This is a genomic window from Streptomyces sp. P13-3-3, assembly GCF_050571355.1.
GTDB classification, from domain to species: Bacteria; Actinomycetota; Actinomycetes; order Streptomycetales; family Streptomycetaceae; genus Streptomyces; species Streptomyces althioticus.
On record NZ_CP192228.1, the window covers coordinates 4,771,304 to 5,232,676 of the forward strand.

Annotated in this window: 331 protein-coding genes, 1 tRNA gene, 3 rRNA genes, 2 pseudogenes and 3 riboswitches; of the genes and pseudogenes, 209 read left to right on the forward strand and 128 right to left on the reverse strand. The window is 72.4% G+C overall.

The genetic code is table 11. From position 1 onward, the window contains the following. Positions 1 to 189: 189 nt before the first annotated feature. Positions 190 to 1,563, reverse strand: coding sequence for an aspartate aminotransferase family protein (locus ACQZOG_RS21945; protein WP_033275937.1), 1,374 nt, complete (start codon positions 1,561 to 1,563; stop codon positions 190 to 192). A 2-nt stretch (positions 1,564 to 1,565) separates the two neighbouring features. After that, a complete protein-coding gene (locus ACQZOG_RS21950; RefSeq protein WP_033275938.1) occupies positions 1,566 to 2,084 on the reverse strand; it encodes an Lrp/AsnC family transcriptional regulator in 519 nt (172 codons plus the stop codon). Between the two features lie 204 nt (positions 2,085 to 2,288). On the opposite strand from ACQZOG_RS21950, the gene ACQZOG_RS21955 reads away from it, so the two are divergent. The 3 genes from ACQZOG_RS21955 to ACQZOG_RS21965 all read left to right on the forward strand — a co-directional run bounded on the left by ACQZOG_RS21955 (position 2,289) and on the right by ACQZOG_RS21965 (position 4,950). Continuing rightward, positions 2,289 to 3,728, forward strand: coding sequence for a gamma-aminobutyraldehyde dehydrogenase (locus tag ACQZOG_RS21955; RefSeq protein WP_033275939.1), 1,440 nt, complete (start codon positions 2,289 to 2,291; stop codon positions 3,726 to 3,728). A 113-nt stretch (positions 3,729 to 3,841) separates the two neighbouring features. Further along, the gene (locus ACQZOG_RS21960) at positions 3,842 to 4,375 is read left to right on the forward strand and encodes a hypothetical protein (protein ID WP_037641863.1); all 534 of its coding nucleotides are present in this window, start codon (positions 3,842 to 3,844) and stop codon (positions 4,373 to 4,375) included. Positions 4,376 to 4,722: 347 nt separating this feature from the next. After that, positions 4,723 to 4,950, forward strand: coding sequence for an HXXEE domain-containing protein (locus tag ACQZOG_RS21965; RefSeq protein ID WP_430741737.1), 228 nt, complete (start codon positions 4,723 to 4,725; stop codon positions 4,948 to 4,950). Here ACQZOG_RS21965 and ACQZOG_RS21970 read toward each other — a convergent pair. Continuing rightward, positions 4,945 to 5,637 carry a glycerophosphodiester phosphodiesterase gene (locus ACQZOG_RS21970; protein WP_058917037.1) on the reverse strand — a complete coding sequence of 231 codons (693 nt, stop codon included), beginning with the start codon at positions 5,635 to 5,637 and terminating at the stop codon, positions 4,945 to 4,947. The two genes, ACQZOG_RS21965 and ACQZOG_RS21970, sit on opposite strands and share 6 nt — an antisense overlap. Before the next feature lie 19 nt (positions 5,638 to 5,656). Continuing rightward, positions 5,657 to 6,727, reverse strand: a complete 1,071-nt coding sequence (locus ACQZOG_RS21975) for an adenosine deaminase (protein ID WP_033275942.1) — start codon at positions 6,725 to 6,727, stop codon at positions 5,657 to 5,659. 268 nt (positions 6,728 to 6,995) lie between these two features. On the opposite strand from ACQZOG_RS21975, the gene ACQZOG_RS21980 reads away from it, so the two are divergent. Beyond that, positions 6,996 to 7,769 (forward strand): DUF4190 domain-containing protein, encoded by a 774-nt coding sequence (locus tag ACQZOG_RS21980; RefSeq protein ID WP_430741738.1) that lies wholly within the window; start codon positions 6,996 to 6,998, stop codon positions 7,767 to 7,769. Between the two features lie 432 nt (positions 7,770 to 8,201). On the opposite strand, the gene ACQZOG_RS21985 is transcribed toward ACQZOG_RS21980, so the two are convergent. After that, positions 8,202 to 8,777: an NADAR family protein gene (locus tag ACQZOG_RS21985; protein WP_058917038.1), complete on the reverse strand. Its 576-nt coding sequence runs from the start codon at positions 8,775 to 8,777 to the stop codon at positions 8,202 to 8,204. A 219-nt stretch (positions 8,778 to 8,996) separates the two neighbouring features. Here ACQZOG_RS21985 and ACQZOG_RS21990 point away from each other — a divergent pair, with 219 nt between their 5' ends. The 7 genes from ACQZOG_RS21990 to ACQZOG_RS22020 all read left to right on the forward strand — a co-directional run bounded on the left by ACQZOG_RS21990 (position 8,997) and on the right by ACQZOG_RS22020 (position 18,159). After that, a complete protein-coding gene (locus ACQZOG_RS21990; protein WP_203550034.1) occupies positions 8,997 to 10,532 on the forward strand; it encodes a gamma-aminobutyraldehyde dehydrogenase in 1,536 nt (511 codons plus the stop codon). A gap of 49 nt (positions 10,533 to 10,581) precedes the next feature. After that, positions 10,582 to 11,829 carry a polyamine ABC transporter substrate-binding protein gene (locus tag ACQZOG_RS21995; RefSeq protein ID WP_033275945.1) on the forward strand — a complete coding sequence of 416 codons (1,248 nt, stop codon included), beginning with the start codon at positions 10,582 to 10,584 and terminating at the stop codon, positions 11,827 to 11,829. 4 nt (positions 11,830 to 11,833) lie between these two features. Beyond that, a complete protein-coding gene (locus tag ACQZOG_RS22000; protein ID WP_033275946.1) occupies positions 11,834 to 13,003 on the forward strand; it encodes an ABC transporter ATP-binding protein in 1,170 nt (389 codons plus the stop codon). Beyond that, a complete protein-coding gene (locus tag ACQZOG_RS22005) occupies positions 13,003 to 13,932 on the forward strand; it encodes an ABC transporter permease (RefSeq protein ID WP_033275947.1) in 930 nt (309 codons plus the stop codon). Before ACQZOG_RS22000 ends, ACQZOG_RS22005 begins: the two co-directional genes overlap by 1 nt. Next, positions 13,933 to 14,733: an ABC transporter permease gene (locus ACQZOG_RS22010; protein WP_033275948.1), complete on the forward strand. Its 801-nt coding sequence runs from the start codon at positions 13,933 to 13,935 to the stop codon at positions 14,731 to 14,733. 37 nt (positions 14,734 to 14,770) lie between these two features. After that, on the forward strand, positions 14,771 to 16,189 hold the full coding sequence (locus ACQZOG_RS22015; protein WP_037641868.1) for an NAD(P)/FAD-dependent oxidoreductase: 1,419 nt from the start codon (positions 14,771 to 14,773) through the stop codon (positions 16,187 to 16,189). Positions 16,190 to 16,344: 155 nt separating this feature from the next. Further along, the gene (locus tag ACQZOG_RS22020; protein WP_430741739.1) at positions 16,345 to 18,159 is read left to right on the forward strand and encodes a chitinase; all 1,815 of its coding nucleotides are present in this window, start codon (positions 16,345 to 16,347) and stop codon (positions 18,157 to 18,159) included. On the opposite strand, the gene ACQZOG_RS22025 is transcribed toward ACQZOG_RS22020, so the two are convergent. Then, a complete protein-coding gene (locus ACQZOG_RS22025; RefSeq protein WP_193456929.1) occupies positions 18,098 to 18,733 on the reverse strand; it encodes a phosphatase PAP2 family protein in 636 nt (211 codons plus the stop codon). The genes ACQZOG_RS22020 and ACQZOG_RS22025 overlap by 62 nt on opposite strands. A 473-nt stretch (positions 18,734 to 19,206) precedes the next feature. Beyond that, on the reverse strand, positions 19,207 to 20,541 hold the full coding sequence (gene gabT / locus ACQZOG_RS22030; RefSeq protein WP_033275952.1) for a 4-aminobutyrate--2-oxoglutarate transaminase: 1,335 nt from the start codon (positions 20,539 to 20,541) through the stop codon (positions 19,207 to 19,209). Positions 20,542 to 20,820: 279 nt separating this feature from the next. Here gabT and ACQZOG_RS22035 point away from each other — a divergent pair, with 279 nt between their 5' ends. The 3 genes from ACQZOG_RS22035 (at position 20,821) to ACQZOG_RS22045 (ending at position 26,598) form a co-directional block, all read left to right on the forward strand. Continuing rightward, positions 20,821 to 22,941, forward strand: a complete 2,121-nt coding sequence (locus ACQZOG_RS22035) for a hypothetical protein (protein ID WP_033275953.1) — start codon at positions 20,821 to 20,823, stop codon at positions 22,939 to 22,941. Positions 22,942 to 23,106: 165 nt separating this feature from the next. Beyond that, entirely contained in the window at positions 23,107 to 24,666 is a 1,560-nt protein-coding gene (locus tag ACQZOG_RS22040) for a PucR family transcriptional regulator (protein ID WP_033275954.1), read from the forward strand. Between the two features lie 486 nt (positions 24,667 to 25,152). Continuing rightward, positions 25,153 to 26,598 (forward strand): aldehyde dehydrogenase family protein, encoded by a 1,446-nt coding sequence (locus ACQZOG_RS22045; RefSeq protein ID WP_203550031.1) that lies wholly within the window; start codon positions 25,153 to 25,155, stop codon positions 26,596 to 26,598. A 63-nt stretch (positions 26,599 to 26,661) separates the two neighbouring features. On the opposite strand, the gene ACQZOG_RS22050 is transcribed toward ACQZOG_RS22045, so the two are convergent. Then, complete coding sequence (locus ACQZOG_RS22050; RefSeq protein ID WP_430741740.1) at positions 26,662 to 29,505, reverse strand: glycoside hydrolase family 3 C-terminal domain-containing protein; 2,844 nt, start codon at positions 29,503 to 29,505, stop codon at positions 26,662 to 26,664. Between the two features lie 367 nt (positions 29,506 to 29,872). On the opposite strand from ACQZOG_RS22050, the gene ACQZOG_RS22055 reads away from it, so the two are divergent. The 5 genes from ACQZOG_RS22055 (at position 29,873) to ACQZOG_RS22075 (ending at position 37,916) form a co-directional block, all read left to right on the forward strand. Further along, the gene (locus ACQZOG_RS22055; RefSeq protein ID WP_037641883.1) at positions 29,873 to 31,561 is read left to right on the forward strand and encodes an extracellular solute-binding protein; all 1,689 of its coding nucleotides are present in this window, start codon (positions 29,873 to 29,875) and stop codon (positions 31,559 to 31,561) included. Between the two features lie 25 nt (positions 31,562 to 31,586). Beyond that, a complete protein-coding gene (locus ACQZOG_RS22060; RefSeq protein ID WP_033275958.1) occupies positions 31,587 to 32,651 on the forward strand; it encodes an ABC transporter permease in 1,065 nt (354 codons plus the stop codon). After that, positions 32,648 to 33,604, forward strand: coding sequence for a carbohydrate ABC transporter permease (locus tag ACQZOG_RS22065; RefSeq protein WP_033275959.1), 957 nt, complete (start codon positions 32,648 to 32,650; stop codon positions 33,602 to 33,604). Before ACQZOG_RS22060 ends, ACQZOG_RS22065 begins: the two co-directional genes overlap by 4 nt. A 125-nt stretch (positions 33,605 to 33,729) precedes the next feature. Next, positions 33,730 to 35,700, forward strand: coding sequence for a beta-galactosidase (locus ACQZOG_RS22070; RefSeq protein WP_387759667.1), 1,971 nt, complete (start codon positions 33,730 to 33,732; stop codon positions 35,698 to 35,700). After that, entirely contained in the window at positions 35,697 to 37,916 is a 2,220-nt protein-coding gene (locus ACQZOG_RS22075) for a glycosyl hydrolase family 95 catalytic domain-containing protein (protein ID WP_430741741.1), read from the forward strand. The genes ACQZOG_RS22070 and ACQZOG_RS22075 overlap by 4 nt, the downstream gene beginning before the upstream one ends. Positions 37,917 to 38,199: 283 nt before the next feature. Here the strand turns inward: ACQZOG_RS22075 and ACQZOG_RS22080 are convergent, their stop codons facing one another. Further along, positions 38,200 to 39,210: a LacI family DNA-binding transcriptional regulator gene (locus ACQZOG_RS22080; protein WP_058917050.1), complete on the reverse strand. Its 1,011-nt coding sequence runs from the start codon at positions 39,208 to 39,210 to the stop codon at positions 38,200 to 38,202. A gap of 272 nt (positions 39,211 to 39,482) precedes the next feature. Here ACQZOG_RS22080 and ACQZOG_RS22085 point away from each other — a divergent pair, with 272 nt between their 5' ends. The 7 genes from ACQZOG_RS22085 to ACQZOG_RS22115 all read left to right on the forward strand — a co-directional run bounded on the left by ACQZOG_RS22085 (position 39,483) and on the right by ACQZOG_RS22115 (position 48,787). After that, on the forward strand, positions 39,483 to 41,432 hold the full coding sequence (locus ACQZOG_RS22085; protein WP_033275963.1) for an acyl-CoA dehydrogenase family protein: 1,950 nt from the start codon (positions 39,483 to 39,485) through the stop codon (positions 41,430 to 41,432). 125 nt (positions 41,433 to 41,557) lie between these two features. After that, a complete protein-coding gene (gene dxr, locus ACQZOG_RS22090) occupies positions 41,558 to 42,820 on the forward strand; it encodes a 1-deoxy-D-xylulose-5-phosphate reductoisomerase (RefSeq protein WP_037641894.1) in 1,263 nt (420 codons plus the stop codon). 8 nt (positions 42,821 to 42,828) lie between these two features. After that, positions 42,829 to 44,121: a M50 family metallopeptidase gene (locus tag ACQZOG_RS22095; protein WP_107115482.1), complete on the forward strand. Its 1,293-nt coding sequence runs from the start codon at positions 42,829 to 42,831 to the stop codon at positions 44,119 to 44,121. A gap of 186 nt (positions 44,122 to 44,307) precedes the next feature. Next, a complete protein-coding gene (ispG, locus tag ACQZOG_RS22100) occupies positions 44,308 to 45,465 on the forward strand; it encodes a flavodoxin-dependent (E)-4-hydroxy-3-methylbut-2-enyl-diphosphate synthase (protein WP_037641897.1) in 1,158 nt (385 codons plus the stop codon). A gap of 102 nt (positions 45,466 to 45,567) precedes the next feature. Next, complete coding sequence (locus tag ACQZOG_RS22105; protein ID WP_033277403.1) at positions 45,568 to 46,416, forward strand: GNAT family N-acetyltransferase; 849 nt, start codon at positions 45,568 to 45,570, stop codon at positions 46,414 to 46,416. A 27-nt stretch (positions 46,417 to 46,443) separates the two neighbouring features. Then, a complete protein-coding gene (locus tag ACQZOG_RS22110) occupies positions 46,444 to 47,010 on the forward strand; it encodes a GNAT family N-acetyltransferase (protein ID WP_051724648.1) in 567 nt (188 codons plus the stop codon). A 73-nt stretch (positions 47,011 to 47,083) separates the two neighbouring features. After that, positions 47,084 to 48,787 carry a proline--tRNA ligase gene (locus ACQZOG_RS22115; protein ID WP_037641902.1) on the forward strand — a complete coding sequence of 568 codons (1,704 nt, stop codon included), beginning with the start codon at positions 47,084 to 47,086 and terminating at the stop codon, positions 48,785 to 48,787. A 146-nt stretch (positions 48,788 to 48,933) separates the two neighbouring features. On the opposite strand, the gene ACQZOG_RS22120 is transcribed toward ACQZOG_RS22115, so the two are convergent. After that, the gene (locus tag ACQZOG_RS22120; protein ID WP_033277405.1) at positions 48,934 to 49,179 is read right to left on the reverse strand and encodes a hypothetical protein; all 246 of its coding nucleotides are present in this window, start codon (positions 49,177 to 49,179) and stop codon (positions 48,934 to 48,936) included. Positions 49,180 to 49,322: 143 nt separating this feature from the next. Then, entirely contained in the window at positions 49,323 to 49,748 is a 426-nt protein-coding gene (locus tag ACQZOG_RS22125; protein ID WP_203550024.1) for a helix-turn-helix domain-containing protein, read from the reverse strand. Positions 49,749 to 50,158: 410 nt separating this feature from the next. Between ACQZOG_RS22125 and ACQZOG_RS22130 the strand changes: the two genes are divergently transcribed. From ACQZOG_RS22130 to ACQZOG_RS22140, 3 genes are read left to right on the forward strand one after another with little or no spacing between them, the layout of a single operon-like run. Continuing rightward, entirely contained in the window at positions 50,159 to 50,761 is a 603-nt protein-coding gene (locus tag ACQZOG_RS22130; RefSeq protein WP_033277407.1) for an RNA polymerase sigma factor, read from the forward strand. Further along, a complete protein-coding gene (locus ACQZOG_RS22135; RefSeq protein WP_208862070.1) occupies positions 50,758 to 51,636 on the forward strand; it encodes a BN159_2729 family protein in 879 nt (292 codons plus the stop codon). Before ACQZOG_RS22130 ends, ACQZOG_RS22135 begins: the two co-directional genes overlap by 4 nt. Next, positions 51,633 to 52,121: a hypothetical protein gene (locus tag ACQZOG_RS22140; protein ID WP_193456713.1), complete on the forward strand. Its 489-nt coding sequence runs from the start codon at positions 51,633 to 51,635 to the stop codon at positions 52,119 to 52,121. The genes ACQZOG_RS22135 and ACQZOG_RS22140 overlap by 4 nt, the downstream gene beginning before the upstream one ends. A gap of 321 nt (positions 52,122 to 52,442) precedes the next feature. Here the strand turns inward: ACQZOG_RS22140 and ACQZOG_RS22145 are convergent, their stop codons facing one another. From ACQZOG_RS22145 to ACQZOG_RS22155, 3 genes are read right to left on the reverse strand one after another with little or no spacing between them, the layout of a single operon-like run. Next, a complete protein-coding gene (locus ACQZOG_RS22145; RefSeq protein WP_193469429.1) occupies positions 52,443 to 53,348 on the reverse strand; it encodes an aminoglycoside phosphotransferase family protein in 906 nt (301 codons plus the stop codon). A gap of 51 nt (positions 53,349 to 53,399) precedes the next feature. After that, positions 53,400 to 53,864, reverse strand: coding sequence for a ferritin-like domain-containing protein (locus ACQZOG_RS22150; RefSeq protein ID WP_033277410.1), 465 nt, complete (start codon positions 53,862 to 53,864; stop codon positions 53,400 to 53,402). Then, positions 53,861 to 54,451, reverse strand: a complete 591-nt coding sequence (locus ACQZOG_RS22155) for a hypothetical protein (protein WP_430741742.1) — start codon at positions 54,449 to 54,451, stop codon at positions 53,861 to 53,863. The genes ACQZOG_RS22150 and ACQZOG_RS22155 overlap by 4 nt, the downstream gene beginning before the upstream one ends. A gap of 220 nt (positions 54,452 to 54,671) precedes the next feature. Between ACQZOG_RS22155 and rimP the strand changes: the two genes are divergently transcribed. The 9 genes from rimP to ACQZOG_RS22200 all read left to right on the forward strand — a co-directional run bounded on the left by rimP (position 54,672) and on the right by ACQZOG_RS22200 (position 66,513). Continuing rightward, positions 54,672 to 55,190 (forward strand): ribosome maturation factor RimP, encoded by a 519-nt coding sequence (gene rimP, locus ACQZOG_RS22160; RefSeq protein ID WP_370404885.1) that lies wholly within the window; start codon positions 54,672 to 54,674, stop codon positions 55,188 to 55,190. Between the two features lie 2 nt (positions 55,191 to 55,192). After that, entirely contained in the window at positions 55,193 to 56,179 is a 987-nt protein-coding gene (nusA, locus tag ACQZOG_RS22165) for a transcription termination factor NusA (RefSeq protein WP_033277413.1), read from the forward strand. Positions 56,180 to 56,280: 101 nt separating this feature from the next. Then, complete coding sequence (locus ACQZOG_RS22170; protein ID WP_078493021.1) at positions 56,281 to 56,598, forward strand: YlxR family protein; 318 nt, start codon at positions 56,281 to 56,283, stop codon at positions 56,596 to 56,598. Between the two features lie 148 nt (positions 56,599 to 56,746). After that, positions 56,747 to 59,767, forward strand: a complete 3,021-nt coding sequence (gene infB / locus ACQZOG_RS22175) for a translation initiation factor IF-2 (protein ID WP_079031540.1) — start codon at positions 56,747 to 56,749, stop codon at positions 59,765 to 59,767. Between the two features lie 150 nt (positions 59,768 to 59,917). Further along, complete coding sequence (locus ACQZOG_RS22180) at positions 59,918 to 60,211, forward strand: DUF503 domain-containing protein (protein WP_033277415.1); 294 nt, start codon at positions 59,918 to 59,920, stop codon at positions 60,209 to 60,211. A 33-nt stretch (positions 60,212 to 60,244) separates the two neighbouring features. Further along, positions 60,245 to 60,694 carry a 30S ribosome-binding factor RbfA gene (gene rbfA / locus ACQZOG_RS22185; RefSeq protein WP_033277416.1) on the forward strand — a complete coding sequence of 150 codons (450 nt, stop codon included), beginning with the start codon at positions 60,245 to 60,247 and terminating at the stop codon, positions 60,692 to 60,694. After that, on the forward strand, positions 60,691 to 61,599 hold the full coding sequence (gene truB, locus ACQZOG_RS22190) for a tRNA pseudouridine(55) synthase TruB (RefSeq protein ID WP_037641927.1): 909 nt from the start codon (positions 60,691 to 60,693) through the stop codon (positions 61,597 to 61,599). Before rbfA ends, truB begins: the two co-directional genes overlap by 4 nt. A 408-nt stretch (positions 61,600 to 62,007) precedes the next feature. Beyond that, on the forward strand, positions 62,008 to 65,409 hold the full coding sequence (locus ACQZOG_RS22195) for a trypsin-like peptidase domain-containing protein (protein WP_430741743.1): 3,402 nt from the start codon (positions 62,008 to 62,010) through the stop codon (positions 65,407 to 65,409). A 141-nt stretch (positions 65,410 to 65,550) separates the two neighbouring features. Further along, positions 65,551 to 66,513, forward strand: coding sequence for a bifunctional riboflavin kinase/FAD synthetase (locus ACQZOG_RS22200; protein ID WP_033277419.1), 963 nt, complete (start codon positions 65,551 to 65,553; stop codon positions 66,511 to 66,513). 15 nt (positions 66,514 to 66,528) lie between these two features. Here ACQZOG_RS22200 and ACQZOG_RS22205 read toward each other — a convergent pair whose 3' ends face one another. From ACQZOG_RS22205 to eccE, 8 genes are all read right to left on the reverse strand, one after another. Further along, positions 66,529 to 67,533, reverse strand: coding sequence for an ABC transporter ATP-binding protein (locus tag ACQZOG_RS22205; protein ID WP_193469438.1), 1,005 nt, complete (start codon positions 67,531 to 67,533; stop codon positions 66,529 to 66,531). Beyond that, positions 67,530 to 68,561: an ABC transporter ATP-binding protein gene (locus ACQZOG_RS22210; protein WP_430741744.1), complete on the reverse strand. Its 1,032-nt coding sequence runs from the start codon at positions 68,559 to 68,561 to the stop codon at positions 67,530 to 67,532. The genes ACQZOG_RS22205 and ACQZOG_RS22210 overlap by 4 nt, the downstream gene beginning before the upstream one ends. Then, positions 68,558 to 69,493 carry an ABC transporter permease gene (locus tag ACQZOG_RS22215; RefSeq protein WP_033277422.1) on the reverse strand — a complete coding sequence of 312 codons (936 nt, stop codon included), beginning with the start codon at positions 69,491 to 69,493 and terminating at the stop codon, positions 68,558 to 68,560. Before ACQZOG_RS22215 ends, ACQZOG_RS22210 begins: the two co-directional genes overlap by 4 nt. Next, on the reverse strand, positions 69,490 to 70,566 hold the full coding sequence (locus tag ACQZOG_RS22220; RefSeq protein ID WP_351036453.1) for an ABC transporter permease: 1,077 nt from the start codon (positions 70,564 to 70,566) through the stop codon (positions 69,490 to 69,492). Before ACQZOG_RS22220 ends, ACQZOG_RS22215 begins: the two co-directional genes overlap by 4 nt. A gap of 15 nt (positions 70,567 to 70,581) precedes the next feature. Then, positions 70,582 to 72,459, reverse strand: coding sequence for an ABC transporter substrate-binding protein (locus ACQZOG_RS22225; protein WP_359499628.1), 1,878 nt, complete (start codon positions 72,457 to 72,459; stop codon positions 70,582 to 70,584). Between the two features lie 328 nt (positions 72,460 to 72,787). Further along, positions 72,788 to 76,474 (reverse strand): SCO5717 family growth-regulating ATPase, encoded by a 3,687-nt coding sequence (locus ACQZOG_RS22230; protein ID WP_430741745.1) that lies wholly within the window; start codon positions 76,472 to 76,474, stop codon positions 72,788 to 72,790. Between the two features lie 266 nt (positions 76,475 to 76,740). Then, positions 76,741 to 77,565 carry a hypothetical protein gene (locus ACQZOG_RS22235; protein WP_033277424.1) on the reverse strand — a complete coding sequence of 275 codons (825 nt, stop codon included), beginning with the start codon at positions 77,563 to 77,565 and terminating at the stop codon, positions 76,741 to 76,743. Beyond that, complete coding sequence (eccE, locus tag ACQZOG_RS22240) at positions 77,562 to 78,890, reverse strand: type VII secretion protein EccE (RefSeq protein ID WP_430741746.1); 1,329 nt, start codon at positions 78,888 to 78,890, stop codon at positions 77,562 to 77,564. The genes ACQZOG_RS22235 and eccE overlap by 4 nt, the downstream gene beginning before the upstream one ends. Before the next feature lie 182 nt (positions 78,891 to 79,072). On the opposite strand from eccE, the gene eccB reads away from it, so the two are divergent. Both eccB and mycP (ACQZOG_RS22250) read left to right on the forward strand, forming a co-directional pair. Further along, positions 79,073 to 80,596: a type VII secretion protein EccB gene (gene eccB / locus ACQZOG_RS22245; protein WP_163088224.1), complete on the forward strand. Its 1,524-nt coding sequence runs from the start codon at positions 79,073 to 79,075 to the stop codon at positions 80,594 to 80,596. 80 nt (positions 80,597 to 80,676) lie between these two features. After that, positions 80,677 to 81,927 (forward strand): type VII secretion-associated serine protease mycosin, encoded by a 1,251-nt coding sequence (mycP, locus tag ACQZOG_RS22250; protein ID WP_163088226.1) that lies wholly within the window; start codon positions 80,677 to 80,679, stop codon positions 81,925 to 81,927. A 28-nt stretch (positions 81,928 to 81,955) separates the two neighbouring features. Here mycP (ACQZOG_RS22250) and ACQZOG_RS22255 read toward each other — a convergent pair whose 3' ends face one another. Next, positions 81,956 to 82,267: a DUF397 domain-containing protein gene (locus ACQZOG_RS22255; protein WP_019527759.1), complete on the reverse strand. Its 312-nt coding sequence runs from the start codon at positions 82,265 to 82,267 to the stop codon at positions 81,956 to 81,958. A gap of 338 nt (positions 82,268 to 82,605) precedes the next feature. On the opposite strand from ACQZOG_RS22255, the gene ACQZOG_RS22260 reads away from it, so the two are divergent. From ACQZOG_RS22260 to ACQZOG_RS22280, 5 genes are all read left to right on the forward strand, one after another. Further along, positions 82,606 to 82,938 (forward strand): WXG100 family type VII secretion target, encoded by a 333-nt coding sequence (locus tag ACQZOG_RS22260; RefSeq protein WP_019527760.1) that lies wholly within the window; start codon positions 82,606 to 82,608, stop codon positions 82,936 to 82,938. A gap of 38 nt (positions 82,939 to 82,976) precedes the next feature. Further along, the gene (locus tag ACQZOG_RS22265) at positions 82,977 to 83,288 is read left to right on the forward strand and encodes a WXG100 family type VII secretion target (RefSeq protein ID WP_019527761.1); all 312 of its coding nucleotides are present in this window, start codon (positions 82,977 to 82,979) and stop codon (positions 83,286 to 83,288) included. A gap of 131 nt (positions 83,289 to 83,419) precedes the next feature. Further along, positions 83,420 to 83,941, forward strand: coding sequence for an SseB family protein (locus ACQZOG_RS22270; RefSeq protein ID WP_430741747.1), 522 nt, complete (start codon positions 83,420 to 83,422; stop codon positions 83,939 to 83,941). Then, entirely contained in the window at positions 83,938 to 84,435 is a 498-nt protein-coding gene (locus ACQZOG_RS22275; protein ID WP_028961804.1) for a hypothetical protein, read from the forward strand. The genes ACQZOG_RS22270 and ACQZOG_RS22275 overlap by 4 nt, the downstream gene beginning before the upstream one ends. A 23-nt stretch (positions 84,436 to 84,458) precedes the next feature. Next, complete coding sequence (locus ACQZOG_RS22280; RefSeq protein WP_430741748.1) at positions 84,459 to 88,985, forward strand: putative T7SS-secreted protein; 4,527 nt, start codon at positions 84,459 to 84,461, stop codon at positions 88,983 to 88,985. 436 nt (positions 88,986 to 89,421) lie between these two features. Here ACQZOG_RS22280 and ACQZOG_RS22285 read toward each other — a convergent pair whose 3' ends face one another. From ACQZOG_RS22285 to eccCa, 7 genes are read right to left on the reverse strand one after another with little or no spacing between them, the layout of a single operon-like run. Further along, complete coding sequence (locus tag ACQZOG_RS22285; protein WP_163088230.1) at positions 89,422 to 90,069, reverse strand: hypothetical protein; 648 nt, start codon at positions 90,067 to 90,069, stop codon at positions 89,422 to 89,424. A gap of 3 nt (positions 90,070 to 90,072) precedes the next feature. Next, a complete protein-coding gene (locus tag ACQZOG_RS22290; protein WP_193456718.1) occupies positions 90,073 to 92,400 on the reverse strand; it encodes a hypothetical protein in 2,328 nt (775 codons plus the stop codon). Between the two features lie 9 nt (positions 92,401 to 92,409). Continuing rightward, entirely contained in the window at positions 92,410 to 92,841 is a 432-nt protein-coding gene (locus tag ACQZOG_RS22295; protein ID WP_163088234.1) for a hypothetical protein, read from the reverse strand. A 53-nt stretch (positions 92,842 to 92,894) separates the two neighbouring features. Beyond that, positions 92,895 to 94,298, reverse strand: coding sequence for a type VII secretion-associated serine protease mycosin (gene mycP / locus ACQZOG_RS22300; protein WP_365167289.1), 1,404 nt, complete (start codon positions 94,296 to 94,298; stop codon positions 92,895 to 92,897). Positions 94,299 to 94,329: 31 nt separating this feature from the next. Beyond that, positions 94,330 to 95,901 carry a hypothetical protein gene (locus tag ACQZOG_RS22305; protein ID WP_193456720.1) on the reverse strand — a complete coding sequence of 524 codons (1,572 nt, stop codon included), beginning with the start codon at positions 95,899 to 95,901 and terminating at the stop codon, positions 94,330 to 94,332. Beyond that, positions 95,901 to 96,416 (reverse strand): hypothetical protein, encoded by a 516-nt coding sequence (locus tag ACQZOG_RS22310; protein ID WP_193456721.1) that lies wholly within the window; start codon positions 96,414 to 96,416, stop codon positions 95,901 to 95,903. Before ACQZOG_RS22310 ends, ACQZOG_RS22305 begins: the two co-directional genes overlap by 1 nt. A 55-nt stretch (positions 96,417 to 96,471) precedes the next feature. Next, positions 96,472 to 100,434 carry a type VII secretion protein EccCa gene (gene eccCa / locus ACQZOG_RS22315; protein ID WP_430741749.1) on the reverse strand — a complete coding sequence of 1,321 codons (3,963 nt, stop codon included), beginning with the start codon at positions 100,432 to 100,434 and terminating at the stop codon, positions 96,472 to 96,474. Between the two features lie 162 nt (positions 100,435 to 100,596). Between eccCa and eccD the strand changes: the two genes are divergently transcribed. The 6 genes from eccD to ACQZOG_RS22345 all read left to right on the forward strand — a co-directional run bounded on the left by eccD (position 100,597) and on the right by ACQZOG_RS22345 (position 107,828). After that, positions 100,597 to 102,066, forward strand: a complete 1,470-nt coding sequence (gene eccD, locus ACQZOG_RS22320; protein WP_430741750.1) for a type VII secretion integral membrane protein EccD — start codon at positions 100,597 to 100,599, stop codon at positions 102,064 to 102,066. A 230-nt stretch (positions 102,067 to 102,296) separates the two neighbouring features. Continuing rightward, positions 102,297 to 102,584 carry a 30S ribosomal protein S15 gene (rpsO, locus tag ACQZOG_RS22325; protein WP_033277436.1) on the forward strand — a complete coding sequence of 96 codons (288 nt, stop codon included), beginning with the start codon at positions 102,297 to 102,299 and terminating at the stop codon, positions 102,582 to 102,584. Between the two features lie 404 nt (positions 102,585 to 102,988). Further along, positions 102,989 to 105,202: a polyribonucleotide nucleotidyltransferase gene (locus tag ACQZOG_RS22330; protein WP_033277437.1), complete on the forward strand. Its 2,214-nt coding sequence runs from the start codon at positions 102,989 to 102,991 to the stop codon at positions 105,200 to 105,202. Next, positions 105,199 to 106,578 carry a M16 family metallopeptidase gene (locus ACQZOG_RS22335; protein WP_387759683.1) on the forward strand — a complete coding sequence of 460 codons (1,380 nt, stop codon included), beginning with the start codon at positions 105,199 to 105,201 and terminating at the stop codon, positions 106,576 to 106,578. The genes ACQZOG_RS22330 and ACQZOG_RS22335 overlap by 4 nt, the downstream gene beginning before the upstream one ends. Before the next feature lie 38 nt (positions 106,579 to 106,616). Beyond that, complete coding sequence (gene dapB, locus ACQZOG_RS22340; RefSeq protein ID WP_033277439.1) at positions 106,617 to 107,369, forward strand: 4-hydroxy-tetrahydrodipicolinate reductase; 753 nt, start codon at positions 106,617 to 106,619, stop codon at positions 107,367 to 107,369. Positions 107,370 to 107,384: 15 nt separating this feature from the next. Next, positions 107,385 to 107,828, forward strand: coding sequence for a membrane protein (locus ACQZOG_RS22345; protein WP_033277440.1), 444 nt, complete (start codon positions 107,385 to 107,387; stop codon positions 107,826 to 107,828). Between the two features lie 39 nt (positions 107,829 to 107,867). Here ACQZOG_RS22345 and ACQZOG_RS22350 read toward each other — a convergent pair whose 3' ends face one another. Next, positions 107,868 to 108,425: a hypothetical protein gene (locus tag ACQZOG_RS22350; RefSeq protein ID WP_033277441.1), complete on the reverse strand. Its 558-nt coding sequence runs from the start codon at positions 108,423 to 108,425 to the stop codon at positions 107,868 to 107,870. Between the two features lie 149 nt (positions 108,426 to 108,574). Between ACQZOG_RS22350 and thyX the strand changes: the two genes are divergently transcribed. The 8 genes from thyX (at position 108,575) to ACQZOG_RS22390 (ending at position 118,868) form a co-directional block, all read left to right on the forward strand. Further along, positions 108,575 to 109,315: an FAD-dependent thymidylate synthase gene (gene thyX, locus ACQZOG_RS22355; RefSeq protein WP_033277442.1), complete on the forward strand. Its 741-nt coding sequence runs from the start codon at positions 108,575 to 108,577 to the stop codon at positions 109,313 to 109,315. A gap of 222 nt (positions 109,316 to 109,537) precedes the next feature. Beyond that, positions 109,538 to 110,440 carry a 4-hydroxy-tetrahydrodipicolinate synthase gene (gene dapA, locus ACQZOG_RS22360; RefSeq protein ID WP_033277443.1) on the forward strand — a complete coding sequence of 301 codons (903 nt, stop codon included), beginning with the start codon at positions 109,538 to 109,540 and terminating at the stop codon, positions 110,438 to 110,440. Positions 110,441 to 110,593: 153 nt separating this feature from the next. Then, positions 110,594 to 112,279, forward strand: coding sequence for a ribonuclease J (locus tag ACQZOG_RS22365; protein WP_033277444.1), 1,686 nt, complete (start codon positions 110,594 to 110,596; stop codon positions 112,277 to 112,279). A gap of 503 nt (positions 112,280 to 112,782) precedes the next feature. Next, positions 112,783 to 114,308, forward strand: a 16S ribosomal RNA gene (locus tag ACQZOG_RS22370). A gap of 303 nt (positions 114,309 to 114,611) precedes the next feature. Further along, a 23S ribosomal RNA gene (locus ACQZOG_RS22375) occupies positions 114,612 to 117,738 on the forward strand. A gap of 89 nt (positions 117,739 to 117,827) precedes the next feature. Continuing rightward, positions 117,828 to 117,944 (forward strand): 5S ribosomal RNA (gene rrf, locus ACQZOG_RS22380). The 16S, 23S and 5S rRNA genes sit together here, the layout of an rRNA operon. A gap of 114 nt (positions 117,945 to 118,058) precedes the next feature. Further along, on the forward strand, positions 118,059 to 118,721 hold the full coding sequence (locus ACQZOG_RS22385; protein ID WP_037644162.1) for a DegT/DnrJ/EryC1/StrS family aminotransferase: 663 nt from the start codon (positions 118,059 to 118,061) through the stop codon (positions 118,719 to 118,721). Positions 118,722 to 118,795: 74 nt separating this feature from the next. Continuing rightward, a tRNA-Thr gene (locus ACQZOG_RS22390) sits at positions 118,796 to 118,868 on the forward strand. A gap of 61 nt (positions 118,869 to 118,929) precedes the next feature. Here the strand turns inward: ACQZOG_RS22390 and ACQZOG_RS22395 are convergent. Beyond that, a complete protein-coding gene (locus ACQZOG_RS22395) occupies positions 118,930 to 121,686 on the reverse strand; it encodes a SpoIIE family protein phosphatase (protein WP_033277040.1) in 2,757 nt (918 codons plus the stop codon). Between the two features lie 416 nt (positions 121,687 to 122,102). On the opposite strand from ACQZOG_RS22395, the gene ACQZOG_RS22400 reads away from it, so the two are divergent. The 10 genes from ACQZOG_RS22400 (at position 122,103) to ACQZOG_RS22445 (ending at position 137,029) form a co-directional block, all read left to right on the forward strand. Next, positions 122,103 to 127,583: a HAMP domain-containing protein gene (locus ACQZOG_RS22400; protein WP_106963336.1), complete on the forward strand. Its 5,481-nt coding sequence runs from the start codon at positions 122,103 to 122,105 to the stop codon at positions 127,581 to 127,583. Between the two features lie 307 nt (positions 127,584 to 127,890). After that, positions 127,891 to 128,568, forward strand: a complete 678-nt coding sequence (locus tag ACQZOG_RS22405) for a response regulator (RefSeq protein ID WP_033277039.1) — start codon at positions 127,891 to 127,893, stop codon at positions 128,566 to 128,568. 173 nt (positions 128,569 to 128,741) lie between these two features. Next, positions 128,742 to 131,504: a DNA translocase FtsK gene (locus tag ACQZOG_RS22410; protein ID WP_193456284.1), complete on the forward strand. Its 2,763-nt coding sequence runs from the start codon at positions 128,742 to 128,744 to the stop codon at positions 131,502 to 131,504. A gap of 252 nt (positions 131,505 to 131,756) precedes the next feature. Beyond that, positions 131,757 to 132,599 (forward strand): helix-turn-helix domain-containing protein, encoded by an 843-nt coding sequence (locus ACQZOG_RS22415; RefSeq protein WP_033277038.1) that lies wholly within the window; start codon positions 131,757 to 131,759, stop codon positions 132,597 to 132,599. 93 nt (positions 132,600 to 132,692) lie between these two features. Beyond that, on the forward strand, positions 132,693 to 134,168 hold the full coding sequence (rimO, locus tag ACQZOG_RS22420) for a 30S ribosomal protein S12 methylthiotransferase RimO (protein ID WP_078493024.1): 1,476 nt from the start codon (positions 132,693 to 132,695) through the stop codon (positions 134,166 to 134,168). Beyond that, positions 134,165 to 135,049: a CDP-diacylglycerol--glycerol-3-phosphate 3-phosphatidyltransferase gene (gene pgsA / locus ACQZOG_RS22425; protein ID WP_193468866.1), complete on the forward strand. Its 885-nt coding sequence runs from the start codon at positions 134,165 to 134,167 to the stop codon at positions 135,047 to 135,049. The genes rimO and pgsA overlap by 4 nt, the downstream gene beginning before the upstream one ends. Continuing rightward, positions 135,046 to 135,591 (forward strand): CinA family protein, encoded by a 546-nt coding sequence (locus tag ACQZOG_RS22430; protein ID WP_365167970.1) that lies wholly within the window; start codon positions 135,046 to 135,048, stop codon positions 135,589 to 135,591. The genes pgsA and ACQZOG_RS22430 overlap by 4 nt, the downstream gene beginning before the upstream one ends. A gap of 109 nt (positions 135,592 to 135,700) precedes the next feature. Next, entirely contained in the window at positions 135,701 to 136,081 is a 381-nt protein-coding gene (locus ACQZOG_RS22435) for a helix-turn-helix domain-containing protein (RefSeq protein WP_003993396.1), read from the forward strand. Between the two features lie 202 nt (positions 136,082 to 136,283). Next, positions 136,284 to 136,754, forward strand: coding sequence for a Dps family protein (locus ACQZOG_RS22440; protein ID WP_033277034.1), 471 nt, complete (start codon positions 136,284 to 136,286; stop codon positions 136,752 to 136,754). Positions 136,755 to 136,798: 44 nt separating this feature from the next. Continuing rightward, positions 136,799 to 137,029, forward strand: coding sequence for a hypothetical protein (locus ACQZOG_RS22445; protein WP_033277033.1), 231 nt, complete (start codon positions 136,799 to 136,801; stop codon positions 137,027 to 137,029). A 23-nt stretch (positions 137,030 to 137,052) separates the two neighbouring features. Here ACQZOG_RS22445 and ACQZOG_RS22450 read toward each other — a convergent pair whose 3' ends face one another. After that, positions 137,053 to 137,886 (reverse strand): Fpg/Nei family DNA glycosylase, encoded by an 834-nt coding sequence (locus tag ACQZOG_RS22450; protein ID WP_037641968.1) that lies wholly within the window; start codon positions 137,884 to 137,886, stop codon positions 137,053 to 137,055. A 33-nt stretch (positions 137,887 to 137,919) separates the two neighbouring features. Beyond that, a complete protein-coding gene (locus ACQZOG_RS22455) occupies positions 137,920 to 142,773 on the reverse strand; it encodes an ATP-dependent helicase (protein ID WP_193468863.1) in 4,854 nt (1,617 codons plus the stop codon). Positions 142,774 to 142,913: 140 nt separating this feature from the next. On the opposite strand from ACQZOG_RS22455, the gene ACQZOG_RS22460 reads away from it, so the two are divergent. From ACQZOG_RS22460 to ACQZOG_RS22470, 3 genes are read left to right on the forward strand one after another with little or no spacing between them, the layout of a single operon-like run. Next, positions 142,914 to 143,942, forward strand: coding sequence for an AraC family transcriptional regulator (locus ACQZOG_RS22460; RefSeq protein WP_351083876.1), 1,029 nt, complete (start codon positions 142,914 to 142,916; stop codon positions 143,940 to 143,942). Beyond that, the gene (locus ACQZOG_RS22465; RefSeq protein WP_399605515.1) at positions 143,879 to 144,553 is read left to right on the forward strand and encodes an AzlC family ABC transporter permease; all 675 of its coding nucleotides are present in this window, start codon (positions 143,879 to 143,881) and stop codon (positions 144,551 to 144,553) included. The genes ACQZOG_RS22460 and ACQZOG_RS22465 overlap by 64 nt, the downstream gene beginning before the upstream one ends. Further along, complete coding sequence (locus ACQZOG_RS22470) at positions 144,553 to 144,861, forward strand: AzlD domain-containing protein (protein ID WP_006130040.1); 309 nt, start codon at positions 144,553 to 144,555, stop codon at positions 144,859 to 144,861. Before ACQZOG_RS22465 ends, ACQZOG_RS22470 begins: the two co-directional genes overlap by 1 nt. A gap of 70 nt (positions 144,862 to 144,931) precedes the next feature. Here ACQZOG_RS22470 and ACQZOG_RS22475 read toward each other — a convergent pair whose 3' ends face one another. After that, entirely contained in the window at positions 144,932 to 145,837 is a 906-nt protein-coding gene (locus ACQZOG_RS22475) for a hypothetical protein (protein ID WP_359671682.1), read from the reverse strand. Between the two features lie 79 nt (positions 145,838 to 145,916). Here ACQZOG_RS22475 and ACQZOG_RS22480 point away from each other — a divergent pair, with 79 nt between their 5' ends. From ACQZOG_RS22480 to recX, 4 genes are all read left to right on the forward strand, one after another. Further along, positions 145,917 to 146,111: a DUF3046 domain-containing protein gene (locus ACQZOG_RS22480; RefSeq protein WP_033277027.1), complete on the forward strand. Its 195-nt coding sequence runs from the start codon at positions 145,917 to 145,919 to the stop codon at positions 146,109 to 146,111. Between the two features lie 59 nt (positions 146,112 to 146,170). Continuing rightward, positions 146,171 to 147,505, forward strand: a complete 1,335-nt coding sequence (locus ACQZOG_RS22485; RefSeq protein ID WP_193468853.1) for an AI-2E family transporter — start codon at positions 146,171 to 146,173, stop codon at positions 147,503 to 147,505. A 238-nt stretch (positions 147,506 to 147,743) separates the two neighbouring features. Further along, positions 147,744 to 148,856, forward strand: a complete 1,113-nt coding sequence (recA, locus tag ACQZOG_RS22490; RefSeq protein ID WP_033277026.1) for a recombinase RecA — start codon at positions 147,744 to 147,746, stop codon at positions 148,854 to 148,856. Positions 148,857 to 148,859: 3 nt separating this feature from the next. Then, a complete protein-coding gene (gene recX / locus ACQZOG_RS22495) occupies positions 148,860 to 149,669 on the forward strand; it encodes a recombination regulator RecX (protein WP_033277025.1) in 810 nt (269 codons plus the stop codon). 33 nt (positions 149,670 to 149,702) lie between these two features. Here the strand turns inward: recX and ACQZOG_RS22500 are convergent, their stop codons facing one another. The 8 genes from ACQZOG_RS22500 to ACQZOG_RS22535 form a co-directional block, all read right to left on the reverse strand. Beyond that, positions 149,703 to 150,140: a rhodanese-like domain-containing protein gene (locus ACQZOG_RS22500; RefSeq protein ID WP_051724623.1), complete on the reverse strand. Its 438-nt coding sequence runs from the start codon at positions 150,138 to 150,140 to the stop codon at positions 149,703 to 149,705. Further along, the gene (locus tag ACQZOG_RS22505) at positions 150,137 to 150,682 is read right to left on the reverse strand and encodes a cysteine dioxygenase (protein ID WP_033277024.1); all 546 of its coding nucleotides are present in this window, start codon (positions 150,680 to 150,682) and stop codon (positions 150,137 to 150,139) included. The genes ACQZOG_RS22500 and ACQZOG_RS22505 overlap by 4 nt, the downstream gene beginning before the upstream one ends. Before the next feature lie 103 nt (positions 150,683 to 150,785). Next, positions 150,786 to 150,872, reverse strand: a complete 87-nt coding sequence (locus tag ACQZOG_RS22510; RefSeq protein WP_323807142.1) for a putative leader peptide — start codon at positions 150,870 to 150,872, stop codon at positions 150,786 to 150,788. Positions 150,873 to 151,107: 235 nt separating this feature from the next. Next, complete coding sequence (locus ACQZOG_RS22515) at positions 151,108 to 152,748, reverse strand: FAD-dependent monooxygenase (RefSeq protein ID WP_387787553.1); 1,641 nt, start codon at positions 152,746 to 152,748, stop codon at positions 151,108 to 151,110. 291 nt (positions 152,749 to 153,039) lie between these two features. Beyond that, positions 153,040 to 153,945, reverse strand: a complete 906-nt coding sequence (locus ACQZOG_RS22520) for an amino acid ABC transporter permease (RefSeq protein ID WP_033277022.1) — start codon at positions 153,943 to 153,945, stop codon at positions 153,040 to 153,042. Next, entirely contained in the window at positions 153,942 to 154,607 is a 666-nt protein-coding gene (locus ACQZOG_RS22525; protein ID WP_033277021.1) for an amino acid ABC transporter permease, read from the reverse strand. The genes ACQZOG_RS22520 and ACQZOG_RS22525 overlap by 4 nt, the downstream gene beginning before the upstream one ends. 84 nt (positions 154,608 to 154,691) lie before the next feature. Then, entirely contained in the window at positions 154,692 to 155,528 is an 837-nt protein-coding gene (locus ACQZOG_RS22530) for a glutamate ABC transporter substrate-binding protein (protein ID WP_033277020.1), read from the reverse strand. A gap of 81 nt (positions 155,529 to 155,609) precedes the next feature. Further along, positions 155,610 to 156,386 carry an amino acid ABC transporter ATP-binding protein gene (locus ACQZOG_RS22535; protein WP_033277019.1) on the reverse strand — a complete coding sequence of 259 codons (777 nt, stop codon included), beginning with the start codon at positions 156,384 to 156,386 and terminating at the stop codon, positions 155,610 to 155,612. 281 nt (positions 156,387 to 156,667) lie between these two features. Between ACQZOG_RS22535 and ACQZOG_RS22540 the strand changes: the two genes are divergently transcribed. Together ACQZOG_RS22540 and ACQZOG_RS22545 are read left to right on the forward strand one after the other, a co-directional pair. Then, on the forward strand, positions 156,668 to 157,354 hold the full coding sequence (locus ACQZOG_RS22540; RefSeq protein ID WP_037641985.1) for a response regulator transcription factor: 687 nt from the start codon (positions 156,668 to 156,670) through the stop codon (positions 157,352 to 157,354). Positions 157,355 to 157,363: 9 nt separating this feature from the next. After that, on the forward strand, positions 157,364 to 158,797 hold the full coding sequence (locus ACQZOG_RS22545; RefSeq protein WP_203550006.1) for a sensor histidine kinase: 1,434 nt from the start codon (positions 157,364 to 157,366) through the stop codon (positions 158,795 to 158,797). Here the strand turns inward: ACQZOG_RS22545 and ACQZOG_RS22550 are convergent. Continuing rightward, positions 158,776 to 159,771: a TAXI family TRAP transporter solute-binding subunit gene (locus tag ACQZOG_RS22550; RefSeq protein ID WP_058917074.1), complete on the reverse strand. Its 996-nt coding sequence runs from the start codon at positions 159,769 to 159,771 to the stop codon at positions 158,776 to 158,778. The genes ACQZOG_RS22545 and ACQZOG_RS22550 overlap by 22 nt on opposite strands. A gap of 189 nt (positions 159,772 to 159,960) precedes the next feature. On the opposite strand from ACQZOG_RS22550, the gene ACQZOG_RS22555 reads away from it, so the two are divergent. The 3 genes from ACQZOG_RS22555 (at position 159,961) to ACQZOG_RS22565 (ending at position 162,928) form a co-directional block, all read left to right on the forward strand. Further along, positions 159,961 to 160,554 (forward strand): DUF7010 family protein, encoded by a 594-nt coding sequence (locus tag ACQZOG_RS22555; RefSeq protein WP_033277015.1) that lies wholly within the window; start codon positions 159,961 to 159,963, stop codon positions 160,552 to 160,554. A 72-nt stretch (positions 160,555 to 160,626) separates the two neighbouring features. Beyond that, a complete protein-coding gene (gene miaB, locus ACQZOG_RS22560; RefSeq protein WP_033277014.1) occupies positions 160,627 to 162,153 on the forward strand; it encodes a tRNA (N6-isopentenyl adenosine(37)-C2)-methylthiotransferase MiaB in 1,527 nt (508 codons plus the stop codon). 61 nt (positions 162,154 to 162,214) lie between these two features. After that, entirely contained in the window at positions 162,215 to 162,928 is a 714-nt protein-coding gene (locus tag ACQZOG_RS22565) for a class III extradiol dioxygenase subunit B-like domain-containing protein (protein ID WP_193456275.1), read from the forward strand. A 68-nt stretch (positions 162,929 to 162,996) separates the two neighbouring features. Here ACQZOG_RS22565 and ACQZOG_RS22570 read toward each other — a convergent pair whose 3' ends face one another. Next, positions 162,997 to 163,266, reverse strand: a complete 270-nt coding sequence (locus tag ACQZOG_RS22570) for an antitoxin (protein ID WP_033277012.1) — start codon at positions 163,264 to 163,266, stop codon at positions 162,997 to 162,999. A gap of 23 nt (positions 163,267 to 163,289) precedes the next feature. Beyond that, on the reverse strand, positions 163,290 to 163,562 hold the full coding sequence (locus ACQZOG_RS22575; RefSeq protein ID WP_033277011.1) for a hypothetical protein: 273 nt from the start codon (positions 163,560 to 163,562) through the stop codon (positions 163,290 to 163,292). 181 nt (positions 163,563 to 163,743) lie between these two features. On the opposite strand from ACQZOG_RS22575, the gene miaA reads away from it, so the two are divergent. The 6 genes from miaA (at position 163,744) to hflX (ending at position 172,400) form a co-directional block, all read left to right on the forward strand. Then, positions 163,744 to 164,682 (forward strand): tRNA (adenosine(37)-N6)-dimethylallyltransferase MiaA, encoded by a 939-nt coding sequence (gene miaA, locus ACQZOG_RS22580; protein WP_430741751.1) that lies wholly within the window; start codon positions 163,744 to 163,746, stop codon positions 164,680 to 164,682. Positions 164,683 to 164,790: 108 nt separating this feature from the next. Then, positions 164,791 to 165,294: a hypothetical protein gene (locus ACQZOG_RS22585; RefSeq protein ID WP_033277009.1), complete on the forward strand. Its 504-nt coding sequence runs from the start codon at positions 164,791 to 164,793 to the stop codon at positions 165,292 to 165,294. Positions 165,295 to 165,653: 359 nt separating this feature from the next. Further along, positions 165,654 to 166,523 carry a diaminopimelate epimerase gene (gene dapF / locus ACQZOG_RS22590; protein ID WP_033277008.1) on the forward strand — a complete coding sequence of 290 codons (870 nt, stop codon included), beginning with the start codon at positions 165,654 to 165,656 and terminating at the stop codon, positions 166,521 to 166,523. 296 nt (positions 166,524 to 166,819) lie between these two features. Next, complete coding sequence (locus ACQZOG_RS22595; RefSeq protein WP_033277007.1) at positions 166,820 to 168,994, forward strand: RelA/SpoT family protein; 2,175 nt, start codon at positions 166,820 to 166,822, stop codon at positions 168,992 to 168,994. A 170-nt stretch (positions 168,995 to 169,164) separates the two neighbouring features. Then, positions 169,165 to 170,748, forward strand: a complete 1,584-nt coding sequence (locus tag ACQZOG_RS22600; RefSeq protein ID WP_359596947.1) for a M1 family metallopeptidase — start codon at positions 169,165 to 169,167, stop codon at positions 170,746 to 170,748. A gap of 158 nt (positions 170,749 to 170,906) precedes the next feature. Beyond that, positions 170,907 to 172,400 carry a GTPase HflX gene (hflX, locus tag ACQZOG_RS22605; protein ID WP_033277005.1) on the forward strand — a complete coding sequence of 498 codons (1,494 nt, stop codon included), beginning with the start codon at positions 170,907 to 170,909 and terminating at the stop codon, positions 172,398 to 172,400. Between the two features lie 70 nt (positions 172,401 to 172,470). Here the strand turns inward: hflX and ACQZOG_RS22610 are convergent, their stop codons facing one another. Together ACQZOG_RS22610 and ACQZOG_RS22615 are read right to left on the reverse strand one after the other, a co-directional pair. Continuing rightward, positions 172,471 to 173,676: a trypsin-like serine peptidase gene (locus tag ACQZOG_RS22610; protein ID WP_058917080.1), complete on the reverse strand. Its 1,206-nt coding sequence runs from the start codon at positions 173,674 to 173,676 to the stop codon at positions 172,471 to 172,473. Positions 173,677 to 173,777: 101 nt separating this feature from the next. Continuing rightward, positions 173,778 to 175,001 carry a trypsin-like serine peptidase gene (locus tag ACQZOG_RS22615; protein ID WP_351035481.1) on the reverse strand — a complete coding sequence of 408 codons (1,224 nt, stop codon included), beginning with the start codon at positions 174,999 to 175,001 and terminating at the stop codon, positions 173,778 to 173,780. A 353-nt stretch (positions 175,002 to 175,354) separates the two neighbouring features. On the opposite strand from ACQZOG_RS22615, the gene ACQZOG_RS22620 reads away from it, so the two are divergent. After that, positions 175,355 to 177,325: an ATP-dependent DNA helicase gene (locus ACQZOG_RS22620; protein WP_037642004.1), complete on the forward strand. Its 1,971-nt coding sequence runs from the start codon at positions 175,355 to 175,357 to the stop codon at positions 177,323 to 177,325. Positions 177,326 to 178,039: 714 nt separating this feature from the next. Here the strand turns inward: ACQZOG_RS22620 and lexA are convergent. Further along, positions 178,040 to 178,819 carry a transcriptional repressor LexA gene (gene lexA, locus ACQZOG_RS22625; protein ID WP_033277001.1) on the reverse strand — a complete coding sequence of 260 codons (780 nt, stop codon included), beginning with the start codon at positions 178,817 to 178,819 and terminating at the stop codon, positions 178,040 to 178,042. A 588-nt stretch (positions 178,820 to 179,407) separates the two neighbouring features. On the opposite strand from lexA, the gene nrdR reads away from it, so the two are divergent. Further along, the gene (nrdR, locus tag ACQZOG_RS22630; protein ID WP_033277000.1) at positions 179,408 to 179,965 is read left to right on the forward strand and encodes a transcriptional regulator NrdR; all 558 of its coding nucleotides are present in this window, start codon (positions 179,408 to 179,410) and stop codon (positions 179,963 to 179,965) included. A gap of 165 nt (positions 179,966 to 180,130) precedes the next feature. Next, positions 180,131 to 183,025: a vitamin B12-dependent ribonucleotide reductase gene (locus ACQZOG_RS22635; protein ID WP_037642006.1), complete on the forward strand. Its 2,895-nt coding sequence runs from the start codon at positions 180,131 to 180,133 to the stop codon at positions 183,023 to 183,025. Between the two features lie 125 nt (positions 183,026 to 183,150). Here ACQZOG_RS22635 and ACQZOG_RS22640 read toward each other — a convergent pair whose 3' ends face one another. Beyond that, positions 183,151 to 183,684, reverse strand: coding sequence for a TerD family protein (locus ACQZOG_RS22640; RefSeq protein ID WP_033276998.1), 534 nt, complete (start codon positions 183,682 to 183,684; stop codon positions 183,151 to 183,153). Between the two features lie 157 nt (positions 183,685 to 183,841). Here ACQZOG_RS22640 and ACQZOG_RS22645 point away from each other — a divergent pair, with 157 nt between their 5' ends. From ACQZOG_RS22645 to ACQZOG_RS22655, 3 genes are all read left to right on the forward strand, one after another. Beyond that, complete coding sequence (locus tag ACQZOG_RS22645; protein WP_359597673.1) at positions 183,842 to 184,447, forward strand: YdbC family protein; 606 nt, start codon at positions 183,842 to 183,844, stop codon at positions 184,445 to 184,447. Between the two features lie 99 nt (positions 184,448 to 184,546). Continuing rightward, the gene (locus ACQZOG_RS22650; protein ID WP_359597674.1) at positions 184,547 to 185,266 is read left to right on the forward strand and encodes a histidine phosphatase family protein; all 720 of its coding nucleotides are present in this window, start codon (positions 184,547 to 184,549) and stop codon (positions 185,264 to 185,266) included. Then, on the forward strand, positions 185,256 to 186,170 hold the full coding sequence (locus ACQZOG_RS22655) for an ADP-ribosylglycohydrolase family protein (protein ID WP_058917084.1): 915 nt from the start codon (positions 185,256 to 185,258) through the stop codon (positions 186,168 to 186,170). The genes ACQZOG_RS22650 and ACQZOG_RS22655 overlap by 11 nt, the downstream gene beginning before the upstream one ends. Positions 186,171 to 186,530: 360 nt before the next feature. Here the strand turns inward: ACQZOG_RS22655 and ACQZOG_RS22660 are convergent, their stop codons facing one another. After that, positions 186,531 to 188,078, reverse strand: a complete 1,548-nt coding sequence (locus tag ACQZOG_RS22660; RefSeq protein WP_354794005.1) for an MFS transporter — start codon at positions 188,076 to 188,078, stop codon at positions 186,531 to 186,533. 184 nt (positions 188,079 to 188,262) lie between these two features. On the opposite strand from ACQZOG_RS22660, the gene ACQZOG_RS22665 reads away from it, so the two are divergent. The 3 genes from ACQZOG_RS22665 to ACQZOG_RS22675 all read left to right on the forward strand — a co-directional run bounded on the left by ACQZOG_RS22665 (position 188,263) and on the right by ACQZOG_RS22675 (position 190,364). Beyond that, positions 188,263 to 188,886 (forward strand): TetR/AcrR family transcriptional regulator, encoded by a 624-nt coding sequence (locus ACQZOG_RS22665; protein WP_193468772.1) that lies wholly within the window; start codon positions 188,263 to 188,265, stop codon positions 188,884 to 188,886. Between the two features lie 82 nt (positions 188,887 to 188,968). Continuing rightward, positions 188,969 to 189,670, forward strand: a complete 702-nt coding sequence (locus ACQZOG_RS22670) for a ribonuclease HII (protein ID WP_033276993.1) — start codon at positions 188,969 to 188,971, stop codon at positions 189,668 to 189,670. A 67-nt stretch (positions 189,671 to 189,737) separates the two neighbouring features. Continuing rightward, positions 189,738 to 190,364 (forward strand): hypothetical protein, encoded by a 627-nt coding sequence (locus tag ACQZOG_RS22675; protein WP_033276992.1) that lies wholly within the window; start codon positions 189,738 to 189,740, stop codon positions 190,362 to 190,364. 448 nt (positions 190,365 to 190,812) lie between these two features. On the opposite strand, the gene ACQZOG_RS22680 is transcribed toward ACQZOG_RS22675, so the two are convergent. Beyond that, positions 190,813 to 191,427 (reverse strand): hypothetical protein, encoded by a 615-nt coding sequence (locus tag ACQZOG_RS22680; RefSeq protein WP_037642016.1) that lies wholly within the window; start codon positions 191,425 to 191,427, stop codon positions 190,813 to 190,815. Positions 191,428 to 191,640: 213 nt separating this feature from the next. Next, positions 191,641 to 193,806, reverse strand: coding sequence for a RecQ family ATP-dependent DNA helicase (locus ACQZOG_RS22685; RefSeq protein WP_397665990.1), 2,166 nt, complete (start codon positions 193,804 to 193,806; stop codon positions 191,641 to 191,643). Between the two features lie 140 nt (positions 193,807 to 193,946). Between ACQZOG_RS22685 and ACQZOG_RS22690 the strand changes: the two genes are divergently transcribed. The 6 genes from ACQZOG_RS22690 to ACQZOG_RS22715 all read left to right on the forward strand — a co-directional run bounded on the left by ACQZOG_RS22690 (position 193,947) and on the right by ACQZOG_RS22715 (position 202,644). Further along, a complete protein-coding gene (locus ACQZOG_RS22690) occupies positions 193,947 to 195,548 on the forward strand; it encodes a DUF4192 domain-containing protein (protein ID WP_430741752.1) in 1,602 nt (533 codons plus the stop codon). Positions 195,549 to 195,660: 112 nt separating this feature from the next. Beyond that, the gene (locus ACQZOG_RS22695) at positions 195,661 to 196,419 is read left to right on the forward strand and encodes an NUDIX hydrolase (RefSeq protein WP_037642020.1); all 759 of its coding nucleotides are present in this window, start codon (positions 195,661 to 195,663) and stop codon (positions 196,417 to 196,419) included. A gap of 106 nt (positions 196,420 to 196,525) precedes the next feature. Further along, complete coding sequence (locus ACQZOG_RS22700) at positions 196,526 to 198,634, forward strand: ATP-binding cassette domain-containing protein (RefSeq protein WP_430741753.1); 2,109 nt, start codon at positions 196,526 to 196,528, stop codon at positions 198,632 to 198,634. 173 nt (positions 198,635 to 198,807) lie between these two features. Next, the gene (locus ACQZOG_RS22705; protein ID WP_063833290.1) at positions 198,808 to 199,689 is read left to right on the forward strand and encodes a FadR/GntR family transcriptional regulator; all 882 of its coding nucleotides are present in this window, start codon (positions 198,808 to 198,810) and stop codon (positions 199,687 to 199,689) included. Positions 199,690 to 200,117: 428 nt separating this feature from the next. Beyond that, entirely contained in the window at positions 200,118 to 201,647 is a 1,530-nt protein-coding gene (locus tag ACQZOG_RS22710; protein ID WP_037644166.1) for an RNA polymerase sigma factor, read from the forward strand. A 154-nt stretch (positions 201,648 to 201,801) separates the two neighbouring features. Next, on the forward strand, positions 201,802 to 202,644 hold the full coding sequence (locus ACQZOG_RS22715) for a S1 family peptidase (protein WP_033277879.1): 843 nt from the start codon (positions 201,802 to 201,804) through the stop codon (positions 202,642 to 202,644). 436 nt (positions 202,645 to 203,080) lie between these two features. Here ACQZOG_RS22715 and ACQZOG_RS22720 read toward each other — a convergent pair whose 3' ends face one another. Next, the gene (locus ACQZOG_RS22720) at positions 203,081 to 203,308 is read right to left on the reverse strand and encodes a DUF7455 domain-containing protein (protein ID WP_033277878.1); all 228 of its coding nucleotides are present in this window, start codon (positions 203,306 to 203,308) and stop codon (positions 203,081 to 203,083) included. Between the two features lie 439 nt (positions 203,309 to 203,747). Here ACQZOG_RS22720 and ACQZOG_RS22725 point away from each other — a divergent pair, with 439 nt between their 5' ends. From ACQZOG_RS22725 to ACQZOG_RS22735, 3 genes are all read left to right on the forward strand, one after another. Beyond that, the gene (locus ACQZOG_RS22725) at positions 203,748 to 205,874 is read left to right on the forward strand and encodes a DNA gyrase/topoisomerase IV subunit B (RefSeq protein WP_033277877.1); all 2,127 of its coding nucleotides are present in this window, start codon (positions 203,748 to 203,750) and stop codon (positions 205,872 to 205,874) included. Between the two features lie 148 nt (positions 205,875 to 206,022). Continuing rightward, the gene (locus ACQZOG_RS22730) at positions 206,023 to 206,487 is read left to right on the forward strand and encodes a DUF485 domain-containing protein (protein WP_033277876.1); all 465 of its coding nucleotides are present in this window, start codon (positions 206,023 to 206,025) and stop codon (positions 206,485 to 206,487) included. Beyond that, positions 206,484 to 208,076, forward strand: coding sequence for a solute symporter family protein (locus ACQZOG_RS22735; protein WP_033277875.1), 1,593 nt, complete (start codon positions 206,484 to 206,486; stop codon positions 208,074 to 208,076). Before ACQZOG_RS22730 ends, ACQZOG_RS22735 begins: the two co-directional genes overlap by 4 nt. A gap of 100 nt (positions 208,077 to 208,176) precedes the next feature. On the opposite strand, the gene ACQZOG_RS22740 is transcribed toward ACQZOG_RS22735, so the two are convergent. From ACQZOG_RS22740 to ACQZOG_RS22750, 3 genes are all read right to left on the reverse strand, one after another. Beyond that, on the reverse strand, positions 208,177 to 208,857 hold the full coding sequence (locus tag ACQZOG_RS22740; RefSeq protein ID WP_430741754.1) for a response regulator: 681 nt from the start codon (positions 208,855 to 208,857) through the stop codon (positions 208,177 to 208,179). Next, complete coding sequence (locus ACQZOG_RS22745) at positions 208,854 to 210,527, reverse strand: ATP-binding protein (protein WP_037642030.1); 1,674 nt, start codon at positions 210,525 to 210,527, stop codon at positions 208,854 to 208,856. The genes ACQZOG_RS22740 and ACQZOG_RS22745 overlap by 4 nt, the downstream gene beginning before the upstream one ends. Positions 210,528 to 210,590: 63 nt before the next feature. Continuing rightward, positions 210,591 to 211,532 (reverse strand): sucrase ferredoxin, encoded by a 942-nt coding sequence (locus tag ACQZOG_RS22750; RefSeq protein WP_230229299.1) that lies wholly within the window; start codon positions 211,530 to 211,532, stop codon positions 210,591 to 210,593. 241 nt (positions 211,533 to 211,773) lie between these two features. Between ACQZOG_RS22750 and ACQZOG_RS22755 the strand changes: the two genes are divergently transcribed. After that, positions 211,774 to 212,043, forward strand: coding sequence for a hypothetical protein (locus ACQZOG_RS22755; RefSeq protein WP_051724681.1), 270 nt, complete (start codon positions 211,774 to 211,776; stop codon positions 212,041 to 212,043). Between the two features lies 1 nt (position 212,044). Here ACQZOG_RS22755 and ACQZOG_RS22760 read toward each other — a convergent pair whose 3' ends face one another. Further along, the gene (locus ACQZOG_RS22760; protein ID WP_033277870.1) at positions 212,045 to 212,602 is read right to left on the reverse strand and encodes a DUF6082 family protein; all 558 of its coding nucleotides are present in this window, start codon (positions 212,600 to 212,602) and stop codon (positions 212,045 to 212,047) included. Positions 212,603 to 212,921: 319 nt separating this feature from the next. Between ACQZOG_RS22760 and ACQZOG_RS22765 the strand changes: the two genes are divergently transcribed. Next, complete coding sequence (locus ACQZOG_RS22765) at positions 212,922 to 213,989, forward strand: CobW family GTP-binding protein (RefSeq protein WP_230229300.1); 1,068 nt, start codon at positions 212,922 to 212,924, stop codon at positions 213,987 to 213,989. Here the strand turns inward: ACQZOG_RS22765 and ACQZOG_RS22770 are convergent. Continuing rightward, positions 213,986 to 216,439, reverse strand: coding sequence for a DNA gyrase/topoisomerase IV subunit A (locus ACQZOG_RS22770; protein ID WP_037642036.1), 2,454 nt, complete (start codon positions 216,437 to 216,439; stop codon positions 213,986 to 213,988). The genes ACQZOG_RS22765 and ACQZOG_RS22770 overlap by 4 nt on opposite strands. Positions 216,440 to 217,174: 735 nt before the next feature. On the opposite strand from ACQZOG_RS22770, the gene ACQZOG_RS22775 reads away from it, so the two are divergent. The 4 genes from ACQZOG_RS22775 to ACQZOG_RS22790 all read left to right on the forward strand — a co-directional run bounded on the left by ACQZOG_RS22775 (position 217,175) and on the right by ACQZOG_RS22790 (position 222,002). After that, positions 217,175 to 218,557 carry a M16 family metallopeptidase gene (locus tag ACQZOG_RS22775; protein ID WP_033277885.1) on the forward strand — a complete coding sequence of 461 codons (1,383 nt, stop codon included), beginning with the start codon at positions 217,175 to 217,177 and terminating at the stop codon, positions 218,555 to 218,557. After that, positions 218,554 to 219,942 carry a M16 family metallopeptidase gene (locus tag ACQZOG_RS22780; RefSeq protein ID WP_033277867.1) on the forward strand — a complete coding sequence of 463 codons (1,389 nt, stop codon included), beginning with the start codon at positions 218,554 to 218,556 and terminating at the stop codon, positions 219,940 to 219,942. The genes ACQZOG_RS22775 and ACQZOG_RS22780 overlap by 4 nt, the downstream gene beginning before the upstream one ends. Positions 219,943 to 220,145: 203 nt before the next feature. Then, positions 220,146 to 220,311, forward strand: a riboswitch (cyclic di-AMP (ydaO/yuaA leader). Between the two features lie 12 nt (positions 220,312 to 220,323). Further along, positions 220,324 to 221,097 (forward strand): M23 family metallopeptidase, encoded by a 774-nt coding sequence (locus ACQZOG_RS22785; RefSeq protein ID WP_033277866.1) that lies wholly within the window; start codon positions 220,324 to 220,326, stop codon positions 221,095 to 221,097. Between the two features lie 200 nt (positions 221,098 to 221,297). Next, positions 221,298 to 222,002, forward strand: a complete 705-nt coding sequence (locus ACQZOG_RS22790) for a GntR family transcriptional regulator (RefSeq protein WP_033277865.1) — start codon at positions 221,298 to 221,300, stop codon at positions 222,000 to 222,002. Between the two features lie 135 nt (positions 222,003 to 222,137). On the opposite strand, the gene ACQZOG_RS22795 is transcribed toward ACQZOG_RS22790, so the two are convergent. Then, the gene (locus tag ACQZOG_RS22795) at positions 222,138 to 222,419 is read right to left on the reverse strand and encodes an HPr family phosphocarrier protein (RefSeq protein WP_030235221.1); all 282 of its coding nucleotides are present in this window, start codon (positions 222,417 to 222,419) and stop codon (positions 222,138 to 222,140) included. Positions 222,420 to 222,595: 176 nt separating this feature from the next. On the opposite strand from ACQZOG_RS22795, the gene ACQZOG_RS22800 reads away from it, so the two are divergent. The 9 genes and pseudogenes from ACQZOG_RS22800 to ACQZOG_RS22840 all read left to right on the forward strand — a co-directional run bounded on the left by ACQZOG_RS22800 (position 222,596) and on the right by ACQZOG_RS22840 (position 233,711). Continuing rightward, positions 222,596 to 225,505: a GNAT family N-acetyltransferase gene (locus tag ACQZOG_RS22800; RefSeq protein WP_203549995.1), complete on the forward strand. Its 2,910-nt coding sequence runs from the start codon at positions 222,596 to 222,598 to the stop codon at positions 225,503 to 225,505. A gap of 51 nt (positions 225,506 to 225,556) precedes the next feature. Next, positions 225,557 to 226,141 carry a DUF5998 family protein gene (locus ACQZOG_RS22805; protein WP_033277863.1) on the forward strand — a complete coding sequence of 195 codons (585 nt, stop codon included), beginning with the start codon at positions 225,557 to 225,559 and terminating at the stop codon, positions 226,139 to 226,141. Continuing rightward, a complete protein-coding gene (locus ACQZOG_RS22810; RefSeq protein WP_203549994.1) occupies positions 226,141 to 227,370 on the forward strand; it encodes an alkaline phosphatase family protein in 1,230 nt (409 codons plus the stop codon). The genes ACQZOG_RS22805 and ACQZOG_RS22810 overlap by 1 nt, the downstream gene beginning before the upstream one ends. Before the next feature lie 46 nt (positions 227,371 to 227,416). After that, a complete protein-coding gene (locus ACQZOG_RS22815) occupies positions 227,417 to 228,067 on the forward strand; it encodes a thymidine kinase (protein WP_191882256.1) in 651 nt (216 codons plus the stop codon). An 86-nt stretch (positions 228,068 to 228,153) separates the two neighbouring features. After that, positions 228,154 to 228,226 (forward strand): annotated as a pseudogene (locus ACQZOG_RS22820). 108 nt (positions 228,227 to 228,334) lie between these two features. After that, complete coding sequence (locus ACQZOG_RS22825; RefSeq protein WP_037644169.1) at positions 228,335 to 229,471, forward strand: gala protein; 1,137 nt, start codon at positions 228,335 to 228,337, stop codon at positions 229,469 to 229,471. Further along, the gene (locus ACQZOG_RS22830; RefSeq protein WP_037642040.1) at positions 229,468 to 231,225 is read left to right on the forward strand and encodes an ankyrin repeat domain-containing protein; all 1,758 of its coding nucleotides are present in this window, start codon (positions 229,468 to 229,470) and stop codon (positions 231,223 to 231,225) included. Before ACQZOG_RS22825 ends, ACQZOG_RS22830 begins: the two co-directional genes overlap by 4 nt. A gap of 87 nt (positions 231,226 to 231,312) precedes the next feature. Further along, complete coding sequence (locus ACQZOG_RS22835; protein ID WP_307794189.1) at positions 231,313 to 232,506, forward strand: AAA family ATPase; 1,194 nt, start codon at positions 231,313 to 231,315, stop codon at positions 232,504 to 232,506. A gap of 11 nt (positions 232,507 to 232,517) precedes the next feature. After that, positions 232,518 to 233,711, forward strand: a complete 1,194-nt coding sequence (locus ACQZOG_RS22840; RefSeq protein ID WP_058917099.1) for a vWA domain-containing protein — start codon at positions 232,518 to 232,520, stop codon at positions 233,709 to 233,711. Here ACQZOG_RS22840 and ACQZOG_RS22845 read toward each other — a convergent pair. Continuing rightward, a complete protein-coding gene (locus ACQZOG_RS22845) occupies positions 233,708 to 234,436 on the reverse strand; it encodes an alpha/beta fold hydrolase (protein ID WP_399605559.1) in 729 nt (242 codons plus the stop codon). The two genes, ACQZOG_RS22840 and ACQZOG_RS22845, sit on opposite strands and share 4 nt — an antisense overlap. Before the next feature lie 150 nt (positions 234,437 to 234,586). Between ACQZOG_RS22845 and ACQZOG_RS22850 the strand changes: the two genes are divergently transcribed. Next, positions 234,587 to 234,988, forward strand: a complete 402-nt coding sequence (locus tag ACQZOG_RS22850) for a winged helix-turn-helix transcriptional regulator (RefSeq protein ID WP_051724679.1) — start codon at positions 234,587 to 234,589, stop codon at positions 234,986 to 234,988. Here ACQZOG_RS22850 and ACQZOG_RS22855 read toward each other — a convergent pair. Beyond that, entirely contained in the window at positions 234,985 to 237,114 is a 2,130-nt protein-coding gene (locus ACQZOG_RS22855; RefSeq protein WP_203549992.1) for an SDR family NAD(P)-dependent oxidoreductase, read from the reverse strand. The genes ACQZOG_RS22850 and ACQZOG_RS22855 overlap by 4 nt on opposite strands. Before the next feature lie 56 nt (positions 237,115 to 237,170). Next, positions 237,171 to 237,923: a TetR/AcrR family transcriptional regulator gene (locus ACQZOG_RS22860; protein ID WP_033277859.1), complete on the reverse strand. Its 753-nt coding sequence runs from the start codon at positions 237,921 to 237,923 to the stop codon at positions 237,171 to 237,173. Positions 237,924 to 237,978: 55 nt separating this feature from the next. Here ACQZOG_RS22860 and ACQZOG_RS22865 point away from each other — a divergent pair, with 55 nt between their 5' ends. Continuing rightward, the gene (locus tag ACQZOG_RS22865) at positions 237,979 to 239,406 is read left to right on the forward strand and encodes an MFS transporter (RefSeq protein WP_399566945.1); all 1,428 of its coding nucleotides are present in this window, start codon (positions 237,979 to 237,981) and stop codon (positions 239,404 to 239,406) included. Positions 239,407 to 239,622: 216 nt separating this feature from the next. Here ACQZOG_RS22865 and ACQZOG_RS22870 read toward each other — a convergent pair whose 3' ends face one another. Continuing rightward, on the reverse strand, positions 239,623 to 240,426 hold the full coding sequence (locus tag ACQZOG_RS22870; protein WP_033277881.1) for a VOC family protein: 804 nt from the start codon (positions 240,424 to 240,426) through the stop codon (positions 239,623 to 239,625). Between the two features lie 208 nt (positions 240,427 to 240,634). Between ACQZOG_RS22870 and ACQZOG_RS22875 the strand changes: the two genes are divergently transcribed. Then, on the forward strand, positions 240,635 to 241,483 hold the full coding sequence (locus tag ACQZOG_RS22875; protein ID WP_033277880.1) for a sulfurtransferase: 849 nt from the start codon (positions 240,635 to 240,637) through the stop codon (positions 241,481 to 241,483). A 167-nt stretch (positions 241,484 to 241,650) separates the two neighbouring features. Here the strand turns inward: ACQZOG_RS22875 and sepH are convergent, their stop codons facing one another. The 3 genes from sepH to ACQZOG_RS22890 form a co-directional block, all read right to left on the reverse strand. Next, the gene (gene sepH / locus ACQZOG_RS22880; protein ID WP_033277858.1) at positions 241,651 to 242,697 is read right to left on the reverse strand and encodes a septation protein SepH; all 1,047 of its coding nucleotides are present in this window, start codon (positions 242,695 to 242,697) and stop codon (positions 241,651 to 241,653) included. Positions 242,698 to 243,154: 457 nt separating this feature from the next. Beyond that, on the reverse strand, positions 243,155 to 244,483 hold the full coding sequence (locus ACQZOG_RS22885; protein WP_430741755.1) for a D-arabinono-1,4-lactone oxidase: 1,329 nt from the start codon (positions 244,481 to 244,483) through the stop codon (positions 243,155 to 243,157). Beyond that, on the reverse strand, positions 244,434 to 245,681 hold the full coding sequence (locus ACQZOG_RS22890) for an MFS transporter (protein ID WP_359499064.1): 1,248 nt from the start codon (positions 245,679 to 245,681) through the stop codon (positions 244,434 to 244,436). Before ACQZOG_RS22890 ends, ACQZOG_RS22885 begins: the two co-directional genes overlap by 50 nt. Before the next feature lie 151 nt (positions 245,682 to 245,832). Between ACQZOG_RS22890 and ACQZOG_RS22895 the strand changes: the two genes are divergently transcribed. Continuing rightward, entirely contained in the window at positions 245,833 to 246,960 is a 1,128-nt protein-coding gene (locus tag ACQZOG_RS22895; protein WP_261675749.1) for a ferrochelatase, read from the forward strand. Positions 246,961 to 246,968: 8 nt separating this feature from the next. Continuing rightward, positions 246,969 to 247,778 (forward strand): inositol monophosphatase family protein, encoded by an 810-nt coding sequence (locus tag ACQZOG_RS22900; RefSeq protein WP_037642058.1) that lies wholly within the window; start codon positions 246,969 to 246,971, stop codon positions 247,776 to 247,778. A 785-nt stretch (positions 247,779 to 248,563) separates the two neighbouring features. On the opposite strand, the gene ACQZOG_RS22905 is transcribed toward ACQZOG_RS22900, so the two are convergent. Further along, positions 248,564 to 248,737: a hypothetical protein gene (locus ACQZOG_RS22905; RefSeq protein ID WP_167338244.1), complete on the reverse strand. Its 174-nt coding sequence runs from the start codon at positions 248,735 to 248,737 to the stop codon at positions 248,564 to 248,566. Between the two features lie 440 nt (positions 248,738 to 249,177). Here ACQZOG_RS22905 and ACQZOG_RS22910 point away from each other — a divergent pair, with 440 nt between their 5' ends. The 4 genes from ACQZOG_RS22910 to ACQZOG_RS22925 all read left to right on the forward strand — a co-directional run bounded on the left by ACQZOG_RS22910 (position 249,178) and on the right by ACQZOG_RS22925 (position 252,732). Next, positions 249,178 to 249,831, forward strand: coding sequence for a response regulator transcription factor (locus tag ACQZOG_RS22910; protein WP_003993508.1), 654 nt, complete (start codon positions 249,178 to 249,180; stop codon positions 249,829 to 249,831). 9 nt (positions 249,832 to 249,840) lie between these two features. Beyond that, the gene (locus ACQZOG_RS22915) at positions 249,841 to 251,085 is read left to right on the forward strand and encodes a sensor histidine kinase (RefSeq protein WP_033278020.1); all 1,245 of its coding nucleotides are present in this window, start codon (positions 249,841 to 249,843) and stop codon (positions 251,083 to 251,085) included. Between the two features lie 392 nt (positions 251,086 to 251,477). After that, on the forward strand, positions 251,478 to 251,774 hold the full coding sequence (locus ACQZOG_RS22920; RefSeq protein WP_003993510.1) for a DUF4193 domain-containing protein: 297 nt from the start codon (positions 251,478 to 251,480) through the stop codon (positions 251,772 to 251,774). 13 nt (positions 251,775 to 251,787) lie between these two features. Further along, the gene (locus ACQZOG_RS22925) at positions 251,788 to 252,732 is read left to right on the forward strand and encodes a hypothetical protein (RefSeq protein WP_193456250.1); all 945 of its coding nucleotides are present in this window, start codon (positions 251,788 to 251,790) and stop codon (positions 252,730 to 252,732) included. Between the two features lie 27 nt (positions 252,733 to 252,759). Here ACQZOG_RS22925 and ACQZOG_RS22930 read toward each other — a convergent pair whose 3' ends face one another. After that, positions 252,760 to 253,230, reverse strand: coding sequence for a DUF3093 domain-containing protein (locus ACQZOG_RS22930; RefSeq protein WP_037642062.1), 471 nt, complete (start codon positions 253,228 to 253,230; stop codon positions 252,760 to 252,762). 92 nt (positions 253,231 to 253,322) lie between these two features. On the opposite strand from ACQZOG_RS22930, the gene ACQZOG_RS22935 reads away from it, so the two are divergent. From ACQZOG_RS22935 to ACQZOG_RS22975, 9 genes are all read left to right on the forward strand, one after another. Next, positions 253,323 to 253,907: a PaaI family thioesterase gene (locus ACQZOG_RS22935; protein ID WP_037642065.1), complete on the forward strand. Its 585-nt coding sequence runs from the start codon at positions 253,323 to 253,325 to the stop codon at positions 253,905 to 253,907. Further along, positions 253,904 to 254,461 carry a dUTP diphosphatase gene (dut, locus tag ACQZOG_RS22940; protein WP_033278023.1) on the forward strand — a complete coding sequence of 186 codons (558 nt, stop codon included), beginning with the start codon at positions 253,904 to 253,906 and terminating at the stop codon, positions 254,459 to 254,461. The genes ACQZOG_RS22935 and dut overlap by 4 nt, the downstream gene beginning before the upstream one ends. Before the next feature lies 1 nt (position 254,462). Further along, complete coding sequence (locus ACQZOG_RS22945; protein WP_033278024.1) at positions 254,463 to 255,215, forward strand: DUF3710 domain-containing protein; 753 nt, start codon at positions 254,463 to 254,465, stop codon at positions 255,213 to 255,215. A gap of 322 nt (positions 255,216 to 255,537) precedes the next feature. Beyond that, complete coding sequence (locus ACQZOG_RS22950; RefSeq protein ID WP_430741756.1) at positions 255,538 to 256,746, forward strand: alginate lyase family protein; 1,209 nt, start codon at positions 255,538 to 255,540, stop codon at positions 256,744 to 256,746. Positions 256,747 to 256,811: 65 nt separating this feature from the next. Next, positions 256,812 to 257,504, forward strand: coding sequence for an ABC transporter ATP-binding protein (locus ACQZOG_RS22955; RefSeq protein ID WP_430741757.1), 693 nt, complete (start codon positions 256,812 to 256,814; stop codon positions 257,502 to 257,504). A gap of 132 nt (positions 257,505 to 257,636) precedes the next feature. After that, positions 257,637 to 260,204 (forward strand): ATP-binding protein, encoded by a 2,568-nt coding sequence (locus tag ACQZOG_RS22960; RefSeq protein WP_359499087.1) that lies wholly within the window; start codon positions 257,637 to 257,639, stop codon positions 260,202 to 260,204. Next, positions 260,201 to 260,878 (forward strand): response regulator, encoded by a 678-nt coding sequence (locus tag ACQZOG_RS22965; protein ID WP_193456246.1) that lies wholly within the window; start codon positions 260,201 to 260,203, stop codon positions 260,876 to 260,878. The genes ACQZOG_RS22960 and ACQZOG_RS22965 overlap by 4 nt, the downstream gene beginning before the upstream one ends. A gap of 68 nt (positions 260,879 to 260,946) precedes the next feature. Then, positions 260,947 to 261,345 (forward strand): OB-fold nucleic acid binding domain-containing protein, encoded by a 399-nt coding sequence (locus ACQZOG_RS22970; RefSeq protein ID WP_033278029.1) that lies wholly within the window; start codon positions 260,947 to 260,949, stop codon positions 261,343 to 261,345. A gap of 3 nt (positions 261,346 to 261,348) precedes the next feature. After that, positions 261,349 to 262,122, forward strand: a complete 774-nt coding sequence (locus ACQZOG_RS22975) for a DUF3159 domain-containing protein (protein ID WP_033278030.1) — start codon at positions 261,349 to 261,351, stop codon at positions 262,120 to 262,122. Positions 262,123 to 262,183: 61 nt separating this feature from the next. Here ACQZOG_RS22975 and ACQZOG_RS22980 read toward each other — a convergent pair whose 3' ends face one another. Together ACQZOG_RS22980 and ACQZOG_RS22985 are read right to left on the reverse strand one after the other, a co-directional pair. Further along, on the reverse strand, positions 262,184 to 262,852 hold the full coding sequence (locus ACQZOG_RS22980) for a potassium channel family protein (RefSeq protein ID WP_093545012.1): 669 nt from the start codon (positions 262,850 to 262,852) through the stop codon (positions 262,184 to 262,186). Then, positions 262,852 to 263,523 (reverse strand): potassium channel family protein, encoded by a 672-nt coding sequence (locus tag ACQZOG_RS22985; RefSeq protein ID WP_033278032.1) that lies wholly within the window; start codon positions 263,521 to 263,523, stop codon positions 262,852 to 262,854. The genes ACQZOG_RS22980 and ACQZOG_RS22985 overlap by 1 nt, the downstream gene beginning before the upstream one ends. A 628-nt stretch (positions 263,524 to 264,151) precedes the next feature. Here ACQZOG_RS22985 and ACQZOG_RS22990 point away from each other — a divergent pair. Both ACQZOG_RS22990 and ACQZOG_RS22995 read left to right on the forward strand, forming a co-directional pair. Next, positions 264,152 to 266,197, forward strand: coding sequence for an APC family permease (locus ACQZOG_RS22990; RefSeq protein WP_033278033.1), 2,046 nt, complete (start codon positions 264,152 to 264,154; stop codon positions 266,195 to 266,197). Positions 266,198 to 266,266: 69 nt separating this feature from the next. Next, on the forward strand, positions 266,267 to 267,595 hold the full coding sequence (locus tag ACQZOG_RS22995) for a class I SAM-dependent RNA methyltransferase (RefSeq protein WP_430741758.1): 1,329 nt from the start codon (positions 266,267 to 266,269) through the stop codon (positions 267,593 to 267,595). A 650-nt stretch (positions 267,596 to 268,245) separates the two neighbouring features. Further along, a riboswitch (ZMP/ZTP riboswitch) is annotated at positions 268,246 to 268,331 on the reverse strand. 211 nt (positions 268,332 to 268,542) lie between these two features. Here ACQZOG_RS22995 and ACQZOG_RS23000 read toward each other — a convergent pair. Next, on the reverse strand, positions 268,543 to 269,016 hold the full coding sequence (locus ACQZOG_RS23000) for a phospholipase (RefSeq protein ID WP_033278035.1): 474 nt from the start codon (positions 269,014 to 269,016) through the stop codon (positions 268,543 to 268,545). 259 nt (positions 269,017 to 269,275) lie between these two features. On the opposite strand from ACQZOG_RS23000, the gene ACQZOG_RS23005 reads away from it, so the two are divergent. The 6 genes from ACQZOG_RS23005 (at position 269,276) to ACQZOG_RS23030 (ending at position 317,633) form a co-directional block, all read left to right on the forward strand. Continuing rightward, positions 269,276 to 290,146, forward strand: coding sequence for a non-ribosomal peptide synthase/polyketide synthase (locus ACQZOG_RS23005; RefSeq protein ID WP_430741759.1), 20,871 nt, complete (start codon positions 269,276 to 269,278; stop codon positions 290,144 to 290,146). A gap of 1 nt (position 290,147) precedes the next feature. Beyond that, a complete protein-coding gene (locus ACQZOG_RS23010; RefSeq protein ID WP_261675755.1) occupies positions 290,148 to 302,759 on the forward strand; it encodes a non-ribosomal peptide synthetase in 12,612 nt (4,203 codons plus the stop codon). Next, positions 302,756 to 314,299, forward strand: a complete 11,544-nt coding sequence (locus ACQZOG_RS23015) for an amino acid adenylation domain-containing protein (RefSeq protein ID WP_387692900.1) — start codon at positions 302,756 to 302,758, stop codon at positions 314,297 to 314,299. The genes ACQZOG_RS23010 and ACQZOG_RS23015 overlap by 4 nt, the downstream gene beginning before the upstream one ends. After that, complete coding sequence (locus ACQZOG_RS23020; protein WP_430741760.1) at positions 314,296 to 315,570, forward strand: MFS transporter; 1,275 nt, start codon at positions 314,296 to 314,298, stop codon at positions 315,568 to 315,570. The genes ACQZOG_RS23015 and ACQZOG_RS23020 overlap by 4 nt, the downstream gene beginning before the upstream one ends. A gap of 63 nt (positions 315,571 to 315,633) precedes the next feature. Beyond that, positions 315,634 to 316,674: a MupA/Atu3671 family FMN-dependent luciferase-like monooxygenase gene (locus tag ACQZOG_RS23025; protein WP_033278120.1), complete on the forward strand. Its 1,041-nt coding sequence runs from the start codon at positions 315,634 to 315,636 to the stop codon at positions 316,672 to 316,674. A gap of 14 nt (positions 316,675 to 316,688) precedes the next feature. Further along, positions 316,689 to 317,633, forward strand: coding sequence for a TauD/TfdA family dioxygenase (locus ACQZOG_RS23030; protein WP_093547247.1), 945 nt, complete (start codon positions 316,689 to 316,691; stop codon positions 317,631 to 317,633). Between the two features lie 136 nt (positions 317,634 to 317,769). Here ACQZOG_RS23030 and ACQZOG_RS23035 read toward each other — a convergent pair whose 3' ends face one another. Together ACQZOG_RS23035 and ACQZOG_RS23040 are read right to left on the reverse strand one after the other, a co-directional pair. Then, the gene (locus ACQZOG_RS23035; RefSeq protein WP_033278121.1) at positions 317,770 to 318,417 is read right to left on the reverse strand and encodes a response regulator; all 648 of its coding nucleotides are present in this window, start codon (positions 318,415 to 318,417) and stop codon (positions 317,770 to 317,772) included. Next, a complete protein-coding gene (locus ACQZOG_RS23040; protein WP_033278122.1) occupies positions 318,402 to 319,619 on the reverse strand; it encodes a sensor histidine kinase in 1,218 nt (405 codons plus the stop codon). Before ACQZOG_RS23040 ends, ACQZOG_RS23035 begins: the two co-directional genes overlap by 16 nt. Positions 319,620 to 319,745: 126 nt before the next feature. On the opposite strand from ACQZOG_RS23040, the gene ACQZOG_RS23045 reads away from it, so the two are divergent. The 7 genes from ACQZOG_RS23045 to ACQZOG_RS23075 all read left to right on the forward strand — a co-directional run bounded on the left by ACQZOG_RS23045 (position 319,746) and on the right by ACQZOG_RS23075 (position 329,782). Beyond that, positions 319,746 to 320,516 carry an ABC transporter ATP-binding protein gene (locus tag ACQZOG_RS23045; RefSeq protein WP_033278123.1) on the forward strand — a complete coding sequence of 257 codons (771 nt, stop codon included), beginning with the start codon at positions 319,746 to 319,748 and terminating at the stop codon, positions 320,514 to 320,516. Positions 320,517 to 320,521: 5 nt separating this feature from the next. Then, positions 320,522 to 322,924, forward strand: a complete 2,403-nt coding sequence (locus ACQZOG_RS23050; protein WP_051724704.1) for an ABC transporter permease — start codon at positions 320,522 to 320,524, stop codon at positions 322,922 to 322,924. 289 nt (positions 322,925 to 323,213) lie between these two features. Beyond that, positions 323,214 to 323,921 (forward strand): thioesterase II family protein, encoded by a 708-nt coding sequence (locus tag ACQZOG_RS23055; protein WP_203549981.1) that lies wholly within the window; start codon positions 323,214 to 323,216, stop codon positions 323,919 to 323,921. 60 nt (positions 323,922 to 323,981) lie between these two features. Continuing rightward, the gene (locus ACQZOG_RS23060; protein WP_051724630.1) at positions 323,982 to 325,760 is read left to right on the forward strand and encodes a fatty acyl-AMP ligase; all 1,779 of its coding nucleotides are present in this window, start codon (positions 323,982 to 323,984) and stop codon (positions 325,758 to 325,760) included. Further along, positions 325,757 to 327,652, forward strand: a complete 1,896-nt coding sequence (locus ACQZOG_RS23065) for an acyl-CoA dehydrogenase family protein (RefSeq protein ID WP_051724631.1) — start codon at positions 325,757 to 325,759, stop codon at positions 327,650 to 327,652. Before ACQZOG_RS23060 ends, ACQZOG_RS23065 begins: the two co-directional genes overlap by 4 nt. Continuing rightward, positions 327,649 to 329,331: an acyl-CoA dehydrogenase gene (locus ACQZOG_RS23070; RefSeq protein ID WP_430741761.1), complete on the forward strand. Its 1,683-nt coding sequence runs from the start codon at positions 327,649 to 327,651 to the stop codon at positions 329,329 to 329,331. The genes ACQZOG_RS23065 and ACQZOG_RS23070 overlap by 4 nt, the downstream gene beginning before the upstream one ends. Positions 329,332 to 329,482: 151 nt before the next feature. After that, the gene (locus ACQZOG_RS23075; RefSeq protein ID WP_051724632.1) at positions 329,483 to 329,782 is read left to right on the forward strand and encodes an acyl carrier protein; all 300 of its coding nucleotides are present in this window, start codon (positions 329,483 to 329,485) and stop codon (positions 329,780 to 329,782) included. Between the two features lie 104 nt (positions 329,783 to 329,886). Here ACQZOG_RS23075 and ACQZOG_RS23080 read toward each other — a convergent pair whose 3' ends face one another. Then, positions 329,887 to 330,105, reverse strand: a complete 219-nt coding sequence (locus ACQZOG_RS23080; RefSeq protein ID WP_033277125.1) for an MbtH family protein — start codon at positions 330,103 to 330,105, stop codon at positions 329,887 to 329,889. A gap of 442 nt (positions 330,106 to 330,547) precedes the next feature. On the opposite strand from ACQZOG_RS23080, the gene ACQZOG_RS23085 reads away from it, so the two are divergent. Continuing rightward, positions 330,548 to 330,808, forward strand: coding sequence for a hypothetical protein (locus ACQZOG_RS23085; protein ID WP_033277126.1), 261 nt, complete (start codon positions 330,548 to 330,550; stop codon positions 330,806 to 330,808). A 169-nt stretch (positions 330,809 to 330,977) separates the two neighbouring features. Next, a complete protein-coding gene (locus tag ACQZOG_RS23090) occupies positions 330,978 to 332,087 on the forward strand; it encodes a LuxR C-terminal-related transcriptional regulator (protein ID WP_078493032.1) in 1,110 nt (369 codons plus the stop codon). 46 nt (positions 332,088 to 332,133) lie between these two features. Here ACQZOG_RS23090 and ACQZOG_RS23095 read toward each other — a convergent pair whose 3' ends face one another. After that, positions 332,134 to 332,679, reverse strand: coding sequence for a flavin reductase family protein (locus ACQZOG_RS23095; RefSeq protein WP_033277127.1), 546 nt, complete (start codon positions 332,677 to 332,679; stop codon positions 332,134 to 332,136). A gap of 277 nt (positions 332,680 to 332,956) precedes the next feature. Between ACQZOG_RS23095 and ACQZOG_RS23100 the strand changes: the two genes are divergently transcribed. Both ACQZOG_RS23100 and ACQZOG_RS23105 read left to right on the forward strand, forming a co-directional pair. Next, on the forward strand, positions 332,957 to 333,919 hold the full coding sequence (locus ACQZOG_RS23100; protein WP_051724633.1) for a TauD/TfdA family dioxygenase: 963 nt from the start codon (positions 332,957 to 332,959) through the stop codon (positions 333,917 to 333,919). 46 nt (positions 333,920 to 333,965) lie between these two features. Then, entirely contained in the window at positions 333,966 to 334,787 is an 822-nt protein-coding gene (locus ACQZOG_RS23105; protein ID WP_430741762.1) for a 4'-phosphopantetheinyl transferase family protein, read from the forward strand. A gap of 182 nt (positions 334,788 to 334,969) precedes the next feature. Here the strand turns inward: ACQZOG_RS23105 and ACQZOG_RS23110 are convergent, their stop codons facing one another. From ACQZOG_RS23110 to ACQZOG_RS23145, 8 genes and pseudogenes are all read right to left on the reverse strand, one after another. Beyond that, positions 334,970 to 336,739, reverse strand: a complete 1,770-nt coding sequence (locus ACQZOG_RS23110; protein WP_203549980.1) for an AfsR/SARP family transcriptional regulator — start codon at positions 336,737 to 336,739, stop codon at positions 334,970 to 334,972. Positions 336,740 to 336,975: 236 nt separating this feature from the next. Next, positions 336,976 to 337,194: an MbtH family protein gene (locus tag ACQZOG_RS23115; protein WP_033277130.1), complete on the reverse strand. Its 219-nt coding sequence runs from the start codon at positions 337,192 to 337,194 to the stop codon at positions 336,976 to 336,978. 223 nt (positions 337,195 to 337,417) lie between these two features. Further along, entirely contained in the window at positions 337,418 to 338,392 is a 975-nt protein-coding gene (gene rfbB, locus ACQZOG_RS23120; protein ID WP_033277131.1) for a dTDP-glucose 4,6-dehydratase, read from the reverse strand. Then, the gene (locus ACQZOG_RS23125) at positions 338,389 to 339,456 is read right to left on the reverse strand and encodes a glucose-1-phosphate thymidylyltransferase (RefSeq protein WP_033277132.1); all 1,068 of its coding nucleotides are present in this window, start codon (positions 339,454 to 339,456) and stop codon (positions 338,389 to 338,391) included. The genes rfbB and ACQZOG_RS23125 overlap by 4 nt, the downstream gene beginning before the upstream one ends. 93 nt (positions 339,457 to 339,549) lie before the next feature. Beyond that, the gene (locus ACQZOG_RS23130; RefSeq protein ID WP_033277133.1) at positions 339,550 to 340,587 is read right to left on the reverse strand and encodes a glycosyltransferase family 2 protein; all 1,038 of its coding nucleotides are present in this window, start codon (positions 340,585 to 340,587) and stop codon (positions 339,550 to 339,552) included. 119 nt (positions 340,588 to 340,706) lie between these two features. Then, positions 340,707 to 341,561, reverse strand: a complete 855-nt coding sequence (gene purU, locus ACQZOG_RS23135) for a formyltetrahydrofolate deformylase (RefSeq protein ID WP_033277134.1) — start codon at positions 341,559 to 341,561, stop codon at positions 340,707 to 340,709. 191 nt (positions 341,562 to 341,752) lie between these two features. Next, positions 341,753 to 341,959, reverse strand: a pseudogene (locus ACQZOG_RS23140) (glycosyltransferase); the annotation flags it as partial. Next, positions 341,956 to 342,756, reverse strand: a complete 801-nt coding sequence (locus tag ACQZOG_RS23145) for a MerR family transcriptional regulator (RefSeq protein ID WP_261675758.1) — start codon at positions 342,754 to 342,756, stop codon at positions 341,956 to 341,958. The gene ACQZOG_RS23145 and the pseudogene ACQZOG_RS23140, both read right to left, overlap by 4 nt. 312 nt (positions 342,757 to 343,068) lie before the next feature. Between ACQZOG_RS23145 and ACQZOG_RS23150 the strand changes: the two genes are divergently transcribed. From ACQZOG_RS23150 to ACQZOG_RS23175, 6 genes are all read left to right on the forward strand, one after another. Beyond that, on the forward strand, positions 343,069 to 347,241 hold the full coding sequence (locus tag ACQZOG_RS23150) for a SpoIIE family protein phosphatase (protein ID WP_037642115.1): 4,173 nt from the start codon (positions 343,069 to 343,071) through the stop codon (positions 347,239 to 347,241). After that, the gene (locus ACQZOG_RS23155; RefSeq protein ID WP_051724635.1) at positions 347,241 to 347,570 is read left to right on the forward strand and encodes an STAS domain-containing protein; all 330 of its coding nucleotides are present in this window, start codon (positions 347,241 to 347,243) and stop codon (positions 347,568 to 347,570) included. Before ACQZOG_RS23150 ends, ACQZOG_RS23155 begins: the two co-directional genes overlap by 1 nt. A 106-nt stretch (positions 347,571 to 347,676) precedes the next feature. Then, positions 347,677 to 348,495, forward strand: coding sequence for an anti-sigma factor antagonist (locus tag ACQZOG_RS23160; RefSeq protein ID WP_430741763.1), 819 nt, complete (start codon positions 347,677 to 347,679; stop codon positions 348,493 to 348,495). Between the two features lie 247 nt (positions 348,496 to 348,742). Beyond that, positions 348,743 to 350,962: a SpoIIE family protein phosphatase gene (locus tag ACQZOG_RS23165; RefSeq protein WP_359517814.1), complete on the forward strand. Its 2,220-nt coding sequence runs from the start codon at positions 348,743 to 348,745 to the stop codon at positions 350,960 to 350,962. 434 nt (positions 350,963 to 351,396) lie between these two features. Further along, positions 351,397 to 352,125, forward strand: a complete 729-nt coding sequence (locus ACQZOG_RS23170; RefSeq protein ID WP_033277137.1) for a glycoside hydrolase family 11 protein — start codon at positions 351,397 to 351,399, stop codon at positions 352,123 to 352,125. 88 nt (positions 352,126 to 352,213) lie between these two features. Then, positions 352,214 to 353,332: a substrate-binding domain-containing protein gene (locus tag ACQZOG_RS23175; protein ID WP_037642118.1), complete on the forward strand. Its 1,119-nt coding sequence runs from the start codon at positions 352,214 to 352,216 to the stop codon at positions 353,330 to 353,332. Here ACQZOG_RS23175 and ACQZOG_RS23180 read toward each other — a convergent pair. After that, positions 353,289 to 353,777 (reverse strand): MarR family winged helix-turn-helix transcriptional regulator, encoded by a 489-nt coding sequence (locus tag ACQZOG_RS23180; RefSeq protein ID WP_033277139.1) that lies wholly within the window; start codon positions 353,775 to 353,777, stop codon positions 353,289 to 353,291. The two genes, ACQZOG_RS23175 and ACQZOG_RS23180, sit on opposite strands and share 44 nt — an antisense overlap. A gap of 284 nt (positions 353,778 to 354,061) precedes the next feature. Here ACQZOG_RS23180 and urtA point away from each other — a divergent pair, with 284 nt between their 5' ends. The 5 genes from urtA to urtE all read left to right on the forward strand — a co-directional run bounded on the left by urtA (position 354,062) and on the right by urtE (position 358,909). Further along, a complete protein-coding gene (gene urtA, locus ACQZOG_RS23185) occupies positions 354,062 to 355,315 on the forward strand; it encodes an urea ABC transporter substrate-binding protein (protein WP_037642120.1) in 1,254 nt (417 codons plus the stop codon). A 102-nt stretch (positions 355,316 to 355,417) separates the two neighbouring features. Next, a complete protein-coding gene (urtB, locus tag ACQZOG_RS23190; RefSeq protein ID WP_037642122.1) occupies positions 355,418 to 356,302 on the forward strand; it encodes an urea ABC transporter permease subunit UrtB in 885 nt (294 codons plus the stop codon). Next, positions 356,299 to 357,435: an urea ABC transporter permease subunit UrtC gene (gene urtC / locus ACQZOG_RS23195; protein ID WP_037642123.1), complete on the forward strand. Its 1,137-nt coding sequence runs from the start codon at positions 356,299 to 356,301 to the stop codon at positions 357,433 to 357,435. The genes urtB and urtC overlap by 4 nt, the downstream gene beginning before the upstream one ends. Continuing rightward, entirely contained in the window at positions 357,432 to 358,211 is a 780-nt protein-coding gene (urtD, locus tag ACQZOG_RS23200) for an urea ABC transporter ATP-binding protein UrtD (RefSeq protein ID WP_033277143.1), read from the forward strand. Before urtC ends, urtD begins: the two co-directional genes overlap by 4 nt. Positions 358,212 to 358,216: 5 nt before the next feature. After that, a complete protein-coding gene (gene urtE, locus ACQZOG_RS23205; protein ID WP_033277144.1) occupies positions 358,217 to 358,909 on the forward strand; it encodes an urea ABC transporter ATP-binding subunit UrtE in 693 nt (230 codons plus the stop codon). Between the two features lie 4 nt (positions 358,910 to 358,913). On the opposite strand, the gene ACQZOG_RS23210 is transcribed toward urtE, so the two are convergent. Further along, complete coding sequence (locus ACQZOG_RS23210) at positions 358,914 to 359,432, reverse strand: TspO/MBR family protein (RefSeq protein ID WP_033277145.1); 519 nt, start codon at positions 359,430 to 359,432, stop codon at positions 358,914 to 358,916. A 229-nt stretch (positions 359,433 to 359,661) separates the two neighbouring features. Here ACQZOG_RS23210 and ACQZOG_RS23215 point away from each other — a divergent pair, with 229 nt between their 5' ends. Further along, positions 359,662 to 360,906 carry an NAD(P)/FAD-dependent oxidoreductase gene (locus ACQZOG_RS23215; RefSeq protein ID WP_037642136.1) on the forward strand — a complete coding sequence of 415 codons (1,245 nt, stop codon included), beginning with the start codon at positions 359,662 to 359,664 and terminating at the stop codon, positions 360,904 to 360,906. Between the two features lie 33 nt (positions 360,907 to 360,939). Here the strand turns inward: ACQZOG_RS23215 and ACQZOG_RS23220 are convergent, their stop codons facing one another. After that, positions 360,940 to 362,316, reverse strand: a complete 1,377-nt coding sequence (locus ACQZOG_RS23220; RefSeq protein ID WP_430741764.1) for a cryptochrome/photolyase family protein — start codon at positions 362,314 to 362,316, stop codon at positions 360,940 to 360,942. A 137-nt stretch (positions 362,317 to 362,453) separates the two neighbouring features. Between ACQZOG_RS23220 and ACQZOG_RS23225 the strand changes: the two genes are divergently transcribed. The 3 genes from ACQZOG_RS23225 to ACQZOG_RS23235 all read left to right on the forward strand — a co-directional run bounded on the left by ACQZOG_RS23225 (position 362,454) and on the right by ACQZOG_RS23235 (position 364,342). Continuing rightward, a complete protein-coding gene (locus tag ACQZOG_RS23225) occupies positions 362,454 to 363,254 on the forward strand; it encodes an SDR family NAD(P)-dependent oxidoreductase (protein ID WP_033277178.1) in 801 nt (266 codons plus the stop codon). A gap of 90 nt (positions 363,255 to 363,344) precedes the next feature. Next, positions 363,345 to 363,539 carry a hypothetical protein gene (locus ACQZOG_RS23230; RefSeq protein ID WP_033277148.1) on the forward strand — a complete coding sequence of 65 codons (195 nt, stop codon included), beginning with the start codon at positions 363,345 to 363,347 and terminating at the stop codon, positions 363,537 to 363,539. Between the two features lie 119 nt (positions 363,540 to 363,658). Then, positions 363,659 to 364,342, forward strand: coding sequence for a phosphatase PAP2 family protein (locus ACQZOG_RS23235; protein ID WP_430741765.1), 684 nt, complete (start codon positions 363,659 to 363,661; stop codon positions 364,340 to 364,342). A 62-nt stretch (positions 364,343 to 364,404) separates the two neighbouring features. Here the strand turns inward: ACQZOG_RS23235 and ACQZOG_RS23240 are convergent, their stop codons facing one another. From ACQZOG_RS23240 to ACQZOG_RS23345, 22 genes are all read right to left on the reverse strand, one after another. After that, positions 364,405 to 365,730: a glutamate-1-semialdehyde 2,1-aminomutase gene (locus ACQZOG_RS23240; protein ID WP_058917119.1), complete on the reverse strand. Its 1,326-nt coding sequence runs from the start codon at positions 365,728 to 365,730 to the stop codon at positions 364,405 to 364,407. Next, a complete protein-coding gene (rfbC, locus tag ACQZOG_RS23245; protein ID WP_033277151.1) occupies positions 365,727 to 366,287 on the reverse strand; it encodes a dTDP-4-dehydrorhamnose 3,5-epimerase in 561 nt (186 codons plus the stop codon). The genes ACQZOG_RS23240 and rfbC overlap by 4 nt, the downstream gene beginning before the upstream one ends. Then, the gene (locus ACQZOG_RS23250; RefSeq protein ID WP_033277152.1) at positions 366,284 to 367,489 is read right to left on the reverse strand and encodes a polysaccharide pyruvyl transferase family protein; all 1,206 of its coding nucleotides are present in this window, start codon (positions 367,487 to 367,489) and stop codon (positions 366,284 to 366,286) included. The genes rfbC and ACQZOG_RS23250 overlap by 4 nt, the downstream gene beginning before the upstream one ends. A gap of 11 nt (positions 367,490 to 367,500) precedes the next feature. After that, positions 367,501 to 368,448, reverse strand: a complete 948-nt coding sequence (locus tag ACQZOG_RS23255) for a glycosyltransferase family 2 protein (protein ID WP_058917121.1) — start codon at positions 368,446 to 368,448, stop codon at positions 367,501 to 367,503. Between the two features lie 7 nt (positions 368,449 to 368,455). Next, positions 368,456 to 369,748 (reverse strand): hypothetical protein, encoded by a 1,293-nt coding sequence (locus ACQZOG_RS23260; RefSeq protein WP_136238000.1) that lies wholly within the window; start codon positions 369,746 to 369,748, stop codon positions 368,456 to 368,458. Between the two features lie 5 nt (positions 369,749 to 369,753). Continuing rightward, positions 369,754 to 371,037 carry a DUF4910 domain-containing protein gene (locus ACQZOG_RS23265; protein WP_058917123.1) on the reverse strand — a complete coding sequence of 428 codons (1,284 nt, stop codon included), beginning with the start codon at positions 371,035 to 371,037 and terminating at the stop codon, positions 369,754 to 369,756. Beyond that, entirely contained in the window at positions 371,025 to 372,050 is a 1,026-nt protein-coding gene (locus ACQZOG_RS23270) for an NAD-dependent epimerase/dehydratase family protein (RefSeq protein WP_033277156.1), read from the reverse strand. The genes ACQZOG_RS23265 and ACQZOG_RS23270 overlap by 13 nt, the downstream gene beginning before the upstream one ends. A gap of 4 nt (positions 372,051 to 372,054) precedes the next feature. Then, entirely contained in the window at positions 372,055 to 372,702 is a 648-nt protein-coding gene (locus tag ACQZOG_RS23275) for a PIG-L deacetylase family protein (RefSeq protein ID WP_033277179.1), read from the reverse strand. Beyond that, positions 372,699 to 373,499, reverse strand: a complete 801-nt coding sequence (locus ACQZOG_RS23280; RefSeq protein WP_033277157.1) for a glucose-1-phosphate cytidylyltransferase — start codon at positions 373,497 to 373,499, stop codon at positions 372,699 to 372,701. Before ACQZOG_RS23280 ends, ACQZOG_RS23275 begins: the two co-directional genes overlap by 4 nt. Further along, entirely contained in the window at positions 373,496 to 374,731 is a 1,236-nt protein-coding gene (locus ACQZOG_RS23285) for a class I SAM-dependent methyltransferase (protein ID WP_136238001.1), read from the reverse strand. Before ACQZOG_RS23285 ends, ACQZOG_RS23280 begins: the two co-directional genes overlap by 4 nt. Beyond that, entirely contained in the window at positions 374,728 to 375,993 is a 1,266-nt protein-coding gene (locus ACQZOG_RS23290; RefSeq protein ID WP_380827396.1) for a glycosyltransferase, read from the reverse strand. The genes ACQZOG_RS23285 and ACQZOG_RS23290 overlap by 4 nt, the downstream gene beginning before the upstream one ends. Further along, entirely contained in the window at positions 375,994 to 377,238 is a 1,245-nt protein-coding gene (locus ACQZOG_RS23295; protein WP_203549963.1) for an O-antigen ligase family protein, read from the reverse strand. 1 nt (position 377,239) lies between these two features. Beyond that, entirely contained in the window at positions 377,240 to 378,817 is a 1,578-nt protein-coding gene (locus tag ACQZOG_RS23300; RefSeq protein ID WP_203549962.1) for a right-handed parallel beta-helix repeat-containing protein, read from the reverse strand. A 9-nt stretch (positions 378,818 to 378,826) separates the two neighbouring features. Beyond that, entirely contained in the window at positions 378,827 to 380,770 is a 1,944-nt protein-coding gene (locus ACQZOG_RS23305; protein WP_430741766.1) for an alginate lyase family protein, read from the reverse strand. Further along, the gene (locus tag ACQZOG_RS23310; RefSeq protein WP_430741767.1) at positions 380,767 to 382,962 is read right to left on the reverse strand and encodes a bi-domain-containing oxidoreductase; all 2,196 of its coding nucleotides are present in this window, start codon (positions 382,960 to 382,962) and stop codon (positions 380,767 to 380,769) included. The genes ACQZOG_RS23305 and ACQZOG_RS23310 overlap by 4 nt, the downstream gene beginning before the upstream one ends. Before the next feature lie 16 nt (positions 382,963 to 382,978). Continuing rightward, complete coding sequence (gene asnB, locus ACQZOG_RS23315; RefSeq protein ID WP_033277164.1) at positions 382,979 to 384,916, reverse strand: asparagine synthase (glutamine-hydrolyzing); 1,938 nt, start codon at positions 384,914 to 384,916, stop codon at positions 382,979 to 382,981. Between the two features lie 3 nt (positions 384,917 to 384,919). Further along, complete coding sequence (locus tag ACQZOG_RS23320) at positions 384,920 to 386,479, reverse strand: Wzz/FepE/Etk N-terminal domain-containing protein (RefSeq protein WP_193467774.1); 1,560 nt, start codon at positions 386,477 to 386,479, stop codon at positions 384,920 to 384,922. Continuing rightward, a complete protein-coding gene (locus tag ACQZOG_RS23325) occupies positions 386,476 to 387,843 on the reverse strand; it encodes a polysaccharide biosynthesis protein (protein ID WP_193467773.1) in 1,368 nt (455 codons plus the stop codon). Before ACQZOG_RS23325 ends, ACQZOG_RS23320 begins: the two co-directional genes overlap by 4 nt. After that, positions 387,833 to 389,086, reverse strand: a complete 1,254-nt coding sequence (locus tag ACQZOG_RS23330; RefSeq protein WP_102639895.1) for a glycosyltransferase family 4 protein — start codon at positions 389,084 to 389,086, stop codon at positions 387,833 to 387,835. Before ACQZOG_RS23330 ends, ACQZOG_RS23325 begins: the two co-directional genes overlap by 11 nt. Next, positions 389,076 to 390,392 carry a nucleotide sugar dehydrogenase gene (locus ACQZOG_RS23335; protein ID WP_033277168.1) on the reverse strand — a complete coding sequence of 439 codons (1,317 nt, stop codon included), beginning with the start codon at positions 390,390 to 390,392 and terminating at the stop codon, positions 389,076 to 389,078. Before ACQZOG_RS23335 ends, ACQZOG_RS23330 begins: the two co-directional genes overlap by 11 nt. Before the next feature lie 73 nt (positions 390,393 to 390,465). Next, positions 390,466 to 391,944, reverse strand: coding sequence for a sugar transferase (locus ACQZOG_RS23340; protein WP_430741768.1), 1,479 nt, complete (start codon positions 391,942 to 391,944; stop codon positions 390,466 to 390,468). An 844-nt stretch (positions 391,945 to 392,788) separates the two neighbouring features. Further along, positions 392,789 to 397,231: a DUF6531 domain-containing protein gene (locus ACQZOG_RS23345; protein ID WP_430741769.1), complete on the reverse strand. Its 4,443-nt coding sequence runs from the start codon at positions 397,229 to 397,231 to the stop codon at positions 392,789 to 392,791. Between the two features lie 153 nt (positions 397,232 to 397,384). Between ACQZOG_RS23345 and ACQZOG_RS23350 the strand changes: the two genes are divergently transcribed. Then, the gene (locus ACQZOG_RS23350; RefSeq protein WP_203549955.1) at positions 397,385 to 398,569 is read left to right on the forward strand and encodes a DUF6183 family protein; all 1,185 of its coding nucleotides are present in this window, start codon (positions 397,385 to 397,387) and stop codon (positions 398,567 to 398,569) included. Here the strand turns inward: ACQZOG_RS23350 and ACQZOG_RS23355 are convergent. Beyond that, entirely contained in the window at positions 398,538 to 399,305 is a 768-nt protein-coding gene (locus ACQZOG_RS23355) for a GntR family transcriptional regulator (RefSeq protein ID WP_033274115.1), read from the reverse strand. The genes ACQZOG_RS23350 and ACQZOG_RS23355 overlap by 32 nt on opposite strands. A 373-nt stretch (positions 399,306 to 399,678) precedes the next feature. Here ACQZOG_RS23355 and ACQZOG_RS23360 point away from each other — a divergent pair, with 373 nt between their 5' ends. From ACQZOG_RS23360 to ACQZOG_RS23375, 4 genes are all read left to right on the forward strand, one after another. Continuing rightward, entirely contained in the window at positions 399,679 to 400,956 is a 1,278-nt protein-coding gene (locus ACQZOG_RS23360) for an extracellular solute-binding protein (RefSeq protein ID WP_351031719.1), read from the forward strand. Between the two features lie 88 nt (positions 400,957 to 401,044). Further along, on the forward strand, positions 401,045 to 402,031 hold the full coding sequence (locus ACQZOG_RS23365; RefSeq protein ID WP_399567008.1) for a carbohydrate ABC transporter permease: 987 nt from the start codon (positions 401,045 to 401,047) through the stop codon (positions 402,029 to 402,031). Beyond that, positions 402,028 to 402,861, forward strand: a complete 834-nt coding sequence (locus tag ACQZOG_RS23370) for a carbohydrate ABC transporter permease (protein WP_033274112.1) — start codon at positions 402,028 to 402,030, stop codon at positions 402,859 to 402,861. The genes ACQZOG_RS23365 and ACQZOG_RS23370 overlap by 4 nt, the downstream gene beginning before the upstream one ends. A gap of 9 nt (positions 402,862 to 402,870) precedes the next feature. Next, a complete protein-coding gene (locus ACQZOG_RS23375; RefSeq protein ID WP_203549954.1) occupies positions 402,871 to 404,361 on the forward strand; it encodes a glycoside hydrolase family 3 protein in 1,491 nt (496 codons plus the stop codon). A 113-nt stretch (positions 404,362 to 404,474) separates the two neighbouring features. On the opposite strand, the gene ACQZOG_RS23380 is transcribed toward ACQZOG_RS23375, so the two are convergent. Further along, positions 404,475 to 405,068, reverse strand: coding sequence for a YdeI/OmpD-associated family protein (locus ACQZOG_RS23380; protein ID WP_430741770.1), 594 nt, complete (start codon positions 405,066 to 405,068; stop codon positions 404,475 to 404,477). A gap of 158 nt (positions 405,069 to 405,226) precedes the next feature. On the opposite strand from ACQZOG_RS23380, the gene ACQZOG_RS23385 reads away from it, so the two are divergent. From ACQZOG_RS23385 to ACQZOG_RS23400, 4 genes are all read left to right on the forward strand, one after another. Next, positions 405,227 to 405,622 (forward strand): cell division protein SepF, encoded by a 396-nt coding sequence (locus tag ACQZOG_RS23385; RefSeq protein WP_033274109.1) that lies wholly within the window; start codon positions 405,227 to 405,229, stop codon positions 405,620 to 405,622. A 104-nt stretch (positions 405,623 to 405,726) separates the two neighbouring features. Then, entirely contained in the window at positions 405,727 to 406,944 is a 1,218-nt protein-coding gene (locus ACQZOG_RS23390; RefSeq protein WP_359517855.1) for an ATP-binding protein, read from the forward strand. Next, a complete protein-coding gene (locus ACQZOG_RS23395; RefSeq protein ID WP_037642169.1) occupies positions 406,937 to 407,317 on the forward strand; it encodes a nucleotide pyrophosphohydrolase in 381 nt (126 codons plus the stop codon). The genes ACQZOG_RS23390 and ACQZOG_RS23395 overlap by 8 nt, the downstream gene beginning before the upstream one ends. A gap of 180 nt (positions 407,318 to 407,497) precedes the next feature. Continuing rightward, positions 407,498 to 407,968: a DUF6099 family protein gene (locus tag ACQZOG_RS23400; RefSeq protein ID WP_033274186.1), complete on the forward strand. Its 471-nt coding sequence runs from the start codon at positions 407,498 to 407,500 to the stop codon at positions 407,966 to 407,968. Between the two features lie 713 nt (positions 407,969 to 408,681). Here the strand turns inward: ACQZOG_RS23400 and ACQZOG_RS23405 are convergent. Next, positions 408,682 to 408,942, reverse strand: a complete 261-nt coding sequence (locus ACQZOG_RS23405) for a hypothetical protein (protein WP_430741771.1) — start codon at positions 408,940 to 408,942, stop codon at positions 408,682 to 408,684. Between the two features lie 211 nt (positions 408,943 to 409,153). Between ACQZOG_RS23405 and ACQZOG_RS23410 the strand changes: the two genes are divergently transcribed. The 5 genes from ACQZOG_RS23410 to argF all read left to right on the forward strand — a co-directional run bounded on the left by ACQZOG_RS23410 (position 409,154) and on the right by argF (position 416,708). Then, entirely contained in the window at positions 409,154 to 410,074 is a 921-nt protein-coding gene (locus tag ACQZOG_RS23410; RefSeq protein WP_037642174.1) for an LLM class F420-dependent oxidoreductase, read from the forward strand. Positions 410,075 to 410,236: 162 nt separating this feature from the next. Continuing rightward, positions 410,237 to 411,715: a 3' terminal RNA ribose 2'-O-methyltransferase Hen1 gene (locus tag ACQZOG_RS23415; protein ID WP_406715892.1), complete on the forward strand. Its 1,479-nt coding sequence runs from the start codon at positions 410,237 to 410,239 to the stop codon at positions 411,713 to 411,715. Continuing rightward, complete coding sequence (locus tag ACQZOG_RS23420) at positions 411,712 to 414,270, forward strand: polynucleotide kinase-phosphatase (RefSeq protein ID WP_193455895.1); 2,559 nt, start codon at positions 411,712 to 411,714, stop codon at positions 414,268 to 414,270. Before ACQZOG_RS23415 ends, ACQZOG_RS23420 begins: the two co-directional genes overlap by 4 nt. 112 nt (positions 414,271 to 414,382) lie before the next feature. Further along, on the forward strand, positions 414,383 to 415,606 hold the full coding sequence (locus ACQZOG_RS23425) for an arginine deiminase (protein ID WP_037642178.1): 1,224 nt from the start codon (positions 414,383 to 414,385) through the stop codon (positions 415,604 to 415,606). Between the two features lie 94 nt (positions 415,607 to 415,700). Then, positions 415,701 to 416,708: an ornithine carbamoyltransferase gene (gene argF, locus ACQZOG_RS23430; RefSeq protein ID WP_033274102.1), complete on the forward strand. Its 1,008-nt coding sequence runs from the start codon at positions 415,701 to 415,703 to the stop codon at positions 416,706 to 416,708. 9 nt (positions 416,709 to 416,717) lie between these two features. Here argF and ACQZOG_RS23435 read toward each other — a convergent pair whose 3' ends face one another. Continuing rightward, complete coding sequence (locus tag ACQZOG_RS23435) at positions 416,718 to 417,161, reverse strand: ATP-binding protein (RefSeq protein ID WP_033274101.1); 444 nt, start codon at positions 417,159 to 417,161, stop codon at positions 416,718 to 416,720. A gap of 316 nt (positions 417,162 to 417,477) precedes the next feature. Between ACQZOG_RS23435 and ACQZOG_RS23440 the strand changes: the two genes are divergently transcribed. Next, positions 417,478 to 418,305 carry an enoyl-CoA hydratase family protein gene (locus ACQZOG_RS23440; RefSeq protein WP_033274100.1) on the forward strand — a complete coding sequence of 276 codons (828 nt, stop codon included), beginning with the start codon at positions 417,478 to 417,480 and terminating at the stop codon, positions 418,303 to 418,305. Positions 418,306 to 418,310: 5 nt separating this feature from the next. Next, positions 418,311 to 420,689, forward strand: a complete 2,379-nt coding sequence (locus ACQZOG_RS23445; protein ID WP_359498601.1) for a bifunctional salicylyl-CoA 5-hydroxylase/oxidoreductase — start codon at positions 418,311 to 418,313, stop codon at positions 420,687 to 420,689. A gap of 22 nt (positions 420,690 to 420,711) precedes the next feature. On the opposite strand, the gene ACQZOG_RS23450 is transcribed toward ACQZOG_RS23445, so the two are convergent. Then, positions 420,712 to 421,545, reverse strand: coding sequence for a PaaX family transcriptional regulator (locus ACQZOG_RS23450; RefSeq protein WP_037642186.1), 834 nt, complete (start codon positions 421,543 to 421,545; stop codon positions 420,712 to 420,714). Between the two features lie 34 nt (positions 421,546 to 421,579). Then, on the reverse strand, positions 421,580 to 423,184 hold the full coding sequence (locus tag ACQZOG_RS23455) for an AMP-binding protein (RefSeq protein WP_033274097.1): 1,605 nt from the start codon (positions 423,182 to 423,184) through the stop codon (positions 421,580 to 421,582). A 118-nt stretch (positions 423,185 to 423,302) separates the two neighbouring features. Here ACQZOG_RS23455 and ACQZOG_RS23460 point away from each other — a divergent pair, with 118 nt between their 5' ends. The 5 genes from ACQZOG_RS23460 to ACQZOG_RS23480 all read left to right on the forward strand — a co-directional run bounded on the left by ACQZOG_RS23460 (position 423,303) and on the right by ACQZOG_RS23480 (position 427,150). Next, a complete protein-coding gene (locus ACQZOG_RS23460; RefSeq protein ID WP_261675774.1) occupies positions 423,303 to 424,430 on the forward strand; it encodes an acyl-CoA dehydrogenase family protein in 1,128 nt (375 codons plus the stop codon). Next, positions 424,427 to 424,825, forward strand: a complete 399-nt coding sequence (locus ACQZOG_RS23465) for a RidA family protein (protein WP_430741772.1) — start codon at positions 424,427 to 424,429, stop codon at positions 424,823 to 424,825. The genes ACQZOG_RS23460 and ACQZOG_RS23465 overlap by 4 nt, the downstream gene beginning before the upstream one ends. A 41-nt stretch (positions 424,826 to 424,866) precedes the next feature. Continuing rightward, positions 424,867 to 425,691 carry an alpha/beta fold hydrolase gene (locus ACQZOG_RS23470; protein WP_037642193.1) on the forward strand — a complete coding sequence of 275 codons (825 nt, stop codon included), beginning with the start codon at positions 424,867 to 424,869 and terminating at the stop codon, positions 425,689 to 425,691. 159 nt (positions 425,692 to 425,850) lie between these two features. Continuing rightward, positions 425,851 to 426,282 carry a DUF6299 family protein gene (locus ACQZOG_RS23475; protein WP_261675775.1) on the forward strand — a complete coding sequence of 144 codons (432 nt, stop codon included), beginning with the start codon at positions 425,851 to 425,853 and terminating at the stop codon, positions 426,280 to 426,282. A 100-nt stretch (positions 426,283 to 426,382) separates the two neighbouring features. After that, entirely contained in the window at positions 426,383 to 427,150 is a 768-nt protein-coding gene (locus ACQZOG_RS23480) for a hypothetical protein (RefSeq protein ID WP_051724434.1), read from the forward strand. A 577-nt stretch (positions 427,151 to 427,727) separates the two neighbouring features. On the opposite strand, the gene ACQZOG_RS23485 is transcribed toward ACQZOG_RS23480, so the two are convergent. Next, positions 427,728 to 428,792 (reverse strand): PucR family transcriptional regulator, encoded by a 1,065-nt coding sequence (locus ACQZOG_RS23485; RefSeq protein WP_033274092.1) that lies wholly within the window; start codon positions 428,790 to 428,792, stop codon positions 427,728 to 427,730. 257 nt (positions 428,793 to 429,049) lie between these two features. Here ACQZOG_RS23485 and ACQZOG_RS23490 point away from each other — a divergent pair, with 257 nt between their 5' ends. From ACQZOG_RS23490 to ACQZOG_RS23510, 5 genes are all read left to right on the forward strand, one after another. Further along, positions 429,050 to 429,241 carry a hypothetical protein gene (locus ACQZOG_RS23490; RefSeq protein WP_037642195.1) on the forward strand — a complete coding sequence of 64 codons (192 nt, stop codon included), beginning with the start codon at positions 429,050 to 429,052 and terminating at the stop codon, positions 429,239 to 429,241. Positions 429,242 to 429,371: 130 nt separating this feature from the next. Continuing rightward, the gene (locus ACQZOG_RS23495; protein WP_037642196.1) at positions 429,372 to 431,417 is read left to right on the forward strand and encodes an SPFH domain-containing protein; all 2,046 of its coding nucleotides are present in this window, start codon (positions 429,372 to 429,374) and stop codon (positions 431,415 to 431,417) included. A 70-nt stretch (positions 431,418 to 431,487) separates the two neighbouring features. Further along, the gene (locus ACQZOG_RS23500; protein ID WP_430741773.1) at positions 431,488 to 436,449 is read left to right on the forward strand and encodes a DNA repair ATPase; all 4,962 of its coding nucleotides are present in this window, start codon (positions 431,488 to 431,490) and stop codon (positions 436,447 to 436,449) included. Positions 436,450 to 436,712: 263 nt separating this feature from the next. Then, positions 436,713 to 437,507, forward strand: coding sequence for an SGNH/GDSL hydrolase family protein (locus tag ACQZOG_RS23505; RefSeq protein WP_037642198.1), 795 nt, complete (start codon positions 436,713 to 436,715; stop codon positions 437,505 to 437,507). 144 nt (positions 437,508 to 437,651) lie between these two features. Next, positions 437,652 to 438,167 (forward strand): hypothetical protein, encoded by a 516-nt coding sequence (locus ACQZOG_RS23510; protein ID WP_033274087.1) that lies wholly within the window; start codon positions 437,652 to 437,654, stop codon positions 438,165 to 438,167. Positions 438,168 to 438,268: 101 nt separating this feature from the next. Here ACQZOG_RS23510 and ACQZOG_RS23515 read toward each other — a convergent pair whose 3' ends face one another. The 5 genes from ACQZOG_RS23515 to ACQZOG_RS23535 form a co-directional block, all read right to left on the reverse strand. After that, entirely contained in the window at positions 438,269 to 439,525 is a 1,257-nt protein-coding gene (locus ACQZOG_RS23515; protein WP_387787277.1) for an MFS transporter, read from the reverse strand. A 107-nt stretch (positions 439,526 to 439,632) separates the two neighbouring features. Further along, a complete protein-coding gene (locus tag ACQZOG_RS23520; protein ID WP_033274085.1) occupies positions 439,633 to 440,493 on the reverse strand; it encodes an energy-coupling factor ABC transporter ATP-binding protein in 861 nt (286 codons plus the stop codon). Beyond that, positions 440,490 to 441,239: a cobalt ECF transporter T component CbiQ gene (gene cbiQ / locus ACQZOG_RS23525; protein ID WP_033274084.1), complete on the reverse strand. Its 750-nt coding sequence runs from the start codon at positions 441,237 to 441,239 to the stop codon at positions 440,490 to 440,492. The genes ACQZOG_RS23520 and cbiQ overlap by 4 nt, the downstream gene beginning before the upstream one ends. A gap of 7 nt (positions 441,240 to 441,246) precedes the next feature. Further along, positions 441,247 to 441,633 (reverse strand): energy-coupling factor ABC transporter substrate-binding protein, encoded by a 387-nt coding sequence (locus tag ACQZOG_RS23530; protein WP_051724433.1) that lies wholly within the window; start codon positions 441,631 to 441,633, stop codon positions 441,247 to 441,249. After that, entirely contained in the window at positions 441,630 to 442,340 is a 711-nt protein-coding gene (locus ACQZOG_RS23535; RefSeq protein WP_033274083.1) for an energy-coupling factor ABC transporter permease, read from the reverse strand. The genes ACQZOG_RS23530 and ACQZOG_RS23535 overlap by 4 nt, the downstream gene beginning before the upstream one ends. Positions 442,341 to 442,370: 30 nt before the next feature. Next, a riboswitch (cobalamin riboswitch) is annotated at positions 442,371 to 442,553 on the reverse strand. Between the two features lie 191 nt (positions 442,554 to 442,744). Here ACQZOG_RS23535 and ACQZOG_RS23540 point away from each other — a divergent pair. The 5 genes from ACQZOG_RS23540 to ACQZOG_RS23560 all read left to right on the forward strand — a co-directional run bounded on the left by ACQZOG_RS23540 (position 442,745) and on the right by ACQZOG_RS23560 (position 448,310). Next, positions 442,745 to 444,337: an ABC transporter substrate-binding protein gene (locus ACQZOG_RS23540; RefSeq protein ID WP_058917150.1), complete on the forward strand. Its 1,593-nt coding sequence runs from the start codon at positions 442,745 to 442,747 to the stop codon at positions 444,335 to 444,337. A gap of 44 nt (positions 444,338 to 444,381) precedes the next feature. After that, positions 444,382 to 445,350: an ABC transporter permease gene (locus ACQZOG_RS23545; RefSeq protein ID WP_058917994.1), complete on the forward strand. Its 969-nt coding sequence runs from the start codon at positions 444,382 to 444,384 to the stop codon at positions 445,348 to 445,350. Beyond that, positions 445,347 to 446,237, forward strand: coding sequence for an ABC transporter permease (locus ACQZOG_RS23550; RefSeq protein ID WP_058917151.1), 891 nt, complete (start codon positions 445,347 to 445,349; stop codon positions 446,235 to 446,237). The genes ACQZOG_RS23545 and ACQZOG_RS23550 overlap by 4 nt, the downstream gene beginning before the upstream one ends. Positions 446,238 to 446,698: 461 nt before the next feature. Then, complete coding sequence (locus ACQZOG_RS23555) at positions 446,699 to 447,658, forward strand: oligopeptide/dipeptide ABC transporter ATP-binding protein (RefSeq protein WP_193455905.1); 960 nt, start codon at positions 446,699 to 446,701, stop codon at positions 447,656 to 447,658. Beyond that, complete coding sequence (locus ACQZOG_RS23560; RefSeq protein WP_033274080.1) at positions 447,651 to 448,310, forward strand: ABC transporter ATP-binding protein; 660 nt, start codon at positions 447,651 to 447,653, stop codon at positions 448,308 to 448,310. Before ACQZOG_RS23555 ends, ACQZOG_RS23560 begins: the two co-directional genes overlap by 8 nt. A gap of 37 nt (positions 448,311 to 448,347) precedes the next feature. Here ACQZOG_RS23560 and ACQZOG_RS23565 read toward each other — a convergent pair whose 3' ends face one another. Further along, on the reverse strand, positions 448,348 to 449,415 hold the full coding sequence (locus ACQZOG_RS23565; protein ID WP_107115484.1) for a hypothetical protein: 1,068 nt from the start codon (positions 449,413 to 449,415) through the stop codon (positions 448,348 to 448,350). Positions 449,416 to 449,614: 199 nt separating this feature from the next. Here ACQZOG_RS23565 and ACQZOG_RS23570 point away from each other — a divergent pair, with 199 nt between their 5' ends. After that, positions 449,615 to 450,127 carry a hypothetical protein gene (locus ACQZOG_RS23570; RefSeq protein ID WP_033274079.1) on the forward strand — a complete coding sequence of 171 codons (513 nt, stop codon included), beginning with the start codon at positions 449,615 to 449,617 and terminating at the stop codon, positions 450,125 to 450,127. A 30-nt stretch (positions 450,128 to 450,157) separates the two neighbouring features. Here ACQZOG_RS23570 and ACQZOG_RS23575 read toward each other — a convergent pair whose 3' ends face one another. Both ACQZOG_RS23575 and ACQZOG_RS23580 read right to left on the reverse strand, forming a co-directional pair. Then, on the reverse strand, positions 450,158 to 451,258 hold the full coding sequence (locus ACQZOG_RS23575; RefSeq protein ID WP_430741774.1) for a hypothetical protein: 1,101 nt from the start codon (positions 451,256 to 451,258) through the stop codon (positions 450,158 to 450,160). Next, positions 451,258 to 452,073: an SMI1/KNR4 family protein gene (locus ACQZOG_RS23580; protein ID WP_430741775.1), complete on the reverse strand. Its 816-nt coding sequence runs from the start codon at positions 452,071 to 452,073 to the stop codon at positions 451,258 to 451,260. Before ACQZOG_RS23580 ends, ACQZOG_RS23575 begins: the two co-directional genes overlap by 1 nt. Before the next feature lie 139 nt (positions 452,074 to 452,212). Here ACQZOG_RS23580 and ACQZOG_RS23585 point away from each other — a divergent pair, with 139 nt between their 5' ends. After that, positions 452,213 to 453,361 (forward strand): DUF418 domain-containing protein, encoded by a 1,149-nt coding sequence (locus tag ACQZOG_RS23585; protein ID WP_203549938.1) that lies wholly within the window; start codon positions 452,213 to 452,215, stop codon positions 453,359 to 453,361. A 160-nt stretch (positions 453,362 to 453,521) separates the two neighbouring features. Further along, positions 453,522 to 453,728: a hypothetical protein gene (locus ACQZOG_RS23590; protein ID WP_203549937.1), complete on the forward strand. Its 207-nt coding sequence runs from the start codon at positions 453,522 to 453,524 to the stop codon at positions 453,726 to 453,728. A 22-nt stretch (positions 453,729 to 453,750) separates the two neighbouring features. Here the strand turns inward: ACQZOG_RS23590 and ACQZOG_RS23595 are convergent, their stop codons facing one another. Genes ACQZOG_RS23595 through ACQZOG_RS23605 form a run of 3 tightly spaced genes read right to left on the reverse strand, consistent with a single transcriptional unit; the run spans position 453,751 to position 456,339 of the window. Next, on the reverse strand, positions 453,751 to 454,359 hold the full coding sequence (locus ACQZOG_RS23595; RefSeq protein ID WP_058917154.1) for a dihydrofolate reductase family protein: 609 nt from the start codon (positions 454,357 to 454,359) through the stop codon (positions 453,751 to 453,753). A 58-nt stretch (positions 454,360 to 454,417) separates the two neighbouring features. Beyond that, positions 454,418 to 455,992 carry a sodium:solute symporter family transporter gene (locus ACQZOG_RS23600; RefSeq protein ID WP_193455888.1) on the reverse strand — a complete coding sequence of 525 codons (1,575 nt, stop codon included), beginning with the start codon at positions 455,990 to 455,992 and terminating at the stop codon, positions 454,418 to 454,420. Continuing rightward, complete coding sequence (locus tag ACQZOG_RS23605; protein ID WP_033274073.1) at positions 455,989 to 456,339, reverse strand: hypothetical protein; 351 nt, start codon at positions 456,337 to 456,339, stop codon at positions 455,989 to 455,991. The genes ACQZOG_RS23600 and ACQZOG_RS23605 overlap by 4 nt, the downstream gene beginning before the upstream one ends. A 186-nt stretch (positions 456,340 to 456,525) precedes the next feature. Between ACQZOG_RS23605 and ACQZOG_RS23610 the strand changes: the two genes are divergently transcribed. From ACQZOG_RS23610 to ACQZOG_RS23620, 3 genes are all read left to right on the forward strand, one after another. Continuing rightward, a complete protein-coding gene (locus ACQZOG_RS23610) occupies positions 456,526 to 456,774 on the forward strand; it encodes a DUF5707 domain-containing protein (RefSeq protein ID WP_203549935.1) in 249 nt (82 codons plus the stop codon). A gap of 173 nt (positions 456,775 to 456,947) precedes the next feature. Next, the gene (locus ACQZOG_RS23615) at positions 456,948 to 457,892 is read left to right on the forward strand and encodes an SDR family oxidoreductase (protein ID WP_033274072.1); all 945 of its coding nucleotides are present in this window, start codon (positions 456,948 to 456,950) and stop codon (positions 457,890 to 457,892) included. Positions 457,893 to 458,020: 128 nt separating this feature from the next. After that, positions 458,021 to 458,866, forward strand: a complete 846-nt coding sequence (locus ACQZOG_RS23620; protein WP_033274071.1) for a helix-turn-helix transcriptional regulator — start codon at positions 458,021 to 458,023, stop codon at positions 458,864 to 458,866. Positions 458,867 to 459,214: 348 nt separating this feature from the next. On the opposite strand, the gene ACQZOG_RS23625 is transcribed toward ACQZOG_RS23620, so the two are convergent. Then, positions 459,215 to 460,546 carry an alpha/beta hydrolase gene (locus tag ACQZOG_RS23625; protein ID WP_063833256.1) on the reverse strand — a complete coding sequence of 444 codons (1,332 nt, stop codon included), beginning with the start codon at positions 460,544 to 460,546 and terminating at the stop codon, positions 459,215 to 459,217. Between the last annotated feature and the right edge of the window lie 827 nt (positions 460,547 to 461,373).

Consider the following 461,373-nt stretch of genomic DNA (forward strand, 5'->3'; position numbering starts at 1 on the left):
CGTCCGGGGGAACGAAGGGCGGGCCGATCGGTCACTGGGCACGCTAGGCAGGCGGTGGCGGGCGGTCGGACAGCACGCGGCCCCGGGCCGCCGTTTCTCACTCGAACGGGCGGCACCGGGGCCGGTGTTGATCATTCAAAGGGAAGATCGGTACCTCGGACGGCCTACGTCCGCGATCAGCTCGTCGGCCTACAGCTTCGTCCACGCCTCCGTGAGCGTCGCGCGCAGGATCTGCTCGATCTCGTCGAACGTCTCCTGGTTCGAGATCAGCGGCGGCGCGAGCTGGATGACCGGGTCGCCGCGGTCGTCGGCCCGGCAGTACAGGCCGTTCTCGAACAGCTTCTTGGAGAGGAAGCCGTACAGGACGCGCTCGGTCTCGTCGGCGTCGAAGGACTCCTTGGTCGCCTTGTCCTTGACCAGCTCGATGCCGTAGAAGAAGCCGTTGCCGCGGACGTCGCCGACGATCGGCAGGTCGTGCAGCTTCTCCAGGGTGGCGCGGAACGCGCCCTCGTTGTCGAGGACGTGCTGGTTGAGGCCCTCGCGCTCGAACAGGTCGAGGTTGGCGACGCCGACCGCAGCCGACACCGGGTGACCGCCGAAGGTGTAGCCGTGCAGGAAGGTGTTGTCGCCCTGGTAGAACGGCTCGGCGAGCCGGTCCGAGACGATGCACGCGCCGATGGGGGAGTAGCCGGAGGTCATGCCCTTGGCGCAGGTGATCATGTCCGGGACGTAGCCGAACTTGTCGCAGGCGAAGGTGGTGCCGAGCCGGCCGAAGGCGCAGATGACCTCGTCGGAGACGAGCAGCACGTCGTACTGGTCGCAGATCTCGCGGACCCGCTGGAAGTAGCCGGGCGGGGGCGGGAAGCAGCCGCCCGCGTTCTGCACGGGCTCCAGGAAGACCGCGGCGACCGTGTCCGGGCCCTCGAAGAGGATCTGCTGCTCGATCTGGTCGGCGGCCCAGCGGCCGAACGCCTCCGGGTCGTCACCGTGGATCGGCGCCCGGTAGATGTTGGTGTTCGGCACCTTGTGCGCGCCCGGCACCAGAGGCTCGAAGGGCGCCTTCAGCGCCGGCAGGCCCGTGATGGACAGGGCGCCCTGCGGGGTGCCGTGGTAGGCGACCGCGCGGGAGATGACCTTGTACTTGGTCGGCTTGCCGGTCAGCTTGAAGTACTGCTTGGCGAGCTTCCAGGCGGTCTCCACCGCCTCGCCGCCGCCGGTGGTGAAGAAGACCTTGTTGAGGTCGCCGGGCGCCTCGTGCGCGAGCCGCTCCGCGAGCTCGACGGCCTTGGGGTGGGCGTAGGACCAGACCGGGAAGAACGCCAGCTCCTGCGCCTGCTTGGCGGCCGTCTCGGCGAGCTCCTGGCGGCCGTGACCGGCCTGCACCACGAACAGGCCCGCCAGGCCGTCGAGGTAGCGCCTGCCCTTATCGTCCCAGATGTGGGTGCCCTCACCGCGGACGATGGTGGGGACGGGCGCGTTCTCGTACGACGACATGCGGGTGAAGTGCATCCACAGGTGGTCGTACGCGGACTTGCTGAGGTCCTTGGGGGTGTCGGTGCTCACGGTTATCGGGTTCCCCACATGTAGGTCTGCTTCTTGAGCTTGAGGTAGACGAAACTCTCGGTCGAGCGCACCCCGGGCACGGCACGGATGCGCTTGTTGATGACCTCCAGCAGGTGGTCGTCGTCCTCGCAGACGATCTCGACCATCAGGTCGAAGGAGCCGGCGGTCATCACCACGTACTCGCATTCGGCCATCGCGGCCAGCGCGTCGGCGACGGCCTCCACGTCGCCCTCGACGTTGACGCCGACCATCGCCTGCCGGCGGAAGCCCACGGTGAGCGGGTCCGTGACGGCGACGATCTGCATCACGCCCTGGTCGAGCAGCTTCTGCACCCGCTGGCGCACGGCCGCCTCGGACAGGCCCACGGCCTTGCCGATCGCGGCGTACGGCCGGCGGCCGTCCTCCTGGAGCTGCTCGATGATGGCGAGGGAGACGGCGTCCAACTGCGGTCCGCCGCCGTTCTTGGACTCGCGGGAGTCCTTGGGGTCTGCGCTTCGACTGGCCACGAGGTCACTGTGCACGACGTATCGACAGTTTCGCAAGGCTCGATCGATGAAATCCGTTGTTAACGAAGCTCATGCTTGCGGATTTCGCAGATGCGGGGGGAGTGGGGGTGTTGAAAACGTCAGCCGTCCGTCTAGGGTGGGTGTCTCAGAGGTTGGACACCTCTCCCCGTACACACCCGACACCCCGGGCACCCACGAGAAACACCAGGAGGGCCTGCAGTGAGCACCGAGCTGCGTCGTCTGCGCAACTACATCGGCGGTGAGTTCCGGGACGCCGCCGACGGACGGACCACCGAGGTGGTCAACCCCGCGACCGGCGAGGCGTACGCGACGGCTCCGCTGTCCGGTGCCGCGGACGTCGACGCCGCGATGGCGGCCGCCGCCGAGGCCTTCCCCGGCTGGCGCGACACCACCCCGGCCGAGCGGCAGAGGGCACTGCTGAAGGTCGCGGACGCCTTCGAGGAGCGCGCCGAGGAACTCATCGCCGCCGAGGTGGAGAACACGGGCAAGCCCACCGGGCTGACCCGCACCGAGGAGATCCCGCCGATGGTGGACCAGATCCGCTTCTTCGCGGGCGCGGCGCGGATGCTCGAGGGCAAGGGCGCCGGCGAGTACATGGAGGGCCTGACCTCCTTCGTGCGCCGTGAGCCGGTCGGCGTCTGCGCCCAGGTCGCGCCCTGGAACTACCCGATGATGATGGCCGTGTGGAAGTTCGCCCCGGCGATCGCCGCGGGCAACACGGTCGTCCTCAAGCCCTCGGACACCACCCCCGCCTCCACGGTCCTGATCGCCGAGATCCTCGGCTCGATCCTGCCCAAGGGCGTCTTCAACGTCGTCTGCGGCGACCGTGACACCGGCCGCCTGATGGTCGAGCACCCGACCCCGGCGATGGCCTCCATCACCGGCTCCGTGCGCGCGGGCATGGCGGTCGCCGAGTCCGCCTCCAAGGACCTCAAGCGGGTCCACCTGGAGCTGGGCGGCAAGGCCCCGGTCGTGGTCTTCGAGGACGTCGACATCGCCAAGGCCGTGGCGGGCATCTCCGAGGCCGGCTACTTCAACGCAGGCCAGGACTGCACGGCCGCCACGCGCGTGCTGGTGCACGAGTCCGTGCACGACGAGTTCGTCCAGGCGCTCGCCAAGGCGGCGTCCGACATCAAGACGGGCATGCCCGACGACGAGGACGTCCTCTACGGCCCGCTCAACAACCCCAACCAGCTCAAGCAGGTCGAGACCTTCATCGAGCGGCTGCCCGCCCACGCGCGCGTCGAGGCCGGCGGCAAGCGGGTCGGCGACAAGGGCTACTTCTACGCGCCGACCGTGGTCTCGGGCCTCAAGCAGGACGACGAGATCATCCAGCAGGAGGTCTTCGGCCCGGTCATCACCGTCCAGTCCTTCACGGACGAGGACCAGGCCGTCGCGTACGCCAACGGCGTGGACTACGCGCTGGCTTCGTCGGTGTGGACCAAGGACCACGCCCGCGCGATGCGGATGTCCAAGAAGCTGGACTTCGGCTGCGTGTGGATCAACACCCACATCCCGCTGGTCGCGGAGATGCCGCACGGCGGCTTCAAGAAGTCGGGCTACGGCAAGGACCTGTCGGCCTACGGCTTCGACGACTACACGCGGATCAAGCACGTGATGACGTCCCTGGAGGACTGACCCTCAGGACGTCGGCCCCGGGCGGTGCAGCGCACCGTCCGGGGCCGACGTGTTTCCGGAGGGCGCCCGAGATGTTTTTTGAACATGTTCAACTTCAGGCGTACGCTCCTGTCATGAGCGACAGAGCCGCCCTGCTCAAGGGCATTCGCGTGTGGCTGGTGTTCTTCGTCGTCTGCCTGGTGCTCAGCGGGGTCACGGCCTTCCCGCTGGTGCACGAACTGCGCTGGACCGAGGAGGCGTTGCGGTCCCTCGGGGCGCCCGAGCGCCTGCCCGGCCTCATGGAGTGGATCGAACGCGTAGGGGACGGGCTCGACACCGCCGACGCCGACCACCCCTTCCTGCTCTACGGCACCGACTGGCTGGCGTTCGCCCACCTCGTCATCGCGGTCGCCTTCCTCGGCCCCTACCGGGACCCCGTACGCAACGTCTGGGTCGTCGAGTTCGGCCTGATCGCCTGTGCCGGCGTCATCCCCCTCGCCCTGATCTGCGGGCCGGTCCGCGGCATTCCCTTCTGGTGGAGCGTCGTCGACATGGCGTTCGGGGTGTTCGGCGCCGTACCGCTGTACGTCGTCAGGAAGAAGATCAAGCGGCTGGAGGCGCTGACGGAGGCAGCCGTTCCGGCGGTCGCCGCCGCGCCCGCTCAGTAGGTTGGGCGCATGACTGGTGAAGGGGTGGGCGGAGCCGTCACATGGGGGCTCCTGGGCGCGTGGGTCGTGCACGATCTCGAGGAACTGGCCACCGCGCCCTGGTGGTTGCGACGCAACGTGCCCGAGTTGCGGAAGCGGTTCCCCCCAGGTGCCGGAGGGGGTGTGGCGACGGGCCGAGACCATGGGCGCGGCCGAGTTCGCCACCGCAGTGGGGGTGATGGGGGCCGTCGTCGGAACGGCGGCGGCCGCCGGACGGCTCTCCGGCGGCCGCCGGACGGCTCTCCGGCGGACGGTCCGGCTTCTACCAGTCCGCGCTGACCGGCTTCGGACTGCACGGCGTGATGCACATGGCCCAGGCCGCGGCCGTACGCGGCTACACCCCCGGCTCGGTGACGTCGCCGCTGGTCGTCCTGCCGTTCACGCTGTGGGCGCGGGGCCGGCTGCGGAAGGCCGGGGTGCTGCGCCCCGCACGGCCGCGCGACGCGGCGGCCGGACTGGCGGCCGCCGGGGCGGCCACGGTCGCCTCGCACGTCGTGGCGCGCCGGCTGCTCCGCTCGACGCGCCGGCCGTCATGACGCCAGGCGCCCGCGCAGCGCGCACAGGACGTCGACGCGGTTGGTGGTGATCGAGTCCACGCCCGCCGCCAGCAGGCGGCGCATCGAGCGGCGGGTGTCCGGGGTCCACACCGAGATCAGGTAGCCGTCGCGGTGGACGCGGTCGGCGAGCGCGCGGTCCACCAGGCTGAAGCGGTAGTTGAGCCAGCGCGGCCGGACCGCCTCCAGCACTCCCGCGCGCACCGGCGCGTGGGACGTGTGGGTGAGCGCGATCTCCGCGTCCGGGTCCGCCGCGCGCACGGCCAGCATGGCGGGGGCGCCCGCGCAGTAGTACACGCGGTCCCGCGCGCCCTGCTGCCGGACGGCGTCCACGATCCGGCGCACGGCGCGCTCGCCCGGGGCGCCGGGCAGGTCGATCATCACCCGGCTGCCCTCGGTCGCCGCCAGCGCGTCGGCGAGGGCGGGCACCCCGCCGTCCGTCACCTCGCGCACCTCGTCCCAGGTGAGGGACGCGAGGGGACGGTCGTGGTCCCACAGGCGCCTCAGTGTCGCGTCGTGCAGCAGCACCGGGACGCCGTCCCGGGTGAGCCGTACGTCGATCTCGACAGCGTCCGCGCCTCGCCGGATCGCGGAGCGCAGGGACGGGAGGGTGTTCTCCCGGACGCGGTAGGGGTCGCCCCGGTGGGCCACGGCGGTCACGTTCTGCATGGTGCCCTTCGCGGGATGGTCAGGAGGCGAGCCAGGAGGCGGTGTACGCGTCGATCTCGGCGGCGATCCGCTCCTTGCCGGCCGGGTCGAGGAAGGACGCCTCGACCGCGTTCTTCGCCAGGTCCCCGAGGCCGCGCTCGTCGAGGTCCAGCAGACGGGCGGCGACCGCGTACTCGTTGGCGAGGTCGGTGCCGAACATCGGCGGGTCGTCGGAGTTGACCGTCACCAGCACCCCGGCCCGGGTGAACTCCTTGATCGGGTGCTCGTCCAGGGTGGTGACCGCGCGGGTGGCGATGTTGGACGTCGGGCACACCTCCAGCGGGATGCGCCGCTCGGCGAGGTGCTGGAGCAGCTTCGGGTCCTGCGCGGCGCTGGTTCCGTGACCGATGCGCTCGGCGCCCAGCTCGTTCAGCGCGTCCCAGATCGTCTCCGGGCCCGTGGTCTCGCCCGCGTGCGGCACCGAGCGCAGCCCGGCGGCGATGGCCCGGTCGAAGTACGGCTTGAACTGCGGGCGCGGCACGCCGATCTCGGGGCCGCCCAGACCGAAGGAGACCAGGCCCTCCGGGCGCAGCCGGTCGTCGGTGGCGAGCCGCGTGGTCTCCTCGGCGGCCTCCAGACCGGCCTCGCCCGGGATGTCGAAGCACCAGCGCAGCACGGTGCCCAGCTCGCTCTCGGCGGCCTTGCGGGCGTCCTCGATGGCGTCCATGAAGGCCCGCTCGTCGATCCCGCGACGGGTCGAGGAGAACGGGGTGATGGTCAGCTCGGCGTACCGCACCTGCTGCCGGGCCAGCTCACGGGCCACCTCGTACGTCAGCAGCCGCACGTCCTCGGGGGTGCGGATCAGGTCGACGACGGACAGGTACACCTCGATGAAGTGCGCGAAGTCCGTGAAGGTGAAGTAGTCGGCGAGGGCCTCGGGGTCGGTGGGGACCTTGGAGTCGGGGTGGCGGGCGGCCAGCTCCGACACGATGCGGGGGGAGGCGGAGCCGACGTGGTGCACGTGCAGTTCGGCCTTGGGCAGTCCGGCGATGAAGGCGTGCAGGTCACGGACCTGTCCGGCGGTGGCCGCGGTGTCGTGGCGGTCGGTCAAGGTTCCTCCCCGGGAACGGCGGCCCGGCCGGGTCGCGGCGGGACGCGGGTGATCGGCTGATCGGTGGTGCGGGGATCATCGTAGGCCCGGCGTACGCGCGCGGGGCGTGGGCCGTAGCATGACGGTTCGTCCGAGGAAGGGGTCGCAGCGCATGTCCGACGACGCACCGGCACCGGGGGCAGGGGACCGCACGGGGGACGGAGCGCCTCCGGCGGGGTCGTCCACCCCTGACGCGTGGCCCGCGCCGGCCGACGGCGGGGCGCCGCACGTGGCCCCCCTGGACGGCTCGCTGGTGGACGCGCGGACCACGGAGACGGGGCGTACGGCACCGCCGCCGCGGGTTCCGGACGCGGAGGCGCCCGCGGCCGATCCCTGGGCGCTGCCCGGGGACCGCTCGGTGGGCTCCGGCGGGCCGGGCGGGACCGTGGTGGCGGGGGAGAACGGGGCGTGGTCGCCGCCCACGGTGCACGACCGGGCGGCGTCGGCGTCGGCGCCCGGTGCTTCCGCCGTGCATGACCAGCAGACGGTGACGTCGTTCCCGGCGGCCTCCGACGCGACGCCGCCCGCGCCGGCGTACGGCGGTCCGTGGGCCGGGCCCTCCGGGGTGACCGGGCCGGTGCCGCAGGCTGCCGTAGATCCGTTCGCGCCTCCGACTGCGGGGGCGGCTGCGGGGGCGGCCGTTCCGCCGCCGCCGATCGGGCCCGAGGGGCCGGGGCAGGTGCCGTACGGCTATCCGCACGCGGGGTACCCGGGGGGTGCGCCCGCCCAGGGGTACCCCGGCTGGGGCGGCGTGCCGCCGATGCCGAGCAACGGCATGGGTGTCGCCTCCCTGGTGCTCGGGATCATCGCGGCGGCCGCGTTCTGCCTGTGGCCGGTGGCCGTCGTGCTGGGGATCCTCGCGGTGATCTTCGGTGCGATCGGGCGGAGCAAGGCGAATCGCGGTGAGGCGACGAACGGGGGGCAGGCGTTGGCGGGGGTGATCTGCGGGGCGGTGGGCAGTGCGTTGGCACTCGCGTTCGGCGTGATCGTGCTGGTCACTTGAGCAGCGGAAGCGCCCTTCAGGGGCGCGGGGAACTGCGCGCTCAGCCACGGAGGACCCGCACCCGGCGTTGGCGGGGTGCCGCTGCGCCCACCCGTGCCGCCCCAGCGGCACGACTGCCCGCAGCTAGGTGCGCCCTTCAGGGGCGCGGGGAACTGCGCGACCAGCCACGGACTGCCCGCACTCGGCGTTGGCGGGGTGCCGCTGCGCCCACCCGTGCCGCCCCAGCGGCACGACTGCCCGCAGCTAGGTGCGCCCTTCAGGGGCGCGGGGAACTGCGCGACCAGCCACGGACTGCCCGCACCCGGCGTTGGCGGGGTGCCGCTGCGCCCACCCGTGCCGCCCCAGCGGCACGACTGCCCGCAGCTAGGTGCGCCCTTCAGGGGCGCGGGGAACTGCGCGACCAGCCACGGACTGCCCGCACCCGGCCGCGTGTCACGACTCCCGCAGTCGCCTCCGGGCCTCCATCAGAGCGAAGCCCAGCAGGTTCGGGCCGCGCCAGCGGGTCGGGTCGTGCGCCCCCTCCGCGTCGGCCGCCAGGCCTATGCCCCAGACCCGGTCGACGGGGCTCGCCTCGACCAGGACGCGGTCGCCCGTGCCCAGCAGGAAAGACCGCAGCTCACCGTGAGCTGCGAACTTGTGCCCGCTGCCCTCCACCACGATCCCGAACCGCTCCCGCCGCCAGACCTCCTCGTCGAAGCCCCGGACCAGGCGCCCGGCCTTCTTCGCCTCCGAGGGGTGCCCCGCGGCCAGGACGCGCCGCTCGCCCTCCGCGTCCCCGAAGAGGCGGGCCTTGGCCGCCATCATCCAGTGCTCCGCCGTCGCGTACTCCACGCCGTCGACGGTGAACGGGGACGGCCACCACTGGCTCAGGCAGCTCGCCCCGACGCGTCCGTCGGGCAGTGGCCGGTGTCCCCAGAAGTGCAGGTACTTCACCCGCTCCCCGGCCCGCACCGCCTCGATCAGCGCCTCCCGGGACGCCGCCGTTCGTACGGTTCCGTCCACGCTCATCACCCCCCTGTCGATCTGTGCGCAGAGCAGTCTCGCAGGCACCACTGACATTCCGTCCTGCCTTTTCCGTTGCCACTCGACACCTGGTCGACAGATTCCGTCGCGTAACCAAATGGCAACAACGGAATCACTTGTTGGAGTGCCTCTGCTCTGTCAGGATCGGCACTCAAATCGAGCTCAAGCCACGCCGCCCCCCTCGGGGACACGGAGGAGAGCGACATGCACAAACCCGGCTCCACCCCGCAGGACCGCTTCCCGGCCGCCGAACGTTTCGCGGACGGCGCGCAGTTCGTCGCGGGCCGCCTGACGAAGGGCACCTCGGGACGCACCCACGCGGTCGTCGACCCGGCCACCGGCGCGGAGGTGTACACCTACGACCTCGCCGGCGCCGACGACGTCGACGCGGCCGTCGCCGCCGCACGTGAGGCGTTTCCGGCCTGGGCGGCCGCCACCCCCGGTGAGCGCTCCGACGCCCTGCACCGGTTCGCCGCCGTCGTCGCCGAGCGGGCCGAGGACTTCGCCCGCGCCGAGTCGCTCCAGTGCGGCAAGCCGCTGAAGCTGACGCGCGAGTTCGACGTGCCGGGCACGATCGACAACATCGCGTTCTTCGCGGGCGCCGCCCGCCACCTCGCGGGCCAGTCGGCCGGCGAGTACTCGGGCGACCACACCTCCTACGTCCGGCGCGAGCCCATCGGCGTCGTCGGCTCCATCGCCCCCTGGAACTACCCGCTGCAGATGGCCGCGTGGAAGATCCTCCCGGCGATCGCCGCGGGCAACACGATCGTGCTGAAGCCCGCCGAGCTCACCCCGCTGACCTCGCTGCTGTTCGCGCAGGCCGCCACCGACGCCGGCATCCCCGACGGCGTGATCAACATCGTCACCGGCACCGGCAAGGAGGCCGGCGAGCACCTGGTCGGCCACCCCGACGTGGCCATGACCTCGTTCACCGGCTCCACCGCCGTCGGCAAGCGCGTCGCCGAGATCGCCACCGCCACCGTCAAGCGCCTCCACCTGGAGCTCGGCGGCAAGGCCCCCTTCGTGGTCTTCGACGACGCCGACCTCGACGCGGCCGTCAACGGGGCCGTCGCGGGCGCGCTCATCAACACCGGCCAGGACTGCACGGCCGCCACGCGCGCGTACGTGCAGCGCCCCCTGTACGACGCGTTCGTCGAGCGCACCGCCGCGCTGATGGAGACCGTCCGCCTCGGCGACCCCTTCGCCCCCGGCACCGACCTCGGCCCGCTGGTGTCCCACGCCCAGCGCGACCGGGTGGCCGGATTCGTCGACCGCGCGCGCTCCTACGCGCGCGTGGTGACCGGCGGTGAGACACCTCTGGGCGATCTGTCCGACGGCGCGTACTATCGCCCCACGCTGATCGCCGGCGCCGCGCAGGACAGCGAGGTCGTGCAGTCGGAGATCTTCGGACCGGTGCTGGTCGTCCTGCCCTTCGACACCGACGACGAGGGCATCGCACTCGCCAACGACACCCCGTACGGGCTCGCCGCCTCCGCCTGGAGCCGCGACGTGTACCGCACGGGGCGGGCCACCCGCGAGATCAAGGCGGGGTGCGTGTGGATCAACGACCACATCCCGATCATCAGCGAGATGCCGCACGGCGGCTACAAGGCGTCCGGCTACGGCAAGGACATGTCCGCGTACTCCTTCGAGGAGTACACCCAGATCAAGCACGTCATGTTCGACAACACCGCGGTGGTCCGCAAGGACTGGCACCGCACCGTCTTCGGGGACCGATAGCAGCCAGGCCGCACGACCCGCGGCCACTTCCCGAAAGGGCACCACGCGCATGGAGCAGTACGAGCCCGACCGCCTCTCGCCGGTCCAGCAGGCCGCGATACGGCGCAGTTTCCGCAACGGCAGGGCGGCCCTCTCCCGCCGTTCCCTGCTGCGCGCCTCGGCGGGCGGCGCGCTCGCGGTCGGCGGCCTGGGCGCGCTGAGCGCCTGCGGCATCCCGCCTGCGGGGAACACCGAGGGCGGCGTCTCGGCGGAGGACCACTCGGCCCAGGAGAAGAGCGTGAACTTCTCCAACTGGACCGAGTACATGGACATCGACGACAGCGGGCGCCGGCACCCCACGCTGGAGGCGTTCACGAAACGCACCGGCATCAAGGTCAAGTACACCGAGGACATCAACGACAACACCGAGTTCTTCGGCAAGATCAAGCCGCAGCTCGCCGCGCGCCAGGACACCGGCCGCGACATCATCGTCCTCACCGACTGGCTGGCCGCCCGGCTGATCCGGCTCGGCTGGGTGCAGAAGCTCGACGCCTCCAACCTGCCGCACGCCTTCGCCAACGTGGCCTCGTCGTACCGCACCCCCGACTGGGACCCGGGCCGCGCCTACTCGTACCCCTGGCAGGGCATCGCGACCGTCATCGCGTACAACAAGAAGGCGCTCGACGGGGTCGAGGTGAGGACCCTGTCCGACCTGCTGGACAACCCGAAGCTCAAGGGCCGGGTCGGGCTGCTCACCGAGATGCGCGACACCATGGGCATGGCGCTGCTCGACATGGACAAGGACCCGCGGTCCTTCAGCGCCGACGACTACGACGCGGCCCTCGCCCGGCTGCAGAAGTCCGTCGACAAGGGGCAGATCCGCCGCTTCACCGGCAACGACTACACCTCGGACCTCACCAAGGGCGACCTCGCGGCGTGCGTCGCGTGGGCCGGTGACGTCGTCCAGCTCCAGGCCGACAACCCGGACATCGGCTTCGTCATCCCGGACAGCGGCTACATGCTCTCCAGCGACAACATGCTGATCCCGAACAAGGCCCGGCACAAGACGAACGCCGAGCGCCTGATCGACTACTACTTCGAGCCGCAGCCGGCCGCCCAGCTCGCCGCCTACATCAACTTCGTCTGTCCGGTCGACGGGGTGAAGGAGGAGCTCGCGAAGCTCGACGAGGACGCGGCGAACAACCCGCTGATCCTCCCCGACAAGGCCATGCAGGCCAAGTCCCGTGCCTTCCGCTCGCTGAGCTCCGAGGAAGAGACGGCATTCGAAGGCAAGTTCGCGAAGCTCACTGGGGCGTGACGAGATGAAGACCACCGAAGAGACCACCAAGGCCGGCGGCGGTGACGTCCGCCTCACCGGGATCAGCAAGACCTACGGCGACTTCACCGCCGTGCACCCGCTGGACCTGACCGTCCCCGAGGGCTCCTTCTTCGCCCTGCTCGGCGCGTCCGGCTGCGGCAAGACCACCACCCTGCGCATGATCGCCGGCCTGGAGGAGCCCACCGCGGGCACCGTCCACCTCGGCGACCAGGACGTCACCGCGCTGCCGCCGTACAAGCGGCCGGTGAACACGGTCTTCCAGTCCTACGCCCTCTTCCCGCACCTCGACATCTACGAGAACGTCGCCTTCGGCCTGCGCCGGCGCGGCATCAAGAGCGTGAAGAAGCAGGTCGAGGAGATGCTGGAGCTGGTCCAGCTCGGCGAGCAGGCGCGCAAGAAGCCGCACCAGCTCTCCGGCGGCCAGCAACAGCGCGTCGCCGTGGCCCGCGCGCTGATCAACCACCCGAAGGTGCTCCTCCTCGACGAGCCGCTCGGCGCCCTCGACCTGAAGCTGCGCCGCCAGATGCAGCTGGAGCTCAAGCGGATCCAGACCGAGGTCGGCATCACCTTCGTGCACGTCACCCACGACCAGGAGGAGGCCATGACCATGGCCGACTGCGTCGCGGTGATGAACGCCGGCCGGGTCGAGCAGCTCGGCACCCCCGCCGACCTGTACGAGAACCCGCGCACCACCTTCGTGGCGAACTTCCTCGGCACCTCCAACTTCATCGAGGCCGAGGTGGACTCCGCGGCGGGCGACGACATCGTGCTCAAGGCGGGCGGCGGCAAGCTGGTGCTGCACCGGGCCCGTGCGAGCGTGCCCGCCGCCACGGGCGGCAAGATCCTGGCCGGGGTGCGTCCGGAGAAGATCTCCCTCACGCACGCCGACGACGCGGGTGAGATACCCGAGGGCCGCAACCGGATCACGGGCCGGATCACCGAGTCCAGCTTCATCGGCGTCTCCACGCAGTTCGTCGTCGACAGCCCCGTCTGCTCCGACTTCGAGGTCTACGTGCAGAACATCGACCGCGACCCGCGGCTCACGCCCGGCGCCGAGGTCGTCCTGCACTGGAACCCGGCGCACACCTTCGGCCTCGACGCTGCGCAGGACATCGACGCCGGCGTCGAGACGGTCGAGGAAGAGGTCGCCTGATGGCCACGGTCACCGAGGCGCCGCCGACGCCGGCGCCCGTCGCCCCCGAGAAGAAACCGCCGCGCAAACGCGGCCGCTGGACGCCGTACCTGCTCCTGCTGCCCGGCCTGCTCTGGCTCGTCGTGTTCTTCGCGCTGCCGGTGATCTACCAGGCCTCCACGTCCGTGCAGACGGGCTCCCTGGAGGAGGGCTACAAGGTCACCTGGCACTTCGCCACCTACTGGGACGCGCTGTCCGAGTACTGGCCGCAGTTCGTCCGCTCGGTGCTCTACGCGGCCTCCGCGACCGTGCTGTGCCTGCTGCTCGGCTACCCGCTGGCGTACCTGATCGCCTTCCGCGCGGGACGCTGGCGCAACCTGATCATGATCCTGGTGATCGCGCCGTTCTTCACCAGCTTCCTGATCCGCACCCTCGCCTGGAAGACGATCCTCGCGGACGGCGGCCCGGTGGTCGGCGCCCTGGACGCACTGCACGTCCTGGACGTCACCGCGTTCCTCGGCTGGACCGCCGGCGACCGGGTGCTCGCCACCCCGCTCGCGGTGGTGTGCGGTCTGACGTACAACTTCCTGCCGTTCATGATCCTGCCGCTGTACACCTCGCTGGAGCGGATCGACCCCCGGCTGCACGAGGCCGCCGGCGACCTCTACGCCAAGCCGTCGACCACCTTCCGCAAGGTCACCTTCCCGCTGTCGATGCCGGGCGTGGTCTCCGGCACGCTGCTGACCTTCATCCCCGCGTCCGGCGACTACATCAACTCGGACCTGCTCGGCTCCACCGACACCCGGATGGTCGGCAACGTCATCCAGTCCCAGTTCCTGCGGATCCTGGACTACCCGACGGCCGCGGCGCTCTCGTTCATCCTGATGGCCGCGATCCTCGCCGTCGTCACGGTCTACATCCGCAAGTCCGGTACGGAGGATCTGGTTTAAATGACCTTCGTCAATTGGTTCAAGCGCAACGTCGTCGTCATGGCGGGCCTGCTGACGCTCGCCTACCTGCTGCTGCCCAACGTCGTCGTCACGGTGTTCTCCTTCAACCGGCCGAAGGGGCGCTTCAACTACCAGTGGCAGGAGTTCTCCACCGACGCGTGGCGGGACCCGTGCGGGGTCTCCGGGCTCTGCGAGTCGCTGGGCCTCAGCCTCCAGATCGCCTTCTGGGCCACGCTCGGCGCCACGCTGCTCGGCACGATGATCGCGTTCGCGCTGGTCCGCTACCGCTTCCGCGCCCGCGGCGCGGTCAACTCGCTGATCTTCCTGCCGATGGCGATGCCCGAGGTGGTGATGGCGGCCTCGCTGCTCACCCTGTTCCTCAACATGGGCGCCGAGCTGGGCTTCTGGACGATCCTCATCGCCCACATCATGTTCTGCCTCAGCTTCGTCGTGGTCGCCGTGAAGGCACGCGTGATGTCGATGGACCCGCGTCTGGAGCAGGCCGCACAGGACCTCTACGCCGGCCCGGTGCAGACGTTCCTGCGGGTCACGCTGCCGATCGCCGCCCCCGGCATCGCGGCGGGCGCGCTGCTCGCCTTCGCCCTGTCCTTCGACGACTTCATCATCACCAACTTCAACGCCGGTTCGACCGTCACCTTCCCGATGTTCGTGTGGGGCTCCGCGCAGCGCGGCACGCCCGTCCAGATCAACGTCATCGGCACGGCCATGTTCGTGGTCGCCGTGGCTCTGGTGCTGGTCTCCATGGCCGTCGGCAACCGCCGCAGGCGTCAGAAGGCATAACGCGTCGTTCCACAGTCCGCAGTAGGGAGTTGAGATCATGGCCCCGAGCGCCATGAGCCGTTGGACGCAGTCCCTCTCCGAGGCCCGGCCGGTCTCCTACTGGCTGGACGACCCCGGCCGCCCCGCCCCCGAGCCGGCCCTGACCGGGCGGACCACCTGCGACCTGCTGGTCGTGGGCGGCGGCTACAGCGGACTGTGGACCGCGCTGATCGCCAAGGAGCGCGACCCCTCGCGGGACGTCGTGCTCGTCGAGGGCCGCGAGGTGGGCTGGGCCGCCTCCGGCCGCAACGGCGGGTTCTGCGCCGCCTCCCTCACCCACGGCCTGTCCAACGGGCTCACCCGCTGGCCCGACGAGATCCACACCCTGGAACGGCTGGGCGCCCGCAACCTCGACGCCATCGAGGAGACCGTCGCCCGCCACTCCATCGACTGCGACTTCGAGCGCACCGGCGAGATCGACGTCGCCACCGAGCCCTACCAGGCGGAGGAACTGCGCGCCTGGTACGAGGAGATCGGCGCCCGCGGCCTCGCCGAGGGCATCGAGTTCCTCGACGCCGACGCGGTCCGCGAGCAGGTCGACTCGCCCACCTTCCTCGCCGGGCTGTACGACCGCCGGGGCGTGGCCATGCTCAACCCGGCCCGCCTCGCCTGGGGCCTCAAGCGCGCCTGCCTCGACCTCGGGGTGCGCGTGTACGAGCACACGCCCGCGCTCACCTTGCGGCAGTACGGCGCCGGCATGTCCGTCCGCACCCCGTACGGCGCCGTCCGCGCGCGCCGGGTCGCGCTCGGCACCAACGTCTTCCCCAGCCTGGTCCGCCGCGTGCGGGCGTACACCGTCCCGGTCTACGACTACGCCCTGATGACCGAGCCGCTCACCCCCGAGCAGCTCGCGTCCATCGGCTGGAAGAACCGCCAGGGGCTCGGCGACAGCGCCAACCAGTTCCACTACTTCCGGCTCTCCTCCGACAACCGCGTCCTGTGGGGCGGCTACGACGCGATCTACCCGTACGGCGGCCGGGTGCGCGCCGAGTACGACGACCGTCCGGAGACGTACGCCAAGCTCGCGGGACACTTCTTCACCTGCTTCCCGCAGCTGGAGGGGGTGCGCTTCACCCACGCCTGGGGCGGCGCGATCGACACCTGCTCCCGCTTCTCGGCGTTCTTCGGCACCGCCCACGCGGGCCGGGTGGCGTACGCGGCGGGCTACACCGGGCTCGGCGTCGGCGCGACGCGGTTCGGCGCGGAGGTGATGCTGGACCTCCTGGCGGGGGAGCGGACCGAGCGCACGGAGCTGGAGATGGTGCGCAGCAAGCCGCTGCCGTTCCCGCCGGAGCCGTTCGCCTGGGCCGGCGTCGCCCTGACCAAATGGTCCCTGGCCAGGGCGGACGCGCACGAGGGCCGGCGGAACCTGTGGCTGCGGACGATGGACCGGCTGGGGCTGGGGTTCGACAGCTGAGCCTCTCCGGGGCCGGGGCCGGGGCCGGGGCCGGGGCCGGGGCGGGGGCCGGGGCGGGGGGTGCGGGACGCTGCGCAGGGGCTTGACAAGAGCATTGGTCTGGACCAAATTGAGCGCGCTCCACCCCTCCAACTCCCCCCTGCCCGGAGGCCCTTGTGGACCGCGCCAGACCCCACGCCCGCCGCCCCCTCGCCGTCCTGCTCACCGCGACCGCCGTCGCCGCGGCCGGCGTCACCGCCCTGACGCCGGCCGCCCGCGCGGCCGACGCGGACCTCGCCCGCAACGGCGGCTTCGAGGCCGGCCTCGACGGCTGGACCTGCCCGGCCGGCACCACCGTCACCTCACCCGTCCACGGCGGCGCCTCCGCACTGAAGGCCACCCCGGTCGGCTCGGACAACGCCCGCTGCGCCCAGACGGTCACCGTGAGGCCCGACTCCGCGTACACCCTCTCCGGCCACGTCCGCGGCGCCTACGTGTACCTCGGTGCGAGCGGCACCGGCACCACCGACGTCTCCACCTGGACCCAGTCCGCCCCCGACTGGCAGAAGCTCACCACGACCTTCCGCACCGGCCCTTCCACCACCAGCGTCACGATCTACACCCACGGCTGGTACGGCACGGGCGCCTACCACGCGGACGACATCACCCTCACCGGCCCCGGCGGCGAGACCGGGCAGCCGCCCGCCCCGCCGGCCGGCCTCACCGCGTCCGGCACGACCCCCACCAGCGTCTCCCTGTCCTGGTCACCGGCCGCGGGCGCCACCTCGTACGCCGTCTACCGCGACGGCGCGCGGATCCGCACCGTCACCGGCACCTCGACCACCGTCACCGGCCTGTCCCCCTCGACGGCGTACGCCTTCCAGGTGGCGGCGCTCAACGAAGCGGGCGAGTCGGCCCGTTCGGCGACCGTCACCGCGACGACCCCGGCGCCCGACTCCGGCGGCGGCGACTCCGGCCTCCCGGCCCACGCCCTGGTCGGCTACCTCCACGCGAGCTTCGCCAACGGCTCCGGCTACACCCGCCTCGCCGACGTCCCCGACAGCTGGGACGTCATCGACCTGGCCTTCGGCGAACCCACGTCCGTCACCTCCGGCGACATCCGCTTCGAGCGCTGCCCGGCCGCGGAGTGTCCCGGCGTGGAGAGCGACGCCGAGTTCAAGGCGGCGATCAGGGCCAAGCAGGCGGCCGGCAAGAAGGTGCTGATCTCGATCGGAGGCCAGAACGGACAGGTCCGGCTCACGACGACAGCGGCCCGCGACACCTTCGTCTCCTCCGTCTCGAAGATCATCGACGAGTACGGACTCGACGGCCTCGACATCGACTTCGAGGGCCACTCCCTCTCGCTGGACACCGGCGACACCGACTTCAGGAACCCGAAGACCCCGGTGATCGTCAACCTCGTCTCGGCCCTGAAGACCCTCAAGGCCAAGTACGGCGACGACTTCGTCCTGACGATGGCCCCGGAGACCTTCTTCGTCCAGCTCGGCCACCAGTTCTACGGCAGCGGCCCGTGGGGCGGCCAGGACCCGCGCGCGGGCGCCTACCTCCCCGTGATCCACGCGCTGCGCGACGACCTCACCCTGCTGCACGTCCAGGACTACAACTCCGGCCCGATCATGGGCCTGGACGGTCAGTACCACTCCATGGGCGGGGCCGACTTCCACATCGCCATGACCGACATGCTGCTCACCGGCTTCCCGGTCGCGGGCGACGCGGGCAACGTCTTCCCGCCCCTGCGCCCCGACCAGGTCGCCATCGGCATGCCGGCCACGGTCAACGCGGGCAACGGCCACGTGCCGCCCGCGGAGGTCGTCAAGACGCTCAACTGCCTGACGAGGAACACCGACTGCGGCTCCTACACACCCCACGGCGCCTGGCCGTCCCTGCGCGGCCTGATGACCTGGTCGATCAACTGGGACCGCTTCGGCGGCTGGGAGTTCCAGCGGACGTTCGACGGCTACTTCGGCTGACCAGCGCCACACCGGTCAGCAGCAGTGCGCCGAGGCACCAGCTCCCCACCACGTCCAGCGGCCAGTGGTAGCCCCGGCGCACCAGGCCGTACGACGCGCCCAGGATCAGCAGGGCGCACAGCGCGACCAGGCACCGGCGGACGGCCGGTGACCCGAGCAGGGGGAGGAGCAGCAGGGTCGCCGTGCCGTACGCGACCGTCGCCGTGGCCGTGTGGCCGGAGGGGAAGTAGCCGGTCGCCGGGGGGACGGCGGGGGTGCCGGGGCGGTCGGTCCAGGCCTTCAGCGGGGCCACCAGCACCGGGACCAGGACCATGGCCGCCGCTCCGGCCGCGGCCGGCAGCCACCAGCGGTCCACACCTGTGGCGCGCAGCCGCCACGCCGTCACGGCCAGCGCGAGGGCGAGGACGGGCACGGCGGTCTCGACGTTGCCGAGGTCGGAGAGGAGTTCGGAGGCACGGTCGGGCCGGACTAGCGCGTCGCTCAGACGCTCGTCGAGGCGGAGGAGCGGACCGTCGGCGAGGACCTGCCAGGTGATCAGCAGGAAGAGGAGGAACGGCACGGCCAGCAGCAGCATGCGGGACAGCTTCGCAGGCGGCGGGGAGCGGACACACCGAAGGGCCGGCACAAAGGGGGGGTGTGCGCCGGCCCTTCGGGGAACGGCTTGCCGTGTCTGGTGCCCGGACGGCCGTCCGGATCGGAACGTCGCGCGCCCCGGGGGGTCTGGGGCGGGCGACCGTCCGATCGTGAGGAGACCCGGGGCCCTCGGGCCCCGGTTGTGTGCGCGAAGCACGACCAGGTCGAAGCTGGGGAGGCCTCGGCCTGAGCCGCCCACAGTCCCCTGTGGGCGGGGGTGTATCTCTCATCCGGGTAGAAACCTACGGCAGGGGGTGGCCCGGCGACAGGGCCCCCGGGATCCTGTCATCCACCCCCCACACGTTCTTCACACGCTCTGCCGCTGTCCGGATCCGGACGCATCGCGGGACGGATCGCGGGACGGAACCCGGGACGGATTTCGGGGCGGACGGCCGGACGGGGCGCGGGGGCGGGTCAGACGCGGGTGAAGGCCTGCTCGATGATGTCGAGGCCCTCGTTCAGCAGGTCCTCGCCGATGACCAGCGGCGGCAGGAAACGCAGCACGTTGCCGTAGGTGCCACAGGTCAGGACCAGCAGGCCCTCCTGGTGGCAGGCCTTCGCCAGCGCGGCCGTGGCCTCCGGGTTCGGCTCCTTGGTGGCGCGGTCCTTGACCAGCTCGATCGCGATCATCGCGCCGCGGCCCCGGACGTCGCCGATGATGTCGAACTTCTCCGCCATGGCGGTCAGGCGGCCCTTCATGACCTCCTCGATCCGCTTGGCGCGGGCGTTGAGGTCCAGCTCCTTCATCGTCTCGATGGCGCCGAGCGCACCCGCGCAGGCCACCGGGTTGCCGCCGTAGGTGCCGCCCAGGCCGCCGGAGTGCGCGGCGTCCATGATCTCCGCGCGGCCGGTGACGGCGGCGAGCGGCAGACCGCCCGCGATGCCCTTCGCCGTGGTGATCAGGTCGGGGACGATGCCCTCGTCCTCGCAGGCGAACCACTGGCCGGTGCGGCAGAAGCCGGACTGGATCTCGTCGGCCACGAAGACGATGCCGTTGTCCTTGGCGAACTCGCTGATCGCCGGCAGGAAGCCCTTCGCCGGCTCGATGAAGCCGCCCTCGCCGAGCACCGGCTCGATGATGATCGCGGCGATGTTCTCGGCGCCGACCTGCTTGGACATCTCGTCGATGGCCTGCGCGGCGGCCTCCGGGCCCGCGTTCTCCGGCCCGGTGGGCCAGCGGTAGCCGTAGGCGACCGGCACGCGGTACACCTCGGGCGCGAACGGACCGAAGCCGTGCTTGTACGGCATGTTCTTCGCGGTCAGCGCCATCGTGAGGTTGGTGCGGCCGTGGTAGCCGTGGTCGAACACGACGACCGCCTGCCGCTTGGTGTAGGCGCGGGCGATCTTCACGGCGTTCTCGACGGCCTCGGCGCCGCTGTTGAACAGCGCGGACTTCTTCGCGTGGTCGCCCGGCGTCAGCTCGGCGAGCGCCTCGGCGACGGCCACGTAGCCCTCGTACGGCGTCACCATGAAACAGGTGTGGGTGAAGTCGGCGAGCTGCGCGGAGGCGCGGCGGACGACGGCCTCGGCGGACGCGCCGACGGAGGTCACGGCGATGCCGGAGCCGAAGTCGATCAGGCGGTTGCCGTCGACGTCCTCGATGATGCCGCCGCCGGCCCGCGCGGTGAACACGGGCAGCACGGAGCCCACGCCCTGCGCGACCGCGGCGGTGCGGCGGGCCTGCAGCTCCTGCGACTTCGGGCCGGGGATGGCGGTGACGACGCGGCGCTCCTGCGGAAGTGCGGTCATGCGGGGCTCCTGGGGGGGTGTAACGGACGCTCGATGCTTCTTTTCTCGCAGGCTAGGGCGGGGGGAGAAGGCTGGGCATGCTCCATGTGGGCGTTGTCCGGGGGTCCGGGTTGTCCGCCGTGGACATACCCGCCGGACGGCGGCCGTGCCGACGCGGTGCGAAGGGCGCGTTCCGGCCGGATGCGAACCCCGGCCGTGCCATCGGTGGACCGCGCCTGTCGGGGCGTTAGATTGACGTGTCTGTAGGCGTACGAGGCGGCTGCTCAGGGGGCAGGGGCGATGGACAGCGAGGGTACCCAGGACGCGCGGGGCACGCAGGCCGGTCCCGTGCCGCGCCCGGCGGGACCACCTCAGGTACCGGCGGCGCCACCGCGCCCCGCGCACGCACCGGGCGCGCCGCCGCCCCCGGACGGCTCCGCGTTCCTCACCTGGCTGCGTACCGCGCGCCCCGAGACGCTCCCCGGCATCTGGCGGTTCGGCCACCGGCCCCGCCCGGAGGAGGAGCCCGAGCGTATCCCCGGCCGTCAGCTGTTCAGCGGCGCGCTGATCGCCTTCCTCGTCGGCTGGCTGATCTGGTCGCTGCTGTGGAACGGCTACCTGGGCGGCTGGTGGCTGCTGCCGCTGTACGCCATGATCCCCGACTCCTGGGCGGAGCCGCACAGCTTCGCCTCCGTCGTGGTCGTCTACGCCTACTACGTGCTCATCGCCGGGGTCATCATGGTCGGCGTGGGCCGGCTCGGCCGCTGGGGCGAGATCTGGCGCCGCTACGGCCCGCCCGCCTGGCGCCGCACCCCCCGCGCCGAGCCCCCGCCCGCCCCGGAGGAGGACCCGGCCGCCTGGCCCGCACTGCGCGCCGCCGGCGCCGTCGACGCGGCCGAGCGGCTCGCCGCCGACGCCCGCGCCGGGCTGATGCGGGACGTCGACCACGCCCGGATCGCCCGCGCCTGGCAGGGCGTGCGCACCGGCCGGCACAGCCTCGCCACCTTCACCGGGGCGGTGCTCAAGGACGGCGCCGGCGCCTGCCCGCACCCGTCCGGCGCCCGCGACCTGCCTGTCCGGCAGGCCCGCCACGACCTGCTCACCGGCCAGGTGCGGCTCGGCACCACCGCCGACGACCCGCGCAACCCCTACGCCTACCGCGGCGCCGGCCTCGCCCTCGGGACCGACCTGCTCGGCACCTCCCTGCTCGTGGTCGGACCGGCCGGGTCCGGCAAGACCGGCGGCGTGGTCCGGCCGGTCGCCGAGTCGCTGTGCCTCCAGGCGCTCGCCGGCCGCACCGCCGTGGTGGTGGTCGGCGCGGCCGGCGCGGGCCTCGGCCCGTCCGACGCCTACGACGTCGTCATCCGCATCGGCAGCCCCGACTCCGTGTACGACCTCGACCTGTACGGCGGCACCACCGACCCCGACGAGGCGGCGGCCGTGCTCGCCGAGGCGCTCGTCGGCGACCTCGCGGACCCGCACCCCGGCAGCGACACCCGCCGCTCCACCACCGTTCTCGCCCAGCTCCTCGGACCGTTCCGCGCGGTGCACGGCCGCTTCCCCTCGGTGCCTGAGCTGCGCGGGCTGCTCGACGGCGCCCCCGCTCCCCTGGCCACCCTGCGCCAGGGCCTCCAGGAAGCGGGCCAGGAGTCGCTGCTGCGGGAACTCGACGCGCGGGAACGGCAGATGGGTCACCCCGGTGACGTCGGCGGCGTCCTCGCCGACCGGGTGGCGCTGCTCGACCGTCCCGCCTTCGCCGGGTTCTTCGACACCTCCGGCGAGTCCCGGCCGTTCACCCTCAAGGCGCTCGACCACCCCGTCCGGGTGCGCGTGGACCTGCCCGAGCGGGGCCACGCGGACGCCTCGCGGATGCTGGCGCGGCTGGTCCTCGCCCAGTTCGCGGCGAGCGTCACGGTACGCGAGGACCGTTCGCTCTTCGCCTGCCTTGTCCTGGACGACGCCACCGGCGTCATCACCCCCGAGTCCGTGCGCGGCATCCAGCGGCTGCGGTCCGCGAACGCGGGCGTGCTGCTCACCCTGCGCACCCTGGACGACGTGCCCCGGCCGTTGCGCGGGCCGCTGCTCGGCGCCACCGGCTGCCGTATGGCGCTGTCCGGGGTGACCCCCTGGGACGGGCAGGACTTCGCCGAGGTGTGGGGCAAGGAGTGGACCGAGGCGCGGGACGTCACGGACCGGCAGATCATCGCGGAGAGCCCCGCCGGCAAGGCCGTACACGCGGTGCGGCGGGCCATCACCGGCAAGGCGCCCACCGCGCGGGCGGTCACCGTCCGCCAGGTCGAGCGGGAGCGCTGGTCGGCGTCCGAGCTGGCGCACGCGGTGCCCGCGGGGCACGCGGTGCTGTCCCTGACGACCGTGAAGGGCGAGCACGCGCCGCCGCTCCTGGTGAACCTGCGGGAGTGAGCGGTCCCGGCCGCCGGGGGCCGTACCTGCGGGAGTGAGCGGTCCCGCCGCCGGGGACCGTACGGTGAGGCAGAATCGACACAGGCCGTTCATACGAGACGGCCAAAAGATCACCGTTCTTGCACACCGACCCCCCGACCGCCGAACCGAAGGCTCACCGCCCCGATGCCCCCGACGCTCGCCTCGCTCGTCCACCACTCCGCGCTCAAACTGACCGTGCGCGCGGGGGAGGACCGCCTCGACGCGCCCGTCCGCTGGGCGCACGCCAGCGAGCTCGCCGACCCCGTGCCGTACATGGAGGGCGGCGAGCTGCTCCTGATCACCGCGCTGAAACTGGACGCGGAGGACCGGGAGGCGATGCGCCGCTACGTGAAACGGCTGGTCGGCGCGGGCGTGGTCGGACTCGGCTTCGCCGTCGGCGTCCACTACGACGACATCCCCGAGGCGCTGGTCGACGCCGCGCGCGAGGAGGGGCTGCCGCTGCTGGAGGTGCCGCGCCGCACCCCGTTCCTCGCCATCAGCAAGGCCGTGTCCGCCGCGATCGCCGCCGACCAGTACCGCGCGGTCACCGCCGGCTTCGCCGCCCAGCGGGAGCTCACCCGGCACACTCTCACCGACGGCCCCGAAGGGCTGCTCGCCGCGCTCGCCTCCCAGGTCGACGGGTGGGCCGCGCTGTACGACGCCTCCGGCGCGGTCGTCGCCGCCGCACCCGACTGGGCGGGCCGCCGCGCCGCCCGGCTCACGGCGGAGGTCACGCGGCTGCGGGAGCGGCCCACGCCCGCCTCCTCGGTGGTCGCGGGGCCGGAGCACGAGGACCGGGTGGAGCTGCACTCCCTCGGCACCGGACGGCGCCCCCGCGCGGCGCTCGCCGTCGGCACCGAGTCCGCCCCCGGCACCGCCGAGCGCTACGCCGTCCACTCCGCCGTCGCGCTGCTCACCCTCACCACCGAACGCTCCCGCTCGCTGCACGCCGCCGAACAGCGCATCGGCGCGGCCGTGCTGCGCATGCTGCTCGCGGGGGAACCGGACCATGCCCGCGCGGTCGCCGGTGATCTGTACGGCGGGCTGCTCGACGCGCCGTTCCGGATCATCGTCGCCCAGGGTGTGGCGGACGGGGACGCCCTCGGCGCCCTCGCCGAGTCCGCCGAGTCCGCCGCGGCGCGGTCGGGCGAGGCGGTGCTGGTGGTGCCGGAGGGGGAGCGGCTGGTCGTGCTGGCGGCGGACGGCGGCACCGTCGTCGCCGCCTGCTGCGACCACGCGGCCGCGCGGGAGGCCGCGCGGAAGGCCGACGACGACGAACTGGTCGTCGGGCTGTCCGCGCCGGCCGGGCCGATCACCGCGTCCGCCGCCTACAAGCAGGCCGAACAGGCGTTGTCCGTGGCCCGGCGGCGGGGCAGGGTGCTGGTGGAGCACGAGCAGATGGCCGCGGGGTCCGTGCTGCCGTTGCTCGCGGACGACGCGGTGAAGGCGTTCGCGGACGGGTTGCTGCGGGCGCTGCGGGATCACGACGCGACGGGGCGTGGCGACCTTGTCGCCTCTCTGCGGGCCTGGCTGTCCCGGCACGGGCAGTGGGACGCGGCGGCGGCGGATCTTGGTGTGCACCGGCACACTCTTCGCTACCGCATGCGGAGGGTGGAGGAGATTCTGGGGCGGTCGTTGGACGACCCGGATGTCCGGATGGAGCTGTGGCTTGCCTTGAAGGCGACGTCGGCGGACACGGCCTGAGCGGCGAGGCTGTCCTTCCGGCGCGGGGCGGTGGGGGTTGAGCGCGCAGTTCCCCGCGCCCCTGAGGCGGCACGGGTGGGCGCGGCGGCACCCTTGCGGCGCCGGGTGCGGGCGGTCCGTGGCTGGTCGCGCAGTTCCCCGCGCCCCTTCAGGGGGGTGGTGTGCGCGGTCGTCCCGTCGGGTGCGGGATGGTGGGGGTTGGTCGCGCAGTTCCCCGCGCCCCTGAAGGGGCGTACCGCCCCAGCTGCGGGCAGTCGTGCCGCTTGGGGCGGCACGGGTGGGCGCAGCGGCACCTCTACGACGCCGGGTGCGGGACGTCCGTGGCTGGTCGCGCAGTTCCCCGCGCCCCTGGGCGGGCTGGTGCCAAAGTGGCATGGAGGGGCCGGGTAGTACTCCGCCCCGGACAAACGCCGCTCCGGCGTCCCGGACCTACCGTGGTGGCCAGCAACCCACGTACACCTCCTACGCGGAAGGGCCGGGACCCACATGACTTCCACCCACGCCTTCTGGCTCGCCGGCCGCCAGGCCACCGGCGAGACCGCCTTCGACGTCACCTCCCCCTGGGACGGCCGGGTCGTCGGCGCCGTGAGCGTGCCGACCGACGCCCAGGTCGAGGAGGCCGTGGCCGCCGCGTACGCCGTGCGGGACGAGTTCGCCGCTACCCCCGCCCACGTCAGGGCCGCCGCCCTGGATCACGTCAGCCGCCGGCTGGTCGAGCGCACCGAGGAGATCGCCCAGCTGATCTCCGCCGAGAACGGCAAGCCGATGAAGTGGGCGCGCGGCGAGGTCGGCCGGGCCGTGTCCGTGTTCCGCTTCGCCTCCGATGAGGCCCGCCGCTTCAACGGCGGCGACGCCCAGCGCCTCGACACCGACGCGGGCGGCCAGGGCCGGCTCGCCTTCACGCGCCGCTTCCCCAAGGGCGTCGTCCTCGGCATCGCGCCGTTCAACTTCCCGCTGAACCTGTGCGCCCACAAGGTGGCCCCCGCGATCGCCGCCGGCGCGCCCATCATCCTCAAGCCGGCGCCGGCCACCCCGCTGTCCGCGCTGATCCTCGGCGAGCTGCTGGCGGAGACCGAGCTGCCCGCCGGCTCGTGGAGCGTCCTGCCGGTGCCGAACGACCGTATGCCCGCCCTGGTCCAGGACGAGCGGCTGCCGGTCATCTCCTTCACGGGCTCCGAGAAGGTCGGCTACGCGATCATGGACTCGGTGCCGCGCAAGCACTGCACCCTGGAGCTGGGCGGCAACGGCGCGGCCGTCGTCCTCGCCGACTTCGCGAGCGACGAGGACCTCAACTGGGCCGCGACCCGTATCGCCACCTTCTCCAACTACCAGGGCGGCCAGTCCTGCATCTCCGTGCAGCGGGTCATCGCGGACGCCTCGGTGTACGACCGGCTGCTCCCGCGCATCGTCGCCGCCGTGGAGGCGCAGGTCACCGGTGACCCGTCCGACGACGCCACGGACGTCGGCCCGCTGGTCAGCGAGGACGCCGCCAAGCGCGTCGAGTCCTGGGTGGACGAGGCCGTCGAGGCCGGTGCGTCCCTCCTCACCGGCGGCAAGCGCGACGGCGCCTCGTACGCGCCGACCGTGCTCGCCGACGTGCCCGCCGACGTGACGATCTCCTGCGAGGAGGTCTTCGGGCCGGTGCTGACGGTGCAGAAGGTGAACGGCGAGGAGGAGGCGTTCGCCGCGGTCAACGACTCCAAGTACGGCCTTCAGGCGGGCGTGTTCACCCACGACCTGCAGACCGCCTTCCGCGCCCACCGCGCCCTCGAGGTCGGCGGCGTCGTCGTCGGCGACGTGCCCTCCTACCGCGCCGACCAGATGCCGTACGGCGGCGCCAAGCAGTCCGGTGTGGGCCGCGAGGGCGTGCGGTTCGCGATGGAGGACTACACCTACGAGCGGGTGATGGTTCTCACCGGTCTCGCCCTCTGAGGACCTGTCGTGGCAGGGCCCGGCACCGACGCGTTCGGTGCCGGGCCCTTCGCCGTCCGGCGCTCAGCCCCTGAAGTCCACCCGCGCCACCCGCAGCGCCCCCCGCACCCGCAGCCGCACGTCCCGCACCCCGCCGGGCTCCCCGGCGACCGGGGCGGTCACGGCGACGTACGTGTACGGATTGGCCGTGGGCGTCTCCAGGGAGAGCGAGGCGAGCAACGGGCCGCCGTCCAGGGCGACCTCCACCGTGCCCGTGCCGGACATCTCCACGGACACCTCCCGCACGCCGGCGCCCAGGTCGCACCGGCGGTACAGCAGTTCGCCGTCCTTGCCGGAGACCGGCGCCACCGCGTCGCCCGACTCCTTCGTCCGGTCGACGATCTCCGTGCCGCTCTGCTCGTCGAAGTCGGCCGTGTCCAGGCCGCGTTCGGCGACCGGACGCGCACCGCCCGGCTCGCCCTCCAGCGTCACGGTGGCGCGTAGCCGCACGTCCTCGCTGGACGCGCCGGCCAGCAGCTCGTACGCCCCCGGCTCCACCCGCCACCGTCCGACCGCCACGTCCCAGAAGGCGAACGCGGACAGCGGCAGGTCGAAGAAGAGGCGGGTGCTCTCGCCGGGCGCGAGCGTCACCCGGCGGTGGCCGAGCAGTTCGCGGCGGGGCCGCGGCACCGACGGGTCCACGGCCCGCCCGTAGAGCTGGGCCACCTCGTCGGCCGTCACCGTGCCGGTGTTGATGACCGAGAACGCGACCCGCACCCCGGAGTTCGTCACGTCCGCCGTCAACTCACCGTAGGAGAAGGACGTGTACGACAGGCCGTGTCCGAAGGGGAACAGCGGGGTGCCCTCGAAGTAGAGGTAGGTCTGGCGTCCGCCGATCACGTCGTAGTCGAGGAGTTCGGGCAGGTCGGCGTCGTCGGCGTACCAGGTCTGCGGCAGCCGTCCGGCGGGGGAGACGTCCCCGGCGACGACCCGTGCGAGTGCCGTGCCGGCCGCCTGGCCGCCGTGCGCGGTCCACAGCACCGCCGGGAGGTCCGCCGGGTCCACCGCGTACGGGTAGGCGGACACCAGGGTCAGTACCGTGCGCGGGTTCGCGGTGCGGGCGGCGCGCAGCAGCAGTTCCTGCTGGGCGGGGAGGCGCAGGGTGGTGCGGTCCTCGGTCTCCCGGCCGTTGATGTGCGGGTCGTTGCCCGCGACCACCACGACCACGTCGGCCGCGGCGGCGGCGCGGGCCACGGCGTCCTCGCCGCGCTCGGTGACGACCAGCTCGAACACCTCCGGTTCGCCCTCGGCGGCCCGCACCCCGTCCGGGGTGATCCGCACGGGGTGCCCGGTCCCGAGGTGGCGCAGCAGATGGCCGTCGCCGTGGGGCTCCAGCCGGAACGTCTCCTGCACGATCCAGCCGCCCGGCTGGTCGGCGGAGGCACGCAGATACCCGTCGTCGGCGACCGAGAGGTACCGGCCGTCCGGGGCCCGCAGGGTGAGCACCCCGTCGCCCCAGTCGACGAGGGCGAGTTCGGTGCCGTCCGGTGCGGCGGTGAGCGGCGGCAGGTCGGTGCGGCCCGCGAGCAGTGCGGGATCAAGGGCGCCTTCCTCGCCGCGTGCCGCCTCCGGGGCGTCCGGCGCGGGCGGCACGTGCAGGAAGGCGCCGGAGGAGGTGCGCAGCAGGACGCGGTCGACGCCCTCGGCGAACTCCACCCGGTCGGCGCCGAACCGCTCGTACAGGCCCTCCAGCGGGGTGGAGCGGTGGATGAGGCTGCCGCTGTACCAGTCGAGCTTGCACTCGTCGGCGAGCAGCCCGACCACGGCGAGCCGGACGCCCGGGGCGAGCGGCAGCAGACCGTCGTTCTTGAGCAGCACGACGGCCTGCTCGGCGGCCTCCTGGGCGAGCTCCCGGTGCTCGGGGGTGTCGAAGGCCCGCTCACCGGCGTACGGGTCCCGGTCCGGGTCGAACTCGCCGAGCCGGAACCGCACCGACAGCTGCCGCCGGACGGCCGTGTCGACGTCCTCCTCGCTCAACAGGCCCTGTTCCAGGGCCCCCTTGATCCGGATGACGATCTTCGAGCTGTCGGTGCCGTGGTCGGTGAAGCTGTCGACGCCCGCGCGCAGGGCCGCCGCCGTGGCCTCCTCGTGCGTGCCGAAGTAATGCTCGGAGTCGACCAGGTTGGACGGCGCGCCCGCGTCGGAGCAGACGAGCAGCTCCTCGTCGGTCCAGGCGCGCAGGTGCTCGCGCAGGTACGGGGACACGTGGTTGGGGCGGCCGTTGACCAGGTTGTACGCCGGCATCACCCCGGCCACCGCGCCCGCCTCCACGGCGTCGCGGAAGGCACGCAGGTCGTACTCGTGCAGCACGCGCGGCCGGACCGAGCTGGACGTGGTGTCCCGGCGCGTCTCGTTGTTGTGCGCCAGCCAGTGCTTGAGGACGGGTGCGGTGCGCCAGTACACCGGGTGGTCGCCGCGCAGGCCGCGGGTGTAGGCGGTGGCGATCGCCGAGGTGAGGCGCGGGTCCTCGGAGTAGCCTTCCTCGTTGCGGCCCCAGAGCGGGTGGCGCAGCAGGTTCACGGTCGGCGACCAGACGTTGAGGCCGACCCGCTCGTCGCGGGAGCGCATCGCGCGGGCCTCGCGGGACACCGCCTCGCCCACCCGGCGCACCAGGTCCTCGTTCCAGGTCGCGCCCAGCCCGACGGCCTGCGGGAAGACGGTCGCCGGACCCATCCAGGCGACCCCGTGCAGGGCCTCCTGACCGGTGCGGAACGCGGCGACGCCCAGCCGCTCGACGGCGGGACCGAACTGGTGCAGGAAGCCGATCCTCTCGTCCAGGGTCAGCCGCGACAGCAGATCGTCGATGCGCTCGGCGAACGGCAGGTCCGGGTCGCGGAACGGCGGCGTGGGCGGGGTGGGTGCGGTCACGTGGGGTCCCCTCGGAATGGAGCGCTACGGCGCTTTCGAAGCGCTTCGATGCTCGATGCGGCCGGGTCGGGTGTCAAGGGATTCGCGACGGTGGACCATTCCGTAGCCGCAGGGCCATGTGCCTCTACTCACCTGCCTCTCCTCCCTCGTGATCGCGCATCCGTCAAAGGAATTATCGAAGCGGGCCTTGTATGCCACTGGGTGTTCACTTAACCTCGCAGCAACATCGAAGCGCTTCGACAGCGAGGCCGCCTGATGGCGTGCACCTTCCGCCGGACGACCGCTTCCGATCGGCCAGTTCCACCGAAGACACCACAGCCGACGGCCACCTGCCGGGTGTCCTGGTGCGCCACGAAGGGTTGACGCAATGACGCCGAACGCCGCTTCCTCCTCCGGGCCGAGCCGGAGAAGCCTCCTCACCTCCACGGCGGCCGCCACCGCGGCGGTCGCCGTCGGGTCGCCGCTGCTGGCCGCCTGCGGCGGAGGGGGACAGGAGGGCCGCAAGGAGGGCACCACCTCGGGCAAGGAGGCCGCCAAGATCCTCCCGGCGTTCGTGGCGTCGAGCGTCGTCACCCCCGACATCCCGGCGAAGAACGGATCGGCGGCCGGCTTCAGCCGGGCGATACCGACGGCCCAGCTGAAGACCTCCGTGCCGAAGACGCTCGGCAGCGGCGGGAAGCTGAAGGTCATGTCCCCGTTCTGGGGCACCCCGCCGAGGGGCGACAACCCCTACTACACGGCGATGAACAAGGCCGTCGGCGTCGACGTCACCTGGCAGAACCAGGACGGCGTCACCTACGACCAGAAGCTCGGCGCGGTGCTCGCCTCCAGCGAGATCCCGGACGTGGTCGTCGTCCCCGGCTGGAACCTGATGGGCCGCATCCCCAGCGCGATCAACGCCAAGTTCGCCGACCTCGGCCCCTACCTCTCCGGCGACAAGGTGAAGGACTACCCGAACCTCGCCGCCGTCCCCACCGAGGCGTGGCAGCGCGGCATCTTCGGCGGACAGCTGCGCGGCATCCCCATGCCCGCCCCGTACGTCACCGACATCGCGCCGCTGTACCGCAAGGACCTGTTCGCGAAGAAGGGGTACACCGTCCCGGGCAGCCCGGACGACTTCCTGGCCTGGGCGAAGGAGGCGACCGACGCCAAGTCCAAGCTGTGGGCCTGCGACGACATGAAATGGACGGCGTTCCACATCTTCGGCGTCCTCTCCGGCGCCGACAAGGCGCTCTGGTGGAACCTGGAGGGCGACAAGCTGGTCAACCGCATCGAGACCGAGCAGTTCCTCGAGGCGCTGGAGTGGACCCGCAAGCTGTACGCCGCCGGGGTGGTCCACCCGGACGCGGTGCAGGGCAAGGCCGGCGGCGACGCGGGCAACCGGTTCACCGCCGGCGAGGTGCTGGTCTACAACCAGAACATCTCCGACTGGTGGGGCAAGACCGCCGAACAGCGCACGCAGAACGCCGACTTCGAGATGGAGGCGTTCGACTACTTCGGCCCCGACGGCGGTGACCCCACCCTGTGGGCGGTCCAGCCGGCCAACATCTTCACCTTCGTCTCGAAGAAGGCCTCCGAGCAGCAGGTCAAGGACTTCCTGGCCCTCTGCAACTTCTGCGCCGCGCCCTACGGCACCAAGGAGTTCATGCTCACCGCCTACGGCGTCGAGGGCACCGACTACACCTTCGAGAAGGGCCTGCCGGTCAAGACCCAGCAGGGCGTCAACGAGGTCAACGGCGCCTACGACTACACCGGCAACCCGGCCCCGTACATCGCCTATCCCGACCTGCCCGAGATCACCAAGGGGATGGTCGAGTGGCAGCAGCGCATGGGCGCCTTCACCAGGAAGTCGTCGTTCTTCGGGCTCACCGTCACCGAGCCCGCCCGCTGGTCCAACCTCGCCGACGACTTCGAGCAGCTCGAGGACGACGTGGTGCGCGGCCGCAAGAAGATCAGCGACGTGCAGCAGGCCGTGTCCGACTGGCGGAGCAGGGGCGGCGACGGACTGCGCGACTGGTACCGCAAGCTGCTCGACGACAACGGCTCGGCCGACTGACCCGGGGCGAGGCGAGGAGACGGCCGTGTCGCACAGCACGGTGCCTCGGGGCACGACCGAGGCGCAGACACCCCCGCAGGACGACGGCGCGACGACCGGGACCACCAAGGGCCCGGCCCGTCCCGGGAAGGGCGGGCGCGGGCCCCGCGCGAAGAAGGCCGGACGGCTCGCGTTCCGGATCAGGTGGCGGCGCGACCGCGCGCTGATCCTGATGACCGTGCCCGCCCTGCTGCTGGTCCTGGTCTTCAACTACGTGCCGATCCTCGGCAACGTGGTCGCGTTCCAGGACTACGACCCCTATCTCAGTGAGAACGGCTTCGTCGCCATCTTCGAGAGCCCGTGGACCGGCTTCGAGCAGTTCGAGCGGATCTTCGCCGACTCGGCGTTCTGGCACGCGGTGCGGAACACCTTCGTGCTGTTCTTCCTCCAGCTGGTGCTCTACTTCCCCATCCCGATCCTGCTCGCGCTGCTCATCAACAGCGTGGTGCGGCCCCGGGTGCGGGCGGTCGCCCAGGCGATCATGTACCTCCCGCACTTCTTCTCCTGGGTGCTCGTCGTCACCGTCTTCCTGCAGATCTTCGGCGGCGCCGGCATCATCGCGCAGACCCTCCGCCGGCACGGCTACGAGGGGTTCGACCTGATGACGAACCCGGAGATCTTCAAGTACCTGGTGACCTTGGAGACCGTCTGGAAGGACGCCGGCTGGGGCATCATCGTGTTCCTCGCCGCCCTCTCCTCCGTCTCCAACGACCTGTACGAGGCCGCCGCCATGGACGGCGCGGGCCGCTGGCGCCGCATGTGGCACGTCACCCTGCCCGCGCTGCGCCCGGTGATCGCCCTGCTGCTGGTGCTGCGCGTCGGCGACGCCCTCACCGTCGGCTTCGAGCAACTGCTGCTGCAGAGACAGGCGGTGGGCGTCGACGCCTCCGAGGTCCTCGACACCTACGTGTGGTGGAACGGCATCCGCAACCAGGACTTCAGCTACGCCGCCGCGGCCGGACTCGTCAAGGGCGTGGTGGGCCTCGGCCTGGTCCTCACCGCCAACAAGGTGGCCCACCTCATGGGCGAGCAGGGGGTGTACAAGAAATGACCGCCGTCCTCGGTACCCGCCCGGACCCCGACACGACCCGGGCGAAGAAGCCCGGCCGCTGGTCCGCGCCGCCCCGCCCGGTGTGGGAGGAGGAACCGTCCCCCGCAGGACAGGCCGGCAAGGGCCTCGCCCTCGGCCTCGCCTGCCTGGCCATCCTCTTCCCGCTGTGGATCGTGATCGTCACCAGTCTGCAGACCAAGCGGACCATCGACGAGGCCGGCGGCCTGGTGGTGATCCCCAAGGGCGTCACCTTCGTCGCCTACCAGGAACTGCTCGGCGGCGGGCAGGTGCAGCGCGCCGCCCTGGTCAGCGTCGGCGTCACCGTCGTCGGCACGCTGTTCAGCATGGCCGTGTCGGTACTGTGCGCCTACGGCCTGTCCCGCAGCGGCTCGCTGGGGCACCGCTGGATCCTGATGACCCTGCTCGCCACGATGTTCTTCGGCGCCGGCCTCATCCCGACCTACCTGCTGGTGCAGGCGCTCGGACTGACCGACACCTATCTGGCGCTGATCCTGCCGAGCGCGGTGAGCGTCTTCAACATCCTGGTCCTGCGCGCGTTCTTCATGAACATCTCGCAGGAACTCGTCGACAGCGCCCGGATCGACGGGGCGGGGGAGTGGCGGATCCTGTTCCGCATCGTGATGCCGCTGTCCCGCGCGGTCATCGCGGTGATCTCCCTGTTCTACGCGGTGGGCTACTGGAGCGCCTGGTTCAACGCCTCCATCTACCTCACCGACCAGGACATGATGCCGCTGCAGAACGTCATGATCCAGCTGGTGCAGAAGCAGGAGCGGCCCGTCGGACTGTCCGCGCAGATCAACACGGGGCAGCTGTCCCCGCTGGCCATCCAGATGGCCGTGATGGTGCTGGCCCTGCTGCCGGTCGCCGTGCTCTCGCCCTTCGTCCAGAAGCACTTCAAGAAGGGGATGCTCACCGGCGCGGTCAAGGGGTGACCCCCTTCGCGGGACGCCTTCGGGCGTCCCGCGCCCCGCAGTCCCGTCCGCCCCCTGTCCCGAGGACCTGCCATGTCCGTGCCTCCGTTCCACCGCTCCGGCGCCCGACCCCACGGGGCCGTCTGATGCCCCGCCTGTCCGACGTCACCCGCGGCCGCATCCTCTACGGCGGTGACTGGAACCCCGAGCAGTGGCCCGAGGAGACCTGGCGGGAGGACGTCCGCCTGATGCGCGAGGCGGGCGTCAACTCCGTCACCCTCGGCGTCTTCTCCTGGTCCCGCATCGAACCCCGCCCGGACGAGCGGCACTTCGGCTGGCTGGACCGGCTGATGGACCTGGCGCACGACCACGGCATCGGCGTCGTCCTCGCCACCCCCACCGCCTCACCGCCGCCGTGGATGGGCCGGCTGCACCCGGACACCCTGCCGGTCGACGCCGACGGCCACACCGAACTGTGGGGCGGGCGGCAGCACTTCTCCCACTCCAGCGCCACCTACCGGCGTCTCGCCGCCGCGATCACCGAGGATCTCGCCGCCCGCTACGCCGCCCACCCCGCCCTCACCCTCTGGCACATCAACAACGAGTACTGCACCCACGACCACGGCGACGAGGCCGCCGCCCGCTTCCGCACCTGGCTGCGTCACCGGTACGGCAACCTCGACGCCCTCAACACCGCGTGGGGCACCGCTTTCTGGAGCCAGACCTACGGCGACTGGGAGGAGGTGCTGCCGCCCCGGCGCACCCACTACCTGAAGAACCCGGCGCAGGTCCTGGACTTCCGGCGCTTCACCTCCGACATGCTCCTGGAGTGCTTCACCGCCGAGCGCGACATCGTCCGCCGGCACACCCCGCACCTCCCGGTCACCACCAACTTCATGCCGCTGTGGTCGGGGCAGGACGCCTGGCGCTGGGCCGAGGAGGAGGACGTCGTCTCCGTCGACCTCTACCCCGACCCGGACGACCCGTCCGGCGCCCAGCACGGGGCGCTCGTGCAGGACATGACCCGCTCGCAGGCGCGCGGCCCGTGGATGCTCATGGAGCAGGCAGCCGGCGCGGTCAACTGGCGTCCGGTGAACCGCCCCAAGCCGCACGGCCTCAACCGCCTGTGGTCGCTCCAGGCCGTCGCGCGCGGCGCGGACGCCGTGTGCTACTTCCAGTGGCGGCAGTCCCGGCAGGGCGCCGAGAAGTACCACTCCGGGATGCTCGGCCACGCCGGTCCCGACGGGCGCGCCCACCAGGAGACACGCCGGCTCGGCGCGGATCTGGCCCGGATCGCCCCGCACGTGGCCGGCGGCGCGGTCGCCGCCGACGTCGCCGTGCTGCACGACTGGCACGCCTGGTGGGCGAGCGACCAGGAGGGCCGCCCGTCCCGGGAGACGGGCCACGCCGAGATCCTCGGCGCCTGGCACCGCGCCCTGTGGCGGGCGCACCTCACCACGGACGTGGCCCACCCCGAGCACGACCTGACCGCATACCGCATGGTCGTCGTCCCGACGCTGCACCTCCTCACCGACCGCGCCGCCGACAACCTCGTGGCGTACGTGCGCGGCGGCGGCACCCTGGTCTGCGGCTTCGGCACCGGCGTCGTGGACGAGGACGACCGGGTGCGGCCGGGCGGCATGGACGAACGGCTGCGCGCCCTCTTCGGCATCCGCATCCTGCACGAGTGGTGGCCGCTGGAGCCCGGCGCGACCGTGGAGGCGGAGGGCGGTCTGCGCGGCACCCTGTGGTCCGAGGAACTGGAACCCGACGGCACCGCCGACGAGACGCTCGCCTACCGGGGCGGTGAACTGGACGGACTGCCCGCCGTGCTGCGCAAGGGCCGCGCCTGGTACGTCTCCACCCTCCCCGAACCGGACGCCCTGCGGGACCTGCTCACCCGTGCCGCCGCCGGGGCCGGGGTGCGGCCGGTGCTGGACGGGCTCCCGGAGGCGGTGGAGGCGGTGCGCCGGGGCGGGCTGCTGTTCCTGCTGCACCACGGCCGGGGCGACGTCGCCGTGGACGTGCCCGGCATCCACCGCGACCTGCTCACCGGCGCCACCGTCACCGGCCGGGTCACCCTCGGCCGCTACGGCGTGGCGGTGCTGGCGCCATGACCGGCGGACCCGTCCACGGCACCTGGGAGCCCCGGCCGGCCGCCCGCTGGGAGGACGCCTTCCTGTGCGGCAACGGCCGGCACGGCGCCCTGGTCCTCGGCGACCCGGACGACGACCGGACCGTCGTCACCCACCACACCCTCGTCCGCCCGAACGACGACGCGGGCGGCCGGCACCGGCTGCCGCCCCTGCTGGCCGGCCAACTCCCCGACGTCCAGGACCGCCTGCTGTCGGGCGACCTCACCGCAGCCGAGGACTTCACCGACGAACGCCCGCTCCAGTGGGTACGGCCCTTCCACCCCGCCTTCCAGGTCCGTCTGCGCCACCACGAGGGCGCCGCCGACCTCACCGGCTACCGCCGCGAGGTCGCCTTCGCCACCGGCGAGACCACCACCCGCCACGACGGCCGCTCCAGCCGCGTCTTCGTCTCCCGCGCCGACGACGTGATCGTCCAGCACGTCACGGGCCGCGACCTCACCCTCCGCCTCTCCCTCGACCACCGCCTGCCGAACGCGCCCGACACCCTGCGCGTAGGACACGGCGCCGTCCTCACCGCCGAGGGCGCCCTGCTCAGCCTGCGCGTCCGCTACCCCGGCAGCGACCTCGCGTACACCGGCGTGACCGTGGTCGCCGTCACCGGCGGGCGCACCGAACTCGCCCCGCCCGGCGTGCGGATCGCCGGGGCACACTCGGTGCTGCTGCTCACCCGGGTGCTGCGGCACACCGGCGAGGCGGACGCGGCCGCCGAGGGCCGCGCCCTGCGCGACCTGCTCACCACGGACGGGCCGGCGTACGACACGCTCCTCGCCCGGCATCTCGCCCTGCACCGCACCGCATACGAACGGGTCACCCTCGATCTCGACGGCGACCCGGCCGAACGGGCCTTGCCGGGCTCGGCGTTGCTCGCCCGGCCGCGCGGTACCGCCCTGCTGGAGCGGCTGTTCGCGGCCGGCCGCTACCACCTGTTGTCTTCCGGCGGGCTGTTCCCGCCCCGGCTCACCGGACTGTGGACCGGCGACTGGGACACCGCCTGGTCGGGTGCCTTCACCCTGGACGCCAACCTCAACCTCCAGACCGCGTCCGCCGCCGCGGCCGCCCTCCCGGAGGTCACCGAGGCCCTGGCGGGTTTCGTCCAGGGGCAGTTGCCCCACTGGCGGGACAACGCCCGAGCGGTCTTCGGCGCCCGGGGCGTGGTCGCGCCCGCCCACACCGACGGCGAGTCCGGGCACAGCTACCACTTCAGCCGCGAGTACCCCCTGCACCTGTGGACCGCCGGTGCCGACTGGCTGCTCAAGGCGCTCGTCGACCACGACGAGACCTACGGCGCCCGCGACCCGCGCACCGCCGGCGTGCTCGCCGAGGTCGCCGACTTCTACGAGGACTTCCTCACCCGCACCGGCCCCGACGGCTTCCTGGTCGTCGTCCCCTCCTACTCGCCCGAGAACCGTCCCGCGAACGGCGGCTGGGGCGTGCTCAACGCGGCGATGGACCTCTCCGCCGCCCGGCACGCCCTGTACACCGCCGCCGCGTACCACCCGGACCGGGCCGACCGGCTGCGCGCCCTCGCCGCCCGGCTGCCCCCGCACCGCGTCAACGCCGACGGGGCGCTCGCCGAATGGGCGTGGCCCGGCCTCGAGGACACCTACGACCACCGCCACCTCAGCCACCTCTACGGCGTCTGGCCCCTGGACGAGATCACCCCCTACGCCACCCCGGACCTCGCCGAGGCAGCCCGCCGCGCCCTCGAACTGCGCGGCCCCGGAAACGACTCCGCGCACGGCCACCTGCACCACGCCCTGATCGCCGCCCGGCTGCGGGACGGCAAGCGGGTGGCCGACGCGCTCGGCCGGGTGCTCGACGGCGACTTCTTCCACGACTCCCTGATGAGCGCCCACTATCCGCGGCGGAACGTCTACAACGCCGACGCCGCGCACACCCTGCCCGCCGTGCTGATCGAGGCGCTCGTGCAGTCCGCCCCCGACCGGCTGGCGCTGCTGCCCGCCCCGCTCCCGGCGCTCCCGAGCGGCCGGCTCACCGGGATCCGCACCCGCTTCGGCGCCGGACTCGACCTCACCTGGACGCCGGACGGCGGCACCGCCGTGCTCCGGCCCGACCGCACCGCCCGCATCACCCTGTGGACCTCCGCCGGCGCCGAGCCGCTCGACCTGGCCGCCGGCCGGGAGCGCGTCGTCCCCCTCCCGGCGGCGACGCGATGACCAGGCACGTCCCCCCACCCATGGAAGGAACACCATGGCACCGAAAACCCCGCGCGGGATCGTCCGCGCGCTGATCGCCCCCGCCCTCGCCCTCGGCGCGACGGTCGGACCGGCGACACCAAGGGCTGGATGGGCGACGAGACCATCGGCGACGTCCAGTTCGGCTACGAGATCACCTCGTCCGCCGGCGGCCTCGACTTCCGCACCGACAGCCTGACCGTCTCGGGCGGCTGACGCACGCCCCCTGTGCCGTCCGTGACCGGTGCGGACGGCACAGACCTGGTCAGCGCACCGGCGCGGGACCCGAACTCGCCCGGACGGTCAGCGCGGGCGGCAGCAGCACGACCTCGTCGCCGCCGCGGCCGTCGAGCTTGGCGACCAGCTGCTCCACGGCGTGCCGGCCCATCTCCTGGGCGGGAAGGGACACCGACGTCAGCCGCACCGACGCCTGCACGGCGACCTGCTCCGGACAGACCGCGACCACCGAGACGTCCTCCGGCACGGCGCGGCCCTGCTGCCGCAGCAGGGCGAGGAGCGGCTCCACCGCGGCCTCGTTCTGCACGACGAAGCCGGTGGTGTCCGGGCGTTCGTCGAGGATGCGGGCGACCGTGACGGCCGTGGCGTCGTACCCGCCCTCGCAGGGGCGGTGCAGCAGGCGCAGCCCGGTCTCCCGGGCGGCCGAACGCAGCCCGTCCAGGGTGCGCTCGGCGAAGCCGGTGTGCCGCTCGTAGACCGCGGGGGCCTCGCCGATGACGGCGACGTCGCGGTGGCCCAGCCCGGCCAGATGCTCCACGCAGAGCGCGCCGGTCGCCTTGAAGTCGAGGTCGACGCAGGTCAGTCCGGTGGTGTCGGCGGGCAGTCCGATCAGCACGGCCGGCTGGGCGGACTCGCGCAGCAGCGGCAGGCGTTCGTCGTCCAGCTCGACGTCCATGAGGATCATGCCGTCGGCGAGACCGCTGCCGGCCACCCGGCGGACCGCGTCCGGGCCCTCCTCGCCGGTGAGCAGCAGCACGTCGTACCCGTGGGTGCGGGCGGTGGTGGCGACGGCGATGGCGATCTCCATCATCACCGGCACGTACATGTCGGTCCGCAGCGGCACCATCAGGGCGATGATGGTGGACCTGCTGCTGGCCAGGGCGCGGGCGCCCGCGTTGGGGTGGTAGCCGAGCTCGCGGATGGAGCGCTCGACCCGCTGCCGGGTGGTCGCGGAGATGGACCGCTTGCCGCTGAGGACGTAGCTCACCGTGCTCGCCGAGACTCCGGCGTGCTGGGCGACCTCGGCGAGGGTGACCATCCGGCATCTCCCAGGGATGTGAAGCGCTTCGACTCGGATCGAGAACGCTAAAAACGCTGTTGATAACGGTTCGACCCTAGCTCCCACGAGGTCGTGATGTCCAGGCAGTCGAAGCGCTTCGACTGGAGAGCCTTCCGTCGCCGCCACCGCGCCGGGATCGGCCGGACGGCGGCACGCAGGGTGGTGGGGTCGCTACGAATCGGGTACATACGATCGAGTAGCACCGGTCCGTACCGCAATGACTCCATCCTATTCGCGGCGAGGTGAGCCTCATGTCCGCAGTACCCGAGACACCCGCGGCCCCGTCCAGGCCGACCGTCACCGAACGTGAGGCCCGGCAGGTGGCCGAGGCGGCGAGGGAGCAGGACTGGCGCAAGCCCAGCTTCGCCAAGGAACTGTTCCTCGGACGCTTCCGGCTCGACCTCATCCACCCCCACCCGCTCCCCGCCGACGAGGACGTCCGCCGCGGCGAGGAGTTCCTCTCCCGGCTGCGCGACTTCTGCGAGACGAAGGTCGACGGCGCCCTGATCGAGCGCGAGGCGCGCATCCCCGACGAGGTGATCAACGGGCTCAAGGAGCTCGGCGCCCTCGGCATGAAGATCGACACCAAGTACGGCGGCCTCGGCCTCACCCAGGTGTACTACAACAAGGCCCTCGCCCTGGTCGGCTCCGCCAGCCCCGCCATCGGCGCGCTGCTCTCCGCGCACCAGTCGATCGGCGTGCCCCAGCCGCTGAAGATCTTCGGCACGCGCGAGCAGAAGGAGAATTTCCTGCCGCGCTGCGCCCGTACCGACATCTCCGCCTTCCTGCTCACCGAGCCCGACGTCGGCTCCGACCCGGCCCGCCTGGCCACCACGGCCGTGCCCGACGGGGACGACTACGTGCTGGACGGCGTGAAGCTGTGGACCACCAACGGCGTGGTCGCCGACCTGCTCGTCGTCATGGCCCGCGTCCCGAGGTCCGAGGGCCACCGGGGCGGCATCACCGCCTTCGTCGTGGAGGCGGACTCCGAGGGCGTCACCGTGGAGAACCGCAACGCCTTCATGGGCCTGCGCGGCCTGGAGAACGGCGTCACCCGCTTCCACCGCGTCCGCGTCCCCGCCTCCCACCGCATCGGCGAGGAGGGCCAGGGCCTGAAGATCGCCCTGACCACCCTCAACACCGGACGGCTCTCCCTGCCCGCGATGTGCGTCGGCGCCGGCAAGTGGTGCCTGAAGATCGCCCGCGAGTGGTCCGCCGAGCGCGAGCAGTGGGGGAAGCCGGTCGCCCTGCACGAGGCCGTGGGCTCCAAGATCGCGTTCATCGCGGCGACCACCTTCGCCCTGGAGGCCGTCGTCGACCTCTCCTCGCAGATGGCCGACGAGAACCGCAACGACATCCGCATCGAGGCCGCCCTCGCCAAGCTCTACGGCTCCGAGATGGCCTGGCTCATGGCCGACGAACTGGTCCAGATCCGCGGCGGCCGCGGCTTCGAGACCGCCGACTCGCTGCGCGCCCGCGGCGAACGCGCCGTCCCCGCCGAGCAGATGCTGCGCGACCTGCGCATCAACCGCATCTTCGAGGGCTCCACCGAGATCATGCACCTGCTGATCGCGCGCGAGGCCGTCGACGCCCACCTGTCCGTCGCCGGCGACCTCATCGACCCCGACAAGACCCTCGGCGACAAGGCACGGGCGGGCGCGAGCGCCGGCGCCTTCTACGCCAGGTGGCTGCCGAAGCTCGTCGCCGGCCCCGGACAGCTCCCGGGCACCTACGGCGAGTTCAAGCACGGCATCGACCTCTCCCCGCACCTGCGCTACGTGGAGCGCACCTCCCGCAAGCTGGCCCGCTCCACCTTCTACGCCATGTCCCGCTGGCAGGGACGGATGGAGACCAAGCAGGGCTTCCTCGGCCGGATCGTCGACATCGGCGCCGAACTGTTCGCCATGAGCGCCGCCTGCGTCCGCGCGGAGCTGCTGCGCGGCCGCGGCGACCACGGCCGCGAGGCCTACCAGCTCGCCGACGCTTTCTGCCGCCAGGCGAGGCTGCGCGTCGAGGAACTGTTCGGCCGGCTCTGGAGCAACACCGACGACCTCGACCGCAAGGTGGTGAAGAACGTCCTCGGCGGCTCCTACACCTGGCTGGAGGACGGCGTGATCGACCCCTCCGGCGAGGGCCCCTGGATCGCCGACGCCACTCCCGGCCCGCCCGCCCGGGACAACGTCCGCCGCCCGATCCGCTGAGCGGCACGGGGAGGGGCCGGCCACGGCGCGCGTCCCCTCCCTCCGCTCCCGTCGCACCACGGACACGCCCCCGGGGTACCGGGGCGGGGGCCCGACGGCCGCCGCGACCGGACACAATGGGGCCCATGACCGACGCTCCAGCCCCCCTCGCCGACCCGCACCTGGTGTACGACCCCGTCGCGGGAGACGGCCCCAAGGACGTGGCGATCCTCGGCTCCACCGGGTCGATCGGCACCCAGGCCATCGACCTCGTGCTGCGCAACCCCGACCGCTTCCGGGTCACCGCCCTGTCCGCCAACGGCGGCCGGGTCGCCCTCCTCGCCGAGCAGGCGCACCGCCTGGGGGTGCGCACGGTCGCCGTCGCCCGCGAGGACGTGGTGCCGGAGCTGCGCGAGGCGCTGTCCGCGCGGTACGGCACGGGCGAGCCGCTCCCGGAGATCCTCGCCGGGCCCGAGGCGGCCACCCAGGTCGCCGCCTCCGACTGCCACACCGTCCTGAACGGCATCACCGGCTCCATCGGGCTCGCCCCGACCCTCGCCGCCCTGGAGGCCGGCCGCACCCTCGCCCTCGCCAACAAGGAGTCGCTCATCGTGGGCGGCCCGCTGGTGAAGGCGCTGGCCAAGCCCGGTCAGATCATCCCGGTGGACTCCGAGCACGCGGCGCTGTTCCAGGCGCTGGCCGCCGGCACCCGCGCCGACGTCCGCAAGCTGGTCGTCACCGCCTCCGGCGGGCCCTTCCGCGGCCGCACCCGGCAGGACCTGGCGGCGGTCACCGTCGAGGACGCCCTCGCCCACCCCACCTGGGCCATGGGCCCGGTCATCACGATCAACTCCGCGACCCTCGTCAACAAGGGCCTGGAGGTCATCGAGGCGCACCTCCTCTACGACATTCCCTTCGACCGCATTGAGGTGGTCGTGCATCCCCAGTCGTATGTCCACTCGATGGTTGAGTTCACGGACGGATCGACACTGGCCCAGGCGACGCCCCCCGACATGCGGGGCCCCATCGCCATCGGCCTCGGCTGGCCCGAACGGGTCCCCGACGCGGCCCCGGTCTTCGACTGGAGCAAGGCGTCCACCTGGGAGTTCTTCCCCCTCGACAACGAGGCCTTCCCCTCGGTGAACCTCGCCCGGCACGTCGGAGAACTCGCGGGGACGGCGCCCGCGGTGTTCAATGCCGCGAACGAGGAGTGCGTCGAGGCCTTCCGCACCGGCGCGCTGCCGTTCCTCGGCATCATCGACACGGTCACCCGCGTGGTCGAGGAACACGGAACGCCCGCCGCGGGAACCTCACTGACCGTGCCGGACGTCCTCGAAGCGGAGACCTGGGCCCGTGCGCGGGCCCGCGAACTGACAGCCCGGACGGCGAGCGCGGAGGCGCGTGCATGACGACCCTGATGTTCATCCTCGGCATAGTCGTCTTCGCGGCCGGCCTGCTGTTCTCCATCGCCTGGCACGAACTGGGGCACCTGTCCACGGCCAAGATGTTCGGCATCCGCGTGCCGCAGTACATGGTCGGCTTCGGCCCGACCCTCTGGTCGCGGCACAAGGGCGAGACCGAGTACGGCGTCAAGGCGATCCCGTTCGGCGGCTACATCCGCATGATCGGCATGTTCCCGCCGGGGCCCGACGGCAAGCTGGAGGCCCGCTCCACCTCCCCGTGGCGCGGCATGATCGAGGACGCCCGCTCCGCCGCCTTCGAGGAACTGCGGCCCGGCGACGAGAAGCGCCTGTTCTACAGGCGCGCGCCGTGGAAGCGGGTCGTCGTCATGTTCGCCGGCCCGTTCATGAACCTGATCCTCGCCGTCGTGCTGTTCCTCATCGTGCTGATGGGCTTCGGCATCCAGCAGCAGACCACCACCGTCAGCTCGGTCTCCCAGTGCGTGATCTCACAGAGCGAGAACCGCGACGACTGCCGGAAGTCCGACCCGCAGTCGCCCGCCGCCGCGGCCGGCATGAAGGCCAACGACAAGATCGTCGCCTTCGACGGGGTCCGCACCGACGACTGGGGCACGCTCTCCGACCTCATCCGCGACAGCGCGGGCAAGAGCGTGCCGATCGTCGTCGAGCGTGACGGCAAGGAGGTGACGCTCCAGGCCACCATCGCCACCAACATGGTCGCGAAGAAGGACGGCAACGGCACCTACGTCGAGGGCGAGTACGTCAAGGCAGGCTTCCTCGGCTTCAGCGCCGCCACCGGCGTCGTCAAACAGGACTTCGGCGAGTCCGTGACCTGGATGACCGACAGGGTCGGCGACGCGATCGACTCCCTGGCCGCCCTGCCGTCGAAGATCCCAGCCCTGTGGGACGCGGCCTTCGGCGACGGGCCACGCGAACCCGACTCCCCGATGGGCGTCGTCGGCGCGGCCCGCGTCGGCGGGGAGATCGCCACCCTCGACATCCCGGCCTCGCAGCAGCTCGCGATGTTCGTGATGCTGCTCGCGGGCTTCAACCTCTCCCTGTTCCTGTTCAACATGCTCCCGCTGCTGCCGCTCGACGGCGGACACATCGCGGGCGCCCTGTGGGAGTCGCTGCGCCGCAACCTCGCGAAGCTGCTGCGCCGCCCCGACCCGGGCCCCTTCGACGTGGCGAAGCTGATGCCCGTCGCCTACGTCGTGGCGGGGATCTTCGTCTGCTTCACGATCCTCGTCCTGATCGCGGACGTGGTGAACCCGGTGCGCATCTCCTGACCCGCCCGCACCGCGACACCCGTTGTTCACGGCGGCCCGGAACCCTGGCGTTCCGGGCCGTCGCCCTTTGGGTGGGTTTGAGGGAGCGATGTGCTCGGGCGTTGGCCATTGCCGTAATCTCGGAGCCCGGAGCCCGCTGCTCACGGGGAGCCGGACCTTGATCCACGACTTGGGGTTGCACAGCAGATGACTGCGATTTCTCTCGGCATGCCGTCCGTCCCGACCACGCTCGCCGTGCGCCGGAAGAGCCGGCAGATCCAGGTCGGCTCCGTGGCGGTGGGCGGGAACGCGCCGGTGTCGGTGCAGTCGATGACGACCACGCGCACGTCGGACATCGGCGCGACGCTGCAGCAGATCGCGGAGCTGACCGCGTCGGGCTGCCAGATCGTGCGGGTGGCGTGTCCGACGCAGGACGACGCGGACGCGCTGCCGGTGATCGCGAAGAAGTCGCAGATCCCGGTGATCGCCGACATCCACTTCCAGCCGAAGTACGTGTTCGCCGCGATCGAGGCGGGCTGCGCGGCGGTGCGGGTGAACCCGGGCAACATCAAGAAGTTCGACGACCAGGTCAAGGAGATCGCCAAGGCGGCGAAGGACCACGGCACTCCGATCCGTATCGGGGTGAACGCGGGTTCGCTGGACCGGCGGCTGCTGCAGAAGTACGGCAAGGCCACCCCGGAGGCGCTGGCGGAGTCGGCGCTGTGGGAGGCGTCGCTGTTCGAGGAGCACGACTTCCGCGACATCAAGATCTCGGTCAAGCACAACGACCCGGTCGTGATGGTCGAGGCGTACCGGCAGCTCGCCGCCCAGTGCGACTACCCGCTCCACCTGGGTGTCACCGAGGCCGGCCCCGCCTTCCAGGGCACCATCAAGTCGGCCGTCGCGTTCGGTGCGCTGCTCTCCCAGGGCATCGGCGACACCATCCGCGTCTCCCTGTCCGCCCCGCCGGTGGAGGAGATCAAGGTCGGCATCCAGATCCTGGAGTCCCTCAACCTGCGGCAGCGGGGGCTGGAGATCGTGTCCTGCCCGTCGTGCGGGCGGGCGCAGGTGGACGTGTACAAGCTGGCCGAGGAGGTCACCGCGGGCCTGACCGGCATGGAGGTGCCGCTGCGCGTCGCGGTCATGGGCTGCGTGGTGAACGGTCCGGGTGAGGCGCGTGAGGCCGATCTGGGTGTGGCGTCGGGCAACGGCAAGGGGCAGATCTTCGTGAAGGGCGAGGTCATCAAGACCGTGCCCGAGTCGAAGATCGTGGAGACCCTCATCGAAGAGGCGATGAAGATCGCCGAGCAGATGGAGAAGGACGGTGTGGCCTCCGGCGAGCCGCAGATCGCGGTGGCCGGCTGACCGGGCCCTCCCGGCACCCGCGGGGTCCGGGGGCGGCGGCCCCCGGCATCCGCGGGTACAGTGCGGAAATCAGGCAGAACCCTTTTGTGTGAGGCCCCGCACGTGTTGACGCAGACCACCTCCCGGGTCCTCGAACCGAGCGACCTGGACGCCGCCCTCGCCGTACTCGACCGCGACCCGGTGGCGAACGCCTTCGTGGCCGCGCGCGTGCAGATCGCCGGCCTCGACCCGTGGCGGCTCGGCGGCGAGATGTGGGGCTGGTACGAGGACGGCATCCTCACGTCGATGTGCTACGCGGGCGCCAACCTCGTCCCCATCTGCGCCACCCCCCGCGCCGTCCGCGCCTTCGCCGACCGCGCCCGCCGCGCCGGCCGCCGCTGCTCCTCCGTCGTCGGCCCGGCCGAGCCCACCGCCGCCCTCTGGCGGCTGCTCGAACCCCAGTGGGGCCCCGCCCGCGAGGTCCGCGCCCGCCAGCCGCTGATGGTCACCGACCGCATGCCCGACACCGTGACGCCCGACCCGTACGTCCGCCGCGTCCGCAAGGACGAACTCGAGACGATCATGCCGGCGTGCGTGGCCATGTTCACCGAGGAGGTCGGCGTCTCCCCGCTGGCCGGCGACGGCGGACTGCTCTACCAGGCCCGCGTCGCCGAGCTGGTCGGCTCCGGCCGCTCCTTCGCCCGCTTCGACGCCGACGGCAACGTGATGTTCAAGGCGGAGATCGGCGCCGCCACCGACCGCGCCTGCCAGATCCAGGGCGTCTGGGTCGCCCCCGAACACCGCGGCAAGGGCGTCGCCGCCCCCGGCATGGCCGCCGTCCTGCGCTACGCCCTCGCCGACGTCGCCCCCGTGGTGAGCCTCTACGTCAACGACTTCAACACCCCCGCCCGCCGCACGTACGCCACGGTGGGCTTCCGCGAGGTCGGCGCCTTCATGAGCGTGCTGTTCTGACGGGCGCGTCCCTGTAGTCTCCCCGGCATGCTGCGCTTTCCCGGTCACGGCCGCCCCGAGCCCGACGACATCGTGATCGGCCCCCTCGACCTCCCCGGCCACGTCGACGAGGCGCTGGCCGTCCAGGCGGTGGCGTTCGGACTCGGCCCGGACGAGGTGGCCGTACGCCGGCAGATCGTGCTGCGCCACATGACCTTCCCCGGCGCGCGGGCCTTCGGCGCCACCGTCGGGGGACGCCTGGTCGGCTTCGTCTACGGCATGCCCAACGACCGCTCCCACTGGTGGTCCACCGTCGTCGAGCCCTACCTGCGCGCCCGCGGCCACGACGACTGGCTCGACGACTCCTTCGTCATCACCGAGCTCCACGTCCACCCCCGGCACCAGAAACACGGCATCGGCCGCGCCCTGATCACGACGATCACCGACGGCGCCGACCAGCACCGGTCGCTGCTGTCCGCGCTGGACATCGAGAGCCCCGCCCGGCACCTGTACCGCTCGCTGGGCTACGAGGACCTCGCCCGGCGGGTCCACTTCCCGAGCGCGCCCACCCCGTACGCCGTCATGGGCGCCCCGCTGCCGCTCCCGCGCGCCTAACCGATTTCCGCCGTCCCGTCCCGCCCGGCTAACCTCGCCTTCATCACCTAGACGCAGCAGGAGTACGAGAACCATGGCGAACGCACCGGTCCAGCGCATGTCCCAGTTGATGGCGAAGACGCTGCGCGACGACCCGGCCGACGCCGAGGTCCTCAGCCACAAGCTGCTGGTCCGCGCGGGCTACGTCCGCCGCACCGCCGCCGGCATCTGGACGTGGCTGCCCCTCGGCAAGAAGGTGCTCGCCAACGTCGAGCGGATCGTGCGCGAGGAGATGGACGCCATCGGCGCCCAGGAAGTGCTGCTCCCCGCCCTCCTGCCGCGCGAGCCCTACGACGCCACCGGCCGCTGGGACGAGTACGGCGCCGAGCTGTTCCGCCTCCAGGACCGCAAGGGCGGCGACTACCTCCTCGGACCCACCCACGAGGAGATCTTCACGCTGATGGTGAAGGACCAGGCGTCCTCCTACAAGGACCTGCCGGTCATCCTCTACCAGATCCAGACGAAGTTCCGCGACGAGGCCCGCCCCCGCGCCGGCATCCTGCGCGGCCGCGAGTTCCTGATGAAGGACTCGTACTCCTTCGACCTGGAGGACGAGGGCCTGGCCCAGTCGTACGCCCTGCACCGCGCCGCCTACCAGAAGATCTTCGAGCGCCTCGGCCTCGACTACCGCATCTGTGCGGCGACCGCCGGCGCCATGGGCGGCTCCAAGTCCGAGGAGTTCCTCGCGCCCGCCGAGGCCGGCGAGGACACCTTCGCCGACTGCCCCCACTGCGACTTCGCCGCCAACACCGAGGCCGTCTCGTACGAGCTGAAGCCGGTGGACGCCACCGGTGTGCCGGCCGCCGAGGACATCCCCACGCCCGACACCCCCACCATCGAGACCCTCGCCGCGCAGCTCGGCGTCCCCGCCTCGGCCACGCTGAAGAACCTGCTGGTCAAGGTCGACGGCGAGATCGTCGCCGTGGGCGTGCCCGGCGACCGCGAGGTCGACCTGGGCAAGGTCGAGGCGCACTTCGCCCCCGCCGAGATCGAGATGGTCACCGAGGCCGACTTCGCCGCCCGCCCCGACCTGGTGCGCGGCTACGTCGGCCCGCAGGGCCTGGACAAGGTGAAGTACGTCGCCGACCCGCGCGTCGCCCCCGGAACCGCCTGGATCACCGGCGCCAACAAGGCCGACACCCACGCCAGGAACGTCGTCGCCGGCCGTGACTTCGAGGTCGACGACTACGTGGACGTCGTGGTCGTCGAGGAGGGCGACCCCTGCCCCAAGTGCGGCACGGGTCTGAAGCTGGACCGCGCCATCGAGATCGGCCACATCTTCCAGCTGGGCCGCAAGTACGCCGACGCCCTCAAGCTCGACGTCCTCGGCCAGAACGGCAAGCCCGTCCGCGTCACGATGGGCTCCTACGGCGTCGGCGTCTCCCGCGCGGTGGCCGCCCTCGCCGAGCAGACCGCCGACGACAAGGGCCTGTGCTGGCCCGCCGAGGTCGCCCCGGCCGACGTGCACGTGGTCGCCGCCGGCAAGGCGCTCCAGACCGAGCTGGCGCTCGAGGTGTCCGAGAAGCTCGCCGCCGCGGGCGTCCGCGTCCTGGTCGACGACCGTGCGGGCGTCTCCCCGGGCGTGAAGTTCACCGACTCGGAGCTGATGGGCGTCCCGCAGATCCTGGTCGCCGGCCGCCGCTCCGCCGACCGCGTCCTCGAACTGAAGGACCGCCGCACGGGCGAGCGCGAGGAACTCACGGTCGACGAGGCGATCGCCCGCCTGACGGCGCGTTAAATCTTACGGGGCAGCCCTGGAATCGTCCCGGCCACGGACACCACCTTCCCGCGGCCGGGACGACGCACATCCGGGGGGCGCCGGCCCCGCCCGGGCGTCGCCTGGGCGGAGGCCGTTCGTGGGGCGGCGGGCCGGAGGGGTGCTGGTCAGCACGCCTCCGCCGTGAGTGCGCGGCTCAGGATGCTCGCCGGCAGGTCGACGTGTTCGCCGCAGAAGCAGAGGAGGGCCGTGCCCGTGCCCTCGGGGGCGCCGAGGTCGATCGTGAGGAGCGCGCGCAGTTCGCGGACCACGTCGAGCAGATGGGCGCCGCGCGCCACCAGCACGCTGACCTCGTCCGGGTCCCAGACCACGATGTCCGGCAGGTCGTCCGCCGTGTGAACGCGAATGCACATGACTGTCTCCCCAGGGGTGCGCAAGGGCACGGTGTTCCGCTTCGGGAGGCCAGCGGCTTCCGATCGTAGCGATGCCGGTGCGCACCTGTGGGGCTTTCGGGACATTCGTGGGGCGTCGGGAGGTTCCGGCCGCCCGGGGAGGTTCAGGTGATCCTGCTGACCTGCAGCATGGCCTCCGCGTCCTTGATCAGCGCACGCTGCCGGGCCTCGGGGAGCTGTCGGTACAGCTTCAGCAGCCGCGCCTCGCGCTCGTCGCGGCTGGGCCCCGGCACGGGACGCCCGACCGCCTCGAAGAACTCCTTCGGCGTCGTCCTCACACCCCACCGCCGGAACACCTCGACCATCGACCGCAGCTTCTCGGGCGGGATGCGGGACGTGCCGCGCGTGCGGTTCATCCAGGCGTTGAGTGTCGGGTAGGAGATGCCGGCCTCGCGCGCGAGGTCCTTCTGCGTACCGCTCTGGGGGAGTGCGAGGAGGCGCTCCAGCAGCGCCGCCAGATCCTCGCCCGGGGACTCCGGACCGCCCTCGGCGGTCCCGGGCGAAGAAGGCAGTGTCTGTCGGCTCGTCACGCGTCCGAGCATCGGTCATGCCCATCTACAAGCGCAAGTAGATTGCATATCGACGGCCGGATCAGGGGGTGTACGCCGGTGCATTCGGGCGCACTAGCGCTACCCTGCCCCGCCCCTCATTCCTCCGTCCGCCCCCTCTGCGCCCTTTCACCCATCGGTCGGAATATGCCCCGCCAACCTTGACCCGATCTTCATCTACATGAAGACTGTAGATGCTTTCGGGAGCCGGAACCCCTTGCGTCGACGGCCGGTCATGTCGGCCGGACCCGCCCCGGCGTGCGTACATCCCCGTCCGCCGGTCCGCGTCGATCGCCCACCCGAAATCTACATCTACATGAAGATCGCAGACGTCGTGCGGTCGTGCGGGCGGCCCGCCCGTCCTTGTCCACCCTTACCGAGGAGCAACGAACGTGTCCTTAGCGACCACTTCATCCACCGCGGAGAGAACCGACCCGAACGCCTCGGAGCCGGCGTGGCTGACCCGGGCCCGCACCGGGGACCCGGAGGCGTTCGCCTTTCTCTACCGCGAGTACCGCGGCACGGTGTACGGCTATCTGCTGGCCCGCACCCGGGACCGGCACCTGGCCGAGGACCTGACCCAGGAGGTCTTCGCCCGCGCCCTGCGGAACATCTCCGGCTTCGCCTGGCGCGGCACCGACCCCGCCGCCTGGCTGACCACCATCGCCCGCAACATCCACCTCGACGAGCTGGGCCGCAGCCGCCACCGGCGCGAGATGCTGGTCGCCGAGTTCGGCGACCCCAGACAGCCGGGTCCGGAACCGGAGACCCTGGTCCTGCGCGACCTGGACGCCGTCGACGCCCGCGAGACGGTGCACCGCGCCCTGAGCGCGCTCGCCCCGTCCCAACGGGCCTGCGTGGAACTGCGGTTCCTCGGCGGGCTGTCGATCGAGCAGACCGCGCACACCATGGGCCGCACCGTCGGCGCGGTCAAGGCGCTGACGCACCGCGCCATGTGCCGGCTGCGCTGGGCGGCGGGGGCGGTGCACGCGTGAACGAGTACCCGGACGCCGTTCCCGTCCTCCGCGTGACCGTGGCCGTGCCCGGCCTCCGCGACGTGTACCTCGCCTCCTCCTCGCCGCCCGAGGTGCTCGCCTTCCCGGCCGGCGCCCTGCCGCACCCGAGCCTCCTCCTGCCGCACGGCGCCGTGCCGCCCGGCGTCGAAGGCGGCCACCACCCGCCCGGGACGCCCCCGCCGACCGAGCTGGAACGCCAGGCCCTCGCATGGGACGCGGCCCGCGAACGCGCCCGGTCCGTCGCCCTGACCATCGAGCGGGAGGTCGGCACCCACCCGGACGTCCGCACCGTGCGGGCCGACGGCGACACCGTGCACGTCCTGCTCCGCCTCGAACCGCCGTACGCCCGCTGGCCCGGCTGGTGCGCCTACTTCGGCATCACCGCCGCCGCCGAGTGCACCGCGCCGCACATCCTGGCGGGGGAGGGCAGCAGGGACGGGGTCCGCGTCACCGCCGCGGTCCAGCCGCTGCCGTCCGGCCCGGACGGCGAGCCCGAGGAGGAGCACGCCAGGGCGGCGGACACCGGGGCGGAGGGGACCCCGGACGCCGCGCACCCCGACGCCGAACCGCCGGACGGACCGGACCCCGACGGTCCGCAGCCGCCCGGACCGGCCGGGCTCACGCGCCCCTTCCTGCTCGGCGGCACGGCGTACGACCTGGCCCTGCCGTACCGCGACGTGCACGGCGAGACCTGGTACTTCCAGGGGCAGCGCGCCTACGACGGCATGCCGCTGATGTCGCTCGACGGACGCCCGGAGCGGTGCTCACTGGCCCACGTGGCCGAGTACGCCGGTCCGCTGACCCCCGTGACGGAGCCGTCGCCGGAATCGGCCCCGGACGAAGGGGACCGATGACCACGCACGCACGGGAAGGCCTGCTCAGCAGGCTGGTACGGCCTCGCCGCCCCGCGGCCGAATCCGTGGACCGGCTGCGTCTGGAGCACGAACTGGCCGTCAGCCGCCTGCGGCTGGCGCGCTGGCAGCAGCACGCCGACGCCTACGAGCGCCGGCTGGGCGACGCCGAGTGGGAACGGGCGCACCTGCTGTCCTGGCTCGCGGCGCTGCACCCCGCCAGCGCGGTGCTCACCCCGCTGACCGGACCGGAGCACGAGGGGACGCACCGGCTGTGCCTGATCGCCGGCGGCTGGCATCTGTCGTGGCACATACCGCCCGCCGACCTCGCGCTGTTCGCGCACGTGCCGTTCCGCGCGGAGTCCGTCGACGCGCATCCCGTGCCGGACGCGGTGGACCAGGGCGCGTTGATCCGCCGTCATGTGCGGTTGCTGGCGATGGAGGGAGCGGTGCAGGCGGGTCTGGCGGGGCTGGCCCCCGCCCCCTGACCTCCGGTACGGCACGGCACGGCCGAGAGACTCCGGCCGGCAAGCTCGGGAGGCACGCCGACCGGACCCCGAGCGCCCCCCTGCCCGTGCAGGGGGGCGCGCCCCTGACGGGGCCCCTCCGCTGCGGTTGCCCGCGGGCCGTCGTGGGCTGAGCGCGCAGTTCCCCGCGCCCCTGAAGGCGCGCCTAGCTGCGGGCAGTCGTGCCGCTTGGGGCGGCACGGGTGGGCGCAGCGGCACCCCCGCGGTGCGGCACTTTGTCACGGCGCTCAGCGCGGTCGGCTGCGGGCCGTCGTGGGCTGCCCGCGCCCCTGAACGGGCGGCCTACAGCCAGGTCGCGAATTCCAGGAGGAGTTCCGCGTCGCGTTCGCGGCCGACCCGCCGCGCGCGGACGCCGGACTCGACCGCCCGGAACAGCGTCCAGCCCCGAAGCCGTTCGCGGTCGACCTCCAGCGACTCCGCGAGGCGCCGCACCCGGCGGCGCGTCGTCGTCGCGCCCGACGGCTGGGCGATCAGGTCCTCCACCCGGTCACGGACCAGCCGCGCCAGATCGAAGGCGTGCTCGCCGACCACCGGGTCGGGACCCACCGCGAGCCACGGCATCCGGTCCCCGGAGAGCACCTTGCTCTGCCGGAACGTGCCGTGCAGCAGCCGGTGTTCCGGCGGCGAGTCCAGCAGATCCTCGCGGGCCGACAGCGCCGCGTCCACCAACGGGGCCACCTCCGGCGCCGCGTCCGCCCCGGCCCGCATCGCCTTGGCCTGCCGCCCGGTGCGCTCGGCCACCGTCTCGAACACGTGGTCCTCCGGCGGGTCCACCCACAGCCTGCGCAGGGTGCCCGCCGCCTCCAGCAGCGCCTTCGCCTCGGGGAGCGTCCGCACCGAGACCTCCGGGTGCAGCCGCTCGAGCAGCAGCACCCCCTCGGTGCCCTCGGACACCGGCTCCAGCAACTGCACCGCGCCCAGCCCGCCCCAGTGCGCCAGCGCCACGCCCTCGCTCTCCGGACGCGCACGGGACGGCGCCAGCTTCAGTACGGCGGGCGTGCCGTCGGCCGTGCGGACGAGCACCACCAGGCTGCTGCGCCCGCCCGGCAACTGCACCCGCTCCACCGTCAACTCGCGCCGGTCCACGGCCTCACGCGCCAGCCCGGGCAGCTTCTCCAGCCAGTCGTCACCCTCGGGCGCCGTCTCACCGAGCGCCCTCACCAGACGCCGCGGCGGTTCGAATGCCATGCGCGAGTCGTTCCTTCCTGCTGTCACACGGTGCCGGAGCCCCCCGTCATGTCACGGCGCCGGCGCCGGGCCGCCCGGAGCCGTTCCGCTCCGCTCGGCGAGCCCAGGGAAGGCTACGCTCTCCCCGCTCCAGCGCACGGACCGCACCGCCGCCTCACGCATCGCCTCGGCCGCCGACCTGCGCCGTTCTCCGCCGCTCGCCCGCACCACGTCGGCGTAGACGCCCGCCACCCGCGTCTCCAGCTCCGCCGCCAGCCGCACCGCCGCGGCCGCGTCCGGCACCGGGAACGGCAGCGCGTACCCGGCCGCCGCGGCCACGGGCGTACCCCCGGCGTCCTTCACGTCCCGCACCAGCGCGTCCCTGCGCGCCCGGTGCGCGTCGTGCGCCGTGCGCGCCTCCGTGCGCCGCTGCTCGCCGATCCGCCCGCCGACCACGCCGTAGCCGTACACCGCCGCGTGCTCCGCGGCGAGCGCCGCCTGCAGCGCCCGCAGCTCCTTGTCCTGCGCGTCACTCACCGTCGGGCCTCCGTCAGCAGGTACACGTGCGCGGCGCCGGAGGCGGACACCGACGCCAGCAGCCGGGCCAGCTCGGCCGGCGCGGTCACCAGTTCCTCGGCCCGGCGGTCGGCGATTTCCCGCTCGGCGGCGGCCAGTTCGGCGAGCGCGTCCTTCTCGTTCGCGGGCACCGCGGGCGCGGCGGGGGCCGACGAGGGCGCGGCCGCCGCGGTCGCCCCGGCCGAAGGAGTCGCGGGAGCCGGAGAGGCGGACGAGCCGGAGACCGACGGCGCGGGCGACGCCGAGCCGTCTGCGCCCGCCTCGAACGCCTCCGCGTGCCGCACCACGTCGGCCCGCAGCGGACGCAGACGCTCCGCCAGCTTCGGATGCGCGGCGGCGACCGCGTCGTACCGCGCGGCCAGCGCGCGGCTGTCCCGGGCCGCGCGCGCCCGGGTCCGCTCGGCGGCCGAGGGCCGCGCGGCCGCGGGACCGCCCGGATCGCCGGACCCGGCGGAACAGCCCGTTACCAGCAGGGCCGCCGGGGCGGCGGCGAGCAGACTCCTTCTGCGCGGCCCCGAACGGGCGCGCGGAGACAGGGGGAACGACACGGCAGACGTCCTCGGGGGCTCGTGACGAACGGGGGGCGAACAGGAGATCGGGCGGGGCCCGCGATCACGGTACCCGCAGGTCCGCCCGGCGCCCCTCAGCGGCACCTCGCCGACCGGGTGGACGGCACGGGTGGACGGCAACACCCCTTGCGACCGGATACCCTTTGTGCAGACACGCGCACCGTCCCACAACAGCACACGCGGCCGAGGAGTCACCCGGATGAGCACGACCCAGAGCGAGAGGCTTCGAGAACTTCTGGAGCCGCTGGTCAGCTCCCAGGGCCTGGACCTCGAGGAGATCGCCGTGGAGACGGTCGGCCGCAAGCGTGTGCTGCGCGTCGTCGTCGACTCCGACACCGGGGCCGACCTCGACCGGGTCGCCGATGTGAGCCGCGCGCTCTCGGCGAAGCTCGACGAGACCGACGCGATGGGCAGCGCGGAGTACACCCTCGAGGTCGGCACCCCCGGCGCGGAGCGCGAGCTGACCGAGCACCGTCACTACGTGCGCGCCACCGGCCGCCTGGTGCGGTTCCAGCTCGCCGAGGGCGGCGAACTGGTCGCCCGCATCCTCGCGGCCGACGAGGACGGCCTCGACCTCGAGGTGCCCGGTGTCAAGGGCCGCAAGGCCACCGCGCGCCGACTCGCCTTCGACGACATCGCCAGGGCGCGTGTCCAGGTCGAGTTCAACCGCAAGGACGACGCGTCCGACAAGAACGACAAGAAGGAAGAGGAGGCGTAGCCGTGGACATCGACATGAGCGCCCTGCGGGGCTTGGTACGGGAGAAGGAGATCTCCTTCGACCTGCTGGTCGAGGCGATCGAGTCGGCCCTCCTCATCGCCTACCACCGCACCGAGGGAAGCCGCCGGCACGCGCGCGTGGAGCTCGACCGGGAGACCGGACATGTGACCGTGTGGGCGAAGGAGGACCCCGACGACCTCGAGGAGGGGCAGGAGCCCCGCGAGTTCGACGACACCCCGTCCGATTTCGGCCGTATCGCCGCCACCACGGCCAAGCAGGTCATCCTGCAGCGCCTGCGCGACGCCGAGGACGACGCGACGCTCGGCGAGTACGCGGGCCGCGAGGGCGACATCGTCACCGGCGTGGTCCAGCAGGGCCGCGACCCGAAGAACGTGCTGGTGGACATCGGCAAGCTGGAGGCCATCCTGCCGGTGCAGGAGCAGGTGCCCGGCGAGACCTACCCGCACGGCACCCGCCTGCGGTCGTACGTCGTCCGGGTGGCCAAGGGCGTGCGCGGTCCGTCCGTCACTCTTTCGCGTACGCATCCCCATCTGGTGAAGAAGCTGTTCGCCCTCGAGGTGCCGGAGATCGCCGACGGCTCCGTGGAGATCGCCGCGATCGCCCGTGAGGCGGGTCACCGCACCAAGATCGCCGTACGCTCCACCCGCTCCGGGCTGAACGCCAAGGGAGCCTGCATCGGCCCCATGGGCGGCCGTGTGCGCAACGTCATGGCGGAGCTGAACGGCGAGAAGATCGACATCGTCGACTGGTCCGACGACCCGGCCGACATGGTGGCGAACGCGCTGTCCCCGGCCCGCGTCTCCAAGGTGGAGATCGTCGACCTGGCGGCCCGGTCCGCCCGGGTCACCGTGCCGGACTACCAGCTGTCGCTCGCCATCGGCAAGGAGGGGCAGAACGCCCGTCTGGCCGCCCGTCTCACCGGCTGGAGGATCGACATCCGGCCGGACACGGAGCAGGCCGGGGAATAGATCCAGGCCGCGATGGGCTGAGATCACGACAGCTTTGCTCGTGGCGGTGTTCGATTCTTGCCCCGGAGGGGTGAGGTCGGTCCGGGGAGGTAGACTGAGGAGTGTCTGGCCGGACACAGGCTGGCGTGTGCCCCGAACGCACTTGCGTGGGGTGCCGCGAGCGAGCGGTCAAGGGCGAGCTGCTGCGGATCGTGGTGATCGAGGACGCGTGCGTCCCGGATCCACGCGGTACGCTGCCCGGCCGGGGTGCGTATGTGCATCCCGTACCGGCTTGTCTCGACCAGGCGGTGCGCCGCAGGGCGTTCCCGCGGGCGTTCCGCGTCCCGGGACCGCTCGACGTAAAGGCGTTGCGCCACTACGTCGAGCAGGCACAAGGTTGCCGAGCAGTGGCTCCGTGCCGACTGACAGGCAACACGTAAGAACTTGCCGTACGGAAACCCCCGTACGGCCTGGTACCTCGCGAGTCGAAAGCAGGTCGAGATTGCGATGAGCACTCGATGAGTACGCGATGAGTACGCCCATGAACTAGCGACGGTCCGGACGCAACCCGGACCTCAAAGGAGCGAAGTGGCTAAGGTCCGGGTCTACGAACTCGCCAAGGAGTTCGGTGTAGAGAGCAAGGTCGTCATGGCCAAGCTCCAGGAACTCGGTGAGTTCGTCCGTTCGGCGTCTTCGACGATCGAAGCGCCCGTAGTACGCAAGCTGACTGACGCCTTCCAGCAGGGCGGGGGCAACGGCAAGTCCGCCGCGAAGCCCGGCGCGCCCAAGAAGGCCGCCCCCAGGCCCGCCGCGCCCTCTCCGGCGCAGGCGGCCCGTCCGGCTGCTCCCAAGCCGCCGGCCGCACCCAAGCCCGCCGCGGCCCAGCCGCCGGCGGCTCCGTCGGCGCCCGCGCCGGCCCCCGCGGCTCAGCGTCCGACGCCGGGCCCGCGCCCCGCGCCGCGTCCGGCGCCGGCCGCCCCGGAGTTCCAGGCCCCGCCCGCGGCGTCCCCGGCCCAGTCCGGTCCGAAGCCCGGTGGCGCCCGTCCCGGCGCTCCCAAGCCCGGCGGCCGTCCCGCCGGTCCCGGTCAGGGCCAGGGCGGCCAGGGCCGTCCGGCAGGCCAGGGCCAGCGTCCCGGCGGCGGTGCTCCGCGTCCGGGTGCCCGCCCGGCCGGTCCGCGCCCCGGCAACAACCCGTTCACCTCGGGTGGCTCCACCGGCATGGCCCGTCCGCAGGCTCCGCGCCCGCAGGGCCAGCGTCCCGGTCCCGGCGCCCCCGGCGCCGGTCCCCGTCCCCAGGCCCCCGGCCAGGGCGGCGGTCCCCGTCCGCAGGCTCCGGGCGGTGCGCGTCCCACTCCGGGCGGCATGCCCCGTCCGCAGGGCGGCCCCCGTCCCGGCGGCGGCCCCGGCGGCCCGCGTCCCAACCCCGGCATGATGCCGCAGCGTCCCGCTGCCGGCCCGCGTCCCGGCCCCGGCGGCCGTGGTCCGGGCGGTGCGGGTCGTCCCGGCGGTGGCGGCGGTCGTCCCGGTGGCGGCGGCTTCGCCGGCCGTCCCGGCGGCGGTGGCGGTGCCGGTCGTCCCGGTGGCGGCGGCGGTTTCGCCGGCCGTCCGGGTGGCGGTTTCGGCGGCGGCGGTGGCCGTCCCGGCTTCGGTGGCCGTCCCGGCGGTCCCGGTGGCCGCGGTGGCACGCAGGGCGCCTTCGGCCGTCCCGGCGGTCCCGCGCGTCGCGGCCGTAAGTCGAAGCGGCAGAGGCGCCAGGAGTACGAGGCCATGCAGGCCCCGTCGGTCGGCGGCGTGATGCTGCCTCGCGGCAACGGCGAGACCATTCGCCTGTCGCGCGGTGCGTCGCTCACCGACTTCGCGGAGAAGATCAACGCCAACCCGGCGTCGCTCGTCGCGGTCATGATGAACCTCGGCGAGATGGTCACCGCGACCCAGTCCGTCTCCGACGAGACGCTCCAGCTCCTCGCGGACGAGATGAACTACACGGTTCAGGTCGTCAGCCCGGAGGAGGAGGACCGCGAGCTGCTCGAGTCCTTCGACCTGGAGTTCGGCGAGGACGAGGGCGACGAGGAGGACCTGGTGGTCCGTCCGCCGGTCGTCACCGTCATGGGTCACGTCGACCACGGCAAGACCCGCCTCCTCGACGCCATCCGCAAGACGAACGTCATCGCGGGCGAGGCCGGCGGCATCACCCAGCACATCGGTGCCTACCAGGTCACGACCGAGGTCAACGAAGAGGATCGCAAGATCACCTTCATCGACACCCCGGGTCACGAGGCGTTCACCGCCATGCGTGCCCGCGGTGCCAAGTCGACCGACATCGCGATCCTGGTCGTCGCGGCCAACGACGGCGTCATGCCGCAGACGGTCGAGGCGCTCAACCACGCCAAGGCCGCCGAGGTCCCGATCGTCGTCGCGGTCAACAAGATCGACGTCGAGGGCGCGGACCCGACCAAGGTGCGCGGTCAGCTGACCGAGTACGGCCTGGTGGCCGAGGAGTACGGCGGCGACACCATGTTCGTCGACATCTCCGCCAAGCAGGGTCTGCACATCGACAGCCTCCTCGAGGCCGTCATCCTCACCGCGGACGCCTCGCTCGACCTGCGGGCCAACCCCACGCAGGACGCGCAGGGCATCTCGATCGAGTCCCGGCTCGACCGCGGCCGCGGTGCCGTGGCGACCGTCCTCGTCCAGCGAGGCACCCTGCGGGTCGGCGACACGATGGTGGTGGGCGACGCCTACGGCCGCGTGCGCGCCATGCTCGACGACAACGGCAACAACGTCGCCGAGGCCGGACCCTCGACGCCGGTCCAGGTCCTGGGCCTGACCAACGTCCCGGGTGCGGGCGACAACTTCATCGTGGTCGACGAGGACCGTACGGCCCGTCAGATCGCCGAGAAGCGCGCCGCCCGCGAGCGGAACGCCGCGTTCGCCAAGCGCACGCGCCGCGTCTCCCTCGAGGACCTGGACAAGGTGCTCAAGGCCGGCGAGGTCCAGCAGCTGAACCTGATCATCAAGGGTGACGCCTCCGGTTCGGTCGAGGCCCTCGAGTCCTCGCTGCTCCAGCTGGACGTCGGCGAAGAGGTCGACATCCGCGTCCTGCACCGCGGCGTCGGTGCGGTCACGGAGTCCGACATCGACCTGGCGATGGGCTCCGACGCCATCGTGATCGGCTTCAACGTGCGCGCCGCCGGGCGTGCGCAGCAGATGGCCGAGCGCGAGGGTGTGGACGTCCGGTACTACTCGGTCATCTACCAGGCGATCGAGGAGATCGAGGCGGCCCTCAAGGGCATGCTCAAGCCGGAGTACGAAGAGGTCGAGCTCGGCACGGCGGAGATCCGCGAGGTCTTCCGCTCGTCCAAGCTGGGCAACATCGCGGGTGTGCTCATCCGCTCCGGCGAGGTCAAGCGCAACACCAAGGCGCGCCTCATCCGCGACGGCAAGGTCATCGCGGAGAACCTCAACATCGAGGGTCTGCGTCGCTTCAAGGACGACGTCACCGAGATCCGCGAAGGCTTCGAGGGCGGTATCAACCTCGGAAACTTCAACGACATCAAGGTCGACGACGTCATCGCGACGTACGAGATGCGCGAGAAGCCGCGCGTCTGATCCAGCACGCGATCGGGGCCGGTCGGCGGGGATTCCCGGAAGGGGAAACTCCGTCGATCGGCCCCGGCCGTTGCGTGTACGGTTCCCGTATCGGCGCCGAGCCTGGCGCCCGTACCCCGTACCCCGAACCGGCGGGACATCCGGACACACATGTATGTGGGGACTCTGTCCTTCGACCTGCTCCTCGGCGACGTCCACTCGCTCAAGGAGAAGCGCTCCGTCGTCCGTCCGATCGTCGCCGAACTGCAGCGGAAGTACGCGGTCAGCGTGGCGGAGACCGGGAACCAGAACCTGCACCGCAGGGCCGAGATCGGCCTCGCGGTGGTCTCCGGGGAATGGAACCACCTCACCGACGTCCTGGACCGCTGCGAGCGGCTGGTCGCGGATCGGCCCGAGGTGGAACTGCTCTCGGTTCGACGCAGGCTCCACAGCGACGAAGACTGAAGCAAGACGTTAAGCACTTAAGGAGACGGACCAGTGGCCGACAACGCGCGTGCCAAGAGGCTGGCGGACCTCATCCGAGAGGTGGTGGCCCAGAAGCTGCAGCGCGGGATCAAGGACCCGCGGCTCGGCTCGCACGTCACCATCACGGACACCCGGGTCACCGGTGACCTCAGGGAGGCGACCGTCTTCTACACGGTGTACGGGGACGACGAGGAGCGGAAGGCGGCCGCGGCCGGCCTGGAGTCCGCCAAGGGCGTGCTGCGCTCCGAGGTGGGCCGTGCGGCGGGCGTGAAGTTCACCCCCACCCTCACCTTCGTCATGGACGCCCTGCCGGACACCGCGCGCACCATCGAGGACCTCCTCGACAAGGCGCGCGAGTCCGACGCCAAGGTGCGCGAGGCGTCCGCGGGCGCCGCGTACGCCGGCGGAGCCGACCCGTACCGCAAGCCGGAAGACGACGAGACGGACGACACCGCCGAATGACCCAGAAGCAGACCCCGCCCGACGGCCTTGTCATCGTCGACAAGCCGTCGGGCTTCACTTCGCACGACGTGGTCGCCAAGATGCGCGGCATCGCCCGCACCCGCCGGGTCGGCCACGCCGGCACCCTCGACCCGATGGCGACCGGTGTGCTCGTCCTCGGCGTCGAGCGGGCGACCAAGCTCCTCGGCCACCTGGCGCTGACCGAGAAGGAGTACCTCGGCACGGTCCGGCTCGGCCAGACCACCGTCACCGACGACGCCGAGGGGGAGATCACCGCCTCCGCCGACGCCTCACGGGTCACCCGCGAGGCCGTCGACGCGGGGGTCGCCGCCCTGACCGGCGACATCATGCAGGTACCGTCCAAGGTCAGCGCCATCAAGATCGACGGGGTGCGCTCCTACAAGCGCGCGCGGGAGGGCGAGGAGTTCGACATCCCCGCCCGGCCGGTCACGGTCTCGTCGTTCTCCGTGTACGACGTCCGCGAGGCCGTCGCCGAGGACGGCACCCCGGTGCTGGACCTGGTCGTCTCGGTCGTCTGCTCCTCCGGCACCTACATCCGCGCCCTCGCCCGCGACCTGGGCGCGGGACTGGGCGTCGGCGGCCACCTGACCGCGCTGCGCCGCACCCGCGTCGGGCCGTACCGGCTGGACGCGGCGAAGACCCTGGACCAGCTCCAGGAGAAGCTGACGATCATGCCGATCGCCGAGGCCGCGGCGGCCGCGTTCCCCCGCTGGGACGTCGACGAACGCCGCGCCAGGCTGCTGACGAACGGCGTCCGCCTGGAGATGCCCGAGGAGTACGCCGGCCGGGGGCCGGTGGCGGTCTTCGGGCCGGAGGGGCGGTTCCTGGCGCTGGTGGAGGAGCAGCGGGGGAAGGCGAAGAGCGTGGCGGTCTTCGCGAGCTGAGGCCCCGAGGCTCCGCCCCGGACCCCGCTCCTCAAACGCCGGAGGGGCTGATTCGGCCCGTCCGGCCTCGTTCCTCGAAGGCCCGGAGGGGCCACAACCAGTCCGTCCGGCGTTCGAGGACGAGGCGCGCCAGGGCCGACAGGAAGATCCGGGGGCGCAGCCCCCAGGAGGAGGCCGTCCGTGGAGCGGCGCGGCACGGGGTCGGCTCTGCGCCGCTCCACGGCCCCCCTCGGTTCCCCCACCCCTAGGGTCTATCCATCACCCCCTCCCGGTTCACCCTCACGTGCGGGCGCTCGGAGTGAACCGGGGGAGTGGAAGGGGGCGCGTTCCCCCGCCGCGCCGCGCTGCTGATCTTCGGGGCCCTAAGGTCACGGACAAGGCACCAGGTACAGCACGGCAGGAGGCTCCATGATGCCGTCGCCCGACGCCCCGGGGTACGCCCTCGAGCGGTTCCGGTCCACCGCCGGCCCCGGGCTGGTCGCGCTCCACGACCTGGCCGGCCGCCCCCGCGGCACCGGCTTCGTCGCCGACCGCCACGGAACCGTGATCACCAGCCACGAGGCCGTCGACGGCCTGCCCCGCCTCGTCCTGCACGGCGCGGAGGGCCGCCACGGCATCGTCACCGCCGACGCCGTCATCCCCCTGCCCGCCCTCGGCCTGGCCCTGGTCCGCGGCGGTGACCTCGGTGTGGCCCCGCTCCCGGTCACCTCACGGGACGCCGTGCGGACCGGAGCGTACGTGCGCATCCCCGCCGGCGGCTGGCGTGAGGCACGGGTGCTCGGGACGACCACGGTCACGTACACCGCCACCGACCGCGCCCACCGCGTCCCCGGCGCCCTGGAGCTCGCCGTCGGCACGGCCGGACGGGACGCGCTGCGGCTCGGCGGCGGCGCGGCGGGCGGCCCCGTGCTCGACCCGGTGACCGGCACCGTCGTCGGCGTCCTCGGCACCGCACTGCGCACCTCCGCCTCCGACGTCGGTTTCGCCGTCCCCCTGCGCCCCACGGTCCCGGCCCTCGCCGCGCTGCTCATGGAGAACGCGGCCACGGTCCCCGCGTACGGGACCGACCTCAACCTCGCCGGGCTGGTCGGGCTCACCGCCGCCTCTGCGGCCCGCCACGCCCCGCTGCCGCTCGTGGAACCGGTCGAACGGACCGGCGTCCGCGCCGAGCTGTACGCCTTCGAGCGGGGCGGGGCGACCGTCCTGGGCCTCGTCGGGCCGCCCGGCAGCGGCCGCAGCACCGAACTCGCCGCGCTCGCCGCCCGCCGCCACAGCGCGGGCCTGCCCACGCTGTGGCTGCGCGGGGCCGACCTGCGCGAGGACGACACCTCGCTCGCCGACGCCGCCCGCCGCGCCCTGGAGCGGGCCGCCGCCGACGCGACGGCCTCGCTGCCCTTTCCGCCGCAGGACCTCGGCGACCTCACGCCCGAGCGTCTCGCCGCGCTCGCCCGCGCCGCCGGCCGCCCCCTGCTGCTCCTCCTCGACGACCCCGAGCAGATGCCGCCGGGCCTGTACCGGCGGCGCGCCGCCTGGACCGAGGAGACCCTGCGCCGTCTGCACGCGACGGGCACCCGTCTGGTGGTGTCCTGCGGCGCCGCGCACTGGGAGGAGGCCGGCTACCCGCCCGCCCTGCTGCACCGGGGCGGCGCGGGGCCCGAAAGCCTCCCGCCGTGCGTGGTCCTCGGCGACCTCACCGCCGACGAGGCACGCGAGGCCCGCGCCCGCCACGGCATCCCCGAGGGCGCCGTCACCGACGCCGACGCGGCCCACCCGCTGACCCTGCGGCTGCTCGCCGAGGTCCGCTCCGACGTCGCCGCGACGGCGCCCGACGGCCCCGTCGACCGCGACGACGTGTTCGCCGCCCACCTGGACCTGACGTGCCTGCGGATCGCCCAGCGCCTCGCCGGAGGGCTCGGCGCCCGCGGCACCGCCGTACGCCGTCTGGCCGTCCGGGCCGCCGGGAAGGCGCACGAGGCGGCCCGCCGCTGCCTCGGCACGGAGGACGGGACGCTGGACCGCGCGTCGTTCGAGGAGCTGTTCCCCGCGTCCGGGCCCGGGACGGTCTTCGACGAGCACGGCGGCACGGCGCCCGGATGGGCGGACGCCGTGCTCGCCGAAGGGCTGCTCGTCCCGGCCGGGGACGGCCACCGCTTCGGGCACGAGGAGCTCGCGGACTGGCTCCAGGGCGCCCACCTCGACCTCGACGGCGCCCTGCACACCCTCGTGCACGCACCCACCCCCGGCACCGACCCCGTGCCCCGCCACCGCATCGGCCCCGTCACCGAGGCGCTGCTGTGCCTCGCCCGCCGGCACGGTCCCGCCCGGCTCGCCTCGCGCCTCGCGGACCTGACGCACGCCCTGGACGCCGACCCCGGCTCCTGGTGGGCCTCCCGCCTGCTCACCGGCGTCCTCGCCCGTGTCCCCGACGCGAGCCCGTACACGGACGTGCTGCGGCTGCTCGCCGACCGCGTCGTGGCCTGGCGGGAGCAGCGGCGGACCGTCCCGCCCGAGCTCGGTCCCGCCTTCTGGACACGGCTGCGGCTGCCCGTGGAGGCGCGCTGCGCCCTGCTGCGCCGCCTGGTACCGGCCGACGGGCCCCCGTGCGAGAGCGGCCCCCGCTTCCTCGACGCCGCCGCCGGACTGCTCACCGCCGACCCCCAGACCGTCCTGCCGTACCTGATCCGCTGGTTCGACGACGAGCGGCCCCTGCCGGCCACCCCGCACGCCACCGTGGCGACCGCCGCGCAGGCCCTGCTGCACACCTACCGCCACGCCGCGCCCGACGCGCTGACGGAGGCGCTCGTCGACAGCCCGCACCGGCGCGCCGACGAACTCCTCGCCGTGCTCGCCGAGGAGGAGCCGGGCGTCCTGTGCCGGGCCGTCGACCGCTGGGCGGAGGACCCGCGCCCCACCCGCCGCGCCGCGGCCGTCACCCACGGCCTGCGGGTCGCGCCGTACGCCCGCGACCTCGGCGACCGCACCCTGCTGCGGTACGCCGCCCTCTCGGTCCTGGTGCGCACCGCCGACCGCGTCCTGCACGGCGGCGCCCTCGCCCTCCTCGTCCGCGACCCGGACAGCAGGGGACGCCACCTCGCCCGCGCCCTGGAGCGGTTCGCGGCCGGCGACCCGCACTTCCCGCCCGGCGCGCTCACCGACGCCCTCACCACCCACACCGAGCCCGTACTCGACGCCTTCCGCACACGGCTCACGCGGGGCACGGACCCGGACGACACCTTCCGCGCCCTCGCCGACGCCACCACGCCCGCCCTGGCCCGGCAGGTCGCCGCCCTCGTCCGGGAGGCGGCCGTCCGGCGGCCCGAGCTGACCGGCTGCGTCGCCGGGTACGCCGACCGTCACCTCGACCTCGGCCCCGCCGTCCGCGCGGTACTGCGCCTGCTCCTCACCGAGCTGCTCGACGGCGGCCCGCGCCCCCTGCGGCAGGCCCTCGCCGGCGTCCTCGCCGCGCCCGGCACCTCCGCCTCCCGCGCCCTGCGCCGCGGCCTGCTCGACACGCTCCTCGACCGGGAGACCGACCCCGGCGTGCTCGACGCGGTGCTGCGCGCCGCCGCCCGCAACACCGGGCCCGAGCTGCGGGTGCTCGTCCACCGCACGGCCCTGCTGCTCGTCCGCACCGCCGAGGGCGCCGTCCGTCTCGACCGCACCCTCGCCGACCTGGCCCGCCACGTTCCGGGCCTCGCGGCGGCCGTGGCCGGCTGGCTCACGGACGCCCCGCACGTCTGGGGGCCGCTCGTCGGACCCGCCACCCGGGAGGTGATCGACGAGCTGACGGGCGCGGCCGTGCCCGTCTGACGCCACCCGGCGCGTGCACGTCGTCACACAGCCCCCATGCCGATGCGAACCGGGGCGGCCCGGCATGGCACTCTTAGAGCTGCGCAGAGAAGTCCACGGACTCGGGTTCGTCCGACAAGGTTTCGACAAGGAGCAGTCACAGTGCAGCGCTGGCGTGGCTTGGAGGACATCCCCCACGACTGGGGGCGCAGCGTCGTCACCATCGGCTCCTACGACGGAGTGCACCGCGGTCACCAGCTGATCATCCGGCACGCCGTGGACCGCGCCCGCGAGCTCGGCGTCCCCGCGGTCGTCGTCACCTTCGACCCGCACCCCAGCGAGGTGGTCCGCCCCGGCAGCCACCCGCCGCTGCTGGCCCCGCACCACCGGCGCGCGGAGCTCATGGCGGACCTGGGCGTCGACGCGGTGCTGGTGCTGCCGTTCACCACCGAGTTCTCGAAGCTGTCGCCGGCCGAGTTCGTGGTCAAGGTGCTGGTCGACAAGCTGCACGCCAAGGCCGTCGTCGAGGGCCCCAACTTCCGCTTCGGACACAAGGCCGCGGGCACGGTGCAGTTCCTCGCCGAGCAGGGCAAGGTCTACGACTTCGAGGTCGAGGTCGTCGACCTGTTCGTGTCCGGCGAGGCGGGCGGCGGCGAGCCGTTCTCCTCCACGCTGACCCGCCGGCTGGTCGCCGAGGGCCAGGTCGAGGGCGCCGCCGAGATCCTGGGCCGCCCGCACCGCGTGGAGGGCGTCGTCGTGCGCGGCGCCCAGCGCGGCCGCGACCTCGGCTTCCCCACGGCCAACGTGGAGACGCTCCCGCACACCGCGATCCCCGCCGACGGGGTGTACGCGGGCTGGCTGCACGCGCAGGGCGAGGCGATGCCGGCGGCCATCTCCGTCGGCACCAACCCTCAGTTCGACGGCACGGAGCGGACGGTCGAGGCGTACGCCATCGACCGCGTCGGCCTCGACCTGTACGGGCTGCACGTCGCCGTGGACTTCCTGGCGTTCGTGCGCGGCCAGGCGAAGTTCGACACGCTGGACGACCTGCTGGCGCAGATGGGGCGGGACGTCGAACGGTGTAAGGAGCTCGTCGAGGCCGCCGAACGGGACAAGGACGCCTGAGGTCCCTCCAGGAGGTCAGCGGGTCCCTTCGGGGGACCGGCGTGCCGCCGCCCAGTGGCACGCGACCTGAGCGGTGTCGTCGCCGCTCAGGATCCCCGGGTCGCGCGTCCGGCACGCCTCGGCCACTCCCGCCCGTTCCGCCTCGCCGCCCGCCAGGATCGGGCAGCGCGCGTGGAAACGGCAGCCGGGCGGGACACGGGACGGGTCCGGCGGCTCACCGGTGAGGACCACGGGGTCGCCGGGCGCCTCGGGGAGCACCGACAGCAGCGCCCGCGTGTACGGATGCCGGGGAGCCGTCAGGACCTGCTCCACCGGGCCCGTCTCCACGATCCGGCCCAGATACATCACCGCCACCCGGTCGGCGATGTTCCAGGCCAGCCCCAGGTCGTGCGTGACGACCAGCGCGGAGAGCGCGAGTTCGTCGCGCAGGCGCAGCAGCAGCGCCAGGATCTCGCCGCGTACGGACGCGTCGAGGGACGCCACCGGCTCGTCGGCGACGAGGAGTTCGGGCTCCAGCACCAGCGCGCCCGCGATCACCACCCGCTGGCGCTGACCGCCGGACAGTTCGTGCGGATAGCGCAGGAAGAAACGCTCCGGCGGCCGCAGCCCGGCCCGGGACAACGCCTCGGCCACCGCCGCCTGTTCGTCGCCGCGGTGACCGTGGACGCGCAGCCCCTCGGCCACCGCGTCGTACACGGTGTGCCGGGGGTTGAGGGAGCCGCTCGGGTCCTGCAGCACCAACTGGACCCGCTTCCGGTACGCCTTCAGGGAGCGCCCGGAGTACTCCAGGGGCCGCCCGTCGAAGACGACACCGCCCCCGGTCGGAGCGACGAGTCCCAGCAGCGCGCGGGCCAGCGTGGTCTTGCCGCACCCCGACTCACCGACCAGCGCGACGATCTCGCCGCGCCGGATGCCGAGGTCGACCCCGTCCACGGCCCGGGCGTCGGGCGCGCCGTGCCGCCCGGGGAAGGCAACGTGCACGCGGTTCGCGCTGAGCAGCGCGGGCTTCACGGAGGTCATGGGATGTCGGGCCTCGCTTCCGAGCCGGGGTGGGGGACGCCTTCGCGCCGCCGGTCCGGGCCCGCGCCTTCGGGCCCGTCCCGTCCGACCCGTACGCAGGCCGCCCGCCACCCCGCCTGGGCCTGACGCAGCGGCTGGTCCTCGACCGCGCAGGAGTCCAGTGCCACCGGGCAGCGCGGGTGGAACGTGCAGCCGCCCGGCAGCGCCGACGGGTCCGGCGGGTCGCCGGGCAGGCCGCGCGGCGCGAAGCGCGAGGACGGGTCGCCGATGCGGGGGAAGGCGTCCGACAGGGCCCGCGCGTAGGGGTGCCGGGCGTCCTCGTACACCTGGGCGGCGGGCCCTTCCTCGACGATCCGCCCCGCGTACATCACCGCGAGCCGGTCACAGGTGCCGGCGAGCACCGCCAGGTCGTGGCTGATCATCATCAGCCCCACGTCCTGGTCGGCCACCAACTGCTCGACGAGCCGCAGGATCTGCGCCTGGATCATCACGTCGAGCGCGGTGGTCGGCTCGTCCGCGACGATCAGCCGGGGGTCGCAGGCCAGCGCCATCGCGATCATCACCCGCTGGCGCTGACCGCCGGACAGCTCGTGCGGGTACGCCGACGCGCGCGCGGCCGGCAGGCCCACCTGCTCCAGCAGCTCCCCCGCCCGCTTCCTGGCCCCGGCCGCGGTCGCCCGCCCGTGCAGCAGGACCGGCTCGGCGATCTGGTCGCCGACGCGGTGCACGGGATTGAGGGAGTGCATGGCGCCCTGGAAGACGATCGAGGCGCGGGCCCAGCGCACCGCCCGCACCCGGCCCCACTTCATGGTCAGCACGTCCTCGCCGTCCAGCAGGATCTCCCCGCCGACCCGGGCGCCCGCGGGGAGCAGCCGCAGCAGCGCCAGCGCGAGCGTGGACTTGCCGCAGCCGGACTCCCCGGCGACCCCGAGCTTGCTCCCGGCGTCCAGCCGCAGGTCCACCCCGCGCACGGCCGCCGCGCCGCCCGCGTACGTCACCGTCAGGTTCCTCACCTCGAGCAGGCTCAACGCGACACCCCCAGCCTCGGGTTGAGGACCTGCTCCACGGCCCGCCCGCACAGCGTGAACGCCAGCGCCACCACCGCGATGGCGACACCGGGCGGCACCAGGTACCACCAGTGCCCGGAGCTCACCGCGCCCGCCTCCCGCGCGTCCTGCAGCAGCGCGCCCCAGGACACGACGGTCGGGTCGCCGAGCCCGAGGAAGGCCAGCGTGGCCTCGGCGAGGATCGCCGAGGAGATGATCAGCGTCGTCTGCGCCAGCACCAGCGGCATCACGTTCGGCAGCACGTGCCGGGCCATGATGTGCCGGTGCCCGCCGCCCAGCGCCCGCGCCCGCTCGATGTACGGCCGGGTCTCCACGGCCAGCGTCTGCGCCCGTACGAGCCGGGCGGTGGTCGGCCAGGTGGTCACCCCGATCGCCACCACGATGGTGAGCAGCGACCGCGGCATCACCGTGGCCAGCGCGATCGCCAGCACCAGCGTCGGCATCACGAGGAACCAGTCGGTGATCCGCATCACCACCGTCGCGTACCAGCCCTTGAAGTGCCCCGCCGTGACCCCGATCAGGGTGCCGATCGCCACCGACAGGACGGCCGCGAGCAGCCCGACCAGCAGCGACACCCGCGCGCCCCAGATCACCAGACCCAGCAGGTTCCGCCCGAACCGGTCGGTGCCGAAGGGGAACCGGGCACTCGGGTCCTCCAGCGGGCCGCCGGGCGCGTCGGTCACGTCGGCGACGTCCGAGCCGACCAGCAGCGGAGCGGCGAGCGCCGGCACCGCGAAGAGCAGCAGGGCCGCCAGGCCGAACACCCCGGCCCGGTGGCCGCGGTACTGCCGCCAGAAACGCGCGGCCGAGTCCCGTCGCCGCCGCCAGGCCAGTGAACGCGCCCGGACCGTCGGTGCCGCCTGCCCCTTGGCCGTCCCGTTCTCGGCAGTCATCGGCCCACCCGGGGGTCGAGGAGCGGATAGATCAGATCGGCCAGCGTGTTCATCACGATCACCGCGGCGGCGAACACGAAGAACAGCCCCTGCACCAGCGGCAGATCGGGCACGCTGAGCGCCTGGTAGAACAGCCCGCCGAGGCCCGGCCAGGAAAGCACCGTCTCCACCAGGATCACCCCGGCCACCGTGCGGCCCAGATTGATGAAGATCAGCGTCACCGTCGGCAGCAGCGCGTTCGGCACCGCGTGGCGCCGCCGCACGAGGTCGTCGCGCAGCCCCTTGGCCCGGGCCGTGGTCAGATAGTCACTGCCCATCTCGTCCAGCAGCGCCGACCGCGTCACCAGCAGCGTCTGCCCGTACTCGACGGCCACCAGCGTCACCACCGGCAGCACGAGGTGATGGGCCACGTCCAGGACGTACGCGAAGCCCTCCTCGCCGCCCGACTCCATGCCCCCGGTGGGGAACAGCCCCGGGAGCGGCCCGATCCCGACCGCCAGAGTGACGATCAGCAGCAGCCCCAGCCAGAACGACGGCACGGAGTAAAGGGTCAGCGCGAGACCGGTGTGGAGCCGGTCGCCGAGCCGCCCGTGCCGCCAGGCCGACCGCGTGCCGAGGAAGACGCCCAGCAGGGTGTAGATCACGAAGGCCGTGCCGGTGAGCAGCAGCGTGTTCGGCAGCGCCTCGGCGATCTTGTCGATCACCGGGGCGTTGAACTGGTACGAGGTCCCCAGGTCGCCGGTGAGGGCCTTGCCGCAGTAGTCGGTGAACTGCTGCCACCACGGCAGGTCGAGACCGAACTGCTCACGGTAGTTGGCGAGTTGCTCGGCCGACACCTGCCGGCCTCCGGTCATGAACTTCACCGGGTCGCCGGGGATCAGCCGGAACAGGAAGAAGCTGGTGACGAGTACGGCGAGCAGCGACACCGCCGCGCCCGCCAGCTTTCCGGCGACGTACCGCAGATACGCGGCGGTGGTGCGGACGCGCGGCCCGCGGGGTGCCGCCGGTCCGTCCGTCACCGGACCGGCGGCACCCCGCTTCTCGACCGGTGCGGACGCCGCGTCGGCGGTCATCGGCACCTCCGCCCGCTACTCACGCTCGTCGGCCGTCGCCCGGCGCCGCACGGCGAGGAAGGCGCCCACACCGGCGAGGACGACGACACCGGCCACGATCCCGACGACCACCCCCGTCGACGAGGAACCACCGGAGGCGTCACCCGAGTCCGCAGGCACCGCCGACCACCAGCTCCAGTAGCCGTCCTGCCCGTAGATGTTGCCCGCCTTCGCCGGCATGGTGGTGACCGACTCGATCTGGTCGGTGCGGTACGCCTCCACCGCGTTCGGGTACGCCATGACGTTCATGTACCCGAGGTCGTACAGCCGCGACTCCATCTGCCTGACGATCGCCGCCCGCTTGTCCGGGTCGTACTCGGCGAGCTGCCGCGCGTACAGCTCGTCGTACGTCCTGTCGCAGATGAAGTTGTCGGTCGCGCCCGTCTCCTCGGGGGTGGCGGGCAACGCGGCGCAGGTGTGGATCGACAGCACGAAGTCCGGGTCGGGGTTGACCGACCAGCCGTCGAAGGCCAGGTCGTACTCACCGGCCAGCCACGGATCGGTCACGTTGTCCAGGCAGTTGAGGGTGACGCCGATGCCCAGCTCGCCCCACCACTCCTGGAGGTACTGGCCGATCGCCTTGTCGTTCGGGTCGGTGGCGTGGCACAGCACGCGGTAGGTGATCGGCTTGCCGTCCTTGCCGACGCGCCGCCCGTCCGCGTTCTTCCTCAGCCCGGCCTGGTCCAGCATCCGGCCGGCCTCCTCCGGGTCGTACGTCAGCTCCTGGCCGGGCGACGGTTTCCAGAAGTACTGCGAGAAGCGCGGCGGGATGTAGCCCGCGCCCTCGACGGCGTGCCCCTGGAACACCTTGTCGATGATCGTCTTGCGGTCCACCGCCTTGAACAGCGCGTTGCGCACCCGCTGGTCGAACAGCGAGGGGTGCCCGTCGCCCATCGTCTCGCCGTTCTTCGCCCGGGCGCCGGGGTTGGTGGCGAGCGCGTAGAAGCGGCGGCCGGGGGCGTCGTTCACCCGGATGTTCTTCTCGCCCTTGAGCGAGGCCGCCTGGGCGGGCGTGAGCGAGGGCGACCCGGCGACGAACGACACCTCGCCCTTGCGCAGCGCCGACACCGCCGCGTCCTGGTCCTTGTAGTAGCGGAAGACCAGCTCGTCGAACTTCGGCGCACCCCGCCAGAAGTCCTTGTTGGCCTTCAGCCGTACGTAGCTGTCGGGCTTGTAGTCGGTGAGGACGAACGGCCCGTTGCCGACGACGGGGAAGTCCTTGTCGTTGTTGAACTTCGTGAAGTCGTCGACCTTCTCCCACACGTGCCTGGGCACGATCGGCACGTCCAGCGCCGTCATGGTGGCCTGCGGCTTCTTCAGCTTGATGACCAGCCGGGTGGGGCTCGGGGCCGTCACCGTCTCGAAGTTGGAGACGAAACTGCCGTTGGCGGTGGCCGCCCCCGGGTCGGTCATCATCGTGTTGAACGTCCACGCCGCGTCCTCGGCCGTGGCCCGCTCACCGTCCGACCACGTCGAGTCGGAACGGATGGTGTACGTCCAGGTCAGCTTGTCCGGGGAGGACTTCCACTCGGTGGCGAACCCCGGTACGACGCTGTTGTCCTCGGCGTCGTAGTTGGTGAGGTACTCGTAGGTGAGCCGGTGGATGCTGGTGCTGAGCAGCCGCACCGCGAGGAACGGGCTGAGCGAGTCGACGCTCTGCGCCACCGCGACCGTCAGCACCTTGCCGTCGCCGTCGGCCGCGTGGGCCTGCTGCGGGGCGGGACCGAGGGGAGTGGCGAGCCCGGCACCGAGCGCGAGAGCGGCGGCGCCGGCCGCCACGACGAGCCGGGCTCCGCCACCTCGGGCCCGGGTGGGGGTGCGGTGGTGACCGCCGTACTGATCGTTCGTGTCCATGGGCGCAGACCTCGTGTCGTCGATCGCACGGGTGGGACGGGTTGATCAGATGAGTGAGGGTGTGTCTATCAGCGGTCCGTACGGCCGTCAACGGCGCGTGCACCCCATGTGGCCTGCGGAAACGTTGAGTTGACGCAGAGTTTGCGCCCATTGGTCTGGACCGGTGACGCGGTGCTGGTGGGCGGCTGGCGACGGCCGGAGGCTGGGGGCGACCGGCGGCTGGTGGCGACCAGCGGCGCGGACATGTGAAAGCGGCCCCTCGTGTCGGAGGGGCCGCTTTCGTTCACGCGCGGTGCGGGGTGGGGCCGGGCCGCGCCCTGGCGCCCGCCTACTGCTGGGCGGGGCCGGGGTGACCGGGCTGGCCGGGGTACGGGGGGTAGGGCTGCTGGGCGGGGGCCTGGGGGTGGGGCTGACCCGGCTGCGGCTGCTCGCCCGGGTGGGCCGGCTGACCTGCCTGGGGCTGCTGACCCGGCTGGGGCTGCTGACCCGGCTGGGGCTGCTGGCCCGGGTAGGGCTGGTGGCCCGGCTGGGCCGGGGGCTGGCCGGGCTGAGCAGGGGGGTGGCCCGGCTGACCCGGCTGACCTGGCTGCCCCTGGCCCGGCTGTCCCGGGTGGGCGTAGGGCTGGCCCGGGTGGGGCTGCGGAGCCTGAGGCGGCTGTGGGGCCTGCGGTGCCTGCTGGGGGTGCTGCGGCGGCTGAGGCTGCTGCTGCGGGTACCCGCCCGGCTGACCGGGGACGGCCTGACCCGGCACGTACGGTCCCGGAGCGGGCTGTCCGGGCACGGGCTGACCGGGGACCGGCTGACCGGGGTAGGGCTGGCCCGGGACCGGCTGGCCCGGCATGGGCTGGCCCGGCATGGGCTGGCCCGGCATCGGCGGGGCGGCGACCGGCGGCGGGTTGCCGTCGGACGTCCACAGCCCGTGCGACTGCTGGTGCCGGACGAAGTCCTCGGCGACCATCGCCGCGAGGTTGAAGTACGCCTCGCGCACCTTGGGCCGCATCATGTCGAGGTCGACCTCGGCGCCGGCGGCCAGGTGCTCGTCGAACGGCACGACGATCACGCCGCGGCAGCGCGTCTCGAAGTGCGACACGATGTCATCGACCTTGATCATCTTGCCGGTCTCGCGCACACCGGAGATGACGGTGAGGGACCGGGACACGAGATCGGCGTATCCGTGCGCCGACAGCCAGTCCAGTGTGGTGCTGGCGCTGCTCGCACCGTCCACGGACGGCGTGGAGATGATGATGAGCTGGTCGGCGAGGTCCAGCACCCCGCGCATGGCGGAGTAGAGCAGACCCGTGCCGGAGTCGGTGAGGATGACCGGGTACTGCTTGCCGAGCACGTCGAGCGCGCGCCGGTAGTCCTCGTCGTTGAACGTCGTGGAGACGGCGGGGTCGACGTCGTTGGCGATGATCTCCAGGCCGGAGGGCGCCTGCGACGTGAACCGCCGGATGTCCATGTAGGAGTTGAGGTACGGGATCGCCTGGACGAGGTCACGGATGGTGGCCCCGGTCTCGCGCCGCACACGGCGGCCGAGCGTGCCGGCGTCCGGGTTGGCGTCGATCGCCAGGATCTTGTCCTGCCGCTCGCTGGCGAGCGTGGCGCCGAGCGCGGTGGTGGTGGTCGTCTTGCCGACGCCGCCCTTGAGGCTGATGACGGCGATGCGGTAGCAGGACAGCACCGGCGTGCGGATCAGCTCCAGCTTCCGCTGCCGCTCGGCCTCCTCCTTCTTGCCGCCCAGCTTGAACCGCGACCCACCGGTGGCGGGACGGCTGCTCTTGGCCTTCTGCTTCTTGCTGTTGAGCAGGCGGTCGGACGACAGCTCGACGGCGGCCGTGTAACCGAGGGGCGCGGCGCCGGGGTTGACCGGCTGGCGCTGGTCGTGCTGCACGGGCTGCGGCCAGGCGGTGCCGGTCCGCGGGTCGACGGGCGGCTGCGGAGCCTGGGCTGCCTGCGGGGCGTGCGGGGCCTGGGGCGCCTGCGGGGGTTGTGCCTGGGGCGGGACGCCGGGGTGGGCCTGCTGCGCTTGCTGGGGCTGGTCGGGCTGCGCCTGCGGCTGCGGCTGTGCGGGCGGGGTGGGCTGCTGGGGGAAGCCGTAACCGCCGGGCTGGGCCGGGGGAGTGGGCGCAGCCGGAGCGCCGGCGGAGGGGCCGGGCTGGGGGAAGCCGTACCCGGCGGGCGGAGTGGGAGCACCCGGTTGGGGCTGGGGCTGCGCCGGTGTGGCGGGCTGCGGGAAGCCGTATCCGGGCTGCTGGGCCGGCGGCTGCGTGGGCCCGGCGGGCGGGAAGCCGTACCCGGCGGGAGGCGCGGGCGGCGTCGGAGCCTGCGGCGGCTGCTGGGCGGCGGGCACGGACGGCTCGGCCTGCGGCTGCGCCGGTGTGGCGGGCTGCGGGAAGCCGTATCCGGGCTGCTGGGCCGGCGGCTGCGTGGGCCCGGCGGGCGGGAAGCCGTACCCGGCCGGGGGCGCGGGCGGCGTCGGAGCCTGCGGCGGCTGCTGAGCCGCCGCTGCCGGCTGTGCCGGCTGAGCCGGAGGAACCGGCGGGGGGTTCCAGGCGGCCGGCGCCGGCTGGGGCGCCTGCGGCTGGAACGGCGCCTGCGGAGCGGGAGTCCCGCCCTCCGGAGCCTGCGGCTGCGGAGGCTGCACGGACCAGTCGCCGCCCGCCGGCGGAGCGCCCGGGAACGCGGGCGGAGCCGCAGGCGACTGAGGAGCGTCGGTTGATGCCGGAACGGCATCTTCGGGCTCGTCGTCCTGCTCGTCCGCACCGGCGGGAACGGAGTCTTCCGGCTCACTGTCGGACGGCACGGAGTCCTGGGGCTCGTCCTGGCCCTGCTCCTCGCCCACTGCGGGAACGTCGTCCGTGACTTCGGCGGACGCGTCGTCCTCGTCGACCTCGTCGACCGTGGCGGCGCTCTCGACGTCCTCGGGACCGAAGGAGTCGGCGTCGAGCCCTTCCCGTTCGTCGGCGTCGAGCCCCTCACGCCCGTCGGCGTCGCCACCGGACTCGGCCGACTCGCCGGGAGCCTCGCCCTCCCCGACAACAGGCTCTGCCGAAGCCTCGGAACCGCCGGTGTCGTCGCGGCTGTCGGACTCGCGGGCGGCGTCGGCCTCGGACACGGGGACGTCGTCGGCCTCGGACACGGGGGTGGCCTCCGCGTCGTCCCCGGAGGCGGCGTCCTCCTCCTTCGCCTTCTCCGCCTCGGCGGCCGCCGCGTCACGCTCGGCGATCTCACGCTTCAGGGCGGCGGCGGAGAACCGAATGGTGGCGCCGCTCTCGATGTCGCCCCTGTCGGTGCCGTCGGAGGGCTCGATGTGCTGCGACGGCTGCTGCCCGACCGGCATGACGGGTACGGCGGCAGGAGACGGAGAAGCGTCCGGGGAAGCCGTGTCGGGCTTCTTCTCCTCCTGTGCGCTCGGCTCCGGCTGCTGGGGCTCGAAGCCGCTCCCCACGGGCAGCCGGGGCACGGCGACAGGCCCGCCGGAGGGCGGCGGGGGAGGCGTGAACGGCGCACCCGGCGCGGGCGCGGGCGGCGTGAACGGGGCGCCCGGGGCGGGCGCGGGCGGGGTGAAGGGCGCACCGGGAGCCGGCGCCGGGGGCGGCGGAGGCGTAGGAAGGGCGGACGGCCCGGAGGCCCCCACGGCGTGCGGCGGCGGGGTCAGCCCGGGCAGCGGCGGAACGGCCCCGGCGGACAAGGAGGAAGAGCCCCCGAAACCACCCGAAGCACCCGAAGCACCCGCTTCACCGTCACCCGCAGGCGAACCGGACGAGTCACCAGAACCAGTACCAGAACCAGTATCAGAACCGGACTCGGGCTCGGCGTCCGAGTGCGACGCGGAGGCGGAGGAACCGGCGGCCGAGGCCGGGGAAGCCGCCTCCGAGGCGTTCTGCGTGTACCAGGCCGGCGGCGCGTAGTCGATGGTGAACTCGCCCGTCGTCTCGACGGCGGACTCCGCGTCGGGCTGGTCATCGCCGGGGGTCGCCCAGCTCCCGTGCGTACCGTCCCGATCGCTGCTCACAGTTCCTCCTGGTTGGTCGAGCACCCTTGTGCCGTGCTGGGGGCGACCATGTGCCCTCCCCGTCAGGACGCCGTACCCGTACGACAGGTTCTGGCGTCACACCGGTACCAGCCTAATCACCACGACCGTCACCCCGGGAGGCCCGCCCTCCGCTCGGTCCCCGACACCCGCGAGACGCCCGCGTCACGCCCGCGCGACCAGGGTGGCCCGCCCTCCGGAACCGGACGAAAGCGGGCCGACCGCATCGAAATCCCGGATCCGGGACGTCAGTCCATCCGTCGCGGTGTCCCGAGCAGCCCGACTTCCGCATCGGTCGGCTGCGTCGTCACGTACTGCCGGTCGCGGTCCGAGCACCACAGGGTGACACCGTCTACGAGGGTCGGCAGGGCGTCGACGTCGGCGCGGGGGAGCCCCATCGTGCGCCCCAGTTCGGCGGCCTCGTCCGGAGATATCCGCTGAACGCCCACAAGCCGGGCCTGCCGGACCAGACGGGGCGCGACAGGGCTGAGGTAGGGCAGCAGGGTCAGCACCGACTGCCACGGCCCGGACACCACGCGCCCGCGCGGAGGCCGCATGCCGCAGTCCCGCACCACCAGCACCGGCGTGCCGGCCGAGGCGCCCTGCGGGGGCACACGTCCGACGTCGTACACCGAAAGACCGTTCTGACCGCCGCCCATGGCGTGCATCATCTGCGTCCAGGCCTGGGGCCGGCCGGTCTCCACGGCCACCCGGGCGCCGGTCGCCGCGGCCCGCAACGCGAGCACCTGCGCCGTCCACAGACCACCGATGAGCACGACGTCGTACGGCGTGGGACGGTTCAACCCGAGGACGGCGGGCTGCCCTTGGGAGTCCACCCCGATGACGACACCGTCGTCCCCGATGGGCAGCGCGAGGCCGTCCAGGTCGTCCGCGGACAGGGTGTGCCGGCCGTGCCGGGGTCCGAACAGCCCGAGGCCGGACCGCGACGAGCCCCGCGCCCGCCGCCCACCCGGGTCCGGGGCGGTCCGCCCGCCGCCCACCGGCGCGTCCGTGCGCGGCGGCACACCGTAGGCGCCCGCCCCCTGGGGGCTCTGTGTCGTCGTGGCGGTCACCGGGCACCTCCGAGCGGCAAAGTGGCGAGCACGCCGGGCAGTTGCTCCCGGTCGAGCCGGGTCAGCGCCGCACCCGCGTCCCGGGCGGCCGCCTCCAAGGCGCGCCGTGCCTCGGTCAGTTCCTCGGCGCTGCGTCCGGTCACCCGGAGGTGACCGGTCAGCGACATCTCCCGCCGGTCGCCGGGGGCGAGGGTGAGACTGATCGTGGTGGCCAGCGCGTGCACCCCCGTGACCCGGGCGACGAACTGGTGCAGGGACGTACCCCGGTCGCCACCCAGGGACGGCCACTTGCGGATCCAGTACGTGGTGTGCCGCCGGTTGTCGCAGCGCCAGCTGCGGCTGGACTCCTCGGTACGCCGCTCCCGCCGGTCGGACCGCCCCGCCTCGGCCGTCACCAGAGGATTGGCGCAGGCGGAGGTGGCGACGGCGGAGATCAGCTCCTCCTCGTCCAGCACCGTCGCACGGAACCCGGCGCCGGTCAGCCGGCTGGCCAGGTGGTCGGCGACGCGGACGACGCACTTCTGAGCGCCCCGCAGACCGCCGCCCCGGGCGGCCACGGCCTCCGGGCACAGCTCGGGATCCAGCTTCAGGGCGATCCAGGTGATGCGCACGGCAGGAGCGCCGGTCTGCGCCTGCAGCGGCGCGTAGTTGGTGACCGCCACCGACCGGGGCGGCAGATGCAGCGCCGGCGCGGGCTGGGTGTGGAGCACCACCTGCGCCGACTCCAGCCGTATCCCGTCCACCTCGAGCGCGTCCCGCACCAGCGCCAACGGCAACGGCCGCCGGTTCCGCTCGGCCCGCAACGCCGTGGCATCCGCCTCGACCTGCACCACAGCGGTGACGAAGGTCCCGTCCCCGACGATCCCGACGGGACGACGGTCGCGGGGGCCGTGGGAGTGGGTACGCAGGGCCGGGTCGCACTCCAGTACCGGCGTCAGCCCCGGCTCGGCACCCGGGGGCAATTCCAGGGTCGCGGCCCGCTTCTGCCGCGCCCGCAACGCCCGTGCGGTGGCGAGCCATTCGGGCAGGGAGCGCCCACGACGGCGGACCAGGGCGAGGACCGCCAACCCCACGGCGACGACCGCGCCCGGTACCAGCGCCGCAGGGCCGATCACCCACCCGACGAGCAGGAGGGCGGCGGCGATCTCCAACAGCACGAGTCGTTGCAAGCGGAACGAACTGCCCCGCCCCGGAAGCACCCTGAGCTGGAGCGCCCCCCGCGTCGGCCGGTCGTCGGCCGACGGTCCGGAGGCCCTTTGCGGCCCGGCCGCCGGCGTTCGCGTCGCCCCCGCCGGGCCGCGCGCCCGCGTCCTCGAAGCCCTCACTCCATCCCCCGCTCTGGTCACAACAGCCTGAGCAACAACACCGTCAGCGGCTCAGAATGAGCTCGCGTACCCTACCCGTTCGCCGCACTCCGACGATCACCAGGCATAGTAGGGGGCCCGTCCGACAGCGGACGGCCGGGGATTCGCACCCGGGGCGGTAAGTGGGGGAGCGGCAGGCACTGATGGCATCACGGCGGGACGAACTCAACGCCTACACCTTTGCGAAGCGGCGCATGCTGGCCGCTTTTCTGCAGCCCTCGCCGTCCGGATCGGAGGAAGGGGCGCCCCGGCCGCTGCGGGCCGTCGTCCCCAGTCTGGTCGTCGGCGTGCTGGTGCTGGGCGTCTTCGGAGCGTGGGGGATGTTCAAGCCCACGGCGCCCACGGGCTGGGACGAGCCCGGTACCCGGGTGATCGTGGGCAAGCAGTCGACGACCCGTTACGTCGTCCTCAAGACGGACGGCGTCACCCGCCTGCACCCGGTCCTCAACCTGGCCTCCGCACGCCTGCTGATGAAGGACGCGGGCTACCGGGTCGTCCAGGTCAGCGATGAGGTCCTCGACTCCGGCAAGCTGCCGCGCGGGCCGATCCTCGGCATCCCCTACGCGCCCGACCGCCTGCCCTCGGCCGAAGTGGCAGGCGAGGCCAAGCGCTGGGCCGTCTGCGCACAGCCCGGCGGCAAGGACGGGAAGGGAACGGTCCAGGAGGCCACGTTCGTGCTCGCCGACGCGGACCGGAAGAGGACCGACGACGCCGGCCGGCTGTCCGGCGGGGACGCCCTCTACGTGAGGACCCGCGCCGGTGAGCGCTACCTCGTCGACGCCCGCGGGACCGCGTACGCCGTGACCGGCGAGAAGTCCGACCCGCTGACCCTCGCGCTCGTCGGCTCCCGCAAGCCCCAACTCGTCACCGACGAGTGGCTCGCCACCCTGCACGAGGGCGACCCGCTCCGCTTCCCGGAGCTCCCTTCCGGCGTCGGCGGCCCGGCGGACGTGCCGGGACAACTGTCGGAGGACGAGAACAGGGTCGGTATGGTCCTCAGGACGGAGACCGGCGAAGGAACCCAGCACTACGTCGTCCTGCCGGGCAAGGTACAGCCGGTCACCGAGTTCACCGCGTGGCTGCTGATCTCCTCGCCGCAGACGGCCGAACTGAACATGAACGGCGAGGCCCGCACCGTGGGCCTGCAGGACTTCACCCCCGACCCCGAGCCCTTCGAGGGCCAGTCCGGTGACTGGCCGGACCTGCGCGTCCGCCAGGTCAACTCCTCCGACGGAGGACGGGACACCGTGTGCAGCGTGCTCCGGGACGTGGGCAAGGACAACTCGACGGTCCTCAGCACCTGGGCGGGCAAGGACTTCCCGGTGGAGATCACGGCCGACGGCACGAGCACGTACGTCACACCGGGAACGGGGCAGCTCTACACCCAGATCCAGGGCACGGCGTCCGACGCCGGATCCCTCTTCCTGGTGACGGACACCGGACTGCGGTACGCCGTCCAGGCGAACGGGGACAGCGACAGCGACACCTCGGACATCGGGGCCGATCCGGAGGGCGGGCCGGACGGCAGCCCCGAGCCCAGCGAGGCACAGGTCAAGCTCGGCTACCAGAACGTACGGCCGTCGAAGATTCCGCTGGCCTGGTCGGAGTTCCTGGCGAAGGGGCCGCGCCTCGACACCAACAGCGCCCGGCAGCCGCAGGGTTCGTGATCCGACGGCCAAGGGTGGACGACGCATGTCCACCTCGCGCGAACGGACCATGGACGACGGACGAGAAGAGGACCGAACCGGTGTCGCCGACGAAGACCGCTCTGCTGGCCGCCGTAGCCCTGACCGCTCTTGGTGTCAGCCCGCCCGGAACCGGGGCCGCGCCCGACCAGGCCGGTCTTGCACGCCCGCAGGCGCCGGTGCGGCTCACGGGCAGCGGTGAGTGCACCTATCCCAGCGAGCGGCAGTTCAGGGCCCGCCCGTGGGCGCTGCAGCGCGTCCTGCTCGACGAGCTGTGGCAGGGCACCGACAAGGGCAAGGGCGTGCGGGTGGCCGTCATCGACACGGGCGTCGACGACAAGAACCCGCAACTCGCCGGGGCCGTCGACAAGGCGGCCGGGCTGGATCTGCTCGCCGGAGGGAAGGACGGCGACCCCACCGACGACCAGGTAGGGCACGGAACCAAGGTCGCGGGCATCATCGCCGCCCGGCCACGGGAAGGTACCGGATTCGTCGGTCTGGCGCCCAACGCCACCATCATCCCCATCCGCCAGAACGACGCCGACAGCAGCGGCGACTCCGACAGCATGGCCCGGGCCATCGACCATGCCGTCGCCCGCGGCGCCGATGTCATCAACATCTCCCAGGACACCACCAAGCCGCTGTCCAACACCTCGGCCCTGGCCGAGGCCGTCCGCAAGGCAATCGAGCAGAAGGTCGTCGTGGTCGCCTCCGCGGGCAACGACGGCCTCGACGGCAAGCAGAAGAACACCTACCCCGCGGCCTTCGACGGCGTGCTGGCCGTCGCCTCCTCCGACCGGAACAACGAGCGCGCGGCCTTCTCCCAGACGGGAAGCTTCGTGGGGGTGGCCGCCCCCGGGGTCGACATCGTCTCCACGGTGCCCGGCGGCGGCCAGTGCACGGACAGCGGCACCAGCTTCTCGGCACCCTTCGCCGCGGGGGTGGCGGCTCTGCTGAAGGAGAAGCACCCCGGCTGGACCACGGCCCAGATCGTGACGCAGATCGAGCAGACGGCGGAGCGTTCGGTCAACGGCCATGACGACTTCGTCGGCTGGGGAGTGATCGACCCCGTCCGCGCCGTCCAGGAGTCCGACGTCGAGGACCCTCCCTCGTCGCCCGCTCCCGACCCCGGGGTGCCACGGGCCCAGGCTCCCGACGTGGCCCCGTTCTCCCTGGCCGAGACGCCGGCGGAACGCGACGAACGCCACGCCACCTACGCGCTGGGAATCACCGCCGTCCTGGTCGCGGTCGTCACCGGCACGGCTGTCGTGCTGCGCGACCTGCGCCGCCGCCGGCAAGCACGAGGAACTTGACGTGCCTGCCGCCGGCCCCTGCAGGAGGTCAGTCGGCGGCTGCCGCACCCTCCGGAGACGTCTCCAGGTCGAACTCACCGTCGCGCGCGCCCAGGACGAAGGCGCGCCACTCCGCCTCGGTGTACCGCAGCACCGTGCCGGGGTCGAGTGACGACCGCATGGCCACGGCGCCGCCGGGCAGGTACGCGATCTCCACCCGCTCCTCATGCGTCTCCGTGCCCGGGGCGCTGTGCCACTCGACGCCGGAGATGTCCAGCGCGTACAGCTCGTCCCGCTCGCGCTCCTTGCGCGCCTTGATCTCCTCGGGCGTCTCGCGCCCCTGGTCCGGCAGCTCTGCCATGGCGGAACGGTGTCCTTTCGTGACGTACCAACGATCCATCGGTCACCGTACTGGGGGTTGCTTCGCGAGACCCCCGGATGACCGGATCACACGCATCTGGCGGACGGTACCCGCCACGAACTGGCCTGTCCTCGCTTTGCAGTTGGAACCCCCACGTCAAGTGACTAAAGTGGCTTCGGTGCCACGAGTGTGGTACGGCACGGGGGCGGCGCGGCGCTGCGACCACGCGTCGCGCGGGGTGCAGCGGTTCTTGCCCGCCAGGACAGCCTGGATATCCATCCACGGCGGCCCGTCACGGTGGTCCCGGCCGCCGGTGCATCGAAGGAGGGCAAGCGACCATGAGCGTCAACTACAGCGACTCGGACCTGACCGAGCTCGCGAACAAGATCCGCGACTTCCATACGGACGTGAGCAGCAGGGTGACGTCCCTCAACGCTGTCGTCGACATGATCCAGGCGGGCTGGCAGGGTGCCGCGGGCAAGGAGTTCGACTCCGTCCAGCGCGGCGTCAACCAGCACCTGAAGAAGATCCAGGACGACCTCGTCGACCTCGAGGACGTCATGCGGATGAGCGTCAAGGGCTTCAGCGAGCACGAGCAGCAGCGTGTCACGGAGATCCGGCAGGTGGACAACTCGTACCAGGTCACCAGCCGCATCACCGACCTCGCCTGACCGCAGCAACGCCGCCCGCTACCCAGGAGAAACGCACAGTGAGCGTCAATTACGACCGCACCGCAGTCAACTTCGACACCGTCACCCAGGCCGCCCAGGACGTGCGCAAGACGGCCAAGGAGCTGTCCGACCAGCTCGAGGTCCTCATGCGCAAGGTCAAGGCCGTGGCCGAGACCTGGGAGGGCGAGGCGAAGACCGCCTACGGTGAGATCCAGCGCAGCAGCAGCTCGGAGATGGACCAGATGTGCCAGAAACTGAACCGCATCGCCAAGCTGCTGGACGACTCGGTCATCGGCTACAAGGACACGGACCACGGCAACGCGGCCCGCTTCCGCATGCTGATGGGCTGACCGGCCTCGCCGACCCGAAAGGACAGGAGGCGGCCCGCCCCAGGGCCGCCTCTTGGCATGTGGGAAACACCACGAGGCATGTCGCAAAGGCGCGTTGCGCGCCGTGAAGCGCATGTGTGATCTTTGGGCGCATGTGTGCGAACGGGGGAAGCACGGACACCACGGCTGCGCCGGAACACCCGGGTGAGCCGGACGACGAGACGCGCCTGGTCGAGGTCGTGCGACGCGCGAGGAACGGGGGCGCGTCACCTCATGACGTCTTCGAGACGTTCCTGCGGGCCCGCGTCTACTGCGAACGACCGGACGCCCCCGGTTTCCTGACCGTCACCGCGTCGGAGGTACCGGGCGAGGACCAACGCGCCCCTCAGGGCTTTCGCATCCTCGACCTGGCCGTCGTCTCCGACGCCACCGACACAACGGAGCAGCCGACGCGGCTGATACCGGTGTTCACATCGCTGGAACAGTTCGCGCTGTTCACGGGCGGAGGAGCCTGGTTCTCGACGACAGGCGCCGACGTTCTCGGCCTGCTGCCGCCGGGGCTCGACGTGTGGCTGGACCCGGCCGCCGAGCATGCGGTACGCCTCACCTCGGCCGCCACGAGGATCGAGCCGGTCCTGCACATCTCGTACCGCTCCCGTGGGAGCGCGGCATGAGTGACACCCAAGGATGGCTCATCCCGCTGGGCGCGGACGGAGGCGAGTTCAAGTGGGAGGTCCAGTTCCTCCAGTCGATCGCGCACCCCCTGGAAGAGTCCACGGCCGCCGCGCGGAAGATCTCCAAGGAACGCGCCGAGGCGGCCTTCGATCTGGCTTCGCTGGCCGGTGAGGACAAGACCGGGGCGAACGAAGTGACGGGCGCGGTCAACGACTTCCTCGACAAGTGGTGCCACGGCCTCGGCTGCATCGCGGACGACGCGGACGTGATCGTCGCCGCGCTGAGCGCCACCATCAACGACTTCCTGGTCACCGAGACCAAGACCCGGTACAAGGCCATGATGCTCGAGCGGCAGCAGCAGTTCGAGGACGACCATCCGGTCACCGAATTTTTCGAGGGGCACGGCATCGCGGAGAAGCGCACCGAGATTCGCGGCCGCCTGGAACCGGTCGACCGTGACGGCGGAACCGGCCCCGATCAGGCCCCGCGATAGAGGCAGGAGCAGGAACACCCAGCATGTCGGAGAAACGGTTCCTCTTCCGCCGCATATGGATCGGCCCCGACGACACCGTCCAGGACTGGGTTCCGGGCAAGCCCGCCGAACTCGACCGGCTGGTCAAGAAGCTCGGCGGTGCGGCGGCCCACTTCGGCGAGGGCGCGGAACAACTGCGCAAGCTCAACACCGATCCCTGGCAGGGCGAGGCCGCGGAGGAGTTCCGCAAGACGGTCAAGAAACTGCCCAAGGACCTCGACGGAGCGATGAACGCCTTCGTCGAGGCGGGCGTCGCCGTGCTCGCCTACCGCGAGGTGCTCGACGGGGCCCAGCGACTGACCCAGCGGATCCTCGACCACGAGGCCCCGCTCGCCCGCGACCTCTCGCGTCAGTACGCCAAGGCCGTGGACGACTACAACACGGCGGTCAAGGCCGGGGAGACGAGCCTTCCGACCCGGCCTCCCGAGACGGACCCCGGCAGAACGGCGATGGCCGAGCTCGTCGAGATGATCAACGGTGCGCAGGAGGAGGTCGCGCAGGCAGCGACCACCGCCAGGCGAAGCCTCGACAAAGCCGCCGAGAAGGCCCCGAAACGGCCGAGCGGCTGGCAGCGCGCCACCGAAGGTGCGAAGGAGGGCTGGAACGACCTCGTCGAGTTCGGCCTGGCGGTCAACCCGGGCCGGCTGCTGACCGAGCCGAAGGCCTACCTGCACGACGCGGCGATGGTCATCGACGGCGGCGTCAACGCGGTCAGGGACCCGATCGGCTTCTCGAAGGACGTCTACCAGGGCGCCTCCAACACCTGGGACGAGTTCCAGAAGGACCCGGCCCGCATGCTCGGGTACATGGCGCCCAGCCTCGCCGGGGGAGCGGCCTTCAAGGGCGCGGGCAGTCTGGCGCGTCACATGGACGGCCGTAACGCCCTCGGCAGTCCGACGGGCCTGGGCACGGCCGGCTCCCACGTGGACGGCAGCGACCCCGGCACCCACAGCGACGGCCACGCCACGCAGCACAACCCCACCGACCCGGTGGATCTGGCCACCGGCAAGATGTACATGCCGCAGACCGACGTGGCCCTTCCCGCGACGCTGCCCCTCCTGTTCAAGCGGCGCGCCGAGTCCGGCTACCGTGCCGGCCGCTGGTTCGGCCCCTCATGGTCGTCGACCGTGGACCAGCGGCTCGAGATCGAGCCCGAGCGCATCGTCTTCGTCCACGAGGACGGTCTGATCCTGGCGTACCCACATCCGGGGGAGGGTGGTACGAGCCTTCCCACGGAAGGACCACGCTGGGAACTGCGCTCCGAGCCCGAGGGCTACTCGATCATCGACCCCGCTGCGGGCCGCACCTGGCACTTCGCCCGGCACACCGACGCCCACGCGCTTCTGGAACAGATAGACGACCGCAACGGCAACCGGATCACGCTCGAACACGACGCCGACGGCACCCCCACAGCCGTTACGCACAGTGGCGGCTACCGGATCCGTGTCAGCACGGAGGACCACAGGATCACCGCCCTCCACCTGGCTGGTGCCGCTCCCGACGGGGGCGACCAGGAGCTGATCCGTTACGGCTACTCCCCGGCGGGCGACCTCACCGAGGTGGTGAACTCCTCGGGCGTGCCCCTGCGCTTCACCTACGACGAAGCGGGACGCATCACCTCCTGGACCGACACCAACGACCGCGGCTACACCTACGAGTACGACGACCGCGACCGCTGCATCGCCGAGGGCGGCACCGAAGGCCACATGAGCCTGCGCATCGCGTACTCCGACCGGGACCCCGAGACGGGCCTGCGCACCACCACCGCCACGACGGGCACCGGACACGTCTACCGGTACTTCGTCAACGACCTGTGCCAGGTCGTGGCAGAGAGCGACCCGGTGGGTGCGGTGACCCGCTTCGAGCGGGACCGCTACAACCGCCTGCTGACCCGAACGGACCCGTTGGGTCACACCACGCGCTACACCTACGACGAGGCCGGCAACCTCACCTCGGTCACCCACCCCGACGGCAGCGAGTCGCAGGCCGACTACAACGACCTTCACCTCCCCACGACGGTCCGGCACTCCAACGGCACCACCACCCACCAGGCGTACGACCTCCGCGGCAACAGGTCATCCACCACGGCGCCGACGGGCCACACCACCCGCTTCACCCGCGACGAGCAGGGCCGCCTGACGGGCGTCGTCGACCCTCTGGGCAACACGACGACGGTCCACTGCGACGACGCGGGACTGCCCGTACGTGTCGTGGACCCGCTCGGCGCGACGACGTCCTACGACCGTGACCCCTTCGGCCGGCCTGTCGCGATCACGGAGCCCACGGGCGCGGTGACGCGCCTCGAGTGGACGGTGGAAGGCCGCCTGGCCCGTCGCACCACGGCCGATGGCGGCACCGAGTCCTGGACCTACGACGGCGAGGGCAACTGCACCACCCACACCGACCGACTCGGCGGCACCACACACTTCGCATACAGGCACTTCGATCTGCTGACGGCGCGCACGGGTCCCGACGGCGTGCGCTACGAATTCGAGCACGACACGGAGCTGAACCTCACCCAGGTCACCAACCCTCAGGGGCTGACCTGGAACTACACCTATGACCCCGCGGGCCGCCTGGCCACGGAGACCGACTTCGACGGCCGCACCCTCACCTACACCTACGACGGAGCAGGGCGCCTGGCCTCCCGTAGAGACGTGCTGGGCCAGACACTCTCCTACGAGCGCGACGCGCTGGGCCGGGCGACAGCCAAGCGCACACCCGACGGTGTCACCACTTACGCGTACGACACGACCGGCCAGCTGATCGAAGCCGTCGGGCCCGACGGCACGACGGTGACGATCGACCGGGACATCCACGGTCGCGTCCTCTCCGAGACGGTCGATGGCCGCGTTCTCACCTACACCTACGACGACTTCGGCCGCCGCACGGCCCGCACGACCCCTTCGGGCGTGACCACCACATGGACCTACGACACGACGGGCCGCAGCGTCGGCATGACGGCCTCGGGACGCACCATCGACCTCGCGTACGACCCGGCAGGACGGGAAGTGACGCGCCGCATAGGTGAAGTGCTCACTCTGGACCAGGCGTACGACGCCCTGGGGCGCCTGACCACACAGTCGGTGACTGGCCCAGCCGGCCGCTCCGTGCAGCACCGCGCCTATTCCTACCGTGCCGACGGCAACCTGACCGCCATTGAGGACCAGCTGGCCGGCTCGCGCCGCTTCGAACTGGACCCGACGGGCCGTGTGACGGCGGTGCAGGCCGCGAACTGGACGGAGCGCTACGCCTACGACGAAGCTGGCAACCAGACGTCCGCGTCCTGGCCGACGTCCCATCCGGGCGGCGAGGCGACCGGCTCCCGCGATTACACGGGCACCCGCATCACCCGAGCCGGACGCGTCCGATACGAACACGACGCCCTGGGCCGCACCACCCTCCGCCAGAAGTCACGCCTGTCCCGCAAGCCGGACACGTGGCACTACGCCTGGGACGCGGAGGACCGCCTGACCTCGGTCATCACCCCGGACGGCACCCGCTGGAGCTACGCCTACGACCCCCTGGGACGCAGAACGGCCAAACGCCGGCTTGCAGCGGACGGGGAAACGGTCACGGAAGAGATCCTCTTCACCTGGGACGGCACCACCCTCTGCGAACAGACGACGAGATCCGCGTCCCTCCCCAACCCGGTCACGCTGACCTGGAACCACCGGGGCCTGCACCCGATCACCCAGTCGGAACGCATCACCGCCGCGGACGCCCCCCAGCACGAGATCGACTCCCGTTTCTTCGCCATCGTCACGGACCTGGTCGGCACCCCTACCGAACTCGTCGACGAGCAGGGCGGCATAGCCTGGCGCACCCGCAGCACCCTCTGGGGCACCACCACCTGGCCGACCTCCAGCACGGCCTACACCCCCCTCCGCTTCCCCGGCCAGTACCACGACACGGAAACAGGCCTCCACTACAACTACTTCCGCCACTACGATCCGGAAACAGCGCGATACTTCACGGCGGACCCACTCGGTCTGGCGCCGGCCTTCAACGTCAGCGCTTACGTGGCTAACCCGTTCACATGGAGCGACTCACTGGGTCTGGCACCCGACGGGTGCCCCAACGAAGAGCACCTCTTCCGCGGCACCACCCGAGGCTTCGACGCCAGCAGTGGCACTCAAGAGTCTGGATACACCCCAACTTCCACCGACCCAGGTGTTGCCACGGCCTTCGCCAGGCATTCCGAGCAGTACGGAGAAGCCGTGGTGCAAGTGATCCCCTGGAGCGCACTGGACGGTGTACCCCTGGAGTCAGGCTACATCCGAGCCGAAGCCGAGGTCGCGGTAGGCCTGCCGGCGTCAGAGTTGGCTCGACGAGCAAGTATTCATCTGCCGTCGGACGTTGCACATGACATCCTTAAAGGAATGGGGATCCATGTACCGCAAGTAAGGACGTACGAGGGCATGAGCGACGCCTTGGAGTGGGACATCCCGAAGCTCACGTCGGAGCAAATCGCGCAATTCCTGTCGGAGGCGTACAAATATGGAAAATGACAATGTGCGCGGGAAGTTGCAGATCTACTCCGTAGAAGATCGAGGGCCTACTCGCGCCACTTGTGTCGTTCGCTGTGTAGGTGGGATCGCTCGTACGGGACATCGCTTCACCGTAAACTCCGCGCCAGACTCCTCCGGTGAAAATATGCCTATTACGCTCACGCGTATCATCCGCTACGGCGAAACGGTAAATTTCGTTGATCCTCCTCACAATGCAAAAGTTGATTTCTCCGGCGAAGGTGTGAGTGCCTTGGCACGAGGTGTGATCGTCGTGGCGCACTGACGTTTCGCCCCTCGCGCCGACGCCGCAGCACATGCAGACGCTGTCGAGCCTGCTTTTCGCCCGCAGCGCAGGACGTCACCATCAGACCCGCTACCGCCGGTTATGGACAGTTGAGGCCCGGAAACGGCGCTTGCCGTGCTCGTCGTGTCCGGTTCACGCATGGAGTCCGGAAACGGGGCGGGGCGCTTCCGAGACGAGTTCAGGGGAACTACAACCCAGTTCGCTCGCCACTTCCCGCGCGGCGGCGTTCAGGACGAGGATGTTGGCGCGTGACAGCCGTATGTCCGAGGCTTCCACCTTCCGGAAGCGTTCAAGGTCGGCGTGGATGAGGATCTCCTTCGCGGGGGTACTCATGCGGCAACGGAAGTAGAGGGCGGCAGTGTGCTCTGAAGCGTATGCCGACTCGCCAGTCTTGTAGAAGGTAAAGATTTGCTCGTCGTCGGCGTCGGACTTGTTCACCGCGACAGCCTCCCGGAAGTTGATGGCGAGCACCTCCTTTCCATCGTCCGTCGACTGGAGTCTGCAGTACGGTGATCCAAGGATCTCTTCGCCTTCGATTTTCCCGTCAGCACTCCGCAGAGACTGCAGTGTCTCGCCAGGCTTCGATCGATTGTCCGTAAAACTGTCCGTGCCGGTGACTTCCTGCAGCGCTGACGCGACGTCAGGACGTTCGGCGAACGCTCCACAAACGGTTGCGCTACTTTCTCCCTGAGGCTCCTCCTTGCCGTCATCATCAGTGCAGCCGCTCAATGCAACCGCGAGGATCATCGCCGGGATGAGGAATATCTGGCGCTGTCTCATAGTTCAGTCGTCTGCCTCGTACGGGTCAGGGAGCGGGTCTTCGGTGGAATGGAGACGCGAATTCTTGACGCTCTCCGTGAGTTCTTCGAGGATGTAGTTCTGATTTTCTTCGCTCCAGCCGGGAGCATTTGCGTAGGCCTGTGCGGGAGCCAGCGCATGAGCTTTGCCCATGAGGAGAGCCTCGTCGCGCAGGTCGTCGGACTTTTCTTTGAGGAGGTCGGTCCCCTCCTTGGCATGCTTCTCGGAGAGGTCGTCGAAAACAGTGCCCAAGAAGGTCTCGACTGCGCTCCCTGCGTACTCGGCTGCGAGCGGTGCAGCGACGGCTGCGGGGGCAAATCCTCCAGTGATCGCTGCCACGCCACTTCCAATGGCTACGCCAGTGCCGAATTTGATCCACTCCGTCGTTCGCGCGACCTCCTTGTTGTACTCCTCCGAGTCCTTCTCGAAGTCCTTGTCGATCTGCCCCAAACGCGAGTTGTCCAGGATGCCGTGCGCTTCACTACCGATACGGAGTGCTGTCTTGACGTCCGTGAGATCGGTATTCTCGATCTTTCCGTGACCGGGTTCCGGACCACGAGCGTCCATGACGCTCGTGGTGTACAGAGACTGTGCTGCTGACAGCTGGGAATGCCCTTCCTCGCTCTGCGCCACGATGCTCATGAAGTTGGCAGCGCCCTCACGGGTGAACAACAGCTTGGTGTTGTACTCGTCGCCGAACCGCGAGTCATCACCCTTGGCGGGCCCGAAGGGTGAGTTGGCCATCCCTTGCTCCGAAGCATGGTTCTCTTGCTCCAAAGACCTGTTGAACTCGTCAATGTAGGCAGTGCCGACCACGGCAAGGCTGTCTGCGATCCCTTGCTCATGCATATGTTTAGGATCGCTCCCATAAAAGGAAACAATCTTCTGCATGACCTCGGCGTTCTCCGCCGTGCGCGCGTCCTTTTGTCCGTCTGTCGGAGCGTCGTACGAATGCCCCGTGGCGGCTGCTTCCAGGGCATGGCCGAGACTGTCGTATCCGTACTTGTTCCCGAAGCCGTCCTTGTAAGCGTCCTGAGGCCAGTCGCGCTCCTGGGTGAAGTACTTGAAGGCGTCCGTCGTCCTTTTGTCGTTTTGATCGTCGGGAGTCAGGTCAATGGTGCTGTTGAAGAACTCCGTGGAGGCCTTGGCGTTGTGTCCCAGCGCCTCCATGAACCCGACCATGGGGTCACGGCCAAGATCTTTGCCGTCCCAGTTCAGGCGTGGCGGAGGTGTCAGCCCCGCGTTCCATACCTGGCTAGCTTTGAGTGAACCGTTGCCGGTCAGTTTGTTCTCCATCCCGACTGCGGCGCCGCCGTACTCGGCGAGGAACTTGGTCTCGTACGTCCCGTAGCGCATCAAGTTGCTCATGACCTGAAAGCCGTACGCGGTGGTGCCGCGGCTGCGTACCACGTCATCGCCGGCTTTGATCACGTCAGCTTTCCACTGATCCATGGCAGGACTGTTCGAGTGCGTTGCCGCGGCCAGCGTCAGGCTCCAGTTCTTCTGGAGTTCCTTGATCTCCTTGGGGTGGTCCACGCCCAGCCGGGAGCCGTCGCTCGGGTCGCCCATGTCGACCCAGTACTCGAGGTTGCCCTTGACGCCGACCTCGAGAGCGAAGCGCTCGGCGAAGTACCGGTCGCCCCTGTTGTTCTCGAAGTACTGGTTCAGGCGGGCGATCTCCTCGAGGGATGCGTCGTCGCCCTTGGCGACGATCTTGGCGGCGGCCCGCGCGTCCTGTGCGTCCTGTGTCCTGCCCGCTTGTTTCAGGGAGTCGTACTCGGTGCCGGAGAAGTTGTGCTTGTCCTTGCCCACCAGTGTGCGCAGGGCGCGGGACGCGACCTCGTCGGCCTCGTTCGCTCGCTTCAGCGCTTGCTGGATCTCGGCGCGAACCTGATCGAAGTCGGCTTCCTCCGGCTCCGGTCCGTCGTAGTCCTTGGCGCGACGGTCGGGGTGGATCTGATAGCTGACGACACCGCTCGAGTCGACCCGGATGCCCTTCTTGGGCGCGTCCTCGACGGCTTTGACCAGCTGAGCCTTGGCCGCTTTGAACTCGGTGTGTGCATCGCGAAGAATGTTCCGGATGCTCTGCGCTTCCTTCGCCGCATCCCCGAACTCCTTGGCGGTCTTCTTCACGAAGGGCAGCGTGACGCCGGCGTTCTCGCCCTTCCAATCCGCCTTCTCGGCTTTCTTCAACAGGCCTTTGCCGGCCTGTTCCTCGAGCTTCTCGAGCTTTTTGACCGTCTCGGTCCAGTCGTCGACGGCATCCTTGAGACTGCCCAGTCGGGCGTTCAGGAGATCACTGAATTCCGGCACGACGCAGCCCTACTTGAAGTGCTTGTTGATCTTCTCGACCGACAGGTTGGTCACCAGGACCTCTTCATGCTTCGCATGTGTCGACACCGTGTCCTCGAGGTGGTTGTGAATGTGTGCGCAGGCGCTGAGCAGTGCCTCCGCCTGAGAACGCCAGGTGTCCCACGCGCTCCACAAGGCCGTACCCGTTGCGAAGTTGTCCTCGGTCAGGCTGGTCGAGGCGGTACCGGTGTTGGCCCCGGCGTGGAACGCGTCCTTCTCGAATACGTGGTACAGCTCCTGCGCCTCGTTGCCCACGGCCTTCAAGTCAGGGGACGTCACTGTGTAATCGCTGCCACCGGAGCCGCCGCCACCGGAGCCGGGCAACTGGTTCAACTGCATGCTGCTCTGCTGCCGCGCGAGTGCGTCGCTGCGGGCTTGGCCCCACATCTCGTCGAATGACACGTCGGTTCCCTCGTGCTGTCCCTGATGAAAGATCGGTGGCGGTGTGGCAGGCCTCAAAGATGCCGGCTTCGGTCGGGCCCAGCCGTGGGCGGCGGCGGGTTTGTGTGTTCCGGCGGCGGCCCGTAGGGCGGGGGCGGCTGCTGCGGCGGGTAAGGGTAGGCAGAGGGCGGGAAGGGCGGAGCCGCCGGTGCGGCGGCCGAGCGCCGACGACGGGCTCTGACGAGGACAACGGCGACCGCCGCCGCGAGGAGTGCTGCGGCCGCCACACCCAGCGCCACCCACGGGATACCGCTGTCGTCCGAGTCATCCGCAGCAGCGGCCGAGGGCTCCGCCTTCTCGGTAGCTGCCGTGCCGTCGTCCGCGTCCGTGGATGACGGTTTCTCCGTCGATGGAGGCGCCGAGGCAGCCGCTGCCAGGTCGGGCAGGGGGTATTCGTCGGCGGGGCCCGGGTCGCCCGGATTCTTCAGCGCGATGCGGGGCCGGACCATGCCGTAACCGACGGCGTCCGTGCGCTCGTCCCCGCTCTTGGGCTTCCCCGCCGTGTTCAGCATGACCCGTAGTACCTGGTGATTGGTCCAGTCGGGGTGCTGGGACCAGATGAGGGCGGCTGAGGCCGAGGCAAGGGCCGCGGCAGAGCTCGTGCCGCTTCCTTTGCAGAGCTTCGTGCCGGTCGCGCAGGCGTTGACGATGTCGCCACCGGGAGCGGTGAGGTCGACCTCAGGGCCTCGCTGGGAATTGTCGAGGACTCTGGCGTTCTTGTCCGCGGCACCAACGCCGACGACGCCCGGTGTCGCTGCCGGATACTCCGGGAAGTTGGTGGTGTCACCTGTGTTGCCGGCAGCGGCGAAGATCAGTTTTCCCTGATCGATGGCGTACCGGACTGCCGCAGCGAGCTCAGGAGTCCCTACATTCTTTCTGCCTGGCGCATTGGAACTGCCCATGGAGATGTTGATGATTCGGGCATCGCTGTCTGCCGCGTAGCGGATTGCCTTGGTCAGGGTGCGCGAGTACTCCGCCTTGCCGTCGACCTGGCCGAACTGCTCAGTGGCGTAGCGCATCCGAATCGGAAGGATCTTGGCTCCTGGCGCCAGGCCGTAAGAGCCGTGCACAGGGCCTTGGGCCCCGGTTGCAGCGATCAGTGCCGCGGTGGACGTTCCGTGGTCGGCGATGTCGGTGTGTTCGTCCCCGCGTAGCTCGGAAAAGTCCTTGCCCGAGAGGACCTGGCCCTTTAGATCCGGGTGAGTGTCGTCGACGCCGGAGTCGATGACGGCGACGGTGACGCCTTCACCCGTACTGGTCTTCCACATCTCCTCGGCGTGCATGGCGTCCAGGTGCCATTGCATCTGACGTGCCGTCTCGGCGTGGGCGGGTATCGCGGCGATGCCCACCAGCAGCAGGCCGAGAGCAGCCGACGCAGCTGACAAGGGGCGCCGTGATCGCGTGCTGCTGTTGTGCATCTGCCTTCCTGAGTGCCGTTGTGTCAAGGGCTCAGTCGACGACGGGAGGTACCGCACGACGGTCATTGCGAGCCCAGGTCTCTTCCTCTTCTGTCAGGTAATCCGGACGCTGACTTCCGTCCTGCCCCTCGTGTCGCCGCGTGGTGGACCGAGCGGCGGAGGGAGTAACCGTTCCCGCACGGCCGGCCGTCGGACCGTGTCCGGAGTCGCCTGCGTTCACCTGCCGCACCAGGCCGACACCACCCGGAGTGAACGGGCGTGGACCGGAGCGACCCGGCTGGGCGGGGCGGTTGCCGATCACCCCGCCGGCTTCTGAGGCGAGGCGTCGTCCCCCGCCCGTGCCCGCGGGTCCGCCTGCGGTGCCGCCGGCTGACGGAACCCCGGTGGGCACAGCGCGACCCATGGCAGAGTGCCCCTGCGTCGCACGCCCGTAGCCCGTATCTGCGCCGATCACGGTCCCTCGTGGAAGGCCTGTGGTCGCCTTACCCGCACCGGGCTGCACCGGGCGCCCCCCGACGATCCCGCTGTCACCCGCTCCTGGGAGCCGCCCTCCCCCCGGTGCCGCCTGCCCGGGGAGCAAGGGCGGACGTGGGGTCGGCGCAATCTGCTGCGGTCCGAGCGGGCCAGGCGAGCCCCCACGGCCCAGGGGGGCAGGCGGTGTGCCCAGTGGCTGCGGAACCGGCCCGGCATCGGGCCGCGGGCCTGCGGCGGGCGGGGGAGTCGTCGTCGACACCGGCGTGGACGTACGAGTTTCGGGCAGCGCGGTCACGCCGTCGATCTCCATGGCGACGGGGCGTGGCCGGACCGGTTCCCTGGCGGGTGCCGCATTGTCCCCGAAGGCGGTCGCGTACGAGGCCGACGGCGTTGGGGCAGTCGATCCCGTGTATCCCTCACCCTTGACGGAGCTGCTGGTGGACGCGTGCGCCATCGAGGCTCCCGACCCGACCACATGCTGCTGGTCCGGCCTCCGCCACTCCGCCGCATCCAGATGCTGAGCCGGCGGCGAAAACGTAGGCGGTTCCACGCTGTTCACCTGGTACGCCGAGTACTCGTACGTCTGCGCCAGCTTCCGCAACTGCTGGATCGCCTCCGCCCGCGCCGCCTCCATCCGCTGCTGCGCGGCCGCGGCGTCGGACTGGGCGGTCTGTGCCAGCTTCCGTGCGTCGGGGTCGTTGCGGGCGCCCGGGTCCTGCGTCGCCGCGAGCGTCTTCCGGGCCTTCGCGAGGTCGGCCCTGGCCTGCGTCGTCTCGGATGTGGCGGGGATGGCCGCCTTGGCCTCGGCGACCGCTTGGGCCACCGTGGACAGCCAGCGGGAGGCGACTTCCGCGTACTGGCCCAGGCGCAGCGTCGCGGCCGCGCTCTGCCCGCCCCAGTCGCGGAAGGCATCACCGCCCTCGCCCCGCCACTCGAGTCCCTTGACGTACGTCATGAGATCGTCGCCGATCTTGGTGATCGTCGACGAGGCCTTCAACAGCTTCGTCGCGAGTTGCGCAGCGCCTTCCGGGCTGGCCGAGTCCAGGAGAGCCACCAACTGCTCGTGGGTCATGGACTCGAAGTCGGTGCGGGCCGGCTGCGGTGTCCTGCGGCGCGCCTGCTCGCCCATCAGAAGCCCACCCCTTCCTCGGACTCGGAGACGGACGCGGGTGTGTCCCGCGTGGACGCCGACCGCTCGGCGTACGGATCGCGCTCTGCCGCGTAGTACTTCTCCACCTCGGCGTTGACTGCCTTCATCCGCGCCTTGATGTCGGCGTCCAGGTTCTCGTAACCCACCCGGGACGCCTGTACCGCGAGTCCCATGCCCTCGATCTGCGCGCCCAGGGCCTTGGAGAGTTTCTCCAGCTCGTCGTGGACGATGGCGTACGAGTCGTAGAGGAACTGTGCTTCCTTGAACTCCGCGGAGCCCAGCTGCGACCGCTCGACGCGGTCCTTGCCGACCTTCGTCGGAGCGGCCTCCGATTCGTCCAGCTCGCGCAGCAGGTCGTCGACGCGCTTCTTGAAGCCCGCCATGGCGCTGTGCTGGATGTCCAGCGCCATCGCGGGATTGACGTTGGACAGAGTGTCGAACGCCTTCCCCGTGTCCGGGGCACCGCCGGTGCCGCCGCCCCCGTTCGAACTCACCTGGCCTGCCTCCCCGTTCCTCTCGAACGTTCCTGTCTGTGCTCGGTCGATCACCCTAATGCCGTTGCGGAAGCAAGCCCACCTGAATCAGTGGCGTACCGCGCTTGCGCGAGACGAACACGCCACGCCCCGGCGGCATGGGCCGGGCCCGCACGTTGCCGAGGATGTCGCCCTCGCTGGGATCACCCGAAAGGATCACACCCTGGGCGCCCAGTTCCTTCAGGCGTTGCATGAACGACTCGTACATCGCCCGGGAGGCCCCGGCCGCGCTGCGCGCGATGATGAACTTCACGCCCACGTCACGCGCGAAGGGCAGGTGCTCCACCAGCTGGCCCAGCGGGTTTCCGGAGCTGGTCGCGACGAGTTCGTGGTCGTCGACGACGACGAACAGCTGCGGGCCGCTCCACCAGCTGCGGTCGCGCAACTGCTGCGGAGTAATGTCCGGCTTGGGGGCCCGCTTCTCCATGAACTGGCGCACGGCGTCCATGTGCACCTGCATCGCGGACGCCATGGGGGCGTACTCGAGCAGGTGGCTCTCCGGCACCGCTTCCAGCATCGTGCGCCGGTAGTCGCCGACCACGATCCGCGCCTCGGCGGGCGTGTAGCGTTCCGCGATCTGCTTGGTGATCAGACGCAGCAGGTTGGTCTTGCCGGACTCACTCTCGCCGAAGACGAGGAAGAAGGGGTCGGTGTCGAAGTCGACGAACACCGGCTCCAGATTGGCCTCGTCGATGCCGATCGCGATGCCGTGCTGAGGAAACTCGAAGCCCTTGGGCAACTGGTCGGCGGGCAGCTTGCGGGGGAGCAGGCGCACGGTCGGGGCTGCCGGACCGTGCCAGTTCTCCTTGACCGTCTGAACCAGGTGGGCCGTGGCGTCGGCCAGGTCGTCCGCGTCGGAGGACGAGTCGATCCGGGGCAACGCCGTCATGAAGTGCAGTTTGGCGGGAACTTGACCACGGCCCGGGACCCCGGTCGGCACGTTCATGGCGACCTTGCGGTCGAATTCGGAGTCCATCGCGTCGCCGAGGCGCAGTTCCAGGCGTCCGAGGATCTGGTCCTTGAGTACCGCGCGTACCTCCATGTAGCGCGAGGCGGAGAGGACCACGTGGACGCCGTAGCCCAGGCCCCGGGCGGCGATGTCGTTGACGACGCCCTCGAGGCCCTCGTAGTCGTTGCGGAAGTTGCCCCAGCCGTCGATGACGAGGAAGACGTCCCCCCACGCCTCTCCGGGCAGGTCGCCCGCCGCGCGGCGCCGGCGGTACGTGGTGATCGAGTCTATGCCGTGGGCGCGGAAGAACTGCTCGCGGCGGTTGAGGATGCCGGCGACCTCCGCGACCGTACGCCGCACGCGCTCCGGGTCGAGCCGCGAGGCGACCCCGCCCACGTGCGGCAGGTCGGCCACCGCCGTCAGGCCGCCACCGCCGAAGTCGAGCCCGTAGAACTGCACTTCGTACGGCGTGTGGGTGAGCGCGAAGGACGCGATCAGGGTCCGCAGCAGGGTCGACTTGCCCGACTGCGGGCCGCCGACCACCAACATGTGGCCCGCGGCGGCGGAGAAGTCCTGGTAGAGGACCTCCCGCTTCTGCTCGAAGGGCTTGTCGACCAGGCCGAGCGGGACCGTCAGGCCGCCCGGTGCGGGGTACTCCGCGGAGTGGAGCCCGCGCTCTGCGGAGACGGTGAGGGCGGGCAGCAGTTCGTCCAGCGCCGACGCCCGGTCCAGCGGCGGCAGCCACACCTGGTGCGCGGGGACGCCCTGCCCCTCCAGTCGCTGCACGACCACGTCCAGCACGGTGTCGGCCAGGGCGTCGTCCTCCTGCCGCGGCTCGGGGGTGCGTGCCCGGTCCGGGTCCGGTGCCGCGTACACCACCGGCACGGGGGCCGCGGTGAACAGCGCGGGCCGCCGCTCGACGGGCGCGTGGCTGAGACCGGCTTCCGGGCCCGCCGTGCGGTACACGCCGGAGACGTACGCCGCCTTGAAGCGCACCATCTCCTCCGTGCCGAACTTCAGGTAACCCGAGCCGGGCACGGAAGGGAGGTGGTAGGCGTCCGGCACACCGAGGGCCGCGCGCGACTCGGCGGCCGAGAACGTCCGCAGACCGATGCGGTAGGACAGGTAGGTGTCCAGTCCGCGCAGTCGGCCCTCCTCCAGCCGCTGCGAGGCGAGCAGCAGGTGCACGCCCAGCGAACGGCCGATGCGTCCGATCTGGATGAACATGTCGATGAAGTCGGGCTTGGCAGTCAGGAGTTCGCTGAACTCGTCGATCACGAGTACGAGCGAGGCGAGCGGCTCCAGCGGAGCACCGGCGGCGCGTGCCTTCTCGTAGTCATGGATGTTGGCGTAGTTGCCCGCCGCGCGCAGAAGCTCCTGGCGCCGCTGGAGCTCGCCACGGATCGCGTCGCCCATGCGGTCGACGAGCGTCAGGTCGTCGGCGAGGTTGGTGATCACGGCGGCGACATGCGGCATGCGGGACATTCCCGCGAACGTCGCGCCGCCCTTGAAGTCCGCCAGGACGAAGTTCAACGTCTCGGAGGAGTGCGTGACCGCCAGGCCCAGCACCAGCGTGCGCAGCAGTTCGGACTTGCCGGAGCCGGTCGCCCCCACACACAGACCGTGCGGACCCATGCCGTCCTGCGCGGCCTCCTTCAGGTCCAGCATCACCGGTCGGCCGTCCTCGCCGACGCCGATCGGCACCCGCAGGCGCTCCGGCGTCGACCGCGGCCTCCAGGTCCGCGCGACGTCCACCGCCGCCGCGTCCCCCAGCCCGAGCAGTTCGGTGAAGTCAAGGTTGGCGAGCAGCGGTTCGTCGTCGTTGCCGCTGCCCAGCCGCAGCGGAGCGAGCTGCCGAGCGAGCGCCTCGGCTGCGGGCAGCGACAGACTGTCGGGCTCGCCCTCGTAGGCGACCCCGGCCCCGGAGTCGAGGAACAGCCGCTCCGGACGCACGACCACCGAGAGGTCCCCGCGGAGCTGGTCCAGCTCACCGCTCACGACCTCGACGATGGTCACCCCCTGGATGCCCTCGGCGGCCGCGAACGCGGAGGTCGGCGGAACCATGCCGCCATCGAGGACGACGAGGATGTGCGGCTGGTCGAGGAGCGGCTGCCCGTCACGGCTGAACCGCGGGCGGCCTTCCAGCCGGTTCGCCAGCAGGTGCTCCAGCTCGCCGAGGTCGTCCCCGAACAGGCGGCGCGTGCCGGCTCCGTCGAACGACCCCGCCACCTGGCAGTGCGGCAGCCACTTGGTCCAGTCCCAGCGGCCCACGGCTCCCGGAGCGGTCACCACGGCGACCACCAGGTCGTCGGGGGAGTGGAGTGTGGCGGCCTGCGCGACCAGTGCGCGCGCTGCGGCGTGGGCGCTGTCCGGTTCTCCGGAGACCGTCACGTGGTAGAAGGCGCGCAGCGAGACGGCGACCGGCAGACCGTCCAACTGACCGTGCACGGACAGGAAGCGCTGCATGGCGCCGGCGCACAGCGGCTCCAGCTCGTCCACCGGCGCCGTGTGCGGGGCGACCAGCGGGGTGGCCAGCTGCTGCGGCCCCAGACCCACCCGCACCTGCCCGAAGTCGGCGTCGCCGACGCGGCGTTCCCACACCCGGCTGCCCTCGGCGACCACTGCCCAAAGCTGCTCGGGCGCGGGATGCAGGTACAGCTGCGCGTCCCGCTGGCGGCGGGCCGTCCCGCGCACCTTGCGGCGGGTCTGTGCGAGATACCGGAGGTAGTCGCGGCGCACGTCGGCCATTTGCCCCTGCGTACCCCTGCGGTACCGCACGATCTGGGCGACGACCATCGCGGCCGTCGACACCAGCATGACCACGCCCATGATCCGCATGAACGGGTGTGCGTTGGGAGAGGCGAAGTAGAACACCACCGACGAGCCCATGCCGAGCGTGGGCAGCACCTGCATGAGGACGCCCTCCTGCTGCCCGCGCGGCAACTCGGGAGGAGCTTCCAGTTGAAGCTCGTCCGAGGACACCTCGGGCGGCAGGGTGCGCGGTGGGCGCTTGACGACGATCTGGCTCACCGAGGCCTCAATCCCCCTGTGTGGACGATCGGTTGCACGCCGGCACCCCCGTGGTGACGGTCGTCCTCCACACCGGGGATCCTACGTGTCACCCCCGACAGGACTTGTCGGTAGGGTTGCGCCCCGCAGCGTACGCATCCGCGAAGCAGGGGGTCAGTGAAGGTGAGTACGACCACGGCGACGGGTTTCTGCAGAGTCACGGTGGTGGCCCCCGACAGCCGTATCGACGTGGCGCTCCCGGTGGACATCCCCGTCGCCGACGTCTACCCGGAGATCCTTCGTCTGACGGGGCAGGCCCAGCAGGTCGGCACTCCGACGGGATATCACCTGGTACGGCGCGACGGCAGGGTGCTGGAAGGAGCCCGCACGCTCTCCGACGAACAGGTTCTCGACGGAGAGGTCCTCAGCCTGCGGCCGTTCGCCCACTCGCTGCCGCCCGCCGTGCATGACGACGTGTCGGACGCGGTCGCCTCCGCGGTCGTCCGCGACCGGAACCTGTGGAGCGACGACCTGCTGCGCGTCGCGGGCCTCACCGGAGGCACCCTTCTCCTGCTGTTGCTCGCGCTCGTCCTGTGGTTCGCCGATCCGGTCCGCCACGACATGCACGGCCTGCCCGGCATCGTCGCGGGAGGCCTCGGCCTCCTGCTCGCCGCTTTCGCGGGTGTCCGCGCGCGGGTCTACGACGACCGGGCCTCGGCCGTCGCCCTGGGCCTGGGTGCCCTGCCCCTGCTGCTCGTCGCCGGGTCGGGGATCATCGCGGCCCCGGCCGGGCAGGGGCCGGGGAAACTGCAGTTCATGCTGGGCTGCGCGGCGGTCCTGGTGGTGTCGGTGACCCTCCTCGCGTTCGCGCCCGGCTCGGACGCCCCCTTCGTGGCCGCGACCTTCCTGGCGGGGGTGGGCACCCTGGCCACCTTCGTCACGATCGTCACCGGAGCCTCCGCGACCGCCGCCGCCGCCGTCTGCGCCCCCTCCGCGATCGCCCTGGTCGCCTTCCTCCCAGGTCTGTCCGTGCGCTTCGCGCGCCTCCCCATCGGCTATGCCGCCCCGCGTTCCGCCCTCCACGACGACTTCGAGGCGGACCCGTCGCAGGCGCCGGACGCCGAGGCCCTCGACGCCGAGCACATCGCCGCCCAGGCCCGGCGCGGGCACGAAATGCTGCTGGGGCTGGTGGGCGGCACGTCCGCCGTCGTCGTCGCGTCTGCGGCGGTCCTCGGCTTCTCGGACGACGTGTGGGCCCAGCTGCTGGCGCTCGCCGCCGGCCTCTCCATGCTGATCCGCGCCCGCCTGTTCCGGTACACCTCCCAGGTGGCCTGCGCCCTGGTCGCCGGCATCGGCGCCGTCGCGCTGCTGCTCGTGGGGATGGTGCTGAACCCTCCGGCCGAGGCCATGACGGAGTTCGTCCTGCACGGCGACAGGGGAGCGCTGGAACTGCGTACCCTGTGGCTGTCCGCGGCCGTCGCCGTCGGCGTCGCGCTGATCACCGCCATCGGTCTCGTCGTCCCCCGCAAGGGCCTCTCCCCCTTCTGGGGCCGTTTCCTCGACCTCACCGAGTCGGCCGTCCTGCTCACGTTGGTGCCGCTGTGCCTGGCCGCGCTGGGTGTCCTCACCACCGTCCGGTCGCTGACAGGCTGAGGCGCCGGCGCGCCCGGCGTTCCCCTCGCAGCCCGCGCGGGACGGCAGGCCCGGGCAGAGGGCGGCGGAAGCCCTGGTACTCTGGCCGACGGCCGTATGTGTACGCACCCCCGGAGCCACCCGCCCTGGAGGCCGCGCCCAGCGGATCCCCGCCTTCCGAGTCATGGAAGACCCCCCGAGAAGCAGACCGGGGGCACTCGGTGGCCACTCACAGATCACGAGGAGTACGCGTGTCGCTCGACGCCGCAGTGAAGAAGCAGATCATCTCCGAGTTCGGCACCAAGGAGGGTGACACCGGCTCCCCCGAGGTCCAGGTCGCTCTGCTGTCCCGTCGGATCTCCGACCTGACGGAGCACCTGAAGACCCACAAGCACGACCACCACTCCCGCCGTGGCCTGCTGATCCTCGTCGGTCAGCGCCGCCGGCTGCTGCAGTACCTCGCCAAGAAGGACATCCAGCGCTTCCGTACGCTGGTCGAGCGCCTCGGCATCCGCCGCGGTGCGGCGGGCGCCAAGTAAGACGCCGTGAAGGGAGCGGTTCCCGGGAAAAGGGGGCCGCTCCCTTTGCTGTACGTGCGGAGTGTCACCGCGCCTTTGTAGTGTGGTAGCACAACGCAAGAACTACGACTCAGCGTGATGACCCGCGCCGCATCGGGTATGCGACCCACGGACCATCACACCGGACGTCACCCGACGTCCACACCGGACGCCGTCCCGGCGTCCACCCCGGACGTCACCCGACGTCCCCCGTACGAGGGGAAGCGCACCCCGCCGCCGCCGGTCCTCGGTAGTGGCCCCCGGGAGAGTCAACCCCGGGTGCTTCGATCGAAGACCGGCCCGCACCAGTGGAGCGCTTCTCCGCCCCGTCCCCTCGCCACACGGGCGAGCGGGACGAAAGACGACAAGTAACGGAGAAAACGCTAGTGGAGAACGAGACCCACTACGCCGAGGCCGTCATCGACAACGGCTCCTTCGGCACCCGCACCATCCGCTTCGAGACGGGCCGCCTGGCCCGTCAGGCCGCCGGCTCCGCCGTGGCCTACCTGGACGACGACACCATGGTGCTGTCGGCCACCAGCGCTTCCAAGAACCCCAAGGACCAGCTCGACTTCTTCCCCCTCACGGTGGACGTCGAGGAGCGGATGTACGCGGCCGGGAAGATCCCCGGCTCGTTCTTCCGCCGTGAGGGCCGTCCCTCCGAGGACGCCGTCCTCACCTGCCGTCTGATCGACCGCCCGCTGCGCCCCTCCTTCAAGAAGGGCCTGCGCAACGAGATCCAGGTCGTCGCCACGATCATGGCGCTCAACCCCGACCACCTGTACGACGTCGTGGCGATCAACGCCGCGTCCGCGTCGACGCAGCTGGCCGGCCTGCCCTTCTCCGGCCCGATCGGCGGCGTCCGCGTCGCGCTGATCCGCGGCCAGTGGGTCGCCTTCCCGACGCACACCGAGCTCGAGGACGCCGTCTTCGACATGGTCGTCGCGGGCCGCGTCCTCGAGGACGGCGACGTCGCGATCATGATGGTCGAGGCCGAGGCCACCGAGAAGACGATCAAGCTCGTCGAGGGCGGCGCCGAGGCGCCGACCGAGGAGGTCGTCGCCGCCGGTCTGGACGCCGCGAAGCCCTTCATCAAGGTGCTCTGCAAGGCCCAGGCCGACCTCGCCGCGAAGGCCGCCAAGCCGACCGGCGAGTTCCCGATCTTCCTCGACTTCCAGGACGACGTCCTGGAGGCGCTCACCGCGGCCGTCAAGCCCGAGCTCGCCCAGGCGCTCACCATCGCCGGCAAGCAGGAGCGCGAGGCCGAGCTGGACCGCGTCAAGGGTCTCGCCGCCGAGAAGCTCCTGCCGGAGTTCGAGGGCCGCGAGAAGGAGATCTCCGCCGCGTACCGCGCGCTGACCAAGTCCCTGGTCCGCGAGCGCGTCATCAAGGAGAAGAAGCGCATCGACGGCCGCGGTGTCACCGACATCCGCACCCTGGCCGCCGAGGTCGAGGCCATCCCGCGCGTGCACGGCTCGGCGCTGTTCGAGCGCGGTGAGACCCAGATCCTGGGCGTCACCACGCTGAACATGCTGCGCATGGAGCAGCAGCTGGACACCCTCTCCCCGGTGACCCGCAAGCGCTACATGCACAACTACAACTTCCCGCCCTACTCCGTCGGCGAGACCGGCCGCGTCGGCTCCCCGAAGCGCCGCGAGATCGGCCACGGCGCCCTCGCCGAGCGCGCCATCGTGCCGGTGCTGCCGACGCGCGAGGAGTTCCCCTACGCGATCCGTCAGGTGTCCGAGGCCCTCGGCTCCAACGGCTCGACGTCCATGGGCTCGGTCTGCGCCTCCACCATGTCGCTGCTGAACGCCGGTGTGCCGCTGAAGGCCCCCGTCGCCGGTATCGCCATGGGCCTGATCTCCCAGGAGATCAACGGCGAGACGCACTACGTCGCCCTCACCGACATCCTCGGTGCGGAGGACGCCTTCGGTGACATGGACTTCAAGGTCGCCGGCACCAAGGACTTCGTGACCGCCCTCCAGCTCGACACCAAGCTGGACGGCATCCCCGCCTCCGTCCTGGCCGCCGCGCTCAAGCAGGCCCGTGACGCCCGCCTCCACATCCTCGACGTGATGATGGAAGCGATCGACACGCCGGACGAGATGTCCCCCAACGCGCCGCGGATCATCACCGTGAAGATCCCGGTCGACAAGATCGGCGAGGTCATCGGCCCCAAGGGCAAGATGATCAACCAGATCCAGGAGGACACCGGCGCCGAGATCACGATCGAGGACGACGGCACGATCTACATCGGCGCCGCCGACGGTCCGGCCGCCGAGGCCGCCCGCGCCACGATCAACGGCATCGCCAACCCGACGATGCCCGAGGTCGGCGAGCGCTACCTGGGCACGGTCGTCAAGACCACGACCTTCGGCGCGTTCGTCTCCCTGCTCCCCGGCAAGGACGGTCTGCTGCACATCTCGCAGATCCGCAAGCTCGCCGGCGGCAAGCGCGTGGAGAACGTCGAGGACGTCCTCGGCGTGGGCCACAAGGTCCAGGTCGAGATCGCCGAGATCGACTCCCGCGGCAAGCTCTCCCTGATCCCCGTGATCGAGGGCGAGGACGACGACAAGAAGGACGACGCCGACAAGTGACGTCCCGTGGCTCCAAGGCGACGGCCCGCACCTCCTCGGAGGCGCGGGCCGTCGCCCGTACCCAAACCCTCATCAAGGGCGAGAACGGCATCGGCACGGTCCGCAGGACCACCCTCCCGGGCGGACTGCGCATCGTCACCGAGACCCTGCCCTCGGTCCGCTCGGCGACCTTCGGCATCTGGGCGCACGTCGGCTCCCGCGACGAGACCCCGGCCCTCAACGGCGCCACCCACTACCTGGAGCACCTGCTCTTCAAGGGCACGGCCACCCGCTCCGCGCTGGACATCTCCGCCGCCATCGACGCCGTCGGCGGCGAGATGAACGCGTTCACGGCCAAGGAGTACACGTGCTACTACGCGCGCGTGCTCGACACCGACCTGCCGCTCGCCATCGACGTGGTGTGCGACATGCTGACCGGCTCCGTGATCCGTGAGGAGGACGTCGACGTCGAGCGCGGCGCCATCCTCGAAGAGATCGCGATGACCGAGGACGACCCGGGCGACTGCGTGCACGACCTGTTCGCGCACACCATGTTCGGCGACAACCCCCTCGGCCGCCCCGTCCTCGGCACGGTCGACACGGTCAACGCCCTCACCGCCGACCGCATCCGCCGCTTCTACCGGAAGCACTACGACCCCACGCACCTGGTGGTCGCCTGCGCGGGCAACGTCGACCACGACAAGGTCGTCCGCCAGGTCCGCGCGGCCTTCGAGAAGGCCGGTGCCTTCAAGGACCCCGCCGCCGAGCCGATCGCCCCGCGCGGCGGCCGGCGCGCCCTGCGCACCGCCGGCCGCGTCGAGTTGATCGGCCGCAAGACGGAGCAGGCGCACATCGTGCTCGGCATGCCGGGTCTCGCCCGCACCGACGAGCGGCGCTGGGCGCTCGGCGTGCTGAACACCGCCCTCGGAGGCGGCATGTCCTCCCGGCTGTTCCAGGAGGTCCGCGAGAAGCGCGGCCTGGCCTACAGCGTGTACTCGTACACGTCGGGCTTCGCCGACTGCGGCCTGTTCGGGGTGTACGCGGGCTGCCGGCCCTCCCAGGTGCACGACGTGCTGAAGATCTGCCGGGACGAGCTGGACCAGGTCGCCGAGCACGGGCTGCCCGACGACGAGATCGAGCGCGCCGTCGGCCAGCTGAAGGGCTCCACCGTCCTCGGCCTGGAGGACACCGGCGCGCTGATGAACCGTATCGGCAAGAGCGAGCTGTGCTGGGGCGAGCAGATGTCGGTCGACGACATGCTGTCCCGGATAGCCTCGGTCACCCCGGACGACGTGCGCTCGGTCGCCCGGGACATCCTGGGACGGCGGCCCTCCCTGTCGGTCATCGGCCCGCTGAAGGACAAGCAGGCGGCCCGGCTGCACGAGGCCGTCGCCTGACCCACCCCGGCACCACACCCGGTAAGGAAGCAACAGACATGAGCAAGCTGCGCGTGGCGGTCCTCGGCGCCAAGGGCCGGATCGGCTCCGAGGCGGTACGGGCGGTCGAGGCCGCCGAGGACATGGAACTGGTGGCCGCCCTCGGCCGGGGCGACAAGCTGGAGACCCTCGCCGAGACCGGCGCCCAGGTCGCCGTCGAGCTGACCACCCCCGCCTCGGTCATGGGCAACCTCGACTTCTGCGTACGCCACGGCATCCACGCGGTGGTCGGCACCACCGGCTGGACCGACGACCGTCTCGCGCAGCTGGGGGGATGGCTCGACCAGTCCCCGGAGACGGGCGTGCTCATCGCCCCGAACTTCTCCATCGGCGCCGTGCTGACCATGAAGTTCGCCCAGATCGCCGCCCCGTACTTCGAGTCCGTCGAGGTCGTGGAGCTGCACCACCCCAACAAGGTGGACGCCCCCAGCGGCACCGCCACGCGCACCGCCCAGCTCATCGCCGAGGCCCGCCGCCAGGCCGGCAGCGCCCCCGCCCCGGACGCCACGGCCACCGCCCTGGACGGCGCCCGCGGCGCGGACGTCGACGGCGTCCCGGTGCACGCCGTCCGGCTGCGCGGCCTCCTCGCCCACCAGGAGGTCCTGCTCGGCGCGGAGGGCGAGACCCTCACCGTCCGCCACGACTCCCTGCACCACAGCAGCTTCATGCCGGGCATCCTGCTCGGCGTGCGCCGCGTGGTGACCACTCCCGGCCTCACCTTCGGCCTGGAACACTTCCTCGACCTGAACTGAGCCGGTCCCACCCCTATGCGCGCGAAGATCTCCTACGCCCTCACGGCCGCCGTCCTGGTCGTCTACTTCGTCCTGGTCGGCAGCCGCGGCGTGCTGCTCATCAAGGCCGGCACGCTCCTCACGGTCACCTTCGGGGTGGCCGTGCTGATCCTGCCGGTCATCGGCGTGTGGTTCCTCTGGAAGAACACCCAGTTCGTCCGGGACGCCAACCGGCTCGCCGCCGAGCTGGACGCCGAGGGCGGCCTGCCCGTCGACAACCTCAGGCGGCTGCCCAGCGGCCGCGTCGACCGCGAGTCGGCCGACGAGGTCTTCGCGCTGCGCAAGGCCGAGACGGAGGACGCGCCCGACGACTGGCGCAGCTGGTTCCGGCTCGCCGTGGCCTACCACGACGCCCGGGACACCCCCCGCGCCCGCAAGGCGATGCAGCGGGCGATCGCCCTCCGCAAGACCGCCTCCTGAGCGCGCGGGCGGACGTCAGAAGCGGGGCGACACCGTCCGTCAGGCCCGCCCGTACTCGTCGGCCCACGCCTCGACCGTGTCGGCCGCGCGGTCGAAGGCCAGCGGGTCGCGCCCCAGGAAGTCCGCGTTGTGCGAGGTCAGCAGCGGCGTCGGTCCGTCGGACGAGCGGCCCCGCCGGTTCATCACCAGCGCCTGCCCCTGCACGGTCCTCGGCAGCCCCAGCCAGCGCACCGGCTGCTGCACCGTACGCACCGCCGCGATCTGGTCCCAGGGCGTCGTACGGGTGCTGACGAAGGCCACGTGGCGGCACCCCCGGGCGCTCACCCACACCCCCATGCGCAGCAGCCGCAGCGCGCCCGCCACGATGACCAGCGCGAACCCGAACACGGTGGCCGCCGACGCGGGCGTGGCGGTCGCCGCGATGATCACGGACGAGAACAGCACGAACGAGGCGAGCAGCAGCAGGACCGCGGCCGCGCCCACGCGCCAAGGGCCGGGCCGGTAGGGACGCCGCCAGCGGTCCCGGTCGTCGTACGGCAGCGCGACGTCGTCCGTCGTGTCGAAGGCGCGGTCGGCCGTCAGGAAGGGCAGGGGCACGGTGGTCCTCACTCGATCCATGCAGGGGCTGTGCCCGGTGAGGCTATCGATCTGTGTCCCCGGTCACCACCCTCGGGGGTCCGGACGGCCCCCCGTCCGCGCCGTAGAGTGGGCGGCGCCCCAGAAGTGATGGAAGGACCCTCCGCGCCGTGACCGACACCCCTGCCGACGACCTCAAGCCGAGTTTCCGCAGCGATGTGACCGTCGAGCTGGTGAAGCACACCGCGTCCGACGCCGACGTGCTGTTCGCCGCCCGCGTCTCGACCCTCGGCGAGCAGTCCCTGGACGAGCTGCAGAAGGACCCCGAGCGGTCCAAGGGACTGATCAACTACCTGATGCGGGACCGGCACGGCAGCCCCTTCGAGCACAACTCGATGACCTTCTTTGTCAGCGCCCCGATCTTCGTCTTCCGCGAGTTCATGCGGCACCGGGTCGGCTGGTCGTACAACGAGGAGTCGGGCCGCTACCGGGAGCTCCAGCCGGTCTTCTACGTCCCGGACGCCGACCGCAAGCTGGTCCAGGAGGGCCGCCCCGGCAAGTACGTCTTCGTCGAGGGCACCAAGGAGCAGCAGACGCTCGTCGGGCGTGCCATGGAGGACTCGTACCGGCAGTCCTACGAGGCGTACCAGGAGATGCTCGCCGCCGGCGTGGCCCGCGAGGTTGCCCGCTCGGTCCTCCCCGTCGGCCTCTACTCGTCGATGTACGCGACCTGCAACGCCCGCTCGCTGATGCACTTCCTCGGCCTGCGCACCCAGCACGAGCTGGCGAAGGTGCCGTCCTTCCCGCAGCGGGAGATCGAGATGGTCGGCGAGAAGATGGAGGCCGAGTGGGCCCGTCTGATGCCGCTGACCTACGCCGCCTTCAACGCCAACGGGCGCGTCGCCCCGTAGCGGGCGCCCTGCCGTGCCCCGGCGCGGCAGCCGAGCACAGATGTACGCATCAGCCGCGCGAAGTGTCCGTATTGCGGCATTTCGTGAAGTTCATCTAGCCTGATCAAACGGGCCCGGCACTGCCTGAACCCCCGAGCAGGCAGTGCCGGGTCCCCCTTCGCACCCCTCCGTCGCCTCCCCCGAGGGAAGACCCCGACCTGAGCAACGAGTAGCGTGTAACCCATGGCTCCGACCTCGACTCCGCAGACCCCCTTCGGGCGGGTCCTCACCGCCATGGTCACGCCCTTCACGGCGGACGGCGCACTCGACCTCGACGGCGCACAGCGGCTCGCCACCCACCTGGTGGACGCAGGCAACGACGGCCTGATCGTCAACGGCACCACCGGCGAGTCCCCCACCACCAGCGACGCGGAGAAAGCGGATCTCGTACGGGCGATCGTGGAGGCGGTCGGCGACCGCGCCCACGTCGTGGCCGGTGTCGGAACCAACGACACCCACCACAGCATGGAGCTGGCCCGCGCGGCGGAGCACGCCGGAGCCCACGGCCTGCTGGTCGTCACGCCGTACTACAACAAGCCCCCGCAGGAAGGCCTCTACCGGCACTTCACGGCCGTCGCCGACGCCGCCGAGCTGCCCGTGATGCTCTACGACATCCCCGGCCGCAGCGGCGTCCCGATCAGCACGGAGACGATCGTCCGCCTCGCCGAGCACCCGCGGATCGTCGCCAACAAGGACGCCAAGGGCGACCTCGGCCGCGCGGGCTGGGCCATCGCCCGCACCGGACTCGCCTGGTACTCCGGCGACGACATGCTCAACCTGCCGCTGCTCTCCATCGGAGCGGTCGGCTTCGTCTCCGTCGTCGGTCATGTCGTCACCCCCGAGCTGCGCGCCCTGGTCGAGGCGTACACCTCCGGTGACGTCCAGAAGGCCACCGAGATCCACCAGAAGCTGCTCCCCGTCTACACGGGCATGTTCCGCACCCAGGGCGTCATGACCACCAAGGCGGCGCTCGCGCTGAAGGGCCTCCCCGCAGGCCCGCTGCGCGCCCCCATGGTCGAATGCACGCCCGAAGAGATCGAGCAGCTCAAGATCGATCTTGCCGCGGGCGGGGTACAACTCCAGTAATCAGACTTCGCGCGCCCCGGGCGCGCAGATCGACTCCACAACTGAATACGCGGGCCACCGGTGCCCGCACCACCAACGACAACTGCTACTGCACGAACGTCATGCGCGCCACGTGCCCCACCGGTACGTGGCGCGTGTGGTGAGGAGAGTCTTTTGAGTCATCCGCATCCTGAACTCGGCCCGCCCCCGCCGCTGCCGGAAGGCGGCCTGCGGGTCACCCCGCTCGGCGGCCTCGGCGAGATCGGCCGTAACATGACGGTCTTCGAGTACGGGGGCCGCCTGCTGATCGTCGACTGCGGAGTGCTCTTCCCCGAGGAGGAGCAGCCCGGAATCGACCTGATCCTGCCCGACTTCTCGTCCATCCGGGACCGTCTCGACGACATCGAGGGCATCGTCCTCACCCATGGCCACGAGGACCACATCGGCGGCGTTCCCTTCCTCCTGCGTGAGAAGCCGGACATCCCGCTGATCGGCTCCAAGCTCACCCTCGCCCTGATCGAGGCCAAGCTCCAGGAGCACCGCATCCGCCCGTACACCCTCCAGGTCGCGGAGGGACAGCGCGAGCGCATCGGCCCCTTCGACTGCGAGTTCGTGGCGGTCAACCACTCCATCCCGGACGCGCTGGCCGTCGCCATCCGCACACCCGCCGGCATGGCGGTGCACACGGGCGACTTCAAGATGGACCAGCTTCCGCTGGACAGCCGCCTCACCGACCTGCACGCGTTCGCCAGGCTCAGCGAGGAGGGCATCGACCTCCTCCTGTCCGACTCCACGAATGCGGAGGTCCCGGGCTTCGTCCCGCCCGAGCGCGACATCTCCAACGTGCTGCGCCAGGTCTTCGCCGGCGCCCGCAAGCGGATCATCGTGGCCAGCTTCGCCAGCCACGTCCACCGCATCCAGCAGATCCTGGACGCGGCCCACGAGTACGGCCGCCGGGTCGCCTTCGTCGGCCGCTCGATGGTGCGCAACATGGGCATCGCCCGTGACCTCGGCTACCTGAAGGTCCCGCCGGGCCTGGTCGTGGACGTCAAGACGCTCGACGACCTCCCCGACAGCGAGGTGGTCCTGGTCTGCACGGGCTCCCAGGGCGAGCCGATGGCCGCGCTGTCCCGCATGGCCAACCGCGACCACCAGATCCGCATCGTCGAGGGCGACACGGTGATCTTGGCGTCGTCGCTGATCCCCGGCAACGAGAACGCGGTCTACCGCGTGATCAACGGCCTGACCCGCTGGGGCGCGAACGTCGTCCACAAGGGCAACGCCAAGGTGCACGTCTCCGGACACGCCTCGGCCGGCGAGCTGCTGTACTTCTACAACATCTGCCGCCCGAAGAACCTGATGCCGGTCCACGGCGAATGGCGCCATCTGCGCGCCAACGCCGAGCTGGGCGCCCTCACCGGCGTCCCGCACGACCGCATCGTCATCGCCGAGGACGGCGTGGTCGTCGACCTCGTCCAGGGCAAGGCCAGGATCTCCGGCAAGGTCCAGGCGGGCTACGTCTACGTCGACGGTCTCTCCGTCGGCGACGTCCGCGAGCCGGCGCTCAAGGACCGCAAGATCCTCGGCGACGAGGGCATCATCTCGGTCTTCGTGGTCATGGACGCCTCCACCGGCAAGCTCACCGGCGGACCGCACATCCAGGCCCGTGGCTCCGGCATCGAGGACTCGGCGTTCGGCGACGTCATCCCGCGGATCACGGAGACGCTCGAGCGCTCGGCGCAGGACGGGGTCGTCGAACCCCACCAACTGCAGCAGCTCATCCGCCGCACGCTGGGCAAGTGGGTCTCCGACACCTACCGGCGCCGGCCGATGATCCTCCCCGTGGTGGTCGAGGTCTGACGGACCGTCGGGCTCCACACACGCGTCAACCGGCAGCGGGGCGCCTCGATTTGCATCGGGGCGCCCCGCTCCAGTAGGTTTACAACTCCTCCCGAGCGGGCACCCGACCACTTCATGCGGTCGGACATCCAGTGCCCGGTGAGGGTGGGAAAACCGGCTCAGAATCTCTGATAAAGTCGGATCCGCCGGAAAGGAAAGCGCGAAAGCGTCGACCTGGAAAGCACCGAGGAAATCGGATCGGAAAGATCTGATAGAGTCGGAAACGCAAGACCGAAGGGAAGCGCCCGGAGGAAAGCCCGAGAGGGTGAGTACGAAGGAAGCGTCCGTTCCTTGAGAACTCAACAGCGTGCCAAAAGTCAACGCCAGATATGTTGATACCCCGTCCATCCGGTTTCGGATGGTCGAGGTTCCTTTGAAAAAACACAGCGAGGACGCTGTGAACGTCGGGACTATTCCTCCCGATGTTCCGCTCTCGTGATGTGTCACCCGATTACGGGTAAACATTCACGGAGAGTTTGATCCTGGCTCAGGACGAACGCTGGCGGCGTGCTTAACACATGCAAGTCGAACGATGAACCACTTCGGTGGGGATTAGTGGCGAACGGGTGAGTAACACGTGGGCAATCTGCCCTGCACTCTGGGACAAGCCCTGGAAACGGGGTCTAATACCGGATACTGACCCGCTTGGGCATCCAAGCGGTTCGAAAGCTCCGGCGGTGCAGGATGAGCCCGCGGCCTATCAGCTAGTTGGTGAGGTAATGGCTCACCAAGGCGACGACGGGTAGCCGGCCTGAGAGGGCGACCGGCCACACTGGGACTGAGACACGGCCCAGACTCCTACGGGAGGCAGCAGTGGGGAATATTGCACAATGGGCGAAAGCCTGATGCAGCGACGCCGCGTGAGGGATGACGGCCTTCGGGTTGTAAACCTCTTTCAGCAGGGAAGAAGCGAAAGTGACGGTACCTGCAGAAGAAGCGCCGGCTAACTACGTGCCAGCAGCCGCGGTAATACGTAGGGCGCGAGCGTTGTCCGGAATTATTGGGCGTAAAGAGCTCGTAGGCGGCTTGTCACGTCGGTTGTGAAAGCCCGGGGCTTAACCCCGGGTCTGCAGTCGATACGGGCAGGCTAGAGTTCGGTAGGGGAGATCGGAATTCCTGGTGTAGCGGTGAAATGCGCAGATATCAGGAGGAACACCGGTGGCGAAGGCGGATCTCTGGGCCGATACTGACGCTGAGGAGCGAAAGCGTGGGGAGCGAACAGGATTAGATACCCTGGTAGTCCACGCCGTAAACGGTGGGCACTAGGTGTGGGCGACATTCCACGTCGTCCGTGCCGCAGCTAACGCATTAAGTGCCCCGCCTGGGGAGTACGGCCGCAAGGCTAAAACTCAAAGGAATTGACGGGGGCCCGCACAAGCGGCGGAGCATGTGGCTTAATTCGACGCAACGCGAAGAACCTTACCAAGGCTTGACATACACCGGAAAGCATCAGAGATGGTGCCCCCCTTGTGGTCGGTGTACAGGTGGTGCATGGCTGTCGTCAGCTCGTGTCGTGAGATGTTGGGTTAAGTCCCGCAACGAGCGCAACCCTTGTCCCGTGTTGCCAGCAGGCCCTTGTGGTGCTGGGGACTCACGGGAGACCGCCGGGGTCAACTCGGAGGAAGGTGGGGACGACGTCAAGTCATCATGCCCCTTATGTCTTGGGCTGCACACGTGCTACAATGGCCGGTACAATGAGCTGCGATACCGCGAGGTGGAGCGAATCTCAAAAAGCCGGTCTCAGTTCGGATTGGGGTCTGCAACTCGACCCCATGAAGTCGGAGTCGCTAGTAATCGCAGATCAGCATTGCTGCGGTGAATACGTTCCCGGGCCTTGTACACACCGCCCGTCACGTCACGAAAGTCGGTAACACCCGAAGCCGGTGGCCCAACCCCTTGTGGGAGGGAGCTGTCGAAGGTGGGACTGGCGATTGGGACGAAGTCGTAACAAGGTAGCCGTACCGGAAGGTGCGGCTGGATCACCTCCTTTCTAAGGAGCACTTCTCACCAACCTCGGTTGGTCAGAGGCCAGTTCATCAGCGAACGTCTGATGCTGGTTGCTCATGGGTGGAACGTTGACTACTCGGCACGGTCCAGGATGGACCAGGCGCTAGTACTGCTCTTCGGGGCGTGGAACGCTGATCTGGTCAACTGACTGTGTCGGGCACGCTGTTGGGTGTCTGAGGGAATGAACTTCCTTCAGTGCCGGCCCCAGTGCACTCGAGCCGTATGGCTTGGGGTGATGGGTGGTTGGTCGTTGTTTGAGAACTGCACAGTGGACGCGAGCATCTGTGGCCAAGTTTTTAAGGGCGCACGGTGGATGCCTTGGCACCAGGAACCGATGAAGGACGTGGGAGGCCACGATAGGCCCCGGGGAGTCGTCAACCAGGCTTTGATCCGGGGGTGTCCGAATGGGGAAACCCGGCAGTCGTCATGGGCTGTCACCCGCTGCTGAACACATAGGCAGTGTGGAGGGAACGCGGGGAAGTGAAACATCTCAGTACCCGCAGGAAGAGAAAACAACCGTGATTCCGGGAGTAGTGGCGAGCGAAACCGGATGAGGCCAAACCGTATGCGTGTGAGACCCGGCAGGGGTTGCGCATTCGGGGTTGTGGGATCTCTCTTTCATGGTCTGCCGGCCATGAGACGAGTCAGAAACCGTTGATGTAGGCGAAGGACATGCGAAAGGTCCGGCGTAGAGGGTAAGACCCCCGTAGTCGAAACGTCAGCGGCTCGTTTGAGAGACACCCAAGTAGCACGGGGCCCGAGAAATCCCGTGTGAATCTGGCGGGACCACCCGCTAAGCCTAAATATTCCCTGGTGACCGATAGCGGATAGTACCGTGAGGGAATGGTGAAAAGTACCGCGGGAGCGGAGTGAAATAGTACCTGAAACCGTGTGCCTACAAGCCGTGGGAGCGTCGCGTTGAGTGCTTGCACTCAACGTCGTGACTGCGTGCCTTTTGAAGAATGAGCCTGCGAGTTTGCGGTGTGTTGCGAGGTTAACCCGGGTGGGGAAGCCGTAGCGAAAGCGAGTCCGAATAGGGCGACTTCAGTAGCACGCTCAAGACCCGAAGCGGAGTGATCTAGCCATGGGCAGGTTGAAGCGGAGGTAAGACTTCGTGGAGGACCGAACCCACCAGGGTTGAAAACCTGGGGGATGACCTGTGGTTAGGGGTGAAAGGCCAATCAAACTCCGTGATAGCTGGTTCTCCCCGAAATGCATTTAGGTGCAGCGTCGTGTGTTTCTTGCCGGAGGTAGAGCACTGGATAGGCGATGGGCCCTACCGGGTTACTGACCTTAGCCAAACTCCGAATGCCGGTAAGTGAGAGCGCGGCAGTGAGACTGTGGGGGATAAGCTCCATGGTCGAGAGGGAAACAGCCCAGAGCATCGACTAAGGCCCCTAAGCGTACGCTAAGTGGGAAAGGATGTGGAGTCGCACAGACAACCAGGAGGTTGGCTTAGAAGCAGCCACCCTTGAAAGAGTGCGTAATAGCTCACTGGTCTAGTGATTCCGCGCCGACAATGTAGCGGGGCTCAAGCGTACCGCCGAAGTCGTGTCATTCCAGAACATAGGGCCAACGCCTTCTGGGATGGGTAGGGGAGCGTCGTCTGCCGGGTGAAGCAGCCGCGGAAGCGAGTTGTGGACGGTTGACGAGTGAGAATGCAGGCATGAGTAGCGATTCACACGTGAGAAACGTGTGCGCCGATTGACTAAGGGTTCCTGGGTCAAGCTGATCTGCCCAGGGTAAGTCGGGACCTAAGGCGAGGCCGACAGGCGTAGTCGATGGATAACCGGTTGATATTCCGGTACCCGCTGTGAAGCGTCAAACATCGAATCCAGTGATGCTAAGCCCGTGAAGCCGCCGGCTGAGTCTTCGGACGAGGTCGGAGTGGTGGAGCCGGTGACCCGAGCTGGTAGTAGGTGAGTGATGGGGTGACGCAGGAAGGTAGTCCATCCCGGGCGGTGGTTGTCCCGGGGTAAGGGTGTAGGCCGGACGGTAGGCAAATCCGCCGTTCATTAAGGCTGAGACCTGATGCCGAGCCGATTGTGGTGAAGTGGATGATCCTATGCTGTCGAGAAAAGCCTCTAGCGAGTTTCATGGCGGCCCGTACCCTAAACCGACTCAGGTGGTCAGGTAGAGAATACCGAGGCGTTCGGGTGAACTATGGTTAAGGAACTCGGCAAAATGCCCCCGTAACTTCGGGAGAAGGGGGGCCACAACCGGTGATGAGCTTCGCGCTCTGAGCTGGGGGTGGCCGCAGAGACCAGCGAGAAGCGACTGTTTACTAAAAACACAGGTCCGTGCGAAGCCGTAAGGCGATGTATACGGACTGACGCCTGCCCGGTGCTGGAACGTTAAGGGGACCGGTTAGCTCACTTTCGGGTGGGCGAAGCTGAGAACTTAAGCGCCAGTAAACGGCGGTGGTAACTATAACCATCCTAAGGTAGCGAAATTCCTTGTCGGGTAAGTTCCGACCTGCACGAATGGCGTAACGACTTCTCGACTGTCTCAACCATAGGCCCGGTGAAATTGCACTACGAGTAAAGATGCTCGTTTCGCGCAGCAGGACGGAAAGACCCCGGGACCTTTACTACAGTTTGATATTGGTGTTCGGTTCGGCTTGTGTAGGATAGCTGGGAGACTTTGAAGCAGCCACGCCAGTGGTTGTGGAGTCGTCGTTGAAATACCAGTCTGGTCGTGCTGGATGTCTAACCTGGGTCCGTGATCCGGATCAGGGACAGTGTCTGATGGGTAGTTTAACTGGGGCGGTTGCCTCCTAAAGAGTAACGGAGGCGCCCAAAGGTTCCCTCAGCCTGGTTGGCAATCAGGTGTTGAGTGTAAGTGCACAAGGGAGCTTGACTGTGAGACCGACGGGTCGAGCAGGGACGAAAGTCGGGACTAGTGATCCGGCGGTGGCTTGTGGAAGCGCCGTCGCTCAACGGATAAAAGGTACCCCGGGGATAACAGGCTGATCTTCCCCAAGAGTCCATATCGACGGGATGGTTTGGCACCTCGATGTCGGCTCGTCGCATCCTGGGGCTGGAGTCGGTCCCAAGGGTTGGGCTGTTCGCCCATTAAAGCGGTACGCGAGCTGGGTTTAGAACGTCGTGAGACAGTTCGGTCCCTATCCGCTGTGCGCGTAGGAGTCTTGAGAAGGGCTGTCCCTAGTACGAGAGGACCGGGACGGACGAACCTCTGGTGTGCCAGTTGTTCTGCCAAGGGCATGGCTGGTTGGCTACGTTCGGGAGGGATAACCGCTGAAAGCATCTAAGCGGGAAGCCTGCTTCGAGATGAGGACTCCCACCTCCTAGAGAGGGTAAGGCTCCCAGTAGACGACTGGGTTGATAGGCCGGATATGGAAGCACGGTAACGTGTGGAGTTGACCGGTACTAATAGGCCGAGGGCTTGTCCTCAGTTGCTCGCGTCCACTGTGTTGGTTCTGAAACCACGAACAACCCCACGCCATGGTCACGGCGTGGTGCGGTTGAATGTTTCATAGTGTTTCGGTGGTCATAGCGTAGGGGAAACGCCCGGTTACATTCCGAACCCGGAAGCTAAGCCTTACAGCGCCGATGGTACTGCAGGGGGGACCCTGTGGGAGAGTAGGACGCCGCCGAACGCTACTTACAAGGGTTGGTCCCTGAACTTCGGTTCAGGGACCAACCCTTTTTTGTTGTCCGTCACTTGACGTTCACGTTGCCCGCCGAGCATCCCCCGTATGGGAATCGCTGCACTGCTCAGGGCGGCCGGCGTAGGCGCCGGTGACGAGGTTGTCGTACCGGCCTTCGGCAACGTGGAGGTGGCGCGGGCCGTGGCCCTCGCCGGCGCGCTGCCTGTGTTCGCCGACATAGATCCGGCGACGTACTGTCTCGACCCCGCCGCGGTCGACGCGGCGTTGACTTCACGGACCGCGGCGGTCGTTGTCGTCCATCGCTTCGGACGCCCCGCCGACCTGGGGCAGTTGCGCGCGCTCGGTCAGCGGCGCGGGCTTCTGGTGTTGGAGCAGACGGACTTGGACGCGCCCCGGGACGAGACGGCGCGGCGCAGGGAGCGGGCCGCGTATCTCGACGCCCGGCTGCGTGGAGTGCGCACGCCCGAGGGAGGCGCCGGCCACAGCTATCAGCAGTACGTCGTGCGGGTGCCCGGGAACGGGCGGCCCGACCGGGACGCCTTCGCACGCGCCGTACGGGCCAAGGGAGTTGCGTGCCGGATACCCGTACCGACTCCTGTGCACCGGCTGCCCGAGTTCCGGCGTGACGTGTCGCTGCCGGAGACCGAGCGGGCCGCCGACGAGACGCTCGCGCTGCCCGTCGACGGCTCCCTGACGAAGCGGGACATGCAGCGGACCGCGTCCGTGTGCAACGCGCTGGGGGGACTGCTCGCACCGGCCCTCTGAGCGTGGTTGGGAGCACGGCTCCGTACGGGGTATGATCTATTCCGTTGCCGCGAGGGAAACCGAAGCGACGACAGGCCCCTATAGCTCAGTCGGTAGAGCGTCTCCATGGTAAGGAGAAGGTCAACGGTTCGATTCCGTTTGGGGGCTCGGACAGAAAGGCCCCGCCCAATAGGGCGGGGCCTTTCTCATGCCCTGTCGCGGTGGGGGATCAGTCCTGCTGGAGGCCCGGCACGCGCATCGCGAGGATCGCCATGTCGTCCGACGGCGCGTCCGAGGCGAAGCGTTCCACCGCGCGCATGATGCGGGCCGCGACCGCGCCGGCAGTCAGCCCCGTGCACGTCTCCAGAACCTCGGCGAGGCCGTCGTCGCCCAGCATCCTGGGGCCTTCGCGGCGCTCGGTGACGCCGTCCGTGACGCACAGGAGGACGTCGCCCGGGTCGAGGGTCACCGTCTCCTCGTACAGCTCCAGGTCCTCCAGGACGCCGAGGAGCGGCTGCGGTTCGGCGGCCGGTTCGACCGTGCCGTCCTGGCGGAGGCGCAGCGGCAGCGGGTGGCCGGCGCAGACCACCTTCAGTTCCGCGCTGCCGTCCTCCTGCGGGCGCATCTCGCCGTACAGGAGTGTGAGGAAGCGGCTGCGCTCACCCTCGTCGAGGATCGCGGAGTTCAGGCGCTCGAGGACCGACGGACCGCTCAGGCCCTCCCTGGCGAGCAGGCGCAGCGCGTGCCGGGCGAGGCCGGTGACGGCCGCCGCGTTCGGGCCCGTGCCGCAGACGTCGCCGATGGCGAAGCCGTAGGCGCCGTCGCTGATCGGGAAGAGGTCGTAGAAGTCGCCGCCGACCTCGTTGCCCTCGCCGGCGGCGCGGTAGATGACCTCGACCTCGACGCCGTCGATCTGCGGCAGCTCCGGCGGCAGCAGGCTGCGCTGGAGGGACTGGCTGATCGCCGTGCGCTCCGAGTACAGGCGGGCGTTGTCCAGGGCCAGGGCGGCCCGGCGGGACAGGTCCTCGGCCAGCTCCAGGATCTCCTGGCGGAAGTGCTCGTCCGTGGGCTTGCCGAGCGTCAGCATGCCGATCACGCGGTTACGGGCCACCAGGGGCAGCACGACCGTCTCGCCGCCGACCGCGGAGGCCGTGGCGAGGGTCGGGCCGATGCCGGTGGTGACGTGCCGGGTGGGGCCGCCGCTCAGGCCGAGGCTGCGCATGGACGTGCGCAGGGCCGCCTGGTGGGCCACCTCCGCGGGCGCCGACCAGACCCGGGCGCCGGGCGTGGGTACCGGGTCCGGCGGGGGGATCTTCGACAGCAGGGACTTGATGCCGTCGATGAGCTCCTCGTCCTCGTGCAGCACGTAGGACAGGTCAGGCTCGGAGGACTGGTCGGCGATCGTGTAGACGGCGCACCAGGTGGCGAGCGTCGGCACCGTCATCTGCGCCATGAGGGCCAGGGTCTGGTCCCGGTCGAGGGTGCCGGCCAGCAGGTCGGACGCCTCGACGAGGAAGCTGAGGGAGCCGCGGCGCAGCCGCTCCAGCTCGCCCAGGCGGGCGGACTCGACGGCGAGGGCGATGCGGTCCGCGGCGAACTGGAGGCGCAGCGCCTCCTCGTTGGAGTAGCGGCCGGGCGCCTCCGCGGCGACGCCGAGGGACCCGGTGAGGCGGCCCTCGACCTTGAGGGGCACGGTGACGACCGAGCGCATCCCGGTGCCGTTGAGGAGCGGGACCGCGCCCGGGACGGCCGAGAGGTCCTCGTGGACGGCCGGCATGCGGGCGGAGCCGTAGCGGCCGGGGCCGCCCTCGACGGGGACGCGTGCGAAGCGCTGGCGGGCCGAGGGCAGGCCGGTGGAGGCGCGGACCTCGAGTTCCGTCTCGTCGTCGGTGGCGAGCAGCAGGAAGGCGGAGTCGCCGTCGAGCATGTCGCGGGCGCGTTCCACGGTGCGCTGGAGCAGGCCGTCGAGGTCGTCGGGGGCGGGGGAGCCGATGAAGACCTCGAACGGGTCGGCGCTCGGGCCGTCGGAGCCGCCCGAGGAGTCGGTGGAGGGCACCCGGAGCGGGGTCTGGAGAACCGCCCGTTCGTGGTCGCGTACCAGGAGACACACGGTTGACGGTTCGCCGTCGGTGTCCCGGACGCGCAGGTGGGAGGCGTACACCGGGATGACGCGGCCGTGGGCGCCGCGGATGCCGTAGGAGCCCTCCCAGCGGGAGAGCTGGAGGGCGTCGGCGATGCCGGTGCCGGTGCCGGGGGTGTGCGGCCAGGCGGCGAGGTCGGTGAGCGGCTTGCCGGTGACCTGCTCCGCGGTGTAGCCGAACAGTTCCTCCGCGTCCTCGTTCCAGGCGGTGATGGAGCCGGAACGGTCGATCTGGACGACGGCGACGCGGACCCGGGTGTCGGCGAGCGGCAGCAGATGGGCGGGGAGGGCGGGCCCCGCGGCGCGGGTGCCGACCGCGCGCTCGGGGAGGTCGAGCTGGAACCAGACGGTCTTGTGGGTGGGCGTGTAGTCGACGCCCCAGTGGCCGGCCAGGGCGGCGCAGAGCTGGAGGCCGCGTCCGCCCTCGCGGTCGGGGCTGCCCATGTCGATCGGGGAGCCCTGGAGAGGGATCTCACGCTCGGGATACCGGTCGGCCACCTCGATCCGGACACCGTCCTCGCTGCGCAGGCAGAGCAGCTCGGCGGAGGTGCCCGCGTGCACGACGGCGTTGGTCACCAGCTCGCTGGTCAGCACCACGGCGTCGTCGACGATGTCGCCGAAGCCCCAGCCCTGGAGGGTGTCACGGACGAAGGAGCGGGCGCTCGCGACGGATCGTCCGACGGGCTCGAAGCTGGCGGCCGCGCGCGCGGTGATCACAGAACTCCTCGACCGGTTCTCGACGGGCATGGCTCCCTGGCCGGCCGGCTCGTGCCGCTGCTGCGGCAGGCCGTCCGTCGGCCGTGGGTCGTCCGGGGGCTGTTCCCCCGGGATCAGTCCGGTGGTCATGTTGTGCGGCCGCCCCTCCGATGCCCGCTCGTTCTCGTGCCACCGCCCAGGCCGGACGCGCCGGCGTGGCTGGACAGCCGCATGCAAGGTTACTTACCTTCGCGGTCCGAGCGGATGCCGGTCTGCAGTGTTTCCGTCCGAGGTGTTCGCCGTCCGGCGGGTGTGCGGACGATGTGCGAAGCTGCCGAACTGTTATGGCCTGGTTCCGCGGGGGTGAAACACTGGGCAGGCTTGTAGGGAAGGTCCGGGCAGGCAGTGTGGCGCCGGGGCCGGGTGGGCAGCAGCCCCCTGGCGCGCCTCGGAACGTCGGGCAGGGCATCCCGGTCCAACAGGAGAAGCAGTCAGCAGCAACGGGAGCACCCTGGACGGTGTGACCGGGCACAGCGGTAACGGTCGACCCCTGCGGGAGGGACACAGTGGAGTCTGGCGCAGCGACGCGGAGCACGAAGACGACGCGCGCGAAAGGCGGACAGTCCCTGAGCAAGGCGGGGAAGGCCCGGGGCGGCACGGTGACGGTGGAGGCGGCCGCGTTGAACCGCCTGATGGGCGCCCTGGTGGCGATGCGGGACGGAAACTTCCGCAAACGTCTCACGGTGACCGGCGACGGTGTGATGGCGGAGATCGCCGCCGTCTTCAACGAGGTCGCCGACCGGAACCTGCACCTCACGGGCGAGCTGGCGCGGGTGCGCCGCATGGTGGGGCGTGAGGGAAAGCTCACGGAGCGGCTGGAGACGGGACCCTCGGAGGGCTCCTGGGCGGCCGCGATCGACCACTCCAACGCCCTGGTGGACGACCTCGTACGGCCGGTCTCCGAGGTGAGCCGGGTGCTGTCGGCGGTGGCGGAGGGTGATCTGTCGCCGCGCATGGAGCTGCGGACGCAGGCGCCGGACGGGACCGGGCATCCGCTGCGGGGCGAGTTCCTGAAGGTCGCGCGGACCGTGAACAACCTGGTCGACCAGCTGTCGACGTTCACCGACGAGGTCACGCGCGTGGCCAGTGAGGTGGGCACCGAGGGCAAGCTGGGCGGTCAGGCGCAGGTGCGGGGCATGTCCGGGTCCTGGAAGGACCTGACGGACTCCGTGAACACGATGGCGGAGCGGCTGACGGCGCAGGTGCGCGACATCGCGCTGGTGACGACGGCCGTGGCGCGCGGTGACCTGTCCCGCAAGGTCACGGTGCACGTCGAGGGGGAGATGCTGGAGCTGAAGAACACCGTCAACACGATGGTGGACCAGCTCTCCGCGTTCTCCTCCGAGGTGACACGCGTCGCGCGCGAGGTGGGCACCGAGGGCGCCCTGGGCGGTCAGGCGCAGGTGCCGGGTGTGGACGGTGTGTGGAAGGAGCTCACCGACTCCGTCAACACCATGGCCGGGAACCTGACCGCGCAGGTGCGCGGGATCGCCGAGGTGACGACGGCGGTCGCCAACGGTGACCTGTCGCGCAAGGTGACGGTGCCGGCGCGCGGCGAGGTGGCGCAGCTCGCCGAGACGATCAACCAGATGACCGAGACGCTGCGGATCTTCGCGGACGAGGTGACGCGGGTCGCCAACGAGGTCGGCGCCGAGGGGCGGCTGGGCGGCCAGGCGAACGTGCCGGGCGCGGCGGGCACGTGGAAGGACCTGACGGACTCGGTCAACACGGTGTTCCGGAACCTGACCACCCAGGTGAGGGACATCGCGGCGGTGACGACGGCGGTGGCCAACGGTGACCTGTCGCAGAAGGTCACCGTGGACGTGGCCGGCGAGATGCTGGAGCTGAAGAACACCGTCAACACGATGGTCGACCAGCTCTCCGCGTTCGGCGCCGAGGTGACGCGGGTGGCGCGGGAGATCGGTGTCGAGGGCGAGCTGGGCGGTCAGGCGCAGGTGCCGGGTGCGGCCGGCACGTGGAAGGACCTGACGGACTCCGTCAACACCGCGTTCCGCAACCTCACCGGTCAGGTGCGCAACATCGCCCAGGTGACGACGGCGGTGGCCAACGGCGACCTGTCGCAGAAGGTCACCGTGGACGTCTCAGGCGAGATGCTCCAGCTGAAGAACACCGTGAACACGATGGTGGACCAGCTGTCGAGCTTCGCCGACCAGGTCACGCGGATGGCGCGGGACGTGGGCACGGAGGGCCGGCTGGGCGGCCAGGCGCGCGTGGACGGCGTGTCGGGCACCTGGAAGGAGCTGACCGACTCCGTCAACTCGATGGCGTCGAACCTCACCGGTCAGGTGCGCAACATCGCCCAGGTGACCACGGCCGTCGCGCGCGGAGACCTGTCGCAGAAGATCGACGTGGACGCGCGCGGGGAGATCCTCGAGCTGAAGAACACCATCAACACGATGGTGGACCAGCTGTCGTCGTTCGCCGACCAGGTGACCCGGGTGGCCCGCGAGGTGGGCACCGAGGGCCGTCTCGGCGGTCAGGCGCAGGTGCCCGGTGTGGCCGGCGTGTGGCGTGACCTGACGGACTCCGTGAACGGCATGGCGTCCAACCTGACCGGCCAGGTGCGCAACATCGCGCAGGTGGCGACGGCGGTGGCGCGCGGTGACCTGTCGCAGAAGATCACCGTGGACGCGCGCGGGGAGATCCTGGAGCTCAAGAACACGCTGAACACGATGGTGGACCAGCTGTCGTCGTTCGCGGAGGAGGTCACCCGCGTCGCCCGTGAGGTGGGCACCGAGGGCATCCTGGGCGGCCAGGCGGAGGTGCAGGGCGTCTCCGGCACCTGGAAGGACCTCACGCAGTCCGTGAACGGCATGGCGAACAACCTGACCCTTCAGGTGCGTAACATCGCCGAGGTGACCACGGCGGTCGCCAAGGGCGACCTGTCGAAGAAGATCACCGTCGACGCCAAGGGCGAGATCCTGGAGCTGGTGACCACCGTCAACACGATGGTGGACCAGCTGTCGTCGTTCGCGGAGCAGGTGACCCGGGTGGCCCGTGAGGTGGGCACCGAGGGCATTCTCGGCGGTCAGGCGCACGTGCCGGGCGTCACGGGCATCTGGAAGGACCTGAGCGACAACGTCAACCTGATGGCGAAGAACCTCACCACGCAGGTGCGGAACATCTCCCAGGTGTCCGCCGCGGTCGCCAACGGTGACCTGACGCGTCAGGTCAGCATCGAGGCGCGCGGTGAGGTGGCGCAGCTCGCGGACACCATCAACACGATGGTGAAGACGCTGAGCGCGTTCGCCGAGCAGGTCACCAAGGTGGCGCGTGAGGTGGGCACGGACGGCATCCTGGGCGGTCAGGCGCACGTGCCGGGTGTGGCGGGCACGTGGAAGGACCTCACCGAGTCGGTGAACGGCATGGCCTCCAACCTGACCGGCCAGGTCCGCAACATCGCCATGGTGACCACGGCGATCGCCAAGGGTGACCTGACGAAGAAGATCGACATCGACGCGCGCGGGGAGATCCTCGAGCTGAAGACGACCATCAACACGATGGTCGACCAGCTGTCGTCGTTCGCCGAGGAGGTCACGCGTGTGGCCCGCGAGGTGGGCACCGAGGGTCAGCTGGGCGGCCAGGCGCGGGTGCGGGACGTGGACGGCACCTGGCGGGACCTGACCGAGTCGGTGAACGAGATGGCCGGGAACCTGACCCGGCAGGTGCGCGCCATCGCGCGCGTGGCGACCGCGGTGACCCGCGGCGACCTGAACCTGAAGATCGACGTGGACGCGTCCGGGGAGATCCAGGAGCTCCAGGACTACATCAACAAGATGATCGCCAACCTGCGCGACACCACGATCGCCAACAAGGAGCAGGACTGGCTGAAGGGCAACCTGGCCCGCATCTCGGCGCTGATGCAGGGCCGCCGCGACCTGGAGGACGTCGCCTCGCTGATCATGAGCGAGCTGACGCCGGTGGTGTCCGCGCAGCACGGCGCGTTCTTCCTCGCGATGCCGCTGGTGGACGGCGAGGACCTGAACGCGGCCGACGAGGAGCAGTTCGAGCTGCGGATGCTGGGCTCGTACGGCTACTCCATGGGGTCGATGCCGACGTCGTTCCAGCCCGGTGAGGGGCTGATCGGGACGGCCGCGATGGAGAAGCGCACGATCCTGGTGGACAAGGCGCCCAGCGGCTACCTGAAGATCTCCTCGGGGCTCGGGGAGGCGCCGCCGGCCCAGGTGATCGTGCTGCCGGTGGTGTTCGAGGGGAAGGTGCTCGGCGTCATCGAGCTGGCGTCGTTCACGCCGTTCACGGCGATCCAGAAGGACTTCCTCAACCAGATCGCCGAGATGATCGCGACCAGCGTCAACACCATCTCGGTCAACACCAAGACCGAGCGGCTGCTGGCCCAGTCGCAGGAGCTCACCGAGCAACTGAGGGAGCGTTCTGCGGAGTTGGAGCAGCGGCAGAAGGCCCTCCAGGCGTCCAACGCGGAGCTGGAGGAGAAGGCCGAGCTGCTGGCCCGTCAGAACCGCGACATCGAGGTGAAGAACACCGAGATCGAGGAGGCGCGGCAGGTCCTGGAGGAGCGCGCCGAGCAGCTCGCGGTGTCGATGCGCTACAAGAGCGAGTTCCTGGCGAACATGTCGCACGAGCTGCGCACGCCGCTCAACTCGCTGCTGATTCTGGCCAAGTTGCTCGCGGACAACGCGGAGGGGAACCTCTCCCCGAAGCAGGTGGAGTTCGCCGAGACGATCCACGGCGCCGGGTCGGACCTGCTGCAGCTCATCAACGACATCCTCGACCTGTCGAAGGTCGAGGCGGGCAAGATGGACGTCTCCCCGACGCGCATCGCCCTGGTGCAGCTCGTGGACTACGTGGAGGCCACGTTCCGGCCGCTGACCGCGGAGAAGGGCCTGGACCTGTCGGTGCGGATCTCGCCGGAGCTGCCGGCCACCCTGCACACCGACGAGCAGCGGCTGCTCCAGGTGCTGCGGAACCTGCTGTCCAACGCGGTGAAGTTCACCGACTCCGGATCGGTCGAGCTGGTCATCCGGCCCGCCCGGGACGACGTCCCGCAGGCCATCCGGGAGCAGCTGCTGGAGGCCGGTTCGCTGACCGACCCGGACGCGGACCTGATCGCGTTCTCGGTGAGCGACACGGGCATCGGCATCGCCGCGAGCAAGATGCGGGTGATCTTCGAGGCGTTCAAGCAGGCCGACGGCACCACCAGCCGCAAGTACGGCGGCACGGGCCTGGGACTGTCCATCTCGCGGGAGATCGCGCAGCTGCTCGGCGGCGAGATCCACGCGCAGAGCGAGCCGGGCCGCGGCTCGACGTTCACGCTGTACCTGCCCCTGCACCCGAGCGAGCTGCCGCCCAACGGCTACCAGCAGCCGCCCATGCCGGCGCTGGAGGCCGGGGACCTGGTGGCGTCGGCCGAGCTGACCGCGGCGCCGGAGGCCGAGCCGCCGGCGGAGGTGACCTCGTACCGCGAGGCGCAGAACGGTCCGGCGGCGCTGTTCCGCCGCCGGCGCCGGGTGTCGCTCCGGCAGGACCAGCGGCCCTCCGCGGAGCTGGAGGAGTGGCCGGCCGTGGAGCCGGAGCCGGAGACCGCGCGCACGCCGCGCAAGGGCATCCGGTTCGGCGGGCAGAAGGTGCTGATCGTCGACGACGACATCCGCAACGTCTTCGCGCTGACCAGCGTCCTGGAGCAGCACGGCCTGTCCGTGCTGTACGCGGAGAACGGCCGCGAGGGCATCGAGGTGCTGGAGCAGCACGACGACGTGGCGGTCGTGCTGATGGACATCATGATGCCCGAGATGGACGGGTACGCGACGACCACGGCGATCCGGCGGATGCCGCAGTTCGCCGGGCTGCCGATCATCGCGCTCACCGCGAAGGCGATGAAGGGCGACCGGGAGAAGGCCATCGAGTCGGGCGCCTCCGACTACGTGACCAAGCCGGTCGACCCCGATCACCTGCTGACGGTGATGGAGCAGTGGATGAGGGGGGAGTGAGACCGGCGGCGGCGGAGCGTGCGAAGGTGACGGGAAGCTTCCGAGGACGCGCGGAGTTGTCCACGCGTCGTGCGCGAAGTCGTGTAGAAGTGCGGTATACGGGGAACCTTCTGGTCTCCTGCAGCGTTTCCGCTACGTGCACAGTGACATCGCGGTGACAGGGTGTGGCGACGAGCGGGGTGCGGCTACGATGACCGGCACAAGGACGGGCGGCGCAAGGGAGTCGTCGCCTGGGGCGGCACCCGCGGGTGCTGTGTCAGGTCCTGCGGACAGGGAGGGCCCCAAGCCGGGGCGAGGAGGGCGGGCCATGGTGCAGAAGGCCAAGATCCTCCTGGTCGATGACCGGCCGGAGAATCTGCTGGCGCTCGAGGCGATCCTCTCGGCGCTCGATCAGACGCTGGTGCGGGCATCGTCCGGGGAGGAAGCGCTCAAAGCACTGCTCACGGACGATTTCGCGGTCATTCTGCTGGATGTCCAGATGCCGGGCATGGACGGTTTCGAGACCGCGGCGCACATCAAGCGGCGGGAGCGGACCCGGGACATCCCGATCATCTTCCTCACCGCGATCAACCACGGCCCGCACCACACCTTCCGGGGGTACGCGGCGGGCGCGGTGGACTACATCTCCAAGCCGTTCGACCCGTGGGTGCTGCGCGCGAAGGTCTCGGTCTTCGTCGAGCTGTACATGAAGAACTGCCAGCTGCGGGAGCAGGCGTCGCTGCTGCGGCTCCAGCTCGAGGGCAGCGAGAAGGACGCGGGGGAGTCCAAGGAGTCCGCGGGGCTGCTCGCCGAGCTGTCGGCGCGGCTCGCCGCCGTCGAGGAGCAGGCCGAGGCGCTCACCAAGCAGCTGAACGACGAGTCGACGGACGCGGCCGCGGTCGCCACGGCGGCCCATCTGGAGCGCAAGCTCACGGGATTGCGGCGTGCGCTGGACGCCCTGGACCCCGGGACGGGGAGCGCGTCGTCGGTGCCCTCGCAGAACTGACCGCGCCGACGCGGGCCTTGCCCGGCCCCGCGGGCGACCCAATTCTTGAGGGGGCGTCAACTCGGCGCCTCGGGGGCGCCGCGCGTCAGTTCCGCGCCTAGAAGTGGGCGACACGAACGGGTGAAGCATCCGCCACGCGTGTCACGTGCCGTCTCCCCCGGTAACCTCACACCATGGCCTCACGTCCCTCCGCAGCCAAGAAGCCGCCCGCGAAGAAGGCGGCCGCTTCCGCGAAGGCTCCGGCGAAGAAGGCCGCCGCCAGGAAACCTCCGGCGAAGAAGGCGCCCGCCAAGAAGGCCCCGGCGAAGAAGCCGGCCCCCGCGCCGGCCCCGAACCCGACCGGCGCCGTCTACCGGCTCGTCCGCGCCCTGTGGCTGGGGCTGGCGCACGCCGTCGGCGCGGTGTTCCGCGGCATAGGGCAGGGCGCCAAGAACCTCGACCCGGCCCACCGCAAGGACGGTCTCGCGCTGCTGCTGCTCGGCATCGCGCTGATCGTCGCCGCCGGCACCTGGGCCGACCTCAAGGGGCCCGTCGGCGACCTGGTGGAGATCCTGGTCACCGGCGCGTTCGGCCGGCTCGACCTGCTGGTGCCGATCCTCGTCGCCGTCGTCGCCGTGCGGTTCATCCGGCACCCGGAGAAGCCCGAGGCCAACGGGCGGATCGTCATCGGCCTGTCCGCGCTCGTCATCGGCGTCCTGGGCCAGATCCACATCGCCTGCGGCTCGCCCCCGCGCGCCGACGGCATGCAGGCCATAAGGGACGCCGGCGGCCTCATCGGCTGGGGAGCCGCCGCGCCGCTGTCGTCCACCATGACCGACGTGCTGGCCGTGCCCCTGCTGGTGCTGCTCACCGTCTTTGGCCTGCTGGTGGTCACGGCCACCCCGGTGAACGCGATCCCGCAGCGCCTGCGTCAGCTCGGCGTACGGCTGGGCCTGGTGCACGAGCCGGAGGAGTACGGCGAGGACGACGAGCGCTACGAGGAGCAGTGGCGCGAGGCGCTTCCCCAGAGCCGCCGCAGGCGCCGCCCCGCACCCGAGGAGTACGGCCCGGAGCACGCGGAGGAGGAGGCGCTGTCGCGTCGGCGGCGCCGCCCGCGCCGGTCCGCCGTGCCGCAGCCCGACGCCGACCGGGCCATGGACGCCGTGGACGTGGCCGCCGCCGCGGCCGCCGCGCTCGACGGTGCCGTGCTGCACGGCATGCCGCCCTCCCCGGTCGTCGCCGACCTCACCCAGGGCGTCAGCACCGGGGACTACGAGCCGACCACCCCAACGCCGGTGCCGTCCGCCCGCCCGCAGCAGGACGCGCCGAAGAAGGGCAGGTCCCGGCGGGAGGCGCCCGCGAAGGACGAGGGGGCCGAGCAGCGGGAGCGGCCGCCCGCGGGCGTGCTCGACATGACCAAGGCGCCGCCGCGCGAACCCCGCGACCTGCCGCCGCGCGCCGAGCAGTTGCAGCTCTCCGGCGACATCACCTACTCCCTGCCGTCGCTCGACCTGCTGCACCGCGGCGGTCCCGGCAAGGCGCGCAGCGCGGCCAACGACGCCATAGTGGAGGCGCTGCGGAAGGTCTTCACCGAGTTCAAGGTGGACGCCGACGTCACCGGCTTCACCCGCGGCCCGACGGTCACCCGGTACGTCGTCGAACTCGGCCCTGCCGTGAAGGTCGAGCGGGTCACCGCGCTCACCAAGAACATCGCGTACGCCGTGGCCAGCCCGGACGTGCGGATCATCAGCCCCATCCCCGGCAAGTCGGCGGTCGGCATCGAGATCCCCAACACCGACCGGGAGATGGTGAACCTCGGTGACGTGCTGCGGCTCGCGGAGTCCGCCGAGGACGACGACCCGATGCTGGTCGCCTTCGGCAAGGACGTCGAGGGCGGCTACGTCATGGACTCGCTGGCGAAGATGCCGCACATGCTGGTCGCCGGCGCCACCGGCTCCGGCAAGTCGTCCTGCATCAACTGCCTGATCACGTCGATCATGATGCGGGCCACCCCGGAGGACGTCCGGATGATCCTGGTCGACCCCAAGCGCGTCGAGCTGACCGCGTACGAGGGCATCCCGCACCTGATCACGCCGATCATCACCAACCCCAAGCGGGCCGCCGAGGCGCTCCAGTGGGTCGTGCGCGAGATGGACCTGCGCTACGACGACCTGGCCGCCTACGGCTACCGGCACATCGACGACTTCAACCGCGCGGTGCGCGAGGGCAAGGTCAAGCCGCCCGAGGGCAGCGAGCGCGAGCTCCAGCCGTACCCGTACCTGCTGGTGATCGTGGACGAGCTGGCCGACCTGATGATGGTCGCCCCGCGGGACGTCGAGGACGCCATCGTGCGCATCACCCAGCTCGCGCGCGCGGCCGGCATCCACCTGGTGCTGGCCACCCAGCGGCCCTCGGTCGACGTCGTCACCGGTCTGATCAAGGCGAACGTGCCGTCCCGGCTGGCGTTCGCCACGTCGTCGCTCGCCGACTCACGCGTCATCCTCGACCAGCCGGGCGCCGAGAAGCTGATCGGCAAGGGCGACGGGCTGTTCCTGCCCATGGGCGCGAACAAACCCACGCGTATGCAGGGCGCGTTCGTGACCGAGGAGGAGGTCGCGGCGGTCGTCCAGCACTGCAAGGACCAGATGGCGCCCGTCTTCCGGGACGACGTCGTCGTCGGCACCAAGCAGAAGAAGGAGATCGACGAGGACATCGGCGACGACCTCGACCTGCTGTGCCAGGCGGCCGAGCTGGTCGTCTCCACCCAGTTCGGGTCCACGTCGATGCTCCAGCGCAAGCTGCGCGTCGGCTTCGCCAAGGCGGGCCGGCTGATGGACCTCATGGAGTCCCGTAACATCGTCGGACCGAGCGAAGGTTCGAAGGCTCGTGACGTTCTTGTGAAGCCTGATGAACTGGACGGCGTGCTCGCGCTGATCCGCGGGGAGTCTGAAGGGTAGACGGCGGGGACGCGGTCGTCGCGCCGGGACGTCCGGCCGGGTGATCGTGACCCTTCCGTAAGCGATCAACGAGCAACCGTTTCCCGTCGGCACACGTCAACTTGAACGAAGTGTCAGGCAGTAGGACGACCATCGGAATGTCGGGCCATTCCGATGGCGTACAAAGTACGAACGCCCGGTTGCCCCACCCCTTCGTACCCCACCTAGACTGAACCTCCAGCACAGGCGGCTACACGCTCGAAAGGCGCCCCCGTGTCCATCGGCAACTCCCCTGAAGACGAGCGTCCGTTCGAAGACGTTTCCGAGGAAGACCGCCCTTCCGTCTCGGTCGGCCGTGCGCTGCAGCAGGCGCGCATCGCCGCCGGGCTCACCGTCGACGACGTCAGTACCGCCACCCGCGTCCGCATCGGCATCGTCCACGCCATCGAGCGGGACGACTTCGCCCCCTGCGGCGGGGACGTGTACGCGCGCGGGCACATCCGCACGCTGGCCAAGTTCGTCAAGCTGGATCCCGCCCCGCTGCTCGCCCAGTACGAGTCGCAGAACGGCGGCGGACGCCCGGCGCCCACCCCGGCCGCGCCCCTCTTCGAGGCGGAGCGCATCCGTCCGGAGCGGCGCGGACCCAACTGGACCGCCGCGATGGTCGCCGCGATCGTGGTCGTGATCGGCTTCGTCGGCTTCACCATGGTCAACGGTGACGACGAGGGCGGGGCGAACGTCGCCGGCGACACCGAGCCGAGCGCGTCGCCCACGCCCAGCCCCACCACCAAGACCGCCAAGCCCGTCGTGCCCGCGCCGGATCCGTCGGACAGCGCCATCGCCGCGGCCCCGCAGGACAAGGTGACCGTCAAGGTCGTCGCCGCCGACGGACCCAGCTGGATCTCCGCCAAGGACCACAACGGCAAGGTCCTCTTCGCCGAGCTGCTCAAGAAGGGCGAGGACAAGACCTTCCAGGACAACTCCAAGATCGACCTGGTCCTCGGCGACGCGGGCGCCCTCGACCTGTTCGTGAACGGCAAGAAGATCGAGGACGACTGGCAGCCGGGCGCCGTGGAGCGCCTCACCTACACCAAGGGCGACCCCCAGGCCGGGTGACCGGCTCCAGGGAACGCGATCACCACGGGGTTGGCCGGGTCCGGCCAACCCCGTCGACGTGGGGCGTCGCCGGGACGAAGTAGTCTTGAGCCCATGCCTGAACGCCGTACCGTCGCACTGGTCACCCTTGGCTGCGCCCGTAACGAGGTGGACTCGGAGGAGCTCGCAGGCCGTTTGGAGGCGGACGGCTGGAAGCTCGTCGAGGACGCCGAGGAAGCGGACGTCGCCGTCGTCAACACCTGTGGCTTCGTCGAGGCCGCCAAGAAGGACTCCGTCGACGCCCTCCTGGAGGCCAACGACCTCAAGGGACACGGGAGAACCCAGGCGGTCGTCGCCGTGGGCTGCATGGCCGAGCGGTACGGCAAGGAGCTCGCCGAAGCCCTTCCCGAGGCCGACGGCGTGCTCGGCTTCGACGACTACGCGGACATCTCCGACCGCCTGCAGACCATCCTGAACGGCGGCATCCACGCCGCCCACACCCCGCGCGACCGGCGCAAGCTGCTGCCCATCAGCCCGGCCGAGCGGCAGGACTCCGCCGCCGCCGTCGCGCTCCCCGGGCACGGCCCGGTCGACCTGCCCGACGGCCTCGCCCCCGCCTCGGGCCCCCGTGCGCCCCTGCGCCGCCGCCTGGACGGCTCCCCGGTCGCCTCCGTGAAGCTGGCCTCCGGCTGCGACCGGCGCTGCTCCTTCTGCGCCATCCCCTCCTTCCGCGGCTCGTTCATCTCCCGCCGCCCCAGCGACGTCCTCAACGAGACGCGGTGGCTGGCCGAGCAGGGCGTGAAGGAGATCATGCTGGTCTCCGAGAACAACACCTCCTACGGCAAGGACCTCGGCGACATCCGCCTGCTGGAGTCCCTGCTGCCCGAACTCGCCGAGGTCGACGGCCTGGAGCGGGTGCGCGTCAGCTACCTCCAGCCGGCCGAGATGCGCCCCGGCCTGATCGACGTGCTGACCTCCACCCCCAAGGTCGCCCCCTACTTCGACCTGTCCTTCCAGCACTCCGCGCCCGACGTGCTGCGCGCCATGCGCCGCTTCGGCGACACCGACCGCTTCCTGGAGCTGCTCGACACCATCCGGAGCAAGGCGCCCCAGGCCGGCGTGCGGTCCAACTTCATCGTCGGCTTCCCCGGCGAGTCCGCCGCCGACCTCGCCGAGCTGGAGCGGTTCCTCAACCACGCCCGGCTCGACGCCATCGGCGTGTTCGGCTACTCCGACGAGGAGGGCACCGAGGCCGCCGGCTACGACGGCAAGCTGGACGAGGACGTGGTCGCCGAGCGGCTGGCCCGCGTCTCCCGGCTCGCCGAGGAACTCGTCTCGCAGCGCGCCGAGGAGCGGGTCGGCGAGACCGTGCACGTCCTGGTGGAGTCCGTCGACGAGGAGGAGGGCGTGTACGGCCGTGCCGCGCACCAGGCCCCCGAGACGGACGGCCAGGTGCTGCTCACGAGCGGCGAGGGACTGACGGTCGGCCGTATGGTCGAGGCGAAGGTGGTCGGCACGGAGGGTGTCGACCTGGTGGCCGAGCCGCTCTTCGAGGGCTCGCCCGCGCGCACCGAGGAGGCGGGCAGATGACGGGTGTCCCGGCATCGGCGGCAGGCGGCCCCTCCGGCGCGAGGAGGGCGAAGGGCCCCGCGTCCGGGGGCCTGACACCGGCGGCCGGCCGCGCGCTCGCGCGGGAGGCCAGGGACACGGCTCCGGGCGACTCGGGGGACGGGAGGGCACGGCGTGCAGCGCCTGTCCCCGAGGAGGTCCTCCCGGCGGCCCCTTCCTCACCGCAGCCCTCCCAGGAGGGCGCCGGGACCGCCGAGGCGCAGGGCTCCACACGCGCCCCGCGCGGCGGGAAGATCGCGGCGGCCGCCGTCGACCAGGCCAGCGTCTGGAACATCGCCAACCTGCTGACCATGCTCCGGCTACTACTGGTACCGGCGTTCGTCATGCTGATGCTGGCCGACGGCGGCTACGACCCGGCCTGGCGCTCGCTGGCCTGGGCTGCCTTCGCCATCGCCATGATCACCGACCTGTTCGACGGTCATCTGGCGCGCACCTACAACCTGGTCACCGACTTCGGGAAGATCGCCGACCCCATCGCCGACAAGGCCATCATGGGCGCGGCGCTGATCTGTCTGTCCGCGCTGGGCGACCTGCCGTGGTGGGTCACGGGCGTGATCCTCGGCCGGGAACTGGGGATCACCCTGCTGCGTTTCCTCGTCATCCGTTACGGGGTCATCCCCGCCAGCCGGGGCGGCAAGCTCAAGACCCTCACCCAGGGCGTGGCCGTCGGCATGTACGTGCTGGCACTGACCGGGTGGCTGGCGACGCTGCGGTGGTGGGTGATGGCCGCGGCGGTGGTGCTGACCGTGGCGACCGGACTCGACTATGTGAAACAGGCCATTGTGCTGCGCAGGCAGGGAATCGCCGAGCGCAAGGCCGCGTTGGAGGAGACGGAAGAGTGAGTTCAACGGCCACCGAGGTGGTGCGACTACTCACCGTGAACGGCGGGACGCTCGCGGTCGGCGAGTCGCTGACCGGTGGCCTGGTGGCGGCGGAGATCACCTCCGTCCCCGGGGCGTCCAAGGTCTTCAGAGGCTCCGTGACGGCCTACGCCACGGAGCTCAAGCACCGGCTGCTGGGCGTGGACGCCACCCTGCTGGCCCAGCGCGGAGCGGTGGATCCGCAGGTGGCGGCCCAGATGGCGGCCGGGGTGCGCACGGCGCTCGGCGCCGACTGGGGCATCGCCACCACCGGGGTGGCCGGCCCCGACCCCCAGGACGGACAGGCCGTCGGCACGGTGTACGTGGCCGTGGACGGCCCCTTCGCAGAGGGTGACCGTTCCGCCTCTGGCGGAAAAGTGCGCCATCTGCGGTTGAACGGCGACCGCGCGGAAATTCGTATGGAGAGTGTACGGAGCGTACTCGCACTGCTCCTCGCGGAGCTTGCGGGCGAACAGACCGGGAATGAGCGGGCACAGGATACGGAACGGAACGGGGGGTTTTGATGTTTGCAGCCCAGAGTGAACACGACATCGCTCCCCGCACGGCCGCGGCGCGAGGCGGTACGGTGGGGCGAGAAGGATGCGGCTACGCGGTCCGAGGAGGGAGCCACCGATGATTCTGCTCCGTCGCCTGCTGGGTGACGTGCTGCGTCGGCAGCGCCAGCGCCAGGGCCGTACTCTGCGCGAAGTCTCCTCGTCCGCCCGAGTCTCACTCGGCTATCTCTCCGAGGTGGAGCGGGGGCAGAAGGAGGCTTCCTCCGAGCTGCTCTCCGCGATCTGCGACGCGTTGGACGTACGGATGTCCGAGCTCATGCGGGAGGTGAGCGACGAACTCGCTCTCGCCGAGCTGGCCCAGTCTGCTGCAGCGACCCCCAGCGAGCCCGTACCCACGCCGGTTCGACCGATGCTGGGTTCCGTGTCGGTGACCGGTGTGCCACCGGAACGGGTGACCATCAAGGCGCCCGCCGAGGCGGTGGACGTCGTCGCCGCCTGAGCCCGGTGTCCGGCGCCCGCGCGGTGTGACGAAGGTGTGAGATGCCCCGGTGAGGGCTCCTCCGGAAGCTTCCGGAGGGGTGCCGCCGGGGTTTTCGCATGCCCGGAGAGGCGTGGGGGAGCGGGGCGGGGCTGCGTTTGCCGGTGCGGCGGCAGGCCGTCATCGTGGAGACGGAGGCGGGGGAACAGCCACGGAGGTGCGGATGTACGTCGTGAAGAGCCCGTTGTCCGACGAGAACCTGAAGACCGTTTCTGAGGCACTGCAGGGCGCCCTGGTCGATCTCGTCGACCTGTCCCTGGTGGCCAAGCAGATCCACTGGAACGTGGTCGGACCGCGCTTCCGCTCCGTCCATCTCCAGCTCGACGAGGTCGTGACCACCGCACGCGGTCACTCCGACACCGTGGCCGAGCGCGCCGCGGCGCTGGGCGTCTCGCCCGACGGGCGGGCCGCGACCGTGGCCGTCGGCAGCGGCATCGGCGTCACGCCCGAAGGCTGGGTCGACGACGCGGCGGCGGTGAGCGCGCTGGTGGACGCGCTGGGCGCGGTCATCGCCCGTATGCGGGAGCGGATCGCGGCGACCGAGGAGCCCGACCCGGTGACCCAGGACATCATCATCACCATCACCGCGGACCTCGAGAAGCACCACTGGATGTTCCAGGCCGCGAACGGGTGACCCGGCCGCGGGGCGCAGCCCTTGCGTGGAGGAACGGGCCCCTGGTGTGCCGGTGGGCCGCCTGCGTGGCGTTCACCGTCCTGTGGTGGTGGGCGGCGGCACGGCTGCTGTTCGCGCCCGACGCCGGCGCCCTGGAGGGTGCGGTCGCGGCCGGCGGATGGGGACTGAGCGTGCTGCCGGTGCACTGTCTGCCCAAGGCGCGGGCGGACGGGGCGCTCGCCGCCGGACGCTGGCGGCGGGCCTGGCGTGCCGCCCGTGAGCCCGGGGCGGAGTGACGTCCTCGGGGCGGCCGTGCCGGCTACCGGGCAGGGCCCCTGCGGGCTCGCGGCGCGGGATCGGGGGCCGGTCCCGGCTGGCAGACGGGGCACCAGTACGTGGGGCGTTCGCGTGAGCCGTCGCCCTGCTCGGCCACCCGGACCGGCGTGCCGCAGCGCAGACAGGGGCGGCGGGCGCGGCCGTACACGTAGAGGTCCTGGCCGCGTCGGCCCGTGGTGTTGCGGATCGGGCGGTCGCGGTTGAACTCGAGCAGCTTCCTGGCCAGCTCCGGGAGGCTCGCCATCCGGTCGGCCGGCAGCTCGCCGACGGGCAGCCAGGGCGTGACGTTGAGCAGGAAGCACAGCTCGCTCTTGAACACGTTGCCGATGCCCGCGAGGTTCCGCTGGTCCAGCAGGGCGTCGCCGAGTTCGCGGTCGGGGTCCTTGCCGAGGTTGGCGAGGGCGATGTCGGCGTCCCAGTCGGGGCCCAGCAGGTCGGGGCCGAGGTGTCCGACCGCCCGGTCCTCCTCGTCCTCGGTGCGGATCAGCTCCAGCACGGGGAGCCGGTAGCCGACGGCCGTGCGTTCGGCGTTGGCGAGGACGGCGCGGATCTGGTGTTCCGGGCCGCCGTTCCAGCGCTGCCCGGGCGCGAAGATCCGCCACGAGCCGTCCATCCGCAGATGCGAGTGCAGGGTCAGGCCGCCCTCGATCCGGGTCAGCAGGTGCTTGCCGCGCGCCGTGACGTCCAGCACCGAGCGTCCGGTGAGGTCGGACGTGGCGAAGCGGGGCACGCGCAGATCGCTGCGGACCAGGACCCTGCCCGCGAGGGCCTCGTGCAGCCGTCGCGCGGCCTGCCAGACCGTGTCTCCTTCGGGCATGCGTCAAGGGTGACACGACCGGCCCGTACACGGTCAGGCGCGCAGCCGCAGCCCTCTCGGCGTGGCCACGAAGCCCGCGGACTCCAGGAGGGCGCCGAGCGGGGACGTCAGGGCCGGGGTGCCGTTGACGCGCTCCACGGTCACCGTCCCCAGGGAGCCCGCGCGGGCGGCGTTCGCGAGCGCCTCGGCGGCCACCGGCAGTCTCGGGTCGTCGGCCGGGTCGGCGCCGGGATCGGCGGGCCAGGCCAGCACGGTCTTGCCGCCGCGCTCCATGTAGAGCGTCAGCTCACCGTCCACCAGCACCACCAGGGAGCCCGCCTTGCGGCCCGGTTTGTGGCTCGCGCCCTCCGGCGGCTCCGGCCAGCCCAGGGCCGCCCCGTAGGCGTTGGCCGGGTCGGCGGCGGCCAGCACGACGGCACGGGAGCCGCGGTCCGGGCCCGTACGGCGTCCGGCGAACGGGTCGTACGAAGGACCCCCGCCGTTCTGCCAGGGCTGCGAGCCCTGGGCGGCGAGGTCGCGCGGCGAGACGTACTCACCCGGCCGCGAAGGCAGGTACGACGCGTCGTCGCGGCCCTGCCCGAGCCCGTACGGGTCGGACGGCCCGCCGACCGGAGCAGGCGCGTCCGGGGCCGTGTGCCCCTCGCCGCGCTCCCGGGCGTTGGCCGCCGCGCGCAGGCGGTCCACGGCGCCGTCCATCGCGAACTGGGCGGCGCCGAGGCCCTCCACCACGTAGCCGCGCCGGGCCTGCCCGGTCTCCTCGAAGGCGGACAGCACCCGGTACACCGCCGAGAAGCCGCCCTCGACTCCCTCCGCCGCGACGGCGCCCCGGGTCACCACACCGTGCCGGTCCAGCAGGGTGCGGGCCAGGGCGTGGGCGCGGACGGTGGTGTCGCCCTCCCGGTCGGGCAGCAGCGACCAGCGGCCGGCGACGGTGGGCGGACCCGTGCGGGAGGCGCTGCGGGCCGCCGCCGTGAGGGAGCCGTAGCGTCCGCGCGGCACCGCGCGCTTGGCACGGTGGGCCGTGGACCCGGCGGTGCGGCCGGAGCCGAGCAGGGCGCGCAGCGGGTTCAGCGTGTCGTTGGTCAGCCGCCCGGACCAGGCGAGGTCCCACAGGGCGTCGGCCAGCTGCACGTCGCTCGCCTCGGGGTGCGTGGTGGCGCGGACCTGGTCGGCGATCTGACGGAAGAACAGGCCGTAGCCGCCGGACAGGGCGGCCAGCACCGACTCGTGCAGCGCGGTCGTCTCCAGCGGATGCGGGGGAGGCAGCAGCAGCGGAGCCGCGTCCGCCAGGTACAGCGAGACCCAGCCGTCCTTGCCCGGCAGGGAACCCGCGCCCGCCCAGATCACCTCACCGGACGCGGTCAGCTCGTCGAGCATGGCGGGGGCGTAGTTCGCCACCCGGGACGGCAGGACCAGCTTCTCCAGGGCGGAGGCGGGCACGGACGCGCCCTGGAGCTGCTCGACGGCGCGCAGCAGTCCGTCGATGCCGCGCAGGGAGTGGCCCTTGCCCATGTGCTGCCACTGGGGGAGGAACTGGGCCAGCGCGGGGGGCGGCACCGGCTCCAGCTCGTGCCGCAGCGCCGCCAGGGAACGGCGGCGCAGCCGGCGCAGCACCGCCGCGTCGCACCACTCCTGGCCGATCCCGGCCGGGTGGAACTCGCCCTGCACGACCCGGCCTGCCGCCGCGAGACGCTGCAGGGCGCCCTCGGTGACGGCCACGCCCAGCCCGAAGCGGGCCGCCGCCGTCGCCGACGTGAACGGGCCGTGCGTGCGCGCGTACCGTGCGAGGAGGTCGCCCAGGGGGTCCTTCACGGGCTCCGTGAACGCCTCGGGCACGCCGACCGGCAGCGCTGTGCCCAGCGCGTCCCGCAGCCGGCCCGCGTCCTCGACGGCGGCCCAGTGGTCCTCGCCCGCGATGCGCACCCGGATGGCGCGCCGCGCGGAGGCCAGCTCCCGCGCCCACTGCGGCTCGGCGCCCCGCTCGGCCAGCTCGGCCTCGGTCAGCGGACCGAGCAGCCGCAGCAGGTCGGCGACGCTCTCCGCGTCCTTCGCGCGCCGGTCCTCGGTGAGCCACTGCAGCTCGCGCTCCAGCTCCGTGAGCACCTCGGCGTCCAGCAGCTCCCGCAGCTCCGCCTGGCCGAGCAGCTCCGCGAGCAGCCGCGAGTCGAGCGACAGGGCGGCCGCACGGCGCTCGGCGAGCGGGGAGTCGCCCTCGTACAGGAACTGGGCGACGTACCCGAACAGCAGGGAGCGGGCGAACGGGGACGGCTCCGGGGTGGTGACCTCGACCAGCCGCACCTTTCGCGACTCCAGGTCTCCCATCAGCTCGACCAGGCCGGGGACGTCGAACACGTCCTGGAGGCACTCGCGGACCGCCTCCAGGACGATCGGGAACGACCCGAACTCGCCGGCGACCTGGAGCAGCTGGGAGGCGCGCTGGCGCTGCTGCCACAGCGGTGTGCGCCGGCCTGGGTTGCGGCGCGGCAGCAGCAGCGCGCGGGCGGCGCACTCACGGAACCGGGACGCGAAGAGGGCCGAACCGCCGACCTGGTCGGTGACGACCTGGTCGACCTCGCCCTTGTCGAAGACGACGTCGGCGGCGCCCACGGGGGCCTGGTCCGCGTCGTACTCGGCGCCGGCCTTCGACGGCTCCTGGTCGAGCAGGTCCAGGCCCATCAGGTCGGCGTCCGGCAGGCGCAGCACGATGCCGTCGTCGGCGTGCATCACCTGGGCGTCCATGCCGTACCGCTCGGACAGGCGGGCGCCGAGCGCGAGCGCCCACGGGGCGTGCACCTGGGCGCCGAACGGGGAGTGCACGACCACCCGCCAGTCGCCCAGCTCGTCGCGGAACCGCTCGACGACGATCGTGCGGTCGTCCGGGATGTGCCCGCAGGCCTCGCGCTGCTCCCTCAGGTACGACAGCACGTTGTCCGCGGCCCACGCGTCCAGGCCCGCGGCCAGCAGCCGCAGCCGGGCGTCCTCGTCGGCCAGCGAGCCCACCTCGCGCAGGAACGCGCCCAGCGCGCGGCCCAGCTCCAGCGGGCGGCCCAGCTGGTCGCCCTTCCAGAACGGCAGCCGGCCCGGCACGCCCGGCGCGGGGGAGACCAGGACCCGGTCGCGGGTGATGTCCTCGATGCGCCACGAGCTGGTGCCGAGGGTGAAGACGTCACCCACGCGCGACTCGTAGACCATCTCCTCGTCCAGCTCGCCGACCCGGCCCCCGCCCTTCTTGGGGTCGGCGCCCGCCAGGAACACGCCGAACAGCCCGCGGTCGGGGATGGTGCCGCCCGAGGTGACGGCCAGGCGCTGGGCTCCCGGACGGCCTGTGATCTCGCCCGTGACCCGGTCCCACACCACGCGCGGACGCAGCTCCGCGAAGGCGTCCGACGGGTACCGCCCGGCGAGCATGTCCAGGACGGACGTGAACGCGGACTCCGGCAGCGAGGCGAAGGGGGCCGCACGGCGCACCACCGCCAGCAGGTCGTCGAACTGCCAGGTGCCCATCGCCGTCATCGCCACGACCTGCTGCGCCAGGACGTCCAGCGGGTTCGACGGGACGCGCAGGGCCTCGATCTCGCCCGTGCGCATCCGCTCGGTGACGACGGCGGCCTGCACCAGGTCGCCCCGGTACTTCGGGAACACCACGCCCGTGGACACCGCGCCCACCTGGTGGCCCGCACGGCCCACGCGCTGGAGGCCGGAGGCGACCGAAGGCGGGGACTCGACCTGCACCACCAGATCGACGGCGCCCATGTCGATGCCCAGCTCCAGGCTCGACGTGGCGACCACCGCGGGCAGCCGGCCCGCCTTCAGGTCCTCCTCCACCTGGGCGCGCTGCTCCTTGGACACCGAGCCGTGGTGCGCCCGCGCGATGACCGCGGGCGCGCCCTGGGCGGACCCGGAGCCGCCCATCAGCTCGGCGGGGGAGTGGTGCTCCTCCAAGGGCTCGCCGGTGGCGCGCTCGTAGGCGATCTCATTGAGCCGGTTGCACAGCCGCTCGGCGAGGCGGCGGGAGTTGGCGAACACGATGGTCGAGCGGTGGCTCTGCACCAGGTCGGCGATGCGCTCCTCGACGTGCGGCCAGATGGAGGGCTTCTCCGCGCCCTCCGAACTCTCCGAGACGGGTGAGCCGCCCAGCTCGCCGAGGTCCTCGACCGGCACCACCACGGAGAGGTCGAACTCCTTGCCCGACTCCGGCTGCACGATCTCCGTCTTGCGGCGCGGGGACAGGAAGCGGGCCACCTCGTCCACGGGGCGCACCGTCGCCGACAGGCCGATGCGGCGGGCCGGCTTCGGCAGCAGCTCGTCCAGCCGCTCCAGGGACAGCGCCAGGTGCGCGCCGCGCTTGGTGCCCGCGACCGCGTGCACCTCGTCGAGGATCACCGTCTCCACGCCCGCGAGCGCGTCGCGCGTGGCGGACGTCAGCATCAGGAACAGCGACTCGGGCGTGGTGATCAGGATGTCCGGCGGCCGGGTGGCGAGGGCGCGGCGCTCGGCGGGCGGGGTGTCGCCGGAGCGGATGCCGACCTTCACCTCGGGCTCGGGCATCCCGAGGCGCACGGCCTCCTGGCGGATGCCGGTCAGCGGGCTGCGCAGGTTGCGCTCGACGTCGACGGCGAGGGCCTTCAGCGGCGAGACGTACAGCACCCGGCAGCGCTTCTTCGGGTCGGCCGGCGGAGGCGTCGAGGCCAGCTGGTCCAGGGCGGCGAGGAACGCGGCCAGCGTCTTGCCGGAACCGGTCGGCGCCACCACCAGCACGTCCGAACCCGCCCCGATGGCCTGCCAGGCGCCGGCCTGGGCGGCCGTGGGCGCGGAGAAGGCCCCCGTGAACCAGCCACGGGTCGCGGGGGAGAAGCCGTCCAGGGCGCGGCGCGGATCGCTGACCATGCGTCCATCGTGCACCCGGCCACTGACATCCGGGCCGGTCCGGGGCGCCGGCGGAATGGCGGGACCGCCGGTCCGGGGCGTCGGGCGGGGCCGCGTGACGCCGGTCCGGGCGCCCCGGCGGTCCGCGTGACAATGACCGTATGGCGGAGACACGGGAGGAACGGGCGCGGCACTGGCGGTACGAGGAACTGCCCGGTGTCGACCTGCTGCGCGCCCGCTACATCCGCAAGTCGTTCGTCCGGCACACCCACGAGCACTTCGTGATCGCCGCCATCGCCGACGGCGTCGAGGTCTTCCACCACGGGAGCGGCGACCAGTACGCGGGCGCGGGCGCCCTCGCCCTGGTGAACCCGGACACGCCCCACACCGGCCGGGCGGGCGTCCCCGAGGGCTGGCAGTACGGTGCCGTCTACCCGTCGCCGGACGTCGTGGCCGCGATCGCCGCCGAGACCACCACCCTGCGCGGCACCCCCGGCTTCGTCACCCCGGTCCTGGACGACCCGTACACCGTCCGTCTCGTCCACCAGGTGCTGCGGGCCACCGACGAGGGCAACGCGCTCGCCGCCGACACCCTGCTGCGGGTCGCGGTGACCCGGCTGCTGCGGCTGAACGGCGGCACGCTGCCCCGACGCGAGGTCCGCACGGCCGGCGCCCGGACCGCGGCACGCGCGCGTGCCGTGCTCGAGGAGCGCATGGCCGCGCCACCCACCCTGGAGCAGCTCGCCGCCGACCTCGGCACCAGCCCGTTCGCCCTGCTGCGCGCCTTCCGCGACACCTACGGCATGCCCCCGCACACCTGGCTCACCGACGCGCGCGTACGGCGCGCCCGGCTGCTGCTGGACGCCGGCACGGCACCGTCCGAAGCGGCCGTCACCGTGGGGTTCACCGACCAGCCGCACCTCAACAGGCACTTCAGCCGCATCGTCGGCGTCCCGCCGGGCGCCTACCAGCGCGAGCGCAAGAACGTACAAGACGCGCGCGGGGAACGTTCCGTACCGTCCGGGGTGTGGCAGTGGAACGGACAGCAGAGCACGAACACACGGACATACGGTCCGGTGCCGGAGACGGCGCGCCCTCCGAGGGCGGAGGGAAGCCGGACGGCGCAGTGGTACGGGACGCCCTCGGCGTCGGGGTCGCCGTCGGACTCTCCGGGTTCGCCTTCGGCGTGACCTCGGCGGGCAGCGGGCTCAGCCTGCTGCAGACCTGCGCGCTCAGTCTCCTGGTGTTCACCGGCGCCTCCCAGTTCGCCCTGGTCGGGGCGCTGGCGGCGGGCGGAGGCGCCGTCACGGCCGCCGCGGGCGCGTTCTTCCTCGGCGTGCGCAACGCCTTCTACGGGCTGCGACTGTCGCAGCTGCTGGCGCTGCCCCGCGCGGTGCGGCCGTTCGCCGCGCAGTGGGTGATCGACGAGACCACCGCCGTCTCGCTCGCCCAGCCCACCCGGCGCGCCGCCCGCCTCGGCTTCCTGGTCACCGGACTCAGCCTCTACGTCCTGTGGAACCTCACCACGCTGCTCGGCGCGCTGGGCGCGGACGCCATCGGGGACACCAAGGCGTGGGGCCTGGACGCGGCCGGTCCCGCCGTCTTCCTGGCGTTGCTCGCCCCCATGCTGCGCACCGGCACCGAGCGGGCCGTCGCCGCGGTCGCCGTGCTGCTGGGGCTCGGCCTGCTGCCCGTGCTGCCGGCCGGCGTCCCGGTCCTGGTGGCCGCCCTGGCGGCACCGGTCGTCCTGTGGGCGCACGGTCGCAGGAACGCGTCGCGCGGTGACGGGGAGGAGGCATGATGAACATCTGGCTCGCGATCGGTCTGACCGTCGTCGGCTGCTACGCCGTGAAGCTCGCCGGGCTGCTGGTGCCCGCCGGCGTCCTCGAACGGCCTCTCGTCCGGCGCCTCGCCGCGCTGCTCCCCGTCGCCCTGCTCGCCGCCCTCACGGCCCAGCAGGCCTTCGCGGACGGCCGCGCCCTGGTGCTGGACGCGCGCGCGGCCGGTCTGGCGGCCGCGGCCGTGGCGCTCCTGCTGCGCGCGCCGTTCCTGCTGGTGGTGGCGGCGGCCGTGCTCGTGACGGCGGGGGTGCGGGCGCTGGGAGGGTGAGACGGAGGGCCGCCGGGCTCTTGAGAAGGCTGCGTCCGGCCGAGGTGAGTGGTGCTTCGCCCGGGTCTGCTCAGACCAGGCGCCCGTACGTGGTCAGAGTGCGCAACGCCTCGATCGTGGCGATGGAGCGACTCTCCAGGAGCGCGCCCGGGGTGAGATCCGGGGCGCCCGGGAGCCGGCGGGCGGGCCAGCCTCCGTCGCCCTGCTGTGAGGCCGCGAGGGCGTCAAGGGAACGCTCCATCTCCGCGTCGGTGAACCACGCGCGCGCCAGAGAGTCCGGGGTGCGCGCGTAGTCGTGGGGGAGCGCGCCGGGGGCGTGACCCGAGCCGTCCGGGTCGAGCGCCACCAGCCGTTCCCGGCGTACCAGGCGGCCCAGCCGGTCGGCGGCGGCCTCCGCGCGCGTACGGTCCGGGGCGTGGTCCAGGAAGAGCACCGCGGCCTCCACGTCACCGGGGCGCGCCGCCTCCAGCGACTCCACGGCCTGTCGGCAGAAGTCGGTCGCGCGGAACAGCCACGGGTGCCACACCTCGTTGCGGTGCAGCAGCCCCACCACCGGCGCGGTGGCCGACAGCGAGCCGGGCAGACGGGCCGCCCCACCGCCGCTCGCAAGCGTGCCCACGGCCGGAAGCGCGCCCTCCGCCGTCGAGACGGACGTGAGATACCGGCACACGTCCTCCGCGCGGCGCGCGTCGCAGCGCCCCACCGCGTCCAGCACAAGCAGTGCGCGTGCCGTGTGCGCGGGCAGGCTCGCGGGTCCGCGCAGGGCGGGCTCCAGGGCGTGACCGTAGCCGCCGTCGTCGTTCCGGTACGCATCCAGGGCGGTCTCCACCGGTCCCGCGGCGCCGTCGCGGAAGTGACGGGCGAACAGGCGCTGCTCCAGTACGCGCGCGGTGAGCCACACGAAGCGCTCCGCACGCGCGAGCGTGCCGCGCGGAGGGGACGCCGGGGTGAGCGGTACGGCTGCGGTGTCGGCCATGGCACCGACCGTAGGGGCACGGCGGAGCCCCGCAGGGCCCGTGGCAGGGTGCCACCCTCGCAGGCGGGATACTGGAGGCATGCGGTTGACGGTTTTCTGGGAGCGCATGTCGGAGTACTTCGGCGCGGGGTACGCCGACACCTTCGCGCGCGACCATGTGATGTCCGAACTCGGCGGACGGACCGTCCACGAGGCGCTCGCGGCCGGCTGGGACGCCAAGGACGTCTGGCAGGTGGTCTGCTCCGTCATGGACGTCCCCCGGGAACTGCGCTGATCGTCACATGAGCCCCACGGGAGCGGACAGTTGTCGTGGCCGTGGGTGAGACTTGGGGCGTGGCAGCCACCGACGAGACCGGGCCCGCGGGCCAGAACACGACCGTGCCCGGCACGCCCCCGCCCGCCGGCCCGCCGGCGGACCCCGATCCCCGCACCGGCGCCCGGATGCCGCGATGGCTGCCGCGCGCCATGGTGCTCGCGCTAGCGCTGATCGCCGTCTTCCAGCTCGGCAGCTGGGCCTTCCACCAGCTCACCGGGCTGCTGATCAACGTCCTGATCGCGTTCTTCCTGGCGCTCGCCGTGGAACCCGCGGTGAGCTGGATGGCCGCGCGCGGGGTGCGCCGGGGATTCGGTACCTTCCTCGTCTTCGTGGGCGTCCTGGTGGTGGGCGCGGGCTTCGTCACGCTGCTCGGCTCCATGCTCGCGGAGCAGATCATCAAGATCGTCGAGGACTTCCCGCAGTACCTGGACTCGGTGATCAACTGGATCAACAACCACTTCCACACCGAACTGCGGCGCGTCGACATCCAGGAGAACCTGCTGCGGTCCGACTGGCTGCGCAACTACGTGCAGAACAGCGCCACCGGTGTGCTGGACGTGTCCGCCCAGGTGCTCGGCGGGCTCTTCCGGCTGCTCACCGTCGCCCTGTTCTCGTTCTACTTCGCCGCCGACGGGCCCCGGCTGCGCCGCGCGATCTGCTCCGTCCTGCCGCCCGCCCGGCAGGCCGAGGTGCTGCGCGCCTGGGAGATCGCCGTGAACAAGACCGGCGGCTACCTCTACTCGCGCGGCCTGATGGCCCTCATCTCAGGCCTCGCGCATTACGTCCTGCTCGAGTTCCTCGACGTGCCCTACGCGCCCGTGCTGGCCGTGTGGGTCGGTCTGGTCTCGCAGTTCATCCCCACCATCGGCACGTATCTGGCGGGCGCGCTGCCCATGCTGATCGCCTTCACGGTCGCGCCCTGGTACGCGGTGTGGGTGCTGGTGTTCGTGGTGGTCTACCAGCAGTTCGAGAACTACGTGCTGCAGCCCAAGCTGACCGCCCGGACCGTCGACATCCACCCGGCGGTCGCCTTCGGCTCGGTCATCGCGGGCACGGCCCTGCTCGGCGCGGTCGGCGCCCTGATCGCCATTCCCGCCGTGGCCACGCTCCAGGCGTTCCTCGGCGCGTACGTGAAGCGGTACGACGTCACCGACGACCCGCGGGTGTTGGGGCATCGCGGCTCGGGCGGGGCGGGCGCCATCGGCCGGCGGGTCCGGGGGCTGTGGGCCCAGCGGCGTCCGGGGGACGACGGTGCCGGGTCGTCGGAGGCGAGGGCCGGGGCTGCCGGTGCGGGCGCGCCCGGCTCCGGTGCGTCCGGGCCCGGTGAAGGCGGGACGGCCGGGGCGTCCTGAGGCGCCGGGGCTTCTGACATCGCGGGTGCGCACCCCGGCGGTGCGGCTTGACACGAAAATCGAACATCTATTCTTATGGAGGAGCCGGTGAGGCTCAACGCCGGGCGTTCTGCCCCAGTCGGGGCGGATATGAGCCCGGGTTATCCACAGGCCGGACGTGCGTCGGGGCGCGTTGTCAGTGGCAGGCGTTAGCGTCTTTGACGTGAAGCGATCGACTCAAGCAAACCGGGTGGAACCCATGGCAGGAACCGACCGCGAGAAGGCGCTCGACGCCGCGCTCGCACAGATTGAACGGCAATTCGGCAAGGGCGCGGTCATGCGCATGGGCGAGCGGTCGAAGGAGCCCATCGAGGTCATCCCGACCGGGTCGACCGCGCTCGACGTGGCCCTCGGCGTCGGCGGCCTGCCGCGCGGCCGCGTGGTGGAGATCTACGGACCGGAGTCCTCCGGTAAGACGACCCTGACCCTGCACGCGGTGGCGAACGCGCAGAAGGCCGGCGGCCAGGTCGCGTTCGTGGACGCGGAGCACGCCCTCGACCCCGAGTACGCGAAGAAGCTCGGCGTCGACATCGACAACCTCATCCTGTCCCAGCCGGACAACGGCGAGCAGGCCCTGGAGATCGTGGACATGCTGGTCCGCTCCGGCGCCCTCGACCTCATCGTCATCGACTCCGTGGCGGCGCTCGTGCCCCGCGCGGAGATCGAGGGCGAGATGGGCGACAGCCACGTGGGTCTGCAGGCCCGTCTGATGAGCCAGGCCCTGCGGAAGATCACCAGCGCGCTCAACCAGTCCAAGACCACCGCGATCTTCATCAACCAGCTCCGCGAGAAGATCGGCGTGATGTTCGGCTCGCCGGAGACCACGACCGGTGGCCGCGCGCTGAAATTCTACGCCTCCGTGCGCATCGACATCCGCCGTATCGAGACCCTCAAGGACGGCACCGAGGCGGTCGGCAACCGCACCCGCTGCAAGGTCGTGAAGAACAAGGTCGCGCCGCCCTTCAAGCAGGCCGAGTTCGACATCCTCTACGGCCAGGGCATCAGCCGCGAGGGCGGCCTGATCGACATGGGCGTGGAGCACGGCTTCGTCCGCAAGGCCGGCGCCTGGTACACGTACGAGGGCGACCAGCTCGGCCAGGGCAAGGAGAACGCCCGCAACTTCCTGAAGGACAACCCCGACCTCGCCAACGAGATCGAGAAGAAGATCCTCACGAAGCTGGGCGTCGGCGTACGGCCCGAGGAGGCCGCTGCCGAGGCGGGCGCGGACGCCGCCGCTCCGGCCGAGCCCGCGGCGGTGCCGGCCCCGGCGGCCAAGGGATCCAAGGCCAAGGCCGCGGCGGCCAAGAGCTGACCCGTGACCCGACGAACCGACTGGGCCGAGTACGAGTACGACGCTCCCGGTGTCCCACGGGGGAGGGACGCCGTGGGCGGCGAAGCCCCGGCCGTCGGCGGTGACACGGCGTACGACGACGCGGACCCCGGCCTCCCGGAAGCGGGCGGTGGCGGAGGCCGGCGACGCGGCGGCCGTACGGCACGGACGGGTGGCTCGCGTGACGGCGGGCCGCACGGTGGACGTGGGCGCCGACGCAGCTCGTTCGGCGAGGCGGCCACGGCGGACGGAGACGCCTCCGACTCGGTGAGGGCGGAGCGGCAGGAGACTCCGGGGGACCCGGTGGAGCGGGCGCGGGCGATCTGCCTGCGGCTGCTCACCGGGACCCCGCGCACCCGGAAGCAGCTCGCCGACGCCCTCCGCAAGCGGGAGATCCCCGACGAGGCCGCCGAGGAGGTGCTGTCCCGGTTCGAGGAGGTCGGACTGATCAACGACAGCGCCTTCGCGGACGCCTGGGTGGAGTCCCGGCACCACGGCCGAGGGCTGGCCCGGCGCGCCCTCGCCCGGGAACTGCGCACCAAGGGCGTCGACTCCGCCCTGATCGACGAGGCCGTCTCCCGGCTCGACTCCGAGCAGGAGGAGGAGACCGCCCGCGAACTGGTCGCCCGTAAGCTGCGCGCCACCCGCGGACTCGACCGCGACAAGCGGATACGCCGCCTCGCCGGCATGCTCGCCCGCAAGGGCTACCCGCAGGGTCTCGCCCTGCGCGTGGTCCGCCAGGCGCTGGAGGAGGAGGGCGAGGACACCGAGTTCCTCGGCGACGAGGGGTACTGAGCGAGCGCCCGGACGCACCCGGGCGCTCCCCGACTACGCGGCTGCCGTCGTCACCGGCAGCCCGGCCGCACGCCAGGCCTGGAAGCCGCCGACCAGATCGGTGGCCCGGCGCAGCCCCAGCCGCTGGAGCGACTCCGCGGCCAGGCTGGAGGCGTACCCCTCGTTGCAGACCACGACCACGCGCAGGCCGTGGTGGGCGGCCTCGGGAAGGCGGTGGCTGCCACGCGGGTCCAGCCGCCACTCCAGTTCGTTGCGCTCGACCACCAGCGCGCCGGGGATCAGCCCGTCCCGCTCCCGTAGAGCGGCGTAGCGGATGTCCACGAGCAGCGCGTCCCCGGACCGCCAGGCGTCGTACGCCTCCTGCGCCTCGACACGGGTGTATCCGGCGCGGACGCGCTCCAGCAACTCGTCGATGCCGGGTGGCCGACCGCCGTGCTGGCCTGCGTACCCTTCGGTTGCCGGCCCGCTCACTGCCAGTCCTCCGGGCGCTCCACCTGCTCCAGACGCAGGGTGGGGCCGGTGCGGCTGTAGCGGCGGATGCGCGGCAGCGGCGGGTAGTAGGCGTGCACGGAAACCGCGTGCCGGTCCGTCGACTCGTTCAGCACCTCGTGCACATGGTGGCGGCCGAAGGCGCGGCCCTGTCCGGTCGCCAGCCGCCGCTCGCGGTCGACGCCCTGGGTGAGTTCGAGGGTCGTCCAGCCGTCGGTGGGGAGCCGCACGGCGAGCGAGTTCTCCTTCAGCTCGCCCGACGCGGTCATGAACGCGCCGACGGAGTCCGCGTGGTCGTGCCAGCCGGTGCCGGTGCCGGGCGGCCAGCCGATCAGCCAGGCCTCACTGCCGCCCGGCCCGTCGAGCCGGACCCAGGTCCGCCCCTCGGGGTCCAGGGGGAGCGAGGCGATCAGCTCGGCGTCGGCGACGGCACGCCGTACGAAGTCGAGAAGTTCGGCCTGCGTCGGCGCGGACGCGGAGACGGCCGCAGGAGCGTGGGCGGGGGCAGCGGGGGAGACAGACATGTGCACCGTCCTGGAGGTGAGGTCGCGGGACGCGCGCCTCGACGACATCGTCCGGGAGGGACGGTCAGGGCGGGCGCGCGGAAAGAAGGGGGAACGTCGCTAATCAACAGGACGGGCGACACACGCAGCCCGCGTAGCGGAGGAGGTCCATGTGGACCCTCCGCCAGAGGTGCACACGGGTGTCGGTCATGAGCGGGAGTACAGCATGCGACCGATGCCTGGTTCAACCGGTCGCCACGATGTGGACGTCGGCGTGGAGAGGACGCTCCGGCGTGTGCGCCCGGGGGGCGGGGATGCGCCGGGCGCGGCAGGGCGGGCGTGCGCCGGGTGTGGGTGGTCGCGGTGAGGTGCGGGCGGGGCGCGTGCCGCGGCACTGCAGTGGGCCATGCCCCGCCGCCCAGGAAGCTGCGCTCAGTGCCCCCGCCTCACCGTGACCCGGCCCCCGCGTCCTCCCGGGCCCCTGCCTGGGCGTCGGCGCCTGCCTTCGACGCCGTTCCGGTCGCCGGCCCGCCCAGGGCCGTTTCCGCTGCCGCGTACATGTCCGCCGGGCGGACACCGCTCAGGGCCGTGACGAGGTGGCCGTCGGGGCGGACGAGCAGGACCGTGTGGGCCGCGGCGCCCGGATAGCTCTCGGCGACCAGCAGTTCCGCGCGGTGCGGCAGCGCGGAGACGGCGGCCGCCAGGCGCGGCATGATCCCGGCGGACACCCAGTGACGGCGTTCCCACACCCCCGTGCCCGGCGCGACCAGCACCACCAGCAGGGCACCCCGCCCGAGCCGGTCCCTCAGCCGGACGAAGGTGCCGTCCTCGGCGGTGACGATCACATCCGTGACGGTCGCACCCGGGGCCGTGGCGACCGGGGCCTCGCCCTCCAGGCGGCCGGGCGCGAGGGGCGAGTCGGCGTACGTGCCGGGCGAGCCCAGCGCTCCGCGCCCGAGGTGACCGTCCATCAGCAGTGTGTCCAGGCTGCGCGAGGAGCCGGGGACGTAGGTGCGCAGTCCTCCTCCGCCGCGCAGCAGCGGCAGGGCCTGGTCGGCGGCGCGAAGCCGGGAGGCGACGAGGGCGCGGCGCTCGGTCTGGTAGCTGTCGAGCAGTGCCTCGTGCGGGCCGTGGTGCCAGGCGAGGGCCAGTTTCCAGGCGAGGTTGTCGGCGTCGCGCAGCCCCTCGTCCAGCCCGTGGGTGCCCAGCGCGCCGAGCAGATGGGCCGCGTCCCCGGCGAGGAAGACGCGCTTGGCCCGCCAGCGCCGGGCGAGCCGGTGGTGGACGGTGTGCACGCCGGTGTCGAGGAGTTCGTACGGGGGCACCGTGCCGCCGTTCCAGCCGGCCAGGGTCTCGCGGATGCGGGTGAGCAGCATCTCGGGGGTGACCAGGTCCTTGCCGGGAGGCAGCAGCCAGTCCAGCCGCCACACCTCGTCCGGCAGCGGGCGGGCGATGATCTCCCCGGCGGAGGGGCCGGAGGTGCGCCACGGCGGGGAGCGGTGCAGCAGCGCCTCGTCCTGCCAGGGGAGTTCGGTGCGCAGGGCGGCGACGGCGTGACGTTCCACCGCGGTGCGGCCGGGGAAGCGGATGTCCTGGAGCTTGCGCACGGTGGAGCGGGGGCCGTCGCAGCCGACCAGGTAACTCCCGCGCCACCACGTGCCGGAGGCGCCCCGGGTGTGGGCGGTGACGCCGGACCGTTCCTGCTCCATGGTGTCCAGCCTGCTGTCCACGGCGATCTTGACGAGCCGTTCGTTCTCCAGGGCCGCGCGCAGCGCGCCGGTCAGGACGTGCTGGGCGATGTGCAGGGGAGCGGCCTCGGCGTCCTCGAAGCCGACCTCGTTCGTCACCTGCTTGCGCCGCATCGACCGCCATCCGGCCCAACGGAACCCCGCGTGGTCGAGGGACAGACCGGTCAGCCGCTCCATCAGCGCGGCGGTGTCCTCGCGCAGCACGACGGTGCGGGCGGGACGGGGTTCGTCCTTGCCCGGCCCCTCGTCCAGGACCACGCACGGCACGTCCTGACGCGCCAGCGCCAGTGCCAGCGTGAGCCCGACGGGCCCCGCTCCGACGACGATCACCGGGTCCACGGCGTGGCGCTCCCTGCTCGGAGTGACGTCGGGGAGGACGTGAGGGAACAGGAAGATGGAGCAGGGTGCACGATCACAGAACGTATGCAACCCATTGCCGGTGCTTGCGTCAAGTGACCGAAGGGCGGTGGCGATCATGAGCTGCCGCGGGAGAGGTCCCAGCATGTGACAGTTCATCACATGAGCCCACGGCGCATCGCTCTTCCGTCACGGTGACGACGGCCGGTCACCGACATGACTGTGGCCCGCCGTTCCCGGCGGGCCACAGTCATGTACGGAAGGGGTCGTGCGTCAGACGCCGTCGGTCTTGTGCGGACCGCCGACCTCGGCCGCGTTGATGTCGTCGACGTCACCGGCGCCGAGCACCGCGCCCGTGCCGCGCTTGCTGCGGCGCAGGCGCGCCTCGAGCCAGCTCGCGAACGTCGTCAGGGCGAAGTTCAGCGCGATGAAGAGCACGGCGACCACGGTGAAGCTGGCGATCACGTTGGCGCCGTAGTAGCCGCTCATGGTGTTGGCCGACGCGAGCAGCTCGGGGAAGGTGAGGACGGCGCCGCCGAGGGCGGTGTCCTTCACGATGACGACGAGCTGGCTGACGATGGCCGGGAGCATCGCGGTGACCGCCTGCGGCAGCAGGACGAGTCGCATCAGCTGGTTCTTGCGCAGGCCGATCGCCATCGCGGCCTCGGACTGGCCCTTGGGCAGCGACAGGATGCCGGCGCGCACGATCTCCGCGAGGACGGAGGCGTTGTAGAGCACCAGGCCGGTGACGACCGCGTACAGCGGACGGTCGTCGGAGCTGACGCCCGTGTACTCGGCGAACAGCGCCAGGCCGAAGATCATCAGGACCAGCACGGGGATGGCGCGGAAGAACTCCACCACGATGCCGGCCGGGACGCGGACCCACGCGTGGTCCGAGAGGCGGGCGATGCCGAGGACCGCGCCGAGCGGCATCGCGATGATCACCGCGAGGAAGGCGGCCTTCAGCGTGTTCTGGAGGCCGGGCCAGATGTAGGTGGACCAGGCCTCGGTGCCGGTGAAGAACGGCTCCCACAGGGCCCACTCCAGCTGGCCCTTGTCGTTGAGGGTGCTGAACACCCACCACAGCAGGGCGGCGAGGGCGAGCAGGAACACCACCGTGAAGATGATGTTCCGCCGCTTCGCGCGGGGGCCCTGGGCGTCGTAGAGAACGGAGCTCATCGCTTCACCGCCACCTTCTTGCCCACCCAGCCGAGGAACAGGCCGGTCGGCAGCGTCAGAACCACGAAGCCGAACGCGATGATCCCGGAGATCAGCAGCAGCTGGGCCTCGTTCTCGATCATCTCCTTCATCAGCAGCGCCGCCTCGGCCACGCCGATGGCGGCGGCGACCGTGGTGTTCTTGATGAGGGCGATGAGGACGTTCGCGAGCGGGCCCACGGACGAACGGAACGCCTGGGGCAGCACGACCAGGCCGAGCACCTGGTTGAAGCTCAGCCCCAGCGCCCGGGCGGCCTCCGCCTGGCCGACGGGCACGGTGTTGATGCCGGAGCGCAGCGCCTCGCAGACGAAGGCCGACGTGTACGCCACGAGGCCGAGCACGGCGAGCCGGAAGTTGATCGTTTCGAAGTCGTCCGCGCCGAGCGAGATGCCCAGGGTCTGGTTGAGGCCGAGCGACGTGAACAGGATGATGACGGTGAGCGGGATGTTCCGCACGATGTTCACGTACGCGGTCCCGAAGCCGCGCATCAACGGCACCGGACCGACGCGCATGGCGGCCAGCAGGGTGCCCCAGATCAGGGAGCCGACGGCGGAGAGCACAGCGAGCTGCACCGTCGTCCAGAAGGCCCCCAGCAGGTCGTAATCTTCAAGAAAATCGAACACGATCTCCCGCGCTTCCGCGTGTATGGATGCCGACCCGGGTGCGCCGCCGCGGTCGGGCGGCGGCGCACTCCGTCAGGCGTTGCCTCAGCTCTTGATGTCGCCGATCTTCGGCGCGGGCTCGTTCTGGTAGTTGGCCGGACCGAAGTTGTCCTTGACGGCCTTGTCCCAGGACTTGTCGGAGACCATGTCCTCAAGGGCCTTGTTGATCTTGTCCTTGAGGTCGCTGCCCTTCTTGACGCCGATGCCGTAGTTCTCGTTCGTCATCTTGAAGCCGCCCAGCTTGAACTTGCCCTTGAACTGCGGCTGCGAGGCGTAACCGGCGAGGATGGAGTCGTCGGTGGTCAGCGCGTCGACGGCGCCGTTCTGCAGACCGGGCAGGCAGGCCGAGTACGTCGGGTACGGCTGCAGCTGGGCCTTGGGCGCCAGCTTGTCCTTGACGTTCTGCGCGGAGGTCGAACCGGTGACGGAGCAGAGCTTGGCGCTGTTCAGGTCCTCCGGCGACTTGATCTTGTCGTCGTCGGCGCGGAGCAGCACGTCCTGGTGGGCGAGCAGGTACGGGCCGGCGAAGTCGACCTTCTCCTCGCGCTCCGGGGTGATCGAGTAGGTCGCGGCGATGAAGTCGACGTCGCCGCGCTGCAGCATGGTCTCGCGGTCACCGCTCTTCGCCTCCTTCCACTCGATCTGGTTCTCCTCGTAACCGAGCTTCTTGGCGACGTAGGTGGCGACGTCCACGTCGAAGCCCGCGTAGCCCTGCGGGGTCTTCTGGCCGAGGCCCGGCTGGTCGAACTTGATGCCGATCGTGATCTTGTCCTTGCCGCCGCCCGAGGACTCGTTGTCGCCGTCGCCACCCCCGCACGCGGTGGCGGTCAGGGCGAGGGCGAAGACGGTGGCCGAGGCGGCGGTGACCTTGCGGAGCTTCATGTGCACATCCTTTGACTGGTGAAGTGATGCGGACCGGTCAATGTCCGGTGACGCGGGTCGGCAGGGGCGCTGCGCCGCGCCTCAGTGGTGAAGGATCTTCGACAGGAAGTCCTTGGCACGGTCGCTGCGCGGGTTGCTGAAGAACTGGTCCGGCGTCGCCTGCTCGACGATGCGGCCGTCCGCCATGAACACCACGCGGTTGGCGGCCGAACGCGCGAAGCCCATCTCGTGGGTCACGACGATCATCGTCATGCCGTCACGGGCGAGCTGCTGCATGACTTCGAGAACCTCGTTGATCATCTCCGGGTCGAGAGCCGACGTCGGCTCGTCGAAGAGCATGACCTTGGGCTCCATCGCCAGGGCCCGCGCGATGGCGACGCGCTGCTGCTGACCACCGGAGAGCTGTGCGGGGTACTTGTCGGCCTGTGCGGCCACGCCGACCCGGTCGAGGAGGGCACGCGCGCGCTCCTCGGCCTCCTTCTTGTCCTTCTTGCGGACCTTGACCTGTCCGAGCGTCACGTTCTCGAGCACGGTCTTGTGCGCGAACAGGTTGAAGGACTGGAAGACCATCCCCACGTCGGCACGGAGCTTCGCGAGCGCCTTGCCCTCGGCGGGCAGGGGCTTGCCGTCGATCGTGATCGAGCCGGAGTCGATCGTCTCCAGACGGTTGATGGTGCGGCACAGGGTGGACTTGCCGGACCCGGAGGGTCCGATGACCACGACGACTTCGCCACGGGCGATCGTCAGGTCGATGTCCTGGAGAACGTGCAACGCGCCGAAGTGCTTGTTGACGCTCTTCAGGACGACCAGATCGCCGGTCGCGGCCTCATCTTCCTTGGCCACCGATACTTCGGTCATCGCTCCTAGGCTCCGTCCTCCTCGGTTTCGGAGGACAGTAGTAACCCTTCAGACCTGCGTCATTACATCTGAGGGGAATCTGAGCATCACGATCCGATAGCAATCGGACACCTGTCGTAGCACTTGTGAGCTGGAACGCGTCCGCGCGAGGCACCGGTACCGAAGCGCAACCGGAACCCTCTTGACGTGGTCGTCCCTCATCGGCGTGACTGCAAGGTGCACCCCGGTGTGCCCATGATGGACACACCGGACAAACGGCCGATGAACCGAAGGGGGCCCTGGTGAGACTGCTGCTCGTCGAGGACGACAACCACGTCGCCGCGGCCCTGTCCGCCGTGCTGGCCCGGCACGGCTTCGACGTCACCCACGCGCGCAGCGGCGAGGAGGCCCTCCAGGCACTCGTCCCCGAGAGCGACGGCTTCGGCGTCGTCCTGCTCGACCTCGGCCTGCCCGACCAGGACGGGTACGAGGTCTGCGGCAAGATACGCAAGCGCACCAGCACCCCCGTGATCATGGTGACCGCGCGCTCCGACGTACGCTCCCGCATCCACGGCCTCAACCTCGGCGCCGACGACTACGTCGTGAAGCCGTACGACACCGGGGAACTGCTCGCCCGGATCCACGCCGTCAGCCGGCGCAGCGCCCAGGAGGAGGCCACCGGCTCCACGGAGACCCAGGTGGTCCTCGGCCCGGTGCGCATCGAGCTGCCCACCCGGCAGGTCAGCGTCAACGGCACGCCCGTCCAGCTCACCCGCAAGGAGTTCGACCTGCTCGCGCTGCTGGCGCAGCGGCCGGGGGTGGTCTTCCGCCGGGAGCAGATCATCAGCGAGGTGTGGCGCACCAGCTGGGAGGGGACCGGCCGCACCCTGGAGGTGCACGTGGCCTCCCTGCGCTCCAAGCTGCGCATGCCCGCCCTGATCGAGACCGTGCGCGGCGTCGGCTACCGGCTCGTCGCGCCCACGGCGTAGCGGGGCCGGGTGCACACACGTCTGCTGCCGCTGCTCATCGTCCTGATGGCGGCCGTCCTGCTCGCCCTCGGCGTGCCGCTCGCGGTGAGCCTCGCCGGCGCCCAGCAGCAGAAGGTCGTCGTCGACCGCATCGACGACACCGCCCGCTTCGCGGCCCTCGCCCAGTTCGTCACCGAGCCAGCCGACACCTCGGGCAACGACGTCAACGAGCGCCGCGAGACGCTCAGCGCCGAACTGCGCAGCTACTACGAGGTCTACGGCATCCGCGCCGGCGTCTTCTACCGCAACGACGCCCCCATGGCGCACGCCCCCGACGACTTCTTCCTGCCCCGCGCCGGCGAGGTCCGGGACGCCTTCGAGGAGGCGCTGCTCAGCCGCCGCAGCCACGACCCCGAACAGGTGTGGCCCTGGCAGCGGAGCACGCTCGTGGTCGCCTCACCGGTGATCCGGGACGGCGACGTCGTCGCGGTCGTGGTCACCGACTCGCCCACCGGGCAGATGCGGTCCCGCATCCTCCAGGGCTGGATGGTCATCGCCGCGGGGGAAGCGGCCGCGATGCTGCTGGCCGTCGGCGCGGCCCTCCGGCTCACCGGCTGGGTGCTGCGCCCGGTACGCGTCCTCGACGCCACCACCCACGACATCGCCACCGGCCGGCTGAAGTCCCGCGTCGCGGAGGCCGGCGGACCACCCGAGCTGCGCCGCCTCGCCCGCTCCTTCAACGAGATGGCGGACAACGTCGAGAACGTGCTGGAGCAGCAGCGCGCCTTCGTCGCCGACGCCTCCCACCAGCTCCGCAACCCCCTGTCCGCGCTGCTGCTGCGCATCGAGCTGCTCGCCCTCGAGCTGCCCGAGGACAACGAGGAGATCGCGTCCGTGCGCGCCGAGGGCAAACGCTTGGCGCAGGTCCTCGACGACCTGCTCGACCTGGCCCTGGCCGAGCACAGCGCGCCCGACCTGCGGATCGTCGACATCGGCGCGGTGGCCGCCGAGCGGGTCGCCGCCTGGTCGCCGTCCGCCGACGCCAAGGACGTCACGCTGACCGGCGTCTGCCCGGCGACCACCGCGTGGGCCGACCCGGTGGCGCTGTCCAGCGCGCTGGACGCGGTCATCGACAACGCGGTGAAGTTCACGCCGTCCGGCGAGAGCGTCGAGGTGACCGTCGCCTCCAACGGCGACACGGCGACCGTCGTCGTCACCGACAACGGACCCGGACTGACCGACGAGGAGCTGACCCGCGTCGGCGACCGCTTCTGGCGCAGCGGACGGCACCAGAACGTCAAGGGCTCGGGCCTCGGCCTGTCCATCTCCCGGGCGCTGCTCGCCGCGGGCGGCGGCTCCCTCACCTACGAACGGCACGAGCCGCACGGGCTGCGGGTGACCGTGAGCGTGCCGCGCAACGCCCCCGCCGGTGAGGCGGACGGTCAGGGCTTGACGGAGCGGTAGTACCGGCGGGCGCCCTCGTGCAGCCGCAGCGGGTCGGTGTAGATGGCGGTGCGCACGTCGACGAGCTGCGCGGAGTGCACATGGGCGCCGATGCCGTCACGGCTCTTCAGCACGACCCGGGTCAGCCACTCGGTGAGCCGGGGGTCGGCGTCCGCGCGCGTGATCAGCAGGTTGGACACCGCCATGGTCGGCACGGCCGAGCCGTGCTGACTCCCCGGGTAGGCCGACTCCGGGATGCTGGTCGCGCGGTAGTGGCGGGCGGCGCCTCCCTGGTCGTGCACCTTCGCGATCAGGGAGGCGTCGATCGGCACCAGCCGCAGCGCGGAGTCCTCCGTGTACTTCTTCAGGCCGTCGGTGGGCAGCCCGCCCGACCAGAAGAAGGCGTCCAGGCCGTGCCCCAGACGTCCGGGCCCGGTATCGATGCCGTCCGCGGACGGGACGATGTCCCGCTCCGGGTCGATCCCGGCCGCCCGCAGCACCCGGTCGGCGATGAGCCGCACCCCGGACTTCGGCGGCCCTATGGCGACCCGCTTGCCCCGCAGGTCGGCGACGGTACGGATGCCCGAGCCGGGCGCGACGGCGAGCTGCACGTAGTCGTCGTACAGGCGCGCCACCCCGCGCAGCCCCTCGGCGCCGGTGCGGCCCTCCTGCCGGTACGTCTCCACGGCGTCGGCCGCCGCGAGGGCGAAGTCGGCCTGCCCGGTGGCGACCCGGCGGACGTTCTCCCAGGAGCCGTCGCTGGTCTCCAGCCGTACCTCCAGGTCGGGCATGTTCTTGCCGAGCGCGGTCCGCAGCAGCTCGCCGTACTTCTGGTAGACGCCGGCGCGGGTGCCGGTGCTCATCGTGATCGTCCCGCCGGGCGCCTCCTCGCGCCACGGCGCCGCCCACCACAGCAGCAGCCCGAGCACCACGAGACCGGCGGCCGCGCCCCGCAGGGCCCGCCGCCTGCCGATGCGGGACAGCACGTGGGACATGGCCGCGATCCTGCCAGCCCGGTGCCCGGCTGACCAGGGCGGAACTCACAGGACAGGGCGACCCGACTCGGTGCCGGACGTGGGGGCGGTACCGCCGCGGCAGGGGCAGGAGAGCCGGCCGTGGAGGACGCGGACCACGAAGTGGGGAAAGCCCGCGCCGAGTTGACGCGATCGCTGTAGCCTCCATCGATGACGTCCTCCACCGAGTCCGCGCCGACGCCGTCCGCCTCCGACGCCGAGTGCCTCGCGCTCACCCGGCAGCTGCGGCGCCGGGGCACCGTCGTGCTGTCCGTGTTCGCGCTGGCCTGGGCCTTCGCGGGCGCCTCCGGCACCGGACCGGCGACGGACGTGGTGCCGGTGGCCGTCGAGGCGGCGGCGCTCGCGGTCACGGCGGTCGCGCTGTACCTCGGTCTCCGCAAGGACGCACGGCCCTCGCCCCGGACGGTGGACCTGCCCCCGAACTGGGCCCGCGGGGTGGGCATCGTGAACGGCGTCGAACTGCTGGCCGTCGTCGCCGTGATCGCCGCGGCCAACGCCTCCGGACGCCCGGCGTACATCCCGGTCGGCATCGCGCTCGTCGTGGGCCTGCACTTCTTCCCGCTCGCCCGGCTCTACGACCAGTGGCAGTACCGGTGGACCGGCGCCCTGACGACGGCCGTGGCGGTCGTCGGCGCCGTGCTGGTCCTGACCGGTCAGTCCGCCGAGACCGTGCGGGTCGTGGTGGGTCTGGCCTGCGCGGCGGTCCTCTGGGGCTCCGCCTGCCACCTGGCCGTACGCGGCTGAGCCACCTGGCCGTACCGGGCGGAGGGGGAACACCGGCCGGAACCGGTCCGGGAAACGCCTACCCTTGTTGCCATGACCAGCAGCAGTGACCGGAGCCCCGCCGTGGACGTTCTCCCGACCAGGACCTACGAGATTCGCACCTACGGGTGTCAGATGAACGTCCACGACTCCGAGCGGTTGTCCGGGCTGCTGGAGGACGCCGGGTACGTCCGCGCCCCCGAGGGCTCCGACGGCGAGGCCGACGTCGTCGTGTTCAACACCTGCGCCGTGCGCGAGAACGCCGACAACAAGCTGTACGGCAACCTGGGCCACCTCGCCCCGAAGAAGGCGAGCCGCCCCGGCATGCAGATCGCCGTCGGCGGCTGCCTCGCGCAGAAGGACCGCGACACCATCGTCAAGCGCGCCCCCTGGGTGGACGTCGTCTTCGGCACGCACAACATCGGCAAGCTGCCGGTGCTCCTGGAGCGCGCCCGCGTCCAGGAGGAGGCGCAGGTCGAGATCGCCGAGTCGCTGGAGGCGTTCCCCTCCACGCTGCCCACCCGCCGCGAGAGCGCCTACGCGGCCTGGGTGTCGATCTCCGTCGGCTGCAACAACACCTGCACGTTCTGCATCGTCCCCGCACTGCGCGGCAAGGAGAAGGACCGCCGCCCCGGCGACATCCTCGCCGAGATCGAGGCGCTGGTCGCCGAGGGCGTCTCCGAGATCACCCTGCTCGGCCAGAACGTCAACGCCTACGGCTCCGACATCGGCGACCGCGAGGCGTTCAGCAAGCTGCTGCGCGCCTGCGGGAAGATCGACGGCCTGGAGCGGGTCCGCTTCACCTCCCCGCACCCCCGCGACTTCACCGACGACGTCATCGCCGCCATGGCCGAGACGCCCAACGTGATGCCGCAGCTCCACATGCCGCTGCAGTCCGGCTCCGACCCGGTCCTCAAGGCCATGCGCCGCTCCTACCGGCAGGAGCGCTTCCTCGGGATCATCGAGAAGGTTCGCGCCGCCATCCCGCACGCGGCGATCAGCACCGACATCATCGTGGGCTTCCCCGGCGAGACCGAGGAGGACTTCCAGCAGACGCTGCACGTCGTCCGCGAGGCCCGCTTCGCCCAGGCGTTCACCTTCCAGTACTCCAAGCGGCCCGGCACCCCGGCCGCCGAGATGGACGGGCAGATCCCCAAGAAGGTCGTCCAGGAGCGCTACGAGCGGCTCGTCGCCCTCCAGGAGGAGATCTCCTGGGAGGAGAACAAGAAGCAGGTCGGCCGCACCCTGGAGCTGATGGTCGCCGAGGGCGAGGGCCGCAAGGACGACACCACCCACCGCCTCTCCGGCCGCGCCCCCGACAACCGCCTGGTGCACTTCACCAAGCCCGAGCAGGAGGTCCGCCCCGGTGACATCGTCACCGTCGAGGTGACCTACGCGGCACCGCACCACCTCCTCGCCGAGGGCCCCGTCCTCGACGTCCGCCGCACCCGCGCGGGCGACGCCTGGGAGAAGCGCACCGCGGAGAAGGCGGCCAAGCCCGCGGGCGTGCTGCTCGGCCTGCCCAAGGTGGGCGTGCCCGAGCCGCTCCCGGCGGTCACCGGCGGCTGCGCCGTCGACTGACCCCGCCGCCCAGGACCCGCCCCGACGGGCGGGTCCGTACGGCCGCAGTAGGCTGCTGATCATGCTTGTCGCCGCCGCAGCCTGCCCCTGCCCGCCGCTGCTCGTGCCCGAGGTCGCCGCCGGCGCCGCCCCGGAGCTGGACGCCGCGCGCGCCGCCTGCACGGACGCGCTCGGCGTGCTCGCCGCCGCCCGCCCCGACCTGCTGGTGGTCGTGGGCCCGGACGACGGCGCCGGCACGCGCGACTACCCCGCGGGAACCCCGGGTTCCTTCCGCCGGTTCGGCGTCGACCTGGGGGTACGGCTGGGGGAGGGCGACGGCGCGGCCGGCGGGGAACTGCCCTACGGGCTCGCCGTGGGCGCCTGGCTGCTGGGGCGGATCGGGTGGGCCGATGCCCCCGTCGAAGGGCGGGGCGTGGGGGAGTCCTTCGCGCCGGACGCGTGCCTCGCGGAGGGGCGGCGGCTGGCCGGCCGGGCCGACCGGGTGGCGCTGCTGGTGATGGGCGACGCCAGCGCCTGCCGCACCCTCAAGGCGCCCGGCTACCTCGACGAACGCGCGGCGCCCTACGACGCGGAGATCGCCCGCGCGCTCGGCTCGGCCGACACGGACGCGCTGCGGGCGCTGGACCCCGGGGTGTCGCGTGAGCTCAAGGTGTCCGGCCGCGCTCCCTGGCAGGTGCTCGCGGGGGCGGCCGAGGGCGGCGCCGCCCTGTCCGGCGTGCTGCTCCACGAGGACGCGCCGTACGGCGTGGGGTACGTGGTCGCCGCCTGGTCGTAGGCGCGCGGAGGTGAACGAACGGCGGACGGCCGAGGCGCGAGGCCTCGGCCGTCCGCCGTTCGTGCCGCTCAGGAGGCGGGCGGCGGCCCGGCCGGCGGCGTGGTGCCGCCCGCGTCCGGACCGGAGTCGTTCTTGCGCGCGAAGCGGTCCACGGCCTCCTTGGCCTTTCCCGTGCCCGACTGGATCCTGTCGCTGTACTTGCCCTTGGTTCCCCGGTCGACGGTGTGCGCCGCCTTCTCCAGGCCGTGCTGGATCTTGTCCTCGTGCTGCTGCGCGAGGCCGGAGACCTTGTCCTTGGCAGGGCCGATCTTGGCCTTGAGATTGTCCAGGAGACCCATGATGAACCTTTCCTCGCGGCACGCTACGTGCGGGCGCCCTCGCCGGCCTCGGTGTCGGCGGCCTTGCCGGACTGCTGCTTCGGGATGTCGACGCTCTCCGTGACGCCGGCCTCGTCGGACTCCTTCACCGGGGTCTCGGAGGCGGCCTTCGCCTCGTCGGCCGCGGTCTCGGACCCAGGCGTCGCCGCCGTGTCGTCCGTACCGGCCCCGGTCTTCTCCCCGTCGGTCCGTGCCTCGGCCGCCGCTGTCTCTCCCGTGGTCTTCGACCTCCGAAAAAGTCGTGCAAAAACGCCCATATCCACTCCATACGTTACTCGTGCGGGCGAAATTCCGCGTAGCCCGGTGTGTCCATCCGTGTGAGCCGGGCGAGCGCCGCCGTGATGCGGCGGCAGGAACCTCGAACGGGCAACGACCCGGCGGACCTCGCGTCACGTAACCCGATCGAGAGCGGCCCGTGAGGTTTGGGAGACTGGATCGGTGAGCAGCGCACCCCATGCCCCCCGCGTCATCGCCGTCGTCGGTCCCACCGCGGCCGGAAAGTCCGATCTGGGCGTTTTTCTCGCCCAGCGGCTGGGGGGTGAGGTCGTCAACGCCGACTCCATGCAGCTCTACCGGGGGATGGACATCGGCACCGCCAAGCTGACGCCCGAGGAGCGCGGCGGTGTTCCGCACCACCTGCTCGACGTCTGGGACGTCACCGAGGCCGCCTCCGTCGCCGAGTACCAGCGGATGGCCCGGGGACGGATCGACGCGCTTCTCGCCGAAGGGCGCTGGCCGATCCTGGTCGGCGGCTCCGGCCTGTACGTCCGTGGCGCGGTCGACAGCCTGGAGTTCCCCGGCACCGACCCGGAGGTCCGCTCGCGCCTGGAGGACGAGCTGGCGCTGCGCGGCTCCGGCGCGCTGCACGCCCGGCTCGCCGCGGCCGACCCCGACGCGGCCCGCGCGATCCTGCCGAGCAACGGCCGCCGTATCGTCCGCGCGCTGGAGGTCATCGAGATCACCGGGCGGCCCTTCACCGCCAACCTCCCCGGCCACGACTCGGTCTACGACACGCTCCAGATCGGCGTCGACGTGGCCCGCCCCGAACTCGACGAGCGGATCGCCCGCCGGGTCGACCGGATGTGGAAGGCCGGACTCGTCGAAGAAGTGCGCGCACTCGAGGCGCAGGGGTTGCGCGAGGGGCGTACGGCGTCGCGCGCCCTCGGCTACCAGCAGGTGCTCGCCGCACTTGCCGGCGAGTGCACCCTGGAGGAGGCGCGGGCCGAGACCGTCCGTGCCACCAAGCGCTTCGCGCGCCGTCAGGATTCATGGTTCAGGCGCGATCCCCGGGTGCACTGGTTGAGTGGGGCCGCGGCGGACCTGGGGGAGCTCCCGCAGCTCGCGATGGCGTTGGTCGAACGACCGGTTACAGCCTGATCACGTCCTGGCATCGGGACGCCCAGGCCGTCATCCGGGCCTGCGACGCCGTGCCATCATCAAGCTTCGATCGACCAGTGGAGTCCTAAGTTGGGAGGGCGCGTGGCGATGGAGGCCGGCCCTCGCGACACCGCACACAGCACCGAGCACCTCACCACCGAGCGGGATGCCCCGGAGCCGGAGACCGGGCGTCTCAGCCCCGACGGGCCCGAGGAGACGCAGGGCGGTGTGACCGACGACGGTCCCGAGCCGGAGGAGATGTTCACCGGCGGGGACGAGGTCGAGGTCGAGCTGCGCCCGCAGCGCCGGCTGCGCGTCTGGCAGCTCGCCCCGATCGTCGCCCTCGGCGCGCTCGGCTCCCTGATGTTCGCCTTCCCGCTCGCCTTCGACTTCGGCGACAGCGGCGCGGTCATCGCCATGCTCGGCCTGCTGATCTGCTCCTGCGCGGCCGGCTGGGGCATGATGGCCGCCCGCAAGGTCGGCTACACCTGGCCGGGCCTGACCGCCCGCGGCTCGGACCGCAAGTCCGACTGGCGCGTGGTGGCCGCGTACGCGGTGATGGTCGCGGCGGTGGTCGCCCTCGCGGTCTGGCGAGTGGCCCGCCTCCGCTGAGGGCCCCCTCGAGGGGGGACTCCTCAACGCCTCCCGCGATCCCCGCGACGCGGGAGCTCCTCAACGCCTCCCGCGGTCCCGCGACGCGGGACTCCTCAACGCCTTCCATGATCCCCGCGACCCGGACGGTGTCGAACCCCCGCTCCTGCCCTGCGGGGCGCCGTGCCGAAGAATCGCGGCTCTCCGCGCCCACCTCCACGCGCGCGTCCTCTTCGCCGCCTCCGCGACGCTTGGCGCCGGAGGCCGTCCGCGCCGCCCCCACGGCTCGGCTCGCGCGCGGAAGCCCGCGGCTCCGGGGCCCGCGGGACGTTGTCCACAGCCCCCGACGCCACCCCGCTCCCACCCCGTAGGATCGAGGAATGAGCACGCGGATCGCCTTCCTCAAGGGGCACGGTACGGAGAACGACTTCGTGATCGTGCCCGACCCGGAGAACGCCGTCGAGTTGCCAGCGGCGGCCGTCGCCGTGCTGTGCGACCGGCGTGCGGGGATCGGGGGCGACGGGCTGCTGCACGTCGTGCGGTCCGCCGCGCACCCCGAGGCGCGGGCCATGGCGGACGAGGCCGAGTGGTTCATGGACTACCGCAACGGCGACGGATCCGTCGCCGAGATGTGCGGCAACGGCGTGCGCGTCTTCGCCCGCTACCTCCAGCACGCCGGGCACGTCGGCGAGGGCGACCTCGCGATCGCCACGCGCGGCGGGGTGAAGACCGTGCACATCGCCAAGGACGGCGACATCACCGTCGGCATGGGCCGCGCGGTCCTCCCCGAGGGCGACGTCACCGTGGCCGTGGGCGAGCGCGGCTGGCCCGCGCGCAACGTCAACATGGGCAACCCGCACGCCGTGGCCTTCGTCGCCGATCTGGCCGACGCCGGCAGTCTGTTCACCGCGCCCTCCTTCGCCCCGGAAGCCGCCTACCCGGACGGCGTCAACGTGGAGTTCGTCGTCGACCGGGGCCCTCGGCACGTCGCGATGCGCGTGCACGAGCGCGGGGTCGGCGAGACCCGCTCCTGCGGCACCGGGGCGTGCGCCGTCGCCGTGGCCGCCGCCCGCCGCGACGGCGTCGATCCGCGCGACACCGGCCTGCCGGTGACGTACACCGTGGACCTCCCCGGCGGCACCCTCGTGATCACCGAACAGCCGGACGGCCAAATCGAGATGACCGGTCCCGCGGTCATCGTCGCCGAGGGCGCGATCGAGGCCGAGTGGCTGGAGAACGCCCTCGGCTGAACGATGCGCTGCACGATCTTCCGCCCTCCGCCCCGCCCCGCCGTCGATCCGCAGGCCGGAGCGGGTGTGAGGCTGCGAGATCGTGGAACACCGCTTACCCGATGGCGTGAAAACGACCGTGAACGACCCGTCGCTCTTTGGAGTGATCCGTTTCACGGTCGGCCGGAGGCGGCCGGTCCGGCCCCTCGCGGCTGGATAGCATCAAGCACCGGCCCGGACGGGGGATCAACGCCGTCCCCCAGGCCCGAGTCCGCCCTGGGGCGCCGTCCGCCGGATCCACGCAGCCGGAGGTGCTCATGAACGCGGAGGCCGCGAAACCTGCGACCCCGGGCCCGCTCGCACCGGGTCACGTCACACCGGCCGGGACGCGCCGCAAGTCCCGCCCCCGGCTCGACCTGCGCCGGCTGGGCCGCGCCGCCCTGCTGGGGTCGTCCTCCGCCCGCGACCGGCTGCCCGACGCCATCGGCCACGTCGTCGAGGCCCACCGCGCCCACCATCCCGACGCCGACCTCGAACCGCTGCGCCGCGCCTACCTCCTCGCGGAGTCCTCGCACCGGGGCCAGATGCGCAAGAGCGGCGAGCCGTACATCACCCACCCGCTCGCCGTCACCCTCATCCTGGCCGAACTCGGCGCCGAGACCACGACGTTGACCGCCTCGCTGCTGCACGACACCGTCGAGGACACCGACGTCACCCTCGACCAGGTGGGCGAGGAGTTCGGCGAGGAGGTGCGCTATCTCGTCGACGGCGTCACCAAGTTGGAGAAGGTCGACTACGGCGCCGCCGCCGAGCCCGAGACCTTCCGCAAGATGCTCGTCGCCACCGGCAACGACGTCCGCGTGATGTCGATCAAACTCGCCGACCGGCTGCACAACATGCGCACTCTCGGCGTGATGCGTCCCGCCAAGCAGGAACGCATCGCCAAGGTGACACGTGACGTGCTCATCCCGCTCGCCGAACGCCTCGGCGTCCAGGCGCTCAAGACGGAGCTGGAGGACCTGGTCTTCGCCATCCTCCACCCCGAGGAGTACGAGACGACCCGCGAGCTGATCCTCCGCAACGCCGCCCGCGAGGACGACCCGCTCGCCGACGTGGCCGACGACGTCCGCAAGGTGCTCCGGGAGGCCGACATCCCGGCCGAAGTCCTCATCCGGCCACGGCACTTCGTCTCCGTGCACCGCGTCTCCCGCAAGCGCGGCCCGCTGCGCGGCGCCGACTTCGGCCGGCTGCTGGTGCTGGTGAACGAGGACGCCGACTGCTACGCCGTGCTGGGCGAGCTGCACACCTGTATGACGCCGGTGGTCTCGGAGTTCAAGGACTTCATCGCCGTCCCCAAGTTCAACCTGTACCAGTCGCTGCACACCGCGGTGGCGGGCGACGACGGCCAGGTCGTCGAGGTCCTCATCCGCACCCACCAGATGCACAAGGTCGCCGAGGCGGGCGTCGTCGCGCTCGGCAACCCGTACGCCGCGCCGCCGGAGGAGCAGTCCGCGGGCGACGGCGAGCGCGTCGACCCGACCCGCCCCGGCTGGCTGTCCCGGCTGCTCGACTGGCAGCAGGCCGCGCCCGACCCCGACACCTTCTGGTCCACGCTCCGCGAGGACCTCGCGCAGGACCGGGAGATCACCGTCTTCCGCCCCGACGGCGGCACCCTGGGCCTGCCCGAGGGGGCGACCTGCGTGGACGCCGCCTACGCGCAGTACGGCGAGGACGCGCACGCCTGCATCGGCGCCCGGGTCAACGGGCGGCTGGCCAGGCTCAGCACCGTGCTCAAGGACGGGGACACCGTCCAGCTGCTCATGGACCAGGACGCGGCCTCCGCGCCGTCCCGCGAATGGCTGGACCACGCCACCACCCCCGCGGCCCGCATCGCCATCCAGCGATGGCTCGCCGCGCACCCCAGCGCGGAGGACGGCGACGCCCGCTCCCTGGCGGACGACGTCGAGCCCACCAGGACGGCCGGGACGGAGACCCCCCAGCCCTCCGGCGCCGAGGACACCGACCCGGGACGCCCCGGCGCCGCCCAGGTGCTCGTCGACCGGGACGGCGCGACCGTACGGCTGGCCGGCTGCTGCACGCCCGTACCGCCCGACGAGGTCACCGGATTCGTGGTGCGCGGAGGAGCCGTCACCGTGCACCGGACGGAGTGTCCGGCGGTGGAGCGGATGAGGAGCGACGGCCGCACCGAGGTCGGCGTGCGCTGGGGCGAGGGCGCCGAGTGCCGGGTCACGCTGATGGCGGAGTCGTTCGTCCGGCCGCACCTCCTCGCGGACCTCACCGAGGCGATGGCCACCGAGGGAGCGGAGATCGTCTCCGCGACCGTGGAACCGCCGGACCGGCAACAGGTGCGCCACACGTACACCGTGCAGCTTCCGGACGCCGCTCAGCTTCCCTCCCTGATGCGGGCCATGCGCAACGTGGCGGGCGTGTACGACGTGAGCCGGGCGCAGCCGCAGACACCGGACGCCTGAGACGGCCCTTGCCCTGACCAGACCCCCTGTCCTGACCAGGCCCCTGGCCCTGACCGGGCCCCCCGAGTGACGGCACCCGGCGCACAGACCCGTGCGGTGTGATTACCCGATCGGGTGGGTCGGGAGCGCGCCGCCGCAGCGGCGCACGTCCGCGCTGATAGCCGTGAGGCATGCCGCTCACCTCCCGCCGCACCGTCCCGCAGACCCCGCGACGCCCGGCGCCCCGCGCCCGCCGCCGCACCGCCCAGGCCCTGCTCGCCTCCGCCGTCGGCGTCTGCCTGGTCGCCGCGAGCGCGCCCGCCGAACCGCTCGGCATCGGCGACCCGCTCTTCCCGCACCTCGGCAACCCCGGCTACGACGTACAGGCGTACGACCTGGACCTCACCTATCCCGGCAGCAACGACCGGCCGCTCGAGGCCGTCACCACCGTCGACGCCCGCATCACCGCCGAGCTGGACCGGATCAACCTGGACTTCGCCCACGGCACGGTCCGCTCCGTCGAGGTCGACGGCGAGCCGGCCGTCTTCACCGGCGTGGGCGAGGACCTGGTGATCACCCCCGACGGCGGCCTCGCCCCGGGCGACTCGGTGCGCATCACCGTCCGGCACACCAGCGACCCCCGGCCCGGCGACCGCGAGGGCGGCTGGGTGCGCACCGCCGACGGCCTCGCCCTCGCCAACCAGGCGGACGCGGCCCATCTGGTGTTCCCGTGCAACGACCACCCGTCCGACAAGGCGATGTTCACCTTCCGCCTCACGGTCCCGGAGGGATACACGGCCGTCGCCAACGGCCTGCCCACCGCGGTCGACCGCGCCCCCGGCACCACCACCTGGAGCTACCGCACCCGCAACCCCATGGCCACCGAACTCGCCCAGGTGTCCATCGGCCGCTCCACCGTCCTGCACCGCACCGGACCCCACGACCTGCCCCTGCGGGACGTCGTCCCCACCGAGCACCGCGCCGCCCTCGAACCCTGGCTGGCGAAGACCCCGGCGCAGATCTCCTGGATGGAGGCCCGGGTCGGCCGCTACCCCTTCGCCACCTACGGCCTGCTGCTCGCCGAGGCCTCCACCGGCTTCGCCCTGGAGACCCAGACGCTCTCCCTCTTCGAGCGCGACCTGTTCACCGACCCCGCCCTGCCCGCCTGGTACGTCGAGTCGATCATGGTGCACGAGCTGGCCCACCAGTGGTTCGGCGACAGCGTCAGCCCCCGCACCTGGGCCGACCTGTGGCTCAACGAGGGGCACGCCACCTGGTACGAGGCGCTGTACGCCGAGAAGCGCGGCGGCAGGACCCTGGAGGCCCGGATGCGGGCCGCGTACGAGTCCTCCGACGGGTGGCGCGCCGCCGGAGGAGCGCCGGCCGCACCCAAGCCGCCCGAGCCGGGCCGCAAGATCGGCATCTTCCGCCCCGGCGTCTACGGCGGCGCCGCGCTGGTGCTCTACGCCCTGCGCCAGGAGATCGGGCAGGAGGCGTTCGACCGGCTGGAGCGCGCCTGGGTCGACCGGCACCGCGACGGCAACGCCTCCACGGCCGACTTCGTCCGGCTCGCCTCCGAGACCGCGGGACGCGACCTCACCGGCTTCCTGCACGCCTGGCTGTACGACGACACCACCCCGCCGATGCCCGGCCACCCCGACTGGCGGTCCTCGAAGCGTGCCGTGGCGGAGGAGCCCGGCCCCCACACCCGCGAGCACCCGCACGGGCTCCTGCCCGGCCCGCACGGGCATCGGCCGGACGCGGGCGGGGAATAACACGGTGACGAGACGAGCCGTACCGTGCGACCATCGTCAGGTCCGCGCGACAGGGACAACGGGAATCTCCCGGGGTACCCGGACGTTGTGGACAGTGACGGAAGGCCTCCCGGCCGTGTCCGTCGCCGCAGACGGCACACCGACGACGTAAGGACCCAATGACCTCCTCTTCTTCCCCTTCCCAGGACACCAACCGCTTCGCGCACAGCCAGGCCGAGGGTCTTCGGGCCGATGCCCTGATGGAAGAGGACGTCGCCTGGAGCTTCGAGATCGACGGAGAGCGGGACGGCGACCAGTTCGACCGCTCCGAGCGCGCGGCCCTGCGTCGCGTTGCCGGCCTCTCCACCGAGCTCGAGGACGTCACCGAGGTCGAGTACCGGCAGCTCCGCCTGGAGCGCGTCGTGCTCGTCGGGGTGTGGACCTCGGGCACCGCGCAGGACGCCGAGAACTCCCTCGCGGAGCTCGCCGCCCTCGCCGAGACGGCGGGCGCCCTCGTCCTCGACGGCGTGATCCAGCGCCGGGACAAGCCGGACGCGGCCACCTACATCGGCTCCGGCAAGGCCGAGGAGCTGCGCGACATCGTGCTCGAGTCGGGCGCGGACACCGTCATCTGCGACGGTGAGCTCAGCCCCGGCCAGCTCATCCACCTCGAGGACGTCGTCAAGGTCAAGGTTATCGACCGTACGGCCCTGATCCTCGACATCTTCGCCCAGCACGCCAAGTCCCGAGAGGGCAAGGCGCAGGTCGCGCTCGCGCAGATGCAGTACATGCTGCCGCGGCTGCGCGGCTGGGGTCAGTCGCTGTCCCGGCAGATGGGCGGCGGCAAGGGCGGCGGCCTCGCCACCCGTGGTCCCGGTGAGACCAAGATCGAGACGGACCGGCGCCGGATCCGCGAGAAGATGGCGAAGATGCGCCGGGAGATCGCGGAGATGAAGACCGGCCGCGAGATCAAGCGCCAGGAGCGCAAGCGCAACAAGGTGCCGTCCGTCGCCATCGCGGGCTACACCAACGCAGGCAAGTCCTCGCTGCTCAACCGCCTCACCGGCGCGGGTGTACTGGTGGAGAACGCCCTGTTCGCCACCCTCGACCCGACCGTGCGCCGGGCCGAGACCCCGAGCGGCCGGCTCTACACGCTGGCCGACACCGTCGGCTTCGTCCGGCACCTGCCGCACCACCTGGTCGAGGCGTTCCGCTCCACCATGGAGGAGGTCGGCGACTCCGATCTCATCCTCCACGTGGTGGACGGCTCGCACCCGAACCCGGAGGAGCAGCTCGCCGCCGTGCGCGAGGTGATCCGGGACGTCGGCGCCACCGGCGTGCCCGAGATCGTCGTGATCAACAAGGCGGACGCGGCGGACCCGCTGACCCTGCAGCGGCTGCTCCGGGTGGAGCCCCGCTCCATCGCCGTCTCGGCCCGCACCGGCCGGGGCATCCCGGAGCTGCTCGCCCTGATAGACAGCGAGCTGCCCCGCCCGTCGATGGAGATCGAGGCCCTCGTGCCGTACACCCACGGCAAGCTGGTCGCCCGCGCGCACGACGAGGGCGAGGTCCTCTCCGAGGAGCACACCCCGGAGGGCACCCTGCTCAAGGTGCGGGTGCACGAGGAGCTGGCGGCGGAGTTCGCGCCGTACGTTCCCACCCCGGCCGGCTGACCGGACCGCGGACATGTGAGAGGGCCCGCCCCCTGCCGAGCGCAGGGGGCGGGCCCTCGTCGCGTGCGGCTCAGCGGCCGCCGTAGGTCCTGCTCATGTTCTGGTACAGCGCCTCGGCGTCCGCACCGAGCCGCGGGCCCGCGAGCCAGGTGTGGTCCAGCGGGCCGATCGAGGTGTTCGACACCAGGACCGTCTCGCCGTTCACCACCCGGAACCAGCCGCCGCCGGACGAACCGCCGGTCATCGTGCAGCCGATGCGGTACATGTCCGGCAGGTTCGGGGCCAGCGAGAAGCGGCCCGGGCTGTCCAGGCACTTGAACATCCGCAGCCCGTTGTACGGCGGCGCCGCCGGGTAGCCCCAGGCGCCCATCGTGCCCGCCTCGGCGGCGGCCGGGTCGGAGAAGTCCACGTCCAGCGCGGCGCCGACGGTCTCCTCCAGGGACTTCGAGCCCTGTTCCGGCTGCACGTGCAGCACGGCGTAGTCGTACGCCGCCCCGTCGCCGCCGCTCTCGGAACCGCCCTGGATCCAGCCGTTCGACGTCGACGCCCAGTCCGCCCACCAGTTGCCGTACGGGGCGATCTCGGAGGCGCCCGCCCGGCTCAGCTCCGCCTCGGACCGGCCGTGGTCGTTGTAGGCCGGGACGAAGACGATGTTGCGGTACCAGCCGCCGTTCCCGCCCGCGTGCACACAGTGCCCGGCGGTCCACACGAGGTTGGACTTCCCCGGGTGGTTGACGTCCTTGACGACCGTGCCGGAGCAGACGGCCGGGCCCTCGGGGGAGTCGAAGAACACCTTCCCGACCGGGGCCGCGTTCTCGTGGTACGGCGTCTTCTCCGCCTGCGCGGTCACCGGTGCCGGCTCCGGGTCGCTCAGGCCCTGGGCCGCGGAGGCGTCCTTCGTGGTGACCGTCTTCTCGGCCTCCTCGGCGGACCGCATCCGCTCCGGCTTCCAGAGGCCCTCGACGACCGGGTTGACGAAGTCCCGCGCCTCGCGCAGCCACTCGTCCTTGTCCCAGTCCTTCCAGCCGCCGTCCCGCCAGCGGTCCACGTCGATGCCGTGGTCCTTCAGACGGTCGGCGAGGTCGGCGGGGACGCGGCCGCCGCCGGCGTCGTCCCCGGCGCGGCTCGCCGTGGCATCGGGCCGGTCGGCCGCCTTGTCCTCCGTGGACCCGCCGCAGGCGGTCGCGGTGAGCGCCACCGCGGCGAGCAGGGCGCTCGCGGCGAGGGCGGTCCGCCGTCCGCGCCGGCGCGGGACGGACGTGGAGAGGGAACGCATGCTGTGGTGACCCCCGTCACTGCTCAGAATTCGTGTGCCGCCGCTGCGGTGCCGCGTCGTCCGCCCCGGGTGCGCGGCGCCACCCGGGGCGGACGGTCCGGTCACTGACCGGCGAACTTCTCACTCACCGCGTCGTAGACGCCCTTGGCCTCCTTGCCGAGCCGCGGCCCGGCCAGCCAGCCGGTCGTCACCGGGCCGATGGAGGTGTTGGAGACCAGCGCCGGCTTCCCGTCCTGGCCGGCCGCGATCCAGCCGCCACCGGAGGAACCGGCGGTCATGCTGCACCCGATGCGGTACATCGTCGGATCGGACGCGCTCAGCGACAGCCGGCCCGGCTTGTCCTCGCAGGAGTACAGGGCCTGCCCGTCGTACGGCGGCGCGGCCGGGTAGCCGATCGCCGTCATCTCCTCGATCTTCGGCACCGCGGGCGCGTTGAAGTCGACCGGCATGGCCGCACCGACCGTCTCCTCCAGCGACTTGCCGTCGCCGCCCTTCTCCGGCGTCACGTGGATGACGGCGAAGTCGTACGAGGCGCCGTCACCGCCGGTCGCGCCGCCCTGCTCGATCCACTGGTCCGAGGTCTGCGCCCAGTCGCCCCACCACATGCCGTAGGGAGCGACCTCCTCCTTGGTGGCCCCGCCGAGCTCCGCCGCCGACATGCCCGAGTCGTTGTACGACGGCACGAAGGCGATGTTGCGGTACCAGCCGCCCTTCTTGCCCGCGTGCACGCAGTGGCCCGCGGTCCACACCATGTTGGACTTGCCGGGGTTGGCCGGGTCCTCGACGACCGTCGCGGAGCAGACCATCGTGCCCTCGGGGGAGTCGAAGAAGACCTTCCCCGCGGTGGGCGCGTTCTGGTGGTACGACGTCGGCACGGCCTTCGCCTGCACCGGATCCGGCGTCGGGTCGGTGACGCCCTGGTCGCCGGAGATGTCGTTCTCGTCGACCTCCGGCTGGTCGGGCTCGTCCGCGTCCCGCATGCGGTCCGGGTCCCACAGGTCCTCGATGATCGGGTTGACGAAGTCCTGCGCCTCACGCAGCCACTTGTCCTTGTCCCAGTTCTTCCAGGCGCCGTCCCGCCACTTGTCGAGGTCGATCCCGTGCTCCTTGAGCCGGTCCGCGAGGTCGTTGGGGATCTTGAGCTTGCCGTCGTCGGCGGCGGCCGTCGCGGAGGCGTCGTCGCTCGCGTCGGTGTCTCCCGACTCGCACGCGGTGGTGGTCAGGGCGAGCGCGGAGGCGAGGGCAACTGCCGCCAGCACGGGGGAGGTTCTGCGCGACCGCCTCCTCTCGCGGCGTGCGGTGGACGACGGCCGTATGGATCGCATGATCTGAACTCCCCGTTGAACGAACGATGGTGGTACGACGCCGGTCTTCGCGTCCGACCCGGACGAGTCGGTCGCCGCTCCGACGGCTTGGGACAACGGCACCACACACTAGGGCTTCGCCGTGGGGGACGTCCGACGGAACGGCAACGGTTCGGCTACAAGGCGTCTGACCTGGCCGGTCGTGTGCGGATCTCGTGGAGCGGGGGCGTGGGGGCGCGGGGCGTGGTAGCGGCGGCGGTCCTTCCGCGCGCCGTGCGCGGGGGCGGTGCTTCGGGCGCGGGGCGCCGGCCGCCCCGGTCGTCCTCCGTGTGCGCGCACGATTGTCGGTGGGGGGCCGTAGGGTTGGTCGGGCTATGACTCAGCCCTCACTCCCCGAACTCCTGCATGCTGCCGTCACCGCCGTCGGCGGCACGGAGCGCCCCGGTCAGGTGGCCATGGCCGAAGCCGTCGCCGAGGCGATCGACGACGGCGCCCATCTGCTCGTCCAGGCCGGCACCGGCACCGGTAAGTCCCTGGGCTACCTGGTGCCCGCGCTCGCGCACGGAGAGCGGGTCGTCGTGGCGACGGCGACCCTGGCGCTCCAGCGGCAGCTGGTGGAGCGGGACCTGCCGCGCACGGTGGAGGCGCTGCATCCGCTGCTGCGTCGCCGCCCGGAGTTCGCCATGCTCAAGGGCCGGTCGAACTACCTGTGCCTGCACCGGCTGCACGAGGGCGTCCCGCAGGACGAGGAGGAGGGCCTCTTCGACCAGTTCGAGGCGGCCGCCCCCACCAGCAAGCTGGGCCAGGACCTGCTCCGGCTGCGCGACTGGTCGGACGAGACGGAGACCGGCGACCGGGACGACCTCACGCCCGGCGTGTCCGACCGGGCCTGGTCCCAGGTGTCGGTGTCCTCGCGGGAGTGCCTGGGCGCCACGAAGTGCGCGTACGGCGCGGAGTGCTTCGCCGAGGCGGCCCGTGAGCGCGCCAAGCTGGCCGAGGTGATCGTCACCAACCACGCGCTGCTCGCCATCGACGCCATCGAGGGCGCGCCGGTGCTGCCGCAGCACGAGGTGCTGATCGTGGACGAGGCGCACGAGCTGGTCTCCCGGGTGACCGGGGTGGCCACCGGCGAGCTCACCCCGGGGCAGGTGAACCGCGCGGTGCGGCGCGCGGCGAAGCTGGTGAACGAGAAGGCGGCCGACCAGTTGCAGACGGCCGCCGAGGGCTTCGAGCGGCTGATGGAGCTCGCCCTGCCCGGCCGGCTGGAGGAGATCCCGGAGGATCTCGGCTACGCGCTGATGGCGTTGCGCGACGCGTGCCGCACGGTGATCTCCGCGATCGGCTCCACCCGCGACAAGTCGGTCCAGGACGAGGACGCGGTGCGCAAGCAGGCACTGGCCTCGGTGGAGAGCGTCCACGACGTGGCGGAGCGGATCACCCACGGCTCCGAGTGGGACGTCGTCTGGTACGAGCGGCACGACCGCTTCGGGGCCTCGCTGCGGGTCGCGCCCATGTCCGTCTCGGGGCTGCTGCGGGAGAAGCTGTTCACCGACCGCTCGGTCGTGCTGACGTCCGCGACGCTGAAGCTGGGCGGCGACTTCAACGGCGTGGGGGCGTCGCTGGGGCTCGGCCCCGAGGGCGCCGAGGGTGAGGACCTCCCGCAGTGGAAGGGCGTGGACGTCGGCTCGCCGTTCGACTACCCGAAGCAGGGCATCCTGTACGTGGCCAAGCACCTGGCCCGCCCGGCTCGGGACGGGGACCGCAAGGACATGCTGGACGAGCTCACGGAGCTGATCCAGGCGGCCGGGGGCCGCACGCTGGGGTTGTTCTCGTCGATGCGGGCGGCCCAGCTCGCGGCGGAGGAGCTGCGGTCGCGGATCCCGGAGTACCCGATCCTCCTCCAGGGCGAGGAGACGCTCGGCGAGCTGATCAAGAACTTCGCGGCGGATCCGCGGACGTGTCTCTTCGGCACGCTGTCGCTGTGGCAGGGCGTGGACGTCCCCGGGCCGAGCTGCCAGCTGGTCGTCATGGACAAGATCCCGTTCCCGCGTCCCGACGACCCGCTGATGAGCGCGCGGCAGAAGGCCGTGGAGGAGGCCGGTGGCAACGGCTTCATGGCGGTCGCCGCGACGCACGCGGCGCTGCTGATGGCCCAGGGAGCGGGCCGCCTGGTCCGCGCCTCGGGCGACCGTGGAGTGGTGGCGGTCCTGGACCCCCGCCTGGCGACGGCGCGCTACGGCAGCTATCTGAAGGCATCGATGCCGGACTTCTGGTACACGACGGATCGCAACCAGGTGCGGAAGTCTTTGTCGGCGATCGACGCGGCGGCGAAGCAGACGGACTAGGACGGGCGCGGGGCCGGTGACCCAGGGGAGGCGGGGCCGCGCCTCGGGGCGATCGATACGACCGCCGGGAAGGCGGAGCAGGGCCGGCAACCGGGGTTAGGTGCCCCCTGGACACCATGGAGGTTGAGCTCCGAGGGCGATCAGCGCGGCGCGACCGGGTCCGGGGCTCCGGTGCCCTCTCGGGGTGTGTGAGGGCTTGTGTCCTCGTGGGAGGTCGGAGGCGGGCCCTGCGAGGCTGCGGTGCGCAGGCTCGTTCGCACGCGGCGGCGGGCTCTCAGCCGGCCTGGCCCGGGCGCCCAAGGCGCCCGTCCGGGGGCGTCTCACGGCCGCCAAGTCCGCCGGGCCGCTCGGTGTGCGGAGCCCGAGTGGCCGGGCGGCCCGGCCGCGGCCACACCGTGCGCAGTACTCCGCACGGGAGACCGCGCCTGGCGCGCACCCGGAGCGGCACCCCGGCGGCCGTCCGACGCCGGTGCGGGGCTTGCACGGAGCCGCGTAGTCCAGGGCTGTAAGCCCGAGGCATCGGGGCGGCACGGCGTCATGACAAGGCTCCTGAGCCGCGCCCGGGGCCGTGTCGGCAGCCCTCGTCCGCCGAGGAGACAGCGGGGCGCCAGAGGCGCCCTCAGGCAGCACAGGACCCCGGAACCGGCGCAGGGGTTCCGGGGTCCGGTCAGGGGGCGGGGAGGGCCGAAGGGGTGGCCCGGCGTCCCGCCGGGGTCAGACGCGGCGGAGGACGGCCACCACCTTGCCGAGGATCGTCGCGTCGTCGCCGGGGATCGGCTCGTAGGCCGCGTTGTGCGGGAGCAGCCACACATGGCCGTCCTCCCGCTTGAACCGCTTCACGGTCGCCTCGCCATCGAGCATCGCCGCCACGATGTCGCCGTTCTCGGCGACCGGCTGGCGGCGGACCGTGACCCAGTCGCCGTCGCAGATCGCGGCCTCGATCATCGAGTCACCCACGACCTTCAGCACGAACAGCTCACCGTCACCGACGAGCTGCCGGGGCAGCGGGAAGACGTCCTCGACGGACTCCTCCGCGAGGATCGGGCCACCGGCGGCGATCCGGCCGACCAGCGGCACGTAGGACGCGGCGGGCTTGCCGGCGGTGTCCGTCGGCTGCACGGACGCGGCCTGGTCGGACCCCCGCACCTCGTACGCGCGCGGACGGTGCGGGTCACGGCGCAGGAAACCCTTGCGCTCCAGCGCCATGAGCTGGTGCGCGACGGAGGAGGTGCTGGAGAGCCCGACCGCCTGGCCGATCTCCCGCATCGACGGCGGGTACCCGCGCCGCTGCACCGAGTCCCTGATGACCTCGATGACCCGGCGTTGGCGGTCGGTGAGTCCGGAGCTGTCCGCCCGGATGCCGGGAGGTCGGCCCGGCAGGGAGCGCTTGTGCGCCTCGGGATGCGTGGCTTCGTTCATCGCATGCACCGGCTCGATGCGGCCCTGGGAGCGGTCCTGGGCAGTGATGGCGGCACTGTCTGCGGTGGTGGTCACGGTCGGCCCCTCTCGATGGTCTCCCTGCAGCACAACGGTAGATGCTTTCGAAAGGTTGCGCCAAACACACGTTCGAGTGAAAAATCGCGAATTGCGGCACGCGCTCTTTCGCCGAGGTGTATTGGTCGCCGCACTTCCTGCCGGACAAACGGGCCATTTGTTGTACTCTTCACCGCCGAGGTCTCCGCCGGGGCGGCGGCCTCGCGGCGCGCGGACTCAGTCTGCCATCGTGGGCTCCCGCGCGCGTGAAGCGGCCCCGCCCTCTTCCGGAGCGGCACGCCCCCTCCCCGTCTCCGGCACGTCTTCTCCGCAACGGGCGGGAGCCATCGGAGTCCACCCGTGCGCGGCCCGCCGGCCTCGCCGCGGGCATGGCTCCAGGGGCGTTTTCCCCCTCTGGCGCGCGACACGCGTATCAGCCTCGATGTATGAGCCAATCCCCACATGTAGTGGTTGGATTGCGGCAGCAGCCCAGAAGTTGTGGTCCCCCCGGTCTCCGGAGGCTCCGCGATCGCCTATGCTGGTGCTGCTTCGTGAGGCCCCTGAGGCCTGGCGAGGTCATTGAGTCTGCTGTGAGGAGGGTTGGGAATCATGCACTGCCCCTTCTGCAGGCACCCCGACAGCCGTGTCGTCGACAGCCGTACGACCGACGACGGCACGTCGATCCGCCGGCGCCGCCAGTGCCCGGACTGCTCCCGTCGTTTCACGACCGTGGAGACGTGTTCGCTCATGGTGGTCAAGCGGTCGGGAGTCACCGAGCCGTTCAGCCGCACCAAGATCATCAACGGTGTGCGCAAGGCGTGCCAGGGACGGCCCGTCACGGAGGACGCCCTCGCCCAGCTCGGCCAGCGGGTCGAGGAAGCGGTGCGGGCCACCGGGAGTGCCGAGCTGACCACCCACGACGTGGGGCTGGCCATACTCGGCCCGTTGCAGGAACTCGACCTCGTGGCCTACCTGCGGTTCGCGTCCGTCTACCGGGCGTTCGACTCGCTGGAGGACTTCGAGGCCGCGATCGCGGAACTCCGGCGGGTGGAGCGGCCCGCCGAGGGCGACGGGGGCGGCGACGGGGCCGCCCCGGGGAGCCAGGAAGACGACAGCGGGCAGGAGGGGACCGTGCAGGTCCCCGCGCCCGCTCCCGCCGCCGGCTGAGCGGCGGTCCGGCCCCGGACGCGAGGGTCCGGGGACCGGTTCGGCCGGCGACGCAGAAGACCTGTTGCGGGCAGGCGAGTGGGTGCCCGCAGCATCAGACAGAACACCGTGCCACGGGAACATCGGGGCACTTCAGGGCGTTTTCGCCCGTATCAGGGAGGCGGCATGACAGAGACGGCGAGCGGTCCGGCACGTAGTTCCCGAGCCAAGGCGAGCAAGGCCGGCAAGGGACTGCGGGTCGAGCGCATTCACACCACCCCGGGGGTCCACCCGTACGACGAGGTGGCCTGGGAGCGCCGTGACGTCGTCATGACCAACTGGCGCGACGGCTCGGTCAACTTCGAGCAGCGCGGCGTGGAGTTCCCCGACTTCTGGTCGGTGAACGCGGTCAACATCGTCACCAGCAAGTACTTCCGGGGCGCCGTCGGCACCCCGCAGCGCGAGACCAGCCTCAAGCAGCTGATCGACCGCATCGTGAAGACGTACCGGAAGGCCGGCGAGGACAACAAGTACTTCGCCTCGCCCGCCGACGCCGAGATCTTCGAGCACGAGCTGGCCTACGCCCTCCTGCACCAGATCTTCAGCTTCAACAGCCCCGTGTGGTTCAACGTGGGCACGCCCCAGCCGCAGCAGGTCAGCGCCTGCTTCATCCTGTCCGTCGACGACTCCATGGAGTCGATCCTCGACTGGTACAAGGAAGAGGGCATGATCTTCAAGGGCGGCTCCGGCGCCGGCCTGAACCTCTCCCGCATCCGCTCCTCCAAGGAGCTGCTCTCCTCCGGCGGCAACGCCTCCGGCCCCGTCTCCTTCATGCGCGGCGCCGACGCCTCCGCCGGCACCATCAAGTCCGGCGGCGCCACCCGCCGCGCGGCGAAGATGGTCGTGCTCGACGTCGACCACCCCGACATCGAGGACTTCGTCGAGACGAAGGTCAAGGAGGAGGAGAAGATCCGCGTCCTGCGCGACGCGGGCTTCGACATGGACCTGGGCGGCGACGACATCGCCTCCGTCCAGTACCAGAACGCCAACAACTCCGTGCGCGTCAACGACGAGTTCATGGAGGCTGTCGAGAAGGGCGGCAAGTTCGGCCTGCGTGCCCGCATGACCGGCGAGGTCATCGAGGAGGTCGACGCCAAGTCGCTCTTCCGCAAGATCGCCGAGGCCGCGTGGGCCTGCGCCGACCCGGGCATCCAGTACGACGGCGTCATCAACCACTGGCACACCTGCCCCGAGTCCGGCCGGATCACCGCGTCGAACCCGTGCAGCGAGTACATGCACCTGGACAACACGTCCTGCAACCTGGCCTCGCTGAACCTGATGAAGTTCCTCAAGGACGACGGCAAGGGCAACCAGTCGTTCCAGACCGAGCGCTTCCAGAAGGTCGTCGAGCTGGTCATCACCGCGATGGACATCTCGATCTGCTTCGCGGACTTCCCGACCGAGAAGATCGGTGAGAACACCCGCGCCTTCCGCCAGCTCGGCATCGGCTACGCCAACCTCGGCGCCCTGCTGATGGCCACCGGCCACGCCTACGACTCCGACGGCGGCCGCGCCCTCGCCGGGTCCATCACCTCCCTGATGACCGGCACCGCCTACCGCCGCTCCGCCGAGCTCGCCGCGATCGTCGGCCCGTACGACGGCTACGCCCGCAACGCCGACGCCCACAAGCGCGTCATGAAGCAGCACGCCGACGCCAACGGCACCGCCACGCGCATGGACGACCTGGACACCCCGGTGTGGGCCGCCGCCACCGAGGCCTGGCAGGACGTCCTGCGCCTCGGCGAGAAGAACGGCTTCCGCAACGCCCAGGCGTCGGTGCTCGCCCCGACCGGCACCATCGGCCTGGCGATGTCCTGCGACACCACCGGTGTCGAGCCCGACCTCGCCCTGGTCAAGTTCAAGAAGCTGGTCGGCGGCGGCTCGATGCAGATCGTCAACGGCACCGTCCCGCAGGCCCTGCGCCGCCTGGGCTACCAGGAGGAGCAGATCGAGGCGATCGTCGCCCACATCGCCGAGAACGGCAATGTGATCGACGCCCCCGGCCTCAAGACCGAGCACTACGAGGTGTTCGACTGCGCCATGGGCGAGCGCGCCATCTCCCCGATGGGCCACGTCCGCATGATGGCCGCGATCCAGCCGTGGATCTCCGGCGCCATCTCCAAGACGGTCAACATGCCGGAGACGGCGACCGTCGAGGAGGTCGAGGAGATCTACTTCGAGGCCTGGAAGCTGGGCGTCAAGGCGCTCGCCATCTACCGCGACAACTGCAAGGTCGGCCAGCCCCTCTCCGCCAAGACCAAGGAGAAGGAGAAGGCCGAGGTCACGGAGAAGGCCGAGGAGACGATCCGCGCCGCGGTCGAGAAGGTCGTCGAGTACCGCCCGGTCCGCAAGCGCCTCCCGAAGGGCCGTCCCGGCATCACCACCTCCTTCACGGTGGGCGGCGCCGAGGGCTACATGACCGCCAACTCCTACCCGGACGACGGTCTCGGCGAGGTCTTCCTGAAGATGTCGAAGCAGGGCTCGACGCTCGCGGGCATGATGGACGCCTTCTCCATCGCCGTCTCGGTGGGCCTCCAGTACGGCGTGCCGCTGGAGACGTACGTCTCGAAGTTCACCAACATGCGCTTCGAGCCGGCCGGCATGACGGACGACCCGGACGTGCGGATGGCGCAGTCGATCGTCGACTACATCTTCCGCCGCCTGGCGCTGGACTTCCTGCCGTTCGAGACGCGCTCCGCGCTCGGCATCCACTCCGCCGAGGAGCGTCAGCGTCACCTGGAGACCGGCTCCTACGAGCCGACCGACGACGAGGTCGACGTCGAGGGCCTGGCCCAGTCGGCGCCGCGCGCCCAGGAGCTGAAGGCGGTCTCCACGCCGAAGGCCGAGACCGAGGCGGCCAAGCCCGCCCCGAAGCAGGCCCACACCAGCGCCGAGCTGGTGGAGATGCAGCTGGGCATCCAGGCCGACGCCCCGCTGTGCTTCTCCTGCGGCACGAAGATGCAGCGCGCCGGCTCCTGCTACATCTGCGAGGGCTGCGGCTCCACCAGCGGCTGCAGCTGACGCCGACCCGTCCGGGCACTGCCCGGCGGTGAGACGGTGAGGGCGGTGGTACCGGGACACCGGTGCCACCGCCCTCGGGCGTTCCGCGCTGCTGTCCGTGACCCTCGGCGGGCGTTCCTCCGGCGTCAGGACCGGCGGGCCGCGCCCATCGCGCGCGTGAAGTCCACCGGGTCGTCGTCGAAGCCGTGCACGCCCGCCCGGAACTCCCAGGGGCCCGAGCCCTCACGGACGAACTCCGCGACCGTGGCCGCCGTCGCTCCCGGAACCCCGCCGAAGTCGTCCTCCGCCAGCACGTCGTAGCCCTCGCGGATGCGCAGCCCCGGGCCGCGCACCCCGGAGAACGTCCGCGGCGCCTGCTGTTGCTGGATGACGACCCCGACCACCACGCGCGCGTAGCGCGGATCCAGGCGGTCCAGCTCCAGCGTCATGACCTCGTCGTAGCCGAAGCCCTTGCCGTCCTGGCTGTCCCGGTCGAGTGTGATGGTGCCGTCGGGGGAGCGGCTGTCGAAGTGCACCACGTAGGCGGGGTCCCCGTACGGGGCGTCCGCCAGGTAGGGCGCGGCGACCAGATCGAGGTCGGTGGAGGGTTCCCCCGACGGACTCGGATCCCACCGCAGCGCGATCTCGACCTTGCGGATCCCCTTGCTGAGGCCGTTCACCCGTTGTCCCCTTCCTCGTGACCGTCCTGCCGGCGCACCCCAACTACCGCGAAACCACGGCAGTTTGTCCATCCTGCCACGCATGTGCCCCCGGGCGCCGGTACGCAGTCCCCGCGAGGGCGACCGGGGTCGTGCTCCCTGGCCTTACGATGGCGCGGTGCTGGTCAAGTGGATTCGCTGCACCGTGGTGGACCGTCGGGGGTTCGAGCGGGGGCAGCGGAAGTGGGCGGGGCTTCTGGGGGAGCCGGGGTTTCGCGCGCAGGGTGGAGGCTGGAGCCGGGGGCGGCAGGACGTGGCGCACATCTTCTCCTTCTGGGAGAGCCGCGCCTTCTACGACTCCTTCATGGCCCGCTCCCACGACCGGCTGGCCTCCTCCCAGGCAGGCACCTTCAAGAACGCCCAGGTCAGACTGTTCGACCACCGCTTCGACGTGAAGACCGGCTTCGAGCCGCGCTTCACCGACGCCGACCTGATCCGGGTCGCGCTGTGCCGGGTCCACGAGGAGCGCGCCGAGCACTTCGTGCTGATGCAGGAGAAGGTGTGGAACCCGGCCATGGCCGGCTCGCCCGGCATGGTGCGAGGGCTGTTCGGCGAGGCGCCGGGCAACGAGTACCTCGTCCTCTCGATGTGGCGGTCCGCCGCCGAACACGGCAAGTACCGGACCGAACGTGTGGAGCGACTGGCGCTGCGGGCGCAGACCGAGGCGGACGTCGCGGCCCTCGCGGGCGACATCGTCGACATGGAGTTCGCCTGGACGGTGTGAGCGGGTTTCCGTGGCCCGGCGCGGCGAACCGGTGTGACAAATGCCGTACGGAACCCGCACGAGTGCCCGAAGCGCGCTCACCCGATCTAGGGTTTTGGCATGGCACGACCACGGCGCATCGTCCTTGTCCGGCACGGTGAATCAACGGGCAATGTTGACGACACCGTCTATGAGCGCGAACCCGACCACGCCCTCGGCCTCACCGGGCGGGGCAGGAAGCAGGCCGAGGCGACGGGCGAGCGGCTCCGCGACCTCTTCGGCCAGGAGCGGGTCAGCGTCTACGTGTCCCCGTACCGGCGGACGCTCGAGACCCTGCACGCCTTCCACCTCGACCCGGACCTGATACGCGTCCGCGAGGAGCCCCGCCTGCGCGAACAGGACTGGGGCAACTGGCAGGACCGCGAGGACGTCCGCCTCCAGAAGGCCTACCGGGACGCCTACGGCCACTTCTTCTACCGCTTCGCCCAGGGCGAGTCCGGCGCCGACGTCTACGACCGCGTCGGCGGCTTCCTGGAGAGCCTGTTCCGCAGTTTCGAGGCCCCGGACCACCCGCCGAACGTCCTCATCGTCACCCACGGCCTGGCCATGCGGCTGTTCTGCATGCGGTGGTTCCACTGGACCGTGGCGGAGTTCGAGTCGCTGTCCAACCCGGGGAACGCCGAGGTGAGAATGCTCGTCCTGGGTGAGAACGGGAAGTACGCGCTCGACAAGCCTTTCGAACGCTGGCGCGAGCCGGAGCGTTACCCGATCACCGGACAGAGGGAATGTACTGGAGTCGGCGAGAACCGGATGGGAGAGTTGCGAGGCGATGACCACTGATCATTCCCCGGAGGCGCGGCTGCGGCGCGCGCTGGCGAGCCTGCGCGGCCTGTCGGTGGGGGATGCGCTCGGCTCGCAGTTCTTCGTGCCGGTGAACTACCCGCTGCTCAAGCGCCGCGAACTGCCCGAGAGCCCCTGGCAGTGGACCGACGACACCGAGATGGCGTGCTCCGTCGTCACCGTCCTGGCCACGCACCACCGCATCGACCAGGACGCCCTGGCCCACTCCTTCGCCCACCACCACGACTTCGACCGGGGCTACGGCCCCGCCGTCAACCGGCTGCTGCGCCTGGTCCGCGAGGGCGGCGACTGGCGCGAACTGGCCGCCGCGCTGTTCAACGGCCAGGGGTCGTGGGGCAACGGCGCCGCCATGCGCATCGCGCCCCTGGGCGCCTGGTACGCGGACGATCCCGAGCAGGCCACCCACCAGGCGGAGATCTCCGCCTACCCCACGCACCAGCACCGCGAGGCCGTGGTCGGCGCCATGGCTGTCGCCGCGGCGGCCGCCCTCGCCGCCGCGCCGGACGGGCCGCCCGCCGCCGAAAACCTCCTCGACGGGGTCGTCGCGCTGATTCCCGCACGCAGTGCGGTCGGCGCGGGGCTGCGCCGGGCGCGCGACATGCTCGACTACGGTGACGCGGCCACCGTCGCGGCCGTCCTCGGCTGCGGCCGGCGTACGACGGCACACGACACCGTGCCCTTCGCGCTCTGGTCCGCCGCCCGCTCCCTGGGCGACTACGAGCACGCCTTCTGGACGACCGCGCAGGTGGGCGGGGATGTCGACACCACCTGCGCCATCGTCGGCGGAGTGGTCGCGGCCGGGTCGGCGGGGGCGCCGCCGGAGGAGTGGGCGCAGCGCGTGGAGCCGTTGCCGGAGTGGGTGACGCGGTCGGTCGCGGTCTGAGGGCGCGGTGTGAGGCGTCCTCGCCGGTGCGACCTGTCGGAACCTCTCGTCTCGGAACTCTCCGTGCGTGGCGGGAACTCTGTGTGACCGTCCGGTCGTTGTCGGTGTGTCGGCTGCGGTCGGTGCGAGGTGCTGATGGTCTCGTGCGGTTCCGCGGAGGCTGACACGTGTAGGCGCGGGTTGCGGGTCGCCGGGTGCGAGTTACGGGGGATGGGGTGCGGGATGGCCGTGTGGACGGGGGTGCTGATCGTGCTGTGCACCGTGCTGCTGTCGTACGCGCGCCGCCGGCCCGGCGTCGCCCGGCCGACCCCCGTGAAGTCGGCCGGTGCGTCGCCGGGCCGGGCGCGTGCGGTGTTCCTCTCAGCCGATGCCGGGCCCTGCCGTGCCGGACAGGGCCTCCAGGTCGCTCTTGCGGACCCGGATGACGAACCAGGCGACCGCCAGGGCCAGCACCGCCATCGCCGCCGCCGGGATGAACGCCGCGGAGATGCCCTGCGCGAGCACCTCGTGTCCCCACGGCGCCGGAAGCTGCTGCGTCCGGGCGAATTCCGCCTTCTGCTCCGCCGTCCCGTCAGCGAGGAAGCCGGGCACCTGCTTCTCCGCCTCGTTCCGGCTGGCCGTGCCGAACACCGTGGTGAGCAGCGCCAGGCCCACCGATCCGCCGACCTGCTGCATGGCGTTGAGCAGGCCGGAGGCGGCGCCGGCCTCGTGCTGGGCGACGCCGGAGACCGCGGTGAGCGTCAGCGTCACGAAGTTCAGGCCCATGCCGAAGCCGAAGACCAGCATCGGCCCGAGGATCCCGCCGACGTAGGAGCTGTCGGAGTCGATCAGCGTCTGCCAGGCCAGCCCCAGCGCGGCCAGAGTCGAACCGGTGATCATGAAGGGTTTGGGGCCGAACACCGGCAGGAGCCGCTGCGAGATCCCCGCCCCGGCGGCGATCACGAACGTCACCGGCAGGAAGGCGAGACCCGCCTCGATCGGGGTGTAGCCGAGGACGTTCTGCACGAAGAGAACGATGTAGAAGAACATGCCGAACATCGCCGCGGCGAGGCTGAGCATGATCAGATACGTGCCCGAGCGGTTGCGGTCGGCGAACATCCGCAGCGGCGTGATGGGTTCCTTGGCGCGCGACTCGATCAGCGCGAAGCCCGCCAGCAGGATCGTCGAGGCGACGAAGGAGCCGATGGTGACGGTGTCGCTCCAGCCCTCCTCGGCCGCGCGGATGAAGCCGTAGACGAGCGTGGCCATACCGGCCGTGGAGGTCACCGCACCGGCGATGTCGAAGCGCCCGGTGTGCCGTTCGGACTCGTTGATGTACATCGGCGTGAGGACGGCGATCAGCAGGCCGATGGGCACGTTGACGAAGAGCACCCACCGCCAGTCGAGCCACTCGGTGAGCATGCCGCCCGCGAGCAGTCCGATGGCGCCGCCGCCCGCCGAGACCGCGGCGAAGACGCCGAAGGCACGGTTGCGTTCGGGGCCCTCCGGGAACGTGGTGGTGATGAGCGCCAGCGACGTCGGCGAGGCGATCGCGCCGCCCACGCCCTGCAGGACACGCGCAGCGAGCAGCTGCCACGGTTCCTGGGCGAACCCGCCGAGCAGGGAGGCCGCGGTGAACAGCAGGATGCCGGTCATGAAGACGCGGCGCCGGCCCAGGATGTCGCCGGCCCGGCCGCCGAGGAGCAGCAGACCGCCGAAGGTGAGGGTGTAGGCGCTGACCACCCAGGTGAGATCGGTGGTGCTGAACTGCAGGGCATTCTGGATGTGCGGGAGCGCGATGTTCACAATCGTCGCGTCGAGTACGACCATGAGTTGACAGGCCGCGATGACGGCGAGGGCGATGCCGGGACGCCCTGGCCGGCGAGCCGCACCCGGCTTTGGATCCTGGAGCAAAGGAGAGGTGGTCACGATGGGTCCCCCACGGAAGAGTTAGTGAACGAGCGCGTTCACTGTTGCGTCAACGGTAGGAGCCCTCGACAGTGAACGCAAGCGTTCACTGAATGGCCGTCGTGTCGGCGTGTCCCCCTAGGCGCCGTACGGCGGGTGCTTCATCCCCGAATGCCCGCTTCCTCTGCTCGTTGGAGAGAGTTAGATGGTTACTTCGAGCTGGGTCGCCGCCCAGGCTCAGACGGCCGCCTCCCGCCGCCGCGGCGCCGTGCTGGAACGCGCGATCCTCGAGGCCGCGCTGGAGCAGCTCAGCACGGTCGGCTGGAACGGCCTGACGATGGAGGGCGTCGCCGCGGGCGCCCAGACGGGAAAGGCGGCCGTCTACCGGCGCTGGCCCTCCAAGGAGGACCTCGTCGCCGACGCCCTGCGCGCCGCGCTGCCCGACTTCCACGAGGCGCCGGACCTGGGAAGCGTGCGCGAGGACCTGCTGGAGCTGTGCCGCAGGGCCCGGGATGCCATGTTCTCCACGCCGGGATTCGCCTTGCGCGCGGTCATTCACGAGTGCGACAGCACCGAGGTGGAACGCTTCCAGTCGGTGATCCTCAACGGTGTCGTGGAGCCGACCCTCACGATGCTCCGTAAGGTGGTCGAGCGCGGTATCGAGCGGGGAGAAGTGCGCCCCGACGCGGCCAACGGGTACGTCTTCGACGCCATCCCGGCGATGATGATGTACCGATCGAAGATGTGCGGCAGCGAATGGTCGGACGTCGATCTGGAGCAGATGATCGACCAGTTGATGGTTCCGCTGCTGCGCCCGCACGCCTCCTGATCACAAGGCGGTGACGGTGGTGACCGTACTCGGGGAACCGGGGTGTCGGACCCCGGACCGGGCGGCGTACGCTAAGGGCGCCATGCCGTACGAACCACCTACTCACACCGTCGAGCGCTCACTCCGCGCCACGACCGGAGCGAAGATCGTTGCAGGTGTCGACGAGGTGGGGCGTGGTGCGTGGGCCGGCCCGGTCACCGTCTGCGCGGCGATCACCGGACTGCGCCGGCCCCCCGAGGGACTCACCGACTCCAAGCTCCTCACCGTCAAGCGCCGCACCGAACTCGCCGAGACGCTGCGGAGCTGGGTCACGTCCTACGCCCTGGGCCACGCCTCGCCCGAGGAGATCGACGACCTCGGGATGACCGCCGCGCTCCGGCTGGCGGCCGTCCGCGCCCTGGAGGGCCTGCCCGTCCGGCCCGACGCGGTCATCCTCGACGGCAAGCACGACTACCTCGGCTCGCCCTGGCGGGTTCGCACGGTCATCAAGGGCGACCAGTCGTGCGTGGCCGTGGCGGCGGCGTCGGTCATCGCCAAGGTCCAGCGCGACAAAATGATGGCCGAACTGGGCGCCGACCATGCAGACTTCGGTTTCGCGGACAACGCCGGGTATCCGTCCCCCGTGCACCGGGCCGCGCTGGAGGTCCGGGGACCCACCCCGTTCCACCGGATGTCGTGGGCGTATCTTGATGCGCTGCCCCAGTGGCGGCACCTCAAGAAGGCCCGCGCCTGGGCGGAAGCGCGCGTCCCGGAGATCGAAGGCCAACTCGGCTTCGACTTCTGACCGCACGCTCGCACTGATGTGCCACCCGGCGACGCCGGCCGTGCCACCGTTTGATAAAAATCAGCTCATGCCTCTCATTCCCGAGGAGCCTCAGATTCACGAGAGTGCCCAGGGTCCCCGCGCCACGCCGGCCAGTGGCCGCACCGCGCCGACCCCCCGCCCCGTACCCGGTCCCCGCCCCGCGGCTCCGTCGCGTCCCGGTCGTCCCGGCCCGCCGCGGCCGGCGCCTCCGGCCCAGCGCACTTCGCGTGACGCGGCCCCCGCTGCCAAGCCCAGCCCTTCGGCTGCGCCCGCCGCCGCCGACGGCCCGCAGATCCAGCTGATCCCGGCCTCCGTCGAAGGGGCGCTCGACGCCGCCGAGGAAGCCGTCGACCTGCTCCTGGACTCCGGCCGTGCCCCCGGCGACGTGCTGGTGATCACCACCGGTGAACAGCACCCGTGGGCCACCCACGAACTGTCCTTCGGCGACGCGTCCTACTGGGCGCAGCACGACGCCGGCGACGACGTCTTCTACGCGGACGCCCAGGTGGCGGACCGTGCCAAGAAGCGTCCCGTCGTGGTGGTCGCCGTCAACGGAGGTCCCGAGTCCGTGACCGCCACCGCCCTGAAGGCGGCCCACTCCCGGGCCGGCGCGCTGCTGATCGTCTGCGGGGACCCGCAGCGCATCAACGCCGTTCTGGGCGCCGGGGTCTGAGCCGACGCCACGGCGTCGTCACCCACTCGGTCGGGGCAGCATGCTCGCGTGAACGCCGGCGGTCGCGGTGCCTCCACGCTTCCGCGCCGTCGGCCGGTCGGGAGTGCCCGGGGTCGGTCATGCGTCCAGGGGCGGGCGAGACGCTTCGCACTGCGGTGCGGCGTGCGGCTTCCCGCGGGCGCGGCCCGCGGGTTTTCGGCGTGCGGCTTCCGAACCCCGGGGACGGCTCCACGGTGCCTCGGGCAACGCGGCCGCGGCGCACCCCGTGTTGCTGGACGCCGTGCGCGCGGGTGACGCGAGCCGCGGTTTCCGAGGGGCGGCCGACTCCCGCGGTCTGAGACGTCCACGACCGCCGTTCCGTGGGAGCGCAACGGGGCATGCCGATGCCACCGGCCCGCGCCGTGGACGCGCGCGGTCGTCGGCGCGTGGGGGGGCGAACGACTCGACGTCAGCGGGCCGCCGCGCGCCGCAGCACGTCCGACGCGGCCCCGCCGGTGCGCGGGATCCGCGGCGGCGCCTCGGACATGGCGACCGGCTCCGGCTCCGAGCCGGCGCTGGGGTGACGGCCGCCCCGGCCCTCACCCAGGACCTGCCAGCCGTCACGGGTCAGCGTGATGTACGCACCGCAGCGCAGCCCGTGCAGGGTGCAGGCGTCCCGCAGCCCCCACATCCAGGCTCCGTCCTCCTCCGTCCAGCGGGCGTCGCCCTCACGGCAGTAGAGCAGGACGGCGGTGCGCACCGGGGTGCGGCGCCGCAGGTCGTGCGGGATGACCCGGCGCAGCTGGGCCAGCAGTGCGTTGCGGTACATCCAGCCGTCGGCGGAGGCGGAGCGCCGGGTGAACGACGCGCTCGCCCGCAGGCGTTCGTCCGGATCGAGCACGGCGACGACCGCGGTCGCCGGGCCGGGACGGTGCCGGGCGTGCAGCCCGCTGACGACCTCGCGCGGACTGCGCAGCAGCGGGATGCCCGCGGCCGCCCACTCCGCAGGCTCGAGCACACGGTTGGCGGATGCGGCGGACGTCGACAGCGAAGCCGCCGAGGACGGAGCGAATCCGAAGGTCACGGTCCTCCCTTCGGCTACGCCCACACTGCGGGCGGGTCGGATTCGGGGGAGCGCGCACGCAACAGAGCCCAACCTGGTCGGCGGGCAAGCCGTGCGGGTGCGTCCTTCAATTCTTCCTGTCGAACTTGGATGCGGCAACGAGCAATTGGGGCAGGGGACCGTTATCGGATGATCCGCGGCTAATATCCCCACCCACCGAATCCGGGCTTCCGCTCAGCCCTGTACGGCCAGTACCAGCGGCAGCACTCCCTGCGCACCCGCACGCCACAACAGCCGTGCCGCCACGGCGAGTGTCCAGCCCGTCTCGGTGTAATCGTCCACCAGAAGCACCGGTCCTCCGGCCCGCGCGAGTGCCTCCGTGAGCTCCGGCGGGACGGTCAGCGCACCGGCGAGCGCCTTGAGCCGCTGCGCGCTGTTGCTGCGGGGGAGCTGATGCTGCTCGCCCGTGCTCTCCACCGTCCCGAGCAGCGGCAGCCTTCCCGTCTCCGCGATGTGCGCCCCGAGCGACCGGACGAGCTGCGGCCGCGTGCGTGAGGCGACGGTCACCACCCCGACCGGCCGGGGCTGCGCGTCGTCCACCCCCGCCGCCCAACCTCCCGGCCCCTTGGCCCAGTCGGCGAGCACGCCCACCGCGGCCCGGGCGACGTCCTCGGGCACGGGCCCGTCCGGCGCCTGCGGTGCGAGCAGCGGACGCAGCCGGTTGCCCCAGCCGATGTCCGACAGCCGGCCGAGGGCCCGCCCCTGAGCGGCCTGCTCACCGGCCGGGATACGGCCCTTCAGGTCCACGCCGATCGCGGGGAGTCCGGTGGGCCACATGCGACGTGGCTCCACCTCGACGCCGGCCCGGCCGAGGTCGGCGCGGGCCGCGTCGAGCGCCACGGCGGAGGCGTCGGCCGTGTAGCGGGCGCCCGCGCAGTTGTCGCAGCGGCCGCAGGGCTTGGCGCCCTCGTCGTCCAACTGCCGCTGCAGGAACTCCATACGGCAGTCCGTCGTCGACACGTAGTCGCGCATCGCCTGCTGCTCGGCCGCACGCTGACGCGCCACCCACGCGTACCGCTCGGCGTCGTACGACCAGGGTCGGCCGGTCGCGATCCAGCCACCCTTGACCCGCTTCACCGCCCCGTCCACATCGAGCACCTTCAGCATGGTTTCCAGGCGGGAGCGGCGCAGCTCGACGAGCGGTTCGAGCGCGGGGAGGGACAAGGGGCGTTCCGAGCGTGCGAGCACGTCGAGTGTGCGGCGCACCGTCTCCTCCGGGGGGAAGGCGAGGGAGGCGAAGTACTCCCAGATCGCCTCGTCCTCCTTGCCCGGCAGGAGCAGCACCTCGGCGTGCCGGACACCGCGGCCCGCGCGGCCGACCTGCTGGTAGTAGGAGATGGGCGACGACGGCGACCCCAGGTGGACCACGAAGCCCAGGTCGGGCTTGTCGAACCCCATGCCGAGGGCGGACGTGGCGACGAGCGCCTTCACCCTGTTGGCCAGCAGGTCCTCCTCGGCCTGCTGCCGGTCGGCGTTCTCCGTCCGCCCGGTGTACGAGGCGACCACATGCCCGCGCCGGCGCAGGAACGCGGTGACCTCCTCGGCCACGGCCACCGTCAGTGTGTAGATGATGCCCGATCCGGGGAGCTGGTCCAGGTGGTCGGCGAGCCAGGCCATGCGGTGCGCCGCGTCCGGCAGGCGCAGCACGCTCAGACTGAGGCTCTCCCGGTCCAGCGGGCCCCGCAGCACGAGCGCGTCCGAGGAGCCGCCCGTGCCGAGCTGCTCGGCGACGTCGGCGGTCACCCGGGCGTTGGCCGTGGCGGTGGTGGCGAGGACGGGCACCCCCTCCGGCAGGTCGCTCAGCATCGTGCGCAGCCGCCGGTAGTCCGGGCGGAAGTCGTGGCCCCAGTCGGAGATGCAGTGCGCCTCGTCCACCACGAGTAGACCGGTCGCGGCGGCCAGCCGGGGCAGCACCTGGTCGCGGAAGTCCGGGTTGTTCAGCCGCTCGGGACTGACCAGCAGCACATCCACGTCACCCGCCTCGATCTCCGCCCGGATGGCGTCCCACTCCTCGCTGTTGGAGGAGTTGATGGTCCGGGCACGGACCCCGGCGCGGGCCGCGGCCTCGACCTGGTTGCGCATGAGCGCGAGGAGCGGAGAGACGATCACGGTCGGTCCGCTGCCCTGGGCCCGCAGCAGCGCGGTCGCCACGAAGTACACCGCGGACTTGCCCCAGCCCGTGCGCTGGACGACGAGGGCGCGGCGCTTCTCCGCGACCAGCGCCTCGATCGCCCGCCACTGGTCGTCGCGCAGCCGTGCGGTGCCCGTGTCGTCGCCGACGAGACGGGCGAGCACCTCGTCGGCGGCCGTCCGGAGATCCGTGTTGCTCGTGTGCTCCATGGGTCCCATACAACAGGACGGCGCCGACATCGGCTCAAGGCTGTGGACGAAGGCGGTCTGCCGCGACGAGGGTGACATGGACCTGATCCGAGTTGTCCACAGGTGAACCGGAATGTCGCAATCTGCGAGAAGGTCGCGGCATGACGAACCACAACGGGACGACCGGTCCCTCCGACAACAGTGACATCCCGATCCACGGCGGACCCGACGCGGTGGCCCCGAGCCCGGAAGTGACCGCGGCCGCCGGCCCAGGGACGACCGCGCCGGTGGACCGGGGTGACCGCCCTCAGCTCCCGCCGGACGTGACCTGCACCGCGTACGAGAGCCACGGCGACCCGCAGCAGGTGACGCTGCGCACCCCGGCCGAGCTCGCCGACGCCGTGCCCTACCTCCTCGGGTACCGCCCGGAGGACAGCATGGTCCTCGTCTCCCTGCACGACACCGGGGATCGGGGCAGGTTCGGCGGCCGGGCCCGGCTCGGCATCCCCGCCGACCCCGGAGACTGGCCCTCGGCCGCCCGCCAGCTCGCCCAGGGCCTGGTGACCGGCTGCGAGCGCCGGGGCTCCCGGCCCGAGCAGATGGTCGTCTTCCTGTGCCAGGAACCCGCACAGGGCGAGACCGGCCGGCAGGTCAAGGAGCGGCTGGGACCGCTCGCCCACGCCCTGCGGCTGGAGTGCGGAGCCCTGGACGTTCCCGTGGTCGAAGCCCTCTGCGTCTCCGACGGCCGCTTCTGGTCGTACTGCTGCGACGACCCGGCCTGCTGCCCGGCCGAAGGGACGCCGATGGGACTGCCGGGCACGTCCGTACTGGCCGCCGCGGCCGCCTACGCCGGGCTCCAGGTCCGAGGCTCCCTCCGCGAGCTGCACGCCCGCCTCCAGCCCTGGGAGACATCCGCCGCCCACGACCAGCGCCGCGCACTGGACGAGACCGCGCTGAAGCTGCTGCCCCGGATCGTCGACGCGGAGGACCGGAAGGCCGTCGCCGACGAGACGATGGAACTGGCCGAGCGCCTCCTGCGCCGCCTCGCCGACGCGCCGGCCGTCTCCGGCACACTCCCGGCGGACCTGCGCGACGACGAACTGGTCGGGTACGACGAGGCGGCCATGGTCCTCCACGGCCTCCAGGACCGCACCACCCGCGACCGCGCCGCCGCGTGGATGGAGGGCGACGAAGCGGCCCCTGCCCTCCGCCTGTGGCGCACCTTGGCACGCCGCTGTGTCGGCCCGTACGGGGAGTACGCCGCGGCGCCCCTCACCCTCGCCGGATGGGTCGCGTGGTCCTCCGGCGACGAACTGGAAGCCCGGGAGGCACTCGCCATGGCCCTCGGGGCGGACCCGGACTACCTCTTCGCGCGGCTGCTGCACCAGGCGTGCAACGAGGGGCTCGACCCGGAGTCGATCCGCCGCTGCCTGCGGGGTGAGGAGGAGGACGAGGACGGCGACCCGTCCGAGGGGGGCGAGGCGCCTGGGCACGGCGCGGGCGAGGCGCCGGGGCGGGACGCGTGCCAGGCGCCCGGCCGCGATGCGGGGGCCGCGTCCCGAAGGCGCCGGATGCGGGCGGCCGGACGCCTGGGGCGGTCCGCCCCCCGGGGAGGCGCCGTGACCGGACGGGTGCCGCGCCCCCGTATGTCACTGGGCGCGGCCCGGCCCAAGGGCGGCGCCCACCCCGGCGCGGCGAGCCGGCGAGGGCACCGTCAGCAGGGTGCGCACTCGACGCCCCGTGGGGAGGAGGCGGAGGAGTAGGGGAGAGGCCTGGACGGAGGAGCAGGGGAGACGCCTGGGCAGGAGCGGATCGGACGGCGATCCGGCCGGTGAAGGGAGTGTTTATCGTCAGGCAGACGACTATGATCGCCGCATGTCCTACGACCCGTCAGCCTTTCCGCCTTTCGCCGTCACCGTGGACCTGGTCGTGCTCACCGTGCGACGTCACGTCCTGTGTGCACTGGCGGTGCGCAGGGGAGAGTCCCCGTTCCAGGGGCGTTGGGCACTCCCCGGCGGGTTCGTGCGGGCCGACGAGGATCTGGCGCAGGCGGCGGAGCGGGAGCTGGCCGAGGAGACGGGGCTGCGGGTTCATGATCCTGCCGGCCCCGCCCAGGACCACGGCGCCCATCTCGAGCAGCTGGCCACGTACGGGGATCCCAAGCGAGACCCGCGCATGCGGGTGGTCAGCGTCGCGCACCTCGCGCTCGCCCCGGATCTGCCGGCACCCCGGGCCGGCGGCGACGCCAGCAACGCGCGCTGGGCGCCGGTGGACGAGCTGCTCGAGCAGGGCGGTTACGGCAGGGACGGCGAGCCGGTGGCGCCGCTCGCCTTCGACCATGCGCAGATCCTCTGGGACGGGGTGGAGCGCGCCCGCTCGAAGATCGAGTACTCCTCGCTGGCGACGGCTTTCTGCCCACCGGAGTTCACCGTCGGTGAGCTGCGCCGGGTCTACGAGGCGGTCTGGGGCGTGGCGCTCGACCCGCGCAACTTCCACCGCAAGGTGACGGGCACGCCGGGCTTCCTGGTGCCCACCGGCGGTACCACCACCCGGCAGGGCGGCCGTCCCGCCCAGCTCTTCCGGGCCGGCGGCGCCACGCTGCTCAACCCGCCCATGCTGCGCCCCGAGGTCTGACACGGGCGACGGCCGGCTCCGGGACGCGTTCCCGGACCGTTCTCCCTCCGTGCAACGGGCCCTGTGGTGCCCGAAAAACCCGATATGGCGCGCTATCTTGCATCGGGTGATCCAGGCCATCGGACTGACCAGCATCGCCCGCAAAGAGCAGCCGCCCGCCGTCGACAACGTCTCCTTCGAGGCGCACGCGGGCCGCGTCACCGCGTTGCTCGGAGCACCGGGTGCAGGGAAGACGACGGCGTTGAGGCTGATGCTCGAGCTTCAACGTGGGCGTGGGATCACCTACTTCAGAGGCCGCCCCCTGCACCGTATCCCGCACCCCGCGCACGAGGTCGGTGTGCTGCTGGGCGACGTGCCGGGGCATCCTGCCCGCTCGGTCCGCGGACATCTCCGCATGCTGTGCGCGGCTTCCGGGGTCCCGGCCCGGCGCGCCGACGAAGTACTCGAAGCGGTGGGCCTGGTGAGCCTGCGCGACGAACGCCTCGGCACCCTGTCGCGCGGTATGGACCGCCGCCTGGGCCTGGCCTGCGCCCTCCTGCCGGACCCGCACACCCTCGTGCTCGACGACCCGGCGCGAGGGCTCGCGGTGGGCGAGAGGCGCTGGCTGTACGACATGCTGCGGGAACACGCGGCGCAGGGCGGGACGGTGCTGTGCAGCACGGCTGATCCCAAGGAGGCGACGCGGTTCGCCGACCACGTGGTCACGTTGGACGGCGGCCGGGTCGTCGCCGACCAGCGGGCCGCCGACTTCGCCCGCACGCGGCTGCGCCCACGCGTCGTCGTCCGCAGCCCGCACGCCGCTCGCCTCTCCGTGCTGCTCGCCCAGCGGGCCCGTTCGGCGCAGCGGTCCGTTGAGGTCGTACGGGAGGGCGGCAACCGCCTCTGCGTCTACGGCAGTACCTGCGCCGAGGTGGGGGAGACGGCCTTCCGGAACGGGATCGTCGTCCATCAACTGGCGGACGAGGTCGGAGACATGGGGCCGGGGGCCGGTACAGGAGCGGAAGCCTCGGCGGCGTCGGGGGCTCAGCTCCCGCCGGCTGCGATCGACGTACATTCCGGTCAGGACGCGGAGCCCGAAGTAGCCGCAGCGGAACCCGAGCCCGAAGTCGCGGCAACTGCCGACTCCGGCGCTGAGCCGGGATTCCCACCCTCCGCGCCCGAGGCCGGCGCCGAGGCGAGCCCTTCAACCTCCGCGCCCGAGGCCGGCGCCGAGCCGGAAGCCTCCGTTTCGGCGTCCGGCTCCGGTCCTGAGCGGGAACCCTCGACCCCAGCCCCCGCCCCCGAGTCCGCCCCCGCACCCGAGTCCGCCCCCGCCGCGTCGCCCCCGCCCGAGTCGCCCCAGGAGGCGTCCGGCGACGGCACCTTCCAGGCAGCGCCCCCGCATCGCCCCACCACCCCCCGCCCCACCACCGTCACCCTCCCGCCCCCCGTTCTCGTTCGTCCCGCGCCCACTCCTCTGCGGCCCGTCCGGTACGAGCTCCGGCGGGCCGCCGGGGTGGCGACGGGGTACATCGTCGGGGCCTGTGTCCTCGCCGTGTCCGCCCTCGCCGCCGTCGTGCTGGCCCGCATCGGCCACACCCCGCAACCGCGACTGCTGGCCGCCTGGCCCGTGGAGTTGCCGCTGCCGCCCGCCGCGCTCGGGGCGGGGCTGCTCGGCGCGCTGGCGTTCGGCGACGAGTTCCGCCACCCCGCGCTCGCGGTGGACCGGGGCACCGTCCCCCGAAGGCTCGGCCTGCTGACCGCGAAGCTCTTCGTCGCCTCGCTGACCGCCCTCGCCCTGGCCGTGCTGACGGTCGGCTGCACCGCGGAAGTGCTGTACCTCGTCTACGGAAGTGAGCTCGTCGCGCTCCCGGAGGACTGGCCCGCTCTCACCGCCGGGTGGCTCGCCCTCGTCACGGGCTGCGCGTGGGCGGGGGTGCTGGCGGCGGGCGTCTTCCGGTCCACCACCGCCGGTCTCGCCGCGGTCGTCGCCGTGCCGCTTCTCGTCGTACCCGCCGTGCACAAACTCTCGGAGGGGCCTTCGACGCGCGGTCCGGCGCCGTTCGCCGGGCGGTTGAGGGACGGACTGCCGCTGCGCTATCCCTTCGGGGGCGAGCAGCATCTGGAGGCGTTGCTGCGGCTGCTGGCCCAACCCGTGGGCGGTGCCATGGCGTTGTCGGTACTGGCGCTCCTGTGCGCGTACGCGTTCACAGGTCTGCGAAGCCGAGTCCGATGACGTCCGATGGCGACCGAAATTGCGTTTCTCAGGCTTTCTCTGATCGCAACTCCCCGAGAAAAGCTCGTTTCTTTCCGATAAGGCGTCAATTGAGGCGAGGTGAGCGATCACCCTTTCGTGTGCTTTTCACCAAAGACCTCAAGGGAGTTGGAACCGGCGCCGACAAAGGATGCGTGAGTACCCTTGCGCACACCATGATGACCGCCGCCCGCTCCGCCGACTCCGGCCTCGCGACCCCGGGCGAACTCGACCGCTACCCGTACGCGGAGGCGCCCGGCACCGACCGGGGCACCGGATGGGACACGGCGGAGCCGGATCTGGGCCGCGTGGGCCGGCGGACCGCGGGCAGCCGCGGACGCGGGCTGCACGGACAACTCGTCCAGCAGCTGGGACAGATGATCGTTTCCGGGGACCTGGGCGCCGACCGCCCGCTGGTGCCCGAGGAGATCGGCCAGCGTTTCGAGGTGTCCCGTACCGTCGTCCGCGAGTCGCTCCGCGTCCTGGAGGCCAAGGGCCTGGTCAGCGCCCGGCCGAACGTGGGCACGCGGGTGCGTCCGGTCAGCGACTGGAATCTTCTCGACCCGGACATCATCGAGTGGCGGGCGTACGGACCGCAGCGGGACGACCAGCGCCGGGAACTGAGCGAGCTGCGCTGGACGATCGAGCCGCTCGCCGCGCGCCTGGCCGCCGGGCACGGCCGGGAGGACGTCCAGCAGCGGCTGACCGACATGGTGGAGATCATGGGGCACGCCCTCGGGCAGGGCGACGCGCTGACCTTCGCCCGGGCCGACAACGAGTTCCACTCCCTGCTCATCCAGGTCGCCGGCAACCGGATGCTGGAGCACCTGTCCGGGATCGTGTCCGCCGCGCTCCACGTCTCGGGCGGCCCGGTCACCGGCTGTGAGCGGCCTAACGAGACCTCGCTGGCCCACCACGCCCGGATCGTGGACGCGCTCGCCGGCGGCGACGGCGCCGCGGCCGAGGCGGCCATGCGGCAACTTCTCACGGTCCACCCCGAGGTCGAGCGCGTGGTGCCCGCCCCGCGCGAGCACTGACCGCATTTCCCCGACGGCGCGGTCCGGCCTGCCACCCCCCTCCTGTGGCAGAGTCGCGTCCGTGGGCCGTCCCCCGTCGGACCCTGCGGAGCCGTCGACGGTTCCGCGGGGTCCGACGGTACGAAAGACCTACTCCGGCCCCGGGGCGGCGACCGCCTCACCCGTGGTGCACACTTCTGTCATCATCTGCCAGGTTTTGACTGGTTACGGGGTGTGACTCGGGCCACGCGGAATGGGCGTAACGCTCCTGGGAAGAACGCGATGACCTAAGAGGTGACAGCCGCGGAGGGAATACGGACGCCGTTCATGGCGCTGTGCATCTTCCCGGCCCCCGCCCGCGCCGTCGGCCCATCCCCAAGCCGGCGGTCGGCCCCTGTCCACTGTGGACGGGGCCGGAAGCCGTTTTCCAACGTTCCGAGAGGTTGTTCGTGTCGGCCAGCACATCCCGTACGCTCCCGCCGGAGATCGCCGAGTCCGTCTCTGTCATGGCGCTCATCGAGCGGGGAAAGGCTGAGGGGCAGATCGCCGGCGATGACGTGCGTCGGGCCTTCGAAGCTGACCAGATTCCGGCCACTCAGTGGAAGAACGTACTGCGCAGCCTCAACCAGATCCTCGAGGAAGAGGGTGTGACGCTGATGGTCAGTGCCGCAGAGCCCAAGCGCACCCGCAAGAGCGTCGCAGCGAAGAGTCCCGCCAAGCGCACCGCCACCAAGACCGTCGCGGCCAAGACGGCGACCCCCCGGAAGGCCACCGCCGCCGCGTCCGCGGCCCCGGCCGCCGACGCAGCCGCCGAGGAGGAGGCGGCGCCCGCGAAGAAGGCCGCCGCCAAGAAGACCACCGCCAAGAAGACGGCGGCGAAGAAGACCACGGCCAAGAAGACCGCCGCGAAGAAGACCACGGGCAAGAAGGACGACGCCGAGCTGGTCGACGAGGAGGTCCTCGAGGAGCCCAAGGCCGCGGACGAGCCCGAGGGCACCGAGAACGCTGGCTTCGTGCTGTCCGACGAGGACGAGGACGACGCTCCGGCCCAGCAGGTCGCCGCCGCGGGCGCCACCGCCGACCCGGTCAAGGACTACCTCAAGCAGATCGGCAAGGTCCCCCTGCTCAACGCCGAGCAGGAGGTCGAGCTCGCCAAGCGCATCGAGGCGGGCCTGTTCGCCGAGGACAAGCTGGCGAACGCCGACAAGCTGGCGCCGAAGCTGAAGCGCGAGCTGGAGATCATCGCGGAGGACGGCCGCCGGGCCAAGAACCACCTGCTGGAGGCCAACCTCCGTCTGGTGGTCTCCCTGGCCAAGCGCTACACCGGCCGCGGCATGCTGTTCCTGGACCTCATCCAGGAGGGCAACCTCGGTCTGATCCGTGCGGTCGAGAAGTTCGACTACACCAAGGGCTACAAGTTCTCCACGTACGCCACCTGGTGGATCCGTCAGGCGATCACCCGCGCCATGGCCGACCAGGCCCGCACCATCCGCATCCCGGTGCACATGGTCGAGGTCATCAACAAGCTCGCGCGCGTCCAGCGCCAGATGCTCCAGGACCTGGGCCGCGAGCCCACCCCGGAGGAGCTGGCCAAGGAGCTCGACATGACCCCGGAGAAGGTCATCGAGGTCCAGAAGTACGGCCGCGAGCCCATCTCCCTGCACACCCCGCTGGGCGAGGACGGCGACAGCGAGTTCGGTGACCTCATCGAGGACTCCGAGGCCGTCGTCCCGGCCGACGCCGTCAGCTTCACGCTGCTGCAGGAGCAGCTGCACTCCGTGCTCGACACCCTGTCGGAGCGCGAGGCGGGCGTCGTCTCCATGCGATTCGGTCTCACCGACGGTCAGCCGAAGACCCTCGACGAGATCGGCAAGGTCTACGGCGTCACGCGTGAGCGGATCCGTCAGATCGAGTCGAAGACCATGTCGAAGCTGCGTCACCCGTCGCGTTCGCAGGTGCTGCGCGACTACCTCGACTAGGACGTCGCCGCCGCGACGGCCCGTCGCGCGTCGCTGTCCGTGAAGGCCCGGCCCCCTCCGAGGGGCCGGGCCTTCAGGCTGTCGCGCGGGTGCGTACGGTGACCGTCTCCCTCACTGTGGGTGTCCAAGGTTCACTCCAGTGTGAGGAGCGTGCATGCGACGTCGACTTGCCAGGGCCCTGGCCCGGCCGCTGACCCTCGTGGCCGCGGGGACCGTCATACCACTGGCCTCGGCCGCTCCGGTGGCCGCCGACAGCATCGTCGTCGGCGGCTTCCCCGTCGATGTGTCACAGAGCCCGTACACCGTGGCGCTCTCCAGCCGTGACCGGTTCGGCGGTACGCGGGCGGGGCAGTTCTGCGGGGGTGTGGCGGTCGGACGGACCACGGTGCTCACCGCCGCCCACTGCATGGACCGGGAGGTGCTCGGCGCCTCCCCGGAGCGGGTGCGCGACCTGAAGGTCATAGCCGGGCGGACCGAGCTGCTCTCGGCAAGCGGCCAGGAGGTCGCCGTGCGCAAGGTCTGGGTGAACCCGGACTACGACGGTGAGACCAACTCGGGCGACTTCGCCGTGCTCAGCCTGGCCGAGCCGCTCCCGGCCGCCTCGGTCATAGGCATGGCCGGATCGGGCGACACGGCGTACCGCGCGGGCACGCCCGCCACGGTCTACGGCTGGGGGGACACCACCGGCTCCGGCAGCTACGCCGGCAGCCTGCACGGGTCGCGCGTACGGGTGCAGCCCGACGCCCTGTGCGAGAAGGCGTACTCCGGGGGCTCCAACGGCACCTACCGCGCCGAGACGATGCTGTGCGCGGGTGAGGTGGCCGGGGGCCGGGACGCCTGCCAGGGGGACAGCGGGGGGCCGCTGGTCGCCCAGGGGCGGCTCATAGGCCTGGTCTCCTGGGGAGCGGGCTGCGGCTGGGCGGGCAGCCCGGGGGTCTACACCCGCATCTCGGACGTCCTGGACACGCTGGGGTGGCCTGCGGCGGACCAGGGCTGAGAGGGGGTTCGGCAGCCGCTGTGGGGCTTACGGGTCTCGCCCCGCCGGAATCCCCCGGCGGGCGCGGCCCGGGACGTGTGAGCGGCATCTGCGGCACCCGGAGAGCCGTCCCCGCCGCCAGAGGGGCCTCGCCCGATGAGGCAGGGGCCCGCCCGATGACGTACGGCGAGCTCCCGGCGCCTGCCGCGGGGCGTGCAAAGGATCAGAGCGTCGCGGGGCAGCCGCGCCGGCGACCTCTCGGTCGGCACCGCAGTGGGCTCGGAGACGCACTGCCGGCACGGTCACGCCCGGCCGCCTTGCGCACCGGGCGCGCAGCGCCCTCACACTCTGTCTCAACGGCAGCGTGAACGCAGACGGGCGGCGTCCTCCGTGGGGGAGGACGCCGCCCGTTCGCCGGCCTGTGCCGGACTGGCTGCTCGTCGTCGGACGCGAAGTCTCAGCGCTCCTCGTCAGGAGTGGCCTTCGGAGCGGTCAGCCGCTCCGACTCGTCCTGTATCTCAGCGGCGATCTTCTTGAGTTCCGGCTCGAACTTGCGACCGTGGTGGGCGCAGAAGAGCAGTTCTCCACCGCTCAGCAGGACGACGCGCAGGTAAGCCTGGGCGCCGCAGCGGTCGCAGCGATCGGCGGCCGTCAGCGGGCTCGCGGGGGTCAGAACAGTAGTCACGTCGCCTCTTCTCTAGCTCGACGAGCTGTCGTACCAGGGTCAACATCCAACCAGCCCCAAAACGTTCCCGCTCGAGGCTTTTCCTCGAAAAAAATCTCCGAGGCGGCCGGCTGCTGCCGGTTGGCGGCGAATGTGCCGTAGTGCGTGTCTCTGTGTCGTACGGATTCGCGTTGTATCGGTGGTCGGCCCTCCCGGCTGGGTTGCCGGTTGTTCATGAGGACGTGCCCGGAGCCTAAATGGTTCATGCCTCGATGGGAACGTGATGTGTGCTTCACTCCATCGAGGGATCGAACACCCATGCGACTCTCGACTAGGGTGGGACCGAGACGAGGGTGGCGTTACAACGGCTCTACCAGGCCTCGGTACCCTCTCACCGGTGAACCAAGCCGCGCCCTTACCCACGAGGGCCCCATCTGAAATTCAGCGAGGAGCGAACCGCGTGACCGCCGAGACGTCCGTGCCGTCGTCCACAGCGCTGCTGGCAGGAGCAGACCGGGACGGTTCCAACTACACCGCGCGGCACCTGCTCGTCCTCGAGGGGCTCGAGGCCGTGCGCAAGCGCCCCGGTATGTACATCGGGTCCACGGACAGCCGTGGCCTGATGCACTGCCTCTGGGAGATCATCGACAACGCCGTGGACGAGGCCCTCGGCGGCTACTGCGACCGCATCGAGGTCGTCCTCCACGACGACGGCTCGGTGGAGGTCAAGGACAACGGCCGAGGCATCCCGGTCGACGTCGAGCCCAAGACCGGCCTCTCCGGGGTCGAGGTCGTCATGACCAAGCTGCACGCCGGCGGCAAGTTCGGCGGCGGCTCCTACGCCGCCTCCGGCGGTCTGCACGGCGTCGGCGCCTCCGTGGTGAACGCGCTCTCCGCGCGCCTCGACGTGGAGGTCGACCGCGGTGGCCACACCCACGCGATCAGCTTCCGCCGCGGCGTCCCCGGCGCCTTCTCCGCCCTCGGCCCGGACGCGAAGTTCGAGCCGAAGAGCGGCCTGCGCAAGGCCAAGAAGATCCCCAAGACCCGCAACGGCACCCGCGTGCGCTACTGGGCCGACCGGCAGATCTTCCTCAAGGACGCCAAGCTCAACCTGGACAACCTGCACGCGCGCGCCCGGCAGACCGCGTTCCTGGTACCCGGCCTGACCATCGTCGTCCGCGACGAGTACGGACTCGGCGACGGCGGCAGCAAGGGCGAGGAGTCCTTCCGCTTCGACGGCGGCATCTCCGAGTTCTGCGAGTTCCTCGCCTCCGACCGGCCCATCTGCGACACGCTCCGCTTCACCGGGCAGGGCTCCTTCAAGGAGACGGTCCCGGTCCTCGACGAGCACGGTCAGATGACGCCCACCGAGGTCACCCGTGAGCTCGGCGTCGACGTGGCGCTGCGCTGGGGCACCGGCTACGAGACGACGGTCAAGTCGTTCGTCAACATCATCGCCACCCCCAAGGGCGGCACCCACGTCGCGGGTTTCGAGCAGGCCGTCGCCAAGACGATGAACGAGGTCCTGCGCACCAAGAAGATGCTGCGCGTGGCCGAGGACGACGTCGTCAAGGATGACGCCCTCGAGGGTCTCACCGCGGTGGTCACGGTCCGCCTCGCCGAACCCCAGTTCGAAGGGCAGACCAAGGAGGTGCTCGGCACCTCCGCGGCCCGCCGCATCGTGAACAACGTGATCTCCAAGGAGCTCAAGGGGTTCCTGACCTCCACCAAGCGGGACGCCGCCCAGCAGGCCCGCGTCGTCATGGAGAAGGTCGTCGCCGCGGCCCGTACGCGCATCGCGGCCCGTCAGCACAAGGACGCGCAGCGCCGCAAGACGGCCCTGGAGTCCTCCTCGCTGCCCGCCAAGCTCGCCGACTGCCGCAGCGACGACGTCGACCGCAGCGAGCTGTTCATCGTCGAGGGCGACTCCGCGCTCGGCACGGCGAAGCTCGCCCGGAACTCCGAGTTCCAGGCGCTGCTGCCGATCCGCGGCAAGATCCTCAACGTGCAGAAGTCGTCCGTCACGGACATGCTCAAGAACGCCGAGTGCGGCGCCATCATCCAGGTCATAGGAGCCGGGTCCGGCCGGACCTTCGACATCGACGCGGCGCGCTACGGCAAGATCATCATGATGACCGACGCCGATGTGGACGGCTCCCACATCCGCACGCTGCTCCTGACCCTGTTCCACCGCTACATGCGGCCCATGGTCGAGGCCGGCCGGGTCTTCGCCGCCGTGCCCCCGCTGCACCGGATCGAGATCGTCCAGCCCAAGAAGGGCCAGGACAAGTACGTGTACACGTACTCGGACCGGGAGCTGCGGGACAAGCTCATGGAGCTGCAGAGCAAGGGCATCCGCTACAAGGACTCGATCCAGCGCTACAAGGGCCTCGGCGAGATGGACGCCGACCAGCTGGCCGAGACCACGATGGACCCGCGCCACCGCACCCTGCGCCGGATCAACCTCACCGACCTCGAGGCCGCCGAGCAGGTCTTCGACCTCCTCATGGGCAACGACGTCGCGCCGCGCAAGGAGTTCATCTCCAGCTCCGCGGCCACGCTGGACCGCTCCCGCATCGACGCCTAGGAGTGCACGAGCCCGAGGGGCGCCGTTCCGTACCGGGACGGCGCCCCTTAGCCGTCCTTCCGGGTACGTGCACGCCCCGGTCACCTGATGGGGTGAAGCAGTACGGGAAGAAGAGTCAGGGAACTTCCCGTTCTGTCCATCCTTGGGCATGCAGCGAAGCAATGCGGGGGACGTGAGCTACGACGATCCCTGGTACGACGCCCTGGCCTCGGGCTGGGGTGAATCGGCCGCGGCCGTGGCCCTGCCGCCGGCCCGGCCCGAACCGGAGGCCGCGCCCTCGGCGGCGGCCGACATTTACCTCGAGGTGCAGCGCAGCGCGGCCTTCCAGGAAGTACGCCGCCGCTACCGGCGGTTCGTGGTCCCGGGAGCCGTCGCCTTCCTCCTCTGGTACGTCGCGTACGTCGTCACCGCCACCACCGTCCCCGGACTGATGGCGCGCCCCGTCGCGGGCGCGGTGAACGTGGGGATGCTCGCAGGACTCGGCCAGTTCCTCACCACCTTCCTGCTCACCTGGGCCTACGTCCGCCACGCCCGGCTGCGGCGCGACCGCGCGGCGCTCGAACTGCGCTGGGACACCCAGGAGCTGACCCGAGGCAGAGGCGGCGCGGCATGACGACCGACCACCGCACCACCGCCCTGCTGCTGTTCAGCGCCTTCGTCGCCGTCACCCTGATCATCACCACCTGGGTGAGCCGCCACCGGCAGGGCTCCGCCGAGGAGTTCTACACGGGCAACCGTCTCTTCTCGCCGATGGAAAATGGTTTTGCCATCGCCGGCGACTACATGTCGGCCGCCTCCTTCCTCGGCATCTCCGGACTCATCGCCCTCGTCGGCTACGACGGCATGCTCTACTCGGTGGGCTTCCTCGTGGCCTGGTTGGTGGTGCTGTTCCTCGTCGCCGAACTGGTCCGCAACTGCGGCCGGTTCACGCTCGCCGACGTGGTCGCCGCACGGATGCGGGAGCGGCCGGTGCGCATCGCCGCCGGCACCTCCTCCGTCGCCGTGTCCGTGCTGTACCTGGTGGCGCAGATGGTCGGCGCGGGCAGCCTCGTCGCGCTGCTCCTCGGCGGCACCGGCGAGGCCGTGCAGGCCTGGACCGTGGTCGGCGTCGGCGCCCTCATGGTGATCTACGTGTCGCTCGGCGGCATGCGCGCCACCACCTGGATCCAGATCGTCAAGGCGGTCCTGCTGCTCGGCGGCACGATCACTCTGACCGTCCTCGTGCTGCTGCGCTTCCACGGGGACGTCAACCGCCTGCTGCACACCGCCGCCGAACGCAGCGGCCACGGCGACGCGTTCCTCGCCCCCGGCCTCGCCTACGGCGGCGACTGGACCGCCCGCTTCGACTTCATCAGCCTCGGACTCGCCCTGGTGCTCGGCACGGCGGGCCTGCCGCACATCCTGTCCCGCTTCTACACCGTCCCCACCGCGCGCGCCGCCCGGCGGTCCGTGGTCTGGGCGATCGGACTCATCGGCGGCTTCTACCTGATGACCATCGTGCTGGGCTTCGGCGCCGCCGCCCTCATCGGCCCGGACGCGGTGCGCGCCTCGCACGCGTCGGGCAACACCGCGGTGCCGCTGCTCGCGCTCGACCTGGGCGGCGGCGCCGGCACCACCGGCGGCACGGTCCTCTTCGCGGTCGTCGCCGCGGTCGCCTTCGCCACCATCCTCGCCGTGGTCGCCGGCATCACGCTCGCCTCCTCGGCGTCCGTCGCCCACGACCTGTACGCCTCCCTGCGCCGCCCCGGCGGCAAGCCCCGCAGCGAGGTCGCCGTCGCGCGCGTCGCCGCCGTCGGCATCGGAGTCGTCGCCATCGCCCTCGGCCTGCTGGCCCGCGACCTCAACGTCGCGTTCCTCGTCGGCCTGGCCTTCGCCGTCGCCGCCTCCGCGAACCTGCCCGTGCTGCTCTACTCGCTGTTCTGGCGCGGCTTCACCACCCGCGGCGCCGTGTGGTCCGTCTACGGCGGTCTGATCCCGGCGGTGGTGTTGGTGCTGCTGTCCCCGGTGGTGTCCGGCAGCCCCGACTCCCTGTTCCCCGGCGTCGACTTCCAGGTCTTCCCGCTGCAGAACCCGGGACTGGTCTCCATCCCGCTGGGCTTCCTCGCCGGCTGGCTCGGCACGGTCACCTCCACCGAGGTGCCCGACGAGGCCCGCCACGCCGAGACCGAGGTGCGCTCACTGACGGGCGCGGGCGCGGCCTGACGGACGGCGGGGCGAAGACGACGGCGGAGCGGAGACGTACGGCGCCGGCATCCGTATGGGAGGAGGGCACGGTTCCTTCCCCCGCCCCCTGGGCCGTGCCTCAGGCGCGGGTCGCCCACACGTAACGGTGCTCCGGGCGGCCCGCGTCCCCGTACCGCAGGGTCAGCGTGGCCCGTCCCGTGCGCTCCAGAAGCTTCAGATAGCGCTGGGCGGTCTGGCGGCTCACCCCGGTGCGTTCGGCGATCTCCTGGGCCGACAGCGGCCCTTCGGCGCCCGTCAGTGAGCGCCGTACGAGGTCCGCCGTGGTGGGGGAGTGCCCCTTGGGCAACTGCGGCTCGCTCGCCTCCGACAGCGCGCCGAAGATACGGTCCACCTCCGCCTGCTCCGCCTCGCCACCGCCGTCCAGCGTGCGGCGCAGCCGCGCGTACGCCTCCAGCTTGCCCCGCAGCCCGGCGAAGGCGAACGGCTTGACCAGGTACTGCAGCGCGCCGTGCCGCATCGCCGCCTGCACCGTCGACACGTCCCGGGCCGCCGTCACCATGATCACGTCGGCCAGATGGCCGCGCCGCCGCATCTCCCGGACGACGTCCAGACCCGTCTCGTCCGGCAGGTAGTGGTCCATGAGGACGAGATCCACCCGTTCCAGCGCCTCCACCCGCTCCAGCGCCTCGGCCGCGCTGTGCGCCGGGGAGACGGCGTGGAAGCCGGGCACCTTGTCGACGTAGGCCGCGTTGACCCGCGCCACCCGAACGTCGTCGTCCACGACCAGGACCTCGATCACCGTGTCTCCTCAGGTCCGGCGGACCGTGCCGCGGCTGTGGTGAGGGCCGCCGGCGGCTCCGGCTCGGTCAGCGCCTCCGGCAGGACGACCGTGAACTCGGCACCCCCGCCCGGCGCCTCGTCCACGCGCGCGTCGCCGCCGTGCCGGTGCGCGAGCCGGCGCACCAGCGGCAGCCCGATGCCCCGCTCACGGTGGCCGGGCGGCTCCTTGGTGGACCAGCCCTCCGTGAAGATCAGCTCGCGCCGCTCGGGCGGCACGCCGGGCCCGGTGTCCCGCACCACGAGCACCGCCGTACGGCCCTCGGCGCGCAACTCGACCTCCACGCGCGCGTCGGGCGTACCGGCGACGGCGTCCAGCGCGTTGTCCACCAGGTTGCCCACGACCGTCACCAGCCCGCGCGGGTCGACCAGCCGGTCCGGCAGGCGGGACCGGTCCGACAGCCGCAGGGTCGCCCCGCGCTCGGCCGCCACCGTCGCCTTCCCCACCAGCAACGCCGCCAGCAGCGGGTCCCGGATCCGCTCCGTGACCTGTTCCGACGTGGCCCGGTGGTCGCCCACCACCTCGCCGACGAACTCCACCGCGTCCTCGTACATCTCCAGCTCCAGCAGCCCCAGCAAGGTGTGCATGCGGTTCGCGTGCTCGTGGTCCTGGGCGCGCAGCGCGTCGATCAGCCCGCGCGTGGAGTCGAGCTCCCGGCCCAGCTGGTCCAGCTCGGTCCGGTCGCGCAGGGTGGCCACGGCGCCGCCGTCGTCGGTCGGCATACGGTTCGCGACCAGCACCCGCTGTCCGCGGACCGTGAGGAGGTCGGTGCCGGTCACCCGTCCAGCGAGCACGTCGGCCGTGCGGCCCGTGCCCAGCGCCTCGTCCGGCGAGCTGCCGACGGCCTCCTCGCCGATGCCCAGCAGCCTCTGCGCCTCGTCGTTCAGCAGACGGACACGCCCGTCGCGGTCCAGGGCCACGACACCCTCCCGGATGCCGTGCAGCATCGCCTCACGCTCCGCGAGCAGCGCCGCGATGTCGGAGAAGGCCAGGTCACGGGTCTGCCGCTGGACCCTCCGGGAGATCAGCCAGGCGGCGAGCGCACCCACCGCCAGGGCGCCGCCCGCGTAGGCGAGGAGCCCCGGGATGGCGTGGACCAGCCGCGCGCGGACGCTGTCGTACGCGATGCCGACGGAGACCGCGCCGATCACCTCGCCGTCGGCGTCCCGCAGCGGGACCTTGCCGCGCGCGGAACGGCCCAGGGTGCCCTCGTCGATCTCCATGACCTCGCGGCCGGCCAGCGCCTCACCGGGGTCGGTGGACACCAGGCCGCCGACCCGCTCCGGGTCGGTGTGCGACCAGCGCACGCCCCTGTGGTCCAGCACCACCACGTACTCCGCGCCCGTGGCCCGCCGGATGCGCTCCGCCTCCCGCTGCACCGGCCCGTCGGGCGTGGGCTCCGTGGCGCGCAGGTCCTCGGCGATCTGCGGCTGCTGTGCGGTGGTCTGCGCGATCGCGAGGGCGCGGCGCATCGCCTGGTCGTCGAGCTGCTCGCCCAGCGGCGCGAGGAACAGTCCGGTCGCCAGGACGGCGACGCCCGCCGCGATCGCCACCTGCATCAGCAGGACCTGGGAGAACACCCGCCGCGGCAGGCCGAGGCGCAGACGGCGAGCGGGGGTCGTGGGGGTCATGCCCCGACGGTACGTGGGGGAGGCGCGGGCGCCGTAGTGGGTGTGACCGGGTTCTCGTGAGGGTCAGCGGGCCAGGGACGCGGGGGTGAGGGCACGCACGTCGAGGACGTCCATCCGCGCGGGCGAGCCGAGCGCGGAGCCGCAGCTCTCGGGGCGGGGCGGCAGGGACGCGCCCTGGGCGACCTCGACGCGCCACCGCCGTCCGTCCACGTGGGCGACCGTCACCTCCCAGCGGGGGGCCTCGCCCTCGGTCCGTACGACGCTCAGCGCCTGCGCGGCGTCCTCGCGCACTGCGCGCCGCACGGCCAGCTCGGCCGCCTGGCCGGGCCGCTCCCACGCGGAGGCGCCACGGCAGCCCTCGGTGACGATGCGCCCCTCCTGCACGCCGTGCAGCACCTCCTTGACGGCGTGCGCCTCCGCCCGCCCGTACGCGTAGCCGTACGGCAGCACCAGCACGGTGGGGGAGAAGCGGTGACCGCCGAGGTGGGTGACCTCCCAGACGCCCTCGACGCCGGAGGAGGCCAGCTCGGCCGCGAGGGGCCTGCCGAGCAGGGCGCAGCAGCGGTCGCGCTTGCCGTTGGTGCAGACGAGAGCGAGGGGGCCGCCGGTGTGGGGCGCGCCGCCCAGCACCGCGTCGAAGCTGCCCGTCTCGCCGCGGCCGAGGGCCGCGAAGTCGAGGTCGAGCAGGCGGGCGGGGTCGGTGGTGGCCGCGGAGTGCAGCCCGACGTTGCCCGGGACGGTGTGGGCGACGTACACGCGGCGCGTGGCGGGCATACGGCTGTCCGCGTGGCGTCCGGGACGCCGGATGAGGGCGATGCGGACGCCGGTGCCCTTGGCGGCGGCCTCCAGGGCGCGGCCCAGGGCGGGATCGAGGTGGCTGGACGTGAGCGCCTTGGCCCCCCACGGGCCGGGCTGCTCCAGCAGAAGCCAGGTCCGCGCGGTGGCCGCGGTCCCCGCGACGGGCTCGTGGAGCGCGCGGGAGGCGGTAGAGCACGTGCTACTCACACAGGTGAGCCTAACCTGAGCTGCGCTTGGGTGCCTTGTTGGCCCACCGAGGCACTGGCGTGCCTCGTCCGCCATTCGAGGCTTGCCGCCGGAATTGTGCGGAGTATCGATTCTTCGACCTGAAAACCCCGTCCGTCGACTAAGTCGGACTCAGCTTGTCGGGTGACTTCCCGTGTCTCGCGCTCCTGTACGTGGAGATCCTGGTTGGATATGATCGCGCGTCGCGCGCTAGCGAGCGCAGATGCTCCTGTCAAGAGAACAGAGGAATTCAGTGAGTCAGATCGTCCGGCGCCTCGGCGTCGCTCCGCGTCTTCGGGGCAGTGCCAGCGGTGCTACCTGCCCCGACCTATTTGAGCTGGCCGATGGCAATTTCGCTGTCATCGGTACGGACGTCACAGACTCACTGGAATCTCAACTTCCCGCTGACGCGGCACGTGCAGACTACGAGCGCATCGTTGTGATCACCAGAGAAACCCTGGTCAAGGCGAAGGCCGACATCCCGGACGCGTAGCTCAGGTATCGGTGGGTGGCTCTCCTACCACCCACCATTCCTCGGTGTCTGCCTCATCAAGTCGTAAGAGCAGGTCGTCGATCAGGTTGCCGAGTTCGGCCTCTTCCGTCCCCTCCAGGCTGTCGCGCTGGTGTCGCGTCGCTTCCCAGTACTCTCTGGCGACCGGATTCTGGAATATGCCTCTGGCGTGCTTGAAGAACTCGTCCAGGGTGTAGTTACCCATGCGGTGGTTCCAGAGCAGGTTGGTGTACAGCGCGTTCGCGAAGAGATACTGGCGGCGCTGTCGTTCGGTGACAGGCACCTCGTAGAGGTCGAGTACCTCTGCGAGGTCGGGGTCGTCGATTGCCTTGCTCAGTAGTTCCCAGTGCAGCCGCTGCTGCATAGCCCGGTTGCTCCACTGCTGGTTGTCGGACTGCTCCTCCAACTTCTCCAGCCGCCGATTGATCGCGTCCAACGTGCCCCGATGTGCCGCCACCGCAGCGATTACCCCTGCAACCATCCCCAGACCGGCTGCGGTGGCGGATTGCAGCTTCCGCAGCCCCACGCTTTTTGTGCCCATGTCAAATACCCCCGATCAGGCCGCCGTCCGCCGGTCGTCGGGTGGTGGGTCGACTTCAGGGAACCGGCGAGCGGTGGGCGGCGCTTGCCGCCTTCCAGGGTGCCGAGCGGCTCTGATCGGCGGGAAGGCGGAGAGGAGGCGCACGGAGGGAAGCGAGGGTCGCACAATCCGGCGCCTTGCCAGACGTCTGCCCCGTGAATGCTGCTAACAATCGTTCACTTCGGGGTCGTTACGGGTACTCGTATCCTGGACCGTCAGTCGTTCGTCCGTGCGCACGCCGTCAGCGAGCCGGTGTGCGCACAGGTGTGAGAGGGGTCGTGTGTCGGAGCGGAGCAGCGGGCCGGGCGGCGGGCGGCAGATTCCGGTGGTCGTACTGGCCGGATTTCTCGGGTCGGGGAAGACCACCCTGCTCAACCACCTCCTCCACCGCAGCGGCGGCAGCCGTATCGGCGCGGTGGTGAACGACTTCGGGGCCGTCGAGATCGACGCCATGGCGGTCGCGGGCGCCCTGGGGGACTCGACCGTCTCGCTCGGCAACGGATGCCTCTGCTGTGCCGTCGACGCCAGTGAGCTCGACGAGTACCTCGAGCGGCTCGCCCGCCCCTCCGCCGGCCTCGACGTCATCGTCATCGAGGCGAGCGGACTGGCCGAACCGCAGGAGCTCGTCCGCATGGTGCTCGCCAGCGAGCTGCCGAACATCGTGTACGGCGGCCTCGTCGAGGTCGTCGACGCCGCCGAGTTCGACGAGACCCGGGCCGCGCACCCCGGCATCGACCGGCATCTGGCGCTCGCCGACCTCGTGGTCGTGAACAAGACCGACCGGGTGGACGACCCGGAGCCCGTGCTGAAGACGGTCGGGGACCTCGTCGACCGCGCGGCCGTGGTGCCCGCCACGCACGGCCGGGTCGACCCCGAGTTCCTCTTCGACTGCCGGCCGGGCGAGGAGCGCGTCGGGCAACTGTCCTTCGACGACCTCCACCGGGACGGCGAGGAGCACGACGCCCATTCCCATCTGCACGCCGGGTACGACACCCTCTCCTTCGTGTCCGGGCGCCCGCTCGACCCCCGGGGCCTCATCGCCTTCCTCGACAGCAGGCCCGCCGGGCTCTACCGCATCAAGGGGTACGTCGACTTCGGCCCGTACGACGTGCGCAACCGGTACGCCGTGCACGCCGTCGGCCGCTTCCTGCGCTTCTACCCGGAGCCGTGGCCGGCCGGCGCCGGGCGGGCGACGCAGCTCGTGCTGATCGGGACCGGCCTCGACACCGCCGCCCTGAGCGCCGGGCTGGAGGGGTGTGTGAGCGACGGCGCCCCACACACCGACGACGAGGCCGGCATGTGGGGCGTCCTGCGCTACGTCCAGGAGGCCGAGGACCCCGCGGCCTAGACCGGCCCCGCCACCACGGCGACCGTCTTGCCCAGGGACACGCCCGACCCGTCGCGGCGCGGGTCGATCTCCGGGAGGTCCACCGCCGTGCCGTTCTTCTGCGCCGCGCGCGCCGGGACGGGGCCCGCCCAGGCCAAGGACAGGCAGTCCTCGCCCTTCAGGAACCGCTGGCAGCGCACGCCGCCGGTGGCCCGGCCCTTGCGCGGGTACTGGTCGAACGGGGTCGCCTTGGCCGTCGTCTGGACGGAGTCGTCCAGCGTGCCGCGCGAGCCCGCGACGGTGAACACCACCGCGTCCGCCGCCGGGTCGACCGCCGTGAAGCTGATGACCTTCGCGCCCTCGCCGAGCTTGATGCCCGTCATGCCGCCCGCCGGACGACCCTGAGGACGCACGATGGAGGCCGGGAAGCGCAGCAGCTGCGCGTCGTCGGTGATGAAGACGAGGTCCTCCTCGCCCGTGCGCAGTTCGGCCGCGCCGACGATCCGGTCGCCCTCCTTGAGGGTGATGACCTCCAGCTCCTCCTTGTTGGAGGGGTAGTCGGGCACCACGCGCTTGACCACGCCCTGCTGGGTGCCGATCGCCAGGCCCGGCGAGGACTCGTCGAGCGTGGTCAGACACACCACCTGTTCCTCGTCCTCCAGGGACACGAACTCCGCCAGCGGCGCGCCGCCCGACAGGTTCGGCACCGGCATCGACTCGGGCAGCTGGGGCAGGTCGATCACGTTGACCCGGAGCAGCCGGCCCGCCGACGTGACCACGCCGATCTCGCCGCGCGCGGTCGCCGGGACCGCCGAGACGATCACGTCGTGCTTGACGCGCTTGCCGCCGGAGGCGTCGGCGAGCGGCCGGTCGTCGGCGGTGCGCGCCAGCAGACCCGTCGACGACAGGAGCACGCGGCACGGGGTGTCCGCCACCTGAAGCGGCACCGTGGCCGGGGCGCCGGCCGACTCCAGCAGCGTCGTGCGCCGGTCGTTGCCGAACTTCTTCGCCACCGAAGCCAGTTCGGACGAGACGAGCTTGCGCAGCTCCGCGTCCGACTCCAGGATCCGGGTCAGCTCCTCGATCTCCGCGTTCAGCCGGTCCTTCTCGGCCTCCAGCTCGATCCGGTCGTACTTGGTGAGGCGGCGCAGCGGGGTGTCCAGGATGTACTGCGTCTGGACGTCGCTCAGCGAGAAGTGCTCGATGAGCCGCTGCTTGGCCTGCGCCGAGTTCTCGCTGGAGCGGATCAGGCGGATGACCTCGTCGATGTCGAGCAGGGCCGTGAGCAGACCCTCGACCAGGTGCAGCCGGTCGCGCTTCTTGCCGCGGCGGAACTCCGAGCGGCGGCGCACCACGGTGAAGCGGTGGTCGAGGTAGACCTCGAGCAGCTCCTTGAGGCCGAGGGTGAGGGGCTGGCCGTCCACCAGCGCCACGTTGTTGATGCCGAAGGACTCCTCCATCGGCGTCAGCTTGTAGAGCTGCTCCAGCACGGCCTCCGGCACGAAGCCGTTCTTGACCTCGATGACCAGGCGCAGGCCGTGCTCGCGGTCGGTGAGGTCCTTGACGTCGGCGATGCCCTGGAGCTTCTTGGAGCCCACCAGGTCCTTGATCTTGGCGATCACCTTCTCGGGGCCCACCGTGAACGGCAGCTCGGTGACGACCAGGCCCTTGCGGCGCGCCGTCACGTCCTCCACGGTCACCGTCGCGCGGATCTTGAACGTGCCGCGGCCGGTCTCGTACGCGTCCCGGATGCCGTTGAGGCCGACGATCCGGCCGCCCGTGGGCAGGTCGGGGCCCGGGACGTGCTTCATCAGGGCGTCGAGGTCGGCGTTCGGGTACCGGATCAGGTGGCGTGCGGCGGCGACGACCTCACGCAGGTTGTGCGGCGGCATGTTGGTCGCCATGCCGACGGCGATGCCCGAGGCGCCGTTCACCAGGAGGTTGGGGAACGCGGCGGGCAGGGCGACCGGTTCCTGCTCCTGACCGTCGTAGTTGGGCGCGAAGTCGACCGTGTCCTCGTCGATGGATTCGGTCATCAGGCTCGTGGCCTCGGCCATGCGGCACTCGGTGTACCGCATGGCGGCCGGCGGGTCGTCGTTGCCCAGCGAGCCGAAGTTGCCGTGGCCGTCCACCAGGGGCAGGCGCATGGAGAACGGCTGCGCCATGCGGACGAGGGCGTCGTAGATCGACGCGTCGCCGTGCGGGTGCAGCTTTCCCATCACCTCGCCCACCACGCGCGCGCACTTGACGTAACCGCGCTCGGGGCGCAGGCCCATCTCGTTCATCTGGTAGACGATGCGGCGGTGCACCGGCTTGAGACCGTCACGCGCGTCGGGCAGGGCGCGGGAGTAGATGACCGAGTACGCGTACTCGAGGAAGGAGCCCTGCATCTCGTCGACGACGTCGATGTCGAGGATCTTCTCCTCGTACGGGTCGTCGGGCGGCGGGGTCTTCGTGCTGCGGCGGGCCATCGCTGCCGGCTCCTTGCTGACGCGTGGGACAGGATCTGACGCGGACCATTGTGGACCTTCGCACTGACAGGGCGGGACCAGGACCCGGGTCCTGCCGCCCGGTTCGGCACGGTACGGCGGCGCGAGCAGGCTACGCGGCTCCGTCGCCGCGCACGTCGCGGGGTCGCCCCACGGCCCGCGTCCACCCCTCCGCGCGCCTGCCCCGCGGACCGCCACCACCCCTCCGCGCGCCGGCACCGCAGAGCGCGTCCACCCCTCGGCGAGGTCGCCCGCGGCCCCCCCGCGCGCCTGCCCCGCGGACCGCGTCCACCCCGCGGCGAGGTCGCCCCGCAGCCCCCGCGCCTGCCCCGCGGACCGCGCCCAACCCCGTCGGCGGGGTCACCCCGCAGACCGCATCCACCTCCCGGCCGGGTCACCCCGGGCCGGCACCGCCCCCGCGTGCGCACGGCTCGCCCCCTCCGCGGCTCACCCCGGCGCACACCCCCACCCGCCCGCACCCCGACAGCGCACGACGGCGCACCCCAGGGAGCGACCCGGCGCACACCCCCCGTCACGCGCCGTGCGCTTCCCACACCTCCCGCACCCCTCACACCACCCGCCCCACCAGGTTCTCGCTCTCGGCGTAGCGGCCCGGTCCGGGAACTCCACCGGCTGTCCGCACGCTTGCATACAGTGGCAGGACCGGCAGAAACGGCGGTGTCGACGACGACCGCCTCCGCGATCGAAGGGACGTACATGCCCATGGGTCACACGGCCACAGCCCAGGCAGGCTCCGGGGGCCTGACAGCGACCGAACACCGCCTGGCCAACGGCCTGCGCGTGGTGCTCTCCGAGGACCACCTGACCCCGGTCGCGGCGGTGTGCCTCTGGTACGACGTGGGCTCACGGCACGAGGTCAAGGGCCGTACCGGCCTGGCTCACCTTTTCGAGCACCTGATGTTCCAGGGCTCCGCCCAGGTGAAGGGGAACGGCCACTTCGAACTGGTGCAGGGCGCCGGCGGCTCGCTCAACGGCACCACCAGCTTCGAGCGGACCAACTACTTCGAGACCATGCCCGCCCACCAGCTGGAGCTCGCCCTCTGGCTGGAGGCCGACCGCATGGGCTCCCTGCTGACCGCCCTGGACGAGGAGTCCATGGAGAACCAGCGGGACGTGGTGAAGAACGAGCGCCGTCAGCGCTACGACAACGTCCCCTACGGCACGGCGTTCGAGAAGCTGACCGCCCTCTCCTACCCGGAGGGCCACCCCTACCACCACACCCCGATCGGGTCGATGGCGGACCTGGACGCGGCGACCCTGGAGGACGCCCGCCAGTTCTTCCGCACGTACTACGCGCCGAACAACGCGGTGCTGTCCGTGGTCGGCGACATCGACCCCGAGCAGACGCTCGCCTGGATCGAGAAGTACTTCGGCTCCATCCCGTCGCACGACGGCAAGCCCGCCCCGCGCGACGGCTCGCTGCCCGACATCATCGGGGAGGAACTGCGCGAGGTCGTCGAGGAGGAGGTCCCCGCGCGGGCGCTGATGGCCGCCTACCGGCTCCCGGAGGACGGCACGCGCGCGAGCGACGCCGCGGACCTGGCGCTCACCGTCCTCGGCGGCGGCGAGTCCTCGCGGATTTACAACCGCCTGGTGCGCCGCGACCGTACGGCCGTCGCGGCCGGGTTCGGCCTGCTGCGGCTGGCCGGGGCGCCGTCCCTGGGCTGGCTGGACGTCAAGACGTCCGGCGACGTCGAGGTGCCGGTGATCGAGGCCGCCATCGACGAGGAGCTCGCCCGGTTCGCCGAGGAGGGCCCCACCGCCGAGGAGATGGAGCGCGCCCAGGCCCAGCTGGAGCGCGAGTGGCTCGACCGGCTCGGCACGGTCGCCGGCCGCGCCGACGAACTGTGCCGCTACGCCGTGCTGTTCGGCGACCCGCAGCTCGCCCTGACCGCCGTGAGCCGGGTCCTGGAGGTGACGGCCGAGGAGGTCCAGGAGGTCGCCAAGGCGCGCCTGCGGCCCGACAACCGCGCCGTGCTCGTCTACGAGCCCGTCGCCCCGGCGGCCGGTGACGCCGCCGACGACACCGAGGAAGCCGCCGCAGCCGGCGCCGACGAGAACGAGGAGGCGGCGAAGTGACCGAGCTCGCCACGATGGAGTTCCACCCCCGGCCGCAGGCGGGCGAGGCCAAGCCCTGGGCCTTCCCGGCCCCCGAGCGCGGCGCCCTCGACAACGGCCTGACGGTGCTGCGCTGCCACCGCCCCGGCCAGCAGGTCGTCGCCGTCGAGGTGGTCCTCGACGCGCCCCTGGACGCGGAGCCGGAGGGCCTGGACGGCGTGGCCACGATCATGGCCCGCGCCTTCTCCGAGGGCACCGACAAGCACTCCGCCGAGGAGTTCGCCGCTGAGCTGGAGCGCTGCGGCGCCACCCTCGACGCGCACGCCGACCACCCCGGCGTCCGCCTCAGCCTGGAGGTGCCCGCCTCGCGGCTCGCCAAGGGGCTCGGACTGGTCGCCGACGCCCTGCGCGCGCCCGCCTTCGCCGACAGCGAGATCGAGCGGCTGGTCCGCAACCGCCTCGACGAGATCCCGCACGAGCTGGCGAACCCGTCCCGCCGCGCCGCGAAGGAGCTCGCCAAGGAGCTGTTCCCGGCGAGCGCGCGCATGTCCCGTCCGCGCCAGGGCACCGAGGAGACCGTCGAGCGCATCGACTCCGCGGCCGTGCGCGGCTTCTACGAGAAGCACGTCCGCCCGGCCACGGCGACCGCCGTGGTGGTCGGCGACCTCACCGGCGTCGACCTGGACGCGCTGCTCGCCGACACCCTGGGCGCCTGGACGGGCTCCCAGGCGCAGCCGCGGCCCGTCCCGCCCGTGGTGGCGGACGACACCGGCCGCGTCGTCATCGTGGACCGGCCCGGCGCCGTGCAGACGCAGCTGCTGCTCGGCCGTACCGGCCCGGACCGCCATGACCGGGTGTGGCCCGCGCAGGTGCTCGGCACGTACTGCCTCGGCGGCACCCTGACCTCCCGTCTGGACCGCGTCCTGCGCGAGGAGAAGGGATACACCTACGGCGTACGGGCGTTCGGCCAGGTGCTGCGCTCGGCCCCCGACGGCACCGGCGCGTCGATGCTGGCCATCAGCGGCTCGGTCGACACCCCCAACACCGGCCCCGCGCTGGACGACCTGTGGACCGTGCTGCGCACGCTGGCCGCCGAGGGCCTCACCGACGACGAGCGTGACGTCGCCGTGCAGAACCTGGTGGGCGTGGCGCCGCTCAAGTACGAGACCGCCGCGGCCGTCGCGAGCACCCTGGCCGATCAGGTCGAGCAGCACCTGCCGGACCACTACCAGGCCGACCTGTACCGGCAGTTGGCGGCGACGGGCACCGTGGAGGCCACGGCGGCCGTCGTGAACGCCTTCCCGGTGGACCGTCTGGTGACCGTGCTCGTCGGTGACGCCGCGCAGATCAAGGCGCCCGTGGAGGCGCTGGGGATCGGCGAAGTCACCGTCGTCCCGGCCGAGTAGGGCCGACGACGGGACGCACGCGTGCGGGAGCCCCGGTGGACGGGTACGTCACCGGGGCTCCCTTATGCCCGAATTGGGGCGGAGGTTGCCCGTCTGCCCTGTGGGATGCGCTACAAAACCCGGGATCCGTTTGAGGATTGCGAGATGTCCCGCTTAGTTTCGTGCGGGCTGTTCGTCGGGCAGTGCGCCGCATCCGCGGCACCGGACAGTCATCGCCGAGTCCCCGTACGGCGCGAGCCAGGGGAGCCGGGGACCCACACGAAGTCCCTGGGGTGAATCGGACGCCCGCGCGTGTCGCGAGGGGGTCCGTAGGAGACCTTCCTGCTCCGAACCCGTCAGCTAACCCGGTAGGCGAGAGGGAAGGAAAGGACCAGCTTGTACATGGCGTTCACCCGCGCCACCGGGAAGCACCGTCGTCCCAGCCGCGTCCAGCGCGGCACCGCCCGCGCCGCGGGCGTCGCGGCCCTCGCGGGCACCGGCGTCGTCGGCTCCCTCGCGGCCCCCGCGCTCGCCGCCGAACCGGCCGCGGCACAGACCGGCCTCACCCCCGTCGTCACCCTCGGCGACGTGGTCGCCGACCGCGTCGACGCCCAGGCCGCCGCCCAGCACGAGGCCGCCCGCGTGGCGGCCCAGGAGGCCGCGCGCAAGGCCGCCGAGGAGGCGGCCCGGGAGCGCGCGGTGGAGGAGGCCGAGAAGGCCCGCGCCGAGAAGGAGCGCGCCGCGCGTGAGGCGGAGCGCAAGCGCCTCAACACCTTCGTCTCCCCGATCCCCGGCTCGTACGTGTCGACCGCGTACCAGAGCGGCGGCGCCATCTGGTCGTCCGGCAGCCACACCGGGATCGACTTCCACGCCGCGAGCGGCACCCCCGTCCAGTCCGTCGGCGTCGGCACGGTCGTCGAGGCCGGCTGGGGCGGCGCGTACGGCAACCAGGTCGTCATCAAGATGCACGACGGCACGTACACCCAGTACGCGCACCTGTCGTCCGTCTCCGTGTCGGCGGGGCAGGAGGTCACCGCCGGCCAGCAGATCGGCGTGTCCGGCGCCACCGGCAACGTCACCGGCGCCCACCTCCACTTCGAGGCGCGCATGTCCGCCGAGTACGGCTCCGACCTCGACCCGGTCTCCTACCTCCGGTCGCACGGCGTGAACATCTGAGGCGCGTCCTAACGCCTTCCGGGCCCCGGCTCCCACGAGCCGGGGCTTTCGCCGTTTTCGAACCCTTCCGCGCGGGCGCCGCCTGTCCAAAAATTATGTATGGATTCCGGTCCGCCGTCGGAAAATGTCGTCGATTGCAATAGAGTCACGAACGGACGTCAATCGTCGACGTTTCACGGGGATTAAGCCGGAGGTCGGTCATGCGTATTCCCGCGCACTCGGTGTGCACGGCGATCCGGGACGACATCGTCGCCGGTGTCTACGAGCGCGGGGGCCGGCTCACCGAGGAACTGCTCGCCCGCCGCTACGGCGTCTCCCGCGTCCCCGTCCGCGAGGCGCTGCGCACCCTGGAGGCCGAGGGGTTCGTGGTGACCCGTCGGCACGCGGGCGCGTGCGTGGCCGAGCCCACCGAGCAGGAGGCCGCCGACCTGCTGGAGATGCGCCAGCTCCTGGAGCCCCTGGGCGCCTCCCGGGCGGCCCAGCGACGCACCGACGCCCATCTCAAGGTGCTCCGCGGCCTGGTCAGGCTGGGACAGGAACGCGCACGTCAGGGCAGCAGCGACGACCTGCGCTCGCTGGGCGGCTGGTTCCACGAGACGCTCGCCCAGGCCTCCGGCAGCCCGGCGCTGACGTCGATGCTGACCCAGCTCAGGCACAAGATCGCCTGGATGTACGCGGTCGACGGGCCGCCCGACCCGGTCGCGTACTGGGCGGAGCACGGCGCGATCGTGGACGCCGTGGCGCGCGGCGACGGCGAACGGGCGCGGTCGCTCACGGCGCTGCACACCGAGCAGGCGAACTCCGGACACCGGCTGCGGTTCGGCTCCGGCGCCGAGCGAGCCGTCCGCACGGACCGTGTGAGGAACTCGCAACATCCCGTAAACATGCCGAGCCTCCGCCATTAACACGGATCCCGTATACAAAGAGGGCGCACATGGCGGGGGCTATTTCTGCTGCCCGGAAATGGGAAAAAGAAAGGCCCGCCCGGATCACCGGGCGGGCCTTTCCGTGTCGCACGGCCGTCGCGTGCGAATTCCGGTTCAGACGGTCTCGGGGAGTTCCTCGAGGCCCTCGGAGACCAGCTTCGCCAGACGGTCGAGGGCGGCGTCCGCGCCCTCGGCGTCGGAGGCGAGGACGATCTCCTCACCACCCTGGGCGCCGAGGCCCAGGACGGCCAGCATCGAGGCCGCGTTGACGGGGGTGCCCCCGGCCTTGGCGATCGTCACCGGGACGCCTGCGGCCGTGGCGGCCCGTACGAAGATGGAGGCGGGGCGGGCGTGGAGACCCTCGGCCCAGCCGACGTTGACGCGGCGCTCAGCCATGTGTTGCTGCCCTTCGCTGTTCAGGGTTGTCTAGACCAGTCTTCCATATCGTGGCGCGTGCCCGGAGCGGCGTCCGGGACGCCCCCGCGGGCCGCCGGGCCGCGGCCTCGGCCCGGCGGTCGTCCACCACAGACTGCCTCGCGCCGCCGCCGGACGCGAGCCGTACTCTGGGGCCCATGCAGACCTCGTCGGACCGCCACGAGTACCCCGCCCACTGGGAGGCCGACGTGGTGCTGCGCGACGGCGGCACCGCGCGCATCCGCCCCATCACCGCCGACGACGCGGAGCGCCTGGTCAGCTTCTACGAGCAGGTGTCCGACGAGTCGAAGTACTACCGCTTCTTCGCGCCCTACCCACGGCTGTCCGCCAAGGACGTGCACCGCTTCACCCACCACGACTTCGTCGACCGGGTCGGGCTCGCGGCGACCGTCGGCGACGACTTCATCGGCACCGTGCGCTACGACCGCATCGGAGCCGGCGGACGGCCCGCCACCGGCGCGGAGGCCGACGAGGCCGAGGTCGCCTTCCTGGTGCAGGACGCCCACCAGGGCCGCGGCGTCGCCTCCGCCCTCCTGGAGCACATCGCCGCCGTCGCCCGCGAGCGCGGCATCCGTCGGTTCGCCGCCGAGGTGCTGCCCGCCAACACCAAGATGATCAAGGTGTTCACCGACGCCGGGTACACCCAGAAGCGCAGCTTCGAGGACGGCGTCGTCCGCCTGGAGTTCGGCCTCGAACCCACCGACCGCTCCCTGGCCGTGCAGTACGCGCGCGAGCAGCGCGCGGAGGCCCGTTCCGTGCAGCGGCTCCTCGCCCCCGGCGCGGTCGCCGTCATCGGCACCGGCCGCACCCCCGGCGGTGTCGGACGCAGCATCCTCGGCAACATCCGCGACGGCGGCTTCACCGGCCGCCTCTACGCCGTCAACGGCGCGCTGCCGGAGGGACAGAAGGAGCTCGACGGGGTACCCGCCTTCCGCTCCGTGCGCGACATCGACGGGCCCGTGGACGTGGCGGTCGTCGCGGTGCCCGCCGAACGGGTCCCCGAGGTCGTCGCCGAGTGCGGCGAGCACGACGTCCAGGGCCTCGTCGTGGTCTCCGCCGGCTACGCCGAGTCCGGCCCCGAGGGCAGGGACCGCCAGCGCGCCCTGGTCCGGCAGGCCCGCAGCTACGGCATGCGGATCATCGGACCCAACTCCTTCGGCGTCATCAACACCGCGCCCGAGGTGCGGCTGAACGCCTCGCTCGCCCCCGAGATGCCCCGCGCGGGACGCATCGGCCTGTTCGCCCAGTCCGGCGCCATCGGCGTCGCGCTGCTGTCCCGCCTGCACCGGCGCGGCGGCGGCGTCACCGGCGTCACCGGCCTGTCCACGTTCGTCTCCTCCGGCAACCGCGCCGACGTCTCCGGCAACGACGTCCTGCAGTACTGGTACGAGGACGCCGACACCGACGTCGCCCTGATGTACCTGGAGTCCATCGGCAACCCCCGCAAGTTCACCCGCCTCGCCCGCCGCACCGCCGCCGCCAAGCCGCTGGTCGTGGTGCAGGGCGCGCGCCACGGGGCGGGACCGCGCGGGCATGCCGTCCGCGCGACCCAGCTGCCGCACGCCACGGTCTCCGCCCTGCTGCGCCAGGCCGGGGTGATCCGCGTGGACACCATCACCGACCTGGTCGACGCGGGCCTGCTGCTCGCCCGCCAGCCCCTCCCCGCCGGACCCCGGGTGGCGATCCTCGGCAACTCCGAGTCCCTGGGCCTGCTCACCTACGACGCCTGCCTCGCCGAGGGGCTGCGCCCGCATCCGCCGCAGGACCTCACCACCGCCGCCTCCGCGGCCGACTTCCACGCCGCGCTCTCCCGCGCGCTGGCCGACGACTCCTCCGACGCCGTCGTCGTGACCGCCATCCCCTCGGTGGGCGAGGGCTCGGTCGGTGACGCGGCCCTGGCGGAGGCGCTGCGCTCGGCCGCCGCCGAGCGGCCCACCAAGCCGGTCCTCGTCGTCCACGTCGAGCTGGGCGGCCTCGCGGAGGCGCTGTCCGCCGCGACGAGCACCGCGCCCCAGCCCGGCGCCGCCTCCGGCCCCGACCCGGCCCCCCGCACGGGGGAGCGCGCGGAACCCCGCCCGACGGCGGACGAGGGCGCCACGGCGGACGACAAGGGCGCGCCTGCACCGTCCCCTGAGGACGCACGCCCCGAGGACGCACGCCCCGACGACGCACCCCCCGAGGGCACCCACCCCCTCCCCGCCTACCCCGCAGCCGAGCGCGCCGTCCGGGCGCTCGCGCAGGCCGTGGCGTACGGGCAGTGGCGGCGGGACGCGGCCGAGCCCGGCAAGGTGCCCGAGTACGAGGACATCGACGAGCGGGGCGCCGCCACCCTCATCGACGGGCTGCTCGCCCGCGGCCAGGGCCTGTCCCTCACCACCGACGCCACCTGCGAACTGCTCGCCGCCTACGGCGTCCACGTCCACCGCGCGCTGCCCGCGCCCACCCCCGACGCCGCCGCCGAGGCCGCCCGCGCCCTCGGTCACCCGGTCGCCCTCAAGGCGACCGCCCCGCACCTCAGGCACCGCGCCGACCTGGGCGGCGTCCGCCTCGACCTCGCCGACGAGGAGCAGTTGCGCCGGGCGTACGCCGAGCTCACCGAGCTGTTCGGCAGCCCGGAGGAGCTGCGCCCCGTGGTGCAGCGCATGGCTCCCCGCGGGGTGGACACCGTGGTCCGCGCGGTCATCGACCCCGCGGCCGGCGCCGTGCTGTCGTTCGGGCTCGCGGGGGCCGCCTCCCAGCTGCTCGGCGACATGGCTCACCGCCTGATCCCGGTCACCGACCGGGACGCCACCTCGCTGGTCCGGTCGATCCGCACGGCCCCGCTGCTGTTCGGCTGGCGCGGCTCGGCGCCCGTCGACACCCCCGCGCTGGAGGAGCTGATGCTGCGGGTGTCCCGCCTGGTCCACGACCACCCGGAGGTCGTCGCGGTCACCCTGGAGCCGGTCGTCGTCGCCCCGCACGGCGTCAGCGTCCTCGGCGCCTCCGTACGTCTCGCGCCGCCGCCCGCCCGGGACGACCTCGGGCCCCGGACGCTCCCCGCGTACTGACCCGGGGCGAGCGGTGCCTCGCAGTCGGTGGCCACCCGTAGGATGGGCCACATGGCCAAGACCAGTACGACGACCCAGGGGCTGCGGGCGGCGATCGAGCGCAGCGGCTACTACCCGGCCCTCGTGGCCGAGGCGGTGGAGGCCGCCGTGGGCGGCGAGCCCGTCCGGTCGTATCTGGTCCACCAGGAGACGACGTTCGACCAGAACGAGGTGCGGCGGCACGTGACCGTGCTCGTCCTCACCGCCAACCGCTTCATCGTCAGCCACACCGACGAGCAGGCCGCGGACAGCACGTCCCCGGCCCCCTACGCCACCACGTCCACCGAGTCGGTCAAGCTCGGCCGGATCTCGTCGATCGTGGTCAGCCGCGTGGTCGCCAACCCGGAGTCGTACAAGCCGGGCACGCTGCCGCGCGAGATCGTGCTCACCATCGGCTGGGGCGCGGTCTCCCGCATCGACCTGGAGCCGGCCGCCTGCGGCGACCCCGACTGCGAGGCCGACCACGGCTACACGGGCAGCTCGACGGCCGACGACCTGAGCCTGCGCGTCAGCGAGGCCGGCGACGGCCCGGAGACCGTGCGCCAGGCGCTCACCTTCGCCCAGGCCCTGTCCGAGGCGACCGCGGACCTGCGCTGATGGCTCACCCTCCGCCCGCCGCCCACGACCGGGGACACCTGGCGCCCGACGTCTGGGACACCCACCCGGAGCCCCTCCCCGTCGGCTCCGCGCCCGTCCCGGCCTACGGCACCGGCTCCCTGGCCGACCTGCTGCCCACCCTCGCCGCCGGCCTCGGCGTCCCCGGCATGACCGCGGGCATCGGCGAGCTCACCCCCGCCGACCGCAACTGCGTCTTCCTCATCGACGGCCTCGGCTGGGAGCAGCTCAAGGCCCACCCGGAGGAGGCGCCGTTCCTGACGTCCCTGCTGTCCGCCTCGCGCGGCGGCACCGGACGCCCGATCACCGCCGGCTACCCGGCGACCACCGCGACCTCCCTCGCCTCCGTCGGCACCGGCCTGCCCCCGGGCGCCCACGGCCTGCCCGGCTACACCGTGCGCGACCCGGACACCGGCGAGCTGATGAACCAGCTGCGCTGGCAGCCCTGGACCCCGCCGGGCGCCTGGCAGCCGTACCCGACGGTGTTCGAGCTGGCGCACCGCGCGGGCGTGCACGCCGCGCAGGTGTCCTCCCCGACCTTCGCCAACACCCCGTTGACCAAGGTCGCGCTGAGCGGCGGCACCTTCCAGGGGCGGCTGTCCGGCGAGGACCGCATGGACACCGCCGCCGAGCAACTGGCCGCCGGAGACCGCTCGCTGGTCTACACGTACTACGCCGAGGTCGACGGCGCCGGCCACCGCTTCGGCGTCGACTCCGACACCTGGCGCGGCCAGTTGATGTACGTGGACCGCCTGGTGCAGCGCCTCGCCGAGCAACTCCCGCCGCGCAGCGCCCTCTACGTCACCGCCGACCACGGCATGGTCGACATCCCCTTCGACGAGACGCACCGCATCGACTTCGACGAGGACTGGGAGCTGAAGGCGGGCGTCGCCCTGCTCGGCGGCGAGGGCCGGGCCCGCCACGTGTACGCGGTGCCGGGCGCCGCGGGCGACGTGCTGGCGTGCTGGCGCGAGGTGCTCGGCGAGCAGTTCTGGGTCGCCTCCCGCGACGAGGCGATCGCCGCGGGCTGGTTCGGGCCGGAGGTCGACGACCGGGTGTACCACCGGATCGGCGACGTGATCGCCGCCGCCAGGGACGACGTCCTGCTCATCGCCTCGGAGCGGGAGCCCAGGGAGTCGGCGATGGTCGGCAACCACGGTTCCATGACCCCTGCCGAGCAGCTGGTCCCGCTGCTCGAAGTACGCTCCTGACGCGCTCCGCCGTCCCTGACCCCTGCCGAAAGGTTGCCGACCCCTGATGTCCGAGCTGGTGTTCTTCTGCGGAACGATGGACTGCGGGAAGTCGACCCTCGCTCTGCAGATCGAGCACAACCGGTCGGCACGCGGCCTGGTCGGCATGATCTTCACCCGTAACGACCGGGCCGGCGAGGGCAAGCTCTCCTCCCGCCTGGGCCTGGTCACGGACGCGGTGGAGGTGGAGGACGGCGCCGACCTGTACGCCCACCTCGTCGACCACCTGTCGCAGGGCCGGCGCGCGGACTACGTGATCGCCGACGAGGCGCAGTTCCTCGACCCCGGGCAGATCGACCAGCTCGCCCGCGTGGTGGACGACCTGGACCTCGACGTCTACGCCTTCGGCATCACCACCGACTTCCGCTCCAAGCTGTTCCCCGGCTCCCAGCGCCTGGTCGAACTCGCCGACCGCGTCGAGGTGCTCCAGGTCGAGGCCCTGTGCTGGTGCGGCGCCCGCGCCACGCACAACGCCCGCACGGTCGGCGGGGTCATGGTCGTCGAGGGCGCCCAGGTCGTCGTCGGTGACGTGACCGGCTCCACGGACGAGATCGGCTACGAGGTGCTGTGCCGGCGCCACCACCGCCGCCGGATGACGGCGGCGACGGCGAGGGCGGCGGCGCTGGCGCCGGACGTGCTGCCGGTGTCGTCGGGCTGAGGGCGCCGCACGGGCCGCAGGGCAGCGGCTTTTCCCGTACAAGTGATCGAATTCTGTGGCTGGTTCGACTATGATCGTCGACTGGCAAGGCCGTAGCGCAGAGGTCGTCGCGCCCACGCATCAAGCTGGAGGACGTCGGTTCGAATCCGACCGGTCTTGCCGCCCTAGTCGTGGAGAAACGTCGACAGACGTCGGTCCGTCCCGGGCGGGCGGGGGCCGTGCCGCCCCCGGCGGACCGGACACCGGCGACGGACCGGTGGAGTGGTGATGACGCAGCCGACCCCCGTGCGCTGCCCGGCGATCGAGCACCCGGACGTCCCGGCCGCCGATCCCGAGGGCCTGGACCCGCTGCTGGCGAGGCTCGGCTCGGACCAGGCCGTCGAGGACGACGAGACCTTCCCGCTCGGCACCCTCCGCACGGACGGCCGTGTCGACCTGTGCAAGCAGGGAATCGGACCGGCGGGCGCCGCCCGGCTGATGCCCGCCGTGGCAGGCTCCCCGCACGCCCGGCACGTCCTGCTCGGCACCAACGCCATAGGTGACGAAGGGGCGTCGGCGGTCGCCCGGGCCCTCGCGGACGGCCACGGTCTCCGCACCCTCTACCTCGGCTGCAACCGCATCGGCCCCGACGGCGTCACCGCCCTCACCGACGCGCTCTCCGCCGACGACACCGTCCGCGCCCTCTGGCTCAAGCGCAACCCCGTCGGCGACGACGGCGTCACGGCCGTCGCCGCGATGCTCCGCCGCAACACGGCCCTGCGCACCCTCGACCTCGTCAACACCGGCGTCACATCGGCGCGTCTGCGCCTCCTCCTCGACGCCCTCACCAGCCGCCCGCACCCGGTGGAACGCCTCTTCCTCGGCGCGAACGGTCTGACCGCCGACACCGCCGGACTGCTCGCGGCGCTCATCCGGGACGCAGGCGTGCGCGAGCTGTACCTGCCCGCCAACCACCTCGGCGACCGGGGCGCCGCCGTGCTCGCGGCGGCCGCCGCCGACTCCGCACACCCCGTACGGCTCGGCCTGGGCGGCAACGGCATAGGGCCCGCCGGAGCGCGCGCCCTCGCCGACGCCCTCGGCGGCATCGAGACGCTCGACCTCGGACGGCCCATGTCGGAACGCAGCCTCGGCGCACCCGCCAACGCCACCGGCGACGACGGCGCGCACGCCCTGGCGTCCGCGCTCCCCGGGAGCCCCCTGCGCCGGCTGGAGCTGCGCCACACCGGCCTCACCGGACGCGGCGCCAAGTTCCTCCTGGCGGCCGTCCCGGACGACTCCCCGCTCGAGTACGTCGGACTGGGCCCCGGGCTGCCCCGCAAGGTGAAGCGCTCCTTCACCCGGCGTCTGCGGCCCATGACCGCCGCCCACCCCGACCTGCGCGCGATAGGGAGCGTCTACCGGTGAGCCGCCGCACCGCACCCGCGTGCTTCTCACCGGCGACGGCGTCGAGCTGGCGCCGGATCCGCCGGTACGCCGTACCCCGCACCATGATCGGGCGCGCGACGGAACGCCGTCTCGCGGGTGACTGGAGGGGCGCCTGCGCGGCGGCCCGGTTCGACGTCGACATCGACCTGGCGGAGATCGCCGAGCACTGCGGCCAGGACGTCGCCGCCGCGCTGGAGGACGATCTGCGGCACCTGGTCCCCGACCTGGTGCGCTGGCATCTGCCCCGGATTCTCGACGGCTGGACCACCCTGGACACCGACCGCACCGTGATCCTCGCCCGGTACCGGCCGGTCGGAGCGAACGAAGGCCCGCGCGCCACGCCGTACCTGCACCTCACCACGCCCGCGATGCGGCAAGGGCCTCAGCGGGTCACCCTGAGCTTCGGCACGCTCCTCGACGAGGGGCCGGTCGGTGTCTTCGGCAGCACGGCCGAGGACTGGCGGTACGCCCGGCACCTGTGGGACGCGCGGCACACCGCCGACCTGCGCGAGCACGCGGGTGGTCGTGGCCGGCTCCCCTTCTTCGACACGGAGGGCGGACTGCTCGCCCCGGACGCGCTGCCCTCCTCGGACCCCGGTGACGGCGACCCGGCCGCACGGGCCGAGTGGGTGACGCTGCTGCACGAGAAGGGGGAGACCCAGGAGGCTTTCGCCGCCGCCGGGATCGACGCCGACCTGACGGTGCCGGGCACCGTCCCCAGCTGGTACCGGAGCGATGCGACGGCGCTCGTCGACCGCCTCGCGTTCGACCACACCCGCCTGGCGCGGGAGGCCGGCCGGCTGCGGGACGAGGGCCTCGGCGACCGTTTCCTGCTCCCCGCCGACTGGCGCACGCGTCTTCTGCTGAAACCGACGGCCACCGGTCTCACGCTGAGGGTCGTGGACAGCAAGGAGGTGCGGGACCTCCCCTTCCTTCCCGAGGCGCTCTGGCGCAGGCTCCCCGACCTCGATCTGCTCCGGGTGGGCGGGATCGAGCCGGAACACCTGCATCCGCTGGTCGGCGAGGCCCTGTTCCCCGGCGTCCGCCCCGACGGCGGAATCGGCGGGCCCCCGGGCCCCGAGGTTCCTCCGCCCGTCCGGGTGCGCTGCCGGGGCGAGTGGCACGAGGTCGGCTTCCGGCCGGGCGTCCTGCTCCGTATGCCGCACAGCGACGAGGAACAGCAGCGCGAGCGGGCCCTGCGCGCGTTCGGCGGCGCCGTCGCCGGATGCTTCGCCGTGGAGCAGACCTGGGCGTCGGGCGACGGCCGGCTGCCGAAGGCGCTCCGCGCCCAGCGCGGCGACCTGTTCCTCCGCGCGCAGCACGGCGACACCGACGGCGTGCTCCAGCTTCTCGACATGGGTGTGGACTGCCGCGTCCGGGACGCCGCCGGACGCTCGCTGCTGCACATCCTCAACCTCGTCGACCACGAGCCGCTGCTGCCCCGGCTGCTCGCGGCGGGGCTCGACCTGGAAGCGCGGGACGCGCAGGCCCGCACCCCGCTGTTCACGGCGGTCGCCCAGGGAGGCTCCAAGGCTCTCGTGGACGCGCTGCTCGACGCGGGCGCCCGGATCGACGTCGAGGACCACATGGAGCTGTCGCTGGCGCACGTCGTCCGCCGTTACCGCCGCTCCGACCTGGCCTTCCTGGAGAAGCGCGTGCGGGAGGAGCATCCGGACGTCGGCGCCGACTGGTGGGACGACCATCTGTCTCGCGACGACGAGGACGACGACTGACGCGCCCGGCGCGACGGCCACCGACCCGCACCCGTACCCATCCGGCGTGAGCCCGCCCGGCACAGCGAGGAACCGAGGAACCCAGCCGTGACCACCACCCCCGCCCCCGACCCGCTGGCCGCCGCCGACGCCCTCGTCTCCCGGCTGCGCGCGCGCCGCACCGAACCCGCCACCAGCTCCCAACTGGAGGCCCTGGCCCTGGCGGTGACGGCCAACCAGCCCGTCCTCCTCTGGGGCGAGCCCGGCATCGGCAAGTCGGCCGGACTGGAACAGCTCGCGGCCGGACTCGGCCTCCCGCTGGAGACGGTCATCGCGAGCGTCCACGAGCCCTCGGACTTCGCCGGGCTGCCGATCGTCGGCGAGGACCCGGCCGCGACCGGCGTGCCCATGGCCCCGCCCGACTGGGCGGTCCGGCTCCGGGACGCCGGGCACGGCCTGCTGTTCTTCGACGAGTTGTCCTCCGCGCCCCCGGCGGTGCAGGCGGCGCTGCTGCGGGTGGTGCTGGAACGCCGGGTCGGTAGCCTGGTCCTGCCCGACGCGGTACGGATCGTCGCCGCCGCCAACCCGCCGTCGAGCGCCGCGGACGGCTGGCACCTCAGCCCGCCGCTCGCCAACCGCTTCGTCCACCTCCACTGGACCCACGACCCGGCCACGGTGGCGCGCGGCATGGCCGGAACCTGGCCGGAGGCGACGGTCCCCGTCGTCGACCCCGCCAAGGCGCCGGGCGCGGTGGCGCGGGCACGCGGCGCCGTCTCCGGTTTCCTCACCGCCCGCCCCGGCCTGGTCCACCAGCTCCCCGGGGACGCCGAGGCACGGGGCCGCTCCTGGCCGTCGCCGCGCACCTGGGAGATGGCGCTGCGGCTGCTGGCGACGGCGTACGCGACCGGCGCGGGCCGTGAGGCGACGGCCGCAGCGCTCACCGGGGCGGTGGGCGACGGCGCGGGCATCGAGCTGCTGGCGTACCTGGAGCACCTGGACCTGCCCGACCCCGAGCGGGTCCTCGCCGACCCCGACGCGTTCGCCCTGCCCGACCGCGGCGACCGGCAGCTGGCCTTCCTCATCGCGGTCGTCGCCGCCGTGCAGAGCGATCTCACGCGGCCCCGCTGGGAGGCCGCCTGGGTGGTGCTGGCCAAGGCGGTGGACGCGGGCGTGCCGGACGTGGCCGCCCGTGCCGCCACCGACCTCGCGGCGATGCGCCGGCTGGACTGGCCCGTACCGCCCGGCATCGACGCGTTCCTGGACCTGCTGCGGCTGTCCGGGGCGCTGCCCGGCGGCCGTTGAGACGGGCGGGCATGACGGACCCCCGCGGCGGCCTGGACCGCACCAGACTCCTCGCCGCCCGCTACCGCGCGGCGCAGGACCGCCCCTATCTGGCATCGGCGCTGTACGCCCTCGGCATCGTGGAGAGCGACGCGGTGCCGACGATGGGCGTGGACCGGCACTGGCGCTGCTACGTGTCGCCCGCGTTCGTCGACGCGACGCCCGTCGAGGAGCTCGCGGGCGTGTGGATCCACGAGGTGGCCCATCTGCTGCGCGACCACCACGGCCGCGCCGGACGGCTCCCCGCCGCCGACCAGCGCGACCGCTACCGCGTCAACGTCGCCCAGGACTGCGAGATCAACGACGACATCCTCGCCGACGGCCTGCGCCTGCCCGCCGGACGCGTCGAACCCCGCCTCTACGGTCTGCCCGACGGCCAGCTGTTCGAGCAGTACCTGCCGGCGCTGCCCCCGCACGTCCGGGAACACGACTGCGGCTCGGGCGCCCACGGCACCCCCGCGCCGTGGGAACTCCCGCAGGCCGGCGGCCCCGACGGGGTCGGCGAGGCCGAGGCGCAGGCGCTGCGCCGGCACACAGCCGAGGCGATGCGCGCCCACCTGCGCTCCCGCGGCACCCTGCCGGGCGGCTGGCAGCGCTGGGCCGAGCAGGTCCTGGAACCCACGGTCGACTGGCGGCAGGCCCTGACCGGCGCGGTACGGGAGGCCGCCGCCTGGGCGGGCGGCGCCGTCGACTACACCTACCGCCGCCCCTCGCGCCGCACCCCGGCACTGCGCGGTGTGGTCCTGCCGAGCCTGCGCCGTCCGCTGCCCCGGGTGGCCGTCGTCGTCGACACCTCGGGCTCGATGGGCGACGGCGAACTCGCGGCGGCACTGGGGGAGATCACGGGTGTCCTGCGCGAGGTCGGCGTCCGCGGCAACCGTGTCACCGTCCTCGCCTGCGACGCCGACGTGCACGCCGTGTCCCGGGTGACGTCGACCGAGCAGGTCACGCTCGGCGGCGGGGGAGGCACGGACATGCGCGCCGGCATCGACGCCGCGCTCGCGTCCCCCGAACGCCCGTCGGTCGTGATCGTCCTGACCGACGGGTTCACCCCCTGGCCCGCCGAAACGCCGTCCTGCCGTCTGATCGCGGCCCTGATAGGCGACGGCGCGCCCGAGCCGCCGCACTGGGTGGAAACGGTGCGCGTCCCGGCCGCCCAGGTCTAACCGGCCACGTCCAGCAGCAGTTCGCTCAGTTCTGCCGGCATCGTGATCATGCAGTCGTGCCCGGTGGGCAGTTCCCGTACCCGCGACGGCGTCCCGTTGGGCTGGAACGGCGGCACCGGGCGGCGCACGATGCCCTCCGGAGCCGCGCCGACGCAGTGGATGTGTGTGCGCGGGACGTCACGCAGGGCAGGGTTGTCCAGGTGGGCCGGCTGGCGCAGGCACAGCACCGGGTGGTCGGAGAGCATGCCGCGCAGCCACTCCTGGTCCGCCGGATCGGTCACGCCGAACAGGCCGAAGGGCGGCGGAAGTTCCGGCAGCGGCGGGATGCGCCACGGGGTGTCCGTGGACGCGGCGGCGTCGATCAGGTGCTGGGTCACCGGCTGCGCGTCGAGCGCGGTCTCGCCGTGCTCCGGCACCATCGCGTCCAGGTACACCAGGTGCGCGACGCGCTCCGGGACCTCGTTCGCCGCCGACGAGATCACCAGGCCCGCGTAGCTGTGGCCGACCAGGATCACGTCGGTCAGGTCCTCGTCCTTGATCAGCCGGACGACGTCCTCGACATGGGTGTCCAGGCCCACCTCGGGGCCGAGCAGGTGCGCCTTGTCGCCGTAGCCGGTCAGCGAGGGGCGCAGCACGCGGTGGCCGGCGGCCTCCAGCAGCGGGGCCGTCCGGTCCCAGCACCGGGCGTCGTGCCACGCGCCATGGACAAGAAGATAAGTCGACACAGGGGAGCCTTCCGGGGAGGGGGCATGGGAGGGGAGGCGGTTCCCTTCCGTGCCTCGGTACGCTTCAGGAACCGCCTCTTCATCGTGGTGCACCCGCCCGACCTGGGGCAATAAGGCACATTCCGGTGACCCGGTTCCCTGGAGGTAACCATGACCGCAGCCGACGGCCCCTCGCCGATGCCGCACCGGCAGGACCCGTGCCGCACCAGCGACGTCCTCGGCATCGTCGGCGACAAGTGGTCCCTGCTCGTCGTCCGCAACCTCAGCCAGGGCCCGCGCCGCTTCACCGAACTCAAGCGCGCGACCACCGGCATCAGCCAGCGCATGCTCACCGTCACCCTGCGCGGCCTGGAACGCGACGGCATCCTCACCCGCACCGTCCACAACGTCATGCCGCCGCACGTCAGTTACGCGCTCACACCCATGGGCATGACCCTGCGCGAAGCCACCGCGCCGTTGCTGGAGTGGTCCCTCAGCAACCTGGACGGCATCCACGCGGCGCGGGAGGCGTACGACTCACGGGCGGAGACGGCCCCGCCGACACCCTCCTAGTCCGCCCGCCCGTACCGCCGCCGCAACCCCTCCGCCAGCGGAGCCTTCGCGAAGGCGCCCGCCGTCACCCGTGCCGCGACCGTGCGGCGCACGATGCGGTCGGCCAGGGACGGGGCGTGGCGGGCCAGGGTCATCTCCGCCCGGCCGCGCCGGGTCGTCGCCACGTCGCGCGGGGCGCGGCGCGCGGTCACCGCGGCGACCACCGCCGACACCACGCCCTCCAGAGGCTCCGGCCGCGACACCCCGTCCAGGGAGAGGCCCGCCTCCCGCGTGCTGTCGTGGATCGGGCTGCGCACCATGCTCGGGTAGACGGTCGTCACGCCCACGTGCGTGCCGACCTCCAGCCGCAGCGTGTCCGCGTACGCGGCGAGGGCCCGCTTGGACACCCCGTACGCGGCGGCCAGCGGCAGCGGCAGGACCGCCATCCGTGAGGCGATGAACACCACCCGGCCGCGCGCCCGTTCGAGGTGGGGGAGGGCCGCACCGGTCACGTCCCACGCCCCCAGCAGGTTGAGACCGAGCTGGGCGTGGACCTCCGGCGACGGCCGCAGCTCCGCCGGCGCCGGCCCGCCCCGGCCCGCGTTGTTCACCAGCACGTCCACGCCGCCGCCGAGCAGCCGTACGGCCTCCTCGACGCCCTTCGTCACCGACTCGGGGTCGGTCAGGTCGCAGCCCACCACCGGCACCGGCGCCGACGCGTCGGCGTGCAGGTCCAACCCGACGACCCGGGCGCCGAGTTCGGTGAAGCGCTCACCCAGCGCCCGCCCGAACGTCCCCGCCGCGCCCGTCACGATCACCCGCCGCCCGGCGAGCGGCGTCGCCCTCCGCACGCCCTCCAGGTCCCGCGCCACCTGGCGCAGGTACTGGTCCACGTCGATCCGCATGTGCGGTCGCCTGTCGCCCCAGCGCTCCCGCGCCGCGTGCAGTTCGGCGGTGACCGACGCCAGCATCCGGTCCCGCGGCGGCCTGCGCAGCCGCCCGGTCACGTATGCGGCGAGCAGCCGGCTCTGCGCCTCCACCACCGGCAGCGCCGACCCGGTCGACTGCATCAGCCCCACGAAGGACAGGGCGTCGTCGTCCAGCGGCAACACGTGCCGGTACAGCGGCAGCCGGGCCGGGTCCGGCACCAGCGCGGGGTCGAGGAACGGCACCGTCGCCCGGTACCCGGTGCACCACAGCACATGGTCGACCTCGTCCTCCCGCCCGTCCGTGAAGCGCACCCGGCGCCCCTCGAACCGCTCGATGCCCGCCCGTACGCCGATCTTCCCCTCGCGCACCAGAGCGGGGACCGTGTCGCTCAGCGTCGGGTGGTCCTGGAGCACGCCCTCGGGGGACGGCGGAAGTGCCGGGCCCTCGGTGCCCCGGGCGGCCAGCCGCAGCATCGTCTGGGAGATCCGCTGGCGCAGCCGCCACGGCAGGACGGCCGCCAGGGCGCCGTTCCACTGGTCGGTCGGGCGGTCGAACAGCGTCTTCGGCAGCACCCACACCCCGCGCCGGGCGGAGATCAGCACCTCGTCCGCCTGCCCGGCCAGCTCGGTCGCGATGTCCATCGCCGAGTTGCCCGTGCCGACGACCAGGACCCGCCGTCCGGCGAACTCGGACGGCTCGCGGTAGGCGTGCGCGTGCGAGGTGGTTCCCTCGAACGTGCCGGGGTACGGCGGTTCGGGCACGCGCGGGGTGTGGTTGTGGCCGTTGGCCACCACGAGATGCGTAACCGTCTCCTCGTACGCGCCGTCGGGGCCGGTCAGTTCGAGCCGCCAGCCGTCCTCGGTGCGCCGGGCCGCGGTCAGTTCTGTGGCGGTGCGGAAGTGCCGGGGGACGTCGAAGCGTTCGGCGTAGTCCCGCACGTAGGCGAGGAGCTGGGCGCGCGTCGGGTAGTCCGGCCACTCCTTCGGCATCGGGTGGTCGGCGAACTCGGTGCGCGGCTTCGACGTGTTGAGCCGCAGCCCCTCGTACGCGGCCGTGTCCGCCGCCAGGCGCCACAACCCGCCCAGCTCCTCCGCGCGTTCGACGCCGAGCACCTCGACGCCCGCCTGGAGCAGCGCCTTCACGGCCGCGATCCCCGCTATGCCGCCGCCGACGACGGCCACCCGTCCCGGTCCCGCCGTGCCCCGCCCTGCGCCCATCGCGTCCGCGCCCTTCCCCGAGCCGCGCGGCCACCCCGTGCGGCCGCTCCGTGGAGTTATTCCAACGTGCGATGGATTATTACGTCAGTCCCGTCACCGGCACCAGACCCCGACGGCGCCTGAGTCCGCCCCGGCCCGTACAGGGCGTCGAGGAAGCGGCGCACCCACAGCCGGAACTCGTAACGCTCCCGCTCCCGGTCGGCGGGGGAGGCGGCGGCCAGCGCGGTGACATGGCCGTGCGCCGCCCACACCAGGCTGCGCACCGTGACGTGCGGCGTCGTCTCCCGCACCGTCCCCGCCTGCGCCGCCTCCAGCAGCGCCCGCTCCACCTCGCCGTACAGCGGCAGCGCGTACGCCCGGTCGAGACCCGTGCCGCGCGCCGGGTCCAGCCAGCGGCGCAGCCACAGGAACGTGGTGTGCGGATGCTCCTCCAGGAAGTCCACGAAACCGTCGGCGAGCGCCCGCAGCGCGGCCGCCAGCGGCTCCCCGCCGGCCGTCGCGGCCTCCCGGAGGCCGGCCACCAGCGGGGCCAGCGCCTCCCGCTCCGCCCCGTGCACCCGTTCGAAGCAGGCGTCGTACAGCTCCTCCTTCGCGGGGAAGTGGTGGTGCAGGCTCGACACGTCGATGCCGACCCGCGCCGCGATGTCGCGCAGCGAGGTCCCCTCGGGGCCGCGCGCGGCGAACAGTTCCGTCGCCTCCCGCAGGATCAGTTCGCGGGTGGACGGCCCGTCCCGCTCCGCCCGGCGGGGCCGGCCCGGTCCGCGCCGGGCGGGCCGCGCGTCGGAGGGTGTCTCGCTGCTCTTCCTCATCCGGCACAGTCTGGCTAGGATCCGCAGACCTCGCAATCCAACACCTGAGGGATTCATGAACGCCGCCACAGGATCCGAAGCCCCTCTCCCCGACGACGGAGCCCGCGCCGCACGGACGGACCTGGCGACCGACCCCGGGGACGGCGCGGAGGTGCCCCGCCCCGCGCTCGTGCGCTACGCGCTCGGCTCGGCCGGCATGGGCGTCTACGTCACCGTCCCCGGCCTGCTGCTCCTGTACTTCCTCACCGACACCCTCGGGGTCACCCCCTGGCTGGCCGGTCTGGCGCTGCTCGTCCCGAAGGCCGCGGACATCGTCCTGCACCCGTTCGTCGGCTCCCTCTCCGACCGGGAACGGGCCCGGCGCGGGAACAGACTGCGGCTGCTGACGGCGGGCTGCGCCCTCGCCCCCGCGTTCGTCGCGCTGTTCGCCGTCCCCGGTCCGGTGGCCGACCGGCCGTGGGCCGCCGCGCTGTGGGTCGCCGCCTGGTTCGTCGTCGCCAACGCCCTGTTCGCCGCGTACCAGGTGCCCTATCTCGCCACCCCCACCGACATGGAGATCGGTTACCACGGCCGGACCCGGGTGCTGTCCTTCCGGATGGTGGTCCTCACCGTCGGCATCCTCGTCGGCGGCGCGCTGGCCCCGCTGCTCGCGGGGGAGGGCGACTCGGTCGGCCGGTACGTCGTCATGGCCCTCGCCCTCGGCGCCTTCACCGTGGTCTTCCAGTACGTCGGCGTCGGCGGCGTCCGCGACCTGCTGCCCGCGCCCGGCCCCGCAGCGGGGAAGGCAGGCGACCGGCACGGCCCCGCCCTCGCCCAGGTACGGGACGTCCTGCGCGCCAACCACCCCTTCCGCGTACTGGTCTCCTGCTACCTCCTGGTGTCCACCACGACCCACCTGGTCCTCGCCGGACTGCCGTACTACGCCCGGCACGAACTGGGCCGCCCCGGCTTCACCACCGTCCTCATGGCCGCGTTCGTCGCGCCCGCCCTGCTCACCACGCCGCTGTGGTTCCGTCTCTCCCGGAGCTGGGGCAAGCAGCGCTGCCTGCTGCTGTGCCAGGGCTTCTTCGTCGCCGGGGCGCTCGGCCTGGCGGCGGGCACGGCGGCCGGTCTCCTCGTCCCCGTGCTGTGCACGCTCGTGCTCGGCGTGTGCTTCGCGGGGCTCCAGCTCTTCCCGTTCTCGATGGTCCCCGACACGGTCCGCGCCGCCGACGGCGACGAGACCGGACGCACCGGCGCCTACACCGGGGTGTGGACCGCGACGGAGGCGACGGGCGCCGCGGCCGGCCCCTACCTCTACTCGGCGGCCCTCGCCCTCGGCGGCTACGCGGCCGCGCGGGCCGGCGAGGAGGTCACCCAGACGGGCGGCGCGCACACGGCCATCCTGCTCGGCTTCACACTCCTGCCCGCCCTCCTCATGGCGGCGGCCCTGGCGGTCCAGTCCCGCTACCGGCTCGACGCCCGGTTCGCGGCGTCCCGCTGAGAGACGCCCCGCTGGGAGTCGCCCCGCCGGGAGTCGCCCCGCTGAGAGACGCCTCGCCGGGAGTCGCACTGCCGGGAGTCGCCCCGTTGGGAGTCGTCCCGCTGGGAGTCGGCCTGCCGGGAGTCGCCCCGTTGGGAGTCGCTCCGCTGGGAGTCGGCCTGCCGGGAGACACCCCGCAGAGAGTCGCCCTGCCGGGAGGCGCCTCGCCGGGAGGCGTCACCCCGTCTTCCGCACCAGCGCGAACCGCGCCCCCTCCGGGTCGGCCACCGTGGCGACCCGGCCGTGCTCGGTGTCCCGGGGGCCGCCGAGCACCTGGCCGCCCAGATGCAGCACCTGGTCCACCGCGTCGTCGGTGTCCGCCACCGTGAAGTACGTCGTCCAGTACGGTCCCCGGTCGCGCGGCAGCGCGTTGCCGAGGCCGTGGACGCCGGTCACCGGGCGGCCGTCCAGGCGCAGCGTCACGTAGTCCAGGTCGGCGGAAACGACCGCGTCCTCGTCGTAACCGAACACGGTCTCGTAGAACTTGGCCACGTTCGTGGTCTCGAAGGTGGTCAGTTCGTTCCACGCCGGGGTGCCGGGCCGGCCGGTGACGCCCGCGGCGGCGCCGTCGGCCGCCTGCCAGATGCCGAAGACCGCGCCGCTCGGGTCCGAGGCGAGCGCCAGCCGCCCCGCCTCGTCGGCGTCCAGCGGGCCCACACCCACGGTCCCGCCGCAGGAACGCACCGCCTCGGCCGTCAGAGCCACGTCGTCCGAGGCGAAGTACGGCGTCCACGCCACGGGCAGCCGCCGGTCCGCGGGCAGCACCCCGATCCCGGCCACCGCGTGCCCGTCGAGCACGGCGCGCACGTACGGGCCCAGCGGCCGCGGGCCGGGCCGGAACTCCCAGCCGAACAGCGCGCCGTAGAACTGCTCGGTCGCGTCGAGTCCGCGCGCCATCAGACTCACCCAGCAGGGTGTGCCGGGCGTGTTCCGGGCGGACCCGTCGCCGTTCGGGCGGGCGTTCCCCCGTGCGTCGGTCATCGTCACTCTCTTCTCGGCCGCCCGTACGTCGGCCGTGTCCGCTCGCCCCTGCAAGGGGCCGTCCCGTGTCCGGCCCGGCGGATCGTTCCCGCACCGCGACCGACACCGTATGTGCCCGATCCCGTACGACCGGTGACCGGATGTGCCCGGCCGAGCAGAGTAGCCGGACCGGGACGAGTCGGCCACCCCGTGCGCGAGGATGGTGACCATGAACGCCATCATCTCCGCATCCGAACTCGCGGACGCGCTGCGGTCGGAGCGTCCTCCGGTCCTGCTCGACGTCCGCTGGCAGCTCAGCACGGCCGCCCCGAGCGGTCAGCCGTTCGACGGTCGCGCCGAGTACGCGTCCGGTCACATCCCCGGCGCCGTCTTCGTCGACCTGGACCGCGAACTGGCGTCCGCACCGGGACCGCGCGGCCGCCACCCGCTGCCGGACCTCGACGTGTTCGGCGCGGCGATGCGGCGGGCCGGGGTGTCCGCCGGGACGCCCGTGGTCGCCTACGACGGCGGCATCGGGTGGGCCGCGGCCCGCGCCTGGTGGCTGCTGCGGTGGACCGGCCACCCGGACGTACGGGTCCTGGACGGCGGACTGCCCGCCTGGGACGGCCCGTTGGAGACGGAGGCGCCGACGCCTGCCGCGGGCGACTTCGTGCCGAAGCCGGCGGAGGGCGCCGTGCTGGACGCGGACGGCGCGGCGACGCTGGCGCGGTCGGGGGTGCTGCTGGACGCCCGTGCGGGGGAGCGGTACCGGGGCGAGGTGGAGCCGATCGACCGCGTCGGCGGTCACATCCCGGGCGCGCTGTCCGCGCCGACGTCCGACAACGTGGACGCGGACGGCCGTTTCCGGCCCGCCGCGGAACTGCGCGCCCGCTTCGGCGAGCTGGGTGCGACGCGGGACGTCCCGGTGGGGGTGTACTGCGGCTCGGGCGTGTCGGCGGCGCACGAGGTGCTGGCGTTGGAGGTCGCCGGTGTCCCGGCGGCTCTGTACGTCGGTTCCTGGTCGGAGTGGTCCTCGGACCCGGAGCGACCGGTGGCGGTGGGACCGGAGCCGCAGTAACCCACCCGGGGCTCCGCCCCGGACCCCGCTCCTCAAACGCCGGAGGGGCTGAATCAGCCCGTCCGGCGTTTGAGGACAAGGCCCGTCAGGGCCGACAAGGGGGTGACCTGCTCCCGGGGAGGTGCAGGGGGCGCCCCCTATGACGGGTTATGGGCCGGCAAGCCGGCCTACTCCTGTTTCTTGCGCCGTGTCCCGAACACGATCTCGTCCCAGCTCGGGACCGCCGCGCGGCGGCCGGGGCGGACGCCGTCCGCCTCGGCCTGGCGGTCGGTCGAGCCGACGAGGCGGTCCCGGTGGCCGCCCACCGAACGGGGCATCAGCACGTCCGCGTACGCGGAGCCCGCGGACGCGGCCGGCGCCGGCGGTTCTTCCGCCTCCGGCTCGGACTCCGGTTCCTCGGCGGCCGGTTCGGTGCGTTCGGGCACCACCAGGTCGCCGCGGAAGCTCGGCACGGCCTCCAGCAGGCTGGTCAGTGAGTCGCGCTCGCCGGAGGCGGTGGCCGCCGTGGACTCCTCGGCCGGCTCGGACGCCTGCGCGGGCAGGCTGGGCCGCTCGCGGTCGGCGGGACGGTCCAGCGGGCGGTCCCGCGGCAGCCGGGCGATGCGTGGCACGAACGGGAAGCTGGGCTCGGGCGCGGCGAGGTCGTCGGACTCGCCGATCAGCGAGCGTGCCTCGTCGTCGACGGCCTGGACGAGCCGCCGGGGCGGGTCGTACGTCCAGATCGCCGAGTGCGGCTCGCCCGCGACCCGGTAGACCAGGAGGACCTCCCAGGTGCCGTCGTCGCGGCGCCAGGAGTCCCACTGCACGGTGTCCTTCTCCGCGCCGCGCAGCAACAGCCGCTCCTGCACGGCCTCGCCCAGCGGGGGACCGGAGTTCTCCCCGGGGCGGCGGACGGGGGTCTTGCGGGCGCGCTCGGCCATGAAGGCACGCTCGGCGAGGACGGGGCCCTCGAAGCGGCGGACGCGGTCCACGGGGATGCCGGCCATCTGTGCGACCTCTTCCGCGGTCGCACCGGCTCTTATACGCGCCTGGATGTCGCGGGGGCGGAGGTGGCTCTCCACCTCGATCTCGATCTGGCCGAGGCGGGGACGGTCGCCGCGCACGGCGGCGCGGAGCCGTTCGTCGATCGGAAGCGTGTACTCCGTGCTGTCCGCAGCCTTCAGCACCAGCCGTGTGCCGTCATTCGAGACGGCCACGACACGCAGTTCGGGCATGGGGACCTCCCGGGTGGTGCCTGCCGACGTCACGTGCGTCGCTGCTTCCGCTAGTCGAGTGTGGCCTGCCCGGGTGCAGCCTGCCACAACCTTGCCGAGTTGCCCGGCGTGTCGGGCGCGGGCCCTGGATCGCCGTTATGGCACGGTTACCTATTCGCAACGCTAAGTGACCAAATGCGTCACCCTGTGCAACTAGCCCCCTCCCGGCGGTCCTCCGAGGACCCGGGCACCCTGACGGGAGTCCGGACCCAGGGCTCGCAACAGTACTCCATTTGGGCCACGTGCGTGGATTGGCACGCCGTGCGAGTTCACGCAAGAGGTGGGACTTGGCCGCCGTTGCCCCACTCATCCACCCCTGGACGTGGGGGACTTGTGGGGAACTTCACGCAATCGTCAGAAACGGAGGCAATGTCTGCGGGGCCGGGGCGGGCGCCCGGTTCGCACCGCGCGCCCAGGACTACGCGCCCAGTACCCGCCGCAAGTAGTCGTTGCGGAACCGCCGTTCCGGGTCCAGCCGGTCCCGGAGCTCGACGAACTCGCCGAAACGCGGATACACCCGTGAGAGGTACTCGGTGTCACGCGTGTGGATCTTCCCCCAATGGGGTCGTCCCTCGTGCGCGGTGAAGATGCGCTCGGCGGCGGTGAAGTACCGCTGGTACGGCGTCCCCTTGAACATGTGGACCGCCACGTAGGCGCTCTCCCGGCCGGACGCCGTGGACAGGGTGATGTCGTCGGCCGGCGCGGTGCGCACCTCGACCGGGAAGCTCACCCGCAGCGGGGACTTCTCCACCATCGTTTTCAGCTCCCGCAGCGTGTCCACGAGCGCCTCGCGCGGCACGGCGTACTCCATCTCCACGAAGCGCACCCGGCGCGGGGAGGTGAACACCTTGTAGGGGATGTCGGTGTACGTCCGCGAGGACAGCGCCCGGCTGGAGACCTGCGCGATGGCCGGGATCGTCACCGGAGCGGCGCGGCCCACCCAGTTGACGACCTGGAACACCCCGTTGGAGAGGAACTCGTCCTCGAACCAGCCGCGCAGCGGCGGCACGGGGCGCTCCGGGCCCGCACTGCGGTTGTTGCGCTTGGTGTTGGTGTTGCCGGTGTGCGGGAACCAGTAGAACTCGAAGTGCTCGTTCTCCGCGTGCAGCGCGTCGAACTCGGCGCACACCCGGTCGAACGTCATGGGCTCCTCGCGCGCGGTGAGCAGGAAGAGCGGCTCCACGGCGAAGGTGATGGCGGTGACGATGCCCAGGGCGCCGAGGCCGATCCGTGCGGCGGCGAAGACGTCCGGGTTCTCCTTCTCGGAGCAGGTGAGCACCGAGCCGTCGGCGGTGACCAGTTCGAGGCCCTTGATCTGGGCGGCGATGGAGGCGGACTCGCGGCCGGTGCCGTGGGTGCCGGTGCTGGTGGCGCCGGAGACCGTCTGCTCCATGATGTCGCCCATGTTGGTCAGCGACAGGCCCTCGCGCGCGAGGGCGGCGTTGAGCCGCTTCAGCGGGGTGCCCGCCTCGACGGTGACGGTGCCCGCCTCGCGGTCGATGTTCCGGATCCCCGTCAGGAGCTGAGGGCGGACCAGCAGGCCCTCGGTCGCGGCTATGGAGGTGAAGGAGTGTCCGGTCCCCACCGCCTTCACCGGCAGGCCGTCCTCGGCGGCCCGGCGCACGGCGTCGGCCAGCTCGTCGACCGAGGCGGGCGTGACCTCCCGGGCCGGCCGGACGGAGACGGTGCCTCCCCAGTTACGCCACGTGCCGTTCCTCGCGCTCGTCGTGCTCGTCGTGCTGACCAACGAAGCCTCCCCGACCCGGCGCCGGCCGCTTGAGCCGGCGGTACCCGAGGAAACCGACCGCGACCGCGACGGCACCGGCGGCCGCCGGAACCCCGTACCCGGCGCGCGCCCCGGCCGCGTCGATCACCCAGCCGCCGGCGGAGGAGCCGAGGGCGATGCCGACCGCGAGCCCGGTGCTCACCCAGGTCATGCCCTCGGTGAGCTGCGCGCGAGGTACGTGCTCTTCGATGAGGGACATGGTCGTGATCATCGTGGGAGCGATGGACAGACCCGCAACGAACAGCGCCACGGCCAGAAACGGCAAGTTCCCGACCAGTAGGAGTGGGATCATACTCACGGCCATGGTGCAAACGCCGAGCAGCCACCGGCGTTCGGGCGCCCCCGCGAAGTGCAGCACTCCGAACACCAGACCGGCGACGCAGGAGCCCAGGGCGCACGCGGCGAGGACCACGCTGGCCGCGGCCTTGTGTCCCTCCTCCTCGGCGAAGGCGACCGTGACCACGTCGATCGCGCCGAAGATCGTGCCCGTCGCCACGAAGGTCGCCACCAGCACCTGCAGACCCCGCGACCGCAGCGCCGAGCCGCCTCCCCCGTTCCGACGCGGGTGCGGCTCCGGCTCGGTGGCGCGCTGCGAGGTCAGCCAGAAGACGCCCGCCGCCAGGAAGCAGCCCGCCAGCAGCGGGCCGGCCTCAGGGAACCACGCCGTGGACAGGCCGATGGAGACGATCGGGCCGATGATGAAGCAGACCTCGTCGATCACCGACTCGAACGAGTAGGCGGTGTGCAGACTCGGGGTGCCGCGGTAGAGCGCCGCCCAGCGGGCCCGGACCATCGCGCCGAGGCTCGGCACGCAGCCGATCCCCACGCAGGCGGCGAACAGCACCCACTCGGGCCACGAGAGACGGACCGCGAGGAGGAGAACCGTTCCGGCGGTGAGCGAGACCGCGCTGGCCGGGCGCAGCACCCGGCGCTGCCCGTACCGGTCCACCAGCCGTGACACCTGAGGGCCCGCCAGCGCGGCGGACAGCGCGATGGTCGCCGAGAGGGCGCCCGCCAGTCCGTACCGGCCGGTGACCTGGGAGATCATCGTGACCACGCCGATGCCCATCATGGACAGCGGCATCCGGCCGAGGAACCCCGCGGCGGAGAAGGCCTTGCTGCCGGGGGCGGCGAACAGGGCGCGATAGGGGCTGGGCACGGGATTCTCCGGAAGATCAGTAAGGTGCTATCGCAGTCGATACAGATTACCGGCGTCATCACCCGCGGGCGCCGGTGATGTACGGCACCTTCTTCCCGCGACACCCCCGGCCCCTGTCCTCGTTGTCGGTGCCGGGTGGGAGGATCGAGACATGTCTGACGTGCTCGATCCCAGTCCCTACGACGCCCTGCTCCTGCTCTCCTTCGGCGGCCCGGAAGGCCCGGACGACGTCGTCCCGTTCCTGGAGAACGTGACGCGCGGGCGGGGCATCCCCAAGGAACGCCTCAAGGAAGTCGGGCAGCACTACTTCCAGTTCGGCGGGGTCAGCCCCATCAACGACCAGAACCGCGCCCTGCTGGACGCCCTGCGCAAGGACTTCGCCGAGCACGGCCTGGACCTGCCGGTCCACTGGGGCAACCGCAACTGGGCGCCCTACCTCACCGACACCCTCCGGGACATGGTCCGCGACGGCCGCCGCCGCATCCTGGTACTCGCCACCAGCGCCTACGCCTCCTACTCCGGCTGCCGGCAGTACCGCGAGAACCTCGCCGACGCGCTCGCCACCCTGGAGAAGGAAGGGCTGGAGCTGCCGAAGATCGACAAGCTGCGGCACTACTTCAACCACCCCGGCTTCGTCGAGCCCATGGTCGACGGGGTGATCCGGTCGCTCGCCGACCTCCCCGACGACGTCCGGGACGGCGCGCACATCGCCTTCTGCACCCACTCCATCCCCACCGCCGCCGCGGACACCTCCGGCCCCGTCGAGGCGCACGGCGACGGCGGCGCGTATGTCGCGCAGCACCTGGACGTGGCCCGGCTGATCGCCGACGCCGTCCGCGAGCGCACGGGTGTCGACCACCCCTGGCAACTCGTCTACCAGTCCCGCTCCGGCGCCCCGCACATCCCGTGGCTGGAGCCCGACATCTGCGACCACCTGGAGGAGCGCAAGGCGGCCGGCGTCCCGGCGGTCGTCATGGCCCCCATCGGCTTCGTCTCGGACCACATGGAGGTCCTGTACGACCTCGACACCGAGGCCACCGCGAAGGCGGAGGAGCTGGGTCTTCCGGTGCGCCGCTCGGCGACCGTCGGCGACGACCCGCGGTTCGCCGCCGCAGTCCGCGAGCTGGTGGTGGAGCGCGCCGCGGCCGAGAGCGGGCGGGACGTCACCCGATGCGCCCTCGGCGCGCTCGGCCCCAGCCACGACCTGTGTCCGGTGGGCTGCTGCCCGGCCCGCGCCCCGCGTCCCGCCGCCGCGGGCGCCGACAGCCCCTACGCCTGAGGAGCCCCGTGACCGACCCCCTGCACGCGGAACTGCTGGAACTGGCCCGGGAGGCCGCCCGCCGCGCGGGTGAGCTGCTGCGCGACGGCCGCCCGGCCGACCTCGCGGTCGCCGCCACCAAGTCCAGCTCGGTCGACGTGGTCACCGAGATGGACCTCGCGGCGGAGAAGCTGATCACCGGGCTGATCGCCGAGCGCCGCCCGGAGGACGGCGTCCTCGGCGAGGAGGGCGCCTCCACGGCCGGCAGCAGCGGGATCCGCTGGGTCGTCGACCCGCTCGACGGCACGGTGAACTACCTGTACGGCCTGCCCACCTGGGCCGTCTCCGTGGCGGCCGAGCAGGACGGCGTCGCCGTGGCCGGCGCGGTGTTCGCCCCGATGCGCGGCGAGGAGTACCACGCGGTGCTGGGCGGCGGGGCGTGGGCCACGGGCGCGTGGGAGGGCGAGCGGCGCCTGGCCTGCCGGCCGTCGCCGCCGCTGGACCAGGCACTGGTCTCCACCGGCTTCAACTACGTTGCCGACGTCCGCGAACAGCAGGCCGAGGTCGCCCGCCGGCTGATCCCGCTGGTGCGGGACATCCGCCGGGGCGGCTCGGCGGCGATCGACCTGTGCGACGTGGCGGCGGGCCGCCTGGACGGCTACTACGAGCGCGGCCTCCACCCGTGGGACGTGGCGGCGGGCGCCCTGATAGCCCGCGAGTCCGGCGCCCTGACGACCGGCCGCCACCTGGACAGCCCTCCGTCGTCCGACCTCACGGTGGCGGCGTCCCCGGGCGTCCTGAAGCCGCTGCTGGGGCTGCTGGAGGAGTTCGGAGCGTAGGAGGCGGCTACCGCCGCCGACTGTCCCACCCGGGCCACGACCCCGGCGGCGGCCCGCCCGAACGCCGGCTGCCCGGACCGTGTCTGCTGAGGTGCGGTCGCCTGGCCGACAAGGCGCCGGCCCGTGGCCGGGCGGACCGACGCGGCTGGCCGGGGGTGTCTGCGGCGGCCGGCTTCCGGGTCGGCGGACCGTTCCTGCGGTGAGTCCCGTCGGTCTCGGCGGACGAGGCGGTGGCCTGGGTCGGGTGACAGCGGACGGTGGCGTCGTTGGGACCGACGCGTGCGGCTGCGGAGGCTGGCTCCCGGGTCGGCCGGACCCTTTCTGCGGTGAGTTCCGATGGCCTCGGTGGACGAGGCGGTGGCCTGCAGGGCCGGGTGACAGCAGATGGTGGCGTCGATTGGACCGACGCGTGCGCCCGCGGGGGGGGGCGATTCCTCCGCCGGACCGGGTCCGCCGTGATGTCGGTCGGCCCTGGCCGATGCGGCTAAGCGCCCGCGGGCCGGGCGGCAGCGGATGGTGGGTGCCGGCCGGTGGCGGCGGGAACGACGCCGCCGATGTGGCGCCCTTGCGCCAGTCGTGGGTCGACGGCGCTCGGGTCGCGGCTCGCCGAGCCTCGCGCGGCGTCCACAAGGGCGAGGCGCCGGCCCGGTGACAGGCGGCTCGCCCGTCAGGGCCCGACGCCCTCGGGCCGGCCGCGCCGCACCCTGTCGTGGGTGTGCCCCCGGAAACGACGGAGGGCCCCGGTGGAGGGATCCACCGGGGCCCGTGGGCGCTTGCTGCGTCGGTCAGACGCTGTGGGCGCCGACTTCCACGCCGTGTTCGGCCGCGAGGCGGCGCAGGTCGTCGAGTTCGCCCTGCTCCACTTCGACGAGGAAGTCGTCGCCCTCGTCGCGGGCCCGCGACAGGTCGGACTCGGTCGCCTTTATGCGCTGCAGAAGTCCTGCGGTGAAAGCGTCCATGCTGCGCCCCCTCGTCCTGGGTCGGTGGGTCGGTGGCACGGGGGTGTGCCGTCGGAAGGGATGATCACGTCCGTGGCGGATGCCCGGCGCCGCTCGGCCGGGCGGCGACGGTACCGGACATCCACGCCCGCTCTGCGGAAGCGGACCGTGTGTACCGCATGGTGGTGCGGTACAAGCAGAGCGTGATCGCGGGATGTAAACCCGTCCTCCCCAAGCTCCCTCCCGCGGAAACCTAACCTCGCGAGAAATTCTCGTATTCCCGCCCCGTTCGTCCGCACGTTCCCCGGTCGCGGGGCCGCCGGCCACCCCCTGCCCCGGCCGCCTTACAGCCGACTTACGGCCGAAAAGGGCAGGATGGAGGCAACAGCACCCACCCGTACCCCTGCCCGCGTGCGCGCCCTCGCGGCCCGCCGGGCGGGTCATGAGGAAGGACAAGCGACGTGCGCGTACTCGTCGTCGAGGACGAGCAGCTGCTCGCCGATGCGGTGGCCACCGGACTGCGCCGGGAGGCCATGGCCGTCGACGTCGTGTACGACGGTGCGGCCGCCCTGGAGCGCATCGGCGTCAACGACTACGACGTGGTCGTCCTCGACCGCGACCTCCCCCTCGTCCACGGCGACGACGTCTGCCGCAAGATCGTCGAGCTCGGCATGCCCACGCGCGTGCTCATGCTCACGGCGTCCGGCGACGTCAGCGACCGCGTCGAGGGCCTCGAGATCGGCGCCGACGACTACCTGCCCAAGCCGTTCGCCTTCAGCGAGCTCATCGCCCGCGTGCGGGCGCTCGGCCGGCGGACCAGCGTGCCCCTGCCGCCCGTCCTGGAGCGGGCCGGGATCAAGCTGGACCCCAACCGCCGCGAGGTCTTCCGCGACGGCAAGGAGGTCCAGCTCGCGCCGAAGGAGTTCGCCGTGCTGGAGGTCCTCATGCGCAGCGAGGGCGCCGTGGTCTCCGCGGAGCAGCTGCTGGAGAAGGCCTGGGACGAGAACACGGACCCGTTCACCAACGTGGTCCGTGTGACCGTCATGACCCTGCGCCGCAAGCTGGGCGAGCCGCCGGTCATCGTGACCGTGCCCGGCTCCGGATACCGGATCTGATCACCGACCATGGCTGCCACCCCCGCGCCCCCCACCGCGCCCCCCAAGCCCACCTGGGACCCCCGGTCGCCCACGCCGATGCCGTGGCTGCGCCCCACCATCCGGATACGGCTCACGCTGCTGTACGGCGGCATGTTCCTGATCGCCGGCATCCTGCTGCTGTCGATCATCTACCTGCTCGCCGCGCAGGCCCTGCGCACCGGCAGCCAGCCGCTGTTCAAGATCGTCGACTTCGACGGCCTGAAGGTCTCCAGCAACGACTGTCCGGGCATCGCCGACGGCAACCTCTCGCTGACCGAGTTCAACAACGCGATCAGCGAGTGCATCGACGACCAGCGCCAGGTCGCCCTGGACAACCTGCTCAGCCGCTCCCTGCTGGCCCTGCTCGGCCTCGCCGTGATCGCGTTCGCCTTCGGCTACGCGATGGCCGGGCGGGTGCTGTCGCCGCTGGGCCGCATCACCCGCACCGCCCGCGCGGTGGCGGGCTCGGACCTGTCCCGCCGGATCGAGCTGGACGGCCCGGACGACGAGCTGAAGGAGCTGGCCGACACCTTCGACGACATGCTGGAGCGGCTCCAGCGCGCGTTCACCGCCCAGCAGCGCTTCGTGGGGAACGCCTCGCACGAGCTGCGCACCCCGCTGGCGATCAACCGCACACTGCTCGAGGTGCACCTCTCCGACCCGAACGCCCCGGTGGAGCTCCAGCAGCTCGGCAAGACGCTGCTGGCCACCAACGAGCGCAGCGAGCAGCTCGTGGAGGGTCTGCTGCTGCTCGCCCGCAGCGACAACCAGATCGTGGAGCGGGGCCCCGTCGACCTCGCGGAGGTGGCGGGCCAGGCCATCGACCAGGTCGCCTCCGAGGCGGAGTCCCGGCACGTGACGATCCGCGGCACGCGCCGCCCCGCCGTCGTCAAGGGCAACGGTGTCCTGCTGGAGCGGATCGCCCTGAACCTGGTGCAAAACGCCGTGCGGTACAACGTCCCGGAGGACGGCTGGGTGGAGGTCACCACGGACGTCCAGCACGGCCAGGCGGTCCTCGTGGTGTCCAACACCGGCCCGGTCGTCCCCGCGTACGAGGTCGAAAACCTCTTCGAGCCGTTCCGCAGGCTGCGCACCGAGCGGACGGGCAGCGACAAGGGTGTGGGACTGGGGCTGTCCATCGTGCGGTCGGTCGCCCGGGCGCACGGCGGGCACATCTACGCGCAGCCGAGGGAGGGCGGAGGACTCGTGATGCGTGTCACCCTTCCGATCTGACATCATGCCCCGCCCTCGATCCGTGTTCGCTTTGGGCGGAATTCCCGAGCACCCCCGCAATCGAATTCATGTGTGATCGATCACAGGTGCGTCGATTCGGCCATCTACTCTCCGTGATCATGAGCCCCGTCGGAAGGCCGGAAAAGTCCCGGTTTTCAGGGGTCCCGTTCACGGGAAGTACACGGTGAGGTGCCTTTGTAGTGCGGCATCGGGACCGTGTACGGTCCCCATCGCCATCCAAGCCGATCACTCATGAGGAGTCCGGTTGGGTGTCGATTGAGTAACAGACCTTGATGTGAGGCAAAATCTCCGCCTCAGGTCGGGCACAAGTCCGGCCTCTCACGCGTTACGTGCGCTGGAGACACCGCATACACCCAGAGGGGGAGAGCGACATGGCTACCGACTACGACACTCCACGCAAGACCGACGACGACGTCGACTCGGACAGCTTGGAAGAGCTGAAGGCCCGGCGGAACGACAAGTCTGCCTCGGCCGTGGACGTCGACGAGTTCGAGGCCGCCGAGGGCCTCGAGCTGCCCGGTGCGGACCTCTCGAACGAGGAGCTGGCCGTCCGGGTCCTGCCCAAGCAGCAGGACGAGTTCACCTGCATGAGCTGCTTCCTGGTGCACCACCGCAGCCAGCTGGCCCGTGAGAAGAACGGCCAGCCGATCTGCCGCGACTGCGACTGAGGCGGGGTCGGCCGTGACTGGCTCGACCCCACCGCGGAAGCGCCGCTTCTTCTCGAAGGGAGCGGACCAAGGGTCCACCGAGGACCCACAGCACGACACGCGTGAACCCGAGCGAGGCTGGACCGGAGACGGGGCGGCCTCGCTCGAGACGCAGGCCGGCCGGGGTGACCTCCCGGTGTCCGTGGAGGTCACCGCGCCCGTGGCGCGCAGGCGCACCGCCGTCGTCCGGGAGAAGGCCCTGGACGGCGTCCGCAAGGGCGGCGCACGCGCCCGCGCGGGTCTGGCGCACCTCGCCGACCGGATCATCGACATCGCCCCGCGCGTGCCCGTACGGGACCTCGCGACCCTGCGGGAGCAGTTCCCCGGGCTCTGTCCCGAGGAGATCGCCGACAAGCTCGTGGCGGGCGCCGCGAAGGCCACCGCGACGGTCGGGGCCGGCGTCGGAGCGGCCGCCATGATGCCCGTGCCGCCCGCGATGCCGACGGAACTGGCCGCCGAGGTCACCGGCGTCGCCGCGATCGAACTCAAACTGATCGCCGAACTCCACGAGGTCTACGGCGTACGGCCCGCCGGCACCCTCGCCCAGCGCAGCACCGTCTACCTCAACTCCTGGTCCCAGGAGCGCGGCATCGAGGCCACCAAGCCCTCCACCGTGAGCGCCGCGCTGAACAGCCGCATGAAGCGCGAACTGCGCCAGCGGATCATGAAGCGCACCGTGCGCAACCTGCCGAACCTGATGCCGTTCCTGGTGGGAGCTGCCGTGGGCGCCGTGATGAACCGGCGCGACACCAGAAAGCTCGCCGCCCGCATCCGGGACGACCTGCGCAAGGTCCAGGTCCCCTGGGACGGGCTGCCCGCGCTCCCGGCACTGGAGCGCCCCGCCGACGCCCTCCCCGAGCACGCGCTGGAGCTCGACATGGACGCCGGCCGCCACCGGAAGGACGACGACCCCCGGTGACCCGCCCGACGGCCCGGCGGCAGGCCGCTACGAGGCGTCGGCCCCGTCCCGCGCCGCCCGGAGCGCCCGCGCCAGCCGCTCGGGCTCACGGGTGGACAGGAAGACGTACGGAGTGGGGTCCTGCGGGTCCGTGACGGCCACCCGCAGCGCACCGGGCACGTACGCGCGCAGCAGCATGAACGCGCGCGGGTCGGCCTTCGGACCGCGCCAGGCGCGCGCCTCCTCGGCGTCCAGCACCTCCGCGTCACCCAGCGCCGACGCCGGAATCTTCGCCTCGCCCGCGATCAGATGACCGTTCACCACCCGGATCCGCGCCGAGCCGTACGCGCTCACCACGACCGCTGCCACGGCGGTTCCGCCGGCCAGCCCGGCGAGCATCGGCAGGGTGCCGAACGGCAGCATGATCAGCGCGAAGGAGAGCCCGGCCAGGAGGCACAGGAACCACCAGGAGCGCGGAGCGGTGAGGCGTTCTTCGTACGGGGCGGCGGAAAGCTGCATGAAGCCAAGCTTGGCACGCTTCCCGCGGGGGTCCGGCGCCAGGGCGGACGCGTGCTCGGCCGCCTCCCGGCGGGCGGGTAAGGTCTGCGGCTGTGAGTGGTAATTCCGCAGCTCTTCAGCCCCCCGCCGACGCCGTGCCGCCCGTGCGCCACCCCGACGCCCCCGCACCGGGCGAGCTTCTGGGCGCCCACTACGGGCAGTGCTTCGGCTGCGGCGACGAACAGCCCCACGGGCTGCACCTCCAGGCGCGCGCCGGCGAAGGCGTGTCGATCACCGCCGAGTTCACCGTGCAGTCCGCGCACCAGGGCGCCCCCGGACTCGCCCACGGCGGCGTGCTGGCCACCGCCCTCGACGAGACGCTCGGCTCGCTGAACTGGCTGCTCCGCACCATCGCGGTCACCGGACGGCTGGAGACCGACTTCGTCCGGCCGGTGCCCGTCGGCACCGTGCTGCACCTCAAGGCGGAGGTGACCGCCGTCGCGGGACGGAAGATCTACTGCACCGCCACCGGACACATCGGCGGCCCCGACGGACCGGTCGCCGTCCGCGCGGACGCCCTCTTCATCGAGGTCAAGGTGGACCACTTCATCGACCACGGCCGCCAGGAGGAGATCCAGGCCGCCATGGACGACCCCGACCAGGTCCGCCGGGCCCGCGCCTTCGAGGTGAACCCGTGAGCGCCGGCCGCGAAGCGCTTGAGGTGCTCATCCGGCGCGTCGACCCGGACGTACCGCTTCCGGCGTACGAGCACCCCGGCGACGCGGGGGCCGACCTGCGCACCACCGAGGCCTGCGAGCTGGCCCCGGGGGAGCGGGCCGTACTGCCCACCGGGGTGTCTGTCGCGCTCCCGGAGGGGTACGCGGCCTTCGTGCACCCGCGATCCGGCCTTGCCGCCCGCTGCGGCGTCGCCCTGGTGAATGCCCCGGGGACGATTGATGCCGGGTACCGTGGGGAGATCAAGGTGATCGTGGTGAATCTCGACCCGCGCGAGTCCGTGCGGTTCGAGCGCTTCGACCGGATTGCCCAACTGGTCGTCCAGCAGGTCGAGAGGGTGCGCTTCGTGTCGGTCGCGCAGCTGCCCGGATCGGCCCGGGCCGAGGGGGGCTTCGGATCCACCGGCGGCCACGCCGCGGTGGAAGGTAAGAGCGGCACAAGCGTTCAGGCCGCCGAGGGCGGTACTGCGGGTGGGAATCGATACGCTTCGGTCGTATCCGACCGGGAAGGACAGTGACGTGTTCGGACGTCGCAAGAAGAGGGATGCCGCCGACGGTGCGGCCGGCGAGGCCGAGCAGGTCGTCGACGGTGTCGACGCGGAGGCGGGCGAGGAGAACGGGCGCGTGAGGCTCGAGCCCGCGCCCCGGCCCGACGGGCCCTGGGACAGCTCCGAGGTCCGCGAGCCCGGCGAGGGCCGGGTCGATCTGGGCGGTCTGTTCGTGCCCGGTGTGGACGGCATGGAACTGCGCGTGGAGGTCGCGGGCGACGCGATCGTCGCGGCCACCGTCGTGCTCCAGGACAGCGCCGTCCAGCTGCAGGCCTTCGCCGCACCCAAGCGTGAGGGCATCTGGGGCGAGGTGCGCGAGGAGATCGCGTCCGGCATCACCCAGCAGGGCGGCATCATCGACGAGGTCGAGGGTCCGCTGGGCTGGGAGCTGCGCGCCCAGGTGCCGGTGCAGCTGCCGGACGGCACCGGCGGCTTCCAGGTCGTGCGGTTCGTCGGCGTGGACGGCCCCCGCTGGTTCCTGCGCGGAGTGATCTCCGGGCAGGGCGCGGTGCAGCCGCAGGCGGCGGGTCTGCTGGAGCAGATCTTCCGGGACACGGTCGTCGTGCGCGGGGACGGGCCGATGGCCCCGCGCGACCCGATCGTCCTGAAGCTGCCGAACGACGCGCAGATGGTGCCGGAGAACGTCCAGCAGGAGGAAGGGTCGCGGTTCGCGGGCGGGATGAGCCGGCTGCAGCGGGGGCCTGAGATCACGGAAGTGCGCTAGCGGAGTCTTTGTCGTGGCCCGCGGGGCCGGTCGTTCGCGGCCGGTCGCCGCGGGCCGCTGTCGTTCCCGGGGCTCCGCCCCGGACCCCGCTCCTCAAACGCCGGAGGGGCTACAAGTAGCCCCTCCGGCGTTTGAGGACGAGGCCCGCCAGGGCCGACAAGGGGGTCTGGGGCGCAGCCCCAGGGACGGGAAGGGGCGGCGGGGGCGAGTCACTTCGTGCGGCACCCCTTGACGCCACATTGGTCTGGACCTACCGTCCCCGTTCAGTTCGGGTGTTCAAAGGAACGCCCACTGTTCATGTACGGGAACGGATGGCCCCCACATGTCCGCTTCACGCCCACGACGTACCCGCCTCCTGTTCGCCCTCCTGACCACCGCCCTCGCCGCCACCCTCACCCTCCACCCCGACGCCCCGCCCGCCGAAGCCGCCGAGGCGGCCCCGGCGACCTTCACCCACCCCGGCGTCACCGTCTCCAAGCCCCAGCTCGACTTCGCCCGCAGCAAAGTCCTCTCCGGTGCCCAGCCCTGGAAGACCGCCTACGACCGCATGGCGGCGAGCAAGTACGCCGACCTCAACCGCACCCCCAAACCCCGCGCCGTCGTGGAGTGCGGCTCGTACTCCAACCCCAACCTCGGCTGCACCGACGAACGCGAGGACGCGATCGCCGCGTACACCCAGGCCCTCATGTGGTACGTCACCCGCGACGCACGCCACGCCACCAAGGCCATCCAGCTCATGGACGCCTGGTCCGCCGTGATCCGGGACCACACCAACAGCAACGCGCCCCTGCAGACCGGCTGGGCCGGCTCCTCCTGGGCCAAGGCCGCAGAGATCGTCAAGCACACCTACACCGGCGGCTGGGCCGCCGAGGGCCGCTTCGCCACCGTGCTGCGCGACGTCTACCTGCCCGAGATCATCAACGGCTCGAACTCCAACGGGAACTGGGAGCTGACAATGATGGAGGCCGCCGTCGGCATCTCCGTCTTCCTGGAGGACCGCGCCTCGTACGACAAGGCGATGGCGACGTTCCGCACCCGTACCGCCGCCTACGTCTACCTGGCCTCCGACGGGCCCCTGCCGAAGACGGTCCCCGGCCAGAACCTCGACACCCGCGACAAGATCGTCCGGTACTGGCAGAACCAGTCCACCTTCGTCACCGGCCTCACCCAGGAGACCTGCCGCGACCTCACGCACACCGGCTACGGCATCTCCTCCATCTCGCACGTCGCCGAGACCAGCCGCATCCAGGGCCAGGACCTCTACGGCACCGACGTCGGGGAGCGGCTGCGGCACGCGCTCGGCTTCCAGGCGAAGTACGAGCGGGGCGAGCCCGTGCCCGGCTGGCTGTGCGGCGGCAGCCTGCACCTCGGCCTCGGCCCGGTCACCGAGGTCGGCCACAACGCCCTGCACAACCGCCTGGGCTTCGCCATGACCCACACCCAGGCGCTGACCGAACGCACCCGCCCCTCCGGCACCAACAACCTGTTCGTCGCCTGGGAGACCCTCACCCACGGCGACAACCCCGCCTGACCCTGTTGATCCGCCGGGCGCCGGACAGCGATACTGGCGCCCGGTTCACGGGGGAGGGCATCCACATGGGGCAGACGGTCACCGACGCCATGGTGCGCGTCGAGGACGTGCACAAGTCGTACGGCATCGGCGCCGCCGCCGTGCACGCGCTGCGGGGCGTCTCCTTCGAGGTCCCGCGCGGCGAACTCGTCGCACTCAAGGGGCGCTCGGGATCCGGCAAGACCACCCTGCTGAACATCGTCGGCGGTCTCGACACCCCCGACCGGGGTCGGGTCGACGTCGAGGGCCGCGACCTCGCCGGCCTCGACGAGGAGGGGCTGCTCGCCCTGCGCCGCGACCGCGTCGGCTTCGTCTTCCAGTCCTTCGGGCTCATCCCCATCCTCAGCGCCGCCGAGAACGTCGGCGTCCCGCTGCGGCTGCGCGGCGCGGACCCCCGCGAGCGCGAGGAGCGCGTCGAGCTGCTGCTGTCCCTCGTCGGCCTCGCCGACCACGCCGCCCAGCGGCCCGGCGAGCTGTCCGGCGGCCAGCAGCAGCGGGTCGCCATCGCCCGCGCCCTCGCCAACAACCCCTCCCTCCTCATCGCCGACGAGCCCACCGGCCAGCTCGACGCCGAGACCGGGCACGCCGTGATGGAGCTGCTGCGCGCGGTCGTCCGCAGCGAGAACGTCACCGCGCTCGTCGCCACCCACGACACCACCCTGCTCGGCCTGGCCGACCGGGTCCTCGAACTGAGCGACGGGCAGATCGTCGAGCACTGACCGGCCGGCCCCCGGCGCGCGCGTCAGGGTTGCGTCAAGGTCCGGCCCCGCGCCCCCGCCGGCCGTCCGGCCGCCGCGCACGGCGGCCTAGGGTCGACTCCGCCAGGAGCACGACCGGAAGACAATGGGGCCATGGGACGCGGCAAGCTTCGGATCCACCTCGGCGCCGCGCCGGGGGTGGGCAAGACCTACGCGATGCTCGCCGAGGCGCACCGCCGCGTCGAGCGGGGCACCGACTGCGTCGTGGCCTTCGCCGAGACGCACGGCAGGCCCCGCACCGAGGCCCTGCTGACCGGCCTGGAGCAGGTCCCGTACCGGCGGCTGGAGCACGGCGGCGCGAGCGTGACCGAGATGGACCTCGACGCCGTCCTCGCCCGCCGCCCCCGCGTCGCCCTGGTCGACGAGCTCGCCCACACCAACGCGCCCGGCTCCCGCAACGCCAAACGCTGGCAGGACGTGGAGGAGCTGCTGACCGCCGGGATCGACGTGCTGTCCACCGTCGGCATCCAGCACCTGGAGTCGCTGGGCGACACCGTGGAGTCCATCACCGGCGTACGCGAGCCGGAGACCGTGCCGGACGAGGTGGTGCGCCGCGCCGACCAGGTCGAACTCGTCGACATGACGCCCGAGGCGCTGCGCCGGCGCATGGCGCACGGCAACATCCACCAGCCCGACCAGGTGGACGCGGCCCTCTCCAGCTACTTCCGCCCCGGCAACCTCGCCGCCCTGCGCGAACTCGCCCTGCTGTGGGTCGCCGACCGGGTCGACGCCCACCTCCGGCGCTACCGCAGCGAGCACGCCGTCAAGGCGATCTGGGGCTCGCGCGAGCGGATCGTGGTCGGACTGACCGGCGGGCCCGAGGGCCGCACCCTCATCCGGCGGGCCGCGCGGCTCGCCGAGAAGGGCGCGGGCGGGCAACTGCTCGCCGTGTACATATCCCGCAGCGACGGCCTCACCTCCGCCTCGCCCGGCGAACTGGCCGCCCAGCGCACCCTCGTCGAAGACCTCGGCGGCAGCTTCCACCACGTCGTCGGCGACGACATACCCGCCGCCCTGCTCGACTTCGCGCGCGGCGCCAACGCCACCCAGATCGTCCTCGGCTCCTCCCGCCGCCGCGCCTGGCAGTACGTCCTCGGTCCCGGCGTCGGCGCGACCGTCGCCCGCGACTGCGGCCCCGACCTGGACGTGCACATCGTCACCCACGAGGAGGCCGCCAAGGGCCGCGGACTGCCCGTCGCCCGCGGCGCGCCCCTGGGACGGCTGCGGCTCGCCTGGGGATGGGCCGTCGGCACGGCCGGGCCCGTCGTCCTCGCCGCGCTGCTCAGCGCCGTCGACCCCGGCCTCGCCATCGACATGCTGATGTTCCTGGCGGTGACGGTCGCCGCGGCGCTCCTCGGCGGGCTGTGGCCGGCCCTCGCCTCCGCGGCCGTCGGCTCCCTGCTGCTCAACTTCCTCTACACCCCGCCCCTGCACACCTGGAGCGTCTCCGACCCCAGGAACATCGTCGCCATCGTCGTCTTCGTCGCGGTCGGCGCCTCCGTGGCGTCCGTCGTCGACCTCGCGGCTCGGCGCACCCAGCAGGCGGCCCGGCTGCGCGCCGAGTCGGAGATCCTGTCGTTCCTCGCGGGCAACGTGCTGCGCGGCGAGACCGGCCTGGAGGACCTCCTGGAACGGGTCCGCGAGACCTTCGGCATGGAGTCCGCCGCGCTGCTGGAACGCGCCGGGGACGTCGAGCCGTGGACGTGCGCGGGCCGGGCCGGTTGCGGCCGGCCGGTCGGACGGCCCGAGGACGCCGACGTCGAGGTGCCCGTCGGCGACCACATGGCGCTGGCGCTGACCGGCCGGGTCCCGCCCGCCGAGGACCGCAGGGTGCTGGCCGCCTTCGCCGCGCAGGCCGCCGTCGTCCTGGACCGCCGGCGGCTGCGCGAACAGGCCGACCGCGCCCTCGCCCTCGCCGAGGGCAACCGCATCCGCACCGCGCTCCTCGCCGCCGTCAGCCACGACCTGCGCACCCCGCTGGCCGGGATCAAGGCGGCCGTCTCCTCCCTGCGCTCCGAGGACGTCGAATGGTCCGAGGAGGACCGCGCCGAGCTGCTGGAGGGCATCGAGGACGGCGCGGACCGCCTGGACCACCTGGTGGGCAACCTGCTCGACATGTCCCGCCTGCACACCGGCACGGTCACCCCGCTGATGCGCGGCACCGACCTGGACGAGGTGGTGCCGCGCGCCCTCGGAGGAGTGCCCGAGCACAGCGTCGCCCTGGACGTCCCCGAGACCCTGCCCATGGTCGACGCCGACCCGGGGCTGCTGGAGCGGGCCATGGCCAACGTGATCGAGAACGCCGTGAAGTACAGCCCGCCGGGGGAGAGGGTGCTGGTCGCCGCGAGCGCCCTCGCCGGCCGGGTCGAGGTGCGGGTCGTCGACCGCGGCCCCGGCGTGCCCGACGAGGCCAAGGAACGCATCTTCGCGCCGTTCCAGCGGCACGGGGACGCCCCGCGCGGCTCCGGCGTCGGCCTGGGCCTCGCCGTCGCCCGTGGCTTCACCGAGGCCATGGGCGGCACCCTGAACGCCGACGACACGCCCGGGGGCGGCCTCACCATGACCCTCACCCTGCACGCGGCGGACGCCCGGCCGGAGGACGGCCCGGACGACAGCGGGCGCGGCCCCGTGACCGCCCAGGACGAAAGGCGAGCCTCATGACCCGGGTGCTGGTGGTCGACGACGACCCCGCCATCGTGCGGGCCCTGGTGATCAACCTCAGGGCCCGGAAGTACGAGGTGGACTCCGCCGAGGACGGGGCGGGCGCCCTGCGCGCGGCCGCCGCCCGCCACCCGGACGTGGTCGTCCTCGACCTGGGCCTGCCCGACACGGACGGCGTCGACGTCATCCGGCGGCTGCGCGAGTGGAGCCGGGTGCCGATCCTGGTGCTGTCCGCGCGGCACGCCTCGGGCGAGAAGGTCCAGGCGCTGGACGCCGGCGCCGACGACTACGTCACCAAGCCCTTCGGCATGGACGAACTGCTCGCCCGGCTGCGGGCCGCCGTACGGCGCGCGGAGCCCGCCGACGGGGGAGACGTGGTCGTGGAGACCGGCACGTTCACCGTCGACCTCGCCGCGAAGAAGGTCCACCGCGACGGGCGTGACGTACGGCTCACGCCCACCGAGTGGCACCTGCTGGAGGCGCTGGTGCGCGCCGGGGGCCGGCTGGTGGGGCAGCGGCAGCTGCTGCGGGAGGTGTGGGGGCCGTCGTACGGGACGGAGACCAACTACCTGCGGGTCTACATGGCGCAGCTGCGCCGCAAGCTGGAGGCGGACCCCTCGCGGCCCAGACACCTCATCACCGAGCCCGGCATGGGCTACCGCTTCGAGAAGTGACCGAGGGCCGTTCGGACCGGGGAAGCAGGGGGTACGTAACCGTCAGTGCACCCCGGTACGCTTCAGATATGAGTGCTGTTCCTCGGTCCGAGAAGCCGGCAGGCCGGTTCCGCCGCATGCTCGACCGGCTCTCCTCCTCCCAGGAGGACCTGGAGTCGGAGGAGCTGCGCGAGGACGCCGCCACGGCCGGCTGCACGCGGATAGGTGACTGCCAGGACCGCGAGATCGTCACGGTTACTGGTACCTTGCGCACGGTCACGCAGCGGCCGCGCGCGGGAGTGCCGGCTCTGGAGGCCGAGCTGTTCGACGGCTCCGCCGCGCTGGACGTGGTGTGGCTCGGCAGGCGCTCCATCACGGGGATAGAGCCGGGGCGCAAGCTGATCGCATCGGGCCGGGTCGCCATGAGCCGTGGTCGCCGGGTGCTGTTCAATCCGAAATACGAACTGAGACCCCTCGGACGGGAGTAGCCGGTGACGTCGCTCGACAAGCCGACAACCGAAGAGACCTCCGCGGACACGTCCGCGGACGACGCCCGGGCGGTGACGGAAGCCGCCCTGTTCGAGGCGTTCGGCGGTGTCCGGGGCATGGTCGAGACGGTGCTGCCGGGGCTGCTCTTCGTCAGCATCTACACGGTCAACAAGAACCTGCACATGTCGGCGCTCGCCGCGCTCGGCGTGGCGCTCGTCATGGTCGTGGTCCGGCTGGTCCGCAGGGACACCGTGAAGCACGCGTTCAGCGGCGTCTTCGGCGTCGGCTTCGGTGTGGTCTTCGCGATGATGACCGGCAACGCCAAGGACTTCTACCTGCCGGGCATGCTGTACACGCTGGGCCTGGCGGTGGCGTACATCGTCACGGCGATGGCCGGCGTCCCGCTGATCGGCCTGATGCTGGGCCCGGTGTTCAAGGAGAACCTCTCCTGGCGCACCAGAAACCCGGGCCGCAAGAAGGCGTACACCAAGGCCAGCTGGGCCTGGGGTCTGATTCTGCTGGCCAAGTGCGCGATCCTCTTCCCGCTGTACTGGTGGGCGGACACCACCCAGCTCGGCTGGGTGCTGGTGGCGCTGAAGATCCCGCCGTTCCTGCTCGCCGTCTACCTGACCTGGGTGTTCCTGGCGAAGGCCCCGCCGCCCATCGACGTCTTCGCCGAGATGGAGGCGGAGGAGCGCGCCGAGGAGGAGCGGAAGGCCGCCGCCGCGGGCGAGGGTGAAGGAGCGCCGGCCGGCCGGCACCGCCGCCGGTCCTGAGATTTCCCGCACGGACGAGGGGCGCCCGGATCACTCCGGGCGCCCCTCGCCTTTCGCCGCGTTACGACTGCCTGCGGACCGACAGCAGATCCTCCAGCTGCTCCTCACGGGCCTGCGCGGCCACGAAGAGCAGCTCGTCGCCGGCCTCCAGGGAGTCCTCGCGGGTCGGCGTCAGCACCCGGGTGCCGCGGATGATCGTGACGAGCGAGGTGTCCTGCGGCCACTCCACGTCCCCGACCTGGGTGCCGGCCAGCGCGGACTCCTCCGGCAGGGTCAGCTCCACCAGGTTGGCGTCGCCGTGGCTGAAGCGCAGCAGCCGGACCAGGTCGCCGACGCTGACCGCCTCCTCCACCAGCGCCGACATCAGACGCGGGGTGGAGACGGCGACGTCCACGCCCCACGACTCGTTGAACAGCCACTCGTTCTTCGGGTTGTTCACCCGGGCGACGACGCGGGGCACGCCGTACTCGGTCTTCGCGAGCAGCGACACGACCAGGTTGACCTTGTCGTCGCCGGTCGCGGCGATGACGACGTTGCAGCGCTGGAGCGCCGCCTCGTCCAGGGACGTGATCTCGCAGGCGTCGGCGAGCAGCCACTCCGCCTGCGGGACGCGCTCCACCGAGATCGCGGTCGGCGCCTTGTCGATCAGCAGGACCTCGTGGCCGTTCTCCAGCAGCTCGCCCGCGATCGAGCGGCCGACGGCGCCGGCTCCGGCAATGGCGACCCTCATCAGCGCCCGCCCTCCTCGTCGGGTCCCTTGGCGAACGCCGCCTCGACCCGGTCGATCTCGTCCGTGCGCATCATCACGTGCACCAGGTCGCCCTCCTGCAGCACCGTCTGCGAGCTGGGCAGGATGGCCTCCCCGAGCCGGGTGAGGAACGCGACCCGCACGCCCGTCTCGTCCTGGAGCCGGGAGATACGGTGCCCCACCCACGCCGCGGACGTGTGCACCTCGGCGAGCTGCACCCCTCCGGTGGGGTCGCGCCACAGCGGCTCGGCGCCCGAGGGCAGCAGCCGGCGCAGCATCTGGTCGGCGGTCCACCGGACCGTGGCGACCGTCGGGATGCCGAGCCGCTGGTAGACCTCCGCGCGCCGGGGGTCGTAGATGCGGGCGGCGACGTTCTCGATGCCGAACATCTCGCGGGCCACCCGGGCGGCGATGATGTTGGAGTTGTCACCGCTGGACACGGCGGCGAAGGCGCCGGCGTCCTCGATGCCGGCCTCGCGCAGGGTGTCCTGGTCGAAGCCGACGCCGGTGACCCGGCGGCCGCCGAACGAGGAGCCCAGCCGGCGGAACGCGGTGGGGTCCTGGTCGACCACGGCGATCGTGTGCCCTTGTTCCTCCAGGGCCTGGGCCAGGGCGGAACCGACCCTGCCGCAGCCCATGATGACGATATGCATCGCGTTACACCGCGCTTCCTGCAGGCCGTGCGACCTTCATGACCTTCGTGCTCATGTCTCTCTTTCGGCTCGCCAGGCAACACGTCGCGGCCTGTTGGCGGCCGCCCAGGCAACATCATGCCGGGGCCTGGGGTCCCTGACGCCCCTCGGGGGCGGTTCGGACTGCCGTAACCGACGGTACGTCCGGCTGGTGCGGTCGTATTCTCCGCGGCGCGGTGGGGGCTGGTCGCGCAGTTCCCCGCGCCCCTTTCGGGGCGCGTTCACCGCGGCATCCTCAGGAGCGCGGGGAACTGCCGCGAGCACCCCACGACGCCCCGCACCCGACGGACACCGCGCCGACCCCTAGCGGCGCGTGATACTGCGCACGCTCGCGACGGCGAGAACGCCGAGGACGACGAGGCCGGCCGCTGCGCCGATCAGTTCTGCGGTCGTGTGCATGGGACCCTCCACGAGACGTGGCGACAACGGCCGGGCATGTGGTCATACAGGCATGGGACTCCCCCGATCCGCCCAATCCGCACCCCGGCGCCCCGACTTTTCACCCGGAGGGCAGCGGCCGTATGGATGCCGTATGGATCGGGGGTGGCGGGTGCGTCACCGGACGCCGGACGGCTTACGATCCACACTTGTGTCCAAACTGACCGACGTGCCCAAACGCATCCTCATCGGGCGCGCACTACGCAGCGACCGGCTGGGCGAGACGCTCCTGCCGAAGCGCGTCGCACTCCCCGTCTTCGCCTCCGACCCGCTGTCCTCCGTGGCGTACGCGCCCGGCGAGGTGCTGCTCGTCCTGTCCATCGCGGGCCTGTCGGCGTACCACTTCAGTCCCTGGATCGCCGTCGCGGTCGTCGTGCTGATGTTCACCGTGGTCGCCTCCTACCGGCAGAACGTGCACGCCTACCCCAGCGGCGGCGGCGACTACGAGGTGGCCACGACCAACCTCGGCCCGAGGGCCGGCCTGACCGTGGCGAGCGCCCTGCTCGTCGACTACGTCCTCACGGTGGCCGTGTCGATCTCCGCCGGCATCGAGAACCTCGGCTCGGCGATCCCCTTCGTCGTCGAGAACAAGGTGGCCTGCGCGGTCGGCGTGATCGTGCTGCTGACGCTGATGAACCTGCGCGGGGTCCGGGAGTCGGGCACACTCTTCGCGATCCCCACCTACGTCTTCGTCGCCGGCGTCTTCCTCATGATCGCGTGGGGCGCCTTCCGCGGGGTCGTCCTCGGCGACGACATGCGCGCGCCCACCGCCGACTTCGAGATCAAACCCGAGCACCCCGGCCTGGCCGGCTTCGCCCTCGTCTTCCTGCTGCTGCGCGCCTTCTCCTCCGGCTGCGCCGCGCTCACCGGCGTCGAGGCGATCTCCAACGGCGTCCCCGGCTTCCGCAAGCCCAAGGCGCGCAACGCGGCGACCACCCTCGCCATGATGGGCCTGCTCGCCGTCACCATGTTCTGCGGCATCATCGCGCTGGCCGCCGCCACCGACGTACGGATGGCGGAGAACCCGGGCCGGGACCTCGTCCACAACGGCGTCCCGCTCGGCCCCGGCTACGTCCAGGACCCGGTGATCTCCCAGGTCGCCGAAGCCGTCTTCGGCCACGGCAGCTTCCTGTTCATGATCCTCGCCGCGGCCACCGCCCTCGTGCTGTTCCTCGCCGCGAACACCGCCTACAACGGTTTCCCGCTGCTCGGGTCGATCCTGGCCCAGGACCGCTACCTGCCGCGCCAGCTGCACACCCGCGGCGACCGCCTCGCCTTCTCCAACGGCATCGTGCTGCTCGCGGGCGCCGCCGTGCTGCTGGTGTGGATCTACGGCGCCGACTCGACCCGGCTGATCCAGCTGTACATCGTCGGCGTGTTCGTGTCCTTCACGCTCAGCCAGACCGGCATGGTCCGGCACTGGAACCGGCTGCTCGGCGCCGAGAAGGACCCGGCCGCGCGCCGCCGCATGGTCCGCGCCCGGGCCATCAACGCCTTCGGCGCCTTCTTCACCGGCCTGGTGCTGGTCGTCGTGCTGCTCACCAAGTTCACCCACGGCGCCTGGGTCGCGCTGCTCGGCATGTGCATCTTCTACGCGACCATGACGGCGATCCGCCGCCACTACGACCGGGTCGCCGAGGAGATCGCCGCGCCGGACGCCCCGAGCGAGGACACGGTGCGGCCGTCCCGCGTCCACTCCGTCGTCCTGGTCTCCAAGGTGCACCGCCCCGCCCTGCGCGCCCTCGCGTACGCCAAGCTGCTGCGCTCCGACACCCTGGAGGCGCTCAGCGTCAACGTGGACGCCGAGGAGACCAGGGCGCTGCGCGAGGAGTGGGAGCGGCGCGGCATCGACGTACCCCTGAAGGTGCTGGACTCCCCGTACCGGGAGGTCACCCGTCCGGTGATCGAGTACGTCAAGAGCCTGCGCGCCCAGTCGCCGCGCGACGTGGTGTCCGTGATCATCCCGGAGTACGTGGTCGGCCACTGGTACGAGCACTTCCTCCACAACCAGAGCGCGCTGCGGCTCAAGGGCCGCCTGCTGTTCACGCCCGGTGTGATGGTCACCTCGGTGCCCTACCAGCTGGAGTCCTCCGAGGCCGCGAAACTGCGGGCGCGCAGGCGGCAGAACTGGTCCGCACCCGGCTCGGTGCGCCGGGGACCGGCGGAGCGGACGAAGGACACCTCCCCGCGCACGTAGACTGGTGGGCTGTTGTCCGGGCCGTAACGGCCCGCCCGCCCGTACCCGATGTTGTGGAGTCACCCCGCCATGCAGGCAGAACCGAAGAAGTCACTGGTGGGGGAGGAGTACGAGGTCGAGATCGGCCCCGTCGCCCACGGCGGCCACTGCATCGCCCGTACGTCGGAGGGGCAGGTCCTCTTCGTCCGGCACGCGCTGCCCGGCGAGCGGGTCGTCGCCCGTGTCACCGAGGGCGAGGAGGGCGCGCGGTTCCTGCGCGCCGACGCGGTGACGGTGCTGGAGGCGTCCAAGGACCGCATCGACGCGCCCTGCCCGTTCGCCGGCCCCGGCCGCTGCGGCGGCTGCGACTGGCAGCACGCCAAGCCGGGCGCCCAGCGGCGGCTCAAGGGCGAGGTCGTCGCCGAGCAGCTCCAGCGGCTGGCCGGGCTGACGCCCGAGGAGGCCGGCTGGGACGGCACGGTGATGCCGGCCGAGGGCGACAAGGTCCCGGCCGGCCAGGTCCCGTCGTGGCGCACGCGCGTGCAGTACGCGGTCACGGCGGACGGCCGCGCGGGTCTGCGCCGGCACCGCTCGCACGAGGTCGAGCCGATCGACCACTGCCTGATCGCCGCGGAGGGCGTCAGCGAGCTGGGCATCGAGAAGCGGGACTGGACCGGCATGGACTCCGTCGAGGCGATCGCCGCGACCGGCTCCCAGGACCGCCAGGTCGTCCTGACGCCGAAGCCCGGCGCCCGCCTCCCGCTGGTCGAACTGGACCGCCCCGTCTCGGTGTTGCGCATCGACGAGCGCAACGGCCAGGTGCACCGGGTGCACGGCCGTCCGTTCGTCCGCGAGCGCGCCGACGACCGCACCTACCGGGTCGGCAACGGCGGATTCTGGCAGGTCCACCCGAAGGCCGCCGACACCCTCGTCACCGCGGTCATGCAGGGCCTGCTGCCGCGCAAGGGCGACATGGCGCTCGACCTGTACTGCGGCGTGGGCCTGTTCGCGGGCGCGCTGGCCGACCGGGTGGGCGAGCAGGGCGCGGTGCTCGGCATCGAGTCCGGCAAGCGTGCGGTGGAGGACGCCCGGCACAACCTGGCCGACTTCCCGCGCGTGCGGATCGAGCAGGGCAAGGTCGAGTCGGTGCTGCCCCGCACCGGCATCACCGAGGTCGACCTGGTCGTCCTCGACCCGCCCCGCGCGGGCGCCGGCCGCAGGACGGTCGAGCACCTCTCCTCCCTGGGCGCCCGCCGCATCGCCTACGTCGCCTGCGACCCGGCCGCCCTGGCCCGCGACCTGGCGTACTTCCGGGACGGGGGGTACAGGGTGCGGACGCTGCGGGTGTTCGACCTGTTTCCGATGACGCATCACGTGGAGTGCGTGGCGATTCTGGAACCAGCCACAAAGGGCATCTGACCTGCGCTCTCTCGTCATGTGGCGATCCACTACGACGTGTTTGCGGATCATCACCACGTGGCACCCGGAAGCGCCCCGCCGTTCTTCCGAACGCCGATGACCTGCGGTTCCGTATTCGTCGGAAGTCCGATGCGTCTCTGGGGAGGCGGTACCGACGGGGCCGACCGCGGAATCCTGACGCTCGATTGACGCCGTTCTGATGCGGCTTCAGGGGCGTGATGTGGGCCCCCAGGCCGCCCAAGCGAGCGGTTCCAGGATGTCGAGGTCGCTTACCGGGCGGGTCGCGTCGGAGGGTGTGGCCGTGGGAAGCGGAGGCCCTGGAAGGTGCTGGGGGCGACGAGCCGAGGAGGAGAAGGCGTCCAAGGGCCGAGCCCCGAGGAGCCGCCCCGGGAACCGGCACGAGGCCCGCGCTCGACCCACGTGGCGGCGCGGTCCTCGCCGTTCGTCCAGCGTGCCGTGTGGGACACGCCGGAGTGAGCACCACGCGTCCGGCGCATCCCGTGGAACCTCGGCGGCCGGACCAACGGAGCCTGACGGGTGCCCGGTGGGTTTCGCGAGTGCCGGCGGCGCCGACTCGCCGCCGGGCAGTCGCGCCGGCCTCGCTCCCGGCAGAACCGGATCGGCAACGCGGCCGCGCGCCGTGCGTGGTGACCATTGGCCCAGGCGCACGGCAACGACGTCTCGTCAGACCGCTCCCCGGTGGTGCTCCACCTCAGCGCCAGTCACGGCCCAGGCGCCACGTACAGGCCCTCACCGACCCGCGGCACGGCCTTCCCGCTGGAACTGCGCGGGCACCGCGACCTGATCCCCGGCAAGCGACACACGGGTTCCGCCGCATCGATCGTTGTCGCAAATGAACCTGCAGCGGAAACGGCCGCGTCCCGAGTGCTGGACGCGGCCGTTCCGCAGGGCCTGCCGGACGTTGCCCGGTGACGAGGCAGGTGGGATCAGACGGCCTTGGACCCGTCCACCGCCGCGCTGGAGCCGAAGACCTTCACGGCCTGGTAGTAGGTCCAGGCGGTGGAGTCGCACGAGGTCTTCTTCAGGCCGGAGTAGGTGGCGCATACCCGCTTGAGGTCCGCGTAGAAGGCGTCGTCGAGGCGGGACTTGTTGGCGTCGAACGTGCCGGCCGCCTTGTAGTTGCGGTACCCGAAGTCGTGCCGGGCGCAGGCCGTTTGGAAGGGGAAGCCGAAGGGGTTGTCGGGGGACGTGGTGCAGTAGTCGGTCGACCAGTCGAAGCCGTATGCCGACCACGCACTCTGGTTGCCGCGGGCCGCGAGCCAGGCGTTCTGGCTCGCGGCGCTGGTCTGCGTCCAACTGCTCAGGACCTGCGGCTTGTCGGCCGGCGCGGCGTCGGCGGGGGACGCGAGAGCGAGGGCCCCGGCTGCGGCGGCGAGCAGGGTGGCGAGACGGCGACGCATGTGATTCCTCCGGAGGGTGAGCGGCCCGCCAGGTGTTTCCCGGCGCGGCGGGCCTCAGGCTCGGAGGGGTTGCTATGCGAAGCCTCCGCGGGGCCTATACCGCGTCTGCCCCTGCCCGGCGCGTGAGGGCTGCGCTCCCGGGCGGCCCCCCAACGGGGCCCATGCCGTCCTGCAGGAAGCCCGGGCGGCCCTATAGGGGGGAGATAGGACGCGACGCGACCCTCCGGTCGGGGCGTCGCGCCGTCATGTGCCGCGCTCCGTGTGGTCCGTACATGAACACCGTTCTGGGAGCGTGAGTCGGTTGGCACTTTCCGAGGTTCGCAACGACGTCCGGCTGCCCGTCACCGCCGCCCAGCTCGGCGTATGGGTGGCCCAGCGCCTGGCACCGGAGAGTGCTCTCTACCAGTGCGCCGTCCACTTCGACTCGGGTCCCCTCGACCACGAGGTGCTGCGCCGCTCCGTCACGCGCGCCGTGGCCGAGACCGAAGCGCTGCGCGCCCGGTTCGGCGACGACGGGGAGGTCTTCCAGATCGTCGCGGGCGCCGTGGACGCCCCGGTGGATCTGGTGGACCTGCGCGGCGAGGCCGACTCGGAGGCCGCCGCCCGTGCGTGGATGGACCAGGACATGGCCACCACCTCGGACCTGGAGGCGGGTCCGCTGTTCCGGCACGCGCTGCTCGTGCTCTCGGACCAGCGGCACTTTTTCTACCTGCGCTACCACCACATCCTCCTGGACGGCTTCGGCCAGACCCGCTACCTGGACCGGCTGGCCCGGATCTACACCGCACTGCTCGCCGGGCGGGAACCCGAGCCGGCCAGGGCCCGCGGACTCGATGTGCTCCTGGCCGAGGAGCGCGCCTACCAGCAGTCCACGCACCACGCGAGCGACCGCGACTTTCTCCTCGCGCGTCTCGCCGGCGCCGAGGAGCGGCAGAGCCTCGCCGACGGGGCCGCCGGTGCCGCGCCGCGTGCCCTGCGCCTTCGTACGGACCTGTCCCGCGAGCTGACCCGTGCGCTCACCGCCGTCGGCCACTGGCCTGCCGTGATCGCCGCGGCCACCGCCGTGTACCACCACCGGCTGCTCTCGGTCGACGACGTGGTCCTGGGCATCCCGGTGGCCGCCCGGCGCACCCCGGCGGCGCTCGCCACCCCCTCCATGCTCGCCAACGACCTGCCCCTGCGGCTGGCCGTCAGCCCGGATGCCCCGTTCGCCGAACTGGTGCACACGGCCAGCACCGAACTGGGCACTCTGCTGCGGGCGCAGCGCTTCCGCCGGGAGGAGCTGCACGAGGCGCGTGAGCTCACCGGCACCGACGCGGCCGTGTCCTGCACGGCCGTCAACGCCATGTCCTTCGACGCCCGCGTCCGATTCGGTGAGGTGCTCGCGACCGCGCGGCAGCTGTCCAACGGCCCGGTGGCCGACCTGGCGATAGCCACGTACGGCGATCCCGCCGAGGGCGCGGTCCTGCTGGAGTTCGCGGCCAACCCGCAGCTGTACACCGAGGACGAACTCCGGGCCCACCAGGAACGGTTCCTGCGGCTGCTCGGCTCGCTCGCCGACTCCCCCGAGACCCCTGTCGGGCGCGCCGGTCTCCTCCCCCCTGCTGTCGCCGAGCAGTTGCTGCACAGCGTCAACGACACCACGGGGGACGTCCCCGGCGCCCTGGTCGAGCTCTTCGAGCAGCAGGCCGCCGCGACACCCGACGCCGTGGCCCTGAGCGCCGAAGAGACCCTCACCTACGCCGAGCTGGACGCCCGCGCCAACCGGCTGGCCCGGGTGCTCGCCGCGCGCGGCGTCGGCACCGAACGGCTCGTCGGCGTCGCCCTCCCCCGCTCGGCGAACCTCGTCGTCACGCTGCTCGCCGTGCTGAAGAGCGGGGGCGCCTACCTGCCGATCGACCCCGAGCACCCTGCCGACCGCCGCGCGGTGATCCTCGAGGACGCGCGTCCCGAACTGCTCGTCACGGTCTCCGGCGGCGACGTCCCGGACGGCGTGCCCGCCCTGCTCCTCGACGAGGTGGACCTGTCCGCGGGTGACGCGAGCCCGCTCGGCCGCGTCCAGGACCCGCGCTCCACGGCATACGTCATCTACACCTCCGGCTCCACCGGCCGTCCCAAGGGCGTGGTCCTGGAACGGTCCGCGATGGACAACTTCCTCGCCGCGATGGCCCGCGCGGTGCCGGTCGGCGCCGCCGACCGGCTGCTCGCCGTGACCACCGTGAGCTTCGACATCGCCGTCCTGGAGATCTTCCAGCCGCTGCTGGCCGGCGCCCGCGTGGTGCTCGCGAGCCGCGCCGAGGTGCTCGACCCGGACGCCCTGCGGGCGATCGTCGAGCGCGAGGGCATCACCGTCATGCAGGCCACGCCCAGCCTCTGGCAGCCGCTCATCGAGACGCGGCCCGAGGTCTTCGCGGGCGTCCGCGTGCTGACCGGCGGCGAGGCGCTGCCGCAGTCGCTCGCCGGTCCGCTGGCCGAGTACGCGGCGCAGGTCACCAACATGTACGGGCCGACCGAGACCACTGTGTGGTCGATGACGTCGCCCGTCGACGGGGGCCCGGTCTCGCTCGGCGCCCCGATCCTCAACACCCAGGTGTACGTGCTGGACACGGCGCTGCGCCCGGTGCCGCCCGGCCACAGCGGCGAGCTGTACATCGCCGGTGACGGTGTGGCCCGCGGCTACCGCGGCCGTCCCGGTCTGACCGCTGAGCGCTTCGTCGCCAACCCGTACGGCCCCGGGCGCATCTACCGCACCGGTGACCTGGTACGGCGTGAGCACGACGGCTCCTTCACCTTCCTGTCCCGCCTCGACCACCAGGTCAAGGTGCGCGGCTTCCGTATCGAACTCGGGGACATCGAGGCGGCGCTGCTCGCGCACCCGCCGGTCGAGCGGGCCGCCGTCCTGATGCGCGAGGACCGGCCCGGCGACAGCCGCCTCGTGGCGTACATCGTGTCGCCGGAGGGCGACTCACCGCAGCTGCGCACCCATCTGGCCGAGACGCTGCCCGAGTACATGGTGCCGAGCGCCGTCGTGGTCCTCGACGCCCTGCCGCTGACCCCCAACGGCAAGCTGGACCGCCGCGCCCTGCCCGCGCCCGTGCACGTCGCCCTCGCGGACGGCCGCGCCCCGCGCAGCGCGCTCGAAGAGCGACTGTGCGCCCTGTACGCCGAGGTGCTCGGCCTGGACTCCGTCACCATCGACGACGACTTCTTCACGATCGGCGGTACGTCCCTGTGGGCCACGCGCGTCGTCGTCCGTGCCGCCCGTGATGGGATCACCTTCGCGATCCGCGACCTGTTCCGGGCCCGCACCGTCGCCCGTCTCGCCCCGCTGTGCACGGTGGGCGCCCCGGCCGGTGGCGAGCCCGTGGAGACGGCGCTGCCCGCCGTGCTGCCGCAGGCCGAACTGGCCGCGCTGCTCACCGACTCCGAGGTGGAGGAGGTGCTGCCGCTGACGCCGCTGCAGGACGGCCTGGTCGTGCACAGCCTCACCACCGAAGAGGACCGCGACGTCTACAGCGTGCACATCACCCTCGACCTGACCGGCGAGGTGGACGCCGAACGGCTGCGCGCCGCGCTCGACACCGTCGTCTCCCGCCACCCCGTGCTGCGGTCGTCCGTCGCCCACGAGGGAGTGAGCCGTCCCGTGCTCGTGGTGCGCGGACGGGCCGCCGTGCCGTGGCGCGTCCATGATCTGCGTGGCCGCGCGGACCGGCTAGACACGGTGCTGCGCGCCGAGACCGCAGAACCCTTCGACCTCACCTCGGCGCCGCTGATGCGCGCCACCCTGCTGCGGCTCGACGAGGGCTGGCGGCTTCTGATGACCTGTCACCACCTCGTCCTCGACGGCTGGTCGGTGCCGATCCTGCTCGGCGAGATGCTGCGCGCCTACGCCGGCGGCGACCTGGGCCCCGCACCCCGCCCGTACCGCGCGCACCTCGGCTGGCTGGCCGCACAGGACCACGAGCGCTCCGCCGCCGTTTGGGGGGAGGCCCTCGCGGGTGTCCGCCCGACTCTCCTGGGCGCGGTCCGGGGCCCCGCCCGGGAGGCCGTACGCCTGGAGAGCGCCCTGGACGCCGCGACGACCACGCGCCTGGAGCGGACCGCCCGCGAGCTCGGCGTCACCGTCAACTCCCTGGTGCAGGCAGCCTGGTCCGTCGCGCTGTGCGAGGTGACCGAGCAGGACGACGTGGTGTTCGGCATCACCGTGGCCGGCCGGCCGGCCGAGGTGCCGGGCGTGGCCGAGATGGCGGGTCTGTTCGTCAACACCGTGCCGCTGCGCGCCCGTCCGGTGGCGGGCCGCACCCTGGCCGAGCTGGCCCGCTCCGTCCAGGACGACCAGGCCGATCTGCTCGCGCACCAGTACCTGCCGCTGGTCGACGTGCAGCGCGCGGCCGGTGTCTCCGGTCTCTTCGACACGGTAGTGGCCTTCCAGAACTACCCGGTGGACCGGGCGGCGCTCGACGCCCTGGCCCGCGAGAGCGGTCTGGTCGCCGGGGACGCCGACGTCCGCGACGTCAACCACTACCCGCTGACCCTCACCGCCGTCCCCGGCGAGCAGCTCACGGCGCGGCTCGTGTGCCGTCCGCACCTGTACGACCCGGCCGCCGCGCAGGAGCTGCTCGACCGGTTCACCGAGACCCTCACCACGCTCGCCGGTGCCCCCGGCACGCTCGTCGGCGCGCTCGTCCCCGACCGTGAGCTGTCGGCCGCCGAGGACCCGCGCGACCTGGCCGAGCTGCGCGGCTTCCGGTTCGAGACGGCCGACGTCGAGGCCTCCCTCACGGCTCACCCCGACGTGGTGAGGGCCGCGGCCGTCGTCCGCGAGGACACCCCGGGCGAGCGCCGGCTCGTCGGCTATGTGGTGCCCCGCCGCGGCGCCCCGCTCGACACCTCCGCCCTGCGCGACACGCTGGCCGCCGGCCTGCCGGACTACATGGTCCCGTCCGTGCTCGTCACTCTCGACACCCTGCCGCCCGCGCCCGGTGGCGGCGTCGACCGGCGCGCCCTGCCCGTTCCGGTGCTCGCCGGGGTGGTGGCGCGTGCGCCGCACACCCCGCTGCAGGAGCTGCTCTGCGAGCTGTACGCGGAGGTGCTCGGCCTCGACACCGTCGGGATCGACGACGACTTCTTCGCCCTCGGCGGCGACAGCATCCTCGGCTTCCGGCTGCTGAGCCGCGCCCGCGCCCGCGGTGTCTCCTTCGGGTTCCGTGACCTGTTCGAGCGGCGCACTGTCGCCGCGCTCGCCGAGGTGTGCGCGGCGTACGAGCCGGAGGCCGCGGCCGGACGCATCACGCTGCCGGTGTCCGCCGAGGAAGCCGCGCGTCTGACCGCCGAGCCCGGCGTGGAGAGCGTTCTGCCGCTCTCGCCCAACCAGCAGGGCCTGCTGTTCCACCACGCCTTCGACGACACCGACGCCGACCCGTACACCCTGCAGATCGTCCTGGACTTCACGGCCCCGCTGGACGCCGGGCGGCTCGGTGCCGCGCTCGACCGGGTGCTGCTGCGCCACGAGGCGCTGCGGGTCTCCTTCCGCACCACCGCGGAGCAGCAGTCGGTGCAGCTCGTGCACGAGGCGCCTAGCGTGCCGGTGCGCGAGGTGGACACTGCGGACGACGCCGGGTTCACCGCGCTGCTCGACGAGGACCGCGCCACCCGCTTCGACCTGAGCCGCCCGCCGCTGGTGCGCGCGGCAGCGGTGCGCCGCGCCGACGGGGGCGGATCCCTCGTCCTGACGATGCATCACATCGTGATGGACGGCTGGTCGCTGCCGATCGTGGCCCGTGACCTCTTCGCCGCGTACGCGGAGCTGGGGGCCGGGCGGGAAGGGACTGAGCTGTCCGATGCTGTACCGGAAGGCGCCGTGCCTACCGGCGCTGTACGGGACGAAGCCGGTCGGGCCCGCTACCGCGACCATCTCGCCTGGCTCGACGGCACCGACCGGGAGGCGTCCCTCCGGGTGTGGCGGGAAGCGCTCGCGGAGGTGACCGAGCCCTCGCGGATCGCCATCGGACAGGGTGACCGGGTCCTTGAGCCGGTACGGCAGGAGCACGTGCTCAGCGAGGCCGACACGGCCGGTCTCGCCGCCGTCGCCCGCCGGTACGGCGTCACCGTGAACACCCTGGTGCAGGCCGCGTGGGCGATCGTGCTACGGGGTCTGACCGGCCGCGACGAGGCGCTGTTCGGTGTCACGGTGGCCGGCCGCCCGGCCGAACTCCCGGGTGCCGGGGACCTGGTCGGCCTGTTCATCAACACCGTGCCGCTGTCGGTGCGGCTCGACGCGGGCGAGCGCCTGGGCGATCTTGCCGTACGGCTCGGCCGCGAGCAGTCCGCGCTGCTCGACCACCACCACGTGGCGCTCGGTGACATCCAGCGGGCGTTGGGCGTGGGTGAGCTGTTCGACACCCTGCTCAGCTTCGAGAACTACCCGCTGGACCCGGCGGAGATCACCGCGTGCGCCCGGGCCGCGAACCTCGACCTGGCCGGTGCCCAGGTCCGTGACGGCAGCCACTTTGCCATCAGCGTCGTCGTCGAACCCGGCGAGCGGATGCGCCTGCGGGTGCGCCACCAGCCGCAGCTGGTGGACGAGGTGACCGCGCAGGCCGCCGGCGCGGAGCTGGTCGCGACGCTGCGTACCTTCGTGACCGCCCCCGACCTGCCCCTCGGACGGCTGGCCAGGGGCGAGGAGACGGTGCCCGCGCAGGCCGCCCATGCGGCGGCGTCGCCGGTGACCCTGCCCGAGCTGTTCGCCGCGCAGGCCGCCTGGGCCCCGGACGCGCCCGCCGTCGTCGCCGGCGGCGAGAGCCTGACCTACCGGCAGCTCGACCGTCGTTCCAACGCCTTGGCCGCCGAGCTGGTCGCGCAGGGCGCCGGCCCCGGCCGTCTCGTCGCGGTGATGCTGCCGCGCTCGGTGGACCTGATGGTCGCGCTGCTCGGTGTGCTCAAGTCCGGTGCCGCCTACGTCCCGGTGGACCCGTCCTACCCGGCCGAGCGCATCGCCGTGATCCTGCAGGACAGTGCCCCGGCGCTCGCCGTCACCGCCGACCCGGACCTGGCTCCGGCGGGCCTGGCCACCGTACGGCCGAGCGGCGCGGAGGCGGACGCCCTCGGGCACACGCCCCGGCCCGAGGACGCCGCGTACGTCATCTTCACCTCGGGCTCCACCGGCCGCCCCAAGGGTGTGGTCGTCGAACACCGGGCGCTCGGCGCCTACCTGGCCCGTGCCGCGACGGCCTACCCGGACGCGGCGGGCACCTCCCTCGCGCACACCTCGGTGTCGTTCGACCTCACCGTCACCTGCCTGTACACCCCGCTGGTCGCCGGCGGCCGGGTGCATCTGGCCGAGCTGCCGGACGCGATCGGCGCCGCGCGCCCCACGTTCCTGAAAGGTACGCCCAGCCATCTGCGGCTGCTCGACACGCTGCCCGACGAGGTGTCGCCGTCGGGGACGCTGGTGCTCGGCGGCGAGGCGCTGCGCGGCGAGATGCTCGCCGGGTGGCGGGCCGCGCACCCCGGGGCGACCGTCATCAACGCGTACGGTCCGACCGAGGCGACCGTCAACGTCATGGAGTTCCGGATCGAGCCGGGCGAGCTGCTGGCCGACGGCCCGGTCCCGATCGGGCGCGCGTTCCCGTACGCCCGTGTGTATCTGCTCGACAGCGGTCTGCGGCCCGTACGTCCGGGTGCGCGCGGTGAGCTGTACCTCGCGGGCGAAGGCCTCGCACGCGGCTACCTCGGGCTGCCGGGCCAGACCTCGCACCGCTTCGTGGCCGACCCGTTCGGCCCGGCGGGCAGCCGCATGTACCGCACGGGCGACCTGGCGCGGCTGCGCCCGGACGGCCTGATCGAGTATCTGGGCCGGGTCGACGACCAGGTCAAGGTGCGCGGTTTCCGGATCGAACTGGGCGAGGTCGAGGCAGCCGCCGAGGCGGTGCCCGGTGTCCGCCGTGCGGCTGCGGCCGTGCGCGGCACCACGGGCGAACCGCGTCTCGTCGGCTACCTGGTGGCTCCTGACGGCGTGGAGATCGCCGAGGTCGAGGCGCGGATGCGGGCGGTGCTGCCCGAGTACATGGTGCCCGCCGCGTTCGTCGTCCTGGACGAGCTGCCGCTGACGCCGAACGGCAAGGTGGACCGGGCCGCCCTGCCCGAGCCCGCCGTCACCGCCGGCACTGCGGGCCGCACGGCCTCCGGAGCCCTCGAGGAGCGGCTTGTCGGTCTGTTCCGGCAGGTGCTGGGCCGTACGGATGTGGGGGTGGGGGACGACTTCTTCGCGCTGGGCGGCGATTCGATCATGTCGATCCAGTTGGTGGGGCGTGCGCGGGCGGCGGGGGTGAGGTTCTCGGCGCGTCATGTCTTCGAGCACCGCACGCCGGCCCGGCTCGCGGCGGCGCTGGGCGGTGAGGCGTCCGGCGATGCGCTGGAGGAGCGGCTTGTCGGTCTGTTCCGGCAGGTGCTGGGCCGTGCGGATGTGGGGGTGGGGGACGACTTCTTCGCGCTGGGCGGCGATTCGATCATGTCGATCCAGTTGGTGGGGCGTGCGCGGGCGGCGGGGGTGAGGTTCTCGGCGCGTCATGTCTTCGAGCACCGCACGCCGGCCCGGCTCGCGGCGGCCCTCCAGGAGCAGAGCGGAGCCGTACGCACGGACAGCACCGAACCGGCGTCGCAGAGCGCGCCGTTGCTGCCGCTGATGCACCGGCTCGTCACGCGCGGACGCTTCGACCAGTACCACCAGTCCGTCACGCTGACCCTGCCTCCGACCACCCGGGAACACCTGACCGCCGCGCTCGGCGCGGTCGTCGAGCGGCACGAGGCGCTGCGGATGCGGGTCGCGGACGCCACCGGATTCACCATCGCTCCCCTGGACGCGGACGGTGCCACGGCCTTCGCCGACGCGCTGCTCACCCGTGTCGGCGCAGCCGCGGACGCCACCGAGGACGAGCTGACCGCCCTCGCAGGCGAGCAGACCGCCGCGGCGCGCGACGGTCTCGACCCGGCCGCTGGGCGGATGCTGCGAGCCGTCTGGATCGACGCTGGGGCCCGGCGAGCGGGACGGCTGCTGCTCGTCGTGCACCACCTCGCCGTCGACGGTGTGTCCTGGCGGATCATCGTGCCCGACCTCGCCGAGGCCTGGGCGGCCGTCACCGCCGGCGCCCGGCCCGCACTGGCCCCGGTGGGCACCTCGTTCGCCGACTGGGCCCGCGCGTTCACCGCGCTGCCCGCCGGCCATGCCGAGTACTGGCGAGACCTGCTCACCGCGGACGACCCGCTGATCGGCGACCGGCGGCTCGACCCGGCCCGTGATCTGCGCGGCGACGCCGGGCGGCTGACCCTGCGCGTGCCCGCCGACGTGACCGGCGCGGTGCTCGGCACGCTGCCCGCGGCCTTCCACACCGGACCGGACGACGTCCTGCTGACCGCGCTCGCCGCGGCCGTACCGCTGTGGCGCGGCGACCGCGCCGGACTCCTCGTAGACGTGGAGAGCCACGGCCGTCACGAGGACGTGGTCCCGGACGCCGACCTCTCCCGCAGCGTCGGATGGTTCACCGTGACCCATCCCGTGCGCCTGGACACCGCCGCCGATCCGCGCGCCGTGCTCGCGGGTGCCGACGCCGCCGGCGACTCCCTGCGCTCGGTCAAGGAGCAGCTGCGCGCCACCCCCGGGCAGGGCATCGGATACGGCCTCGCCCGCCACTGCGACCCGGCCACCGCGGCGGAGTTCGCCGGGCTGCCCGAGGCGGAGATCGGCTTCAACTACCTGGGCCGCGTCCGGCTCGCCGGTGTCCTCCCGCCCTGCTGGGACCTGGCCGCGGTCGGCGCCGACGACGCGCCCGACGTACCGCTCTCGCACACCGTCGAACTCACCGTCGCCGCGCACGAAGGTCCTGACGGGCCCGAGCTCGTCGCCACCTGGACCTGGGCCCGTGCCCTGGTCTCCGACGCCGAGGCGGCCCGCCTCGCCGGTCTGTGGGAAAGCGCGCTGCGCGGCCTCGCGGCCCACGGCGGCCGGCCGGGCGCCGGCGGCCGTACCCCGTCCGACCTGCTGGTCGACCTGAGTCAGGAGGAGATACGCGAACTGGAGGCGGACCCGGACGTGGCCGACCTCCTTCCGCTCGCCCCGCTCCAGGAAGGCCTGCTCTTCCACCACCAGTACGGCGACGGCACCGACGACCCGTACATCTCCCAGCTCCGCGTGGAGCTGACCGGCTCCCTCGACCTCGCCCGGCTGCGCGCCGCCGCCGCCGAGGTGCAGCGCCGCCACCCCGCGCTGCGGGCCGGCTTCCGCCGCACCTCGCAGGGCACGCCCGTGCAGGTCGTCCTCGCGGACCCGGCACTCGACTTCACCACCGTCGAGGTGAGCGGCCCCGCCGAGCTGGACGTCGTCTGCGCCGCCGACCGCGAGCGCGGCTTCGACATCACCACCCCGCCCCTGATCCGCTGGACCGTGGCCTCCCTCGGGGACCGCCACACCCTCATCGCGACCGCGCACCACAGCGTCCGCGACGGCTGGTCCATGCCGATCGTCCTGCGCGAGCTGATGGCCCACTACCTGGGCGACGCCCTGCCGCAGGCCCGCCCGCACCGCGAGCACCTGGCCTGGCTGGCCCGCCAGGACCGTGCGGCAGCCGAGGCCGCCTGGGGCGAGGCGCTCGCCGGACTCGACGGCGGCACCCTGCTGGCCACCGGACCGGCCCCGGCCGGCCAGGAGCCCGGACGCCTCGACGTCACCGTGGACGGCCTCGACGTGCGGGGCGCGGCGCGCCGCCTCGGCGTCACCGTCAACACCCTGGTGCAGAGTGCCTGGCTGCTGCTCCTGGCCCGGCTCACCGGCCGCGACGACATCGTCACCGGCACCACCGTCAGCGGGCGCTCCACCGACCTGCCCGGTGCGGCCGACATGGTAGGCCTGCTCATCAACACCGTGCCGCTGCGCGCGATCCTGCGCGCCGACGAGCAGGCCGGCGAGTTCGCCCGGCGTCTCCAGCTGGAGCAGGCGCGTCTGGTCGAGCACCACCACCTCGGCCTGGTGGACATCCGGCGCTTGGCCGGGCACGGCGAACTCTTCGACACCTCCATGGTGTTCGAGAACTATCCGCTGGACGTCGACGCTCTCGCCGCCGTGGCCCGCCGCGCCGGTCTGGAGGCCGGCGCGGTCGCCCACCGCGCCGTCACCCACTACGCGCTCGCCATGGAGGCGAGCCCCGCCCCGAGCGGCGGCGGGCTGCGGCTGCGCCTGCACCACCGACCGGACGTACTCACCGCCGAACAGATGGCACACATAGGCGAGTTGGTGTCACGGCTCCTGCGCACGGTCGTCACCGCACCCGACACCCCGGTCGGCCGGATCCCCGGATTCGCCCCCGACGCGCTCCTCGCGCTCGGCCGGGGCCCCGAGGACGCCGCCGACCCGCGCACCTGGCCCGAGCTGTTCCTCGACCAGGTCCGCCGCACGCCCGACGCACCCGCGGTCGTCTCCGGCGCGCAGACGCTCACCTACCGCGAACTCGCCGACCGAGCGTGCGCCTTGGCCCGTCTGCTGGCCGAGGCGGGTGTCGGTGCCGAGCAGCGGGTCGGGATCGTGCTGCCGCGCTCCGTCGAGCTGGTCGTCGCCCTGCACGCGGTCGCCCTCGCGGGCGGCGCGTTCGTGCCCGTCGACCCGGCCCACCCGGCCGAGCGCATCGCGCAGACCCTCACCGACGCCGCGCCCGTCCTCGTCCTCACGACGAGCGGCACCGCCCTGCCCGAGACCGGGACGCGCCGCCTCGACGTGGACGCGCTCGACCTGACCGGCGACGGCCTCGTCCGGCCGGTGCGCGCCGAGCAGGCCGCGTACGTCATCTACACCTCCGGCTCCACCGGCCGCCCCAAGGGCGTCGTCGTCACCCACACCGGTATCCCCGGCCTGGCGCGCGCCCAGAAGGCCGGCTTCGACGTCGACGAGGACAGCCGCGTCCTGCAGTTCGCCTCACCGAGCTTTGACGCGTACGTCTCCGAGGTGGCCGTCACCCTGCTCGCGGGCGCCTGCCTGGTCGTCGCCTCGCGCGAGGAGCTGCTGCCCGGCACCCCGCTGGTGCGCACCTTCGCCGAGCACGGCGTCACGCACGTCACGCTGCCGCCGGCCGCGCTGCGCGAACTGCGGCCCGAGGACCTGCCCACCCTGCGTTCCCTCGCCGTCGCCGGTGAGCAGTGCCCGCCGCAGGTCGCCGAGGTCTGGTCGGCGGGCCGCCGCATGATCAACGCGTACGGTCCGACCGAGACCACCGTGTGCGCCACCATGAGCGCCCCGCTGTCCGGCTTCGGTGTGCCGCCCATCGGCACCGCCCTGCAAGGGCTCGAGGTCCGCGTCCTCGACGCGCACCTGCAGCCCGTCCCGGTCGGCATGGTCGGGGAGCTGTACGTGTCCGGCGCGGGCCTGGCCCGCGGCTACCTGGACCGTCCCGGCCTGTCCGCCGAGCGCTTCGTCGCCGACCCGTTCGGCGCCCCCGGCACCCGCATGTACCGCACCGGTGACCAGGTCGTCTGGCGCGAGGACGGGCAGCTGGTCTACGTCGGCCGTGCCGACCGGCAGATCAAGCTGCGCGGCTTCCGCATCGAGCCGGGCGAGATCGAAGCGGCCGTCGTGGCGGCACCCGAGGTCGCAGCGAGCGCCGTCGTCGTCCGCGAGGACCGGCCCGGGGACCGCCGCGTGGTCGCCTACGCGGTGCCGGCGCCCGGTGCCACCGTCGTGCCGGAGGCGCTGCGCGCCCGGCTGCGCGCGGCGCTGCCCGACCACATGGTCCCCGCCGCCGTCGTCGTCCTCGACCGCATCCCGGTCACCGTCAACGGCAAGCTCGACCAGGCCGCGCTGCCCGCGCCGCGCTACGACGCCACCGCCGCCGGCACCCTGGGCGACCCCGTCGAGGAACTGCTCGCGGGCGTCTTCGCCGAGGTGCTCGGCGTGGAGCGGGTCGGCGTGGACGACTCGTTCTTCGACCTGGGCGGCCACTCGCTGCTCGCGATGCGTCTGGTCGCCCGGGTGAGCTCGGTGCTCGGCACCGAGCTGCCCGTGCGCGACGTCTTCGAGTCGCCCACCGTCCGCGAACTCGCCCGGATCGCCGCGGGCGGCCCGCGCGCCGCGACCGTGGCGCCTGGCGAACTGCCGCGCCCCGAGCGGCTGCCGCTGTCGTACGCACAGCAGCGGCAGTGGTTTCTCGACTGCTTCGACGGCGCGAACTCCGCGTATCACATCCCGATGGCGCTGCGCCTGACCGGCGAGCTCGACGAGGCGGCGCTCGCCGCCGCGCTGGACACACTGGTGAACCGGCACGAGAGCCTGCGCACGCTGATCGCCGAGGACGAGGAGGGCCCGTACCAGCGGATCGTCGACACCACGCTGTGGTGCGAGCGGACACCGGTCACCCGGGAGGCGCTGGACGAGGCGCTGCGGGAGGCCGTGGCCCGGCCCTTCGACCTGACGGCCGACGTGCCCATCCGCGTCCACCTGTTCGCGGTCGGGCCCGGAGCCCGCGCCGGAAGCGACGTCTGCCCCACGACGCCCGCGGAGCCCGCTCTTCGGGCAGACGACGCCACTTCCGTCACAGGCTCTGAGCACGTGCTGCTCGTCGTCGTCCACCACATCGCCGGGGACGGCGCCTCCGTGCCGGTGCTCGCCCGTGACCTGGTCGCCGCCTACCGCGCCCACCTCGAAGGCACCCCCCTCGAACCGGCCGGAGACGCACCGCAGTACGCGGACTTCGCCCTGTGGCAGCGCGCGGCCCTCGGCGCCGAGGACGACCCCGACTCGGTGCTCGGCCGCCAGCTCGACCACTGGAAGGCCGCGCTCGACGCCCTGCCCGAGGAGCTCGCGCTGCCCGCCGACCGGCCGCGCCCGGCGGCCGGACCGCACCGCGCGGGCCGTCACGGCCTGGAGATCCCGGCCCATCTGCACACCGAACTGATCCGGGTCGCCAGCGAGTTGAAGGCCACCCCGTTCATGGTCGTGCAGGCGGCCGTGGCGGCTCTGTTGTCCAGGCTGGGCGCCGGCACCGACATTCCGCTCGGCTCCCCGGTCGCCGGCCGCACCCACGCGTCGCTGTCCGAGGTGGTGGGCCTGTTCGCCAACACGCTGGTCCTGCGCACCGACGTGTCGGGCGACCCGAGCTTCGCGGAACTCGTCGACCGCGTCCGGGAGACCGACCTCGCCGCGTTCGCCCACCAGGACGTGCCGTTCGAGCGGCTCGTGGAGGCGCTGCGCCCGGAGCGCTCCGCCGCACGCCACCCGCTGTTCCAGGTGGTCGTCGAGTGGGGCGATGACGACACCCGTGCCCTCGAGTCCCTGGAGGACCTGCCCGGACTGTCCGTCGAGCCGCTCCAGCTGACCGTGGACACGGCCAAATTCGACCTGGTCTGGCACCTGCGCCCGCGGCACACCGCCGAGGACGCACCGGCCGGCATAGCGGTGGACCTGGAGTACAGCGCCGACCTGTTCGACGCGGCCACCGTCGCGAGCATGGGCGACCGTCTGGTCCGGCTGCTCGGCGCCGCCCTCGCCGAGCCCGCGCGCCCGGTCCCGGACCTGGACGTGCTCGGCGCGGACGAGCGGGAACTGCTGCTCGGCGACTGGGCGTACACGCCCGCCGAGCCGGTCGCGCCCCTCAGCGCGGACGACACCCTCACGCGCCGTTTCGAGGCGGCAGCCGCCGCCCACCCCGACCGCGTCGCCGTCACCGGCGAGGACGAGCGGGGCCGCCCCGTCTCCCTGACGTACGCGCAGCTCAACGCGCGGGTCAACCGGCTGGCCGCGCTGCTCCGCGAACGGGGCGCCGCACCCGAGCGGTTCGTCGCCCTCGCCCTGCCGAGGGCGACCGACCTGGTGACGGCCGTGCTCGCCGTCCTGAAGTCCGGCGCCGGCTATCTGCCGGTCGACCCGGCCTACCCGGCCGAGCGCGTGGCCCTGCTCCTCGGCGACAGCCGCCCTGTCGTCATTGTCGGCACCCGCGCCACCGTGGCCGCCCTCGGCGGCGACGACACCTGGCTCGCCCTGGACGACGAGGACGTCATCGCGGACCTCGCCGCACGGGACACGGCCGACCCGGAGCCCGTCGCGGGCGCCGACCACGCCGCGTACGTCATCTACACCTCGGGATCCACCGGCACCCCCAAGGGAGTCGTGGTCACCCACCGCAACGTCCTCAGGCTCTTCGACGCCACCGACCACTGGTTCGGCTTCGGCGCCGACGACGTCTGGACCCTCTTCCACAGTTACGCCTTCGACTTCTCGGTGTGGGAGCTGTGGGGCCCGCTGCTCTTCGGCGGCCGGCTCGTGGTGGTGCCGCACGCGGTCAGCCGGGAGCCCGGCGCGTTCCTGGAGCTCCTGCGGCGCGAGCGGGTCACGGTCCTCAACCAGACCCCGTCCGCGTTCCACGAGCTGATCCGCGCCGACGAGGCCGTGGGCGGCGCCGACCTCTCCCTGCGCTACGTCGTCTTCGGCGGCGAGGCACTCGACCCGGCGCGGCTGCTCCCCTGGTACGAGCGGCACGCGGACGACAGCCCGGTCCTGGTCAACATGTACGGCATCACCGAGACCACCGTGCACGTCACCCACCGCGCCCTGACCGCGGACGAGGTGCGGGCCGGGGTGGTCGGCGCCGTCGGCGTCGGCATCCCCGACCTCGGGGTGCACGTCCTCGACGAGCGGCTGCGGCCCGTTCCCGCCGGTGTCGTGGGCGAGATGTACGTCTCCGGCGCGGGCGTCGCCCGCGGCTACGCGAACCGCCCCGGCCTGACCGCGGGACGATTCGTCGCCGACCCGTTCGGCCCGCCCGGCACCCGCATGTACCGCTCCGGCGACCTCGCACGCCGCCGCCACGACGGTTCGCTCGACTACCTCGGCCGAGCCGACTCGCAGGTCAAGGTGCGCGGCTTCCGCATCGAACTCGGCGAGATCGAGGCCGTGCTGCTCACGCACGACCAGGTGGTCCAGGCGGCCGTCGTGGTCCGCGAAGACACCCCCGGCGACCAGCGTCTCGTCGGATACGTGGTCACCGACGGCGGCACCGGCCAGGCGCTCGCGCCGGCCCTGCGCGAGGCGGTCGCCGAGGCGCTGCCCGCGCACATGGTGCCGTCGGCCGTGGTGGTGCTCGACCGCCTGCCGCTGACCGTCAACGGCAAGCTCGACCGCAAGGCCCTGCCCGCCCCGCGGGTACCCGTCCGCACGGCGGGCCGGGCCCCCGCGAACCCGGCCGAGGAACTCCTCGTGGACGCCTTCGCCGAGGTGCTCGGCGTGGAGCGGGTCGGCGTGGACGACTCGTTCTTCGACCTGGGCGGCCACTCGCTGCTCGCGATGCGCCTGGTCACGCGGGTCCGGGCGGCCCTGGACGCCGACCTCGGCGTGCGCGACCTGTTCGAGTCCCCGACCCCGGCGGCCCTCGCCCGCCGCGCCGCGGGTGTGGACGGCGCCGGCAGGCCCCCGCTGACCGCACGGCCCCGCACCGAGCGCATCCCGCTCTCGTACGCACAGCAGCGGCTGTGGGTGCTCGACCGGCTCGGCGGTGGCGCAGAAGGCGACGGCGCGTACAACATCCCGATCGCTCTGCGGCTCACCGGCACCGTGGACGCGGGCCGGCTGCGCGAGGCGTTCGGCGACGTGGTGGCCCGGCACGAGAGCCTGCGCACCCTGGTCGACGACCGGGGCGGCGAGGGCACCGAGGCCTGGCTGCGGGTACTGCCCGAGGCTCAGGTGGAGCTGCCCGTGGTGCGGGTCGGTCCGGACGACCTGGACGAGCGGATCGAGGCGGCTGCCTCGGTCGGCTTCGACCTGACCACGGAACTGCCCGTCCGGGCCCGCCTGTTCGCAGTCGGAGCGGACGAACACGTCCTGCTCGTCGTGGTCCACCACATCGCGGGGGACGGCACCTCCATGCCGGTCCTCGCCAAGGACCTGGCGACCGCGTACGCGGCCCGCCTGGACGGGGCGGCGCCCACGTGGGACCCGCTGCCCGTGCAGTACGCCGACCACGCGGCCTGGCAGCGCGCGTTCCTCGGTGAAGCGGATGACGCGGGCGCGGACAGCGAGATGGGGCGCCAGCTCCGCTTCTGGACCGAGGCGCTGGACGGCCTGCCCGAGGAGTTGGCGCTTCCCGCCGACCGGCCGCGCCCGGCCGTCGGACCGCACCGCGCGGGCCGGCACACCTTCGAGGTGCCCGAGGAGCTGTACGAGCGGGTGGGCCGCGTGGCCCGCGAGCTGAAGGCCACCCCGTTCATGGTCGTGCAGGCCGCCCTCGCGGCGCTGCTGTCGCGGCTCGGCGCCGGCACCGACATCCCGCTAGGCTCCCCGGTCGTCTCGCGCTCCGACGAAGCCCTGGCCGATGTGGTCGGATTTTTCGTCAACACCCTGGTCCTGCGCACCGATGTGTCGGGCGAGCCGAGCTTCGCGGACCTGGTTGACCGGGTGCGGCAGGCCGATCTGGCGGCGTTCGCGCACCAGGACGTGCCGTTCGAACGGCTCGTCGAGGCCCTGCGCCCGGAGCGCTCGGCCGCCCGCCACCCGCTGTTCCAGGTGGCGCTCAGCCTGGACAGCGCCGGCGGCACGGCACTCGCGGAGGCGGGCCGGATGCCCGGCCTGACCGTCGAACCGCGCCCGGTGGCGCCGTCCGTCGCCAAGTTCGACCTCACCTTCACCCTCACCGAGCGCCTCGGTGACGGCGGCAGGCCCGTCGACTGGGCCGGCGCCGTCGAGTACAGCGCCGACATGTTCGACGCGCAAACCGTGGCACGGCTCGCCCGCCGCCTCGTGCGGCTCCTGGACGTGCTGACCGGCCGGCCCGACGCCCCCGTCTCGGCCCACGACGTCCTGGTGGACGGCGAACGCGAGGCGATCCTCGGCAGCTGGCTGGAGAACGCCGCCCCGGTGCCCCCGGCGACCCTGCCCGAGGCCATCGCCCGCCACGTGGCCGAGCGCCCGGACGCACCCGCCGTCACCTTCGAGGGCAGCACGCTCTCGTACGCCGAACTCGACGCGCGCGCCAACCGGTTCGCCCACGCCCTGCTCGCCCGGGGAGTAACGCCCGAGGCACGCATCGGCGTCCTGATGGAGCGCTCGGACACGCTCGCCGTCACCCTGCTCGGCATCGTCAAGGCGGGCTGCGCGTACGTGCCGCTCGCCCCGGCCAACCCGGACGAGCGTCTGGTCCGGCTGCTCGACCAGGTGCAGGCACCGCTGCTCGTCGTGGACGAGGCCTGCCGCGAGCGGGCCGAAGGCCTTGACATCCGGGCCGGGCTGGTGGACGCGGAGGCCGATGTCTCGCAGTTGCCCGCCACCGCGCCCACCGTGCCGGTGGACCCGCGGAACCTGGCCTACCTGATGTTCACCTCCGGCTCCAGCGGCATGTCCAAGGGCGTCGCCATCTGCCACGGCGACATCGTCCAGCTGGCCGCCGACCGCTGCTGGGACGGCGTCACCGACCGGGTGCCGCTGCACTCGCCGCACGCCTGGGACGCCTCCATCCTGGAGTTCTGGGTACCGCTGGTGCGCGGCGGCGAGGTCCTGATCGTGCCGCCGGGCGACCTCGACGTGACCGACCTCAAGGCGCTCATCGCCGACTCCGGGATCACCTCGCTGTTCCTGACCGCCGGACTGTTCCGGGTGCTCGGCCAGGAGATCCCCGAGGCGTTCGCCGCGATCCGGCAGGTGGCCACCGGCGGTGACGTGGTCTCGGGACCGGCCGTACGCCGCATCCTGGAGCACGCGTCCGGCCTGCGGGTCGTCAACGCCTACGGTCCGACCGAGGTGACCGTGATGGCACTGTCGCACCGCGTCGACCCCGCCGCGCTGGACCCGCAGGCGCACAGCGTGCCGATCGGCCGTTCCCTGGACGCCATGCGGCACTACATCCTCGACGACGCGCTGCGGCCCGTGCCGCCGGGCGTCACCGGCGAGCTGTACGCGGCCGGCCCGGGTCTGGCGCGCTGCTACTGGAATCGCCCCGACCTCACCGCGGACCGGTTCGTCGCCGACCCGTACGGCCCGCCCGGCACTCGGATGTACCGCACCGGGGACCTGGCGCGCTGGACGGCCGATGGCCTCGTCGAGTTCGCCGGCCGCGCCGACGAGCAGGTCAAGCTGCGCGGCTTCCGTATCGAGCTCGGCGAGATCGAGTCCGCGCTGGCAGCCGCACCCGGCGTCACGGCCTGCGCGGTGCTCGTCCGCGAGGACCGCCCCGGCGACAAACGCCTGGTCGCCTACACGGTGGCCGGACCCGGCTACGACCGGGCGGAGCTGGGCGCGCACCTGGGCCGCACGCTGCCCGACTACATGGTCCCCGCGGCGATCGTCGAACTGACCGAGCTGCCGCTCACCCCGATCGGCAAGCTGGACCGCAAGGCGCTGCCCGCGCCCGAGTTCGGCAGCACCGGCGGCCGGGCCGCCGCGAGCCCCGAAGAGGAGATCCTGATACGGCTGTTCGCGGGAGTCCTCGGCCTGCCCGAGGAGTCCGTCGACGCCGACAGCGCCTTCTTCGACCTCGGCGGCGACTCCATCATGGCCATCCAGCTGGTCAGCGCCGCCCGCGGCGAAGGCCTGACGATCACCGGCGCGGATGTCTTCACGCACCGGACCGTCGCCGAACTGGCCCGCGCGGCCGCGGCCGCACAGGCGCCCGAGGAGAGCGAGCCGGACGAGCCCGTCGGCGACCTGCCCGCCTGGCCGATGCTGCACTGGCTGGCCGAGCGGCAGGTCCCGGTGGACCGCTTCAACCAGACCACCGTCCTGCACGCGCCCGCCGAGCTGGACCTCGACCGGCTGCACACGCTGGTCGGCGCGCTGCTCGCCCGCCACGACAGCCTCCGGCTCAAGGCGGCCGTCGACGACCCCGCCGATGCCTCCACCTGGCACGTCGAGGTTCCCGGGCCGGACGCCGTACGAGCCGAGGACCGGGTGCTGCGCGTGGACGCCGCCGCGCTCACGGACAACGAGCTCACCGACGCCGTACGCGAGCACGGCGAGGCCGCCGTCGGCCGCCTCGACCCGGGCGCCGGGGCGATGGTGGAGATCGTCTGGTTCGACCGCGGCACACGGCCCGGACTGCTCCTGGTCGCCGTCAACCACCTGGCGATCGACGGGGTGTCCTGGCGCATCCTGCTCCCCGACCTCTTCCGTGCCTGGGGCGACATCATGGCCGGACGCGCACCGGAGCTCGACTCCGGCGGCACCTCACTGCGCCGCTGGGCGCAGCGGAACGCCGAGAACGCCGTCGCGCTGCGCACCCTGGCCCAACTCGATCACTGGACCGGGACGTTGCGGCGCGGCACCCCGCTGGGCACCCGCCCGCTCGACCCGGCGGTGGACGTGCTCGGCACCGCGCGGCGGCTGCGGCGCACCCTGCCGGCCGAGGTCACCGGGCATCTGCTCACCACCGCACCGGCCGTGGTCGGCGCGGGCGTTGACGACGTCCTGCTCGCCGGTCTCGCCCTGGCCGAGGCCCGCAGGCGGCGCGACCCGCACACGTCCGTCCTGATCGACGTGGAGAGCCACGGCCGCGAGCGCGACGGAACCGCGGACCTGTCCCGTACGACGGGCTGGTTCACCGCTCTGTACCCGGTACTGCTGGACACCGCGGGCGCCGACCTCGACGAGGCGTTCGCGGGCGGCCACGCCGCCGGCACGGTGCTCAAGCACGTCAAGGAGCTGCTGCGGGCGGTGCCTTCGCAGGGCCTGGGCTACGGACTCCTGCGCCACCTCAACCCGGAGACGGCGGCGGCCTTCGAAGGGCTGCCCACCGCAAGCATCGGTTTCAACTACCTGGGCCGGTTCGTGGCGGGCGAGAGCGGCGACTGGGCGGTGGCCGCGGACGCGCCGCGCCCCGACGGCGAGGACCCGGCGACGCCGCTGGCGCACGCCGTGGAGATCAACGCGTACGTCGAGGAGAGCGCGGACGGCCCGAGGCTGGGCGCCACATGGACGTACGCGCCGGGTGTCCTCACCGAGGAGGAGGCCGCCGCGCTCGCGGACGGCTGGTTCGAGGCGCTGACGGCCCTCGCGGAGCACGCCCAGCGGCCCGATGCCGGCGGTCTGACCCCGACCGACGTGGGGCTTATAGAGATCACACAGAGCGAGCTTGAAGAGTTCGAGGACGAACTGGCCTCGGACTGGGAGATATGAAGTGGCGAGAAGCAACCGCACCGTCGATGACATCCTGCCTCTCTCCCCGCTCCAGAGCGGTCTGCTGTTCCACAGTCTCTTCGACGCGTCCGACGAGTCGGCCCCGGACATCTACACCGTCCAGTCGACCTTCCACCTGGCCGGCCCGCTCGACGCGGGCCGCGCCCGGGAAGCCGCCGACGCCCTGCTGCGCCGGCACGCGAGCCTGCGGGTGGCGTTCCGCCAGCGCAAGGACGGGGAGTGGGTGCAGATCGTCGCAGCGCGGTACAAGCTGCCGTGGACCGAGATCGATCTGTCCCACCTGCCGGAGGCGGAGGCGGACGCCGAGGCGCGCAGGGCCACACTCGCCGACCGGGAGCAGCGCTTCGACACCGGCCGCCCGCCGCTGATCCGCTTCACGCTGATCCGGCTCGGCGCCGAGAGTCACCGGCTCCTGCTGACGATCCACCACACGGTGCTCGACGGCTGGTCCCTGCCGACGCTCCTGAAGGAGTACCACGCGCTGTACCTGTCGGGTGGCGACGCCCGCGGCCTGCCCGCCGTGGCCCCGTACCGGGACTACCTGGCCTGGCTCTCGCGCCAGGACGCGGACGCCTCGCGCGCCGCCTGGGACGCCATGCTCGACGGGCTCACGGCGCCCACCCTGGTCGCAGGGACCGCCGAGCACACCCCGCAGGACCCCGGACGCCACGAGTTCGGGCTCACCGAGGAGCAGACCCGGGCCCTGACGGCCCGGGCCCGTTCCGCGGGCGTCACCGTCAACACCGTGGTGCAGGCGGCCTGGGCACTCGTGCTCGCCGGCCTGACCGGCAGGGACGACGTGGTCTTCGGCGTCACCGTCAACGGCCGTCCGGCCGAGCTGCCCGGCATCGAGTCGATGGTCGGCCTGTTCATCAACACCCTGCCGCTGCGCATTCGCCTGCAGCCCCGGCTGACCGCGGGCGCGCTCCTCGGCGCGGTGCACCACGCACAGGCCGAGCTGATCGCCCACCAGTACCTCGGCCTGTCGGAGATACAGCACCGCACCGGTCTCGGCCCGCTCTTCGACACCTCCGTCGTCTTCGAGAACTTCCCGTTCGACTCCGCGCCGGCCGTTTCCGCGGACAGCGACCCGCTGCGTGTGGTGGGCGCCGAGAGCCACTCCGCGAACCATTTCCCGCTCAGCCTCGTCGGCATGCCGCAGGAGGCCCTGCGCTTCAAGCTGTTCCACCAGCGCGACCTGTTCGACGACGTGGCCGCCGCGGCCATCGTGGACCGCTTCCTCGGCCTGCTCGACACCCTCGTGCGCGAGCCCGGCAGGCTGCTCGGCCGGATTGACGTGATCGGCGCGGACGAGACCGCCCACGCGCTCGCCGCCGCGGCCGGACCCGAGGGCGCTGCGGCCCGCGGCGCCCGGCTGCCCACGCTGCCCGAGCTGTTCACCGCCCAGGCCGCCGCGACCCCGGACGCCCCCGGCGTGCGCGCGGGTGACGAGGTCCTCACGTACCGCGAACTCGACGCGCGCGCCAGTTACGTAGCCCGCACCCTGATCGAGCACGGTGTCACCCCCGGCCGCACCGTGGCCGTACTGCTGCCGCGCGGCATCGACCTCGTGGTGGCGCTGCTCGGTGTCGCCAAGTCCGGCGGCGCCTACGTGCCGTTGGACCCCGAGCACCCGGCCGAGCGGGTCGCCGCGGTGCTCGCCGACGCCGACCCCGTGCTGGCCCTGGTCGAGCCGGGCTCCGACCTGTCCGGCACCCGGACGCTGGCCGTCACGGACGAGGAGGCCGCCTCCTTCACCGCGGCCCCGCACCCGCACGACCCGGCGTATCTGATCTTCACCTCCGGCTCCACGGGACGCCCGAAGGGGGTGGTCGTCGAGCACGGCTCCGTAGCCGCCTATCTCGTGCGGGCCCGCGAGGCCTACCCGGATGCCGCGGGACTCACCCTTGTGCACTCGTCGGCCACCTTCGACCTCACCGTGACCGGCCTGTACACGCCGCTTGTCTCGGGCGGCTGCGCCCACCTCGCCGAACTCCCGGAGGCCGTCGGCGGTCCGCGCCCGACCTTCCTCAAGGGCACGCCCAGTCACCTCGAGCTGCTCGACACCCTCCCCGCCGAGGTCTCGCCGTCCGGCACCCTCGTCCTCGGCGGCGAGGCCCTGCGCGGCGAAGCCCTTCGGTCCTGGCGCGCGGCCCACCCCGACGCCACCGTGATCAACGCGTACGGGCCCACCGAGGCGACCGTCAACTGCCTCGAGTTCCGCATCGAGCCCGGCACCGAACTCGCCGACGGCGCCGTCCCGATCGGCCGCCCCTTCGCCGACACCCGCGCCTACGTCCTGGACGCCGCCCTGCGCCCCGTCGCACCCGGTGTCGCGGGCGAGCTGTACATCTCCGGCGTGGTCCTTGCCCGCGGCTACCTCGGCCGTCCCGGCCTCACCGCCGAGCGCTTCGTCGCCGACCTCTACGGCCCGCCCGGCGCCCGCATGTACCGCACCGGCGACCTCGCCCGGCGCCTGCCCGACGGCACCTTCGTCTACGCCGGACGCGCCGACGACCAGATCAAGCTGCGCGGCTTTCGTATCGAACCCGGCGAGATCGAGGCGGTCGCCGCTGCCCACGCCGACGTCACCCGCGCCGTGGTCCTCGCCAGCGAGGACCGTCCGGGCGATGCCCGGCTGATCGCCTGGGTGACCCCCGAGACCGTCGACACCGAGGCGCTGCGCGCCCACCTCGCCGACGCGCTGCCCGCCTACATGGTCCCGTCCGCGATCGTCGCGCTGCCCGCGATGCCGCTCACCCCCAACGGCAAGATCGACCGCAAGGCGCTGCCCGCGCCCGAGGAGCCCACGACCGCGCTGCCCGTGCAGCGGACCCAACGCGACCCGCGCGAGGACCTCGTGCGCGACCTGTTCGCGGGGGTCCTGGGCCTCTCCTCCGTCGGACCCCACGACGACTTCTTCGACCTCGGCGGCCACTCCCTGCTCGCCATCCGCCTGGTCAGCCGGCTGCGCGCCGCACTGGGCATCGAGCTCTCGGTCAAGCACCTTTTCCAGAACTCCACCCCGGCCGCCCTCGTCCGCTCCCTCGGCGCGGCCGAGGAGGCCCGGCCGGCGCTGGTCCGCACCGAACGCCCCGCGCGTCTGCCGCTCTCCTACGGGCAGCAGCGGCTGTGGTTCCTGCACCGCATGGAGGGCCCCAACCCGGTCTACAACCTGGCCTCCGCACTCCGCCTGACCGGCCCCCTCGACCACGACGCGCTGCGCGCCGCGTACGCCGATGTCGTCGTACGCCACGAGAGCCTGCGCACCGTCATCGCCGAGGACGAGCAGGGCGTCCACCAGATCGTCCTGGACGACGTACGCCCCGAACTCACCCACGTGCGCTGCACCGAGGACGAGCTGGCGGGCCTGCTCGCAGAGCACGCCCGCCACCCCTTCGACCTCTCCGCGGACCTGCCGCTCAAGCTGTTCCTGTACGAGCTGGCCGAGGACCGGCACGAACTGCTCGTCCTGCTGCACCACGTGGCCGGCGACGGCTGGTCCACGCCGCTGCTCACCCGCGACCTGACCCGCGCGTACGCCGCCCGGGCCGAGGGCGCCGCGCCGCGGTGGCAGGAACTGCCCGTCCAGTACGCCGACTTCGCGCTGTGGCAGCGGGAGCTGCTCGGCTCCGAGGACGACCCGGACAGCCGCGCCTCGCGGCAGCTCGCGTTCTGGCGCGAGACCCTCGCGGACCTGCCCGAGGAACTGGCCCTGCCCACCGACCGGCCGCGCCCCGCCGTGGCCTCCTACCGCGGCGACAACGTGCGGATCACCGTGCCCGCCGCCCTGCACCGCGCCGTCGCCGAGTGCGCCCGCGCCGCCGACGCCACCGTGTTCATGGTGGTCCAGGCCGCGCTGGCCGTGACTCTGTCCCGGCTCGGCGCGGGGGACGACGTCCCACTCGGCTCGCCGGTCGCGGGCCGGCTCGACGAGGCGCTCGACGACCTCGTCGGCGACTTCATCAACACCCTCGTCCTGCGCACGGACGTCAGTGGCGACCCGACCTTCACCGAGCTGCTCGCCCGCGTACGGGAGACCGACCTCGCGGCCTGGTCGCACCAGGACCTGCCGTTCGAGCGGCTCGTCGAAGTGCTCAACCCGGCCCGTTCGCTGGCCCGTTCGCCGCTGTTCCAGACCCTGCTGGCGTTCAACAACACGGGTGGCCCGGCGGGTTCGGGTCCGGCCGAGGCCCAGCTCGGACGGCTCTCGGTGACCGCACGCGGCGGGGTCGGCAGCAAGGTCGCCAAGTTCGACCTCGCCTTCAACCTGCGCGAGCGGCATACGGACGACGGTGCGGCGGACGGCATGACCGGCATCCTGGAATACGCCGCAGACCTGTTCGACCACAGCACGGCCGAACGCCTCGTGGAGCGCTTCGTCACCGTCCTGGCCCGCCTGGTCGCCGACCCCGCACAGCGCGTCCGCGCCGTGGACGTCCTCCTCGACGGGGAGCGCACCGCCGCCCTCGCCCTGCCGTCCGGCACCGCCCGCGCCGCCGAGGACCGCTGGTTCCTCGACCGCTTCGAGCAGCACGCCGCTCGGCGTCCCGACGCGCCTGCCGTGACGGTCGGCGATCTCACGCTCTCCTACGGTGAGCTGAACCGTCGCGCCAACGCGATGGCCCGGCTCCTCACCGAGCGGGGCGCCGCCCCCGAGCGATTCGTCGCCGTCGCCCTGCCCCGCACCGCCGATCTGCTCGTGACGCTGCTCGCCGTGCAGAAGTCGGGCGCTGCGTATCTGCCGCTCGACACCGGCTTCCCCGCCGACCGCATCCACCGGATGATCACGGACGCCGCCCCGGCCGTCCTCGTCACCACCTCGGAGCTGTTGCCCGGCCTGCCCGACGTGGCCGTGCCCACCGTCCTCGCCGACGAGGCGGATCTGACCGGGTACGCCGACCGCGACCTCGGCGTGCGCGCAGCGGCCGGCGGTGCGGCGTACGTTTTGCACACCTCCGGCTCCACCGGGGTCCCCAAGGGCGTCGTGGTGCCGCGCGGGGCGCTCGACAACTTCCTGCGGGCGATGGCCGACCGGTGCCGGGTCACCACGGACGACCGGCTTCTCGCCGTCACCACCATCGGCTTCGACATCGCGGGCCTCGAGCTGTATCTGCCGCTCGCCTGCGGCGCGCACGTCGTCGTCGCCGGACCCGACACCGTGCGCGACCCCGAGGCACTGCGCGCCGCGGTCACCCGGCACGGCATCACCCTCATGCAGGCCACGCCGACCCTGTGGCGGGCCGCGACCGGACGGGACGCCTCGTTCCTGGCCGGGGTGCGCGTGCTGGCGGGCGGCGAGGCGCTGCCCGCCGACCTGGCCGCCACGCTCACCGCCGGTGCCCGGTCGGTGCTCAATGTGTACGGGCCCACCGAGACCACCGTCTGGTCCACCGCCGCCGAGATCACCGACCCCGCCGGCATCCACCTCGGCGACCCGGTCGACAACACCGGCGTGTATGTCCTCGACGACCGGCTGCGGCCCGTCGCCCCTGGCGTCCCCGGTGAGCTGTACCTGTCCGGCTCCGGCCTGGCGCGCGGCTACCTCCGGCAGCCGGGACGCACCGCCGAGCGGTTCGTGGCCGACCCGTTCGGCGTCGCCGGCAGCCTGATGTACCGCACCGGCGACATCGTGCGCCGGACACCCGCCGGGCGGCTGGAGTACGTCGGCCGCGGCGACCAGCAGGTCAAGCTGCGCGGCTTCCGCATCGAAACCGGCGAGATCGAGGCCGTGCTCACCGCCCACGCGGACGTTCGGGCCGCGGCCGTCGGCGTACGGCCCGACGCGTCCGGCGAGGCCCGGCTCGTCGCCTGGGTCGTCACCGACCTGGACGTCCTCGCCCTGCGGGGCCATGTGTCCGCCGCCGTGCCCGAGTACATGGTCCCCGCCGCCTTCGTGACGCTGCCCGAACTGCCGCTCACCGCCAACGGCAAGCTCGACCGGAACGCCCTGCCCGACCCGGCCGAGACCCACGACACGGCGGGCCGTCCGCCGCGCTCGCCGCAGGAGGAGATCCTCTGCGGTCTGTTCGCCGAGATCCTCAGCCGCCCCCGGATCTCCATCGACGACGACTTCTTCGCCGTCGGCGGCCACTCGCTCGCCGCGATGCGCCTGGTCGGCCGGATCCGTTCGGTGCTCGACGTGGACCTGCCGATCAGTGTCCTGTTCGAGGCGCCCACCGTCGCCGCGCTCGCCGCCCGGCTCACCGGTGCGGGCGCGAGCCGCGCCCCGCTGACCGCTGGCGAGCGCCCCGAGCGGCTGCCCGCGTCCCCGGCACAGCAACGCCTGTGGTTCCTCGGGAAGTTCGACGAGTCCGGCAGCCCCACGTACAACGTGCCCGTGGTGCTGCGGTTGAGCGGCGCCCTCGACGAGCAGGCCCTGGCCGCCGCGCTCACCGACGTCATCACCCGCCACGAGACCCTGCGCACGGTCTTCGCCGAGGACACCGAGGGCCCGTACCAGGTCATCCTCGACCCGCGCCCGGTCCCGACCGCCAAGCGGCCCGCCACCGAAGAGGAGCTGCCCGCGCTGCTCACCGAGGCCGCCCGGATCGGCTTCGACCTCGCGGCCGGTCTCCCGCTGCGCGCCCACCTGTTCGCGCTCGCGCCCGACGAGCACGCACTGCTGCTCGTCATGCACCACATCGCCGGTGACGGCGGCTGGTCGGTGCCGCTGCTCGTCAAGGACCTCGCCACCGCGTACGCGGCCCGGCGCGCCGGCGAGGAGCCAGGCTGGCAGCCGCTCGCCGTGCAGTACGCCGACTACACGCTGTGGCAGCGCGAGGTGCTCGGCTCCGCCGACGACCCGGACAGCGAGCTGGGCCGTCAACTCGCCTACTGGCGCGAGGCCCTCGCGGACCTGCCCGAGGAACTCACCCTGCCCACCGACCGGCCGCGGCCCCTCACGGGCACCGGCCGGGGCGCGGACCTGCGCTTCCACATCCCGGCCGAGCTGCACGCCGAGCTGGAATCCCTCGCCCAGAAGCACCGGGCCAGCCTGTTCATGGTGGTCCAGGCCGCCGTCGCGGTGGCCCTGTCCCGGCTCGGCGCCGGCGAGGACATTCCGCTCGGCACGCCCAGCGCGGGCCGCGTCAACGAGGCGCTCGACGGACTCATCGGTTTCTTCGTCAACACCCTCGTGCTGCGCACCGACCTGTCCGGCGCCCCCACGTTCGCCGAGGTGCTCGACCGCGTCCGCAACACCTCGCTGAATGCCTACGCACACCAGGACGTGCCGTTCGAGCGGCTCGTGGAGGCCCTCAACCCCGACCGGTCGCTCGGCCGTCACCCGCTGTTCCAGACGATGGTCACCTGGAACAACGCGGCCCAGGAAGCCACCGGCAGGCTCGCCGAGGACCTGCCCGATCTGCGCATGCGGGTCCGCGAGGTGGACGCACAGGTGGCCACCTTCGACCTGCTGTTCGCGTTCTCCGATCTGCGGACCGAGCGCGGCGCACCGGACGGTCTGGCCGTCCGCCTGGAGTACGCCACGGATCTGTACGACCCGGCGACGGCCGAGCTGTTCGTGTCCACCCTGACCACGGTGCTCGCCGCAGTCGCCGCCGACGCCGAGCGCCCGGTGCACCGCATCGACGTGCTGCCGCCGGCGGCCCGCACCCACCTGCTGGGCGCGACGGACGGCCCCGAGCCGCGTCCGTACCGGCAGCTGGCCAAGCTCCTCGCCGCGCAGGCCGAGCGTACCTCGGACGTGGTCGCCGTCACCGACGAGCACGGGAGTCTCACCTACCGCGAACTGCACGAGCGGGCCCGCGCCCTGGCCGTCGAACTCCTCGGCCTCGGTCTGGGCCCCGAGGACCGGGTCGCCGTGGCCCTGCCACGCGGCACCGATCTCGCCGTCGCGCTCGTCGCGACGCTCACCGCGGGCGCGGCGTACGTGCCGATCGATCCGGACCTCCCGTCCGAGCGCGTAGCGCTGATGCTCGCCGACACCGCGCCCGGCGCGCTGGTCACCACCGCGCGTACCGCCGCGAGCCTGCCCGCCGTTCGTGTGCCGCAGGTGCTCGTCGAGGTGCCCTGGCCGGCCGCCGACGCCACGCAGGCCTTCCCCGAGGTGCTGCCCGGCCACCCGGCGTACGTGATCTACACCTCCGGTTCCACCGGCCGCCCCAAGGGCATCGTCATGCCGCACGGAGCCCTGGCCAATCTGCTCGACTGGCACGAGCGGGCGGTGCCCGCACCGCCCGGTACCGTGGTGGCCCAGTTCACCGCCGTCGGCTTCGACGTCTCCGTGCAGGAGATCCTCTCGGCACTGCTCACCGGCAAGACCCTCGCCGTGGTCCCCGAGGACACCCGGCGCGACCCGCGGGAGCTGGCCCACTGGCTCGCGGACCACGCGGTGGCCGAGCTGTACGCGCCTAACCTGGTGATCGAGGGTGTCCTGGAGGCCGCCCGCGAGTGCGGCGCCGACCTGTCCGGGCTGCGCCACCTCGTCCAGGCCGGTGAGGCACTGACCCTGCGCGCACCCGTGCGCGCCCACCACGCCGCGGCCCCGACCCGGCTGCACAACCACTACGGGCCCGCCGAGACCCACGTGGTGACCACGTGGACGCTGCCCGCGGACACCGCGTCCTGGCCGGACACGCCACCCATCGGCCGCCCGGTCGACGGCGTCGGCGTCCGCCTCCTCGACGCGGGCCTGCTTCCCGTGCCGCCCGGCGTGATCGGTGAACTGCACCTCTCCGGTGCGGCGCTGGCGCGCGGCTACCTCGGCCGGCCCGACCTGACCGCCGAGCGCTTCGTCGCCGACCCGTACGGCCCGCCCGGCAGCCGCATGTACCGCACCGGGGACCTGGCCCGGACGACCCCGGACGGCGACCTCGTCTACGTCGGCCGCGCCGACCACCAGGTCAAGATCCGCGGCTTCCGCATCGAGCCCGGCGAGATCGAGGCCGCGCTCACCGGGCACGAGGACGTGGTGCGCAGTGCCGTCGTGGTCCGCGAGGACACCCCCGGCGACCAGCGGCTCGTCGCCTACGTCGTGCCCCGGCAGGGCGGTACGCCCTCGGCATCCGCCCTTCGCTCCCACCTCGTGGCGCTCCTGCCGTCCCACATGGTGCCCGCCGCGTACGTCCCGCTCGGCGAACTGCCGCTGACCCGCACGGGCAAGCTGGACCGGGCCGCGCTGCCCGCGCCCGCACCCGACCTGGCCGCGGTTCGCGCCCCGCGCACCGCACGCGAGGAGGTGCTGTGCGGTCTGTTCGCCGAGGTGCTCGGCCGCCCCGCGGTCGGTGTGGACCAGGACTTCTTCGACCTGGGCGGCCACTCACTGCTCGCCACCCGCCTGGTGGCCCGGATCCGTACGGTCCTCGGCGTGGAACTCGCCGTGCGCGGCCTGTTCGAGCAGCCGACACCCGCGGGTCTCGCGGCCCTGCTCGACGAGGCCGACGGCGCCCGCCCGGCGGTGACCCGCCGCGAGCGGCCCGAGCGGATCCCGCTCTCGCCCGCCCAGCGCCGGCTGTGGTTCCTGCACCGCCTGGAGGGCCCCAGCGCCACCTGGAACATGCCCACTGCCCTCAAGCTGACCGGCCCCCTCGACGAGGAGGCGCTCGGTGCGGCCCTCGCGGACGTCGTCACCCGCCACGAGTCGCTGCGCACGGTCTTCGCCGAGGAGTCCGGCAGCGGCTACCAGGTGATCCGCACGCCCGACGAGACCCTCGCCGCGCTCGGCACCCTGCGGGCGGCCGACGTGGCGCCCGACCGGCTCACGCAGGAGCTCTCCGCCACCGCGGGCCGCCCGTTCGACCTCGCCGCCGAGCCGCCGCTCAGGGTGACCCTGCTGCGCACCGGCCCGCAGGAGCACGTCCTGCTGCTCGTCCTGCACCACATCGCCACCGACGGCTGGTCGGCGCCCGTGCTCGCCCGTGACCTCAACCAGGCGTACGCGGCGCGCCACGTCGGCCGGGCACCCGCCTGGTCGGAACTGCCCGTCCAGTACGCCGACTACACCCTGTGGCAGCGCGACGTTCTTGGCTCGGAGGACGACCCGGACAGCGTGGCTGCGCGGCAACTCACCTACTGGAAGCGGGCGCTGGCCGAGATCCCGGAGGAGCTGGCGCTGCCCGCCGACCGGCCGCGTCCCGCGGTCGCCTCGCACCGCGGCGACACCGTGCCCTTCCACATCCCCGCCGACCTGCACGCGGGCCTCGCCCGGCTCGCCGGCGAGAACCGGGCCAGCCTCTTCATGGTGGTCCAGGCGGCCTGGGCGACGCTGCTCTCGCGCCTCGGCGCGGGCGAGGACATCCCGGTCGGCACGCCGGTCGCGGGCCGCACGGACGAGGCCCTGGACGATCTGGTCGGGTTCTTCGTGAACACCCTGGTGCTGCGCGCCGACCTGTCCGGCAACCCCTCCTTCACGGAACTCGTGGACCGGGTCCGCGAGACCTCGCTCGGCGCCTACGCCCACCAGGACGTGCCGTTCGAGCGCCTGGTGGAGGTACTCAACCCGGCGCGCTCGCTGGCCCGCCATCCGCTGTTCCAGACGATGCTGATGTGGAACAACAACGACGACCGGATCGCGGCCGACGCCGGAGACGGCTTCGCCGGCCTGACCGCCGAGACGCTGCCGCTCGGCACCAGGGTCGCCAAGTACGACCTCACGCTGGCCATGAAGGAGGTCTACGCCGCCGACGGCGGTGCGGCCGGACTGCACGGCCACCTGGAGTTCGCGACGGACCTGTTCGACCGGCCCACCGCCGAGAGCTTCGTGGAGCGGTTCACGCGAGTCCTGCGCACGGTGGTGGAGCGGCCGGGGATCCCCGTGGCGGATGTGGATGTGATGGACCCCGGAGAACGGGAGAAGGTGCTCGGTGAGTGGAACGACAGCGACCGTGAGGTCCCGGACGCCACGCTCACGCGGCTCTTCGCGCAGCGTGTGGCGATATCGCCTGAGGCGTGCGCTCTGGTCTTCGGTGATCTGGGCGTCTCGTACCGGGAGCTGAACGCCCGCGCGAACCAGCTCGCGCACTGGCTCGCCGAGCAGGGGGCCGGGCCCGAACGCCTGGTCGCCGTCGCGCTGCCGAGGTCGCCGGAGCTGCTCGTCGCGCTGCTGGCCGTACTGAAGACCGGCGCCGGATATGTACCGGTGGACCCGGACTTCCCCGAGGAGCGCATCGCCTACATCCTCCAAGACGCCGCACCGGTCCTCACCCTGACCGAGGAGCTGCTCGCCCGGACCGACCTCTCGGCGTACGGCTTCGACGACCCGGTGGTCCGGGGAAGCTCGGCCCAGAACACCGCGTATGTCATCTACACCTCTGGGTCGACGGGCCGCCCGAAGGGCGTGACCGTCACCCAGGCGGCCCTGGTGAACTTCCTGACCGCGATGCAGGACCGGTTCGCGCTCACCGAGTACGACCGGCTCGTGGCCGTCACGACGGTCGGCTTCGACATCGCGGGCCTGGAGCTGTTCCTGCCGCTGCTGCACGGGGCGCAGGTCGTGCTGGCCCCGCGCGAGGTGGTCCGCGACCCGGCCGCACTTCTCGCGCTCGTACGGGAATCGGGCGCCACGCTCATGCAGGCCACCCCGAGTCTGTGGCAGGCCCTGGCCGAGGCCGGGGGAGTGCCCGCGGGGCTGCGGGTTCTGGTCGGCGGTGAGGCGCTGCCGGCGTCGCTGGCGCGTACGCTGGCCGAGGGCGGGCGTACGGTCACGAACCTGTACGGGCCGACGGAGACCACCGTCTGGTCCACGGCGGCGGACATCACCGACGAGGTCACGATCGGCGGACCGATCGCCAACACCCGGTTGTATGTGCTGGATGCGGGTCTGCGGCCGGTTCCGGTCGGTGTGGCGGGCGAGCTGTACATCGCGGGCGCCGGTGTGGCCCGTGGCTATCACCGCCGCCCGGCGCTCACCTCGGAGCGGTTCGTGGCCGACCCGTACGGTCCGGCCGGGACGCGGATGTACCGCACGGGCGACCTGGTGCGCCGCACCGCCTCCGGCGAGCTGGAGTACCTCGGGCGTACCGACTTCCAGGTCAAGGTGCGCGGCTTCCGTATCGAACTCGGCGAGATCGAGACCGTGATCGCCGATCACCCCGACCTGGCCCGCGCCGCGGTCGTCGTCCGCGAGGACAGCCCCGGCGACCAGCGCATCGTCGCCTACGTCGTGCACGGCCCGGACGGCTCACCGGACGGTGACGTGCTGCGCAAGCACGTCGCCGTGAGCCTGCCCGACTACATGGTGCCGGCCGCGTTCGTCGTCCTCGACGAGCTGCCGCTGACCCCCAACGGCAAGCTCGACCGCGCCGCCCTGCCCGCACCCGCGCTGGGCGCGCTCGGCGAGGGGCGCCCTCCCCGCACCGAGCAGGAGGAGGTCCTGTGCGGCCTGTTCGCCGAGGTGCTCGGCGTCGAGCGGGTGAGCATCGACGACGACTTCTTCGCCCTCGGCGGCCACTCGCTGCTCGCCAACCGCCTCGCCGCCCGGATCCGTGCGGTGCTCGGCAAGGAGATGAGCATCCGTGGCTTCTTCGAGAACGCCACGGTCGCCGCCCTGGCCGAGAGCCTCGCCGCCGCGACCGCCACCACCACCCGTCCCGCGCTGCGCCGCCGCACCGGTACCAAGGAGAACTCGTGACCACGCTGTCCTTCTCGCAGCGCCGCCTGTGGTTCCTCAACCAGCTGGACGGCCCGAGCGCGATCTACAACATCCCCACCGCCCTGCGCCTGTCCGGAACCCTCGACCGCGAGGCCCTCACCGCGGCCCTGGCCGATGTGATCACCCGCCACGAGACGCTGCGCACGGTGCTCGCCGACGGGCTCGAAGGGCCGCGCCAGGTGGTCCTGGACGCCACCGACGAGGCCGCCGCGCCCGTGCTCACGGTGGTGGACACCGACGAAGCGGGCCTGGCCGCGGCCCTGGAGGAGGCGGCCCGGTACACGTTCGACCTGCTCGGCGAGATTCCGATCCGCTGCACCCTGTTCGAGCTGGCCCCCGACGACCACGTCCTGCTGGTGCTGCTGCACCACGTTGCGGGCGACGGCTGGTCCGTGCCCGTGCTCGTCCGCGACCTGCTCGGCGCCTACGCGGCACGGCAGGCCGGACGGGCCCCGGGCTGGCCCGAACTCCCCGTCCAGTACTCGGACTTCACCGTCTGGCAGCAGGAGCTGCTCGGCTCCGAGGACGACCCGGACAGCGTGATCTCCCGGCAGCTGTCCTACTGGCGCGAGACCCTCGCGGATCTGCCCGAGGAGCTGGGCCTGCCCACCGACCGGCCGCGTCCCGCGACCGCCACCCACCGGGGCGACACGCTGCCCCTCACGGTGCCGGCCGACGTGCACGCACGTCTCGTCGAGCTGGCGCGCGAGAACCGGGCCAGCCTGTTCATGGTCGTCCAAGCCGCCCTTGCCACCCTCCTGTCCAAGCTGAGCGGCAGCACGGACGTGCCCATCGGCACGCCGATCGCCGGCCGCACGGACGCGGCCCTGGACGATCTGGTCGGCTTCTTCGTGAACACCCTGGTGCTGCGCGCCGACCTGTCCGGCACACCCACCTTCCGTGAGCTGCTCGCCCGGGTACGGGACGCCGACCTGCATGCGTACGAGCACCAGGACGTGCCCTTCGAGCGGCTCGTCGAGGTGCTCAACCCGCCACGCGCGATGGCCCGGCACCCCCTGTTCCAGACCCTACTGACCTGGAACGACAACGACCAGCGGCAGGCCCGTACGGCCGCCGCCGAGCTGCCGGGCCTGACGGTGCGCGGCCACAACGCCGAGACCCGCACCGCCCGCTTCGACCTCTCCTTCACGGTCGAGGAGCGCCAGACGCGGACGGGAGCGCCCGACGGACTGAGCGGTGCCCTGAACTACAGCACCGACCTGTTCGACCGGTCCACCGCCGAGAGCTTCGTGGAGCGCTTCACCCGCGTCCTCGCGGCGGTCGCCGCCGCGCCCGACGCCCCGATCGCCCGCGTCGACCTGCTCTCCGGGGACGAGCGGCACGAGGTCCTCGATCGGGCCAACGCGACCGCACGGGACGTCCCCTCCGCCACCGTCCCGGAGCTGTTCGCGGCCCGCGCCGCGGCCACCCCCGACGCGCCCGCCCTCGCCTTCGGCGAAGATACCGTCTCGTACGGGGAGCTGAACGCCCGCGCCAACCGGCTGGCGCACTGGCTCATCGAGCGGGGCGCCCGGCCCGAGTCCCTGGTGGCCGTGGCCCTGCCGCGGTCGGTCGACCTGATGGTGGCGCTGCTCGCCGTCCTGAAGTCGGGCGCGGGCTACGTGCCCGTGGACCCCGAATTCCCACAGGACCGGATCGCGTACATCCTGCAGGACGCCGCACCCGTCCTGTCGCTCACCGCGGACGTGCTCGCGGCGGCCGATCTCACCGGCTGCTCCGCCGACGATCCGCAGGTCGCGGGGCGCTCGGGCGACACCACCGCGTATGTCATCTACACCTCTGGGTCGACGGGCCGCCCGAAGGGCGTGACCGTCACCCAGGCGGCCCTGGTGAACTTCCTGACCGCGATGCAGGACCGGTTCGCGCTCACCGAGTACGACCGGCTCGTGGCCGTCACGACGGTCGGCTTCGACATCGCGGGCCTGGAGCTGTTCCTGCCGCTGCTGCACGGGGCGCAGGTCGTGCTGGCCCCGCGCGAGGTGGTCCGCGACCCGGCCGCACTATTCGCGCTCGTACGGGAATCGGGCGCCACGCTCATGCAGGCCACCCCGAGTCTGTGGCAGGCCCTGGCCGAGGCCGGGGGAGTGCCCGCGGGGCTGCGGGTTCTGGTCGGCGGTGAGGCGCTGCCGGCGTCGCTGGCGCGCACGCTGGCCGAGGGCGGGCGTACGGTCACGAACCTGTACGGGCCGACGGAGACCACCGTCTGGTCCACGGCGGCGGACATCACCGACGAGGTCACGATCGGCGGACCGATCGCCAACACCCGGTTGTATGTGCTGGATGCGGGTCTGCGGCCGGTTCCGGTCGGTGTGGCGGGCGAGCTGTACATCGCGGGCGCCGGTCTGGCCCGTGGCTATCACCGCCGCCCGGCGCTCACCTCGGAGCGGTTCGTGGCCGACCCGTACGGTCCGGCCGGGACGCGGATGTACCGCACGGGCGACCTGGTGCGCCGCACCGCCTCCGGCGAGCTGGAGTACCTCGGCCGTACCGACTTCCAGGTCAAGGTGCGCGGCTTCCGTATCGAACTCGGCGAGATCGAGACCGTGATCGCCGATCACCCCGACCTGGCCCGCGCCGCGGTCGTCGTCCGTGAGGACAGCCCCGGCGACCAGCGCATCGTCGCCTACGCCGTCCCCGTCGCCGCCCGAAGCGGCCCGCACCACTCGCTCCTGCGCAAGTACGCGGCGGCGTCCCTGCCCGAGTACATGGTCCCGGCCGCGTTCGTCACCCTCGACGAGCTGCCGCTGACCCCCAACGGCAAGCTCGACCGCGCCGCCCTGCCGGCGCCCTCCTACGGCCTCGAGCACGCCGGCCGTGCGCCGCGTACCCCGCAGGAGGAGATCCTGTGCGGCCTGTTCGCCGAAGTCCTCGGGGTGCCGAGGGTCGCGGTCGACGAGGACTTCTTCTCGCGCGGCGGTCACTCGCTGCTCGCCCTGCGCCTGATGACCCGCGTGCGCGCCACCCTCGGCGTGGACCTGCCAGTCCGCCAGCTCTTCGAGACGCCGACCGTCGCGGGCCTGGCCGGGCTGCTCGGCTCCGGCGACACCGCACGGCCCGCCCTCGAGACCCGCCCCCGCCCCGAGCGTGTGCCGGTCTCCTTCGCCCAGCGCCGCCTGTGGTTCCTCAACCGGCTCGAAGGCCCGGGCGCCGCCCACAACATCCCGACCACGCTGCGCCTGTCCGGCTCCCTCGACCGTGAGGCGCTGGCCGCCGCGCTGGCCGACGTGGTCACCCGGCACGAGACGCTGCGCACGATTTTCGCCGAGGACGATCAGGGCCCGCACCAGATCGTCCTCACCCCCGAGCGGGCCCGCCCCGGTCTCCAGGTCACCCGCATCGACGAGGCGGCCCTCGCCGAGGAGCTGCGCCGGGCCGCCCGCCGGGGCTTCGACCTGGCGGCCGAACCCCCGCTGCGCGTGCACCTGTTCGAGCTGGGCGAGGACGAGCACCTCCTGCTGCTGCTCGTCCACCACATCGCGAGCGACGGCGGCTGGTCCACGCCGGTGATGGTCCGCGACCTCACCACCGCCTACGCCGCGCGCTGCGCCGGCGAGGCGCCGGCCTGGGCCCCGCTGCCCGTGCAGTACGCCGACTACACCCTGTGGCAGCACGAGGTGCTCGGCTCCGAGGACGACCCCGACAGCCTCGTCGGCCGGCAGGTCGCCCACTGGAGCGAGACCTTGCGCGATCTGCCCGAGGAAATGCCGCTGCCCACCGACCGGCCGCGGCCCGCCGAGAGCAGCTACCGCGGCGCCACCGTGCCCGTCACGATCCCCGCCGGGCTGCACCGGCGGCTCGAACACCTCGCCCGCGAGAACCGGGCCAGCCTCTTCATGGTCGTCCAGGCCGGCCTCGCCGCCCTGCTCGCCAAGCTGAGCGGCACCACGGACATCCCCATCGGCACCCCGATCGCCGGCCGCGCGGACGAGGCCCTGGAGGACCTCGTCGGGTTCTTCGTCAACACCCTCGTCCTGCGCACCGACGTATCCGGCGACCCGACCTTCGCCGACCTCGTGGCGCGCGCCCGGGAGACCGACCTCGCGGCCTACGCCCACCAGGACGTGCCCTTCGAGCGGCTCGTCGAGGTGCTCAACCCGCCGCGCGCGATGGCCCGGCACCCCCTGTTCCAGACCATGCTCGCCTTCAACAACGTCGACCAGAAGGCCGCGCTCGGCGAGGGCCGGCTGCCCGGCCTGACCGTCTCCGGCGACCAGGTCGGCACCGGGGTCGCCCAGTTCGACCTGCTGCTCGCCGTGGCCGACAGCCGCGCCGACGACGGCACCCCCGCCGGGATCACCGGCCACCTCGAATACAGCGAAGACCTCTTCGACCGGTCCACGGCCGAGACCCTCGTACGCCGCCTCACGCTGCTGTTCGACGCCCTGGCCGAGCGGCCCGAGCTGCCCCTGAGCCGGATCGGCGTCCTGGAGGACGACGAGCACGAGCGCATCCTCGGCAGCTGGCTCGACACCTCCGCCGAGGTGCCGCGCGCGACCCTGCCCGCTCTGTTCACGGCCCAGGCCGCCCGGACGCCCGACGCCCCCGCCGTGCGGCACGGCGAGCGCACCCTCTCGTACGCCGACCTCGACGCGCGCAGCAGCCGGCTGGCGCGCCTGCTGATCGAGCACGGCGCGGGGCCCGAGCAGTTCGTGGGCATTGCCCTGCCGCGCACCGAGCTCACGCTCGTCGCGGTCCTCGGTGTCCTCAAGTCCGGAGCGGCCTACGTGCCCGTCGACCCGGCCTATCCGGCCGACCGCCAGGCCCACCTGCTGCGCGACGCCGCGCCCGGACTGGTGCTCACCGCCCGGGACGTGGCCGGCAAGCTGCCCGCGGAGGGCGCCGAGCTGCTCGTCCTCGACGACCCGGCCACCGAGGCCCACCTCGCCGCACTGCCCGCGGGCGAGGTGACCGACGCGGAGCGCCGCGCCCCGCTGCTGCCCTCGCACGCCGCGTACGCCATCTACACCTCCGGCTCCACCGGCCTGCCCAAGGGCGTCGTCGTCCCGCACGACAACGTCGCCGACCTGGCCGCCTGGGCGGTGGACGAGTTCGGCGCCGAGGGCATGGCCCACGTGGTGGCCTCCACCTCCCTCAACTTCGACGTCTCCGTCTTCGAGATGTTCGGCCCGCTGCTCAGCGGAGGCACCGTCGAGGTGATGCGGGACGTCCTGGAACTCGGCGACCCCGCCCACGCGGGACGCCCGGTCTCCCTGATCAGCGGCGTGCCCTCCGCGGTCGCCCAGCTCGTCTCCGGCGGCGGTCCGCTGGTCCGCGCACGCGAGGTCGTGCTCGCCGGTGAGGCCGTCTCCGCCCGCGACGCCAACGACGTGGTACGGGCGGTCGAAGCCGAACGCTTCGCCAACATCTACGGACCCACCGAGGCCACCGTGTACGCGGCTGCCTGGTACAGCCGCAAGGAGATCACCGGCGTACCGCCCATCGGCGCCCCGATCCGCAACACCCGCCTCTACGTCCTGGACGCGGCCCTGCAGCCGGTTCCCGTCGGCGTCCCCGGCGAGCTGTACATCGCGGGACCCGGCCTGGCCCGTGGCTACCACCGTCGCGCCGGCCTGACGGCGGAACGCTTCGTCGCCGATCCGCACGGCCCGGCCGGCACCCGCATGTACCGCACCGGCGACCTGGTCCGCTGGGGTGCCGACGGCAACCTCGACTACCTCGGCCGCACCGACTTCCAGGTCAAGGTGCGCGGCTTCCGCATCGAACTCGGCGAGATCGAGGCCGCCGTGCTCGGCCACGAGGACGTCGCCCGCACCGCCGTGCTCGTCCGCGAGGACCGGCCGGGGGACAAGCGCCTGGTCGCGTACGTGGTCCCGGCCGCCGGACGAGAGGTGGACCGGGCCCGGCTGCGCGCCCACGTGGCCGCCGCGCTGCCCGACCACATGGTGCCCTCCGCGTTCGTCGTCCTCGACGCCCTGCCGCTCAACCCCAACGGCAAGCTCGACCGGGCCGCGCTGCCCGCGCCCGAGTACGGTCCCGCACAGACGGGCCGCGCGCCGCGCACCCCGCAGGAAACGATCCTGTGCCAGCTTTTCGCCGACGTCCTCGGCGTGCCACGCGTGTTCATCGACGACGACTTCTTCGCGCTCGGCGGCCACTCGCTGCTCGCCACCCGCCTCGCGGGCCGGATCCGCGCCACGCTCGGCGAGGAGTTGACCATCCGGCAGTTCTTCGAGACGCCGACGGTCGCCGGGCTCGCCGCCGCGCTCGGCGCCGGCGGACCCGCCCGTCCCCCGCTGCGCGCCCGCGAACGGGCCGCGCGCATCCCCCTCTCCTCGGCCCAGCAACGCCTGTGGTTCCTCGGCCGCTTCGAGGGCCGCAGCCACACGTACAACGTGCCGACCGCACTCCGGCTCGCCGGCGCGGTCGACCGGGAGGCGCTCGCCGTCGCGCTCGCCGACCTCGCCCTGCGCCACGAGACGCTCCGCACGGTCTTCGCGGAGGACGCCGAAGGCCCGTACCAGACCGTCCTCGCCCCCGAGGACGCCCGTCCCTTCCTCGCCGTGCGCGAGACCACCGAGGAGCGGCTGACCGCGGAGCTGGAACAGGAGGCGCGCTACGCCTTCGACATCGGCGCCGAACCGCCGCTGCGGGCCACCCTGTTCACCGTCGGCCCCGACGAGCACGTCCTGCTCGTCCTGGTCCACCACATCGCCACCGACGGCTGGTCGATGCCCCTGCTCGTCCGCGACCTCACCACCGCCTATGCCGCGCGCTGCCGCGGGGCGGAGCCCGGCTGGCAGCCGCTGCCGGTGCAGTACGCCGACTACACCCTGTGGCAGCGCGACGTGCTCGGCTCCGAGGACGACCCGGACAGCCTCGCCGCCCGTCAGCTCGCCCACTGGCGCGAGGCGCTGGCCGGGTCCCCGGAGGAACTCGACCTGCCCACCGACCGGCCGCGCCCCGCCGTCTCCTCCTACCGCGGCGACCTGCTCGACGTGGAGATCCCGGCCGCGACCCACGCACGGCTGAGCGCACTGGCCCGGGACAACAACGCCAGCCTGTTCATGGTCGTCCAGGCCGCACTCGCCGCGCTCCTGTCCAAGCTGAGCGGCTCCACGGACATCCCGATCGGCACCCCGATCGCCGGCCGCACCGACGAGGCCCTGGAGAGCCTGGTCGGCTTCTTCGCCAACACGCTCGTCCTGCGCACCGAGGTGGCGCCCGACGAGCCGTTCACCGCACTCGTGGCGAAGGTCCGCGAGACCGACCTGACCGCGTACGCCCACCAGGACCTGCCGTTCGAACGGCTGGTGGACGTGCTCAACCCGGTCCGCTCCATGGCCCGCCACCCGTTGTTCCAGACCATGCTGACCTTCGACAACGTGGCCGCACGCGACACGGCGGACCCCGCCCACGCGGGACCGATGCCCGACGTGGCCGCGTCCGGGCAGAACGTCGGCACCGGCGTCGCGCGGTTCGACCTGATGTTCCGGCTCGGCGAGCGGCACACCGCGGACGGCACCCCCGGCGGTATCGCCGGTGTCCTGGAGTACGCCGCCGACCTGTTCGACCGGGACACCGCCCGCGGACTCGCGGACCGACTCGTCGCCGTCCTCACGGCCGCCGCCGCCCGCCCCGACGCACCGGTGGGCGCCCTCGACACCGTGCCGGACAGCGACCGCCGCCGCCTCCTCGTGGCCTGGAACGACACCGCGCGAGAACTGCCCGCCGAGCACCTGCCGGCCCTGTTCCGCGCCCAGGCCGTCCGCACGCCCCACGCGCCCGCTCTCCACTTCGAGGACCGGACGCTCGACTACCGGGAACTCGACCTGCGCTCCGACCGGCTCGCCCACGCCCTCGCGGCCCGGGGCGTCGGCGCCGAGGACCTGGTCGCGGTGGCCCTGCCGCGCACCGACGCGATGGTCGTCGCGCTGCTCGCCGTACTCAAGTCGGGCGCGGCGTACGTCCCGATCGACGCCGAGTACCCGGCCGACCGCGTCGCCTACATGCTGGCCGACGCCGCCCCGGCGCTGCTGCTCACCGACAGCGAGACCGCGGCGGGGCTGCCCGCGGACACCGCGGTGCCCCGCCTGGTCCTGGACGACGCGCGGACGGCCGCAGAGCTGGCCGCCGTCACGGCGACCGAACTCGACCGGGTCCGCCGCATCCCCGCGCCCCACCCCGAACACCCGGCGTACGTCATCTACACCTCCGGCTCGACCGGCCGCCCCAAGGGCGTGGTCGTCGGCCACGAGAACCTGCTCAACCTGCTGAACGCCCTGCAGGGGCAGCTGCGGCTGACCGCAGAGGACCGGCTCCTCGCCGTCACCACCATCGGCTTCGACATCTCCAACCTGGAGCTGTGGACGCCGCTCGCGCACGGCGCCCGCCTGGTGCTGGCCGCCCGCGAGACCGTCAAGGACCCCATGGCGCTCGCCCGGCTCATCGAGGAGTCCGGCGCAACCGTCCTGCAGGCCACACCGACCGCGTGGCAGGGCCTGGTCGCCACCCGGCCCGACGCGCTGCTCGGCCTGGTCAAGCTCGTCGGCGGCGAGGCCCTGCCCGGGCCGCTCGGCCGCGCCCTGTACGAACTGGGCGGCTCGCTCACCAACGTCTACGGCCCGACCGAGACCACCATCTGGTCCACCTCCGCCCGCCTCGACGCCACCACCTGCGAACGGCCGCCCATCGGCCGCCCGCTGGACAACACCCAGGTGTACGTCCTGGACGCGGGCCTGCGCCCGGTCGCGCCCGGTGAGGCCGGCGAGCTGTACATCGCCGGCACCGGTGTGGCCCGCGGCTACCTGAACCGGCCCGCCCTGACGTCCGAGCGGTTCACCGCCGACCCCTTCGGTCCGCCCGGCAGCCGCATGTACCGCACCGGCGACCTGGTCCGCTGGAGCGCCGAGGGCGACCTGGAGTACATCGGCCGCACCGACCACCAGGTGAAGGTGCGCGGCTTCCGCATCGAACTCGGCGAGGTCGAGGCCGCGCTGACCTCCCAGGAGGAGATCGCCCAGGCCGTCGTCGTAGCCCGTGAGGACGCCCCCGGCGACAAGCGCCTGGTGGCGTACACCGTGCCGGACCGCGGGGACGGCAGCCGCGACACCGAGGCCGAGGAGCACCAGGTCCGCGAGTGGGAGGAGGCCTACGACGCCCTCTACGGGGAGCCCGGCTCCGACACCTTCGGAGAGGACTTCGGCATCTGGCGCTCCACGTACACCGGCGACCCGATCCCCCTGGAGGAGATGCGCGAGTGGCGCGCCGGCACCGTCGAGCGCATCCTCGCCGACCGGCCGCGCCGCGTCCTGGAGATCGGCGTCGGCACCGGCCTGATCCTCGCCCACGTCGCCCCGCACTGCGAGAGCTACTGGGGCACCGACCTGTCCGCCTCCGTCATCGAGCGGCTGAGCGCCCAGGTCGCCGAGCGCCCCGAGCTGGCCGGCCGCGTCACTCTGACCGTGCAGCCCGCCCATGACACCGACGGCCTGCCCAGGGGCGCCTTCGACACCGTCGTCCTCAACTCGGTGGTCCAGTACTTCCCGAGCGCCGACTATCTCGCCGAGGTCCTCGGCAAGGTGCGCGAGCTGCTCGCCCCTGGCGGCACCGTCTTCATCGGCGACGTCCGCAATCTCCGTACGCGGCGGGCGCTGCGCGCGGCCGTCGCCCTCACCGGGCAGGACGCGCTGCCCGAGGGTGCCGAACGGGACGTGCTGCGCGCCGGGGTCGAACGGGCCGTGGCCCGCGAAAAGGAACTCCTGCTCGCCCCGGAGTGGTTCACCGACCTCCCCGGTGGGAGCGGCGTGGACCTGCGCATCCGCCGCGGTGTCCACCACAACGAGCTGACCCGGCACCGGTACGACGTGGTGCTGCGCACCGCACCCGGCGACGATGCCGTCGACGCCCCGGTGCTGGCCTGGGCCGGAGCGGAGCACCTGGCCGCCGAACTCGCCGCGGGCCGCCCAGCCCTGCGGGTGACCGGCATCCCCAACCTCCGCCTGGCCGAGGAAGTCACGCGCGTGCGCGCCCTGTTCGGCGAGGACCCGCCGTCCGCCGCCGCGGTGGACCCCGAGGACCTGTACTCACTGGCCGAGCGCACCGGCCACCGGGTGGCCGTCACCTGGGCGGCCACGGACGCCGAGGACGGGGCGCTCGAGGCCCTGTTCGTCCGCGGAGACGGCCCGGTGGACCTGGCACGCGCCGGGACCTACCGGCCCGCACCCGGACCCGACGCCCGGCCCCGGGCCAACGACCCGGCGAGCCGTCGCGACGACACCGGACTCGGACCCGTCCTGCGCGAACGGCTCGCGGAGACCCTGCCCGCGCACATGGTGCCCGCCGCCGTGGTCGTCCTCGACGCCCTGCCGCTCACCCCGAACGGCAAAGTCGACCGAGCCGCGCTGCCCGTGCCCGACTTCGGGACGCACGGCGAGGGCCGGGCGCCGGCCACCCCGCGCGAGGAGCTGATGTGCGCCCTGTTCGCCGAGGTCCTGGGCCTGGCGGGCTTCGGGCTCGACGACAACTTCTTCGAGCACGGCGGTCACTCCCTGCTGGCCACGCGGCTCGCCGGCCGGGTCGGCGCCGTGTTCGGCACCGAGGTCCCGCTGCGCCGGCTCTTCCAGGCGCCCACCCCGGCCGCACTGCTGCGGGAGCTGGCGCCGGAGGGACCGTCCGACGGGCACGGCGTCCTGGTGCCGCTGCGTGCCTCCGGATCGGGCACCCCGCTGTTCTGCGTGCACCCGGCCGCGGGGCTGAGCTGGGTCTACCTCGGGCTGCTCGCCCACCTGGGCCCGCAGTACCCGTTGTACGGCCTCCAGGCACGCGGCACCGACGGCGCGGGCGAACTGCCCGCATCGATCGAGGAAATGGCCGCCGACTACGCCGACCAGATCACCGCCACGGCCCCCGAAGGCCCCTACCGGCTGCTCGGCTGGTCGGTCGGCGGGACCATCGCGCACGCCGTCGCGGCCGAACTGGAACGCCGCGGCGGGCGGGTGGAGCTGCTCGCCGTACTCGACGCCTACCCCGTCGCGGACGCCGCCGGCGGCGAACCGCCCTCCGAGGCCACGATCATCGCGCACAACCTGCGCGCGGTCGGCTTCGACTTCCACGAGTCGGAACTGACCCCGCAGACGTTCCCGATCGAGCGCTACCGGGCTTTCCTGGCGCGTGAGAACAAGGTGATGGCGAGGTTCGAGGAGCACGAGATCCTCGCCATGAAGGACGTCTACGTCAACAACACCCGGCTCATGTGGTCGCACACCCCGCCCCGCTTCAGCGGCGACCTGCTCTTCGTCACCGCCGAACGCAGCCGGGGAGCGCTGACCCGTGAACGCGGCCACCAGGCCTGGGCACCGTACGTCGACGGCGAGATCGTCAACCACGACGTGGACAGCGACCACGAGGGCCTGATGACCCGGCCGGCTGCGATCGCCCACGTCGGGCGCGTCCTGGCCGAACGGCTCGCGGTGCTCGACAGTGCGGCGCCGGGTGCACGTAGAACCGGCGTAGACGCCGCGGGCAGGCTCGGCGCATGACAGCACCGGCACAGACGACGGTCGCGACGCCGCCCCCGCTGCGTCGCAACCGCGACTTCCTCCTGCTGTGGACCGGCAACTGGCTGCAGTTCTTCGGCTCCCGGATGAGCACCGTCTGCTATCCGCTGCTGGCGCTCCAGATCTCCGGGGGGTCGGCGGAGGCGGTCGGCCTGGCCTCGGCCGCGGCCGTTCTGCCGCAGGCCGTGGTCCAGTTGCCGGCCGGCGTCCTGGTCGACCGGTGGGACCGGCGCGCGGTCATGCGCTGGTGCGCGGCCGGGCGGTTCCTGGCGCTCGCCGCGGTAGGGGTCACCCTGGCCCTTGACGTGCTCGGCATGGAACTGCTCCTGGGGCTGATCGCCGTCGAGGTCTCCCTCGCGATCGTCGGCGCGCTCGCCGAACGGGCCGCCGTCCGCACGGTCGTCCCGGGGGAACAGCTGCCCGCCGCGCTGTCGCAGAACGAGGCCCGAGGCCGGATCGCGGGTCTGCTCGGCGGGCCCGCCGGCACCGTTCTGTACACCTGGACCCGCTGGAGCCCGTTCGTCGCCGCCACGCTCGGAGCACTGATCGCGGCCGTCAACCTCCGTTTCATCCGCGCCGACCTGAGCACACAGAGCCCGCAAAAGCGCCGTCCTCTCCACCGCGACCTGGCCGACGCCCTGCGCTGGCTGTGCGGACAGCGGGCGCTGGGCGCGATGCTACCCGTGGTCACGGTGGCCACGGCCCTGCTGCAGGTGGTGACGCAGGGTCTGGTCGTGATCCTGGTCAAGGAACAGGGGCTGCCCGAGGCCACGTTGGGCCTCGTGCTGGGGATCAGCGGCTGCGGCGGGCTACTCGGCGCGCTGACCGGACGCTGGTTCATGGCGCGGCTGCCGCTGCCCGTCCTCCTCATCGGCGGCCTGACCCTGTGGGCCGCGCTGATGAACGCCATGGCCTGGGCCACCGGGCCGGTGCAGCTCGGGGTCCTGTTCGCGCTGATGAACATCATCGGGGCGGTGTTCGGGGTGGCCACCGCCGTCTACCAGGTGACCGTCACCCCGCAGGAGCTGCAGGGCCGGGTCGCGGCCCTGTCCGGCCTGGTCGTCGCACTCGGCGCCACAGCGGGCGCGTTCTGCGCCGGAAAGCTCCTGCAGGCCTACCGCGGACAGCTCTCGCTGCTCGTGGCGGCCGGTCTGATGGCCGTGACGGCCGCGGTGGCCGCGCTGGTCCCGGCCGTGCGCAAGGCCCGCATCCCGGACGCGACAGCCCGTCACGGGACCCGTGCACCTTCCTGATCCGTATGCCTCACCTCCGTCTCCGGCTCTCCGAGCCTCCGTCACCACGTGTAAGGACCGCCGATGGACCTGAGCCTGTTCTATTTCGCGCACGACTCCACCGCCCCGGGGCAAGCCGGCCGGTACGAGCTGCTGATCGAGGGGGCGAAGCTCGCCGACCGGTCGGGGCTCGCCGCCGTATGGACCCCGGAGCGGCACTTCGACCCCTTCGGCGGGGCCTATCCGAACCCTGCCGTGCTCGGCGCGGCCGTGGCCATGTGCACCCAGCGCATCGGCATCCGGGCGGGCAGCGTCGTCGCCCCGCTGCACCACCCGGCGCGGATCGCCGAGGAATGGTCGGTGGTCGACAACCTGTCCGGTGGCCGCGCGGGCGTCGCCTTCGCCTCCGGCTGGAACACCGTGGACTTCGCGCTCCGCCCGGAGAACCACGCCGACCGGCGCACTCTGGTCCGCGACATCGCCGAGGAAGTGCGACGGCTGTGGCGCGGCGAGGCCCTCTCCACCACGGACGGGCTCGGCCGGCCGGTCGACATCCGTGCCTATCCGCCCGCCGTGCAGTCCGAACTGCCCGTCTGGCTGACCTCGGCCGGCGGAGTCGACACCTTCCGGGCCGCCGCCCGCATGAAGGCCGGCATCCTGACCCACCTGCTCGGCCAGTCCCTGGAGGAGGTCGCCGGAAAGATCGCCGAGTACCGGCGGGTCGCAGCCGAGGAGCACGACGGCTGGTCCGGCCATGTCGTGCTGATGCTGCACACCCTGCTCGGCGACGACCTGGACCAGGTCCGCGAGCAGGTGCGCGAGCCCTTCACCCAGTACCTGAAGAGCTCCGCCAACCTCACCGCCAAGTCGTTCACCGGCAAGGACATGGACCTGTCCGAGCTCAACGCAAACGACATGGACTACCTCGCCGCCCGCGCCTTCGACCGCTACTTCGAGGCCGGCGGTCTCTTCGGCAGCGTCGAGCGGGTGGCCGAACTGCTGCCGCGTGTCGAGGCCTTGGGCGTCGACGAGATCGGCTGCCTGGTGGACTTCGGAGTGGAGTCCAGGGCCGTGCTCGACGGCATCGACAAGCTCGGCAAGCTGAACGAGTTCATCTCCCGATAGGAGCAGGAGACGTCATGAGTACCACCCTGAGCGAGAACCTCACCTGGGCCCCGCGCGAGATCACCGAGGCCGAGGCCCAGGGCCGCGACCTGGCCGCGTACCTCACCGCCCAGGGCGCGGAGGGCCTGACCGACCTGCTCACCGAGCACAAGGCGCTCGTCTTCCGCGGCTTCGGCGTCACGCCCGAGTCCATCGACCCCGTCCTGGAGCGGCTGCTGCCGACCCGGCTGCCGTATGTGCACGGCAACTCGCCGCGTACCCGGGTCAAGGGCAACCTCTACACCTCGACCGAGTATCCGCAACGCTTCACCATCTCCATGCACAACGAGCTGAACTACGCCCGCACATGGCCGGCGCGGCTCGCGTTCTACTGCGAGAAGGCCGCCGAATCCGGTGGCGCGACCCCGGTCGTGGACGGTGAGCTGTGGCTCAACTCGCTGCGTCCGGAAGTCCGTGAGGCCTTCGCGGGTGGAATCCGCTACGTGCAGAACCTCCACGACGGATACGGTCTCGGCAAAAGCTGGCAGGACACCTTCGAGACCGACGACAAGGCCGAGGTGGAGCGCTATCTGGCAGCCGCCGAGGCGGAGTGGGAGTGGGGCCCCGACGGCATCCGCGTGGTCCAGCACCGGCAGGCCACCACCACGCACCCGGTCACCGGCGTCGAGGTCTGGTTCAACCAGGCCGACCAGTGGCACCCGGCCGGACTCGGCGACGAGACCGCCAAGGAGCTGTACGACATCCTGCCGCCCGAGGAGTTCCCGCAGTACGTCACGTTCGCGGACGGCACCCCCATCCCCGAGGAGTACGTCACGCACATCCGCGACGTCGGCCTGGACCTCGCGGTCGACGTGGACTGGCGCGAGGGCGACATCCTCGTCATCGACAACGTCCTGACGGCCCACGGCCGCCGCCCCTTCGAGGGCACGCGCCGCATTCTGGTCGCCATGTGCGACTGACTCAGTGAACGCGCCCGGCCGCCTCCCCGGCCGGGCGTCCCGTCCCGGCCCCGGTTCCCCCGACCCCGCCCGCCCCTCACCAGGGGTGGGCGGGGTTTCCCGCTGCACAGGCCGCGTGCCCGCAGATCGCGGGCCCTCACGCCCGCAGGTACGCCAGCACCGCGAGCACCCGGCGATGCCCCTCGGTGTCCACCGGGAGGTCCAGCTTGTTGAAGATGTTGCCGATGTGCTTGTTCACGGCCGCCTCGCTGATGAACAGGTGCTTGGCCAGGCTGGCGTTGCTGCGGCCCTCCGCGATGAGCGCGAGCACCTCGCGCTCGCGGGCGCTGAGCCGCTCCAGCGGGTCCTGGCGCAGCTGCACCAGCTGCTGGATGACCTCGGGGTCCACCACGGTCCCGCCGGCGGCGACCCGTTCGATCGCGGAGGTGAAGTCCGCCACCGCGCTCACCCGCTCCTTGAGCAGGTAGCCCACCCCGGCGCCGCCGCCCGAGTCCAGCAGGCGCAGGGCGTACGACCTTTCCACGTACTGGCTGAGCACGAGCACGGGCAGCCCGGGGAACTCGGTGCGCAGCTCGACCGCTGCGCGCAGTCCGTCGTCGCCGAGCGAGGGCGGCATCCGGACGTCCGTGACGATCAGGTCGGGCCGGTCGGCGCGGGCCGCCTCGACCAGGGCGTCGGCGTCACCGACGGCCGCCACCACGTCATGGCCGACCCGTTCCAGCAGTCCGACCAGGCCTTCGCGCAGCAGCACGGCGTCCTCGGCCACGATCAGGCGAAGCGACACGGGACCTCCACGTGCACCAGGGTGGGACCACCGACCGGACTCGACACACGCATCCGGCCGTCGAGAGCGGCGACCCGGTCCGCGAGACCGGTCACGCCGCTGCCCGCAGGGTCCAGCCCGCCCCGGCCGTCATCCGTGATGTCGAGGATGAACAGGTCGGAATGGTAGCGGCCGTGGACGTGCGCGGTGGTGGCGCCGCTGTGCTTGGCGATATTGGTCATGGCCTCGTTGATCAAGTAGTACATCGTCGTCTCGAGTTTTCTGGGCAGCCGCTGGGGCACCTTCAGGTCCACGGTCACCGGGATCGGGAAGCGGCCCGCGTAGTCCTCGATCGCCGCGACCAGTCCGTGGTCGGCGAGGACCGGCGGGTTGAGGCCCCGGATCAGGGCACGCAACTCCTGGTGCGCGGTGGAGAGCTGGTTCTCGGCCTGGGTGAGCAGCTCGTCCTGCGCGGAGCCCTCCTCGACCTCCAGGCGCATGAGGCCCAGGGTCATGCCCAGGGACACGAGGTGCTGCTGGGCCCCGTCGTGCAGGTCACGCTCGATCCGCACCCGCTCGGCGTCGAAGGAGTCCAGCAGGCGCGACTGCGAAGCGCGCACCTCGCGCAGCTCCTCGCCCAGCTCCTTGTCCCGCGGGGCGAGGAACGTGCGGGCCATGGCGGCGCGGGCGCCGGCCCACGAGGTCACCGTGTAGGGCGAGGAGAGCAGCACTATCACGGCGAACACCGTCCACGGCCAGGTCTCGCCGGAGGTCGTGGCGATGAACGTGGCCGGCACCCCGAAGGAGAAGCCGAGCACCAGGAGGTCGAGCCACCACAGGGCCGCGGCCGACAGCAGCGTGAACACCAGCTCCCGCCAAGTGGCCTGCTCCTTCAGCCGGGTGGCCACCCAGCCGCGCAGGCCCGGCGCGTCCGGGCTGCGGTGCGGGTCGGTCAGCCGGTCGAGGTCCACCAGACGCAGCCGCCGGCGCTCCACCGTGGCCACCACGGTGGAGGCGAGGACCAGCCCGACCAGCGGTGCCACGCCGATCAGCACGACGAGCAGGATCAGGCCCGCGGCCAGGCCGAGCGCGAAGACGAGGACCGCCGCGGCACCGACCAGCACGCCGCCGCTCAGATAGGCGAGGGACCGCCAGGGCCAGCTGGAGGTCAGAAAGCTCAGGGGACGCTGAGCCATGGCCTGCCAGGCCGTCGTTGGTTGCATGTGCTTCAACGTACCCAGGAGACCTCTACCCTGTCTCCGCGTGCCCGGCGAAGTAGAGCTGGCTCTACCTCAGGAGTAGAGAGCAGGCCAGTGCCCCGGCCACCCCCCGCACGGTGGAATCGACGCATGACGACGACGAGCCACATCACCCCCACACAGTACGCGGTCGAACTCCAGGGCCTTCGCAAGGTGCACGGCACCGGCGGGCGCCAGGTGACCGCTCTGGACGGCGTCTCCCTCGGCTTCCCCCGCGGCACCTTCACCGCGATCATGGGTCCCTCCGGCTCCGGCAAGTCGACCCTGCTGCAGTGCGCGGCCGGCCTCGAGCGGCCCTCCGAGGGCGAGATCATCCTCGCGGGCGAGGACATCGGCCGGCAGAGCGAGAAGGAGCGCACCGAACTGCGCCGCAAGCACGTCGGGTTCGTGTTCCAGGCCTTCAACCTGGTCGAGTCCCTGACGGCCGCGCAGAACGTGGAACTCCCGTCCCGGTTCGCCGGCCGCAAGGTCAGCCGTGAGGAGGTCGAGCAGGCGCTCGCCTCCGTCGGACTCGCCGAGCGCGCCGGACACCGTCCCAGTGAGCTGTCCGGCGGCCAGCAGCAGCGCGTCGCCCTCGCCCGTGCCCTCGTCACCCGCCCCGACGTCCTCTTCGCGGACGAGCCGACCGGCGCCCTGGACACCGTCACCTCGCGCGAGGTGCTGCGGATGATGCGGATGCTGGTGGACCAGGAGGGCCAGACCACCCTGATGGTCACCCACGACCCGGTGGCCGCGGCCCACGCCGATGTCGTCGTCTTCCTCAAGGACGGCCGTGTCGCCGACCGCATCCTGCTCGACCGCCAGGCCGGTGTGAACAACGCCGCCGCGATCGCCACCCACATGGCCCGGCTGGAGGCCTGAGAGACATGCTGATCCTCGCGAACGTCCGTGAACGCTGGTCCGGTTTCCTCGGTGCCTTCGTCGCCGTCCTGGTCGGCGTGGCCCTGATCACCACCACGCTGGTGATCTACGACTCCGCCAAGGCCAAGGTCCAGCCGCGCTACCAGGGCACCGCGGCCCTCGCCCTGCCGCCGCAGGCCGTCGACGCCGACGGCAGCCCCAAGGACCGGATGCCTTGGAGCACGTCCGAGGCCGAGCCACTGGTCTCCGGTCTGGAGAAGGTCCCGGGCGTCGCCGACGCGGTGGTGGACCACTCCTTCTACGCCCAGGCGATCAAGGACGGCAAGCCCGTCACCGACGAGGGCGCCCTGGAGGCCGGGCACGGCTTCTCCAGCGCGCGGATGGCGCCGTACGAGCTGGTCTCCGGCCGGGCCCCGGCCGCGGCCGACGAGGTCGTGGTCGACCGCGCCCTCGGTGCGGCCGTCGGCAGCGAGCTGACCGTCAACGTCACGCAGGGCCGCGAGCAGTTCAAGGTCGTCGGCACCGTGGACGGACCCGGCTACTACTTCAGCGAGCAGTTCGCCGCCCGGCAGCAGCCCGGTGTCGCCACCATCGCCCTGATCCCCGACAAGGGCGCCGATACCGGTGCGATCGTCACCGCGGCGAAGAAGGTCGTCGGCGAGCACGGCAGCGTGGTCTCCGGTGACGGACGGGCCGAGCTGCAGCCCGAGTACATCGAGCACAAGCGCTTCCTCGGCGTCCAGCTGATCAGCGCCATGGCCATCCTGGGCCTGTTCACCACGGTGTTCGTGGTGGCCTCGATGCTGGTCCTGTCGACCGGGATGCGCCGCCGCGAGATCGGTCTCCTGCGCACCATCGGCGCCTCGCCGAAGCAGATCCGCCGGATGATCCTCGGTGAGGCCGCCGTGGTCGGCCTGGCCGGCTCGGTCGTGGGCTGCGTGGCCGGTGTGGCCGCGACGCCGCTGCTGCTGTCGATCCTCAAGGGCCTGGACGTCACCCCGCCCGGCATGCAGATCACCATCGCCGCCTGGCCGCTGCTGGTGGCCTCCGCGATCGGTGTCGGCGTCAGCGTGATCGGCGCCTGGAGCGCCGGCCGCAAGGCCGCCAAGGTCGCCCCGATCGAGGCGCTGCTCGACAGCCGCTCGGCCAACAAGGGCATGGGGCGCGGTCGTTGGATCGCCGGTCTGTCCGTCCTCGGCGCCGGTGTCCTGCTCGCCGTCGGCACCGCCACCTCCACCGCCGACGACCGCATCAACATGGCGATCTTCGCCACCATGACGCTGATCGTCGCGGCGGCCCTGCTGGCTCCCGTGTTCGTCGCGCCCGTCGGCCGGATCCTGACCGCCCCGTTCCAGCGCGGCGGCAAGGCCGCCCCGGTCCTGGTCCGGGCCGAGCTGGTCGCCAACCCGCGACGCGCAGCCTCCCTGGTGGCCCCGGTGATCGCCGCCGTCGGCTTCGCGGTGCTGCTCAGCGGCATGGTCGAGACGATGCGGGTCGCCTACCCGGCCGGCGAGGCGCTGAAGGTCGCGGGCCAGACGATCGTCACGCCGGACGGCACCCCGGGCAACACCGACGAGGTCGTCGCCGCCAACCCGGTCGGCAAGGCCGCCCTGCCGACCCGTGCGTTCGTCGAGACGGAGAAGGCGCGGGACGCCGAGACCGCCGGCGCGGCCACCGTCCTGGACGTCCTGGGCAGCCGGGACCCGAAGTGGAACAAGCCGGGACAGGCCGTCCTCGGCGAGAAGATGGCCGGTGAGCTGGGCCTGAAGCAGGGCCAGGACGTCCCGGTCCGGTTCGCGGACGGCGCCACCGTCACGCTCACCGTCGCCGAGGTGCTGCCCGACGACCCCGCCCGCGGTGACTTCGTGGTCGCCCGTGACCTGGTCCGCGCCCACGACCCGGCCGCCCTCACCGACGACATCTTCGTGCCCGCCGGCGCCAAGGCCTCGGACGCGGTGCCCGGAGTGGCGCTGCACGACGCCGTCGAGTTCGCCCTGGCCGACTACAACACCGACGCCAAGCTCACCGATTCCCTCGCCATGATGCTGATCGTCATCGCCGTCGGGTACAGCGTGATCGCCGTCGCCAACAGCATGGCCATGGCGGCCCACGGCCGGCGCCGCGACTTCGGGGTGATGAAGTCGGCCGGTGGCACCGTCCGCCAGCTCCTGTTCACCTCGGCAGGCGAGACCACCCTGGTCGTCGCCGTAGGCGCCGCCCTCGGTGTCCTGGTCACGCTGCCCCCGCTGGCCGGCATGGCGGCGGGCCTGTCCGAGGCCACCTCCTCGGACGTGGGCCTGCACCTGAACTCCGGCGTCATCGTCACCGCCGTCATCGGCACGCTGGCGGCGGCGGTGCTCGCGGGGATCGCGGTCACGTCGAAGACGCTCAAGCGGCAGGCGGCGTAAGGCGCAGGGGAGACGAGAGGCAGGAGGAGAGGCCGGAACGAGGACGGACACGCAGGCGGCGGCCCCGGGAACCCCCGGGGCCGCCGCCTTTGCGCGCCCGGCCCCGCCCGTCCCGCCCCCTCGGCCCCGCCCCCCGCCTCCGCCACCTCAACTCCTTTCCGGCCCCCCGGTTATAGAGCCCGGATAGCACCGCTGGATGTGCTGGTCGGCGCAAGCGCGATGGGAGGCGAAGACAGTGACCGTTGAGGATCTGCACACGCAATCACGGTGGCTCAGGACATTCCGCCGTGTGGCGAGGCCCCGGTGCCGGCTCGTGTGCGCCCCGCACGCCGGCGGCACCGCGCAGGCGTACCGCACCTGGCCCGCGGGCCTGCCCGCCGATGTCGAGGTGCATGGCGTGCAGTACCCCGGCCGGCAGGACCGGCTCAGCGATCCCGCCCCCCACTCCATGGACGACCTGATCGGTCCGATCGCCGATGCCCTGGAGCCCTTCCTCGGCGAGCCCCTCGCCCTGTTCGGCCACAGCATGGGCGCCGTCGTCGCGTACGAGGTCACCCTCGAACTCGAACACCGCCACGGACAGGTCATCGACCTGCTCGCCGTCTCCGGGTCCCGTGCCCCGCACGAGCGCGAGAACCACGACCGGCACGCCCTGGACGACGCGGGCCTGATCGAGGAACTGCGCCGCCTCAACGCCGACTTCGCCGATCTGCTCGACTCTCCCGAACTGCTCGAACTCGTCCTGCCCTCCATCCGCGCCGACTTCGGCGTCGTGGCCGGCTACCTCCGCACCCCCCCGGTCCCGGTGCGCGCGCCCCTGCTCGTCCTCGGCGGCAGCGAGGACCCGGACGTCTCACCCGAGGAACTCTCCCGGTGGCGGGCCTGCGCGGGCGGCGCGTTCGGCACCCGTGTGCTGCCCGGCGGCCACTTCTACCTCGATGACGAGCAGCCGGTGCTCGACCAGCTCACCCCCTGGCTCCCGGGCCGCCGTCTCTGACCGCGCGTCCCGGCGCCGATCGCGTCGCACAGACCCCACGACCACAGGAGTACGCGCAGTATGGCTGACCTGACCGGCGCCTCGAACGTCGTCGAGATCTTCACCGAGCACGCGCGCACACGCGGTGACTACCGCGCCGTCGCGATCGTGCCCGACCCCTCCGATCCTTCCACCGCCCAGTGGGTGACCTACGACCAGCTCGACCGCGCCGCCCGCAGCTGCGCCGTCGACCTGCTGCGCAGCTGCCGGTCCGGCGACCGCGCGCTGCTCCTGCTCCCGAACTCCGCCGAGTTCGTCGTCGCCATCCTCGGTTGTTTCTACGCGGGCCTCGTACCGGTCCCGTCGTCGATGCCCGGCCGCTACAAGCAGGACCAGCGCCGGGTGAGCGGCATCGCGCGCGACGCCGAGATCGGCGTGGTGCTCACCGGGCCCGACGACCTGAACGACGTGCTGACCTGGGCCGAGACGGAGGACCTCGACGTCCCCGTGCTGATCCCCGACGTCGACCCCGAGCCGCTCACCGAGCCGTTCACGCCGCACGCCGCGCACCCCCACGACCTGGCGCTGCTCCAGTACACCTCGGGCTCCACCAGCGATCCCAAGGGGGTCCAGGTGACCCAGCGCAACCTGCTGCTCAACGCGCACGCGATCGACACGTATCTGCCGGTGCGCGAGGGCCAGCGCTACGGCGGCTGGATCCCCAACTACCACGACATGGGCCTGATGGGGCACATCCTGACCCCGCTGCTCGCGGGCCGCGGCATCGCCCTGATGACCCCGGCGGCCTTCCTGCGCCGCCCGCGCGCCTGGCTGGAACTCGTCGACCACTTCGACATCGGCCTCTCCGCCGCACCGAACTTCGCGTACGAGCTGTGCCTGACCCGGGTGCCCGAGGACTCCATCGCCGACCTCGACCTGTCCCGCTGGACGCAGACCATCAGCGGTTCGGAACCGGTCAAGGCCAGTGTCCTGGCGGAGTTCGCGGAGCGGTTCGCGCCCGCCGGTATCCGTCCCGAACAGCTCACGCCCTGTTACGGCATGGCGGAGACCACCCTGATGATCTCGACCACGTCGGGCCGCGTCCCGCGCGTCCTCACCGTCGACTCCGGCGCGCTGGAGGCGGGCCATGTCGAACCGGCGGCCGACGGCGCGGGACGGACCCTCGTCAGCTGTGGCGAGCCGCGTCACCTGGAGGCCCGCATCGTCGATCCGGCCACCGGCGAGGCCCTGCCGGAGGGCTCGGTGGGCGAGATCTGGCTGCGCGGTGAGCTCGTGGTCGGCGGCTACTGGCGCAACCCCGCGGCCACCGAGGCCACGTTCGGCAACCGGGTGGCCGGCGAGCCCGGTGACGCAGGGGGCTGGCTGCGCACCGGGGACCTCGGCGCCCTGCTGGACGGCGAGATCTACGTCACCGGCCGCATCAAGGAGATGATGATCGTCCGCGGTCGGAACATCTACCCGCACGACATCGAGCACGAACTGCGCCGACAGCACGAGGAGCTGCGCGACACGGTCGGCTCGGTCGTCTCCGTCGCCTCCGGAGCCGATGACACCGACGGCCGGCTCGTGGTCATCCACGAGGTCCGCCGCCGCGCGCAGAACGAGGAGCTGGTCCGCCTCGCGGCGAGCATGCGGGCCACCGTGGCCCGCGAGTTCGGCCTGCGCGCCGACGCCGTGCTGCTGATGCGCCGCGGTGCCGTCCGCCGCACCACCAGCGGCAAGATCCAGCGCGGCACCATGCGCACCTTGTACGCCAACGGTGAGCTGGAGCCGCTGTGGGCCGACGGCTACACGGCGGCCGGCAAGCCCGTCGCGATACCGGCGGGAGACCGCGGATGACGGCGCCCGGGGGAGTAGCGAAGCCCGCGCCCGAGCCCGGCGCATCCGCAGCACGCCCGACCGCCACCGGGCTGGGGCCGTCCGCCGCCGGGCCGGGGCCGTCCGCACACCTGACCACGGTCACCGCACCCGCCGCACGGCCGACTGCCGCCGGTCTGGAGGCCCGCCTGCGGGAGTGGTCACAAAGCGGTGGCCCCTTCGACCCCGAGCTGCTCGCCGCGCACGAGGAGAAGGAGGCCTTCCCGGCCGAGGCGTGCGCCGCGCTCGACGCCTGGGGACTCCCGGAGTTCTACGTCCCGACGCGCTACGGCGGCCGGCAGGAGCGGCTCGACGAGTTCGTCGCCCTGCTGCGCCGGATCGCCGCCCGCGATCTGACGGTGGCCGTGGCGCACGGCAAGACCTTCCTCGGCGGGGTCTGCGTCTGGGCGGCCGGCGAGGACGGCCCCGCCCACCTGCTGGCCCGGCAGGTCCTCGCGGGCGAGCCGGTGGCCTGGGGCCTGACCGAGCCCGGCGGCGGCAGCGACCTGCTCGCCGGTTCCCTCACCGCCACCCGGCACGGCTCGGGCTGGCGCCTGAGCGGCCGCAAGTGGCCGGTGAACAACGCCACCCGGGGCAACCTGATGTGCGTCCTCGCCCGCACCGAACCGGGCGGTGGCTCACGCGGGTTCAGCCTCTTCCTGATCGACAAGCGCGCCACCCCTGCCGGGACGGTGCGTCCGCTGCCCAAGATGCCCACGCACGGCATCCGGGGCGCCGACATCAGCGGCCTGGAGTTCGACGGGGCGAGGGTGCCCGCCCACGCCCTGGTCGGCAAGGTCGGCGGCGGTATCGAACTCGTCCTGAAATCGCTGCAGTTGACCCGCATCGTGTGTACTTCGCTGTCCCTGGGCGCCGGCGATCACGCCCTCGCGCTCCTGCGCCGCTTCCTCGGTGAACGACGCCTGTACGGGCGCTTGCTGGCCGATCTGCCGCACGCACGCGACGCCGCGGGCCGCGCCGTGGCCCGGCAGTTCCTCGCCGAGACCGTCGCGCACACCGCCGCGCGGGCGGCCCATCAGACCCCGGAGCAGCTGAGCGTCGTCTCCGCCGTGGCCAAGGCGTTCGTGCCGAACCAGATCCAAGCCCAACTCCGGCTCATCGGTGACCTGTTGGGCGCCCGCGGGTTTCTCACCGGAGTCGAGGGATACGGGGCCTTCGCCAAGCTGGAGCGTGACCATCAGGTCGTCCCGCTCTTCGACGGCAGTACGTGGGTCAACCGGGCCGGCCTCGCCGCCGTGCTACCCGTGCTGCGCCCCGGTCGCCGGCCGGACCCGTCCGGTGCCCCATCCCCGGCGCACTGGCTGCGCGCGGACCATCCGCTCGACCCGCTCGACACGGACCGCCTCCGCCTGATGGCTCCGCGCGACGCCCTGCTCGGCGCCCTGCCCGGCCTGGTGGCCGAACTCGCCGCGGAGGACCGGGAGCCGGCCGCCACGGCCATGGCCCGCGCTCTGATCGCGGCCTGGGAACGGCTGGGCCGCGACATCGGTGCGCTGCGTCCCACCGGCGGCGCACCGAGCACCGCCGCGATGCGGCTCGCCGAGCGCTACGAGTGGTGCTTCGCGGGCGCCGCCGCCCTCGCGCTGCACCGGGCCCGGCCGGATCTGCGCGACGGGCCGTGGGGCAGGGACGCTCTGTGGCTGCGCGGCTGCCTGGCCGTGGTGCTCGAAGGCCTGGACGCCGCGCCGGCCGAGGCCACGCGGGTGTACGAGGAGCTCGGCACCCTCCTGACGGCCGCGCCGGACGTCCCCGCGACGATGTTCGACGTCACCGCGACGGACGCCCCGGTGGTCCTGCCCGACGCGCCGTCCGCCGACGGCCCCGGGTCCGCACGCGACGTGGAGGCAGCGTGATCGACATCGGGTCCCGTACGGACCATCTGGAGAAACTTCTCGGCGACCCCTGGGACGCCGGCAATCCGGCCGGCTTCGCCGCGGCCGTCGCCGCCGACGAACGCGAGGAGACGGCGGCGGCAGCCGAGGCGGCCCTGGACAACTTCGGCCTGCACGCCGAGTTCGTGCCCCGGGCGCTCGGCGGTCGGCTCGAACGCATTGACCACATGGTCGAGCTGATGCGCTCGGTGTACCGCCGCGACCCGGCCCTCGGCCTGGGCCGCGGCGGGCAGCTTCTGCCCACCGTCCACGTCTGGACCGCCGGATCGCCCGGCCAGCGCCGCGAGGCCGCGGACCTGCTGCTCGACAACCGCAGGATCACCTGCGCCGTCCACGAACTGGCCCACGGCAACGACATCTCGGCGAGCTCCTTCGCGGCGCAGCGCGCCGACGGCGTCCTGCGCCTGAGCGGCCGCAAGGAGTCCATCTCCAACTTCGACCGTGCCGACGCCCTGGTCGTCCTGGCCCGCACGGACGCGTCGAACGGACCGCGCTCGCACTCCCTGCTCTTCTTCGGTGCCGACCTGCTCGACCCGGCGCGGGTGCGCATCCTGCCGCGGTTCCGCTCCGTGGGCATGCGCGGACTGCGGCTCGGCGGCATGGAGGCGGCTGGCCTCGAGGTGCCCGACAGGGTGCTGCTCGGCGCCGAGGGCACGGGCGTGGACACGGTCGTCCGCGCCTTCCAGGTGACCCGGATTGCGTTTCCGGCGATGAGCACCGCCGTGCTCGACACGGCCCTGCGCGTCACGCTGCACCACACACGGCGGCGCATGCTCTACGGTCGGCAGGCGGCGGCCATCCCCATGGTGCGCACGACCTTGGCCGAGGCCTTCGCCGACCTGCTGGTCTGCGAGGCGCTGTCCCGGGCGGCGACCCGTGCCCTGCAGCTGTGCCCACAGGCCGGCAGCGTGCACGCACCCACAATGAAGTACTTGGTCGCGGGCGTGCTCACGGACGCCGTCGAGCGGCTGTCCACGGTGATGGGCTCGGAGTTCTACCGGCGCGACGGCGAGCACGCCGTGTTCCAGAAGCTCGCCCGGGACATCAAGCCGGTCGCCTTCGCCCATATCGCCCGCGCGGCCTGCCTGTCCGCGCTGCTTCCTCAGCTGCCGGGCCTGCTCGGCCGCTCCCGGCGCGACCCGGCGCCCGCACCCGACGCCCTGTTCGCCGCGGAGGCCGACCTGCCCGAACTCGACCTGCCCGGATTGCGGTCGGTCGCCGGCGGCCGGGACCCGCTCGCGGCCTCGCTGCCCACCGTGCTCGACGAGGAGCTGCCGTCGGCCGTACGCCCGCTCGCCGAGGAACACGTCCGCGCCTTCACGGCGCTCACCGAGGCCGGCACCGCCCTGCGGCCACGGCAGCTCGCGATCGACGCCGAGGTGCCGGTGCGCCGGCTCGCGGCCCGCTACACCGTGGCCCTCGCCGCCGCCGCGTGCCTGGGCGTCCACCGCACCGCGCCGTCCGGTGACTTCCTCGCCCGGCCGCAGTGGCTCGCGGCCGCGCTCACCCGCCTGTCGGCCGTCGAGCGGCCGTCCGGCGCGCAACTGCCGCCCGAGATCGAGGACGCGCTGATGGAGGAACTGGTGGACCGGTACGACCGTCGCGTGTCCTTCGGGCTCAGCGCCCGTCCGTACGCGTGAGGCGGCTGCCCGGCCGTCCGCCGGATCCGCGCCCGTCCCACCGGTCTCGTACGGCGGCGAGTCGCGAGGACCCGTCGCCCCGCCCTCCCTCCGCATGTCCCGTCGCTCACGCCGAGCGTCCGCCCGTACCGCCGATCCAGAGGAGACCCCGATGACCACGTTCGCCTTCGACCCCACCGACCCCGCGCAGCTCCAGGGCTGGCTCGTCGACCGCGTCGCGGAGTACCTGCCGGACCTGTCCGAGCCCGTCGACCCGCACCGCGACCTCGGCGAGTACGGTCTCGACTCCATCGCGGTGGTGGCCTTCGCCGCCGATGTGGAGGAGCGGCTCGGCACGGCCGTCGATCCCGCCGCGATATGGGACTACCCGACCATCGCCCGGCTCGCGGAGTACCTGGCGGCCGAACTGGCGGATCCCGTCAGCGCGGACGAGCGGCCGGAGGCCGCCTGACGGACCGGCCGTGCCCTCGGGCGACCATCCCCCGGGCCGGGGGCACGTCCCGAAAGGAAAGGGGCCGCGGTGGTGATCCCACCGCGGCCCCTTGTGCGCACAGCTCACGCCGCGTCGGCTTCCATCGCGCGTACCAGGCTGAGCGGACGCATGTCGGTCCAGTTCTCCTCCACGTAGGCGAGGCAGGCGGCGCGGGTGTCCTCACCGTGCACCTTCCGCCAGCCCGCCGGGACCTCGGCGAACGCCGGCCACAGCGAATGCTGGCCCTCGTCGTTGACGAGCACGAAGTATGACGCCTCGTCGTTCTCGAACGGATTGGCCACGATGCCACCTCACAAGTGCGTGCGGAACTGCGGTCGGCACGAGAGTGGAACGCGGCTCTACAGCATTCCTACAGACGCCCCCTTCCTCCGGTGACGGCCCCGGGCCGTCCCGATGGCCGTAACCTGCCACAGGACAAAGGGGAGCGGCGGGAACAGAACCTGCTTCCCCCGTGACGCCGGGAGCGGTGATCCGGCCACGGCGGTGGCGGATTCCGCTGGCAGGCGCGGCAATCGGCGGTGAGCGGCTCCTCGGACGGTGACGGAAAGTGCTGTCAGTTGTCTGCCAACGCAGCAGGCTGTCACGCCAATTGCTGGAGAAGTGCGGATCCCGAAGGCAAAAATCTTCTTGTGCAAAAGGCGCCGCCCCGAGCAGGGGTGAGGGTGCCGACAGCAAACGGAAAGTGTTCGGCGATCCACATCCGGAAGAAATGGGAGTTCATTAATGAAGTCCGCGGCATTCCAGAAGGTCTCCGTCATCACCGTCGCCGTGATCGCCTTGGTGTTCGGGCCCGCGACTGTGGGCACCGCCTTCGCTGAAGAGCCGGGCTGGCAAACGCCGCTGCCGGAGGCCGGCGAGATCGTCTCCGGGGTGCTCGAGGAGCCGGGCTGGCAGACGCCGCTGCCGGAGGCCGGCGAGATCGTCTCCGGGGTGCTCGAGGAGCCGGGCTGGCAGACGCCGCCGAGCGAGCCGGGCTGGCAGTGATTCCCGGCGGACTCCGCCCGATGGTCTTCCGTCGGGCCCGAAGGATTCGTTCCCCCCGCCATCGGACGCCGACGTCAAAGAGAACGCCCGTTCTAGAGATGCGTGTTAGTCTGCCCCCGTCGCGACAGGCTTGAAAAGGACTTTCGTTCGACGACGGGGTGGGGGACACGTGCTTGAGCTCATCGGGTTGAGTGCGGTGGCAGGCGAGGTCTACAGAGCGTCATTACTGAGTTCGGGTGGTTCGGTCGAGGAATTGGCCGAATTGGTCGGCCGACCGGTGGAATTGGTGCGGGGAGCGCTCGACGAGTGCGTGCGCCTCGGTCTGATCCGGCCCTCGTGGGAGACCCCCGGCAGGCTGCACGCGATCAGTCCCGACGTCGCTCTCCAGCCGTTGCTGGCGCGCCAGGAGTCGGATCTGCTCGCCCGGCAGCGCCAGATAGCCGACACGCGGGTGGAAGTGGTGCGGCTCGCCGCGGAGTTCACGGCGCTGCGCAGCCGCAGCGAGCGGAATGAGGTGGAACAGCTTCACGGCATCGACCGGATTCGCGATCGCATAAAGGAGCTGAGCGCCGGCTGCGAACGCAGTCTGGTGGCCTTCGCCCCCGGCGGACACCAGACCTCGGACAACCGCGAGGCGAGCCGCCCGCTCACCGAGGCGCTGCGCGACCGTGGTGTGACCATGCGCACCATCTACCTGGACAGCATTTACAACGACCCCGCGACCGTCGAACACGCCCGCTGGCTCGTCGGGTTGGGCAACGACGTGCGGACCGTGGCCTCGCTGCCGGCCCGCATGATCATCTTCGATGGCGAGGCGGCCATCGTGCCGATGGACCCGGACAACAGCGCCGATGGGGCGCTGCTGTTCCGGGGCCGGGGCATACTCGCCGCGCTGTCCGAGCTGTTCCGGATGGTGTGGGAGCGAGCGGCCCCCGTCACCACGGGCCGCAGGCAGCGCACGAGCACCGACGACAACGGCCTGACCAGTCAGGAGAGTGCCGTTCTGCGGCTGCTCAGCGAGGGGCTCACCGACGAGGGGGTGGCACGCAAGCTCGGGGTCTCCGTGCGTACGGGCCGCCGGATCACCGCGGAGCTGATGGCGAGGCTCGGTGCCAAGAGCCGCTTCCAGGCCGGCCTGCGGGCGGCCCGCCTGGGCTGGATCGGCGAGAGTCCGGATGACGAGGGCGGCGTGACCGAGCTGCTCGACCTGGCGCCGTCCAGGACCACGACGGCACCGGGGGGCACGCCTCCGGCCGGCAGCCGCCTGGCCGGCTGCTGAGCGGCCGTACGCGCCGGGCCGTCGGGCGACGGAACCGCCGTACAGTTCAGGCGGCTGCCACCGGACCGGCCACGGCACGCCGGCCGGACTGGGACCCGAGGAACCCGCCCCGGTAGTACAGGAGCGGACCGGCGTCCTCGGTGCCCTCGGGTGCGCTCAGGTCCATGACCCGTCCCACCACGATCCGGTGGTCGCCGGCCGGGATCACCTTCTCGATCCGGCAGTCCACCCAGGCGATTCCGCCGGCCAGCCGCGGCGACCCGGTCACGTCGGCCGGACTCCAGGCCACCCCGGCGAACTTGTCCCCGCCGGACCGGCCGAACCTGCGGCACAGATCGGCCTGGTCGGCGCCGAGCACCGTCGCGCAGAAGACGCCCGCCTGCTCGATCCGGGCCCCGGTCGCCGACGTCTTGGACACCGCGAACGACACCAGCGGCGGATCCAGGGACAGCGAGGCGAAGGACTGGCACGCGAAGCCGGCCGGCGCGCCCTCGTGCACGGCGGAGATGATCGTCACCCCCGTACAGAAGCGGCCGAGCACGTCACGGAAGCGGCTCCGGTCGAAGCGGAGGGCGGTGGCGGTTGTGTTCACGCGAACCTCACAGGGCAGGGGGCAACGGTCGACGCGCCACGGGGCGCACGCCGGACGATCACGGTCTCCGCGTCCCCTACACGAGGTCTACACGAGCCCGGCCCGGTCGGGCCGGGACGGCTGCGCGATCCCCGGCGTCCGATCTCGGCCAGGACGGTGGCAGCGGAATCGAAGGACGCGCGGCATAGGAATACCGTAGGCCGCCGCCCTTTGATGAACGACGAGTCGTAGGCCGTCGGCGCACTGTCCTGTCCCCCCCACCGGCCTTCGTGTTGCGATGCCGGAGAAAGGCCGTGTGGTGATCGTGGAGCCATGGACGCCGCTGGAGATCGACCCGGAGGGCATCGGCGGACCTGAGGAACTGGTCCAACGCCTGGCCGAGTGGGGGCCGCAGGAACTGACGCATGTGTTGGCCGAGGAAAAGGCCCTGATGTTCCGCGGGTTCGACGTCACGCCCGAGACCCTCGCCGACGTCCTCGACCTGCTGCTCCCGAGCCGGTGCGGACCGGGCCCGCGGCCACGTGACGGGGTTACCGGCGGCATCTGCCGCGTCGCCGAGGAACGGCCGGAGACCACGGTGTGGCCGTATCACAAGATGAGTGCCACCCATGCCTGGCCCACCCGGCTCGCCATGTACTGCGACACCGCCCCGCTCACGGGCGGCGCCAGCATGCTGGTGGACGGCGAGGCCTGGCTCGGCGCGCTCGACCCCGTGCTCCGCGAACGTCTCGCCCCCGGGGTGCGCTACATCCGCCACCTCCACGACGGATCCGACTCCGGATCCGGATCCGGAGTCGGCGAGAGCTGGCAGAGCGCCTTCGGCACCGACCGCCGCGAGCAGGTCGAGCTGCTCCTCGACGGCACCGGCGACGCGTGGGTGTGGATGGCGGACGGCAGGATCCAGGTCTCGCGCACGTGTCCCGCCACCCTGACACACCCGGTCACCGGCGCCGAGGTCTGGTTCAACCAGATCCACCGCTGGCATCCGGCCGGGTGCGGACCTCGCGACGCGCTGTCGCGGATGCTGCCGGAGGACCAACTGCCCTGGAACGTCACGTTCGCGGACGGATCCCCGATCCCCGACCACGTCGTGAGTGAGATCTGCCGCCGCGGCTTCGCCACCGCAGTCGACATTCCCTGGAACCAGGGCGATCTGATGCTCCTCGACAACGTGTCCCTCGCCCATGGCCGTCGCTCCTTCACCGGGACGCGCCGCATCTGCGTCGCCATGTCGAACTGACGGCCTCACCGCCGCACGGCCCCCACCCCCTCGCCAGGAGCTGTTCATGCACGGAGCGACGTACCGGACCCTGCGCCAGACCGATGCCGTCCACATCTGGCAGGGCACGGTCCCCCACTCCGTCGACCCCGCGGCCCTCGCCGTGCTCTCACCCGAGGAACGGGCGATCGCCGCCCGCCGCCCCGCACCGATCGGCGCCCGCTACGCGCAGGTGCACGCGCAGGTACGGCGCATCCTGGCCGGCTATCTCGACGCCGACCCGAAGGAGTTGCGTGTGGGCCGCCGGCCCTGCCCGCGCTGTCCCGACCCGGCGCACGGCAGGCCCCGGCTGGAGTTTCCCAGCACGGGGCTCGACTTCAACCTCTCCCATTGCGGAGCGCACTGGCTGCTCGCGGTCACCGCGGAGCGGCCGGTGGGCGTGGATCTGGAGACCGCGCGCCCGGCGGCGGACCTGTGGACGACCTCGGCCGCGGTCATGTCACCGTCCGAGCTGCGCTACTTGGGGACGTTGTCGGACGAGGCCGCGCGCACGGCCGCGTACTACCGGACCTGGACCCGCAAGGAAGCCGTGGTCAAGGCGAGCGGCGTGGGCGTCGTGGCGGACCTGCGGGCCGTGGACGTACGTCCCCACGAACCGGGGCCCGTCCTGGTACCCCACGCCGAGCCGCGCGGGCCGCAGCTGTGGTCGGTGCGCGACCTGCCGCTCGGCCCCGACCGGTACGGCGCTCTGGCCAGGGAACCCGAGGCCCGCGGCCCCGTCCTCCTGATCGATACGGCCGGCCCCGCCACCGCGGTCGTGCGCGTCCCGGACGGCGAACCGCGGCTCCAGGCGCCCGTCCAGGACGGTGCACCACTGCCGCGGCGGTGACCCCGCTCGTCCGCCGCCGACGAGCGTGACCCGACGTGTACCCGGCCGGAGGCCGTCCCCTGCCTCGCCCGGCCCGGGGCCGTCACCGGTCTTGCGTGGCGCGGGGCTGCCCTCCGCCTCGCCCCGCCCGAGGCTGTCACCCGACCCCGGCCGGTTGGGTGACAGCCTCGCGCGTCCGGCCCTCAGGCGGCGGACCGCTGGACTTCCCGTGCGTAGCCGCTCGTCCCTGCGAACAGCCGCACCAGACTGTTGAGCCGGTACACCGGCTCACCCGGTTCGTCCGAGAAGCTGAGCAGTGCCTGGTCGACGAGGGCCTCGAGCCCCGCCTCAAGCGGCCCCGCCGCGAGACCGAGCGACCGGGCCGCCGACCGCACGGAGAAGACCTCCCGGTCGATCCGGGGCAGCAGCAGGAGCAGTCTGCGCTGGTCCTGGCCGAGACGGTCGACCGCCGCCGCCAGGCTGCGGGGCACGGACAGCCCGCGCGCCTGCAGCTCCCGCAGCCGGCCGTGCGGATCGGCGAGGCGGTCCGCGAACCGTCGCAGCGAGGAACTCGGCCGGGCAGCCAGGCGCGTCGCCACGATCCGTACGGCAAGCGGCAGGCCCGCGCAGTACAGGGCGATGTCCCTCGCGGCCTGCGGTTCCGCGGCGATCCGCGCCGGGTCCACGGCCGCCGACAGCATCTGGAAGCTCTCCTCGGCGCTGAGCGGTGACAGCACAAGGGTGTGCAGTCCGCCGATCGGCCCGAGCAGCGTCTGACTGGTGATCAGCACGCCCGGCTCGGGTGCCCCGGGCAGGAGCGGGGAGAGCTGCAGCTCGCTGACCGCGTCGTCCAGGAGGATGAGGATCCGCCGCCCCGCGGTCCGGGTCCGGTACAGCCTGACCAACTCGTCGAGGTTCGACTCTCCGGCTCCCACCGGCTCCCCGAGGGAGCGCAGCATCCCGACCAGGAGGTCACGCGGATCGACGGGCAGGCCGTCCGGGCGTCTGAGATGCACGTACAACTGGCCGTCGGGGAAGTCGTCGATGCACTCGTTGGCCGCCCGTACGGCGAGTGCGGTCTTGCCGATGCCCGGCATGCCCGCCACCAGGAACCTTCGGGTGTGCCAGGACCGGTCCTCGGCCGGCGGAAGCAGCCGGCGCAGCTCGGCCAGCTCGGCCCGCCGGCCGGTGAAGTCCGGTATGTCCGCGGGCAGCATGGCGGGGGGAGCCGTCCGCACCGCCGCGCGGCGGGCGGGCGCTGCCACCAGGGGGTCGCCGGTGAGGACGGCCTGATAGACGGAGGTCAGCTCGGCGCCCGGATCCACGCCCAGCTCGTCCGCGAGCACCCGGCGCCCCTCGTGGTACGCGGTGAGCGCGTCGGCCTGCCGTCCGCATTGGTAGAGCGCCTTCATCAGATGCGCCCGCATCCGCTCCCGCACGGGGAACTCGGCGACCAGAGCGGTGAGTTCGGGGATCACCTCACGGTGCCGGCCCAGTTCCAGATCGGCCTCGATCCGGTTCTCCAGCGTCACTGCGCGGGCTTCCTCCAGGCGGGGCAGCTCGGCGTCGGCCAGGAACTCGGTGACATTCGACAGCGCGGGGCCGCGCCACAGGTCGAGGGCGTCGTGCAGCAGCGCGCAGGCCCGCTCCACGTCGCCCGCTTCCTGCGCCTCGGTGCCGAGCCGGCTGAGCCGCTCGAACTCGAGGAAGTCCACCCGGGCGTTGCTGGTGTCCAGCGCGTAGCCCGGCAGCCGGCGCTCGATCCGCACGCTCTCGCCGAGCCGCATGCGCAGCCGCGAGATGTAGGTGTAGATCTGCGCACTCACCGTGGCCGGCGGGCTCCACCCCCACAGCAGTTGGCTGAGTTGCGCGTCGGAGACCACCCGTCCCCGGGCGAGCAACAGAGCCGCAAGCACCGTCTTGACCTTGGTCCCCGACAGAACGACCGGTTCGCCGTCTCTGCGGGCTTCCACCGGACCGAGAATCCGGAAGTCCATGACACCCCCTGTTTGGATGCTTTCCGCTGCCCAGTCTGTGAGCGGACGAGCCCGTTCGGGGGGTTCGGGGCCTGTCAGGAGGCTGCGGTGACAGGACCTTGCGAGCGCGGCGGCGTGGCCTCCCGGCACGTTGTCTCGTTCAGCGGGCCGGGCCGGAGTGCGCCGAGGGGCCGCGGTGGCAGCTGCCACCGCGGCCCCTCCGGGCGGCCGGGTCAGACGTCGGCACCGGCCATGGCGTGCACCAAGCTGAGCGGCCGCATGTCGGTCCAGTTCTGCTCCACGTACTCCAGGCAGGCGGTGCGGGTGTCCTCGCCGTGCACGGCCTTCCAGCCGGCCGGGATCTCCGCGAACGCCGGCCACAGGGAGTGCTGCCCCTCATCGTTGACGAGTACGTAGTAGGTTGCCTCGTCGTTCTCGAACGGATTCGCCACGGTTTCCACCTCACACGTCAGTGATTGCGGTCCGCACGATCGTCGCGCCCGGCTCTATACGAATCCTGCGGCAACCGGCGGGGGGGCCCGCGCGTCGCTCACGGCGAGCGCGGTGACGGGGTGACGCGGTGGCAGGGAGTGACCTCTGGCCGGAAGCTGCCGCCGCGTTCGTCCGCACGCCAGGTCCGGTCCACCACGGGCCGGCGAGCGGTGGGGTGTACAGCTACGCGACCAGCGGCTCCCACCAGGCGCGGTTGTCGCGGTACCACCGCACGGTCTCCGCGAGCCCTGCGCGGAAGTCCTTGCGCGGCGCGTAACCGAGCTCGCGGCGGATCTTGCCCCAGTCGACCGAGTAGCGGCGGTCGTGGCCCGGGCGGTCGGCGACGTACTCGACCTTGGTCTCCCAGTCGGCACCGCACGCGTCGAGCAGCAGCGCGGTCAGCTCCCTGTTGGACAGTTCGGTGCCGCCGCCGATGTTGTAGATCTCGCCCGGCCTGCCCTGGGTGCGCACCAGGTCGATGCCCTGGACGTGGTCGTCGATGTGCAGCCAGTCGCGGACGTTGCCGCCGTCGCCGTACAGCGGGACCTTCCTGCCGTCGAGCAGGTTCGTCACGAACAGCGGGATGAGCTTCTCGGGGAAGTGGTGGTGCCCGTAGTTGTTGGAGCAGCGCGTGACCCGCACGTCCAGGCCGTGGGTGCGGTGGTAGGACAGGACGAGCAGATCGCTTGCGGCCTTGGACGCCGAATAGGGCGAGTTGGGGGACAGCGGGTGCGTCTCCGGCCACGAGCCCTCGTCGATCGAGCCGTAGACCTCGTCGGTGGAGACATGCACGAACGTACGGCCGCCCGCCCGGTGCGCCGCCTCGACCAGCGTGTGCGTGCCGACCACATTGGTCCGGACGAACTCGGCGCCGCCGTCGATCGACCGGTCGACATGGGACTCGGCGGCGAAGTGCACCACCTCGTCGTGCTCGGCCATCAGCTTCGCGACCAGGCCGGCGTCGCAGATGTCGCCGTGCACGAACGAGAAGTCGGGATGGTCCTCGACCTCGGCGAGGTTGGCGGGATTGCCCGCGTAGGTGAGCAGGTCGAGCACGGTGATCGACACGTCGCCCGGGCCGTCGGGGCCCAGCAGCGTACGCACGTAGTGGGAGCCGATGAAACCGGCACCGCCGGTGACGAGTATCCGGGAGCTCACGACGAGATCTGGACCTTACTGTGATCACCGAGCACGAGCCGGTGGGCGGACGGGGTACGGGGAGCCGGCGTGACCTCGACGTCACGGCCGATGAGCGAGGCCTCGACCCGGCGGACACCGCGGACCGAGGAACCGCGCAGAACGATGGAGTACTCGATCTCGCTCTCCTCGATCAGGCAGTGCGCGGAGACCGAGGTGTACGGGCCGATGTAGGCGTCGCGCACGACCGTGCCCTCGCCGATCACGACCGGGCCGACGATCCGGCTGCCGACGACCTCGGCGCCCTCCTCGATCACCACGCGGCCGATGACCTCGGAGCCCTGGTCGACCCGTCCGTGCACGAACGGGTCGAGCGTCTCCAGGACGGAGCGGTTGACCTCCAGCATGTCGGCGGTGTTGCCGGTGTCCTTCCAGTAGCCGGAGATCGCGGTCGAGCGGACCGTGCGGCCGTGGTCGATCAGCCACTGGATGGCGTCGGTGATCTCCAGCTCACCGCGCCAGGACGGTTCGATGACACGGACGGCCTCGTGGACCGCCGGGGTGAAGAGATAGACACCGACCAGGGCGAGGTCGCTCTTGGGCCGCAGCGGCTTCTCCTCCAGGCCGACCACGTTTCCCGCGGCGTCGAGCTCCGCGACACCGAACGCCGTCGGGTCGGTGACCCGCGTGAGCAGGATCTGCGCGTCGGGCCGATCCGTGCGGAAGGCGTCGACCAGCGAGCGAATACCGCCGACGATGAAGTTGTCGCCGAGGTACATCACGAAGTCGTCGTCGCCGAGGAAGTCACGGGCGATCCGCACCGCATGGGCGAGTCCGAGCGGGGACGCCTGCGGGATGTAGGTGACCTTCAGACCGAACTGGGCGCCGTCACCTACGGCTTCACGGATCTCCTCGGCGGTGTCACCGACGATGATCCCCACCTCGACGATGTCGGCCTCGGCGATGGCCTCCAGGCCGTAGAAGAGCACCGGCTTGTTCGCCACCGGCACCAACTGCTTGGCCGAGGTGTGGGTGATCGGGCGCAGCCGGGTGCCCGCGCCCCCGGCCAGGACCAAAGCTTTCATGGAACTCTCCATACTGTGCTGTCGAGCCGCTGAGGGACGGTGCGTGAGAGGGACGGCCGGCACAGAGGGACTGCCCGGAGCGTGCCGAAAGCCCTAGCCGGTGACGGTCTCGATGAGCCGGCGCACGATCGCGTGGCGGCCGGCGTCGTGGCGGCCCAGGAACTCCCGGAGCCGCTCGGCGTGCCGGTCACTGCTGCACTGCAGGGGATGGACGACCGCGAAGTGGCCCTCCTCCTCGACGTAGGTGAGTTCGCGCAGCATGGGGACGGCCGGGTCGGTGACGAACGTCTCCAGACCGGTCAGCGCCTCGTCGACGCTCATGCCGCGCGGCGTCACCAGCTCACCGGCGTCCGCGATCGCGCGGTAGAAGCCGAGCATCTCCGCGGCGAAGCAGGCGCGCAGCTCGTCCTGCACCGCCGGGGTGTCGATGGCTTCGGAGAGCTTCGTGCAGGTCGCCTCGTCGGGCAGCGTGCCGAGGGTCAGCCGGTGGCTGACGGTCATGGTGCGCCGTCGTGAGGTGTCGCGCAGGTACATCCGGACGGTACGGTCCAGCACCGTGGTGAAGCGCTCACCGGCGTCGGCGAGCCGAAGCCACAGATCCCAGTCCTCCATACCGATGTGATCGGTGGTCCAGCCCCCGACGCTCTCCGGGAGCCCGCGCACATGGCCCACGCGGGACGGCTCGTACAGCGGCCACAGCAACTGGAGCTGCGGATGCCACAGGCCGTTGAGCGGGTGGGAGCGGTACTGCTCCTCGTCCTGCTCGTTCATCCCGATGCTCGCCGTCGCCACCAGACGCGCCCCGGCGTCGAACTCCCGCTGGAGTACAGCCAGATGGTCGGGGAGCCACTCGTCGTCGTAGTCGAGATAGGCGATGGCCGGTGCGGTGGAGGCGGCCAGCCCGATGTTGCGGGGCCCGCCGGGATGGCCGTGCCGTTCGGTACGGATCAGTTGGACGCGCTCGTCCTCGTAGGAGAGCACCACGTCGTCCGTGTCGTCGGTGCATCCGTCGGACACCACGATCAGGCGCCAGTCCTCGAAGGTCTGGGCGAGTACGCTGTCGATGGTCGGTCGGATGGCCTCGGACCGGTTCCAGGCCGGGCAGATCACATCTATCGCTGCCGTACTCAAGGGCTTCCTCGCAGACTCCTCAAGACGGCCCTCGTGCCGTCCTCGGTACCATCGGCGCCCTGCCTACACAGCGGCTATACGGGCGGGGCGCCGTCGCGTCCCCAAGACCGGCGCGGAGGTCAGGCGAAGACGACGGTGCGCTGCCCGTTGGGCAGGACCCGGCGCGTGCTGTGCCACTCGACGGCCCGCGCCAGTGCCTGGCACTCCACGTCCCGCCCGATCGCCACCAGCTGCTCCGGCGTGACGGCATGGCTGACCCGCCGCACCTCCTGCTCGATGATCGGGCCCTCGTCGAGGTCGGCGGTCACGTAGTGCGCGGTGGCGCCGATCAGCTTCACCCCGCGCGCGTGCGCCTGGTGGTAAGGCTTGGCGCCCCTGAAGCTCGGCAGGAAGGAGTGGTGGATGTTGATGATCCGACCGCTGAGCTGCTTGCAGAAGTGGTCCGAGAGGATCTGCATGTAGCGCGCCAGCACGACCAGTTCGACCTGCTCGGCCTCGACCAGGTCGAGCACCTGTTGCTCCGCGAGGGCCTTGCCGTCCTTCGGCACCGGGATGTGGTGGAAGGGCAGGTCGTACGTGCCCACCAGGTCGCGGAAGTCGGGATGGTTGGAGACGACGCCGGCGATCTCCACCGGCAGCGCACCGGTCCGCGACCGGAAGAGCAGATCGTTGAGGCAGTGCCCGAACTTGCTGACCATCAGCAGGATCCGCATGCGGTCCTTCACCCGGTGAACCTGCCAGTCCATGCGGAAGGTGTCACCGACGGCGGAGAAGCTGGCGCGCAGCTTCTCGACCGGGACCGATGCCTCAGCCGAGAACGCGACCCGCATGAAGAACAGCCCGGTGTCGCGATCGCCGAACTGCTGGCTGTCCTCGATGTTGCATCCCGTCATGAACAGGTAGCTGGACACGGCGTGCACGACGCCTTGCTTGTCGGGGCAGGAGAGGGTGAGGACGTAGTGCTCGGCGGGCATGGGCGTCTCTGATGCGTCGTGTCCGGCGACCTGACCGGACCGATGGCAGGACGGTGCGAAGCCACCCGAGCGCGTGCGTCCATTTTTTTCATACGTGCGGTGGTGGGGCCCGCTTCCGAGAACGGCGGCGCGTCCGGTGACGTACCCACAGGAGCTGGGCGCCCGTGCCGAAGGCGGCGGCGAGGGCGTGGCAGACCGCGTCCGCCCGTGACGTCGCCCCGCGCCCGCGGGTCGGCGGGCAGGCCGCGGAAATCCAGTCCCGCCTCGTGCGCGAGCGGCGCGAACGTGTCCGTGGCGGCGAGGGTGACGTCGTACCCGGCGCGGCGCAGTTCGGCGCCCAGCCCCGTGTACGGAGCGACGTCACCCCGCGACCCGGCCGCCGCGATCACGATTCTCATCGGCTCTCCTCGGCATCGGTGCGGTCACCGGCGTGGCGGGCCGCGTTGGCGTGGACCGCCTTGCACAGGTAGGCGGCCAGGCCCGGGCGTTGCTGCGAGGGCGGGACGACCAGGGCGAAGGCGCGCGGGTCGGCGACGAAGTCGTCCGCGATGCGCCGGTGCATGTCGGGCGGGCAGGAGGTGAACCAGCGCGCGATGTGCAGCCGGTGCTCCTCGGCGAGGTCCGTGGCCCGCCCGCCGCGGCTCGGCTCGCCCTCGTCGAAGGCGGCGAGCAGCTCAGCCCGCCAGGCGGCGGCCTCGCCCATGAGGCGCCGCCAGTCCTCCTTGGTGTGGGCGTCCGCGCGCGCCATCGCCTCGCGCTGCCCGTCCGAGTGCGCCCACTTCAGTTCCGCCTCGGTGGCGTAGCTCAGGTCGAAGGCGACGTCGCCGAAGACCTCGAAGCGTTCCTCGGGGGTCAGGGGCACGCCGGTCCGCTGGACCTCGATGGCCCGTTCCGCGACCTCGGCCAGCCGCCGGAGCCTGGCGATCTCCTCGTTCAGCCGCCGCAGCCGGTCCTGGAGCCGCTCCAGGGCGTTCGCCTGCGGGTCCTCCAGGAGCGAGGCGATCTCGTCCAGGGGGAAGCCGAGTTCGCGGTAGAAGAGGATCTGCTGGAGGCGGACCAGGTCGGCCTCGCCGTAGAGCCGGTATCCGGCGCGGCTGCGGTCGCTGGGCGAGAGCAGTCCCGCCTTGTCGTAGTGATGCAGGGTCCGCACCGTCACCCCGGCGAAGGCCGCGACCTGCCCCACTGAGTAGCTCATCCGTCTGCCCTTTCGTCGGACACAGCCTCAAGCCTGACGCGAGGGGAGGGTCAAGCCGCACCCGGCCATGACGCCGACGTGGCCGGGTGCGGCAGCCACGTGGCGGCCGTACGCGCCACAGCCACGGGAGAGGCCGCGCTTGCGACGTGAGCCGCGCGACACGGCTCGGGACACGGGTGTCGCCCGCCGTTTCCGGGGCACGTTGCGTTCGTCGTGAACCGGTGCCGGCGTCCCCGGACGGCCCCGCACGCACCGCACGACAGCGCACGCGCGTGGCCGAGGAGCGGTCCGGCATGAGGGGAAGGGTGTCGCGTGGAGCGATCTGGTCTGCCGGGAGACGGCGTCGGCGCGCAGGTGTTCACCTCCGATCCGGAGGTCGGCGCCGACCTCGCCCGGGTGGACTGGGCGGCCACACCGCTCGGCCCGCCGGAGGAGTGGCCGCAGAGCCTGCAGACCGCCGTCAGCATCCTGCTCTCCTCCCGGTTCCCCATGTGGATGGCGTGGGGCGAGGAGCTGACGTTCTTCTGCAACGCCGCCTACCGGCGCGACACCCTCGGCCGAAAGTACCCGTGGGCGCTGGGGCGCCCCGCGAGCGAGGTGTGGGCGGAGATCTGGGGCGACATCGGCCCGCGCATCGAGGCCGTGCTCGGCACGGGCCGGGCCACCTGGGACGAGGGGCTGCTCCTCTTCCTGGAGCGGTCCGGCTACACCGAGGAGACGTACCACACGTTCTCCTACAGCCCGCTGCGCGACGACGACGGCGACGTCGTCGGCATGCTGTGCGTGGTCAGCGAGGAGACCGAGCGGGTCATCGGCGAGCGGCGCATGGCCACCCTGCGCGACCTCGGCTCCGACCCCAGTGTGATCCGCACCGAGCAGGAGGTGCTGGCCTTCGCCGACCGGCAGCTGTCCCGCAACCCGCAGGACCTGCCCTTCACCCTGACCTACCTGTTCGACGGCGACGACGCCCGGCTCGCCGGCGCGAGCGGGGTCACCCCCGGCACTCCCGTCGCGCCCCGCGTCCTGCCCGTGGGCCGCGGAGAAGGCGACGACCGGGCCGGGGACGGGACCGTCTGGCCCGTCGCCGCGCTGGCCGACGGGGAGGCGCGCCTCGTCCCGCTGACCGGCGCGCCCTTCGAAGGGCTGCCCGGCGGCGGCTGGCCCCAGCCGCCCGTGGAGGCGCTCGTGGTGCCCCTGCTCCAGCAGGGCAGCGCGCCGTACGGCTTCCTCGTGGCCGGCCTGAACCGCTATCGCGACCTGGACGAGCGCTACCGGGGGTTCGTCGAGCTGGCCGCCGGACACATCGCCTCGGGCATCGGCAGCGCCCGCAGCTACGAGGCGCAGCAGCGGCGCGCGGAGGAACTCGCCGAGCTCGACCGGGCCAAGACCACCTTCTTCTCCAACATCAGCCACGAGCTGCGCACCCCGCTCACCCTGATCATGGGCCCGGTCGAGGAGCTGCGGACCCGGCTCGCCGACGCGGGCGACGACGTGACGACGGAACTCGACGCCATCCACCGCAACGGGCTGCGGCTCGGCAAACTCGTCAACACGCTGCTCGACTTCTCCCGCATCGAGGCCGGCCGCATGCAGGCCCGCTACGAGCCGGTCGAACTCGGCGCGGTGACGGCGGAGCTGGCCAGCGTCTTCCGCTCGGCCGTCGAACGGGCCGGCCTCACCTTCGACGTGGACTGCCCCGCCCTGGACGAACCCGTGCACGTGGACCGCACCATGTGGGAGAAGGTGATCCTCAACCTCCTCAGCAACGCGCTGAAGTTCACCTTCGAGGGCACCGTCCGCGTGACCGTGCGCCGCGCCGGCCGGCACGCCGTGATCACCGTGGCCGACACCGGGACCGGCGTGCCGGAGGCGGAGATGCCCCGCCTGTTCGAGCGTTTCCACCGCATCGAGAACGCCCGCTCCCGCTCCAACGAGGGCAGCGGCATCGGACTGGCCCTGGTGCGGGAACTCGTCGGGCTGCACGGCGGCACGATCGACGCCGAGAGCACCGAGGGCAAGGGCACCGTCTTCACCGTCCGCGTGCCGTTCGGCACCGCGCACCTGCCCGAGGGCTCCGTGGTGCCGGAGCCGGCCGTCACCAGGGCCTCGGGCACCGCCGACCCGTACGTCCACGAGGCCCTCCGCTGGCTCCCGGCGGGCACGGCGGGAGACGACGGCCCGGAGGAGGCGGCGGCCGCCCCGCTCGGGTCGGACGCCGGTCCCACCCGCAGCGCCCGCGTGCTGGTCGCCGACGACAACGCCGACATGCGCGAGTACCTCACCCGCATCCTGACCGCCGGGGGATACGAGGTCACCGCCGTCACCGACGGCGTCGAAGCCCTCGACGCCGCCCGCCGCCGCACGCCCGACCTCGTCGTCAGCGACGTGATGATGCCCCGGCTGGACGGGCTGGAGCTGGTGACCCGGCTGCGCGGCGACTCCCGCACGGCCTCCGTGCCGGTGCTGCTGTTGTCGGCCAGGGCCGGGCAGGAGGCGTCGATCGAGGGACTGCGGGCCGGCGCCGACGACTACCTGGTGAAGCCCTTCGCCGCCGCCGAACTGCTCGCCCGGGTCCGCGCCAACGTCGAACTGGCCCGGCTGCGCGGCCACCACCTGCGCTGGCGCACCGCGCTCATCGACTCGCTCCAGGAGGCGTTCTTCGTCTGCGACGAGTCCGGCGCCGTCGTGGAGATCAACGCGGCCTTCACCGACATCCTCGGCTACGGCCCCGAGGACCTGCCGTACGCCCCGGTCCACCCGTGGTGGCCGGACGCGGTCACCGACCCGGGCGCGCACGCGCAGGTCGGCGAGGCCTTCGCCGGTCTGCTGGTGAACCCGCGCGGCTCGTACACCGTGCCGGTCACCCGCAGCGACGGCCGCCGCCGGTGGATCGCCGTGAACTACAACAAGGCCGAGGACCCGGACACCGGACGCCGCGTCACCGTCGGCACCTTCCGCGACGTCACCGCCGAGCACTACGCCGTCCAGCGGGAGACGGCGCTCGCGGCGCTCAGCACCTCGCTGTCCCGCGCCTCCAGCATGCCCGAGGCGCTGTCCGGCGCCCTGGACCGGCTGCGGTCCCTGTGGCACGCGGACTCCGTGCTGGCCGCCGTCTTCGACGGGGACGACACCCCGGCGCTCACCGCGACCGACCCGGGCCTGCGGTGGGAGGACCTGCCGGAGGCACGCCGGGAACGGCTCGACGCGCTGCGCGGCCGCTCCCCGCTCACCGTGGTCACCGAGGACAGCGGCGCGGGCGTCCTGCTGGAACACCCGCAGGGCCCGCTGACCCTGTGGGTCGACCTGGGCGGGAACCGGCCGTTCACCTCCGAGGACCAGCTGCTGCTGTCGCTGCTGTCCGGACACCTGGCCCAAGGCCTGGTGCGGGCGCACCAGATCGACCAGCAGCGGGAGGCCGCGATCGCCCTCCAGCGCGCCATCCTCGGCCCCGCCCGGCTCCCCGACGGGTTCGCCGTACGGTACGAACCCGCCTCGCGACCGCTGGAGGTGGGCGGCGACTGGTACGACACCGTCACCCTGCCGGACGGGCGCATCGGCATCGTCGTCGGCGACTGCGTCGGACGCGGCCTGGAGGCGGCCAGCGTCATGGGACAGCTGCGCAGCGCCTGCCGTGCCCTGCTGCTCCAGGATCCCAGCCCCGGCCGCACGCTGGCGGCGCTCGACCAGTTCGCGGCCGGTGTGACGGGCGCGCTGTGCACGACCGTCTTCTGCGGGGTGCTCGACCCCGCCACCGGAGAACTCACCTACTCCAGCGCCGGACACCCGCCGGGCATCCTCGTGCACGGCGACGGCACCGTACGGCTGCTGGAGGAGGGACGGTCGCTGCCTCTCGCCGTACGACCGGGCCGTCCACGCCCGGAGGCCACGTGCTCCCTGCCCGCCCGGGCCACGCTGCTGCTGTACACCGACGGTCTCGTCGAACGCCGGCGGCTGCCGCTCAGCACCGGCATCGAGGAGGCGGGCGACGCCGTGCAGGAGGGCCGCGACATGCCCGTCGAGGACCTCGCCGGCGCCGTGATGGCGAGGCTCGCGCCGGCCGGCGGGTACGACGACGACGTGGCGCTGCTGCTGTACCGTCACCCCGCGCCGCTGGACATCACCTTCCCGGCCGAGTCCTCCCAGCTCGCCCCGGTCCGCAGGGCGTTGCGGAGCTGGCTCGCCCAGTGCGAGCTGCCGCCGAATGCGGTGCAGAACGTCCTCGTCGCCGCCGGCGAGGCGTGCGCGAACGCCATCGAGCACGGCCACCGGTACGCGCCGGGGGACGACGTACGGCTGCGCGCCGTGGCCCTGGTGGACACCCTGCGGGTCACGGTGGCCGACAGCGGCCGGTGGAAGGACCCGCAGCCCGCCGCGAACACGCACCGCGGCCGGGGCATGCCCCTGATGCGGGCGATGATGCAGCACGTCACCGTCTCTCCCGGCCCGTCCGGCACCACCGTCGACATGCAGATGAGGATCGCCTGATGACAACCCCGCTCACGCTCGCGCCCGGACGGGGTCCGGACGGCGCCGTCCGTCTCGTCGTCGGCGGCGAGATCGACATGAGCAACGCCGGTCGTCTGGCCGAGGCCCTCGACAGCCGCCCCGGCCCTCTCGTCGTGGACCTGACGGAGGTGGAGTATCTCGACAGCGCCGGGCTGAGCGTGCTGTTCGCCCACGCCGACCGGCTGGAACTCGTCGTTCCCCCGCTGCTCGAGCCCGTCCTCAGCGTCTCGGGTCTCGCCGCGCTGGCCACCGTCCACCGCTCCGGCGACCAGGACCGGGACCGGGACCGGCCCCGGCCGCAGGGTTGACCGAGCCGGACGGGGGAAACCGCATGGTGCCCGTCCACTCCACACGTCCGTGCGGCGGTGACGCCCGCCGCCGCACGCCGTTCCGGAGCCCGACCGTCCAGGAAAGATGCCCCAGGTGAGTGAGGCCCTCGACACGACCGTCCGGTACACCGGCAAGCACACCGCCGTGATCGTCGTCAGCGGAGACGTCGATCTGCACACCGCGCCCCTGCTGCGGGTGGAGGCGCTGACCGCGATGACACGCGGCGCCCGGCACCTCGTCCTCGACATGGCCGAGGTGGACTTCGTCGACTCCACGGGCCTGAGCACCCTGATCGTCGTGCTGCACGCCACCCAGGAGCCGGGCGGCTCACTCCGCGTCGCGCGCGTGCCCGAGCGTCTGGTGCGCATGGTGACCATGACCGGTATCGCCGAGCTGCTCCCCGTGCACGACACGGTCGCGGACGCGCTGGCGGCGCTGGGCGTGGACGACGACGCCGCCCACGAGGGCGCGGACGGCGCCGCGGACCCGGGCGGGGGCGCGTCCGCCGACCGGCGCGCGGACACGTCCGCGACGGCGCGCGCCGACCTGGACACGGACGTGTCCGCGTCCGTGAGCGGTGTCCCGGAGCCGGACGCGTCCGTGAGCGGTGTCCAGGACACGTACGCGTCCGCGACGGCGCGCGCCGACCTGGACACGGACGTGTCCGCGACCGTGAGCGGTGACCAGGACACGCACGCGTCCGCAACCCTAAGCGGTGACCAGGACACGGACGCGTCCGTGACCGTATGCGCCGGACGGAACGCACAGGCGTCCACGACCGTGTGCGCCGACCGGGGCGCGGACGTGTCCGTGACCGCGTCCGCGGACCCTTGCGCGGACGTGACCGCGTCCGCGGACCGGGGCGTCGACGATGCCGTCGGCGGGGCCGGGCCGTCCCAGTGAACCGCCCCTCACGGACCCTCGCCCTCGCACCGGCGGACGGTCCCTCCCTCCGCTCCGGCCACCCCCGCTCCGGCCACCCCGGCCCCGGCCGCCGGCGCCGCCCCGCGTTCGTTGCGCCACATCCCGTCATGGGCGGCGCCGTCCGGGGCATCCGGGACGCCAGGACACACGGTCCGGCGGCGGAGAAGGACCGGCGCCGGGGGGAAAGCGGCGCCGGCCCGGTACACGCTCCGGCGGAGGGAACGAGATGAGACCTGAGCGGGAGCCGCGGACAGGGGAGGGTTCGCGCCCGTCACCGGCCGTACGGGACCGGGACGACGACCTGTCGGTGCTGTTCGGCACGTCGACGGCGCTGTTCGCCTCCGTGGCGGGCCCCGCCCATGTGCTGGAGGCCGCGAACCCGGCGTTCTTCACCGCCATCGGGGGCGGGCAACGGGCACGCACCGGTGTGCCGCTCGGCGATCTGATGCCCGAGCTGGAGGGCCAGGGCTTCCTCCGGCTGCTCGACCAGGTCTACCGGACGGGGGAGCGGCACGTCGGCCGGGACACCCGCGTCGTCATCGGCGTCGGCCGCCACGCCCGTGAGGCGTACGTCGACTTCACCTACGAGGCCCGCCGCGACACCGGCGGCAACGTCGTCGGCGTCCGCATGATCGGCGTGGAGACCACCCAGGCCAAGCACGCCCGGCGGCTGGCCGCCGAACAGCGCGCGCTTCTGGAGCAGATCGCCCGTCAGGCGCCCCTGCCGGAGGTGCTGGAGGGCATGTGCCGGGTGATCGAGGAGCTGTCCCCCGACGTCATCGTCTCGGTGCTGCTCGCGGACGAGGAGGGCCGGCGTCTGCATCACGGCGCCGCGCCCAGCCTGCCCGCCTTCTACAACCAGGCCATCGACGGCATCGCCACCGGCGAGGGCATCGGCTCGTGCGGCACGGCCGCCCACCGCCGGAGCAAGGTGATCGTCACCGACATCGCCACCGACCCGCTGTGGGACGACTTCCGTGAGCTGGCCGGCCGGGCGGGACTGGCCGCGTGCTGGTCCACCCCGATCCTCGGGCGCGACGGGCGGGTGCTGGGCACCTTCGCGATGTACCACCGCACACCGCGCGCCCCCCTGGACACCGACCTCGCGCTGGCCAGCCTGTTCGTCGACACCGCCGCCCTCGCCGTCGAGCGGCACCAGGCGGAGCTGGCGCGGCGGACGGCCGACGCCCGGGAGAAGGCGGCCCGCGACGACCTCTCCTACCTGCTGACCGTCAGCACCGCGCTGGCCGGACCGCTCGACGAGGGGCAGACGCTGCGGCGCCTGGCCGAACTGGCCGTCCCGGCGCTGGCCCCGCTCGCCGCGGTGGACGTCGTGGAGGCCGGGCGGGTGCACCGGGTGGCGTCCGCCGCCACGACCGGGCGCGCCCGTGAACTGCTCGCCTCCCACAGCGGCGTCCGCGAGACGGAGGGCGACGCCGTCGCGCGGGTCCTGGCCACCGGCCTCACCGAGGTGGCCCGGCGCACCCCGGCCGGTCCCGGCCCGTGGGAGGAGCTGGGCGTCACCGGGTACCTGTGTGTGCCGCTCATGGACCGCGAGCGGCCCTTCGGCGTGCTCAGCCTCTACGCGACGGACGACACGGCGCTCGACGGCCACCGGATCGCGCTGGCGGAAGAGGTGGCCCGCCGCGCCGCCTCGGCCGCGCACAACGCGCGCCAGTACGCGCAGCGCGCCGCCCTCGTCCGCGACCTCCAGACCGGCCTGCTGCTGCCGGACCTGCCCGACGTCCCCGGCGCGCAGGTGGCGGCCTTCTACCATCCGGCGGGCCAGGGGCTCGACATCGGCGGCGACTTCTACGACGTGTTCCCGCGGGGGGACGGCAGCTGGTCGTTCGTCCTCGGTGACGTCTGCGGGCGCGGCGCCAAGGCCGCCACCACGACGGCCCTGGTCCGGCACACCGCCCGTGCGGTCGCCCCGCTCCTCGACGACCCGGTCGCCGTCGTCGAGGCCGTCGACAGAGCGTTGAACGACCGCACCTCCCAGCAGAACAACGGCTTCGTGACCCTCGTGCACGGTCATCTGACGCCGGTCGAGGACGGCCTCGCCGTCGAGCTCGTGCGGGCGGGCCACACCCTGCCCCTCCTGCTGGACGCCGGTCACACGGTGACGCCGGTCGAGGCCCACGGCGGCCTGATCGGCATCGGCATCCCGCCCCGGCTGGACGCCGTCCGCTTCACGCTGCGCCCCACGGAGAGCCTCGTGCTGTACACCGACGGCATCACCGAGTGCCGGGCCGCGGGCACGGAACAGTACGGGGACGCACGCCTGCTCAAGGCCCTGGCCTCGACCCCGGCCCGCCCGACCGCGACGGACATCGTGCGGAGGCTGACGGAGGACATCCGGGCGTTCACGAACGGGCGGACGGTCGACGACGACCAGGCGGCGCTGGTGGTGACGGCGGGGGAGCCGTCGCCGCGCGGGCGGTAAGGCCGGACCGCTTCCCGGGCCACGCCGTCTCCCGGGCCGGGTCCCCTCACGCAGGAGCCGGTGCAGCCCGGCCACGGCGCGGTTGAGTATCGGCGACGCGTCCGGCACCGAAGCCTGCCGAAACTTTCGATCTCATCGCAGGTGCTTGCGTGCCGATCAGTTGCGGGCGCACGCGCCTGGGTGACGGTATGCGGCCGTAATAGTGCCTGACCTGCGCTTATGAGTGATCCGATCACGTGCGCGTGACGGGGAAGTTTCCGAAAGATTGCCGAAACTATTGACACGCTCATGGCGCTCTACGAACACTGTGGCCACCGCACGACAGCCAACCCCCGTGCCCCAGGCGTTACTTGGGCGTCACGGTGGTCGGCCCTGCAAGGCAGCGGGTGGCAGCAGCCGCCCGGCCCCCCCACCAGCCTTCATCGGGAGGACGCATGAACCAGGACGGCAAGCGGTACGAGTCCGAGCAGAACCCGCCCCCCTTCAGCGGCCTGAGCCGGCGTGGCTTCCTCGTCGGCACCGGCGCGGGCGCCGCCGCGGCCGTCGCCGGGTCCGGGCTGCTGCTGCCCGGCACCGCGCACGCCGCCACCACCATCACCACCAACCAGACCGGGTACGACGGCATGTACTACTCGTTCTGGACCGACGGCGGCGGCTCCGTCTCCATGACGCTCAACGGCGGCGGCAGCTACAGCACCCAGTGGACCAACTGCGGCAACTTCGTCGCCGGCAAGGGCTGGGGCAACGGCGGACGCCGGACGGTCCGCTACAACGGCTGGTTCAACCCGTCGGGCAACGGCTACGGCTGCCTCTACGGCTGGACCTCCAACCCGCTCGTCGAGTACTACATCGTCGACAACTACGGCAGCTACCGGCCCACGGGCGAGTTCCGGGGCACCGTCTACAGCGACGGCGGCACGTACGACATCTACAAGACGACCCGGTACAACGCCCCCTCCGTCGAGGGCACCCGCACCTTCGACCAGTACTGGAGCGTCCGGCAGCAGAAGGTGACCAGTGGCTCCGGCACCATCACCACCGGCAACCACTTCGACGCCTGGGCGCGCGCCGGGATGAACCTCGGCGAGTTCCGGTACTACATGATCATGGCGACCGAGGGCTACCAGAGCAGCGGCAGCTCCAACATCACCGTCTCCGGCTGACCCCGGACACCTCGCCCTCCCCGGCCGGCGGTCTCACCCTGCGAACCGCCGGTTGGGGAGCTCCACTCCGCCCGCCATCATGTGGGCCATGCACAGGCCGACGCCCCGCCTCCGGACCCCCGAGTGGTTCACGGCCGACGGGTCGGCCCTGAACGTCGCCCTCGTGTATCCGATGCGGGGGCCCGCGGGCATCTTCGGACCCACCTGCGAGTCCTGCGCACGGCTCGCCGCCGAGGAGGTCAACAGGGCCGGCGGCGTGCTCGGCAGGGAGTTACGGCTGCTGGAGGTCGACGGGGGCGCCGATCCACGGCAGGTCGCCGACGAGGTCGAGGCCCTCGTCGCCACCGGCGCCGTGCACGGCGTCACCGGCTGGCACATCTCCTCCGTACGGCAGGCCGTCGCCCCGCGCATCGCGCACCGCGTGCCGTACGTCTACACCGCCCTGTACGAGGGCGGCGAGCGCACCGACGGCGTCTACCTCGCCGGCGAGACACCCTCCTGGCAGCTGCTCCCCGCGATGCGGCTGCTCGCCGAGGAGCGAGGCGTGCGCCGCTGGTTCGTCGTCGGCAACGACTACGTGTGGCCCCGGCGCACCGCCCGCGCCGCCCGGCGCTACGCCCGCGAGAGCCGGGGACGCGTCTGCGGCGAGGAGTATCTCCCGCTCGGCACCGACGAGTTCGCCGCGTTGCTGCGGCGCATCGAGCGCGCCGACGCCGACGGGGTGATCGTGCTCCTCGTCGGCAGCGACGCCGTCCGCTTCAACCGCGCGTTCGCCGCAGCAGGACTCGACCGGCGCTGCCTGCGGCTGTCCACGCTCATGGACGAGAACATGCTGCTGGCCAGTGGCCCCGAGGCCACCGTCGACCTCTTCAGCACGGCCGGGTACTTCGCCTCGCTCGCCGACGGCAACACCCTCGACTTCCACGGACGGTACGCCGCCCGCTTCGGCGTCGACGCGCCCGTGCCGGGCAGCCTCGGCGAGTCCTGCTACGAGGGCGTGCTGCTGCTCGCCGCGCTCGTCGAGCGGGCCCGCACCCTCGACGTGTCCGCCATCGGCGCGGCCGCCGGCGACGTCCGCTACGAAGGGCCGCGCGGGCTGCTCGGCCTCGACGGACGGCATGTGCGCCAGCGCATCTATCTCGCGCGGGCGGACGGCCTGGACTTCACCGTCCTCGCCCAACTGCGCGCGCCCCGGCAGCTCTTGTGATCCCCTCCGCCGGAGTCCCCTCCCACGCGTCGCCGAGCCGCGCCAGCAGGGTCCGCAGCGCGTCCTCGTCCTCCGGGGCCAAGGGTTCCGCCTCCGCCCACCGCGCCCGCACCGCGCGCGACACCTGCTGCCACCGCTCCAGGCCCCGCGGGGTGAGCTGCGCCAGGACACGGCGCCGGTCCGCAGGATCGATGCGGCGGAACACCAGGTTGTCGTCGACGAGCTGGTCGACCAGCTTCGTCAGCGTCGGCGCCGGCAGGAACGCGTGCTCGGCGACGGCGGTCATGTTGTGCCCCGCGCCGTCGGAGAGCAGGTCGAGCACCCGCCACGCCTCAGCGGAACAGCCGAACTCGTCGAGCACGGACCGGATCCGCTCCACCGAGAGGCGCTCGGCCCGCGTCAGCAGATGAAGCAGTTCCTCGGGCCGCCGGGGCCGCCTCGCCATCGCACTCCTCAGCATGCGTCCGGGGTACGCCCCCGCCCTGGGGACACGTCGAGCGTACCTGCCAACGGCACGCGTATTACAGGGCATTGACGCGAACTGATCCTTTCCCGTGAAAGCAATAAAGGGACGCGAAAAAGCCGTTGGATACGGTTCGTCAATTGCGCGGAAACACCGGGGAAACAGTTCCGCCCCAGGCTGTGGACGCACTTCGGCGACCGGCCCGGAGGGCCCGCCCACTCCGTCCCCAGTTCCCTCAAGAGCCCTTCTGGGCAAGGAGGTTCCGCATGTCCGGCCTCAGCATCAGCAGGCGCGGTCTTCTGACCGGTCTCTCCGTCCTCGGCACCTCCGCCGCTCTCGGCGCGTGCGGCGCCAAGACCGGGAGCGACACGTCCGCCGCCTCCGGCGCGAAGGCCGACACCTCCGGCGACACCGTGAAAGTGGGCCTGCTGAATTCGCTGTCCGGCACCATGGCCATCAGCGAGGTGACCGTGCACAACGCGCTTCTCCTCGCCGTCAAGGAGATCAACGCCGCCGGCGGGGTCCTCGGCAAGAAACTGAAGCCGGTCAGCCAGGACGGCGCCTCCGACTGGCCCACCTTCGCCGAGAAGGCGCAGACCCTGATCACCGAGGACAAGGTCGTCGCCACCTTCGGCTGCTGGACCTCCGCCAGCCGCAAGGCGGTCAAGCCGGTCTTCGAGCGGAACAAGTCGCTGCTGTTCTACCCGGTGCAGTACGAGGGCCTTGAGCAGTCCCCGTACATCTTCTACGTCGGCGCCACCACCAACCAGCAGATCGTGCCCGGCCTGGACTACCTCAAGAAGCAGGGCCTCACCCGGCTGTACCTGGTCGGCAGCGACTACGTCTTCCCGCGCACCGCCAACAAGGAGATCCGGGCGTACGCGAAGGCCAACGGCATGGAGGTGGTCGGCGAGGACTACGCGCCGCTCGGCTCCACCGAGTTCAGCACCATCGTGAACAAGGTCAAGGGCGCCGGCGCGGACGCCGTGTTCAACACCCTCAACGGCGACAGCAACGTGGCCTTCTTCAAGGAGTACAAGTCCGCCGGGCTCACCGCGAAGAGCCTGCCGGTGCTGTCGGTGTCGATCGCCGAGGAGGAGGTCAAGTCCATCGGCACCCAGTACCTGGAGGGCCAGCTCACCGCCTGGAACTACTACCAGACCACCCCCGGCGCGGCGAACGCCGCGTTCGTGAAGGCGTACCAGGCGGCCTACGGCAAGGACAAGCCGACGTCGGACCCGATGGAGGCCGCCTACACCTCCGTGCACCTGTGGGCGGCGATGGTCGAGAAGGCCGGCTCCTTCGACGTGGACGACGTGAAGGCCGCCGCCGACGGCATCACCTTCGACGCCCCCGAGGGCAAGGTCACCGTCGACGGCGCCACCCAGCACGTCCACAAGACGGCGCGCATCGGCAAGGTCGGCGCGAACGGCCTGATCACCGAGGTGTGGAACTCGGGCGCCCCGATCAAGCCGGACCCGTACCTGAAGGGCTACGACTGGGCCTCCGGCCTCTCCTGAGCCCGCCGGTCCCTCACGGCGGCGCCCCGCCCCCCGGCAGGCCGGGCCCGCCTCGGGCCCGCCCCGCGCCCGCACCCCCCGTTCCCGACCCGGAGCCGCCTCATGACGGTCGTCCTCAACCAGTCCTTCACCGGCATCAGCATCGGTGCCGTGCTGCTGCTCATCGCCCTCGGACTCACCCTCACGTTCGGGCAGATGGGCGTCATCAACATGGCGCACGGCGAGTTCATCATGGCCGGCGCCTACACCACCTACGTGCTCCAGCAGGCGGTCGGCGGCGCGGGCGTCTCCCTGCTCGTCGCCCTGCCGCTCGCCTTCCTCGTCGCCGGAGCGACGGGCGCCCTCCTGGAGTGGCTGCTCATCCGGCGGCTGTACACCCGCCCGCTGGACACCCTGCTGGTCACCTGGGGCGTCTCCCTGATGCTCCAGCAGCTCGCCCGGGACGTCTTCGGCGCCCCCAACGTGCAGACCACCGCCCCCGACCTGCTCACCGGGCACATCACCGTGGGCGGTGTCACCCTCGCCAACAACCGGCTGTTCATCCTCGGCCTCGCCCTGCTGTGCGTCCTCGCCCTCACGCTGATCCTGCGGCTCACCCCGCTCGGGCGGCGCATCCGGGCCGTCGTCCAGAACCGCGACCTCGCCGAGGTGTCCGGCATCGCCACCGGGCGCGTCGACCGCACCACCTTCTTCATCGGCTCGGGCCTCGCGGGCGTGGCCGGCGTCGCGCTCACCCTCGTCGGTCCGATCGGCCCGACGATGGGCACCAACTACATCGTCGACGCCTTCCTCGTCGTGGTCGTCGGCGGCATCGCCCAGCTCAAGGGCGCCGTCATCACGGCCTTCGCGCTCGGGGTGCTCCAGTCGGTGCTGGAGTACTCCACCACCGTCAGCGTCGCCAAGGTCGTCGTGCTCGTCGCGATCGTCGTGTTCCTCCAGTGGCGACCCCAGGGCCTGTACACACTGCGCACCCGGAGCCTCGCATGACCACAACGACACCCCCGGCCGGGAAGACGGCCACGAAGCCACCGGTCACCGAGCCCCCGGCGCCGCTCCTGGAACGCTTCCGCGTCCCCGGCGCCTTCCTCCTCGGCGCCCTGCTCCTGCTCGGGATCGCCCCGCTCGTCCTCTCCGACTTCCGGCTCAACCTCCTGGCCAAGTACCTGTGTTACGCCATCGTCGCCGTCGGCGTCAGCCTCGCCTGGGGCCGCGGCGGGCTGCTGGTCCTCGGCCAGGGCGTCTTCTTCGGACTCGGCGGCTACGCCATGGCGATGCACCTCAAGCTCGCCGACGCCGCCGTCACCGGCGAGACCCTCCCCGACTTCATGCGGCTCTACGGCACCGGCGACGCGCTGCCGTGGTGGTGGAAGCCGTTCGCGAACCCGGCCTTCGCCCTCGCGATGACCGTGCTGCTGCCGATGGCGGTGGCCGCGCTGCTCGGCTTCTTCGTCTTCCGCCGCCGGGTCAGGGGCGCGTACTTCGCGATCCTCAGCCAGGCGCTGGCCGCCGCGTTCGCCATCTGGCTGGTCGGCCAGCAGGCCACCACGGGCGGCACCAACGGCCTCACCGACATCCAGGGCTTCTTCGGCTACGACCTGGGCGACCCGGTCAACCAGCGGATGGTGTACGTGATCGTCGCGGCCGTGCTCCTGCTGCTGATGGCCGCGGCGCGCCAGCTCTTCGTCAGCCGCTACGGCGAACTCCTCGTGGCCGTACGGGACTCGGAGGAGCGCGTGCGCTTCCTCGGCTACAACCCCGCCAACGTGAAGCTGGTGGCGTACGTCGTCGCGGCCGGCATGGCGGGCCTCGCCGGCGCCCTCTTCGTGCCCGCCGTCGGGATCATCTCCCCGGCGCTGATCGGCATCGTGCCGTCCATCGGCTTCGTCATCGGCGCGGCCGTCGGCGGGCGCGCGAGTCTGCTGGGCGCGGTCGTCGGCGCGATCGCCGTCGCCTGGACCCAGTCCACGCTGTCGGACGCCTACCCCGCCGCGTGGACCTACCTCCAGGGACTGCTGTTCGTGGTGGCCGTCGGCTTCCTGCCCGGCGGACTCGCCTCCCTGGTGACCGTGCTGCGGCGGAAACGGCACACCCACGACCCCGCGACGGAAGGAGCGGCATGAGCGGCGAGGGACTGACCGTACGCGGCCTGCGGGTGACGTTCGACGGGTTCACGGCCGTCGACGGCGTCGACCTGGACATCCTCCCCGGTGACCTGCGCTTCCTCATCGGACCCAACGGCGCCGGCAAGACCACCCTCGTCGACGCGGTCACCGGTCTGGTCAGGGCGAGCGGGTCGGTCCGCTTCGGCGGTGAGGAACTGCTGGGGCGGCCCGTGCACCGCGTCGCGCGCCTCGGGATCGGCCGCACCTTCCAGACCGCGACGGTCTTCGAGGAGCTGACCGTCCTGCAGAACCTCGACATCGCGGCCGGGGCAGGGCGCGGTCCGCTGACCATGCTGCGCCGCCGCAAGGGCGTCCCCGAGGAGGTGACCCGCGCGCTGGAGACCACCGGCCTCACCGCCCTGCGCGACCGCCCGGCGGGCGTGCTCGCGCACGGCCAGAAGCAGTGGCTGGAGATCGGCATGCTGCTGGTGAAGGACGTACGGCTGCTGCTGCTCGACGAGCCCGTCGCCGGCATGAGCCACGACGAACGCGAGGCCACCGGGCGGCTGCTGCGGCGGATCAGCGGGGACCGCACGGTCGTCGTCATCGAGCACGACATGGACTTCATGCGCTCCTTCGCGCGCAGCGTCAGCGTCCTGCACGCCGGCAAGGTGCTGAGCGAGGGCTCCGTCGCCGAGGTGCAGGCCGACGCCCGCGTCCAGGAGGTCTACCTGGGCCGCGCCTCCGAGCCGGAAGCCCAGGCCGCCGCCGTACCCGTCCCCGAGGAGGCGTGACACCCATGCTGCGAATCCAGTCCGTGCGGGCCGGGTACGACCGCACCACCGTGCTGCACGGAGTGACCGTCGAGGTGCCGGAGGACGGTGTCGCGGCCGTCCTCGGCCACAACGGCGCCGGCAAGAGCACCCTGCTGCGCACCGTCATGGGGCTCGTCCCGGCGTCCGCCGGCACGGTCCTGCTGGACGGCGAGGACATCACCCGCCTCGCCCCGCACCGGCGGGTCGCCCGCGGGGTGGCGTACGTGCCGCAGGGACAGCAGTCCTTCCCGCACCTCACCACCGCGGAGAACCTCCAGCTCGTCGCCGACGGCCGCCCGGACGGCAAGGAGGCCGTCGCCGAGGCGCTGGACCTCTTCCCCGTCCTGCGCGAGCTGTCCGGACGCCGGGCCGGCCTGCTCTCCGGCGGCCAGCGCCAGCAGCTCGCCATCGCCCGCGCCCTGATCACCCGCCCCCGGCTGCTGCTCCTGGACGAGCCGACCGAGGGCATCCAGCCGTCCGTGGTCGCCGAGATAGAGGAGACCGTCCTCGCCCTGACCCGGCGCGGCGGCCTCTCCGTCCTCCTCGTCGAACAGCACGTCGGCTTCGCCATGCGCGCCGCCCGGCGGTACTACGTCCTGGAGGCCGGACGCGTCACCTCGTCGGGGGACGGGGGAGCGGAGGCGGAGGGGACGGTACGGGCGGCGCTCAGCGTGTGACGCGTCAGGAGTTGAGCACCCAGATGCCCAGGTTGAGGGAGGCGGCGTAGGTCACCCAGGCCGCGTACGGCAGGAGCAGCACCGCGGCGGCCCGGCGCCTGCGCGCGAACGCCACGACGGTGGCGACCAGCGCGAGCCACAGGAAGCAGATCTCGGCGAACGCCCAGCCGTAGGCGTCGGCGGCGAAGAAGAGCGGGGTCCAGGCCAGGTTCAGCGCGAGCTGGACGGACCAGAGGATCATGGCGGGCCTGCGCCCGACCCTCTCGTCGCTGCCGCGCAGGGCGAGCCAGGCGGCGACGGCGATGGTGCCGTAGAGGACGGTCCACACGGGTCCGAAGAGCCAGCCGGGCGGGGCCCAGGGCGGCCGGTCGAGCGCCTGGTAGGTGTCGCCGGAGTCGGCGGCGGCCAGGCTGCCCAGCGCGGCCACCGCGTAGCACACCGCGAGCAGGAGCAGCAGCGTCGGCCATCCCGGGCGGCTGCGGGCGGTCGGCCGGCGGGTCTCCTCGCTCAGCAGGTCGGCCATGGGGTCCTCCGATCGGTCACCGGGAGCGGGTGCCCGGAGGGGGAGCACCCACACGGCTCGTTCCCCCTCCGGTTCCGCCGGGAGGCGACGCCGGTTGCGTCGGCCGGGGGACAACGGCTTCCTCGAGGGGCTGTGCCCGCCGGTCGCGGGTACCGGCGAAGGGAGGGCCGCGCGGGCGGCCGCGTCCCGACCTTCCCGGCTGCGGCCGGGCGGCCCACCGAGGAGCAGCATGAGCGAGCACCGTCGCGGGGCGCCGGACGTGGTCGTCGTGGGCGCGGGCCTGGCGGGGCTGGCGTGCGCGCTGGACCTGTGCCGTGCCGGCCGGCGGGTGGCGCTGCTGGAGGCGTCCGACGGCGTGGGCGGCCGGATGCGCACGGACCGGCGGGACGGGTTCCTGCTGGACCGCGGGTTCCAGGTGTTCAACACCTCCTACCCGCAGGTGAAGCGGCGCCTGGACCTCGGAAGCCTGCGCCTGCGGCCGTTCACGGCGGGTGTCGTCGCGCACACCTCGCGGGGCCCCGTCCGGCTCGTGGACCCGACCAGGGAGTCCGGCGCGTCGGAGGCCCTGACGCCGGGGCGGCTTCCCGGGGCGCGCGACCTGGCCGCGCTGGCCGGGCTCACCGCCTGGGACGCCCTGCTGCCGGCGTCGGCCGTCAGACGGCGCCGGGACGGCTCCACCTCCCGGGCCCTGAAGCGGGCCGGGGTGTCGGACGCCATGGTCGACGAGATCCTCCGGCCGTTCCTCTCGGGCGTCTTCCTGGAGGACCGGCTGGAGACCTCCGCCCGCTTCTTCCACCTGGTGTGGCGCAGCATGGTCCGCGGCTCCCTGTGCCTGCCGGCCCGGGGCGTCGGGGCCGTGCCCGCCCAGCTGGCCGCCGGCCTCCCGGACGGCGTCCTGCGACTCGGCACGCCCGTCTCCTCCCTCACCGACGACGGGGTGCTGACGGAGGACGGCAGCGAGATCCCGTCCCGTGCCGTGGTGGTGGCGACCGAACCGGCGACCGCCGCACTGCTGCTGCCGGGGCTGCCCGTGCCCGCCACCCGCACCGTCACCACGTACCACCACGCCGCCGACGCGAGCCCCGCCGACGAACCCGTCCTCCGGGTGGACAGCACCGGCACCGTCCTGAACACCTGCGTGCTCTCGCGGGTCGCCCCCACCTACGCCCCCGAGGGCACCGCGCTGATCTCCACGTCCGTCCTGGGAGCCGACGAACCGGGCAGGGAACGGACCGTGCTCCGGCGGCTCGCCGAGCTGTACGGCACCGACACGGGCGGCTGGCAGCGGGTGGACGTGCGCACGGTCGAGGGGGCGCTGCCGGCGATGGCGCCGCCCTGGCCGCTGAGCCGCACCACCCGTCTGTGGCCGGGCCGGTACGTGTGCGGGGACCACCGGGCCACCGGCTCCGTGCAGGGCGCCCTCGCGTCGGGGACGCGCGCGGCACGGGAGGTGCTGGCCGACACGACGGCGTGATGTGACGCCTGGTGTCCGTGGGCCCCCGGTGGGTCAGTCGCGGCCCCGCGCGCGACGGAAACGGGTGAGCCCCTCGGCGAGGTCCACCACCGGGTCGGGGTAGCCGAGGGCGTCGCGCAGGTCCGGCGGGAGGCGCCACGGTTCGTGGATCCGCCTGCCGTCGACGTCCGCGAGTTCCGGGACCCAGCGGCGTACGTACGCGCCGTCCGGGTCGAAGCGCCTGGCCTGGACCGTGGGGTTGAGGACGCGGTGCGGGCGGGTGTCGGTGCCCGTGCCGGCGGCCCACTGCCAGTTGAGCTGGTTGTTGACGACGTCGCCGTCCACCAGCAGGTCCAGGAAGTGCCGGGCGCCGATCCGCCAGTCGACGTACAGCGTCTTCGTCAGGAAGCTCGCCGAAAGCAGGCGGGCCCGGTTGTGCATCCAGCCCTCGTGCCGCAGCTGCCGCATGGCCGCGTCGACGATCGGGTAGCCGGTGCGGCCGTCCCGCCACGCGGCGATGTCCTCAGTGGCGTCGTCCTCGCCGCGCCAGTGGTCGTCGCGGGCGCGGTAGTCCCGCCAGGACGCCTCGGGGCGCGCCGCCAGCACCTGGTGGTGGAAGTCCCGCCAGCAGAGCTGACGCACGAACGCCTCCGCGCCAGGACCGCCCTGCTCGCGTGCCCGGTGGACGGCCTCCGCCGCGGAGAGCGTCCCGAAGTGGAGGTACGGCGACAGCCGCGACGTGGCGTCGCCCGCGAGGTCGTCGTGCCGGTCCTCGTAGGCGGCCATGCCCCCGGAGCGCGACCACCGCGCCAGCCGGTCCCGGCCGGCCGTCTCCCCTCCGGGCGGGAGACCGGGGGAGGTGCCGGACACGTCCGCGCGGCCGGGCAGCGGCTCACCCCGCACCCCGTCGGGGACGCGGACGGCGCGGGGCGCCGCGAGGGGCGTGCGTAGGGTCTGCTGCGACCAGCGGCGCAGGTACGGGGTGAACACGCCGTAGTGGCCCGAGCCGGACGGGGTCACCGTCCCCGGGGCGAGCGCGGTGATCACCGCGTCGTGCACGCGCAGCGCCACGCCGACGGCGCCGAGCTCCTCGCGCAGCCGCTCCTCACGGCGGTGGGCGTACGCCGTCACGCCCGCCGCCATGTGCACCTCGGCGGCCCCGCACGCGGCGGCCACCGCGCACACCTCCGGCACGACCGGCCCCGAGCGGACCACGAGCCGCCCGCCGCGCTGCCGCAGCGAGGCGTCGAGGTCGTGCAGGCAGTCCGCGAGGAAGGCCCGCCGGTTCGGCGCGTCGAAGCCGGCCGCGTGAATGCCGCTGTCCTGGACGAACAGCGGCACCACCTCGTCCGCGGACCTGAGCGCCGCGTGCAGCGGGGGGTGGTCGCGCAGACGCAGGTCGGCGGTGAAGAGGACCACGGCGACGGTCATGGCGTCACTCCGGAGGTCGGGCGGCGGGAGGCATGCGTCGTGCCGCACCGCCGCGAGTAACCGCCGGGGCGGCGCGGGAAACGTCGCCGGTGGCGGCCGGGGTGCGTGACCCGGGCGGGCGGGGTTACCCGTCCCGCATGACTGAGACACGGCCACTCGCACTGATCACCGGCGCGTCCAGCGGCATCGGCCTCGAGCTGGCCCGGCAGTTCGCGTCGCACGGGTACGACCTCGTCGTGAACGCCGAGGACGAGGAGCTGGAGGCCGCCGCCGTGCGGCTGCGGGAGGCGGGCGGGGAGGTGCGCGCGGTCCGCGCCGACCTGCGGACCGGCGAGGGGCGCTTCCTGCTCCTCGACGCGCTCGACGGCCTGACCGTCGACGTCGCCGTCCTCAACGCCGGGGTCGGCCAGGGCGGCGCCTTCGTCGACACCGACCTGGCCGACGACCAGGCGGTCATCGACCTCAACGTCACCGCGACCGTACGGCTGGCCAAGCCGCTGCTGCGGGCGATGGCGGCGCGCGGCGAGGGACGGCTCGCCTTCACCTCGTCCGTCGCCTCCCAGATGCCGGGCTCCTTCCAGCCCGTCTACAACGCGTCCAAATCCTTCGTGCAGAGCTTCGCGCAGGCGCTGGCGGAGGAGGTGAAGGACACCGGGGTGACGGTCACCGCCTTCATGCCGGGCCCGACGGAGACGGAGTTCTTCGACCGGGCGGACATGACGGACGACACCCGCATGGGCTCCATGAAGAAGGACCCGCCGGAGCAGGTGGCGGAGCAGGCGTTCGAGGCGATCGTGAAGGGCGAGAAGAAGGCCGTCACCGGGTCGCTGATGACCAAGGCGCAGGGGCTGGCCGGAAAGGTCCTGCCCGACGGCGTGAAGGCGGCGGCCCACCGGCGCCTCGCCGAACCGGGCACGGGCGACGGCTCACGCGACTGACCTGATCGACAGCGCGTTTCGGCCCGCGCGCACGAGACACCCGGGGAGCGGCAGGCGCGCACGACGCGCAGGCGATGCGAGGAGGAGACCATGTCGAACCCGCAACAGCCCGAGCTGCGGCGCAGCGACAAGGGCGGGGCCACGCCGCAGGACAGCGGGGCCCGCAAGGCGTCCCAGCCCGGCCGGGGCGCGGGCGGCCACGCCCACGGCACCGACCGCGGCGCCAAGGGCGGCGGACGGGGCGGCGGCAAGCCGCCGGAGCAGCAGCCGGACCATCCGGAGTGAGGGTTCTCCACCCCCGAGGGGCGCGCCGTGACCGACGGCGCGCCCCTCGGCGGTGATCCGTCCCGCCAACTCGCGCGCCCGGCAGGTCGGTTAACCTGACAAGGGGGCGTTGCACGAGGGTGGGCGGCACGGTGACGGTGACGGACGGCAAGGTGACCGCTGCGGCGGTGCTGCCCGTGGTGATGCGCGGGCGTCTTGCCGTGGTCGCCGTGCTCGCCGGACTCGTGGTCCTCGTGCTCGGCGTCCGGTACGCCGGTGACGCCGTGCCCGGCCGGACGGACGCCCGGATCGGGGAGGCCGCGTACGGCGTCGGGGCGCCCTGGTGGCATGTCGCGAACGCGACGGACTTCCTGGGTGACCCCGGGGGAGCCCTGCTGCTGCTCACGGCCGGTGTCGTCGGCTGCCTGAGGGCCCGCAGGACCCGCGCCGCCGTCCTGCTGCTCGCCGGACCCGCCCTCGCCGTCGGGGTGACGCGGCTGCTCAAACCGCTCGCCGCGCGCACCATCAACGGCGACGACAACCTGGCCTTCCCGAGCGGCCACACCGCCTTCCTCACGGCCTTCGCCCTCGCCCTGGCGCTGCTCGCGGCGGGGCGGTTCGGGCTCGGTCCGACGTCGGGGACCGTGCTCGCCGTGGCCGTCGCCTCGGCCGCAGGCGCCCTCATGGGCTGGGCCCAGGTCGCCACCGGGGCGCACTACCCGACGGACACGGTGGGCGGCTGCTGCACCGCGCTGGCGGTGGTGCCGGCGGCGGCCTGGGTGATCGACCGGGTGGCCGACGCCCGCCGCGCCCATGCGAGGTGACGGGCCGCCGGCCGGGGGAGCGTCGGGCGCCGGTCCGAGGAACGGCGCCCCACGCCCCCACCTCACACCGTCCGCCGGAACACCGGCCGCACCGGCCTGCCCCCCAGCCACGGCGTCGGATCGCCCGCGTCCAGCGCCTTGCGGTACACCGCGCACGCCTGGCCGACCACGTCCACCGTGCGGTCGACGTCGGCCTCCTCGAGCGCGCCGCTCACCACGAACGACGGGGCCAGCACCCCGCCGGTCAGCAGGCGGCGCAGGAACAGCGTCCGGTACTCCTGCGACGGGCGGCCCCGCGCGTCCAGCGTCGCGAAGACCAGGTTGCTGGCGCGGCCCCGGACCACGACATGGTCGGCGACGCCCATCGCGGCCGCCGCGTCCCGGACGCCCGCGGCCAGCCGCTCGCCCAGCGCGTGCAGCCGGGCGGTGACGCCCTCCTCCACGTAGGTCGTCTGCACGGCCATCGCCGCCGCCAGGGCGTGCGTCTCCGCGCCGTGCGTGGTGGACAGCAGGAACACCCGGTCGCCGTCGTGCCGCAGCCCGCCCCACTCCATCAGCTCGCGGCGCCCGGCCAGCGCGGACACCGCGAAGCCGTTGCCCAGCGCCTTGCCGAAGGTGGACAGGTCGGGGGTCACCCCGTACAGGCCCTGGGCGCCCGCCTCCGACCAGCGGAAGCCGGTGATCATCTCGTCGAAGACCAGCACGCTCCCGTGGCGGTGCGCGAGGTCGCGCAGCCCTGCGAGGTAACCCGGCGGCGGCTCCGTCTGGGTGGCCGGCTCCAGGATCAGGCAGGCGATCTCGTCCGGGTACCGGTCGAACAGCGCCTCCACGGCGGCCAGGTCCCCGTAGGGGAACGTCACCGTCAGGTCCGTGGTCCGCGACGGGATGCCCGCCGACATGGGCGTGGTGCCGATGAACCAGTCGTCCACCGAGAAGAACGGGTGGTCCGCGCAGAGCGCGACCCGGGTGCGCCCGGTGACGGCGCGCGCCAGCCGCACCGCCGCCGTGGTCGCGTCGGAGCCGTTCTTCGCGAACTTCACCATCTCGGCGGTCGGCACCGTGGCGAGGAACCGCTCCGCCGCCTGGGCCTCCACCACCGACGGGCGCACGAAGTTGCTGCCCCGCTCCAGCTCCCGCCGTACCGCCTCCAGCACCCGCGGATGGGCGTGACCGAGGCTCACCGACCGCAGCCCCGAGCCGTACTCGAGGTACTCGTTTCCGTCGACGTCCCACACGCGGGCGCCGCGGCCGTGGTCGATGACCGGCGCCAGGTCCTGCGGGTACTGGTCGTCGCCCTTGGCGTACGTGTGCGCCCCGCCCGGGATCGCCGCGTGCAGCCGCTCGTTCACCGCCCGCGACCGGGGCAGCTCCCACTCCTCACCGTTCATGGCGCCTTCACCTCCAGCGTCCTCAGCACCTCTGCCAGGCCCGGCGCCTTGCGGTCCCGTTCGGACGTCAGCGTGACCGGCAGCGGCCAGGGGACGGCGAGTTCGGGGTCGTCGAAGGCGATCGTCACGTCCTCCGACGGGTCGTGCTCGCGGTCGATCCGGTACGACGTGTCGGCGGTGTCCGTCAGCGCCTGGAAGCCGTGCGCGCAGCCCGCCGGCACGTACAGCGTGGCCTGCGTGTCGCCGGACAGCTCGAACGTGGCCCGGCGCAGATACGTCGGCGAGCCGGGCCGCAGGTCCACCACCACGTCGAAGATCCGGCCGTGGGAGCAGCGCACCAGCTTGGCCTCGCCCTCCCCGGACCGCAGATGCATGCCGCGCACCACGCCCCGCACCGAACGGGACAGGCTGTCCTGGACGAAGGCGTCCGGGTCGATGCCCGCGGACCGCGCGACGTCCGCGTCGAACGTGCGGCAGAAGAAGCCTCGTTCATCGGTGAACGGTGTCGGCTCGAACAGAAACGCCCCGGCGATCGCCGGGACCTCGGTCACCTTCATGGGGTCTCCTGTCGTGCGGGGTCGGGGGCGGCGCCGGACGCCGGTAAGAGCGCGTTCAGCGCCTCGAACTGGCGGCGGACCCGCCCGGCCAGGACCGGGTTGCCCTCGACGAGGGTCCGCCTGACCTCCGCCCGGTTCCGCTCCAGCGCGTGGAACTGCTCGAGCAGCCGGCCCGCGTCGATGTCCCGCGCCGGGTGGCAGTGCTCGCCCAGCCCCATGTCGGCCATCAGCCGGTCGCTCTTCGCCGCGTAGCTCACGGCGAGCGCCGGGGTGCCGACCTTCAGCGCGCACACCAGGTTGTGGTAGCGGGTCGCCACCACCGTGTCCGCGACCGCCATCTCCTTCATGAGGTCGCCCAGCGACGCCGTCGCGGCGGCGGTGACCAGCGGGGAGTCGACCGCCTCGAGGATCGCCTCGGTCACCGGCCGGTCCACGTCGTCGCCGGTGAGCAGCCGTACCGGCCTGCCCTCCGCGGCCAGCGCGCGCACGAACCGCGTCATGCCGTCCAGGTAGCGGCGGCGCAGTTCGTCCGCCCGGTCCCGTTCGTCGTTGCTGCCGCCGAAGTCCATGACGCCCACGCACACCGGCCCGGCCGGCCCGGAGGAGTCGCCCGGCGGGGGAGTCGGCAGGGCGAACACCAGGTCCGCGTACACCTCGTCGTGCCGGGTGTCCACGCCCATCGCCCGTATCGCGTCCCGCGACAGGGTGTCCCGGTAGGACCGGTACGCGGCCAGCCGCGCCGCCCACCGGGTCAGCGCCCGCACCGGCCGGCTGCCGGTCTCGGACGCCCCGACCCCGACCAGCGCGACCGGCGTGCGCAGCAGCCGCCCCGCCGCGCACACCAGGAACAGCGAGTACGGCATGCCCCACGGCCGCAGCGGCAGGGTGCTCTCCAGGATCCCGGTGCCGGGGACGAGCACGACGTCGTGCCGGCGCACCCAGGCCGCGATGCGGAAGGCGTCCACGAGCTTGCCCACGCCCTTGCCCAGGATGTCGCCCGGGCGCGCCGCCGTGCGGTACTCGCCGCGGAACCAGTGCAGCCGTGCCGCGGGTATGCCGTACCGGGCCGTGACGGTCTCGGGGCCGCCGCACAGGGCGTCCACCTCCGCCTCCGGACGGTCCGCGCGCAGATGGTCGAGGAGCGCCACCAGTGAGCCGTCGTTGCCGACGTTCCCGGAGCCGAACAGACCGAAGAGGCCCACTCGGGAAGACGTCACGCGGCACCCCTCTCACGGCCGGCGACCAGGGCGTCGACGGAGACGTCGAGCGCGGCCGGGTCGACCGGAGTCCGGTCCTCGACCCGCTCGCCGGCGCCCGGGCGGACCCGGCTGGTCGCCCACGAGGCCAGGTGCCGGTAGCAGGCGCGCCGGTCGGCGGCGGACAGCGGGGCCCGTTTCACCGCCGACACGAACCCCCACACATACTCGGCGAGGAGGCGGGGCGTCGGGTGCAGCACTCCCGCGCGGCGCGGGTCCAGGTTGACGCAGCGGGCGCGCTTGGAGGGGTTGGCCCGCTCGGCGCGGGTGGGGTGGTCGCGGCGGAAGTACAGCAGCTCCGGCACCTGGTGGAAGCGTCCGTGCAGGGTGATCTCGGCGACGAACGTGCGGTCCGCGTGGTGGTAGCTGTCGTGCGGCTTGACCCGGCGCAGCACGTCGGCGCGCATCACGCCGTAGAAGTCGTCGCCGCCGGGCTCGAACAGGAGGCTGCGGAACCGCTCCGGGGCGTGCGGCGAGCCGGTGTTCAGCGTGTACGCGTACGGCACCTTGACCTTGCCGTCCTCGTCGATGACGGCCTGGTCGCTGTGGGCGAGGATCACGTCCGGGTGCTCGTCCAGCGCCTCCACGCAGCGCTTCAGCAGGTCACGGGCGTACAGGTCGTCGTGCGAGGCCCACTTGAACAGCTCGCCGCGGCACTGGGTGAAGACGTAGTTGTGGTTCGGCGCGGCGCCGATGTTCCGGGGCAGCCGGATGTACCGGATCCGGGAGTCCTGCTTGGCGTAGCGGCGGCAGATGTCCTCGGTCCCGTCGGTCGACGCGTTGTCGGTGACGACCAACTCGAAGTCCTCGTACGTCTGGCCGAGCAGGGCCTCCAGCGACTCGGCGAGGTACTCCTCGCCGTTGTACACGGGCAGGCCGATGCTCAGCCGGGGTTGCGCGGTCATGACGTCCTCACTTCACGGATGAGAGATCTCGGTGGTGCTCGCGCAGTGCGATCTTCAGGTGCAGCCACCACGCGGCCGATCCGCACACCGATGCGGCGGCGGCCCCCCAGGCCGAGCCGACGGTGCCGCCGAGGGCCGCACCGCCGATCCCGAGGCCCACGTAGCAGACCGAGGCGAAGATCTGGCACCGGAGACTGAGCCGGGCCGCGCCGAGCGCGCGCAGCCCGGCGGCCGCTCCGGTACCGACACCGGCCCCCGCGACACTGAGGGTGGCCGGAACAATGAGTTCCTTGGCGGCGGGCCAGACGTCTCCCAGGACCAGCTCCCCAGCCCGGTCCGGCATCAGCAGCAGCACGCAGCCCCACAGCAGGGCGGCGACCGCCTGGCCGCCGCCCAGGAACAGACAGAACCGGCCGAGCCGGTGCGGGGCCTGCCGCAGCATCCGCGCCGCCTCGGCCACGGTGACCAGCGTCAGTCCCATCAGCACGGCCAGGAACGGGCCCTGCAGCAGTTCGGCGCCCCGGACGACGCCGACCGCGCCGACGCCGACGATGGCGCCGAGCCCGTACGCGCGCAGCTGGCCCGCACCGCTCACGCAGGTGTTCTCGACCAGGTAGCGGTAGCCGAGGTCACGGTGGTCGCGGATCCACGGCCGGGCCCCGGTGAGCACGGGCCGGATGCCGGACTGCGCCCAGCCGTACACCCCCGCCACCGCGGCCGAGCCGCCCCAGGCGAGCACGAACGCGGGCACCGTGCCCACCTGGGCCGCCACGACCATGGCGGGGATCAGGGCCACGCCCCACACCACGTCGTTGACGAACGCCTTCCGGCCGACGCCGGCCGCGAAGAACGAGTACCGCCAGGCGTCCTGCAGCAGCAGCCCGGGCAGCACCACGCCCAGGCAGGCGAACGCGGCCCCCACACTGCCGCCGAGCAGCGGCCAGAGAGCCACGCACAGCGCGCCGATGACCGCGCCGACGCCCAGCGAGGTGCCCGTGGAGCGGGACACCGCCTGCCGCCAGGACGCCTCGGACACACCGCTGAACCGCACCACGAGCGGGTCGGTGGCCAGACCTCGGGAGACGCTGAGCACCACGCCGTAGGTCACCCAGGCCAGGCTGAACACGCCGAACGCGGTCAGTCCCAGCGAGCGCGCCACGTACACGCCCACGGCGAAGTTGGACAGGCTGGAGGCCGCCTGGTCGGCGAGCCCCCACGACAGCCTGCCCGCGACGGCCTTCGTCACGGTGCGGGCCGGACGCTCCGGCGCCGTCGTCGTCCTGGCCTCCTCGGCGGCCATCGGCCTCACGCCTTGACCAGCCCGGCGCCGTGCAGGGCGTCGGCCGCCGCGACGACGGTGTCGAACGGCAGACCGGCCCGCTCGGCCACGTCCAGCAGGGCGTGCTCGCCGTCGGAGAGGCTGAGCACCCACAGCATCGCCATCTGGGCCTCCTGCGCGTCGCTGCGCCCGCCGAGCGCCCCGTAGAGCCCGCGCCGCCCCAACTGCGGTTCCCCGTACGGGCTGAGGTTGACGTACCGCCGGTTGCGGTCGAGCACGGCGAACACCTCCCGGCAGACGGCGAGGGTGTCCTCCATCGCCTCCGGCGTCACGAAGTCCAGGTCGTCAGCCGAGGTGTGGTACTCCGGGTAGCCGGCGTACGGCGTCCGGCTGAGCGACCCCACCCCGAGGTCGAACCCCGGCGAGCAGAACTGCCGCTCGTCGTAGCCGTACGGGGTGAACTCCCGTATCTCGTGCGGCCGTCCGGAGGTCTCCAGCACGTACCGCGTCACCCGGTCGATCTCCGCGTCCCCGCGCCTGCTGCGCTTGTACGTCAGCGAGCCGCGGTCGCCCGCGCAGGCCAGCACGAGACCGTGCTTCACCCGCTCCACCCGGCCGGCGTTGCGGGCCAGCCAGGTGATCGCCCCGATGGTGCCGGGCGCGAACAGGAACCGGTACGTGTAGTACGGCGTGCCCTCGGCCAGCGACCGGGCGAGGAACGTGGCCACCGCGATGCCGGCCAGGTTGTCGTTGGCCAGCGACGGGTGGCAGACGTGACTGGAGACGAGCACCTCGTCGGGCACCTGCCCCGGCACCACGTGCTCGGCGTAGGTGAGGTGCCCGTCCGCGAGGGTGGAGTCGATCCGCACTTCGTACTCGCCGTCCGGCAGCGCGTCCAGGGTCTCCTGCGCGAGACAGAAGCCCCAGTCCGGCTTGTAGTAACTCGTGCGGTACGGCACCCACGTCGGGTGCTCGGGCAGGGTGTGCAGATGCGGACGCAGCTCCGACAGGGGCATCCGCGCCGACACCGGCACGCTGTACCCGAGCACGTGCAGGCTGGAGTCGGCGAGGTCGACGACCCGCCGCCCGGACGGGTCGGCGATCCACGCCTCGCGGACGTTCCACTCCTGCGGCACCGTCCAGTCGAGCACCTGCGTCCCGGTGGGCACCTCGTGCACCTCCAGCGGCAGATGCTCGCCGACGACGTCCAGGGTGGCGCGCACCCCGTCGCCGGTGATGCTCCGGCGGAGCGGGTACATCCGCTCCACCAGGGCGTGCATCTCCTCGCCGGGCGTCGTCACGACCGCCACCGCAGGGTGTCGTCGACCGTGCCCGCGTCGGACGCGGCGCGCAGCACGGCGAGCCGGGTGAACCGCTGCTCGAACGCCTCCCGGGTCAGTCCGTGCGTCCGGTAGGCGTCCGCCAGTTCGAGCGCGCCGCGCTTCACGGTCCATGCGCAGTCGAAGCCGGGGATCGCCTCCCGGAACCGGGAGAAGTCCACCCGGTAGGAGCGCGGGTCGGCGCCGGTCTCCCCGGTGATGACCACCTTGGAGCCGTCGACCGCGTCCGCGACCTGCTGGGCGATCTCCGCGACCGTGACGTTGTTGGTCTCGCTGCCGATGTTGAAGGCCCGGTCGTGCACCGCCTCCCGCGGCGCCTCCAGCGCGGCCGTGAACGCGCGGGCGATGTCCGCGGCGTGCACCAGCGGACGCCACGGCGTGCCGTCGGACAGCACCAGCACCTCACCGGACAGCAGGGCGTGCCCGACGAGGTTGTTCAGCACGATGTCGGCGCGCAGCCGCGGCGAGAACCCGAAGGCGGTCGCGTTGCGCATGTACACCGGGCTGAAGTCGTCGTCGGCCAGCGCGTGCAGGTCGTCCTCCACCCGCACCTTGGACTCGGCGTACGGCGTCACCGGCCGCAACGGGGCGTCCTCGGCCACCAGTTCGTCGCCGCCCGCCGCGCCGTAGACCGAGCAGGTCGAGGCGTACAGGAAGCGCCGCACCCCCGCGTCGCGCGCCAGCTTCGCCAGCCGCACGGACGCGTGGTGGTTGATGTCGTAGGTCAGTTCCGGCGCCAGCGCCCCCAGCGGGTCGTTGGACAGGGCGGCCAGGTGGATCACGGCGTCCACCCCGGCCACGTGGTCGGCCGTGACGTCCCGCAGGTCCACCCGCGTCCCCGGAGGGTCCGCGGGGGCCGGCCCCAGCACGCAGTCGGCGAACAGGCCGGCGTCCAGCCCGGTGACCTCGTGTCCGGCGGCCGTGAGCACCGGGGCCATCACGGTGCCCAGATAGCCCTGGTGTCCGGTGAGCAGTACGCGCAAGGTTTCAACCCCCCAGGTCGACAGTGAGTTTGGTGACGGCGAACGCCTCGGCGTAGCGCGCGTTGCTTTCGATGCCCCGGATCCGGGCGAGCCCCAGGAAGGCCTCCCGGTCGTACCAGGGCCGGTGCCGCTGCGAGGGGTAGTGCTCCTGCAGCAGCCGCACCTTGTCCTCGGCCGTCTCCGGCGCCAGCGGCTGGTACACCACCGGACGGCCCAGGTCCCCGTCCCACTTGACGATCTCGTAGCCCAGCACGAGATGGTCGCGGAACGCGGTGGTCATCAGTTTCGCCAGGCCCCGGTGGTCCTGGTGCGCGTCCTCGGTGCGCGGCGCGAGCACCAGGTCGGGCTCGGTGCGGGCGCGCAGCTCCTCCACCGCGGCCTTCGCCTCGGCCCAGTGCGCGGGCAGCCGGCCGTCGGGCAGCTTGTCCACGGTGAGCCGGAGATCGGCGCCCGGGCAGAACGCGGCGAGCGCCTCCTGCTCCTCCTGCTCGCGCTCCGTGCCGCCGCCGGACAGCACCAGCGCGTCGACCCTGAGGCCCGGGTGGGCCCGGCACAGGGTCAGCAGCGTGCCGCCGGCGCCGATGGCGATGTCGTCGCAGTGCGCGCCCACCGCGACGACCCGCTCCAGACGCCCGGTTCCCAGCCGGATCACGCGCTCACCCCCGTCCCCGTACGCTCCCGCTCCCACACGGCCCACGGACGGTCCCCCCGGGCGTAGGCCTCGTCCAGCGCCGTACGCTCCTTGACCGTGTCGGTCGGCTGCCAGAAGCCGCGGTGCCGGTGTGCGACGAGCCTTCCCCGCTTGGCCAGTTGGGCACACCCGTCGGCGACGAGATCTCCGTTCTCCGGGATGTGGTCGAAGATCTCCTGGCGCAGCACGAAGTAGCCGCCGTTCTCCCACAGCGGCAGCTCGCTCACCGGGGTGATGCCGCCCACCAGGCCGTCCTGGCCCAGCTCCACGCAGTGGAACGACGACTGAGGCGGCACCACCATCATCGACGCGCCCGCGTCCCGGCGGGAGAACCGGTCGATCATCTCCGGCAGCGGGGCGTCGGTGAGCACGTCCGCGTAGTTGGCGAGGAACATCTCGTCGCCGTCCAGGTGCTCCCGCACCCGGCGCAGCCGCTCCCCGATGGGCGACTCGATGCCGGTCTGCGCGAAGGTGATGGTCCAGTCGGCGATGTCGGTGGACAGCAGCTCGGTGCGGCCGCCGCGCAGCACGAAGTCGTTGGAGACGGTCTCCTCGTAGGTGAGGAAGAAGTTCTTGATGTGGTGGGCGCCGTAGCCCAGGCAGAGGATGAACTCCTTGTGCCCGTAGTGCGCGTAGTAGCGCATCACGTGCCAGATCAGCGGGCGCGGTCCGACCATCGCCATCGGCTTGGGTATGTCGTCGTTCGCCCCGGCGCGCATGCGCATCCCGTAACCGCCGCAGAACAGTACGACCTTCATCGCTCGACCTCGACAATGCTCAGTTCCGGGATGGGGAAGACAAGGCGGCCGCCCCACTCGTGCACGTACGCCAGCTGCTCGGTCAGCTCGGCGCGCAGGTTCCAGGGCAGCACGAGCACGTAGTCCGGCCGGTCGGCGGCGATCCGCTCCGGCGGCAGGATCGGGATGCGCGTGCCCGGCGTGTACCGGCCGTGCTTGTACGGGTTGCGGTCCACCGTGTACGCGAGCAGGTCGGGCCGGATCCCGCAGTGGTTGAGCAGCGTGTTGCCCTTGCCGGGGGCGCCGTAGCCGACGACCGTCTTGCCCTCCTCGGCCGCCTCGACCAGGAACCGCAGCAGGTCCCGGCGCACCTTCGCCACCCGGGCGGAGAACTCGGTGTACCCGGACAGCTCCTGGAGCCCGGCGGCCTTCTCCCGGGCCAGGACGTCGGAGACCCGGCGGCTCGGCTCCCCGGCCGCCTCGTCGGGGCGCGCCCACAGCCGCAGCGACCCGCCGTGCGTGGGCAGCAGCTCCACGTCCACCAGCGTCAGCCCGCCGCCGGCCAGCGCCCGGATCGCGGAGGCGACCGTGTAGTACTGGAAGTGCTCGTGGTAGATCGTGTCGTACTGGTTCTCCTCGATGAGGGTCAGCAGGTGCTGCACCTCGATCGACACCCAGCCGTCGTCGGCGACCAGCGCGCGCAGCCCCTTGGTGAAGCCGATGACGTCCGGGATGTGCGCGTACACGTTGTTGGCGACCACCAGGTCGGCCGGCCCGTGCTCGGCGCGCACCTCCGCGCCCGTCTCGGGGCTCAGGAACGCGGTGTGCGTGGGCACGCCCGCCTCCCGCGCCGCCGCGCCGACGTTCACCGACGGCTCCACGCCCAGGCAGCGGACGCCCCGGTCCACCACGTGGCGCAGCAGATAGCCGTCGTTGCTCGCCACCTCCACCACGAAGGAGTCCTCGCCCAGGCCGAGCCGCGCCGCCGCGTCCTCGACGAAGACCCGCGCGTGCTCCACCCAGGAGGAGGAGTACGACGAGAAGTACGCGTACTCGCTGAACGTCTCCTCCGGCGTGATCAGCGGCGGGATCTGCGCCAGCCAGCAGTCCGTGCAGACCCGCAGGTGCAGCGGGTACGTCGGCTCCGGCGCGTCCAGCCGTTCCGCCGAGAGAAAGCTCTCGCACGGCGGGGTCGCCCCCAGGTCGACGACGCTCTCCAGCGCCGTCGAGCCGCACAGTCGGCAACGTGTCATCTGCTTCCCCCATCCCGCTCGCGCAGGTCCCCCCGGCGCGAGCCCGTGTGCGTGTCCCCTCGCGACGGGTCGGCCCCGCCGTGTCCCGCGATCGCCGCGCGGTACCCCTCCTCCAGGTGCTTGAGCCCCACCTCGGGGCTGAAGCCCCGCTCGTACCGGAGCCGGGCCGCGCGGCCCATCTCCCGGTTGCCGTCGCCGTCCGCGGTGACCCGGCGCAGCGCGACCGCCAGCGACGCGGCGTCGTCCGGCCGGTGCAGCAGCCCGGTCACCCCGTCCTCGACCAGCTCGGTGAAGGCGCCGTGCCCGGCGGCGACGGCCGGCACCCCCGCCGCCATCGCCTCCACGACCACCAGCCCGAAGGCCTCCTTCCAGGTCGACGGGGCCACCACGGCCACCGCCCCCGCGACGGCCTCACGGCACCGCACCCGGTCGTACAGGCCGACGTACCGCACGTCGTCCCGGCCCGCCGCCCAGGCCGCCACCTCCGCCTCCAGCGGGCCCGTACCGGCGATCACCAGCGGCACACCGGCCCCGCCGGCCGCGGCGAGCTCGTCCCACGCGGCCATCAGCAGCCGTACGCCCTTCACCTCAGCGAGCCGCCCCAGGTACAGCAGGTGCTCACCCGGGCCGGTGCGCCGCACGGGCGTCTCCGGCACGAAGTTGTGCTTCACCACGAGCCGGCCGGCCGGCATCCCCGCGCCCACCAGCACCTCGCGCTGCGCCGCCGAGATGCAGAAGAACCGCTCCACGCCCGACCACCAGCGCCGCCGGTTGACCGACAGACTCACCGCGAGCGGCACCGTCGCCAGCGCGCTGCCGCGGTAGCAGCCGTGCCGGACGGCGGGCAGCGGCGCCCGGCCCACGCACGCCGTGCACGGCGAGCCGTCCCGGTGCAGCGTCCCCGGCGGGCACACCTGCGTGTAGTTGTGCAGCGTGGCGACGGCCGGCACCCCGGCGTCCGCGCAGGCCGCGATCACCGCGGGCGACAGCAGCGGGAAGACGTTGTGCAGGTGCACCACGTCCGGCCGCTCGGCCCGCAGCCGCTCCGCCAGCCGGGCGCGCACCGCCGGGTTCCACGGCACCAGCAGCGGTATCGCGGCCTTGGCCGGCAGCGAGCGGGCCGCGATGTCGTCGCTGCGCCGCTCGAACACCCCGACCCGGTGGCCGGCCTCCCGCAGCAGCGCCACCTCCTGGTCGACGACCTTGTTCTCCCCGCTCGGCTGCGCCGACGCGTAGCGGTTGTGCACCACCATGACGTGCATTCACGCCACCTCCTTGCCGCGGACCGGCCGCGCGACGCTCCGGTGGACGGGCTCCGGCGCCGGCGGACCGGCGCCGGGCGCGGGCGGGGCGGTGGGCGCCACCAGCAGGGAGGCCGCGAGGGCCAGGTGCAGCAGGTACGGCGAGGCGTCGCCCAGACCCGCCTCGGTGTACGAGGCGAGCCCGCAGTAGGTGATCAGGAACAGGGCGCAGGCCCGCGCGAGCGACGGCGGCCGCAGCAGCGCGACCGTGCCCAGCACCAGCACGAACCCGGCCACCAGCGTCACGCCCAGCAGGCCCTGCTCGTGGTAGACGGCCAGCCAGCTGTTGTCGATGGGCAGCCCGTCGAACGACTTGTCGCCGAGCCCCACCCCGAACAGTTGCTCCGCGCCCGACCGGGGCGCGTCGAGCAGCGCCTCCCACACCTTGGCGCGGCCGGTGAGGGTGGAGAAGTTCTCCTCGGTCTGCCCGCGCAGGAACCACGCCTGGAGCAGCGAGCCGAACGCGACCGCGGCCACCGCGGCGCACGCGAGCGCCCAGCCGAACCAGCGGCGGGCGGCGGCGCTGGTCAGCACCATCGAGCCGATCGCCACCAGGAGCCCGGCGAGCAGCCCGATCGTCGCCGTCCGGGTGTGCGTGAGGGCGAGCAGCGCCAACGACGGCACGATCACCAGCGCGGCGCTCCGCCGGTCGGTCCGACGCCCCAGCACCAGCAGCACCGCGAGCCCCACGACCACCGCCGCGTACTGCCCGATCTGGGGTGGCGTCAGCGGCCACAGCGCGCCCACGAGCCGGCCGCCGTAGAGGTCGGGCAGCGCGGCGCCGGGCGACAGCAGCAGGCCGGCGGCGACCGAGCACAGCACCAGGAAGTACCAGCGGATGTGGTACCGCACGAACGTGGTGGAGCCGTCCCACCAGCGGGAGAGCAGCCACAGCGTGGCCACGAACACCGCGAACCGGCCGCACCGGAACAGCGCCCCGAACCCGGCGCTCAGGTCCACGCTGGAGATCAGGCTCGGCACCAGCAGCAGGCTGAGCAGCAGCAGGAACGCGCTGGGCCGCACCCGCAGCCGCAGGTTCACGGCCAGCGCCAGTCCGAACGCGGCGACCAGGGCGCCCATCGTGACCATCTGGATCAGCGACCGGGGCAGCGGCACGATCGTCTCCGCCCCCGTGGAGCCGAGGGTGTTGAGGACCAGCAGCCCCCACACCGTCCCGACCGTCCTCGGCGTGTGCTCCACCCGCACGTCAACCACCTTCCCCGGCACGGTGGGTGCTGCCCGCGTCCTGCCGGTACGGCGCGCCCTGCCACTCCCGGAAGTCCAGCTCGCCGCTCGGGTCGTGGGCGACGAACGTCCACGGCCCCTCGTAGACGTTCTCCCGCCAGCGGTTGTGCTGCTTCAGCGTGATGGCGTCGGCGACCTTCTCGCCCATGTACGGCGACCAGTCCGGATAGGTGCCGTAGTTGGCGAGGACCGCCATGCGGTCGCACATCGACGCGCAGTCCATCGCGGACTTGTCCAGCAGGAACCGGTTGTGGTGGACGTCCACCCGCTGGGTCCGCCACCGGCAGTCCGTGTACAGCGGCGCCTTGGTGATGCCCGGCCGCGCGCAGCGGTCGATGTCCTCGACGAGCAGGGTGCAGTCGGCCGAGGAGGTGTTGGCGGGGCTGTTGCAGAACCGGTCGGCGTTCTCCCACAGGGTGATCGCGTTCCAGTTGTCCTCGAAGAGGTTCCCGGAGATCTCCAGCGTGTCCGTGCGGGCCTTCACCCGGGGCTCGCCGCCCGACTCCGAGATGTAGACGGTGGCGAACGGGAAGCTGTCGCCGCGCTCGGCGTACCGCTTCCCCTCCACCCAGTTGTTCCGCCGGATCGTGTTGTTCCTGATCACCGCGTTGTAGCTGGTCTCGTACATCAGGGCGGCGCCCTGGTTGTCCTCCAGGACGTTGCCCTCGATCAGGAAGTCGTTGTTGTTGGTGTCCGCCCACAGACCGGTGCCGCGGTTGCCGTGCACCCAGTTGCCGCGCACGTCCGCGCCGTCGACGGCCCAGAACTTCACGCCGCCGGTGCAGCCGCAGCCGGGCCGCTTCGTCTCCCAGTCGTGCCGGTTGTTGTCGGTGATCTCGTTGCCCTCCAGCACGAGGTCACGCAGCGGACCCGACCCCTTGTACGCGTTCATGCCGTACTGGCCGTTGCCGCGCAGGCAGCTCGCCCGCACCTGCTGGCCGGACCCGGCCATCAGCCCGGCGCCGGAGTTGAACTGGACCCGGGAGTGCTCGATCACCCAGCCGTCGGCCGAGTCGTGGTTGACCACGCCCTCGTCGTGGGGCGCGACGAACCCCTGCACGGTCAGGTGACGGATGGTCACGTCGCGCGCGCCGCCGCCGAACGCGTACTGGTTGGTCCTCCGGCCGTCGAGGACCGCGCCGGGCGCGCCGATGTAGGTGTTGCCGTCCTTGGGCTCCACCTGCGCGTACCGGTCGTCGGCGAGCCGGTGCCTGCCGGGCTTCAGCCAGAACGTGGTCCCCTCGGGGCGGGCGTTGGTCTTCGCGGAGAGGTCGCCGGGCACCGAGGGGTCCACGGTCACCGCGCCGGACGGCGCCTTCGCCGGACCGGGCTTCGGCTTCTCGCACACCCGGGCCACGGCCTCGGGCGCCCCGCCGGAGTCCTCCGGCTGCGTGCGGGCGTCCGCCCGTGACCGCCCGTCCGGCTTCGTCTCCGGCTCGGGCTCGCTCTCGCAGCCGGCGGTCGCCACCAGCACCAGCGCCAGCCCGGCCGCCGACACCCAGCGCCGCCACCGGCGCACGCCCCCTCCGCGCAGACCCATCGCAGCCCCCTAGCCGTCGAACCCGAGAACGGTGGTGAACTCGGCCGTCCCGTCGACGGATCCGCTGCCGACCAGCGTGGTGCTCGGCACCTTGCGCCCGAACCCGGGGGAGTACCAGCCGAGCGGCGGCCCGCTCTCGCCCCGGTGCGCCCGCCAGGTGAGCCCGGCCGGCAGGTCCAGCACGGCCGAGCGGTCCTCGCCGTCCCGCGTCCAGGTGAGCCGCGCCCGGCTCCCCTCCAGCTCCGCCGTGATGTCCGGGCCGAGGTGGAACGCCAGACGCACCACCCGGCGGTCGCCGCTCACCGTGTCGGCCACCCGCACCTCACGGCTCTCCCGGGCGACGTCCACCTGCCGCCGGTGGAGCAGCGGCCGGTAACCGTCGTGCTCGGCGCACCAGCGCGCCGCCTTCTCCCCGTCGGCGTCCACCTTCAGCACCCGGGTGGTGGCGTGCCGCGTCCACAGGAACGGGCCGCCCGACACCGACTGGTCCCGGCCGCCCGCCTCGAGCGTGTTGTGGCCGAGCGTGGAGCGGAAGTAGCTCCGCCACTCGGGCAGGCCGTGGTAGCAGTACGTGCCCGGGTCGGCCAGCACGTCGACCCCGTCGTGCCGCACCTCCACCGACAGCGCGTCCGCGTGGGCGTGCGCGGCGATCGACAGGAACCCGTGCGGCCCGCCGTCGCAGCGGCACCAGATCCCCCCGGGCCCCCGCAGCACGGTCAGCCCCGCGTCCGCGAAGTGCGCCGGCCGGCTCTCCGGACGTGCCACGCCCTCGCCGTACGGCTCGGTCAGCGAGGCCAGCAGCGGGGTGCGCACGTCGGCGCCGGGCACCTCCGGCCACCAGCCGAGCCGGCCGAACACCGCCTCGCCGGTGGCCAGCAGCGACCCCCAGCGGTCGGTGTCCGGGCCGTCAAGCACCAGCCCGTGCCCGTCGTCCGCGTCACCCTGCCGGGGCGGGCGCAGCCGGTCGTCGACGACGGCCGCGAGCGCGTCCGTCATCCGCAGCAGTACCAGCCGCGTCGTCGTGGGCACGGGCACGCCCGCGGCGTCCGCCTCGGCCAGCGCGGCCAGGCCCAGCTCCAGCACCAGCCCGTGGTACTCGCTCGCCAGCTCCCGGTTGATCCCGGACAGGAAGGTGTTGGCGCGCAGATGCCGGTCCAGGTCGCGCACCGCGTCCGCCCGCCACCGCGGCGAGTAGGGGAACCAGCCGAACGCGCAGGACGCGGCGAGCTGCCCGGCCGCCTCGGCGACCGCGTGGTTGTTCGCCGACGAGCCCCGGCTGGGGAACGCGGCCAGCCAGCGCTGGTGGTGCCAGATCTGGTCCAGCGCCGCCGGGTTCTCCTCGAACAGGGCGGGCGCGCCCGCCCAGCCGTCCAGCAGCCGCCGGATCCACACCCACGACAGCAGCCGGATGCCCAGCTCGATGCCGCTCACCCAGTGCGCGCCCCGCAGCGGCGGGTTGGCCTCCCACCACGAGCGCAGATGCGCGGCCACCCGCTCCGCGTACCGGTCGTTCCCGGTGAGCGCGTACGCGGCGGCCAGCACGGTCAGGTACTGGTGCCGGGACGGCTCCCAGATCTGCTTGATGTCGCCGACCGCCTCCTCGTCCCGGTACGGCACGTCGAAGGCGTGCTCCAGCGGGGTGCGGCGGCCGGTTTTCGGGTCGAACTGCCAGTCCGGGTCGGCCATGTCGTCGCGGACCACGCCGAAGAACTCGGCCCGCCCCGCCATCAGCCGGTCCGCCTCGGCGACCAGCCGCTTCACCGCGTCCGGGTCCACCCCGGCGAGCGCGCCGTCGGGCAGCACGGCCGTGAACCGGACGCCCGTCACCGGAGGCCGCTCGGGCAGCCCCGACCGCCAGCGCCGCCGGCGCACCGCGTCGACGGCCCGGCCGCCGGCCTCCCGCGGCCCCATCCGGGACAGCCGCCGCAGGTACCACCCCGCGCTCATGCTCATCGCGCCCCCGCCAGGGTCACCGGGACGCCGCTCGCCAGCGCCGTGCGCACGGCGAGCGTGGCCGTCGTCGTCGCGGCCAGCGACTCCAGCGGCACCGGCATCGGCCCGCCGGTCCGCACGGCCTTCACGAACGCCGCGAGCTCCGCGTTCTGCCCCTTGTCGCGGGCCTTCGGCAGCCGCGAGCCGGCCCACTGCCGGCGCCGCCCGTCGTACACGGCGGCCCGCGTGAAGTCGTCCAGCCGCAGCACCTTGCCGTCCGCGATCAGGTCCAGCGTCTCCTTCGGGAAGGACGAGGGCCCGGAGGTGACGTAGCTGATCGTCGCCGTGGACCCGTCCGGGTAGCCCAGCACGATCTGCAGGTCCTCGTTGCCGGCCGGGGCGGCCGCGTACACCGACACCGGGTCGGCGTCCAGCAGCCAGCTCGCGGTGTCGACGAAGTGCCCGCCCTCCCCGGCGAACCGGGACCCCTCGGTGTCCTGCCGCAGGTACCAGCTGCCGTGGTCCAGCCGGCCCGCGTTGACCAGGTAGCGCAGGCTCGCCGGGCCGGTGCGGTCGCCGAACAGCTCCCGTGCCTCCCGCAGCAGCGGGGCGAACCGGCGGTTGAAGCCCACCTGGATCCGGTCGTTGCCGGACTCCTCCACCGCCGCCAGCACGGAGGCCAGCTCCTCCTCGGTGAGCGCCAGCGGCTTCTCCACGAACACCGCCTTGCCCGCCAGCAGCGCCCGCCGCGTCAGCTCGGCGTGCGAACTGTGCCGGGTCACCACGAACACCGCGTCCACGGCCGGGTCGCCCAGCGCCGCGTCCAGGTCGGTGGTGGCCTTCCCGAAGCCGAACTTCCGCTGCGCGTTGGCCGCGGACAGCGCCGTGGTGGTGACGACCGTGGACAGCTCCACGCCGTCACGTCCCGTCAGATGCGGCAGCAGCATCGACGACGCGTAGTTCCCCGCGCCGACGAACGCCAGCCGCACCGCGCCGGACCGCCGCGCGGGAGCCGTACGGCCGGACGGCCGCGGCAGCTCCGGCACCTTGGGCACCGTCACCTCCGGCGCCTCGACGGCGGGCGCGTCCTCCGCCGCGTACCGGAACAGCACGGCCACCGCCCTGAGTTCGCCCTCCTCGAGCCGCCGGTACGTCTCCACGGCGTCCTCGAAGTCCGCGACGTGCGACACGAGCGGCTCCACGTCCACGCTGCCCCGCGCGATCAGGTCGAGGAAGCACCCCAGGTTGCGGCGCTCGGTCCAGCGGACGTAGCCGACCGGGTAGTCGCGGCCCTGGAGTTCGTACTCCGGGTCGTAGCGCCCGGGCCCGTAGCTGCGGGAGAAGCGGACGTCGAGTTCCTTCTCGTAGTACGCGTTCCACGGCAGGTCGAGCCGGCACTTGCCGATGTCGATCACCCGGCCGCGGTCCCGGCACAGCCGCGCGGCCAGCTCCACCGGCTGGTTGCTGCTCCCGCCGGCCGCCAGATACACCTGGTCCACGCCCATGCCGCCGGTGAGTTCGGCGACCGCGCTCTCCACGCTCGCCGAACCCGGGTCGCCGCAGGCCGCCGCGCCCAGCCGCTCGGCCAGCTCGCAGCGCGCCGGGTCGGGGTCCACGCCGACCACCCGCACCCCGGAGGCGTTCAGCAGCTGCGTGACCAGCTGCCCGATCAGCCCGAGACCGATCACCAGGGCCACCTCGCCGAGCCGCGACTCGCCCTGCCGCACGCCCTGCAGCGCGATCGACCCGACGGTGCCGAACGCCGCGTGCCGGGGCGCCACCCCGTCCGGGACGGGCACGTACAGGTTCTTCGGCACCCAGTTCAGCTCGGCGTGCAGCGCGTGCTCGTTGCCCGCGCACGCCACGACGTCGCCCACCTTCACGTCGTCGATGCCGGCGCCGACCTGCTCGACCACCCCGCACAGCGAATACCCGAGCGGCGTGTACGAGTCGAGCTTGCCCATCACCTTGCGGTACGTCGCCGGCACCCCGTTGGTGGCGACGCTCTGCACGACCTTCGCCACCTGGTCCGGCCGTGACCGCGCCTTGCCCAGCATCGACATGCCGGCCTCGGACACCTTCATCATCTCGGTGCCGGTGGAGATCAGGGAGAAGGCGCTGCGCACCAGCACCCCGCCCGGCTTTGCGCCCGGCGCCGGCACGTCGAGCAGCGCCAGCTCGCCGCTCTTGTAGTTCTGCACTACCTGTTTCACGGAGTTCCTCTTGTCTCTACGCCGTCGAGGTGGGGGAGTGGTGGCCGGCCTGGGAGGTCGCGTCGCGGTACCAGTGCTCGAGGGTCAGCACGTGCCAGAGGTGCTTGGAGAAGTCCCGCTGCCCGGCGGCGTCCTCGGCGGCCATGCGCGCCAGCGCCTCCCGGCGCAGGAAGCCGGAGCGGACCAGCAGACCGTCGTGCACCACCTCCTGCACCAGCGGTGCGAGGTCCCGGCTCATCCAGGCCCGCAGCGGGGCGCTGAACAGGCCCTTCGGCCGGTACACGATCTCCCGGGGCAGCACCGTCGTGGCCGCCTCCTTGAGCACCGCCTTGCCCTGCCGCCCGGCGATCTTGCGCGCGCCGGGGACCGCGAACGCGGCCCTGACCACCTCGACGTCCACGTACGGCACCCGCACCTCGGTCGACGCGGCCATGCTCGACCGGTCGGTGTAGGCGAGGTTGAGGCCCGGCAGGAACATCCGCGCGTCCGTCAGGCACATGCGGTTCACGAAGTCGTCGAGGGCGTTGTCCCGGTAGACGTCGGCGTGCTCGGTCAGCACGTCGTCGACCGCCGGGGCCAGGTCCGGGTCGAGCAGCCCGATCAGCTCCTCGCGGTCGTACAGGGTGTAGCTGCGGCGGAACGCGGTCTCCTCCGGCAGGCCCGCGAACGACAGGAACCGCTTCGCGAACCGCACCGACCGCAGGCCGCGCCGGCGGGTGGCGACCGGCAGCCGGTCCACGGCGGCGGCCACCCCGCGCCGCACCGGCGCGGGCACCCGCCGGTAGCGCACCCCGATCAGGTTCGCCAGGTGCTTGCGGTACCCGGCGAACAGCTCGTCGGCGCCCATCCCGGACAGCATCACCTTCACCCCGGCCTCCCGGGCGGCCGAGCAGATGAGGAAGGTGTTGATCGCGGCCGGGTCGCCGACCGGCTCGTCCAGGTGGTACGTCATCCGCGGCAGCAGGTCCTGCACGTCCGGGGCGATCTCGATCTCCCGCAGGTCCACCCCGAACCGCTCCGCCACCTGCCGGGCGTAGCGCAGGTCGTCCGGCATCGCCTCGAACCGCGCGTCCTCCGCCCGGAACCCGATGGTGTACGCGGGAATGCCCGGCCGGTCCCGGGCCGCCAGCGCCGTCAGGTAGCTGGAGTCCAGGCCGCCCGACAGGAACGTCGCCACGGGCACGTCGGACAGCAGATGGAGCCGCGTCGACTCCTCCACCACGCCCGCCAGGTCCGGCAGGTCACCGGACCGCGCCCGCTCCTGCCCCTCGGCGGCGACCTCCCGCAGATCCCAGAACCGCCCGCGCCGCACCGAGCCGTCGGGGCGGCAGCGCAGCCAGGTCCCCGGGGGCAGCTTCTCCGCCCCGCGGAACGCGCACCGCGAGTCCGGCACCCAGTAGTACAGCAGCGACGCCACCAGCGCCGCCGGATCCACCTCCAGCGACCCGCCCGTCACCGCCGCCAGCGCCTTCAGCTCCGATGCGAACACCAGCCCCTCACCGCGCCGCAGCAGGAACAGCGGCTTGATGCCGAGCTGGTCGCGGGCCAGCACCAGCTCACCGGTGCGCTCGTCGAACACGGCGAACGCGAACATGCCGCGCAGCCGGGGCAGGCAGTCCGTGCCCCAGCGCCGCCACGCCTCCAGCAGCACCTCGGTGTCCGAGGTGCCCCGGAACCGCACCCCGGCGCCCTCCAGCTCGGCCCGCAGCTGAGGCGCGTTGTACAGCTCGCCGTTGTACGTCAGGACCAGCCCCTCCGACACCATCGGCTGGGCGCCGGTGCCGGACAGGTCGAGGATGGCCAGCCTGCGGTGGCCGAGGTGCACCTCGCCGTCGCCCAGGGAGTGGGCGTACGTCCCGGAGCCGTCCGGGCCGCGGTGGGCGAGGGTCTCGGTGAGCCGGTCGGTGACCGCCTTGCCGTCCGGCCACCGGTACGTGCCTGCGATGCCGCACATGAGCTACCGCGCCTCCTGGTCGCTGTCCGGGACCCGCGCCGCCCACATCGGCAGCCGTTCCGTACGCCGCGGGCCGTCCGTCACCGCCTGCACGGTGGGGTTGGACCCCGTGCCGTTCTGCCGGGCCGGCCGGCCCTCGCGGACGCGCGGCACCGGGAACGGCCCGTCCCACAGCGTCCCGTCCGTCCGGTCCCGCGGATCCGGGTCGAGCAGCACCACGCCGGCCACCTCCACGCGGCGGTCGGCGAGCTGCCGCGCCACGGTGTGCAGCCACGCGGTCGTGCCGTGCCCCGCCCGGACGACCAGCACGGCCCGGCCCGCCAGGTCCGCGAGGTCGGACCAGGCCGCGCCGGGCGCCACCGACGCCACACCGATCCTGCGCCGGTCCGACGGCTGGGCCGCGGCCCGCTCCACGCCGACGACCTCCGGGCCGCCCGGCTTCCGCCGCCGGCCGGCGAGACCGTGCCGGGGCAGGGCGTCGACCACGACCACCGGCTCGTCCGCCGCCAGCGTCCGCGCCAGGTCCAGGGCGATCACGCCCGCCCCGCGCGGGCAGCCCAGCTCCAGCAGCGCCAGCGGCTCCGAGGAGGAGCGCACCGTACGGGCCAGTGACGAGGTGAGCCGGGTGCGCGCCGCGCGCCTGCGTCTGCGCCGCCACAGCGGGCGCGGCCGCAGCGCCGACCGGGACAGTTCGGCGGTGACCGAGGCGCCCAGGTGGCGTGCGATCTCCCGGCGCAGCACCGGCCGGTCGCCCACCACGGAGGCGACCGCGGCGATCACCAGACCCAGCACCAGGCCGAGGACGAGACCGATGCCGCCGTCGGTGGCGAGGGCGAGCGGCAGCGAGTGCCTCACGGTGTGCGGGGCGTCGACGATCTGCGTGCCCGCGATCAGCCGGGGCGTGCCCACCCGGGCCTCCGCGGCCCGCTGCGAGAAGTCGCTGATGCGGGAGCTGAGTTCGGCGCGGCGGGCGAACAGCGTCTCCAGGTTCGCCGACTCCTCCGGGCTGCCCTCCGGCGGCCCGTCGCCGATCGCCTCGTTCACCTGGTCGAGTTCCTTCTGGAGGCGGTCGCGCTGTGCGAGCAGCGTCGAGGCGTCGGCCGCCGCGGCCTGCTTGATGCGCCGCACGTGGTCCGCGACGAACGCCTCGGCCACCGCCTCGGCCCGGGCCACCGCCTCCTCGCCGGTGTCACCCGTGGCCTTGATCTCCATCAGGTTGTTGGTCAGGCCGGCGCCCTCGTACTCCTCCATGAAGTCCTCGGCGTCCTGCGAGGAGTCGAGGGACTTCAGGGCCGCGTCGGCGATCCGCGTGGTGTGCAGCAGCGCCACGTCGGTGAGGATCAGCGTGCCGGGGTCGTTCGGCTGGTCGTCCTGGTGGGCGACCAGCACCTTCGTCACGGCGGTCGGCGGCGGGGGCAGCAGCACCGCCACCGCCGCCCCGAGCAGCAGCCCCAGCAGCGCCAGGGTGCCCCACAGGCGGCGGCGTCTGCGCACCGACACCACCAGGGACTGAAGGTCCAGCAGGGGAACGGCGGCCGTCGGCTCCGCTGTCGTACTCGTCATCGCGCACCTCCCCGCGCGCCGTCGCCGAGGGCGAGCGCCGGTGCGGCGGCCTCCCGCGGCGGGCCGGCGGACCGCGCCGGACGGGTCCGGACCGCGTCGGCCAGGACGATGCCGACGACGTCGTGACCCGCGTCCGCGCACGCCTCGGCGACACCGGCCAGCTCGGCGGCGGTGCGGGTGCCCGCGCGCAGCACGACCAGGACGCCCGACTCCTCCTCGCGGTCGGGCACCAGCGGCGCCTCCGGGGAGACCTCCGTCAGCCGCAGCAGGGGGTCGCCCCCGGCCTCCTCCGCCAGCCGCTCGGCGGCCCGCAGGGCGATGCCGTCGTCGTCGGGCACGACCAGCAGCAGCCGCCGCGCGCCCGGCACCAGGTCGCGGATCCGTCCGCACACCCGCCGGTAGCGGATCCCCAGGCTCGCCTCGTCCCCGGCGGCCGGCGGCACGGGCGCGTTCCAGGGGGTGTCCAGACCGAGCAGCCGGCGGACCCGGTGCCGGGCGCCGCCGCCCTCCGGCCGGTGCACGCCCCGCCGCGCGGCCACGTCGACGCCGCCGAGCAGCCCGGAGCCGAGCGCGGCGGCGATCTCCGGCTCGGAGCGCAGCCGCCGGTTCACCCGGGCCGCGGTGAGATGCCCGGCCACCGCCAGCAGGAGGAACAGCACCGCCCCCGCGGCGATCAGCTGCACGCGGGACGGAGGCGCCTCACCGGTCGGCCTGGCCGCCGGACCCATCACGACCAGCCGGGAACCGGCCGCGTTCGAGTCGGCCTGGTTCAGCTTGCCGACCGCCTCCTGGAGCGCGGTGCGCAGCTTCGCCAGCTCGGTGCGGGTCTGCACGCTCTCCACGGTCCGGCCGGGGTCGGCCGCGTCGGCCAGCTCGGTGATGCGGCGGCTGGTGGTGAGCACCATCTGCCGCAGCTGGTCGGGTCCTGCCGCGGCCGTCGGGTCCGCCGTCCCGTCGACGATCCGCGCGGAGAACGTCACGAACTGCCGGGCCAGTTCGTCGGAGAGCCGCTGCGCCTTCGCGGGGCTCCCGGCGGTACCGGAGATCTTGATGATGTTGCCGTCGGTCACCTCGGCGCGCACCCGCTCGCGCAGCTCCTCGCCGTCGACCCCGGCCCAGCCCAGCTCCTCGGCCGTGCGGTCGGTCACCACCGTGCTGGTGGCGATCTCCGCCTGGGTCAGCAGCACACGCTCCTCCCAGGCGCCCGGCAGCAGCACCGACGCCGACGTGGTGTAGCGCGGTGGGAACACCAGGGAGGCGCCGAAGCCGGTCAGCGCCCCCAGCACGACGAGGACCGTCAGCAGCCTGCCGCGCCTGCGGAGCATCCGCCCGATGGTGACCAGGCGTATCGCGTCATCGCTCAAGGGCCGTGCCTCTTTCCCGCCCGCTCCGGGCCGCCGCGCCGCCCTCGACGGCGGCCTCGTAGGCGGCCAGCAGCGCCGCCTGCGAGTTGCGCCAGGCCAGCGGGCCGTTGATCCGTTCCTGCCCGGACTTCCCCATCCGGGAGCGCTGTTCGGGGTCGTCCAGCAGCCGGGCGATGAGCGCGGCGAACTCGCCCTCGTCGTCGCCCTTCGCGTACACGGCGGCCTCGCCGGCCGAGACCCGCGCCTCCTTCAGGTCGAAGGAGACGATCGGCCGGCCCATCACCATGTACTCGAGGACCTTGTTCATGGTCGACACGTCGTTGAGCGGGTTGCACGGGTCGGGGGAGAGGCACACGTCCGCGGTGGACAGCCAGCGCACCAGGTCGGCGTCCGGCACGCGTCCCGTGAACTCCACCTGGCCGTCGAGCCCCAGCTCCCGGGACAGCTCCACCATCGCGTCGAAGGTGTCGCCCGCCCCGACGAACACCGCGTGCCAGTCGGTGCGGCCCACCTCGTCGCGGAGCTTCGCCAGCGCCCGCAGCGCGTAGTCGACGCCGTCCTGCGGGCCCATCACGCCCAGGTAGCACAGCAGATGGGGCTTGCCGCGCTTCAGCTCCGGCTCCGGGTCCACCGGGTGGAACCGCTCGGTGTCGGGCGCGCTGCGCACCACGAACACGTCCTCGGGCCGCCGCCCGCCGCGGCGCACGGCGACGTCCTTGTAGCTCTCGTTGGTGGCGAGCACCACGTCCGCCGCCCGGTACGTCGCCCGCTCCAGCGCGCACACGCCCCGGTAGAGCAGGTCCTTGCCCCGCCCGAACCGGGAGAGGTACAGCTCGGGCACCAGGTCGTGCTGGTCGAAGACGAACGTCGCCCCCTGCCGCTTCAGCCGCAGCGCGGGCAGGAACAGCAGGTCCGGCGGGTTGCAGGCGTGCACCACGTCCACCGGGCCGACCTTGCGGGCCAGGCGGGCGGTGTGCCACAGCGCGGCGCCGTACTCCTTGAGGTAGCCGGCCGGCCCCCCGGTGGCCGCGCGCAGCGGGTAACGGTGGATCCGCACCCCGTCGATCACGGCCTCCGGCTCGGTGTCCCGCTTGGTGCCCTGCGGGCAGATGACGTCGACCTCCCAGCCGGCGTCGCGGAGCGTGCGGCACTCCTGCCACACCCGCCGGTCGAACGGCACCGACAGGTTCTCCACCAGGATCAGCGCGCGGCGGCCCCGCGCGCCCTTCGGCTCACCAAGCAAGGCCCACGTACCCGGGTTCGGCCCGGCGCGCGTCGGCGTCGGGGAGGCGGACGAGATCGACGATCACGGGGTCGTCGCCGTGCGGCAGCGCCGACAGCACCGCCGGGTCCTTCGTGCCGACCAGGACGACCTCGGCGTGGGCCAGCACGTCCTCGACGGAGTCGGCGAGCAGCTGCGCCAGGTGCGGCAGACGGGTCTCGATGTACTCGCGGTTGGCGCCGAGCAGCCGGGACAGGCTGACGTTGGCGTCGTGGATCCGCAGGTCGTACCCCTTGCCGAAGAGCCGCTCCGCCAGCTCGACCAGCGGGCTCTCACGCAGGTCGTCGGTGCCCGGCTTGAACGAGAGGCCGAACAGGCCGACCTTGCGCTTCCCGGTGCGCTCCACCAGCTCCACCGCGCGCTGCAGGTGCTCCTCGTTGGAGGGCAGGACGTGGGACAGGATCGGCACGGACACGTCGGCCCGGTGCGCCGCGTGCACCAGGCTGCGCAGGTCCTTCGGCAGGCAGGAGCCGCCGAAGGCGAAGCCCGGACGCAGGTAGGCGGGGCTGATGTTGAGCTTGCGGTCGGCGAGGAACACGTCCATCACCTGGTGCGAGTCCACCCCCAGCGCCCGGCACACCGCGCCCAGTTCGTTGGCGAAGCCGATCTTCAGCCCGTGGAAGGCGTTGTCCGCGTACTTGATGGCCTCGGCCGTCGGCACCGGCACCCGGAACACCTCGCCGGGCAGGTCCGCGTAGAGCGCCGCGACGACGTCGCCGCTGGCCGTGTCGAGCTCGCCGATGACGGTCTTCGGCGGGTCGAAGAAGTCCCGCACGCTGGTGCCCTCGCGCAGGAACTCCGGGTTGACCGCGACGCCGATCTCGACGCCAGCGGTGCCGCCGACCCGCTTCTCCAGGATCGGCACCAGCAGCCCCAGGCAGGTGCCCGGCAGCATCGTGGAGCGGAACACCACGGTGTGCCGCCCGCCCCGCTCGGCCAGCGCCGCGCCGATCTCCTCGGTGACCCGCTCCAAGTACGTCGTGCACAGGCTGCCGTTGGGCTCCGACGGGGTGCCCACGCAGACGAGGGACACCTCGCTGCCCTCGATCGCCTCGCGCACGTCGGTGGTCGCGCGCAGCGCCCCGCTGCCCACCACCTCGGCGATCAGCTCGCCGATCCGTTCCTCGACGACGGGCGCCTTGCCGTCGTTGACGAGGTCCACCTTCACCGGGTTGACGTCCACCCCGACGACCTCGTGACCCATGCTCGCCAGGCACGCGGCCGACACGCAGCCCACGTAGCCGAGCCCGAACACGCTGACTCTCATGACCCGTTCCTCCCCCCGGGCAGGCCCCCTCGGCCTGCGGTCCGCACCCCGGCCGCCCCACGGCCGCCGCGCATCAGTACGCCCCCTGTCCCTGCACCACGGCGCGCAGCGTCTTCCACAAGATCACCGTGTCCAGGGCGAGGGACCAGTCCTCCACGTACCGCAGGTCCAGCCGGACCGCCTCCTCCCACGACAGGTCGCTGCGCCCGCTGATCTGCCACAGTCCGGTCAGCCCCGGCTTCACCTTCAGCCGGCGCCGGATGTCCGGCCCGTAGGCGGCGCACTCCTCCGGCAGCGGAGGCCGCGGGCCGACCAGCGACATCGACCCGGTGAGCACGTTGAACAGCTGCGGCAGCTCGTCGAGCGAGTAGCGGCGCAGCACCGCCCCGATCCGGGTCACCCGTGGGTCGCGGCGCATCTTGAACAGCGGCCCGGCGCCCTCGTTGCGGTCGGCGAGCGCGGCGCGTACGCGGTCCGCGTCGGGGATCATCGTGCGGAACTTGAGGATGGTGAACTCGCGGCCGTCCTTGCCGACCCTGCGCTGCCGGTAGAACACCCCGCCCCGGCTGTCCGTCGCCACGAGCAGCGCGACCAGCAGCATCAGCGGCGCGAACAGCACCAGCAGGACCAGCGCGCCGAGCCGGTCGACGACGCCCTTGACCGCGCGGCGGCCACCGGTGAACGCCGGCATGCTGACCCGCAGCAGCGGTATGCCGAGGACCGCGTCGACGTGCAGCCGCGGCCCCGCCACCTCCATCAGCACCGGCGCGACGACCATCTCCGCGTCGGAACCCTCCAGGTTCCACGACAGCCGCTGGAGCCGGTCGGGGGACCAGTGCGGGTCGGGGGTGACGGCGACGACGCGGAAGCCGTCGCGGCGGACGTGGTCGGCGACGTCCGCCAGCCGTCCCACCACGGGCACGCCGTCCAGCCGTCCGCCGTCGACGACGGGGCCGTCGGTGGTGCACACGGCGTCCACGCGCCAGCCCAGGTGCGGGTACTTGCGGGTGCGGGCGATCAGGTCGCGCACCGTGTCCGGGCTCCCGGCCGCGAGCACGGGGCGCAGACAGCGGCCCTCCTTGCGCTGCCGGTGCAGCCGCAGGCGCAGCAGGTAGCGCATCGTCATGGTGACGAGCGCGATCGCGGGGACCGCGACGAAGATCCAGAGTTTGATGTTGCGCGAGGTCAGGGCGATCCCGCCGAGCGCGAGCACGACGGTCGCCATGAACAGCGAGCGGCCGAGCCGCCGGAACTCCTCGGCGCCCTGCCCGAGCACGGTGGGCGCCCACGACCGGCTCACCGCGAGCGCGCCCAGCACCAGTAACCAGGTGCCGAAGGCGAGGATGCCCCACTTCTCGTGCCAGTCGGCGGCGTCCCGCACGCCGAAGAAGTTGCCGATCCCGGCGACGACGACGGCGGTCGCCACCGTGTCGCTCGTGATCACGGTGCGGCGGTAGCGGTGCTCCCAGTCGGCCGTGCCACGGTTGAACTCCCCGTCCGCCAGATGACCCCGCTCCGACGGGAACGGGTTGACCAATCCCCCTTGCCGCACAGAACCCCCCAGGTCCCCGGTGATGCGACGTGTTCGCCTGACGCTGTCTCCGCCGGGGGGACCCCACCCCCCGAACCGCGCTGTTCCTCGCCACGGGAGGCCCCCGCCTCCCGCGCACCGGCATGCCGGCTACGAACGGACAAAGAACAACGTGAACAACCTGTCGCGGCGGCAGCGGCACATGGCCGTGCCGGTCCATGGAGCCGAGCGGACCTGACCGGTCCCTCGGGTGCGCCCCCGCACCCGAGCCCCCCCGGGGCTCAGCGGTGTGATCACCCCCACGCCTGGCGCCGTTGGACGAACCCCTCCCCGGGCGCCGGACTTAAAGATCATTCAATCGGTCGCCTCGGGCCCGAACGGCCGAAGCAGGGTCAATCTAGACCATCGCGGCCGGTAAGAAGAGAGGGTGTGGGGAAATTGTGTTCAGGCGACGTGGCCGAATCCACCGTCCGGAACCCGTCTGCTCGGCTCTCGCACCCGCGTCTCAACTCCCGTCGTACGACTGCGTGATGACACTTACGACCCGCGCCGACGCCGTCTCGCCGGCCGCCCCGCGCACCCGCCGGGACGGCGACTGCCGAGGTCCGGGCACACAAGTCGTACACATGAGCCCACTGCCCCCGCCGCGCCTCGAGCGCCTCGTGATACAGGGCCCCGGGACCGGAATCCCGCGCACCGCACCCCGTTCGAACGATTTCGTGCACGTTCCACGGATGTCCGAGATTTACCCGCTGAACCGACCGTTCCGCAGGGCGGCCGGGTGCTCGCCGACGAGGAGGGAGGCGGAGCACCGGTCGGTGACGCCGCCCGGTCGCTGTCGACGACGCGGGACCCGACTGCCGCCTCAGACCGGGTACGCCGTGTGGATGTGGCCGTCACGGATGACGACTTCGACAACACTGGTCTCTCGACCACTGCCGTTCACACCTACCGGCTCGCCGTAGTCGAAGCGGTGCAGATGACTGTCCTGGCCTGCCCGGGCGCGGGGGTTGGGTATCGCCGGGGTTCCGTCGACACCTTCCCGAAGCCGTCGGCCCAGGACGAAGTCGTCGGCGTCCCAGAAGAAGTCCTCGTAGAACTCACCAGGCAGTGAGGGCTCAGGTCCGGTCGGGTCGGCGTTCTCCCGCACTCGGTCCTGAGCACCCGGGCCGTGCTGGCCCTCGATGTGGGCCTCGCGTTGCTCCGTGATGCCGTGTCTGCTGCTCTCGCAGTTGACCAACCCCCACGGATCGGTCCACCGAAGGGGGTCAGGGACGTACCCGTGGTGGTTCGGCGCCGGGGCGAGGCCCAGCGGATCCGGACTGACATAGCGGGCATTGGCGGGGTCGTAGTAGCGGCGGAAGTTGTAGTGGAGGCCTGTCTCGCGGTCGTGGTACTGCCCTGGGAAGCGGAGAGGGCAGTCGACGGGATCCGAGGTGTGGGCCAGCGGCGCGCCCCACAGAGTGGTGCGTGCCCGCCACGTGATCCGGCCTGCCTCGTCGACCAGTTCCGTGGGTGTGCCCACCACATCGGTGACGATGGCGTAGAAGCGGCGGTCGACCTCGTCCTGGTCCAGTTGTGCCAGCGCGCGGTTCGTGCCGGGAGCCCATTCCCAGCTCCTGGTGGGGCCGTCGACGGACTCGCTCTGTTCCGCCAGGTGGGAGCCGTCCCAGGTGAAGACGGTTTCCTCTGCGGTCCGGCCGTCGTCGGACAGCCGCCGCTTGGCGACGCGTCGGCCAAGACCGTCGTACACGTACGCCCAGCGGCAGCCGTCCGGGGTCGTGACCTGAGTGAGCCGGTCCTCGGCGTCCCACTCGTAGGTCCATTCCCTCGTCCCCCCGGACAGCAGCTTGCGTGTCTGCCGGACGAGGCGCCCCTGCGGATCGTGCACGTAGGTGACGTGGCCGGCCCTGCGGATGAGGGTCCCGTCGTGGACCCGCTCCCCTTGCGGGCCGCCTTCCGGGGTGTCGGCGCGGCTGACGTTGCCCGCCGCGTCATAGGCGTAGCGCTCGGACCACCCGTCGGCCGTGACCGCCTCGACCCGGCCGAGGCGGTCACGGGTGAACCCGCGGACGCCATGGGTCTGGTCCGCGACGGCCGTCAGGCTGCCGTCCTGTCCGTACGAGTAGGAGCGGTGCAGCAAAGCCCGATGGAGAGTGTCCGAATCGGAGGCGGCTCCCGTCCGGACCGTCTGGCCGGTGAGACGGTGGCCGGCGTCCCACTCCTGGGTGAGTACCGCCGCCTCGCCGAGCCGTCGCTCGGTCTCGTGCCCCGACGCCCCGTAGCCGAAGGACAGGGAGTTCTCGGCCAGTCGTACTCGGAGGGGGCGGTTGTTGGCGTCCCATTCCCACCGACTGACGACACCTGACGGGGTCGTCCGCTCCACCCGCCTGCCGAGAACGTCGTACGCGGTGCGCAGTGCGCGTCCGTCACACTCCTCCGAGACGACACGGCCCGCCGCATCGCGTGTGAGTGTGAGGACGGTGTGGGGCGTGACTGCCCTTGTCAGCTGGCCGGCGGCGTCGTAGGCGAAGGTGGCGGCTTCCTCCCCGGAACGCCGTTGCACGACCCGTCCGCACGCATCGCGCATGTACGTGGTGATCTGCCCCGCACCGTTGGTGCGCCGGACCAGGCGGCCCGCCGCGTCGTAGGCGTAGGACACGGTGCGTCCGTTGAAGTCGGTCTCGCTCACGAGACGGCCCGCAGGGTCGTACTCGTAGGTCCATACGGCACCCGACGCGCTCGTCACAGAGGTGAGCCGCAACTCTGTGTCGTACGCGAACCACGTCGTCGAGCCGTCTGCCTCCGTACGGGCCCGCACCCGGTCGAAGTGGGTGATGGCGTGAGTCGTGCTCCGTCCGTCGGTGCCGGTGTGGCGGACGACGTTGCCTTCTCCGTCGTAGGACCAGCTCTCGCTGCTGCCGTCGGCCATGACCCGCTCGGCCGGGAGCCCTTCCACCGTCCAGGTGGTACGGGTTGTCGAGCCGGTGGCGCCGACGGATTCGACGATGCGCCCGAAGGCGTCACGGGTGACCCGGCTGGTCCCGCCCAGCGGCGCCGTGACGGCGTCGGGCAGGCCCAGCGGTCCGGGCTGGACACGGTGGGCCGCGCCGAGCGCGTTGGTCACGGAGAGGAGTGCTCCGGAGGCGTCGTGGACGTAGGCGGTCACGGCGCCGTCGACGTCGACCGTCGCTGTCGGGTTGCCGTTGTCGTCATAGGCGTACCCGCGCCTGCCGCCGGTCGGCAGAGTGATCCACACCGGACGGTCGAAGGCGTCGTACTCACAGCTCGTCGTCGTGCCGTCGGGCCGCACCACGGAGGTGGGGTTGCCGCGCTCGTCGTAGCTGAAGCGGGATGTGTGGCCCAGCGGATCCGTCCGCGAGCGCAGCCGGTTGTACGCGTCCCATTCGGCGTGCGTGGTGTTGCCGAGCGGGTCGGTCTGGGCGACCACCTGCCCGCGCTCGTTGTACCGGTAGGTCGTGGTGTGGCCCAGAGAATCCGTATACCGCGTCTCGCGGGCGTCAGTGTCGTAGGCGATCGTGCAGGACAGGAATCCTTCTGCGCCGTCACCTCGGACGCACCGGTCGGCGTCGTCGTACGAGAAGCGGTACCAGGAGCCGTTGCGGTCGGTCCAGGACGTGATGCGTCCCTGGAGGTCGTAGGTGAGCATGAACGGCAGTCCGCTGGAGTTGCGGATCTCGGTGAGATGCCCTTCGGCGCTGTACGCGTACCGCAGTAGCGTCGTTCCCTCGGGCCCGTCCGCCTCGTTACGCAGCCGCAGTGCGACGATCCGGTCGTCCTCGGTGTCGATGTGCACATGACGGCCTCCGGAGTCGCGCACGGCGGTGGGCGCGCCGGATGCGTCCCGGTCGACGTCGATGCGCCGCCCGCCGCGGTCGGTCACCGCGGCCAACGGGAGGGTGAACGCCTCCTGCGCGGCGACAGGTGTGGCCGGTGGAGCGAAGTGACGGGTGCGGCCTGATGCGGGGTCGGTGATGCGGAGGGGGGCACCTGGCGCCCCGTCCCAGTCCAGGGGCCAGCGCGGTCCTTCGAGAGGCATGACCGAAGTACCGGGTGCGGGGACGGGATAGACAAGGATCATGCCGTCCTCGGACGCGAAGACGGCTCCGTTGTCGTCCAGTTCGAGACGCTCGTCGAGCGTCGATGCCCAGGAGGGGCCGAACCACCGGCCCCAGTGGTAGGTCGACAGATGTGTTCGCCGCAGCACGAGGGGGAGGAGTCCGGGAAGACTGACGTCGGTCTCCTCCATGATCATCTCGCCGGAAACCATGTCGACGGGATCGCCGTTCTTGCAGCGCCCCTTGGCGGGCTTGCTCTTGCCGACGGCGTCGTCCGCCCCCTTCCGCAGCCCGCGTCCGAGCCCTTTGGTCATGGCCTTGAGGCCGCCTTTGCCCAGCGCCTTCATGCCTTTGGCGAGGCCGCCGAGGGTGGTGAGGCCCTTCATGCCGGGTATGCAGTCCAGTGCGGCCAGTCCGACGTCCCATAGGGACGCTTGTCCCTTGGAATACTTGTAGAGCGTGTCGGCGAGGACGACGAGGGCGGCGATGAGGACGATCGCGCCGAGGATCGGCCCGCCGATGATCATCGCGACGATGCCGACGACCGCCACCACGATCTTGCAGGCCGCGACGATGTTGTCCCAGTTGTCGGTGAACCAGTCGCCGATCTCCTCCCACCACGACCGGTTCTGGATCCCCGCGTCTGAGGCCTCGTCGATCTTCGACTTCGCGTCCCGCGCCGCCTCCTCACGCATCTTCCGCGCGTCCGCGGCCATCTTCTTCGCCGCGTCCAAAGCGCTCTGCGCGGACGTGACGTCCGACTGCGCCTTCTCCTGCGCGCTCTTGGCGCTCCGCACATCCCGGGTCGCGGCCCGCACCTTCGCCTCGTCGGGCTTGTCCGCGTCCGACTTCGACCCCGTCGGGTCGTCCTTGTACTTGTCGGCCTCCTTCGTCGCCCGCCCCACCCACGACTCCGCAGACGCCAGCTTCGACTGCGCCGACGTCAGATCCGCCTGCGCCTCACGCGCCTTCGCCAACGCCTTGTCCGCCAGCGCCTGCGCCCGCTCCAGCTTCGGCCAGTAGTCCGCGAGCGCGTCCCCGCACATCGCGTACGACTTCTCCAGCTTCCGCAGATTCTTGGGAACGCCGGAGAACTCCTCCTTGAACACCTTCGCCGACTTCCCCGCCCACTCCGCCAGCGTCCCCTCACCGGCCATCCCCTTCACCAGACGCAACGCCTCGGAGACGTCATCGGCGAAGTCGTGCAGGAACCTCGCGAGCTTGCGCACCCGCTCCGGGTCACCGGGCGTCGGATCCTTGTCCAGATCAAGGACATGCCAATCGTGTGGGCGGTGACCCATGAGCTCCCCCGTTGCGACGCTTCACCCGTGGAACGTGTGCCTGAGCAAAGCTACTTGATGTCATCCTCGTAGACTCGTGAGGTGAGTCATGACCGAGTGACACCTGGTGACGGCGCTTCCGAGCGGCGGCGATGGGAAGAGGCAGGCCCGGAGGAACTGGCGCGTCTGGCCGGGCAGCGGCCGGGCGAGCTGTTCGCGGCGGCGGAGCAGCTGTGCGCTGAAGCGTCCGGTGAGGAGTTCGGAGGGAGCCTGGCAGTGCGCACCGTCGGGCGCATCGCCGAGGCCCTCGCCGAGACGCGCTCCCCGGGCTGCGCCGCGTACGCCGTGGACATCGTGGGCCGACTGCTGCCCTCCGGAACTGTGGCCTGGGAGGAAGGGGACCGGATTCGGCGCTCGGTGGCCGCGAGGCTGGCCAAGGTGCAGCCTCTACGGAACCTCGAGCCCTTGTTCGGGCAGGTGCCGGACGGACTTCACGATTCTGAGGTCGAGACCCGGGCCTGTCTGCTCGGTGAGCTCGCGCTGCTCGGCACCGGGACCGGGCGAGCTCGTATGGATGCCTACGCCGAGAGGTTGCGCACGCTCGGGCACCCGCTGGCGTGGCTGCCTGAGACCCGGCTCGACATCGAGCACCGGTTCATGGTGAGGGTGCGCGGGCTCGGGTCGGTCAAGACCTTGCGGCAGCTTCGGGCCCGTTTTCCGGAGGTGCCGCCGAGTGAGACCGGTGCGGATGCCGGGCTGCACGCTGTCGGTGTGCCCGATGACGCCCGGGCTCAGGCGGCCGCGCGGCCCTTCGTCGCCGGCGGGTGGGCGCGTACTCCCGAGGCGCGATTCTTCGTGCTGCCTGCGCCGATCGAGCCCGGTGACTTCGGGACGGCCCTTCTTCAGCGGCTCCCCCTGGATTGTCTGGAGGGCGACGGGGCCGCGGTCGCCTGTGTGACGACGCCCGATGACGTGCTCAACGAGTTGTTCTCCGCCGCGTATCACGGCGGGGCCGGTGGGCAGGGGCAGGGTGGCGCGTATGCGCGGCTCTTCGCGTGGGAGAGTCTGTACGCCCTCATGGGGCTACCCGCCGACGTGCCGTTCCTCGAAGCCGTGCGGGCCACCCCCGATCACCGGTGGGTGCGCTTCCTCGCTTCTACCCCGTGGTTCCACCACGACACCGCCGACCTGGGCCTCGCCGTACTCGACCCTTCGCGTACCCGCGTCGCGGTGCTCGCGGCCACCGACACCGATGTCACGCTGTCGGACGCGTCAGCACGGCCGTGAACTTGTAGCGGGAGCCGCGGTAGACCGACCTCACCCACTCCACCGGTGTCCCGTGCTCGTCACGTGAGTGGCGGGAGAGCAGCAGCATCGGCAGGCCCACGTCCGTGCCGAGGAGGCCTGCCTCGCGGGGGGTCGCCGGGGAGGTCTCGATGGTCTCGTCGGCCTCCGCCGGCCGCACCCCGTACACCTCGGCGAGCGTGGTGTAGAGGGATGTGTAGCGGGTGAGGTTGCGGCGCAGGCCGGGGAAGCGGCGGGCGGAGAGGTGGGTCGCCTCGATGGCCATCGGCTCGCCGCCCGCCAGCCGCAGCCGCTCGATGCGCAGCACCTCGTCCCCCGGCTCGACCTCCAGCAGCGCCGCCAGTTCCTCGTCGGCGGCGACGTGGCCGATATCCAGTACCCGGGAGGCGGGATTGAGGCCCTGCGCCCTCATGTCCTCCGTGTAGGACGTGAGTTGCAGCGTCCGGTACACCTTCGGACGGGCCACGAACGTGCCCTTGCCCTGGATCCGGTCCAGTCGCCCCTCGCTCACCAGCTCCAGCAGCGCCTTGCGCACCGTCGTACGGGACGTGGCGAACTCGACGGCGAGCAGCCGCTCGGCCGGCATCGGGGAGCCCGGGGCGCGCTCGTCCGTCATCTGCAGCAGCCGCTGCTTGATGCGGTAGTACTTCGGCACCCGCTCCCGGCGGCCGGTCGCCCCCGTGCCGGGCCGGTCGGCGCTGCTGACGTCCGTGCTCATGTCCTGCCTTCCGGCTGCGGTGTCCGGCGCGCGGACGGCAGGGGCCGGCCGCGGTGCACGTCGGCGGACCGCCAGGGGATCGGCGCCGCACGCTCGGCGATCCCGTTATAACGGCGTGCTCTCCCTTTGGTCTAGTCCAACCCTGCATCCCGTCCCTCTTTGGGCGGACATCTCCACCCCGAATGCGGACCGTTGCCGTTACCCAGCCGTGAGTTGGACAACCCTTGACATGACCATAGGTCTAGGCCAAGCTCCCCTTGCTGGTCTAAACCATTTAGCGGAAGCCGGGTCCCAGCCCGCCGAGCTGTTGCGCCGTTGTCAGGGTCACCGCGAGGGCGTGGGTGTGCAAGGCATTCCTGAGGAGGGGTGGCGCGTGAAGCGCAAGCTGATAGCCGCGATCGGGGTCGCGGGCATGTTGTTCTCGGTCGCTGCGTGCGGCGGCGACGACGGCGGTGACGGCAAGAAGGCCGGCGCGGACGGTTACGCCGGGCAGACGCTCACCGTCTGGGTCATGGACGGCTCCTCACCGGACCAGTGGCAGAAGGACCTCGCCGCCGAGTTCGAGAAGAAGACCAAGGCGAAGGTCAAGTTCGAGGTCCAGCAGTGGAACGGCATCCAGCAGAAGCTGACCACCGCCCTGTCCGAGGAGAACCCCCCGGACGTCTTCGAGATCGGCAACACCCAGACCCCCGCCTACGCCAAGACCGGCGGCCTCGCCGACCTCGCGGACCTCAAGGAGGAGATCGGCGCCGACTGGACCGAGTCCCTCAACGAGTCCTCCGTCTTCGAGGGCAAGCAGTACGCCGCCCCCTGGTACTTCGCCAACCGCGTCGTCCTCTACAACAAGAAGGTCTGGGCCGACGCCGGCCTCAAGGACACCCCCAAGACCCGCGACGAGTTCTACGCCGCGCTCAAGACGATCGGTGAGAAGACCGACGCCGAGCCGATCTACCTCCCCGGCCAGAACTGGTACCACTTCGTCGGCCTGGTCGTCGGCGAGGGCGCGGAGCTGGTCAAGAAGGACGGCGACAAGTACGTCTCCAACCTCGACGACCCGAAGGTCGCCGTGGCCACCGAGACCTACAAGAAGTTCCAGGCCCTGTCCAAGGCCCCCAAGGACAAGGACGAGGCCACCCCGCAGCAGGGCGAGGTCTTCGCCAAGGGCAACGTCGGCGCCTTCATCGGCATGGGCTGGGAGGCCGGCATCGCCATCGAGGCCAACCCGGCCATCGAGAAGGAGATCGGCTACTTCACCATCCCCGGCGCCACCGCCGACAAGCCCGAGGGCGTCTTCCTCGGCGGCTCCAACCTCGCCGTCGCCGCGGGCAGCCAGAAGCAGGAACTCGCCAAGGAGTTCCTGAAGCTCGCCCTCTCCGACAAGTTCGAGGGCCAGCTCGCCAAGGAGAACGGCGTCATCCCCAACAAGGAGTCGCTGCAGAGCAACCTCAAGGGCAACGCGCCCGCCGAGGCCGCCGCTCCCGCCGCCGCCGTCGGCGGCACCACGCCGCTGATCCCCGAGTGGGCCGCCGTCGAGAACGACCCCAACCCGATCAAGACGTACCTGACCGCCGTCCTGAACGGCAAGTCCCCGGCCGCCGCCGCGAAGCAGGTCGAGGGCGAGTTCAACAAGCGCCTGGCGCAGCAGCAGTAACAGCGCACGCGCTCCGACCGGAGCGGGGACCGGCCGACGGGACGGTCCCCGCCCCGCGTTGAGCACGCCGAGAAGAGAGATCGCGAGCATGACCGTGCAGACCGAACGGCCGCCCTCCGGACCGGCGGACGTCCGCAAGTCGGACGACCCCGTACCCGCCGGGCCCCGACCCAGAGCCGCGTCGCGGGCCGGCGCGCTCGCCCCGTACCTCCTGCTGCTGCCCGCCTGCGCGGCCACCGTGCTGCTGCTGGGCTGGCCGCTGCTGAAGGACCTGCTGCTGTCGTTCCAGAACCTCAACATGGCGCAGCTGATCCAGCACGTCACCGAGTGGAACGGCATCGACAACTACAAGGAGGTCCTCACCGGGGAGGACTTCTGGCGGGTCACCCTCCGCTCCATCCTGTTCACGGCCGTCAACGTCGTCCTCACCATGCTGCTGGGCGCCCTCGTCGGTCTGCTGCTCGCCCGCCTCGGCAAGCGCATGCGGTTCACCCTGATGATCGGCCTGGTGCTGGCCTGGGCGATGCCCGTGGTCGCCGCCACCACCGTCTACCAGTGGCTGTTCGCGCAGCGCTTCGGCGTCGTCAACTGGGTCCTCGACAAGCTCGGCTGGCACTCCATGGCCGACTACAGCTGGACCAGCAGCCAGATGTCGACGTTCTTCGTCGTCACCCTGCTCATCGTCTGGATGTCCGTGCCGTTCGTCGCGATCAACCTCTACGCGGCGACCACCACCATCCCCGGCGAGCTGTACGAGGCCGCCGCGCTCGACGGCGCCGGCGCCTGGCGCAGCTTCACCACCGTCACCCTGCCGTTCCTGCGGCCGTTCCTCTACGCCACGACGTTCCTGGAGATCATCTGGATCTTCAAGGCGTTCGTCCAGGTCTTCACCTTCAACGGCGGCGGCCCCGACCGGCTCACCGAGATCCTGCCCGTCTACGCCTACATCGAGGGCGTCGGCAACCAGCACTACGGCATGGGCGCGGCGATCGCGGTGCTGACCATCCTGATCATGCTCGGCCTGACCGCGTACTACCTCAGGATCGTGCTCAAGCAAGAGGAGGACGAGCTGTGAAGCGCTCGCTCTTCGGCCGGGTCTGGCCCAACGCCACCGCCCTCGTCGTCTTCGCCGCCTGCATCTTCCCCGTGTACTGGATGTTCGCCACGGCGCTGAAGCCGACCGGCGACATCATCGCCGAGGACCCGGTGTGGTTCCCGACGGACATCACGTTCGAGCACTTCGGCACCGCGACGGACGCCGAGCACTTCTGGACGTTCGTCCGCAACTCCCTCACCGTCACCTGCCTGGCCGTCCTCTTCTCCCTGGTCATCGCACTGGCCGGCTCCTTCGCCCTGGCCCGCATGCGGTTCAAGGGGCGGCGCGGCTTCGTCATCGGGTTCATGCTGGCCCAGATGGCGCCCTGGGAGGTCATGGTCATCGCGATCTACATGATCGTGCGCGACGCCTCCATGCTGAACAGCCTGGTGCCGCTGACCGCGTTCTACATGATGATGATCCTGCCCTTCACCATCCTGACGCTGCGCGGCTTCGTCGCCGCCGTGCCGAAGGAGCTGGAGGAGTCCGCGATGGTCGACGGCTGCACCCGCGTCCAGGCGTTCCGCCGGGTCATCCTGCCGCTGCTCGCGCCCGGCCTGATGTCCACCTCCATGTTCGGCTTCATCACCGCCTGGAACGAGTTCCCCCTCGTCCTGGTGCTCAGCAAGGAGTCCGGCGGCGCGCAGACCCTGCCGCTGTGGCTGTCCAGCTTCCAGACCCAGTTCGGCGACGACTGGGGCGCCACCATGGCCGCCTCCTCCCTCTTCGCCGTGCCGATCCTGATCCTCTTCGTCTTCCTGCAGCGCCGGGCCGTCAGCGGCCTCACCGCAGGCGCCGTGAAGGGATAACGCCACCTGATGACGACATTCACCACCGGCGCCTCCACCCTCACCCGGGACGCGCTCGCCGTGCTGCAGCCGGGGTTCACCGGCACCACCGCACCCGACTGGGTACGGCGCAGACTGGCCGAGGGCCTGGTCTCCGTCGCCCTCTTCGGCCGCAACGTCGCCGACCCCGAGCAGGTCACCGCCCTCACCTCGCAGCTACGCGCCGAACGGGACGACCTGCTGGTGGCCATCGACGAGGAGGCCGGCGACGTCACCCGCCTCGAGGTCCGCACCGGCTCCTCGTTCCCCGGCAACCACGCCCTCGGCGCCGTCGACGACCCCGCCCTCACCCGGCGGGTCGCCCGCGAACTGGGCCGCCGGCTCGCCGCGTGCGGCGTCAACCTCAACTGGGCGCCCTCCGCCGACGTCAACGCCAACCCCGACAACCCCGTGATCGGCGTCCGCTCCTTCGGCCACGACCCCGCCCTCGTCGCCCGGCACACCGCCGCCTACGTCGAGGGCCTGCAGTCCCACGGCGTCGCCGCCTGCACCAAGCACTTCCCCGGACACGGCGACACCAGCGTCGACTCCCACCACGCGCTCCCGCAGATCGACCTGGACGCCACCACGCTCCACGAGCGGGAACTGCGCCCGTTCCGCGCCGCCATCGAGGCCGGCACCCGCGCCGTCATGACCGCCCACATCCGGGTGCCCGTGCTCGACCCGGACCGCCCCGCCACCCTCTCCCCGCGCATCCTCACCGGCCTGCTGCGCGAGGAGCTCGGCTACGACGGCCTCATCGTCACCGACGGCATGGAGATGGGCGCCGTCGCCGGCACCTACGGACTCGAACACGGGGTCGTGCTGGCCATCGCGGCCGGCGCCGACGCGATCTGCGTGGGCGGCGGACTCGCCGACGAGGCCACGGTGCTGCGGCTTCAGGACGCCCTCGTCACCGCCGTGCGCTCCGGCGAACTGCCCGAGGAGCGGCTCGCCGACGCCGCGGCCCGGGTCAGGTCGCTGGCCGCGTGGACGACGGGCATGCGGCGCTCGCCCGGCACCGCCGACGACTCCGCGCCGGAGATCGGCCTGACCGCCGCCCGCCGGGCGGTCACCGTCACCCGCGCGGCCGGTCCCGCGCCGGTCACGGACCCCGTGTACGTCGCCACGTTCAGCCCCGCCCCGAACATCGCGGTGGGCGACGAGACGCCGTGGGGCGTCGGCACGGAGCTGGAACGGCTCCTCCCGGGCACCGCCACCGGCCACTTCACCGGCCCCGACGCCGGCGCGGAGGCGCTGCGCGCGGCGGGCGGACGCCGGGTCGTCGCGGTGGTCCGCGACGAGCACCGCCACCCGTGGATGGGGGCGGCCCTCGACACGCTGCTCGCGGCGGGCCCGGACACGGTGGTCGTGGAAATGGGCATCCCCCAGTCCGCGCCGCGGGGCGCGCTCCACATCGCCACGCACGGCGCGGCGAGGGTCTGCGGCGTGGCCGCGGCGGAGGCGGTCCTGGCGGGCTGACCGAACGCCGGAGGGGCTGAGAATCAGCCCCTCCGGCGTTTGAGGAGCGGGGTCCGGGGCGGAGCCCCGGGGTCGGGAAGGGGAGGGGCGGAGGGGGCGAACACCCCCGTAGTTCACGGGTACAGCTTCTCCCCCTTGGCCAGCATCGCCACATACTTCTCGATCCGCGCCGCCCGCGTAGCCACCCGCTTCGCCTCCTCGACCCGATGCAGAATCGCATACCGGTTCCGGCTGTCCAGCGAGTCGAAGAACTCCCGCGCCCCCGCAGGCGCGGCATCCAGCGCCGCCCGCAGATCCTCAGGCACGGCAGCAGTCCGCTGACTCGCGTACGCGGCCTCCCACCGCCCGTCCGCCTTGGCCCTCTCCACCTCCCGCAGCCCGGCCGGCCGCATACGCCCCCGCTCGATCAGCTCGATCGCCTTCTGCCGGTTCACCGCCGACCACCGGCTCCGCGCCCGGCGCGGGGTGAACCGCTGCACCCAGTGCGTCTCGTCCAGACTCTTCTTCTGCCCGTCGATCCAGCCGAAGCACAGCGCGGACTCCAGCGCGGTGGCGTAGTCGACGCCCTTCAGCCCGGACCCCTTACGGGGAATCTTCAGCCACAGCCCCTCGGCGTCCCCCTGATGCTCCTCCAGCCATGCCTCGAAGTCCTCCGGGGTCTCGAAACCCAGCACCGGCCCCGTCGTACCACCCGTCCCACCTGCCATGCGCCCATGCAAGCCGGGTTCGGCGGCCGGGTCAACGGCCCTCCGTCGCCGGGGTGTTGCGGGAGGAACGATGGCGGAGCGTGTCGTTATTGGGCCGAACGGGTGACCATGGGTAAGAATTGGCCGATGCACACAGCCAGCGCGACAGGGGACGGAGCATGCCGGTGAGCAGCCACGATGTCACCGACGAACAGTGGGAGGGGCTCGCCCAGGTCGTGCCGCTGCGGGGCCGCGACGCATGGCCGTCCTCGGTCGGCCACCGCGCCGTGCCCGAGGCCCCCACGGAGGCGCGCCGCCGCTTCGTCGTCCTCCGGGTGAACGTCTTCGCGGACGCCCGCGAGGTCGCCGAGACCCTGATGTCCGGCATACCCGTCCTGCTCGACCTGACGGGCGCGGAACCGGACGTCGCCAAGCGCGTCCTCGACTTCAGCACGGGCGTCGTCTTCGGCCTCGCCAGCGGAATGCACCGCGTGGACCGCAACGTCTTCCTGCTGACACCGGAGGGCATGGAGGTCACCGGACTGATGGAAGGCGTGGGGGCGCCCGGCGCATGACGGTCCACGCGCCCCGCGCGCACGGATCGGCGCGCCGTCCGTTCGTAGGAACGGCCTCCTGAGGGAACGGTTCGGCGGCGGCAGCAGCGTTTAGCGTCCGGCGCATGACCCCGCCGCCCCCGCCCCAGCCGGTCGCGACGACGCCCCCGCCGCCCGCCGCGCCTTCCTCACCCGCCCGAGTGGATGCCGGGCGGGCCCGGCGCCCCTCGCTGCCGCGCGTCACCGAGCTGCTGCTCTCCGCCTTCGCCGGACACCGCGGCACCACGTTCCGGCTGGGCGACCTGACTCTGCTCGCCGGCCCCAGCGGCACCGGCAAGACCACCGCGCTGCGCGCGTACGAGGCGCTCGCCCGGCTCGGCGGCGGGGCCGAACTGGGCGAGGTGTTCCCGGACCCGTCGGCGTGTGTCCCGGAGCGGGCCCGGCCCGACGCCCAGCGCCGCCGCGGCTTCCGCATCGGCTGCACCGCCGAAGGACCCGAAGGTCCGGTCCGCCTGGAGGTCGCCGTCCAGGCGGAACCCGAACTGCGCATCGTGGGGGAGAGGCTGTCCGCCGACGGCCTGGTCCTGCTGGAGACCGCGCTGCGCGACCCGAGCAGGCGCACCGTGCAGGCCGCCTGGCACACGGCGGGCGCCACGGCCGTCACCCGCGCGCCCCTCCCCGACGACCGTCTCGGCACCGCGCTGCTGCCGCTGCGCGTGGCCGGCACGACCGAAGGACAGCTCCGCGTGCTGGCCGCGGCCGAGCAGATGCTGGTGGCGCTGCGCTCCGTCTTCCCGTGCGACCCCCGCCCCGAGCGGATGCGGGACCCCGTCCCGGCGGGCAGCGGCCGGCTGCTCCCCGGCTGCGAGAACCTCGCCGACGTACTGTGGCGCACCCGCTCCGAGTGCACCCGCCGCCACGCCCTGCTCGTCGACGCGGTGCGGGTCGGCTGCGCCGGACCCGTCGCCGACCTGCTCGCCGAGCCGTGCGCCGGAGGCCGCCTGGTGCGCGCCGTGCTGGACCGCGGCAACGGCGCCCGCACCACGCTGCGCCGGCTCGGCGACGGCGAACTGCGTTACACGGCCCTGGCGTTGGTGCTGCTCACCGGACCCGGCGTGCTGGAGGCCGACGTGCCCGGCGAGGTCCCGGCCGCCCTGCAGTGCCTCACCGTCCTCGCCGACGGCCTGGACCGGGCGCAGGATCCGGCCCAGCGCGCGGCCCTGCTGGCGCTGGCGGCGCGGATGTGCGAACGGGGGCACATCCGCCTGGTCGGCGCGGTGAGCGACGCGACCTGGGCCGCCGGGGTGCCCGGGGCGACCGTGGTACACCTGAGGCGTGACTGACCCGCACGACGACGCGTCCCGGCCCGCCGACCTGCCCGCGCTCCAGCGCCGCCTCGTCGACTTCGCCGCCGCTCGGAACTGGCAGCCGTACCACACGCCCAAGAACCTCGTCGCCGCCCTCGGCGTGGAGGCCGCCGAACTGCAGGAGATCTTCCAGTGGTTGACGCCGGAGGAGTCCGCCCGCGTGATGGACGACCCGGACACCGCGCACCGCGTCACCGACGAGGTGGCCGACGTGCTCGCCTACCTCCTCCAGTTCTGCGAGGTCCTCGGCGTCGACCCACTGGCCGCGCTGGCGGACAAGATCGACCGGAACGAGCACAGGTTCCCGGTGCCGGCTCCGGAACGGTCCGCCGCTCCGCCCCACCCCTAGGAGCCGTCCCTTCCGCTCTCACGCTCCGTGGTCGAACATTCGACCTGACACCCGAGGCTGTCCACAGATTTCGGACTTCCTCTGGCCTTTTGTCTCACAGAGCTTCACTCTGGGTAGTGAACAAGGGAGTTCAACGGATGCGGACGCGTGGGCAGCGCGTCGGACAGACGGGGGCAGCGCATGGACGCTGTGCGGCTCATCGTGACGAGCAGGAGGGCCCTGGCCACCGGCGGCGGGGTTCCGGACCTGCTGACCGAGGTGTGGCAGGCGCAGGCCCTGGCCCAGGCGATAGGGAGCCGCCTGGCCCTCGTGGGCCCGCCTCAACTCCGCGACGAGGCAACAGGGTTGGCCGACCTGGCCGGCCATGGCATCGGCGTCCTGGACCGGACGCCGCTCGATTCCGGTGAGCCGCGCGCGGCCCGGCTCACCGAGCTGGGTGACACCCGCGCGTGCCTGATGCACCTGGGCGGCCTGCTCGGCGACGTCGGTATCGCCCTCGTCGGCATCGCCTGCGCCGCCGACGACGAGGCGACGTACTGGAGCTGTGTCGAGGCCATCGACGCGGCGGACGAGGCCCGGGACCGCGTCCGGGACATGCTCCGCAAACTGGCGGACCGGGAGGCGGCGCCACCCCGACGGGAGGCAGTCTGACGGCCCCGCGTGGGTCTCGCCGCCTCCCGCGCACCGGGGTCGGAGCACCTGCTGAAGCCAGTCGAGGACGACCTCGCAGTGGAGTTACGGCGCCGCTTCACGCCCTCCGGGGCGGCGCAGCGGGCCAGGACCGCCGCCCCGGCCCCGCCTATCAGGCCGGTCAGTGCGGCGCGGCGACAGCGCGCGGTCGCGCGGTCGGTCGAAGCGTTCGTCATGTCTGCGGACGTCGGCGGGGTGCGGAGGGCCCTCCATCGGCCGGACCGACGGTTGCTCCGATCGGCGGATCGGCGGATCGGGGGAGCGGAGCCCCTCTCGGGCCACCGCCGCGCAAGGCCGCCTCTGAGGCGCGGACCGGACCTCGCCGGCTGAGGCCCCGGACCTCTGCCGCGCGCCGCGCCTCGGGCCCCGGCCGCGCGGCTCGCCCAGGACGTTCAGTTCCGCGGGCCCGCCCGCAGGCGCCCCGACCGTCGCCCGGTGCACCCGGAGCCCCGAGCCCGGGAGCGCAGCCCCGCCTCAGCCTTCGCCTCGAAGCCCGGAGGCCGGGTCACCTCAGGCCCCCGGACGGACGGGAGCGGAGCCCGGCTCGGCAGTCCGGGCGCCCGCCCGTCTCAGGCACTCGCCGCGCACGGCCGTCTCGGGCGCCCAGGGGCGCAGCCCGTCCCGGACGCGCAGGGCCTCCTCAGGTATCCGGCAGTCCGGGCGGCCCGCCCGTCTCAGACGCCCGGGCCGCCCCCCGAGCCCTCCGCCGCGGACGCCCCGACCTCCTCCGTCCGCCCCCCGCCGGACGCCCCCTGCGCCTCACCCCTCCCGCCGGCCCTGTCGGCCCCGCCGGCTCCCTGGAGCTCCGCGTCCAGTGCGGACAGGTCCGCGTTCAGTGCCGCCATCAGCAGGTCCATCTGCGCGAGCAGACCCCCCTGCGGCCCTCCGGCCGGCGCCCCGCCCCGCTGCGGCACACTGTTCTGCTCCTCCGACATGACGGCCCCCTCGGCCCATGGCCCCGCCCGGGGGCCGACACGGTGACACCCCGGCGTCACAGGGCCGGCGCGGGCGCCGGACGCTCCGGCTCCGAACGAGCCAACGATCTTCCCCACCCCCGGTCACGACCGGCCGTACCACCGGCGTGCGACGAGGCACGCCGAGGGCCCTCGCGCGCCCCCGCCCCGAGGAACGTGCAGGATAAGAGGCATGGATCTCCGCATCTTCACCGAGCCCCAGCAGGGGGCCACCTACGACACTCTGCTCACCGTCGCCAAGGCCACGGAGGACCTCGGCTTCGACGCCTTCTTCCGCTCCGACCACTACCTGAGCATGGGCGGGGACGGCATGCCCGGCCCCACCGACGCCTGGATCACCCTCGCCGGACTCGCCCGCGAGACCAAGCGCATCCGTCTCGGCACACTGATGACGGCCGGCACCTTCCGCCTGCCCGGCGTGCTCGCCATCCAGGTCGCACAGGTCGACCAGATGTCCGGCGGCCGCGTCGAACTCGGCCTGGGCGCGGGCTGGTTCGAGGAGGAGCACAAGGCGTACGGCATCCCCTTCCCCAAGGAGAAGTTCGCCCGCCTCGAGGAGCAGCTGGAGATCGTCACCGGCCTGTGGGCCACGGAGGTCGGCAAGACCTACGACTTCCACGGCACCTACTACGACCTCACCAAGTCGCCCGCGCTGCCCAAGCCGGCCCAGTCCAAGGTGCCCGTGCTGATCGGCGGCCACGGCGCCAAGCGCACCCCGCGCCTCGCGGCCCGGTTCGCCGACGAGTTCAACATCCCCTTCGCGTCGGTCGAGGACTCCGCGGCCCAGTTCCAGCGGGTCCGCGACGCCGCCCGTGAGGCCGGCCGTGACCCCGGCGACCTCGTCTACTCCAACGCCCTCGTCGTCTGCGTCGGCCGCGACGACGCGGAGGTGGCGCGCCGTGCCGCCGCGATCGGCCGCGAGGCCGACGAGCTGAGGGAGAACGGTCTGGCGGGCTCGCCGGCCGAGGTGGTCGACAAGATCGGCCGCTACGCCGAGGCCGGCTCCCAGCGCGTCTACCTCCAAGTGCTCGACCTGTCCGACCTGGACCACCTGGAGCTGATCTCCTCCCAGGTCCAGTCCCAGCTGTCCTGACCGGCGCGCCGAGCGGGGCCGGTCCCACCGGGAGCGGCCCCGCTCGCTCCGCGTGCGTGCGAAAAATGCGCGGACCCTCGCGACGCCTTCCCTGTACGTTGGGCCGACACCGGAATCCCGGTGTGTACCCCCAGCTCAGAAGGTGTCTCGAGGTGTGACTCCGTGTTCCTGACGATCAGTACCACCGGCTCCGCGCAGCGCCCGGCGACCGACCTCGGCTATCTGCTGCACAAGCATCCCGAGAAGGCGCAGGCGTTCTCCACGTCGTACGGCACGGCGCACGTCCTCTACCCGGAGGCGGACGCCGAACGCTGCACGGCGGCGCTGCTGCTGGAGGTGGACGCGGTGGCACTGGTCCGGCGCGGCAAGGGCAAGGGCCGCGGCGGCGCCCCGGACGCCGCCCTCGCCCAGTACGTCAACGACCGCCCGTACGCGGCTTCTTCCCTGCTCGCCGTCGCCCTCGGCTCGGTCTTCTCCAGTGCCATGCGCGGCGTGTGCACGGCCCGCCCTGAGCTGCCGGGCACCCCGCGGCCGCTGCGCGTCGAGGTGCCCGCGCTGCCCGCGCGCGGCGGCGCCGACCTGGTCCGCCGCCTCTTCGAGCCGCTCGGCTGGACGGTCACCGCCGAACCGGTGCCGCTGGACACCGAGTTCCCGGACTGGGGCGACTCCCGCTACATACGCCTGGCCCTCCAGGCGGAGTCCCTCACCCTCGCCGAGGCGCTGCGCCACCTCTACGTGCTGCTCCCCGTCCTGGACGACGCCAAGCACTACTGGGTCTCCCCGGACGAGGTCGACAAGCTGCTGCGCGTCGGCGACGGCTGGCTGGCCGGACACCCCGAGCGGGAGCTGATCACCCGCCGCTACCTCTCCCACCGCTGGTCGCTGACCCGGCAGGCGAAGGAGCGGCTGGAGCTGGTGCGGCTGGCCGAGGCGGACGACAGCGAGGTCGAGGACCTCGACAACGCCGTGGAGCCGGAGGCCGAGGACGAGGAGAGGCCGACCCCGCTCGCCGTGCAGCGCCGCGAGGCGATCCTCGGCGTGCTGCGCGCGTCCGGCGCCGCCCGGGTGCTCGATCTGGGCTGCGGGCAGGGCCAGTTGGTGCAGGCGCTGCTGAAGGACCCGGCGTTCACCGAGATCGTCGGCGTCGACGTGTCGATGCGGGCGCTCACCATCGCCTCGCGCCGCCTGAAGCTGGACCGCATGGGCGAGCGCCAGGCGTCCCGCGTCACCCTCCTCCAGGGCTCCCTCGCCTACACCGACAAGCGCCTCAAGGGCTACGACGCGGCCGTGCTCAGCGAGGTGATCGAGCACCTCGACCTGCCGAGGCTGCCCGCCCTGGAGTACGCGGTGTTCGGGTCGGCCCGCCCTCGCACGGTGTGCGTCACCACCCCGAACGTCGAGTACAACGTCCGCTGGGAGAGCCTGCCGGCCGGGCACGTCCGGCACGGTGACCACCGCTTCGAGTGGACCCGCGAGGAGTTCCGCGGCTGGGCCCGCACCGTCGCCGAACGACACGGCTACGACGTGGAGTTCCTGCCCGTCGGGCCGGACGACCCCGAGGTCGGACCGCCCACCCAGATGGCCGTGTTCCGGCTCGACACCCCGAAGCTCGACACCCCGAAGGAGGCGAAGGCCGCATGACCACCACCGACACGACCACCGCCGCGCGCGGCCGTGCCCTGCCGGTCACCGACCTGTCCCTGGTCGTGCTGATCGGCGCCTCCGGCTCGGGCAAGTCCACGTTCGCGCGCCGGCACTTCAAGCCGACGGAGGTCATCTCCTCCGACTTCTGCCGGGGTCTGGTCGCCGACGACGAGAACGACCAGAGCGCCTCCCGTGACGCCTTCGACGTGCTGCACTACATCGCCGGCAAGCGCCTCGCGGCCGGCCGCCGCACCGTCGTCGACGCCACCAGCGTGCAGCAGGACGCCCGGCGCCAGCTGATCGACCTGGCCAGGCAGCACGACGTGCTGCCCATCGCCATCGTGCTGGACGTGCCCGAGGAGGTGTGCGCCGAGCGCAACGCGGCCCGCACCGACCGCGCCGACATGCCCCGCCGGGTCATCCGCCGCCACACCCGCGAGCTCCGGCGCGGCCTGCGCCACCTGGAGCGCGAGGGCTTCCGCAAGGTGCACGTGCTGCGCGGCGTGGAGGAGGTCGAGCACGCCACCGTCGTCACGGAGAAGCGGTTCAACGACCTCACCCACCTCACCGGGCCGTTCGACATCATCGGCGACATCCACGGCTGCTCCTCCGAGCTGGAGGCGCTGCTCGGCAAGCTCGGTTACGTCGACGGCGTCCACCCGGAGGGCCGCACCGCCGTGTTCGTCGGCGACCTCGTCGACCGCGGCCCCGACAGTCCGGGTGTGCTGCGCCGCGTGATGGCGATGGTGAAGTCGGGCAACGCCCTGTGCGTGCCCGGCAACCACGAGAACAAGTTCGGCCGCCACCTCAAGGGCCGCAAGGTGCAGCTCACCCACGGGCTCGCCGAGACCGTCGCGCAGATGGAGGGCGAGAGCGAGGAGTTCCGCGCCGAGGTACGGCAGTTCGTCGAGGGCCTGGTCAGCCACTACGTCCTCGACGGCGGCAACCTCGTGGTCTGCCACGCCGGCCTGCCGGAGAAGTACCACGGCCGCACCTCGGGCCGGGTCCGCAGCCACGCCCTCTACGGCGACACCACCGGCGAGACCGACGAGTTCGGGCTGCCCGTGCGCTATCCGTGGGCGGAGGACTACCGTGGCCGGGCCGCCGTCGTCTACGGCCACACGCCCGTCCCCGAGGCGACCTGGCTCAACAACACCATCTGCCTGGACACCGGCGCGGTGTTCGGCGGCAAGCTCTCCGCCCTGCGCTGGCCGGAGCGCGAGCTGGTCGACGTACCGGCCGAGCGGGTCTGGTACGAGCCGGTGCGGCCGCTGCGCACCGAGGCGCCCGGCGGGCACGAGGGGCGTCCGCTGGACCTGGCGGACGTCCACGGCCGGCGGGTCGTGGAGACCCGGCACATGGGCCGGGTGGCCGTACGGGAGGAGAACGCCGCCGCCGCGCTGGAGGTGATGAGCCGGTTCGCGCTCGACCCGCGGCTGCTGCCGTACCTGCCGCCGACCATGGCGCCCACCGCGACCTCGCAGCTCGACGGCTACCTGGAGCACCCGGTGGAGGCGTTCGCGCGGTACGAGCAGGACGGCGTGGCGCGGGTGGTGTGCGAGGAGAAGCACATGGGCTCGCGCGCGGTCGCCCTGGTGTGCCGTGACGCGGAGACGGCGGCCCGCCGGTTCGGCGCGGCCGGGGGCGGGACCGGGTCGCTGTACACCCGTACCGGCCGGCCGTTCTTCGACGACGCGGACGTCACCGAGGAGATCCTCGGCCGGCTGCGCACGGCGGCCGGCGAGGCCGGGCTGTGGGACGAGCTGGAGACGGACTGGCTGCTGCTGGACGCGGAGCTGATGCCGTGGTCGCTGAAGGCGTCCGGGCTGCTGCGCACGCAGTACGCGGCGGTCGGCGCGGCGGCCGGCGCGGTCTTCCCGTCGGCCCTCGCAGCACTGGAAGGCGCCGCGGCCCGCGGGGTCGACGTGGGTGAGCTGCTGACCCGTCAGCGCGAGCGGGCGAGCGCGGCGGCCGGGTTCACCGACGCCTACCGCCGCTACTGCTGGACCACCGACGGGCTGGAGGGCGTGCGTCTCGCGCCGTTCCAGATACTCGCCGTCCAGGGGCGCAGCCTGGCCGCACTGCCGCACGACCGGCAGCTCGCCCTGATCGACCGCATGGTCGAGCACGACGCCACGGGCCTGCTGCAGACCACCCGCCGCCTCTACGTCGCCACCGCCGACCCCGAGTCGGTGCGGGCCGGCGTCGACTGGTGGCTGGAGATGACCGGCCGCGGCGGCGAGGGCATGGTCGTCAAGCCGGTCGACGCCCTGGCCCGCGACGGCGCCGGACGGCTGGTCCAGCCGGGCATCAAGTGCCGCGGCCGGGAGTACCTGCGGATCATCTACGGTCCCGAGTACACCCGCCCGGAGAACCTGGCGCGGCTGCGGTCCCGCTTCCTCGGCCACAAGCAGTCCCTCGCCCTGCGCGAGTACGCCCTCGGCCTGGAGGCCCTGGACCGGCTCGCCGACGGGGAGCCGCTGTGGCGCGTCCACGAGCCGGTGTTCGCGGTGCTCGCCCTGGAGTCCGAGCCGGTCGACCCGCGCCTGTGAGGCGGACGGGGGCGGAGGAGCGATCCATCGCCCCCGTCCGCATCCCGCGTGTGGGGGACGGGATTCGGCCAGGGCAGGGGTGAACCCGGGTGCGGGCGGTCAGGATGGAGTCATGACCTACCACGTCGACTCCGAGGCCGGGCGGCTGCGCCGCGTCATCCTGCACCGGCCCGATCTCGAGCTCAAAAGGCTCACCCCGAGCAACAAGGACGCGCTGCTCTTCGACGACGTGCTCTGGGTGCGCCGGGCGCGCGCGGAGCACGACGGCTTCGCGGACGTGCTGCGCGACCGGGGCGTCACCGTCCACCTCTTCGGCGACCTGCTCACCGAGACGCTGGAGCTGCCCGAGGCGCGCGGGCTGGTGCTCGACCGGGTCTTCGACGAGAAGGAGTACGGCCCGCTGGCCACCGACCATCTGCGCGCCGCGTTCGAGACGCTGCCGGCGCCGGAGCTGGCCGAGGCGCTGATCGGCGGGATGACCAAGCGGGAGTTCCTCGACTCCCACCCCGAGCCGGTCTCCGTGCGCTTCCACGCGATGGAGCTGGACGACTTCCTGCTCCGCCCGCTGCCCAACCACCTCTTCACCCGCGACACCTCCGCCTGGATCTACGACGGCGTCGCCATCAACGCCATGCGGTGGCCGGCCCGGCAGCGGGAGACCGTGCACTTCGAGGCGATCTACCGGCACCACCCGATGTTCCGCAAGGAGTCCTTCCACCTCTGGTCCGAGGGACAGGCCGACTACCCGTCCACCATCGAGGGCGGGGACGTGCTGGTCATCGGGAACGGCGCGGTGCTGATCGGGATGAGCGAGCGCACCACCCCGCAGGCCGTGGAGATGCTCGCGCACAAGCTGTTCGCGGCCGGTTCGGCGCGCACCATCGTCGCCCTCGACATGCCGAAGAGACGCGCCCTGATGCATCTCGACACTGTGATGACCATGGTCGACGGTGACACCTTCACGCAGTACGCGGGCCTCGGCATGCTCCGCTCGTACACCATCGAGCCGGGCGCCGACGAGAAGGAACTGAAGGTCACCGACCATCCGCCGGAGCACATGCACCGGGCGATCGCCGCCGCGCTCGGCCTGAGCGAGATCCGGGTGCTGACCGCCACCCAGGATGTGCACGCGGCCGAGCGGGAGCAGTGGGACGACGGCTGCAACGTGCTGGCCGTCGAACCGGGCGTGGTCGTCGCCTACGAGCGCAACGCCACCACGAACACCCATCTGCGGAAACAGGGCATTGAGGTGATAGAGATCCCCGGCAGCGAGCTGGGCCGGGGCCGGGGCGGGCCGCGCTGCATGAGCTGCCCGGTCGAGCGGGACGCCGTGTAGCAGGGGCGGGGACGGGCACGGAGGGATCTGTATAGAATTGCAAGGAGTCGTATAGACTTCCATGGTTCGTGTCCCCCAGTCCTGGAGCGCCCCCATGGCGACAGTCCCGACCCCCCTCGCCGGCCGCCACTTCCTCAAGGAGGCCGACTTCACCGCGGAAGAGTTCCGCGGCCTGCTGGAGCTGGCCGCGGAACTGAAGGCCGCCAAGCGGGCCGGGACCGAGACGCCGTACCTGCGCGGGAAGAACATCGCGCTGATCTTCGAGAAGACCTCGACCCGCACCCGCTGCGCCTTCGAGGTCGCCGCCGCCGACCAGGGCGCCTCCACGACCTACCTCGACCCGTCCGGCTCGCAGATGGGCCACAAGGAGTCCGTGAAGGACACCGCCCGCGTGCTGGGCCGGATGTACGACGGCATCGAGTACCGGGGCGACAGCCAGGCCAAGGTCGAGGAGCTGGCCGCGTACGCCGGCGTGCCCGTGTTCAACGGGCTCACCGACGACTGGCACCCCACCCAGATGCTCGCCGACGTGCTCACCATGACCGAGCACAGCGACAAGCCGCTCACGGACATCGCCTTCGCCTACCTCGGCGACGCCCGCTTCAACATGGGCAACTCCTATCTGGTCACCGCGGCCCTGCTCGGCATGGACGTACGGATCGTCGCGCCGAAGACGTACTGGCCGGCGCAGGAGGTGGTCGACCGGGCCCGTGAGCTGGCCGCGGCGAGCGGGGCCCGCGTCACGCTCACCGAGGAGATCTCCGAGGGCGTCGCGGGCGCCGACTTCGTCGCCACCGACGTCTGGGTGTCCATGGGGGAGCCCAAGGAGGTCTGGGGTGAGCGGATCGCCGCCCTCGCGCCCTACGCGGTGACCATGGACGTACTGCGCGCCACCGGCAACCCGGACGTCGGGTTCCTGCACTGCCTGCCGGCCTTCCACGACCTGGGCACCGCGGTCGGCCGGGACGTGTACGAGGCGCACGGCCTCCAGTCGCTGGAGGTGACCGACGAGGTGTTCGAGTCGGCGCACTCGCTGGTCTTCGACGAGGCCGAGAACCGCATGCACACCATCAAGGCGGTCCTGGTCGCCACCCTCGGCTGACGCGGCCCGTCAGACCGGGCGCCGCTGGCCCGGCAGATGGAACCACACCGCCTTGCCGGACTCGGTGGGGCGGTGCCCGCACGACGAGCTGAGCGAGCGGATCAGCAGCAGCCCGCGCCCGTGCTCCTGCCACGGGTCGGGCAGGTCGAGGTTCGGCTTCGTGAGGTCACGGGGCGGCTCCGGGTCCTCGTCGTGCACCTCCACCTGGAAACCGGTCGGCAGCAGCCGCAGGACCAGCTCGATCGGGGTGGCGCCCGAGGTGTGCTCCACCGCGTTCGCCACCAGCTCCGCCGTCAGCAGCTCCGCCGTGTCGCAGTCGGCGGAGTGCTCCCGCTCGGCGAGCGCCGTGCGCACCAGGGCGCGCGCGACGGGCACGGCCGCGGTGGTGTGCGGCAGCGCGACGCGCCAGGAGGTGGGGACGGCGGGGGGTTCGTACACAGCGGTTCCGTTCATGGAGCGGGCGCTCCCGTGTTCGAGTGCCCATGGTACGGCGCGCCTCGCCCGGTCCCGCCCCCGGGACGGGGGAGCACCGGAGCCCTGCCGGGCGCGCCGCCCGGGGCGCTGCGCCCCGGCATCCGCGGCCTACCCGCCCGGCGACCCCGCCTCGCACACCCGCCCGCACCGTTACGCAGGCGTCGATGTTCCGTGACGCGTGTGACGGCGCCCGAACGGCGTATCGCGCACTCGTGACGACAGTCACCAATCGGTGATAGCTTCGAGTGGCAGACCTCACTGAGCCGCGCAGTGCCCGTCCGAGGAGGCCGCCCTCATGAGTCCTTTCACCGGCTCCGCCGCCCGCACCGCGCGCTGGGAGCATCTGCGCGTCGAGGTCGCCGACGGTGTCGCCCACGTCACCCTCGCCCGCCCCGACAAGCTGAACGCGCTCACCTTCGGCGCCTACGCCGACCTGCGCGACCTGCTCGCCGAGCTGTCCCGGGAGCGGGCCGTCCGCGCCCTGGTGCTGGGCGGCGAGGGGCGCGGCTTCTGCTCCGGCGGCGACGTCGACGAGATCATCGGCGCGACCCTCTCCATGGACACCGCGCAGCTCCTCGACTTCAACCGCATGACCGGCCAGGTCGTCCGCGCGGTACGGGAGTGCCCCTTCCCCGTGGTCGCCGCGGTGCACGGGGTCGCTGCGGGCGCCGGCGCGGTCCTCGCGCTGGCCGCGGACTTCCGCGTCGCCGACCCCACCGCCCGCTTCGCCTTCCTGTTCACCCGGGTCGGCCTCTCCGGCGGCGACATGGGCGCCGCCTACCTGCTGCCCCGGGTCGTCGGCCTGGGCCACGCCACCCGCCTGCTGATGCTGGGCGAGCCGGTGCACGCCCCGGAGGCCGAGCGGATCGGCCTGGTCAGCGCGCTCGCCGACGAGGGCGGCGCGGACACGGCGGCCCGCGAACTGGCCCGCCGCCTGGCCGACGGCCCCGCCCTGGCCCACGCCCAGACGAAGGCCCTGCTGACCTCCGAACTGGACATGCCCCTGGCGGCCTCGATCGAACTGGACGCCTCCACCCAGGCCCTCCTGATGACAGGAGAGGACTACGCCGAGTTCCACGCGGCCTTCACGGAGAAGCGAGCCCCGAAGTGGCGAGGGAGGTAGCACCGATGCCACCAACACCCCCAGGGGCGCGGGGAACTGCGCGACAAGCCACAACGAACCCGCACCCGCCGACGAAGCCGAACGGCCCCCTACGCGTGGCGATCGTCGGAGGAGGCCCCGGCGGCCTCTACGCAGCCGCCCTCCTCAAACGGCTTCAGCCGAACCGCCACATCACCGTGTGGGAACGCAACACCCCCCACGACACCTTCGGCTTCGGCGTCGTCCTCTCGGACGAAACCCTCGGCGGCATCGAACACGCGGACCCGGAGGTCTATACCGCCCTCCAGGCGGAATTCGTCCGCTGGGACGACATCGACATCGTCCACGGCAACACCCGCCACACCTCCGGAGGACACGGTTTCGCCGCCCTCGGCCGCCGCCGCCTCCTGGAGATCCTCCACCACCGCTGCCGCTCCCTCGGGGTGGAACTCCGCTTCCGCGAGGAGGCCCCCGACCCCGCCCGCCTCGCGGCGACCCACGACCTGGTGATCGCCGCCGACGGAGTCCACAGCACCACCCGCACCGCCTTCGCGGACGTGTTCCGCCCGCACATCACCGCGCACCGCTGCCGCTACATCTGGCTGGCCGCCGACTTCCCCTTCGACGCCTTCCGTTTCGAGATCGCCGAGACCGAACACGGCGTGATGCAGCTGCACGGCTACCCGTTCTCCGCCGACGCCTCCACCGTGATCGTGGAGATGCGCGAGGAGGTGTGGCGCGCCGCCGGGTTCGACGAGCTCGACGAGACCGAGTCCGTCGAACGCTGCGCCAAGATCTTCGCGGACGCGCTCGGCGGCCGCCCCCTCCGCTCCAACAACTCGGCCTGGACGACCTTCCGTACGGTCGTCAACGAGCGCTGGTCGCACGGCAACGTCGTGCTGCTCGGCGACGCCGCCCACACCGCCCACTTCTCCATCGGCTCCGGCACCAAGCTCGCCGTGGAGGACGCCCTCGCGCTCGCCGCCTGCCTGAGCGAGCAGCCCACGCTCACCGACGCCCTGCACGCCTACGAGGCCGAACGGCGGCCCGTGGTCGCCTCCACCCAGCGCGCGGCGCGCGCCAGCCTGGAGTGGTTCGAGAACCTCGCCCTGTATCTGCGTCAGCCGCCGCGCCAGTTCGCGTTCAACCTGCTCACCCGCAGCCGCCGCGTCACCCACGACAACCTGCGGCTGCGCGACGCGCACTTCACCGAGGCGGTGGAGCGCGGCTTCGGCTGCCCGCCCGGCACGCCCCCGATGTTCACCCCGTTCCGGCTGCGCGGACTCACCCTGCGCAACCGGGTCGTCGTCTCGCCCATGGACATGTACTCGGCGGCCGACGGGCTGCCCGGCGACTTCCACCTCGTCCACCTCGGCGCCCGCGCGCTGGGCGGCGCCGGCCTGGTGATGACGGAGATGGTGTGCGTCAGCCCGGAGGGCCGCATCACCCCCGGCTGCGCCGGGCTGTGGAGCGGCCGGCAGGCGGAGGCGTGGCGGCGGATCACCGACTTCGTGCACACCCGCGCCCCGGGCACCGCCATCGGCGTGCAGCTCGGCCACAGCGGCCGCAAGGGCTCGACCAGGCTGATGTGGGAGGGCGTGGACGAACCCCTCGACGAGGGCAACTGGCCCCTGGTCGCCCCGTCCCCGCTGCCGTACAAGCCGGGCAGCCAGACACCCCGCGAGCTGTCCCGCGCGCACCTCACCGACCTGCGGGAGCAGTTCACGGCCGCCGCCGTACGGGCCGCCCGCGCCGGCTTCGACCTGCTCGAACTGCACTGCGCGCACGGCTATCTGCTCTCCGGCTTCCTCTCCCCGCTCACCAACCGGCGCACCGACGCCTACGGCGGCACGCTGGAGAAGCGGCTGCGTTTCCCGCTGGAGGTGTTCGACGCGGTGCGGGCGGTGTGGCCGGAGGACCGGCCGATGACCGTGCGGATCTCCGCGACGGACTGGGCGGAGGGCGGCACCACGGCCGGGGACGCGGTCGCGATCGCTCGCGCCTTCGCCGACCACGGGGCCGACGCGATCGACGTGTCGACCGGGCAGGTCGTCGCCGACGAGGAACCGGAGTTCGGCCGCTCGTACCAGACGCCGTTCGCCGACCGGGTGCGCAACGAGGCCCGCGTCCCGGTGATCGCGGTCGGCGCGATCTCCTCCTGGGACGACGTCAACTCCCTCATCCTGGCCGGCCGCACGGACCTGTGCGCGCTGGCCCGCCCGCACCTGTACGACCCGCACTGGACGCTGCACGCGGCCGCCGAGCAGGGGTACGAGGGTCCGGGCGTGGTCTGGCCGCCGCAGTACCGCGCGGGCAGCCGCCCGCCCCGCACCGGCCGCACCGACGCGCCCAAGCCCCGGCTCACCCTGTCCGACCTGCCGCTCGCGGAGGCGCCGGGCGCCTGACCCCCGAGGCCGCGCCTCAGCGTCAGCCGGCCTCGGAATCCGGGGCCGGGTTCGCGAACTCCGCGCCCGCGTCCCGCAGCCGCTCGTGCAGCGCCCGGAAGACGGACGCCGAGCGGGTGCCCGGCCAGTCCGCCGGCAGCAGACCGGCGGGCAGGCCCGGGTCGACGTAGGGGAGGTGACGCCAGGAGTCGAGGGCGAGGAGGTAGTCGCGGTACGCCTCCTCGGGCGGGGTGTCCGTGCGCCGCTCCCAGGCACGCAGCACCGGCGCGTGCTGCTCCAGGAACGCCTCGTGCTCCTCCGCGATCGCCTTCAGGTCCCACCAGCGGGCCACCGCCTCCGCCGTGGCCGCGAACCCGAGGTGCTCGCCCCGGAAGAGGTCGACGTACCGGTCCAGCCGCAGCCGCTCCAGGGTGTGCCGGGTCTCCTCGTACAGCCGGGCCGGGGCGATCCACACGCCCGGCGCCGCCGTGCCGAAGCCGAGACCGGACAGCCGGGAGCGCAGCACGTGCCGCTTCTGCCGCTCCGACTCCGGCACCGAGAACACCGCGAGCACCCAGCCCTCGTCGCCGGGCGGCGCGACGGCGTAGATGCGCCGGTCGCCGTCCTCCAGCAACTGGCGCGCCTCGGGGGACAGTTCGTAGCCGGCCGCCCCGCGGTCGGTGCGGGCCGGGAGCAGCAGTCCGCGGCGCTTGAGCCGGGAGACGGAGGAACGCACGGACGGGGCGTCCACGCCGACGGCGGCCAGCAGCCGGATCAACTCCGCGACGGGCACGGGGCCCGGCACGAACCGGCCGTAGGCGCCGTAGAGCGTGACGATGAGAGACCGTGGAGCATGCTGGTCGGACACGTTGATCATCTTAGGTCGTGTCCCTGGGCCCGCCGCCCCGGCATCAGCCCTGGTCGTTCCCGGCGCCGGTGCGCAGCCGGAACCGCTGGAGCTTGCCGGTGGCCGTGCGCGGCAGCGCGTCCAGGAAGACGATCTCCCGCGGGCACTTGTACGGCGCCAGTTCCTCCTTCACGAACGCCCGTAGCCCCTCGGCGTCCCGCCCGGCGCCCTCCCTGAGGACCGTGTAGGCCACCACGACCTGGCCCCGCGCCTCGTCGGGACGCCCGACCACCGCCGCCTCCACCACGTCCGGATGGCGCAGCAGCGCGTCCTCGACCTCGGGGCCCGCGATGTTGTAACCGGCCGAGATGATCATGTCGTCGGCGCGGGCCACGTAGCGGAAGTAGCCGTCGGGGTCGCGGACGTAGGTGTCGCCGGTGACGTTCCAGCCGTCCCGTACGTAGTCCCGCTGGCGCGGGTCGGCCAGGTAGCGGCAGCCGACGGGCCCGCGCACCGCGAGCAGCCCCGGCTGTCCGTCGGGCACCGGGACGCCGTCCGCGTCCTGCACCCGCGCCTGCCAGCCGGGCACCGGCACACCGGTGGTGCCGGGGCGGATGTCGTCGTCGGCGGCGGAGATGAAGATGTGCAGCAGCTCGGTGGCGCCGATGCCGTTGATGATGCGCAGCCCGGTGCGCTCGTGCCAGGCCCGCCAGGTCGCCGCCGGTAGGTTCTCGCCCGCCGAGACGCAGCGGCGCAGGCTGGACAGGTCGTGCCCGTCCGCCGCCGCCAGCATCGCCCGGTAGGCGGTGGGCGCGGTGAACAGCACCGACACCCCGTGCTGCTCGATCGCCGCCGACAACTGGTCAGGGTGCGCCTGTTCGAGCAGCAGGGCGCTCGCGCCCGCGCGCAGCGGGAACACCACCAGACCGCCGAGCCCGAAGGTGAAGCCCAGCGGGGGACTGCCCGCGAACACGTCGTCGGCGACCGGCTTGAGGACGTGCCGGGAGAAGGTGTCCGCGACGGCCAGCACGTCCCGGTGGACGTGCATGCAGCCCTTGGGCTTCCCGGTGGTGCCGGAGGTGAAGGCGATCAGGGCGACGTCGTCGGCGGCCGTCGGCACCGCGTCGAACGGTCCTTCGGGGGCCGGGCGGTGCAGCAGGTCGTCGCGGGAGTCGCCGCCGAACACGGCGATGCGCAGATCCGGGACCTCCGCCTTCACGAGGTCGTCGAGGGAGCGCACGTCGCACAGGGCGTGCCGCACCTCGGCGAGCGCGCAGATGGTGGCCAGCTCGTGCGGCCGCTGCTGGGCCAGCACGGTGACGGCGACCGCGCCCGCCTTCAGCACCGCCAGCCAGCAGGCGGCCAGCCAGGGGGTGGTGGGCCCGCGCAGCAGCACCCGGTTGCCGGGCACCACCCCGAGGTCCGTGGTGAGCAGCCGGGCCAGCCGGTCCACCCGCGCGCGCAGCTCCCCGTACGTCCAGACGCCGCCGTCGGGCGTGCGGAACGCCGGGCGGTCGTCGGGCTGGCCCCGGAGCAGCTCGGCGGCGCAGTTCAGCCGCTCGGGGTGGCGCAGCTCCGGCAGGTCGAAGCGGAGCTCGGGCCACTCGTCCGGTGGCGGGAGATGGTCGCGGGCGAAGGTGTCGACGTGCGCGGTGGGCCGTGGATTCATGCCGGTTCGCCCCCTTGGCGTGGTGGGCTCGCATCAGGAGCGTAGCGTGTTGGTGACGGCAGTCAACGGTTCGCGATAACCTCGGCGGGTGGCCCACCGGCGAGGGAAGGGACCGGCGATGACCGCATTCTCGCTCGAACCGTCACAACTCGCCCGGTGCGCGGAGCTGCGCACCCTGGCCGTCGAACGGCTCAGGCCGCTCGCCGAGAAGGGGGAGCCGGGCCGCGTGAACCGGGCGCTGGTCGCCGAGTTGGGCGCCCTCGGACTGCTCTCCCGGCTGTTCACCTCCGGCGCGCTGGACCTGTGCCTGATGCGCGAGTCGCTCGCCCAGGCGTGCACCGAGGCGGAGACCGCCCTCGCCCTCCAGGGCCTCGGCGCCCACCCCGTGCACGCGCACGGCACCCCCGAGCAGAGGGAGCGGTGGCTCCCCCGGGTGAGTGACGGCTCGGCGGTCGCGGCCTTCGCCCTCTCCGAACCGGGCACCGGCTCCGACGCGGCCGCCCTGTCCCTGGGCGCGGAACGCGACGGAACCGACGGGTGGCGGCTCACCGGCGAGAAGTGCTGGATCTCCAACGCCCCCGACGCCGACCTCTACACCGTCTTCGCCCGCACCACGGCCGGCGCGGGCGCGCGCGGCGTGACCGCCTTCCTCGTCCCCGCCGACCGGCCCGGCCTCACCGGCAGCCGCCTCGACATGATCGCCCCGCACGCCCTCGGGACCCTGCGCTTCGACGGCGTACCGGTCACCGCCGCCGACGTCCTCGGCGAACCCGACGCGGGCTTCCGGGTCGCGATGGACACCCTCAATCTGTTCCGGCCGAGCGTCGGCGCGTTCGCCGTCGGCATGGCACAGGCCGCCCTCGACGCGACCGTCGCCCACACCGCCACGCGGGACGCGTTCGGCGGGCGGCTCAAGGACCTCCAGGCGGTCGCCCACCAGGTCGCCGAGATGTCCGTCCGCACGGAGGCCGCCCGCCTGATGGTCTACGCGGCGGCCACCGCGTACGACGAGGGCGCGGACGACGTGCCGCGGCGCTCCGCCATGGCGAAGCTGCTGGCCACCGAGACCGCCCAGTTCGTCGTCGACACCGCCGTCCAGCTGCACGGCGCGCGCGCCCTGTGCCGGGGCCATCTGCTCGAACACCTCTACCGCGAGGTCCGCGCGCCCCGCATCTACGAGGGGGCCAGCGAGGTCCAGCGCGGCATCATCGCCAAGGAGCTGTACAAGACCCTGGAGGCCCGGTGACCGCCGAGCGCGTCAACCCGCCCGACCTGTCCCCGCCCGCCGGCTTCTCCCACGCCGTCGTCGCCGCCGGCTCCCGCGTGGTGTTCCTCGCCGGGCAGACCGCCCTGGACGGCGACGGGAAGGTCGTCGGCGACACGCTCCCCGAACAGTTCACCCGCGCCCTCACCAACCTTCTCACCGCCCTCCGCGACGCCGGCGGCACCCCCGCCGACCTGGCCCGCGTCACCGTGTACGCCACCGACGTCGCCGCGTACCGCGAGCACGCGCGCGAACTCGGTCGTCTGTGGCGGGAGTTGGCCGGGCGCGACTACCCGGCGATGGCCGTCGTGGAGGTGGTCAGGCTGTGGGACGAGGAGGCGATGGTGGAACTCGACGGTTTCGCCGTCCTCCCGTGAGCCGCCGGGCGCGCCCCGCCCGTCCCTCCTAGCCTGGAGCGATGCCGGAGATCGAGCTGAGCGCGGGCACCGTCGCGTACGAGGACACGGGCGGCGACGGGCCGGTGGTCGTGCTCCTGCACGGCCTGCTGCACGACGCCTCCGTCTGGCGTCATGTCGTCGCCGAACTGCGCACCGACCACCGCCTGGTCGCGCCGACCCTGCCCTACGGGGCCCACCGCCGGCCGATGCGCCGGCCGCCCACGCCGGACCTGGTCAACGAGCTGATCGCCGAGTTCCTCGAGCGGCTGGACCTGCGGGACGTCACGCTCGTCGAGAGCGACTGCGGGCGGGCCCAGACGGTCGCCGCGCGGCACCCCGAGCGGCTGGCCCGGCTGGTGCTGATCTCCTGCGAGGCCTTCGACAACTACCCGCCGGGGCTTCCCGGCAAGATGATCGGGCTCGCGTGCCGGGTGCCCGGCGGTGTTCCGCTGATGGTCCGTGTGCTGGGCTGGAAGCCGTTGCGCCGGCTTCCGGTCGGCTTCGGCGCCCTGACGAAGCGGCCGGTGCCGGACGAGGTGGTGGAGCGGTGGCTCCGGCCGCTGCGGACGGATCCGGCGATCCGGCGGGACTTCCGGCACTACCACACGCATGTGCGGCGGACGGAACTCCTGGAGGCGGCGCAGGGGCTGCGGCGCTTCCAGCGCCCCGCTCTCGTCGTCTGGGCGACGGAGGATCTGATGATGCCGCGGGAACACGGTCGCATGCTGGCGGAGCTGCTGCCGCGGGGGCGGTTGGTGGAACTGAGGGGGACGCGGACGTTGATCGCGGAGGACCGTCCGCAGCGGTTGGCTTCGCTGCTGCGGTGGTTCGTCGCGGAGGGTTGAGCGGTACGGCCGAGCGCGGGCCGGTGGGGGCTGGTCGCGCAGTTCCCCGCGCCCCTTCAGGGCGGGGGCGCGGCCGGAAGGGTGAGGACGAGTGGCCGCGGCCCCGCGAGGCGGGTACTGCTGGAGTTCCCTCTTCCGCTCACTTCGGAGGTCCCCCTCATGCCCGTACGCCCCCTCCTCGGCGCCGCGCTGCTGCTGCTCGGCGCCGCCGTCGCGGCCCCCTCGGCGGCCGCCGCGCCGTCCGCCCCCGCGGAGTACGTCACCGTCGATCCCGAAGGAAAGATCGCCGCCGACGGCACCGTCACCCTCACCGGCACCTACCGCTGTGTCGCCGGCACCGGACGGGTCTACATCAGCTCCTCGGTCAGCCAGTCCACGCCCAACGTCACCTACGGCATCGGCGGCTCCGTCGCCGTGTGCGACGGCGCGGAACACCGCTGGCAGAACAGCGGCAAGACCCTGCGGAACGCCCTGAAGCCGGGCCCGGCCACGGTGGAGGCGACCCTGCTGGAGCTGCGCGCGAGCGGCATCCTGATCCTTCCCGTCCCGCACGCCACCGGCCGCCACGACGTCACCCTCGTCGAGAGCTGACCACGCGCACCACGGCTGCCGGGCGCCGGAAGCACCTCCGCCGACGTGCTGCCGGGCCCGGGCATGGACCTGAGCACCGCCCGGGCGTCACCGTGTCCGCATGGTCCGCATCGCCCGCACCGTGGCCCTCGCGCCCGTCCCGCGTCCCTGGTTCGTCGACGCCCTCGGGGCCGTGACCGACCTCGCCGAGAGCACGACGGCGGAGGACGGGCGCGTCCTGCTGCCCGACGGCCGGCAGGCACCGGAGCTGCGGCTGGCCGAGGGACGCCATCTGCGGCCGGGCGCGGTGTACGAGAGCACCGAGGAAGCCGACGCCGGCAAGGGCACCGACACGGTACGGATCACCGTCGAGGAGTGGCGCCGTACCCACGCCCTGCGGGTCGCCTTCTCCGGGTCCGGGTCCGACGGCGACCTCACCGGGCGGGCCGCGCTGTTCGGGCCCGACCGGCCGGACCGCGTCGAGCTGTCCGGCCGCGCGGCGCTCACGGGTGTCTGGTCACCGCTGTCCCGGTTCGACGTAGACGCCGAACTGCGGTGCGGGGACTGGTGGCAGACGGCGGACGGGGGCGGCGGCGTGCGCAGGCCGCCGCTGCGGGCGCGGCTGACGTGCGGGGTGGCCCGCGCCGAACTGACGGCGGTCCCGCGTCCCGGCCCCGGCCACGGCGACTGGGAGGTCACGGTCGCCGTGCGCGTGCGCGGCCGCGGTCTGCTCCGCCCCCTCGTGTCGCTCGGCCTGGCCCTGGCCCGCCGCCCCCTCACCCGCGCGGTCGCCGAGGCCGTGGACGACGCCGCGCGTGACTGGAACGCCCAGGTGCCGCAACTGACCGCCCTGGGCCCGGAGGAGCTGCGGCAGAAGCTTCTGACGTAGCCGTAGGCCCAACACCACCGCCAGGCCCGGCCGGTCCGGCAGCCGGGCCTGGACGGCGGCCGTCTGCTCGATCGGGACGACCGGGTTCCGCCCCGTGCCACCCGTGGCCCCGAGGGGCCGCATCGCAGGTTCTTGACGGAGCCGTGGCGCCTTATGCCGCGCGCGCGTCCGTCCGGCCGGTAGCCGGGCCTTGACGGCGGCCGTCTGCTCGATCGGGACGACCGGGTTCCGCCCCCGTGCCGCCCGTGGCCCCGAGGGGCCGCACCGCAGGCTTTTGACGGAGCCGTGGCGCCTTATGCCGCGCGCGCGTCCGGCCGGTCCGGTGGCCAGGCCGTGATGGCGGCCGTCTGCTCGATCGGAGCGGCCGGGTTCCGTCCCGTGCCACCTGTGGCCCTGAGGGGCTGCACCGCAGGCTTTTGATGGAGCCGTGGCGCCTTATGCCGCGCGCGCGTCCGGCCGGTCCGGTAGCCGAGCCCTGATGGCGGCCTTCTGCTCGATCAAAGGGCGACGGGTTCCGACCCGTGCCACCCGTGGCCCCGAGGGCCCGCACCGCAGCTCCCGGTGGAGCCGTGGCTGCTTACGCCACCGCCGCGTCCGGCCAGTCCAGCAGCCGTGCCCCGATGACCGCCGTCTGCAGCATGTAACGGTGCGCCGGGTCGCCGGGGTCGGCGCCGGTCAGGCGGTGGATCCGCTCCAGCCGGTACGTCAGCGCCCGCACGCTCAGCGACAGCCGGCGGGCGGCCTCGGCGGCGACACAGCCGGAGTCGAAGTAGGCGGTGAGCGTGTCCAGCAGCGGCCCGGCCCCGCCGCGCGCCTCGGTCAGCGGGCCCAGGGTGTTGTGCACCAGGTCGGCCATGGCCTGCCGGTCACGGGCAAGCACCGGGTAGACCAGCAGGTCGGAGGCGCGCAGCACCGGGTCGTCCATGTCCAGCCGTTCGGCGATCTCCAGCGCGTTCAGCGCCTCCTCGTACGACTGGACCACCCCGCCCGGTCCCGGCTGCGGGCGTCCGAGGGCGACCTGGCCGCCGTCGGTGGCGGCGTGCGCCTGCTTGGCGAAGTGGATGAGCACCTCCTGCTGGTGGCCGGGCGCGATGCACAGCAGCCGCCCGTCCTTCGTGGTGAGCAGGATGCTGCGGTTGCCGAACCGGGCGATCAGGGCGCGCTCCACCTGACGGGGCACCGGGTCGCCCTCCTCGTAGGCGACGGGGCCCCGGGCGACGGCGACCGCGTGCTCGTGGGACAGCCGCAGCCCGAACCGTTCGGCGCGCTCGGCCAGCCGTCCCAGGTCGCTGCGGCCGTACAGCAGGTCGTCGATGAACTCCCGGCGCGCCGCCTCCTCCTGACGGACCGCCAGCCGCTGCGCCCGCTCGTACCCTTCGGCGAACGCGTCCACCGCCTGCTGCACGGCGGCGAGCGCCCCGTCGGCCGCGTCCGTGCCGCGGGCCGGCCAGGCGCCGCGCGCCGCCTCGAGATGCGCGATGACGAGGGAGCGCAGACCGAAACCGGCCTCCGCGGCCTGTTCCCCGAGGGCGCGGCGGGAGACGAGTTCGTCGCGGGTGAGGCGCCGGCCCGTGGCCGCGACCTCCGTCAGTATCTCGGCGTAGCCCTCCAGATACTGCTCCGGAATCTCTCGTTCCGACACGTCGTCCCCTCACGTTCCTGACGTCGTCCTGATGCGTTCATGGCGGCACACCGGCATGCAGACCCTAGTGAACTTTGCCGGAAACCGGCAATGCGCGATACGGCCCGGGCCGTGCAGCATAGCTCGCGGGGAGCACTGCGGAGGTTCCGGTGCCGGACACCGGCAGGTGTACGGCACCGGGCCCGGAGGGGAGCGGTGCTGCCCGACGACATCGACCGTTGAACGCACGGACGGAAAGACGGAGAGGGGGCGGACCCATGCGGACCTTCGCGAACCGCGTCCACGGCCCGGCCGCCCCCCGCCGTACGGGACCGCTGCACCGCAGCGCCCCCGACGAACCCTGGCCGTCCCGGTCCCCGCGCACGCGCGGCGCGGACCGGGACGGTGCGGCGCGCCTGCGCGCGGAGGGCAACCCTCCGCGCCCGGCGCGAAACCGCGTCGACGGCTGAGCCGTCTCCACCACCACCGGACGACACCGCCTCGCCCCGGAGCGAGGCCCCACACCCTTGAGGCCCTCGCCCGCGAGGCGCCGCACACATCCGACTTCTGCCCGTAAGTCAGCCCAGAAGGACGTGTCCCATGGATGCCGCCACCGTGGGCATCGCCGTACTCGTCGGCGCCGCCCTGTTGTTCGTGCTCATCGGCCTGCTGCTCGTCACCAAACTGTTCCGCAAGGTGGAACAGGGCAAGGCGCTGATCGTCTCCAAGCTCCGCAAGGTCGACGTGACCTTCACCGGCTCGGTCGTGCTGCCCGTGCTGCACAAGGCCGAGGTGATGGACATCTCGGTGAAGACCATCGAGATCACCCGCGCCGGCAAGGAAGGACTGATCTGCCGGGACAACATCCGCGCGGACATCCGCATCACGTTCTTCGTCAAGGTCAACAAGACCGTCGAGGACGTCATCAAGGTCGCCCAGGCCGTCGGCACCGCCCGCGCCAGCGACCGCAACACGCTCCAGGAGCTGTTCCACGCGAAGTTCTCCGAGGCGCTGAAGACCGTCGGCAAGCAGATGGACTTCACCGACCTCTACACCAAGCGTGAGGAGCTGCGGTACCGCATCATCGAGGTCATCGGCGTCGACCTGAACGGCTACCACCTCGAGGACGCCGCGATCGACTACCTGGAGCAGACGCCGCTCACCCAGCTCGACCCGGGCAACGTCCTCGACGCGCAGGGCATCCGCAAGATCACCGAGCTGACCGCGGTGGAGCACGTCCGCACCAACGAGGCGCAGCGCAACGAGGAGAAGGAGATCACCCGGCAGGACGTCGACGCCCGCGAGGCGATCCTGGAGCTCCAGCGCCGGCAGACGGACGCCGAGATCAAGCAGAAGCGGGAGATCGAGACCGTGCGCGCCCGCGAGGAGGCGGAGACCGCGCGGGTCGTCGAGGAGGAGCGGCTGCGGGCGCAGAGCGCCTTCCTGAAAACCGAGGAACAGCTCGGCGTGCAGCGCGAGAACCAGGCCCGCGAGGTCGCCGTCGCCGCGAAGAACCGCGAGCGGGTCATCGCCGTGGAGAGCGAGCGCATCGAGAAGGACCGCCTGCTGGAGGTCATCGCCCGCGAGCGGGAGACGCAGCTGACCCGTATCGCCGCCGACAAGGAGGTCGAGGCGGAGAAGCGGGAGATCGCCGAGGTCGTCCGCGAGCGGGTCGCGGTGGACCGCACGGTCGCCGAGCAGGAGGAGTCCATCAAGAAGCTGCGGGCCGTCGAGGAGGCGGAGCGGCAGCGCCAGGCCGTCATCATCGCGGCGGAGGCCGAGGCGCAGGAGAAGCTGGTCAAGGACATCAAGGCCGCCGAGGCCGCAGAGCAGGCCGCCGCGCACCGCGCCGCCGAGGAACTCACCCTCGCCGAGGCCCGGTTGAAGACGGCCGACCTGGACGCCAAGGCCAAGCTGCGGCTCGCGGAGGGCGTCCGGGCGGAGTCCGCCGCCGAGGGTCTCGCCGCCGTCCAGGTGCGCGACAAGGAGGCCGAGGTCATCGAGAAGGCGGGTCGCGCCGAGGCCGAGGCCACCGAGGCCCGGCTGCGCGCGGAGGCCGAGGGCGCCCGCGCCAAGGCGCTCGCCGAGGCGGAGGCCGTCGGCAGCAAGCTGCGGGCCGAGGCCGCCGGCCTCACCGAGAAGGCCGCGGCGATGGCCGCCCTCGACGAGGCGTCCCGCGGGCACGAGGAGTACCGCCTGCGCCTCGAGGCCGAGAAGGACGTCCGGCTGGCCGGGCTCGACGTGCAGCGGCAGGTCGCGGAGGCCCAGGCCACCGTGCTCGCCACCGGACTGGAGAACGCGGACATCAACATCGTCGGCGGCGACTCGGTCTTCTTCGACCGCCTGGTGTCGTCCATCTCCCTCGGCAAGAGCGTGGACGGCTTCGTGCAGCACTCCGAGACCGCGCAGGCCCTCGCCGGGCCCTGGCTGGACGGCTCCGCGAGCTTCACCGACGACCTGAGCCGCATGCTCGGCTCCGTCTCCACCTCCGACATGCAGAACCTCACGGTGTCCGCCCTGCTGATGAAGCTGATGAAGCAGGGCGGCGACAACACCGGGCAGTTCAAGCAACTGCTCGACAAAGCGGGTGAGTTGGGTCTGGCGGACACTCCGCTGGCCGTGCTGAACGGCCACACCAGGGCCTGACCACCACCCGGCCGGGAGCCGCCGCACAGGGGACGGCGGCTCCCGGCCGGCACCTTCCCGAGAGGCAGCCATGACCACCGGCACCCACGAGACCCACCACGACACCGCCCGCCCCGGCCCCGCCCCGGAGACGACCGCCGGTACGACCCCGCGGCCCGGCACGGCGGTCGACGGCGGCGCCTACCAGGTGCTGCGTGACCGCCTCACCGACCGCGCCTCCGAACTCGCCCGCCGGGCGGAAGCGCTGAACCGGCGCCGGGCCGAGGAGTTCGGCGCGCCCGAACTGCGCCTCACCGGCACCGAGCGGCTGCGCACCGAACGCACCGCCGTGCCCCGGGACGTCGTCGCCGTGGGCGACGTGCTGCTCTTCGGCTACGAGACCCGGCCCCGCCCGGACCGGGACACCACCGTCGGCGACGTCCTCGCCGCACACGACCGCGACCTGAACCGGCTGCCCGACGACGCCGTGCCCGGCCTGCTCGACGACCCCGCCTTCCAGCGGGAGTTCGCCGCCCTGCACCGCTACTACCGGCAGGCCCGCCTGCTGCGGCTGCGCCGCGTCGAGGGCAAGCTGCTCGCCGTCTTCCAGACCGGTGAGAAGCCCGGCGACATCCGCGTCCTGCGCTGGACGGTCTCCGAGGACGGCCACGCGGAGTTCCTCGACGCCCGCGGCGACCGCGACCACGCGCGCGTCCCGCCCGCCGACGTCGAGTGGACCCCCGCCACCCGCGAGGACCACGTCCTCGGCCGCCACCCGCACGTCTCCGTGCGGGGCGAGGTGTTCGTCGACACCCTCGGCGGCACCCTCACCGTCAAGGCCGAGAACGACACCGGCACGCCGGACGGCATCCACAGCGAGCCCGTCGACGAGCCCCTGCAGTCCCTCGCCGACGCCGACATCGCCCACGCCCGCGTCGGCCCCCTGATCCTGCTCCGCGTCCTCCCGTACAAGGAGACCGCCCACCGCCACCTGGTCTTCAACACCCTCACCCGCACCGTCGTCCGCCTCGACGGCATCGGACAGGGCGTCCGCCGGCTGCCCGAGGACCAGGGCATCGTCTTCCCCGGCGGCTACTGCCTCGCCGCCGGCAGCCACAAGACCTACGAACTCGACAACGAGGGCATGGAGTTCGAGCGGGAGGTGCGCTCCCCGTACGGCGAGGACGTGCTCTACGCCTTCCACGCGCCCGCGCGCGGACGCGCCCTGCTGCTCTCCTACAACCAGATCCGCGAGGCCGTCGCCACCCCCATGGCCTGCCACGGCTGGGCCCTCTTCGACGACGGGCACCTCACCCTGCTGCGCCCCGACGGCGACGAACCCGCCCGCGTGCACCCCGTGCAGCTGTGGGACACGCCCTACCTGTCCGACGCCCGCGCCGCCGCACAGCCGGTGGGGGAGGGGCCGCTGGCCCGGGTGGGCAACGCCGATCTGGTGCGCGGCATCTCCGACTGCCTGTCGCTGGCCCGCGCCGCCGCCGAGACCACCCCCACCGCCGAAATCTACGCCACCCTCGCCGCCGCCTGCGTGCGCGCCCTGGACACCCACCACTGGCTCGGCGACCCCGAGGTAGGCGACCTGCGCACCCCGCTGGAGGAGGTGCGCGCCACCGCCGAACAGGTGCTCGCCGAGTTCGAGACCGTCACCGACCTCACCCGCCGGGCCACCGAGGCGCTCGACGAGGCCGAGGGGCGCATCGCCGCCGTGGTGCGCCGGCTGCGCGGCGAGCAGCCCCGCGAGGCCGCCGCCTGGGTGCGCGGTCTCACCGAACTACGTCAGGCCCAGGGCCACCTGCTGACCCTCAAGGAGATGCGGTACGCGGACCACGAGCGCATCGACGCGCTCGCCGCCGAGGCCGAGGACGACCTCGGCTCCTTCGGGCAGCGCGCCGTCGCCTTCCTCGCCCGCGAGGACGCCTTCGCCGCCCACCACACCGACCTGGAGCGGCTGCACGCCGACATCGAGGCGGTCACCACCACCGCCCAGGCCGCCCCGCTCGCCGCCCGCCTCGACGAACTCGCCGACGGGCTGCGCACGGTCACCGAGGTGGTCGCCGGACTCGACATCGCCGACGCCACCGTCCGCACCGGCGTCCTGGAGCGCGTCGCCGACGCCATGGGCGGCGTGAACCGCGCCCGCGCCACCCTCGACACCCGCCGACGCGCCCTGCTCGACCGGGAGGCGCGCGCCGGGTTCGCCGCCGAGCTGACCCTGCTCGGCCAGACCGTCACCGGCGCCCTCGCCGCCGCCGACGACCCGGACGCCTGCGACGACCAGATGGCCCGGGTCCTCGCCCAGCTCGAGGAACTGGAGTCGCGGTTCGCCGAGTTCGACGACGTCCTCGGCGAACTCGCCGACAGGCGCACCGAGATCTACGAGGCGTTCTCCGCCCGCAAGCAGAGCCTCACGGACGCCCGCGCCCGCCGCGCCGGACAGCTCGCCTCGGCCGCCGAACGCGTGCTGGAGACGATCGCCCGCCGCAGCGCCGCGCTCGCCGACACGGACGCGGTGAGCACCTACTTCGCCTCCGACCCGCTGGTCGCCAAGGTCCGCCGCAGCGCCGGCGAACTGCGCGCCCTCGGCGACCGGGTCCGCGCCGAGGAACTCGACGGCAAGCTGCGCTCCGCCCGCGAGGAGGCCGCCCGCGCCCTGCGTGACCGCACTGACCTCTACGCCGACGGCGGCCGCACCCTCCGCCTGGGCGCCCACCGCTTCGCCGTCTCCACCCAGCCCTTCGACCTCACCGTCGTCCCGCACGACGACGGCCTCGCCCTCGCCCTCACCGGCACCGACTACCGTGTCCCCGTCACCGACCCGGCCCTGCTCGCCGGCCGCCCGCTGTGGGACCGGCACCTGCCGTCGGAATCCCCGCAGGTCAGCCGCGCCGAACACCTCGCCGCGCGGCTGCTGCACGAACACGGCCCGGACGCCCTCGCCGCTGCCGACGACCTCCCCGCGCTGGTCCGGACGACCGCCGAGGAGGCGTACGACGAGGGCTACGAGCGGGGCGTGCACGACCACGACGCCACCGCGCTCCTCACCGCCCTGCTGCCCCTGTTCGAGGGCGCGGGCTCCCTGCGTCACGCCTCCGCCGCCCGCGCCCACGCCCTGCTGTTCTGGGCGCACGGCACCACGGAGCCGGAGCGCGCCGACCGGACCCGCCGCGCCCGCTCGCTGGCCCGGGTCCGGGACGCCTTCGGCGCGCCGCCCGCGCTGGACGCGCTGCGGGACGAACTGGCCCGCGCGGTGGGGGAGTGGGACCCGGACGCCCCGGTCCGCCCGGAGGCGTGCGCCGCGTACCTCTTCGACGAACTGACCACCGGGCCCGAGGGGTTCGTCCTCAGCGCCCGCGCCCGCACCCTGCTCGACAAGTTCCGCCGCACGGTCGCCGGCGAGGCGTACGACGAGGACCTCACCGCCCTCGGTGACCTCGCCGCGCGCCGGCAGCTCGTCGAGGCGTGGCTCACCGCGTACGCGCGGGCGTCCGGGGAGGAGACGGACGCCGGGGACCTCGCGGAGGCCGTGGCCGCCGAGCTGTGCCCGGACGTGCCCCGCCACGAGTCGGACGCGCCCCTCACCGTCACCGTGGAGGGCCTGGTCTCCACCCACCCACGCATCACCGACCGCCGTCTCACGCTGCGCCTCGACGAGTTCTTCGCCCGCACCGACGCCTTCCGGGCGCGCGAGGTGCCCGCCTTCCGGGCCTTCCAGCGCCGTCGTGCCGACCTCGTCACCGCCGAGCGGGCCCGGCTGCGCCTGGACGACCACCGGCCGCGCGTGATGGCGTCGTTCGTCCGCAACCGCCTGGTCGACGAGGTGTACCTGCCGCTGGTCGGCGACAGCCTCGCCAAGCAGCTCGGCACCACGGGCGAGTCCGCCCGCACCGGCGCCGGCGGACTGCTGCTCCTGCTGTCCCCGCCCGGCTACGGCAAGACGACCCTCATGGAGTACGTCGCCCACCGCCTCGGGCTGGTCCTGGTGCGGATCAGCGGCCCCGCACTCGGTCACGGCGTCACCTCGCTCGACCCGGCGGAGGCGCCGAACGCCACCGCCCGCCAGGAGATCGAGAAGATCAACTTCGCGCTGGCGGCGGGCAGCAACACCCTGCTGTACCTGGACGACATCCAGCACACCTCGCCCGAACTGCTGCAGAAGTTCATCCCGTTGTGCGACGCCACCCGCCGGGTGGAGGGCGTGTGGCAGGGCGAGCCGCGCACCTACGACCTGCGCGGCAAGCGGTTCGCGGTGTGCATGGCCGGCAACCCCTACACCGAGTCCGGCGAGGTCTTCCGGGTGCCCGACATGCTGGCCAACCGGGCCGACGTGTGGAACCTGGGCGACGTCCTGACCGGCAAGGAGGACGTCTTCGCACTCAGCTTCGTGGAGAACGCGCTCACCGCGAACCCGGTGCTCGCGCCGCTCGCCGGGCGCGACCGCGCCGACCTGGACCTGTTGATCCGGCTCGCCTCCGACGACCCGACGGCCCGCCCGGACCGGCTGCTCCACCCGTACGCGCCGACCGAACTCGACCGTGTGCTCGCGGTGCTGCGCCATCTCCTCACCGCCCGCCGCACGGTGCTCGCGGTCAACGCGGCCTACATCGCGTCCGCGGCCCGCTCCGACGACGCCCGCACCGAGCCGCCGTTCCTGCTCCAGGGCTCGTACCGCAACATGAACAAGATCGCCCAGCGGATCCAGCCCGTGATGAACGACGCCGAGCTGTCCGCCGTGATCGAGGACCACTACACGGCCGAGGCCCAGACCCTCACCAGCGGTGCCGAGGCGAACCTGCTGAAGCTCGCCGAGCTGCGCGGCACGCTCACGCCCGAACAGGCCGTCCGCTGGGCGGAGGTGAAGGCGGCCCATGTCCGCACACTCACCTTGGGCGGCCCGGACGACGACGCGCTGGCCCGCGCGGTGTCCGCCCTCGCCCTGCTCGGCGACCGCATCGCGGCGGTGGAGTCGGCGATCACGCGCGCGGCCGACCCCCGGCGCCTCCTCGCGACCCCGCCGCGGCAGGACGGGGAGGGCTGAACGGGGGCGTCGAAAGGACCGTTCGACCACACCGGGTGCCGGGCCGCGCGGGGGGCGGCCCGGCACTCTTTCCGCCACAAAATTGGCGTGAACATGGCGCAACCCAGGTTTATCTACGCGCGGAGCAGGATCGTCCACATCAGTATTCGGGTCATAGCGGATGACTTTTCGACCGGTAGTTACCGCGCGGTATTCCTCCCTGCTACAACACCAGTTGCTCCCTCAACTACCGTCGCGAGTTTCGTCGTGAGAGGCGGATACACGTGTCAACGCGTTCCCTGGGAACAACCCTCGCCACCCTCGTCCTCGGTGTGGCGACCGTCCTCGGCCTGGCACACCCTGCCGCGGCCGCCGGCCACCACTACGTGGCGCTCGGCGACTCCTACTCCTCCGGAGTGGGCGCCGGGAGCTACACCTCCGAGAGCGGCGACTGCAAACGCAGCACCGTCGCCTACCCGCAGCTGTGGAGCAACGCCAACGCCCCCGCGTCGTTCAAGTTCGTCGCCTGTTCCGGCGCGACCACCACGAGCGTGTCCTCCACGCAGCTGGGCGCGCTGTCCTCCACCACCACCCTCGTCAGCGTCACCGCCGGCGGCAACGACATCGGCTTCGCGAACGTCATGCAGACCTGCGTCCTGCAGTCCGAGGCCACCTGCGTCTCCGCCGTGAACAGCGCCGTCTCGCAGATGCAGAACTCCCTGCCGGGCAAGCTCGACTCGCTGTACTCCGCGATCCGCTCCCGCGCCCCGCAGGCCCGTGTCGTCGTCCTCGGCTACCCGCGCTTCTACAAGCTGTCCGGCAGCTGCATCGTCGGCCTCAGCGAGACCGAGCGCAACGCCATCAACAGCGCGGGCGACACGCTCAACTCGGTCATCGCGAAGCGCGCGGCCAACGCCGGGTTCGCCTGGTCCAGCGTGGTCGACGAGTTCACCGGGCACGAGATCTGTTCGGGCGACGCCTGGCTGCACAGCGTCACCATCCCGATCGGCAACTCCTACCACCCGAAGGCCGTCGGCCAGTCCTCCGGCTACCTCCCCGCCTTCCGCTCGGCGGCCTGACGGGACATCAGCGGCACGCGCAGGCGGCAGCATTCCGTTTTGTCCTCTGGCGGACGCGCGTAGACCCCGGGCATCATCGGTCTGCTCCGCCTGCACAGCCGTCCCTCACCCCCACCCTGGCTCCCAGCAGGAAGGTCCCCCCACATGAAGACCCTCAAGGCCCCCAAGCTCCGCTCGGTCCTGACCGCCCTCGCCCTGGTCGTCGCCCCCGGCGCGGCCGTCGTCGGCACCGCGGGCGAGGCCTCCGCCGCCACCAAGATCAGCCACGCGACCGCGACCTCCATGTTCAGCCAGGTCGGCATCACGTGGTCCTCGTCCGGAGGCTGCTCCAACCGCAACGTGTCCACCTGCACGTCCTTCGACCAGCTCAACCTGGCCACCGCGCAGGGCGCCCAGACCCTGAAGCGGGCCAGCGGCTGCGCTCTGAACATCACCGGCGGAACCGAGACCGGGCACGCCTCCGGCACGTACTCGCACTGGAACGGCTACAAGCTCGATTTCGGCAAGACGACCTGCGTCGGGAACTACATCAAGAACACGTTCACCTACATCGGCGTGCGCGGCGACGGGGCCCAGCAGTGGCAGTCCGGCTCGGGCAACGTCTACGCGGACGAGGGCAACCACTGGGACGTCACGTACTACAACTGCGGCGGCTGCTGACAGGTCCGTTTCGGACGCTTACGTCTACGCAGATCCCCGCGCCCCAACACCTCAGGGGCGCGGGGAACTGTGCAAAGGGCAGGACAGGACGCCGAGCCTTCTCACACGGTGAGTCCGCCGGAGGCACCGGCACCGGCACCGTCACCGGCACCGGCCTCGGCACCGGCCTCGGCCTCCCGGTGACGGGACCCGCGCGTACCGGCCGCGGGCGCCACGAAGACGGCCGCGGCGACGAACGCCAGGACCACGACCATCGCAGGGCGCAGCCCGTAGTGATCGCCGAGGAAGCCGAGGGTGGGCGGCCCCACCAGGAACGCGACGTAGCCGATGGTGGCCACGAGGCCGACCCGTGCGGTCTCGTCGGGCCCCGAGTCGCCGGCCGCCGACAGGGCCACCGGAAAGCCCAGGGACGCGCCCAGTCCCCAGAACAGGACGGCCGCCGCCGCCACGACGGCGTTGTCGGAGAAGATGACCAGGCACAGTCCGACGGCACCGGAGACCGCGCTGGCCCGCACCACGGCCGCCCGGCTGTAGCGGCTGAGGAAGAACGAGCCGCCGAAGCGTCCCAGGGTCATCGCGGCGGCGAACCCCACGAAGACGAGCGAGCCGACGGCGGCGTCGAGACCGTGGCCGTCGACCATCAGCAGCGGCAGCCAGTCGTTGGCGGCGCCCTCGGCGAGAGCCATGGCCAGGACGATGGCCCCGATCATCAGCAGCCGCCGGTCCTTCCACACCCGCGGGCCCGTCGGCCGTACGGAGCCCGAAGCGGGCGCCGCGGCACGGACCCCGGTCCCGGCGGGGACGCCGCCGATGGCGTACCCGAACATCGCGGCCGTCACCACGGCCACCGCCAGGAGGTGCCACTGGGCGGGGAACGCCGCGGCGGTGGCCGCCATGCCGGCCAGGCCGCCGATGACGGTGCCCAGGCTGAAGCATCCGTGCAGCGTGGGCAGGACCGGCCTGCCGGTGATCCGCTCGACGTCGGCGCCGTCCACGTTGATCGCCACCTCGCCCGCCCCGACCCCCAGGCCGAACAGGCACAGCCCCGCGGCGACCAGGGGCGCGGAGGCGAGGGCGGTGCCCCCGCCCACGACGACCACGCTCGCGACGACGAACAGCGTGCCGAGCGCCGTCACGGGCCTGGTCCCGAACCGGGACACGAAACGGCCGGAACACAGGATGCCGGCCATGGAGCCGACGGACAGCCCGAACAGCACCAGCCCCATCTCCCCCGTGGACACACCCAGACGGTCACGGACGTCCGGGGTGCGCGTGATCCACGAGGACATGGCGATGCCGTTGAGGAAGAAGAAGAGGTACAGCGCCCGGCGGCGTCGGCGTACGGCACGGTCGGTCACGGTGGGGCTCCGCCGGGAATGGTGAGAACGAGGGGCAGGCAGGCGATGATCCCGCTCACCCACCGAGTAGGAACAAATGTACACATCGGTCCGCCGGCGCCTTCGGCCTAGCCCGGCCGCCGGTCCCCGTACTCCGGCAGGGCGGCCAGCGCCGCCAGCTCCTCCGGGGTGCGAGGACCGGCGTCCGCGGCGCCGGCCGGCCCCCGCGCCCGCAGGAACAGTCCGGCCGCCACACCCCACGGCAGCCTGAGCCCCGCCGCCGTGAGCAGGTCCCGCCGGGCCAGCGTCTCCGCGACCGGCCCGGTGTGGGCGCCCGACGGCGTCAGCAGGGCCGCGTCGTCGGCCCAGCGCAGGGCGAGGTCCACGTCGTGCGTCGCCATCACCACCGTCGTGCCGCCCGCCCGCAGACCGTCGAGCGTGGCCAGCAGCCGTTCCTGACCGTCGGGATCGAGGCCCGCCGTCGGCTCGTCCAGGATCAGCACCCGCGGCCGCATCGCGACCGCGCCCGCGATCGCCGTCCGTTTCCGCTGCCCGTACGACAGCAGATGCGTGGGCCGGTCGGCGAGCGCGGCGATGTCCAGCGCCTCCAGCGCCTCCGCGACCCGCGCACGCACCTCCCCGTCCGGCAGCCCCAGGTTCAGCGGCCCGAACGACACGTCCTGCCCCACGGACGCCGCGAACAACTGGTCGTCCGGGTCCTGCACCACCAGCTGCACGGTGGTGCGCAGCGCCGTCAGCCCCTTCCTGTCGTACCGCACCGCACGACCCGACAGCCTCAACTCCCCTCCGTGCGGCCGCAGTCCGCCGCTCAGCAGCCGCATCAGGGTGGTCTTGCCGCTGCCGTTGCGCCCCAGCAGGGCCAGCGCCCTCCCCTCGCGCACCTCGAAGTCGAGCCCGGTGAACACCGGCGGCCCCTCCTCGTACGCGAAGGACACGTCCCGCAGTGCCACCAGCACGGATCCGCTCACGACAGGGGCCTTTCCAGTACGCAGGTGAGGGCGGCCAGCGCCGCCAGGAGCGTCACGCTCGCGGCCGTGAACCGGGCGGACACCCGGGCCTCCGGCACCAGCACGCGCAGGGCGCCGTCGTAGCCGCGGCCCGCGAGCCCCGTCTGCAGCCGCGCCGCTCGGTCGAAGGACCGCACGAACGCGGTCGCGCCGAGCCCGCCGAGCGAACGCCAGGTGGCCGCACGGGTGGTGTGGCCGAGCCGCGCCGCCTGCGCCCGGTGCACCCGGCGCACCGAGTCCAGCAGCAGGAAGCTCATCCGGTACGTCACCAGCGCCACGTCCACGAGCGGCGCGGGCACCCCGGCGCGCACCAGGCGTGGCAGCAGGTCCGACATCGGCGTGGTGAACGCGAACAGCAGCACGCCCAGCGAGGCGGCCGAGGTGCGCAGCAGCAACTCCCCGGCGCGCAGGGGCCCGTCGGGGGCGGGTGACAGGAAACCGCCGGGCCCGCCCACCCGCATCAGCAGGGGCAGCGCCCCGGTGACGCAGAACCCCAGCGGCACCCGGTACGCCCGCCACAGCCGACCGGCCGGCACCGCCGCCGGGCCGAGCAGCAGCACCAGTGCGGTGACCAGCACCAGCGCGGCGCCCGGCCACGGGGGCAGCGAAATCGCGAGGACGGTGAGGCCGATACCGAGGACGGCCTTGTCCACGGGATGACGGCGGCGCCAGCGGCTGCTGTGCGCCGCCGCGTCGATCGGCAGCACGGGCCGGTCAGTCCCGTCCGCCGTCGGCGCCGGTGCGCGCCTCCGCGTCGGCGTCCTCCGCGTCCGCGTCCTGCGTGACGGCCCGCCCACGCGCCCGCGCCTCGCCCTGCCGGCGTCCGCGCCGCAGCCCGAAGTAGTACGCCAGGACGCCCGCGCCGAGCGCGGCCTGGAGGGCGAACAGCGCCGACTCGATCTCCCCGGACGGCGGTTCGTACAGCGGTGAGAACCACGGCTCGTAGTCCGGGTCGATCTCGGTGATCGCGGTCTCCGCCTCGCCGTCCGCCCCGGCGAACGGCTCCTCCTTGTGGTCGCCGAGCCCGAGCGCCAGCGGGATCACGGCGAGGGCGGCCACGAGCAGCAGGAGCAGGGTGTTGATCTTCGCGTTGCGGCTCACCGGGTCACCGCCTCGGCCGACTCGGCCTGCTTGCCCCCGGCCGCCGAGGTGACCAGCACCCCGAGCCGGGTCAGCTCGCCCTTGCTGGACTGCACCAGCAGGCGCATCACCAGCACCGTCAGCAACCCCTCGCTGACCGCGAGCGGGATCTGCGTGACGGCGAAGATGGAGCCGAACTTCCCCAGCGCGCCCAGGAATCCGCTGCCCGGGTCGGGGAACGCCAGCGCGAGCTGGACGCTGGTCACGCAGTACGTCGACAGGTCGGCGACGAACGCGCCGCAGAACACCGCGCCCATCAGCGGCACGTCGTACCGGCGCAGCAGCCGGTAGACGGCGTATCCGGCCCAGGGCCCGACGATCGCCATGGAGAAGACGTTGGCGCCGAGCGTGGTGAGCCCTCCGTGGGCGAGCAGCAGCGCCTGGAACAGCAGGGTGATGGTCCCGAGCACCGCCATGACCGGCGGCCGGAACAGGATCGCGCCCAGCCCGGTCCCGGTGGGGTGGGAGCAACTCCCGGTCACGGAGGGCAGTTTCAGCGCGGACAGGACGAACGTGAACGCTCCCGACGCGCCCAGCAGCAGCGTGCTCTCGGGGTGCTCTCTGACGTCACGGATGAGCGACCGGGCTCCGTGGACGACGAACGGCGCCGACGCGACGCCCCAGGCGACCGCGTGCGCCGGAGGCAGGAAACCCTCGGCAATGTGCATGGCTCAGCAGACCCTCTCCAGCACCTCGTGGATGGTTGACGCGCCTTGGCCGGTCTCCTGGCTGACGGGTACCACCGCCCGTGCTCCGCCTTCCCGGGTCCTTGAGGACCCAGTGGCTGCCCGTGAGGGCCGGAGCCGGACTTCCCGATCACAGTGGCGAGGGCCGCACCGGTATCGCACCGATTTCCCGTCACCAAGGCGTGGTGACAGTAGTCCCCGTCGCGGCCCGGTGACAAGCGGCGGCGGGGGCGCGCGGAGGGCGCCCGGCGGCTCGGACCCCGGCGCACACCTGCGCGTTCGGGCGGCCCGGCAACCCCGGCGACTGGGGGGCCGCCGTTCTGGGCAAGGTCTTCCTGCAACTAATATGCAAGAGCTATTTTCCAGCAACAGGGATGTGAGGTTCGATGACGACCCGACGACGCATACGGGGCGCCGCCGCCGTGCTGGCGACGGCCGCGGCGGTCTCCGCCTGCTCGGCGCCGGGCTCCGGCACCGCGGACGGCGCGGCGGCCGGCGAGTCCGTGGTGATCGGCGTCTCCACCGAGCCCGACACCCTCAGCCCGCTCCTCGGCTACGGCAAGGACGGCAACTCCAAGCTGTTCGACGGCCTCCTCGCCCGCACCGCCGACATGACCCTGGAACCCGCGCTGGCCAGGGCACTTCCGCGGATCACGGACGGCGGACGCACCTACACGTACACCCTGCGCGAGGGCGTGAAGTTCAGCGACGGCAAGCCGCTGACCGCGCGGGACGTCGTCTTCACCTACCGCACGGTCCTCGACGAGGACACCAACAACACCGCCAGGAGCGAACTCGCGGCCGTCAAGGACGTCCGGGCGGTGGGCGACGACACGGTCGTCTTCACCCTCCACCACCCCTACGCGCCGTTCGCCGCCCGCACGGTCCTGCCGATCGTGCCCGAGCACGTCGCCGGCGAGCAGGACCCCAACACCGGCGCCTTCAACACGAAGCCCGTCGGCACCGGACCGTACGTCCTCGTCGACTGGCGCAAGGGCGAGAAGCTCACCTTCAAGGCCAACCCGCACTACTGGGGCGGCACCCCGAAGGTGAAGAAGCTCACCATGGCGATCGTCTCCGACGACGACGTCCGCGCCACCCGGCTCCGCTCCGGCGACCTCGACGGCGCGGTCCTCCCGCCCAACCTCGCCGCCACCTTCAAGAGCGACGACGACAAGAAGACCTACCGGGCCACCTCCTACGACGTCCGCGTCGTCACCCTCCCCAGCGGCAACCCCGTCACCGGCGACACCGCGATCCGCCGCGCCCTCGACCTCGCCGTCGACCGGCAGGCCATGGTCGACAAGATCCTCGACGGCGCCGGCCGCCCCGCCTACGGCCCGCTGCCCGTCGACGACCCGTGGTTCGCCGAGGACACCGAGCGCCCGCGCGACCTCGCCGCGGCCGGCCGCATCCTCGACGCCGCCGGCTGGACGAAGGGCGGGGACGGCATCCGCGCCAAGGACGGCCGCCCCGCCCGCTTCACGCTGTACTACCCCTCCGGCGACAAGGTCCGTCAGGACCACGCCCTCGCCTACGCCTCCGACGCCAAGAAGGCCGGCATCGACGTCCGGGTGGAGAGCGCCACCTGGGAGGTCATCGAGCCCCGCATGAACCGGGACGCCGTCCTCGCGGGCTTCGGCAGCACCGGCGACCCGGACTTCGGGCTCTACACGATGCTGCACTCCTCCCTCGCCGGCGACGGCTTCAACAACATGGCCCACTACGACAACCCGGCCGTCGACCGCGCCCTGGAGACAGGCCGCCGCAGCCAGGACCCGGAGACCCGCAAGGCCGCCTACGACGCCCTGCAGCGCGCCCTCGTGAAGGACCCCGGCTACACCTTCCTCACCCACATCGACCACCTGTACGTGCTCGCCGACCGCTGGAAGGGCCTCACCACCCAGACCGAACCGCACGAACACGGCTTCGCCGCCGGACCCTGGTGGAATGTCGAGGACTGGCAGCCCGCGGCATGACCCACGCCCCCCGGCGGGCCACGACCCGCGTCCCCTGGCGCCCGATGGCACGGCTCACCGCGCGCCGCGCGCTGCACGCCGTGCCGGTGCTCCTCGTCGTCACGTTCGGCGTGTTCGCCGTCGCCGCCGCGTCCCCGTTCGACCCGGTGAGGGCGTACGCGGGCACGGCCGCGCTCGGCGCCGACCAGGAGACCCTGGACCGGCTGCGGGAGAACCTCGGCGTGGACCGGCCGTTCACCGCCCGCTGGTGGGACTGGCTGACCTCCGCCCTCGGCGGCGACCTCGGCCAGTCCGCGGTGATGCGGCAGCCGGTGGCCGAGGTCATCGGCGAACGGCTGCTGTGGTCCACGCTGCTGTGCGCCGTCGCGTTCGCCGCCGCCGTCCTGCTCGGCACGCTCCTCGGCGTGCTCGCCGCCCGCCGCCCCGGCTCCCTCACGGACCGCGCGGTCACCTCCGCCGCCTACGTCCTGGAGGCCGCCCCGGTCTTCTGGATCGCGCTCCTCGCGGTGTGGCTGTTCGCCCTCCAGCTGGACGTCCTCCCGGCGGGCGGCCTCACCGACACCGGCAGCGACCGGGTCACCTTCGGCGGCCTGACCGAGCACCTGATCCTCCCCGCCGGCGTCCTCGCCGTCTCCCAGCTGCCCTGGTTCACGCTCTACGTCCGGCAGGGCGTCGGCGACGCCCTCGCGGAGGACCCCGTGCGCGGGGCGAGGGCGCGCGGCCTCAGCGAACGCACCGTGCTGCTCGGCCACGCCCTGCGCTCCGGGCTGCTGCCGGTGCTCACCCTCATCGGCTCCCGCGTGCCGGAACTCATCACGGGCGCGCTGCTGGTGGAGACCGTCTTCAGCTGGCCCGGCATCGCCTCGGCCACCGTGGAGGCCGCCACCGCGGTCGACTTCCCGCTGCTCGCCGCGCTCACCACGCTCGCCACCGCCGCCGTCCTCGCCGGCAACCTGCTCGCCGACCTGCTCTACGGGCTGATCGACCCGAGGGTGAAGCTGGAGGAGATGTGACGACCGACGTCGACGTGGCGGACACGAAGCCGGCCTGGCGCGCGCACGGCGCCGCCCGCCGCTCCACACACGCCCTGCGGCTGCGCGTCTCCGCCACCCTGGTCGCCGTGACCGTGCTGGCCGTGCTCCTGGTCCCGCCGCTGGTCCAGCTCGACCAGCAGGCCGTCGACCTGGCCGCCAAGCTGCGACCACCCAGCTGGGCGCACCCGTTCGGCACCGACGACGTGGGCCGCGACCTGCTGCTGCGCTGTGTCTACGGGCTCCGCGTGTCCCTGCTGGTGGGCGTGGTCGCCGCGCTCACCGCCACCGTGATCGGCACGGCCGTGGGGGCCGCCGCCGGGGCGCTGGGCGGCCGGGCCGACCGCCTGGTGATGCGGCTGGTCGACACCCTGTCCTCCGTGCCGCACCTGCTGCTCGGCATCTTCATCGTGGCCATGTTCCGGCCGGGCGTCTGGCCGGTGGTGATCTCCGTCGCCCTCACGCACTGGCTGTCCACCGCGCGCATCGTCCGCGCGGAGGTGCTGTCGCTGCGGTCCCGGCCGTTCGTCGACGCCGCCGTGTCCGGCGGGGCGAGCCGGTGGCGGGTGACCGTACGCCACCTGCTGCCGGGCGTGCTGCCGCAGGCCGGTCTCGCCGCCGTGCTGATGGTCCCGCACGCCATGTGGCACGAGTCGGCCCTGTCCTTCCTGGGCCTCGGCCTGCCCACCCACACCGCGAGCCTCGGCACGCTGATCCAGGGCGCCCGGGGCTCCCTCCTCGCCGGCCAGTGGTGGCCCACCCTCTTCCCGGGCCTGTTCCTGATCCTCCCCACCCTGGCGATCGCCGGCCTGGCGGGCGTCTGGCGCGAACGGATCAATCCCCGCCGCCGATCGGAGCTGATGCTGTGACCGCGAAGGACGCGTCGACGTCGACGTCGACGGCTGTGACGGAACCGGGCGCGGGGGATGCCTCCGGGGTGCCGGCGCCCGACGCCTCGGTCCCGCGCACGGCAGGCGGCGGGGAGGCCGGTACGGCTCCGTCCGTCCCGACGGACGCCGCGACGGACGTGCCAACGAACGCCGCGACGGAGGCGTCGACGGACGCTGCGACGGAGGCGTCGACGGACGCTGCGACGGACGCCCCGACAGACGCTGCGACGAATGCCCCGACAGACGCCCCGGTGGAGGAGAAGGCGGTGTCGGCGGCGCCGGCCGACTGCGCGCGGGCCACGGAGGAGCCCGCCCGGGCGGGCGACCCGGTCCGGCGGGGCGCCGCGTCCACGGTCGGTGCCACGCGGACCGGTCCGACCGCCGAGGCGGCGGCCGGCGCCGGTCCGAACCGCCCGGCGCCGGTCCTCTCCGTACGCGGCCTGTCCGTCCGCTTCCTGCTCCCCGGAGGGCGCCGCGTCGACGCCGTGTCCGACGCGTCGTTCGACGTCGCGCCGGGGGAGTGCCTCGCGCTCATCGGGGAGAGCGGCTGCGGCAAGTCCGTGCTGGCGTCCGCCCTGCTCGGCCTGCTCCCGGCCAACTCCCGCACCGCCGGCCACGCCCATCTCGACGACCTCGACCTGCTCACGGCGGACGAACCCACCCTCGCCCGCACCGTCCGCGGCCGCCGTGTCGGCCTGGTCCCGCAGTCACCGGCGGCCCACCTCACCCCCGTGCGCACGATCCGCTCGCACATCGAGGAGACGGTCGCCCGCCTCACCGGCGTACGCGGCCGCGCCGCCCGCCGCAAGGCCGCCGAACAGGCGTCGCTGCGCGCCGAGTTCCCCCGTGACCATCTCGACCGCCACCCGCACGAACTGTCCGGCGGGCTGGCCCAGCGCGCCGCGACCGCGCTCGCGCTGATCGGCGACGCCCCGCTGCTGCTCGCCGACGAACCGACCACCGGTCTGGACCGCGACCTGGTGGACCGCACGGTAGACGAGCTGCGCCGCCACGTGGACGACGGCCACGCCCTGCTGATGATCACGCACGACCTGGCCGCCGCCGAGCGCATCGCCGACCGGGTCGCGGTCATGTACGCGGGCCGCATAGTCGAACTCACCGACGCGGGCGCCTTCTTCGGCTCCCCGGGCCCGCGCCACCCCTACAGCCGAGGCCTGCTGGAGGCGCTTCCCGAGCGGTCCTTCGCTCCCGTCCCCGGACTGCCCCCGGAACTGGGCAGTCTCCCCGAGGGCTGCGCCTTCGCCCCCCGCTGCGACCGGGCGACGGACACCTGCGGAGCGCTCCCGGTCCTCGAGAACACCGTCGCCTGCCACCACCCGGTGCCGGCCCCCGCCGCCGGCCCGCACGCGACCCGTACCCCGGAGGACACCCGTGCTTGAGCTGCGCGCCGTCACCGTCGGCTACGACCGCCGCGCCCCCGTCGTCCGCGACGCGCACCTCACCGTCGCCCCGGGCGAGGCCGTGGGTCTGCTCGGCCCGAGCGGCTGCGGAAAGTCGACCCTCGCCCGGGTCGCCGCGCTGCTGCACCGGCCGGATGCCGGGGAGGTCGTCCTCGACGGCACGCCCGTCCGCGGCTTCCGGCACCGCGCCCCCCGCGCACAGCGCACCGCGATCGGCGTGGTCTTCCAGCAGCCCCGCCTCGCGGCCGATCCCCGGCTGCGCCTCGCCGACCTGATCGCGGAACCCCTGCGGGCGACGGGCCGGCGCGCCTCGGCCGCCGACCGCGTGCGGGAACTGGCCGACACCGTGGGCCTCACCCCGGACCTGCTCGGCCGCCGCCCGCACGAGGTGAGCGACGGCCAGCTGCAACGCGCCTGCCTGGCACGGGCGTTGTCCCTGGAGCCCCGCTGGCTGGTGTGCGACGAGATGACGGCGATGCTCGACGCGTCGACCACGGCCGCGCTGGTGCGGGTCGTGGAGGACTACCGCGCGTCGACGGGCGCGGGCCTGCTGTCGGTCGGCCACGACCGCACCCTGCTGAACCGCTGGTGCGACCGTACGGTGCCCTGGGAGGCGGTGGCCGCGGGCTGAGGCCCGGGCGGCCGGGCCCCGCCTCCCGCAGGACGGGTCACCACATCTGGGTGTCGCCCGCGAGGTCCCCCTCCTCGAGCGGGACGTCCCCGAACTCCTCGTCCGCGACGGCCCCGCCGAAGGCGCCGGAGAGCATGCTGGTCATCAGTTCCTCGATGTTCAGCTCGGTCGCCCCGGCGGGCGCCTCGGGCTTCTCACCCTCGCTCACGCGCAGCACCAGCGCGAACTTCTTGACCTTCGCCGACTCCGCCAGCTCGGCGAGATCGACGGACACCTCGGTCAGCTCGCCGTTCTTCAGCGTGAAGTCGGCGCCGACCTTCGTGTTCGGGGCGTCCGCGAAGTCCTTGGCGGTGGGCAGCTCCTCCCCGATCGGCAGGTCGTTCTGCAGCGGCTTCAGCGCCCCGAACACCTCGGTCACCAGCGTGCGGAACGGCGCGGTCGCCTTGATGTGCTCGGTGCCGTCCGAACCGCCGGAGGTGGTGAAGTCGACGTTCTCGGCGACGGCCTTCTTCAGCGCGTCCGTCAGCTTCTTCTGCGTCTTGGCGTCGACGCTGGGCTCGGCGGACGGCTCCTCCGCCCCGAAGCCCTCCGCGCCGGACATGTTCTTGCCGGTCTCCTCCATCTCCTTCTTGGAGAGCTTGACCCACCCGCCTTCGAGAAGCGTCTTGAACGCCCCGGCCTCCGGCGGCAGTTCGGCGGCCGGAGGCAACGGGTTGCCCGACATCTCGCCCAGCGTCGCCGCGTCGACACGGGCGTAGATCCAGTCCCCGACCAGCCGGTACTCGAGGAGTGCTCCCTCCGGACCGCTGAGCTTCATCGCCATCGCCGTGAAGTCCTTCTCCTCGGACTCCTTGATCGGCTTCTTCGAGTGCATGGAGACGCTGATCGTCCCCTCGCTGAGCAGCTCGGCGATCTCGGCGGGCATCTCCTCGCCCGGCTCCGACTGCTCGGCGTCCAGCGCCATCAGCGACTTCGCGTCGGTGTCGAGGTCCAGCTCGAAGGCGATCGAACGCTCCTCGCCGAGCTTCTCGAAGGCGGTGTCCAGCTTCTGTCCGGCGGACAGGTTCTCCACGGTGCCGCAGGCGGCGGTGCCGGCGAGAACCATGCCGGCGACGGCGGTGGTGGTCAGGGTCTTGCGCAGGGCGAAAATGACGATCTCCTTGTCAAGCGACCGGTCCGGTCGCCGGGTCAGACGACCGAACAAGTCGAACGGTTGTATGGCAAAAGCAAGTTCAGTGGAGGAAAGGCGCACGGATGCGGCCCGCGCCCGACTCACCGGCCCACACGCAGGGAAGAACCGGACCATGTCCACTCACACCACGGCCGCCGGAGGAGTCCAGGTCTGCTCCCTCAAACGGGACACCCCGCAGACGATCCCGGCGAACAGCCCCTACACGGTCATCCGGTTCCCCTTCGGATCCGCCGAGTCCAGCGACGCCTTTGCCATGCACCAGGTCAACCAGCCCGACGGCTACGTGATCTCCAGCTGGGACACCGACCCCCGCTCCGGCCTGATATGGCCCAGCGTGTCCGGCTGGGGCACCCTCCACGCCATGATCCAGTGGGAGGCCGGCAACTACGGCGAACTCCGCGACCAGTTCGTCCGCGACCCCCTCGGCCTCACCCCGAACCCCAACGACACCACGGCCACGGAACACCGCCCGCCCAGCCCCGGCATGCAGTGCTGGACCAAGAGCTGGGGCATCTTCGTCAACCCGTCGGTCCCCCTCGCGGTACGGGCCACCCACGACGACAGCGTGGCCCGCAAGATCGTGCTGGCGGAGTTCAAGCTGGTGATCCACGAGGCGGCGGCGTGAGCAGGTGACCCCGGCCCGCACGCGCCGGGGTCACCGCCGTGGCCTCCCGACGCCGACCGTGGCGTAGGCGAAGGCCTCCCCCTCGCGCGGGCCGCGGTTCCAGGACCGGGTGGTCAGCTCCGGCAGGACACCCTCGGTCAAGGCGTGCCGGGGGAGGGAGAGGGCGAACTCCTCCTCCAAGGCGGCCAGCAGGCGCCGCTCACGGTCCGCGTCGTCGGCGGAGAGCAGGACACGGTCCGGGTCGAGCCCCCCGGGCACCGCACCCGAACGCTCGACCTCCGTACCACGCACGGTGAACGCGTACAGCTCCTCACCCCGCTCGGCCACGGAAAGATGGAACACCGCCGGGACGTCGTCCCGACCGCGGCACGTCCACAGCACCACGGCGCGTCCGTCGCGGGACGCCTCGGCGGCGGGGGAGGCGAAGAGGTGCCCGGGCCCCCGAGTCCGGGCGGCCGGGTCGAAACCGAACGCCCACCCCGACCCCGTCCGGCCCACCGCCACCACGGCCCGGTCCTCCCACGGCGCCGAGTCGTCCCGCCGGCCCCACCTGACGTCGTGGGGGAACCACCCGGCGGGACGGACGGGCGCGACGGTCAGCCCCGCACCCCCGTCCTCCCCGACAAGGCCGGGCAGCGCGTCCGGCTCCACACCTTCCACCCACACGCACCGGTAGGAGTCGTACGGGGCGTTCCACCGCCCGGACTCCGCCAGCCAGCTCAACCCCGGCGGATCCAGGTCCGGCACCGGCTCGGGCACCGCGCCCGACCGCCCGGCCCGGGGCGTGGCCAGCAACTCCCGCCCCCGCTCCCGCGTCACCACCGGCCCCAGCACCGGGTCGGCCAGCAGCCCGAGCGGCGCCAGCACGTCCGGCGCGGGCGGCGACCAGGAGGGCAGCGCGGCACGGAGCATCCGCCACGCGCCGTCCGTGTCGCCCCACCGCGCCACCTCCCGCGCCCCGGCCACGGCCCGCCCGAAGGCGCCTTCCGGTGCGTAACGGTAGGAGCCGTCGCCCACGCGGGCGTGTATCGCGTCGGCGGCCGCCCGGATGCCGTCGTCGGTCTCGACGCCGAGCACGAACGGCCGCGCGGTCCGGCCGGGGAGACTGTCCCGCACGTGGGCGAGAGCCATCACGGGCACCAGATCGTCGGTGCAGCGCGGATCCGCGACGAGCCCACCGAAATAAGGGCGACCGTGCCCGCGCCCTGCGCCAGGACGTCGAGCTGCCCCAGCATGCCCCAGGCGCCCGGCCGTCCGTAGCGCCGAGCGAGGTCGAGCAGCTCCCGGGCGGCCTCCCACCGTCCGCTCAGAGCCTCTTCCCGCGCCCGCGCGACGTCGGCGTCCCTGGCGCGGGTGGTGTCGTTGACGAACTCCGGCAGCTGCGCCCGTTCGGCGTGGAAGGATTCGTACCGGCGCTGCATGTAGGCACGGAACGAGGGATACCGGGTCGGGTACTCGCCGCTCCAGCCGTGGTAGACGTACAGCGCCCACTCGCCGTCGTCGTCGGTGTCGCCCGGGTCGAGCAGCGCGTAGGACATGTCGGAGTCGGTCTCCAGCTGCAGCGCGCGCTCCCACATGCCGGCGAGCAGTACCTCCTGCTCGGTCGCCCGCTCGCCCAGGCTCTCGCGGTACATCGGCGTCATGCCGAACGGGTCCCCGAACCAGTCGATCTCGTGCGCCGCCCCGAGCTGGTGGATCGAGTCGTCGCGCAGGCGCCATCCGTTGCTCGTCAGGAGGAAAGCCCGGTAGGACGACGGCAGTCGGGTCCCCAGGCGCCGCTCGGCGTCGGCCACCTCGGCCTCGGACGCCGGCGGGGCGCCGAGCACTGCCATATCGGCGAGGGCCGTGTCCCCCTCCGTCGGCTCCATGGCCTCGTCCTCGCTCGGCACCCACTCGTCCTGCCAACGCCGCAGGAACGTCCCCCAGTCGAACCCGTTGTCGTTCATGCGCCGATGGTGGCACCCCCCACTGACAACGCCGCCTCCTCCTTCGGCCCGTCCTGTGAGGCCGGACGTGGACGAAAGTCGCACGGCCGCCGACTTCCGCCCGATCCCTCACCCGCCGGCGCGCCGATGAACTGGACGCATGCCGACCCGAACACCCGAACCGACCGCCGTCACCGCCCGTGCCCTCGCCCCCGACCTGGCGCGAGGCTTCATGCTGCTCTTCATCGCGCTGGCCAACTCCCACTACTTCCTGTCCGGCCGCCCGGTGCTCGGCGGCTACCCGCAGGACGGCTCGCCCTTCGACTCGGCCGTCACCTGGCTGATCGCGACCTTCGTGGACGGCCGCGCCTTCCCGATGTTCGGCCTCCTCTTCGGCTACGGCGTCGCCCACATGGTGCGCCGCCGGTCCGACGCAGGCCCGCGCGCGGTACGTCGGCTGCTGTGGCGGCGCAGCCTGGCCCTGGTCGTCATCGGCTCGCTGCACGGCCTGCTGCTCTACGCCGGCGACATCCTGGCCGCGTACGGCGTCCTGCTGTTCCTGGGGGCGTGGACGGTCCGCTGGAAGGACGGATGGCTGCTGGCGACCGCCGCGTTCTTCTTCGTGCTCTGCGCCCTGCCCGGCGACGACTCGCTCAGCATCAGCACGGACCCGCCGGACGCCGCGCTGCTCCCGCCGGACGCCGTGACGATGATCGTCGAGCGCGCGCACATAACGCCCTGGATCGCACTGCTCGGCCCGCTCGGCTTCATGTGCCCCTTCATGCTCGGCCTGTGGGCCGGCCGCCGCGGGATCCTCGAACAGCCGGAGCGGTTCGGCACGTTGCTGCGGGTGGCGGCGTGCGCGGGCGTGGGCGCGGCGGTACTGGGCGCGCAGCCGGTGTCCTTGATGCTGGCGGGGGTGGTGCCGGTGCCGGACCCTTCGACCCTGACCCTGATCGGCCCCCTGCACGATGCGACGGGCGTCCTCGGCGGCCTGGGTTACGCGGCAGCGGTGGCGCTGTCGGCGCAGCGGCTGGGGGAGCGGCGCGGAAAGGTGGTGGAGGCGGTCGCGGCCACGGGACAGCGCTCGATGAGCTGCTATCTGGCGCAGTCGGTGATCTGGGCGCTGGTCTTCACGCCGTTCGTCCTGGACCTCTCCTCGGACCTGACGGTCACCACGACGGCCCTTCTGGCCCTGACGACCTGGACGGCAACGGTCCTCCTGGCCCACCACCTGCACGGCAGGGGGCGCCGGGGGCCGTTCGAGGTGCTGGTCAGGCGGGTCACGTACGGGCGGCGACGCGTATGACCCCAACTGCACGCCATGGCAGCCATATTGCAGCGTTCCACGAGGTCAGCGCGCCGCGTGACACAGTGGACAGGCGCGCCGGACCGAGGTCGGTACGCGGCTCCCGTGCCGCGCTACGGGCTCCGCACACCATCACAACACGAGGGAAACGAAACGCGTCGTGAGAATCACCTGGTTCGCCTGGCTGGCCCAGCACGCCGATGAATTCGGTTACGGCGACGGGCCGTTGCGCGCCTCGCTCGGGACGGCCGCCGTGGCGGTGACCGCCGCGCTGGTCTGGTGCGCGCTGCACCGCAACAGGCCGGCCGCCATGGCCGCCGCCGGCCTCACCTGCGCGCTGGGCGTCGGATGGCTGGCCTTCCACTGAGAGGGCGACCGTCGCGCCGCTCCTACTCCCCGAGCGAAGCCACCGCCTCCTCGTAACCCCCCGTCGGCGGAGCCGTGTCCGGCCCGTAGACCAGGTTCAGCACCCCCGTGCCGAACGTCTCCGACTTCAGCAACTTCAGCGGGATGGAGGGCTCCCCCTCGTCGAAGAGGCGCATCCCCTTGCGTACGGCGATCGGGTGCACGAGGAGCTGCAGCTCGTCCAGCAGCCCGGCCGCCAGCAGCTGCCGGATGATGGAGATCGAGCCGCTCAGCCCGATGTCCCCGCCCGGCTCCCGCTTCAGCGCGGCGGCCACCTCGGCGACGTCGCCCTGCGCCTGCTCGGAGTTGCGCCACCGGAAGTCGAGCGGGCTGCGGGAGAACACGATCTTCCGCATGTCGCCGAGCTGCTTGGCGAAGCCGGCGTCCTCCTCACCGGCGGCCTCCCGCCCCGGCCAGGCCCCGGCGAAGCTGTCGTACGTCACGCGGCCGAAGAGCATGGTGTCGGCGTTGCTGAGACCCGCGCCCACGGCCATGCCCATCTCGTCGTTGAAGTACGGGAAGTGCCACTGGTCGGGGGCCTCGACGACGCCGTCGAGCGAGATGAACACGCTGGCCACGATCTTGCGGGACATGGGGTCCTCCTGTGCTGTCGGTCCGTGTACCGGTTACGACCGTGGCAGGCCCCGGAACTCATCGCCGGACGGCACGCGAGCGGATGACTCCGGACGGCCGCTCCGCCCCGCCCGTCCGGCGCCGCCGGTCCGTGACGCTGCCCAGCCAGCCCAGCAGGAACCCGGCCGGGATCGTCACCACCCCCGGGATCGTCACGTCCCACAGCCGCCAGTCGTGCCCCGGCACGATCGACGTGGGCGTGCCCGACGCGTACGGCGACACCGCCAGCGCGACCACGCACACCACCGTCGCGCCCCACAGGCACCACAGCGCGCCTCGGGCGCTGAACCCCGGCCAGTACAGGGCGTACAGCAGAACCGGCGCGAGGGAGGCGCCGCAGAGGGCCAGCCAGAGTGTGGAGACCACGACCAGGTTCCAGTCGGCGCAGACGACGGCCACGGCCGCGGCGGCCAGCCCGGTCAGCGCGGCCGCCCAGCGCGACGCGGTGCCGTCCAGTCGCCCGGCCGGCCGGTCACCGGAGGCGGCCAGTACGTCCCGGCCGAGGGTGATCCCGGCGGCCAGGGTGACGTCCACGACTGCGGCCAGCGCGGTGAGGAACAGCACGCAGGCGAGGGCCGCGACCAGGAGGCCGCCGTCGTCCAGCGCCCGACCCAGCAGCAGCGGCGTGAACACCTGCGCCGACGGCCCGGCCTCCCGCAGCACCCCGCCGACCAGCGCCGCCGCGCCGACACCGACGACGGCGAGAGCCCCGTACAGCAGGACCAGCTCACCGAGCATCCACCGGCCCACCGTCCGCGCCCCGCGCGGGCTCTTCGTCGCGATGGCCCGCATCAGCACGGCCGGCATGGCGAGCGTGGCCATGGTCATGCCGAAGATCTGCCCGACCCGGTTCACCGCCCCGACCCACCCGTCACCGGTGTAACCGCCAGGCCGCAGGAACGCCTCTCCCGTCCCCGACCCCAGCGCGGCCGCGTCGAGCAGCCGCCCCAGGTCCCCGCCGAAGCGGTACAGGACGAGCACGGCGGCGACCACCAGCACGGGCAGCGCGATCGCCGACTTGGTGATCATCACCACCCCCGTGCCCCGGATGCCGCCGCTGACGGCCAGCGCGGTCATCACGCAGCCGATGACGACGATGCACCCGGTCCGGGCTCCCGGCTGCCCGAGCAGGGCGGCGGCGACATTCCCGACCACCACCAACTGCACGACCAGCAGAGGGAAACAGACCAGCAGCGTCACCACACCCCACGCCACCCGCACACCGGGCCCGCCGCTGCCGCGCGCGTCCAGCAGATCCGGCGCGGTGAGCGAGGCGTGCGCCCGCAACGGCTCGACGACGAGCACGAGGAAGAGCAGCACCCCGACGAGGCTGCCCAGCATGACGCCGAGCCCGTCGAACCCGGTCGTGGCGACCATGCCCACCAGCACGGTGACGGTCGCGACGGTCGTGGTGTCACCGCCCATCGCGATGCCCTGCTGCCAGGAGCGCAGCCGCCGGCTGTCGGACCGCACGAGAGCGCGGTCGTCCTCGTCGGCGCCGGTGACGACGCACAGCATCAGACAGATGACGACGAACACGGAGAACACGGCGAAGACGAGGGAGCGGGAGGAGGAGTCGAGCAGCTCGGTCACGACCACCTCCGGTGTTCGGCATCGGCCGCCGCGACCCGGTCGACCCGGCGCCCGTACGCGACGACCCCGTGCACCCCGACCCCGAGCGGCACCAGGGCGAGCACGGCCCCGAGACTCACGGTCCCGGCGACCGGCGTGCCGTACACGCCCGGCACGAGCGCGGCGCCCGTCACGTAGACCAACCACACAACGGCGATCCGGGCCCCGATCCGCCGCCCGACGCCCAGGCGCGCCGCCGCCGCGACGTCGTCACGCTCGTGCTCGGCGGGAGGCCGGGCGGGGGCCGACCACGGGTCGGGATGGTGGTGCGGCGGCGGCCCGGACCAGGGCTGCTGTCCGAAGGACATGGGGCGACTCCGCTCATGCTGCTCGGGCACCCCGACAGGGGCGCGGGCACGGTGTGGGGGTGAGCGCCGGAGTCAACCAGACCCACACCGCACCACGGAGCGCCTCGGAGGCCATGTTGTTCCGGCACCCAACGGGAGGTGGCGCGGACAGTGCACGGGCACTGCGGGGGCGGGGATTTCGCATGCGTGACGGCGTCAGTGAGCGGCACGCCGACCCCACCCAACACGCCCAGCGGTCACTTACTCAGGCCAGCGGAATCCGCCACCTGCGAGCCCTCCGGCCACGACACCGCCCGCTGCACCTACACCGTCGCCGTCACCGCCACCGACGCCGACGCGTCGCCGGGCGGCCTGTGGCACGTCGCGGTCCTGGCCACCGCGGACGACGGTTCCAGCACCCTTGACCCGGAGGCGGCCGACTTCACCGTCGAGTAGCGCGGTCGCGGCCGGGGGAGGACCGTCCCGTGCCCGTTGCCGAGGGCGTACGGGACGCCGTCGAGCGCGGCTGCCGGATCCTCGGATCGCCGGTCAGTGGTTCGAGCGGCCCTGAATGCGGGCGTCGTTCCCTGTCACGGTGGGAGGCAACGACACACCGTTGAGGAGCCGACATGCCACGCAAGCCCATCGACATCACCGTCCCCGACCTGTCCGGCCGGCGCGCCGTCGTCACCGGAGCCAGCGACGGCATGGGGCTGGAGCTGGCGGCGCGACTCGCGGCGGCCGGCGCCGAGGTCGTCATGCCTGTCCGCAACCCGCGCAAGGGAGAGGCGGCGATCGCCAAGATCCGTGAGAGCAGTCCCGCCGCCGACGTGTCGCTGCGCGAGCTCGACCTGTCCTCGCTGAGCTCCGTCGCGGCGCTCGGCAAGACGCTGGCGGACGAGGGGCGGCCGATCCACATCCTCGTCAACAACGCCGGCGTCATGACGCCGCCCGACCGGCGGACGACCGCTGACGGCTTCGAGCTGCAGTTCGGCACGAACCACCTCGGCCACGTCGCCCTCGTCGCCCACCTGCTGCCCCTGCTGCGGGCCGGCGGTGCGCGGGTGACCTCACAGAGCAGCGTCGCCGCGCGCAGCGGCGCCATCAACTGGGACGACCTGAACTTCGAACGCTCCTACGACGGCGCGCGCGCCTACCGGCAGTCGAAGATCGCGGGCGGCCTGTTCGGGCTCGAGCTCGACCGGCGCAGCCGTGCCCACGGCTGGGGCATCACCAGTAACATCGCGCATCCCGGCGTCGCCCCGACGAGCCTGCTGGCCGCCCGCCCGGAGATCGGGCGCGGCAGCGACACTGCCGCCTTCCGCGTGATCAAGGCGTTGTCCCGGCGCGGCATCCTCCTCGGCACCCCGCAGACCGCGATGCTCCCCGCCCTGTACGCCGCCACCTCGCCGGACGCCCGGGGTGAGCTGTTCTACGGGCCCCAGGGTCCCGGCAGCCTCGGCGGAGCCCCCGGGCAGCAGGCGCTGTGGCGTCCCCTGCGCAGCGCCGAGGACGCCGCGCGCGTCTGGCGGATCTCCCAGCAGCTCGCCGAGGTCCGCTTCCCCGACAGCTGAGCGGAGCTTCGCCGGACGCTCGCCGCGCGGGAAGGTCGTACGGGGGGACCCGTAAGGGGGGACCGCCAGGCCGTGGATACGCGCGTCCACGGCCGGTAGAAGTGAACCGGGACGGAAGGAGGTGCGGCATGGAGATCGACCGGAGGGGACTGGCGGAGTTCCTCCGCAGCCGCCGGGCGGCGCTGCAACCCGAGGACGTCGGCCTGCCTCGCGGGCGACGCCGCCGGACCAGCGGGCTGCGGAGGGAGGAAGCCGCCCTGCTGTGCAGCATGTCGACCGACTACTACGCGCGTCTCGAGAGGGAGCGGGGACCCCGGCCGTCCGAACAGATGATCGCCTCCATCGCGCAAGGGCTCCACCTCTCCCTCGACGAGCGCGACCACCTGTTCCGTCTCGCCGGCCACAACCCGCCCGCGCGCGGCCCGGCCAGCGAACACATCAGCCCCGGTCTGCTGCGCATCTTCGACCGCCTTCAGGACACCCCCGCCGAGATCGTCACCGAGCTCGGCGAAACCCTGCGGCAGACTCCCCTCGGCGTCGCCCTCACCGGCGACCTGACCCTCTACCAGGGCCCGGCCCGCAGCCTCGGCTACCGCTGGTTCACCGACCCCGCCACCCGTGAGCTCTACGCCGACGACGAACACGCTTACCTCAGCCGCCTGTTCGCCTCAGGCCTGCGCGCCCTGGCCACCCGGCGGGGCCCCGGCTCCCGGGCGGCCCACCTCGCCGACCTGCTCCTGGCGCAGAGCGAGGAGTTCAAGGACGTGTGGAACGACCACGAGATCGGCCTCCGCCCCCGCGAGGTAAAACGCTTCAACCACCCCGAGCTCGGCATCATGGAGCTGAGCTGCCAGACGCTTCTCGATCCCGACCAGTCGCATCTGCTGCTCGTCTACACCGCCGTTCCCGGCAGCGAGAGTCACGAGAAGCTGCAACTGCTGTCCGTGACGGGGCCGCGGACGACGCTGCACTGAGCCGGTCCGAGTATTGACCCAGCAAGGTCCCGGAGGCGTCCCGGAGATGCCGCCGCACCCCTTCCCGACCCGCTGAACCGCAGGTCGGACAGGGTGCGGCGGCGGCCGTCGCTCAGATGTCCCGGGGAGAGACCGGCCAAGGCTGTGACCGGTCCCGCCACCGCCCCTGGTCACGCACCTCGAGGGTCAGCGAGTGACGGCCGGCTTCGAGGGTCACCGTCAGGTCGGGGCTGCCGCTGTGCAGGGTGTCCAGAGCCGTTCCATGTACGAATCGGAGTCTGACGGCAACTTCTGAGCATGTGTATGACGGATCGCCCGCGGGGGTTCGCGCTCCTCCTCCGCGGCCGGTCAGACGTTGACGAGGTCGAACGACTCGGAGGGGCCGATCGTTGTGCGGTTAGCGATGAGCGGGGCGGTTCCGGCGTTCCCGGCGCTGACGTACAGGTTGTTGGCCTGTGCGCGCAGGCTGGTGGTGCCGTCGGAGTTGTTCACGCGCTGGAAGGTCTCCCAGGGTCCGACGGCGGTGCGGTTGGCGATGAGCGCGTTGGCACCGGCGTTCTCGGCGCAGACGTACCGGCCGTTGACGTGGGCGCGCAGTGCGACGGCGCCTCCGCCGAGGTCGAGCAGGTCGAATCGTTCCCAGTCGCCGATGGCGGTTCGGTTGGCGATGAGTGGGTCGGTTCCGGCGTTCTCCGCGCACACATACTGGTTGTTGGTCCGGGATCGGAGGCTGACGATCCGCCCGGTGGGGAGGGGGGTGAGGACGGCTTCCCAGGTGGTGGTGCTGGTGTTGGAGGTGGCGTCGGCGGGGAGGCGGTCGCGGGCGGCGGTGTCGCCGTAGAGACTCCAGCGCATCCAGTCCACGTAGGTGGCGACGGTCTGGGTGTGGTTGTAGCCGCTCCATATGTACTGATCGTGGCCCGTGCCGCGGTGGGTGAGGAACGCCTTGGGCGCGGGAAGTTCCCCGTACGCCTGGCGGGCGGAGGAGTACTGCGTGAGGGTGTCTTGATCGCCGTGGACGAAGAGGACCTTGGCGGCGACCGTGCTGCTGGGGTTGCCCATGTCGACACAGGCGAAGGGGACGGCGGCGGCTATCCGGCTGTCCGGCCAGGCCGTCAGGAGCCCGTGGGTGGTCATGCCGCCCAGCGAATGGCCCGCGACGCCGACGCCGGTTCCGGTGTCGAGGTGCCCGGCGAGCGGGTCGCCGGCCGTGGTGTTGAGGGCGAGGGTGTTGGTGATGACCTGGGAGACGTCCATGGACTGGTTGCCGTTGTAGACGTCCTGGACGTTGCCCTGGGTGCCGCTGGAGGTCGTGGGGAAGACGGGTGCGGGGACGACGAATCCTGCCTCGGCCAGGGGCCGGACCAGGGGTGCGTAGCTCTCCGGGTTGCCGCCGAGGCCGTGGCTGAACTCACAGATGGGGAAGACGCCGTCCGCGATGGGGGCGTTGACGACGGGAGCGCCGCCCGGTGTGCCGGTGGCGGGGTAGAAGATCCGGGTGGTCAGCCGACGGCTGCCGCGGCTCCAGGCGTACTCCCTCACCCCGATGGCGAAGCGCTGGGTCGGCGCGGCTGCCGGGGCGAGCGAGGATGCCGTTGCCGCGGTGGTGCCGTACGCATGGACGGCGGCCACGGCTCCGGCTGCGCCCAGTCCCAGGAAGGTACGCCTGTTCATGGCCATGTTGTGCTCCTTGTCGGTTGGTGTGGGTGGACAGGAGGGTTCCGGGGTGGCGGGTCTGCCAGGAGGCGAGCGGGCTCGCGGGCCAGCGGTTGAAGCCCCCAGCCCCCTCGGTGGGAAGTCGTCGGATTCCACCGACGGAGAGCGGATCCGCCCGGCCGATCGCGTCTGCTCTCACAAGCGGGCAGCCGTATCGGGCCGCCGTTTCCAGCAGGGAGAGCAGGTGGTGGCGAGGCCGGGACGGCAGGGGAGTCGGGAGTGGTCGCCGCCGTCCGGGTTTCAGACCCTGGTGACGGAGCTGGATGTTTCAGGGGTCGATGGTCATGGTCCGGTCGGTGAAGCCGGTGTACGCCGGACTCCGTGCGCCGGCGGCGCCGACGAGGTGGAGAGCGCCATGACGCGCCACGTTGGCCGCGTGCGCGGTCCGGGCGGCGATGACATCGTGTGACGGCGTGTGATGCTACCCATGGGATTCCTCTTCTGCGTTCGCGCTGGCGCTGAAGTGCGGAAGGCGGCGATCAGTGGAGGTGTACGGGCGGGCGACGCGTGCTGGTGGACCACGGTCCGGAGTCCAGCCGTGTCGGGGCGGCTCCTGACCGACGCTGGGACCGATGTGAGCGATCGTCTCTTGGGACGTCCCACCGGCCCGCCTGACGATTGTTCGATATATCGTTCAACGTTCGCCGACCTGAACGGAGAGTAGGTCGGGGATGACGGGGTGTCAATCGCGGGAAGTGGCGCCTTACGGTCACATTTGCGCGGCTCTGAGGTGACGTTCGAAGAGGTCGCTCTTGAGTGAAGCGTGAGGAGCTACGAAATATCATCGAAAT

Coding starts and splice junctions, on each gene's coding strand:
- ACQZOG_RS21960 (WP_037641863.1), top strand. CDS start 3,842: ATGAGCGACAGAGCCGCCCTGCTCAAGGGCATTCGCGTGTGGCTGGTG.
- ACQZOG_RS21965 (WP_430741737.1), top strand. CDS start 4,723: ATGGCCCAGGCCGCGGCCGTACGCGGCTACACCCCCGGCTCGGTGACG.
- ACQZOG_RS21970 (WP_058917037.1), bottom strand. CDS start 5,637: ATGCAGAACGTGACCGCCGTGGCCCACCGGGGCGACCCCTACCGCGTC.
- ACQZOG_RS21985 (WP_058917038.1), bottom strand. CDS start 8,777: ATGAGCGTGGACGGAACCGTACGAACGGCGGCGTCCCGGGAGGCGCTG.
- ACQZOG_RS21990 (WP_203550034.1), top strand. CDS start 8,997: ATGCACAAACCCGGCTCCACCCCGCAGGACCGCTTCCCGGCCGCCGAA.
- ACQZOG_RS21995 (WP_033275945.1), top strand. CDS start 10,582: ATGGAGCAGTACGAGCCCGACCGCCTCTCGCCGGTCCAGCAGGCCGCG.
- ACQZOG_RS22000 (WP_033275946.1), top strand. CDS start 11,834: ATGAAGACCACCGAAGAGACCACCAAGGCCGGCGGCGGTGACGTCCGC.
- ACQZOG_RS22005 (WP_033275947.1), top strand. CDS start 13,003: ATGGCCACGGTCACCGAGGCGCCGCCGACGCCGGCGCCCGTCGCCCCC.
- ACQZOG_RS22010 (WP_033275948.1), top strand. CDS start 13,933: ATGACCTTCGTCAATTGGTTCAAGCGCAACGTCGTCGTCATGGCGGGC.
- ACQZOG_RS22015 (WP_037641868.1), top strand. CDS start 14,771: ATGGCCCCGAGCGCCATGAGCCGTTGGACGCAGTCCCTCTCCGAGGCC.
- ACQZOG_RS22025 (WP_193456929.1), bottom strand. CDS start 18,733: ATGCTGCTGCTGGCCGTGCCGTTCCTCCTCTTCCTGCTGATCACCTGG.
- gabT (WP_033275952.1), bottom strand. CDS start 20,541: ATGACCGCACTTCCGCAGGAGCGCCGCGTCGTCACCGCCATCCCCGGC.
- ACQZOG_RS22035 (WP_033275953.1), top strand. CDS start 20,821: ATGGACAGCGAGGGTACCCAGGACGCGCGGGGCACGCAGGCCGGTCCC.
- ACQZOG_RS22040 (WP_033275954.1), top strand. CDS start 23,107: ATGCCCCCGACGCTCGCCTCGCTCGTCCACCACTCCGCGCTCAAACTG.
- ACQZOG_RS22045 (WP_203550031.1), top strand. CDS start 25,153: ATGACTTCCACCCACGCCTTCTGGCTCGCCGGCCGCCAGGCCACCGGC.
- ACQZOG_RS22055 (WP_037641883.1), top strand. CDS start 29,873: ATGACGCCGAACGCCGCTTCCTCCTCCGGGCCGAGCCGGAGAAGCCTC.
- ACQZOG_RS22065 (WP_033275959.1), top strand. CDS start 32,648: ATGACCGCCGTCCTCGGTACCCGCCCGGACCCCGACACGACCCGGGCG.
- ACQZOG_RS22070 (WP_387759667.1), top strand. CDS start 33,730: ATGCCCCGCCTGTCCGACGTCACCCGCGGCCGCATCCTCTACGGCGGT.
- ACQZOG_RS22075 (WP_430741741.1), top strand. CDS start 35,697: ATGACCGGCGGACCCGTCCACGGCACCTGGGAGCCCCGGCCGGCCGCC.
- ACQZOG_RS22080 (WP_058917050.1), bottom strand. CDS start 39,210: ATGGTCACCCTCGCCGAGGTCGCCCAGCACGCCGGAGTCTCGGCGAGC.
- ACQZOG_RS22085 (WP_033275963.1), top strand. CDS start 39,483: ATGTCCGCAGTACCCGAGACACCCGCGGCCCCGTCCAGGCCGACCGTC.
- dxr (WP_037641894.1), top strand. CDS start 41,558: ATGACCGACGCTCCAGCCCCCCTCGCCGACCCGCACCTGGTGTACGAC.
- ACQZOG_RS22095 (WP_107115482.1), top strand. CDS start 42,829: ATGTTCATCCTCGGCATAGTCGTCTTCGCGGCCGGCCTGCTGTTCTCC.
- ispG (WP_037641897.1), top strand. CDS start 44,308: ATGACTGCGATTTCTCTCGGCATGCCGTCCGTCCCGACCACGCTCGCC.
- ACQZOG_RS22110 (WP_051724648.1), top strand. CDS start 46,444: ATGCTGCGCTTTCCCGGTCACGGCCGCCCCGAGCCCGACGACATCGTG.
- ACQZOG_RS22115 (WP_037641902.1), top strand. CDS start 47,084: ATGGCGAACGCACCGGTCCAGCGCATGTCCCAGTTGATGGCGAAGACG.
- ACQZOG_RS22120 (WP_033277405.1), bottom strand. CDS start 49,179: ATGTGCATTCGCGTTCACACGGCGGACGACCTGCCGGACATCGTGGTC.
- ACQZOG_RS22140 (WP_193456713.1), top strand. CDS start 51,633: ATGACCACGCACGCACGGGAAGGCCTGCTCAGCAGGCTGGTACGGCCT.
- ACQZOG_RS22145 (WP_193469429.1), bottom strand. CDS start 53,348: ATGGCATTCGAACCGCCGCGGCGTCTGGTGAGGGCGCTCGGTGAGACG.
- rimP (WP_370404885.1), top strand. CDS start 54,672: ATGAGCACGACCCAGAGCGAGAGGCTTCGAGAACTTCTGGAGCCGCTG.
- ACQZOG_RS22180 (WP_033277415.1), top strand. CDS start 59,918: ATGTATGTGGGGACTCTGTCCTTCGACCTGCTCCTCGGCGACGTCCAC.
- truB (WP_037641927.1), top strand. CDS start 60,691: ATGACCCAGAAGCAGACCCCGCCCGACGGCCTTGTCATCGTCGACAAG.
- ACQZOG_RS22195 (WP_430741743.1), top strand. CDS start 62,008: ATGATGCCGTCGCCCGACGCCCCGGGGTACGCCCTCGAGCGGTTCCGG.
- ACQZOG_RS22205 (WP_193469438.1), bottom strand. CDS start 67,533: ATGACCTCCGTGAAGCCCGCGCTGCTCAGCGCGAACCGCGTGCACGTT.
- ACQZOG_RS22215 (WP_033277422.1), bottom strand. CDS start 69,493: ATGACTGCCGAGAACGGGACGGCCAAGGGGCAGGCGGCACCGACGGTC.
- ACQZOG_RS22220 (WP_351036453.1), bottom strand. CDS start 70,566: ATGACCGCCGACGCGGCGTCCGCACCGGTCGAGAAGCGGGGTGCCGCC.
- ACQZOG_RS22225 (WP_359499628.1), bottom strand. CDS start 72,459: ATGGACACGAACGATCAGTACGGCGGTCACCACCGCACCCCCACCCGG.
- eccB (WP_163088224.1), top strand. CDS start 79,073: ATGGCATCACGGCGGGACGAACTCAACGCCTACACCTTTGCGAAGCGG.
- ACQZOG_RS22255 (WP_019527759.1), bottom strand. CDS start 82,267: ATGGCAGAGCTGCCGGACCAGGGGCGCGAGACGCCCGAGGAGATCAAG.
- ACQZOG_RS22260 (WP_019527760.1), top strand. CDS start 82,606: ATGAGCGTCAACTACAGCGACTCGGACCTGACCGAGCTCGCGAACAAG.
- ACQZOG_RS22270 (WP_430741747.1), top strand. CDS start 83,420: ATGTGTGCGAACGGGGGAAGCACGGACACCACGGCTGCGCCGGAACAC.
- ACQZOG_RS22275 (WP_028961804.1), top strand. CDS start 83,938: ATGAGTGACACCCAAGGATGGCTCATCCCGCTGGGCGCGGACGGAGGC.
- ACQZOG_RS22280 (WP_430741748.1), top strand. CDS start 84,459: ATGTCGGAGAAACGGTTCCTCTTCCGCCGCATATGGATCGGCCCCGAC.
- ACQZOG_RS22285 (WP_163088230.1), bottom strand. CDS start 90,069: ATGAGACAGCGCCAGATATTCCTCATCCCGGCGATGATCCTCGCGGTT.
- mycP (WP_365167289.1), bottom strand. CDS start 94,298: ATGCACAACAGCAGCACGCGATCACGGCGCCCCTTGTCAGCTGCGTCG.
- ACQZOG_RS22305 (WP_193456720.1), bottom strand. CDS start 95,901: ATGGGCGAGCAGGCGCGCCGCAGGACACCGCAGCCGGCCCGCACCGAC.
- dapB (WP_033277439.1), top strand. CDS start 106,617: ATGAGCAAGCTGCGCGTGGCGGTCCTCGGCGCCAAGGGCCGGATCGGC.
- ACQZOG_RS22345 (WP_033277440.1), top strand. CDS start 107,385: ATGCGCGCGAAGATCTCCTACGCCCTCACGGCCGCCGTCCTGGTCGTC.
- dapA (WP_033277443.1), top strand. CDS start 109,538: ATGGCTCCGACCTCGACTCCGCAGACCCCCTTCGGGCGGGTCCTCACC.
- ACQZOG_RS22395 (WP_033277040.1), bottom strand. CDS start 121,686: ATGACCACCGGACTGATCCCGGGGGAACAGCCCCCGGACGACCCACGG.
- ACQZOG_RS22405 (WP_033277039.1), top strand. CDS start 127,891: ATGGTGCAGAAGGCCAAGATCCTCCTGGTCGATGACCGGCCGGAGAAT.
- ACQZOG_RS22410 (WP_193456284.1), top strand. CDS start 128,742: ATGGCCTCACGTCCCTCCGCAGCCAAGAAGCCGCCCGCGAAGAAGGCG.
- rimO (WP_078493024.1), top strand. CDS start 132,693: ATGCCTGAACGCCGTACCGTCGCACTGGTCACCCTTGGCTGCGCCCGT.
- pgsA (WP_193468866.1), top strand. CDS start 134,165: ATGACGGGTGTCCCGGCATCGGCGGCAGGCGGCCCCTCCGGCGCGAGG.
- ACQZOG_RS22435 (WP_003993396.1), top strand. CDS start 135,701: ATGATTCTGCTCCGTCGCCTGCTGGGTGACGTGCTGCGTCGGCAGCGC.
- ACQZOG_RS22440 (WP_033277034.1), top strand. CDS start 136,284: ATGTACGTCGTGAAGAGCCCGTTGTCCGACGAGAACCTGAAGACCGTT.
- ACQZOG_RS22450 (WP_037641968.1), bottom strand. CDS start 137,886: ATGCCCGAAGGAGACACGGTCTGGCAGGCCGCGCGACGGCTGCACGAG.
- ACQZOG_RS22455 (WP_193468863.1), bottom strand. CDS start 142,773: ATGGTCAGCGATCCGCGCCGCGCCCTGGACGGCTTCTCCCCCGCGACC.
- ACQZOG_RS22460 (WP_351083876.1), top strand. CDS start 142,914: ATGGCGGAGACACGGGAGGAACGGGCGCGGCACTGGCGGTACGAGGAA.
- ACQZOG_RS22470 (WP_006130040.1), top strand. CDS start 144,553: ATGAACATCTGGCTCGCGATCGGTCTGACCGTCGTCGGCTGCTACGCC.
- ACQZOG_RS22475 (WP_359671682.1), bottom strand. CDS start 145,837: ATGGCCGACACCGCAGCCGTACCGCTCACCCCGGCGTCCCCTCCGCGC.
- ACQZOG_RS22480 (WP_033277027.1), top strand. CDS start 145,917: ATGCGGTTGACGGTTTTCTGGGAGCGCATGTCGGAGTACTTCGGCGCG.
- recA (WP_033277026.1), top strand. CDS start 147,744: ATGGCAGGAACCGACCGCGAGAAGGCGCTCGACGCCGCGCTCGCACAG.
- ACQZOG_RS22505 (WP_033277024.1), bottom strand. CDS start 150,682: ATGTCTGTCTCCCCCGCTGCCCCCGCCCACGCTCCTGCGGCCGTCTCC.
- ACQZOG_RS22510 (WP_323807142.1), bottom strand. CDS start 150,872: ATGACCGACACCCGTGTGCACCTCTGGCGGAGGGTCCACATGGACCTC.
- ACQZOG_RS22520 (WP_033277022.1), bottom strand. CDS start 153,945: ATGAGCTCCGTTCTCTACGACGCCCAGGGCCCCCGCGCGAAGCGGCGG.
- ACQZOG_RS22530 (WP_033277020.1), bottom strand. CDS start 155,528: ATGAAGCTCCGCAAGGTCACCGCCGCCTCGGCCACCGTCTTCGCCCTC.
- ACQZOG_RS22535 (WP_033277019.1), bottom strand. CDS start 156,386: ATGACCGAAGTATCGGTGGCCAAGGAAGATGAGGCCGCGACCGGCGAT.
- ACQZOG_RS22550 (WP_058917074.1), bottom strand. CDS start 159,771: ATGTCCCACGTGCTGTCCCGCATCGGCAGGCGGCGGGCCCTGCGGGGC.
- ACQZOG_RS22555 (WP_033277015.1), top strand. CDS start 159,961: ATGACGTCCTCCACCGAGTCCGCGCCGACGCCGTCCGCCTCCGACGCC.
- miaB (WP_033277014.1), top strand. CDS start 160,627: ATGACCAGCAGCAGTGACCGGAGCCCCGCCGTGGACGTTCTCCCGACC.
- ACQZOG_RS22565 (WP_193456275.1), top strand. CDS start 162,215: ATGCTTGTCGCCGCCGCAGCCTGCCCCTGCCCGCCGCTGCTCGTGCCC.
- ACQZOG_RS22570 (WP_033277012.1), bottom strand. CDS start 163,266: ATGGGTCTCCTGGACAATCTCAAGGCCAAGATCGGCCCTGCCAAGGAC.
- ACQZOG_RS22575 (WP_033277011.1), bottom strand. CDS start 163,562: ATGGGCGTTTTTGCACGACTTTTTCGGAGGTCGAAGACCACGGGAGAG.
- ACQZOG_RS22585 (WP_033277009.1), top strand. CDS start 164,791: ATGGAGGCCGGCCCTCGCGACACCGCACACAGCACCGAGCACCTCACC.
- dapF (WP_033277008.1), top strand. CDS start 165,654: ATGAGCACGCGGATCGCCTTCCTCAAGGGGCACGGTACGGAGAACGAC.
- ACQZOG_RS22595 (WP_033277007.1), top strand. CDS start 166,820: ATGAACGCGGAGGCCGCGAAACCTGCGACCCCGGGCCCGCTCGCACCG.
- ACQZOG_RS22600 (WP_359596947.1), top strand. CDS start 169,165: ATGCCGCTCACCTCCCGCCGCACCGTCCCGCAGACCCCGCGACGCCCG.
- hflX (WP_033277005.1), top strand. CDS start 170,907: ATGACCTCCTCTTCTTCCCCTTCCCAGGACACCAACCGCTTCGCGCAC.
- ACQZOG_RS22610 (WP_058917080.1), bottom strand. CDS start 173,676: ATGCGTTCCCTCTCCACGTCCGTCCCGCGCCGGCGCGGACGGCGGACC.
- ACQZOG_RS22615 (WP_351035481.1), bottom strand. CDS start 175,001: ATGCGATCCATACGGCCGTCGTCCACCGCACGCCGCGAGAGGAGGCGG.
- ACQZOG_RS22620 (WP_037642004.1), top strand. CDS start 175,355: ATGACTCAGCCCTCACTCCCCGAACTCCTGCATGCTGCCGTCACCGCC.
- nrdR (WP_033277000.1), top strand. CDS start 179,408: ATGCACTGCCCCTTCTGCAGGCACCCCGACAGCCGTGTCGTCGACAGC.
- ACQZOG_RS22635 (WP_037642006.1), top strand. CDS start 180,131: ATGACAGAGACGGCGAGCGGTCCGGCACGTAGTTCCCGAGCCAAGGCG.
- ACQZOG_RS22650 (WP_359597674.1), top strand. CDS start 184,547: ATGGCACGACCACGGCGCATCGTCCTTGTCCGGCACGGTGAATCAACG.
- ACQZOG_RS22655 (WP_058917084.1), top strand. CDS start 185,256: ATGACCACTGATCATTCCCCGGAGGCGCGGCTGCGGCGCGCGCTGGCG.
- ACQZOG_RS22665 (WP_193468772.1), top strand. CDS start 188,263: ATGGTTACTTCGAGCTGGGTCGCCGCCCAGGCTCAGACGGCCGCCTCC.
- ACQZOG_RS22670 (WP_033276993.1), top strand. CDS start 188,969: ATGCCGTACGAACCACCTACTCACACCGTCGAGCGCTCACTCCGCGCC.
- ACQZOG_RS22675 (WP_033276992.1), top strand. CDS start 189,738: ATGCCTCTCATTCCCGAGGAGCCTCAGATTCACGAGAGTGCCCAGGGT.
- ACQZOG_RS22685 (WP_397665990.1), bottom strand. CDS start 193,806: ATGGAGCACACGAGCAACACGGATCTCCGGACGGCCGCCGACGAGGTG.
- ACQZOG_RS22690 (WP_430741752.1), top strand. CDS start 193,947: ATGACGAACCACAACGGGACGACCGGTCCCTCCGACAACAGTGACATC.
- ACQZOG_RS22695 (WP_037642020.1), top strand. CDS start 195,661: ATGTCCTACGACCCGTCAGCCTTTCCGCCTTTCGCCGTCACCGTGGAC.
- ACQZOG_RS22715 (WP_033277879.1), top strand. CDS start 201,802: ATGCGACGTCGACTTGCCAGGGCCCTGGCCCGGCCGCTGACCCTCGTG.
- ACQZOG_RS22730 (WP_033277876.1), top strand. CDS start 206,023: ATGCAGCGAAGCAATGCGGGGGACGTGAGCTACGACGATCCCTGGTAC.
- ACQZOG_RS22735 (WP_033277875.1), top strand. CDS start 206,484: ATGACGACCGACCACCGCACCACCGCCCTGCTGCTGTTCAGCGCCTTC.
- ACQZOG_RS22745 (WP_037642030.1), bottom strand. CDS start 210,527: ATGACCCCCACGACCCCCGCTCGCCGTCTGCGCCTCGGCCTGCCGCGG.
- ACQZOG_RS22755 (WP_051724681.1), top strand. CDS start 211,774: ATGCTCCTGTCAAGAGAACAGAGGAATTCAGTGAGTCAGATCGTCCGG.
- ACQZOG_RS22760 (WP_033277870.1), bottom strand. CDS start 212,602: ATGGGCACAAAAAGCGTGGGGCTGCGGAAGCTGCAATCCGCCACCGCA.
- ACQZOG_RS22770 (WP_037642036.1), bottom strand. CDS start 216,439: ATGGCCCGCCGCAGCACGAAGACCCCGCCGCCCGACGACCCGTACGAG.
- ACQZOG_RS22775 (WP_033277885.1), top strand. CDS start 217,175: ATGCCCATGGGTCACACGGCCACAGCCCAGGCAGGCTCCGGGGGCCTG.
- ACQZOG_RS22785 (WP_033277866.1), top strand. CDS start 220,324: ATGGCGTTCACCCGCGCCACCGGGAAGCACCGTCGTCCCAGCCGCGTC.
- ACQZOG_RS22790 (WP_033277865.1), top strand. CDS start 221,298: ATGCGTATTCCCGCGCACTCGGTGTGCACGGCGATCCGGGACGACATC.
- ACQZOG_RS22795 (WP_030235221.1), bottom strand. CDS start 222,419: ATGGCTGAGCGCCGCGTCAACGTCGGCTGGGCCGAGGGTCTCCACGCC.
- ACQZOG_RS22800 (WP_203549995.1), top strand. CDS start 222,596: ATGCAGACCTCGTCGGACCGCCACGAGTACCCCGCCCACTGGGAGGCC.
- ACQZOG_RS22805 (WP_033277863.1), top strand. CDS start 225,557: ATGGCCAAGACCAGTACGACGACCCAGGGGCTGCGGGCGGCGATCGAG.
- ACQZOG_RS22810 (WP_203549994.1), top strand. CDS start 226,141: ATGGCTCACCCTCCGCCCGCCGCCCACGACCGGGGACACCTGGCGCCC.
- ACQZOG_RS22815 (WP_191882256.1), top strand. CDS start 227,417: ATGTCCGAGCTGGTGTTCTTCTGCGGAACGATGGACTGCGGGAAGTCG.
- ACQZOG_RS22825 (WP_037644169.1), top strand. CDS start 228,335: ATGACGCAGCCGACCCCCGTGCGCTGCCCGGCGATCGAGCACCCGGAC.
- ACQZOG_RS22840 (WP_058917099.1), top strand. CDS start 232,518: ATGACGGACCCCCGCGGCGGCCTGGACCGCACCAGACTCCTCGCCGCC.
- ACQZOG_RS22850 (WP_051724679.1), top strand. CDS start 234,587: ATGACCGCAGCCGACGGCCCCTCGCCGATGCCGCACCGGCAGGACCCG.
- ACQZOG_RS22855 (WP_203549992.1), bottom strand. CDS start 237,114: ATGGGCGCAGGGCGGGGCACGGCGGGACCGGGACGGGTGGCCGTCGTC.
- ACQZOG_RS22860 (WP_033277859.1), bottom strand. CDS start 237,923: ATGAGGAAGAGCAGCGAGACACCCTCCGACGCGCGGCCCGCCCGGCGC.
- ACQZOG_RS22865 (WP_399566945.1), top strand. CDS start 237,979: ATGAACGCCGCCACAGGATCCGAAGCCCCTCTCCCCGACGACGGAGCC.
- ACQZOG_RS22870 (WP_033277881.1), bottom strand. CDS start 240,426: ATGACCGACGCACGGGGGAACGCCCGCCCGAACGGCGACGGGTCCGCC.
- ACQZOG_RS22875 (WP_033277880.1), top strand. CDS start 240,635: ATGAACGCCATCATCTCCGCATCCGAACTCGCGGACGCGCTGCGGTCG.
- sepH (WP_033277858.1), bottom strand. CDS start 242,697: ATGCCCGAACTGCGTGTCGTGGCCGTCTCGAATGACGGCACACGGCTG.
- ACQZOG_RS22895 (WP_261675749.1), top strand. CDS start 245,833: ATGTCTGACGTGCTCGATCCCAGTCCCTACGACGCCCTGCTCCTGCTC.
- ACQZOG_RS22905 (WP_167338244.1), bottom strand. CDS start 248,737: ATGGACGCTTTCACCGCAGGACTTCTGCAGCGCATAAAGGCGACCGAG.
- ACQZOG_RS22915 (WP_033278020.1), top strand. CDS start 249,841: ATGGCTGCCACCCCCGCGCCCCCCACCGCGCCCCCCAAGCCCACCTGG.
- ACQZOG_RS22920 (WP_003993510.1), top strand. CDS start 251,478: ATGGCTACCGACTACGACACTCCACGCAAGACCGACGACGACGTCGAC.
- ACQZOG_RS22930 (WP_037642062.1), bottom strand. CDS start 253,230: ATGCAGCTTTCCGCCGCCCCGTACGAAGAACGCCTCACCGCTCCGCGC.
- ACQZOG_RS22950 (WP_430741756.1), top strand. CDS start 255,538: ATGTCCGCTTCACGCCCACGACGTACCCGCCTCCTGTTCGCCCTCCTG.
- ACQZOG_RS22955 (WP_430741757.1), top strand. CDS start 256,812: ATGGGGCAGACGGTCACCGACGCCATGGTGCGCGTCGAGGACGTGCAC.
- ACQZOG_RS22960 (WP_359499087.1), top strand. CDS start 257,637: ATGGGACGCGGCAAGCTTCGGATCCACCTCGGCGCCGCGCCGGGGGTG.
- ACQZOG_RS22965 (WP_193456246.1), top strand. CDS start 260,201: ATGACCCGGGTGCTGGTGGTCGACGACGACCCCGCCATCGTGCGGGCC.
- ACQZOG_RS22970 (WP_033278029.1), top strand. CDS start 260,947: ATGAGTGCTGTTCCTCGGTCCGAGAAGCCGGCAGGCCGGTTCCGCCGC.
- ACQZOG_RS22980 (WP_093545012.1), bottom strand. CDS start 262,852: ATGAGGGTCGCCATTGCCGGAGCCGGCGCCGTCGGCCGCTCGATCGCG.
- ACQZOG_RS22985 (WP_033278032.1), bottom strand. CDS start 263,523: ATGCATATCGTCATCATGGGCTGCGGCAGGGTCGGTTCCGCCCTGGCC.
- ACQZOG_RS22995 (WP_430741758.1), top strand. CDS start 266,267: ATGCAGGCAGAACCGAAGAAGTCACTGGTGGGGGAGGAGTACGAGGTC.
- ACQZOG_RS23000 (WP_033278035.1), bottom strand. CDS start 269,016: ATGCGTCGCCGTCTCGCCACCCTGCTCGCCGCCGCAGCCGGGGCCCTC.
- ACQZOG_RS23020 (WP_430741760.1), top strand. CDS start 314,296: ATGACAGCACCGGCACAGACGACGGTCGCGACGCCGCCCCCGCTGCGT.
- ACQZOG_RS23025 (WP_033278120.1), top strand. CDS start 315,634: ATGGACCTGAGCCTGTTCTATTTCGCGCACGACTCCACCGCCCCGGGG.
- ACQZOG_RS23030 (WP_093547247.1), top strand. CDS start 316,689: ATGAGTACCACCCTGAGCGAGAACCTCACCTGGGCCCCGCGCGAGATC.
- ACQZOG_RS23040 (WP_033278122.1), bottom strand. CDS start 319,619: ATGCAACCAACGACGGCCTGGCAGGCCATGGCTCAGCGTCCCCTGAGC.
- ACQZOG_RS23045 (WP_033278123.1), top strand. CDS start 319,746: ATGACGACGACGAGCCACATCACCCCCACACAGTACGCGGTCGAACTC.
- ACQZOG_RS23050 (WP_051724704.1), top strand. CDS start 320,522: ATGCTGATCCTCGCGAACGTCCGTGAACGCTGGTCCGGTTTCCTCGGT.
- ACQZOG_RS23060 (WP_051724630.1), top strand. CDS start 323,982: ATGGCTGACCTGACCGGCGCCTCGAACGTCGTCGAGATCTTCACCGAG.
- ACQZOG_RS23065 (WP_051724631.1), top strand. CDS start 325,757: ATGACGGCGCCCGGGGGAGTAGCGAAGCCCGCGCCCGAGCCCGGCGCA.
- ACQZOG_RS23075 (WP_051724632.1), top strand. CDS start 329,483: ATGACCACGTTCGCCTTCGACCCCACCGACCCCGCGCAGCTCCAGGGC.
- ACQZOG_RS23085 (WP_033277126.1), top strand. CDS start 330,548: ATGAAGTCCGCGGCATTCCAGAAGGTCTCCGTCATCACCGTCGCCGTG.
- ACQZOG_RS23100 (WP_051724633.1), top strand. CDS start 332,957: ATGCCGGAGAAAGGCCGTGTGGTGATCGTGGAGCCATGGACGCCGCTG.
- ACQZOG_RS23105 (WP_430741762.1), top strand. CDS start 333,966: ATGCACGGAGCGACGTACCGGACCCTGCGCCAGACCGATGCCGTCCAC.
- ACQZOG_RS23125 (WP_033277132.1), bottom strand. CDS start 339,456: ATGAAAGCTTTGGTCCTGGCCGGGGGCGCGGGCACCCGGCTGCGCCCG.
- purU (WP_033277134.1), bottom strand. CDS start 341,561: ATGCCCGCCGAGCACTACGTCCTCACCCTCTCCTGCCCCGACAAGCAA.
- ACQZOG_RS23145 (WP_261675758.1), bottom strand. CDS start 342,756: ATGAGCTACTCAGTGGGGCAGGTCGCGGCCTTCGCCGGGGTGACGGTG.
- ACQZOG_RS23155 (WP_051724635.1), top strand. CDS start 347,241: ATGACAACCCCGCTCACGCTCGCGCCCGGACGGGGTCCGGACGGCGCC.
- ACQZOG_RS23160 (WP_430741763.1), top strand. CDS start 347,677: ATGCCCCAGGTGAGTGAGGCCCTCGACACGACCGTCCGGTACACCGGC.
- ACQZOG_RS23165 (WP_359517814.1), top strand. CDS start 348,743: ATGAGACCTGAGCGGGAGCCGCGGACAGGGGAGGGTTCGCGCCCGTCA.
- ACQZOG_RS23170 (WP_033277137.1), top strand. CDS start 351,397: ATGAACCAGGACGGCAAGCGGTACGAGTCCGAGCAGAACCCGCCCCCC.
- ACQZOG_RS23175 (WP_037642118.1), top strand. CDS start 352,214: ATGCACAGGCCGACGCCCCGCCTCCGGACCCCCGAGTGGTTCACGGCC.
- ACQZOG_RS23180 (WP_033277139.1), bottom strand. CDS start 353,777: ATGGCGAGGCGGCCCCGGCGGCCCGAGGAACTGCTTCATCTGCTGACG.
- urtA (WP_037642120.1), top strand. CDS start 354,062: ATGTCCGGCCTCAGCATCAGCAGGCGCGGTCTTCTGACCGGTCTCTCC.
- urtB (WP_037642122.1), top strand. CDS start 355,418: ATGACGGTCGTCCTCAACCAGTCCTTCACCGGCATCAGCATCGGTGCC.
- urtC (WP_037642123.1), top strand. CDS start 356,299: ATGACCACAACGACACCCCCGGCCGGGAAGACGGCCACGAAGCCACCG.
- urtD (WP_033277143.1), top strand. CDS start 357,432: ATGAGCGGCGAGGGACTGACCGTACGCGGCCTGCGGGTGACGTTCGAC.
- urtE (WP_033277144.1), top strand. CDS start 358,217: ATGCTGCGAATCCAGTCCGTGCGGGCCGGGTACGACCGCACCACCGTG.
- ACQZOG_RS23210 (WP_033277145.1), bottom strand. CDS start 359,432: ATGGCCGACCTGCTGAGCGAGGAGACCCGCCGGCCGACCGCCCGCAGC.
- ACQZOG_RS23215 (WP_037642136.1), top strand. CDS start 359,662: ATGAGCGAGCACCGTCGCGGGGCGCCGGACGTGGTCGTCGTGGGCGCG.
- ACQZOG_RS23220 (WP_430741764.1), bottom strand. CDS start 362,316: ATGACCGTCGCCGTGGTCCTCTTCACCGCCGACCTGCGTCTGCGCGAC.
- ACQZOG_RS23225 (WP_033277178.1), top strand. CDS start 362,454: ATGACTGAGACACGGCCACTCGCACTGATCACCGGCGCGTCCAGCGGC.
- ACQZOG_RS23230 (WP_033277148.1), top strand. CDS start 363,345: ATGTCGAACCCGCAACAGCCCGAGCTGCGGCGCAGCGACAAGGGCGGG.
- ACQZOG_RS23240 (WP_058917119.1), bottom strand. CDS start 365,730: ATGAACGGTGAGGAGTGGGAGCTGCCCCGGTCGCGGGCGGTGAACGAG.
- rfbC (WP_033277151.1), bottom strand. CDS start 366,287: ATGAAGGTGACCGAGGTCCCGGCGATCGCCGGGGCGTTTCTGTTCGAG.
- ACQZOG_RS23255 (WP_058917121.1), bottom strand. CDS start 368,448: ATGACCGCGCAACCCCGGCTGAGCATCGGCCTGCCCGTGTACAACGGC.
- ACQZOG_RS23260 (WP_136238000.1), bottom strand. CDS start 369,748: ATGGCCGCCGAGGAGGCCAGGACGACGACGGCGCCGGAGCGTCCGGCC.
- ACQZOG_RS23280 (WP_033277157.1), bottom strand. CDS start 373,499: ATGAAGGTCGTACTGTTCTGCGGCGGTTACGGGATGCGCATGCGCGCC.
- ACQZOG_RS23285 (WP_136238001.1), bottom strand. CDS start 374,731: ATGACACGTTGCCGACTGTGCGGCTCGACGGCGCTGGAGAGCGTCGTC.
- ACQZOG_RS23290 (WP_380827396.1), bottom strand. CDS start 375,993: ATGCACGTCATGGTGGTGCACAACCGCTACGCGTCGGCGCAGCCGAGC.
- ACQZOG_RS23300 (WP_203549962.1), bottom strand. CDS start 378,817: ATGGGTCTGCGCGGAGGGGGCGTGCGCCGGTGGCGGCGCTGGGTGTCG.
- ACQZOG_RS23305 (WP_430741766.1), bottom strand. CDS start 380,770: ATGAGCATGAGCGCGGGGTGGTACCTGCGGCGGCTGTCCCGGATGGGG.
- asnB (WP_033277164.1), bottom strand. CDS start 384,916: ATGTGCGGCATCGCAGGCACGTACCGGTGGCCGGACGGCAAGGCGGTC.
- ACQZOG_RS23320 (WP_193467774.1), bottom strand. CDS start 386,479: ATGACGAGTACGACAGCGGAGCCGACGGCCGCCGTTCCCCTGCTGGAC.
- ACQZOG_RS23335 (WP_033277168.1), bottom strand. CDS start 390,392: ATGAGAGTCAGCGTGTTCGGGCTCGGCTACGTGGGCTGCGTGTCGGCC.
- ACQZOG_RS23355 (WP_033274115.1), bottom strand. CDS start 399,305: ATGAGCACGGACGTCAGCAGCGCCGACCGGCCCGGCACGGGGGCGACC.
- ACQZOG_RS23365 (WP_399567008.1), top strand. CDS start 401,045: ATGACCGTGCAGACCGAACGGCCGCCCTCCGGACCGGCGGACGTCCGC.
- ACQZOG_RS23375 (WP_203549954.1), top strand. CDS start 402,871: ATGACGACATTCACCACCGGCGCCTCCACCCTCACCCGGGACGCGCTC.
- ACQZOG_RS23380 (WP_430741770.1), bottom strand. CDS start 405,068: ATGGCAGGTGGGACGGGTGGTACGACGGGGCCGGTGCTGGGTTTCGAG.
- ACQZOG_RS23385 (WP_033274109.1), top strand. CDS start 405,227: ATGCCGGTGAGCAGCCACGATGTCACCGACGAACAGTGGGAGGGGCTC.
- ACQZOG_RS23390 (WP_359517855.1), top strand. CDS start 405,727: ATGACCCCGCCGCCCCCGCCCCAGCCGGTCGCGACGACGCCCCCGCCG.
- ACQZOG_RS23400 (WP_033274186.1), top strand. CDS start 407,498: ATGGACGCTGTGCGGCTCATCGTGACGAGCAGGAGGGCCCTGGCCACC.
- ACQZOG_RS23405 (WP_430741771.1), bottom strand. CDS start 408,942: ATGTCGGAGGAGCAGAACAGTGTGCCGCAGCGGGGCGGGGCGCCGGCC.
- ACQZOG_RS23410 (WP_037642174.1), top strand. CDS start 409,154: ATGGATCTCCGCATCTTCACCGAGCCCCAGCAGGGGGCCACCTACGAC.
- ACQZOG_RS23420 (WP_193455895.1), top strand. CDS start 411,712: ATGACCACCACCGACACGACCACCGCCGCGCGCGGCCGTGCCCTGCCG.
- ACQZOG_RS23425 (WP_037642178.1), top strand. CDS start 414,383: ATGACCTACCACGTCGACTCCGAGGCCGGGCGGCTGCGCCGCGTCATC.
- argF (WP_033274102.1), top strand. CDS start 415,701: ATGGCGACAGTCCCGACCCCCCTCGCCGGCCGCCACTTCCTCAAGGAG.
- ACQZOG_RS23435 (WP_033274101.1), bottom strand. CDS start 417,161: ATGAACGGAACCGCTGTGTACGAACCCCCCGCCGTCCCCACCTCCTGG.
- ACQZOG_RS23440 (WP_033274100.1), top strand. CDS start 417,478: ATGAGTCCTTTCACCGGCTCCGCCGCCCGCACCGCGCGCTGGGAGCAT.
- ACQZOG_RS23445 (WP_359498601.1), top strand. CDS start 418,311: ATGCCACCAACACCCCCAGGGGCGCGGGGAACTGCGCGACAAGCCACA.
- ACQZOG_RS23450 (WP_037642186.1), bottom strand. CDS start 421,545: ATGATCAACGTGTCCGACCAGCATGCTCCACGGTCTCTCATCGTCACG.
- ACQZOG_RS23455 (WP_033274097.1), bottom strand. CDS start 423,184: ATGAATCCACGGCCCACCGCGCACGTCGACACCTTCGCCCGCGACCAT.
- ACQZOG_RS23460 (WP_261675774.1), top strand. CDS start 423,303: ATGACCGCATTCTCGCTCGAACCGTCACAACTCGCCCGGTGCGCGGAG.
- ACQZOG_RS23470 (WP_037642193.1), top strand. CDS start 424,867: ATGCCGGAGATCGAGCTGAGCGCGGGCACCGTCGCGTACGAGGACACG.
- ACQZOG_RS23475 (WP_261675775.1), top strand. CDS start 425,851: ATGCCCGTACGCCCCCTCCTCGGCGCCGCGCTGCTGCTGCTCGGCGCC.
- ACQZOG_RS23480 (WP_051724434.1), top strand. CDS start 426,383: ATGGTCCGCATCGCCCGCACCGTGGCCCTCGCGCCCGTCCCGCGTCCC.
- ACQZOG_RS23490 (WP_037642195.1), top strand. CDS start 429,050: ATGCGGACCTTCGCGAACCGCGTCCACGGCCCGGCCGCCCCCCGCCGT.
- ACQZOG_RS23495 (WP_037642196.1), top strand. CDS start 429,372: ATGGATGCCGCCACCGTGGGCATCGCCGTACTCGTCGGCGCCGCCCTG.
- ACQZOG_RS23500 (WP_430741773.1), top strand. CDS start 431,488: ATGACCACCGGCACCCACGAGACCCACCACGACACCGCCCGCCCCGGC.
- ACQZOG_RS23510 (WP_033274087.1), top strand. CDS start 437,652: ATGAAGACCCTCAAGGCCCCCAAGCTCCGCTCGGTCCTGACCGCCCTC.
- ACQZOG_RS23535 (WP_033274083.1), bottom strand. CDS start 442,340: ATGCACATTGCCGAGGGTTTCCTGCCTCCGGCGCACGCGGTCGCCTGG.
- ACQZOG_RS23540 (WP_058917150.1), top strand. CDS start 442,745: ATGACGACCCGACGACGCATACGGGGCGCCGCCGCCGTGCTGGCGACG.
- ACQZOG_RS23545 (WP_058917994.1), top strand. CDS start 444,382: ATGGCACGGCTCACCGCGCGCCGCGCGCTGCACGCCGTGCCGGTGCTC.
- ACQZOG_RS23565 (WP_107115484.1), bottom strand. CDS start 449,415: ATGGTTCTCGCCGGCACCGCCGCCTGCGGCACCGTGGAGAACCTGTCC.
- ACQZOG_RS23570 (WP_033274079.1), top strand. CDS start 449,615: ATGTCCACTCACACCACGGCCGCCGGAGGAGTCCAGGTCTGCTCCCTC.
- ACQZOG_RS23575 (WP_430741774.1), bottom strand. CDS start 451,258: ATGGCTCTCGCCCACGTGCGGGACAGTCTCCCCGGCCGGACCGCGCGG.
- ACQZOG_RS23580 (WP_430741775.1), bottom strand. CDS start 452,073: ATGAACGACAACGGGTTCGACTGGGGGACGTTCCTGCGGCGTTGGCAG.
- ACQZOG_RS23585 (WP_203549938.1), top strand. CDS start 452,213: ATGCCGACCCGAACACCCGAACCGACCGCCGTCACCGCCCGTGCCCTC.
- ACQZOG_RS23595 (WP_058917154.1), bottom strand. CDS start 454,359: ATGTCCCGCAAGATCGTGGCCAGCGTGTTCATCTCGCTCGACGGCGTC.
- ACQZOG_RS23605 (WP_033274073.1), bottom strand. CDS start 456,339: ATGTCCTTCGGACAGCAGCCCTGGTCCGGGCCGCCGCCGCACCACCAT.
- ACQZOG_RS23615 (WP_033274072.1), top strand. CDS start 456,948: ATGCCACGCAAGCCCATCGACATCACCGTCCCCGACCTGTCCGGCCGG.
- ACQZOG_RS23620 (WP_033274071.1), top strand. CDS start 458,021: ATGGAGATCGACCGGAGGGGACTGGCGGAGTTCCTCCGCAGCCGCCGG.
- ACQZOG_RS23625 (WP_063833256.1), bottom strand. CDS start 460,546: ATGGCCATGAACAGGCGTACCTTCCTGGGACTGGGCGCAGCCGGAGCC.